The sequence below is a fragment of the Streptomyces poriticola genome (assembly GCF_036689765.1).
In the GTDB taxonomy this organism is placed as follows: domain Bacteria; phylum Actinomycetota; class Actinomycetes; order Streptomycetales; family Streptomycetaceae; genus Streptomyces; species Streptomyces poriticola.
This window is the reverse complement of the sequence record NZ_JBAGKH010000003.1, coordinates 1-461,373: the sequence shown is the minus strand read 5'-3', so window position 1 is coordinate 461,373 and position 461,373 is coordinate 1. Positions and strand designations below refer to the sequence as shown.

The 461,373-nt window shown below is 72.6% G+C and carries 398 protein-coding genes, 5 tRNA genes, 9 pseudogenes and 2 riboswitches (1 of these 414 only partly in view); of the genes and pseudogenes, 230 read left to right on the top strand and 182 right to left on the bottom strand.

The window, feature by feature from the left end; all coding sequences use genetic code 11:
- Positions 1-239, bottom strand: partial view of a TerD family protein gene (locus V5O46_RS07185; protein ID WP_332883588.1) — the 5' portion only. The gene continues 337 nt to the left of window position 1, outside the view; the window shows 239 of its 576 coding nt (coding positions 1-239); it begins with the start codon at positions 237-239; its stop codon lies off the left edge, out of view.
- A gap of 161 nt (positions 240-400) precedes the next feature.
- Between V5O46_RS07185 and arfB the strand changes: the two genes are divergently transcribed.
- Positions 401-838, top strand: a complete 438-nt coding sequence (arfB, locus tag V5O46_RS07180; RefSeq protein WP_332883587.1) for an alternative ribosome rescue aminoacyl-tRNA hydrolase ArfB — start codon at positions 401-403, stop codon at positions 836-838.
- A gap of 19 nt (positions 839-857) precedes the next feature.
- Here the strand turns inward: arfB and V5O46_RS07175 are convergent, their stop codons facing one another.
- Entirely contained in the window at positions 858-1,340 is a 483-nt protein-coding gene (locus V5O46_RS07175; RefSeq protein ID WP_332883586.1) for a GNAT family N-acetyltransferase, read from the bottom strand.
- A gap of 98 nt (positions 1,341-1,438) precedes the next feature.
- Entirely contained in the window at positions 1,439-2,029 is a 591-nt protein-coding gene (locus tag V5O46_RS07170; RefSeq protein WP_332883585.1) for a flavin reductase family protein, read from the bottom strand.
- 414 nt (positions 2,030-2,443) lie between these two features.
- Here V5O46_RS07170 and cdgB point away from each other — a divergent pair, with 414 nt between their 5' ends.
- Both cdgB and V5O46_RS07160 read left to right on the top strand, forming a co-directional pair.
- Complete coding sequence (gene cdgB / locus V5O46_RS07165; protein WP_332883584.1) at positions 2,444-4,099, top strand: diguanylate cyclase CdgB; 1,656 nt, start codon at positions 2,444-2,446, stop codon at positions 4,097-4,099.
- Between the two features lie 118 nt (positions 4,100-4,217).
- A complete protein-coding gene (locus tag V5O46_RS07160) occupies positions 4,218-5,180 on the top strand; it encodes a carbohydrate-binding protein (RefSeq protein ID WP_332883583.1) in 963 nt (320 codons plus the stop codon).
- A gap of 16 nt (positions 5,181-5,196) precedes the next feature.
- Here V5O46_RS07160 and V5O46_RS07155 read toward each other — a convergent pair whose 3' ends face one another.
- From V5O46_RS07155 to V5O46_RS07145, 3 genes are all read right to left on the bottom strand, one after another.
- Complete coding sequence (locus V5O46_RS07155; protein WP_332883582.1) at positions 5,197-6,126, bottom strand: 1-phosphofructokinase family hexose kinase; 930 nt, start codon at positions 6,124-6,126, stop codon at positions 5,197-5,199.
- Between the two features lie 143 nt (positions 6,127-6,269).
- Positions 6,270-7,445, bottom strand: a complete 1,176-nt coding sequence (gene nagA, locus V5O46_RS07150) for an N-acetylglucosamine-6-phosphate deacetylase (protein ID WP_332883581.1) — start codon at positions 7,443-7,445, stop codon at positions 6,270-6,272.
- A gap of 7 nt (positions 7,446-7,452) precedes the next feature.
- A complete protein-coding gene (locus tag V5O46_RS07145) occupies positions 7,453-8,496 on the bottom strand; it encodes an ROK family protein (RefSeq protein ID WP_408648935.1) in 1,044 nt (347 codons plus the stop codon).
- 174 nt (positions 8,497-8,670) lie between these two features.
- Between V5O46_RS07145 and V5O46_RS07140 the strand changes: the two genes are divergently transcribed.
- From V5O46_RS07140 to otsB, 3 genes are all read left to right on the top strand, one after another.
- The gene (locus V5O46_RS07140) at positions 8,671-9,936 is read left to right on the top strand and encodes an ABC transporter substrate-binding protein (RefSeq protein ID WP_456300718.1); all 1,266 of its coding nucleotides are present in this window, start codon (positions 8,671-8,673) and stop codon (positions 9,934-9,936) included.
- A gap of 48 nt (positions 9,937-9,984) precedes the next feature.
- On the top strand, positions 9,985-10,221 hold the full coding sequence (locus V5O46_RS07135; RefSeq protein WP_332883578.1) for a DUF3263 domain-containing protein: 237 nt from the start codon (positions 9,985-9,987) through the stop codon (positions 10,219-10,221).
- 173 nt (positions 10,222-10,394) lie between these two features.
- Entirely contained in the window at positions 10,395-11,294 is a 900-nt protein-coding gene (gene otsB / locus V5O46_RS07130; protein ID WP_332883577.1) for a trehalose-phosphatase, read from the top strand.
- Positions 11,295-11,338: 44 nt separating this feature from the next.
- Here otsB and V5O46_RS07125 read toward each other — a convergent pair whose 3' ends face one another.
- The gene (locus V5O46_RS07125) at positions 11,339-12,742 is read right to left on the bottom strand and encodes an alpha,alpha-trehalose-phosphate synthase (UDP-forming) (protein ID WP_332883576.1); all 1,404 of its coding nucleotides are present in this window, start codon (positions 12,740-12,742) and stop codon (positions 11,339-11,341) included.
- A gap of 110 nt (positions 12,743-12,852) precedes the next feature.
- Between V5O46_RS07125 and V5O46_RS07120 the strand changes: the two genes are divergently transcribed.
- Positions 12,853-13,602 (top strand): hypothetical protein, encoded by a 750-nt coding sequence (locus V5O46_RS07120; protein ID WP_332883575.1) that lies wholly within the window; start codon positions 12,853-12,855, stop codon positions 13,600-13,602.
- Positions 13,603-13,623: 21 nt separating this feature from the next.
- Here V5O46_RS07120 and V5O46_RS07115 read toward each other — a convergent pair whose 3' ends face one another.
- A complete protein-coding gene (locus V5O46_RS07115; RefSeq protein ID WP_332883574.1) occupies positions 13,624-14,568 on the bottom strand; it encodes a glucosyl-3-phosphoglycerate synthase in 945 nt (314 codons plus the stop codon).
- Positions 14,569-14,721: 153 nt separating this feature from the next.
- Positions 14,722-14,890: riboswitch (SAM riboswitch) on the top strand.
- Between the two features lie 18 nt (positions 14,891-14,908).
- Here V5O46_RS07115 and thrC point away from each other — a divergent pair.
- The 6 genes from thrC (at position 14,909) to V5O46_RS07085 (ending at position 22,215) form a co-directional block, all read left to right on the top strand.
- The gene (gene thrC, locus V5O46_RS07110; RefSeq protein WP_332883573.1) at positions 14,909-16,213 is read left to right on the top strand and encodes a threonine synthase; all 1,305 of its coding nucleotides are present in this window, start codon (positions 14,909-14,911) and stop codon (positions 16,211-16,213) included.
- Between the two features lie 121 nt (positions 16,214-16,334).
- Positions 16,335-16,610, top strand: a complete 276-nt coding sequence (locus tag V5O46_RS07105; RefSeq protein WP_332883572.1) for a MoaD/ThiS family protein — start codon at positions 16,335-16,337, stop codon at positions 16,608-16,610.
- Positions 16,611-17,049: 439 nt separating this feature from the next.
- Complete coding sequence (locus tag V5O46_RS07100) at positions 17,050-17,253, top strand: cold-shock protein (protein WP_004986573.1); 204 nt, start codon at positions 17,050-17,052, stop codon at positions 17,251-17,253.
- A 362-nt stretch (positions 17,254-17,615) separates the two neighbouring features.
- Positions 17,616-19,241 carry a chaperonin GroEL gene (groL, locus tag V5O46_RS07095; protein WP_332883571.1) on the top strand — a complete coding sequence of 542 codons (1,626 nt, stop codon included), beginning with the start codon at positions 17,616-17,618 and terminating at the stop codon, positions 19,239-19,241.
- Between the two features lie 209 nt (positions 19,242-19,450).
- Complete coding sequence (locus V5O46_RS07090) at positions 19,451-20,581, top strand: NADH:flavin oxidoreductase (RefSeq protein WP_332883570.1); 1,131 nt, start codon at positions 19,451-19,453, stop codon at positions 20,579-20,581.
- A gap of 32 nt (positions 20,582-20,613) precedes the next feature.
- The gene (locus V5O46_RS07085) at positions 20,614-22,215 is read left to right on the top strand and encodes a carboxylesterase/lipase family protein (RefSeq protein ID WP_332883569.1); all 1,602 of its coding nucleotides are present in this window, start codon (positions 20,614-20,616) and stop codon (positions 22,213-22,215) included.
- Here the strand turns inward: V5O46_RS07085 and V5O46_RS07080 are convergent.
- From V5O46_RS07080 to V5O46_RS07065, 4 genes are all read right to left on the bottom strand, one after another.
- Entirely contained in the window at positions 22,155-22,718 is a 564-nt protein-coding gene (locus V5O46_RS07080; RefSeq protein ID WP_332883568.1) for a hypothetical protein, read from the bottom strand. The two genes, V5O46_RS07085 and V5O46_RS07080, sit on opposite strands and share 61 nt — an antisense overlap.
- On the bottom strand, positions 22,666-24,162 hold the full coding sequence (locus V5O46_RS07075; protein ID WP_332883567.1) for a PTS transporter subunit EIIC: 1,497 nt from the start codon (positions 24,160-24,162) through the stop codon (positions 22,666-22,668). Before V5O46_RS07075 ends, V5O46_RS07080 begins: the two co-directional genes overlap by 53 nt.
- A gap of 16 nt (positions 24,163-24,178) precedes the next feature.
- Positions 24,179-25,114, bottom strand: a complete 936-nt coding sequence (murQ, locus tag V5O46_RS07070) for an N-acetylmuramic acid 6-phosphate etherase (RefSeq protein WP_332883566.1) — start codon at positions 25,112-25,114, stop codon at positions 24,179-24,181.
- Between the two features lie 139 nt (positions 25,115-25,253).
- Positions 25,254-26,216: a MurR/RpiR family transcriptional regulator gene (locus V5O46_RS07065; protein ID WP_332883565.1), complete on the bottom strand. Its 963-nt coding sequence runs from the start codon at positions 26,214-26,216 to the stop codon at positions 25,254-25,256.
- Positions 26,217-26,271: 55 nt separating this feature from the next.
- Here V5O46_RS07065 and V5O46_RS07060 point away from each other — a divergent pair, with 55 nt between their 5' ends.
- Positions 26,272-26,655, top strand: a complete 384-nt coding sequence (locus V5O46_RS07060; protein ID WP_332883564.1) for a hypothetical protein — start codon at positions 26,272-26,274, stop codon at positions 26,653-26,655.
- Entirely contained in the window at positions 26,652-26,945 is a 294-nt protein-coding gene (locus V5O46_RS07055; protein WP_332883563.1) for a DUF4031 domain-containing protein, read from the top strand. The genes V5O46_RS07060 and V5O46_RS07055 overlap by 4 nt, the downstream gene beginning before the upstream one ends.
- On the opposite strand, the gene V5O46_RS07050 is transcribed toward V5O46_RS07055, so the two are convergent.
- Both V5O46_RS07050 and V5O46_RS07045 read right to left on the bottom strand, forming a co-directional pair.
- Positions 26,927-28,096, bottom strand: a complete 1,170-nt coding sequence (locus V5O46_RS07050; protein WP_332883562.1) for a GNAT family N-acetyltransferase — start codon at positions 28,094-28,096, stop codon at positions 26,927-26,929. The two genes, V5O46_RS07055 and V5O46_RS07050, sit on opposite strands and share 19 nt — an antisense overlap.
- Positions 28,097-28,106: 10 nt before the next feature.
- Positions 28,107-28,769, bottom strand: a complete 663-nt coding sequence (locus V5O46_RS07045) for an HD domain-containing protein (RefSeq protein ID WP_332883561.1) — start codon at positions 28,767-28,769, stop codon at positions 28,107-28,109.
- Positions 28,770-28,815: 46 nt separating this feature from the next.
- On the opposite strand from V5O46_RS07045, the gene V5O46_RS07040 reads away from it, so the two are divergent.
- Both V5O46_RS07040 and V5O46_RS07035 read left to right on the top strand, forming a co-directional pair.
- On the top strand, positions 28,816-29,496 hold the full coding sequence (locus V5O46_RS07040) for a maleylpyruvate isomerase family mycothiol-dependent enzyme (protein ID WP_332883560.1): 681 nt from the start codon (positions 28,816-28,818) through the stop codon (positions 29,494-29,496).
- Positions 29,497-29,572: 76 nt separating this feature from the next.
- A complete protein-coding gene (locus tag V5O46_RS07035; protein ID WP_332883559.1) occupies positions 29,573-30,265 on the top strand; it encodes a copper homeostasis protein CutC in 693 nt (230 codons plus the stop codon).
- Positions 30,266-30,703: 438 nt separating this feature from the next.
- Here V5O46_RS07035 and V5O46_RS07030 read toward each other — a convergent pair whose 3' ends face one another.
- Complete coding sequence (locus tag V5O46_RS07030; RefSeq protein WP_408648925.1) at positions 30,704-32,830, bottom strand: HelD family protein; 2,127 nt, start codon at positions 32,828-32,830, stop codon at positions 30,704-30,706.
- A 328-nt stretch (positions 32,831-33,158) separates the two neighbouring features.
- On the opposite strand from V5O46_RS07030, the gene V5O46_RS07025 reads away from it, so the two are divergent.
- Positions 33,159-33,344: a hypothetical protein gene (locus tag V5O46_RS07025; RefSeq protein ID WP_332883558.1), complete on the top strand. Its 186-nt coding sequence runs from the start codon at positions 33,159-33,161 to the stop codon at positions 33,342-33,344.
- A gap of 4 nt (positions 33,345-33,348) precedes the next feature.
- Here the strand turns inward: V5O46_RS07025 and V5O46_RS07020 are convergent, their stop codons facing one another.
- From V5O46_RS07020 to V5O46_RS07010, 3 genes are all read right to left on the bottom strand, one after another.
- Complete coding sequence (locus tag V5O46_RS07020; RefSeq protein WP_332883557.1) at positions 33,349-34,992, bottom strand: DNA repair helicase XPB; 1,644 nt, start codon at positions 34,990-34,992, stop codon at positions 33,349-33,351.
- A 71-nt stretch (positions 34,993-35,063) separates the two neighbouring features.
- Positions 35,064-35,381 (bottom strand): hypothetical protein, encoded by a 318-nt coding sequence (locus V5O46_RS07015; RefSeq protein ID WP_332883556.1) that lies wholly within the window; start codon positions 35,379-35,381, stop codon positions 35,064-35,066.
- A 476-nt stretch (positions 35,382-35,857) separates the two neighbouring features.
- Positions 35,858-38,389, bottom strand: a complete 2,532-nt coding sequence (locus tag V5O46_RS07010; protein WP_332883555.1) for a helicase C-terminal domain-containing protein — start codon at positions 38,387-38,389, stop codon at positions 35,858-35,860.
- A 123-nt stretch (positions 38,390-38,512) separates the two neighbouring features.
- On the opposite strand from V5O46_RS07010, the gene V5O46_RS07005 reads away from it, so the two are divergent.
- Positions 38,513-39,535 (top strand): hypothetical protein, encoded by a 1,023-nt coding sequence (locus V5O46_RS07005; protein WP_332883554.1) that lies wholly within the window; start codon positions 38,513-38,515, stop codon positions 39,533-39,535.
- Positions 39,536-40,143: 608 nt separating this feature from the next.
- On the top strand, positions 40,144-40,797 hold the full coding sequence (locus V5O46_RS07000) for an HAD family hydrolase (protein WP_332883553.1): 654 nt from the start codon (positions 40,144-40,146) through the stop codon (positions 40,795-40,797).
- Here V5O46_RS07000 and V5O46_RS06995 read toward each other — a convergent pair.
- Complete coding sequence (locus V5O46_RS06995; RefSeq protein ID WP_332883552.1) at positions 40,758-41,024, bottom strand: hypothetical protein; 267 nt, start codon at positions 41,022-41,024, stop codon at positions 40,758-40,760. The genes V5O46_RS07000 and V5O46_RS06995 overlap by 40 nt on opposite strands.
- A 163-nt stretch (positions 41,025-41,187) precedes the next feature.
- On the opposite strand from V5O46_RS06995, the gene V5O46_RS06990 reads away from it, so the two are divergent.
- Positions 41,188-41,571 (top strand): cold-shock protein, encoded by a 384-nt coding sequence (locus V5O46_RS06990; RefSeq protein ID WP_332883551.1) that lies wholly within the window; start codon positions 41,188-41,190, stop codon positions 41,569-41,571.
- Between the two features lie 28 nt (positions 41,572-41,599).
- Here the strand turns inward: V5O46_RS06990 and V5O46_RS06985 are convergent, their stop codons facing one another.
- The 4 genes from V5O46_RS06985 to V5O46_RS06970 are packed head-to-tail and all read right to left on the bottom strand — an operon-like array spanning position 41,600 to position 45,117.
- Positions 41,600-42,448, bottom strand: a complete 849-nt coding sequence (locus V5O46_RS06985; RefSeq protein ID WP_332883550.1) for a 1,4-dihydroxy-6-naphthoate synthase — start codon at positions 42,446-42,448, stop codon at positions 41,600-41,602.
- Positions 42,438-43,148, bottom strand: a complete 711-nt coding sequence (locus tag V5O46_RS06980; RefSeq protein WP_332883699.1) for a futalosine hydrolase — start codon at positions 43,146-43,148, stop codon at positions 42,438-42,440. The genes V5O46_RS06985 and V5O46_RS06980 overlap by 11 nt, the downstream gene beginning before the upstream one ends.
- Before the next feature lie 23 nt (positions 43,149-43,171).
- The gene (locus V5O46_RS06975) at positions 43,172-43,660 is read right to left on the bottom strand and encodes a DUF2771 domain-containing protein (protein ID WP_332883549.1); all 489 of its coding nucleotides are present in this window, start codon (positions 43,658-43,660) and stop codon (positions 43,172-43,174) included.
- Positions 43,661-43,719: 59 nt separating this feature from the next.
- A complete protein-coding gene (locus tag V5O46_RS06970; protein ID WP_408648924.1) occupies positions 43,720-45,117 on the bottom strand; it encodes an MFS transporter in 1,398 nt (465 codons plus the stop codon).
- A 320-nt stretch (positions 45,118-45,437) separates the two neighbouring features.
- On the opposite strand from V5O46_RS06970, the gene V5O46_RS06965 reads away from it, so the two are divergent.
- Complete coding sequence (locus V5O46_RS06965; RefSeq protein WP_332883548.1) at positions 45,438-46,364, top strand: DUF3027 domain-containing protein; 927 nt, start codon at positions 45,438-45,440, stop codon at positions 46,362-46,364.
- Between the two features lie 362 nt (positions 46,365-46,726).
- Positions 46,727-49,879 carry a sacsin N-terminal ATP-binding-like domain-containing protein gene (locus V5O46_RS06960; protein ID WP_332883547.1) on the top strand — a complete coding sequence of 1,051 codons (3,153 nt, stop codon included), beginning with the start codon at positions 46,727-46,729 and terminating at the stop codon, positions 49,877-49,879.
- A 360-nt stretch (positions 49,880-50,239) separates the two neighbouring features.
- On the opposite strand, the gene V5O46_RS06955 is transcribed toward V5O46_RS06960, so the two are convergent.
- Together V5O46_RS06955 and V5O46_RS06950 are read right to left on the bottom strand one after the other, a co-directional pair.
- A complete protein-coding gene (locus V5O46_RS06955; RefSeq protein WP_332883546.1) occupies positions 50,240-52,633 on the bottom strand; it encodes an HAD-IC family P-type ATPase in 2,394 nt (797 codons plus the stop codon).
- A 122-nt stretch (positions 52,634-52,755) separates the two neighbouring features.
- Positions 52,756-53,016, bottom strand: coding sequence for a DUF2530 domain-containing protein (locus tag V5O46_RS06950; protein ID WP_332883545.1), 261 nt, complete (start codon positions 53,014-53,016; stop codon positions 52,756-52,758).
- A gap of 168 nt (positions 53,017-53,184) precedes the next feature.
- On the opposite strand from V5O46_RS06950, the gene V5O46_RS06945 reads away from it, so the two are divergent.
- A complete protein-coding gene (locus V5O46_RS06945; protein WP_332883697.1) occupies positions 53,185-54,579 on the top strand; it encodes an NCS2 family permease in 1,395 nt (464 codons plus the stop codon).
- Positions 54,580-54,592: 13 nt separating this feature from the next.
- Here the strand turns inward: V5O46_RS06945 and V5O46_RS06940 are convergent, their stop codons facing one another.
- Positions 54,593-54,775, bottom strand: coding sequence for a ribbon-helix-helix protein, CopG family (locus tag V5O46_RS06940; protein WP_332883544.1), 183 nt, complete (start codon positions 54,773-54,775; stop codon positions 54,593-54,595).
- A 156-nt stretch (positions 54,776-54,931) separates the two neighbouring features.
- Here V5O46_RS06940 and V5O46_RS06935 point away from each other — a divergent pair, with 156 nt between their 5' ends.
- The 3 genes from V5O46_RS06935 (at position 54,932) to thpR (ending at position 57,452) form a co-directional block, all read left to right on the top strand.
- Entirely contained in the window at positions 54,932-55,369 is a 438-nt protein-coding gene (locus V5O46_RS06935) for a MarR family winged helix-turn-helix transcriptional regulator (protein WP_332883543.1), read from the top strand.
- Positions 55,370-55,395: 26 nt separating this feature from the next.
- On the top strand, positions 55,396-56,751 hold the full coding sequence (locus V5O46_RS06930; protein WP_332883542.1) for an MFS transporter: 1,356 nt from the start codon (positions 55,396-55,398) through the stop codon (positions 56,749-56,751).
- A 128-nt stretch (positions 56,752-56,879) separates the two neighbouring features.
- Entirely contained in the window at positions 56,880-57,452 is a 573-nt protein-coding gene (thpR, locus tag V5O46_RS06925) for an RNA 2',3'-cyclic phosphodiesterase (protein ID WP_332883541.1), read from the top strand.
- A 173-nt stretch (positions 57,453-57,625) separates the two neighbouring features.
- On the opposite strand, the gene V5O46_RS06920 is transcribed toward thpR, so the two are convergent.
- From V5O46_RS06920 to V5O46_RS06910, 3 genes and pseudogenes are all read right to left on the bottom strand, one after another.
- Entirely contained in the window at positions 57,626-58,621 is a 996-nt protein-coding gene (locus V5O46_RS06920) for an aldo/keto reductase (RefSeq protein ID WP_332883540.1), read from the bottom strand.
- A gap of 85 nt (positions 58,622-58,706) precedes the next feature.
- Positions 58,707-59,087: pseudogene (locus V5O46_RS06915) on the bottom strand (Uma2 family endonuclease); the annotation flags it as partial.
- 61 nt (positions 59,088-59,148) lie between these two features.
- A complete protein-coding gene (locus V5O46_RS06910; protein ID WP_332883539.1) occupies positions 59,149-59,841 on the bottom strand; it encodes a GDSL-type esterase/lipase family protein in 693 nt (230 codons plus the stop codon).
- Positions 59,842-59,940: 99 nt separating this feature from the next.
- On the opposite strand from V5O46_RS06910, the gene V5O46_RS06905 reads away from it, so the two are divergent.
- Positions 59,941-60,930, top strand: coding sequence for a WD40 repeat domain-containing protein (locus V5O46_RS06905; protein WP_332883538.1), 990 nt, complete (start codon positions 59,941-59,943; stop codon positions 60,928-60,930).
- 34 nt (positions 60,931-60,964) lie between these two features.
- Here V5O46_RS06905 and V5O46_RS06900 read toward each other — a convergent pair whose 3' ends face one another.
- On the bottom strand, positions 60,965-61,378 hold the full coding sequence (locus tag V5O46_RS06900) for a PPOX class F420-dependent oxidoreductase (RefSeq protein WP_332883537.1): 414 nt from the start codon (positions 61,376-61,378) through the stop codon (positions 60,965-60,967).
- Between the two features lie 31 nt (positions 61,379-61,409).
- The gene (locus V5O46_RS06895) at positions 61,410-62,246 is read right to left on the bottom strand and encodes a TetR/AcrR family transcriptional regulator (protein ID WP_332883536.1); all 837 of its coding nucleotides are present in this window, start codon (positions 62,244-62,246) and stop codon (positions 61,410-61,412) included.
- An 87-nt stretch (positions 62,247-62,333) separates the two neighbouring features.
- Here V5O46_RS06895 and V5O46_RS06890 point away from each other — a divergent pair, with 87 nt between their 5' ends.
- Positions 62,334-63,308 (top strand): ATP-binding cassette domain-containing protein, encoded by a 975-nt coding sequence (locus tag V5O46_RS06890; protein ID WP_332883535.1) that lies wholly within the window; start codon positions 62,334-62,336, stop codon positions 63,306-63,308.
- Entirely contained in the window at positions 63,305-64,126 is an 822-nt protein-coding gene (locus V5O46_RS06885; RefSeq protein WP_332883534.1) for an ABC transporter permease, read from the top strand. Before V5O46_RS06890 ends, V5O46_RS06885 begins: the two co-directional genes overlap by 4 nt.
- A 79-nt stretch (positions 64,127-64,205) precedes the next feature.
- Here V5O46_RS06885 and dacB read toward each other — a convergent pair whose 3' ends face one another.
- Together dacB and serC are read right to left on the bottom strand one after the other, a co-directional pair.
- On the bottom strand, positions 64,206-65,852 hold the full coding sequence (dacB, locus tag V5O46_RS06880; protein ID WP_332883533.1) for a D-alanyl-D-alanine carboxypeptidase/D-alanyl-D-alanine endopeptidase: 1,647 nt from the start codon (positions 65,850-65,852) through the stop codon (positions 64,206-64,208).
- A 217-nt stretch (positions 65,853-66,069) separates the two neighbouring features.
- A complete protein-coding gene (gene serC, locus V5O46_RS06875; protein ID WP_332883532.1) occupies positions 66,070-67,188 on the bottom strand; it encodes a phosphoserine transaminase in 1,119 nt (372 codons plus the stop codon).
- A gap of 179 nt (positions 67,189-67,367) precedes the next feature.
- Here serC and V5O46_RS06870 point away from each other — a divergent pair, with 179 nt between their 5' ends.
- Positions 67,368-70,271, top strand: coding sequence for an FAD-binding and (Fe-S)-binding domain-containing protein (locus V5O46_RS06870; protein WP_332883696.1), 2,904 nt, complete (start codon positions 67,368-67,370; stop codon positions 70,269-70,271).
- Positions 70,272-70,469: 198 nt separating this feature from the next.
- On the top strand, positions 70,470-70,724 hold the full coding sequence (locus V5O46_RS06865; RefSeq protein ID WP_332883531.1) for a hypothetical protein: 255 nt from the start codon (positions 70,470-70,472) through the stop codon (positions 70,722-70,724).
- Between the two features lie 280 nt (positions 70,725-71,004).
- Here V5O46_RS06865 and V5O46_RS06860 read toward each other — a convergent pair whose 3' ends face one another.
- Positions 71,005-72,435 carry a cellulase family glycosylhydrolase gene (locus tag V5O46_RS06860; RefSeq protein WP_332883530.1) on the bottom strand — a complete coding sequence of 477 codons (1,431 nt, stop codon included), beginning with the start codon at positions 72,433-72,435 and terminating at the stop codon, positions 71,005-71,007.
- Positions 72,436-72,641: 206 nt separating this feature from the next.
- On the opposite strand from V5O46_RS06860, the gene V5O46_RS06855 reads away from it, so the two are divergent.
- Together V5O46_RS06855 and V5O46_RS06850 are read left to right on the top strand one after the other, a co-directional pair.
- Positions 72,642-73,064 (top strand): Clp protease N-terminal domain-containing protein, encoded by a 423-nt coding sequence (locus tag V5O46_RS06855; RefSeq protein ID WP_332883529.1) that lies wholly within the window; start codon positions 72,642-72,644, stop codon positions 73,062-73,064.
- A gap of 104 nt (positions 73,065-73,168) precedes the next feature.
- Positions 73,169-73,609: a VOC family protein gene (locus V5O46_RS06850; RefSeq protein ID WP_332883528.1), complete on the top strand. Its 441-nt coding sequence runs from the start codon at positions 73,169-73,171 to the stop codon at positions 73,607-73,609.
- A 40-nt stretch (positions 73,610-73,649) separates the two neighbouring features.
- Here V5O46_RS06850 and V5O46_RS06845 read toward each other — a convergent pair whose 3' ends face one another.
- Positions 73,650-73,994, bottom strand: a complete 345-nt coding sequence (locus V5O46_RS06845; RefSeq protein ID WP_332883527.1) for a hypothetical protein — start codon at positions 73,992-73,994, stop codon at positions 73,650-73,652.
- Positions 73,995-74,087: 93 nt separating this feature from the next.
- Positions 74,088-75,059: a lipase family alpha/beta hydrolase gene (locus tag V5O46_RS06840; protein ID WP_332883526.1), complete on the bottom strand. Its 972-nt coding sequence runs from the start codon at positions 75,057-75,059 to the stop codon at positions 74,088-74,090.
- 316 nt (positions 75,060-75,375) lie between these two features.
- Here V5O46_RS06840 and V5O46_RS06835 point away from each other — a divergent pair, with 316 nt between their 5' ends.
- Positions 75,376-76,593 (top strand): helix-turn-helix domain-containing protein, encoded by a 1,218-nt coding sequence (locus tag V5O46_RS06835; RefSeq protein ID WP_332883525.1) that lies wholly within the window; start codon positions 75,376-75,378, stop codon positions 76,591-76,593.
- A 10-nt stretch (positions 76,594-76,603) separates the two neighbouring features.
- Here V5O46_RS06835 and V5O46_RS06830 read toward each other — a convergent pair whose 3' ends face one another.
- Positions 76,604-77,245 carry a CGNR zinc finger domain-containing protein gene (locus V5O46_RS06830; protein ID WP_332883524.1) on the bottom strand — a complete coding sequence of 214 codons (642 nt, stop codon included), beginning with the start codon at positions 77,243-77,245 and terminating at the stop codon, positions 76,604-76,606.
- An 81-nt stretch (positions 77,246-77,326) separates the two neighbouring features.
- On the opposite strand from V5O46_RS06830, the gene V5O46_RS06825 reads away from it, so the two are divergent.
- From V5O46_RS06825 to V5O46_RS06790, 8 genes and pseudogenes are all read left to right on the top strand, one after another.
- Positions 77,327-78,112: an MBL fold metallo-hydrolase gene (locus V5O46_RS06825; RefSeq protein WP_332883523.1), complete on the top strand. Its 786-nt coding sequence runs from the start codon at positions 77,327-77,329 to the stop codon at positions 78,110-78,112.
- A gap of 563 nt (positions 78,113-78,675) precedes the next feature.
- Positions 78,676-82,107, top strand: a complete 3,432-nt coding sequence (locus V5O46_RS06820; protein ID WP_332883522.1) for an ALF repeat-containing protein — start codon at positions 78,676-78,678, stop codon at positions 82,105-82,107.
- Positions 82,104-82,493, top strand: coding sequence for a hypothetical protein (locus V5O46_RS06815; RefSeq protein WP_332883521.1), 390 nt, complete (start codon positions 82,104-82,106; stop codon positions 82,491-82,493). Before V5O46_RS06820 ends, V5O46_RS06815 begins: the two co-directional genes overlap by 4 nt.
- A 267-nt stretch (positions 82,494-82,760) precedes the next feature.
- The gene (locus V5O46_RS06810; protein WP_332883520.1) at positions 82,761-83,267 is read left to right on the top strand and encodes a hypothetical protein; all 507 of its coding nucleotides are present in this window, start codon (positions 82,761-82,763) and stop codon (positions 83,265-83,267) included.
- Positions 83,268-83,301: 34 nt separating this feature from the next.
- A complete protein-coding gene (locus V5O46_RS06805; protein WP_332883519.1) occupies positions 83,302-85,509 on the top strand; it encodes a trypsin-like serine protease in 2,208 nt (735 codons plus the stop codon).
- Positions 85,510-85,681: 172 nt separating this feature from the next.
- Positions 85,682-85,843, top strand: a pseudogene (locus V5O46_RS06800) (hypothetical protein); the annotation flags it as partial.
- Between the two features lie 63 nt (positions 85,844-85,906).
- Positions 85,907-86,429, top strand: a pseudogene (locus tag V5O46_RS06795) (endoglycoceramidase); the annotation flags it as partial.
- A 113-nt stretch (positions 86,430-86,542) separates the two neighbouring features.
- Positions 86,543-87,526 carry an EamA family transporter gene (locus V5O46_RS06790; protein WP_332883518.1) on the top strand — a complete coding sequence of 328 codons (984 nt, stop codon included), beginning with the start codon at positions 86,543-86,545 and terminating at the stop codon, positions 87,524-87,526.
- A 75-nt stretch (positions 87,527-87,601) separates the two neighbouring features.
- Here the strand turns inward: V5O46_RS06790 and V5O46_RS06785 are convergent, their stop codons facing one another.
- Positions 87,602-87,808, bottom strand: coding sequence for a DUF5988 family protein (locus V5O46_RS06785; protein WP_332883517.1), 207 nt, complete (start codon positions 87,806-87,808; stop codon positions 87,602-87,604).
- A gap of 162 nt (positions 87,809-87,970) precedes the next feature.
- Between V5O46_RS06785 and V5O46_RS06780 the strand changes: the two genes are divergently transcribed.
- The 10 genes from V5O46_RS06780 to V5O46_RS06735 all read left to right on the top strand — a co-directional run bounded on the left by V5O46_RS06780 (position 87,971) and on the right by V5O46_RS06735 (position 98,768).
- Positions 87,971-88,141: a hypothetical protein gene (locus V5O46_RS06780; protein WP_332883516.1), complete on the top strand. Its 171-nt coding sequence runs from the start codon at positions 87,971-87,973 to the stop codon at positions 88,139-88,141.
- A gap of 17 nt (positions 88,142-88,158) precedes the next feature.
- Positions 88,159-88,512: a hypothetical protein gene (locus tag V5O46_RS06775; RefSeq protein ID WP_332883515.1), complete on the top strand. Its 354-nt coding sequence runs from the start codon at positions 88,159-88,161 to the stop codon at positions 88,510-88,512.
- A gap of 72 nt (positions 88,513-88,584) precedes the next feature.
- Complete coding sequence (locus V5O46_RS06770; RefSeq protein WP_332883514.1) at positions 88,585-89,382, top strand: TIGR03084 family metal-binding protein; 798 nt, start codon at positions 88,585-88,587, stop codon at positions 89,380-89,382.
- Between the two features lie 28 nt (positions 89,383-89,410).
- Entirely contained in the window at positions 89,411-91,168 is a 1,758-nt protein-coding gene (locus V5O46_RS06765; RefSeq protein WP_332883513.1) for an acyclic terpene utilization AtuA family protein, read from the top strand.
- On the top strand, positions 91,165-92,763 hold the full coding sequence (locus V5O46_RS06760) for an acyl-CoA carboxylase subunit beta (protein ID WP_332883512.1): 1,599 nt from the start codon (positions 91,165-91,167) through the stop codon (positions 92,761-92,763). Before V5O46_RS06765 ends, V5O46_RS06760 begins: the two co-directional genes overlap by 4 nt.
- Positions 92,764-92,771: 8 nt before the next feature.
- The gene (locus V5O46_RS06755) at positions 92,772-94,619 is read left to right on the top strand and encodes an acetyl/propionyl/methylcrotonyl-CoA carboxylase subunit alpha (RefSeq protein ID WP_332883511.1); all 1,848 of its coding nucleotides are present in this window, start codon (positions 92,772-92,774) and stop codon (positions 94,617-94,619) included.
- A gap of 57 nt (positions 94,620-94,676) precedes the next feature.
- Positions 94,677-95,837 carry an acyl-CoA dehydrogenase family protein gene (locus V5O46_RS06750; protein WP_332883510.1) on the top strand — a complete coding sequence of 387 codons (1,161 nt, stop codon included), beginning with the start codon at positions 94,677-94,679 and terminating at the stop codon, positions 95,835-95,837.
- 17 nt (positions 95,838-95,854) lie between these two features.
- A complete protein-coding gene (locus V5O46_RS06745) occupies positions 95,855-97,423 on the top strand; it encodes a 4-coumarate--CoA ligase family protein (protein ID WP_332883509.1) in 1,569 nt (522 codons plus the stop codon).
- A complete protein-coding gene (locus tag V5O46_RS06740; protein ID WP_332883508.1) occupies positions 97,420-98,154 on the top strand; it encodes an enoyl-CoA hydratase family protein in 735 nt (244 codons plus the stop codon). Before V5O46_RS06745 ends, V5O46_RS06740 begins: the two co-directional genes overlap by 4 nt.
- On the top strand, positions 98,142-98,768 hold the full coding sequence (locus tag V5O46_RS06735; RefSeq protein WP_408648923.1) for a TetR/AcrR family transcriptional regulator: 627 nt from the start codon (positions 98,142-98,144) through the stop codon (positions 98,766-98,768). The genes V5O46_RS06740 and V5O46_RS06735 overlap by 13 nt, the downstream gene beginning before the upstream one ends.
- A gap of 190 nt (positions 98,769-98,958) precedes the next feature.
- On the opposite strand, the gene pdxH is transcribed toward V5O46_RS06735, so the two are convergent.
- Entirely contained in the window at positions 98,959-99,645 is a 687-nt protein-coding gene (pdxH, locus tag V5O46_RS06730) for a pyridoxamine 5'-phosphate oxidase (protein ID WP_332883506.1), read from the bottom strand.
- A gap of 265 nt (positions 99,646-99,910) precedes the next feature.
- Here pdxH and V5O46_RS06725 point away from each other — a divergent pair, with 265 nt between their 5' ends.
- The 3 genes from V5O46_RS06725 (at position 99,911) to V5O46_RS06715 (ending at position 103,835) form a co-directional block, all read left to right on the top strand.
- Positions 99,911-101,011 carry a citrate synthase 2 gene (locus V5O46_RS06725; protein WP_332883505.1) on the top strand — a complete coding sequence of 367 codons (1,101 nt, stop codon included), beginning with the start codon at positions 99,911-99,913 and terminating at the stop codon, positions 101,009-101,011.
- A gap of 421 nt (positions 101,012-101,432) precedes the next feature.
- Positions 101,433-102,290, top strand: coding sequence for a GNAT family N-acetyltransferase (locus V5O46_RS06720; RefSeq protein ID WP_332883504.1), 858 nt, complete (start codon positions 101,433-101,435; stop codon positions 102,288-102,290).
- A 144-nt stretch (positions 102,291-102,434) separates the two neighbouring features.
- Positions 102,435-103,835, top strand: a complete 1,401-nt coding sequence (locus tag V5O46_RS06715) for a PAS domain-containing protein (RefSeq protein WP_332883503.1) — start codon at positions 102,435-102,437, stop codon at positions 103,833-103,835.
- 58 nt (positions 103,836-103,893) lie between these two features.
- Here the strand turns inward: V5O46_RS06715 and V5O46_RS06710 are convergent, their stop codons facing one another.
- Positions 103,894-104,649 (bottom strand): SIS domain-containing protein, encoded by a 756-nt coding sequence (locus V5O46_RS06710; protein WP_332883502.1) that lies wholly within the window; start codon positions 104,647-104,649, stop codon positions 103,894-103,896.
- A gap of 562 nt (positions 104,650-105,211) precedes the next feature.
- On the opposite strand from V5O46_RS06710, the gene V5O46_RS06705 reads away from it, so the two are divergent.
- The 3 genes from V5O46_RS06705 to V5O46_RS06695 all read left to right on the top strand — a co-directional run bounded on the left by V5O46_RS06705 (position 105,212) and on the right by V5O46_RS06695 (position 108,404).
- Positions 105,212-105,904: a metal-dependent transcriptional regulator gene (locus V5O46_RS06705; protein ID WP_332883501.1), complete on the top strand. Its 693-nt coding sequence runs from the start codon at positions 105,212-105,214 to the stop codon at positions 105,902-105,904.
- A 695-nt stretch (positions 105,905-106,599) separates the two neighbouring features.
- Positions 106,600-107,484, top strand: a complete 885-nt coding sequence (locus V5O46_RS06700; RefSeq protein WP_332883500.1) for an alpha/beta fold hydrolase — start codon at positions 106,600-106,602, stop codon at positions 107,482-107,484.
- Between the two features lie 41 nt (positions 107,485-107,525).
- Positions 107,526-108,404 carry an endo alpha-1,4 polygalactosaminidase gene (locus V5O46_RS06695; protein ID WP_332883499.1) on the top strand — a complete coding sequence of 293 codons (879 nt, stop codon included), beginning with the start codon at positions 107,526-107,528 and terminating at the stop codon, positions 108,402-108,404.
- A 101-nt stretch (positions 108,405-108,505) separates the two neighbouring features.
- Here V5O46_RS06695 and V5O46_RS06690 read toward each other — a convergent pair whose 3' ends face one another.
- From V5O46_RS06690 to V5O46_RS06680, 3 genes are all read right to left on the bottom strand, one after another.
- Positions 108,506-110,149, bottom strand: a complete 1,644-nt coding sequence (locus V5O46_RS06690) for a transporter (protein ID WP_332883498.1) — start codon at positions 110,147-110,149, stop codon at positions 108,506-108,508.
- Positions 110,146-110,925: an ABC transporter ATP-binding protein gene (locus V5O46_RS06685; RefSeq protein ID WP_332883497.1), complete on the bottom strand. Its 780-nt coding sequence runs from the start codon at positions 110,923-110,925 to the stop codon at positions 110,146-110,148. The genes V5O46_RS06690 and V5O46_RS06685 overlap by 4 nt, the downstream gene beginning before the upstream one ends.
- Before the next feature lie 85 nt (positions 110,926-111,010).
- On the bottom strand, positions 111,011-111,664 hold the full coding sequence (locus tag V5O46_RS06680; protein WP_332883496.1) for a bifunctional DNA primase/polymerase: 654 nt from the start codon (positions 111,662-111,664) through the stop codon (positions 111,011-111,013).
- 333 nt (positions 111,665-111,997) lie between these two features.
- On the opposite strand from V5O46_RS06680, the gene V5O46_RS06675 reads away from it, so the two are divergent.
- Positions 111,998-113,383 carry a transcriptional regulator gene (locus V5O46_RS06675; protein ID WP_332883495.1) on the top strand — a complete coding sequence of 462 codons (1,386 nt, stop codon included), beginning with the start codon at positions 111,998-112,000 and terminating at the stop codon, positions 113,381-113,383.
- Positions 113,384-113,595: 212 nt separating this feature from the next.
- Entirely contained in the window at positions 113,596-115,449 is a 1,854-nt protein-coding gene (locus V5O46_RS06670; protein ID WP_332883494.1) for a hypothetical protein, read from the top strand.
- 9 nt (positions 115,450-115,458) lie between these two features.
- Here the strand turns inward: V5O46_RS06670 and V5O46_RS06665 are convergent, their stop codons facing one another.
- Entirely contained in the window at positions 115,459-116,766 is a 1,308-nt protein-coding gene (locus V5O46_RS06665; RefSeq protein ID WP_332883493.1) for an ABC transporter substrate-binding protein, read from the bottom strand.
- Positions 116,767-116,957: 191 nt separating this feature from the next.
- Here V5O46_RS06665 and V5O46_RS06660 point away from each other — a divergent pair, with 191 nt between their 5' ends.
- Positions 116,958-117,404 (top strand): SCO4402 family protein, encoded by a 447-nt coding sequence (locus tag V5O46_RS06660; protein ID WP_408648922.1) that lies wholly within the window; start codon positions 116,958-116,960, stop codon positions 117,402-117,404.
- Positions 117,405-117,506: 102 nt separating this feature from the next.
- On the top strand, positions 117,507-118,388 hold the full coding sequence (gene purU, locus V5O46_RS06655) for a formyltetrahydrofolate deformylase (RefSeq protein ID WP_332883491.1): 882 nt from the start codon (positions 117,507-117,509) through the stop codon (positions 118,386-118,388).
- An 18-nt stretch (positions 118,389-118,406) separates the two neighbouring features.
- On the opposite strand, the gene V5O46_RS06650 is transcribed toward purU, so the two are convergent.
- Together V5O46_RS06650 and V5O46_RS06645 are read right to left on the bottom strand one after the other, a co-directional pair.
- The gene (locus tag V5O46_RS06650; protein ID WP_332883490.1) at positions 118,407-119,714 is read right to left on the bottom strand and encodes a maleylpyruvate isomerase N-terminal domain-containing protein; all 1,308 of its coding nucleotides are present in this window, start codon (positions 119,712-119,714) and stop codon (positions 118,407-118,409) included.
- Complete coding sequence (locus V5O46_RS06645) at positions 119,711-120,292, bottom strand: sigma-70 family RNA polymerase sigma factor (protein ID WP_332883489.1); 582 nt, start codon at positions 120,290-120,292, stop codon at positions 119,711-119,713. Before V5O46_RS06645 ends, V5O46_RS06650 begins: the two co-directional genes overlap by 4 nt.
- A gap of 322 nt (positions 120,293-120,614) precedes the next feature.
- Here V5O46_RS06645 and V5O46_RS06640 point away from each other — a divergent pair, with 322 nt between their 5' ends.
- Both V5O46_RS06640 and V5O46_RS06635 read left to right on the top strand, forming a co-directional pair.
- Entirely contained in the window at positions 120,615-121,001 is a 387-nt protein-coding gene (locus V5O46_RS06640; protein WP_332883488.1) for an STAS domain-containing protein, read from the top strand.
- A gap of 197 nt (positions 121,002-121,198) precedes the next feature.
- Entirely contained in the window at positions 121,199-121,711 is a 513-nt protein-coding gene (locus V5O46_RS06635; RefSeq protein ID WP_332883487.1) for an EF-hand domain-containing protein, read from the top strand.
- A 34-nt stretch (positions 121,712-121,745) separates the two neighbouring features.
- Here the strand turns inward: V5O46_RS06635 and V5O46_RS06630 are convergent, their stop codons facing one another.
- Positions 121,746-123,254, bottom strand: a complete 1,509-nt coding sequence (locus V5O46_RS06630) for a class I adenylate-forming enzyme family protein (RefSeq protein WP_332883486.1) — start codon at positions 123,252-123,254, stop codon at positions 121,746-121,748.
- Positions 123,255-123,341: 87 nt separating this feature from the next.
- Between V5O46_RS06630 and V5O46_RS06625 the strand changes: the two genes are divergently transcribed.
- The 4 genes from V5O46_RS06625 to V5O46_RS06610 all read left to right on the top strand — a co-directional run bounded on the left by V5O46_RS06625 (position 123,342) and on the right by V5O46_RS06610 (position 127,692).
- Positions 123,342-124,604 (top strand): amidohydrolase family protein, encoded by a 1,263-nt coding sequence (locus V5O46_RS06625; protein ID WP_332883485.1) that lies wholly within the window; start codon positions 123,342-123,344, stop codon positions 124,602-124,604.
- A gap of 9 nt (positions 124,605-124,613) precedes the next feature.
- Positions 124,614-125,747 (top strand): acyl-CoA dehydrogenase family protein, encoded by a 1,134-nt coding sequence (locus V5O46_RS06620; protein WP_332883484.1) that lies wholly within the window; start codon positions 124,614-124,616, stop codon positions 125,745-125,747.
- 7 nt (positions 125,748-125,754) lie between these two features.
- On the top strand, positions 125,755-126,717 hold the full coding sequence (locus tag V5O46_RS06615; protein WP_332883483.1) for an acyl-CoA dehydrogenase family protein: 963 nt from the start codon (positions 125,755-125,757) through the stop codon (positions 126,715-126,717).
- A 510-nt stretch (positions 126,718-127,227) separates the two neighbouring features.
- Complete coding sequence (locus tag V5O46_RS06610) at positions 127,228-127,692, top strand: ATP-binding protein (RefSeq protein WP_408648934.1); 465 nt, start codon at positions 127,228-127,230, stop codon at positions 127,690-127,692.
- A gap of 460 nt (positions 127,693-128,152) precedes the next feature.
- Here the strand turns inward: V5O46_RS06610 and V5O46_RS06605 are convergent, their stop codons facing one another.
- Entirely contained in the window at positions 128,153-129,079 is a 927-nt protein-coding gene (locus tag V5O46_RS06605) for a cyclase family protein (protein WP_332883481.1), read from the bottom strand.
- Positions 129,080-129,164: 85 nt separating this feature from the next.
- Between V5O46_RS06605 and V5O46_RS06600 the strand changes: the two genes are divergently transcribed.
- Both V5O46_RS06600 and V5O46_RS06595 read left to right on the top strand, forming a co-directional pair.
- On the top strand, positions 129,165-130,076 hold the full coding sequence (locus tag V5O46_RS06600) for an SDR family oxidoreductase (protein WP_332883480.1): 912 nt from the start codon (positions 129,165-129,167) through the stop codon (positions 130,074-130,076).
- 109 nt (positions 130,077-130,185) lie between these two features.
- Positions 130,186-131,235: an alcohol dehydrogenase catalytic domain-containing protein gene (locus tag V5O46_RS06595; RefSeq protein WP_332883479.1), complete on the top strand. Its 1,050-nt coding sequence runs from the start codon at positions 130,186-130,188 to the stop codon at positions 131,233-131,235.
- 109 nt (positions 131,236-131,344) lie between these two features.
- Here the strand turns inward: V5O46_RS06595 and V5O46_RS06590 are convergent, their stop codons facing one another.
- Entirely contained in the window at positions 131,345-132,400 is a 1,056-nt protein-coding gene (locus tag V5O46_RS06590; RefSeq protein WP_332883695.1) for a GlxA family transcriptional regulator, read from the bottom strand.
- A gap of 98 nt (positions 132,401-132,498) precedes the next feature.
- Between V5O46_RS06590 and V5O46_RS06585 the strand changes: the two genes are divergently transcribed.
- On the top strand, positions 132,499-133,830 hold the full coding sequence (locus tag V5O46_RS06585) for an MFS transporter (protein ID WP_332883478.1): 1,332 nt from the start codon (positions 132,499-132,501) through the stop codon (positions 133,828-133,830).
- A gap of 2 nt (positions 133,831-133,832) precedes the next feature.
- Here the strand turns inward: V5O46_RS06585 and V5O46_RS06580 are convergent, their stop codons facing one another.
- From V5O46_RS06580 to V5O46_RS06565, 4 genes are all read right to left on the bottom strand, one after another.
- Positions 133,833-134,486, bottom strand: a complete 654-nt coding sequence (locus tag V5O46_RS06580) for a flavin reductase family protein (RefSeq protein WP_332883694.1) — start codon at positions 134,484-134,486, stop codon at positions 133,833-133,835.
- Positions 134,487-134,746: 260 nt separating this feature from the next.
- The gene (locus tag V5O46_RS06575; RefSeq protein WP_332883477.1) at positions 134,747-135,631 is read right to left on the bottom strand and encodes an enoyl-CoA hydratase/isomerase family protein; all 885 of its coding nucleotides are present in this window, start codon (positions 135,629-135,631) and stop codon (positions 134,747-134,749) included.
- A 16-nt stretch (positions 135,632-135,647) separates the two neighbouring features.
- On the bottom strand, positions 135,648-137,903 hold the full coding sequence (locus V5O46_RS06570; protein ID WP_332883476.1) for an acetate--CoA ligase family protein: 2,256 nt from the start codon (positions 137,901-137,903) through the stop codon (positions 135,648-135,650).
- Between the two features lie 172 nt (positions 137,904-138,075).
- Complete coding sequence (locus V5O46_RS06565; protein WP_332883475.1) at positions 138,076-139,311, bottom strand: flavin-containing monooxygenase; 1,236 nt, start codon at positions 139,309-139,311, stop codon at positions 138,076-138,078.
- A 252-nt stretch (positions 139,312-139,563) separates the two neighbouring features.
- Here V5O46_RS06565 and V5O46_RS06560 point away from each other — a divergent pair, with 252 nt between their 5' ends.
- Positions 139,564-139,953 (top strand): Zn-ribbon domain-containing OB-fold protein, encoded by a 390-nt coding sequence (locus tag V5O46_RS06560; RefSeq protein WP_332883474.1) that lies wholly within the window; start codon positions 139,564-139,566, stop codon positions 139,951-139,953.
- Between the two features lie 176 nt (positions 139,954-140,129).
- Here the strand turns inward: V5O46_RS06560 and V5O46_RS06555 are convergent, their stop codons facing one another.
- From V5O46_RS06555 to V5O46_RS06540, 4 genes are all read right to left on the bottom strand, one after another.
- A complete protein-coding gene (locus V5O46_RS06555; protein ID WP_332883473.1) occupies positions 140,130-140,795 on the bottom strand; it encodes a pyridoxine/pyridoxamine 5'-phosphate oxidase in 666 nt (221 codons plus the stop codon).
- Between the two features lie 98 nt (positions 140,796-140,893).
- A complete protein-coding gene (locus V5O46_RS06550) occupies positions 140,894-141,319 on the bottom strand; it encodes a pyridoxamine 5'-phosphate oxidase family protein (protein WP_332883693.1) in 426 nt (141 codons plus the stop codon).
- Positions 141,320-141,442: 123 nt separating this feature from the next.
- Positions 141,443-142,594, bottom strand: a complete 1,152-nt coding sequence (locus tag V5O46_RS06545; RefSeq protein WP_332883472.1) for a thiolase C-terminal domain-containing protein — start codon at positions 142,592-142,594, stop codon at positions 141,443-141,445.
- Between the two features lie 255 nt (positions 142,595-142,849).
- Entirely contained in the window at positions 142,850-143,476 is a 627-nt protein-coding gene (locus V5O46_RS06540; RefSeq protein WP_332883471.1) for a LysE family translocator, read from the bottom strand.
- 82 nt (positions 143,477-143,558) lie between these two features.
- Between V5O46_RS06540 and V5O46_RS06535 the strand changes: the two genes are divergently transcribed.
- Positions 143,559-144,011: an Lrp/AsnC family transcriptional regulator gene (locus V5O46_RS06535; RefSeq protein ID WP_332883470.1), complete on the top strand. Its 453-nt coding sequence runs from the start codon at positions 143,559-143,561 to the stop codon at positions 144,009-144,011.
- A gap of 147 nt (positions 144,012-144,158) precedes the next feature.
- Here the strand turns inward: V5O46_RS06535 and V5O46_RS06530 are convergent, their stop codons facing one another.
- Positions 144,159-144,806: a TetR family transcriptional regulator gene (locus V5O46_RS06530; RefSeq protein WP_332883469.1), complete on the bottom strand. Its 648-nt coding sequence runs from the start codon at positions 144,804-144,806 to the stop codon at positions 144,159-144,161.
- Between the two features lie 122 nt (positions 144,807-144,928).
- Between V5O46_RS06530 and V5O46_RS06525 the strand changes: the two genes are divergently transcribed.
- Entirely contained in the window at positions 144,929-145,693 is a 765-nt protein-coding gene (locus V5O46_RS06525) for a VOC family protein (RefSeq protein WP_332883468.1), read from the top strand.
- A gap of 191 nt (positions 145,694-145,884) precedes the next feature.
- Positions 145,885-148,260 (top strand): outer membrane protein assembly factor BamB family protein, encoded by a 2,376-nt coding sequence (locus tag V5O46_RS06520; RefSeq protein WP_332883467.1) that lies wholly within the window; start codon positions 145,885-145,887, stop codon positions 148,258-148,260.
- A 386-nt stretch (positions 148,261-148,646) separates the two neighbouring features.
- Here the strand turns inward: V5O46_RS06520 and V5O46_RS06515 are convergent, their stop codons facing one another.
- The 3 genes from V5O46_RS06515 to V5O46_RS06505 are packed head-to-tail and all read right to left on the bottom strand — an operon-like array spanning position 148,647 to position 151,088.
- On the bottom strand, positions 148,647-149,459 hold the full coding sequence (locus V5O46_RS06515) for an enoyl-CoA hydratase/isomerase family protein (RefSeq protein WP_332883466.1): 813 nt from the start codon (positions 149,457-149,459) through the stop codon (positions 148,647-148,649).
- The gene (locus tag V5O46_RS06510; protein WP_332883692.1) at positions 149,456-149,872 is read right to left on the bottom strand and encodes a Zn-ribbon domain-containing OB-fold protein; all 417 of its coding nucleotides are present in this window, start codon (positions 149,870-149,872) and stop codon (positions 149,456-149,458) included. Before V5O46_RS06510 ends, V5O46_RS06515 begins: the two co-directional genes overlap by 4 nt.
- Before the next feature lie 13 nt (positions 149,873-149,885).
- Positions 149,886-151,088 (bottom strand): lipid-transfer protein, encoded by a 1,203-nt coding sequence (locus V5O46_RS06505; protein WP_332883465.1) that lies wholly within the window; start codon positions 151,086-151,088, stop codon positions 149,886-149,888.
- 122 nt (positions 151,089-151,210) lie between these two features.
- On the opposite strand from V5O46_RS06505, the gene V5O46_RS06500 reads away from it, so the two are divergent.
- Together V5O46_RS06500 and V5O46_RS06495 are read left to right on the top strand one after the other, a co-directional pair.
- Positions 151,211-152,908 carry a fatty acid--CoA ligase family protein gene (locus V5O46_RS06500; RefSeq protein WP_332883464.1) on the top strand — a complete coding sequence of 566 codons (1,698 nt, stop codon included), beginning with the start codon at positions 151,211-151,213 and terminating at the stop codon, positions 152,906-152,908.
- 323 nt (positions 152,909-153,231) lie between these two features.
- Positions 153,232-153,903, top strand: a complete 672-nt coding sequence (locus V5O46_RS06495; RefSeq protein ID WP_332883463.1) for a hypothetical protein — start codon at positions 153,232-153,234, stop codon at positions 153,901-153,903.
- Positions 153,904-153,961: 58 nt separating this feature from the next.
- On the opposite strand, the gene V5O46_RS06490 is transcribed toward V5O46_RS06495, so the two are convergent.
- On the bottom strand, positions 153,962-155,161 hold the full coding sequence (locus tag V5O46_RS06490) for an erythromycin esterase family protein (protein WP_332883462.1): 1,200 nt from the start codon (positions 155,159-155,161) through the stop codon (positions 153,962-153,964).
- A gap of 70 nt (positions 155,162-155,231) precedes the next feature.
- On the opposite strand from V5O46_RS06490, the gene V5O46_RS06485 reads away from it, so the two are divergent.
- The gene (locus V5O46_RS06485) at positions 155,232-155,945 is read left to right on the top strand and encodes a TioE family transcriptional regulator (protein WP_332883461.1); all 714 of its coding nucleotides are present in this window, start codon (positions 155,232-155,234) and stop codon (positions 155,943-155,945) included.
- Positions 155,946-156,132: 187 nt separating this feature from the next.
- On the opposite strand, the gene V5O46_RS06480 is transcribed toward V5O46_RS06485, so the two are convergent.
- Positions 156,133-156,369: a DUF397 domain-containing protein gene (locus tag V5O46_RS06480; RefSeq protein ID WP_332883460.1), complete on the bottom strand. Its 237-nt coding sequence runs from the start codon at positions 156,367-156,369 to the stop codon at positions 156,133-156,135.
- Positions 156,350-157,204 carry a helix-turn-helix domain-containing protein gene (locus V5O46_RS06475; protein ID WP_332883459.1) on the bottom strand — a complete coding sequence of 285 codons (855 nt, stop codon included), beginning with the start codon at positions 157,202-157,204 and terminating at the stop codon, positions 156,350-156,352. The genes V5O46_RS06480 and V5O46_RS06475 overlap by 20 nt, the downstream gene beginning before the upstream one ends.
- A gap of 234 nt (positions 157,205-157,438) precedes the next feature.
- Between V5O46_RS06475 and V5O46_RS06470 the strand changes: the two genes are divergently transcribed.
- Positions 157,439-157,636, top strand: coding sequence for a hypothetical protein (locus tag V5O46_RS06470; protein WP_332883458.1), 198 nt, complete (start codon positions 157,439-157,441; stop codon positions 157,634-157,636).
- Positions 157,633-158,100 (top strand): ATP-binding protein, encoded by a 468-nt coding sequence (locus V5O46_RS06465; protein WP_332883457.1) that lies wholly within the window; start codon positions 157,633-157,635, stop codon positions 158,098-158,100. Before V5O46_RS06470 ends, V5O46_RS06465 begins: the two co-directional genes overlap by 4 nt.
- A 3-nt stretch (positions 158,101-158,103) precedes the next feature.
- On the opposite strand, the gene V5O46_RS06460 is transcribed toward V5O46_RS06465, so the two are convergent.
- On the bottom strand, positions 158,104-158,289 hold the full coding sequence (locus V5O46_RS06460; protein ID WP_332883456.1) for a hypothetical protein: 186 nt from the start codon (positions 158,287-158,289) through the stop codon (positions 158,104-158,106).
- 215 nt (positions 158,290-158,504) lie between these two features.
- The gene (locus V5O46_RS06455; protein WP_332883455.1) at positions 158,505-161,471 is read right to left on the bottom strand and encodes an AfsR/SARP family transcriptional regulator; all 2,967 of its coding nucleotides are present in this window, start codon (positions 161,469-161,471) and stop codon (positions 158,505-158,507) included.
- Between the two features lie 202 nt (positions 161,472-161,673).
- Between V5O46_RS06455 and V5O46_RS06450 the strand changes: the two genes are divergently transcribed.
- The 6 genes from V5O46_RS06450 (at position 161,674) to V5O46_RS06425 (ending at position 169,202) form a co-directional block, all read left to right on the top strand.
- The gene (locus V5O46_RS06450; RefSeq protein ID WP_332883454.1) at positions 161,674-162,918 is read left to right on the top strand and encodes an amidohydrolase family protein; all 1,245 of its coding nucleotides are present in this window, start codon (positions 161,674-161,676) and stop codon (positions 162,916-162,918) included.
- A gap of 122 nt (positions 162,919-163,040) precedes the next feature.
- On the top strand, positions 163,041-163,943 hold the full coding sequence (locus tag V5O46_RS06445; protein ID WP_332883691.1) for an LLM class F420-dependent oxidoreductase: 903 nt from the start codon (positions 163,041-163,043) through the stop codon (positions 163,941-163,943).
- A 16-nt stretch (positions 163,944-163,959) separates the two neighbouring features.
- Positions 163,960-164,715, top strand: a complete 756-nt coding sequence (locus V5O46_RS06440; RefSeq protein ID WP_332883453.1) for an SDR family NAD(P)-dependent oxidoreductase — start codon at positions 163,960-163,962, stop codon at positions 164,713-164,715.
- Positions 164,716-164,853: 138 nt separating this feature from the next.
- A complete protein-coding gene (locus V5O46_RS06435; RefSeq protein WP_332883452.1) occupies positions 164,854-165,972 on the top strand; it encodes an LLM class flavin-dependent oxidoreductase in 1,119 nt (372 codons plus the stop codon).
- Between the two features lie 12 nt (positions 165,973-165,984).
- Positions 165,985-167,715: an N-acyl-D-amino-acid deacylase family protein gene (locus tag V5O46_RS06430; protein WP_332883451.1), complete on the top strand. Its 1,731-nt coding sequence runs from the start codon at positions 165,985-165,987 to the stop codon at positions 167,713-167,715.
- On the top strand, positions 167,712-169,202 hold the full coding sequence (locus V5O46_RS06425) for an aldehyde dehydrogenase family protein (protein ID WP_332883450.1): 1,491 nt from the start codon (positions 167,712-167,714) through the stop codon (positions 169,200-169,202). The genes V5O46_RS06430 and V5O46_RS06425 overlap by 4 nt, the downstream gene beginning before the upstream one ends.
- Here V5O46_RS06425 and V5O46_RS06420 read toward each other — a convergent pair.
- On the bottom strand, positions 169,163-169,390 hold the full coding sequence (locus V5O46_RS06420) for a hypothetical protein (RefSeq protein ID WP_332883449.1): 228 nt from the start codon (positions 169,388-169,390) through the stop codon (positions 169,163-169,165). The genes V5O46_RS06425 and V5O46_RS06420 overlap by 40 nt on opposite strands.
- Before the next feature lie 39 nt (positions 169,391-169,429).
- A complete protein-coding gene (locus V5O46_RS06415; protein WP_332883448.1) occupies positions 169,430-170,320 on the bottom strand; it encodes an NADP-dependent oxidoreductase in 891 nt (296 codons plus the stop codon).
- Between the two features lie 128 nt (positions 170,321-170,448).
- Between V5O46_RS06415 and V5O46_RS06410 the strand changes: the two genes are divergently transcribed.
- The gene (locus tag V5O46_RS06410; RefSeq protein WP_332883447.1) at positions 170,449-170,856 is read left to right on the top strand and encodes a winged helix-turn-helix transcriptional regulator; all 408 of its coding nucleotides are present in this window, start codon (positions 170,449-170,451) and stop codon (positions 170,854-170,856) included.
- Positions 170,857-170,966: 110 nt separating this feature from the next.
- On the opposite strand, the gene V5O46_RS06405 is transcribed toward V5O46_RS06410, so the two are convergent.
- Positions 170,967-171,371, bottom strand: a complete 405-nt coding sequence (locus tag V5O46_RS06405; protein WP_332883690.1) for a nitroreductase family deazaflavin-dependent oxidoreductase — start codon at positions 171,369-171,371, stop codon at positions 170,967-170,969.
- A gap of 108 nt (positions 171,372-171,479) precedes the next feature.
- Between V5O46_RS06405 and V5O46_RS06400 the strand changes: the two genes are divergently transcribed.
- Positions 171,480-172,298, top strand: a complete 819-nt coding sequence (locus tag V5O46_RS06400) for an endonuclease/exonuclease/phosphatase family protein (protein ID WP_332883689.1) — start codon at positions 171,480-171,482, stop codon at positions 172,296-172,298.
- A gap of 55 nt (positions 172,299-172,353) precedes the next feature.
- Here the strand turns inward: V5O46_RS06400 and V5O46_RS06395 are convergent, their stop codons facing one another.
- The gene (locus tag V5O46_RS06395; RefSeq protein WP_332883446.1) at positions 172,354-173,430 is read right to left on the bottom strand and encodes a PucR family transcriptional regulator; all 1,077 of its coding nucleotides are present in this window, start codon (positions 173,428-173,430) and stop codon (positions 172,354-172,356) included.
- Between the two features lie 321 nt (positions 173,431-173,751).
- Between V5O46_RS06395 and V5O46_RS06390 the strand changes: the two genes are divergently transcribed.
- Positions 173,752-174,630 (top strand): DUF4394 domain-containing protein, encoded by an 879-nt coding sequence (locus V5O46_RS06390; protein WP_332883445.1) that lies wholly within the window; start codon positions 173,752-173,754, stop codon positions 174,628-174,630.
- 245 nt (positions 174,631-174,875) lie between these two features.
- On the opposite strand, the gene V5O46_RS06385 is transcribed toward V5O46_RS06390, so the two are convergent.
- On the bottom strand, positions 174,876-175,082 hold the full coding sequence (locus tag V5O46_RS06385) for a hypothetical protein (protein ID WP_332883444.1): 207 nt from the start codon (positions 175,080-175,082) through the stop codon (positions 174,876-174,878).
- A gap of 284 nt (positions 175,083-175,366) precedes the next feature.
- Positions 175,367-176,935, bottom strand: a complete 1,569-nt coding sequence (locus V5O46_RS06380) for a CehA/McbA family metallohydrolase (RefSeq protein WP_332883443.1) — start codon at positions 176,933-176,935, stop codon at positions 175,367-175,369.
- A gap of 249 nt (positions 176,936-177,184) precedes the next feature.
- On the opposite strand from V5O46_RS06380, the gene V5O46_RS06375 reads away from it, so the two are divergent.
- The 3 genes from V5O46_RS06375 to V5O46_RS06365 all read left to right on the top strand — a co-directional run bounded on the left by V5O46_RS06375 (position 177,185) and on the right by V5O46_RS06365 (position 180,743).
- Entirely contained in the window at positions 177,185-177,391 is a 207-nt protein-coding gene (locus V5O46_RS06375) for a hypothetical protein (protein ID WP_332883442.1), read from the top strand.
- Between the two features lie 91 nt (positions 177,392-177,482).
- Positions 177,483-180,098, top strand: coding sequence for a bifunctional FO biosynthesis protein CofGH (locus V5O46_RS06370; protein WP_332883441.1), 2,616 nt, complete (start codon positions 177,483-177,485; stop codon positions 180,096-180,098).
- An 87-nt stretch (positions 180,099-180,185) separates the two neighbouring features.
- Entirely contained in the window at positions 180,186-180,743 is a 558-nt protein-coding gene (locus tag V5O46_RS06365; RefSeq protein WP_332883440.1) for an RAD23 family protein, read from the top strand.
- On the opposite strand, the gene V5O46_RS06360 is transcribed toward V5O46_RS06365, so the two are convergent.
- Positions 180,736-181,239: a DUF2165 domain-containing protein gene (locus V5O46_RS06360; protein ID WP_332883439.1), complete on the bottom strand. Its 504-nt coding sequence runs from the start codon at positions 181,237-181,239 to the stop codon at positions 180,736-180,738. The genes V5O46_RS06365 and V5O46_RS06360 overlap by 8 nt on opposite strands.
- 92 nt (positions 181,240-181,331) lie before the next feature.
- Between V5O46_RS06360 and V5O46_RS06355 the strand changes: the two genes are divergently transcribed.
- Positions 181,332-181,403 (top strand) — tRNA-OTHER (locus V5O46_RS06355).
- A gap of 10 nt (positions 181,404-181,413) precedes the next feature.
- On the opposite strand, the gene V5O46_RS06350 is transcribed toward V5O46_RS06355, so the two are convergent.
- Positions 181,414-181,581, bottom strand: coding sequence for a DUF397 domain-containing protein (locus tag V5O46_RS06350; RefSeq protein WP_332883438.1), 168 nt, complete (start codon positions 181,579-181,581; stop codon positions 181,414-181,416).
- Positions 181,582-181,944: 363 nt separating this feature from the next.
- Between V5O46_RS06350 and V5O46_RS06345 the strand changes: the two genes are divergently transcribed.
- Both V5O46_RS06345 and V5O46_RS06340 read left to right on the top strand, forming a co-directional pair.
- Positions 181,945-182,094 carry a hypothetical protein gene (locus V5O46_RS06345; RefSeq protein WP_332883437.1) on the top strand — a complete coding sequence of 50 codons (150 nt, stop codon included), beginning with the start codon at positions 181,945-181,947 and terminating at the stop codon, positions 182,092-182,094.
- A 356-nt stretch (positions 182,095-182,450) separates the two neighbouring features.
- The gene (locus V5O46_RS06340) at positions 182,451-183,596 is read left to right on the top strand and encodes an ADP-ribosylglycohydrolase family protein (RefSeq protein ID WP_332883436.1); all 1,146 of its coding nucleotides are present in this window, start codon (positions 182,451-182,453) and stop codon (positions 183,594-183,596) included.
- A 510-nt stretch (positions 183,597-184,106) separates the two neighbouring features.
- On the opposite strand, the gene V5O46_RS06335 is transcribed toward V5O46_RS06340, so the two are convergent.
- A complete protein-coding gene (locus V5O46_RS06335) occupies positions 184,107-184,706 on the bottom strand; it encodes a hypothetical protein (protein WP_332883435.1) in 600 nt (199 codons plus the stop codon).
- Positions 184,707-184,899: 193 nt separating this feature from the next.
- On the opposite strand from V5O46_RS06335, the gene V5O46_RS06330 reads away from it, so the two are divergent.
- Both V5O46_RS06330 and V5O46_RS06325 read left to right on the top strand, forming a co-directional pair.
- Positions 184,900-186,264 (top strand): putative T7SS-secreted protein, encoded by a 1,365-nt coding sequence (locus tag V5O46_RS06330; protein ID WP_332883434.1) that lies wholly within the window; start codon positions 184,900-184,902, stop codon positions 186,262-186,264.
- 361 nt (positions 186,265-186,625) lie between these two features.
- Positions 186,626-187,363 carry a hypothetical protein gene (locus V5O46_RS06325; protein ID WP_332883433.1) on the top strand — a complete coding sequence of 246 codons (738 nt, stop codon included), beginning with the start codon at positions 186,626-186,628 and terminating at the stop codon, positions 187,361-187,363.
- A gap of 27 nt (positions 187,364-187,390) precedes the next feature.
- On the opposite strand, the gene V5O46_RS06320 is transcribed toward V5O46_RS06325, so the two are convergent.
- Both V5O46_RS06320 and V5O46_RS06315 read right to left on the bottom strand, forming a co-directional pair.
- Positions 187,391-187,696 carry a hypothetical protein gene (locus V5O46_RS06320; RefSeq protein ID WP_332883432.1) on the bottom strand — a complete coding sequence of 102 codons (306 nt, stop codon included), beginning with the start codon at positions 187,694-187,696 and terminating at the stop codon, positions 187,391-187,393.
- A gap of 66 nt (positions 187,697-187,762) precedes the next feature.
- Entirely contained in the window at positions 187,763-188,551 is a 789-nt protein-coding gene (locus tag V5O46_RS06315; RefSeq protein ID WP_332883431.1) for an SDR family oxidoreductase, read from the bottom strand.
- Between the two features lie 90 nt (positions 188,552-188,641).
- Between V5O46_RS06315 and V5O46_RS06310 the strand changes: the two genes are divergently transcribed.
- Positions 188,642-189,556, top strand: coding sequence for a hypothetical protein (locus V5O46_RS06310; RefSeq protein WP_332883430.1), 915 nt, complete (start codon positions 188,642-188,644; stop codon positions 189,554-189,556).
- Positions 189,557-189,581: 25 nt separating this feature from the next.
- On the opposite strand, the gene V5O46_RS06305 is transcribed toward V5O46_RS06310, so the two are convergent.
- Together V5O46_RS06305 and V5O46_RS06300 are read right to left on the bottom strand one after the other, a co-directional pair.
- The gene (locus V5O46_RS06305) at positions 189,582-191,459 is read right to left on the bottom strand and encodes an MFS transporter (RefSeq protein WP_332883429.1); all 1,878 of its coding nucleotides are present in this window, start codon (positions 191,457-191,459) and stop codon (positions 189,582-189,584) included.
- A 64-nt stretch (positions 191,460-191,523) separates the two neighbouring features.
- Positions 191,524-193,965, bottom strand: coding sequence for a D-alanyl-D-alanine carboxypeptidase (locus V5O46_RS06300; RefSeq protein WP_408648921.1), 2,442 nt, complete (start codon positions 193,963-193,965; stop codon positions 191,524-191,526).
- 409 nt (positions 193,966-194,374) lie between these two features.
- On the opposite strand from V5O46_RS06300, the gene V5O46_RS06295 reads away from it, so the two are divergent.
- The 3 genes from V5O46_RS06295 (at position 194,375) to V5O46_RS06285 (ending at position 196,686) form a co-directional block, all read left to right on the top strand.
- Positions 194,375-195,121, top strand: coding sequence for a GOLPH3/VPS74 family protein (locus tag V5O46_RS06295; protein WP_332883428.1), 747 nt, complete (start codon positions 194,375-194,377; stop codon positions 195,119-195,121).
- Positions 195,122-195,403: 282 nt separating this feature from the next.
- Entirely contained in the window at positions 195,404-196,279 is an 876-nt protein-coding gene (locus tag V5O46_RS06290; protein WP_332883427.1) for a helix-turn-helix domain-containing protein, read from the top strand.
- A 215-nt stretch (positions 196,280-196,494) separates the two neighbouring features.
- A complete protein-coding gene (locus V5O46_RS06285; protein ID WP_332883426.1) occupies positions 196,495-196,686 on the top strand; it encodes a DUF397 domain-containing protein in 192 nt (63 codons plus the stop codon).
- 292 nt (positions 196,687-196,978) lie between these two features.
- On the opposite strand, the gene V5O46_RS06280 is transcribed toward V5O46_RS06285, so the two are convergent.
- Complete coding sequence (locus V5O46_RS06280) at positions 196,979-197,494, bottom strand: glutathione peroxidase (protein WP_332883425.1); 516 nt, start codon at positions 197,492-197,494, stop codon at positions 196,979-196,981.
- 495 nt (positions 197,495-197,989) lie between these two features.
- Here V5O46_RS06280 and V5O46_RS06275 point away from each other — a divergent pair, with 495 nt between their 5' ends.
- A complete protein-coding gene (locus V5O46_RS06275; protein ID WP_332883424.1) occupies positions 197,990-199,075 on the top strand; it encodes a PP2C family protein-serine/threonine phosphatase in 1,086 nt (361 codons plus the stop codon).
- A 44-nt stretch (positions 199,076-199,119) separates the two neighbouring features.
- On the opposite strand, the gene V5O46_RS06270 is transcribed toward V5O46_RS06275, so the two are convergent.
- Positions 199,120-199,788 carry a hypothetical protein gene (locus tag V5O46_RS06270; protein WP_332883423.1) on the bottom strand — a complete coding sequence of 223 codons (669 nt, stop codon included), beginning with the start codon at positions 199,786-199,788 and terminating at the stop codon, positions 199,120-199,122.
- A 746-nt stretch (positions 199,789-200,534) separates the two neighbouring features.
- Between V5O46_RS06270 and V5O46_RS06265 the strand changes: the two are divergent.
- The 3 genes and pseudogenes from V5O46_RS06265 to V5O46_RS06255 all read left to right on the top strand — a co-directional run.
- Positions 200,535-200,724, top strand: a pseudogene (locus tag V5O46_RS06265) (DUF1330 domain-containing protein); the annotation flags it as partial.
- 401 nt (positions 200,725-201,125) lie between these two features.
- The gene (locus tag V5O46_RS06260) at positions 201,126-201,614 is read left to right on the top strand and encodes a hypothetical protein (RefSeq protein WP_332883422.1); all 489 of its coding nucleotides are present in this window, start codon (positions 201,126-201,128) and stop codon (positions 201,612-201,614) included.
- Between the two features lie 276 nt (positions 201,615-201,890).
- The gene (locus tag V5O46_RS06255; protein ID WP_332883687.1) at positions 201,891-203,165 is read left to right on the top strand and encodes a ferredoxin reductase family protein; all 1,275 of its coding nucleotides are present in this window, start codon (positions 201,891-201,893) and stop codon (positions 203,163-203,165) included.
- Positions 203,166-203,529: 364 nt separating this feature from the next.
- On the opposite strand, the gene V5O46_RS06250 is transcribed toward V5O46_RS06255, so the two are convergent.
- Positions 203,530-204,885 (bottom strand): macro domain-containing protein, encoded by a 1,356-nt coding sequence (locus V5O46_RS06250; protein ID WP_332883421.1) that lies wholly within the window; start codon positions 204,883-204,885, stop codon positions 203,530-203,532.
- Positions 204,886-205,231: 346 nt separating this feature from the next.
- On the opposite strand from V5O46_RS06250, the gene V5O46_RS06245 reads away from it, so the two are divergent.
- Positions 205,232-206,014 (top strand): macro domain-containing protein, encoded by a 783-nt coding sequence (locus V5O46_RS06245; RefSeq protein ID WP_332883420.1) that lies wholly within the window; start codon positions 205,232-205,234, stop codon positions 206,012-206,014.
- A gap of 107 nt (positions 206,015-206,121) precedes the next feature.
- Here V5O46_RS06245 and V5O46_RS06240 read toward each other — a convergent pair whose 3' ends face one another.
- From V5O46_RS06240 to V5O46_RS06230, 3 genes are read right to left on the bottom strand one after another with little or no spacing between them, the layout of a single operon-like run.
- On the bottom strand, positions 206,122-206,814 hold the full coding sequence (locus tag V5O46_RS06240; RefSeq protein WP_332883419.1) for a nucleotide-binding protein: 693 nt from the start codon (positions 206,812-206,814) through the stop codon (positions 206,122-206,124).
- 20 nt (positions 206,815-206,834) lie between these two features.
- Positions 206,835-208,427 carry a hypothetical protein gene (locus V5O46_RS06235; RefSeq protein WP_332883418.1) on the bottom strand — a complete coding sequence of 531 codons (1,593 nt, stop codon included), beginning with the start codon at positions 208,425-208,427 and terminating at the stop codon, positions 206,835-206,837.
- Between the two features lie 56 nt (positions 208,428-208,483).
- On the bottom strand, positions 208,484-209,281 hold the full coding sequence (locus V5O46_RS06230) for a hypothetical protein (RefSeq protein WP_332883417.1): 798 nt from the start codon (positions 209,279-209,281) through the stop codon (positions 208,484-208,486).
- An 829-nt stretch (positions 209,282-210,110) separates the two neighbouring features.
- On the opposite strand from V5O46_RS06230, the gene V5O46_RS06225 reads away from it, so the two are divergent.
- Together V5O46_RS06225 and V5O46_RS06220 are read left to right on the top strand one after the other, a co-directional pair.
- Positions 210,111-210,704: a carbonic anhydrase gene (locus V5O46_RS06225; protein WP_332883416.1), complete on the top strand. Its 594-nt coding sequence runs from the start codon at positions 210,111-210,113 to the stop codon at positions 210,702-210,704.
- 116 nt (positions 210,705-210,820) lie between these two features.
- A complete protein-coding gene (locus tag V5O46_RS06220) occupies positions 210,821-212,269 on the top strand; it encodes a SulP family inorganic anion transporter (protein ID WP_332883686.1) in 1,449 nt (482 codons plus the stop codon).
- A gap of 561 nt (positions 212,270-212,830) precedes the next feature.
- On the opposite strand, the gene V5O46_RS06215 is transcribed toward V5O46_RS06220, so the two are convergent.
- Positions 212,831-213,247 carry a MarR family winged helix-turn-helix transcriptional regulator gene (locus V5O46_RS06215; RefSeq protein ID WP_332883415.1) on the bottom strand — a complete coding sequence of 139 codons (417 nt, stop codon included), beginning with the start codon at positions 213,245-213,247 and terminating at the stop codon, positions 212,831-212,833.
- A gap of 147 nt (positions 213,248-213,394) precedes the next feature.
- On the opposite strand from V5O46_RS06215, the gene V5O46_RS06210 reads away from it, so the two are divergent.
- On the top strand, positions 213,395-214,426 hold the full coding sequence (locus V5O46_RS06210) for an aldo/keto reductase (protein ID WP_332883414.1): 1,032 nt from the start codon (positions 213,395-213,397) through the stop codon (positions 214,424-214,426).
- A 317-nt stretch (positions 214,427-214,743) separates the two neighbouring features.
- Positions 214,744-215,865: a Gfo/Idh/MocA family protein gene (locus tag V5O46_RS06205; protein WP_332883413.1), complete on the top strand. Its 1,122-nt coding sequence runs from the start codon at positions 214,744-214,746 to the stop codon at positions 215,863-215,865.
- 346 nt (positions 215,866-216,211) lie between these two features.
- On the opposite strand, the pseudogene V5O46_RS06195 reads toward V5O46_RS06205, so the two are convergent.
- The 3 genes and pseudogenes from V5O46_RS06195 to V5O46_RS06180 all read right to left on the bottom strand — a co-directional run bounded on the left by V5O46_RS06195 (position 216,212) and on the right by V5O46_RS06180 (position 219,317).
- A pseudogene (locus V5O46_RS06195) lies at positions 216,212-216,754 on the bottom strand (peptide deformylase).
- 515 nt (positions 216,755-217,269) lie between these two features.
- Positions 217,270-218,721, bottom strand: a complete 1,452-nt coding sequence (locus V5O46_RS06190; RefSeq protein WP_408648933.1) for an AAA family ATPase — start codon at positions 218,719-218,721, stop codon at positions 217,270-217,272.
- A gap of 523 nt (positions 218,722-219,244) precedes the next feature.
- Positions 219,245-219,317, bottom strand: a tRNA-Arg gene (locus tag V5O46_RS06180).
- A gap of 394 nt (positions 219,318-219,711) precedes the next feature.
- Between V5O46_RS06180 and V5O46_RS06175 the strand changes: the two genes are divergently transcribed.
- Positions 219,712-220,266 carry a copper chaperone PCu(A)C gene (locus V5O46_RS06175; RefSeq protein WP_332883411.1) on the top strand — a complete coding sequence of 185 codons (555 nt, stop codon included), beginning with the start codon at positions 219,712-219,714 and terminating at the stop codon, positions 220,264-220,266.
- Between the two features lie 93 nt (positions 220,267-220,359).
- The gene (locus tag V5O46_RS06170) at positions 220,360-220,515 is read left to right on the top strand and encodes a hypothetical protein (protein WP_332883410.1); all 156 of its coding nucleotides are present in this window, start codon (positions 220,360-220,362) and stop codon (positions 220,513-220,515) included.
- Between the two features lie 39 nt (positions 220,516-220,554).
- On the opposite strand, the gene V5O46_RS06165 is transcribed toward V5O46_RS06170, so the two are convergent.
- Positions 220,555-221,835, bottom strand: coding sequence for a M6 family metalloprotease domain-containing protein (locus tag V5O46_RS06165; protein WP_332883409.1), 1,281 nt, complete (start codon positions 221,833-221,835; stop codon positions 220,555-220,557).
- A gap of 300 nt (positions 221,836-222,135) precedes the next feature.
- On the opposite strand from V5O46_RS06165, the gene V5O46_RS06160 reads away from it, so the two are divergent.
- Together V5O46_RS06160 and V5O46_RS06155 are read left to right on the top strand one after the other, a co-directional pair.
- Entirely contained in the window at positions 222,136-222,786 is a 651-nt protein-coding gene (locus V5O46_RS06160) for a TetR/AcrR family transcriptional regulator (RefSeq protein ID WP_332883408.1), read from the top strand.
- Positions 222,787-223,037: 251 nt separating this feature from the next.
- Entirely contained in the window at positions 223,038-224,603 is a 1,566-nt protein-coding gene (locus V5O46_RS06155) for an MFS transporter (RefSeq protein ID WP_332883407.1), read from the top strand.
- A 214-nt stretch (positions 224,604-224,817) separates the two neighbouring features.
- On the opposite strand, the gene V5O46_RS06150 is transcribed toward V5O46_RS06155, so the two are convergent.
- Positions 224,818-225,333, bottom strand: coding sequence for a MarR family winged helix-turn-helix transcriptional regulator (locus tag V5O46_RS06150; RefSeq protein ID WP_332883406.1), 516 nt, complete (start codon positions 225,331-225,333; stop codon positions 224,818-224,820).
- Positions 225,334-225,393: 60 nt separating this feature from the next.
- Between V5O46_RS06150 and V5O46_RS06145 the strand changes: the two genes are divergently transcribed.
- Positions 225,394-226,179 carry a dioxygenase family protein gene (locus V5O46_RS06145; RefSeq protein WP_332883405.1) on the top strand — a complete coding sequence of 262 codons (786 nt, stop codon included), beginning with the start codon at positions 225,394-225,396 and terminating at the stop codon, positions 226,177-226,179.
- A gap of 113 nt (positions 226,180-226,292) precedes the next feature.
- On the opposite strand, the gene V5O46_RS06140 is transcribed toward V5O46_RS06145, so the two are convergent.
- A complete protein-coding gene (locus V5O46_RS06140) occupies positions 226,293-226,823 on the bottom strand; it encodes a GNAT family N-acetyltransferase (RefSeq protein ID WP_332883404.1) in 531 nt (176 codons plus the stop codon).
- A 215-nt stretch (positions 226,824-227,038) separates the two neighbouring features.
- On the opposite strand from V5O46_RS06140, the gene V5O46_RS06135 reads away from it, so the two are divergent.
- Both V5O46_RS06135 and V5O46_RS06130 read left to right on the top strand, forming a co-directional pair.
- Positions 227,039-228,037: a sigma-70 family RNA polymerase sigma factor gene (locus V5O46_RS06135; protein WP_332883403.1), complete on the top strand. Its 999-nt coding sequence runs from the start codon at positions 227,039-227,041 to the stop codon at positions 228,035-228,037.
- A 559-nt stretch (positions 228,038-228,596) separates the two neighbouring features.
- Positions 228,597-229,253, top strand: a complete 657-nt coding sequence (locus V5O46_RS06130; RefSeq protein WP_408648932.1) for a TetR/AcrR family transcriptional regulator — start codon at positions 228,597-228,599, stop codon at positions 229,251-229,253.
- A 217-nt stretch (positions 229,254-229,470) separates the two neighbouring features.
- On the opposite strand, the gene V5O46_RS06125 is transcribed toward V5O46_RS06130, so the two are convergent.
- A complete protein-coding gene (locus tag V5O46_RS06125) occupies positions 229,471-230,520 on the bottom strand; it encodes a helix-turn-helix transcriptional regulator (protein ID WP_332883401.1) in 1,050 nt (349 codons plus the stop codon).
- Between the two features lie 62 nt (positions 230,521-230,582).
- Between V5O46_RS06125 and V5O46_RS06120 the strand changes: the two genes are divergently transcribed.
- Both V5O46_RS06120 and V5O46_RS06115 read left to right on the top strand, forming a co-directional pair.
- Positions 230,583-232,097, top strand: coding sequence for an MFS transporter (locus V5O46_RS06120; RefSeq protein ID WP_332883400.1), 1,515 nt, complete (start codon positions 230,583-230,585; stop codon positions 232,095-232,097).
- Between the two features lie 150 nt (positions 232,098-232,247).
- A pseudogene (locus V5O46_RS06115) lies at positions 232,248-232,481 on the top strand (PTS sugar transporter subunit IIA); the annotation flags it as partial.
- Between the two features lie 244 nt (positions 232,482-232,725).
- Here V5O46_RS06115 and V5O46_RS06110 read toward each other — a convergent pair.
- From V5O46_RS06110 to V5O46_RS06095, 4 genes are all read right to left on the bottom strand, one after another.
- Complete coding sequence (locus V5O46_RS06110; protein WP_332883399.1) at positions 232,726-233,472, bottom strand: DUF6227 family protein; 747 nt, start codon at positions 233,470-233,472, stop codon at positions 232,726-232,728.
- A gap of 156 nt (positions 233,473-233,628) precedes the next feature.
- Positions 233,629-234,852, bottom strand: a complete 1,224-nt coding sequence (locus V5O46_RS06105) for a L,D-transpeptidase (RefSeq protein ID WP_332883398.1) — start codon at positions 234,850-234,852, stop codon at positions 233,629-233,631.
- Between the two features lie 155 nt (positions 234,853-235,007).
- Positions 235,008-236,045, bottom strand: coding sequence for a P1 family peptidase (locus V5O46_RS06100; RefSeq protein WP_332883397.1), 1,038 nt, complete (start codon positions 236,043-236,045; stop codon positions 235,008-235,010).
- Positions 236,046-236,114: 69 nt separating this feature from the next.
- A complete protein-coding gene (locus V5O46_RS06095) occupies positions 236,115-237,362 on the bottom strand; it encodes a low temperature requirement protein A (protein ID WP_332883396.1) in 1,248 nt (415 codons plus the stop codon).
- Between the two features lie 118 nt (positions 237,363-237,480).
- Here V5O46_RS06095 and V5O46_RS06090 point away from each other — a divergent pair, with 118 nt between their 5' ends.
- Positions 237,481-237,738, top strand: coding sequence for a hypothetical protein (locus V5O46_RS06090; RefSeq protein ID WP_408648920.1), 258 nt, complete (start codon positions 237,481-237,483; stop codon positions 237,736-237,738).
- Positions 237,739-237,853: 115 nt separating this feature from the next.
- On the opposite strand, the gene V5O46_RS06085 is transcribed toward V5O46_RS06090, so the two are convergent.
- The 6 genes from V5O46_RS06085 to V5O46_RS06060 all read right to left on the bottom strand — a co-directional run bounded on the left by V5O46_RS06085 (position 237,854) and on the right by V5O46_RS06060 (position 244,018).
- Positions 237,854-238,321 carry a large conductance mechanosensitive channel protein MscL gene (locus tag V5O46_RS06085; RefSeq protein WP_332883395.1) on the bottom strand — a complete coding sequence of 156 codons (468 nt, stop codon included), beginning with the start codon at positions 238,319-238,321 and terminating at the stop codon, positions 237,854-237,856.
- A gap of 129 nt (positions 238,322-238,450) precedes the next feature.
- Complete coding sequence (locus tag V5O46_RS06080; protein ID WP_332883394.1) at positions 238,451-239,002, bottom strand: hypothetical protein; 552 nt, start codon at positions 239,000-239,002, stop codon at positions 238,451-238,453.
- Positions 239,003-239,458: 456 nt separating this feature from the next.
- A complete protein-coding gene (locus V5O46_RS06075; protein WP_332883393.1) occupies positions 239,459-240,301 on the bottom strand; it encodes an S-methyl-5'-thioadenosine phosphorylase in 843 nt (280 codons plus the stop codon).
- Between the two features lie 135 nt (positions 240,302-240,436).
- Positions 240,437-240,778 carry an FmdB family zinc ribbon protein gene (locus tag V5O46_RS06070; protein ID WP_332883392.1) on the bottom strand — a complete coding sequence of 114 codons (342 nt, stop codon included), beginning with the start codon at positions 240,776-240,778 and terminating at the stop codon, positions 240,437-240,439.
- Positions 240,779-240,845: 67 nt separating this feature from the next.
- Positions 240,846-242,168, bottom strand: a complete 1,323-nt coding sequence (locus V5O46_RS06065) for an MFS transporter (RefSeq protein WP_332883391.1) — start codon at positions 242,166-242,168, stop codon at positions 240,846-240,848.
- A 323-nt stretch (positions 242,169-242,491) separates the two neighbouring features.
- The gene (locus V5O46_RS06060) at positions 242,492-244,018 is read right to left on the bottom strand and encodes a potassium/proton antiporter (RefSeq protein ID WP_332883390.1); all 1,527 of its coding nucleotides are present in this window, start codon (positions 244,016-244,018) and stop codon (positions 242,492-242,494) included.
- A gap of 196 nt (positions 244,019-244,214) precedes the next feature.
- On the opposite strand from V5O46_RS06060, the gene V5O46_RS06055 reads away from it, so the two are divergent.
- The gene (locus tag V5O46_RS06055; protein WP_332883389.1) at positions 244,215-247,019 is read left to right on the top strand and encodes a penicillin acylase family protein; all 2,805 of its coding nucleotides are present in this window, start codon (positions 244,215-244,217) and stop codon (positions 247,017-247,019) included.
- Positions 247,020-247,205: 186 nt separating this feature from the next.
- Here V5O46_RS06055 and V5O46_RS06050 read toward each other — a convergent pair whose 3' ends face one another.
- Complete coding sequence (locus tag V5O46_RS06050; protein ID WP_332883388.1) at positions 247,206-247,856, bottom strand: 5-formyltetrahydrofolate cyclo-ligase; 651 nt, start codon at positions 247,854-247,856, stop codon at positions 247,206-247,208.
- Positions 247,857-247,948: 92 nt separating this feature from the next.
- Here V5O46_RS06050 and galU point away from each other — a divergent pair, with 92 nt between their 5' ends.
- From galU to V5O46_RS06015, 7 genes are all read left to right on the top strand, one after another.
- On the top strand, positions 247,949-248,851 hold the full coding sequence (gene galU, locus V5O46_RS06045; RefSeq protein ID WP_332883387.1) for a UTP--glucose-1-phosphate uridylyltransferase GalU: 903 nt from the start codon (positions 247,949-247,951) through the stop codon (positions 248,849-248,851).
- A 5-nt stretch (positions 248,852-248,856) separates the two neighbouring features.
- Complete coding sequence (glp, locus tag V5O46_RS06040) at positions 248,857-250,203, top strand: molybdotransferase-like divisome protein Glp (protein WP_332883386.1); 1,347 nt, start codon at positions 248,857-248,859, stop codon at positions 250,201-250,203.
- An 85-nt stretch (positions 250,204-250,288) separates the two neighbouring features.
- Positions 250,289-250,807: a cyclic pyranopterin monophosphate synthase MoaC gene (gene moaC, locus V5O46_RS06035; protein WP_332883385.1), complete on the top strand. Its 519-nt coding sequence runs from the start codon at positions 250,289-250,291 to the stop codon at positions 250,805-250,807.
- Positions 250,804-251,340, top strand: coding sequence for a MogA/MoaB family molybdenum cofactor biosynthesis protein (locus tag V5O46_RS06030; RefSeq protein WP_332883384.1), 537 nt, complete (start codon positions 250,804-250,806; stop codon positions 251,338-251,340). The genes moaC and V5O46_RS06030 overlap by 4 nt, the downstream gene beginning before the upstream one ends.
- Before the next feature lie 17 nt (positions 251,341-251,357).
- Positions 251,358-252,005 carry a GNAT family N-acetyltransferase gene (locus V5O46_RS06025; protein WP_332883383.1) on the top strand — a complete coding sequence of 216 codons (648 nt, stop codon included), beginning with the start codon at positions 251,358-251,360 and terminating at the stop codon, positions 252,003-252,005.
- A gap of 168 nt (positions 252,006-252,173) precedes the next feature.
- Positions 252,174-253,364, top strand: coding sequence for a divisome protein SepX/GlpR (sepX, locus tag V5O46_RS06020; RefSeq protein ID WP_332883382.1), 1,191 nt, complete (start codon positions 252,174-252,176; stop codon positions 253,362-253,364).
- 79 nt (positions 253,365-253,443) lie between these two features.
- Positions 253,444-253,517: transfer RNA gene (locus tag V5O46_RS06015), tRNA-Ala, on the top strand.
- Between the two features lie 193 nt (positions 253,518-253,710).
- On the opposite strand, the gene V5O46_RS06010 is transcribed toward V5O46_RS06015, so the two are convergent.
- On the bottom strand, positions 253,711-253,884 hold the full coding sequence (locus V5O46_RS06010; RefSeq protein ID WP_332883381.1) for a hypothetical protein: 174 nt from the start codon (positions 253,882-253,884) through the stop codon (positions 253,711-253,713).
- Positions 253,885-254,309: 425 nt separating this feature from the next.
- Here V5O46_RS06010 and V5O46_RS06005 point away from each other — a divergent pair, with 425 nt between their 5' ends.
- Positions 254,310-256,049 carry a hypothetical protein gene (locus V5O46_RS06005; RefSeq protein WP_332883380.1) on the top strand — a complete coding sequence of 580 codons (1,740 nt, stop codon included), beginning with the start codon at positions 254,310-254,312 and terminating at the stop codon, positions 256,047-256,049.
- A gap of 132 nt (positions 256,050-256,181) precedes the next feature.
- On the opposite strand, the gene V5O46_RS06000 is transcribed toward V5O46_RS06005, so the two are convergent.
- Positions 256,182-256,658, bottom strand: a complete 477-nt coding sequence (locus V5O46_RS06000) for a GNAT family N-acetyltransferase (RefSeq protein WP_332883379.1) — start codon at positions 256,656-256,658, stop codon at positions 256,182-256,184.
- A gap of 66 nt (positions 256,659-256,724) precedes the next feature.
- On the opposite strand from V5O46_RS06000, the gene V5O46_RS05995 reads away from it, so the two are divergent.
- Positions 256,725-257,528 (top strand): exodeoxyribonuclease III, encoded by an 804-nt coding sequence (locus V5O46_RS05995; protein ID WP_332883378.1) that lies wholly within the window; start codon positions 256,725-256,727, stop codon positions 257,526-257,528.
- A gap of 122 nt (positions 257,529-257,650) precedes the next feature.
- Here the strand turns inward: V5O46_RS05995 and V5O46_RS05990 are convergent, their stop codons facing one another.
- Complete coding sequence (locus V5O46_RS05990) at positions 257,651-258,316, bottom strand: MerR family transcriptional regulator (RefSeq protein WP_332883377.1); 666 nt, start codon at positions 258,314-258,316, stop codon at positions 257,651-257,653.
- A 152-nt stretch (positions 258,317-258,468) separates the two neighbouring features.
- On the opposite strand from V5O46_RS05990, the gene V5O46_RS05985 reads away from it, so the two are divergent.
- The 4 genes from V5O46_RS05985 to V5O46_RS05970 all read left to right on the top strand — a co-directional run bounded on the left by V5O46_RS05985 (position 258,469) and on the right by V5O46_RS05970 (position 262,133).
- Positions 258,469-260,025 (top strand): flavin-containing monooxygenase, encoded by a 1,557-nt coding sequence (locus V5O46_RS05985; protein WP_332883376.1) that lies wholly within the window; start codon positions 258,469-258,471, stop codon positions 260,023-260,025.
- Positions 260,022-260,972, top strand: coding sequence for an alpha/beta fold hydrolase (locus V5O46_RS05980; RefSeq protein ID WP_332883375.1), 951 nt, complete (start codon positions 260,022-260,024; stop codon positions 260,970-260,972). Before V5O46_RS05985 ends, V5O46_RS05980 begins: the two co-directional genes overlap by 4 nt.
- On the top strand, positions 260,969-261,853 hold the full coding sequence (locus tag V5O46_RS05975; protein WP_332883374.1) for an SDR family oxidoreductase: 885 nt from the start codon (positions 260,969-260,971) through the stop codon (positions 261,851-261,853). Before V5O46_RS05980 ends, V5O46_RS05975 begins: the two co-directional genes overlap by 4 nt.
- A 91-nt stretch (positions 261,854-261,944) precedes the next feature.
- Positions 261,945-262,133, top strand: a complete 189-nt coding sequence (locus tag V5O46_RS05970; RefSeq protein WP_332883373.1) for a hypothetical protein — start codon at positions 261,945-261,947, stop codon at positions 262,131-262,133.
- A 90-nt stretch (positions 262,134-262,223) separates the two neighbouring features.
- Here V5O46_RS05970 and V5O46_RS05965 read toward each other — a convergent pair whose 3' ends face one another.
- Positions 262,224-265,595: a S41 family peptidase gene (locus tag V5O46_RS05965; RefSeq protein ID WP_332883372.1), complete on the bottom strand. Its 3,372-nt coding sequence runs from the start codon at positions 265,593-265,595 to the stop codon at positions 262,224-262,226.
- A 172-nt stretch (positions 265,596-265,767) separates the two neighbouring features.
- On the opposite strand from V5O46_RS05965, the gene V5O46_RS05960 reads away from it, so the two are divergent.
- From V5O46_RS05960 to V5O46_RS05950, 3 genes are all read left to right on the top strand, one after another.
- Positions 265,768-266,367 carry a TetR/AcrR family transcriptional regulator gene (locus V5O46_RS05960; RefSeq protein ID WP_332883371.1) on the top strand — a complete coding sequence of 200 codons (600 nt, stop codon included), beginning with the start codon at positions 265,768-265,770 and terminating at the stop codon, positions 266,365-266,367.
- 198 nt (positions 266,368-266,565) lie between these two features.
- Complete coding sequence (locus V5O46_RS05955) at positions 266,566-268,818, top strand: MMPL family transporter (RefSeq protein ID WP_332883370.1); 2,253 nt, start codon at positions 266,566-266,568, stop codon at positions 268,816-268,818.
- A gap of 487 nt (positions 268,819-269,305) precedes the next feature.
- Positions 269,306-269,398, top strand: a complete 93-nt coding sequence (locus V5O46_RS05950) for a DUF397 domain-containing protein (RefSeq protein WP_332883684.1) — start codon at positions 269,306-269,308, stop codon at positions 269,396-269,398.
- 21 nt (positions 269,399-269,419) lie between these two features.
- Here the strand turns inward: V5O46_RS05950 and V5O46_RS05945 are convergent, their stop codons facing one another.
- Positions 269,420-270,379, bottom strand: a complete 960-nt coding sequence (locus V5O46_RS05945; protein ID WP_332883369.1) for an SDR family oxidoreductase — start codon at positions 270,377-270,379, stop codon at positions 269,420-269,422.
- A 224-nt stretch (positions 270,380-270,603) separates the two neighbouring features.
- On the opposite strand from V5O46_RS05945, the gene V5O46_RS05940 reads away from it, so the two are divergent.
- From V5O46_RS05940 to V5O46_RS05925, 4 genes are all read left to right on the top strand, one after another.
- The gene (locus V5O46_RS05940; protein ID WP_332883368.1) at positions 270,604-271,107 is read left to right on the top strand and encodes a YbaK/EbsC family protein; all 504 of its coding nucleotides are present in this window, start codon (positions 270,604-270,606) and stop codon (positions 271,105-271,107) included.
- Positions 271,104-271,949, top strand: coding sequence for an EamA family transporter (locus V5O46_RS05935; RefSeq protein ID WP_332883367.1), 846 nt, complete (start codon positions 271,104-271,106; stop codon positions 271,947-271,949). The genes V5O46_RS05940 and V5O46_RS05935 overlap by 4 nt, the downstream gene beginning before the upstream one ends.
- An 82-nt stretch (positions 271,950-272,031) precedes the next feature.
- A complete protein-coding gene (locus V5O46_RS05930; protein WP_332883366.1) occupies positions 272,032-272,307 on the top strand; it encodes a DUF1876 domain-containing protein in 276 nt (91 codons plus the stop codon).
- A 190-nt stretch (positions 272,308-272,497) separates the two neighbouring features.
- Entirely contained in the window at positions 272,498-272,869 is a 372-nt protein-coding gene (locus V5O46_RS05925) for a hypothetical protein (protein WP_332883365.1), read from the top strand.
- A 90-nt stretch (positions 272,870-272,959) separates the two neighbouring features.
- Here the strand turns inward: V5O46_RS05925 and V5O46_RS05920 are convergent, their stop codons facing one another.
- The 6 genes from V5O46_RS05920 to V5O46_RS05895 form a co-directional block, all read right to left on the bottom strand.
- Positions 272,960-274,162, bottom strand: coding sequence for a serine hydrolase domain-containing protein (locus tag V5O46_RS05920; protein ID WP_332883364.1), 1,203 nt, complete (start codon positions 274,160-274,162; stop codon positions 272,960-272,962).
- 74 nt (positions 274,163-274,236) lie between these two features.
- Entirely contained in the window at positions 274,237-274,683 is a 447-nt protein-coding gene (locus V5O46_RS05915; protein WP_332883363.1) for an organic hydroperoxide resistance protein, read from the bottom strand.
- 89 nt (positions 274,684-274,772) lie between these two features.
- On the bottom strand, positions 274,773-275,228 hold the full coding sequence (locus tag V5O46_RS05910; protein ID WP_332883683.1) for a MarR family winged helix-turn-helix transcriptional regulator: 456 nt from the start codon (positions 275,226-275,228) through the stop codon (positions 274,773-274,775).
- Between the two features lie 50 nt (positions 275,229-275,278).
- Positions 275,279-276,049, bottom strand: coding sequence for an energy-coupling factor ABC transporter ATP-binding protein (locus V5O46_RS05905; RefSeq protein WP_332883362.1), 771 nt, complete (start codon positions 276,047-276,049; stop codon positions 275,279-275,281).
- Complete coding sequence (gene cbiQ, locus V5O46_RS05900; RefSeq protein ID WP_332883361.1) at positions 276,037-276,798, bottom strand: cobalt ECF transporter T component CbiQ; 762 nt, start codon at positions 276,796-276,798, stop codon at positions 276,037-276,039. Before cbiQ ends, V5O46_RS05905 begins: the two co-directional genes overlap by 13 nt.
- A 1-nt stretch (position 276,799) precedes the next feature.
- Complete coding sequence (locus V5O46_RS05895; RefSeq protein WP_332883360.1) at positions 276,800-277,855, bottom strand: energy-coupling factor ABC transporter permease; 1,056 nt, start codon at positions 277,853-277,855, stop codon at positions 276,800-276,802.
- Between the two features lie 178 nt (positions 277,856-278,033).
- Between V5O46_RS05895 and V5O46_RS05890 the strand changes: the two genes are divergently transcribed.
- Positions 278,034-278,423 carry an SsgA family sporulation/cell division regulator gene (locus V5O46_RS05890; RefSeq protein WP_332883359.1) on the top strand — a complete coding sequence of 130 codons (390 nt, stop codon included), beginning with the start codon at positions 278,034-278,036 and terminating at the stop codon, positions 278,421-278,423.
- A 12-nt stretch (positions 278,424-278,435) separates the two neighbouring features.
- Here the strand turns inward: V5O46_RS05890 and V5O46_RS05885 are convergent, their stop codons facing one another.
- Together V5O46_RS05885 and V5O46_RS05880 are read right to left on the bottom strand one after the other, a co-directional pair.
- The gene (locus tag V5O46_RS05885; protein ID WP_408648931.1) at positions 278,436-280,046 is read right to left on the bottom strand and encodes a penicillin-binding transpeptidase domain-containing protein; all 1,611 of its coding nucleotides are present in this window, start codon (positions 280,044-280,046) and stop codon (positions 278,436-278,438) included.
- A gap of 131 nt (positions 280,047-280,177) precedes the next feature.
- Entirely contained in the window at positions 280,178-281,815 is a 1,638-nt protein-coding gene (locus tag V5O46_RS05880) for a penicillin-binding transpeptidase domain-containing protein (RefSeq protein WP_332883357.1), read from the bottom strand.
- Between the two features lie 229 nt (positions 281,816-282,044).
- Between V5O46_RS05880 and V5O46_RS05875 the strand changes: the two genes are divergently transcribed.
- The gene (locus tag V5O46_RS05875) at positions 282,045-283,154 is read left to right on the top strand and encodes a hypothetical protein (protein ID WP_332883356.1); all 1,110 of its coding nucleotides are present in this window, start codon (positions 282,045-282,047) and stop codon (positions 283,152-283,154) included.
- A 22-nt stretch (positions 283,155-283,176) separates the two neighbouring features.
- Here V5O46_RS05875 and V5O46_RS05870 read toward each other — a convergent pair whose 3' ends face one another.
- The gene (locus V5O46_RS05870) at positions 283,177-284,922 is read right to left on the bottom strand and encodes a dolichyl-phosphate-mannose--protein mannosyltransferase (RefSeq protein ID WP_332883355.1); all 1,746 of its coding nucleotides are present in this window, start codon (positions 284,920-284,922) and stop codon (positions 283,177-283,179) included.
- Positions 284,923-284,983: 61 nt separating this feature from the next.
- Between V5O46_RS05870 and rsmI the strand changes: the two genes are divergently transcribed.
- The 6 genes from rsmI to V5O46_RS05840 all read left to right on the top strand — a co-directional run bounded on the left by rsmI (position 284,984) and on the right by V5O46_RS05840 (position 291,108).
- Positions 284,984-285,841: a 16S rRNA (cytidine(1402)-2'-O)-methyltransferase gene (gene rsmI, locus V5O46_RS05865; RefSeq protein ID WP_332883354.1), complete on the top strand. Its 858-nt coding sequence runs from the start codon at positions 284,984-284,986 to the stop codon at positions 285,839-285,841.
- Positions 285,842-286,090: 249 nt separating this feature from the next.
- Positions 286,091-286,510: a hypothetical protein gene (locus V5O46_RS05860; RefSeq protein ID WP_332883353.1), complete on the top strand. Its 420-nt coding sequence runs from the start codon at positions 286,091-286,093 to the stop codon at positions 286,508-286,510.
- Between the two features lie 47 nt (positions 286,511-286,557).
- Positions 286,558-287,442, top strand: a complete 885-nt coding sequence (locus tag V5O46_RS05855) for a TatD family hydrolase (RefSeq protein ID WP_332883352.1) — start codon at positions 286,558-286,560, stop codon at positions 287,440-287,442.
- A 101-nt stretch (positions 287,443-287,543) separates the two neighbouring features.
- Positions 287,544-288,938 carry a ubiquitin-like domain-containing protein gene (locus V5O46_RS05850; protein ID WP_332883351.1) on the top strand — a complete coding sequence of 465 codons (1,395 nt, stop codon included), beginning with the start codon at positions 287,544-287,546 and terminating at the stop codon, positions 288,936-288,938.
- Between the two features lie 374 nt (positions 288,939-289,312).
- Positions 289,313-290,218: a 16S rRNA (adenine(1518)-N(6)/adenine(1519)-N(6))-dimethyltransferase RsmA gene (rsmA, locus tag V5O46_RS05845; RefSeq protein WP_332883350.1), complete on the top strand. Its 906-nt coding sequence runs from the start codon at positions 289,313-289,315 to the stop codon at positions 290,216-290,218.
- Positions 290,215-291,108, top strand: a complete 894-nt coding sequence (locus tag V5O46_RS05840) for a 4-(cytidine 5'-diphospho)-2-C-methyl-D-erythritol kinase (protein ID WP_332883349.1) — start codon at positions 290,215-290,217, stop codon at positions 291,106-291,108. Before rsmA ends, V5O46_RS05840 begins: the two co-directional genes overlap by 4 nt.
- 16 nt (positions 291,109-291,124) lie before the next feature.
- On the opposite strand, the gene V5O46_RS05835 is transcribed toward V5O46_RS05840, so the two are convergent.
- On the bottom strand, positions 291,125-291,730 hold the full coding sequence (locus V5O46_RS05835) for a Uma2 family endonuclease (RefSeq protein WP_332883348.1): 606 nt from the start codon (positions 291,728-291,730) through the stop codon (positions 291,125-291,127).
- A gap of 144 nt (positions 291,731-291,874) precedes the next feature.
- On the opposite strand from V5O46_RS05835, the gene V5O46_RS05830 reads away from it, so the two are divergent.
- The 4 genes from V5O46_RS05830 to V5O46_RS05815 all read left to right on the top strand — a co-directional run bounded on the left by V5O46_RS05830 (position 291,875) and on the right by V5O46_RS05815 (position 298,670).
- Positions 291,875-293,686, top strand: a complete 1,812-nt coding sequence (locus tag V5O46_RS05830) for an ABC-F family ATP-binding cassette domain-containing protein (RefSeq protein WP_332883347.1) — start codon at positions 291,875-291,877, stop codon at positions 293,684-293,686.
- Positions 293,687-293,954: 268 nt separating this feature from the next.
- On the top strand, positions 293,955-295,763 hold the full coding sequence (locus tag V5O46_RS05825) for an outer membrane protein assembly factor BamB family protein (protein WP_332883346.1): 1,809 nt from the start codon (positions 293,955-293,957) through the stop codon (positions 295,761-295,763).
- A 48-nt stretch (positions 295,764-295,811) separates the two neighbouring features.
- A complete protein-coding gene (locus V5O46_RS05820) occupies positions 295,812-297,761 on the top strand; it encodes an outer membrane protein assembly factor BamB family protein (RefSeq protein WP_332883345.1) in 1,950 nt (649 codons plus the stop codon).
- 225 nt (positions 297,762-297,986) lie between these two features.
- Positions 297,987-298,670: a helix-turn-helix transcriptional regulator gene (locus V5O46_RS05815; RefSeq protein ID WP_332883344.1), complete on the top strand. Its 684-nt coding sequence runs from the start codon at positions 297,987-297,989 to the stop codon at positions 298,668-298,670.
- A 527-nt stretch (positions 298,671-299,197) separates the two neighbouring features.
- Here the strand turns inward: V5O46_RS05815 and V5O46_RS05810 are convergent.
- Both V5O46_RS05810 and V5O46_RS05805 read right to left on the bottom strand, forming a co-directional pair.
- Positions 299,198-299,503, bottom strand: coding sequence for a hypothetical protein (locus tag V5O46_RS05810; RefSeq protein ID WP_332883343.1), 306 nt, complete (start codon positions 299,501-299,503; stop codon positions 299,198-299,200).
- Between the two features lie 21 nt (positions 299,504-299,524).
- Positions 299,525-301,231, bottom strand: coding sequence for a sodium:solute symporter family protein (locus V5O46_RS05805; protein WP_332883342.1), 1,707 nt, complete (start codon positions 301,229-301,231; stop codon positions 299,525-299,527).
- 177 nt (positions 301,232-301,408) lie between these two features.
- Here V5O46_RS05805 and galT point away from each other — a divergent pair, with 177 nt between their 5' ends.
- The 3 genes from galT to galK are packed head-to-tail and all read left to right on the top strand — an operon-like array spanning position 301,409 to position 304,616.
- Entirely contained in the window at positions 301,409-302,467 is a 1,059-nt protein-coding gene (galT, locus tag V5O46_RS05800; RefSeq protein WP_332883341.1) for a galactose-1-phosphate uridylyltransferase, read from the top strand.
- Entirely contained in the window at positions 302,467-303,456 is a 990-nt protein-coding gene (gene galE, locus V5O46_RS05795; RefSeq protein ID WP_332883340.1) for a UDP-glucose 4-epimerase GalE, read from the top strand. Before galT ends, galE begins: the two co-directional genes overlap by 1 nt.
- Positions 303,453-304,616, top strand: a complete 1,164-nt coding sequence (gene galK / locus V5O46_RS05790; protein WP_332883339.1) for a galactokinase — start codon at positions 303,453-303,455, stop codon at positions 304,614-304,616. The genes galE and galK overlap by 4 nt, the downstream gene beginning before the upstream one ends.
- An 81-nt stretch (positions 304,617-304,697) precedes the next feature.
- Here galK and V5O46_RS05785 read toward each other — a convergent pair whose 3' ends face one another.
- Positions 304,698-305,153, bottom strand: a complete 456-nt coding sequence (locus V5O46_RS05785) for a GNAT family N-acetyltransferase (RefSeq protein WP_332883682.1) — start codon at positions 305,151-305,153, stop codon at positions 304,698-304,700.
- 275 nt (positions 305,154-305,428) lie between these two features.
- Here V5O46_RS05785 and V5O46_RS05780 point away from each other — a divergent pair, with 275 nt between their 5' ends.
- Complete coding sequence (locus V5O46_RS05780) at positions 305,429-306,205, top strand: response regulator transcription factor (RefSeq protein ID WP_332883338.1); 777 nt, start codon at positions 305,429-305,431, stop codon at positions 306,203-306,205.
- Here V5O46_RS05780 and tamR read toward each other — a convergent pair.
- From tamR to V5O46_RS05750, 6 genes are all read right to left on the bottom strand, one after another.
- On the bottom strand, positions 306,164-306,661 hold the full coding sequence (gene tamR, locus V5O46_RS05775; RefSeq protein WP_332883337.1) for a MarR family transcriptional regulator TamR: 498 nt from the start codon (positions 306,659-306,661) through the stop codon (positions 306,164-306,166). The two genes, V5O46_RS05780 and tamR, sit on opposite strands and share 42 nt — an antisense overlap.
- 122 nt (positions 306,662-306,783) lie before the next feature.
- On the bottom strand, positions 306,784-307,632 hold the full coding sequence (locus tag V5O46_RS05770) for a DUF2690 domain-containing protein (protein ID WP_332883336.1): 849 nt from the start codon (positions 307,630-307,632) through the stop codon (positions 306,784-306,786).
- Positions 307,629-308,435, bottom strand: a complete 807-nt coding sequence (locus V5O46_RS05765; RefSeq protein ID WP_332883335.1) for a peptidoglycan-binding protein — start codon at positions 308,433-308,435, stop codon at positions 307,629-307,631. Before V5O46_RS05765 ends, V5O46_RS05770 begins: the two co-directional genes overlap by 4 nt.
- A 203-nt stretch (positions 308,436-308,638) precedes the next feature.
- Positions 308,639-309,079: a peptidoglycan-binding domain-containing protein gene (locus V5O46_RS05760; protein ID WP_332883334.1), complete on the bottom strand. Its 441-nt coding sequence runs from the start codon at positions 309,077-309,079 to the stop codon at positions 308,639-308,641.
- Between the two features lie 27 nt (positions 309,080-309,106).
- On the bottom strand, positions 309,107-309,406 hold the full coding sequence (locus V5O46_RS05755; protein WP_332883333.1) for a hypothetical protein: 300 nt from the start codon (positions 309,404-309,406) through the stop codon (positions 309,107-309,109).
- Positions 309,407-309,554: 148 nt separating this feature from the next.
- Positions 309,555-309,995 carry a peptidoglycan-binding domain-containing protein gene (locus V5O46_RS05750; RefSeq protein WP_332883332.1) on the bottom strand — a complete coding sequence of 147 codons (441 nt, stop codon included), beginning with the start codon at positions 309,993-309,995 and terminating at the stop codon, positions 309,555-309,557.
- Between the two features lie 375 nt (positions 309,996-310,370).
- Here V5O46_RS05750 and V5O46_RS05745 point away from each other — a divergent pair, with 375 nt between their 5' ends.
- Positions 310,371-311,174, top strand: coding sequence for a trans-aconitate 2-methyltransferase (locus V5O46_RS05745; RefSeq protein WP_332883331.1), 804 nt, complete (start codon positions 310,371-310,373; stop codon positions 311,172-311,174).
- A 44-nt stretch (positions 311,175-311,218) separates the two neighbouring features.
- Here the strand turns inward: V5O46_RS05745 and V5O46_RS05740 are convergent, their stop codons facing one another.
- Genes V5O46_RS05740 through V5O46_RS05730 form a run of 3 tightly spaced genes read right to left on the bottom strand, consistent with a single transcriptional unit; the run spans position 311,219 to position 313,190 of the window.
- Positions 311,219-311,467, bottom strand: a complete 249-nt coding sequence (locus V5O46_RS05740) for a type II toxin-antitoxin system RelE family toxin (protein ID WP_332883330.1) — start codon at positions 311,465-311,467, stop codon at positions 311,219-311,221.
- A 38-nt stretch (positions 311,468-311,505) separates the two neighbouring features.
- Positions 311,506-312,183, bottom strand: coding sequence for a TetR/AcrR family transcriptional regulator (locus tag V5O46_RS05735; protein WP_332883329.1), 678 nt, complete (start codon positions 312,181-312,183; stop codon positions 311,506-311,508).
- The gene (locus V5O46_RS05730; protein ID WP_332883328.1) at positions 312,180-313,190 is read right to left on the bottom strand and encodes an acyl-CoA desaturase; all 1,011 of its coding nucleotides are present in this window, start codon (positions 313,188-313,190) and stop codon (positions 312,180-312,182) included. The genes V5O46_RS05735 and V5O46_RS05730 overlap by 4 nt, the downstream gene beginning before the upstream one ends.
- Before the next feature lie 348 nt (positions 313,191-313,538).
- Here V5O46_RS05730 and ppc point away from each other — a divergent pair, with 348 nt between their 5' ends.
- The gene (gene ppc, locus V5O46_RS05725; protein ID WP_332883327.1) at positions 313,539-316,277 is read left to right on the top strand and encodes a phosphoenolpyruvate carboxylase; all 2,739 of its coding nucleotides are present in this window, start codon (positions 313,539-313,541) and stop codon (positions 316,275-316,277) included.
- Between the two features lie 71 nt (positions 316,278-316,348).
- Here ppc and V5O46_RS05720 read toward each other — a convergent pair whose 3' ends face one another.
- The 7 genes from V5O46_RS05720 to V5O46_RS05690 form a co-directional block, all read right to left on the bottom strand.
- On the bottom strand, positions 316,349-316,846 hold the full coding sequence (locus V5O46_RS05720) for a hypothetical protein (protein WP_332883326.1): 498 nt from the start codon (positions 316,844-316,846) through the stop codon (positions 316,349-316,351).
- A gap of 65 nt (positions 316,847-316,911) precedes the next feature.
- Positions 316,912-317,514, bottom strand: a complete 603-nt coding sequence (gene pth / locus V5O46_RS05715) for an aminoacyl-tRNA hydrolase (RefSeq protein ID WP_332883325.1) — start codon at positions 317,512-317,514, stop codon at positions 316,912-316,914.
- 102 nt (positions 317,515-317,616) lie between these two features.
- Entirely contained in the window at positions 317,617-318,222 is a 606-nt protein-coding gene (locus V5O46_RS05710; RefSeq protein WP_332883324.1) for a 50S ribosomal protein L25/general stress protein Ctc, read from the bottom strand.
- 256 nt (positions 318,223-318,478) lie between these two features.
- Complete coding sequence (locus V5O46_RS05705; RefSeq protein ID WP_332883323.1) at positions 318,479-319,453, bottom strand: ribose-phosphate diphosphokinase; 975 nt, start codon at positions 319,451-319,453, stop codon at positions 318,479-318,481.
- Between the two features lie 109 nt (positions 319,454-319,562).
- Positions 319,563-321,011 carry a bifunctional UDP-N-acetylglucosamine diphosphorylase/glucosamine-1-phosphate N-acetyltransferase GlmU gene (gene glmU / locus V5O46_RS05700; protein WP_332883322.1) on the bottom strand — a complete coding sequence of 483 codons (1,449 nt, stop codon included), beginning with the start codon at positions 321,009-321,011 and terminating at the stop codon, positions 319,563-319,565.
- A 129-nt stretch (positions 321,012-321,140) separates the two neighbouring features.
- A tRNA-Gln gene (locus V5O46_RS05695) sits at positions 321,141-321,217 on the bottom strand.
- Between the two features lie 14 nt (positions 321,218-321,231).
- Positions 321,232-322,092 carry a helix-turn-helix domain-containing protein gene (locus tag V5O46_RS05690; RefSeq protein ID WP_332883321.1) on the bottom strand — a complete coding sequence of 287 codons (861 nt, stop codon included), beginning with the start codon at positions 322,090-322,092 and terminating at the stop codon, positions 321,232-321,234.
- 133 nt (positions 322,093-322,225) lie between these two features.
- Between V5O46_RS05690 and V5O46_RS05685 the strand changes: the two genes are divergently transcribed.
- Positions 322,226-323,536, top strand: coding sequence for a sensor histidine kinase (locus V5O46_RS05685; protein WP_332883320.1), 1,311 nt, complete (start codon positions 322,226-322,228; stop codon positions 323,534-323,536).
- 33 nt (positions 323,537-323,569) lie between these two features.
- Here V5O46_RS05685 and V5O46_RS05680 read toward each other — a convergent pair whose 3' ends face one another.
- The gene (locus V5O46_RS05680) at positions 323,570-324,064 is read right to left on the bottom strand and encodes an SUKH-3 domain-containing protein (protein ID WP_332883319.1); all 495 of its coding nucleotides are present in this window, start codon (positions 324,062-324,064) and stop codon (positions 323,570-323,572) included.
- A 39-nt stretch (positions 324,065-324,103) separates the two neighbouring features.
- Positions 324,104-324,685 (bottom strand): YwqJ-related putative deaminase, encoded by a 582-nt coding sequence (locus V5O46_RS05675; RefSeq protein WP_332883318.1) that lies wholly within the window; start codon positions 324,683-324,685, stop codon positions 324,104-324,106.
- A gap of 262 nt (positions 324,686-324,947) precedes the next feature.
- Between V5O46_RS05675 and V5O46_RS05670 the strand changes: the two genes are divergently transcribed.
- The 3 genes from V5O46_RS05670 (at position 324,948) to V5O46_RS05660 (ending at position 329,827) form a co-directional block, all read left to right on the top strand.
- The gene (locus V5O46_RS05670) at positions 324,948-325,937 is read left to right on the top strand and encodes an SMI1/KNR4 family protein (protein ID WP_332883317.1); all 990 of its coding nucleotides are present in this window, start codon (positions 324,948-324,950) and stop codon (positions 325,935-325,937) included.
- An 8-nt stretch (positions 325,938-325,945) separates the two neighbouring features.
- Positions 325,946-328,720: an SUKH-4 family immunity protein gene (locus V5O46_RS05665; RefSeq protein WP_332883316.1), complete on the top strand. Its 2,775-nt coding sequence runs from the start codon at positions 325,946-325,948 to the stop codon at positions 328,718-328,720.
- A 192-nt stretch (positions 328,721-328,912) separates the two neighbouring features.
- Positions 328,913-329,827 (top strand): cellulose-binding protein, encoded by a 915-nt coding sequence (locus tag V5O46_RS05660; RefSeq protein WP_332883315.1) that lies wholly within the window; start codon positions 328,913-328,915, stop codon positions 329,825-329,827.
- 208 nt (positions 329,828-330,035) lie between these two features.
- On the opposite strand, the gene V5O46_RS05655 is transcribed toward V5O46_RS05660, so the two are convergent.
- Complete coding sequence (locus tag V5O46_RS05655) at positions 330,036-331,613, bottom strand: sodium/solute symporter (RefSeq protein WP_332883681.1); 1,578 nt, start codon at positions 331,611-331,613, stop codon at positions 330,036-330,038.
- 26 nt (positions 331,614-331,639) lie between these two features.
- Positions 331,640-332,131 carry a DUF485 domain-containing protein gene (locus V5O46_RS05650; protein WP_332883314.1) on the bottom strand — a complete coding sequence of 164 codons (492 nt, stop codon included), beginning with the start codon at positions 332,129-332,131 and terminating at the stop codon, positions 331,640-331,642.
- Positions 332,132-332,491: 360 nt separating this feature from the next.
- Between V5O46_RS05650 and V5O46_RS05645 the strand changes: the two genes are divergently transcribed.
- Entirely contained in the window at positions 332,492-333,214 is a 723-nt protein-coding gene (locus V5O46_RS05645; RefSeq protein WP_332883313.1) for a Type 1 glutamine amidotransferase-like domain-containing protein, read from the top strand.
- Positions 333,215-333,226: 12 nt separating this feature from the next.
- On the opposite strand, the gene V5O46_RS05640 is transcribed toward V5O46_RS05645, so the two are convergent.
- Positions 333,227-334,738 carry an MFS transporter gene (locus tag V5O46_RS05640; RefSeq protein ID WP_332883312.1) on the bottom strand — a complete coding sequence of 504 codons (1,512 nt, stop codon included), beginning with the start codon at positions 334,736-334,738 and terminating at the stop codon, positions 333,227-333,229.
- Positions 334,739-335,318: 580 nt separating this feature from the next.
- Between V5O46_RS05640 and V5O46_RS05635 the strand changes: the two genes are divergently transcribed.
- The 3 genes from V5O46_RS05635 to mfd all read left to right on the top strand — a co-directional run bounded on the left by V5O46_RS05635 (position 335,319) and on the right by mfd (position 342,786).
- Positions 335,319-336,107: an ABC transporter ATP-binding protein gene (locus V5O46_RS05635; RefSeq protein WP_332883311.1), complete on the top strand. Its 789-nt coding sequence runs from the start codon at positions 335,319-335,321 to the stop codon at positions 336,105-336,107.
- Entirely contained in the window at positions 336,104-338,668 is a 2,565-nt protein-coding gene (locus V5O46_RS05630; RefSeq protein WP_332883310.1) for an ABC transporter permease, read from the top strand. Before V5O46_RS05635 ends, V5O46_RS05630 begins: the two co-directional genes overlap by 4 nt.
- Positions 338,669-339,252: 584 nt before the next feature.
- Positions 339,253-342,786 (top strand): transcription-repair coupling factor, encoded by a 3,534-nt coding sequence (gene mfd / locus V5O46_RS05625; RefSeq protein WP_332883309.1) that lies wholly within the window; start codon positions 339,253-339,255, stop codon positions 342,784-342,786.
- A gap of 151 nt (positions 342,787-342,937) precedes the next feature.
- Here mfd and V5O46_RS05620 read toward each other — a convergent pair whose 3' ends face one another.
- Positions 342,938-343,129, bottom strand: a complete 192-nt coding sequence (locus tag V5O46_RS05620; protein ID WP_332883308.1) for an antitoxin — start codon at positions 343,127-343,129, stop codon at positions 342,938-342,940.
- Between the two features lie 137 nt (positions 343,130-343,266).
- Here V5O46_RS05620 and V5O46_RS05615 point away from each other — a divergent pair, with 137 nt between their 5' ends.
- Positions 343,267-344,055, top strand: coding sequence for an HNH endonuclease family protein (locus V5O46_RS05615; protein WP_408648915.1), 789 nt, complete (start codon positions 343,267-343,269; stop codon positions 344,053-344,055).
- Positions 344,056-344,244: 189 nt separating this feature from the next.
- On the opposite strand, the gene V5O46_RS05605 is transcribed toward V5O46_RS05615, so the two are convergent.
- Both V5O46_RS05605 and V5O46_RS05600 read right to left on the bottom strand, forming a co-directional pair.
- Positions 344,245-345,030 (bottom strand): hypothetical protein, encoded by a 786-nt coding sequence (locus tag V5O46_RS05605; RefSeq protein ID WP_332883307.1) that lies wholly within the window; start codon positions 345,028-345,030, stop codon positions 344,245-344,247.
- Between the two features lie 88 nt (positions 345,031-345,118).
- Positions 345,119-345,817, bottom strand: a complete 699-nt coding sequence (locus V5O46_RS05600) for a hypothetical protein (RefSeq protein WP_332883306.1) — start codon at positions 345,815-345,817, stop codon at positions 345,119-345,121.
- A gap of 155 nt (positions 345,818-345,972) precedes the next feature.
- Between V5O46_RS05600 and V5O46_RS05595 the strand changes: the two genes are divergently transcribed.
- The 14 genes from V5O46_RS05595 to V5O46_RS05530 all read left to right on the top strand — a co-directional run bounded on the left by V5O46_RS05595 (position 345,973) and on the right by V5O46_RS05530 (position 363,094).
- On the top strand, positions 345,973-348,039 hold the full coding sequence (locus V5O46_RS05595; protein WP_332883305.1) for an N-6 DNA methylase: 2,067 nt from the start codon (positions 345,973-345,975) through the stop codon (positions 348,037-348,039).
- Positions 348,040-348,178: 139 nt separating this feature from the next.
- On the top strand, positions 348,179-348,835 hold the full coding sequence (locus tag V5O46_RS05590) for a hypothetical protein (protein ID WP_332883304.1): 657 nt from the start codon (positions 348,179-348,181) through the stop codon (positions 348,833-348,835).
- A gap of 38 nt (positions 348,836-348,873) precedes the next feature.
- On the top strand, positions 348,874-350,370 hold the full coding sequence (locus tag V5O46_RS05585) for a serine/threonine-protein kinase (RefSeq protein WP_332883679.1): 1,497 nt from the start codon (positions 348,874-348,876) through the stop codon (positions 350,368-350,370).
- A gap of 140 nt (positions 350,371-350,510) precedes the next feature.
- Positions 350,511-351,161 (top strand): SurA N-terminal domain-containing protein, encoded by a 651-nt coding sequence (locus V5O46_RS05580; RefSeq protein WP_332883303.1) that lies wholly within the window; start codon positions 350,511-350,513, stop codon positions 351,159-351,161.
- Between the two features lie 139 nt (positions 351,162-351,300).
- Positions 351,301-352,311, top strand: coding sequence for a nucleoside triphosphate pyrophosphohydrolase (locus V5O46_RS05575; RefSeq protein WP_332883302.1), 1,011 nt, complete (start codon positions 351,301-351,303; stop codon positions 352,309-352,311).
- Positions 352,312-352,389: 78 nt separating this feature from the next.
- Entirely contained in the window at positions 352,390-353,733 is a 1,344-nt protein-coding gene (locus tag V5O46_RS05570) for a cytochrome P450 family protein (protein WP_332883301.1), read from the top strand.
- A gap of 127 nt (positions 353,734-353,860) precedes the next feature.
- Positions 353,861-354,898, top strand: coding sequence for a transglycosylase family protein (locus V5O46_RS05565; protein ID WP_332883300.1), 1,038 nt, complete (start codon positions 353,861-353,863; stop codon positions 354,896-354,898).
- A 182-nt stretch (positions 354,899-355,080) separates the two neighbouring features.
- Positions 355,081-355,247: riboswitch (cyclic di-AMP (ydaO/yuaA leader) on the top strand.
- Between the two features lie 4 nt (positions 355,248-355,251).
- Positions 355,252-355,986, top strand: coding sequence for a transglycosylase family protein (locus tag V5O46_RS05560; protein WP_332883299.1), 735 nt, complete (start codon positions 355,252-355,254; stop codon positions 355,984-355,986).
- Positions 355,987-356,211: 225 nt separating this feature from the next.
- Positions 356,212-357,492, top strand: coding sequence for a phosphopyruvate hydratase (eno, locus tag V5O46_RS05555; protein ID WP_332883298.1), 1,281 nt, complete (start codon positions 356,212-356,214; stop codon positions 357,490-357,492).
- A 110-nt stretch (positions 357,493-357,602) separates the two neighbouring features.
- The gene (locus V5O46_RS05550) at positions 357,603-358,079 is read left to right on the top strand and encodes an FtsB family cell division protein (RefSeq protein WP_332883297.1); all 477 of its coding nucleotides are present in this window, start codon (positions 357,603-357,605) and stop codon (positions 358,077-358,079) included.
- Positions 358,080-358,257: 178 nt separating this feature from the next.
- Positions 358,258-358,803, top strand: coding sequence for a DUF501 domain-containing protein (locus V5O46_RS05545; protein ID WP_332883296.1), 546 nt, complete (start codon positions 358,258-358,260; stop codon positions 358,801-358,803).
- Positions 358,800-359,741 carry a Ppx/GppA phosphatase family protein gene (locus tag V5O46_RS05540; protein ID WP_332883295.1) on the top strand — a complete coding sequence of 314 codons (942 nt, stop codon included), beginning with the start codon at positions 358,800-358,802 and terminating at the stop codon, positions 359,739-359,741. The genes V5O46_RS05545 and V5O46_RS05540 overlap by 4 nt, the downstream gene beginning before the upstream one ends.
- Before the next feature lie 398 nt (positions 359,742-360,139).
- Positions 360,140-361,558: an NAD(P)/FAD-dependent oxidoreductase gene (locus tag V5O46_RS05535; protein WP_332883294.1), complete on the top strand. Its 1,419-nt coding sequence runs from the start codon at positions 360,140-360,142 to the stop codon at positions 361,556-361,558.
- Between the two features lie 207 nt (positions 361,559-361,765).
- Positions 361,766-363,094, top strand: coding sequence for a cyclopropane-fatty-acyl-phospholipid synthase family protein (locus V5O46_RS05530; RefSeq protein WP_332883293.1), 1,329 nt, complete (start codon positions 361,766-361,768; stop codon positions 363,092-363,094).
- 124 nt (positions 363,095-363,218) lie between these two features.
- Here V5O46_RS05530 and V5O46_RS05525 read toward each other — a convergent pair whose 3' ends face one another.
- Both V5O46_RS05525 and V5O46_RS05520 read right to left on the bottom strand, forming a co-directional pair.
- Positions 363,219-365,747 carry an ABC transporter permease gene (locus V5O46_RS05525; protein WP_332883292.1) on the bottom strand — a complete coding sequence of 843 codons (2,529 nt, stop codon included), beginning with the start codon at positions 365,745-365,747 and terminating at the stop codon, positions 363,219-363,221.
- 151 nt (positions 365,748-365,898) lie between these two features.
- Positions 365,899-366,744, bottom strand: a complete 846-nt coding sequence (locus V5O46_RS05520) for an ABC transporter ATP-binding protein (RefSeq protein WP_408648913.1) — start codon at positions 366,742-366,744, stop codon at positions 365,899-365,901.
- A 424-nt stretch (positions 366,745-367,168) separates the two neighbouring features.
- Here V5O46_RS05520 and V5O46_RS05515 point away from each other — a divergent pair.
- A tRNA-Leu gene (locus V5O46_RS05515) sits at positions 367,169-367,255 on the top strand.
- Here the strand turns inward: V5O46_RS05515 and V5O46_RS32065 are convergent.
- Positions 367,248-367,682 (bottom strand): annotated as a pseudogene (locus tag V5O46_RS32065) (transcriptional regulator); the annotation flags it as partial. The gene V5O46_RS05515 and the pseudogene V5O46_RS32065 overlap by 8 nt on opposite strands.
- Here V5O46_RS32065 and V5O46_RS05505 point away from each other — a divergent pair.
- Both V5O46_RS05505 and V5O46_RS05500 read left to right on the top strand, forming a co-directional pair.
- Positions 367,654-368,098 (top strand): annotated as a pseudogene (locus V5O46_RS05505) (VOC family protein). The pseudogenes V5O46_RS32065 and V5O46_RS05505 sit on opposite strands and share 29 nt — an antisense overlap.
- Before the next feature lie 348 nt (positions 368,099-368,446).
- Positions 368,447-369,355, top strand: a complete 909-nt coding sequence (locus V5O46_RS05500) for a Bax inhibitor-1/YccA family protein (RefSeq protein WP_332883290.1) — start codon at positions 368,447-368,449, stop codon at positions 369,353-369,355.
- 129 nt (positions 369,356-369,484) lie between these two features.
- Here V5O46_RS05500 and V5O46_RS05495 read toward each other — a convergent pair whose 3' ends face one another.
- On the bottom strand, positions 369,485-369,712 hold the full coding sequence (locus tag V5O46_RS05495) for a DUF4287 domain-containing protein (protein WP_332883289.1): 228 nt from the start codon (positions 369,710-369,712) through the stop codon (positions 369,485-369,487).
- Positions 369,713-369,814: 102 nt separating this feature from the next.
- Here V5O46_RS05495 and V5O46_RS05490 point away from each other — a divergent pair, with 102 nt between their 5' ends.
- On the top strand, positions 369,815-370,126 hold the full coding sequence (locus tag V5O46_RS05490) for a hypothetical protein (RefSeq protein WP_332883288.1): 312 nt from the start codon (positions 369,815-369,817) through the stop codon (positions 370,124-370,126).
- A gap of 28 nt (positions 370,127-370,154) precedes the next feature.
- Here V5O46_RS05490 and V5O46_RS05485 read toward each other — a convergent pair whose 3' ends face one another.
- The 3 genes from V5O46_RS05485 to V5O46_RS05475 form a co-directional block, all read right to left on the bottom strand.
- Entirely contained in the window at positions 370,155-370,958 is an 804-nt protein-coding gene (locus V5O46_RS05485) for a hypothetical protein (protein WP_332883287.1), read from the bottom strand.
- Positions 370,959-371,283: 325 nt separating this feature from the next.
- The gene (locus V5O46_RS05480) at positions 371,284-372,504 is read right to left on the bottom strand and encodes an acetyl-CoA C-acetyltransferase (protein ID WP_332883286.1); all 1,221 of its coding nucleotides are present in this window, start codon (positions 372,502-372,504) and stop codon (positions 371,284-371,286) included.
- Positions 372,505-372,751: 247 nt separating this feature from the next.
- A complete protein-coding gene (locus tag V5O46_RS05475) occupies positions 372,752-373,777 on the bottom strand; it encodes an SGNH/GDSL hydrolase family protein (RefSeq protein ID WP_332883285.1) in 1,026 nt (341 codons plus the stop codon).
- Positions 373,778-373,936: 159 nt separating this feature from the next.
- On the opposite strand from V5O46_RS05475, the gene V5O46_RS05470 reads away from it, so the two are divergent.
- On the top strand, positions 373,937-375,325 hold the full coding sequence (locus tag V5O46_RS05470; RefSeq protein ID WP_332883284.1) for a cystathionine beta-synthase: 1,389 nt from the start codon (positions 373,937-373,939) through the stop codon (positions 375,323-375,325).
- A gap of 357 nt (positions 375,326-375,682) precedes the next feature.
- Here V5O46_RS05470 and V5O46_RS05465 read toward each other — a convergent pair whose 3' ends face one another.
- The gene (locus V5O46_RS05465; RefSeq protein WP_332883283.1) at positions 375,683-376,114 is read right to left on the bottom strand and encodes a hypothetical protein; all 432 of its coding nucleotides are present in this window, start codon (positions 376,112-376,114) and stop codon (positions 375,683-375,685) included.
- Between the two features lie 133 nt (positions 376,115-376,247).
- On the opposite strand from V5O46_RS05465, the gene V5O46_RS05460 reads away from it, so the two are divergent.
- Positions 376,248-377,090: a MurR/RpiR family transcriptional regulator gene (locus V5O46_RS05460; protein ID WP_332883282.1), complete on the top strand. Its 843-nt coding sequence runs from the start codon at positions 376,248-376,250 to the stop codon at positions 377,088-377,090.
- A gap of 194 nt (positions 377,091-377,284) precedes the next feature.
- Positions 377,285-377,806, top strand: a complete 522-nt coding sequence (locus V5O46_RS05455) for a hypothetical protein (protein ID WP_332883678.1) — start codon at positions 377,285-377,287, stop codon at positions 377,804-377,806.
- A 130-nt stretch (positions 377,807-377,936) separates the two neighbouring features.
- Here the strand turns inward: V5O46_RS05455 and V5O46_RS05450 are convergent, their stop codons facing one another.
- Entirely contained in the window at positions 377,937-379,376 is a 1,440-nt protein-coding gene (locus V5O46_RS05450; protein WP_332883281.1) for a type III PLP-dependent enzyme domain-containing protein, read from the bottom strand.
- Positions 379,377-379,537: 161 nt separating this feature from the next.
- Between V5O46_RS05450 and hutU the strand changes: the two genes are divergently transcribed.
- The 4 genes from hutU to hutI are packed head-to-tail and all read left to right on the top strand — an operon-like array spanning position 379,538 to position 384,973.
- Positions 379,538-381,202, top strand: coding sequence for a urocanate hydratase (hutU, locus tag V5O46_RS05445; protein ID WP_332883280.1), 1,665 nt, complete (start codon positions 379,538-379,540; stop codon positions 381,200-381,202).
- A complete protein-coding gene (locus tag V5O46_RS05440) occupies positions 381,199-382,422 on the top strand; it encodes an allantoate amidohydrolase (RefSeq protein WP_332883279.1) in 1,224 nt (407 codons plus the stop codon). The genes hutU and V5O46_RS05440 overlap by 4 nt, the downstream gene beginning before the upstream one ends.
- Entirely contained in the window at positions 382,413-383,762 is a 1,350-nt protein-coding gene (locus tag V5O46_RS05435; RefSeq protein ID WP_408648930.1) for a formimidoylglutamate deiminase, read from the top strand. Before V5O46_RS05440 ends, V5O46_RS05435 begins: the two co-directional genes overlap by 10 nt.
- Before the next feature lie 35 nt (positions 383,763-383,797).
- Positions 383,798-384,973, top strand: coding sequence for an imidazolonepropionase (gene hutI / locus V5O46_RS05430; RefSeq protein ID WP_332883277.1), 1,176 nt, complete (start codon positions 383,798-383,800; stop codon positions 384,971-384,973).
- Between the two features lie 121 nt (positions 384,974-385,094).
- On the opposite strand, the gene V5O46_RS05425 is transcribed toward hutI, so the two are convergent.
- Together V5O46_RS05425 and V5O46_RS05420 are read right to left on the bottom strand one after the other, a co-directional pair.
- Positions 385,095-386,678 (bottom strand): RICIN domain-containing protein, encoded by a 1,584-nt coding sequence (locus V5O46_RS05425; RefSeq protein WP_332883276.1) that lies wholly within the window; start codon positions 386,676-386,678, stop codon positions 385,095-385,097.
- Positions 386,679-387,024: 346 nt separating this feature from the next.
- Entirely contained in the window at positions 387,025-387,948 is a 924-nt protein-coding gene (locus tag V5O46_RS05420) for an RNA polymerase sigma factor SigF (RefSeq protein ID WP_332883275.1), read from the bottom strand.
- 237 nt (positions 387,949-388,185) lie between these two features.
- On the opposite strand from V5O46_RS05420, the gene V5O46_RS05415 reads away from it, so the two are divergent.
- The 4 genes from V5O46_RS05415 (at position 388,186) to V5O46_RS05400 (ending at position 391,925) form a co-directional block, all read left to right on the top strand.
- Complete coding sequence (locus V5O46_RS05415; protein ID WP_332883274.1) at positions 388,186-388,563, top strand: STAS domain-containing protein; 378 nt, start codon at positions 388,186-388,188, stop codon at positions 388,561-388,563.
- 246 nt (positions 388,564-388,809) lie between these two features.
- On the top strand, positions 388,810-389,385 hold the full coding sequence (locus V5O46_RS05410) for an ATP-binding protein (protein WP_332883273.1): 576 nt from the start codon (positions 388,810-388,812) through the stop codon (positions 389,383-389,385).
- Between the two features lie 159 nt (positions 389,386-389,544).
- The gene (locus tag V5O46_RS05405; RefSeq protein ID WP_332883272.1) at positions 389,545-390,264 is read left to right on the top strand and encodes an LPXTG cell wall anchor domain-containing protein; all 720 of its coding nucleotides are present in this window, start codon (positions 389,545-389,547) and stop codon (positions 390,262-390,264) included.
- A gap of 686 nt (positions 390,265-390,950) precedes the next feature.
- On the top strand, positions 390,951-391,925 hold the full coding sequence (locus tag V5O46_RS05400; protein ID WP_408648929.1) for a hypothetical protein: 975 nt from the start codon (positions 390,951-390,953) through the stop codon (positions 391,923-391,925).
- Between the two features lie 91 nt (positions 391,926-392,016).
- Here V5O46_RS05400 and V5O46_RS05395 read toward each other — a convergent pair whose 3' ends face one another.
- On the bottom strand, positions 392,017-393,513 hold the full coding sequence (locus V5O46_RS05395; RefSeq protein WP_332883271.1) for an MFS transporter: 1,497 nt from the start codon (positions 393,511-393,513) through the stop codon (positions 392,017-392,019).
- Positions 393,514-394,003: 490 nt separating this feature from the next.
- Here V5O46_RS05395 and V5O46_RS05390 point away from each other — a divergent pair, with 490 nt between their 5' ends.
- Positions 394,004-394,681: a response regulator transcription factor gene (locus V5O46_RS05390; RefSeq protein ID WP_332883270.1), complete on the top strand. Its 678-nt coding sequence runs from the start codon at positions 394,004-394,006 to the stop codon at positions 394,679-394,681.
- Between the two features lie 35 nt (positions 394,682-394,716).
- Positions 394,717-395,985 (top strand): ATP-binding protein, encoded by a 1,269-nt coding sequence (locus V5O46_RS05385; protein ID WP_332883269.1) that lies wholly within the window; start codon positions 394,717-394,719, stop codon positions 395,983-395,985.
- 64 nt (positions 395,986-396,049) lie between these two features.
- On the opposite strand, the gene V5O46_RS05380 is transcribed toward V5O46_RS05385, so the two are convergent.
- Entirely contained in the window at positions 396,050-396,655 is a 606-nt protein-coding gene (locus tag V5O46_RS05380; RefSeq protein ID WP_332883268.1) for a GtrA family protein, read from the bottom strand.
- A gap of 148 nt (positions 396,656-396,803) precedes the next feature.
- On the opposite strand from V5O46_RS05380, the gene V5O46_RS05375 reads away from it, so the two are divergent.
- The 4 genes from V5O46_RS05375 (at position 396,804) to V5O46_RS05360 (ending at position 400,997) form a co-directional block, all read left to right on the top strand.
- Positions 396,804-397,943 carry a 5-(carboxyamino)imidazole ribonucleotide synthase gene (locus V5O46_RS05375; protein WP_332883267.1) on the top strand — a complete coding sequence of 380 codons (1,140 nt, stop codon included), beginning with the start codon at positions 396,804-396,806 and terminating at the stop codon, positions 397,941-397,943.
- Entirely contained in the window at positions 397,940-398,473 is a 534-nt protein-coding gene (purE, locus tag V5O46_RS05370; protein WP_332883266.1) for a 5-(carboxyamino)imidazole ribonucleotide mutase, read from the top strand. Before V5O46_RS05375 ends, purE begins: the two co-directional genes overlap by 4 nt.
- Positions 398,474-398,478: 5 nt before the next feature.
- Positions 398,479-399,675: a dipeptidase gene (locus V5O46_RS05365; RefSeq protein ID WP_332883265.1), complete on the top strand. Its 1,197-nt coding sequence runs from the start codon at positions 398,479-398,481 to the stop codon at positions 399,673-399,675.
- Positions 399,676-399,857: 182 nt separating this feature from the next.
- Entirely contained in the window at positions 399,858-400,997 is a 1,140-nt protein-coding gene (locus V5O46_RS05360; protein WP_332883264.1) for a dipeptidase, read from the top strand.
- A 31-nt stretch (positions 400,998-401,028) separates the two neighbouring features.
- Here the strand turns inward: V5O46_RS05360 and V5O46_RS05355 are convergent, their stop codons facing one another.
- Positions 401,029-401,388 (bottom strand): VOC family protein, encoded by a 360-nt coding sequence (locus tag V5O46_RS05355; protein ID WP_332883263.1) that lies wholly within the window; start codon positions 401,386-401,388, stop codon positions 401,029-401,031.
- A 119-nt stretch (positions 401,389-401,507) separates the two neighbouring features.
- Here V5O46_RS05355 and V5O46_RS05350 point away from each other — a divergent pair.
- Positions 401,508-402,008: pseudogene (locus V5O46_RS05350) on the top strand (CGNR zinc finger domain-containing protein); the annotation flags it as partial.
- Between the two features lie 237 nt (positions 402,009-402,245).
- Here the strand turns inward: V5O46_RS05350 and V5O46_RS05345 are convergent.
- A complete protein-coding gene (locus V5O46_RS05345; RefSeq protein ID WP_332883262.1) occupies positions 402,246-403,589 on the bottom strand; it encodes a UDP-glucose dehydrogenase family protein in 1,344 nt (447 codons plus the stop codon).
- 202 nt (positions 403,590-403,791) lie between these two features.
- Between V5O46_RS05345 and V5O46_RS05340 the strand changes: the two genes are divergently transcribed.
- Entirely contained in the window at positions 403,792-404,949 is a 1,158-nt protein-coding gene (locus V5O46_RS05340; protein WP_332883261.1) for an acyl-CoA dehydrogenase, read from the top strand.
- A gap of 197 nt (positions 404,950-405,146) precedes the next feature.
- Here V5O46_RS05340 and V5O46_RS05335 read toward each other — a convergent pair whose 3' ends face one another.
- The 6 genes from V5O46_RS05335 to V5O46_RS05310 form a co-directional block, all read right to left on the bottom strand.
- Positions 405,147-405,377 (bottom strand): site-specific integrase, encoded by a 231-nt coding sequence (locus V5O46_RS05335; RefSeq protein WP_332883260.1) that lies wholly within the window; start codon positions 405,375-405,377, stop codon positions 405,147-405,149.
- A 356-nt stretch (positions 405,378-405,733) separates the two neighbouring features.
- Positions 405,734-406,201 (bottom strand): hypothetical protein, encoded by a 468-nt coding sequence (locus tag V5O46_RS05330; protein WP_332883259.1) that lies wholly within the window; start codon positions 406,199-406,201, stop codon positions 405,734-405,736.
- Between the two features lie 92 nt (positions 406,202-406,293).
- Complete coding sequence (locus V5O46_RS05325; RefSeq protein WP_332883258.1) at positions 406,294-406,518, bottom strand: DUF397 domain-containing protein; 225 nt, start codon at positions 406,516-406,518, stop codon at positions 406,294-406,296.
- Between the two features lie 535 nt (positions 406,519-407,053).
- Positions 407,054-407,884 (bottom strand): helix-turn-helix domain-containing protein, encoded by an 831-nt coding sequence (locus tag V5O46_RS05320; RefSeq protein WP_332883257.1) that lies wholly within the window; start codon positions 407,882-407,884, stop codon positions 407,054-407,056.
- Entirely contained in the window at positions 407,881-408,405 is a 525-nt protein-coding gene (locus tag V5O46_RS05315) for a DUF6879 family protein (protein WP_332883256.1), read from the bottom strand. Before V5O46_RS05315 ends, V5O46_RS05320 begins: the two co-directional genes overlap by 4 nt.
- Complete coding sequence (locus V5O46_RS05310; RefSeq protein WP_332883255.1) at positions 408,389-408,580, bottom strand: hypothetical protein; 192 nt, start codon at positions 408,578-408,580, stop codon at positions 408,389-408,391. The genes V5O46_RS05315 and V5O46_RS05310 overlap by 17 nt, the downstream gene beginning before the upstream one ends.
- Before the next feature lie 609 nt (positions 408,581-409,189).
- On the opposite strand from V5O46_RS05310, the gene V5O46_RS05305 reads away from it, so the two are divergent.
- The 3 genes from V5O46_RS05305 to V5O46_RS05290 all read left to right on the top strand — a co-directional run bounded on the left by V5O46_RS05305 (position 409,190) and on the right by V5O46_RS05290 (position 411,831).
- Complete coding sequence (locus V5O46_RS05305; RefSeq protein WP_332883254.1) at positions 409,190-410,056, top strand: peptidoglycan-binding protein; 867 nt, start codon at positions 409,190-409,192, stop codon at positions 410,054-410,056.
- 306 nt (positions 410,057-410,362) lie between these two features.
- Positions 410,363-411,007, top strand: coding sequence for a peptidoglycan-binding protein (locus V5O46_RS31820; protein WP_408648909.1), 645 nt, complete (start codon positions 410,363-410,365; stop codon positions 411,005-411,007).
- 50 nt (positions 411,008-411,057) lie between these two features.
- Positions 411,058-411,831, top strand: a complete 774-nt coding sequence (locus V5O46_RS05290) for a hypothetical protein (RefSeq protein WP_332883253.1) — start codon at positions 411,058-411,060, stop codon at positions 411,829-411,831.
- On the opposite strand, the gene V5O46_RS05285 is transcribed toward V5O46_RS05290, so the two are convergent.
- On the bottom strand, positions 411,779-413,011 hold the full coding sequence (locus tag V5O46_RS05285; RefSeq protein WP_332883252.1) for a DUF2235 domain-containing protein: 1,233 nt from the start codon (positions 413,009-413,011) through the stop codon (positions 411,779-411,781). The two genes, V5O46_RS05290 and V5O46_RS05285, sit on opposite strands and share 53 nt — an antisense overlap.
- Before the next feature lie 317 nt (positions 413,012-413,328).
- On the opposite strand from V5O46_RS05285, the gene V5O46_RS05280 reads away from it, so the two are divergent.
- The 5 genes from V5O46_RS05280 to V5O46_RS05260 all read left to right on the top strand — a co-directional run bounded on the left by V5O46_RS05280 (position 413,329) and on the right by V5O46_RS05260 (position 422,352).
- On the top strand, positions 413,329-413,541 hold the full coding sequence (locus tag V5O46_RS05280) for a hypothetical protein (RefSeq protein WP_332883251.1): 213 nt from the start codon (positions 413,329-413,331) through the stop codon (positions 413,539-413,541).
- The gene (locus tag V5O46_RS05275; protein WP_332883250.1) at positions 413,505-416,414 is read left to right on the top strand and encodes a hypothetical protein; all 2,910 of its coding nucleotides are present in this window, start codon (positions 413,505-413,507) and stop codon (positions 416,412-416,414) included. The genes V5O46_RS05280 and V5O46_RS05275 overlap by 37 nt, the downstream gene beginning before the upstream one ends.
- Positions 416,415-416,433: 19 nt before the next feature.
- The gene (locus V5O46_RS05270; RefSeq protein WP_332883249.1) at positions 416,434-420,936 is read left to right on the top strand and encodes a hypothetical protein; all 4,503 of its coding nucleotides are present in this window, start codon (positions 416,434-416,436) and stop codon (positions 420,934-420,936) included.
- 220 nt (positions 420,937-421,156) lie between these two features.
- Positions 421,157-421,546, top strand: coding sequence for a peptidoglycan-binding domain-containing protein (locus V5O46_RS05265; RefSeq protein WP_332883248.1), 390 nt, complete (start codon positions 421,157-421,159; stop codon positions 421,544-421,546).
- Between the two features lie 11 nt (positions 421,547-421,557).
- Complete coding sequence (locus V5O46_RS05260) at positions 421,558-422,352, top strand: hypothetical protein (RefSeq protein WP_332883247.1); 795 nt, start codon at positions 421,558-421,560, stop codon at positions 422,350-422,352.
- A 63-nt stretch (positions 422,353-422,415) separates the two neighbouring features.
- Here the strand turns inward: V5O46_RS05260 and V5O46_RS05255 are convergent, their stop codons facing one another.
- Complete coding sequence (locus V5O46_RS05255) at positions 422,416-422,826, bottom strand: VOC family protein (protein ID WP_332883246.1); 411 nt, start codon at positions 422,824-422,826, stop codon at positions 422,416-422,418.
- Between the two features lie 183 nt (positions 422,827-423,009).
- Entirely contained in the window at positions 423,010-423,576 is a 567-nt protein-coding gene (locus tag V5O46_RS05250; protein ID WP_332883245.1) for an acyl-CoA thioesterase, read from the bottom strand.
- Positions 423,577-423,695: 119 nt separating this feature from the next.
- Here V5O46_RS05250 and V5O46_RS05245 point away from each other — a divergent pair, with 119 nt between their 5' ends.
- A complete protein-coding gene (locus V5O46_RS05245) occupies positions 423,696-424,997 on the top strand; it encodes an LCP family protein (protein ID WP_332883244.1) in 1,302 nt (433 codons plus the stop codon).
- 25 nt (positions 424,998-425,022) lie between these two features.
- Here V5O46_RS05245 and V5O46_RS05240 read toward each other — a convergent pair whose 3' ends face one another.
- Positions 425,023-426,528: an LCP family protein gene (locus tag V5O46_RS05240; RefSeq protein WP_456300713.1), complete on the bottom strand. Its 1,506-nt coding sequence runs from the start codon at positions 426,526-426,528 to the stop codon at positions 425,023-425,025.
- Positions 426,529-426,677: 149 nt separating this feature from the next.
- Between V5O46_RS05240 and V5O46_RS05235 the strand changes: the two genes are divergently transcribed.
- On the top strand, positions 426,678-427,739 hold the full coding sequence (locus tag V5O46_RS05235) for a glycosyltransferase family 2 protein (RefSeq protein WP_332883242.1): 1,062 nt from the start codon (positions 426,678-426,680) through the stop codon (positions 427,737-427,739).
- Between the two features lie 7 nt (positions 427,740-427,746).
- On the opposite strand, the gene V5O46_RS05230 is transcribed toward V5O46_RS05235, so the two are convergent.
- The 5 genes from V5O46_RS05230 to V5O46_RS05210 all read right to left on the bottom strand — a co-directional run bounded on the left by V5O46_RS05230 (position 427,747) and on the right by V5O46_RS05210 (position 435,812).
- Entirely contained in the window at positions 427,747-429,435 is a 1,689-nt protein-coding gene (locus V5O46_RS05230) for an LCP family protein (protein ID WP_332883241.1), read from the bottom strand.
- 160 nt (positions 429,436-429,595) lie between these two features.
- A complete protein-coding gene (locus V5O46_RS05225) occupies positions 429,596-431,422 on the bottom strand; it encodes an LCP family protein (protein ID WP_332883240.1) in 1,827 nt (608 codons plus the stop codon).
- A gap of 204 nt (positions 431,423-431,626) precedes the next feature.
- Positions 431,627-433,372, bottom strand: a complete 1,746-nt coding sequence (locus V5O46_RS05220; protein ID WP_332883239.1) for an LCP family protein — start codon at positions 433,370-433,372, stop codon at positions 431,627-431,629.
- A 240-nt stretch (positions 433,373-433,612) separates the two neighbouring features.
- A complete protein-coding gene (locus tag V5O46_RS05215; protein ID WP_332883238.1) occupies positions 433,613-434,857 on the bottom strand; it encodes an LCP family protein in 1,245 nt (414 codons plus the stop codon).
- Between the two features lie 193 nt (positions 434,858-435,050).
- Positions 435,051-435,812: a TIGR03089 family protein gene (locus V5O46_RS05210; protein WP_332883237.1), complete on the bottom strand. Its 762-nt coding sequence runs from the start codon at positions 435,810-435,812 to the stop codon at positions 435,051-435,053.
- A 139-nt stretch (positions 435,813-435,951) separates the two neighbouring features.
- Between V5O46_RS05210 and V5O46_RS05205 the strand changes: the two genes are divergently transcribed.
- Positions 435,952-437,442 carry a peptidoglycan recognition protein family protein gene (locus V5O46_RS05205; protein ID WP_332883236.1) on the top strand — a complete coding sequence of 497 codons (1,491 nt, stop codon included), beginning with the start codon at positions 435,952-435,954 and terminating at the stop codon, positions 437,440-437,442.
- Between the two features lie 211 nt (positions 437,443-437,653).
- The gene (gene manB / locus V5O46_RS05200) at positions 437,654-438,736 is read left to right on the top strand and encodes a mannose-1-phosphate guanylyltransferase (RefSeq protein WP_332883235.1); all 1,083 of its coding nucleotides are present in this window, start codon (positions 437,654-437,656) and stop codon (positions 438,734-438,736) included.
- A gap of 236 nt (positions 438,737-438,972) precedes the next feature.
- Here the strand turns inward: manB and V5O46_RS05195 are convergent, their stop codons facing one another.
- The 4 genes from V5O46_RS05195 to V5O46_RS05180 all read right to left on the bottom strand — a co-directional run bounded on the left by V5O46_RS05195 (position 438,973) and on the right by V5O46_RS05180 (position 443,079).
- The gene (locus V5O46_RS05195; RefSeq protein WP_408648906.1) at positions 438,973-440,061 is read right to left on the bottom strand and encodes a DNA-3-methyladenine glycosylase family protein; all 1,089 of its coding nucleotides are present in this window, start codon (positions 440,059-440,061) and stop codon (positions 438,973-438,975) included.
- Positions 440,062-440,155: 94 nt separating this feature from the next.
- Positions 440,156-441,457 carry a coenzyme F420-0:L-glutamate ligase gene (locus V5O46_RS05190; protein WP_332883234.1) on the bottom strand — a complete coding sequence of 434 codons (1,302 nt, stop codon included), beginning with the start codon at positions 441,455-441,457 and terminating at the stop codon, positions 440,156-440,158.
- A complete protein-coding gene (cofD, locus tag V5O46_RS05185) occupies positions 441,454-442,413 on the bottom strand; it encodes a 2-phospho-L-lactate transferase (RefSeq protein WP_332883233.1) in 960 nt (319 codons plus the stop codon). The genes V5O46_RS05190 and cofD overlap by 4 nt, the downstream gene beginning before the upstream one ends.
- Before the next feature lie 138 nt (positions 442,414-442,551).
- Positions 442,552-443,079 (bottom strand): cysteine dioxygenase, encoded by a 528-nt coding sequence (locus tag V5O46_RS05180; protein ID WP_332883232.1) that lies wholly within the window; start codon positions 443,077-443,079, stop codon positions 442,552-442,554.
- A 726-nt stretch (positions 443,080-443,805) separates the two neighbouring features.
- On the opposite strand from V5O46_RS05180, the gene V5O46_RS05175 reads away from it, so the two are divergent.
- From V5O46_RS05175 to V5O46_RS05165, 3 genes are all read left to right on the top strand, one after another.
- The gene (locus V5O46_RS05175; protein WP_003975777.1) at positions 443,806-444,069 is read left to right on the top strand and encodes a WhiB family transcriptional regulator; all 264 of its coding nucleotides are present in this window, start codon (positions 443,806-443,808) and stop codon (positions 444,067-444,069) included.
- A 300-nt stretch (positions 444,070-444,369) separates the two neighbouring features.
- Entirely contained in the window at positions 444,370-448,137 is a 3,768-nt protein-coding gene (locus V5O46_RS05170) for a glycosyltransferase family 2 protein (protein ID WP_332883231.1), read from the top strand.
- Entirely contained in the window at positions 448,134-449,660 is a 1,527-nt protein-coding gene (locus V5O46_RS05165; protein WP_332883230.1) for a DUF5719 family protein, read from the top strand. Before V5O46_RS05170 ends, V5O46_RS05165 begins: the two co-directional genes overlap by 4 nt.
- A 218-nt stretch (positions 449,661-449,878) precedes the next feature.
- Here the strand turns inward: V5O46_RS05165 and V5O46_RS05160 are convergent, their stop codons facing one another.
- Complete coding sequence (locus V5O46_RS05160) at positions 449,879-450,349, bottom strand: metallopeptidase family protein (RefSeq protein ID WP_332883675.1); 471 nt, start codon at positions 450,347-450,349, stop codon at positions 449,879-449,881.
- Between the two features lie 307 nt (positions 450,350-450,656).
- On the opposite strand from V5O46_RS05160, the gene V5O46_RS05155 reads away from it, so the two are divergent.
- The 8 genes from V5O46_RS05155 to V5O46_RS05120 all read left to right on the top strand — a co-directional run bounded on the left by V5O46_RS05155 (position 450,657) and on the right by V5O46_RS05120 (position 458,954).
- Complete coding sequence (locus V5O46_RS05155) at positions 450,657-451,079, top strand: DUF3499 domain-containing protein (protein WP_332883674.1); 423 nt, start codon at positions 450,657-450,659, stop codon at positions 451,077-451,079.
- Between the two features lie 100 nt (positions 451,080-451,179).
- Positions 451,180-452,544, top strand: a complete 1,365-nt coding sequence (locus V5O46_RS05150; protein WP_332883229.1) for a phosphomannomutase/phosphoglucomutase — start codon at positions 451,180-451,182, stop codon at positions 452,542-452,544.
- 115 nt (positions 452,545-452,659) lie between these two features.
- Positions 452,660-452,830, top strand: coding sequence for a Trm112 family protein (locus tag V5O46_RS05145; protein WP_332883228.1), 171 nt, complete (start codon positions 452,660-452,662; stop codon positions 452,828-452,830).
- A gap of 54 nt (positions 452,831-452,884) precedes the next feature.
- Positions 452,885-454,012: an SIS domain-containing protein gene (locus V5O46_RS05140; RefSeq protein WP_332883227.1), complete on the top strand. Its 1,128-nt coding sequence runs from the start codon at positions 452,885-452,887 to the stop codon at positions 454,010-454,012.
- 107 nt (positions 454,013-454,119) lie between these two features.
- Complete coding sequence (gene manA, locus V5O46_RS05135) at positions 454,120-455,271, top strand: mannose-6-phosphate isomerase, class I (RefSeq protein WP_332883226.1); 1,152 nt, start codon at positions 454,120-454,122, stop codon at positions 455,269-455,271.
- A 188-nt stretch (positions 455,272-455,459) separates the two neighbouring features.
- Positions 455,460-456,434, top strand: a complete 975-nt coding sequence (locus V5O46_RS05130) for a cation diffusion facilitator family transporter (protein WP_332883225.1) — start codon at positions 455,460-455,462, stop codon at positions 456,432-456,434.
- 268 nt (positions 456,435-456,702) lie between these two features.
- Positions 456,703-458,160, top strand: a complete 1,458-nt coding sequence (gene ahcY / locus V5O46_RS05125; RefSeq protein ID WP_332883224.1) for an adenosylhomocysteinase — start codon at positions 456,703-456,705, stop codon at positions 458,158-458,160.
- A 179-nt stretch (positions 458,161-458,339) separates the two neighbouring features.
- Positions 458,340-458,954 (top strand): hypothetical protein, encoded by a 615-nt coding sequence (locus V5O46_RS05120; protein WP_332883223.1) that lies wholly within the window; start codon positions 458,340-458,342, stop codon positions 458,952-458,954.
- Between the two features lie 50 nt (positions 458,955-459,004).
- Here V5O46_RS05120 and V5O46_RS05115 read toward each other — a convergent pair whose 3' ends face one another.
- Positions 459,005-460,006, bottom strand: a complete 1,002-nt coding sequence (locus tag V5O46_RS05115; protein WP_332883222.1) for an RDD family protein — start codon at positions 460,004-460,006, stop codon at positions 459,005-459,007.
- 127 nt (positions 460,007-460,133) lie between these two features.
- On the opposite strand from V5O46_RS05115, the gene V5O46_RS05110 reads away from it, so the two are divergent.
- Positions 460,134-461,141 carry a stage II sporulation protein M gene (locus V5O46_RS05110; protein ID WP_332883221.1) on the top strand — a complete coding sequence of 336 codons (1,008 nt, stop codon included), beginning with the start codon at positions 460,134-460,136 and terminating at the stop codon, positions 461,139-461,141.
- The last annotated feature ends 232 nt before the right edge of the window (positions 461,142-461,373 follow it).

Genomic DNA, 461,373 nt, shown 5'->3' with positions numbered 1-461,373 from the left:
CGGTTGTCACCGGTGTGGACGATGGTGTTGTCCGGCGTCTGCTTGTTGTTGAAGAAGACGAAGTGGGCGTCCGAGTACACCTTGCCCTGTGTGCTGACCGCGATCGCGGACGCGTCGAGGTCGAAGTCGGTGCCCGTGGTGGTGCGGACGTCCCAGCCGAGGCCCACGGTGACGGCGGTCAGGCCCGGAGCCTCCTTGGTGAGCGAGACGTTGCCACCCTTGGACAGGCTTACTGCCATTTTTTGGGAGTCCCTTCCCTCGTGTGCGTACGGCAAGAGCTGTACCGCAAGAAAGCTACAGCTACCCCTACGAACGACGCGGGGGGTACCCAAGGTTCCAGGTCTCTTTACTTTCTTTACCCGGGATATTCGGGTGACGCGGGCCGGTCGCGGGCGGGAACATGGACGGCATGTCCGGTCCGTACCTCATCCGCGGCTCCGTCTCGCTCCCCGAGGCCGAGCTCATGTGGCGTTTCTCGCGCTCCTCGGGGCCCGGCGGGCAGCACGTCAACACCACCGACTCCCAGGTGGAGCTGCGCTTCGACCTGGCCCGCACCGAGGCCCTGCCCGCGGTGTGGAAGCAGCGCGCGCTGCGGCGGCTGGCCGGGCGGCTGACCGACGGGGTCGTCAGCGTCCGAGCCTCCGAGCACCGTTCGCAGTTCCGCAACCGCGAGGCCGCCGCCGTACGTCTGGCGGCCCTTCTCGCCGAGGCCACCGCGCCGCCTCCCAGGCCCCGCAAACCCACCCGCATCCCCCGCGGTATCAACGAACGCCGGCTCAGGGAGAAGAAGCAGCGCTCGGAGACCAAGCGGGGGCGCTCCCCGAAGAACTGGACCTGAGGGCGCTCCCGGACGGGCCTCAGGGCAGCGCCAGTACTCCCACGGTCTGGTCGCCGCTCGTCTCCCCGTCGGTCTCGAAGCCCAGGCCGAGATAGAAGTCCCCCGGGCCGGTCGGGCCCGGGTGCCAGGTGGTGTAGAGGCGGTCGCCGCCGCGCCGGCGGATCTCCGCGGCCACCGATTCCACCGCGAACCGGCCGTAGCCGCGGCCCTGCTCCTCGGCAGCGATGTTCAGCCGCCACAGCCCCGAGCGGAACACACTGCCGTCCGCGTGCCAGTCGATGCCGAGGAAAGCCATCAGGAAGCCGACCGGCCGGCCGGCGTCGACGATCAGGCGGGGCCAGGCGGTGTCCCGGTGGACGTACGCCTCGGCGAGCGACTGTGCGACCGGCTCGACGGCGTGTTCCTGGTCCGGGCGGACCCGGACGGCGAGGGCGGCCTCGAGGTTCCCCGCGGTGATCTCTTCGAGCCGCGGCCCGGGTGGCGTCGTCGTGCGGGTCGTCATGCGCGCACCCTAGGCGAGTGATCAACACCGGGCCACGGAATTTCCGGGCCCGCCCCGGGCCGCCAGGTCCGCCTCCGCGGGCCGGCGGGCTCGCGGGCTCAGCCCAGATGCCGGTAGCGGCCCCGGAAGTAGGTCAGCGGGCGGCCGTCCGCGCTCGGTACGTCGGCGGTCAGGACCCGGCCGATGACCAGGGTGTGGTCACCCGCCGGAACCCGCTGCTCGGTGCGGCACTCCAGGGTGGCCAGCGCGCCGCCCACCAGGGGCGCCCCGGACACCTTGCCGCGGACGTAGGGGATGTCCTCGAACAGCAGCCGGTCGCTGACCCGCCCCTTCATCGCGAAGCGGCCGGCGATGTGCCGCTGGCTCTCGGACAGCACCGAGACCGCCCATAGCGGCTGCTCGGTGAGCAGGTCGTCCATGCGGGCACCCGCGCGCAGGCTGACCAGCACCAGCGGCGGGTCCAGGGAGACGGAGACGAAGGCCGTCGCCGTCATGCCGACGTCCTCGCCGGCCGGCGCCATGGGGTCGTCCGGATCCAGCGGCGGCTCCTGCGCGGTCACGAGGACCACACCCGAGGCCAGCCGGGACATCGCGGCGCGGAACTCGTCGTTGCTCACCCCCTCAGCATGCCCGGCGGCCGCGGCCGGCAAGGGGGAGGCGGGGGAGGTGGCGGCGGGAGAGTTCGACACGCCGCCACGCTAGACGGCGCCCGCCGGGCCGCACATCGGCCGCGGGTCCCAGCCGGGTCCTAGGACCTCGGTCCGAGGCGGCCCCGCGGCAGGCCCCGCGTCTCGCACCCCGCACCCGCGCCGCCTCCTGCCTCTCGCCGCGAACCGCGTGCACGCATCCGCACTCTGTGTTCAGTAAACGCACGGGAAAATCGCAGAAACACCACTCAATTGTTCATCTTTCGCTGTGACTTGAGTCACAAGGAGCAGGAATTGTTGACCCTGTGTACCGAGTGGGCAGCGCGCTGTGATTCAGTGGCGGGGAAGCTGCAAGGCGCCACCGGACCGCCACCCAACCACCACGCACCACCACTGCACACCAGGCGCCGAAGAGCATCCCTTGATTCGCTGCGAGGTCTCGGGGGGAGGGCGAGCATGGAGACCGAGTCGGAGCCGTACGTCCGTCTTGCGTCCCTGCGGCAACTGCACCAGGTCATGGCCGACATGAACACGGCCCGCAGCCTGGCGGACACGCTGCAGACCGTCGCCGACGGCGCCGTCCACGCCCTCGGCTACGAACTGGCCTGCGTCAACCTCGTACGCCCCGACGGCGACCTCGTCGTCGCCGCCTTCTCCGGCAACCAGGCCGCCGAGGCCCTCATCACCGGCCGCGTCGGCTCCCGCGACTCCTGGGACCGGCGGCTGAACATGGGCGAGCGGTGGGGCGACCTGGTCTTCATCCCGTACACCGAGGGCTGGATCCTCGACGACGACGATGTCCCGCAGTGGTACACCGACGGCCCCGCGCCCCGCTTCGAGGGCGAGTGGCACCCCGCCGACCGCCTCTTCGCCCCCATGTACGCGCCCGGTGCGCAGGGCGGCGGCTCCAGCGGCGAGCTGATCGGCGTCCTGTCCGTGGACCGGCCGCGCAACGGCCGGCGGCCCGGCGCCTGGGGCCGCGAGGCTCTGCAGATGTACGCCTTCCAGGCCGCGATCGCCATCAGCAACGCCCGGCTCCGTTCCAACATGCAGCGAGCCCTGGTCCGCCTGGAGCGCGAGCAGCAGGCCCTGCGGGCCAGCGAGGAGAGCTTCCGGCAGGCCTTCGAGTACGCCCCCTCCGGCATGGCCATCGCCGAGATGGGCGACCAGTACGGCCGCATCCTGCGCACCAACGACGCGCTGTGCCGGCTGCTGGGCCGCCCCGCCTCCGCGATGCGCCGCTACTCCTTCTCCGACCTGGTCCACCCGGAGGACATAGGCACCCTGCTGCGCACGTCCGCGGAGGGCGGTCGCGCGGAACTCCGGCTCGGCCGCCGCAACGGCACCTACGTCTGGGTGTCGCTGCGCAACAGCGTCGTCGCCGACGCCGCCGACGGCCCTCGGTTCCTGCTCACCCACGTCGAGGACATCGAGGAACGCAAGCGCCGCGAGCTCCAGCTCGCCCACCGCGCCTCCCACGACTCCCTCACCGGACTGCCCAACTCCGCCGAACTGCGCGCCCGGCTCTCCGCCCGGCTGTGCCGGCGCCCGCAGTCCACGCACTCCGCGGTGGACGCCATGGACGCCGCCTACGGGGACGTCGTGTACGACTCCGGCGGCCACCGCTTCGAGTTCCCGCCCGGACCGGAGCCGTACGGCGGCTTCGACCACCATGTGCACACCGTCGCCCCCGAGGGCGACCGCGACGACGGCACCAAAGGGCTCGCAGTGCTCTTCTGCGACCTCGACGGCTTCAAGTCGATCAACGACCGGTTCGGGCACAACGCGGGCGACGCCGTCCTCATCGAGGTCGCCCGGCGGCTCGGCGGCGGCGTCCGGGACGGCGACACGGTCGCCCGGCTCGGCGGCGACGAGTTCGTCATCCTCGCCGACGGGCTCGGCCGCGCCGACGCACAGGACCTCGCCGTCCGGCTGCGCAACGAGATCATCCAGCCGATCCGGGCCGAGGGACGGGCCGTCCGGGTGGGCGCCAGCTTCGGCATCGGGTGGGCCCACTGCGGGATGACGGCGGACGAAGTGTTGAAGTCCGCTGACGAACGGATGTACGTAGAGAAACGATCTCGTCCCAAACAGCATCGCCGTGCCGGATGATCCCAGGTCAGTGCGCTGATGCGGGCGGAGTCACCCGTTTGGGCCATACGGAGCGGGTAGGCTCGCCCTCTCACGACTCTTATCGCACATGCACCGCATCCGGTTAGGAGACCTAGGGATGACGCCCGGCAACAACGGCGCGAGCACGCCCGAGGACGACGACCCGTTCGGCTATCTGTACGCCGACGGGCAGGCCAACGGGGCCCAGCCGCCGTCCGGTGGCTACGGCTACCCCAACTCGGTCAACCGGGTGCGGACCGTCGGCTCGCGGCAGTACGGGCAGCAGCCCCCCGCCGCCGCGCCCCCGCAGCAGGCCGCCCACCCGCCGCAGCAGGGTGGCTACGGCAACCCGAACCCGCACTACGCCGCGCCGGAGACCTTTCCCGGCGGCGGGGGCGGCGCCGGCGCCGGCTACCACCAGCCGTCCCACGGCGGAGGCGGCGGCAGACGGGGCCCCAACACCAAGGGGCTGCTGATCGGCGCCATCGCGGTGGTCGCCGCGGTCGTGGTGGGCATCAGCGTCGCGATGATGGGCGGCGACGACACCGAGGGCGGCAACACCGACGACCAGGCCGGCAACAGCACCCCGTCCCAGTCCCAGAACAGCGAGCCCAGCCCCTCGGCCAGCGACAGCGCCGAAGAGGAGGTCGAGCTGCCGACGATCGACGCCAAGGCGCTGCGCCTCGGTCCCGGCGTGGCCACCGCCTCGGACGTCGAGGGTGCCGAGGCCGACGGCGGCGTCTACGTCACCAACCTCAACTCGGTCGGGGCCTCGGTCACCTGGAGCGTCGACGGCATCCCCGAGGACGGCGCCTACACCCTCTTCGCCCGGTACAGCACGGCCGACGAGGACCAGTCGATGACGGTGACCATCAACGGCAAGACCTTCGGTTCCAAGATGAACCTGGGCAACTTCACCGGCGCCAAGGACGGTGACTTCGCCAAGGGCTGGACCAAGACGTACATCTGGCCCACCCTCAACAAGGGCACCAACACCATCACCGTCTCCTGCCAGGACGGCGACAAGTGCAACGTCCTGCTGGACCAGCTGTCGCTGAAGAAGGGCCAGGTCAAGGACTGAGGCCGCGGAGCCGTTCCTAGGCGGCGCTGGCTTCCGCCGTCACGGCCACCCGCCCCAGCAGTTCCTCGTACGACCCCCGGTCGAACTCGCCCGCCACCGGCGCCTGCACCGTCGCCGCCGACAGGGCGACCGCGCGGGCCAGCCGGTCCGGCCAGGGCAGCCGCTCCACCAGGCCGGACAGCAGGCCCGCGACCACGGAGTCACCGGCGCCGGTCGGGTTGCCGTGGACACGGCGGGGCGGCGCGGCCCGCCAGTGACCCTCCGGGGTCAGCGCGAGCAGGCCCTGCGCGCCGAGCGAGGCGACCACGGAGCGGGCGCCGCGCCGGCGGGCGTCCTGGGTGGCCCGCAGCGGCTCGTGCGCGCCGGTCAGCTCGGCGAGCTCCTCCGAGTTCGGCTTGATCAGATCCGGCCGGGCGGCGACCGCCCGGCGCAGCGGCTCCCCGCCGGTGTCCAGCAGCACCGGCACCCCGGCCGCCCGGGCCGTGCGCACCAGCCCAGCGTACGCACCCACCGGCACGCCGGGTGGCAGGCTGCCGCACAGGGCGACCGCGTCGGCGCCGGCCAGCAGATCCTCGTACGCCTCCTGGAAGGCGCCCCACTCGGCGGGGGAGATGGCCGGGCCGGGCTCGTTGAGCTGTGTGGTGTCGCCGGTGCGGTCGTCCACCACGGCTATGGTGCGGCGGGTGCTGCCCGCCACCGGAACCAGCGCGTCCGCCACCCCGCGGAGGGCGGCGAGCCCCTCCTGCACGGACCGCCCCGTGGCGCCGCCCGTGAAACCCGTGACCGTCACCCGGTGGCCGAGGGCCGCCAGCACCCGGGCCACGTTCAGGCCCTTGCCGCCGGGCCGCTCGGCGACCTCGGTGACCCGGTGGGAGGAGTGGGGCCGCAGCCCTCGTACGCGATAGGTGATGTCGAGAGCGGTGTTCAGTGTGACCGTGAGGATCACCTGGGCGACCTCCCCCGATTGCTGCGTGTGCCGGTGCCCGGAGCCATCGGCTCAGGGCTTCTCCTAAAGGCACGATCATGCCAAACGGACGGCGGTCGGCCCAGCCCCGCGTCGGCCACGGTCCGAGCGACTCGTGGGACGGATCAGCCCAGTTGGGGATCGACCACCCAGGCGCCCTGCCGCATCACGCCCACCACGTCGAAGCCCTCGTCCAGCACCACCAGGTCGGCGTCCTTGCCCGGCTCCAGCGAACCGATCCGGTCGGCCATGCCCAGCAGCCGGGCCGGGTTGGCGGACAGCGCCGTGACCGCGTCCTCGACCGACAGGCCGTCCACCGTCACCGCACGCTTGAACGCCCGGTCCAGGGTGAGCGTCGAACCCGCGATGGAGCCGCCTTCCACCAGCCGGGCCACCCCGTCCGCGACCTCGACCTCCAGCGGGCCGAGCATGTAGCGGCCGTCGCCGAAACCGGCCGCGTCCATCGCGTCGGTGATGAAGGCGACCCGCGACGCGCCCGCGTGGTGGAAGGCCAGTTGGAGCGCGGCCGGATGCAGATGGATACCGTCGTCGATCAGCTCGACGGTGACCCGCTCGTCCTCCAGCAGCGCGGTGATCGGGCCCGGGGCGCGGTGGCCGACCGGGGGCATGGCGTTGAACAGGTGGGTGGCGACGGTGGCGCCCGCGTCGATGGCCTGAACCGTCTGCTCGTACGTGGCGTCGGTGTGCCCGACCGCCGCGATCACACCGTGTTCCGCGAGCAGGCGCACGGAGTCGATGCCGCCGGGCAGCTCGGTGGCGAGGGTGACCATCCTGGCGTGTCCGTGCGCGGCGTCGATCAGCTTGCGGACCTCGGCCGGGTCCGGGTCGCGCAGCAGCTCCTCCGAGTGGGCGCCCTTGCGGCAGGGGGAGATGAACGGGCCCTCGTAGTGGATGCCTGCGATGTCGCCCTGCTGGGCCAGCTCCGCCAGCAGCCCGGCGCGCCGGGCGAGGAAGTCCAGGTCGCCGGTGACGGTGGAGGCGACCAGGGTGGTGGTGCCGTGCAGCCGGTGGGTGCGGATGCCCCTGAGGACCTCCTCGACGGTGCCGGAGGTGAAGGAGGCGCCGCCGCCGCCGTGGTTGTGGATGTCGACGAAACCGGGAACGACCCAGTGGCCGGTCAGGTCGACGGCCTCGGTGTGCGCGGCCTCGGTGGCCTCGGTGTCCGCGGTCTCGGCGTCCGTGTCCGCGATCCGGGTGCCGTCGACGAGCACGCGGCCGTCGTCCACGGTCCCGGTGGGCAGCACCACCCGGGCACCGGCGAGAACCTTGCGTGGGGCCATCAGGCGGTTACCTCCGGGGAGTCGCAGTCGAGGTCGTGGGGGAAGCCGGCGCCGTGGGGCACGCCGCAGCCGTGGGGGAGGCCGGGACCGCGGAAGCCGCGGCCGTGGGAGCCGCGGCCGTGGGAGCCGCGGCCGTGGGAGCCGCGGCCGTGGGAGCCGCGGCCGTGGGAGCCGCGGAGAGCAGATCCCAGGCCAGCAGCCCGGCCCCGAGGCAGCCCGCGGTGTCCCCCAGGGCCGCGGGGACGATCTCGGGCAGCTTCTGGAAGGTGACGCGCCGCCGCACGGCGTCCCGCAGCGGTGTGAACAAGGTTTCCCCCGCCTCGGCGAGACCGCCACCGATGATCAGGGTGCGCGGGTCCAGCAGAGTGACGGCGGTGACCAGCCCGTCGGCCAGCGCCTCCACCGCCTGGGACCACACCCGCTCGGCGTCGGGGTCGCCCGACTCGACGGCCTCGGCGCAGTCCGCGGCGTCCGCGCCCGGGTCCCCGCACGCCTCGGCCCACGCCTGGCTGACCGCCGCCGCGGAGGCGAACCGCTCCAGACAGCCGTGCTGCCCGCAGGGGCACGCCGCACCGCCGGGCCGGACGACGACATGGCCGATCTCGCCCGCGAAGCCGTGCGCGCCCGCCTCCACCCGGCCGTCGATGCCGATCGCGCCCGCGATGCCGGTGCCCAGCGGCACGAACAGGAACCGGTCGGCTCCCCGGCCCGCCCCGAGCCGGCCCTCGGCGAGTCCGCCGGAGCGCACGTCGTGGCCGAGGGCGACCGGGATGCCGCCGAGCCGCTCGCCCAGCAGGTCCCGCAGGGGGACGTCGCGCCAGCCGAGGTTGGCGGCGTAGACGGCGGTGCCGGCCGCTTCGTCGACGATGCCGGGGACGGCGACGCCGGCCGCGACGGCGGGCTCGCCGAACCGGTCGGTGCCGAGCGCGCGCAGGCCGGCGGCGAAGTCCAGGATGTCCGCGACCACCGCGTCCGGGCCGCGGTCGCGGCCGGTGGCGCGGCGGGCCCGGTGCAGCAGCGCGCCGTCCGCCCCGACCAGGGCGGCCTTCATCCCGGTGCCGCCCACATCGAGGGCGATGACATGTCTCACGGGGACAGTGTGGCCCGACCACCCGCAAGAGGTCTAGTCCACTCGCATGGTGTAGACCATAATCCGGTAAGCGAACGGCCGGTTTCCGCGAACGGACCGGTGGTCGAACACAGTCGACGGGTTGGGGACGGATCGGTGCAGCGGCGTAGGGCAGGAACGGTCGCGATGGTGTCCGCACTGGGCATGACGGCGGTCCTCGGCGGCTGCGGGGTCACCGGCGACTCGGGCGGCGTGACGCTGAGGCTGGTCGCCGCCGACTACGGCGACAGCAAGGCCAACAGCTCCCAGAAGTACTGGGACGAGCTGGCCAAGGCCTTCGAGGCCGAGCACCCCGACGTGCACGTCGACGTCACCGTCCACTCCTGGAACGACGTCGACCGCGAGGTCCGCGAGATGGTCGAGGCCGGCCGGGCGCCCGACCTGGCGCAGATCGGGGCCTACGCCGACTACGCGGCCGACGACCTGCTGTACGAGGCCGACGACGTGCTCTCCATCCAGTCCCAGGCCGACTTCGTCTCCCAGCTCGCCCTTGCCGGGCAGGTCAACGGGGTGCAGTACGGGCTGCCGTTCGCGTCCTCCACGCGCGTGCTGTTCTACAACAAGGCCCTCTTCGAGAAGGCCGGCCTCACCCCGCCCAAGAGCTGGGACGACCTCGCCGAGGCCGCCGAGGCGCTCAAGGAGGAGGGCGTGAAGTACCCGTACGCCCTGCCGCTGGGCCCGGAGGAGGCACCGGCCGAGACCCTGCAGTGGCTGCTCAGCGGGGGCGGCGGCTACACCGACACCGTCGGCACCTACGACATCGACTCCCCGCGCAACACCGGCACCCTCACCTGGCTCAAGGACGAACTGGTCGGCAAGGGTCTCACCGGCCCGGTCGCGCCCGGCGAACTCAACCGCGCCGACGCCTTCGCGGCCTTCGCCGACGGCGACGTCGGCATGCTCAACGGCCACCCGACCCTGATGAAGGCCGCCGCCGCAAAGGGCGTGGAGTTCGGCATGGTGCCGACCCCCGGCATCGACGGCGGGAGCCGGGTCACGCTGGGCGTGGCCGACTGGATGATGGCGTTCAGGAAGAGCGGCCACCAGAAGGAGATCGGCGACTTCCTGAACTTCGTCTACAGCGACGACAACGTCCTGGACTTCTCCCGCCGCTACGACCTGCTGCCGGTCACCACCTCCGCCTGGGAGGTCATGAGCACCGCCGAGGAGGACAAGGACCTCCAGCCGTTCCTGAAGGAGCTGGTGCTCTCCGAGCTGTACCCGGTCGGCAAGACCTCCTGGGCGTCGGTCAGCGCCGACATCAAGAAGCGCATAGGCCAGGCGGTCTCCTCCGGGGGCGACCCGAGGTCGGTCCTCCGGGAGATCCAGGCCACGGCGGTGCGGGCGCAGAGCTCGGAGTAGGCCCGGCGGCTGCACCGGATGTCAGTGGCCGGGGCTACCGTCGGAGACATGGACGACCAGCAGCAGTGGGGCGAGCGGGAGCGGGGCATCCTCGCGCTGGAGCGCCGCGGCTTCCCCGGCCCCGGCGCCAAGGAGCGGGCGATACGCGAGGAGCTGGGCCTGGCGCCCGTCCGCTACTACCAGCTGCTCAACGCCCTGCTGGACGACCCGCGTGCGCTGGCGGCCGACCCGGTCACGGTGAACCGGCTCAGAAGGGTCCGGGAGACCCGCCGAACCGAGCGCTGACGGCCCGGAGCCCCGTCCCGCCCGGCCGGGGGTGGCTCACGCGGCCGGGGGTGGCCCACCCGGCTGGGGGTGGGCCACGCGGCCGGGGGTAGCTCATGCGGCCAAGCGCCCCACCCGGCCGGAAGCGGCCCACGCGAGGCGTGCCCGCCCCCGCGGCGGGATAGTTTCCCGGCATGGGCAGCCCACAGGACTCCACCCCCTCCAATCCCGCCGACCCCACCACCCACTCCGGCAACCCGGCGGACGTCTTGCCGACCCCGGCGGGCCGGGCCGGGCGCGACGGCCTCGCCGCCCTCCTCGCCGACCCCGGCCGTGCGGTGATCGCCCTCGACTTCGACGGCACCCTCGCCCCGATCGTCGCCGACCCCGAACAGGCCCGTGCCCACCCCGACGCCGTCCCCGCCCTGGTGGCGCTGGCCCCGAAGGTCGCCTCCGTCGCGGTGATCACCGGCCGCCCGGCCGCCGTCGCGGTCCGGCACGGCGGCTTCGCGGGTGTGCCCGGCCTGGAACACCTCGTGGTCCTCGGCCACTACGGTGCCGAGCGCTGGGACGCCGCCACCGGTGCGGTCACCGCGCCCGAGCCGCACCCCGGCGTCGCCGCCGTCCGCGCCGAACTCCCCGGCCTGCTGGAGCGGTCCGGGGCCGGGCAGGGCGCCTGGACCGAGGACAAGGGCCGTGCGGTGGCCGTGCACACCCGCCGCGCGGGCGACCCGCAGGCCGCCTTCGAGGCGCTGCGCACCCCGCTGGCCGACCTCGCAACCCGCCACGGCCTGATCGTCGAACCGGGCCGCCTGGTCCTGGAGCTGCGCCCGCCCGGCATGGACAAGGGCGTCGCCCTCCTGGACCACGTCCGCGCCACCGGCGCCGCCGCGGTCCTCTACGCCGGCGACGACCTCGGCGACCTCCCGGCCTATTCCGCCGTCGCCGCCCTCCGCACCGACGGCACCCCCGGCCTCCTGGTCTGCAGCGGCAGCGACGAGGTCACGGCCCTGAGCGAACAGGCGGACGTGGTGGTCGACGGCCCGGCGGGGGTGGTGGGCCTGCTGCGGACCCTGGCGAGCCACCTCACCTGACCCGCGGAGGCCGGGCGCGGCAGGCGGCCCGGAACGCCTGTCCCTCAGCCCCGCAGCGCCGTCAGCTGCTCGACGAACCACCGGCCCGGGGGCAGGGCTGTCGCCGCCGCGGTCAGGCGCTTGGAGCGTTCGGCGCGCTCGCCCGGGGGCATGGTGAGCGCCTCGTGCAGGGCCTGCGCCGTGCGCGTCACGTCGTAGGGGTTGACGACGACCGCGTCCTCGCCCAGCTCCTCGTACGCCCCCGCCTCCCGTGACAGCACCAGGGCGCACCCCTCGTCGGAGACGACCGGCACCTCCTTGGCGACGAGGTTCATGCCGTCCCGGACCGGGTTCACCAGGGCCACGTCCGCCAGCCGGTACGCCGCGAGGGACCGGGCGAAGTCGTCCTTCACATGCAGCACGACCGGCGTCCACCCCGCCGTCCCGTACTCGCCGTTGATCACCTCGGCCACCCGCCGCACCTCGGCGGTGTAGTCCCGGTACACGGCGAGGTCCTGCCGCGACGGATAGGCGAACGCGACGTGCACCACCCGCTCGCGCCACTCCGGCCGGTCGGCCAGCAGCTGCCGGTAGGCCAGCAGCCCGCGCACGATGTTCTTGGACAGCTCGGTCCGGTCCACCCGGACGATCGCCTTCCGGGCGGTCCCCTCCGGACCCGTGCCGATCTCCGCCCGCAGCGCCGCCAGCCGCTCGTCCACGTCGGCCTCGTGCGACCGCCGCCGCAGGAACTCCGCGTCGGCACCGAGGCCGTGCACCCCGATCCGGGTGTCCCCGAGCCCGCCGACCAGCGTCTCGCAGCACCGCGTGAACGCCTCGGCCCAGCGGTGCGTCAGGAACCCGAGCCGGTCGGCGCCCAGCATGCCGCGCAGCAGCTGCCCGGCGATGTCGTCGGGCAGCATCCGGAAGTACTCCACCGGCGCCCACGGTGTGTGCGAGAAGTGGCCGATGCGCAGGTCCGGCCGGAGAGCGCGGAGCATCCCCGGGACCAGCGCCAGGTGGTAGTCCTGCACGATCGCGACCGCGCCCTCGGCGGCCTCCTCGGCCAGCGCCTCGGCGAAGGCCCGGTTGTACGTCTCGTACGACGCCCACTGCCGCCGGAACTCCGCGTCGAAGACCGGCTCCAGCGGGGTCTGGTAGAGCATGTGGTGGACGAACCACAGCACCGAGTTGGCGATGCCGTTGTAGGCGTCGGTGTGCACCTCGGCCGGGATGTCCAGCATCCGTACGCCCGGCTCACCGGTGCCGCGCCGCACCGCCGCACGGTCGCCGTCGCCGAGCGCCGAGCACACCCACAGCGCCCCCGCGTCCGGACCGATCGCGGACAGCCCGGAGACCAGCCCTCCGCCGCCCCGTTTCGCCTGCAGCGAGCCGTCCTCCCGGACCTCGTACGAGACCGGCCCACGGTTGGAGGCCACCAGGACCCGGGCAGCACCGAACGTCGAAGCCATAGCCCTCAACCTAGCCCGGCCCGGAAACGCTCAAACGTTCCCACACGCCGTCCGGCTGCGATTCGGTCACATCACTTGTGTGGGTGATGTGAAGGGGCTGAGGATGCGTCATGCATCTCGTACGTCTCCGCCGCACCCTCGGCACCACCGCCCTGCTCGCCGCCTCCTCGCTCGTGCTGGCCGGCTGCGGCAGCGGTGACGGCAGCACGACGGCGGACGAAGGGCCTGCGTCGGCCGCCCCCGTGCAGGCCTCGGCGACCACCGGCAGCACGCCGAGCCCGACCCCCACGCCGACCCCGACCCCCACGCCGACCCCGACCCCCACGCCGACCCCTCCTCCGGCCGCCGCCACGCTGCCGGACCAGACCGGCCGGACGATCGGCTCGGCCGTCTCCGCGGCGAAGTCGGCGGGCCTGGCCCACGCCGTCTACCTCCAGGACACCGGCCTGACCCTGGACGGCGGCGGACAACGGGCCTCCTCCTGGCGGACCGGCGAGGAGGTCTGCGGCCAGATCGACGACCCCGACGACCTGAACGGCTCCTTCGACGTGGCGTTCACCGTCCCGCGCGACGGCCGCGACTGCGCCGGGGAACTGCTGCACACGCCGGCACCGGCACCGACGCCGGCGGAGACCCGCACGTCCGGGTCGGGCGGCGGCTCGTCGGGCGGCGGCTCGACCGGGGGCGGCGGCAGCCAGGACTGCGCGATCATGAGCCCGGCCGGCAACTGCTACGCCGACGGTCAGTTCTGCGCGAAGCGGCACCGCGGACTGAGCACCCACGGACGCGGTGGCGAGTACCTCACCTGCAGCAGGGACAGCGCCGGCCGCTGGCGCTGGTCGGACGGTGTCCCCGGCTGACGACGCAGCCGGCCGCCGCGCTCAGGCCACCTTCCGGGCCGCGTACTCCGGGATCTCCGCCATCGGCGGCCGCTCCTCGGTGTCCACCGAGTAGGTGCGTGGCTCGAAACCGTCCTCCGCACGCTCGAACTGGGTGAGGGAGGGCCGGACGAGGTGGCCGCGGGCCAGCCGGAGCTGGGCGGTGCGGTAGATCGCGGCGGCCATCCGGCCCAGGGCCTGGCCGTCCTGGTGCCGGTGCTTGCGCACCCCGACGTCCACCTGGGCCAGGGCGTCCAGCCCCGCCAGGTGCAGGGCGTCGACCAGCATCCCCAGCTCCACGCCGTAGCCGACGGGGAAGGGCAGCTGCTCCAGCAGGGACCGGCGGGCCGCGTACTCGCCGCCCAGCGGCTGGACGAAGCCGGCCAGCTGGGGCCAGTGCATGTTCAGCAGCGGACGCGCCATGAGCTCGGTGACCCGGCCGCCCTGACCGGGCGCGCCGCCCAGCGGACGGTCGTACATGGCCTTGACCAGCGCCACCTCCGGGTCGGTGAGCAGCGGGCCGACGATCCCGGAGACGAAGTCGGAGGAGAACTCGCGCAGGTCGGCGTCGACGAAGCAGACGATGTCACCGCCGGTGACCAGCAGCGACCGCCACAGCACCTCGCCCTTGCCGGGCACCGCCGGGATCCGGGGCAGGATCGCGTCCCGGTGGACGACCCGGGCCCCGGCCGCCGCGGCCACCTGCGCCGTGCGGTCGGTCGAGCCGGAGTCGACGACCACGATCTCGTCGACCAGCGGCACCTGCTCCACCAGGTCGTGGCGGAGGACCGCGACGATGTCGCCGACGGTCTCCTCCTCGTTCAGGGCGGGGAGCACGACGCTGACCGACTGGCCGGTGGCGCGTTTGGCCGTCATGATCTGGTGCAGCGGCCGGTCGCTCACGGACCAGGAGCGTGCGATCAGCCAGCGCTCGACTTCTTCCAGCACGATCAGCGGCTCCTCCCTGTCGGACCGGCACGCGTGCGTGCCGCCCGTCTCGCGGTTCGGACGACTATCTCAATGGTCCTGGCCTTCGGTTACAGTCTTGAACAACGCGGATGACCGTCGCATGTCGGGGTCACCGCGGCCACAACCGCATACAGCTCATCCAGAGGGGCAGAGGGACACGGCCCGATGAAGCCCCGGCAACCCTCCAGCCGGTACTCGTAGACCGCTGCCGATCTCGGCGCGACAGGTCTCCGCGAGGCTCCCGGCTCGGGAAGGTGCCAAGTCCGTCTCACGGCGAGATGCGTCGTGGGGAAGATGAGGAGAAAGGGCCTCGCCTCACATGGCTGTGCAGACTGTTGCAACCGACACCGACACCGACACCGACTCCGCCGCCTCCGCCGTGGATCTCGGTCCCGCCGCGGCGCTCTCCTGCCGCGAGTGCGGCCACCGCGTGCCGCTCGGCCCGGTCTTCGCCTGCGAGGAGTGTTTCGGCCCGCTGGAGATCGCCTACGACTTCTCCGCCTACGACACGGAGGAGCTGCGGGCGCGTATCGAGGCCGGCCCCGCGAACATCTGGCGTTACGCACCGCTGCTGCCCGTCCCGGCGGACGTGGCCGGCAAGCCGAACCTCAACCCCGGCTGGACCAAGCTGGTCGAGGCCGGCAACCTCGCCCGCGAACTGGGGATCACCGGCGGGCTCTACATCAAGGACGACTCCGGCAACCCGACCCACTCCTTCAAGGACCGGGTCGTCGCCCAGGCGCTGGAGGCCGCCCGGGTCTTCGGCTTCACCACGCTGTCCTGCTCCTCCACCGGCAACCTGGCCGGCGCCGTCGGTGCCGCCGCCGCCCGCGCCGGCTTCCGCTCCTGCGTGTTCATCCCGCACGACCTGGAGCAGGGCAAGGTCGTCATGGCCGCGGTGTACGGCGGTGAACTCGTCGGCATCGAGGGCAATTACGACGACGTGAACCGCTTCTGCTCCGAGCTGATCGGCGACCCGGCCGGCGAGGGCTGGGGCTTCGTCAACGTCAATCTGCGGCCGTACTACGCGGAGGGGTCGAAGACCCTGGCGTACGAGATCTGCGAGCAGCTCGGCTGGCAGCTGCCCGACCAGATCGTCGTCCCGATCGCCTCCGGCTCGCAGCTCACGAAGATCGACAAGGGGCTGCAGGAACTGATCAGGCTCGGGCTGGTGGAGGACCGGCCGTACAAGATCTTCGGCGCGCAGGCCGCGGGCTGCTCACCGGTGTCCGCGGCCTTCAAGGCCGGCCACGACGTGGTACGCCCCCAGAAGCCGGACACCATCGCCAAGTCGCTGGCCATCGGCAATCCGGCGGACGGGCCGTACGTCCTCGACATCGCCCGGCGTACGGGTGGTGCGGTGGAGGACGTGACGGACGAGCAGGTCGTCGATGCGATCAAGCTGCTGGCGCGGACCGAGGGGATCTTCGCGGAGACCGCGGGGGGTGTGACGGTCGGCGTCACGAAGAAGCTGATCGAGAACGGTCTCCTCGACCCGGCCCGGTCCACGGTGGTCCTCAACACGGGTGACGGCCTGAAGACGCTGGACGCGGTGGCGGGCACCGGGCTCACCGCGACGATCCGCCCGAACCTCGACGCGTTCCATGAGGCCGGTCTCGCGTAACAGCCGCCTGTACGGCGTCCGCGGGCCGGGCGGGGGCCGGCCGCGCGCCCGGGCGGCGGCAGCCGCACATCCACCACAGCCCCGCGCCCCCGGGGCGCTACCCGACCGGAGGTCACCAGCAATGAGCGTCACCGTCCGCATCCCCACCATCCTGCGCACCTACACCGGCGGCCGGGCCGAGGTGAGCGCCGAGGGGACGACCCTCGCGCAGGTCATCGAGGACCTGGAGAAGAACCACACCGGGATCGCTGCGCGGGTCCTGGACGACCAGGGCAAGCTGCGCCGCTTCGTCAACGTCTACGTCAACGACGACGACGTCCGGTTCGAGCAGGGCCTCGAGACGGCGACCCCGGACGGGGCCGGAGTCTCCATCATCCCGGCGGTCGCCGGCGGCTGACCGGAACGTCCGTTACCAACGGTAATGTTGGTGACATAGGGTTTTCCCTATTGCCCCCTCCGTGAGAGATGCGGAGGGGGCAATTCCGTGTGATTGAGCGCGGTACAGTTGGGGAACGCGCTCCGGATCGTGCGGTCGGAAGCCCTGAATTCCTGCCGCACGCCCGACAAGATGCAGCCAAACTCCGGGTGTCTTTCGCGGCTTTTGCTCCGTTCGCCCGGCCCGACTTGCCCCGGAATCGCACGAATTCTCGCCACATTCCGGACCGGGTGCGTCCAGAATTCTCGTCCGATTGACCTGTTGCAGACGGCAGTTGGACAGATACATTCAGCCGCGGTCGACGCGTTCCGGCGCACGCCCCCAACCGTTGGGGGGTGAGGTCTGACCCGGATCCGCGAAGTGCGGATCTGTGCAAGGGCCAGTAATAGGGGAGTTAGGCATGGCTCAGGGCACCGTCAAGTGGTTCAACGCGGAGAAGGGGTACGGCTTCATCGCGGTCGACGGTGGTGCGGATGTTTTCGTCCACTACAGCGCGATCCAGATGGACGGCTACCGCACCCTGGAAGAGGGCCAGCGGGTCGAGTTCGAGATCTCGCAGGGTCAGAAGGGCCCGCAGGCCGACATGGTTCGCGTCACCGCCTGAAACGCGCGGTCAACCGCAGCGAACGGTCTTCATCGGAGGGCCCGCACCCGCCCGGGTGCGGGCCCTCCGGCATGCCCGGGCCCGCACCTCGACGAGCCCGCTTCGCGGGCGCACCTTGCGCCCACCCGTCACCCGGCCACCACCCCTCAATGAGCCCGCTTCGCGGGCGCACCTTGCACTCGGGGGGCGCGAGTGCTAATCATTGGCGTTAGCACTCTGAAGGTGAGAGTGACAGCGAAGGACCGGGTCGGTGAGGCCCGTGGGCCGGGTGGGGCAAGGAACCACGAGGCCCGCGAGCCGTCCGTCGCGGGCGCGGGCGCGGTCCGAAGGAATCACCCCCAGTCCTGGAGGGACCACTTCACATGGCCAAGATCATCGCGTTCGACGAGGAGGCGCGGCGCGGCCTCGAGCGCGGCATGAACCAGCTCGCGGACGCCGTCAAGGTGACCCTCGGCCCCAAGGGCCGCAACGTCGTCCTCGAGAAGAAGTGGGGCGCCCCCACGATCACCAACGACGGTGTCTCCATCGCCAAGGAGATCGAGCTCGAGGACCCGTACGAGAAGATCGGCGCCGAGCTGGTCAAGGAAGTCGCCAAGAAGACGGACGACGTCGCCGGTGACGGTACGACCACCGCGACCGTGCTCGCCCAGGCCCTGGTCAAGGAGGGCCTGCGCAACGTCGCCGCCGGCGCCAACCCGATGGCCCTGAAGCGCGGTATCGAGAAGGCCGTCGAGGCCGTCTCCGCCGCCCTGCTCGAGCAGGCGAAGGACGTCGAGACCAAGGAGCAGATCGCCTCCACGGCCTCCATCTCCGCCGCCGACACCCAGATCGGCGAGCTCATCGCCGAGGCCATGGACAAGGTCGGCAAGGAAGGCGTCATCACCGTCGAGGAGTCCCAGACCTTCGGTCTGGAGCTCGAGCTCACCGAGGGTATGCGCTTCGACAAGGGCTACATCTCGGCGTACTTCGCCACCGACATGGAGCGTATGGAGGCCGTCCTCGACGACCCGTACATCCTGATCGCCAACTCCAAGATCTCCAACGTCAAGGACCTGCTCCCGCTCCTGGAGAAGGTCATGCAGTCGGGCAAGCCGCTGCTGATCATCGCCGAGGACGTCGAGGGCGAGGCCCTGTCGACCCTGGTCGTCAACAAGATCCGCGGCACCTTCAAGTCCGTCGCCGTCAAGGCCCCGGGCTTCGGCGACCGCCGCAAGGCCATGCTCGGCGACATCGCCATCCTCACCGGCGGCGAGGTCATCTCCGAGGAGGTCGGCCTCAAGCTGGAGAACGCGACCCTGGACCTCCTGGGCCGCGCCCGCAAGGTCGTCATCACCAAGGACGAGACCACCATCGTCGACGGTGCCGGCTCGACCGACCAGGTCAACGGCCGGGTCAACCAGATCCGCGCCGAGATCGAGAACAGCGACTCGGACTACGACCGCGAGAAGCTCCAGGAGCGTCTGGCGAAGCTGGCCGGCGGCGTGGCCGTCATCAAGGCCGGTGCCGCCACCGAGGTCGAGCTCAAGGAGCGCAAGCACCGCATCGAGGACGCCGTCCGCAACGCCAAGGCGGCCGTCGAGGAGGGCATCGTCGCCGGTGGTGGCGTGGCCCTGCTGCAGGCTTCCCAGGTCTTCGAGAAGCTGGAGCTCGAGGGTGACGAGGCGACCGGCGCCAACGCCGTGAAGCTCGCCCTGGAGGCCCCGCTGAAGCAGATCGCCGTCAACGGCGGTCTCGAGGGCGGCGTCGTCGTGGAGAAGGTCCGCAACCTGCAGGTCGGCCACGGCCTGAACGCCGCGAGCGGCGAGTACGTCGACATGATCGCCGAGGGCATCATCGACCCGGCGAAGGTGACCCGTTCCGCGCTGCAGAACGCCGCCTCCATCGCCGCGCTGTTCCTCACCACCGAGGCCGTCATCGCCGACAAGCCGGAGAAGGCCGCCGCGGCCGGTGCCCCGGGCGGCATGCCGGGCGGTGACATGGACTTCTGATCCTTCCGAGGATCGGTACCGTCCTTCCGTACCGAGGGCGGCACTCCTGGAATTCCACCAGGGGCGCCGCCCTCGGGCGTGTCCGGGATCACTCCGGGCGGCGGGCCGGGGCCGGAATGCCTGCGCGGGAGTGCTGGTTGACGAGGGGGACAGTCTATGCACACGCACATACCGTGCGGTCAGTACTCGATCCCCCGAGGAGCACTCACGTGACCGTCACCGCCTCCGAAGCCGCCTCCCGCGCGGCGCAGATCCTGGCCCGCCCGGCCACCATCAACGGCCTCACCGTCCCGAACCGTATCGCGATGGCGCCGATGACCCGGATGTTCTCGCCCGGCGGCATCCCCGGCGACGACGTGGTCTCGTACTACGCCCGCCGCGCCGCCGCCGGCGTCGGACTGATCGTCACCGAGGGCACCTACGTGGGCCACGACTCGGCCGGGCAGAGCGACCGGGTGCCCCGGTTCCACGGTGCGGAGCAGCTCGCGGGCTGGGCGAGGGTGGCCGAGGCGGTGCACGCCGCGGGCGGCACGATCGTGCCGCAGCTGTGGCACATCGGCATGGTCCGCAACCAGGACGACCCGCCCGTCGCCGGCGCCCCCGCGGTCGGCCCCTCCGGTCTGCGCATCGGCGCGGACGAGGCCACCGGCCGGGCGATGACCCAGCACGACGTGGACGAGGTGATCGGCGCCTTCGCCGAGGCCGCCGCGGACGCCGAGCGGATCGGCTTCGACGGTGTGGAGATCCACGGGGCGCACGGCTACCTCGTCGACCAGTTCCTGTGGGCGGGTACCAACCGCCGCACCGACGCCTACGGCGGCGACCCGGTGGCCCGCACCCGGTTCGCGGCGGAGATCGTGGCCGCGGTGCGCGAGCGGGTCTCGCCGGACTTCCCCGTCCTCTTCCGCTACTCGCAGTGGAAGCAGGAGGCCTACGACGCCCGCCTCGCCGACACCCCCGAGGAGCTGGAGGCGATCCTCACCCCGCTCGCCGCGGCCGGCGTCGACGCCTTCCACGCCTCCACCCGCCGCTACTGGCTCCCGGAGTTCGACGGCTCCGACCTCAACCTGGCCGGCTGGACGAAGAAGCTGACCGGCAAGCCGGCCATCACCGTCGGCTCGGTCGGCCTGGACGGCGACTTCATCAAGGCCTTCCAGGGCCAGGGCGCCGAGGTGGGAAGCCTCGACAACCTCCTGGACCGCCTGGAGCGCGAGGAGTTCGACCTGGTGGCCGTCGGCCGCGCGCTGCTGCAGGACCCGCAGTGGGCCGAGAAGGTTCTCGCCGGCCGGGTCGGTGAACTGGCCCCGTACGACCCGGCGGCACTGAAGACCCTCAGCTGAGCGGTGACTTACCGCCGCGTACAGTCCGAGGGATGACGACGACTCGACCCGTGGAACCCGTGGAACACGTGGTGGGCACCGCCGCCGGCGCGGTGCGCGGACGCTGGGAGGACGGCGTGGCCGTCTTCCGCGGCATCCCGTATGCGCAGCCGCCGGTCGGCGGTGCCCGGTTCGCGGCGCCGCGCCCGCCCCGGCCGTGGGACGGCATACGCGACGCCGATGCCTTCGGCCCGCCCGCCCCGCAGGAGGCGGGCGCGCTGGGCGCCACCGCCCCGGTCCTGCCGGCGGGCGACGAGTGGCTGACCGTCAACGTCTGGACCCCGGATCCCGACCCGGCCGCCCACCGCCCGGTGATGGTGTGGATCCACGGCGGTGCCTACAAGCTCGGCCACTCCGGCAGCCCCGGCTACGACGCCCGCCTGATCGCCCGCGACGGCGACACCGTGGTCGTCACCCTCAACTACCGCCTCGGCATCGAGGGCTTCGCCCGGATCGAGGGGGCGCCCGCCAACCTCGGGCTGCTGGACCAGGTGGCGGCGCTGGAGTGGGTACGGGACAACATCGCCGGATTCGGCGGCGACCCCGGCCGGGTCACGGTGTTCGGCGAGTCGGCGGGAGCGGGCTCCGTCGCCGCGCTGCTGGCCATGCCGCGGGCCGAAGGGCTGTTCCGGCGGGCCATCGCCCAGAGCGTGCCGGGCACCTACTTCTCCGACGAGCTGGCCCGCGACATGGCCGCGGCCCTCGCCGCCGAGGCGGGCCTGCGCCCGACCGCCGCCGACCTGTCCACGACGGACCCGCGGGAACTCCCGGCGGCGGGCGAGGCGCTGGCTGCGAAGATGCACCGGTACACCGACCGCTGGGGCCGGGCCGCCCCCACCCGCACCCCCTTCGCCCCCGTCGTCGACGGGGAGATCCTGCCGACCGCCCCCTGGCGGGCGCTGGCCGCGGGCGCGGCACGCGACGTGGAACTGGTCGTCGGCCACAACCGCGACGAGTTCCGGCTGTTCACGGCGATGGCCGGGCACCTGGGCCAGGCCTCCGAGGAGCAGGCCGCCCGGACCCTGCGGCTGTACGCGCCGGGCGCGGACGGCGAGTCGGCGTACCGCTCGGCGTTCCCCGACGCGACCCCGGGCGAGCTGCACGAACGCGTCCAGACCGACTGGCTGTTCGCCCTGCCGTCGCTCCGGCTGGCCGAGGCCCAGGGGACCGGCGGGGGCCGCGCCCATGTCTACGAGCTGACGCTCCCCGCGCCGGGCGGCGGCCCGCTGGGCGCCTGCCACGCGCTGGACCTGCCCCTGCTCTTCGGCACCTTCGGCGCCGACCTCGGCCTGCTGTTCTTCGCGGGCACGGAGCCGAGCCCGCAGGTCCGGGAACTGTCGGCGTTCATGCGCCGCGCCTGGACGGCGTTCGCGGCGACCGGCGACCCCGGCTGGCCCGCCTACGACCCGGAGCGCCGGCGGGTGCAGATCCTGGACGCGGAGCCGACGGTCGCACCCTACCCGGAGGAGACCTCCCGACGCCTGTGGGAGGGCACGGAGTTCGGCCCGCTGCCGCTGCTGGGGGGCCGGGAAGGTCAGGGCATCGGTTCGGCGTCCGTGCGTACCGGGGTGCCCCACACCCGGAGCACCTCGTAGTCGGTGAACTCGTGGACCAGGCGGTAGGCCGGCGCCGGGCGCGGGCCGCGGCGCTGGGCCGCGATGAACAGCTCCGCCTCGCGGCGGTCGCGGCGCGGGGTGCCGCACAGCTGCCACACCTGGCCCGTCCACAGCTCGGGCAGCCAGCGCTGCTGGGGCTGGGGACGGTCGCCCCGCACTCCGTACCGGGACTGGGCGGGCTCGGCGGGCCGCGGACGGGGGGCCGGGCCGTTGAACTCCGCGCGGCGGGCCGCCCGGCGGCGGGTCTCGCAGAGCAGGCACAGGTCGGGGGCGCTCTCGTCGACCGGGCCGGTCGGATGCTCCGGGCAGCGGGTGGCCGGGGCGGTCGTGGTGACGCTCTCCTCCAGCAGGTCCAGGGCGCGGCGCAGATCCGCCCCGACCTCGTGCAGCCGCGCGTCGGGGGTGTCGGTGGTCAGGGACTCGCCGTGCTCACCGAGGAGGCGCAGGGCGCGGCCGAGAGCGGTCAGCTGGGCGTGGTTCATGGGTCTCAGAATCGCACACGGCACTGACACTCCCGAGCCCGAAGAAGTACGTCGCCGCGAAGCCGACCGCGTAGCCGGTCAGCAGACCGCCCGCGTAGACGGCCAAGGTCAGCCACGGACCGCCGTCCCCGGCCAGCAGCGGGAACAGGGCCCACCCGGACGGTCCGATCGCGGTCGCCCCCACCTCCGTGCCGAGCATCGCGAACCAGCCGACGAAGGCGCCGCCCGCCGCCCCGCCCACGCAGGCGGTGAGGAAAGGGCGGCCGAGCGGGAGGGAGACACCGTAGATCAGCGGTTCGCCCACGCCCAGCAGACCCGCCGGGAGCGCCGATCTGATCGTCGTACGCATCGACGCGTCATGGCGCATGCGGACGTAGACGGCCGCCGCGGCGCCTACCTGGCCCGCGCCCGCCATCGCCAGGACGGGCAGCAGAACGGTGTGACCCTGCTGGTCGATGAGGGTGGTGTGGAGCGGGATCAGCGCCTGGTGCAGGCCGAGCATCACCAGGGGCAGGAAGAGGCCGCCGAGCAGCAGCCCGGCCGCCGCGCCCGCCGTCGTCAGCAGCCAGTTCGCCGCGGTGCCCACGGCCGAGGACACCGCACCGGCCGCCGCCATCAGGGCGTACAGCGTGATCAGGCCGGAGACCAGGACCGTCAGGGTGGGAGTGAGGAGGACGTCCAGGGTGCCGGGGAGGCGGGCGCGGCACCACTTCTCCACGTAGGTGCCCAGCAGCGCCGCCGCGAGTGCACCGAGGACGCCGCCCTGACCGGGGGAGAGCGCCGTGCCGAACGCCGTCACCTGGGCGACTCCCGGATACACCACCACGGCCGCGACCGCGCCGCCCAGCACCGGGGTGCCGCCGAACTCCTTCGCCGTGTGGTGGCCGACGAACACCGCGATCAGCGCCATGAACGCGGAGGAGAGCGCGGTCAGCGCGGGCGTCAGGCCCGGCAGCCAGCCCAGGTTGCGCAGCAGGCCCGCCAGCCCGGCCAGGATGCCGCAGCCGATCAGTGCCGGGATGAGCGGCACGAACACGTTCGCGATCCGGCGCAGCGCGTTCTTGACCGGGGTGCTGTTGCGCTGCCTGCGGGCCGCGCGCAACTCGGCTCCCCGCTCCGCCAGTTGCCCCGCCAGCTGCCCGGGCGCGGCCGGCGCGTCGGGTGTCGCCGGTTCCTCCGGAGCCGCCGGCGCTCCGAGCAGTTCCCCGAACGCCTCCGCCACCCGCCCGACCACGCCCGGCCCCAGCACGATCTGGTACGACTCCCCGTCCTCGACCACGCCGAGCACGCCGCCGAGCGCGCGCAGCTCCGCCTCCCGTACCCGGGAGCGGTCGGCGAGGACCAGACGCAGCCGGGTCATGCAGTGGGCGACGGAGACGACGTTGGCGGGGCCGCCGACCAGCGGGAGGAGCGCGGCGGCCGCGGAGCGGGGGTCCTGGTGCACCCCCCGAGCCTGCGGCTCAGCCCCGGGCCGCTGCCAGCGCGGCGCGCAGATGGCCGCCGGAGTCCTCCAGAAGGCGGGCGGCCGTCGGGCCGTCCACATCCGCCAGCAGGGTCAGGACGGCGTGCTTCACCTCGCCGTCGGTGGCGGCCAGCGCCCGCTCGACATCCCGCTCGGCGGCGCCGGTGGCCAGCGCGACGATCCGCCGTGAGCGGGCGCGCAGCTTCTCGTTGGAGGCGCGCACGTCGACCATCAGGTTCCCGAACGTCTTGCCCAGCCGGATCATGGTGATCGTCGACAGCATGTTGAGGACCAGCTTCTGTGCCGTGCCGGCCTTCAGCCGGGTGGAGCCGGTGATCAGCTCCGGGCCGACGACCACCTCGAGGCCGTGCTCGGCGGCGGCGGCGAGCGCGCTGCCCTTGTTGCAGGCCACGCCGATCGTCAGGGCACCGCGCGTGCGGGCGTGCTGCACGGCGCCGAGCGCGTACGGCGTGCGGCCGGAGGCGGAGACGCCGACCACCGTGTCCTCGGCGGTGAGCCCGAGCGCGTCGAGGTCGGCGCGGGCCAGCTCGCCGGAGTCCTCGGCGCCCTCGACGGAGGTGACCATGGCCTGCGAGCCGCCGGCGATCAGGCCGACGACCTGTCCGGGGGTGGTGTTGAAGGTCGGCGGGCACTCGGAGGCGTCCAGGACGCCGAGCCGGCCCGCGGTGCCGGCGCCCGCGTAGACCAGTCGGCCGCCGCGGGACATGCGGGCCGCCACGGCGTCGATCGCGGCGGCGATCTCCGGCAGCCGCTCGGCGACCGCGGCGGGCACACCGGCGTCCTCGCCGTTCATCAGCCGCGCGATGTCGAGCGTGGCCAGCTGGTCGATCTCGGCCAGCTCGGGCCGGAAGGCCTCGGTGGTCAGGGTCTCCAGCTGGGTACGCAGGTCGACGTGACGGGGGGTGGCAGTCATGGCGTGGCGTCTCTTTCCGGTGTCGTCTTCATGCTGGGCGGGGCGGCGTCCCGGGCGCGGCGCGGTGCCGGTGTGCGGCTCCGCCGCGTGGGCGCGACCGGGTCACGGCGGGCCGGCGGCAGGCTGCGGCGGGCAGGCCCTACGGCCTGCCGCGAGGCCCCCCGTGCCGGTGGGCCAGCGCCTCGTACGACGCCGCCAGCGCCGGGGCGGCCGTCTCGTACGTCCGCTGGGCCACCCCCATGAACAGGCAGTCCACCACCAGCAGCTGACTCGTCCGGGAGGACATCGCCGCCGGGCGCAGCTCGCTCTCCCGGGAGGTGGAGGTGGTCAGCACGTGGTCGGCGTACTGGGTGACCGGGCCGTCGGGGCGGCCGGTGACGGCGATCGTCGTCGCGCCGTGCTCGAAGGCGACCCGCAGCGGCTCGATGACGTCGCCGGTCGAACCCGAGTGGGTGACGGCGATGGCCACGTCCCCGGTGCGCAGCTGCACCGCGTTGGTGACGGCGAGGTGCGGATCGCTGTGGGCGTGGGCTATGAGCCCTATCCGCAGCAGCTTCTGGGTGAGGTCCTGGGCGACCAGGCCGGAGGCGCCGATGCCGTACACATCGGTGCGGCGGGCGGTGGCGAGCGCGGTGACGGCGGCGCCGAGCTGCACCGTGTCGAGGCCGGCGGCGGTGTCGGCGAGGGTCTGCTGCTCCTCGTAGGCGAGTTTGGCCACCACGTCGCCGATCGGGTCGTCGACCGCGATGTCGGTGGTGAGGGCGGGGGAGCGGCCGGACTGCTGCTGGGCGGCGAGCCCGGCGAGGGCGAGGCGCAGATCGCGGTAGCCGGGGTAGCCGAGCAGGCGCGCGGTGCGGACCACGGTGGCCTCGCTGGTGCCGGTGAGCTCGGCGAGGCCGGTGACCGTGAGGGCGGCGCAGCCGGCCGGGTCGCTCGCTACGGCCTCGGCGACCCGCTGCATGGAACGCGTCATCGACGGCGCCAGGGTGCGCACCTTGGCCGCGAGGGCGGCGGGCGCGGGGACGGCGGGCGCGGGGACGGAGGCCCGCGCGCCGCCGGGAGCGGACGCCCGTGAGAAAGTTTCCTTCACGTCATCGGTCATCTGTGAAAGATATTTTCGGTTCGGTGTCCGGGTCAAGAGCCCGCACAATGGGGGCATGGACCCCCTCAGCCCCTCGGAGCAGGCCCTGCACGCCGCACGCGCCCTCGTCCTCGCCGACCTGGTGGCCGGTGACGTGGCCGAGGCGGACGTGGTGTCGCTCGTCGAGGAGTCGGTCGTACACCGGCGGTGGTGGGTCGAGCAGTGGCCCGAGGGCGCCGAGTTCCTGGCCGGGCTGGTCGCGCAGGACGTGCAGGACGCGCTGCTGGAGAGGTACGGCCGCTGGCCGCTGTGCCCGGTGTGCGGCTCCGGTGACCCGCACGCGCTGGACGTGGAGCCGGAGCTGGGGCCGGACCCGCACTGGGTGTGCCCCAAGGCGGGCGTGAAGGTGGCGGCGCTTGGCTCGCTGGGCGCGCCCGGCGGAGCGGCGCCGCCCGCGTGACCCTCTACATCGACCCGCCGACCTGGCCCGGCCACGGCCGGATGTGGTCGCATCTGGTCAGCGACGTCTCCTATGACGAACTGCACGCGTTCGCCGCGGAGCTGGGCGTGCCCCGGCGCGCCTTCGACAGCGATCACTACGACCTGCCCGCCCACCGCTACCCGGACGCGGTGCGTGCCGGTGCGATGGAGGTCAGCAGCCGCGAGGTGGTGCGGCTGCTGCACGGGGCAGGCCTGCGCCGCCGCAAGCGCGGCGCGGGGCACGGAGACCGTCAGCCGCGGAACTCGTAGTCGAACTCCGCCGCGGCCCCCGCCGCCCCCTTCTCCGCCGTCTGTGCCGTCTCCGCCGTCTCCGCCGTCTCCGCCGTCTCTGCCGTCTCTGCCGTCTCCGCCGTCCCGTCCCCGCCCTGCCCGGGGACCCGGGTGAACCCGGCGCGGATGAGCACGCCCTGGGACGGGCGGTTGCCCGGCTCGGTCCGTGCACCCACGACCGTCACCTCCTCCTGCTCCACCGCCCGGGCCGACAGCAGGCGCAGCGCCTCCGTGGCGTACCCGTGCCCGCGGGCGGCCTCGGCCAGGTCGTAGCCGATCTCGACCCGGCCGTCCGGATCCGGCGGACCGTGGAACCCCATCGCGCCCACCGCGCGGTCGTCCTCCCGCCGCACGAGGACGAACATGCCCCACTCGGGCCGGTGCATGCCCTCCTCGTAGGCCTTCGCCACCAGTCCGGCACCCTCGCGGGTGCCCTCGACCGGCCCGCCCTCGACCCAGGCGAACCCGCCGTCGCCGCCGAGGGCGAGGTCGGCCGCCGCGGCCGGGGTGACGCCCTCCAGGGTGAGCCGGTCGCCCGGGTGGACGAGGTTGTTCTTCCAGCGCCACTCCGTCACCCGGGGGCGGCCGGGCAGTTCGCCGCGGCCGGTGGCCCACAGCAGGGTGCGCCAGGGGTCGGCCGCGGGCCGCACGTGCGGGAAGATCCGGGTCAGCACGTACGAGCACACCTCGGCGGGCGGCTCGAAGCCGGTCCCGAGCCCGTCGGCCATGTCATGGGTGTGCAGCAGTACCTCGGCGATGCCCATCGCGGCGAAGCCCTCGCGGCCGGCGCTGCCGAAGGGGTACGGGTGGAAGGCGCGGACGTCGCGGGGCGTGGTGCGGACGGCGGCGGCGAGCAGACCGCCCATCGCCTCGATCACCCGCAGCATGCCCTCGTCGCCGGTGCCGTCGTCGATGCTGAGGGCGAAGGGGACGTAGGAGTCGGCCGCTCGTCCGGTGAGCTGCGCGGCGTACCCGACCAGACACTCGGCGACATGGAGCGCGGTGTCCCGCACGCTCCAGTCCAGGCCGGCCGCCCGCACCTCGTCCCAGTCCCGGTCGGTCGCCGTCCGCAGCACCGCCACGGCGGATCCGACGGCCTCCGCCACCCGTTCCCCACCCGTATTCAGCATGCCGGGCAGGCTACGGGGTCGGGCTGTCGTCCAGCGACAGCATTTCCAGCTCGGCCGCCATGTTGTAGCGGGCGGTCGGCTCCCACTCCCGCTGCCCGTACGGGGTGTGGAACAGCCGCGGGTGGCCGAGGAGTTGGCGCAGGACCGCGGCCCGGCCGGTGCGGAAGGCGTCGTTCGGGACGAAGTGGTACTCCTCGCGGACGGCGGCCGTGTAGGCGGCGTACACCGACGGAGGTGCGGCCAGGACCGCCAGGTCGGCGTCGCACAGCACCTGGCCGTCGCGGTCGTCACCGGCCGGGTCGTGCGAGACGGTGAGCCGGACCAGGCGCGCGACCTGCGCGGTCTTCGCCTCCGGCAGCCCGGCCTCGGCCAGCGCCCGCTCGGCCAGCCGCGCCGACCGCTCCTCGTTCTCGGACCGGTCGGGCAGATACACCGCGTCGTGGAACCAGGCCGCCAGCCGTACGACGTCCGGATCGGCGGCGTGCTCCTGCAGCAGGTCGACGTGGTCGAGGACGGCGGTGAGGTGGGCGAGCGTGTGGTAGTGGCGCTGCGGCTCCCGCCAGCGGTCGAGCAGGCGGTCGGCGTACGGAGCCGGATCGGGGCCCGGGCCGCCGGCCCGGGCTCCTTCCAGGGCGGCGGCGAAGCGGGTGCGCAGGGCGTCGGGGTCGGCCATGGCCCCATTCTCCCGCTGCCGCCCCCCTCGCCCCTAGCGTGGACCCATGACAACTCCTGCCGATGTGTACGACGTACGCGACCCCGAGCTGCCCGGGCGGCTGCTGGCCACGGAGCGGGACGAGCTGGTGCCGCTGCTGCGGGCCCGGAAGGACGAGGACTTCGCGCTGCCGGTGACCGCTTGTCCGGGCTGGACGGTGCGGGACGTGCTGGCGCACTGCTCGTCCGCGCTGATCCGGGTGGTGGAGAACCGCTTCGAGAAGGGCGTCTTCTCGCCCGAGTCCAACGACCGCGACATCGCCGAGCGCGCCGACTGGACCAACGCCCAGGTCGTCGACGAACTGGAGCGCGGTATGACCGAGGCCGGTCCGGTGATCGGCCGGGCGGGCGGAGTGCTGGACCGGATCGCGCTCGGCGAGTGGGTGCACGCCGGGGATGTGCGCGTCGCCCTCGGTGAGCCCGGGGCGTACGCGGGGCGCAGCCAGTCGCAGGCGCTCGCGCTGCTGGCCACGATCACCCACGACCTCGGGCTGGTGCCGCTCCACGCCGACCTGGACGACGTGGACGAACCGCTCCGGCTGGGCGAGGCCGGCGGCGACCGGCCGCCGGGGCGGTTCATCGGCGACGCGGCGACGCTGGTGCGGCTGTACGCCGGACGGCCGGTGGACGGGGCGGCGTTCGAGCTGGCCGGAGTGGCGGCGGCGGAGCTGAACATCTTCGGCGACTGACCCGGGGCGGTCGGCAGGGGGCGTAGACTTCGATTGGACTAGACCTGTCCCTCCAGCCGCCGACGAATGGGGCCCCATGAGCAAGCGTGCAGTCCTGGAGGTGATCGCCCTCGACGTCGAGGACGCGGTCGCCGCCCAGGCCGGAGGCGCGGACCGCCTCGAACTGGTCACCGACATGGCGGCCGACGGGCTCACTCCGTCGGCCGCCACCGTCGCCGCGGTCCGCGCCGCCGTCGACATCGACCTCCGGGTGATGCTGCGGCTGGCGGACGGGTTCGCCGCCGGGGACGTCGAGCGGCTGGTGCGCGTCGCGGGGCAGTTGCGGGAGGCCGGGGCGGAGCAGTTCGTGTTCGGCTTCCTCGACCCGCACGCCGGGGTGGACCTGGCGGCCGTGGAGCGGGTGGCCGGGGTGCTGCAGGGCTGCCGGTGGACCTTCCACCGCGCGATCGACCGGGCCGCCGACCGGGCCGCGCTCCGCAAGCAGCTCGGTGACCTGCCGGGGCTGGACACCTATCTCACGGCCGGGGCGGCCGGCGGGGTCGACGAGGGGCTGCCGACCCTGCTCGCCGAGGCGTGGCGGCGCGGCGAGCAGGGCTACGAGCAGCAGCTTCTCGTCGGCGGCGGGCTGCGGCTGGAGCATGTCCCGGTGTTGCTGGACGCGGGGATCGACGGCTTCCACATCGGCGGGGCGGCGCGGCCGGGAGGCTGGGACGGACCCGTGTCGGCGGAGGCCGTCGCGGAGTGGCGCCGGGTACTGGGCACGCCGTAGCCGCGCCGCCGCGGGCACCCGTGCCGGCCGGCCGCGGGCGGCCGTGCTGCGCGGTCCCCGGGCGGTTGTGCCTCCCCCGGTGCCTGAACGGCCCGGGGAGGCACCCCCAGGGCGGCCCGGGCGGGTGCAGGTGCACCACGCGGCGCGGGGCGAGCACACCCACCTGATGGCAACGGGCACCCGACGCGAGGGCGGGCTGCACCCCCGCCGGGACAGGACACAAGGCCCCTCAGAGTTGACCAAGTGTGACACCCCGTGTCCAGCGGGCCTGATGGCCCGTCGTGGCTACGGGGTGTGATCCTCGGTTTTCCCCTCGGCTGTCTGCCCGTCGGCGGTGGGTGGCTGTCGGGTGTCTGTCGTGTGGCCCGGGGTCGCCGTCGTGTCGGCGGGTGGTGCTGTGGGGCCGCCCCGCCCCACAGCACCACCCGCCGACCGGAGCTACGCAGCCGTCAGCTGCTCGGGCAGTGCTGTCGCGTGGGTGACGATCAGGCCCGACACCGCTCGGGTCAGACAGACGTACAGGCGGCGCAGCCCGGTGCCTTCGTCAGGCTCGCCGTCGACGACCGCCCGGGGCTCGTCGAGGACCACGTAGTCGTACTCCAACCCCTTGGCCAGGGAGGCCGGGACCAGCGTGAGCCGGGCGGCCTGCGTCGTCTCCTCGCCGGGGCCCAGATGGCCGACGCCCGCCACCGTCAGCGCGTCCGCCAGCTCCGGGACACGCGCGTCGGCGGCGATCAGGCCCACCGAGCCCTCGCGGCGCAGCAGTTCACGGCAGGCGGCCACGACGTCCGCCGTCCCGGCGCCGGTCGTGCGGACCTCGAACAGGCCCGGGTTCTCGCGGATGGACGCCACCGGCGCCAGACCCGGCGCGATGTGCGGCAGCAGCCGGGAGGCGTAGGCGATCACATCCGTGGGGACGCGGAAACCGGCGGTCAGCTCCTCCACCACCGCGCCGTCCTTGCCCAGGTGGGCCAGGGCCTCCGGCCAGCTCCGGGTCGCCCAGGGCGTGGTGCCCTGGGCCAGGTCGCCCAGGACGGTGGCGCTGCCGGTGGTGCAGCGGCGGCCCACCGCCCGGTACTGCATCGGGGAGAGGTCCTGGGCCTCGTCCAGGACGACGTGCCCGAGGGACGGGGTGCGCTCGATCAGGTCGGCGGCCTCGTCGATCAGCACGGCGTCCGCCGGCGACCACTTCGCGGACTTCACCGACCGGGCCGGCCGCACCCACAGGATCGCCTTCTGCTCGTCCTCGGTGAGAACTCCGTCGGCGTGCGCGGCGAGGAAGCCGGCGTCCGCCAGCAGCCGCAGCACCAGCTTCGCCGGGTCGGCGGCCGGCCAGACCGCCTTGACGGCCGCCTTCACCGCGGTGCTGCGTGCCACCGCGTTCTGCACCCGGTCGTCCGGGGCCTCGCCGGCCCGCTCCATCTGCACCAGCACGGCGTGCGCGATGCGCTGCGGCAGCGCATCGCGGGCGGCGCCGTAGCGGATGCCGCGGTCCAGCAGCTCCCGGACCAGCTCCGCCACTTCGTACGCCGGCACCCGCCAGCGGCGCGATCCGCGCACCACGACGACCGGTTCCGCGGGCGTGCCGACGTGCGAGTACAGCGCCCGGCGCAGCACCTCGGCCATCCGCGCGTCGCCCTTGACCACCGCCGCCGCCGGATCGTCCGCCGCGCGTACCGCCACGTGTGCGACGAGGTCGTCGACCGTCGCCTGGTGGACCGTCAGCTCGCCCAGCGCGGGCAGCACTTGCTCGATGTAGTGCAGGAAGGACCGGTTCGGCCCGATGACCAGGGTGCCGGTGCGGGCGAGCCGCTCGCGGTGGGCGTAGAGGAGGTAGGCGACCCGGTGCAGGCCGACGGCCGTCTTCCCGGTGCCGGGGCCGCCCTGCACACAGACGGTGCCGCCGAGTCCGGCGCGGACGATCTCGTCCTGCTCGGGCTGGATGGTCGCCACGATGTCGCGCATCGGGCCCACGCGGGGCCGCTCGATCTCCTGCTGGAGCAGCCTGCTGGTGACCGGCGCCTCGGCCGGGTCGGAGAGGTGCTCGTCCTCGTACGCGGTGAGTTCGCCGCCGGTGTAGCCGAAGCGGCGGCGCAGCGCGACGTCCATCGGGTCCTTCTTCGAGGCCCGGTAGAACGGCTGCGAGACCGGCGCCCGCCAGTCGACCACCATCGGGTCGCCGTCGGCGTCGTGCACGTGCCGCCGCCCCACATGCAGCGACTGGTAGGCGGCCGCCGACTGCGGGTGCGCCTCCTCCGCTCCCGCGGCCGGCCCGGCCCCGGGCGCGTGCAGGTAGTCGAGGCGGCCGAAGAACAGCGGGGTGTCGCTGAGGTCGGCCAGCGCCTTGATCCGCTCCTCGATCTGGCGTTCCAGGACCGCGGCGTTGACCCAGTTCGCGGTGACGTCGCTGATGTCGAGGGCCTCCACGTCCTCCCGCATGGCGCGCAGCGCGGAGCGGGACGCGGCGAGATGGGAGCGCTCGCGGGCGAGGGGACCGTCGAGAGGGCGGTCTGGGGAGTCGTCCAGGGGGTCGTCTAGGGGTTCGTCGTCGGCGGGCGTGGACACGGGGGGTGCCTCCGGAGGACCTGCTGTGGCGTGTGTGGCATGAGTGGCGCACGGTGCGAAACGGCATCTGCGGTGCATGTGATGCGCGTGATGCCGACCGGTTCCCGTCCGGACGGCGGCACTCCGAGGAGGGGAGGCGGGCAAGAGCGACGATTTTAGGGAAGCGGATCCGCGGGCGCCAATGAATTCCCGGCCCGTCCCCGCCCCCTAGGGGACCGTCCCCTCCTCCCTGAGGGCCAGGCGTCGGTCCGCAGGGGTACGCGGCGGCGCGGGAGATTCGGTCCGTAGACCGACGCCGGACGGGTGCCGGGAACCGCACCATGGAGACATGAGCGCAGCAACCCTCTCCCCCACCCCGGCCCCGGGCCGTCCGTCCGGCGCCACGCCGGTGGCCGGCAGCCACCGGCACCGGCTCGGTGACGCCCTGCGCGCCGTCAAGGTGTTCGCGGGCGCTGCCTTCGACGTGATCATCCTCGGCGAGTACGGCGAGGAGGCCGGCGTCCGGCGCCGGTGAGCCTTCAGCCCTCCGCCAGGATCTCGTCCGCGTCCACGATGCGGTACGCATAGCCCTGCTCGGCCAGGAAGCGCTGGCGGTGGGCGGCGAAGTCCTGGTCGATGGTGTCGCGGGCGACGACCGAGTAGAAGTGGGCCTGGTGACCGTCCGCCTTGGGCCGCAGCACCCGGCCGAGGCGCTGCGCCTCCTCCTGCCGCGAACCGAAGGTCCCCGACACCTGGATGGCGACCGTCGCCTCCGGCAGGTCGATGGAGAAGTTCGCCACCTTGGACACCACCAGCACGCTGATCTCGCCCTCCCGGAAGGCGTCGAACAGCTTCTCCCGCTGCGCGTTGGACGTCTCACCCTTGATCACCGGCGCGCCCAGATGCTCGCCCAGTTCGTCGAGCTGGTCGATGTACTGGCCGATGACCAGGGTCTGCTGCCCGGCGAAGCGGCGCACCAGCGCCTCCGTGACCTTCCGCTTGGTCGCGGTCGTCGCGCAGAAGCGGTACTTCTCCTCCGTCTCGGCGGTGGCGTAGGCCAGCCGCTCGGACTCGGTGAGATTGACCCGGACCTCCACACAGTCGGCGGGCGCGATGTAGCCCTGCGCCTCGATCTCCTTCCACGGCGCGTCGAACCGCTTGGGTCCGATCAGCGAGAAGACGTCCGACTCGCGGCCGTCCTCCCGGACCAGGGTCGCGGTCAGGCCGAGGCGGCGGCGGGCCTGGAGATCGGCGGTGAACTTGAACACCGGGGCGGGCAGCAGATGCACCTCGTCGTAGACGATCAGTCCCCAGTCCCGGGAGTCGAACAGCTCCAGGTGCGGGTAGACGCCCTTCCGCTTGGTCGTCAGCACCTGGTACGTGGCGATGGTGACGGGCCGGATCTCCTTCCTCGTCCCGCTGTACTCGCCGATCTCGTCCTCGGTCAGCGAGGTACGCCGCACCAGCTCGTGCTTCCACTGCCGCGCCGAGACCGTGTTGGTGACCAGGATCAGCGTGGTCGACTTGGCCTGGGCCATCGACCCGGCGCCGACCAGCGTCTTGCCCGCGCCGCAGGGCAGCACGACGACACCGGAGCCGCCGTGCCAGAAGTTCTCCACCGCCTGCTTCTGGTACGGGCGCAGCGCCCAGCCGTCCTCGGCCAGTTCGATCGGGTGCGCCTCACCGTCCACGTACCCGGCGAGATCCTCGGCCGGCCAGCCCAGTTTCAGCAGCATCTGCTTGATCTGGCCGCGCTCCGATGGGTGCACGGCCACGGTGTCCGGGTCGATGCGGGCGCCGACCAGCGGGGCGATCCGCTTGGACTTCAGCACCTCCTCCAGCACCGGCCGGTCGGTGGTGGTCAGGACCAGACCGTGCGCCGGGTGCTTGGTGAGGGTGAGCCGGCCGTAGCGGTCCATCGTCTCGGCGACGTCGACGAGCAGCGCGTGCGGCACGGGGTAGCGGCTGTACTGCACCAGCGCGTCCACGACCTGCTCGGCGTCATGACCGGCAGCCCGCGCGTTCCACAGGCCCAGCGGGGTCACCCGGTAGGTGTGGATGTGCTCCGGCGCCCGCTCCAGCTCGGCGAACGGTGCGATGGCCCGACGGCAGTCGTCGGCCTGGTCGTGGTCGACCTCGAGGAGCAGGGTCTTGTCGGACTGGACGATGAGCGGACCATTCACGGGCGGCACCCCTTCGCGTACGGCCGGACGGCTCGGCCAAACGTCCAGTCTGCCTGATCCGGTGGGGGGACCTAGGGGAGAGTGAGGTTGTTCACCAGCGGGCCCTCGACGGTCACACCCTCGGTGACGAGGCGCTCCACGCCGGTGGCCGGCAGAGGCAGCGGCAGCGCGGCGGCCCTGGGGGCGAGGGCGCCGAGCAGCGCCGCGCCGGTGATCAGCGCGGCGACGGAGACGGCGACGGCGGAGCGGACGGGGGAGCCGTCGGCGGGGCAGTCGTCCACGGGGTCCGACGCCGGGTCGTCGGAGGAGAAGCCGGGGGAGCAGCCGGAGGAGCAGCCGGGCGGGGACGCGGACCGGGAGCCGGGTGAGGGGGCTGAGCTGGAGCGCATGGGAGCTTCGTTGCCTTTCGTTCTCGGGCCGGCGACCTGCTGGTGGTGACCTCTGGCGGGTGACCTCTGGCGGGCGGTGCCTGCCGGCGACTCGGATCGGGCCGGGCCCAGACGGCTGGGACCGGCCCGGCCGGGGAGGGGGCAGGGGTCAGAAGGTCGCGCCTCCGGTGAGGTCGATACCGATCGCCGCGGCCTCGGCGGCGAACGCGCCCAGCAGGACGGCGGTCGAGGTCAGGACTGCGGCGGCACGACGGAGGGAACGCATCGAGGAGCTTCCTTTCGCTCGGTAGCGGGACACTCGTTGGCTGCCCGACCCCCGGCGACCCGATGCGGAAGATGAAGAAACCTCCCTCACGGGTGGGAAAACCCCGGCGTGGCGTGCATGAATCCCGGCGTACGCCCGAACGAGCGGAACAGAACGGAATCCGGAGCAGGGGACCGTAAAGCCCAGGGGCCGGACCACGGCCCGGGATCGCTCAGGTCGCGTCGTCGGCGAGCTCCGCGACCCCCGTGATCCGGTGCAGCGGATAGGTGCGCACCTCGTCGGCGGTGCGGTCGTACGCCGTGACGAAGCCGCCCTCGACCCGGATCGGGGCGACGACCCGCTGGCTGGCGGCGCCCTCGGCGTTCACATAGCCGATCCACAGCGCCTCGCCGGTCAGCACGGCGGCCTGCATGGCGGCGAGGGTCTCGGCCGCGCCCGTGCGGGGCGGCCCGCCGGCCGTGGAGGGCTCAGCGGCCGGCTTGCGCGGCGTGGTGGCGGCCAGGTCACCGGCCCGCACGGCGCGGATCGCGGCGGCCAGCAGCGGTTCGTCGGGCACCGGCGGGCCGTCCGGCACCGGCTGGGGAGGCGTGCGCGGCGGGGTGCGGCGGGCGTCGGCCCTGGTGATCAGCACATCGCCCTCGGCGGACTCGGCGGCCGGCGCGAACCCCATCGTCCGCAGCCCGTCCAGCAGCGCCGCCGGATCCGCCTGCGCGGCCAGCACGGTCGGCGCCAGCCGGCGCAGCCCGAGCCCGGCGGCCCGCCTGTCGGCGAGGATCTCGCGGAGCGTCGCGTCGTCGTCGCAGCGCACATACGCCGAGGCGGCTCCCACCCGCAGCCGTCCGTGCCGCCGGGCCACGTCGTCGATGAGGTACGACAGCGGCTGCGGCACCGGCGTCCGGGAGTGCGCGGCGAGGAAGGCCTGCAGATCGGCGGCGGTCCGCCCGGCGTCCAGGGCGCGGCGCACCGAGCCGGGGGTGAACCGGTACACCGTCGCCCCGCCCTTGGACTCGACGTCCGCCAGCACCCCCAGCAGCTCCGCCAGGTCACGCTCCAGCGGCCCCGGCGCCACCGCCGTCAGATCGGCCTGGAGCAGGACGTGGTCCAGTGGTTCGGGCAGCAGCGGGGCGAGCAGCCGGGCGGCGGAGGCGGTGGCGGCGGCCTGCTCGGCGGGGGACCGGGGCGCGGGGTGCGGGGCGGGCCGGTGATGGTGGACGGGGAGCTTGTCGCCGGGGCCCGACGGCTCCTTCCCCTCCTGCCGGGGGTGCTGCTCCGGAGCCGCGATCAGCGCCCGCCCGGGTGCCGCGAGCGCACCGCGCCCGGTCACCCCCAGCAGCTCCGCCTCCGCCAGCGCCCAGTGGGCCAGCCGGGCCCGCAGGTCGTCCTCCCGGCGCTGCGGCCGCTCCCAGTGCAGCCGGGCCAGCACCGACTCCTCGTCCGGAGCGGAGCCCTCCGGCAGCCCCGCCAGCAGGGTCAGCACCCGGTGCCGTACCTCGGGCGCCGCCGAGCGGTCCAGGCCCGGACCGAGCGCCGACAGCGTGCGGTCCTTGGCGTCGCGCCCGCCGACCAGCCCCGGCGTGCGGGTCGCGGTCAGCCATGCCTCGGCGAGCCCCGCCCAGCGCTCGGCGGGGGGCAGTTCGCGCCACTCGTCGTAGGCCGGGGTCGCCGCGTACCGCTCGTCGGGCTCGCCGTCGGAGGCCAGCAGTCCGGCGGCGTGGGCCAGCTCCACCCAGAAGGCGGCGACCGGCTCGGGCACGTCCAGGGCGACGGCCGTGCGCTTCAGATCGCGCACGCTCAGCCCGCCGGCCCGCAGCACCGCGGGGCCGCCCTCGTCCCAGTCCTTCAGCAGCTCCTCGACGGTGGCCAGCGCCGCCAGGGCCTGGCCGGCCGCAGTGGCGTCCACAACCTGTGGACGGTGGGTGCCGGCGGACGTCACCGGCGGCGGCACCGGCTCGGGTGTGCGGTGCGCCCGCCCGGCGCGCAGATGCAGGGCGACCTCGCGGGGCAGTACGACCGTGCCCGGCGCGGTCGGCAGCAGCAGCCCGCGGTCCAGCAGCAGCCGCAGCCGGGGCGCGGGCTCGGCGGTGACCTGGCCGTACGGCGGGCCCCAGACCAGGCGGTCCAGCACCTCGAGGGAGTCGGCCGGAACCTCGGCGAGCAGCGACGCCATCCGCTCCCGGTCGCGGAAGAGCGCGGTGAGCGCGGCCGCGGCGGACACGGAGTCGTGGGTGGACGGCAGCCCCGCGGCGGCCAGCAGCTCCTGGATCCGGCCCGGTGACATCCCGGCGGTGGCCTCCTGCACGGTGGGCCCGAGGCCGGTCGGGGACGGGCGCTGCGGGGCGGGGGCGAGCAGCTCCCTGGCGGTGCGCACCAGTCGCAGCCGGTCGCCGGCGCCCCACACCAGCGCCTGCTCGTGCAGGGTGCCCAGGGCGTGGGGCAGCGCGGCGGCCACGGTGGGCCCGGGCTCGTCCCCGGCCATGAGCCCGAGCAACTCCTCGTACGACGCCGGGTCGGCGGCCACCGCCAGCGCCTGAGCGGTCTGCAGCGCGAACCGGTCCAGCCGCTCCAGGGCGCGGACCACCGAGGCACGGGTACCGGCCCGGGTGGCGAGCTGGGTGAGGTCGGTGGGGACCGGGGTGATGAGATCGGGGCGGCTGCGCAGGAGGGCGGCCAGGGAGGCGTCGTCCCTGGCGCGGAGCGCTTCCGCGAGGGACCGGGGGGCCGCGGGCTTCTCCTCGGTGCTCATCCGCCCCACGGTAGCGGGTGGGTACGACGGCGGGGCGCGCGTCGCCGTGCACGCCGGACCCCCCGACAGGCGGTACCGTCGTCCGACGGGGCATCACAACCGCACCGTCCCGGAGGGGTTTTCGTGGGGATCGAGAGCGATCAGGTCGTCTACGAGTATCTGAGCCGGGTCGGCGACGTGGCCCAGCAGCGGCAGCTGCCGTCGGCCACCCGCATGCGGCTGGTCGCGGAGCTGCGCGGCGAGATCGACAGGCGCCGGTCGCAGGCCGCCGACTCGCCCGCCGCCGTGCGCCGCATCCTGGACCGGCTCGGTAGCCCGGACGAGGTGGTCTCCGCCGCGGGCGGCACCCGCACCGCCGCGGGCGGCGGCGCGCCGACGTGGCCGTCCGGTGCGGCGCCGGTGCGGCGCGACGAGCCGGCCGCGGCCTCCCTGCAGGACCCGGAGCGCCGCAGCCGGCTGCGCCGTGTCGTGCCGCGCCAGCGCCCGCCCGGCCGGCCTGCCTCGGCCCCCGCCCCGGCCGCCGAGGGAGCGTCCCCGCCGCATCTGGCCGCCGCCCACGAACTCGGCGACGGCGCCGCCGGGCAGCCGCCCGCCGACTGGTGGCGGGTGGAGGGCGCTCCGCTGGGCGCCGGCGAGAGCGTGCCCGGTTTCGTAGGCGGCGTGGAGATCCCGGAGCTGCTCCGGCCGCCGCCGGCGGAGGACGAGCAGCGGGCGGCGGCGCGGCCTACCGTGGAGGCGGAACCGGAGGAGGCCGCGCCGGCCGCCGGTACCGCCGGCCGCAGGCTGCCCCGGCTGTGGCCAGAGGGCGGCTGGAACAACCCGCTGCTGCTGCTCGCGGCGGCCCTGCTGGCCGTCGGCGCCGTGCTCGGCAACCTGCTGCCGCTGGCACTCGGCTGGCTGATCACCTTCCTGTCCCGGCGGCTGACCCGGGCGCAGGCCAAGTGGGCGGTACTGGGGCTGCCCGGGCTGGTCGCCGCCGCCGGGATCGTCTGGCTGTGGGGCCGCACCGACGGCCGCTGGGGCGATCCGATCGTGCAGGGCCAGATGAGCACCGCCGTCGCCGACACCTGGCCCTGGGTCCTGCGCGGCGCGGCGCTCGCCTCCGCCCTCTACCTGATCCACCGGGCCCGCCACCCGCGGAGCTGAGCCGGCCGCCGGGATCCGGCCCGTGAGCACGCTTCCGGCCCGGTGCGGGCCCGGGTCTGTCGTCCGTGGTGCGGGGCTGCTGCGTGGGTCCGGCGAGGCGCCGTGTTTCCGGCTCGGGTCCGGCCGATCGGGGGTCCTGTGCCCTGTCCTGCCGTCCGGGCTCGGCCGGCGACCGCGCTTCCGGGCTGGGGCGGGTCGACGTCTGGCCCGCCACCCGGGGAGCTGAGCCGGCCGCCGGGATCCGGCCCGTGAGCACGCTTCCGGCCCGGTGCGGGCCCGGGTCTGTCGTCCGTGGTGCGGGGCTGCTGCGTGGGTCCGGTGAGGCGCCGTGTTTCCGGCTCGGGTCCGGCCGATCGGGGGTCCTGTGCCCTGTCCTGCCGTCCGGGCTCGGCCGGCGACCGCGCTTCCGCCCCCGGAGCGGGCCGACCCGGAGCCGCGCCCGCGGAGCCGGCACCGCGGCCGGGTCCGGTGCGCCTCCGCACGCCGGCACCGGGGTGGGCCGAGCGGGGTCTGGGCGCTGTGGTGCGGCGGCGCGGCGTTCTGCCCCGGGGTGCCGGCGCCGAACACCCGGGCGTGGGGCCGGAGCCTCCCCCGGCACAATGGCACGCATGGCCTCCACGACCCGCTCCGCCGCCCCGACCGTGGGATTCGATCTGGACATGACGCTGATCGACTCCCGGCCCGGCATCCACGCCTGCTACCGGGCGCTGTCCGAGCGGACGGGGACGTTCGTCGACGCCGATCTGGCGATCACCCGGCTCGGGCCGCCGCTGGCGGAGGAGCTGGCGCACTGGTTCCCGGCGGAGCGGGTGGCGGCCGTCGCCGATCTGTACCGGTCGATGTACCCGGCCGTCGCCATCGCCGCCACGCCCGCGCTGCCCGGCGCCGCCGAGGCGATCGCGGCGGTACGGGCGGCCGGCGGGCGGGCGATCGTCGTCACCGCCAAGTACGAGCCCAACGCGAAGCTGCACCTGGAGCACCTCGGCATCGAGCCGGACGCGCTGATCGGCAACCTGTGGGCGGAGCAGAAGGCGGAGGCGCTGCGCGAGCACGACGCGGCCGTGTACGTCGGCGACCACCTGGGCGACATCCGCGGTGCCCGCGCTGCCGGGGCGCACGCGGTCGCCGTGGCCACCGGCCCGTACACCGCCGGGGAACTGCACGCGGCCGGCGCGGACTCGGTGCTGGCGGACCTCACGGAGTTCCCGGAGTGGCTCGCGGCCTACCGGGACGAGCCCCCTTCCGCCGCCGCGCGCGCCTGACGCCGGCCCGCCGCGGCCGACCGGAGCACCCCGGCACCGGCGACCGCGAAGCCGACGCCCATCAGCATGCTCAGCCCGAACATGTAGGTGGGAAAGGGCGTCGTCCCCAGGAACAGCGGGGCGACCGTGACCACTGTGGCCACGGCACCGACGACGAAGACGATCGCACCGGCCCGGATCAGTCGGTCACCGGGCCCGGCGGAATTCGGTTGGGTTTTGTCACGCACCCGACCAGGGTAGTTCCCTGCGCGAAGGAACAACCGGGGGACGTCTTGTCACCGGGTGGAAGACCATTAGCCTGGATACCGGCGGGTCCGGACGGCCCGCCCGAGTGCTATCAAGAGCCGTTTCCGTAGCAGTATTCCGACGAGTACGAGGACGAGGACAGACGTGCCTACCGGCAAGGTCAAGTGGTTCAACAGCGAGAAGGGCTTCGGCTTTCTCTCCCGCGACGACGGCGGTGACGTCTTCGTCCATTCCTCGGTCCTCCCCGCCGGAGTCGAGGCACTGAAGCCGGGGCAGCGCGTGGAGTTCGGGGTGGTCGCCGGTCAGCGCGGCGACCAGGCGCTCTCCCTGACCCTGCTGGACCCGGCCCCGTCGGTCGCCGCCGCCCAGCGCAAGAAACCGGACGAGCTGGCCTCGATCGTCCAGGACCTGACCACCCTCCTGGAGAACATCACGCCGATGCTGGAGAAGGGCCGCTATCCGGACAAGGCCTCCGGCAAGAAGATCGCCGGCCTGCTGCGGGCGGTCGCCGACCAGCTCGACGTGTAGGAGCCGGCGCCGCGCCCGGCCGGGTCCCTCAGGGGAACGCCAGCGCGTTCGGGCCGAGGGGCGGGACGAGCCCCTCGGCCGCCGCGCGGGTCAGCAGGCCCCGCACCGCCGCATAGCCGTCCTCGCCGAGCCCGGCGGTGAACTCGTTGACGTACAGCCCGATGTGCTGCTCGGCCACGGCCGGGTCCATTTCCTGGGCGTGCTCCATGACGTACGGGCGGGAGGCCTCCGGGTCGTCCCAGGCGGCCAGCACCGACAGCCGGATCGCCTCGGCCAGTTCCGTCAGCGCCGGCACGCCCAGCGACCGCCGGGCGATGATCGCCCCGAGCGGGATCGGCAGCCCGGTGGCCCGCTCCCAGTGCTCGCCCATGTCGGCGAGCCTGTGCAGCCCGTAGTTCCGGTACGTGAACCGCGCCTCGTGGATCACCAGGCCCGCGTCGACCTTCCCGTCCCGCACGGCCGGCATGATCTCGTGGAACGGCATCACCACGATCTTCCCGACCCCGCCGGGCACCGTGTCCGCCGCCCACAGGCGGAACAGCAGATACGCCGTCGACCTCTCGCCCGGCACCGCGACCGTACGGCCGCGGAGGTCCACGCCGGGCTCCCGGGTGAGCACCAGCGGCCCGCAGCCCCGGCCCAGCGCCCCGCCGCAGGGGAGCAGCGCGTACCGGTCCAGGACGTAGGGCAGGACCGCGTACGACACCTTCAGCACGTCGAACTCGCCGCGCTCGGCCATGCCGTTGGTGAGGTCGATGTCGGCGAACGTCACGTCGAGGGCGGGCGCGCCCGGGATACGGCCGTGCACGAGGGCGTCGAAGACGAAGGTGTCGTTCGGGCAGGGGGAGTAGGCGATCTGCAGCGGCTCACTGGTCATATGGGTTCCAACTCTCCAGGACGGTCGCGAGCTTCCCGAAGGCGTCCGTGAGGGCGGCCAGCGCGTCGTCGATGCGCCAGGCGGACCGGTCGCGCGGGCCGACCGGGTTGGACACCGCGCGCAGCTCCAGCACGGGCACGCCGTGCGCGGCGGCGGCCTCGGCGACCCCGAAGCCCTCCATGGCCTCGGCCAGCGCGCCGGGGTGGCGGGTGCGTAGCTCGGCGGCGCGCGCGGCGGTGCCGGTCACGGTGGATCCGGTCAGGACGGTGCCGGTACGGGCCCCGGTCGCGGCGGCTGCCGCGCGGACCAGTCCGGCGGGCGGGCGGTGGCTGACCGTCCCGAAGCCGAGGGCGGTGACCGGCAGGAAACCGTCGGCGGTCTCCGCGCCCAGGTCGGCGGCGGTGATCTCGTCGGCGAGGACGAGGGAGCCGACCGGCGCATGCGGTGCGAAGCCGCCGGCGATACCGGCCGAGACGACCAGGTGGCAGGGGGCGCCGTCCAGGGCCGCGGCGGTCAGCGCGGCGGCGGTGGCGGCGGCGGCCCGGGCGGGCCCGACACCGGCCGCCAGCAGGTCGTACACCTGCGGCGACCCGTTCCGCGGGATCCGGTGGAGCGTCGCGCCCGGTACGGCGAGCTCGCGCCCCGGGCCCGGGAACGCCCGGGCCACCGCGTCCCGCTCGGCGGGGACCGCGGTGGCCACGAGGACGCGTACGGGAGCCGGGGTCAGCTCGCGTCCTTCAGCTCGAAGACCCACAGCCCGGTGATGACCTGGCTGTCCTCCTTGCCGTCACGTTCCGCGATGGCGACGTTCGTCGAGTCGCCCTGGGCGCCGTACTGGACGTTGAAGAACACGCTGCCCGGGATGGTCCGGTAGGTCTTGTCGCTGTCCTCGACCAGCTGCTGACCGTTCATCAGGATCGTCCAGCGGTCGTCGGCGACCCCCGGGTCCACGCCGAAGCGCACGGTCTCGTCCTGGTCGACCGAGATCGACTCGATGTCCTCGTCCTGGAGGCACTTGTCGATCTCGGCGTCCGTGAGGGCCTTGCCCTCGCCGCCGCAGGTGGCCTCGGAGCTGACCGAGGAGCTGCCGACGGTGATGGTCGCCATGGGGGTCGGCTTGTCACAGGCCGACAGGACGAGCAGTCCGGCGGATACGGCGCCGGCGACGGCGACGGCGCGGCGGCGTCGCACACTGGATTGCAACGTGGTCATGGGCGAAGGCTATCGGGCACGCCCGGCCCGCCTCCCACCTGGGTACGGCGTGCCGTACGTCACGCCACCCTCGGGCGCCCGGTCCCGCCCCGCCGGGCGGAGGCGAGCAGGCCCCGGACGGTGGTCAGCCAGCCGGTCGCGACGATGGTCGCGCCGACCGCCAGGCCGAACGGACCGTTGAGCGGCAGCGCGATACCGATCGCCCCGCCGACCACCCACGACATCTGCAGCAGCGTCTCCGACCGGGCGAACGCCGAGGTGCGCACCAGCTCCGGCACGTCCCGCTGGATCAGCGCGTCCAGGGACAGCTTGGCCAGCGCCTGCGCGAACCCGGCCACCGCGGCCAGACACGCCACCACCACGGCGCTGAACAGGACGGCCGCCGTGATCGCCGCTCCCAGCACACAGGCCACCACCGTCACGATGATGATCTCCGGTGCGCGGGAGCGGAGCCAGGCCCCCACCGCCGTACCGAGCGCGTTGCCCGCGCCCGCCGCGACCCCCACGATCGCCAGTGACACGGCCGCGCTCTGCCCGCTCATCGGATGCTCGCGCAGCAGAAACGCCAGGAAGAAGATCAGGAAGCCGGTCTGGCAGCGGATCGCGGCGTTCGCGCCCAGTCCGTGCGTCACCGCGATACCGACCGTGCGCAGCCCCGGACGCCTGACCGGCTTCAGATGCGGTCCGTGCAGATGGTGCTCGTCGGCGGCGAGCAGCGCCCCCTCCTCGCCCCGGGCCGAGTCGACCTTCGGAGGCAGGGTGAAGGACAGGAAGGTTCCCGCGATGAAGATCACGAAGGCGCCGTACAGCGGCCAGCGCGGACCGATCTGCTGCAGCCCCACCGCGATCGGCGCCGCCACACCGGTGGCCAGCAGCCCGCACAGCGTGACCCGCGAGTTCGCCTTGACCAGCGAGAACCGCGGCGGCAGCAGCCGCGGCACCACCGCACTGCGCACCACGCCGTACGCCTTCGACGACACCAGGACGCCCAGCGCGGCCGGGTACAGCTCGATGCTGCCGGTGATCACCGCGCCGGACAGCACCAGCGCCAGCAGCGCCCGCGCCAGCATCGCGCCCGCCATCGCCGCCCGCCGCCCGTGCGGCACCCGGTCGAGGAGCGGGCCGACCACCGGGGCGAGCAGCGTGAACGGCAGCATGGTGATGGCGAGATACAGCGCCACCCGGCCGCGCGCCTCGTCCGTCGGCACGGAGAAGAACACGGTGGACGCCAGCGCCACGGTGATCATCACGTCACCCGCGCCGTTCACCCCGTGCAGCTCGATCAGCTTGCCCAGGCCCGACTCGCCGGCGCCGTGCGCGTGCGTCGCCCGGCGGATGCCGCGTGCGGTTCCGGTCACCGGCAGATGCAGTGCGCGCCCGACCGCGCGGAAGCGCCCGGAGCCCCGGCCCCGGCTCCCGCCCTTCACATCCGTCCGATCCGTGTGTGCGGCTGCCACTCCGTCATAGTGCCCCGAGAGGCGGCTGTGTAGCGCGGTTGTGGCGTGGATCAGGCTGATCGAGTCGGGTGAGGCACCCCTGGGCCGGCCCGGGAAACTCCCGTCGGTGTAGGCCGAGCCCGGTCGAGCAGGTAGCGTGCACAGCGCGCCGTGGCGAACGTTCTCGGCCGCGCGCCGTACGAGCATCCCGCAGAATGGATGACGTAGGTGCGCCCGAGCGCGTCGGGCGCGGACGTCGACGCGGTCCCCTGGTCCGCTCCGTCCGCCCCGCTGACAAAAGGGCGCACTCGTGAGACGGCGTATGGAGAGAAGCGATACCTGTGAGCGCAGCGACAACGCGAAGCCGCACCCCTGACCGCCTGTGCGCCGAGGCCGTCGACCTCGCCCGGGCCGCGGCCGAGGAAGCCGCCGCGCCCGGTGTCGTGGGCGAGCACACCGGACTGGTCTCCGAGGGCGACCGCGTGGTCACGCACTTCTTCGCCTGCAAGGAACTCGGCTACCGCGGCTGGCGCTGGGCCGTGACCGTCGCCCGCGCCTCCCGCGCCAAGATCGTCACCGTGGACGAGGCGGCGCTGCTGCCCGGCCCCGACGCCGTCCTCGCCCCCGAGTGGGTGCCCTGGAGCGAGCGGCTGCGCCCCGGCGACATGGGCCCGGGCGACCTCCTGCCCACCGACGCCGAGGACCTGCGCCTGGAGCCGGGCTGGTCCGGCGAGGACGAGCCGCCGCCGCACTCCGCCGTCTCCCACGAGATGGCCGACCTGGTCGAGGCCGAGGACGCCGAGGTCACCGGCGGCCCGCCGGCCGGTCTGCCCGCCGCCCCGGTCCGCGGCTCGATCGCGGCGATCGCCGACGAGCTGGGCATGCGCCGCGCCCGGGTGCTCTCCCGGTACGGCCTGCACACCGCGGCCGACCGCTGGGAGGAGGCGTACGGCCCCAAGACGGCGATGGCCCAGGCGGCCCCCGCGTCCTGTGTGTCCTGCGGCTTCCTGACCCCCATCGGCGGTTCGCTCGGCCAGGCCTTCGGCGTGTGCGCCAACGAGTTCTCCCCGGCCGACGGCCGCGTGGTCTCCCTGGCCTACGGCTGCGGCGGCCACTCCGAGGCCGCCGTCATGCCCAAGCCCCCGCAGCCGGCCCCGCCGGTCGTCGACGAGACCCGCGTCGACCCGTTCCCGCTGCGGCCGGCACCGGACTCGGGGTCGGTCCCGGTGACGGAGGACGAGTCGTCGGCTGAGCTGGGACACTCCTGAGCGCTCCGCTGGAGGTGCCGCGATGTGCCGTCGCGCGTCTGCGGTGCCGTCGTGGCTGGTCGCGCGGTTCCCGCGCCCTTCAGGGCGCTGCCGAACCGCGGAGGACTTCGCGCCCGGACTGCTCAGGGCGTGTTCGAGAGCCGCTTCTGCCCCGCGGCGCCCGGCACACGCCCTGGCCCTCCCCGGCGGGCGCTCTGGGACGAGGCCGCCGGGGCCGACAGGGCCGACGGGGGCCGGGGGCGCACCCCCGAGGAACGCGAGCCGCGGCGGACCCACGGGCCGGACGACGGCGCGGCTCGTGCGACGCGCCCACGCGGTACCTTCGACCTCACGCCGATCAGGGCCGATGAGGAGAGATGAACGTGAGCAAGTTCGTGCGGCCCGCCACCGAGGGTGCGGACCCGTTCGGTACGGCACGTCTGCGGCGCGGGGTGCTGGACGCCTGGGCCACCAGCCCCGCCCGGTTCCGTGAGGACGCCAACGCCGAGGAGGACCTCGTCCTCGGCGGCTACCGGGACCGGCTGGTCGTCGAGCTAGCCCAGAACGCCGCCGACGCCGCCGCCCGCGCGGGCGCGCCCGGCCGGCTCCGGCTCACCCTGCGCGACGGTGTCCTGGTCGCCGCCAACACCGGCGCCGCGCTGGACGCGGCCGGCGTCGAGTCGCTGGCCACGCTGCGTGCCTCTGCCAAGCGGGAGACGCACACCCCGGCGGTGGGCCGGTTCGGAGTCGGCTTCGCCGCCGTCCTCGCCGTCACCGACGAGCCCGCCGTCATCGGCCGGCACGGCGGGGTCCGCTGGTCGCTGGCCGAGGCCCGCGAACTGGCCGCCGACACCGCCCGGCACAGCCCCGGCCTGGGCGACGAGATCCGCCGCCGCGACGGCCACGTCCCGCTGCTGCGGCTGCCCCACGCCGCCGAGGGCACCGCCCCCGCCCCGTACGACACCGCCGTCATCCTGCCGCTGCGCGACACGGCCGCCGCCGGCCTCGCCGAGCGCCTCCTGAACGCCGTCGACGACGCCCTGCTGCTCGCCCTGCCCGGCCTGGAGGAAGTGGTCGTCGAGACGGGCGGCGTGCGTACGCTGCGCCGCCGTACCGAGGGCGGCCTGACCGTCGTCGAGGACTCGCGGGACGGCACCACCCGCTGGCGCACCTCCGCCGCACACGGTCCGCTCACCCCCGACCTGCTCGCCGACCGGCCGGTGGAGGAGCGGCTGCGGCCGTACTGGTCCGTGACTTGGGCGGTCCCGGTCGACGACGACGGCGCCCCGGCCCGCCCCCGCACCAGCCCCGTGGTGCACGCCCCCACCCCCAGCGACGAGCCCCTCGGCGTCCCCGGCCTGCTCATCGCCTCCTTCCCGCTGGACTCCACACGCCGGCACACCGCCCCCGGCCCGCTCACCGACTTCCTGGTCCAGCGCGCCGCCGACTGCTACGCGGGACTGCTCGCCGACTGGCACCCGGTCACCGCCGGGATCATCGACCTGGTGCCCGGGCCGCTCGGCAAGGGGGAACTGGACGGGGCGCTGCGCCACGCCGTCCTCGAACGCCTGCCGCGCACCTCCTTCCTGCCGCCCGCCGCGCAGCCGCGCGGCGACGAGGACTCCGGACTGCCCGAGTCGCTGCGCCCGCGCGACGCCGAGGTGGTGGAGGGCGCGGGCGCCGACACCGTGCGGATCCTCGCCGAGGTGCTGCCCACGCTGCTGCCGGCCGGCCTGGAGCGGCGCGCGGAGCTGCGCACGCTGGGCGTGGCCCGGCTCCCGCTGACCGACGCCATCGACCGGCTGGCCGGCCTGGAGAAGTCACCGGAGTGGTGGCACCGGCTGTACGACAGCCTCGCCGGGGTCGACCCGGACCGGCTGTCCGGGCTGCCGGTGCCCCTGGCCGGGGACACCTCCCAGGCCCTCGGCACCGGTGGGGTGCGCACGTCCATCGGGCCCCGGCAGATCCTGCTGCCCACCCCGGACACCACCGCCCTCGACCCCGGGATCCTCTCCCGGCTCGGTCTCAAGATCGCCCACCCGGACGCCGCCCACCCGCTGCTGGAGAAGCTCGGCGCCGTCCCTGCGACCCCGCGGGCCGTGCTCACCACCCCCCAGGTCCGGGCGGCCGTCGCCGCCTCCCTCGACGACGAGGGCGGCACCTCCTGGGAGGAGGACGGCCCCGACGCCGAGGAGCTCGCCGACACCGTCCTCGGCCTGGTCCGCGACGCCGGGCTGGACCCCGGCGAGGAGCCCTGGCTCGGTGCGCTCGCCCTGCCCGACGAGGACGGCGAGCTGGCCCCGGCCGGTGAACTCGTCTTCCCCGGCGGCCCCTTCGCACAGGTGATGCGCGAGGGCGAGCTCGCCGCCGTGGACGCCGAACTGGCCGACCGGTGGGGAGCGGAGCCGCTCGCCGCCTGCGGCGTCCTCGTCGACTTCGCCCTCGTCCGCGCCACCGACGTCGTCCTCGACCCGGACGAACTGGAGCCCCGGGAGGGCGACTTCGCCGAGCCCGACGACGCGGGCCTGCTGGACGCCGTCGACGTGTGGTGCGAGGACGTCCTCGACCGCTTCCCCGACACCCCGGTCCCGCCGGTCGCCACGGAGATCGTCGCCGTACGGGACCTGGACCTCGTCGACGACGACAAGTGGGCGCAGGCGCTCACCCTGCTGTCGCGGCCACCGCTGCGGGACGCGCTCGTCCAGCCCCTGCGCATGCTGCTGCCCGACGGCACCCACGAGGTCGTACGGCCCTACACCGCCTGGTGGCTGCGCGGCCACCCGGTGCTCGACGGCCGCCGCCCCGCCGGGCTGCGCGCCGCCGGCGGCGACCCGCTGCTGCACGGCCTGTACGACGAGGCCGACGCCACCGGTTTCGACGACGAGCAGGTGCTGCGGGCGCTCGGGGTGCGCACCTCCGTCGCGGCCCTCCTCGACGAGCCGGGCGGCGCGGCCGAGCTGCTGGACCGGCTCGCCGACCCGGACCGTCCGGTCACGCCCGCCCAGCTGCACGCCCTCTACGGTGCGCTGGCCGACCTGGACCCGGAGCAGGTGACGCTGCCGGACGCGCTGCGGGCGGTCGTCGACGGCCGGGTCGAGGTGGTCGACGCCGCCGACGCGGTCGTCGTCGACTCGCCCGACCTGCTGCCCTTCACCTCCGGTGTGCCGCTGCTGCCGGTGCGGCCGGCGCGGGCGGCCGAGCTGGCGGAGCTGTTCCAGGTGCGGCGGCTGAGCGAGTCCGTCACCGGGGAGGTGGGCTCCGAGGGCACCGAGCACGAGGTGGCGGAGCCGGTGCGGGTGCTGCTCGGGGCACGGACCCCGGCGTCCTACGTCGAGCACGAGGAGCTCGTCGTGGACGGTGTGGAGATCGACTGGCGCGTCACCGACGACGGGGTGCTGCACGCCGCGACCCTGGAGGGCGTCGCCGCGGGCCTGGCCTGGTCGGCACGCCAGTGGCCGCGCCGCTTCGAGGTCGCCGCCCTGCTCGAGGACCCGACCCGCACGGAGGAGCTGGCCCGGGACCGCTGGTTCGACTGAGCCGGAGCCCGACCCACCCCCACACCGACGTCCCGCCCCACGACACCGGGGATCCGGGCCGCGCCACAGGGGATCCGGCACGGGTATCGGAGGTCCTGGCTGCGGCACCGGGGATTCGGCGGGGGTGCCGGTGGTCGGGTTCGCGGTGCCGGTAGTCCGGGTCTGTGGCGTCGGGGAGCCGGTCCACGGCACCGGGGGTCCGGCTCACGGTGTTCGGGGGTCCGGCTCACGGTGTTCGGGGGTCGGGCCTGTGGCATCGAGGTCCGGGGGCGGGGCGTGGTACCAGGGTCCGGCCTGCGGTATCGGGGGTCCGGGTGCGGCACGGGCTTCCGGTGCCGCGGCACCGGAAGCCCGGTGGCGCTACACCGGGTACCGGCGGCCCACGAACCGCCACACGATCTCCAGCGAGGCCGCCGCGGCGACCGCGATGCCGACGCCGATCCACGGCATCGTCATCCCGACCAGCTTCAGCGCGAAGAAGTCCTGCAGCCACGGCACCACCAGCACCAGCAGGAAGCCCGCCCCCATCGTCGCGACCAGCGCGATCCGCCACCAGGTGTAGGGGCGGGCGATGATCGCCAGCACCCACAGGGAGATCAGGAACAGCGTCATCGTCGCCACGCTGGTCTCCGCGTCCAGCGCACCGGTCCCGCTGTAGTGGCTGCGCGCCACCAGATACGTCACGAACGTCGCCGTCGCCGCGACCGCCCCGCCGGGGATCGCGTACCGCATCACGCGCTGTACGAAGTGGGGCCGGGCCCGCTCCTTGTTGGGGGCGAGGGCGAGGAAGAAGGCCGGGACGCCGATGGTCAGCGTGGACAGCAGGGTCAGATGACGGGGCAGGAAGGGGTACTCCACCTGCCAGCACACCACCAGGATCGCCAGCAGCACCGAGTAGACCGTCTTGACCAGGAACAGCGTGGCGACGCGGGTGATGTTCCCGATGACGCGGCGGCCCTCGGCCACGACGGACGGCAGCGTCGCGAAGCTGTTGTTGAGCAGCACGATCTGTGCCACCGCCCGGGTCGCCTCCGAACCGGTGCCCATCGCGACACCGATGTCGGCGTCCTTCAGCGCGAGGACGTCGTTGACGCCGTCACCGGTCATCGCGACGGTGTGCCCGCCGGACTGCAGGGCGCCGACCATGTCCCGCTTCTGCTGCGGGGTGACCCGCCCGAACACGGTGCCCTCGTCCAGCGCCGCGGCCATGTCGTCCCGCTCCGCGGGCAGCCGGCGCGCGTCGACCGTGCTGCCGCTCAGCCCGAGCTTGGCGGCCACCGCGCCGACCGACACGGCGTTGTCGCCGGAGATGACCTTGGCGTCGACGGCCTGGTCGGCGAAGTAGCGCAGAGTGTCGGCGGCGTCGGGCCGCAGCCGCTGCTCCAGCACCACCAGGGCGGCGGGCTCGGCGTCCTGCGCGACGTGCGGGTCGTCCAGTGAACGGGTGACCCGGGCCAGCAGCAGCACCCTCAGCCCCTGCTCGTTGAGCCGCCCGGTCTCGGCGAGGGCGGGGTCGTCGTCGGCCAGCAGCACGTCCGGCGCCCCCAGCAACCAGGTGCTGGCGTCGCCGTCGCCCTCGCGGAAGGCGGCGCCGCTGTACTTGCGGGCGGAGGAGAAGGGCAGGGCGTCGGTGCAGTGCCAGTCGGCGGCGTCCGGGTAGGCCTCGATGATGGCCTGCAGTGAGGCGTTGGGGCGCGGGTCGGACTCGCCGAGCGCGCCGAGCACCCGCCGTACGTACGTCTCCTGCGCGCCGTCCAGCATGCGCAGCTCCGTGACGTCCATGCCGCCCTCGGTCAGGGTGCCGGTCTTGTCCAGGCACACGGTGTCGACGCGGGCGAGGCCTTCGATGGCGGGCAGCTCCTGCACCAGGCACTGCTTGCGGCCCAGCCGGATGACGCCGATGGCGAAGGCGACGGAGGTGAGCAGCACCAGGCCCTCCGGGACCATGGGGACGATGCCGCCCACGGTGCGGGCGACGGAGTCCTTCAGCTCGTTGTCCTTGACCACGAGCTGGCTGATGATCAGGCCGATCGCGGTGGGGACCATCATCCAGGTGACGTACTTGAGGATGGTGGAGATGCCGGAGCGCAGCTCGGAGTGGACCAGCGTGAACCGGGACGCCTCCTCGGCGAGCTGGGCGGCGTAGGCCTCGCGCCCCACCTTGACGGCCCGGAAGGCGCCGCCGCCGGCCACCACGAAGCTGCCGGACATCACCTGGTCGCCGGGCCGCTTCACCACCGGGTCGGCCTCGCCGGTCAGCAGGGACTCGTCGATCTCCAGCCCGTCCGTCTCGACGCACACCCCGTCCACGACCACCTTGTCGCCGGGCCCGATCTCCAGCACGTCGTCCAGCACGATCTCGGCGGTGCCGACCTCGGCGGCGGCTCCGTCCCGCCGCACTGTCGGCCGCACCTCGCCGATCAGGGCGAGCGAGTCGAGGGTCTTCTTCGCCCGCCACTCCTGGACGATGCCGATGCCGGTGTTGGCGAGGATCACGAAGCCGAACAGGCTGTCCTGGATCGGCGCCACGATCAGCATGATCACCCAGAGCACGCCGATGATCGCGTTGAACCGGGTGAGGACGTTGGCGCGGACGATGTCGGTCATCGACCGGCTGCTCCGCACCGGGACGTCGTTGACCTGTCCGCGGGCGATCCGCTCGGCGACCTGCGCGGAGGTCAGCCCGGTGGCGGGGGAGGGGACGGATCCGGGCCGGTGGGGGTCGAGTTCGGCGCCCGCGTCGAGGTGCGTCATGCCTTCGACGGTACGTGCGGACAAGGGGGTTCACCCGCCGGACCGGCGGAAGATCCGACCACGGGACGACGGCTGGGGCGCGGGTGTGCTGCCCGGGTACCACGCCCCGCCCGACGGAAGGACTACGGGCGGCCCGCCCCCTCGCGGGAGCGCTTGATCGCCGCGTCGCGCCGGCGGACGTACCAGATGCCGATCAGGCCGAGTCCGCCGCCCGCCAGGCAGGTCCACGGCCACCAGGTGAGCCCGCGGTCGTCGAACCAGCCGTAGAAGGGCAGCTGCACCAGGAAGAGGACGAACCACAGGACGGTGCCGCCGGTGATGGTGGCGACCACGGGCCCCTCCAGGGGCTCCGGCGCCTCGTGCGTTGGGGTCCACTTCGCCATGGCCACAGCTTACGAGGCGGTGCCGCGCGTCCCTTCGGCACACGGATCTACGCGCGGAGATGGTGTTCTCTCCCTTATATGTTCATACTGAATCCGTTTGTCTCTGACCATTTCTGTTCGTAGAAAACGCCAAGGGATCGCGGGGGAGCCTTGGTGACGAGGACTTCCATGCCCGGCGCCCTGGACCGCTATTTCAAGATCTCCGAACGCGGCAGCAGCATTCCGCGCGAGATCCGCGGCGGCTTCGCCACCTTCTTCGCGATGGCCTACATCATCGTGCTGAACCCGATCATCCTCGGCAGCGCGAGGGACATGTACGGCAACCAGCTCGACAACGGGCAGCTGGTCACCGCGACGGTCCTGACGGCGGCGTTCAGCACGCTGCTGATGGGGGTGATCGGCAACGTGCCGATCGCGCTGGCCGCCGGTCTCGGGGTGAACTCGGTCGTCGCGCTGCAGCTCGCGCCCCGGATGTCCTGGCCGGACGCGATGGGCATGGTGGTGCTGGCCGGCTTCGTGGTGATGCTGCTGGTCGCCACCGGCCTGCGCGAGCGCGTCATGAACGCCGTGCCGTACAGCCTGCGCAAGGCGATCGCCATCGGTATCGGCCTGTTCATCATGCTGATCGGTCTGGTCGACTCCGGTTTCGTCTCCCGGATCCCGGACGCCGCCCGGACCACCGTCCCGCTCCAGCTCGGCGCGGACGGGCACCTCGACGGCTGGCCGGTCCTGGTCTTCGTGCTCGGGGTGCTGCTGACGCTGGCGCTGCTGGTGCGCAGGGCGCCCGGCGCGATCCTTATCTCGATCGTCGTGATGACGGTCGTCGCGGTGATCGTCAACGCCGTGGCCGAGGTGCCGTCCTGGGGGCTGACCACGCCCGAGTGGCCCGGCAGTCCGGTCGCCGCTCCCGACTTCTCCCTGGTGGGCGAGGTCAGCCTGTTCGGCGGCTTCGGGAAGGTCGGCGTGCTCACCGGCGTGCTGTTCGTCTTCACCGTCCTGCTGTCGGTGTTCTTCGACGCCATGGGCACGATCATGGGTGTCAGCGACGAGGCCAAGCTGACGGACGCCCAGGGGCAGATGCCCGGCATCAACAGGGTGCTCTTCGTCGACGGTGTCGCGGTCGCCGCGGGCGGCGCCAGCTCGTCCTCGGCCACCACCTGCTTCGTGGAGTCCACGGCCGGCGTCGGCGAGGGCGCCCGGACCGGCCTGGCCAACGTCGTCACCGGCTCACTGTTCGCCCTGGCCCTCTTCCTCACCCCGATCGCCACCATGGTCCCGTCCCAGGCGGCCACCCCGGCGCTGGTCGCGGTCGGCTTCCTGATCCTGTCCCATGCGGTCAAGGAGATCGACTGGTCGGACTACACGCTCGCCATACCGGCGTTCGTGACGATGCTGATGATGCCGTTCACGTACTCGATCACCAACGGCATCGGCATGGGCTTCATCGCCTTCACCGTGCTGCGCCTGGCGGCCGGGCGGGGCCGGGAGGTGCCGGTGGCGATGTACGCGGTGTCGGCGGTGTTCGCCTTCTACTACCTGATGCCGGCCCTGGGGCTGGCCTGAGCGACGGGCGTCGTCAGCCGACCCCGTAGAACCGCTCGGTCTCCTCGACGGCTGACCGGAACCGCTCGTCGAAGTCGTTCCGGACGAGCGTCCGGACGACATAGTCCTGGACGCTCATTCCTCTTTTCGCCGCGTGGTGCCGGAGCCGCTCGAGCAGCTCCCCGTCTATCCGCAGGCTGAGCACGCTGGTCCCCATGGACACGAGGGTCACCTCGCGAGTGCGGGTGATGCTCCGGTTTCCGGAAATGACTCACTCGTAAGGGTGATCTCCGGGTTCTGTGGGCGGGTTTCCGGGCAAGGAAGTGCCTTATTCGGGTGGTCCTTCGTAAGACTAATGAGTTACTCTAAGGAGATGCCGGACCTCAGCCATGGCGACGACGCTGCCGCCGTGAACGCCCTCCGCTCCGCCGTGATGCGGCTGTCCCGACGGCTCAAGCACCAGCGGGTCGACGAGTCGCTCAGCCCCACCGAGATGTCGGTGCTCGGCACCCTCGCCAACTTCGGCAGCGCGACCCCGGGCGAGCTCGCCCGCAAGGAGCACGTCCAGCCGCCGTCGATGACCCGCATCGTGGCGCTGCTGGAGGCCAAGGGCCTGGTCCGGCTGGAGCCGCACCCCGAGGACCGGCGGCAGAAGGTCGTGACGCAGACCGAGCAGGCCGTGGTGATGCTCGAGCAGAGCCGCCGCAAGCGGAACGCGTTCCTGGCCTCGCTGGTCGAGGAGCTCGACGAGGACGAGTGGGCGAAACTGCGCGCAGCCGCCCCCGTGCTGGAGAAGCTCGCCCACCTGTAAGCCGGCACCCGAGGAGGCGAACCCTTTTGAGTACGGGACCCGGAGCAGCTTCCGCCCCCGCACCGCACACCCCCGACACCCCCGCCCCCGCCACCCGCAGGACCTCGATGTTCGCCTCCCTGAAGAACAGGAACTACCGCCTGTTCTTCCTCGGCCAGGTCGTCTCGAACATCGGCACCTGGATGCAGCGCATCGCCCAGGACTGGCTGGTGCTCAGCCTCACCGGCTCCTCCGCCGCCGTCGGCTTCACCATGGCCCTGCAGTTCCTGCCGATGCTGCTCCTCGGCCTGTACGGCGGTGTCCTCGTCGACCGCCTGCCCAAGCGCCCCACCCTGCTGGTCACCCAGTCGGCGATGGCCCTGAGCGCGCTCTTCCTCGCCGTCCTCACCCTCACCGACCAGGTCCAGGTCTGGCACGTCTATCTCGCCTCCCTCGCGATGGGCCTGGCCACCGTCGTCGACAACCCCGCCCGGCAGTCCTTCGTCTCCGAGCTGGTCCGCCGCGACCAGCTGCAGAACGCGGTCAGTCTGAACTCGGCCAACTTCCAGTCCGCCCGTCTGGTCGGCCCCGCCGTCGCCGGACTGATGATCACCGGTATGGGCACCGGCTGGGCGTTCCTCTTCAACGGCCTGTCCTTCGTCGCCCCCCTCGCCGGTCTGCTGCTGATGCGCACCCGCGACCTGCACGCCGTCGAGCGCGCCCCGCGCGGCAAGGGCCAGCTCCGCGAGGGCCTGCGCTATGTCGCCGGCCGCCCCGAGCTGATGGGCACCCTCGCGCTGGTCGGGTTCATCGGCACCTTCGGCTTCAACTTCCCGGTCTTCCTGACCGCCTTCGCGGACGACGTCTTCCATGCCGGAGCCGGTGAGTACAGTCTCTTCAACACCCTGATGGCGGCCGGCTCGCTGGCCGGTGCGCTGCTCGCCGCCCGCCGCGGCACGGCCCGCCTCCGGGTGCTGATCGCGGCGGCGCTGGGCTTCGGCCTGCTGGAGATCATCGCCTCGACCGCCCCCCACCTGTGGCTGTTCGCCCTGCTGATGGTCCCGATCGGCGTGTTCAGCATGACGGTCAACGTCACCGCCAACACCAGTATCCAGATGTCCACCGAGCCGGCCATGCGGGGGCGGGTGATGGCCCTCTACATGATGGTCTTCCTCGGCGGCGCCCCCGTCGGCGCCCCCGTCGTCGGCTGGCTCACCGACACCTACGGCGCCCGGATCGGCTTCGCCGTGGGCGGCTCCGTCGCCGCGACGGCCGCCGTGGTCACCGCCCTCGTCCTGACCCGCGTCGGCGGCCTGCGCCTGTCGGTCGGCTGGCACCACGGCCACCCCAGGCTGCGGTTCGTACCCCGGGAACGGCGGGAGGAGCCGGCCCGGGTGGCGTAGGGGCGGGCCCGGGTCAGTCGCGGGGAAGTCGCCGGTGGCCGGGGCGAGGCCGACGGGGGTGCCGGTCAGGTCGACGTCCTCGCCGAAGGCCGAAGCTGACCTCGCTGTGGCCGGGCACACTGGGGCCCATGAGACTGTTCGCCGCGGTGGTGCCACCCGAGGACGTGGTCCGGGAGCTGGCCGCCGAAGTGGATCTGCTGCGGTCGCTGCCCGGAGCGGACCGGCTGCGCTGGACCGGGCGGCCCGGCTGGCACTTCACCCTCGCTTTCTACGGCGAGGTGGACGACGCCCTCGTCCCCGGGCTGTCGGAGCGGCTGGAGCGGGCGGCCCGGCGTACCGACCCGTTCCCGCTGGCGGTCACCGGCGGCGGGCAGTTCGGCCACGGCCGGGCGCTGTGGGCCGGGGCCTCCGGTGATGTCGGCACGCTGCGGCTGCTGGCCGACCGCGCCGAGGCGGCGGCCCGCAGGGCCGGGGTGCCGATGGGGGAGCACCGGCGCTACCAGGCCCACCTCACGGTGGCCCGCAGCCGCCGGGCGCACAGCGTACGGGCCTTCGTCGAGGCCCTGGACCGGTTCACCGGCAGCAGCTGGACGGTGCCGGAGCTGTGCCTGGTCCGGAGCAACCTGCCCACCTCCGGTGCGCCGGGCGAGCAGCCCCGCTACGAGACGGTCGCCCGCTGGCCGCTGGGCGGCGCCGGTTAGGCTCGATGGCGTGGACCCGAAAACCCGGAACCGGATCATGGCCGGCGTGCTTGTGCTGATGTTCGTGGCGGTGGCGCTGGCGTCGGCGCTCGGCAGGTAGCCGAGCCCGAGCCGAGCCGAGGCGCGGCGGTGCGGCCCCGCCCGGCCGCACCGCCGGCCCTGACGCCGTGCGGCTACCAGGCGAACGCCTCGGGGGAGGGGCCGGGCCCGGGGAAGATCTCCTCCAGCCCGTCCAGCAGCTCCCGCGACAGCTCCAGCTCGACGGCCCGCACGGCCGAGGCCAGCTGCTCGGTGGTGCGCGGCCCGACGATCGGCCCGGTCACGCCGGGCCGGGTGAGCAGCCAGGCCAGCGCGGCCTCGCCGGGCTCCACACCGTGCTTGTCGAGCAGATCCTCGTACGACTGGACCTGTGCGCGGACGGTGGTGCCGGCGAGCGCGTCCGCGGACCGGCCGGAGGCGCGGCGCCGTCCCTGGTTCTCCTTCCTGATGACCCCGCCCAGCAGCCCGCCGTGCAGCGGCGACCAGGGAATGACCCCGAGGCCGTACTCCTGCGCGGCCGGGATGACCTCCATCTCGGCGCGCCGCTCGGCGAGGTTGTACAGGCACTGCTCGCTGATCAGCCCGATGGTGCCGCCCCGCCGTGCGGCGGTCTCGTTCGCCTGGGCGATCTTGTAGCCGGGGAAGTTCGACGATCCGACGTACAGCACCTTGCCCTGCTGGATCAGCACGTCGATCGCCTGCCAGATCTCCTCGAAGGGGGTGGCGCGGTCGATGTGGTGGAACTGGTACAGGTCGATGTGGTCGGTCTGCAGCCGCTTCAGGCTGGCGTCCACGGCCCGCCGGATGTTGAGGGCCGACAGCCTGTCGTGGTTGGGCCACGCGGGTCCACCGTCCGTCGCCATGCTGGCGTACATCTTGGTGGCGAGGACGACCTTGTCGCGCCGGCCGCCGCCCTGGGCGAACCAGCTGCCGATGATGCTCTCGGTGCGACCCTTGTTCTCGCCCCAGCCGTACACGTTGGCGGTGTCGAGGAAGTTGATCCCCGCGTCCAGCGCCGCGTCCATGATCGCGTGACTGTCCGGCTCGTCGGTCTGCGGACCGAAGTTCATGGTCCCGAGGACGAGCCGGCTGACCTTGAGTCCCGTGCGTCCGAGCTGCGTGTACTCCATGGCCCTCAAGCCAACGCCTTTGAGCGCACTCCAGGCAAGCGGCGGGGGCGAACGGCGGGGACGAACGGAGGACGGACGACAGGACTCAGTCGCGGGGGAACCGGTCGGTCGTGAGGGTGAGTCCGAGGACGGTGCCGGTCAGGTCCAGGTCGGTGCCGAAGTGCACCCTGGTCTCCGTGGCGTAGTCGCCGTCCTTCGGGTCGGTGAAGACGTGGCACCTCCCCTGGTAGGGGTCGGCGATGAGGTAGAGGGGCACCTCGGCGACCGCGTAGGCGGTCTTCGTGGGGCCGTAGTCGTTGGCGGCGGTGCCCTTGGAGATCACCTCGGCGACGAACTCGACGTCCTCGTGCCGCCAGCGACCGCCCTCGTCCTTCTCCGCCGAGCCGCGGAGCACGGCCACGTCCGGGCAGAAGCGGCTGCCTCCCGGACGAGCACAGCCGCGCGGTACAACGATACGCACGGTCGATCGACAGGGAGGGCGGTGTGCGCGGGAGCGCCGGGCGGCCGGTGGGGGCGGTCGGCGACGGCTAGCCGCGCGAGCCCGGGTCGTACGGGGCGCCCAGGTCCCAGCCCTGGTGGAGGGCCTGTGCGAAGGCCGCCGCGATCTTGTGCTCGCCGCTCGGGCCGGGGTGGGTGCCGTCGTAGGTGTCGGTGTGGATGTCGTACGACGGCGGTGGGGACGCCAGCAGGATGGGGGAGCGGGGTTCGTCCAGGTCGGCGGCGGCCTTCGCGAGGAGTTCGTTGAAGCGGGCGACCTGCTCGGCGAAGGGCGGGTCGGCCTGCGCCCGGATGTTCGGGATCACCGGCAGCAGGACCAGCCGGATGCGCGGGTCGGCCTCGCGGGCCGCCGCGACGAAGGACCGGACGTTGCCGGCCGTCTGCTCCGCGTCGGTGTAGAAGCCGAGGTCGATCAGGCCGAGGGAGACCAGCAGCACGTCCGCGCGGCACTTCCGGACCGCGCCGCCGATCAGCGGGGCCAGATGCAGCCAGCCCTCGCCCCAGCCGGCCAGGTGGGCGCGCGGGAAGCGGGGGTCGGCGTCGGCGTACGCGTACGACGTCGGGGCGTCGGCCGCCTTGTCGTACAGCGTCTCGCGCGGGCCGACTAGCGTGAACGGGCCGTCGTACGCCGTGCACAGGTGCCGCCACAGCCGGTAGCGCCAGGTGTGTTCACCCGCGCTCCCGATGGTCATCGAGTCGCCGACGGGCATGAGCCTGAGCATCCGATCATCATGGACGATCGGTCCCGCGCCCGCCTCCCGCCCGCGGTGTGAGCCCGGCCACCTCCCACGAACCGGCCCCGGCAGTGGCAGGCTTGGGGCATGCGCCGACCCTTCGCCCTCCTCGCCGCTGCCCTTCTCGTGGGCGCCCCGGCCGTGCCCGCCTCCGCCGCCGACGGGGAGAAGGGGTTCACGATCGAGGACCCGCGGATCACCGAGTCCAGCGGGCTGGCCGCCTCCCGTCTCCACCCGGGCGTGTACTGGACCCACAACGACAGCGACGACGGGCCGTATCTGTACGCCGTGGACGGGAGGACCGGGAAGACCCTCGCCCGGATCACCCTGAGCGGGGTCGGTACGCCCCGGGATGTCGAGGCGATCGCCGTCGGGCCGGGCAACCGGCTCTTCGTCGGCGACATCGGGGACAATTTCGGCGGCCGCTGGCCCTATGTGTGGATCTACGAGCTGCCCGAGCCGACCGAGCTGCGGGACCGGACCGTGCGGGCCACCCAGTACGTGGTGAAGTACGCGGACGGGCCGCGCGACGCCGAGTCGCTCGTCGTGGACCCGGAGAGCGGGCGGGTGTACATCATCGACAAACAGGAGGACGGGGGGCATCTCTACCAGGGGCCCGCCCGGTTGTCGGCCTCAGGTGACAACGTGTTCCGGCGCACCGCCGCCGTGGACCTGTGGGCCACCGACGCCGCGCTCTCGCCCGACGGCGGGCAGCTCGCCGTACGCGGCTATCTGGGCGGGATCTGGTACGCGTGGGACGACGGGCGGATCGAGCGCAAGGGGCGGCTGAGCGTACCGCTGCAGGGGCAGGGCGAGTCCGTGACGTACACCGCCGACGGGACGAAGCTGCTGTTCGGGAGCGAAGGCTCCGGCAGCCCGGTGCAGGCCGAGGACGCGCCGGGCGGCGGCGGGGACGGGGGTGGCGACGGCTCGGAGGCGTCGGCCGCGGGCGGGTCGGATGCCGGGGAGTCCGGTGACGGCGCGCTGGGCGGCAGGAGCCTGAAGGTCGGGGCGCTGGCCGTGGTGGTCGCCTGCGCGGCGCTGCTCGGGGTGCGGCGGCTGTTCCGGCGGCGGTGAGCCGCGGTCGGCCCGGCGCCGTGCCGACCGCGGCTCAGCGCTCCTCGTCCCGCGTGGGCCGCACCTCGTAGTGCAGGGTCCGGGTCCGCATCGCCTTGTGCGCGAGCGGCACGAGCACGCCCTGCACGACCGGGTACTTGCGGCGCAGCAGGGCCGCCGCGTGCCGGTCCGCGGCGCTGCCGTGCGGAAGCAGCCGGGCCCGGGCAGGGATCTCCGGCCCGACCTGCCGGCCTGCCGGGGTGGCGGGGGCGAGTTCCACCCCGGGGTCGTTGCGGATGCGCCGGACCTTCCAGGCCCTGCCCGGGGTGCGGAAGTAGGCGCGATCGCCCTCGACGGCGATGTTGACGGGGGTGCCGACGCCGCTGCCGTCCTTCTTGTGGCTGGTCAGCAGGACGGCCCACTGCTGGACGAAGGGGGTGAGCTCCAGGCTCGCGGGTGGACGGGTCATACCTCCATGTAGGCACGGTCCGTGCCGCTTGTCACTCCTCGCGGGCTTCGCCGTGGACCGCCGTGTCCTGGTCCCGGCGCCGGTCCACGCACATCTCCAGGCCGTCCAGGATCCGCTGGAGGCCGAACTCGAAGTGGTCGAACTCGGGACTCCAGGTGTCCTCCGAGAGGGACATCAGGGCCGGGTAGCGGCCGGTGGTCATCACCCGCTCCAGCACCGGGTTCTGTGCTTCGAAGAACTCCGTGGTGGTCAGGCCCGACCTGCGCTCCGCCTCCTCCTGGTAGATCTGGGTGCGTGCGGCGCCCACGACGTACCCGTCGACGAGCAGGAGCGCCGAGACGAGTTCGGGGTCGGTCAGGCCCATCGGCCTGATGTGGGCCAGCACCTTCTCCATGCCGTCCAGTGCGCCGGGACCCAGCATCGGGCGGGACTGGTTGACGTGCAGCAGCCACGGGTGGCGCCGGTAGAGGGCGAGGGTCTCGCGGCCCAGGGTCTCCAGGGCGGAGCGCCAGGTGCCGTCGCCGAGGGCGGTGCCGGGGCCGGAGGCGGGGCGCTGGACCCGGTCGAGCATCAGGTCGAGCAGTTCACCCTTGCCGGGGACGTAGCGGTACAGGGACATGGCGCCGGTGCCCAGTTCGGTGGCGACGCGGCGCATCGACACCGCCTCCAGGCCCTCGGCGTCCGCGACCTGGACGGCCGCTTCCACGATCCGGTCCAGGGTGAGGCCGGGCTTGGGGCCGCGGCTGGGGCGGGGGCCGAGGTCCCAGAGCAGTTCCAGGGTGCGGGTGATGTCCCCGCTTCCGCTGGTCTCCGCGCCGGTCCTGCTGCCGCCGGTGCCGGTCCTGTCAGCGCCCTCGCCCCTTGTCATACCGCTCAGCTTAGAACCTCGGAAAAAAACCGGGTACGGCGTACGCGAAATCGGGTACGCTGTACCCGGTTATTGGAAGGGGGACTCATGAGTGACGGTTACGCGGTCCGGGCCGAGGGCCTGGAGAAGCGCTACGGCGACAAACGCGCCCTCGACGGCTTCGATCTCACCGTCCGCGAGGGCACCGTGCACGGCCTGCTGGGGCCGAACGGCGCCGGGAAGACCACCGCGGTGCGCATCCTGTCCACGCTGGTCAGGCTGGACGGCGGACAGGCCCGGGTGGCGGGACTCGACGTGGCCCGGCAGGCGCGCGAGGTGCGCGCCCGGATCGGGCTCACCGGGCAGTACGCGGCCGTGGACGAGGTGCTCACCGGCCGGCAGAACCTGGAGATGTTCGGGCGGCTGTTCCACCTGGGCGGCAGGCGGGCGCGGCTGCGCGCCACCGAACTGCTGGAGCAGTTCGACCTGACCGACGCCGCCGACAAGGGCGTCGGCAAGTACAGCGGCGGTATGCGGCGCCGCCTGGATCTGGCCGCGTCGATGATCCTCGCCCCGGCCGTGCTGTTCCTGGACGAGCCGACCACGGGCCTGGACCCGCGCAGCCGCGGTGAGGTCTGGGAGTCGGTGCGGGCGCTGGTGGCGAGCGGTACCACGGTGCTGCTGACCACGCAGTATCTGGAGGAGGCCGACAAGCTCGCCTCCCGGATCACCGTGATCGACCAGGGCCGGGCCATCGCCGACGACACCCCGGACGGGCTGAAGAACCTGGTCGGCGGTGACCGGATCGAGGTGGTGCTCGCCGAGCGGGAGGACATCCCGCGGGCGGTGAAGGTGGTCGCCCGGGTCTCGGACGGCGAACCGGAGGCCGACGAGACCGAGCTGCGCGTCCACGCCCCGGTCACCGACCGGGTCGCCGCCCTGACCGACGTGGCGCGCACGCTGCAGGACGAGGGCGTCCGGGTCGAGGACATCGGGCTGCGCAGGCCGAGCCTCGACGACGTGTTCCTGCGCCTGACCGGACACCGGACCGAGGTCCCCCCGATAAAGGAGGCGGCGGCATGAGCGCCCTGGACCTGACCGTCCCGAGCAACCGGGGCCGGCTGTTCTGGCTGCTGGCCGACTGCGGCAACATCGTCCGCCGCGGCCTGCTGCACTACCGGCGCCAGCCCGTCAACATCGCCTGGCAGCTGGGCTTTCCGATCCTGTCCGTGCTGCTGTACGGCTATGTGTTCGGCAGCGCGATGAAGGTGCCCGGCGGCGGCGACTACAAGGACTTCCTGATGCCGGGCATGTTCGTGATGACCATGGCCTTCGGCTTCATCAACACCGCGACGCTGGTGGTGTACGACGCCACCAAGGGCGTGATCGACCGGTTCCGCTCCATGCCGATGGCGTCCTCGGCCGTGGTGGCCGGGCGCGGGGTGACCGATCTGGTGGTCGCCTGCGCCGAGTTGGGCATCATGATGCTGACCGCGATGGCCATGGGCTGGCGGCCGGACGGCGGCTGGGGCTTCCTGGCCGCGTTCGGTCTGCTGCTGTGGCTGCGGTTCGCGCTGATCTGGATCGGGGTCTGGCTGGGGATGCTGGTGCCCAACCCGGAGGCGGCCGGCGGGCTGTTCGCGGTCGCGTTCCCGCTGACGATGATCTCCAGCATCTTCGTCGCCCCGCAGCTCATGCCCGACTGGCTGGGCTGGGTGGCCGCATGGAACCCCATCTCCTCCACGGCGGCGGCGACCCGTGACCTGTTCGGCACCCCGGTCGGCGGCGGCGACTCCTGGGTCGAGCAGCATGCGCTGCTGATGTCCGGGGTGTGGCCGGTGGTCCTGACGGCGGTCTTCCTGCCGTTGGCGGTGCGCAGGTTCCGGAAGCTCAGCCGCTGAGCCGTGCCGGGGGCGGCAGGCGTCCGGCAACGAGGGGCGCCCGGTGTCCGCCGGGCGCCCCTCGTCCGTCCGCCGCCGGTCAGGAGCGACCGTCCGCCGCCCGCTGCTGCAGCAGGGCCGCGATCATGGCGACGTCGTTGTAGATGCGGAGCACGTCCTGGATGTCGGTGGCCGAGGCGCCGTTGACGCCGACGAAGAAGGTGTGCAGCCGGCCGTCCGCGGCCTCCAGATAGCCGGCCAGGGTCTGACCGCCCACCGCCAGCCGGTCGTTGAGCAGATCGCCCCCGACGACCGTCCCCGGCTTGGCGAAGACCTTGCCTCTGGCGGGGCAGTCGGTGCAGGAGTCGGCCAGGCTGCCGTCCACGCCCAGGATCGGCAGCGAGGTGCGGAACCGGTCCGCCTCCGGGGTGGTGTACCAGTAGTGCAGGATCTGCTCGAGGGCGTGCGGGGTGGCCCGGTCGACGGGGTCACCGCCGCGGCCGTCCGCGAGCTGGATCTGACTGGTGTCGACGTCGGCCCCGTCCAGGAAGGACCTGAGCACGGGGAAGCCGTCCAGGCAGTCGCTGCTGCCCGTGGCCGTGGCCATGTTGCACAGCGTCAGGTTGGCGCCCAGGTTGTGGCTGACCTTGAGGATCAGCTTGGCGTACTCGGCGTACGGCGGTGAGACGTAGGCGGCCACCCGCCGGCCGCCGATGGGCGACGGGGGCAGCTCGCCCTCGGGGTTGGGACCGGTGGGCGAGGCGGTGACGGCCACGCCCGCGCGGGCGAGGGCCTCGATCAGCGCCGTACGGCCGAAGGCGGCGGGGTCCTCGATGTCGGAGACCCGAAGCTCCGGCTCCGCGTCGGCGGCGATGGTGCCGGACAGGGTGATCCGGGTGCCGTCGTCGGAGGTGGCCACCTCGATGTCGGTGGTGCCGCCCGGTGCGACCGTCCGGACCGTGGAGGTGACCTGGTACGGGGCGACCTGCGGGCGCCAGGACAGCTCGGCCGGCCGGCCCGGCCGGGTCGGCGTGGTCAGCAGGTCGATCAGGTTGTCGTTGATGATCAGCGGGTACGGCTGGGGATCCAGCGCGGGCGGTGTGAACAGCCGGTCGTCGATGATGACGTCACCGCGCACCTCGGTGATGCCGGACCGGCGCACCTGGCGGGCGATGCTGTCCAGCCCGGCGAGCGGGTCCTCCGGGGTGAGCGTGGCGCCCGGGAGGCTGTTGGCGTAGGTGTGGTCGACGGGGGTGAAGTCGACGGTGCCGTCGGGCTTGGTGCGCCCGCCCATGGTGAGGTCGCCCTGGGCGACGAGGGCGAGGTTGCCGGTCAGCACGCCGCCCTGCCGGCTTCCGAGGGCCTGGACCGGGGTGGTGAAGCGGTGGTCACCGCCGAGGGTGTGCCAGGCGCCGGAGACGCTGAACAGCTTCTCCGCCGACCCGGGGATGAAGAACTTGTCGGAGCCCCGGTCGTGGATGACCCGTCCGGTCTCCGCGTCGGTCTCCGTCAGTCCCCAGCGGGCGTGCTCGTAACCCGGCTTGCGCATGATCGCGGCGATCTCGGGCCCGAGGCCCCGGCCGGGATCGTGGCCGTCGGACGCGGTGGCGGTGATGGTCGCCCCGGCGGCGGGAGGGGCCGCGGCCGTGGCGGTCGCGGCGGGCAGGACCGCGGCGACGGTCGCGGCGACGGCGCACCACACTGCGGCGGTCGCCGGTGTCCACCGGTTACGGATCTTCGATCTCACGGTTCACCTTCTGAGCGGGTTGGGGAGCCGGGCACTCGCCGCCGCATCGTAGAGGCGTGAACCGTAATAAACGGTCATGCACTAAGTTTTTAGATCAAAACGGGCGAAGATTGGACCATTGGGGGACGGGTGGAGGAGCTCCACCCGTACGCGTGAGGGCGCCCGGCGGACTGTCCGCCGGGCGCCCTCTCACACGTACGAGTGATGGTTGGCGCTGCTACAGCTTCTCGATCACATGGTCGACACACTTGGTCAGCGCCTCGACGTCCGCCGGGTCGATCGCCGGGAACATCGCGACGCGCAGCTGGTTGCGGCCGAGCTTGCGGTACGGCTCGGTGTCGACGATGCCGTTGGCGCGCAGCACCTTGGCGACGGCCGCGGCGTCGATGTCGTCGGAGAAGTCGATCGTGCCGATGACCTGAGAGCGCTTGGCCGGGTCCGCGACGAACGGGTTGGCGAACTTCACGTCCTCGGCCCAGCCGTACAGCGTCCGCGCGGAGGTGGCGGTGCGCCGCACGGCCCAGTCCAGGCCGCCCTGGCCGTTGATCCAGTCCAGCTGCTCGCCGAGGAGGAAGAGGGTGGCGAGGGCCGGGGTGTTGTACGTCTGGTTCTTGCGGGAGTTGTCGATCGCCGTCGGCAGCGAGAAGAACTCCGGGACGTGCCGGCCGGAGGCGTGGATCCGCTCGGCGCGCTCGATCGCGGCCGGGGAGAACACGCCGATCCACAGTCCGCCGTCGGAGGCGAAGGACTTCTGCGGGGCGAAGTAGTACACGTCGGTCTCGGCCACGTCGACCGGCAGACCACCGGCGCCGCTGGTCGCGTCCACCAGCACCAGCGCACCCTGGTCGGCACCGGCCACCCGCTGGATCGGCATGGCCACGCCGGTCGAGGTCTCGTTGTGCGTGAAGGCGTAGACGTCGACGCCCGCCGCGGCCTGCGGCTCGGGGTGGGTGCCGGGGTCGGCGGAGATGACGTCGGGCTCGGCCAGCCACGGGGCGAGCTTCGCGGCCTTGGCGAACTTGGAGGAGAACTCGCCGAACGACAGGTGCTGCGACCTGTTCTCGATCAGACCGTGGGTCGCGATGTCCCAGAACGCGGTGGAGCCGCCGTTGCCGAGGACCACCTCGTAGCCGTCGGGGAGCCGGAACAGCTCACGGACGCCCTCGCGCACCCGGCCGACCAGGTTCTTGACGGGGGCCTGGCGGTGGGAGGTGCCCAGCAGGGACGTACCGGTCGCGGCCAGCGCGTCCAGCGCTTCCGTCCGCACCTTGGAGGGGCCCGCGCCGAAGCGTCCGTCGGCGGGCTTGATGTCAGCGGGAATCTGGATCTCAGCCACGGCAGGAGGGTAGCCGTTCCCGGAAACCCGGGCGAAACGTCGTCCGTCGGCTGAGACGGGTGTCCGCCGGGTCGAAGGAGGCTGGGGCGGGTGGCCGCCGGGACGTGTGTCCGCCGGGGCGGGTGGCCGCCCGAAGCCCGGCGGGCTGCTTTCCTGGATGCATGGCGGACATGGCAGACATGGCGGGGCTGGAGGCCGAACTGCGCGGGAACGTCCGCGGCGAGGTCGGGTTCGACGTCACCGCACGGGCGTTGACGACGATGGACGCGTCCAACTACCGGCGGGTCCCGCTCGGAGTGGTGGCCCCGCGCGACGCCGACGACGTGGCGGCGGTGCTGGAGGTGTGCAGAGCGCACGGCGTGCCGGTCGTGCCGCGCGGCGGCGGTACGTCGATCGCGGGGCAGGCGACCGGCACGGGCGTCGTCCTGGACTTCACCCGGCACATGAACCGGCTGCTGTCCCTCGACCCCGGGTCCCGCACCGCCGTCGTACAGCCCGGGCTGGTCCTGGACCGGCTGCAGGAGGCCGCCGCACCGCACGGCCTGCGCTTCGGACCCGACCCGTCCACGCACAGCCGGTGCACTCTCGGCGGCATGATCGGCAACAACTCGTGCGGCTCGCACTCGGTGGCGTGGGGCACGACGGCGGACAGCGTGCACGAGCTGGAGGTGCTCACCGCGCGCGGGCAACGGCTGCGGCCGGGGCGGGACTGGGCCGGCGCGCCGCAGGGCCTGCGAGAGCTGGTGGAGGGCGACCTCGCCCGGCTGCGCACCGGCTTCCCCGAGCTGCCCCGCCGGATCTCCGGCTACGCCCTGGACGCGCTGCTTCCCGAGAACGGCGCGGACGTCGCCCGCTCCTTCTGCGGCTCCGAGGGCACCCTGGGCGTGCTGACGGAGGCGGTCGTCCGGCTCGTCGAGGCACCGCGCGCGCGTGCGCTCGCGATCCTGGCGTACGGCGACGAGAGCGCCGCGGCCCGGGCCGCGGCCGGGCTGCTGCCGCACGCCCCGCTGACGGTGGAGGGCATGGCGGCCGACCTGGTCCCGTCCTCCGCCGGGCTGCCCCGCGGCGGGGCGTGGCTGTTCGTGGAGACGGGAGGGGAGTCGGAGGCGGAGGCACGCGCGCGTGCGGACGCGATCGTGCGGGCCGCGGACGTGGTCGACGCCCGGGTGGTGACGGACCCGGCCGGGCAGCGGGCGCTGTGGCGGATCCGGGAGGACGCGTCCGGCACGGCGACCCGGATGCCGGACGGCTCGGAGGCCTGGCCCGGTTGGGAGGACTGCGCGGTGCCGCCCGCCCGGCTCGGCGACTACCTGCGGGACTTCCGCGGACTGCTCTCCGCGCACGGGCTGCGCGGCACGCCGTACGGGCACTTCGGGGACGGCTGCATCCACGTCCGCATCGACTTCGACCTGCTGACCGAGCCGGGGATCGCCCGCTTCCGCCGCTTCTCCGAGGACCTGGCGGAGCTGGTGGTGGCACACGGCGGCTCCCTCTCCGGCGAGCACGGCGACGGGCAGGCGCGGGCGGAGCTGCTGCCGAGGATATACGGGGACGAGATGATCGCCCTCTTCGAACGGGCCAAGGCCGTCTGGGACCCCGACGACCTGCTCAACCCCGGCATGCTGGTGCGCCCGGCGCCGCTCGACGCCGGCCTCCGCTTCTCCGTCCTCCCGCGCGAGCCGGTGGACGTCGCCTTCGGCTACCCGTCCGACGGCGGCGACTTCTCGGCGGCGGTCCGCCGCTGCGTCGGCGTCGCGAAGTGCCGTACGACGTCGGTGTCGGGGGCGGGGGTGATGTGCCCGTCCTTCCGGGCCACCGGCGAGGAGGAGCACTCCACCCGCGGCCGGGCCCGGCTGCTGCACGAGATGCTCGCCGGGGAACTGGTCACCGACGGCTGGCGGTCCACCGAGGTCCGCGACGCGCTCGACCTGTGCCTGTCCTGCAAGGGCTGCCGCTCGGACTGCCCCGTCGAGGTCGACATGGCCACGTACAAGGCGGAGTTCCTGCACCACCACTACGCCGGGCGGCGCCGCCCCGCCGCCCACTACACGATGGGCCGGCTGCCGCGCTGGCTGCGCTGGGCGTCCCGCATGCGGGCGGCGGCCGTCCTCAACGCGCTGTCGTCCCTCGCCCCGCTGGCCGCCGTGGCCAAACGGCTGGGCGGCATCGCGCCGGAGCGGAGGATCCCGCGGCTGGCGGGGGAGACGTTCAGCGGGTGGTGGCGCAGGCGGGGGAGGGATGAGCCACGGGGCAGCGGGACGGACGACCTGGTGGTCCTCTGGCCCGACACCTTCACCGAGCACCTGTCGCCGTCCGTCGGCCGGGCGGCCGTACGGGTGCTGGAGGCGGCGGGGCTGCGGGTGGCGCTGCCGCCGACGCTGCGTCTTCCGCGCGGCGCGCTCGCCGACGGCCGCACCCGCACACCGCTGGCCCTGCTGGCGGCCCGCCGCGGCCGGGTGTGCTGCGGGCTGACGTACATCTCCACCGGCCAACTGGAGCGCGCCCGTACGGTGCTGCGGCGCACGCTCGACCTGATGGCGCCGGTGCTGGAGACGGACGCCCCGGTCGTCGTCCTGGAACCGAGCTGCGCCGCGGCCCTGCGCACCGACCTGCCCGAGCTGCTGCACGACGACCCGCGCGCGGCCCGGCTGGCCCGCAGGGTCCTCACCTTCGCGGAGGCCCTGCAACGCCACGCCCCCGACTGGACCCCGCCCGCCCTGGACCGCCCGGTCACCGGCCAGACCCACTGCCACCAGCACGCGGTCCTCGGCGACACCGCCGACCGCCGGCTGCGCGCCGCCGCGGGCCTCACCGGCGAACTGACCGGCGGCTGCTGCGGCCTCGCCGGCAACTTCGGCTTCGAGAGGGGCCACTACGACGTCTCGGTGGCCTGTGCCGAGGAGCAGCTGCTCCCCGCGGTCCGCGAGGCCCCGGCGGGCACGGTGGTCCTGGCGGACGGCTACTCCTGCCGCACCCAGCTGGACCAGCTGGCGGGGGTGCGGGGCCGGCACCTGGCGGAGGTGCTGGCGGAGGGGCTCGGGGTGGCGGAGCCGGAGGAGGGACGACGGAACCTGCCCGGGTGACGGGTTGTCCGTTCGGCTCGCGACGACGCGCACCGCAGGACGTTCCACGCCGTGCGAGGACCGGGCATCCTCCGGACTACATCACCCTCGGCTGCCCGCGGCGGTCGGAGGGTGAACATGGGCGGGAGAAGCGACGGCCCGACCGGCAGGGGGCGGGGTGTCGGGTCCTCGTACTCCGCGTCGCGGTACCTCGGTGCCGTGCATCCGAGCCGAGCGGTGCTCCTGCTCACGTTCCTGGTCCCGCCGTTCCGGATGCTGCACGCCGGCTACCAGGCGCCCGCGGGCGGCCCCACCGCGGACGCGCCCGTCCTCCTGTTCCTCGCCGTGCCGATGACCTGCGCAGGCTTCCACGTGCTGGTGCAGAGCCCCGCCGGACTGCTGGGGTCCGGCCGGGCCGGGGCCGCGCGGCGCTGGTCGGGTACGGCGGCGCTGTCGCCGTCGCGAGCGTGCTGAGCCGGCTCCTCCTCCGGATCCTGGGCCGGAACACCGAGGGCGGAATCGTGGCAGTGCGGGCCGACGCGATGGTTCGCGGATCACTCGGTCCGGCCGGGTACGTGTGGGTCATGCGGGCGCGACCCGGTGCCGGTCCCCTCCCCCGGTGCTGACGGACCGCAGTCGGGGTCGGTACGGGGCCTCCTGATGCGGCGGGGTGGGCTGGGGCGGCGGCCCCGTGGACGTCGCGAGACGGGGCCCCGCGCCTCCGCCCCACGGCAGGGGCGGAGGGATGGGGGGCTCAGGTCGTCGGGAAGTAGTCCGGGGTGCGGATCTGGTCGCGGATCCAGACGCCGGCCTGCTTCAGGGGCGACGTGCCGGTCCAGGGGCCGTCGTTGTTGCAGGTGCCGGTCCTGAAGACGGCGCCGGAGCGGTGGTCGTCGGAGAAGTTCCAGTTGACCCAGCTGATCTTCTTGGTTGCCATCAGGTCGAGGTAGCGCCGGGACATCGCGAAGTCGTTCGCGCCCTCGCCGGCGTAGTTCTGGGTGCCGAACTCGGTGACGAACACCGGGATCCGGTCGGCGGCGCGGGAGAGGGTCGCCAGGTACTCGTCGCGGTGCGAGTCGGCGTAGAAGTGGAAGGTGTACATGATGTTGGCGGCGTTGACGGGGTTGCCGACGACCTCGGACTCGTCGGCGCCCTCGGAGACGCCGAGCGAGGACCAGGCGCGGGTGCCGACCAGGACGGGCGCGTCGGAGTCGATGCTCCGGATCACCGGGATGATCTGCTCCGCGTAGCTCTTGATGCGTGACCAGCTGACACCGCTGGGTTCGTTGGCGATCTCGTACAGGACGTTGTTCCTGTCCTTGTGGCGCTGGGCGATGTCCGTGAAGAACTTCCGCGCGTTCGCGAGGTTGTGGTGCGGGTCGCCGGGGTCGAGCATGTGCCAGTCGACGATCACGTACATGCCCCGCTCCGTGGCCTGCCGGATCAGCGAGTCGGCCAGGGCGGTGAAATGCGCGGGGTCGCTCTCGTAGCCGCCCTCCTGCACGTAGGTGGAGACGCGCAGGACGTCGGCCCTCCAGTCCTCCGCAAGGGCGTCGAGCGAGCCGCCGGTCAGGCACCGCGCGTACCACTGGGTGCCGTGGGTGCTCATGCCGCGCAGCTGGACCGGGTTGCCGTGCGCGTTGCAGAGCTTGGTGCCGCAGACCCTGAGTTGTCCGTTGACGGCGACGGGGGTGGTGCCGGACGGGGGGTCGGTGGGCGGGTCGGTGGGGGGATCCGTGGGGGAGCCGCCGTCGCCCGCGCAGGGGCGGCCGTTGACGGTGCAGTCGGCGGGCGTGCCCGTACCGGCCGCGTTGAAGCCGAAGCTCGCCGACCGGCCGGCGGCGACATGGCCGTTCCAGGCGGCGTCGGTGAACGTGTGGCGCCGGCCCTGCTGGTGCCTCGTGGCGGACCAGTGGGTCGAGACCGTGGTCCCGGCGGGGAGTTCGAACTCGATCGTCCACCCGTTCAGGCTCGCCCCACCGGCGTTGGTGATGGTCACCTCCGCCGTGTATCCGGTGTCCCACACCGAGGCCTGAGTGATGCTCGCCGTCACCCCGGATGCGGGCGTCACCTCGGGTGCGGCGGCAGGCGAGGCGGGGGTGGTCGTGGTCAGGGCGAGCAGGAGTGCGCCGAGGAGCGCCGCCAGGGCGGCGGTCGGTCGTAGCTGGAAACGTGCCGTTCGCATACGGGTCTCCGTCCGACGACAGTCGACAGTTAGGAAACTTTCCTAACTGAGATGGAACCAAGGCCCCGGCTGCTTTGCAAGGTTCACGACAATCTCGCGGCGGCGTGCCGTGCGGCGGCCCGCTCGGCGGGGGTGCGGCCGCAGCATGGCGGGAACGCGTCGTCGCGTCGGGACGCCCAGGGGCCGGTGGCCCCATACTGCTGCGCATGCCCGAGCTGATGACGGCGGACGCGGTTCGCGATCTGGCCGGGTCGGTTGCCGAGGCCCGGTCACTGGGACACTCGCTGGTCACGCCTACGCACGTCCTTCTGAGCGTGGCGAGCCATCGGAGTCCGGCCCGTGGCTTGCTGGACGCGGCCGGCGCGGACCACGGCGCGGTGCGGGCAGCTCTGGCCGCCCGACGGCCGGCCGGGGCGAGCAGCGGCCGACCCCGTGAGCTTCCCTGGTCGCCCGAGATGGAGAGGATCCTCCACCTGTCGCAGAGCCTCACCGAGAAGCCCTTCAGCTCCGCCCACCTGCTGGGGCTGATCCTCGACAACGACGGGGAGTGCGTCGCCCTGCTGGAGGGGTGCGGGGTGGCCACGGCCGAACTGCGCGCCGCGGTGGCGACCGAACTCGGCCGGGCCTGAGGCCGGCACGCCTCATCCGGACGTCCGGCCTGGTGCCGGACCGGCACCTCGCCCCGAGCCGCAGGCGGTGGCTCCGCGCCTCCGCCGGACCTATGCTCGGGGGCGTGGCTGTTCAGCGGATGGACAACGTCGCCGTCGTCGTCGACGACCTGGATGCGGCCGTCGTGTTCTTCACCGAGCTCGGCATGGAGCTGGAAGGCAGGGGGCAGATCGAAGGGATCTTCGCGGACCGCACCGTCGGACTCGACGGCGTCCGGACCGAGATCGCGATGATGCGGACCCCGGACGGCCACGGCAGGCTGGAGCTGACCGAGTACCACGCCCCCGCGGCGTCCCACGCCGGGCCGGAGAACCCTCCGCCCAACACCCTCGGCCTGCATCGCGTCATGTTCGCCGTCGACGACATCGACGACACCGTCGCCCGGCTGCGCACCCACGGCGCCGAACTCCTCGGCGAGGTGGCGCAGTACGAGACCACGTTCCGCCTCTGCTACCTGCGCGGCCCCGCGGGCATCATCGTCGCCCTGGCGGAACAGATCGGCTGACGGCGGGTCTGCTGCTCGGGGCGGGTGCGCGAGCTGCGCGTCACCCGCCCTCCGCGTCGAAGGGCTCGTCGTGCCAGCGCCAGCCGGCAGTGCCGTCGTCGTGGATGTGCAGCATGAATTCGGCGACCCGGCTGCCGTCGGGGAACGTCAGCGTGAGCGCCGCCCGGATCCGGGTGTAACAGGCGTCGGCCCGCTCCCAGTCCTCCTCCTCGACAGCCCGCTCCTGCTCGGCGAAGAGAGCACGGAACTCCTCGAAGCCGGGAAGTGCCGCGACTTCGGCGTAGCTCCAGGGCATGTCGGCGCCCGTCACGGTCAGCCGGGCGATCTCCCGGGTGCCGTGGTGGAGACGCCAGACACTTCCGCTGATCAGGTTCGGGTTGCCCATGCCCTCATCATGACGGCCGCCTCTGACAGCCGGGCCCCGGGTGACACATCGGCCCGCCCTCCGGAACCACCGGGCGGCAGGCCGCCCCACGGGTCAGTAGCCAACGGGGCCTATGGGTCCGGTCAGCGGGAGCACGGTCCGGCATTTCACCGGGCGGGGATGTGCCGGGTCGAGGGCGTTGAGGACGTGGGTCAGGGTGATCGGGTCGTAGGAGGCCTCCAGGTGGTCGGTGAAGTCCCTGGGGCAGCTGTCCTGGACGAGGATGTTCCGTACCGTCGCGCCCGGGCCTGCCGTGAGGAAGCTGTTCGTGTACGGCGTCACGACCTCGTCGTACTTGGTGGCGATGACGGTGTAGTCGACGCCGGGGACGGTGTCGCCACCCGCGTCGAGCGCCTTGTTGAACTCGGAGCCGATCTGCTGCTCGACCATGGCGGGCGCCGTCCTTTCGAGGAACGCGTTGGCCGGCTTCAGCAAGTGCAGGGTGCGTCCGAGTTCGGTGATCCCCGAGAGGGTCGTGCCGTGGTTGGAGGGGGTGATGCCGATGAGCTTGCCGACCTTGCCGGCCGCGCTCGGGTCGTTCTTGAGGTAGTGGCGGGGCACCGGACCGCCGCCCTGGGAGTGGCCGACGAGGTCGACCTCGTCGGCTCCGGTCGCTGCACGTACCTCGTCGACGAACGCGGCCAGTTCGGCGGCGCTGTCCTTCATGGAGCCGGTGCCCTGGACCGGGGCGTCGTCGTCGGCGGCTCCGTGGTTGAAGGCGAAGACGCAGTAGCCGCTGCCGGCGAGGAGCGGGGCCGCACCGCGCCAGTTGCCGTTCATGTTCTCCAGCGTGCCGTGGATCAGGACGACCGGAGCGGGATGCTGCGCCGTGGGCCTGCAGGTCCAGTCGTTGGCGCCGGGCGGGGCCTGGCCCGCCTTGAGGAACCCTTTGAGGAATCCCACGGCGAAATTGTGCTCCACCGGCAGCGGTTCACTCGCCGCCGCGACGCCCGGTGCCCCGATCGCGGCGAGGCAGGAAAATCCGATGCCGCCCGCAGCGAGTGCCCTCAACAGCCTGAGTCGCATTTCCAGTACCGTCCCTCGTTCTGAAATGCCACGCCTTTCGGCGGGCTGGACGGCGTGAAGCTATGGCCGGTGTCCGGGCGGAGCAACGAGGTGGGCGAGGCGGCGTGAAAGGCACGCAGGGCGGTGCCAGGGTTGGGCGCGGCGCCTCGGCGAAGGTGTCATCACCGTGAGCCCTTTTGGCGTCGGAGCCCGTCGCCGACCTGAAGCCGTGCCGGTCGAAGGCTACTAGCACTGCTAGTTTAATCTGTCTCAAACTCTTGACCGGCCGGTAACGCCCGCTCATACTCGGTGGGACGGACGAACCTTGGAGTGGCCGATGACGGCTCCCGGCACGTACGGCTCCGGCGTCGCGTGGGTGGGGTTCCCGCAACGGCTCGGTGACGAGCTCCGCAAGGAGAACCGCACCGTCGCAGCGGAAATCATCCGTGAAATACGCCGTCAGATCCCGGAATTCTCACGTCCGTTGTCCGGGCAGTTCGGAGCCGCCATTCAGTTCGGCGTCGAGACCGCACTCGCGGAATTCGTCGACCGTGTCGAGGTCGGTGGCGGTGAACTCGACGCGGAACGCCTTCCCGTCTACCGCGCCCTGGGGCGCGGCGAGCTCGCCGAGGGCCGCAGCCTCGACGCGCTCCAGGCGGCGTACCGGCTCGGGGGCCGCGTCGCATGGCGCCGGTACGCACGGGTGGCGCGGCGGCTCGCGCTGGGCACCGAAGCCGTCGCCCAGCTCGCGGAGACGGCCTTCACCCACATCGACGAGATCGCCGCCGCGTCCGTCACCGCCTACGCCGAGGCCCAGGCGGATGCCGCCGGCACCCGGGACCGCCGCCGCCACCGGCTGCTGACGATGCTGATCGCGGCGGAGCCTCCGCCCGGCGATGTGCTGCGGCAGGCGGCGCAGGAGGCGGACTGGCGCCTGCCGTCGGCCGTCGCCGCGATCGCGCTCGGCTCCGCACGCGGGATGCGCGGCCGTCGTCCGGCATCCGGTCCCGGTACGTCCGAGGGGCGTCGGCCGCGGCTGCCCGGAGCCGTGCTCGCGGATCTCGACGGACCCGCGCCCTGTCTGCTCGTGCCGGACCCGCACACGCTTCTCGGCGATCCCGGCGTCCGCCGCGTGGTGAGTGAGCGGGCCGGGGTGAGCGGGCCCGTCGTCCCCCCGGCGCAGGCCGGAGACTCGCTGCGCTGGGCGCGGCTGCTGCGTGACCGCATGGCCGGCGCCGGGCCGGCGGACGCCGACGACCGGCTGCCGGAACTGCTGCTGCTGGCGGACATCCCCCTGGTGCGTCTCATGGCCGCGCGCAGGCTGGCGCCGCTGGCGGGGCTCACGCCCAAGCAGCGGGACCGCCTGGCGCACACGTTGCTCGCCCATCTCCAGAGCCCCCGCGGCACCGCGCCGGAGCTGGCCGCCCGGCTCTCGATCCATCCGCAGACGGCGCGGCAGCGGCTGCACCGTCTGCAGCGGCTGTTCGGGGAGGTGCTCGCCGACCCCGACGCCCGCTTCGAGATGGAGGCGGCGCTGCGGGCCCGCCACACCTGAGGCGGCGGAGTCAGTCCTGCGCGGTGGCAGCCTCGGTGCCGTGGGTGCCTTGAGGGGCATTGGTGCGGCGGGCGTAGGCGCGGGCTGCGCGGGCGCGGTCGCCGCAGCGGGTGGAGCACCAGTGGCGGCGCCCGTGGCGCAGCAGATAGCGGCTGCAGGGCGCGGAGCCGCAGGCGGTGAGGCGTTCGGCGTCCGGGCCGGTGAGGAGGTCGGCGGCGTCGGCGGCGAGGACGGCCAGGGCGTGCTCGACGATCGCCGTGGTGGGGTGGGGGGTCGAGCGGTAGGGGCCGGTCTTGTCGTCCCACTGCAGCAGGGGGGTGGCGGGGACCCGGGTCATCGCGTCGTTGACGACTGCGACGGCGGCCGGGAGGGCGGGAAGTTTCGCCGCACGGGAGGCGAACAGCGACCTGATCTGTTCCCGCAGCGAGCGCAGCTGGGCCGCGCACATGTCCCGCATGCCGGCGTCGACGGGCGCCAGGCCGCGCGCCGTCAGCCAGCGGTTGGCCTGCGCGGGAGTGCCCAGAAGGTCGATCGTGTGGCCGCCGGGCAGCGCGACGGCGCTGTTGACCAGGGCAAGGGAGAGGTGCTCCTCCTCGCCCTGCGCGGGCGGCAGTGCAGGTTCCTCCGGCAGGGACTCCTTCATGGTCCTCATGGTACGGCTTGCGCGTATCCGTGAGAAGCCGCTAGCGTGATCTCACGGTTCACTCGAATCTATCCGTGAGGTGTGTCCCTCGTGTCTTCTCTTCCTGTATCGGCCGACCCGTTCCCGGTCCGCGTCTTCGGCGGCCCGACCGCCCTCTTCGACTACGGTGGCCTGCGCTTTCTGACGGATCCGACGTTCGACGCCCCCGGTGAGTACCAGAGGGCCGTCCTGCTGACCAAGACGGCAGCGCCCGTGGGCAGCCCCGCCGACCTCGGCCGGGTCGACGTGGTCCTGCTCTCCCACGACGAACACCCCGACAACCTCGACGACTCCGGGCGGGCCCTGCTCGCCGAGGTCCCGCTCACCCTCACCACCCCGGGCGGCGGACAGCGCCTCGGCGGGACGGCCAAGGGCCTGGCCGACTGGGAGTCCATCGAGCTGGAGCGCCCCGACGGCGGCACGGTCACCGTCACCGGCGTCCCCGCCGTCCACGGACCAGGTCCGCGTGAGGAGGTCGAGCCGCTCACGGGCCAGGTCGTCGGCTTCGTCCTCACCGGCGAGGGGCTGCCCACCGTCTACGTCAGCGGCGACAACGCCTCCCTCGATGCCGTCGAGGAGATCGCCGAGCGCTTCGGCCCGGTCGACACCGCCCTCCTCTTCGCCGGAGCGCCCCGTTTCCCCGCCCTCTTCGACGGCCGGTGCCTCGTCCTGGACAGCGCCCAGGCCGCCGAGGCCGCGCGCACGCTCCGCGCTCGCCGCGTCGTTCCCGTTCACCACGACAGCTGGGCCCACTTCACCGAGGGCCGGGAGGTGCTGGAGGCGGCCTTCGCCGCTGCCGGCCTGACCGACCGCCTGGACTGGGGTCGGCGCGGCTGACCTCCGGCCCCAGGGCCGACGAGGGAGGCGGCGGCCCTGGGGGAGGAGCACGGGGTCGCCGCCCGGCCGGCCTCGGCAGCGGGTTCGGTTCAGGTGGCCCGGCCCACGTCCGCGGCGTCCTCCGTCCCCGGGCCGTCCCCCGGATCTCCTGCGGGCAGGTCCAGAAACGGGGCAACCCGGCCGCACGGACGGGACGCAGCAGACCGTCCCGGGCGGTCGGACTGCCGCACCGGTCCCGTCGGCGCCGAGCCCGACCGGTGGCGGATTCAAGCCGGCTCGGGGGCTCCGTCGGATTTCGTTACCAAGATCACTACAACCTTTCCGAATGTGGCGCACATCACGACGGATATCCGAGAGTTGCCCGATTGCCGCCCGGTTTATGCGTTGGACGAATCCACCAAGTCACGGCTTCGATAAGGGGCTTGTACCGCAGGGGGGCGGCGAGATCTCCCCTCGTGACCGAGAGGGGGGTCGTGATGTCACCATCACGACGGGTATTCAACAGACGCCAGTCACTGGCCATTTTCGGTGGGATCGCGGCAGGTACCGCACTGCCCCTGGGGGTGTTCGGGTCCCGGCCCGCGTACGCGGCGGGCACGTCGGCGGCCGACGGCGGTACACGGCTGCCCGATACCGACCGCGGCAAGGTCGTGCAGGCCTACCGGACCGGCGGCCGCGCGGTGCGTACGGCTGCCGCGGCGGCGCTCGTGGGCAGCGCGGAGGACGTGGCCACGTTCCTCGGCGAGAGGCTGCCGTCGGCCACGGCCGAGGACAACCGGTTCACGCTCACCGAGGCCCTGGTCAGCGCGGGCAAGGCGACGCGTGCCGGGATCGGGAAGGCGCTGTCCGGCGGGGACGCGGCGGTCGCCGCCTATCTCGAGGGCGGCTTCGAGCCGGCCGTACGCGAGGACCTCCAGGTGGCCGTGACCACGGTCAACGCGCATGGCGGCAAGGCCGTGAAGCGTGAGTCCTCCGAGGCGCTCGCGACCGGTACGGACTTCGCGCTGCGGGACTTCCTCAGCACCGGGCAGTACGACGCGCACGACGAGGACCAGCGCGTCCAGGTGACCTCCATCCTCGTGACCGCCTCACCGCAGGTGCGGGAGTACGCGGAGCGGGCGCTCGACGACGGATCGCCGCGGGCGATCCGGTGGTTCCTGACGACGGGGCAGTACATCGCCCGGGCGCGGGACGAGGAGTCGGCGGAGATCCGGCAGCTGGTCAAGATCGTGGAGTCGGAGGGGCGGCGCGCCGAGCGCAAGACCGACGAAGCGGTCGAGCTCTCCGAGCAGGCGGTCAAGGCCGCCGAGAAGGCCAAGGCGGCCGCGCTGGAGGCGAAGGCCGAGGCGCAGGCCGCCGAGCAGGACGTGCAGCGCTCGGCCAGGGCCGCGAACAAGGCGGCGCGGGCCGCCCAGGGGGCCGCTGCCGCCGCGTCGACCGCGGTGTCCGCCTCGCGCACCGCGCAGGCCGCGGCCCGTCGTTCGGTGGCCGCCGCGAACGCAGCCGCGGCAGCCGCCGCCGCTGCGGGGCGCGCCGCGTCGCGTGCCTACCGCGCCGCGATCAGCGCCTCCAAGAACGCGAACATGGCGGAGGCCGCCAACCAGGCGGCGCAGGCCGCGCGGGCCATGGTCAACTGGGTGCGCACCGTGGCCGCGAAGGCCAAGCTCGCGGCCCTCGCCTCCGATGCGGCCGAGGCCGCGGGCAACGCCGCCGCGGGTGCCGCGGTCAACTCGGCCGCCGCCGCGCGCGCTTCCGCCGACGCCGCCGTGGCCTCCGGTGCCGCGCAGTCCCAGGCCGCCGAAGCACAGCGCCAGGCCTCCATCGCGGAGGCCGCCGCCGGTCGGGCCACGGCGGCCGCGAACCGGGCCTCGACCCTGTCCCGCAGGTCGGCCGCCGCCGCCCGTACCGCCTCCGCCGCCGCCGACAGCGCGGCCGACCACGCGGAGAAGGCGGCCGATGCCGCCGAGGAAGCGGCCCGGAACGCCGGTAAGGCCGTGGACTACGCCAACCGCTCCACCATCGCCGCGAACGCCGCCGTGGAAGCCGCGAACAAGGCGTACGACGCGGTCACCGAGGCCCGTGAGGTCGAGGAGGAGGCCCGTGAGGCCGAGATCGCCCGGCTGAACGAGGAGACCGAGGAAGCGATCGAGGTCGCCAAGCAGCTGCGGCGCGAGGAGACCGACCGTCTGGAGCGCGCCAACCGGGAGCGTACGCAGGAGGCGCGGCTGTCCGAGGAACTCGTCGCGCTGATCGCCGCGATGGAGGCGGCCCTCGCCGACGGCCGGACCGGGGAGGCCGTGAGCAAGGGGCGGCAGGCCGCCGTCCAGCTGCTCGACCGGTCCGGTACGTGGACCCGCGAGGCCGCCGAGTTCGCGCTGGCAGGCTCGGACGAGGACGTACTGCGCTGGATCGAGGCCGACCGGGTCATCGCGCTGCAGCAGGACAACGCGGAGAACGCCGCGGCCACCGCCGCGATCTCCACGCAGAACGTGGCCGAGGCCGCCGCGGCGGCGCTGCGGACCGAGGACGCCGCCACCATCAGGACGTTCCTGGAGAAGGGCGCGGTCGAGGCGGCCAGGGACGACAACGAGGTCGAGATCACCACGCTCCTCGCGGACTCCTCCACCGGTACCGCCGTACGGCGTGCCGCCGAGGCCGCCCTGACGGACGGCTCCGCCGAGGCGCTGCACACCTTCCTGCACGCGGAGCGCGCCGCAGCCGTCCACGAGGACGACAGGGTGGCGGCCACCACGCTCCTGGAGACCGGCGGCCCGTACGCACAGGCCGCGGCGAAGGTCGCCCTCGAAGGCGATACGCACATGCTGCGCCAGTTCATCGGCACGACGCAGCACGAGTTCGCGCGCATCGACCACGATCACGCCACGCACATCAGCGCGATCCGTGCGGCGATCGCGCGGGCGGCGAAGATCGCCGAGGACGCGCTCGAGGACGCGGCACGAGCGTCCGAGGCCGCGGCCATCGCACGCAACGCCGCCAAGGAGGCCACCGACTGGGCCGGCAAGGCCAAGGGCTGGGCGGCCGACGCCAAGGCCTCCGCCGAGGAGGCCCGGCAGAACGCGGAGGCCGCCGAAGCCTCCGCTGCCGCCGCCGCCAAGTCCGCGCAGACCGCGGCGAACGCGGCCGCGGCGGCCCGCAGGGCGAGCAGTGTGGCGCGGGACGCGGCCAACCGGGCCGTGCGCTCCGCCTCGACCGCCGCGGCCTACGCCGCTGACGCGCAGGTCTCCGCGACGAAGGCCCGGCAGGCGAAGCTCGCGGCCGGCAAGTCCTTCGCCGAGGCGGCCGTCGCCGCCACCGAGGCGCGGATCCTGGTCGTCCAGGCCGCGATCCGGCAGGCGATCCAGGACGCGCTCGACAACTCGAAGGTGCCGATCGACGGCGAGACCGGGCTGCCCGACGGCGCCGAGAGCTGCCTGACGCCGTTCGGCGACCCGATCGAGCACCGCAACAGCACCAACCCGTGGGAACTGGGGTGGAGCTGGCTCACCGGCTCCGGCCCCAGGTCGCAGTGTTTCGGCCCGGACGACGAGTTCACCCGCATCTACCGTGAGCACGCGCACACGCAGGGGGTTCTCGACTACTTCCTCGACGAGTGGCAGCGGACCGGGAAGTACGAGCTGGGTCACACCTACATGAACGACTACATGCTCAGTGGCTTCGACGGCGCCGGCAAGTACGTCACGGACTACGGGACGCTCACCACGGGCGGGCTCACCGGCAACCTCGCGTACACGTTCCTGGGCTCGCATCAGGTCCGTATGACTCCCATCCGGGAGAACCCGGACGGGTCGGTCACCTGGCGCTACACCGCGTACAACGAATCGGACATCGAGTCGGCGACCCACCCGCCGGTCATCGGGTACACGGACTGGTGGAGCGACACCGTGGGCGCGTTCGTCGACAAGGTCGTCGGTGACGAGGGGCCGATGTCGCCCAAGACCCAGGTGATCGAGTTCAACGTTACGCTGGGCCCGTGACGCGCGAGAGGGCAAGTGGACGGTGGCTCTTCGCCGTGCTTGCCGCTTCCGCGGTGCTCGTCTCGGGGTGCTCGGCGGCGGTCGACCCGGAGAAGCTGCCCGGTGTGTACCGCAGCGACGACGGCGGGCAGATCGAGCTTTCGGCGGACGGTACGTTCTCGGCCACCCGTGTCACGATGAGGGACGGCTCGGATCCGGTCGATTTCAGCGGCAGCTGGGAGTATGAGGACCCGGGCACCAAGAACGACTTCGTGTACTTGGGGGTCGAGGACGGCGGGCTCGGCAAGACCGGGGGGATCCAGCTCTACGTAGACGATCAGGACACGCTGTACTTCCGGTTCGATCCGGACGGTCCGATCACGCAGGAGCTCAACAGGACGAGCTGAGTGGCCCGACAGCGTAGGGGGTAGGGCCGCGAAGTTCTCCTTCGCGCCCTTCCCACGCCTTTCGGAGGCTTCTCGGCGGGCCGCGTTGCCGGCCGACGCGAACTCGTCACGAAGACCGCTGCACCCCTCTCCGAGGGTGACGCGAATCACGACACAGACTCGCGGGTCGCTCGATTTCCGTCCGCTTCAGGAATTGGGCGTGCCCGCCAAGTGCCCGCTTCGATCAGGGGCTTGAACCCGAAGAACTGTCTACCTTCAAGGACTGTGATGAAGACACGCAGCGCATTCGTGCGCATTCTGGGCACCGCGGCCACCGCGGGCGCCCTGGCATGGGCCGTGCTGGCCCAGGGCGGCGCGGGGGCCGCCTCCGGGTCCTCCACCGAGACCGTCGCCGGGGCCGCGCCCGGCTACGCCGTCGAGGACTACAACTACCCGAACGCCGACAAGATCCTGGCCGAGCAGAACCTCGTCCTCAAGCGCGGCGACGGCCACATCGTGCTCGCCGACTGCGCGAGCGGGGACAACCTCCTGCGGTTCCTCGCGCGGGACCACGAGGACGTCTGCTTCGAGGTCACCGCCGACGAGGGCTTCCTGACCCTCGAACTGCCCGCGGTGCACGGGGTGAAGACGGATGACTCCACCAACACCCACCTGGAGATGACCGCCGAGGGTGACCAGGTCGAGTACGACATTCCCGCGGACACCTGGAAGGGCGTCGGCGAGTCCGTCGACGGCCGCGAGCACGTCCTGGTCGAGATCCGCGTCACCAACTAGGCGGCACCGCACCGTGATTGAGGAACCCGTTCGTATGTCTTCCATCAGACGTCCCCGTCCGGCCGCGCTCGTCGCGGTCCTGGCCGCCGGGTCGCTCGCGCTGAGCGCGGCACCCGCCGTCGCCGTCACCGGCGGCACACCGGTCGCCGACTCGGACACCACTCTCGCCTACACCGCACAGATCACCGTCGGCGACCACGACCGCGGCTGCTCCGCCGTCCTCGTCGACACCGAATGGCTGCTCACCGCGGCCGGCTGCTTCGCCGAGGACCCGGCCGCCTCGCTCGCCGTCCCGGCCGGCGTCCCCGCCAAGCCCACCACCGCCGTCATCGGCCGCTCCGACCTCTCCGGCACGCAGGGCGCCGAGCGCCGGGTCGTCGAGCTCGTGCCGCGCACGGACCGCGATGTGGTCCTGGCCCGCCTCAACCGGCCCGTCAGCAACGTGACCCCGGCCCAGCTCGCCACCACCGCGCCCGCGGCCGGTGCGGAGCTGACCTTCGCCGGATACGGCCGTACGAAGACCGTATGGGCACCGCTCGAGCTGCACACCGGCACCTACACCGTCGACTCCACCGCGGCCACCTCCGCGGACGTCACCGGCAAGGACGGCGCGGCCGCCTGCATGGGCGACGCCGGCGGCCCGGTCCTCTCCGGCGGCAGGCTCGTCGGCCTCAACAGCCAGTCCTTCCAGGGCGGCTGCCTCGGCACCGACGAGACCCAGACCTCCACCGCGGGCGTCATCGCGCGCGTCGACGACCTCGCCTCCTGGATCGAGGCGAAGGCCGGCGCCACCCGCATCGTCGACTTCAACGGCGACGGCGTCGAGGACATCGCCATCGGCGACCCGATGGCCACGGTCGGCGGCGACACCACCGCGGGTCTCGTCCGTGTCGTCCACGGCGGCGGCAAGGGCATCGCCGAGATCACCCAGGATCTCGACTGGGTGCCCGGCGACGCCGAGGCCGGGGACCACTTCGGCAACCACCTCGCGACCGTCGACTACAACGAGGACGGCTACACCGACCTCGTCGTCTCCGCGTCCGAGGAGAACGTCGGCAGTGCGGTCGACGCCGGCTTCGTCGACATCCTGTTCGGCGGCAAGAACGGCCTCGGCAGCGGCCCGGCCGCCCGCCACTTCGAGCAGGGCTCCGGCAGCGGCTCCATAGGCGCCTCCACGCCCGAGAACGGCGACCGGATGGGCGCCTCCCTCGCCGCGGGCACCACCGCCGAAGGAAAGCCGTGGATCCTGATCGGCGTGCCGGGCGAAGCGCTCGGCTCGCTCACCAAGTCCGGCAGTGCCTTCTACGTGCACGGCGACACCAGCATCAGCATCAACCAGGACACCTCGAACGTCCCCGGCGCAGCGGAGGCCAACGACGCCTTCGGCACGTCCGTCACGGGCGACTCCAACTTCATCGCCATAGGCGCTCCCCGTGACGCCATCGGCGGCGACGCGAACGCCGGCAACCTGGCCGTGCTCAGCCACAAGCTGGACGCCGACGGACGGCCCACCGTGGTCACGGGCATGGACCAGGACAACCAGAAGATCAGCGGCAGCGCCGAGGCCGGTGACAAGTTCGGTCAGGCCCTCGCGCTGGTCGCCTTCCGGCCGTCCGGTGCTGCCACGGCCACCGACTCGATCCTCGCGATCGGCGCGCCCGGCGAGGCCCTGCCCGCCGAGAGCGGCGGAGCGCAGCGGGCCGGCGCGGGCAACGTCATGCTCGTGCACATCAGGGCCGACGGCACCTGGGACTACATGCACGCGCTCAACCAGGGCTCCAGCACCGACGACCGCTCCGGCACGATCGAGGCCGGTGACTACGTGGGCGCGTCCCTCAGTGCGGTCAACACCGCGCCCCGGGAGGTCGGTTCGGCCGCCACCCTGAAGATCGCCGTGGGCGCCCCCGGTGAGGATCTCGCGGGCGTCACCGACGCCGGTGCCATCCACACCTTCTCGCTGATGGGTTCGCCAGGCGCCAACGACCTGTGGATCGAGGCCGGCGACGGCGACGGCATCCCCGGTTCCCCGGGTGAGGGCGACAAGCTGGGCACGAGCATCCACTTCACCCCGCGGAACCTCTACGCCGGCATGCCCTACGGGCCCGCCGCCACCGGAGCCCTGCACGTCCTGCCGTTCCCGAACGCCGTAACGGGCGGTACGAGCAGGCCCGCGACCACGTACCAGCCGGGCCAGGGCGGACTCCCGGCCAACGGCAACTACTTCGGGTACTCGGCGCGTTAACGGCTGCCGCCGTAGGACATGAGCCCCCGGGGATCGCGGCATGACGCCGTCGGTTGATTCCCGGGCAGGCTCTTCTCGGCCCCGCCGGGCTTCGGCTCGGCGGGGCCGGGTGCTGTGAAGTGGCGGGTGCGGCCCCGGAGGAGGAGTACGGGGTCGCCGCCCGGTCGGGCAGCTGGTTCAGTTCAGGTCGCCCAGCCTTCGTCCGCGGCTCTCTGCCACCCGTAGGGAGTCGGCGAGCACCCGGCCCGTCCGGCGGCAGGTCGCCGCCGCCATTGCCACGCGTATCGCTGACGGCACGTACCCCGCAGGTGCCCGGGTGCCGTCCGTCGTCGAGCTGTCGGCCGAGTTCGGCATCGCCGCGTCGACCGCACAGAAGGCGCTGGCCCACCTGAAGTGCGAGCCGACGCCGATCGTGGGTGAGGGCCTGCCGACCGCGCTCGGCAGGATCGACGACCCGAAGGTCGTCTACGCGCCGCACTTCTACAACACCGCCATGGAGGCGGGCGCCGACTGCGAACCCCGGCGCCGGCTGGGTCGAGGCGTACGAGCGGGCCGTCGTCCAGTACCCGGAGCGGTACGGGGTGCCGGTCGTCGTCGGGGAGTGGGGGCCGCTGAACAACGCCCTGCCGAACATGCGCCGCTTCTACAGGATCTGACCGCCGAGCCGTACGCGGAGACGGTGGCGGGCACCGTCCGTTCCGCCGTCCACGACGCCGGGGCGGGCGAGTACCGGCTGGAGTACCGGGCGGCGGGCCCGCGCGGCTCGCGGGTGACCGAGGTGTCCCTGCCCGGGCGGCTGGCGGGTCGGGGCCGACGGCGGGGCGATGGTGCTGCGGAGGGAGGCGGGGCAGGCGGCGGGGAGGGCATGGGTGCCGGCGGCTCCCGGGGCCGAGGTCACCGTCACGGTCAGCCGGCGCTGACCCTGCGTGATGTCAGCTGCGTCACCCTTCCATACACCTGACGTGGGCCATTATCGTGGACCCATCCGTACAGTCGGATGAACGGAACTCCGCAGCGCGTCCGAAAGGCTCCCGTGAGTACCCCCAGCGCCTCTCCCGGCACCCCGACCCCGGCCGCCGCGCCCGCGGCCGATCCCGCTTCGGCAGGCCCCGCCGCGGCGACGGCGGCCTCCGGCGCGGGTCCGGGCCGGCTGGGTTCCCTGGGCCCGGTGGGCCTGGTCCTCGCCGGTGGCCTCTCGGTGCAGTTCGGCGCCGCGCTCGCGGTCAGCCTGATGCCCCGGGCCGGTGCGCTCGGCATCGTGACCCTGCGGCTGGCCGTCGCCGCCGTGGTGCTGCTGCTGATCTGCCGCCCCCGGTTGCGCGGGCACTCCCGTACCGACTGGGGCACGGTGGTCGTCTTCGGCATCACCATGGCCGCGATGAACGGCCTCTTCTACCAGGCCGCCGACCGCATCCCGCTCGGCCCCGCCGTCACCCTGGAGGTGCTCGGCCCGCTCGCGCTCTCCGTCATCGCCTCACGCCGCGCGATCAACCTGGTCTGGGCCGGGCTGGCGCTGGCCGGAGTGTTCCTCCTCGGCGGCGGTGGCTTCGACGAGCTCGACCCGGTCGGCGCCGCCTTCGCCCTGGGCGCGGGTGCCATGTGGGCGGCGTACATCGTCTTCAGCGCCCGCACCGGCCGCCGGTTCCCGCAGGCCGACGGGCTGGCCCTCGCGATGGGCGTCGGAGCGCTGCTGTTCCTGCCACTGGGCATCGCCGAGGCCGGTACGAAGCTCCTCGACCCGGTGACGCTCACGCTCGGTGCGGCGGTGGCGCTGCTCTCCTCCGTACTGCCGTACACCCTCGAACTGCTCGCACTGCGCCGTCTGCCCGCCTCCACCTTCGCTGTCCTGATGAGCCTGGAACCGGCCATCGCCGCCGTAGCCGGCTTCCTCCTGCTGAGCCAGGCCCTGACCGTGACCGAGTCCGCCGCCATCGCCCTGGTCGTCGCGGCGAGCATGGGCGCGGTGCGCACCCAGGTGGGACGGGGGCGCGCGAAGCGGGCGACGGGCGGCTCCTGAGCACGGCCGACGGGTGCCTCCCCGGCCGCTGATCGGCCTTGGGCTGTCCGGCTGTCCGGCTGTCCGGCTACGCGGCTACTCGGCGATCTCGGTGCGCTCCCACCACTCGTACACGGGCAGCCGGCCCTCAGGGGTGTCCTGATGCCTCCCGGTCACCCTGAAATGCTCGTACCCGCCGCGGTGGGGCACCTTGATCTCGGTTCCCGGTGGCGTGACGGGGACGATCCGCTCGGAGAGGTCGTCGGGGCCGCCTTCGAGGAGTGCTTTGGGCGCATTGCTCATGCACTCACCGTTCCCGGACTCGTCGCTCACCTCGATCCCGGCCCTGCGTAATCAGTCATGTGGGTCAAGGCCGGGCTCCGTGCCGGCGTGGGGGCGAGAGGACGGCTGGTGCTTCCTGATCGTTGCTGCCCGTGCCGGGGCGCGGCGGACCTGGAGTCGGCCTTGCCCGGCATCGTCCTGGCGCCAGGTGTCCGGCGCCCGGCCGGTCCGTCCTTCCAGGACACCGAGCACTCGCCGAAGCGGTGGAACACGGTTCGCTCGGAGGCGCACAAGCATCTGGCCGTGGCCGGCTCGCTCTACCGTGACGCGGCCTCGGCGGCGTCTGCCGAGTGAGTCGGCGCGGGGAACACGTGCCCGAGAAGGAGACGGTGGCGGACGGGGCCCCGGCGGCGTTCCTCGCCGAGGTGGAGAAGGCGGCCCGCGAACTGGTCAGGGCCGCGGAGGCGCTGCACCTTCACGGTCCGGCACACCAGGAGGCGGACGAAGGGGCGCGGCAGGCGTTCGTGGTCGGCGGGTTCTTCGGGTACGTGGTCGCTCCGCGCTCGGAGCTGGTCACCATCCGGCAGGTGACCGCCGACCCCGCCCTCCGACGGGCCGGCGGTTTCGGCATCGAGGGCGCGCACGGCCCGGGCGCAGGTGCCTGCGTCCGGATTCGGACAGTGCCGGGGCACAGAGCACGGCACAGATCCAGCAAGCATGCTTGATTGTTTTCAGCGTGCCTGCCATGCTCCTCAGCACACCGCGCCGCACGCCGCAGTGCCCGAGGGGAGTCCTCCGTGTCCGACCCGACGCCCGTCATCGACGATCTGCGCGAGGAGAGCGAGGAGCTCGACGCGCTGGTCGCCCGGCTCGGTCCCGAGCGGTGGCGGCTGGCCACCCCGGCCCCCGGCTGGACCGTCGCCCACCAGATCGCCCACCTGGCCTGGACCGACCGCTCGGCGCTGCTGGCGGTCACGGACGCCGACGGCTTCCAGAAGCTGGTCGAGCACGCCCTCGCCGCTCCCGACACCTTCGTCGACGAGGGCGCCGAGGAGGGTGCCGCGCTGCCGCCCGCCGAGCTGCTCGCGTCCTGGCGGGCCGCCCGTACCGACCTCGACAAGGCGCTGCGCGAGGCCGCGCCGGGCGCCCGCTTCCCCTGGTACGGCCCGCCCATGTCGGCCGCGTCCATGGCCACCGCCCGGCTGATGGAGACCTGGGCGCACGGCCTCGACCTCGCCGACGCGCTCGACGAGGTCCGCCCGCCGAGCGACCGGCTCCGCCACGTCGCCCGCATCGGCGTCCGCGCCCGCGACTACGCCTTCGCCGCGCACGGACTCACCCCGCCCGCCGAGGAGTTCCGCGTCGAGCTCACCGCACCCGGCGGGGGCGAGGTGTGGGCGTACGGGCCGGAAGGCGCAGCCCAGCGGGTCGCCGGCCCCGCGCTCGACTTCTGCCTGCTGGCCACCCAGCGCGCCCACCGCGCCGACCTCGCCCTGACCGCCGAGGGGCCGGACGCCGACCGCTGGCTGGACATCGCCCAGGCCTTCGCGGGCCCGCCGGGACCCGGTCGCACGCCGAAGGGGGACGCCGGGTGACCGCACGGACGGGCAGGGGGGACGCCGGATGACGGCACCGACCGGCAGGAGGGGTCCCGGGACGACCGGGCCGCTGGACGGCGCGGGAGACCTCCCCGGCGCCGAGCCCCGCCGCCCGCTCCGCATCGGCAACGCCTCCGGCTTCTACGGCGACCGCTTCGACGCCATGCGCGAGATGCTCACCGGCGGCCCGCTGGACGTCCTCACCGGTGACTACCTCGCCGAGCTGACCATGCTCATCCTGGGCCGGGACCGGCTCAAGGACCCGGACGCCGGGTACGCCCGCACCTTCCTGCGGCAGTTGGAGGAGTGCCTCGGCCTCGCCCACGAGCGGGGCGTGAAGATCGTCAGCAACGCCGGGGGACTCAACCCGGCCGGACTGGCCGCGGCCGTACGGGCGCTGGCCGAACGGCTGGGGATTCCCGTCCGGGTCGCGCACGTCGAGGGCGACGACCTCCGGGACAGGTATCCGGGCAGCCTCGCCGCCCACGCCTACCTCGGCGGCTTCGGCATCGCCGAGTGCCTGCGCGCCGGGGCCGACGTCGTGATCACCGGACGGGTCACCGACGCGGCCCTGGTCACCGGGCCGGCCGCCGCGCACTTCGGGTGGGCGCCGACGGAGTACGACCGGCTCGCGGGGGCGGTCGTCGCCGGGCATCTGCTGGAGTGCGGGGCGCAGGTCACCGGCGGCAACTACGCGTTCTTCGGTGAGGGCGACATCCGGCGCCCGGGCTTCCCGCTCGCCGAGCTGTCCGCCGACGGCTCCTCGGTCATCACCAAGCACGACGCCACAGGCGGCCTCGTCGACACCGGCACCGTCACCGCCCAGCTGCTGTACGAGACGGGCGGCGCCCGCTACGCCGGCCCGGACGTCACCGCCCGGCTGGACACCGTACGGCTCCGGCAGGACGGGCCCGACCGGGTGCGGATCGGCGGCGTGCGCGGCGAGGCACCGCCGCCCACGCTCAAGGTCGGCCGCAACCGCCTCGGCGGCTTCCGCAACGAGGTCGTCTTCGTGCTCACCGGTCTGGACATCGAGGCCAAGGCCGCCCTGGTGCGCGAGCAGATGACCCAGGCGCTGGCCAAGTCGCCGCCCGCCGACGTCCGCTGGGACCTGGTGCGCACCGACCGCCCGGACGCGGCGACCGAGGAGACGGCCAGTGCGCTGCTGCGGCTCGTCGTCCGCGACCCCGACCAGCAGGCCGTCGGACGGGCGCTGAGCGGCGCGGCGGTGGAGCTGGCGCTGGCCAGCTATCCCGGCTTCCACGTCCTCGCGCCGCCCGGGAAGGGCGCCCCGTACGGCGTCTTCGAGGCCGATCACGTCCCGCAGGACACCGTCGGTCAGGCGGCCGTCCTCCACGACGGCCGCCGGATCGCCGTGCCCGCGCCCCACGACACCGCCGTCCTCACCGACGTACCTGAACCACCGCTGCCCGAGCCCCTCCCCGCCGGTCCCGTCCGGCGCGCGCCCCTGGGCCTGGTCGCCGGGGCCCGCAGCGGCGACAAGGGCGGGAACGCCAACGTCGGCGTCTGGGCCCGCACGGACGACGCCTGGCGCTGGCTGGCGCACGAGCTGACCGCCGACCGCTTCCGGGAACTGATCCCCGAGGCCCGCGACCTGCCCGTCACCCGGCACACGCTTCCCGGCCTGCGCGCCCTCAACTTCGTCGTCGAGGGCATCCTCGGCGAGGGCGTCGCCGCGCAGGCCCGTTTCGACCCGCAGGCCAAGGCGCTCGGCGAATGGCTGCGCGCCCGCCACCTGGACATCCCGGAGGTGCTGCTGTGACCGCCCTGTCCTCCGCCCTGGATCCGGCCGCCCCCGAGCACCGGGCCCACCGCGAGGCCATGCTCGCCAGGCTCGCCGACCTGGACGCCGAGCACGCCAAGGCGCTCGCGGGAGGCGGGGAGAAGTACGTGGCCCGGCACCGCGAGCGCGGCAAGCTGCTCGCCCGCGAGCGCATCGAGCTGCTCCTCGACCCGGACACCCCTTTCCTGGAGCTGTCGCCGCTGGCCGGCTGGGGCAGCGACTACACCGTCGGGGCGTCGCTCGTCACCGGCATCGGGGTCGTCGAAGGCGTGGAGTGCCTGATCACCGCCAACGACCCGACCGTGCGCGGCGGAGCCAGCAACCCGTGGTCGCTGAAGAAGGCCCTGCGCGCCAACGACATCGCCCTCGCCAACCGGCTGCCCTGCATCAGCCTGGTGGAGTCGGGCGGCGCCGACCTGCCCTCCCAGAAGGAGATCTTCATCCCGGGAGGTGCCGTCTTCCGGGACCTCACCCGGCTGTCCGCCGCCGGTGTCCCCACCGTCGCCGTCGTCTTCGGCAACTCCACCGCCGGGGGCGCCTACGTCCCGGGCATGTCCGACCACGTGATCATGGTCAAGGAGCGGGCGAAGGTGTTCCTCGGCGGGCCCCCGCTGGTCAAGATGGCCACCGGCGAGGAGAGCGACGACGAGTCCCTCGGCGGCGCCGAGATGCACGCGCGCACCTCAGGCCTCGCCGACCACTTCGCCGTCGACGAACCGGACGCGCTGCGCCAGGCCCGCCGGGTCGTCGCCCGCCTCAACCACCGCAAGGCCCACCCGGACCCGCCGCGCGCCGAGCCCCCGAAGCACGACCCGGAGGAGCTCCTCGGCATCGTCCCCGGCGATCTGAAGACGCCCTTCGACCCGCGCGAGGTGATCGCCCGGATCGTCGACGCCTCCGACTTCGACGAGTTCAAACCGCTGTACGGGACCAGCCTGACGACCGGCTGGGCGGCCCTGCACGGCTATCCCGTCGGGATCCTCGCCAACGCCCAGGGGGTGCTCTTCAGCGAGGAGTCGCAGAAGGCGGCCCAGTTCGTCCAGCTCGCCAACCAGCGTGACATCCCGCTGCTCTTCCTGCACAACACCACCGGCTACATGGTCGGCAAGGAGTACGAGCAGGGCGGCATCATCAAGCACGGCGCGATGATGATCAACGCCGTGTCGAACTCGCGCGTCCCCCACATCTCCGTGCTCATGGGCGCCTCCTACGGCGCCGGGCACTACGGCATGTGCGGCCGCGCCTACGACCCGCGCTTCCTGTTCGCCTGGCCCAGCGCCAAGTCCGCAGTCATGGGGCCGCAGCAGCTCGCAGGCGTGCTGTCCATCGTCGCCCGGCAGTCCGCCGCCGCGAGGGGGCAGCCGTACGACGAGGAGGGCGACGCGGCGCTGCGCGCCATGGTGGAGCAGCAGATCGAGTCCGAGTCGCTGCCCATGTTCCTGTCCGGACGGCTCTACGACGACGGCGTCATCGACCCCCGCGACACCCGCACCGTCCTCGGCCTGTGCCTGTCCGCGATCCACACCGCGCCCTACGAGGGGGCGCGGGGCGGCTTCGGCGTCTTCCGGATGTGAGGGACCACGTGATTGCTTCCGTACTCGTCGCCAACCGGGGCGAGATCGCCTGCCGCATCTTCCGCACCTGCGGTGAGCTGGGAATCCGGACCGTCGCCGTCTTCTCCGACGCCGACGAGAACGCCCTCCACGCACGCGTGGCCGACACGGCGGTACGGCTGCCGGGCGCGACGCCCGCCGAGACGTATCTGCGCGGCGAGGCGATCGTGAAGGCCGCCGTCACCGCCGGCGCCGACGCCGTGCACCCCGGCTACGGCTTCCTCTCCGAGAACGCCGACTTCGCCCGCGCCGTCCTGGACGCCGGGCTGACCTGGATCGGGCCGCCGCCCGAGGCGATCGAGGCGATGGCGTCCAAGACCCGCGCCAAGCAGCTCATGGGCGTCGAGCCGCTCGCCCGGGTCACCGAGGCCGATCTGCCGGTGCTGGTGAAGGCGGCGGCGGGCGGCGGCGGACGCGGGATGCGCGTCGTGCGGGACCTGGCCGACCTCGACGCCGAGCTGACGGCCGCCCGCGCGGAGGCGGCGAGCGCCTTCGGGGACGGCGAGGTGTTCGTCGAGCCGTACGTGGAGCACGGGCGGCACGTGGAGGTGCAGATCCTCGCCGACACCCACGGCACCGTCTGGGCGCTCGGCACCCGCGACTGCTCCCTCCAGCGCCGCCACCAGAAGGTGATCGAGGAGGCCCCGGCGCCGGGCCTGACAGCGGAACTCACCGAGGAACTCCACGCCCTGGCCGTCCGCGCCGCCCGCGCCGTCGACTACGTCGGCGCCGGGACGGTCGAGTTCCTGGTCGCCGGCGGCACGGCGCACTTCCTGGAGATGAACACCCGCCTCCAGGTCGAACACCCCGTCACCGAGGCCGTCTTCGGCATCGACCTGGTCGCCCTCCAGCTCCGCGTCGCCGAGGGCCACGCCCTGGAGACCGAGCCGCCACGCGCGCGTGGCCACGCCGTCGAGGCACGTCTGTACGCCGAGGACCCGGCCGGCGGCTGGGCCCCGCAGACCGGCCGCCTGCACCGGCTCACCGTCCCGGACGGCGTCCGCCTGGACACCGGATACACCGACGGCGACACCATCGGCGTCCACTACGACCCGATGCTCGCCAAGGCCGTCGCCCACGCCCCCACGCGCGCGGAGGCGGTGCGCCGCCTCGCCGGGGCCCTGGAACGGGCGGCGATCCACGGCCCGGTCACCAACCGGGACCTCCTCGTCCGCTCCCTGCGGCACGAGGAGTTCACCTCCGGCCGCATGGACACCGGCTTCTACGACCGCCACCTGACCGGCCTGACCGCCACGTCCCCCGATCCGCTCGCCCCCTTGGCGGCCGCCCTGGCCGACGCCCGCGGCCCGTCCCGCTCCCGCTTCGGCGGCTGGCGCAACGTGCCCTCGCAGCCCCAGCTCAAGCGGTACGCCGTCGCAGGGGAGGAGCACGAGGTCCACTACCGCCACACCCGGACCGGCCTGGAGGCCGACGGCGTACGCGTCGTACAGGCCGGCCCCGACCTGGTCCTCCTGGAAGTGGACGGCGTACAGCGCAAGTTCGAGGTGACGGCCTACGGAGACGAGGTCTTCGTCGGCGCCACCCGCCTCACCGTCCTCCCACGCTTCCCCGACCCCACCGCCCAACTCGCCCCCGGCTCCCTCCTGGCCCCCATGCCGGGCACGGTCGTCCGCATCGCCGACGGCCTGTCCGTGGGAGCTGCCGTGGCGGCCGGACAGCCACTCCTCTGGCTGGAGGCGATGAAGATGGAACACAAGATCACGGCCCCGGTGACGGGGACGTTGAGCGCCCTCGACGCCAAGCCCGGCCGGCAGGTCGACGTCGGCACGCTCCTGGCGGTGGTACAGCCGTCCTGAAGGGCGCGGGGAACTGCGCGAGCAACCAACAGACCACCCGCAGCCGAAGGAGTCCCAGTGACCCCCCTCATCGAATCGGACGAACAGAAGGCTCTCCGCGCCGCAGTCGCCGCCCTCGGCAAACGCTACGGCCGCGACTACCTCACCCGCACGGTGGAAGAGGGCCGCCAGCCCACCGAACTCTGGTCCGAGGCAGGGAAACTCGGCTACCTCGGCGTCAACCTCCCCGAGGAGTACGGCGGCGGAGGATGCGGCATCACCGAACTCTCCATCGTCCTGGAGGAACTCGGCGCGGCCGGCTCCCCCCTGCTCATGCTGGTCGTCTCCCCGGCGATCTGCGGCACCGTCATCGCCCGCTTCGGCACCGAGGAGCAGAAGCGCACCTGGCTTCCGGGCCTGGCCGACGGCACCCGCACCATGGCGTTCGGCATCACCGAGCCCGACGCCGGCTCCAACAGCCACCGCATCACCACCACCGCCCGCAGGGACGGCGCCGACTGGCTGCTGACCGGCCGCAAGGTGTTCGTCTCCGGCGTCGACCACGCCGACGCCACCCTGATCGTCGGCCGCACCGAGGACGCCCGTACCGGCAACCTCAAGCCCTGCCTGTTCATCGTCCCGCGCGACGCGGAGGGCTTCCAGCGCCGTCCGATCGACATGGAGCTCAGGGCCGCCGAGAAGCAGTTCGAGCTGGTACTGGACGACGTGCGGCTGCCCGCGGACGCGCTCGTCGGCGACGAGGACGCCGGGCTGCTGCAGCTCTTCGCCGGACTGAACCCCGAGCGGATCATGACCGCCGCGTTCGCCATCGGCATGGGCCGCTACGCGGTCACCAAGGCCGTCGAGTACGCCCGCGAACGCACCGTCTGGAAGGCCCCCATCGGCTCCCACCAGGCCATCGCCCACCCGCTCGCACAGGCCCACATCAACCTGGAGCTGGCCCGGCTGATGATGCAGAAGGCGGCCCGCCTGTACGACGCCGGTGACGACGCGGGCGCGGGCGAGGCCGCCAACATGGCGAAGTACGCGGCCGGGGAGGCCTGTGTGCAGGCCGTCGACCAGGCCGTGCACACCCTCGGCGGCAACGGCCTCACCCGGGAGTTCGGGCTGGCCTCGTTGATAACGGCGGCACGCGTGTCTCGTATTGCACCGGTGAGCCGGGAGATGATTCTCAACTACGTCTCCCACCAGACCCTGGGTCTGCCCAAGTCGTACTAGGCCGCCTTGGAGGAACCGTGTTCCGCAGCGCGTACGCAGACGTCCCGCCCGTCGAGCAGCCCATCCACGAGGCCGTGCTCGGCCGGGCCGCCGAGTTCGGCCCCGCTCCGGCGCTGATCGACGGCACCGACGGCACCACCCTCACGTACGAGCAGGTGGACCGGTTCCACCGGCGTGTCGCCGCCGCCCTCGCCGAGGCCGGTGTGCGCAAGGGCGACGTCCTCGCCCTGCACAGCCCCAACACCATCTCCTTCCCCGTCGCCTTCTACGCCGCCACGCGCGCGGGCGCCTCGGTCACCACCGTGCACCCGCTCGCCACGGCGGAGGAGTTCGCCAAGCAGCTCGGGGACTCGCGGGCCCGCTGGATCATCACGGTCTCACCCCTGCTGGAGTCCGCGCGGCGGGCCGCCGAACTGTCCGGCGGGGTCCGGGAGATCTTCGTGTGCGACAGCGCACCCGGCCACCGCTCCCTGATCGACATGCTGGCCTCGGCCGCACCCGAACCCGACATCGCCGTCGACCCGGCCGAGGACGTCGCCGCACTGCCGTACTCCTCCGGCACCACCGGCATCCCCAAGGGCGTGATGCTCACCCACCGGCAGATCGCCACCAACCTCGCCCAGCTGCAGCCCGCCCTGCCGTCCACTCCCGGTGACCGGATCCTGGCGGTTCTCCCCTTCTTCCACATCTACGGGCTCACGGCCCTGATGAACGCGCCGCTCATGCAGGGCGCCACCGTCGTCGTCCTGCCCCGCTTCGACCTGGAGACGTTCCTCGCGGCCATCCAGAATCACCGCATCACCGGCCTGTACGTCGCCCCGCCCATAGTGCTGGCCCTCGCCAAGCACCCCCAGGTCGCGGAGTACGACCTGTCCTCGCTGAAGTACCTGGTCAGCGCCGCCGCCCCGCTGGACGCCAAGCTCGCCGCCGCCTGTTCCCAGCGCCTCGGCCTGCCCCCGGTCGGCCAGGCCTACGGCATGACGGAACTCTCCCCGGGCACCCACGTCGTCCCACTGGACGCGATGGCCGACGCGCCTCCCGGCACCGTCGGCAGACTCATCGCCGGCACCGAGATGCGCATCGTCTCCCTCGACGACCCCGGCAAGGACCTCGGCCCCGGCGAGTCCGGGGAGATCCTGATCCGCGGCCCACAGGTGATGAAGGGCTACCTGAACCGGCCCGACGCCACCGCCGCCATGATCGACAGCGACGGCTGGCTGCACACCGGCGACGTCGGGCACATCGACCGGGACGGCTGGCTGTTCGTCGTCGACCGGGTCAAGGAGCTGATCAAGTACAAGGGCTTCCAGGTCGCCCCGGCCGAGCTCGAAGCACTCCTGCTCACCCACCCCGGCATCGCCGACGCCGCCGTCGCCGGAGACCGGGACGACGACGGCAACGAGATACCGCACGCATACGTCGTCCGCCAGCCCACCGCCGCCGGCCTGCCCGAGGGAGAGGTCCTGATGTACGTCGCCGAACGCGTCGCCCCCTACAAGCGCATCCGCCGGGTCACCTTCATCGACGCCGTCCCGCGCGCCGCCAGCGGCAAGATCCTGCGCCGCGAGCTGAAGGAGCGCACGTGACCACCGTGTCCCGCGGCAGCACCCGGGGAGTCGGGACCCTCACCCTCGACTCCCCGCACAACCGCAACGCCCTGTCCGCCGCCCTCGTCGGCGACCTCGCCGCCGCCCTCACCGCCGCCGGCCAGGACCCCGAGGTGCGTGCCGTCCTGCTCGCCCACACCGGCAACACCTTCAGCGCCGGCGCCGACCTGCGCGACCCGCCCGACCCGGACGCCCTGGTCGGGCTGCTCCGGCAGATCGTCGAACTGCCCAAGCCGGTGATCGCCCGGGTCACCGGGCACGTCCGGGCCGGCGGCCTCGGTCTGCTCGCGGCCTGCGACATCGCCGCCGCGTCCAGGGAGGCCACCTTCGCCTTCACCGAGGTCCGCATCGGCGTCGCCCCCGCCGTCATCAGCCTCCCCGTGCTGCCCCGCACCGACCCCCGCGCCATCGCCCGCTACTACCTCACCGGCGAACGCCTCGACGCCGCCGAGGCCGCCCGGATCGGCCTGCTCACCGCGGTCGGCGACGACGTGGACGCGGTACTCGAACCCGTCCTCGACGGTGTGCGTCATGCCTCACCGCAGGCCCTGGCCGAGACGAAACGGCTGCTCACAGCTAGGGTGCTGGAGACCTTCGACCGGGACGCGGCCGACCTGACCGCGCTCTCGGCCCGGCTGTTCTCCGCCCCGCAGGCCCGCGAGGGGATGACGGCCTTCCTCGAACGACGGGATCCGGAATGGGTGGTGTGAACGGTGCCGTGAGCACGGTCGACCGGGCGGAACGCGTCCCCAAACAGGACCGCAGCCGGGCCACCCGGCAGCGGCTGCTGGAGGCCGCCGTGGCCTGCCTCGCCGAACACGGCTGGGCCGGCTCCACGGTCTCCGTCGTCGCCGAACGCGCCGGCGTCTCCCGCGGCGCCGCCCAGCACCACTTCCCGACCCGCGAGGACCTGTTCACCGCGGCCGTCGAGTACGTCGCCGAAGAGCGCTCCACAGCCCTGCGCGCCCTCTTCCCCGACGGCTCCCGGGCCGCCGACCGCCGCGAGGTCGTCGCCGCCCTCGTCGACCTCTACACCGGCCCGCTCTTCCGCGCCGCCCTTCACCTGTGGGTCGCCGCCTCCAACGAGGAGCAGCTCGGCGGCCGGGTCACCGAGCTGGAGGCCCGCGTCGGCCGCGAGACCCACCGCATCGCCGTGGAGCTGCTCGGCGCCGACGAGGCCCGCCCCGGCGTCCGCGAGACCGTCCAGGGCCTCCTCGACATGGCCCGGGGCCTCGGCCTCGCCAACCTCCTCACCGACGACACCGCCCGCCGTGACCGGGTCGTCACCCAGTGGGCACGCCTGCTGGACGGGGTGCTTGGCTGACCCGGCACCCGGCACCCGGCACCCGGCACCCGGTCGGCCGGGCCGGAGGTCCCGAAAGTCTCGAACATCTTGGAGGCCCCGGAGTCCCTGGATGTCCTGAAGAGCGCTGAAGACCGCTGAAGAGCCCGAACGCCTCGGAGATCCAAAAGGTCCCGAAGGCCCCGAAGACTTCGACGGCCTCGAAGGCCGCTCAGGGAGCCAGCCGCTCCACCCGCCAGCCGCCGTCCGCCTCCGCCACGTACCGCAGCCGGTCGTGCAGCCGGTTCTCCCGGCCCTGCCAGAACTCCACCGACTCCGGCGCCACCCGGAACCCGCCCCAGTGCGGCGGCACCGGCACCTGCTCGCCCTCCGGATAGCGTGCCGCCAGCTCGGCGTAGGCGGCATCCAGCTCGGCCCGCGAGGCCACCACCGAGGACTGTGCACTGGCCCACGCGCCCAGCTGGGAACCGTGCGGCCGGGTCCGGAAGTACGCGGCCGTCTCGTCCCGCCCGGTGGGCCGCGCCACCCCGGAGACGATCACCTGGCGGGCCATCGGATGCCAGGGGAACAGCAGCGACACGTACGGATCGGCGGACAGCTCGCGCGCCTTGCGGGAGTCGTAGTTGGTGTAGAAGACGAAGCCCTGCTCGTCGAAGTGCTTCAGCAGCACCGTGCGGGAGCTGGGCCGGCCCCGCTCGTCGGCGGTGGAGACCACCATCGCGTTGGGCTCGAACATGCCCCCCTCCACCGCGGCCTGCTTGAACCAGCGCGCGAACTGCTCGACGGGGGTGGCGGCGAGCTCGGTCTCGGAGAGCCCCTCCGCCCGGTAGTGCTTGCGCATCGAGGCGAGATCGAAGGGGGCGGCGTCTCGGTCGGTCACGCCGACATCTTGCCGCATCGGTCCGCCCCGGCCCCCGCCGCGGTGTCCTTCGTCACGTCATGGCACTGAGTGCCGCAACCGCTCCCCACGGGTGGCACTCGCGGATATCGTGCTGTGACCGTTCGGTTCGGATGACCCCCGGTCGAACGGGGCATCACACCGGTGACCGCCGGGACCGCGAGTCGGGACGACGACCGTGGATCCACGGCGGCGGCGACCACAGCGCACCCGCACGTCCGCCTGGCGCCATACACATGCACCACCGACCATGAGGAGCCGCCTGATGTCCGACTTCGTACCCGGGCTCGAAGGAGTCGTCGCGTTCGAGACGGAGATCGCCGAACCGGACAAGGAGGGCGGCGCCCTCCGCTACCGCGGCGTCGACATCGAGGACCTGGTCGGCCACGTCTCCTTCGGCAAGGTCTGGGGACTCCTCGTCGACGGCGCCTTCGACCCCGGCCTGCCCCCGGCGGAGCCCTTCCCGATCCCCGTGCACTCCGGCGACATCCGGGTCGACGTCCAGTCGGCGCTAGCCATGCTCGCCCCCGTCTGGGGCCTGAAGCCACTGCTGGACATCGACGCCGAGCAGGCCCGCGAGAACCTCGCCCGCGCCGCCGTCATGGCGCTCTCCTACGTCGCCCAGTCCGCCCGCGGCCAGGGGCTGCCGATGGTCCCGCAGCGTGAGATCGACAAGGCGCAGTCCGTCGTCGAACGGTTCATGATCCGCTGGCGCGGCGAGCCCGACCCCAAGCACGTCGCCGCCGTGGACGCCTACTGGACCTCGGCCGCCGAGCACGGCATGAACGCCTCCACCTTCACCGCCCGTGTCATCGCCTCCACCGGCGCCGACGTCGCCGCGGCCCTCTCCGGCGCCGTGGGCGCCATGTCCGGCCCGCTGCACGGCGGCGCGCCCTCCCGCGTGCTCGGCATGATCGAGGAGATCGAGCGCACCGGCGACGCCGAGGCGTACGTCAAGAAGGCCCTCGACCAGGGCGAGCGCCTGATGGGCTTCGGCCACCGCGTCTACCGCGCCGAGGACCCCCGCGCGCGCGTCCTGCGCCGCACCGCCCGAGAACTGGGCGCCCCCCGCTTCGAGGTCGCCGAGGCCCTGGAGAAGGCGGCCCTGGAGGAGCTGCACAACCGCCGCCCGGACCGCGTCCTGGCCACCAACGTGGAGTTCTGGGCGGCCATCATGCTGGACTTCGCCGAGGTCCCGGCGCACATGTTCACGTCCATGTTCACCTGCGCCCGCACCGCCGGGTGGTCGGCGCACATCCTGGAGCAGAAGCGAACCGGCCGCCTGGTCCGCCCCTCCGCCCGCTATGTCGGCCCGGGCCCCCGCGACCCCCGCGCGATCGAGGGCCACGCGAACCTCACCGGCTGACCTGCGGGAAGGGGGCCGGGAGGGGCCCGGAGACGCAGACGACCCGCGAGTCTGGTTCCTCCGTGGAGGAGCCGGCCGGACGTACCGGCGACTCGCGGGTCGGGTGACTGCTGGGATTGGGGCCGGCTGCGCGTCTCGCTCACGCGCTGGTCCGGCACCGCACTCGGTGTGGTGGCGGACCGCTAGCCCGCAGCCACCTCACGCGTCCGGTATCCATACATCTGCCGAACCACCTCCCTTCTCGTGTACTCCACACCCTAGGAAGCCGCCTGCCGGATGCTCAACCGTTTTTCGGCTCCGAGGGGTTCCCCGACGGACGTACGGCCACCGACGGACGTACCACCACCGACGGACGTACCACCACCGACGGACGTACCACCACCGATGGACGTACGGCCACCGGGGACCTAGCGTTCCGTGCATGACACAGCGGGTGGGGCGACGGGCGGTTCTCAGCGGGTCGGTGTACGAGCAGCGGATCGGGTACGCGCGGGCCGTGGTCGACGGTGACTGGGTGCACGTGTCCGGGACGACCGGGTTCGACTACGCCACGATGACGATCTCCGAGGACGTGGTGGAGCAGGCCGAGCAGGTCCTGCGGAACATCCGGGCGGCGCTGGGCGAGGCGGGGTGCACCCTCGCGGACGTCGTGCGGGTGCGGTACCTGTTGCCGGAGCGCAAGGACTTCGAGCCCTGCTGGCCGGTGCTGCGGCGGGCGTTCGGAGAGGTGCTGCCCGCGGCGACCATGATGGTCTGCGGGCTCGCCGACGAGCGGATGAAGATCGAGATCGAGGTGTACGCGCGCCGCGGAGCCGTGTCCGGGCTGCGCACCGGGGTCGTCGAGGACGAGGACATGCTGCGGGACTGGCAGCGGGTGCACAACGAGATCGTGCCGCCCGCCGCGCTGTCCCTGGACGAGGTGCGCGAGCGCGCCGGACGGTACCGGCTGGAGAACGCCTACCTCGGCGAGGTCCTCGTCGGCTGCTCCACCGTGCGGCCACCGGAGGGTGCCGAGCGGGCCGCGACCGTGATCGCCCGGGTGCTGCCCGCCTTCCGGGGGCGCGGGATCGGCGCGGCGCTGTACGAGCAGGGGCTCGGGCACGCGCGCGTGCAGGGCGCCGAGGCGATCGGGACGGTGGTGCTGGCCGCCAACACCGACGGGCTGCGGTTCGCGGAGGCGCGCGGGTTCGTCGAGCGGGAGCGGTACGTGCTGGACGGGGAACCCGGAGGGCAGGGCACCGAGTGGATCGACCTCCGGCTGCCGGCCGCGGGCCGGTGACGGGGGCGTATGCCGGATCTCCGGCGCGCAACGATTCCCGCAATCTTGCGGGAACCGGATGTGTGCTGCATCACGTTCGAGTTGAATGAAGGCCAGTGAGAAATCGACGCGCCGTACGGCGGACACAGCCTGCAGGGGGTCCAGGTGAGTGCTTCCGGGCGTAGGGGGACGACCGACGAGCTGGGGCCGGACGGACCGGAGCAGCCCGAGCGGGACAGTGCGGACCTGCTGGCCGCGCTGCTCGACGGGATGGACGCGGCGCTGTGCGCCTTCGACGCCGAAGGCGTCGTCACGCACTGGAACCGGGAGGCGGAGCGGATCCTGGGCTGGACGGCGGCGGAGGCCGTGGGCCGGCAGGGTTTCGCCGGCTGGGCGGTGCGCAGTGCGGACGCCGATGAGGTCGAGGGCCGGCTGCTGTCCGCGATGCGGGCGCAGGGGCGGCAGGTGCACGAGTTCGCGCTGCTCACCAAGGACGGCGGGCGGGTGCTGGTGCGCACCCAGTCGGCGGCCGTGCGCGGGCCCGACGGCCGGCCCGCGGGGCTGTACTGCGCGTTCAGCGAGGTGCATGCGCAGATCGACCTGGAGCGGTCCATCGCGCTGAGCGAGGCCCTGTTCGAGGACGCGAGCTGGGGCGTGGTCCTGGTCGACGCGGATCTGCGCCCTGCGGTGGTCAACGCGCATGCGGCGCGGGCGCTGGGCACGGGGCGCACGTCGGTGCTGGGCCGGCCGCTGGGCGAGCTGCTGGCGCAGGGCGTCGAGGAGCTGGAGAGCGCGCTCACCCATGTGCTGGCCGAGGGCGCGCCGCCCGCGCCCGCCGAGATCTGGGTCGCGGTGCGCACCCCCGAGGGGGATCGGCCGCGCTGCTGGCGCAGCGGGTTTCTGCGGCTGGCGTCGCCGCTGGCGGAGGAGCCGGTGCCGCTCGGGGTGGGCTGGCTGTTCCAGGACGTCACCGAGGCCAAGCAGAGCGAGCAGGAGGCGTCGCTGCTGCGGTTCCGCACCAACCAGCTGCACCGGGCGGCGCGGGCCGCGGCCGAGTGCGAGGACCCGGCCGAGGCGGCCACGGTGCATCTGGACTTCGCGCTGGCCGGGTTCGCCGACCACGCGCTGATCGACCGGGTGGCCGGCGAGACGCCGGCCGGGGGCGACACCGAGGAGCCGGTGCGGCTGGTGCGGCTGGCGGCCACGCCGTCCGGGGCGCCGGGGCCGAGTCTGCCGTCCGGGGCGGCCGGGCTGCCGGTGCGGTACGGCGAGGGGCATCCGGCGGTGCAGTGCGCGGAGCGGGCCGGGTCGGTGCGGGCGAGTGCCGGGGCGATGGCGGCCGACCGGGTGCGGGAGTGGGCGGTGGCGCGGCAGTGGCCCGAGGACGCGGTGCACGCCCTGTGCGCGGTGCTGCGCAGCCGGGGGCGGACGCTGGGTGTGGTGACGTTTCTGCGGGGTGCCGGGCGCAGCTCGTTCGAGCGGGCCGACACGACGTACGCGGAGGACGTCGCGGCCCGGATCGCGATGGCGCTGGACCTGGCGTGGGCGGTGGAGAAGCCGCGGTAGCCGTCCCGGGCGCGGGCGTGGCCGGCCGGGCCGCCCGGGCGGGGGCCGTCGGTCCGGCTCAGTGCCGGTAGAAGATCCGGTCGTGGTACTGCTCCAGCACCCGCCCGTTCCAGTCGTGGCCGCCGTCGACGTTGCCGGAGCGCAGCAGCGGGGGCTCGATGCCGCGGTCGGCGAGGGACGCGGCCGTCGTCGCCATCACCGCCTGGAGCAGCGCCGCGGTGACGACGGTGGAGGCGGGGGCGAACGGGGCGGGCACGGTGTCCAGGGTGAGCTCCGCGTCGCCGACCGCGATCTTGGAGTCGAGGACGATGTCGCAGTGGTCCTTCAGGAACGTCCCGGAGGCGTGCCGCGACCTGGTCTCGGTGGCGTAGGCCACCGAGGTCACGCCGATGACCCTGACGCCGAGAGCGCGGGCGTTCATGGCCATCTCCACCGGCAGGGCGTTGCGGCCGGAGAGGGAGATGATCACCAGGGCGTCCCCCTCGCGGACGGGTGAGGAGTCCAGTACCGCGCTCGCCAGGCCGTCCACCCGTTCCAGGGCGGAGCCGAGGGTGGCGGGCATCACGTCGACGCCGATGGCGCCGGGGACGGTGAGCAGGTTCATCAGGGCGAGCCCGCCGGCCCTGTAGACGATGTCCTGGGCGGGGAGCGAGGAGTGCCCGGCACCGAAGGCGAAGAGCCGGCCGCCCTGCTCGACGGTGTCGGCGAGCAGGGTGCCGGCCGCCTCGACGGACGCGGCCTCCTCGTCGCGCACGCGGTGCAGCAGGTCGATCGCCGCGTCGAGGAACCGGCCGGCCGGCCTGCGGTCGCTCATCTGAGTCCTTTCGTGGATACCCCACCTTCAGGTGGGGGAGGGAACGAAACCCCTGCGGAGCAGGGCAAGAAGCGGAACTTCGCCTTCAGGGCGAAGGCCGTAGGCTCGGCGGGCCGGTTCGGGGTGATGACACAGGCCCCGGCACCGGCCTACCCCGGGCCGGCGGGAGGTCAGGTCTGCGGAGCTTGTGCAAGACCATGGGCGGTGCACCGTCCTTAGCTGGTAACCCCGGGTGGCAACGGGCTGTGAAGCAGAAAACCCGACCCGCGAGGGAGGGAATCCCCCTCGTTCACAAGGGGGAGGTCGAGCGGATCCCCTTCACAGTGGCAGTGGCAGTGGCAGTGGCAGTGGCAGTGGCGGTGTCGCGGATCACGGTGAGGTCTGGACCAACGCCGTGTCAATACGCCCGCGGGCGGGCGGGCGCGCCGTCCGCCCATCCCGGCGCAACCCACGCGTTTTACCGGCGAGACACGGTTGTCGGTGGTATGCGTCAGAATTGAGTGCAGGGCCAGCGCACGCGCCGGAGCGGTCGAGCCTCCGGCAATCTCATCAAGGGGCACGAATGTCCGGACTGATCGACACCACGGAGATGTATCTCCGCACCATCCTCGAGCTGGAGGAGGAAGGTGTGGTCCCCATGCGTGCCCGGATCGCCGAGCGGCTCGACCAGAGCGGCCCGACGGTCAGCCAGACGGTGGCGCGGATGGAGCGCGACGGCCTGGTGTCCGTCGCCAGCGACCGGCACCTGGAGCTCACCGACGAGGGCCGTCGGCTCGCCACACGCGTGATGCGCAAGCACCGGCTCGCGGAGTGCCTGCTCGTCGATGTGATCGGGCTGGAGTGGGAGCAGGTGCACGCCGAGGCGTGCCGCTGGGAGCACGTGATGAGCGAGGCGGTGGAGCGCCGCGTGCTGGAGCTGCTGCGGCACCCCACCGAGTCGCCGTACGGCAACCCGATCCCGGGCCTGGAGGAGCTGGGCGAGAAGGACGGCGCGGACCCGTTCCTGGACGAGGGGATGGTGTCGCTCGCCGACCTCGACCCGGGCGTGGAGGGCAAGACCGTGGTGGTGCGCCGGATCGGCGAGCCGATCCAGAAGGACGCCCAGCTGATGTACACGCTGCGGCGGGCGGGTGTGCAGCCCGGCTCGGTGGTGAGCGTGACGGAGTCGCCCGGTGGGGTGCTGGTCGGCAGCGGCGGGGAGGCGGCCGAGCTGGAGGCGGACATCGCCTCGCACGTGTTCGTGGCCAAGCGCTGACCCGGCGCGCCGTCGGGTCGTGAGGGCGTGAGCCGTATCGCAGCGCCCCGACGCTCCGCGTGCAAGGCTGTCGCGTGAGGGAAACGACGTGATGACCACCGGTCGAGGTGTGACAGCGATGTCACGGGGGCCCGCCGAGCCGGACGGAGGGGAGGGTGTGCCGTTGACGACGTCAGAGGGCCCCGGCGCTGAGCAGCGCCGGGGCCTGTCCTCCCCTGTGCTGACCCGGAGCCCCGAGCTCTCAGGGTCATTCCCCTCGGACCGGTTTCCCCGAGCGGTCCGCCTCCCGGTGAAGATCTCCCCGCCGTGGCGGCGGTCAATCCCCGTGGGGCGTCACTCGAATGAGGGGTGTTGTCCGCCGGGACAGTATTTCCGAATAGGAGTTCGATAATCTGCGGGGCGGTGCCACGGACGCGAGAGTGTGTTCGGCGCCGAAGGAACGGCTGTCCGGCGCCGCAGCGCCGCCCACGGCAGGGCTCGGCGGCCCGGCGGCACGCACTCCGCAGCGGCAGGAAGGACAGCCGCGGTACGGAGGACGGCCGCGGCACGAAAGACGGCATCCGGTACGGAACAGCGGTAGTACGGCGGAAGTACGGCCGCAGTGTGGCGGCGGTACGGCAGGCAGGACACGGTGCAGGACCGGCCGGGCCCGGGGAAGGGGCGGCGGCGGTCCGAGTGGAGCTTGGGGGGTGCCCATGGCGCGGCGTATCGACGTGATCGGGACGGGTGGCGTACGCCTTGCGGCCTGGGAGTTCGGCGACCCGCCCAAACCGGTCGCCGGGGCGGCGGCCGGCGAAGGCGCTCCCGGGGTGCTGTTACTGCACGGCCTGATGGGCCGCGCCTCGCACTGGGCTGCCACCGCCCGCTGGCTCTCCGAGCGCCATCGCGCCGTCGCCCTGGACCAGCGCGGTCACGGCCGCAGCGACAAGCCCGGGGACGCGGACGCCTACACCCGGGAGGCCTATGTCGAGGACGCCGAGGCCGCTCTCGAGCAGCTTGGTCTCGGTCCCGCCGTCCTCATCGGACATGCCATGGGCGCCCTGACCGCCTGGCAGCTCGCCGCCAAGCGTCCCGACCTGGTCCGCGGACTGGTCATCTGCGACATGCGGGCCTCCGCGCTCGGCGCCGCCTCGCAGCGCGTGTGGGGCGAGTGGTTCCGCGCCTGGCCGGTGCCGTTCGCGACGCTCGCCGACGTCCGCAAGTGGTTCGGCGAGGACGACCCCTGGGTGGAGCGGCCCAATCCCGCCCGCGGCGAGTTCTACGCCGAGGTGATGGCCGAGTCCCCGGACGGCTGGCGGCCGGTCTTCGCCCCCGACCGGATGCTCACCTCCCGCGAGGCCTGGGTCTACGACGCGCACTGGGAGGAGCTGGCCCAGGTGCGTTGCCCCGCCCTGGTCGTGCGCGGCCTCGACGGCGAGCTGGGCCGTGCCGAGGCCCAGGAGATGGTCCGCGTCCTGCCGCGCGGCCGGTATGCCGAGGTCGCCGACGCCGGTCACCTCGTCCACTACGACCAGCCGGACGCCTGGCGCGCGGCGGTCGAGCCGTTCCTGGACGCGCTGTGTCCTCCGCTGCCCGGCTGACCCCGCCCCCTGCCGAAGCACGCCCAGGAGCCTGCCGGAACATGCGTAACCGAGTCCGTCCCCGTCCCCGTCCCCGGCGTTCCGCCGCCGTGCTCGCGGTGTCGGCCGTCACCGCCTCGATCGCCGTCACCGCCTGTTCGAGCGGTGCGGACCCCGGGGAGGCCTCCTCCTCGGCCTCCCCGGCCCGGCCGGCCGGGGTGACGCTGCCGCCCGTGCACGCGGACTTCGACTATCAGCTCGGCGGCCCCTACCCCCCGCAGCCCGGAGTCTCCGTCGTCGCCCGTGACCACACGGCACCGCCCGCGCCGGGGATCTACAGCATCTGCTACGTCAACGCCTTCCAGGCCCAGCCGGGCGCCGAGCGGGAGTGGGACGCCGATCTGCTGCTCCGGGACAGGACCGGCGAGGTCGTCATGGACGAGGAGTGGGGTGAGGCCGTGCTGGACATTCACACCGACGCCAAGCGCAGGCGGATCGCACACAAGGTGAACGCCTGGACCGACCAGTGCGCGGCCAAGGGCTACCAGGCCGTCGAACCCGACAACTACGACAGCTATACCCGCGTGCCCCAGGGGCTGCTCACCGCGGACGACGCGAAGGCGTTCCTCGCCCTGCTCGCCGCCCACGCGCACGACAGGGGCCTGGCCGTCGGCCAGAAGAACACCGCAGCACTGGCGCCGGCCCGCGAGGAGACCGGCGCCGACTTCGCCGTGGTGGAGGAGTGCGGCCAGTACGACGAGTGCGGGGACTTCGCCGACGCCTTCGGCGACGACGTCATCGTGATCGAGTACACCGAGCAGGGCATGAGGAGGGCCTGCGAGGGCTGGGGCGACAGACTCAGCATCGTCCGGCGGGACCTGGACCTCGTACCTCCCGGGCACCGGAACCACCATCGCGGGACCTGCGGCGACCTCGGCTGACGCGTGCCGTGCCGGCCCTGCAGGTCCTACAGCTCCCCACAGGCCCGCAAGGTCCCCACAGGCCCGCAAGGTCCCCACAGGCCCGAGGGGCCCCGCGAGGCTCAGCCCTTGCTGACCGCCGTCAGGATCTCCGGCAGCCGCCGTGCCGTCCGCGGCGCGGCCAGCCGCAGCCCCAGCTCCGCCAGCGCCGCCCCGTACGCGGTGCCCACCGGCAGCACCAGCCATTGCAGGGCGTCGCCGCCCGCGCTCACGTTCAGCCAGATCGTCAGCGCGATCACGGGTGCGCACAGCAGCGCGGCGGCGACCATCCCGCCGACGATCGACATCCAGGCGAGCCCGACCTGGCCGGGGGCGACGTTCTTGTTGCCCTCCTGCGGGATGGAGTAGGGGAAGCGGGCCGAGGTCCAGGCGCCGGTCGCCAGCATCGCCCCGAGCAGTGCGAAGGACAGGCCCAGCGCCTCCGGCAGGGTCCGCCAGTCGCCGAGCATGGCCGTCGTCAGGACGGTGACGAGGGTGGCGTAGGGCAGGGTGATCAGCAGCAGGGCGAGGGCGCGGGCGCGCAGCTCCACGTAGGCGTCCCGGGTCGAGGAGATCGTCATCGCGACCATCCAGAACGCGGAGGTGTCCTGCCCGAACTGGTTGTACATCTGGATGCCGAGCATCCCCGCGGCGAAGCAGGCGAAGTACACCGACCCGGTGCCCTGCCAGGCGTTGAACACCGGCACGATCAGACCGATCGCGAGCGATGTCACCCAGGCCGCCTTGGTCTTCGGGTCGCGCCACACGTACCGCAGGCTGCGGCCCATGGCGGTGCCGGTGCGGCCGGCCGGCAGCAGCCGGCCCGCCCCGGTCGAGGCGCGCTCCCGCTCCGGCCGCCCGGCGGCCTGCAGCGTTGAGCCGTCGGGCGCGGTCATCAGCCGGGTCAGGTGCCGTCCCCACACCCGCAGCAGCGCCGCCAGCAGCGCCGCCGTCAGGGCGAGCTGGAGGGCCGCGACGCCGTAGGCGCCCTCGCTCGCCGCGTCCACCGCGCCGATCGCCGACGCCGGCGGCACCCAGCGCAGCACCTCGGCCGCCGGGTCGAGCTGGCCCAGCCCGGAGGTGCCCAGCCGCTGCGCGCCGAAGTTGACCACCTGCGCGCCGACCGCGATCAGCAGCCCGCTGAGAACGGCCAGATCGCGGCCCTTGCGACTGGTCAGCAGCCGTACGTTGGCGGCGGCGACGGCCCGCGCGAGCGCCACGCACACCAGCAGCGCCAGGGCGAGTCCCACGACGCCGACGGCGAACGCCGCCGTACCGTGCGCGACCGCGATCACCGAGCCGGCGAGCATGCACAGGGTGAACAGCGGCCCGATGCCGACCAGCGAGGACACCAGCAGGGCCCGCACCAGCGGGCGGGGCCGCAGCGGCAGCATCACCAGCCGGGTCGGGTCGAGCGTCTCGTCCCCGCCGGGGAAGAACAGCGGCATCACCGCCCAGCCCAGCCCGAGCACCGCCGCCAGCAGGATCACCAGGGAGTCGATGTGTGCGTGCCCGCGCAGCGCGATCAGCCCGATGAGCTGGAGCGCGGCGAAGAGCAGGACGACGACGGCGGTGGTGAGGTAGGCGGCCCGCCGCCCGCCCGACTGCCGCAGCCCGTTGCGCAGCAGCGACAGCTTCAGCCGGACGAAGACGGAGGTGACGGAGTCGGCCGACGAGGCCGGTGGGACGGGCGAGGCCGGTGGGACGGTGGTGGTGTGTGCGCTCATCGGGCGGCCCTGCCGCCCAGCCAGTCCAGCCCCGCGGCGGTGTCCCGGCCGCCCGCGCCGACGAGTTCGAGGAACGCCTGCTGCAGCGAGTCCGCGTCGCCGCGCACCTCCGCGAGCGTGCCGGTGGCGCGGATACGGCCGGCGGCCATCACGGCCACCCAGTCGCACAGCGACTCGACCAGCTCCATCACATGGGAGGAGAACACCACGGTGGCACCGGATCCGGTGTACTGCTCCAGGACGCCCCGGATGGTCTGCGCGGACACCGGGTCGACACCCTCGAAGGGCTCGTCCAGGAACAGCACCTCGGGGTTGTGCAGCAGCGCGGCGGCGAGGCCGATCTTCTTGCGCATGCCGGTCGAGTAGTCGACGACCAGCTTGTGCTGGGAACCGGCCAGGTCGAGCAGGTCGAGCAGCTGCGCGGCCCGCTTGTCGACCTCGGCGCCGGGCAGGCCGCGCAACCGGCCGGTGTAGGCGAGCAGTTCACGGCCGGAGAGCCGCTCGAACAGCCGTAGCCCCTCCGGCAGCACTCCGATCCGGGCCTTCACCTCGGCGGGGTCCCGCCACACGTCGCGCCCGACGACCTCGACCGTGCCCTGATCCGGCCTGAGCAGCCCGGTCACCATCGACAGCGTGGTGGTCTTCCCGGCTCCGTTCGGCCCGACGAGCCCGATGAACCTGCCCGCGGGCAGCTCAAGATCGATCCCGGCCACCGCCACCTGCTGCCCGAACCGCTTCCACAGCCCCTGTACGCGTACCGCGCTCGCATCCACCACGCTCTCCCTCCGTCAGGAGGAACCCTACGGGGGAGGGCGGCCCCGGGCGGAAGGGGCGGAAGGGGGGCGGAACAGCGGGCGCAGGCTACCGGTCCCGCCCGCAGGCGTAGGCCAGCGGCGAGATCAGCTCTTCGGCGTCCGGCAGCCACCTGTTCGCCGGCGTCGGCCGGCACGCCCACTGCACCGCGCCCCGCGTTCCGAACCGGGTGGGCGGCGCGGCCACGTACTCGCCCTCGCCGAGGGCCGTCAGATCGAGCGACAGCGGGGACCAGCCCAGCTTGCGCAGCAGCTCCGGGACCTTCACCGCCGCCCCCGGGAGCACGAAGAACCGCATCCGGCGGTCCGGCGCCAGCGTCACCGGCCCGAGCGTCAGCTCCATCCGCTTCATCCGGGCCAGCGCCAGGAACCCCGCGGTCTCGGGCACGTCGATCGCGTCGAAGGTCCGCCCCGTGGGCAGCAGGATCGACGCCGTCGGCTGCTGCTGCCACATCCGGCGGGCGACGGTCGCGCTGCCGGTCGCCTGGGTCGGCCAGTCCGCGGTCACGGGGTGCGCACCCGGGGCGGCGCACGCGGGATCGCCGCAGCAGCAGAGCTGTACGCCGTCGGCGGCTTCCAGCCAGGTGCCGGGAAACACGTCCCAGTGGCGCTCCTCGGCATAGCGAACGGCGGTCTCCAGCAGCGATGTCCCGCGCTGCTGCGGAATCGGTGCGGCTTCGGTGCCCGGGATCGTCTCTTCCACGTGGAGCTCAACTCCCGCACCCACCCCTGGTTACGGCCCGTGCGCGCGCGGGGGAGGAGCATTCCTCCCGCATCCGGGGCGCATGGGTGCACGTGCGGGGGCGCGCGGGAGGATCCGCCGCCGGAGCTGGGTAGCCACGTCTGGGGCCGGCAGCCGCCGATACCCCGGCAATCCTCGCAAACCCCGCATCACCGGCACGTCCGCGGGGCATTGATCTTCATGGCCGGTTCCTGATGCCCGGTTCTCGCCGCCGGGCGGCCGGGAGTCGGCCGCGGAAGACACGTCAACTCGGTGCGTGGGCAGGCACCCGAGCCATCAAGCAGGGGGTACGCCATGGCCGCAAGGCCTCTCGTCGCGCGGCAGCCGAACGAACGGCTGCAGGCGCTCATCCAGGAAGCGGGCTGCTCGAACGCCGGACTCGCCCGCCGGGTCAACATGTGCGGTGCCGAGCACGGCCTCGACCTGCGGTACGACAAGACGTCGGTGGCCCGCTGGCTGCGCGGACAGCAGCCGCGGGGACGGGCCCCGGCGATCATCGCCGAGGCGCTGGGCCGGAAACTGGGCCGCACGGTCACGATCGACGAGATCGGCATGGCCAACGGCAAGAACCTCGCGTCCGGTGTCGGTCTCCAGTTCTCGCCGACGGTACTGGGGGCCATCGAGCAGGTCTGCGAGCTGTGGCGGAGCGACGTCGGGCGCCGGGACTTCCTCTCCGGCTCCTCGGTGGCCGCGTCCGCGCTGGTCGAGCCCAGCCGGGACTGGCTGATCTCGGGGCCCGACTCCCAGGTGGCGCGCTCGGCCGGACCGCGGGTGGGCCAGTCCGACGTCACCGCGGTGCGGGCCATGACCCAGGCGCTGGTCGACCTGGACCACCAGTACGGCAGCGGGCATGTGCGCCCGGTGGTCGTGCACTATCTGAACAGCGTCGTCTCCGGTCTGCTGGCCGGCTCCTACCGGGAGGCGGTGGGGCGTGACCTGTTCGCCGCCGTGTCCCGGCTGACCGAGCTCGCCGGGTACATGGCCGTGGACACCGGCCAGCCCGGCCTCGCCCAGCGGTACTACATCCAGGCGCTGCGCCTCGCACAGGCCGCGGGCGACCGCGGTTACGGCGGCTATGTGCTGGCCGCGTCGATGAGCCATCTGGCGGCGCAGCTCGGAAACCCGCGGGAGATCGCGCAGTTGGCGCGCGCGGCGCAGGAGGGGGCGCGCGGGCGGGTGACACCGCGCGCGGAGGCGATGTTCCACGCCGCCGAGGCCCGCGGCCACGCCCTGCTGGGCGACGCGCGGTCGGCGCAGGCCTCGGCCGGGCGTGCGGTCGGCGCGATGGAGTCCGCCGATGCGGCCTCCGGCGACGACCCGGCGTGGATCGCCCACTTCGACGAGGCCTACCTGGCCGACGAACTGGCGCACTGCCACCGGGACCTGGGGCAGGCGGAGGCGGCGGCGCGGTGCGCCGAACAGTCCCTGGCCGGGCACCCGCAGGCCCGGGCGCGCCGGCGGGCCATCGGCTATGTGCTGCTCGCCACCGCCCGGGTGCAGCAGCGCGAGATCGAGGAGGCGTGCAGCACCGGTCTGAAGGCGGTGGAGCTGCTGCGCACCCTGCGCTCCGACCGCGGCGCCGAGTACCTGGAGGACTTCCAGCAGCGGCTGGAGCCGTACCGGGAGGAGGCGGTGGTACGGGAGTTCGGCGCAAGGCTCGAGCTCCGGGCGGCCGCGTGAACATCCGCTCCGCCCTTGGGTGAACGCCCGGAGAACAGGCGCGGGATGAGGCGCGGACGGCATGAACAGCGTGCCGCGGCACGGTTCTGTTACTGCGGTCACAGGAGGGCCGCAGGGAAAAGGGTCATGTCCTGTACGGCGTGGCAGCGGGCTCCGGGGACCCGGTAGCGTGAGCCGACGATTTTCACGGTCCCCCATTCGTAGGAGTCCCGGTGACGCAGAGTGGACAGGGCGAGCAGCCCTCGGCGCGGCCCGCGCGCGAAGGCGTCGTGCTGCCCTCGGACGGCGGCGAGCCGCTGTTGCCGGGCCCGGCCGGCGCCGTCGGCCATCCCGGCGGTCCGCCCGCGCCCGGCGCCGCGTCCGCCGCGGCCCCGTCCGGCGGCCGGGCCTGGGACCAGCCGTGGGGACCCGACCCGCAGCAGAACCAGGCACCGGCTGCAGCGCAGGGCTGGGGCGCCGCGCCCGGCCAGTCCTGGGGCTCCGCCGAGCCCGGTCTGCCGCCCGCACCCGGGCAGCAGACCCCGGCGGCGCCCGACGCCTGGCCCGCCGCGGCTCAGCCCCCGGCCGGTGGCTCACCGGCCTCCCGCCCGGGCCCGCTGCCCCCGGAGAACGCCCGGCCCCCGGCCTACGGGACACCCCAGCCCCAGGGGACGCCCGAGCAGTACGAGACCCCGCAGCAGTACGAGACCCCGCAGCAGTACGAGACGCCGCAGCAGTACGAGGCTCCGCAGCAGTACGAGGCTCCGCAGCAGTACGCCGCTCAGCCGCACCACGGCGGGACCGGGCAGCCGTCCGTACCCCCGCCGCCCTCCGCCGACGACGGTGCCACCCGGTACCTGCCGACGGTGGCGGCACCCCAGACCCACGCCGCGCCCGGGTACGCACCCCCTGCGGCACCGTCCGCGGACGACGGGGCCACGCAGTACATACCGCCCGTGGCCGTGTCCGCCGACGAGGGAGCCACGCAGTACATACCGCCCGTCGCGCCGGGCGCGCTGCCGGCCGAGAGCTCCTCCGGCCCCGGCGGCTCCTCCGAGGAGACCCGCATGCTGCGCCGGACCGCCGCCGCGCCGCCGCCGCAGCCCGCCTCCGGCCCGGTCCCCGGGCCCGACGCCGAGGCCACGCAGTACATCGCTCCCGTGCCCGGGCAGCCCGGCCCGGCGCCCTACGGGGGCGCGCCGGCCGGGGACGCGGGGCGGCAGCCTCCGGCCGAGTTCGACAGCCTCTTCCGCAGCGAGCCGGGCGGCGAGGGCCCGGCCGAGGCCACCCGGCAGCTGCCCGGCTTCGCCGAGCCGCCGCACGCCCGCCCCGGAGCCCGCCCGGCGTACCCGCAGCAGGGCCCCGGCGGCCCCGGTGGGGGAGGCCGGCGCGGCGGCGGCCGGGGTGACGGGGACGGCGGCGGCCGGGGCGGGCGCACCGGGTCGCGGGTGCCGCTGCTGGCGGCGGTCGGCGTCGGTATCGCGGTCGTCGGCGTCGGCGCCGGTGCGCTGCTCGCCGGCGGGGGCGACAAGGACCAGGACGACGGCAGCCGGACCGTGTCGGCGACGGCGCCCGCGGGCGAGGCGTCCCCGTCCGCATCGGCGTCACCCTCGCCGTCGCCGTCCGCGGATCCGGGGCGGCAGCAGGCGGAGGCGCTGGACGAACTGCTCGCGGACAGTGGCAGCAGCCGGGCCACCGTCGTCAACGCCGTGGCTGATGTGAAGTCCTGCGACAACCTCCCGAAGGCGGCCGAGGACCTGCGCGACGCGGCTGGGCAGCGCACCGGTCTGGTCACCCGGCTGAAGCAGCTCTCCGTCGACCAGCTGCCCGAACACGCGGCGCTGACCAGCGCCCTCACCAAGGCGTGGCAGGCCTCCGCGGCGGCCGACAACCACTACGCGGCCTGGGCCGACCAGGTGGCAGGCAAGAACGGCTGCAAGAAGGGCAAGGCCCGCACCACCGGCCAGACGCAGGCCGGGAACCGGGCGAGCGGTACGGCCTCGGCCGAGAAGGCCGAGGCGGCCAAGCTGTGGAACGTGATCGCGCGGCAGTACGGCCTGACCGAGCGGCAGCCGATCCAGCTGTGACCTCCGTGGTCAGTTCACGTCGGCCTTGCGCAGGGTCTCGGTGGTGTCCAGGGAGCCCTTCCTCGCCGCCACCAGCCGGCCGTCCCGTACCACCTGGATGGTGACGTCGGTGTTCACCAGCCGCGGGAAGCCGACGGACGACAGCTTGTTGTCGAACTCCCACCTGAGGGTCGGCGTCAGTCCGCCGGTACCCACCTTCAGACCGTCGTCGAGGGCCCTGGTGATCGTCCGGGCGGTCACCTCGCCGTCGCCGAGGGACTCGACGACCTCCTTGAACACGGTGTAGGCGATCCAGGTGGTCTGCACTCCGGCGTCCGCGGGGTCGATCCGGTTGTCGCCGAAGGCCTGCTCCTGGATCACCTTCCTCATCGGGTCCCAGCGCGTGTCGGTCGCCACCGGGTACCAGCTGGTGATGTACGACCCCTCGTACGGGCCTGAGGCGCCGCCGGCGGCGTTGATCGTCGACTGGTCGACGCTGCCCAGCACGGTTCCGGTGCGTACGTCGTCGTAGTCGCCGCGGCTACGGCGGAAGGAGTCCATGAAGGTGCCGGTGCGGTCGCCGAGCACCGGCACCACGCAGCCCTCGGACTGCGGGTCCGCCGTGGCCTGCTCCAGCGCCTGCTTCGACTGGCCGCCGTACTCGGTGGCGTCCTCCGGCGCCCGCTGGTCGGCGGCGCGGTCGTGCCCGCCGGCCTGCAGCCCGGAGTCCAGCAGCGCGGACAGCTGGTCGCCGGCGATGGTGTCGGGGCGGACCAGGGTGACCGGCCCGCAGTCCTCGGCGAGCGCGGTGCCCAGCCCGGCCAGCAGCGTCGGCTGGCCGCCGTTGACCGGGTAGGACAGGGGGCTGGTGAACTCGGAGTTGGTGATGCCGTACCCGCCGATGTAGGGAATGCCGGCGCCCTCCAGGACGGGGAGGAACGACTCCGGGTACTGGCTGTAGGAGCCCACGACGGCGACCGCGCCCTCCTTGACCGCGCGCCGGGCGCACTTGGCGGCGGTCACGCCGTCGTTGTGGTCGTTGCAGGTCAGCACCGTGAGCTTGCGGCCGTTGATGCCGCCCTGCTCGTTGATCCAGCGGGCGTAGGCGCTGGCGAAGGCGGGCATACCGGGCTTGTTGGTGGCGCCGGTGTCCTGCGGGGCCCAGGTCATGACGGTGAGCGGGTCGTCCCCGGAGCCCCCCGTGACACCGGGGACGACCCCGCAGCCGACGGCGAGGGACGCACAGGCCGCCAGCGCCCCCGCTGCGAATCCGCGTTTGCGGGCGGGCCGGGGGAGGCTGGGGGAGGATGATGTGGGGGTGCGTCGCCTGCCGGTCATGGACACGCACGATTCCCCCACACCGCTAACCTCGGAGTGATCTTCGGTCAACAGGAGGTGGCCTGGAGGTGAATTGCGAGGGCGGACGGGGGTGGAGGGGGGCGGAGGGGGCGCATTCGGAGGGGAACGTACGATCGGTGACCGTGCAAGGTTCGGAGAACTCTTCCCGTCGCGGCCGTCGCTCCTCCACCATGGGCGGCATGCCTCTGAACGACATGCCGTGGTGGCGCTGGCGCAGCAATGTGCGCTCGGCGCTGCACATGCTCTCCGATCCCGCCTTCCAGCGGGACGTCTGGCTGGCCGGCGTGGACGGTTACGGCGACGTCACCGACGCGGTGTACCGGCTGGTCGAGGACACGTGGCTGGACCACTGGTCCGCCGAGAAGTACGTCGGCACCATCTTCCGGGACTCCCAGGAGGCGGCGCTGGTCGACACCGCCGTGCTGCGGGTGCTGCGGATCATGCACCAGGTCGGCCCGGACGCCCAGGTGTCCGCGTACGTCGACCATCCGGCGTGGCCGGAGGCGGTGCGGGCGGCGCGGGACGCACATGTCCGGCTGGCCGGCAGCGACGGGGAGGACCCGGACGCGGCACCGCGCACGCTGGAGGTCCTGAACATCCTGACCCGGTCCGCGTGACCCGGTCCTGGTGAGCCGGGCTGAGTGACCGGGCCGGGCCCGGTGGGTCCGCGTGCCGGGACGGCCGCCGGGCGTGACGCCGGATATGGGACCCTGTCCTGCATGAGCGAGCAGTCCGGCCGAACCGCGGTCCCCGCCGACCAGTACGTCCTCACCCTCTCCTGCCCGGACAAGCAGGGCATCGTGCACGCCGTGTCCAGCTATCTGTTCATGACCGGATGCAACATCGAGGACAGTCAGCAGTTCGGGGACCACGACACGGGTCTGTTCTTCATGCGGGTGCACTTCTCGGCGGAGGCCCCGGTGACGGTGGCCAAGCTGCGGGCCAGCTTCGCGGCGATCGGCGACACCTTCCAGATGGACTGGCAGATCCACCGGGCCGACGACAAGATGCGCATCGTGCTGATGGTCAGCAAGTTCGGCCACTGCCTGAACGACCTGCTGTTCCGGGCCCGGATCGGCGCGCTGCCGGTGGAGATCGCCGCGGTGGTCTCCAACCACACCGACTTCGCCGAGCTGGTGGGCTCCTACGACATCCCCTTCCACCACATCCCCGTGACGAAGGACACCAAGCCGGAGGCCGAGGCGCGGCTGCTGGAGATCGTCCGCGAGGAGAACGTGGAGCTGGTCGTCCTGGCCCGCTACATGCAGGTGCTCTCCGACGATCTGTGCAAGCAGCTGGCCGGGCGGATCATCAACATCCACCACTCCTTCCTGCCGAGCTTCAAGGGCGCCAAGCCGTACCACCAGGCGCACGCCCGGGGCGTGAAGCTGATCGGCGCGACCGCGCACTATGTGACCGCCGACCTCGACGAGGGCCCGATCATCGAGCAGGAGGTCGAGCGGGTCGGCCACGACGTCAGCCCGGACCAGCTCGTCGCCGTCGGCCGGGACGTGGAGTGCCAGGCGCTGGCGCGGGCCGTGAAGTGGCATGCCGAGCGGCGGATCCTGCTGAACGGCCGACGGACGGTCGTCTTCGCCTAGGAACCCGGGGGGCCGGGCCTACATCCGGCTCAGGCCGGCTGCGGCGAACAGCACGTCCCTGATGGCGTCCCGGTCCCCGACCTGCCCCGCCGCGGCCTCCGCGGGAGGCACGTGTCCCGCGGCCAGCCGGCAGAACTCGACGCCGTCCAGCGCCACGTGCGCCACCTCGTGCTCGGCGGAGCCCACCGCGGCGGGGGAGTCCAGCGGGATGAGCCACTCGCCGCCGCCCGCGCCCTCGATCTCCAGCCGCACACTGCGCCCCGGCGCGCCCGCCGCGGCCAGATGCCGACGGGCGCCGGAGGCGGCCGGCTCGCCCCGTCGGCGGGCCGCCAGAGCCTCCGGCAGCATCCGGGCGGCGAGGTCGATCATGCGGTTGAGGTGGCCGGGGGACGGCGGGTCGTAGGGGTAGTCCACCGCCTCGGCGATGTCCTCGCCGTGCATCCAGCACTCGAAGGCCCGGTCCACCAGGGCGTCGTGCAGCGGCAGCCCGAAGTCGCCGTAGGAGACCGGCAGCCGGCCCGCGTCGCCGCCCGTGAAGGCGGCCGTGCGCAGGATCCCGTGGCTCTGCTTCCGCCAGGGCGCCCGCACCGCCCGGGTCGGCGGGAAGTGCGCGGCGCGCCAGTACGCCTCGGTGCGGCTGGTGGGTCCGGGTGACGGTGCGGTGATGTCGCCGAGCGGGTCGGCGAGGCCCAGGGCGACGGCGACCAGCCCGTCGACCGTCAGCAGGTGGGCGATGACTCCGGCGACGGTGGTGCGGCGGCCGGCCGGGCCGTCGTGCTCGAACCAGCGCAGCCGCACCGGCGCATGCCACTCGGCGTCGCCGAAGTCCTGCAGCAGCGCGTCCAGCCGCGCCGTCTCGGCGTCGTACGGGGCGGCCCACCCGGGCACCGGGATCCGCGGCGGGCGCCGCTCCAGGCAGCCGTCCAGAACGCGGGCGCGCAGGCCGGGGTCCAGGTCCAGGCTCTCCGGCCGCTGGAGCAGCCCGACGGCGTCCCGCAGGCGCAGCGCCTCGTCGGCGCAGTCGCCGCACTCGCCGAGGTGCTCCTCGACGGCGGCCGCCTCCCGCGCGGTGCAGGCGGCCAGCGCCCACGCCCCGAGGAGCGCCTTCAGCACCTCGTGCTCCAGCACGAGCGGCGGCTCCGGGAGGACGTCGGCGGGAGGGGGCAGCGGCACCCCGGAGTCCTCGACCGCGGCGCGCGGCAGCGGTATGCGGGGCCGCTGCCCGGGGGGCTTGCCGCCGTCGCCGTGCTCGCCGTGCTCGCCGTCGTCGTGGTCGCCGTGGCCGCTGCGGTCGCCGTACCGGCCCGGTCCGCCGTACCGGCTCACGCCGCACCTCCGTATCCGGGCGGCGCCCCGGGCGCTCCCGCGTCGTGGGCCGTGGCCAGCAGTTGCAGGCCCAGTCGGAGCCTGCGGCGGGCCTCGTCCTCGGTGACGCCCAGGTCGGTCGCGGTCTGGCGGTAGTCCCGGCGCTGGAAGTAGGCCAGCTCCAGGGCGGCGCGCAGCGGGGCGGGCATGGCCTGCACGATGTAGTCGGCGCGGGCGGCGACGGAGGCGCGGCGGACCCTGTCCTCCAGCTCGGCTGCGGTGCCCGGGCCGCCGCGCTCCAGGGCTGCGGTCTCGGTGGCGCGCAGCCGCTGCACGGCGAGCCGGTGGGTGAGCGAGGCGACCCACGTGCGCAGCGGTCCCTGCCTGGGGTCGTAGGCGTCCGGATCCTCCCAGACGTGCGCGAAGACCTCGCGGGTGAGCGCGTCGGCGGCCCGCTCGTCACCGAGCACCCGGTGGGCGATGCCGTGCACGAGCGACGCGAACCGGTCGTAGAGCTCGCCGAGGGCCGCGGCCTCGCCGCGCGCCAGTCGCTGCTGCATCTTGCGGTCCCAGCGCAGCGGTACGTCCTTGGTCGCCATGCGGCCCCTTCACCCCCTGATCGTGCCTCCAGCCTGCGGCCATCGTCTCCTCGAATGTAGTCGGCACGTCCGACGGCGCACGCCCCTTTGCGGCAAAGCGCGCCCCCGCCCGTTCGCGGGTGATAGTGCCGGTGTACGGCCACCTCCTTGCATCCGGATACGATCGAACAGGATCGAAAGCGACTAAAACAAGCCTCTTTCGATCGACCGTCGTTTCCGGGTGCGTGTTTGCGGGCACGGCCGGTGGGCAGGCGCGCGCCCAAGGAGCGAAGGCGCAGCTTCCGTTTCAGGGGGAAACCGGACGTATCGCCGAGTGAAGGGCATGGTGGTGGCGTTCAATGTGACCGGAGCAGAGCAGGGCGGGTGGGCCGTGCTCCAGGTGTCGGGCGAGCTCGACCTGGTGACGTCGCCGGTGCTGCGGCAGCGGGTGCACGACGTGGTGGCCGAGGGGCGCCACGCACTTGTCCTGGACCTGTCCGAAGTGCTCTTCTGCGACTCCAGCGGTGTCGGCGTCCTGATCGCCTCCCGCCGCCTCATCCGTTCCTGCCAGGGCCGGCTGCGCCTGATCCTTCCGGCCCGGGGCGCCGCCGACGGCTCCCACGTCAACCGGGTCCTCGGTGCCCTCGGCGTCCGCCGGCTGTTCGACGTCCACCCCGACCTGGCCTCCGCCACCGGCGACGGCGACGAGCCGCGCCCGCTGTCCGCCTGAGGGCGGTCCTCGGCGCAGGCGCGGCCCCGGTCCTGGCCGGGCCGGGACGATCCCGGCTTGTGCCACATTGTTGTCCCGGAATTCCCCCGGTCTTGGCACAGGCGCCGGTTTCCGGCTCCGAGGCGGCCAAAGACGTCGTACGCTCCGTGCGAGACGTACCCCACCCCGACGTGACGCAAAGGCGGGCCTCAGGAGACATGGTCAGCAGCGAGTACGAGCGCCGGATCGCCGCCCGGTTCGCCACCTTCGACCAGGACGGCAACGGCTACATCGACCGCCAGGACTTCAGCGGAGCGGCCAAGGCGCTGCTCGCCGAGTTCGGCATCACCGCCCGCTCCGACCGGGGCCAGGCCCTGTACATCGGGGCGGAGGCGTTCTGGCAGGGCATGGCCGGGATCGCCGACCGGGACGGCGACCAGCGGATCACACGCGAGGAGTTCGTCACCGGGGCCGTCAAGCGGCTGCGCGACAACCCCGACCGGTTCGCCGAGATCGCCCGTCCCTTCCTGCACGCGGCGCTCGCGGTCGCCGACGCCGACGGTGACGGGTCGGTCACCGTCGCGGACACCGCGCGCGTGCTCACCGTCTTCGGCGTGCCCGAGGACAGCGCCCGGACCGCCGCCGCCGCGCTCGACGCCGACGGCGACGGCAAGGTCCGCGAGGACGAGGTCGTCCCGGCCTTCGCCCGCTACTTCACGGTCCCCGAGTAGTACGGCGGAGCAGTACGGCCGTCCCCGGCCCGCGCTACCGCTCCGTGCCCGAGTAGCGTTCGCGCAGCTTGTACTTGAGCACCTTCCGCAGGGACTGCCCGCGCGGAAGGGCGTCGACCACCTCCAGCCGCTCCGGCAGCTTGTGCACCGACAGCCCTTCCGCGCGCAGGTGCGCGGTCACCGCGTCGAGCGTCAGCGCCGCCGCGCCCGTCGGCTGCTCGACCACGGCGCACACCAGCTCCCCGCGCTCCGCGTCCGGCAGTCCCACGACCGCGGCCTCCGCGACGCCCGGATGCCGCTGCAGCAGCTCCTCTATCTCCCGCGCCGAGATGTTCTCCCCCTTGCGGATGATCACGTCCTTGAGCCGCCCGGTGAGCACCAGGTGCCCGGTGTCCGTGAGGTGTCCGAGGTCCCCGGTGCGCAGGAAGCCGTCCGCGTCGAAGGCCGCCGCGGTCTGCTCCCGGTCCAGATAGCCCCGGCACACCGCCGGCCCGCGCAGCCGCACCTCCCCGTCCACGATCCGGATCTCCATCCCCTCCGGCGGCCGGCCCTCCGTCGTCGCCAGCAGCTCCGCACCGTCGTCCGGGGACCCCATCGTGATCATCGGCACCTCGGTCATGCCGTACCCGTGGGTGAGCTGCACCCCCATCTCACGGACGACCTCGTGGTACAGCTCCGGCGGCTTCGGGGCGCCGCCGCCCGCCAGCAGCCGCAGCGTGGGCACCACCGGCTCCCCGGGCCGCGCCCGCTGCTCGGCCAGGAACATCGAGTAGAACGCCGTCGAACCGCCCGCGATCGTCACCCCGCGCGCGGTGTACTCCCCCAGGGCCTCCGGCATGGCGAACTGCTCGAACAGCACCGCCGGGAACCCGTACAGCATCAGCATCACCGTGTAGTCCGGGCCGCCGATATGGGCGTACGGGAAGGCGATGGAGCCGATGTCGTCGGCCGTCGGCCGCAGCGCGTGCGCCAGACAGGAGCCGCCTGCGATCAGTGAGCGGTCGGTGTGCAGCACGCCCTTGGGGTCGGAGGTGGTGCCGGAGGTCCAGTAGATCCAGCGGACCGCCGTGCCGTCGGCCGGGGGAGGGGGCAGCGCCGACGGGTCTCCGTCGGGCAGTTCGCCGTACGCCTCGAAGACCCCCTCGGCGCCCAGCCGCCGCGCCATCGAAGTGTGGTCGAAGCCGCGCCACACGCCCGGCACGGCGAAGAACTCCGCCTTGGCCTCGCGCAGCGCGAAGCCCACCTCGCGGTCGCGGCAGAAGGGGATCAGCGGTGTCTGCACGGCGCCGACGCGGGCCAGCGCGAAGGACAGCAGGGCAGTTTCGATGCGGGTGGGCAGCTGCCAGGCGACCACCGTGCCGGGGCGCACCCCCATGCCGTACAGCCCGGCCGCCACCCGCTCGGCCCGCTCGCGCAGGCCGCCGAAGGTGAGGGTGCGCTCGCCCTGGAGGAACAGCGGGCGGTCAGGGGTGAGGGTGGCGCGCCGGACGACCAGGTCCCACAGGGTGGGGGAGGAACTCAGAAGGTGCGGGGTCTCGTTCACGGGTGCCCCCTGCTTGGCTGACGGATCGTCAGGTGGGATGCTAACTGACGCATCATCAGATATGTACCCGTCCGGCGGAGGGGAACCATGACGACGGAACTGCCCCGCATCATCAGCGTCGACGACCATGTGATCGAGCCCGCGCACCTCTTCGCGGCCTGGCTGCCGGAGAAGTACCGGGACCGCGGCCCGAAGCCGCTCACCGCGGGCATCGGCGAACTCGCCTACGTGGGCGGCAAGTACCGCATCACCATGGACCCCGACGGCCCGCCCACCGACTGGTGGATCTACGAGGACCTGCAGTTCCCCTACAAGCGCAACATCGCCGCCGTCGGCTTCTCCCGCGACGAGATGACCCTGGAAGGCATCACACGCGCGCAGATGCGCCCCGGCTGCTGGGATCCGGCGGAGCGGCTGAAGGACATGGACCTCAACCACGTCGAGGCCTCCCTGTGCTTCCCCACCTTCCCGCGCTTCTGCGGGCAGACGTTCGCCGAGGCGCACGACAAGGAGGTCGCCCTGGCCTGCGTGCGCGCCTACAACGACTGGATGGTCGAGGAGTGGTGCGGGGACAGCGGCGGACGGCTGATCCCGCTGTGCCTGATCCCGCTGTGGGACGTGGACCTGGCGGTCGCCGAGATCCGGCGCAACGCGGCCCGCGGGGTGCGGGCGGTGACCTTCTCCGAGATCCCCACCCATCTCGGGCTGCCGTCCATCCACTCCGGCCACTGGGACCCGTTCTTCAGGGCCTGCGAGGAGACCGGCACGGTCGTCGCCATGCACATCGGCTCCAGCTCCCAGATGCCCGCCGCGTCCCCGGACGCCCCGCCCGCCGTGCAGGCCACGCTGTCCTTCAACAACGCCATGGCCTCGATGACCGACTTCCTCTTCAGCGGCGTCCTGGTCCGCTTCCCCCGGCTCAAGCTCGCCTACGCCGAGGGCCAGATGGGGTGGATCCCGTACGCCCTGGAGCGCGCCGACGACGTCTGGGCCGAGCACCGCGCATGGGGCGGGGTGCGCGACACCGTCCCCGAGCCGCCGTCGACGTACTACTACCGGCAGATCTTCTGCTGCTTCTTCCGCGACAGGCACGGCGTCGCCTCGCTCGACGCCGTCGGCCGCGACAACGCCACCTTCGAGACCGACTACCCGCACGTCGACTCCACCTTCCCGCACACCAAGGAGGTCGCCCTCGACCACGTGCGGGGCCTCGACGAGGAGACGGTGTACAAGCTGCTGCGCGGGAACGCCATCCGCATGCTGGACCTGGACCTGGACCTGGACCTGGATCAGGACCTGGATCAGGACCTGGACCTGGATCAGGACCCGGATCAGGACCCGGGCCGCTGAGGAGGGCTCGTGGACCTCTCCGACAGCCCGGCGGAGGCGGAGTTCCGGGCCGGGCTGCGGGCCTGGCTGGCCGAGGTGCTGCCGACGCTGCCCGCCGTGCCGCCCGCGCACGACTGGCCCGCGCGCCGCCGCTACGACCTCGGCTGGCAGCGGACGCTGTACGACGCCGGGTACGGCGACGTCCACTGGGACGCGCCGCCCGCGAAGCGGCTGATCTTCCTGGAGGAGACCGAGCGGGCCGGCGCCCCCTACGTGGGTGCCGGGTTCGTCGGACTGCTGCACGCCGGGCCGACGATCGCCGCCGAGGGGACCGCCGCCCAGCGGGCCCGCTGGCTGCCGCCGATCCTGCGCGGCGAGGAGATCTGGTGCCAGGGCTTCAGCGAACCCGACGCCGGTTCCGACCTGGCTGCGCTGCGCACGCGCGCGCGGCGCGACGGCGGCCACTACGTGGTGAGCGGGTCCAAGATCTGGACCTCCCACGCCGAGGTCGCCGACTGGTGCGAACTGCTGGTGCGCACCGACCCGGACGCCCCGAAGCACCGCGGCATCACCTGGCTCGCCCTGCCCATGGACGCGCCGGGCGTCACCGTCCGGCCGCTGCGCACCCTGGCCGGCTCGGCCGAGTTCGCGCAGGTGTTCCTCGACGAGGTGCCGGTCCCGGTCGGCAACCGGGTCGGCGCGGAGCACGACGGCTGGCGGGTGACCCAGGTGACCCTCGGCTTCGAGCGCGGCACCGCCTTCGCCGGCGAGGTGGTGGCCTGCCGCCGGACCCTGGCCGAACTCGCCGCCGAGGCCCGGCGCAACGGCCGCTGGGACGACCCGGCGCTGCGCCGCCGCCTGGGCCGACTGCACGCCGAGTTCCGGGCGCTGTGGCGGCTGGTGCAGTGGAACGTGAGCGCGGCCGAGGCGAGCGGGGGCGTACCCGGCACCGGAGGTTCGGTTTTCAAACTGGCGTACTCGCGCGCGCGTCAGGAGCTGTACGACACCGCCGCCGAGGTCCTCGGCGCCGACTGCCTCGACCTGGACCGGCCGTGGACCTCCGAGCGGCTGTCGTCCCTGTCGTACACCATCGCCGCCGGTACCTCGCAGATCCAGTACGGCATCGTCGCCGAGCGGATCCTCGGCCTGCCGAAGGGACGGTGACCCGCGCGTGCGATTCCGACTCACCGACGACCAGCGGGCCCTGCGGGACGCCGTACGGCGGCTGCTCTCCCGACGCTGCGACCCGGCCGTGCTGCGGAAGGCCGCCGAGGGTCCGCCGGTGCTCGACCGGGAGCTGTGGCGGGCGCTGGGGGCGGTGGGCGTCTTCGCGCTGCGGCTGCCGGAGGCGGAGGGCGGGGCGGGACTGGGGCTGCCGGAGGCGGTGCTGGTCTTCGAGGAGGCGGGGCGGGCGCTGCTGCCCGGTCCGCTGGTGGCCACCCACCTCGCGGCGGCCAGCGTGCCGGGTGCGGCGACCGGCGAGACGGTCGTGACCGCGGTCGCCGGCGGCCTGGTGGAGTGGCTGGACGCGGCGGACGTGGTGTGCGGGGACGCAGCGGGGGCGGTACCCCTGCGGTCGGTGGACCCGCTGACGCCGCTGCACCGGGTGCGGGGCGGGCGGGGAGAGCCAGAGCCAGGAGGCACGCGAGACGCGGGAGACGCAGCACGCGCCGGAGAGACACGAGACGCGGGAGACGCAGGGGGGATGCGGCCCGACCCGCTCGCCGTCCTGCTCACCGCCGCCGAGCAGCTCGGATCCGCCGTCCGCAGCACCGGACTGGCGGCACAACACGCCCGGACCCGGGAACAGTTCGGGCGGCCGATCGGGGCGTTCCAGGCGGTGGCGCATCTGTGCGCCGGGATGCTGGTGCGCACCGAGACCGCCCGTGCCGCCGTGTACGCCGCCGCCGTGACGGCCGATCCGGTGGACATCGCGGCGGCCCGGCTGCTCGCCGACGAGGCGGCGGTGCGGTGCGCCCGGGACTGCCTGCAGGTGCACGGTGGCATGGGGTTCACCTGGGAGTCCGAGGTGCATCTGCATCTGAAGCGGGCGTGGATGCGCACCCGGCGTGGCGGTGAAGTGACGCAGAGTGAGGAGGTGCTCGCGGGCGGTCTGCTGGTCGACGGCGGCTGAACCGCCCCTGGGCTGCGGAGTTGGCGGCCGGGTCCGCGCCGATGTCACCGATCGTGGCATTCCGGAATCACGGAGCGTCGATATCGGGTTGTGTCCTGCGCGTGACCCGTCACGGCCTGGAGTCGGCGCCGGGCTCCGGTACCTTGTGGGGGATGCGAGTGGTCCCGAGCGCGAACCGTGCCGGTGTTGCCCCTGGGGCGGCTCCGGAGCCGGGGGTGCGTGCCGCCGCTCGCAGGGCGGAGCGGCCGTGGGCCGCCGCCGGTTCGAGTCTCCGCAACCGGCGTCGCACAGTATGCCGCACGGGTACTCCTTCGCGCTGGAATATGCCCGAAGCGCTTGTTGGGGTGACTGTACGTCAACCATGCTGTCCTGCAAGGGGTTCACGTTCTGTGATCCCTGTCCCGGCCGTTGTTCTGGCCATGCAAAAAAATGGCTACGATCGTGGCCCTCATGAGGCGCGAGCCTTTGTGTCCGCCGGTTCGGATGGTGTGAGCGGTGCAGGTGCTTCAAGTGCAGCTGGAGATCCGGCCCGACCCCGCGGAGGTCGGGCGGGCCCGCAGGTGGGCCCGCTCGCGGCTCGCCGGGTCCGGGATAGCGGTCGACGAGCCGCTCGCCGAGACCCTCGTCCTGCTCGTCTCCGAGCTCGTCACCAACGCCGTCGTGCACACCGGCCGTCCCGCCGTCCTGCGGCTCTCGCTGCCCGGCGTGGAGGCCGAGGACGCAGCCGTCCGCCTCGAGGTCGCCGACAGCAGTGAACGCGTCCCGGTGCCCCGGTGCGTGGGTGGCGAGGCGACCGGCGGCCGGGGGCTCGCCCTCGTCGACGGGCTCGCCGACCGCTGGGGCTGGAGCCGTGAGGGGGCGGGCAAGCGCATCTGGTGCGAACTCGACCGCTGCGCCGAGCGTGCGGAGCCCGCCGGGTCCGAGGCGCCCTGCCCGGATGCGGTGTACGAGGGGCTGGCCTACGAGGCGGTTTAGCGGGTGCGGGATCCGGCGCGGGCCGTGGCGCCTTCGGCGTGGCGGTGGCCGTGGTACCGGCCCGGTGGTTCGGCCGGCCCGGGGTACGGGTGCACGGGTCTTCCCTCTTCCGGGAGAGGGGTGCGGTCGTGCGCCGGGGTGTGCTTCCGTGCGCGTCCGCCGTGAACTGAGTGCGAGTGAGGATTCCCCGGCTGGGTGTTGACGGGTCGTGACCGTTTGATCACCCTTGTGGTCAGCGATTCGCCGTGAGGGGACGACGAGGGTTCGGTGACGGGAACCCTCGCCGAGTGTGGGTCGTGATTCGGCGTCGGTTCCCTCAGGGCCACGGGGGACCGGGGCGGGAACGCCGGGTCGGGTGGCGGCGCGCGGTGCCGTGCTCGGGGCGGACAGCGCCGCGCCGCCGGCCGGCCGACCGCAGTGGTCTGCGGTCCGCCTGCGTGGTCCCGCGGCGCCCGGTGGCTCACAGCAGGGCCACGGGCGCCACGGGGGAGCCCGTCGCACCGGTGAACGGCTCGGGCGTCGCCGACAGCAGGAACGTGTACCGGCCGGTTTCTCCACAGGCTGTGGACAGTTCCTCGAGATTCCAGTTCTGGCCCTGGAGCAGCCCCATCTCCACCAGATGCAGTGCATGCACGGGCAGCCACAGCCCCGCCACCTCCGGCGGGAACACCTCGAAGGCGAGCGTGTCGCTCGCCACGGCGGCCACGTCGCGCGCGTGGAACCACCGCGGGGTACGCAGGGAGAGTCCCGGCGACGGGTAGGCGTACCCTTCGCGGTCCCCGCCCAGCAGGACCCGTATCTGCCCTGTCCGCACCAGCGCCACATCACCGGCACGCACGCGCGTGCCCGCCAGTTCCTCGGCGGCGTCCAGGTCCTCCGGGGTGACCGCCCGGCCGCCGTCCAGCCGGTCCACGCCCCGCACCCGGGCCACGTCGAGCAGCACCCCGCGCGAGACCAGGTGCCGGACCGTGCCGATCCCGCCGAAGCCTGCGCCGTCGTGCGCCGTGACGGTGCCGGCCGGGCGGCCGTTGTAGAGCAGGCCGGAGTGCGACACATGGGCCAGCGCGTCCCAGTGGGTGGCCGCCTGCAGCCCCATGGTCACCGCGTCGTCGCTGCACGCCACCGTGCCCGGCCCGAACACCTCCCGGTTGATCTGTGTCATCACGTGCAGCGGATCCACCCGCCCCGGGATCAGACCGGTCTGCACTCCGCCCCGGCGCAGCGGGAGCGCCAGCGGGATCCGGCGTCCGGTGCGCACACAGGAGGCGGCCTCGCGGACCACGCCGTCGGTGATCAGATTGAGGGTGCCGATCTCGTCGTCGGCCCCCCAGCGGCCCCAGTTGTTCACCCGCCCCGCGATCTCACGGAACTCCTCCGGCAACGGCATGGGTCCCTCCCCGGGGGTTGTCTCCGGTGGCCCCTCGCGCCATAGAATCTAACGGACCGTCAGAAACTGTGGGAAGGGGCCGGGCGTGGGGAGCTTCCTGGCAGACAAGGTCGTCGCCGTCACCGGCGCCGGGCGCGGCATCGGGCGTGCGGTCGCGCGCGCGGCGGCGGCCGAGGGCGCGCGCGTCGTCGTCAACGACCTCGGGGTGACCGTCGACGGCGCCGCACCGACCAGCGAGGTCGCCGAGGCGGTGGTCAAGGAGATCGGGGCGGCCGGCGGGGACGCGGTCGCGGTCGCCGACGACATCGCCACCATGGCGGGCGGCAGGCGTGTCGTCGACGCGGCGCTGACGTCGTACGGGCGGCTCGACGGTGTGGTGTGCGTGGCCGGGATCCTGCGGGAGCGCATGCTGTTCAACATGACCGAGGAGGAGTGGGATCCGGTCGTGGCCACCCATCTCAAGGGCACCTTCACCGTGTTCCGGGCCGCCTCCGCGGTGATGCGGGAGCAGCGCTCCGGCACCCTGATCGGCTTCACCAGCGGCAACCACCGGGGCTCGGTCTCCCAGGCCAACTACAGCGCCGCCAAGGGCGGCATCGTCTCGCTGGTGCGCAGCGCCGCCCTCGGACTGCACAAGTACGGGGTGACGGCCAACGCGGTCGCGCCCGTCGCCCGTACCCGGATGTCGGCCGGCGTCCCCACCGAGCTGACCGAGATCGGCGAACCGGAGGACGTGGCCGCACTGGTCGTCTATCTGCTCTCCGACCGGGCGCGGCAGGCGGGCGTCACCGGGCAGGTCTACACCAGCGCCGGGCCCAAGATCGCGGTGTGGGCCCAGCCCAGGGAGCTGCGGGCCGCGTACGCCGACGGCTCGTGGACGCCCGAGCGGATCGCGGAGGTGCTGCCGGGCACGGTGGGCGTGGACCCGATGCCGCTGCTCGAACAGGTGCGGGCGATGGAAAGGGCGGCGCGGCGGGGAGAGCGGCCGAACACGTAGCCCCGTCCGGCGGACCACGCGGCCCGGCCCGTAGGGCCCGCCCTGCGGACCACGCGGCCGGACACGCGGGGCCGTCCGGCGGATCATCAGGAGTCGAGGGGAGCCGGCGATGCGCGGTGTGCTGTTCGACGGGCGGCGGGTCCGGGTCGTGGACGACCTGGAGGTACGGGACCCCGGCCCGGGGGAGGTGCGGGTGGCGGTCCGGGCGGCCGGACTCTGCCACAGCGACCTGTCGGTGGTGGACGGGACCATCCCGTTCCCGGCACCCGTCGTGCTCGGCCACGAAGGTGCGGGAGTGGTGGAGGCGGTCGGGGAGGGCGTCACGCACGTCGCCCCCGGGGACCCGGTCTGTCTGTCCACCCTCGCGAACTGCGGCGCCTGTGCCGCATGCGACCGGGGCCGGCCGACGATGTGCCGCCGGGCGATCGGCCGCCCGGAACGGCCCTTCACGCGCGCGGACGGCCCGGTCCACCAGTTCGCCGCCGTCTCGGCGTTCGCCGAACGGACGGTGGTCCGGGCGGTGCAGGCGGTCCGCGTCCCCGACGGCATCCCGTTCCCGGCGGCGGCGCTGATCGGGTGCGGCGTGCTGACCGGCGTCGGAGCGGTCCTCAACCGCGCGCGCGTGGAGCCCGGCGACAGCGTCCTGGTGCTCGGCACCGGCGGCATCGGCCTCAACGTCGTCCAGGGAGCCCGGCTGGCCGGCGCCCTGCCGATCGTCGCGGTCGACGCCAACCCGGAGAAGGAGACGGTGGCCCGCCGCTTCGGCGCCACCCACTTCCTGGCCTCGGCGGACCGGGTGCGGGACATCCTGCCGACGGGCGCGGACCACGCCTTCGAGTGCGTCGGGCGTGTCGAGCTGATCCGCCGGGCCGTCGACGCGCTCGACCGGCACGGCCAGGCGGTGCTGCTCGGCGTGCCGCCCGCGCGCGCGGAGGCATCGTTCGCCGTGTCGTCCCTGTACCTCGACAAGGCGATCCTGGGCTGCCGCTACGGCTCCTCCCGCCCCCAGTACGACATCGCCCGGTACGCGGAGCTGTACCGCGCGGGCCGCCTTCTGCTGGACGAGCTGGTGACGGCGACCTACCCGGTGGAGGACTTCGCCGAGGCGGCGGCGGACGCGGCGGCGGGGCGGGTGGCCCGCGGGGTGCTGGTCTTCTAGGCGGTGGTCTTCTAGGCGGTGGTCTTCAGGGCGGTGGTCTTCAGGGCGGTGGTCTTCAGGGCGCTGTTCGTGAGCGGGGCCGGGGGACGGGACCCGCGGGGCGGCACCGTCAGCGGACGGCGCCGAGGCCCGTGCCGCCGTTGTCGGTACCGCCGTCGCCGCCCCTGGTGCGGAAGGTGCGGCGGTAGGCGGTGGGAGTGACCCCTAGCGCCGCCTGCAGGTGCTGGCGCATCGACTGGGCGGTGCCGAAGCCGGAGTCCCGGGCCACCCGGTCGACGGACAGAGCGGTGGACTCCAGCAGATGCCGGGCGCGTTCGACACGCTGCTGGGTGAGCCACTGGCCGGGACTGATGCCGACCTCCTCGCGGAAGCGCCGGGTGAAGGTGCGCACCGACATCGCCTCCTGCTCGGCCAGGTCCCGCAGCTGAAGGGGCTCGTGGAGCCGGCCGAGCGCCCAGGCGCGGGCGCCGGTGGTGGACGCCTGCCGCGGATCGGGCACCGGCCGCGCGATGTACTGCGCCTGCCCGCCGTCACGGTAGGGCGGTACGACGGTGCGGCGGGCGACGTCGTTGGCGACGGCCGTGCCGTGGTCGCGGCGCACGATGTGCACGCAGAGGTCGATCCCGGCGGCCACCCCGGCGGAGGTGAGCACGTCCCCGTCGTCGACGAACAGCACGTCGGCATCGACCCGGATCCTCGGGAACAACCGCTGGAAGTGCTCGGCCGACGCCCAGTGCGTGGTCGCCGGGCGCCCGTCGAGATACCCGGCGGCGGCGAGGACGTAGCCGCCGGTGCAGATGCCGACGAGCCGGGTGCCCGGACGGATACGGCCGAGCGCGGCGGCCAGTTCCGGGGTCAGTACACCCTCCTCGTGCACGGGACCGAGTTCGTAGGAGGCGGGCACCACGACCGTGTCGGCGTCGGCGAGGGCCTCGGGGCCGTTCTCGACGAGGAGTGCGAAGTCGGCTTCCGTCTCCACCGGGCCCGGCGGCCGGACGGAGCAGGTGACGACCTCGTACAGGCTGCCGCCCGCCGCGTCCCTGGCGCGGCCGAAGATGCGCTGCGGGATGCCCAGCTCGAAGGGGAGCAGCCCGTCGAGGGCGAGGACGACGACCCGGTGCGGCCGGCAGCCCCGTACGGCCCCGCTGTCCTGGGGGGTGGCCATGCTGCCCTCGTCCGTGTCCCGAAGCATGGCCCGATCCTAGCGGACCATGTCTGCCGGGCCACTCGTCTGCGCGGAGCGCGCATCGGAGGCTCGATGACGTGACTCAGACAACCGACCCGTCAGCAGCCGTGGAGCAGCCCGGACCCGCCCGTCCGCGGCGTGTGCGGCCACGCCGTGTCCGGGTGCACCGCGCCTGGTTCGTCGCCGCCGTCACCTTCGTGACGATCATCGGCGCCGCCGCCTTCCGTTCCGTACCGGGACTCCTGATCGACCCGTTGAACCAGGAGTTCGACTGGTCGCGGGGCACGATCAGCGCCGCGGTCTCCGTCAATCTCGCGCTGTACGGGCTGACGGCGCCGTTCGCGGCGGCGTTGATGGACCGGTTCGGCATCCGGAGGGTGGTCGCGGTCGCGCTGACGGTGATCGCCCTCGGCTCCGGTCTGACGGTGTGGATGGACTCCGCCTGGCAACTGCTGCTGTGCTGGGGGCTGCTGGTCGGCCTCGGCTCCGGTTCGATGGCGCTGGCGTTCGCGGCCACGGTCACCAACCGCTGGTTCACCGAGCGGCGCGGCCTGGTCAGCGGCATCCTCACCGCCGCCTCGGCCTCCGGCCAGCTGATCTTCCTCCCCCTGCTGTCCTGGATCGTCTCCCGGTACGACTGGCGCCCGGCGGCCGTCACGGTCGCGCTCGCCGCCCTCGCGGTCGTCCCGTTCGTGTGGCTGCTGCTGCACGACCACCCGGCCGACCTCGGGCAGAAGCCGTACGGCGCGAAGGAGTTCGTACCGAAGCCCGCCCCCGTGCCGGGCGCCGCGCGCCGCGCGGTGAGCGTCCTGCTGCGGGCCGTGCGCACCGGGCCGTTCTGGCTGCTGGCCGGGACCTTCGCGATCTGCGGTGCCTCGACCAACGGCCTGATCCAGACGCACTTCGTGCCCGCCGCCCACGACCACGGCATGCCCATCACGGCCGCGGCATCGCTGCTCGCGGTCATCGGGGTGTTCGACGTGATCGGCACGGTGGCCTCCGGCTGGTTCACCGACCGCTTCGAACCGCGCCGCCTGCTGGCCGTCTACTACGCGCTGCGCGGCATCTCCCTGCTCTTCCTCCCGATCCTCCTGGCCCCCACGGTCCACCCTCCGATGATCTTCTTCATCGTCTTCTACGGCCTCGACTGGGTCGCCACCGTGCCGCCCACCCTGGCCCTGTGCCGGGAGCAGTACGGCGAGGACAGCGCGATCGTCTTCGGCTGGGTCCTCGCCTCCCACCAGGTCGGCGCCGCCGTCGTCGCCTTCCTCGGCGGCGTGGCCCGCGATGTCTTCGGCTCCTACGACGTCGTCTGGTACGCCTCCGGTGCCCTGTGCGCCGCCGCGGCCCTGATGGCGCTGGTGATCCGTCGCCGCCCGGAGCCGGGCCCGGTGAGTGCCCCGGCCTGAGCTCAGTCGCGCGCCAGCCGCGCGAACCGCCCCCGGTGGAAGACCAGCGGCCCGCCGCGCACGCCGCCGCCCGGGCCGTCCCCCTCCCCGTCGTCGGCGCCGAGCGCCAGCACCCGCCCGACGACGATCAGATGGTCGCCGCCGGGGTGCACGGCCCGGACGGCGCAGTCCACCCAGGCGACCGCACCGGCCAGCCGCGGCGCACCGGTCACGGGCGCCGCGTCATGGGTCACGCCCGCGAACTTGTCGGCGCAGCCGGCACCGCTCACCGCGAAGGCGCGGCACAACTCGCCCTGGTCGGCACCCAGGACGTTGACGCAGAACACCCCGGCGCGGGCGATGCGCGGCCAGGTGGTGGAGGACCGGCCGACGAGGAAGACGACGAGAGGCGGATCGAGGGACAGCGAGGCGAAGGACTGACAGGCGAACCCGGCGGGTCCCGGCGAGCCGGCGGCAGCCGGCGCGGTGACCACGGTCACGCCCGTCGCGAAGTTCCCGAGCACCCGCCGGAACACCTGCTGCCCGACCGGCGCCCGCTCGTCCTCCCCGACGCACCGCAACTCCGGCCGCGGCAGCGCCTCCACGTCCCCGGCGGCACCGCCCCCGCCGGCCCCCAGATACCGCACCGCGGCGGCGGCCATTCCCGCGTGTCCCATCATGCTGTCCATTGAACCTGACGGTGTGTCAGGTAGGTAGGGGCCGGGAGGAGGAGGTTGTGCGGTTGCTCGCACGCGCGGCCGGGGGCCCTGCGGAGCTGACTCGGTTTCCGGCCGGGGCGGAGCCCGACCGGCGGGGCGACGGGGAGGGCGTGGGTCGGGAGGCGAACCGGGACTCTTCCTGTGGCTCGGCGACCCGGACACCGCGGACCTGCGGGTCCTGGCCCCGGGCTGATGCCCGGGAGCCGTGGAGCGGCCGGTCACCGGCCCCGGAACCCGGCCCGTCGGCGCTGGACGAAGGCGGTGAGGCCCTCCTGGGCGTCGGCCGTCGTCATGTTGATCTCCTGGGCGGCGGCCTCGGCGGCGAAGGCGGTGGTGCGGTCGGTGTCGAGGGAGGCGTTGACGAGCTGTTTGGTCAGGGTGAGGGCGCGGGTGGGGCCGGAGGCGAGGCGCTCGGCCCAGGCGAGTGCGGTGGTGCCGAGGGCCCCGTCGGGGACGACGCGGTTGACCAGGCCGAGGCGTTCGGCCTCGGCGGCCGGGAGCGGGTCGCCGAAGAACATCAGTTCCTTGGCGCGCTGGGGGCCGATCAGCCGGGGCAGCAGATACGCGCCACCCGCGTCCGGGACCAGGCCGCGCCGCACGAACACCTCGACGAACGTGGCGGACCGGGCGGCCAGGACGAGGTCGCAGGCGAAGGCGAGATGGGCGCCGAGACCGGCAGCCGTGCCGTTGACGGCGGCGATCACCGGCTTCTCGCAGTCGAGGACGGCGGTGATCAGTCGCTGGGCGCCCACCCGCAGGGTGCGGGCGACGTCACCGGCGATCCGCTCGTCGCGTCCCGTTCCGCCGGCCGCGCGCAGGTCCGCCCCGGCGCAGAACGCCCGGCCGGAACCGGTGAGGACGACGGCGCGGACGGCCGGGTCCGCGGACGCTTCGGCGAGCTGCCGGATCAGATGTTCTCGCTGGTCAGGAGTGATGGCGTTGAGGACTTCCGGACGGTGGAGCGTGATGCGGCGGACGTGGTTGTCAGTGGCGTGGCGTATCAATGACTCAGCGGGCTCGGCCGGTGACTCTGCGGAGTCCCGGGCGCGGTCCACGGGTCTGCCGGTGACGGCGTGGTTCTGGTTCTCGGGGGAGGAAGTCATGCGGGTCGCCCACTCTCTACGGCTGCTGTGGCGGGTGCTGCGCGCCGGGGCTGCACACGGCGAGCACGTCCAGCGCCACGGCCCCCTGCCCCTGCGGCAGCACCATCAGCGGGTTGATGTCGAGCTCCGCGAGGTCGCCCTCCAGCTCCAGCGCCATGCGCTGCACCCGCAGGACGACCTCGACGAGCGCGTCCACGTCGGCCGGGGGGCGCCCCCGGACCCCGCCGAGCAGTGCCCGCCCGCGCAGTTCGGCGACCATGTCCCGGGCCTGCTCCTCGCCGAAGGGCGGCACCCGCACGGCTGTGTCCCGCAGCACCTCCACCAGTACCCCGCCGAGCCCCACGGTCACCGTCGGACCGAACAGCTCGTCGTGCGTGACCCCCACGACCATCTCCACGCCCTGCTCGACCATCTGGCACACCAGCACACCGTCCAGCGCCACGCCCTCGTGGCGGGCGATGTCGGTCAGCTCCCGGTAGGCGTCCCGGACCTGGCTCGCCGAGGTGAGCCCGATCTTCACCAGGCCCAGTTCCGTCTTGTGGGCGATCCGCGCACCGGACGCCTTCATCACCACCGGGTAGCCCACCAGCCCCGCCGCCCGCACGGCCGCCGCGGCACTGGTCACCAACTGCTCCCGCGGCACCCGGATCCCGTACGCCCGCAGCAGCTGCTTGGCCGCGTGCTCGCTCAGCTGCTCGCCCGGCCGCATCAGCTCCGCCGCCTTCCGGAAGGAGGGGGACGGCGTGCGCGGGGCGTCGTCGAAGGGGGAGCGGTAGCCGGTCGCGAACCGGTGGTGGTCCAGATGGGCGCGGACGGCCGTCAGGCAGTTGGCGACGGTGCGGAAGGTGGCCACCCTGGAGGAGCCCAGCAGGACCTCGCGGTAGGCCGGCTCCGTACCGACCGGCGAGCCCCACACCACGCACACCAGCTTGTCCGTCTCCTCCGCCGCGTCCACCAGATCCCGCACCAGCCGGTCGCTCAGCGGTGGGAACGGGCCGGTGACGGGGCAGATCAGCACCCCCACGTCCGGGTCGGCGAGGATCGCGTCGATGATCTTCCGGCCGCGTGCGTCGCCGACCGGGTGCCCGCCGTTGTCGACCGGGTTGGCCACACTCAGATACCCGGGTATCCACTGGTGCAGCTCCGCCTGCCGCTCCTCGGACAGCGCCGGCAGCCGCAGCCCCGCCTCGGCCGCGAGGTCGGCGACATGCGCGCCCGTGCCGCCCGAAATCGCATAGACCACCACCCCGTCGGCCCGCGGGGGCCGGGCGCGGGCCAGCAGGGCGGCGGTGTCCTGGAGTTCGTCGAGCCCGTCGACGCGGATCACCCCGTACTGCCGCAGCGCCGCGTCCACCACCGCGTCCGCTCCGGTCAGTTTGCCGGTGTGGGTGGCGGCCGTGCGGGCCCCGGCCTCGGTGCGGCCCACCTTGACCGCGACGACCGGCAGCCCGCGCCGGGCGGCCCGGTCGGCGGCCAGCAGGAAGGAGCGGCCGTTCCTGATGCCCTCGACGTAGGCGGCGACGGCACCGACCTCCGGTCGCCCGGCGAAGTAGGAGAGGAAATCGGCGGTCTCCAGGTCGGCCTCGTTGCCGGTGGGTGCCCAGTGCGAGACCCGGATGCCGAGTTCCTGGAGCGCGAAGAGGGGCCGTCCCTGGTGCCCGGACTGCGTGATGAGCGCGATCGAGGGCCCGTCGAGATCCTCGCGGAAGTGCTCGAAGGCGTTGAGGTTGGTGTTCGGCCCCAGCAGCCGCATACCGGACCGGGCCACGGCCTCGGCCAGCCGCCGCTGGGCCGCCGCCCCCGCCGTGCCGGTCTCCGCGAACCCGGAGGCGAACACCACCGCGAACCGGGCCTTCGCCTCGGCCAGTTCCTCGATCACCGGAAGGGGGTCGGCGACCAGCACCACGGCGACATCGACCTGCTCGGGCAGGTCGGCGACGGAGGGAGAGCAGGGAATGCCGAAGACGGCGGGCCGGCCGGGATGCACCGGGTGCAGCCGGGCCCCGACCCGCGCGGCCCAGTCGGCGAGTTGGCGGGTGACACCGGTGTTCGGCCGGCCCTCGGTGTCGGATGCGCCGATCACCGCGACCGACCCGGGGCGGAAGAAGCGGTCCAGATCGGGGACCTCGGCGTGCAGGGCTCGCCCGCTGACGTCCAGGTCGCCCGCCCCGGCCGGCCGGCCGTGCACCACGGTCCCGGACCGCTCGCCACAGGCGAGGACCCGGGTCCGGCGGGAGTCGGTGGTGAGAGTGCCGTGGGTTGATCCAAGCATCGGTCCGCCCGCTCCTCGGAGACAGCCAGTAACTGACACCTTGTCAGGTTACTGAACTGACGCCCTGTCAGGAATGGGTCCGGCGCGGGACGGTGGTGCGGCCGGGCGGACCGGCTCCCCGGCGGAAGCCGGCCTGGACTGCCGCGGCTGCTCGGACCGTCGGTGCGGGCGGTCAGCCCGGCAGCCGGGAGACCCGGCCCCCGTGCTCCTTCGCCACGGCCCTGGCGATCCGGACCGCGTCCAGGGCCAGTTCGCGAAGCATGCCGCTGATGGGGTTGGTGAAGCCGGTGAAGTACAGTCCGGGCGCGCCCTTCGGGGTGCGGGCGCCGCCGACGGCCGGTCCGCCGTCCGGGCCGAGCACCCCGAGGTGGCCGACCAGTCCCTCCAGGCCGCGGTCGTAGCCGGTGGCCGCGATCACGGCCTCCGGAGCGATGCGGCTGCCGTCGGCGAGCGCCACCTTGCCGTCCTCGAGGCTCTCCACGGCGGCCACGACCTCCACCCGGCCCTGGCGCACCGCGTCGACCAGGCCGACGTCCTGGACCGGAAGGGCGCCCTGCCGTGCCCGGCTCATCAGGCCGGTGTCCGGGCGGGGCAGTCCATGAGCCGACAGGTCGGGCGCGGTCAAGGGGGCCAGCAGGCGGGCGAGCCGGTCGACCAGACCGGTGGGCAGCCGGCGCACCAGGACGCCGGACTGCTGCGCCGCCCACCAGAGGGTCGAGCGGCGCACCAGGTGCGGGGCGGTGCGGACCGCCAGCCGCACCCGGGAGGCGCCGCCCTCCACCAGGTCGACGGCGATCTCGGCGCCGGAGTTCCCGACGCCGACCACGAGGACGTCGCGGCCGGCGTAGGGGCGGGCGTTGCGGTAGGCCGCGGCGTGGAGGAGCTCGCCGGTGTAGGCGGCGCGGCCGGGCCACTCGGGCAGGCGGGGGATGCGGTTGTAGCCGGTCGCGACCACCACGGCGGCGCCGGTCAGCTCACGGCCCCCGGTGGCGTGCAGCAGCCAGCCGGTGCCGTCGGGCGAGCGCTCGACGCGGGAGACCTCCACGCCGGTGACGATCTCCAGGGCATGGTGCTCGGCGTACTTCTCCAGGTACCGCACCACGTCGTCCCGGGCCGGCCACCGGCCGAAGCGGCGCGGCATCGGCAGGCCGGGCAGGCCCGACAGCCGGCGGGTGGTGTGCAGGTGCAGCCGGTCGTAGTGGCCCCGCCAGGACGCGCCGACCCGGTCGGACCGCTCGAGGACGACGGCGCGTATCCCCCGGGTCCGCAGGGCGTAGGCGACGGAGAGTCCGCCCGGTCCGCCGCCGATGACGTAGACGGGCCGTTCTGCGGGGTGTGCGCGGTTCCGTGCCGCCGGGTCGACGGGCGGGTCGGCGGACGTGGTCGGGGACGCTGTGGGGTCAAGCATGTGGCGAGCGTAATTGCCCACCTGCTTGATGGGTCTCGGTCAAGGCCGAAAGTGGTTGCGGATTGGTCACGAAGGGGGCGCGAAGGGGGCGTGGAGAGGACGTCGAGGGGGGTGGAGAGGACGTCGAGGGGCGTCGAGGCGGGTGGCGGCAGGTGGGGTCGGAGTGGTGGCGGTGGCCGGTTGCCGGGTGCGATTACCTGACGTACCGTCAGGCATGTTCGGGTGTACCTGGTTCCCGGCTCGGGAGAGACCATGAACGCGTTGGGCGGGGCGGACACGTTCACGCAGACGTACTGGGACGCGGCGGCGGACGGTCGGCTGCTGGTCCGGCGGTGCGGTGCGTGCGGGCGCGCGCATCACTACCCGCGCGAGTTCTGCCCCCACTGCTGGAGCGAGGACGTCGCCTGGGAGACGGCGAGCGGCCGGGCCACCCTCTACACCTGGTCCGTCGTGCACCGCAACGACCTGCAGCCCTTCCGGGACCGCACCCCCTATGTCGCGGCGGTCGTCGAGCTCGCCGAGGGACCGCGCATGATGACCGAGCTGGTGGAGTGCGGGGAGGGGGAGTCGCTGCGGGCGGGTCAGGCGCTGGAGGTCGCGTTCCGGGAAGGGCTGCCGGTGTTCCGGGCCGGGCGTGGATGACTCGGTGACCCGGCGGCGCTCCGAGTCCGGGCCGCCCGCCGGTCAGCCTGGCCGCGTCGGTCAGCCCGGTCGCGTCGGTGAGGCCGGTCGCGTCGGTGAGGCCGGTCGCGTCGGTGAGGCCGGTCGCGCCGTCTTGCCGGTCGCGCCGTCTTGCCGGTGACGGGCCGGCGGGCCGGTCACGGCCACAGCAGGTGCCGGCTCCAGCCCTCCTCCGTGCGCCGGTACGTCAGCCGGATGTGCCGCCGCAGGGCCTCGCCCTGGAAGAACTCGACCTCGTCCGGCTGGAGATGGAACAGCGTCCAGGACGGCACCGGCGCCTCCGGCTCCCGGCCCGCCCGCTCCCATGCCTCCGCCGAGGCCTGCGCCAGTTCGTCGAGCGAACCCAGCGGCCGGCTCTGGCGCCCGGTCAGCGCGGCGGCCAGTGCCCCGGTCGAGCGGGCGTGCAGGTCGGCCTGCGCCTCCGTGGACGGGGCGGCGGTGACCGGGCCGCGCAGCCGCACCTGGCGGCCCAGGACCGGCCAGTAGAAGGCGAGCGCGGCGTACGGGCGGGCGGCGAGCTGCCGGCCCTTGCGGCTGTCGGCGTGCGTGGCGAAGGACCAGCCGTCCCGGTCGGCGCCGTGCAGCATCACGATCCGGACGTCCGGCGTGCCGTCGGCGTCCGCGGTCGCCAGCGACACGGTGTGCGGCTCGGTCTGGCCGGCCGCCACCGCCGCCGCGAACCACTCGGCGAACAGCGGCAGTGGAGTGGCGGGGGCGCTGTCCGGGTCCAGGGGCGGCAGCTCGGTGACCGCCGGGTCCCACACCCGCAGTGACCTCAGCAGCTCGTGAAGATCGGGTTCCATACCCCGATTGTTCAACGCCGCGGCCTTCCGCGGCAGCGCAGCCCCCGACGGCACCGCCGCGGGGGCGCCGAGCGCACCCGTGCCGGTGCCGGGACCGACTAGATCGACCCCAGGTCGGACGACACCCAGCGCTTCGGCCGCATGCGGACGACGGTCTCCTCGCCGTGGTTGGCCTTGGCGAACTCGATGTAGCCGTCGACCTTCTCGGCGGGGAGGTAGCGGGTGGCGAGCTCCCGCAGGTGCGCCTCGGTGCCGGGGGTGGTGCCGACGACCGGGCCCTCGACCGACACGTACCGGATGGTGGGGTCGAGCCGGTCGACCATCAGCGAGAACCGGCCCGCCGCCTGGATCAGCTCGTACTTGCGGGAGGTGGTCCCCGTCAGGATCCAGACGTCACCGCCGGGCGCGTACTGGTACCAGATCGGCACGGTGAGCGGAGCGCGTCCCGGGCCCGCGTCGACCGACAGCGCGGCGATGTGGGGCTCGGCCAGGAACTGTGCACGCTCTTCGCGGGTCAGGGCCATGACGCTCTCCTCGGGGTGCTGGTGTGACCGGACGCTCACATGGCGTCACGGTACGGGAGGATATCCCCTTTGGCCCTGTTCACCCGTGTAGTCCCGGTCACCCATGTCCCGCCGCCGCGGTGGCTACTCCCGCCCCAGGACCACCGTCCCCGACGAGCAGAACCACCCGCCCGTCCCGGACGCCACCGCCAGCCGCGGCAGCGAGCCGTCGGCGCGGCGGACCTGCCGCGGGCCGCACTCGCCGCGCAGCTGCCGTACCGCCTCCGCCAGAAGAAACAGCCCGCGCATCCCCGGATGCTGGGCCGAGAGCCCGCCCCCGTCGGTGTTCACCGGCAGTTCCCCGCCCTCGACCCGAAGCCGCCCCTTCTGCACGAAGGCGCCGCCCTCCCCCTTCTTGCAGAACCCCAGGTCCTCCAGGGTCACCAGGGTCATGTAGGTGAAGGCGTCGTAGATCTCGGCGAGGTCCATCTCCTGCGGCCGCAGCCCCGCCCGTGCGAAGGCGAGCCGACCGCTGACCGCCGCCGGGGACACGGTGAAGTCGGGCCAGTCCGACATCGCGGCGTGGGAGACGTGCTCCCCGGTGCCGAGGAGCCAGACGGGGGCGGCACGGCAGTCCCGTACGTACTCCTCGCCGGCCAGCAGGACCGCCGCCCCGCCGTCGGAGCGCAGGCAGCAGTGCAGCTTGGTGAACGGGTCCGCGATCACGGGACCCGACAGCACGTCGTCGACGGTGATCGGCTCGCGGTACATCGCCTCGGGGTTGAGTGCGGCGTTGGCGCGGGCCTGGACCGTGACCTCGGCCAGTTGCTCCAGGGTGGTGCCGTACTGCGCCATGTGGCGGCGGGCGGCCATCGCGTACTTGGCGACGAGGGTGTGGCCGTAGGGCGCCTCGAAGCGGAGCGGGCCGTCGGCCCCGAAGGCGTAGGTGCCGGTGCGCCGGCCGGCCCGGATGTCGGCGCGGGCCGTCGAGCCGTAGGCCAGCAGTACCGCGCGCGCATGGCCCGCGATGATCGCGTCGGCCGCGTGCGCCGCCATGACCTCCCAGGTCGCACCGCCGACGGAGGTGGAGTCGACCCAGGTCGGCCGCAGGCCGAGATGCGCGGCGACCTCCACGGGAGCGAGCGTGCCCAGTCCGGCCGAGGCGAAGCCGTCGACCGTCTCCCGGTCGAGTCCGGCGTCCGCCAGGGCGCGGCGCGCCGCCTGGGCGTGCAGCGCGTAGGCGGAGGTTCCGTCCAGCCTGCCGCAGTCGGAGAGGGCGACACCGACCACGGCCACCCTGGTGGACCGCGACCGCGACCGGGACCGGGGCCGGCGCTGGGGCTGAGGTCGGGCCGGGAGCTGGGACCTGGACCGGGACCAAGACCGGGACCAAGACCGGGACTGCGGCTGGGACCGGGACGGGAGCCGGGACCCTGCCTCTGCCCCGGCCTCTGCCCCTGACTCCGACGCTGCTCGGCCGTTCGCGGAATCCGCACCCATGGAATCTGACGGTATATCAGATCTGTCGGATGCGGCAGGGGTCCGGCGGCCTCAGAAGGTGGCCAGCCGCTGCACGAGCAGAAACGCGCCGATGCCCAGCATCGCCGCCCCGGAGGTCCGGGTCACCGCACGTGCCGCGGCGGGGCGGGCGCCCAGCACGGCCCGGGCGGCGATCCCGACCGTGAGGTAGACGGCGGCGCAGCACGCCATGTGTGTCAGCCCCAGTGCGACGGTCTGCACCGGCACCGGCAGGTGTCCCTCCCCCGTGACCAGGAACTGGGGAAGCAGGGAGAGGTAGAGGAGCAGTCCCTTGGGATTGAGCCCGCTGATCGTGGCCCCGCGCAGAAAGACCCGTGCGGGCGTCGCCGAGGCCACCGTCTCGCCCGCGGTGCCCGGCGTGCCCGGCCGGCGCAGCACGCTCCACCCCAGCCACACCAGATACGCGGCCCCCACCACGGTCAGTGCCGTGAGCAGCGCGGGCGATCCGGCGACCAGCACCGCCAGCCCGGCCGCCGCCAGGGCCGTGTGCAGCGCGTAGCCGGCCACCAGCCCGCCCACCGCCCATGTCACGGCCCGGTCCCGCAGCCCCGCGGAGATCGCGTACGCCCAGTCCGCGCCCGGCACGCACACCAGCAGCAGGTCCAGGGCGAGAAAAGAGAGCAGCGTTCCCGAGTCCATGACGGGAAGATTAGGCCGAATCGGCGCGAAAGTGCTCCCGAAGTTTGCGCAGCATGGCCGATCATGAGGGAAGATATTCCCCATGGATGACATGGACCGGAAAATTCTTGCCGAGCTTCAGCAGGACGGGCGGCTGACCGTGACCGAGCTGGCCGCGCGGGTCCGGCTGAGCGTCTCACCGTGCCATCGCCGGCTCCGTGAGCTGGAGCGGTCGGGGGCGATCAGCGGGTACCGGGCGGTGGTGGAGCCGACCGCGGTCGGGCTGACCTTCGAGGCGCTGGTCTTCGTGTCGATGCGGCAGGAGGACCGGGAGACGGTCGTCGGTTTCGAGCAGGCGGTCAGCGAGGTGACGGAGGTGGTGGAGGCGCAGCGGCTGTTCGGGGAGCCCGACTATCTGCTGCGGGTGGTCACCGCCGACCTCGCCGCGTACCAGCGGCTCTACGACGAGCGCCTGGCCGCCCTGCCGGGCGTGCAGCGGCTGACCTCCACCCTGGTGATGAAGCACGTCGTACGGGACCGGCCGCTGCCCGCCTAGCGCGGCACCGGGCACGGAAGCCCCGTCCCGGAATGCGACAGGCGGCGGCCCGCTCGGGTGAGGGGGAACCACCCGAGATGAACCGCCGCCTGTCCGACAGGACTTGGGGGACTGACTGGGAAAGGGGAGGGCCGGACGCCGGCCGGACTATTTCGTCGGCTTCCTGCCCGTGATCCCCAGATGGACCAACAGCGCCAGATTCGGCTTCAGTTCGGTCTGCTTCACACCCCATGACGTGAACCCCTTCTGGTGCGAGGCCACCGCCGCCAGCATCGCGACCAGCGAGCCCGCGACCGCACCCGGATTCACGTCCTTGTCCACGCGGCCCTTGGCCTGCAGTTCGGCCACGGCGTCGGCGAGGGAATTGTTCACCGAGTTCAGGATCTTCATCCGGATCTTGTAGAACCGCTTGTCCCCCTCGGCGGCGCCGAGGTCCACGACCCGGAGGATGGCGTCGTTCTTCTTCCAGAAGTCCAGGAACCCCTCGACGAGGTCCTGGGCCGTCTGCCAGCCCGCCTTGCCCGCCCACGAGCGGCCCTCGACCAGTTCGGTCAACTGGGCGCCCTCGGCGGCCATTTGCTCGGCGATCTCCAGGACGGCGCCTTCGACATCCGGGAAGTACTGATAGAAGGTCGCGGGCGAAGTGCCCGCCTTCCGGGCGACATCGATGACCTTGACGTCCCGGTAGGGGGAGGAGCTGAGCATCTCGCTGAGGCAGTCGAGCAGCTTCTGCCGGGTCGCCTGCCCACGCCGGCCGGCCACGCGGCCGTCGACGGTACGCACTTGTCCTGTCATGCCGTCAGCTTACCGACGGGTGATGGGAGCGCGATTCGGCCGACTGCAAATGGGGTGTACGGGTGGTCGGAGGCTGGTGCGCCTGGTCTGCGCGGTGCCAGAGGCGCGGTTACTTTGGCGATATGGCCGAAAACAAGGCATCCGCGGATGAGAACGGGGCATCCGCGTACACAGAGGGCGTCCCCTGCTGGGTGGACGCACAGCTCTCCGACGTCGAGGCGGGCAAGCGCTTCTACGGCGAGCTCTTCGGGTGGACCTTCGAGGGCGGGGAGGGCACGGAGGGCGGGGAAGGCGGCGAGTGGACGTGGGCCCGGCTGGCGGGCGAACCGGTCGCCGGGCTGGTGCGCAAGACGGACGGCCGGATGCCCACCGTGTGGACGGTGTACTTCCACACCCCGGACGCGGCGGCGCTGGGCCGGCGCATCCGGGAGGGCGGCGGCCAGCTCGTCACCACGCCCCACCCCGTGGCCGACCTGGGCAGTACCGCACTTGCCGCCGATCCGCAGGGCGCCGTCTTCGGCCTGTGGCAACCCGGCCGCCACCCCGGCTTCGGCCGGCGGCACGAGCCCGGCTCCTTCGGCTGGGCCGAGCTGTACACCCCGGACACCGAGGCCGCCAACGGCTTCTACGGCGACCTCTTCCATGACGCCCTGTTCGGCCCCGGCGCCGACCCCGACGTCGGGCGCGCACCGGTCTCCGGGGTCTTCCCGGCGGAGATGCCGGCCCACTTCCTGGTCCACTTCGACGTCGCCGACTGCGAGGCCGCGCTGGGGACCGTGGCCCGGCTCGGCGGCCGGGTGCAGGTTCCGCCCTTCGAGACGTCGTACGGCGGTGTCGCGGTGGTCACCGACGGTCAGGGGGCGTCGTTCGCCCTGCTCCAGCGCTGATCCGGCCGCCCGCCACCCCCCACTCTCGGGTGATATATACCAGGACACCCCATTTGCCCCAGGGTTCGCCACCAGGGCTCAGGCCAGGAAGAATCGGGGTGCGTGCCGCCGCGGCGGTGCGGTGGTGAGACGCTGCACACGGCCGCGTACATATGTGGGTGACGCGGCTCGTACGGGGAGGTGGCAGGCAAGTGGTGGATCAGCTGACGCAGCACGATCCTCGGCGGATCGGGCCGTTCGAGGTGCTGGGACGGCTGGGGGCCGGCGGCATGGGGCTGGTCTATCTCGCACGGTCGGCGTCCGGCCGGCGCGTGGCGATCAAGACGGTCCGCACGGAGCTCGCCGAGGACCAGCTTTTCCGCGTCCGCTTCACCCGTGAGGTCGAGGCGGCCCGCGCGGTCTCCGGCTTCTACACGGCGGCCGTGGTCGACGCCGACCCCCGCGCCGCGGTGCCCTGGCTGGCCACCGCCTATGTGCCCGCGCCCTCCCTCGAGGAGATAGTGAACGAGTGCGGCCCGCTCCCGGCGCAGGCGGTGCGCTGGCTGGCGGCCGGGGTCGCCGAGGCGCTCCAGTCGATCCACGGTGCGGGCCTGGTCCACCGTGACCTCAAGCCCTCCAACGTCCTCGTCGTCGAGGACGGCCCCCGGGTCATCGACTTCGGCATCGCGTCCGGCGTGTCGAACACACGTCTGACGATGACCAACGTCGCCGTCGGCACCCCCGCCTACATGTCCCCCGAGCAGGCCAAGGACTCCCGCAGCGTCACCGGCGCCAGCGACGTCTTCTCCCTCGGCTCCACCCTCGTCTTCGCCGCCACCGGACACGCCCCGTTCCACGGCGCCAATCCGGTCGAGACCGTCTTCATGCTGCTGCGCGAGGGCCCCGACCTGGACGGCCTGCCCGAGGAACTGCGCCCGCTGATCGAGTCCTGTATGCAGATGGAGGCGGCCGGCCGGCCCAGCCCCGCGGACCTCCAGGCACAGCTCGCCCCGCACCTCTTCGGTTCCGGCTCCGACGACAGCGGTACGGCCTCGGCGTGGCTCCCCGAGCGCGCGGTGAGCCTGATCGAGGCCCGCCGCAACGGCCGCCCGCCCGCCAAACCCGCCACCGGCCACGGACACGGCGGCCGGAGCGGCGGCAGCGGCGGCCCCCGCCCGCCCGCGGTCCCGCCCCCGCCGGCCCACGACCCCGTCGTCCCCGCCCCGCCGGTCCCCGTCGGCGCCCCCGACCCCGGCCCCGTACGGCTGGCCGGCGCCGCCGTGCCGATCGGTCCCGGGCCCCGGGTCGCCGACATGCGCGCCGCCGCCGTCCAGGCGCCGCCCCCCGAGGCCGCGCTGGCCGGTTCCTGGTCCAGACCCCGCCCCGGCGTCAACGGCGCCGACCCCGCCGTACCCGCCGCGCCACCCACCCCCGCCGCGCCCCCGGAGGCGGCGGGCGCCGGCTGGCGCCCGTGGCGGTTCCGTATGTCCAACGACGTCTGGGGCACCCCGGCCGTCGCCGACGACCTGGTCTACGTCACCTCCTTCGAGGTGCACGCCCTCGATGTGGCGACCGGCCGCCGCCGCTTCAAGACCCGCGACGTCGCCTGGTCCATGGCGGTCGCGGACGGCCGGGTGCACGCCTCCGACGGTCCCACCCTCTTCGCCCTGGACGCACGCGAGGGCACCGACCTCTGGCGTCTGCAGACCGACGCCTGGGTGTACTCCCTCAAGGCCGACCGGGGCACCGTCCTCACCGGCACCCGCGGCGGCGGTGTCCAGGGCTGGGAGGCCGGCAACGGCCGCAGACTGTGGGAGATCACCGGCGCCCAGACCGACTTCGAGTCGCCGGAGGCCGGCCCGGCGCTGCACGACGGCACCGCGTACGTCTGGCAGGACGCCCGGCTGCGCGCCCTCGACGCCCGCACCGGCGACGAGCGCTGGTCGTACCCGATCGGTGACGCGGCCTCCTGCGGCGGCGTACCGGTCCGCGTCACCCACGCGCCCGACGGCTACGCCTACGTCTGCGCGGGCACCCGCGTCCTCGCCCTCGATGCGGCGAGCGGCCATGTGAAGTGGCACTTCGAGGCCCCCGCCGTCTTCCTCTCCCCGCCCGCCTTCGTCCCCGGCCCGGCGGTCGCCGGAGGCGGCGTCTACCTCGCCGACTACCTCGGCACCGTCTACGCCCTCGACGCCGCCGACGGCCGCGACCGCTGGCGGATCGCCACCGAGTCCCGGTCCTCGACCGAGCCGGTCCTGGTCGCCGCCGGTCACGTCCACGTCGGCAGCGGCAAGGGCCTGTACACCCTGGACGCGGTCACCGGCACCCCCAAGTGGCGCTTCCAGGCGGGCGGCGACATCGTGGGAGCCCCCTCGGTGGCCGAGGGCCGCATCCACTTCGGCTCCACCGACCACCTCCTCTACACGCTGAAGGCGGACGACGGCCGCCTGCGCTGGAAGCTCGCGACCGGCGGCGAGATCACCGGCTCCCCGGTGGTCCGGGACGGCATCGTGTACGCGTGCAGCAAGGACCGCTGCGTGTACGCGCTGGACGCCGAGAAGGGGACGGGGACGGCCCGGACGACCTGAGCCGGGCTCGCGGTCGCGGCGCGTACCCCGCTGTGGCGCTGCGGTGACCTGCGTGTGACAGCGGTCCACTACCGTGGAGCCATGCGCTCACGGAAGAAGGAGGTGAGGATGTGCAGACGACGGCCCGAAAGGTGTGGATGACCGGGACGACGATTCCGGTGGTCCTCACCCGGAGCTGCTTCTACTCGGGACCACTTGACCTGGTGTCCGGCTGCCTCGGTGTCCAACTGCCTCGGCGACCAGCCGACTTCGTGGCCCACTGACCGGGTGACCCGGTGACCTTCGGCGGGGCCCGGGACTCGAACCCGGGCCCCGCCCGCATACCGTCCTCACCGGCCGCCCCAGGTCGTCACCCCGTTCGTCGTCCCGTGCCGGCATCCCGTTCGTCACCGGGTACGGAACCCGCCCCCGCGCCGCCCGGCGAACAGCTCCGCCTGCCGCTCGGCCGGGAGGTTCCCGAGTGCCACCAGATGCGGCGCCTGCGCGAACCCGCTGGCCACGGCACTCTCCCGCGCCGTCCACAGCGCCCGCACCGTCCCCTGCACCGCGGCGGCCGGATACCCGGCGAGGACGGCGGCGCAGCCGACGGCCGCGGCCACCGCACCGCCGGGCTCGACGACCTCGGACACCAGCCCGGTCTCGTACGCCCGCCGGGCGGACACCCGCTCGGCGGTCCCCATGAGCATCATCCGCGCGGCTTCCCCGTACGGCATCCGCTGCGCCATCAGCACGGACTCGTAGGCGGCGACCATCCCGTACGAGGTGTGCGGGTCGAAGAAGGCGGCCGTCGTGTCCGCGACGACGAACTCCGCCTCTCCCAGCAGGTAGAAGGCGCCCCCGCAGGCCATCCCGGACACCGCTGCGACGACCGGCTTCCACAGGTCGTTGGCCTTGGGGCCGATCCGCAGCAGCGGATCGTCCTGCATGTACGGCGAGGCCGGCTGCGGTACGACGGCGTCCCGGTCGAGGCCGGTGCAGAAGGCCCGGCCCCCGGCCCCGGTGAGTACGACGGCCCGCACCGAGTCGTCGTACCGGAACCCGCTCCACACCGCCGCCAGTTCCTCCGCCATGGCGAGATCGACGGCGTTCAGCCGCCCGGGCCGGTCCAGGGTGACGACGGCGACGCCGGTCTCCTCGTCGGCGTCGACCCGCACCCCGGCCCCTGCTCCGGCTCCTGCTCCGGCCCCGGCCCCGCTCACGCCCGCTCCGGCACCCACTGCGGCACCCCGTCGGCGGAGAAGACGACCCGCACCCGCTCCCCGATCCGCACCGCCCCCGGCGGCACCGACCCGATCCCGGCCCCCGCCTCCGGCACCACGTTCCCGACCAGCCGGATCCGCGGATCCTCCGCCAGCTCCACGACGACGACGTGGTACGGCGCGTGCGCCGCGTAGCCGGGCAGCAGCGGCGGATGGGCGACGACGTACGACCAGACCCGCCCGCGCCCCGACACCGCCCGCCACGCGCTCGCGAACGACCGGCAGCCAGGACAGCAGGGCCGGGGCGGGAAGCGCAGCAGCCCGCAGTCGGCGCAGGCCTGGACACGCAGCTCACCGCGGGCGGCGTACTCCCAGAAGGGGGCGCCGTCCGAGTCGACGACCGGGGTCAGCAGGGCCATGCCGGACTCAGCTCCTCAGCAGCAGGGCCGACGTGGGCACGCCCTCGCCGGCGGTGACGAGACAGGTGGCGGCGCCCGGGACCTGCGCGGTACTGGTCCCGCGGAGCTGCTTCACACCCTCGTTGATCAGGTTGAACCCGTGCACGTAGGCTTCGCTGAGCCCGCCCCCGCCGGTGTTGAGCGGCAGCCGCCCGCCGATCTCCAGGGCACCGCCCTCGGTGAACGGGCCGCCCTCGCCGCGCCCGCAGAAGCCGTACCCCTCCAGGGACAACGGCACCAGCGCGGTGAACGCGTCGTAGATCTGGGCGACGTCGACGTCCCCGGGGCCGAAGTCGGCGTGCTTCCACAGGTGCCGGGCGGCGGTCCAGGCGGGCCCGGTCAGCGGGTCGTCGGTCCAGTAGTTGACCATGCCGTGGTGCTGGGCGGGCAGCCCCTGCGCGGCGGAGTGCACGTACACGGGCCGGTGCCGGCAGTCCCGGGCCCGCTCGCGCGAGACGACGACACAGGCCAGCGCCCCGTCCGTCTCCAGGCAGTTGTCGAAGAGGCAGAGCGGTTCGCTGATCCACCGGGAGGTCATGTACATCTCGCGGGTGAGCGGACGGTCGTACATGACCGCGTCGGGGTTCTGATTGGCGCGGTTGCGGCAGGCGAGGGCGACGTGGAAGAGGTGGTCGCGGGTGGCACCGTACTCGTGCAGATAGCGGCGGGTGAGCATGGCGATCTCGTCGGCGGGCCGCAGCAGTCCGAAGGGCCGCGTCCACTGCGCGGGGGTGGGCAGTTGGACGGCGGTGTTCGTCCACGGCCGCGGCCCGGACCCGCGTTTGCGCGACCGCCAGGCCACGCCCACGCTCGCCTGCCCGCTCGCGATCGCGGCGGCGAGGTGGGCGACGGTGGCACAGGAACCGCCGCCGCCGTAGCCGACCTTGCTGAAGAAGGTCAGGTCCCCGAAACCGACCGCCTTCGCCAGCTCCACCTCGTCCGTCTCCTCCATGGTGTACGAGGCGAGGGCGTCGACCTCACCGGGCGCGATCCCGGCGTCGTCGAGCGCGGCGAGGACGGCACGGCAGGCGAGGGTGCGCTCGTCCTCGGGGAGCCGCCTGGCGAACGCCGTCTGCCCGATGCCGACGACGGCGGTGGCGTCCTTGATGCCGGTGCCGGTGCCGGTGCGGGGGCCGGGGGCTCCTGGGGCGGGGATTCCGGGTACGGACATGGACCCTCCGCGTTCCGCCGGGGTACGTCCGTCGCTGACGACGGACGACTGACGAATCGTCAGAGTAGCGCTAATCTGACGATCCGTCAGCTACTTGCCTGCGAGGGGAAAGAGGCGGCGCGATGCGTGGAGACGACAAGTGGCGCGAATGGCTCACCGTCCCGGGACTGGTCCGCTCCGCGGCGGAGCGGTACGCGGACGCGGAGGCCGTGGTGGAGGGCCGCACCAGGATCTCGTACACCGAACTGGGCGCCCGCGTGGAACGATCGGCGGCGGCCTGCCTGGCCCACGGCGTCACCCCCGGCGACCGGGTCGCCGTGTGGGCGCCCAACTCCCTGGACTGGCTGGTCGCGGCTCTCGGAGCGGTCTCGGCCGGCGGTGTGCTCGTCCCGCTCAACACTCGCTTCAAGGGCACGGAGGCGGTGGACGTGCTGCGCCGCAGCGGGGCGCGGCTGCTGTTCGTGACGGGGACGTTCCTGGGGACGTCGTACGTGGCGTCGCTGCGGCGGGCAGCGGGAGAGGGAGAGGGAGAGGGAGAGGGAGAGGGAGAGGGAGGGGCACAGGGGCAGGAGCAGGGGCGGCGGACCCGGACCGGCGCCGGTCCGCTGCCGGGGCTGCCCGAACTGCGGGAGGCGGTGGTGTTCGCGGAGGACGCCCCGCCGGGATTCGGGACGTGGAAGGACTTCCTGGCCGCGGGGGAGGGCACGTCCCCGGCGGAGGCCAGGGCCCGGATGTCCGAGCTGACGCCCGGGATGGCGTCGGACGTGATCTACACGTCCGGCACGACGGGGCGCCCCAAGGGTGTGGCCGTCACGCACGCGCAGACGCTGCGCGCCTACGAGACCTGGAGCGACCTGGCGGGCCTGCGCCGCACCGACCGCTATCTGATAGCCAACCCCTTCTTCCACACCTTCGGCTACAAGGCGGGTGTACTGGCCTGCCTGATGCGCGGGGCGACGATGATCCCGCAGCCGGTCTTCTCCGCGGACACGACGCTGGCGACGGCGGCGGCGGAACGGGTCACCACCCTCCCGGCCCCGCCGGCCCTGCTCCGGGCCCTCCTCGACCACCCGGGCCGCGGCTCCTACGACCTGACCTCCCTCCGCCTGGTGGTGACCGGGGCGTCGGTGGTCCCGCTCAGCCTGGTGGAACGCCTCCGCGACGAACTCGGCGTGGCGACGGTCCTGACCGCGTACGGCCTGTCCGAGGCGAGCGGCATCGTCACGATGTGCCGCCGCCACGACCCGCCCACGGTGATCGCGTCGACGTCGGGACGCGCGATACCCGGGGTGGAGGTGCGGATCGTGGACACCGCGGGGCGGATCCTCCCTCCCGGCTCCCCGGGCGAGATCCTGGTCCGCGGCTTCAACGTCATGCGGGGCTACCGGGGTGACGACCGGGCCACGGCGGAGGCCGTCACCGTCGACGGCTGGCTGCACACGGGCGACGTCGGCGCCCTGGACGCTCACGGCAATCTGCGCATCACCGACCGCCTCAAGGACATGTACATCGTCGGCGGGTTCAACGCCTACCCGGCAGAGATCGAGCAGTTCCTGCTCCGGCACCCGGAGGTGACGGACGCCGCGGTGATCGGCGTCCCGGACGAGCGACTCGGCGAGGTCGGCCAGGCGTGGGTGGTCCGCACGTCGGGGGCCCTGCTGACGGAGGCCGAACTCATCGCGTGGGCACGCCGGGAGATGGCCAACTACAAGGTCCCGAGATCGGTGCGGTTCGTACGGGCCCTTCCCCGGAACGCGAGCGGAAAGGTCCTGAAGGGGCAGCTGAGGGAGGCGGCTGCGAACCCGGCCGACGAGATGTGACCCGACGAGATGTGACCCGACCAGGCATGACCCGACGAGAGGGGAGCTGACGAGAGGGGAGCTGACGAGAGGGGAGCTGACGAGAGAAGACCCGTGGAGGACGCGAGCCGACGAGAGGCGAGCCGACGAGAGGCGAGCTGACGAGCAGGGTGTTCCGCTCGCCCGGACCGCGCCCGCCGGAGGAGCCTGCCGACCCCACGCCCACCGTGACGCCGGGGCACGCCTACCATGATCATCGTGCCGGACGGATCCGACTCATCCGCCGACGGGGCACGTCGATCACCACCGGGGGCATCGTCGTAATGCGGGGGGACACGTTCGTGATGGGGACAGTGCCGGGCCGTCCGGTCGTCGCGGTCCTGGCTCTCGCGGGAATCGCCGCGAGTGTCCTGGTCGGCCGGGGCGGCCTCGACACCGTGGTCGGCTGCGGAATCACCAGCGACACGTTCGCCTCCCAGACCGCGAAGGACTGGGTCGGCAACGCCGATCACGTCGTCGTGGCCAGTGCGACGGCGGAACAGGACTCCAATCGACGGGACTTCGACGAGGGGCCGATCGCGTACCGGACCGACCGCACCGTGACCTTCCGCGCAGACGACGTCCTGTGGTCCGCCGAGCGTCCACGGCAGCGGCTGGGCCAGGACTTCGACCTGGTGGCTGCGGGCTGGAACGCCTACCGGGCGAGCGGGAAGCGCACCGAGCGGACGACCGCGGAAGCGCCCCGCCTGGAACCCGGGCACACCTACCTCCTCGCCCTCCGATGGGTCTCCGGCGGGTGGGCCGTCCTCGGAGAGGGCGCCGCCGTCCCGTTCGACGACGGCGTCGCCGGCCAGGGGGAGTGGTGCGGACGCGTGCTGGGCAAGGACGACGTCGCACTGGGCGAGCGCTTCTCCCGACTGGACGATCACAGCCTCGAGAAGGCGGTCCACGGTCAGGACGAGCAGGCCGTCCGGCGCGAACTCGAGGCGGCCGGCGCGGCACCGCCGTCCCCCTGAGCGGGAAGTACGGCCGCCGACGCGCCCCTTCACCCGGACAGGGACGTGAACGGGGGCGCTAGCTCGGCCGGACGTCCCTGACGAAGACGACCGCGTCGGCGTCGGCCAGGTGGGACGGGTCGAGCGGGGCGTAGCCGAACCAGGGCGACACGCGGAGCGGGGGGCGGGTGGCGTCCAGGGCGGTGGCCAGTCCTCGGGTGTCTATGACGGAGCGGTCCCGCGGGAGTTCGTACAGGAGTCCCTCGAGGGTGTCCGGCGGGGGTGTGTCCACTCCCCGGTGCCGCATCGTGCCGAGTGCGGTGGGCAGGAAGGCGTACTCCTCCCCGAGCCGGGCGCTCACCAGGGCACCCGCGCTCCACCACTCCACCGGGCCCTGCCACATCCGCATCGTGCCCTTCGCCCGCTGGAGATGGGCGTTGTGGGCGTGGACGAGTACCGGACCCCGCTCGGCGAGGGCGAGGAGGTTGTGGGCCATCATCCCGTCCCGCACGGCGAGCAGCCAGTTCATGCGGGCCGGTGAGGTGTCGGCCATCCAGTGGTGGTAGCGCAGCAGGCCGGTCGCGGTGCGTGCGTACAGGCGGGCCCGGTCCAAGTCGTCGCCGCAGGCCGAAGCGAGCAGATGCGGTGTCTGCTGGTCGAGCAGGGCCGACAGGTCGTCGGCCAGCAGCCGCAGTTGCCCGGCGTCCGCCGAGCGTCCCACGGACCGGGACGGGTCCGTCATCGCGGCCGGATCGGTCCACCGGTCGTCGGCCCCGAGAAGGCGCTCGAGCGTCTCCCCGGTGCAGGGCAGCAGGGCCGCGTCCACCCGGGCCGCGAGGTAGCCGTGGAGTGCGGCGAGGGCCTGTCGGGGGCTCGCTGCGTGGGTGATCTCCAGGGGGCCGTCGAAACCGGCGAAGCGGAGCCGGTCGGAGGCCGGACGGCCGTCGTTGTGGGCGCGCATCCAGCGCACGAGCTCGCGGTTGGCCGCGGAGGTGCCCCAGCCGTGGCTGAACCCGTGTTCCACGGCCTCGTCGAGCGTGCCCGTGCCGCAGCTGACGTAGTCGTCCACGAGCAGGCCCGTCATGCAGTCGCTCTCGACCGCGATCGTCCGGTAGCCCTCCTGCTCGACAAGCTGCCGGAAGAGCTCGTTGCGCAGATGGAGAAGGGTGTCCTCGCCGTGGGCCGGCTCGCCCAGGGCGAGCAGCCGGGGCCTGGCGGGGAGCAGCCTCATGACGGCGGCGGCCGAGACGGCGGCGGCGTCCTTGACGTCGGTAACCATGGATTCAACGGTATCGTTGAACCTCCGGTGGAGACTTTGTCGCGATCAAGCCCCCGCTATGGTGGATTCAATGGGGAGAAACCTTAAAACTGCTGATCGGCTGCGGCCGGTCGATCTCGCGCGCGGACACGGTCTGTCCACGCAGGCGATCCGGAACTACGAGGCGGCGGGCATCCTTCCGGCCGCCGATCGCACCCCCCACGGCTACCGCACCTACACCCCGCTGCACGCGTCGGCCCTGGGTGCCTTCCTCGCCCTGGTGCCCGGTCACGGCCATGCGACGGCGACGGCGATCATGCGGGCCGTGAACGAGGACGTGGCCGAGGAGGCGTTCCGCCTCATCGACGAGAGCCACGCCCAGCTCCTCGACGACCGGCGGACCCTCCAGGCGGTGGAGAGCGCCCTCCGCGACCTCGGGCCCGTCACGGAGTCCGGTCCCGGCGCCACCTTCATCGGACCCCTGGCCGCGAAGCTCGGCATCCGGCCGGCGACGCTGCGCAAGTGGGAGCGCGCCGGGCTGGTGCACCCGCGCCGCGACCCGCGGACCGGGTACCGCGTCTACGACGAGGCGGACGTCCGGGACGCCCGGCTGGCCCACCAACTCAGGCGGGGCGGCTATCTGCTGGAGCAGATCGCCCCGCTGATCGCCCGGGTACGGGAGGCCGGCGGGCTGGAACCGCTGGAGGCCGCGCTGGTCGACTGGCACGGCAGGCTCTCCGCCCGCGCCCGGTCGATGCTGGCCGGCGCCGCGCACCTGGAGTCGTACCTCCGCGAGCGCGGCTGAGCCGCCGCCGGACCAGTGGCCGGGCCACCACCGGAGCGAGGCCCGTGTCCGCACGGGCGGTGGCGCGCGTGAGGCGAGCGGTCCGCCGCCCCGAACGGATCCCGTGGCCCCGTCCGTTCCGCGGCGTCGGACCGCCGGGGAACGGACGAGACCGGACGTGGGCCCTCAGACCTGTGGAGAACCGCGCTCAGTCACGCCCACGCGTGGGCTCCGGCATCTGCACCCCGGCCATGAACGCGGTCCACGCGGCCGTCCGGAAGCGCAGCTCGGGGCCGTCCCCGGCCCGCTTCGAGTCCCGTACCGGGACCAGGCCGGGGACGCCGACGGCGACCTCGACGCAGTTTCCGCCGCTGCCGTTGCTGTAGCTGCTCCTGCGCCAGCGGACCGTGGTGCCGGTACTCAAGTCATTCTCGATGCTTGCCATTTCGGTAGTCCTCAGCCGCTTCCTCGATCATCGCGAGGGACGCCTCCGGCGGCAGAGCGGCGGCCCTGAGCCGATCGTACGACCTGCGGTACTCCTTCACGAGGGCCGGTTCGTCGATGGTGTCCCCGGTGTGCAGGGACTCGGTGTAGACGAGCGGCGGGGCGTCCGGGAAGGACATCAGCATCGCGGTGCCGAGCATGAAGGGGTGCGGCAGGCCGGTGTTCCACGGCAGTACCTGTGGAGTGATCCGGGGCCGCCTCGCCAGCTCCACCACCCGCTCCAACTGTTCGGCCATCTCCGCCGGAGGGAGGATCGGCCGCCGGACGAGCGACTCGTCCAGGACGACCCAGTACTCGGGTGTCGCGGCGTCGGCGTCGAAGAGACGCCCGCGCGCCAGCCGGGCCTGCACCTTCTCGTCCGTCGTCTCCGGCCGCTCCAGCGGGTGCGTGGCCCGCACGACCGCGCGTACGTACGCGGAGGTCTGCAGCAGGCCCGGGAAGAGGGTCGGGCACCACTCCTCGATGACGTCCGCGTGGCGCTCGGACTCCAGTACCTTCTCGAAGTACTTGGCGTGGCCCTTCCGCCGGGCCTTGCGCACGTCCTCGCAGCGCCGGGCGAAGAAGCCGTCCGTGCCGAGCACCTGGTCGACATGCTCGGCGAGTTCGCGCGGCATTCGGCGCTCGCCGCGCTCGATCTCGCTGAGGTGGCTCAGCCCGTAGAAGCTGCCCTCCGCCAACTGCTGGAGCGTCAGCCCCGCCTGCTCGCGCTGCCAGCGCAGCTCCTTGCCGTAGAAGCTCGGGACGCTCTCCGACCCGTCGATGTCCTTGCGTCGCATCTCGACCCACCTGCCGATTCCGTAACTCCACCACCACAGCGCCCGGTTCCGCGCTTCGCGACCGGAAAGCCGGAGCCCTTTCACGGTACGCGGATCGACCCCACACTGTGACTGATTCATCACGGAGAGCATGGAACTCATGCCCGCAAGGAGAGGCGCACGCCGATGCAGTCACCGCCGCCCCCGGCCCCCGGGTCCTCGCCGCCCCCTTTCCGGCCGCCCACGGCCTATGACATGACCCTCTGCGCGGAGGCGCTGCGCACCGCGCTCGCCGCGCACGGCATCACGCTGCCGTCCCTCCGCGTGGACCTGCCGAGCTTCGCGGGCGCGTACCGGCAGCCGGAGGCGGCCGGCCTGATCGCGCTCGGCAACTGCAACACCGCCACGGCATGGCGGCTGGCGGAGGCCCTCCGGAAAGCGGCTGAGGGATGAGCGCGGGCGATCGGCAGCGGCTGCAGCGGCTGCAGCAGCGGCCGGCCGCTCTCCGGCTCGTTCTTCCGGCACTTCCGGAGGCGGTCCCCGAGGTGCGGCGGGCGGTGCGCGAGTTCCTCGGCGGGTCCTGCGGCGCGGCCGAGCTGTGCGTCACGGAGCTGCTGGCCAACGTGATCCGGCACGTCGGAGAAGGGGTGCCGGTGAGCGTGCGGGTGGCGGCTGCGCCGCCCGACGGCCGTATTCGCGTCGAGGTCACCGACCCGGCCCCGCAGTCGCTGCCCGCACCGCTGTGCCCCGGCGCCGACGACGAGTCCGGTCGGGGGCTGGCTCTGCTGGACGCGGCGGCGTCGAGATGGGGGGTGCAGGTCGGTGCGCCAGAGGTTCCCCGGAGGGGTCGCCTCCGCACACGCGTCGGCCGCGGCGGCGTCCCCTCCGCGCCGCCGCGGCCGATCCCCCCTGGGTGAGGCCTACTTGCCGTGCCGGTCCAGGGCCGGAGGGGCGGGCATCTGGTTGTCCATGGTGACGATCGGCTCGTCCCCCACCGGCGGCGCGGGCATCTGGTTGTCCATCGTGACGATCGCCTCGCCGTCGGCCGGAGGCGTGGGCATCTGGTTGTCCTGTGGCTCGGCGGGTGTGGCCTTCTGCTCGCTCATCGAGTCGTACTCCTCTGCAATGGCAAGGGCTGCGTAAGGAACACCCGCCCGGAAGCTCCCCCGAGGGCCTCCGGACGGGTGTTCGGAGCCGAACAGTAACCCGGTCGGCTTCCGCGAGACCGTCTGCCCCCCGACGCGACGGTCTGACCCCTGAAGAGTGGCGGAGAGGGATAAACGAATGCTGAACGCCCCCGTTCTCGCTCGTCAGCCGCTGCTCAGGCCGCGTCGGCCGGGGCGAGCAGAGCGCGTACGTCGTCGGCTTCGGCGACGCTCGTCTCCTCGTAGAGCTTCAGTGCCTCGCGCCAGCACGCCCTCGCCCGGTCCACCTGGCCGAGCTCCGAGAGCGCCCTCCCCAGGAGCGTGAGTACGTTGCCCCGCATCCGGTCACCACCGATGCAACCGGTGGCGAGGGCCTGTTCGGCATGCTGGGCCGCCTGGGCCGGACGATGGGCGGCCGCGTGTGCTTCGGCGATCCTGAAGTGGGTGGTCCCCTCCCAGAGCCGCTGTCGGTGATCCGCGAAGATGGTCAGGGCCTCGTCGAACTGTACGAGGGCTTCTGCGGGACGGTCCGCCTTCGTCAAGGCCATGCCAAGGGCGTAGTGGCCGTTGGCCAGCCTCATGGTCCGGCCCAGCTCCGCAAGGAGGCCGATCCCGTGCTGGGCGATGTCGACGGCCTTCGCGATGTTGCCCATGGCCAGATGGGCGCGAGACAGGTTGAACAGCGTCGTTGCCTCGCCTGCGCGATTGCCTGCCGTGCTGAAGCCGCGGATCGCCTGATCGAAGAAGACCTTGCCGTCCGCGTACTGGTGCTGGTGCAGCGAGATGAGCCCCCGGTCGTTGGCCGCCCAGCTGCCTGCGGCCACGTCCTGTGCCACGGCGGCCCGGTCCATGGCGAGCCGCGCCTCGTCCCCGGCCTGCTGGATGCGTCCGGAGACCAGCAGGGCGTTGGTGAGCGTCGTACGCGCCCGGCCCTCGGTGCGGAGATCGCCCACCGTCTGGGCGGCCTCGGACACCGCGACGGCGGTCGACTCGTACTGGCGGGCATTCGCGCCCGATTCCGCAAGGTCCTTGGCGGCCCAGAGAAGGTCGACACCGCGACGCAGCCGCTCCGTGCCCACGGACTGCCGCACCGAGGCGAGCAAGCACTCACCTTCGGTGTAGAGCCAGTCCAGGGCTGCCGTTCCTTCGCTGAACCGCATCCCCTCGTGCTCCGTGGGCTCCAGATGCTCCACCAGCCGGTCCCCCGGCCGTTCGATCGCGTAGACCCTTGCCGCCGTCGCCAGGTAGAAGTCCAGCACCCGGGACAGCGCAGCCTCCCGTTCGCTCGCCGACGACTCGTCCCGCTCCGCGCAGGCACGGGCGTAGAGGCGGACCAGGTCGTGGAACCGGTACCGGCCCGGCGCCGCCGACTCCAGCAGGGACGTGTCGACCAGGGACTCCAGCAGGTCCTCCGTCTCCTCCACCGGGAGGTCGAGCACGGCCGCCGCTGCCGCCAGGGAGATGTCCGGGCCGTCGGCCAGGCCCAGGAGGCGGAAGGCGCGGGCCTGGGCCGGCTCCAGCTGGCCGTAGCCCAGCTCGAACGTCGCCTCGACCGCCAGGTCGCCCGCCTGGAGTTCGTCGAGCCGGCGCCGCTCGTCGGCCAGCTTCGCGGCGAGCACCGACACCGTCCACGTCCGGCGGGCCGCCAGCCGGGACGCCGCGATGCGGATCGCCAGGGGCAGGAAGCCGCACGCCGCCACCACGTCCAGGGCCGGCTGGCGTTCCGAGGCCACCCTCTCCTCGCCCACGATCTTCGTGAACAGGGCGAGGGCCTCTTCCGGTGACATCACGTCCAGGTCGACCAGATGCGCGCCCGCCAGGTCGAGCATCCGGACGCGGGAGGTCACCAGGGCGGCGCAGCCCGCCGTCCCGGGAAGCAGCGGTCTCACCTGGGCGGCGTCCCGCGCGTTGTCCAGCACGACCAGGACCCGGCGGCCGTCGAGGACCGAGCGGTAGAGGGCCGCCCGCTCCTCCAGCGTGTCCGGGACGGCCGAGTCCGCGGTGCCCAGTGCGCGGAGGAAGGAGCCCAGGACCGTCTCCGGTTCGGCGGCCCGCGCACCCGCACCCCCCAGGTCGACGTAGAGCTGCCCGTCCGGGAAGGTGCCGCGCGCCGCGTGGGCCACATGGACGGCCAGCGTGGTCTTGCCGACGCCGCCGATGCCGGCCAGTGCCGACACGGCCATCACCCGGGACTCGGCGCCGGAGGCCGAGGCCAGGACGTCGCTCAGCTCGCGGACGAAGGACGCCCGCCCGGTGAAGTCCGGCACGGTGGCCGGGAGCTGCGCCGGACGCACCGGCACGGACGCCGGTTCGGCGGCCTGCGCCGACGGCTCGGCCAGACCGGGGTCGGCGCGCAGCACGCGCTGCTGCAGTTCGCGCAGGCCGGGCCCGGGGTCCACCCCGAGCTCCTCCGACAGCAGCCGCCGCGTGTCGGCGTACACCGCCAGCGCCTCCGCCTGGCGTCCGCTGCGGTAGAGCGCCAGCATCAGCAGCTCGCGCAGGCGTTCGCGCAGCGGGTGGGCGGCGGTCAGCGCGGTCAGTTCCGAGACCGCCTCGGCGTGGCAGCCCTGTTCCAGGTCCATGTCGAGGCAGGTCTCGAGCAGCTGCAGGCGCCACTCCTCGAGGCGGACCCGCTGGGCCTCCGCGTACGGACCGGGTACTCCGGCCAGCGCCCCGCCGTTCCACAGGGCCAGGGTGCGGCGCAGTACGTCCCGGGCGTGGCACAGGTCCCCGGCGTTCTTCGCCTTCTCCGCCGCGGCGGCCAGGTCCTGCGCGACCGCCAGGTCCAGCGCCCCCTGGGCAAGCCCCCGCACCGCGTATCCGCCGGACTCGCTGACCAGCACCCCGGCGTCCAGTGCCTTCCGCAGCCGGGAGGCGTACGTCCGTACCGCCGCCAGCGCCTGCGACGGCGGTTCCTCGCCCCACAGGGCGTCGATCAGCTCGGCCGCCGTGGCCGTCCGGCCCTCGCGCAGCAGCAGGGCGGCGAGCAGGGCGCGTTGCTGGGGGGAGCCGGTGGGCAGCGGCTCCTCTCCCCGCCAGGCACGCACCGGGCCGAGCACCCCGAAGCGCAGGGGTGCCACCGCCGGTTCCGCCGAGGAGCCGCCGGCGCTCCGCTGCTCCGGAACCCGCGGTTCACCGTCCATGCCGTCCCCCTAGACATCCTGAGCAACCCTGTCAGTCTGCCTTGCCCATGCCGACCGCGTCAGCCGTGCGAGACGCCGATCACAGGTCCGATCACCGGCCGGATCACGGCCCCGGCCGCATACCCGGTCACAGAACCGGTCGAGGGTCTGATCCCCCGGCCACGCAGCTGACGGTTCGTCAGATCAGCGCTACCGTGCCCCCATGAACACCGCGCGCACCGATCGCCCGTTCCCCCTGATCATCTCCGTCGACGACCACACCGTCGAACCCCCGGACGTCTGGCAGGACCGGCTCCCGAAGAAGTACCGGGACTCCGGTCCGCGTATCGTCCGCGCGCCGCTGAAGGAGATGTCCTTCCTCGGCGGGCGGTTCAGGCCCGTCATGGGCGCGCGGGGTGACGACGGGCCCGTCGGGGACTGGTGGGTCTACGAGGACCTGCACCGGCCGCTCACCCGGCTCGACACCGCCGTCGGGTACGGGAGGGACGAGATCAAGCTCGAAGTGATCACGTACGAGCAGATGCGACCCGGTTCGTACGACGTTCCCGCCCGGCTCGCCGACATGGATCTCAACCATGTCCAGTCCGCCGTCTGTTTCCCCACCTTCCCCCGCTTCTGCGGGCAGACCTTCACCGAGGCCGCCGACCGCGAACTCGCCCTCCTCTGCGTCCGCGCCTACAACGACTGGATGGTGGAGGAGTGGTGCGGGGCCCGGGCCCACGGGCGGCTCGTGCCGCTCACCCTCGTCCCGCTCTGGGACGCCGGGCTGGCCGCCGCGGAGGTCCGCCGGAACGCCGCCCGCGGCGTCCGTGCCGTCGCCTTCTCCGAGATACCCCCGCATCTCGGCCTGCCGTCCGTGCACACCGACGCGTGGGACCCCTTTCTCGCCGCCTGTGACGAGACCGGCACCGTGATCGCCATGCACATCGGCTCCAGCAGCCGGATGCCCAGCACCTCCGCCGACGCGCCGCCCGCCGTGGGCTCCACCATCACCTTCGCCAACTGCTGCTTCTCGATGGTCGACTGGCTGATGAGCGGCAAGTTCGAGCGGTTTCCCGATCTCCGGATCATGTACGCCGAGGGGCAGATCGGCTGGATTCCGTACATCCTGGAGCGCGCGGACGTCGTCTGGGAGGAGAACCGCGGCTGGGGCGGGGTCGCCGACAAGGTGCACCGGCCGCCGTCGGAGCTGTTCGCCGACCATGTCCACGGCTGCTTCTTCGACGACGCCTTCGGGCTGCGCAACCTGGACTCCATCGGGGTCGGCAACGTCCTGTACGAGACCGACTACCCGCACTCCGACTCCACCTGGCCCGCCTCCCGCCAGGTCGGCGAGGCGCAGATGGGGCACCTGGACCCGGACGTGACCGAGAGGATCGTGCGCGGCAACGCCATCGAGCTGCTGGGGCTCGCCCCGGACGGCCTGTGGGGCGGGGCGGCGCGGTGAGCGGCCCGGCGGGCGCCCCGTCGGAGACCCCGGGCACACCGGCAGAGCCACCGCGTGCACCGGCCGGATCTCCGCGTGCACCGGCCGGATCTCCGCGCGCCCCCGTACGGCTCGCCTACGGCATCCAGCTCCCCGTCCAGTCGCAGTCCACCCTCTACGCCGAGCCCTGGGAGGCCGGGGCCGGGCCCGACGAGCTGGTGGCGACCGCCCGCGCCGCCGACCGGGCCGGTTTCGCCTACGTCGCCTGCTGCGACCACGTCGCGATCCCGCGCCGGCTCGCCGCCGCCATGGGCACCGTCTGGTACGACCCGGTCGCCACCCTCGCCCATCTCGCGGCCGTCACCGAGCGCGTCCGGCTGCTCAGTCACGTCGCCGTCGTGGGGCTGCGGCATCCGCTGCTGACCGCCAAGCAGTACGCCACCCTCGACCGGCTCAGCGGCGGGCGGCTGGTCCTGGGCGTCGGCGCCGGGCACGTACGGGAGGAGTTCGAGGCGCTCGGGGCCGACTTCCGGCGGCGCGGCGCCCTGCTCGACGAGTGCCTGGACGCCCTGGGGGCCGCGCTCGGCGGCGACGAGTTCCCGGAGCACCACGGCAAGCGGTACGGCTTCCGGGACCTGGGCCAGCGGCCCCGCCCCGCCCAGCAGCGGGTGCCGCTCTGGGTCGGCGGCTCGTCCCCCGCCGCCGTGCGCCGCGCCGCGCTCAAGGGCGACGGCTGGCTGCCCCAGGGAGACCCGCGCGACCGGCTGCCCGCCCAGATCGCCACCCTGCGGGACCTGCGCGCCGAGGCCGGCCGCGACGGGCCGTTCACCGTCGGCGCCATCACCGAGCCGCTGTACCTCGGCCGGCCCGCCTGGGACGTCGGCCGCCGCACCCTCAGCGGTGACCCGCAGCGCATCGCCGAGTCGCTGCGCGCCTACCGGGCGATGGGCGTCGACCAGATCCAGGTCCGCTTCCGCAGTCGCGACGCCGGCGAACTCACCGACCAGATCGCCGCCTTCGGCGCGGAGATCGCCCCCATTCTCTGAGGCCCGAGGAGGTCCCATGGGCAAGCTGGACGGACGCGTCGTCATGGTCACCGGCGCCGCGCGCGGGCAGGGGGAGCAGGAGGCCCGCCTGTTCGCCGCGGAGGGCGCCGACGTCGTCCTCACCGACGTCCTCGACGACCGGGGCGAGGCCCTGGCCAAGGAGCTCGGGGCCCGGGTGCGCTACCTCCACCTCGACGTGCGCCGCGAGGCGGAGTGGCAGCACGTCGTCGAGGAGGCGCGGGAGACGTACGGGCGGCTCGACGGGCTGGTCAACAACGCCGGGATCCTGCGCTTCCACCATCTCGTCGACACGCCCCTCGCCGAGTTCATGGAGGTCGTCGAGGTCAACCAGGTCGGCTGCTTCCTCGGCCTGAAGACGGTGGCGCCGGCCCTGGCGGACGGCGGCACGATCGTCAACACCGCCTCCTGCACCGCGCTGACCGGGATGGCCGCCGTGGGCGCCTACGCCGCCGCCAAGCACGCCATCCTCGGGCTCACCCGGGTCGCCGCCCTGGAGCTGGCGCCCCGGAGGATCCGGGTCAACGCCGTCTGCCCCGGCGCCGTGGACACCGCCATGGCGGATCCGGGCGGGGCGGCGGCGCCGGAGGAACTGGAGCGGCTCTACCGCAGGCTGGTGCCGCTGGGGCGGATGGGCAGGGCCGAGGAGGTCGCGCGGCTCGCCCTCTTCCTGACCTCGGACGACTCCTCGTACATCACCGGGCAGCCGTTCGTGATCGACGGTGGATGGCTGGCCGGGGTGTCCGTCGGCTGAGCGGCCGTCGCGGCGCTTCCGGTGGGAACGCCCTGCCCTGAAGCGGCTCTTGACGGTCCGGGCCGCCGGTGCCACAGTCGGCCGACGAGTGAATCTGACGAAGCGTCAGAAAGCCGGGAAGACAGGGACGGTGACTCCGTGGAATTCGGCCTCTTCGTACAGGGATACGTCGGCAGGCGCGCCGGGACCGACCCGCTCGCCGAGCACAGGGCGCTGATGGAGGAGACCGAGTACGTCATCCAGGCGGACCGCTCCGGCTTCAAGTACGCCTGGGCGTCCGAGCACCACTTCCTGGAGGAGTACTCGCACCTCTCCGCCAGCGACGTGTTCCTCGGCTACCTCGCACACGCCACGGACCGCATCCATCTCGGCTCCGGCATCTTCAACCCGCTCGCCCAGGTCAACCACCCGGTGAAGGTGGCCGAGAAGGTCGCGATGCTGGACCACCTCTCCGAGGGCCGCTTCGAGTTCGGCAGCGGTCGCGGGGCGGGCTCCCACGAGATCCTCGGGTTCCTCCCGGGCGTCACCGACATGAACCACACCAAGGAGATCTGGGAGGAGACCGTCGCGGAGTTCCCGAAGATGTGGCTGCAGGACGAGTACCGGGGCTTCCAGGGCAAGCACTGGTCGCTGCCGCCCAGGAAGGTGCTGCCGAAGCCGTACGGGAGCTCGCACCCCGCGATGTGGTACGCCGCCGGGTCACCGCCCTCGTACGCCATGGCCGCCCGCAAGGGGCTGGGCGTGCTGGGCTTCAGCGTGCAGAAGGTGTCCGACATGGAGTGGGTGCTCGAGCAGTACAAGACCGCCGTCGTGGACGCCGAGCCGGTCGGGGACTTCGTCAACGACAACGTCATGGTCACCACCACCGCGGTGTGCGCACCCACGCACGCGGAGGCGGTGCGGATCGCCGCGAACGGCGGTCTCCACTACCTGTCGTCGCTGGTCTTCCGGTACCACGACACCTTCCCGCGGCCCGAGGGCTTCCCGGTCTGGCCCGAGACGCTCCCCGAGTACACCGAGGAGTTCATCGAGATGATGATCGAGGAGGAGCTGCTGATCTGCGGCGACCCGGACGAGGTGCTGCGCCAGTGCAAGCGGTGGGAGCAGGCCGGCGCCGACCAGCTGAGCTTCGGACTGCCGGTCGGGATGTCGAGGGAGGAGACGCTGCAGACCATCCGGCTGGTCGGGGAGCACGTCATCCCGAAGATCGACACGGATCCCGTCCACCGGACCACCCGGTTCCGCCAGGCCGCCTGAGGGGGTGCCGCCATGCTCGATCACCTCATCCGGGGCGCGACCGTCGTCGACGGCACCGGCGCGCCCGCAACCACCGCCGACGTGGGACTGCGCGACGGCCGCATAGCGAGCGTCGGCCGCGTCACCGAGCCCGCCCGCACCACCGAGGACGCCCATGGCCTCGTCCTCACCCCCGGCTTCGTCGACCCGCACACCCACTACGACGCCCAGCTGTTCTGGGACCCGTACGCCACCCCCTCCCTGAACCACGGCGTGACCACCGTCGCCGCCGGGAACTGCGGCTTCACCCTCGCCCCGCTCAACCCCGACCGGCCCGGGGACGCCGACTACACACGGCGCATGATGGCCAAGGTCGAGGGCATGTCGCTGGTCGCCCTGGAGGAAGGGGCGCCCTGGACCTGGCACGGCTTCGGGGAGTACCTGGACGCCCTGGAGGGCCGGATCGCGGTCAACGCCGGTTTCATGGTGGGGCACTGCGCGCTGCGGCGGTACGTGATGGGGCCGGACGCGGTCGGCGGACAGCCCACCGAGGAGCAGCGCGCGCGGATCGTGCGGCTGCTGCACGACGCCATGGACGCCGGCGCCTGGGGCTTCTCCACCACCCAGTCCGGCACCCACTCCGACGGCGACGGACGGCCCGTCGCCTCCCGGCACGCCCGGCCCGCCGAGCTGCTGGCGCTGGCCCGCGCGGTCGGCGAGCACGAGGGCACCCAGATCGAGGCGATCGTGGCGGGCTGCCTGGACCGGTTCAGCGACGCCGAGATCGAGCTGCTCACCGAGCTGAGCGCCGCCGCCGGACGCCCGCTGAACTGGAACGTCCTCACCGTCGACGCCGCCGTGCCGGACCGCGTCCCCCGGCAGCTGCTGGCCGGCGAGCGGGCCCGCAAGGCGGGTGGCCGGGTCGTCGCCCTCACCATGCCGATCCTCACCCCGATGAACATGTCCCTGGGCACCTTCTGCGCCCTGAACCTCATCCCCGGCTGGGGCCAGACTCTCGGCCTGCCCGTGCCCGAGCGGATCGGCCGGCTGCGCGACCCGGCGGTCCGCGCGGAGCTGCTGCGCCGGGCGGACTCCCCGGAGGCCGGCGTCTTCCGGCGCCTGGCGGACTTCGGGCGGTACGTCGTCGGCGACACCTACAGCGCCGCCAACGCCGGGCTGAGCGGGCGGGTGGTGCGCGACATCGCCGCCGAGCGCGGCCGGGACCCGTTCGCGACGCTGGTGGAGATCTGCGCCGCCGACGAGCTGCGCACCGTCCTGTGGCCGATGCCGCCCGACAACGACCCGGCGTCCTGGGCGCTGCGCGCCGAGACCTGGCGGCACGAGGACGTGCTGCTCGGCGGCTCCGACGCGGGCGCCCACCTGGACCGCATGTGCGGAGCCCCGTACACCACCCGGTTCCTCGGGGACTGCCTGCGCGGCCGGCGGCTGGTGGGCCTCGAGCAGGCGGTGCGGATGCTCACCGACGACCCGGCGCGGCTCTTCGGGCTGCGCGGGCGCGGACGGATCCGGGAGGGCTGGCACGCCGACCTGGTGCTGTTCGACCCGGAGCGCATCGACGCCGGCACCGCCACCCTGGTGCACGACCTGCCGGGCGACAGCCCCCGGCTGCACTCCGAGGCGGTCGGGATACGGGCCGTGTGGGTCAACGGCGCCGCGGCCGTCCGGGACGACGCGGTGACCGGCGCGGTGCCGGGGCGGGTGCTGCGCTCGGGCCGCGACACCGAGACGGTCGGTACCCGGTGACCGCCGGACGGCCGGCGGCGGCCGGGCGCCCCGGGGTCTCCGGGCAGCCGCTGTTCATCGGCGGCGCCTGGGAGGAACCGGACGGCGGCCACTACGACGTGATCGACCCCGCGACCGAGGAGCCGGTGGGCCGGGCGCCCGAGGCCTCGCCGGACCAGGTGCACGCCGCCTGCGCGGCGGCCCGCGAGGCCCTGGGACCGTGGATGCGCACACCCCCCGAGGAGCGGGCGGCGGTGCTGGGCCGGGCCGCCCGGATCATCCGGGAGCAGCTGGCGGCCCACGCCGAACTGGCCCGCGCGGAGACGGGTGCGACCACGGCGACGGCACGGGCGATGCAGGTCGGGGTGGCGGCGGCCCGGTTCCGGCGGTACGCGCGCGTGGAGAGCCACGAGTGGGCGATCCCTCCCCAGGTCGACGAGGCCGGTCCGATGGGCCCGCCGGCGGTGCTGGGCGCGCTCGCCGGACGCCGGCCGGTCGGCGTGGTCGCCTGCATCACCTCGTACAACAACCCCTGGGCCAACGCGGCCGGAAAGGTCGCCCCGGCGCTGGCGATGGGCAACACGGTGGTGGTGAAACCGGCGCCGCAGGACCCGCTGTCGGTCTACCGGATGGCCGAGGCGCTGCAGGCGGCCGGGGTGCCGCCGGGCGTGGTGAACGTGGTCGGCGGGGCACGGGCCGGGGCGGGCGAGGCGGTCGTGGCCTCCCCCGACGTCGACATGGTCAGCTTCACCGGCTCCACCGCCGTCGGCAGGCGCATCGGCGAGGTGTGCGGGCGGGACCTGAAGCGGCAGCTGCTGGAGCTGGGCGGCAAGGGCGCGGCACTGGTCTTCGACGACGCCGACCTGGACGCGGCGGTGGCCGGGATCGCGACGACGTACTCCTTCTACAGCGGGCAGATCTGCACCGCCCCGACGCGGGTACTGGTGCAGCGCGGGGTGTACGAGCGGCTGGTCGGGCAATTGGCCGACCAGGCACGCCGGTTGCCGGTGGGCGACCCGGCCCGGCCCGGCACGGTGGTCGGGCCGGTGATCTCCGCGGCGCACCGGGACCGCGTCGAGGCGTATGTGGAGACCGGCCGCAAGGAGGGCGCCACGGTCGTCATCGGCGGCGAACGCCCGCCGCTGGACCGGGGTTTCTACGTCGCCCCGACCCTGCTGGCCGACTGCGCCAACGACATGCGGGTGGCCAGGGAGGAGATCTTCGGGCCGGTGGTGGTCGCCGTCCCCTTCGACGAAGAGGAGGAGGGGATCGCCCTCGCCAACGACACCGACTACGGCCTGATCGACTACGTCTGGTCGGCGGACGCGGCCCGCGCCTTCCGCGTGGCCCGCCGGCTGCGGGCGGGCGGGGTCGGGGTGAACACCGTCGGCCGCAACATGGAGGCGCCGTTCGGCGGGTTCAAGCGCAGCGGTGTCGGCCGGGACGTCGGCTCGTACGCCCTGCACGCCTACAGCGAGGTGCAGGCGATCGTCTGGCCGGGCGGCTGAACCACGGCTCCCGGGGCCCTGCCGGGGCCCCGGCAGTCCTCCGGGTCCCCCCGCACCGTCAGCAGCCCCGCCCCCATGGCCCGCACCGCCCGTACTGCCGTGCCGCCGAGCCGGGGCAGCAGCCGCAGCACCGGGTTGCCGACCCGGAACCCGGGCTCGGCCTCCCCCTGCGACCAAGGTCTCTGCACTTCGAGGGGAAGGCCGGCTGGTCGACCTCGTCGTGAGGCCTACGGCACCAGCACCAGCCGCCCCCGCACGCCCCCCTCGGCGAGACGTGCGTGCGCCTTCGCCGCATCCTCCAGGGCGTACCTCTCGGCGACCCGCAGGGTCAGCACGCCCTCCTCGACCAGCCGGACCAGCTCCGCCAGCCGTGCCCCGTCGGCCGCCACCTCCACGGCGTCCACCCGCACCCCGCGCTCCGCCGCCGGGGCAGCTCCCGGGATGACTCCGGCGTAGGCACCCCCGTCCCGTACCCAGCCCAGCGCCCGCGCACCGAGGACCGCCGTGTCCAGGACGGCGTCGAAGCTCGCGGCCCCGACCTCACCGCCGGTGAAGTGGGCGGCCCCGAGCGACCGTACGAACGCCGCGTCGTCCTCGCGGGCAAGGGCGGTCACGGTCACCCCGCGCCGGGCGGCGAGCTGGACGGCGTAACCACCCACCGCGCCCGCCGCGCCGGTGATGAGCAGGGAGCTCCCCCGCGTCGGCTCCAGCAGGTCCAGCGCCTGGGCCGCGGTCAGGGCGTTCAGGGGAAGGGTCGCCGCATGCACCGCGTCGGCCGTCCGCGGGGCACGCGCCACCGCCTCCGCGGGCACGACGACGTACTCGGCGTGCGTGCCGAGCGGCTTGATCATGCCGGCGTCGAGCGCGACCACCTCCTCACCTGCGCTCCACCCGGCCTCCGCGCCCGCCGCATCGACGGCCCCCGCGACATCCCAGCCCAGCCCCAGCGACGTACCCGCACCGCCGAAGACGCCGTCGCGCACCGCCGCGTCCACCGGGTTCAGCGAGGCCGCCGCGACCTTGATCCGCACCTCTCGCGCCCCCGGCTGCGGCACTTCCGCGTCCACGATCCGCACGGCCTCGGGTCCACCGAACGACGTCACCACTGCTGCACGCATGACGAGAACTCCCCTGCCTGTCGTTGTTCACCGCGGTGGCTCCGCGATCTCGACTGCAACCCTAGGGAGAGCTACTATCCACAGGTAAGTAGTTACCTGAGAGTGCGTATGTCCCCCTGAGGTGAGCCATGGCGACGATGACCGCGGCCCAGCGCCGCGAACAGGCCCGTGCCGAGTACGACGCGTTCCTGCGCGGCTGCCCCACCAACCAGCTGCTCGACCGCATCAGCGACAAGTGGGTCAGCCTGGTCGTCAGCGCCCTCGCATCCGGACCCATGCGCTACAGCGACCTCGGCCGGAAGATCGCCGGGGTCAGCCCCAAGATGCTGACCCAGACCCTGCGTTCACTGGAACGGGACGGAATCCTCGCCCGCACCGTCACCCCGTCCGTCCCGGTCCGCGTCGACTACGAACTCACCCCCCTCGGCCACAGCCTGAGTCTGCTGCTCACCGCGGTGAAGGACTGGGCGGAGGCCCACTTCGACGAGGTGCACAGGGCGCGCGAGCGGTACGACAGCGACAGCGCGGACGCGTGACCGGCGTCCGTTCAGTTCCGGGCCGGCGACGGTGACCACGGCCACGGCCCGGTCGACTGCGTCTGGCCGGGCTGCTGAGCCACGGCTCCCGGGGCCCTGCCGGGGCCCCGTCAGTCCTCCAGGTCCACCCGCACCGTCAGCAGCCCCGCCCCCATCGCCCGCACCGCCGTGCTGTTGAGCCGCGGCAGCAGCCGCAGCCGGGCCACCGGGTCGTCGTCCGGCAGCAGACGGGCCGTCCCCCGGTGCCAGCGGCCCCGGATCCGCACCCGGACCCGCGGGTCCGCCTTGATGTTGCGGATGTACTGCGACCGCTCGCCGAACTCCGACACCAGCCAGAAGGAGTCCCCGACCCGGCGCCCTCCCACGGGTGTGCGCCGGGGCAGTCCCGAGCTGCGGCCGGTGGTCTCCAGCAGGGTCTGGAACGGCAGCCGTCGCAGCACTGGGTTGCCGACCCGGCGCTGGAAGGCGGTGACGGCCCGGTACTTGGTCTCGGCGGTGGAGGCCGGTCTCGACATCACCTGTTAACACTCCCGACTCGTATGCACGTATCTTCCCCGGAAACCCTCACGGTAGGGCCGGACGAGGGCGAGCGGGCGGAACGAGGGGCGGGCGGTGGTGCGGACGTGCGGGTGGTGACCTGGAACCTCTGGTGGCGGTTCGGTCCCTGGCAGGAGCGGCGCAAGGCGATCCTCGCCGTGCTGCGCGACCTGGAGCCCGACGTCGTGGGCCTGCAGGAGGTGTGGGACGCGGACGGCGAGAACCTCGCCGAGTGGCTGGCCGGCGAACTGGACCTGCACTGCGCCTGGGGCCCCTCGCCCGCCCCCGAGCGCTGGCAGCGCCGGATCGGCGACGACACCGTCGGCGTCGGCAACGCCGTGCTCAGCCGCTGGCCGGTCCTGGAGCAGGCCGTGCTGCGGCTGCCCGCCCCCGCCGAGCTGGACGACGGGCGGCTCGCCCTCTACGCCCGGCTGGACGCCCCCGGCCACCGGGTGCCGTTCTTCACCACCCATCTGACCTCGCCGTCGCACGCCTCCGCGGTGCGCCGCGAGCAGGTCGCCGCGCTCGCCGGGTTCGTCGCCGCCCGCCGGCTCGGCACCGACTTCCCGGCCGTCGTCACCGGCGACTTCAACGCCTGGCCCGACTCCGACGAGATCCGCCTGCTCGGTGGCTACCGCACCGCGCCCGCCGTCCCCGGCCTGGTGCTGCTCGACGCCTGGGAGTACGCCGACCCGACGGCCCCGGCCGCCACCTGGGACCCGGCCAACCCGTACGTCGCCCCGCGCGGCGACCCGGCCGTCCGGATCGACTACATCCACGTCGGCCCGCCCGGCCCCGCCGCCCTGGGCAGCGTCCGCGCGGTACGGCGGGCGGGCGTGGGTCCGGTCGACGGGGTGTGGCCCTCGGACCACGCGGCGGTGGTCGCCGACCTGGCCGGGGAGTGAGCCGGGCCGGCGCCGTCACCCGGCCCCGGAGTCCGGCCGGGCGCGCCGCACGGGTTCAGCGCCACGCTCCCGACACACGCCGGGCGACGACGGCACTGAAGGTGCGCACCCCCCGGGTGGATCCAGGGGCGATACCCGTGAGCTCACGGACCCGTCGCAGGCGGTAGTCCAGGGTGCGGGCGTGGACGTTGAGCGCGCTCGCCGTGGCACCGCGGTGCATGTCGTGGCGGTAGTACGCGTCGAGGGTTACGAGGAGGTCGGGGCCGCTCTCCAGGCGAAGTGCCAGCGTGCGGAGCCAGTCGTCGACGAACGGCACGTCCGCGACGGACAGTTCGACGAACAGGTCCGCCAGCGTGTGCGGACGCAGCCTGGCCGAATCCCGGTGGACCGGGGCCGCCCGGCTGATCCGGCGGGCGCGGTCCAGAGCGTCGGGCAGCTCCGGCCGGGATGCGGCGGCCGTGCCGACGGCGCAGGGACGGCCGAGGGCGCGGGCGAAGTCCCGTACGACATCCGGCAGATGGTCGGGAGCCAGGTCGGCCGGGAGGCCGGAGATCTGCGGCGGCGCAGCCTCCACCGCTGCGGCTCCGGGGAACAAGGGGATCAGAGCGATCAGCTCACCGCTCTCGCCGCCGTCCTCCGGTCCCCACATGACGGGCACCCGGTGGCTCTTCACCAGCCTCCCGATCTCGTTCTCCAGAAAACTGTCGACAGTGGGCCGGTCCGGAAGCCGGAACACCGTCACCGCGCAGCGGTCCGGCAGTTCCATGCCGACGGCCGCGGCGAGTTCCGCCGAAAACGGGTCTCCGCTCAGCAGCGACCGGGTCAGCAGGGCTACCTGCTCGGTATACGGAATTCGGCGGCGCAGTGCGCGCACGAATCCCTGACGGTAGGCGTCGACGCCGCGTTCGCCCTGCGGCGTGAACCAGGTCATCATGCGCATGAGATCGTCGATACCTCTTCCGCGTTCGGCCTCGGTCGCCTCGTTGATCTCACGCAGCATGAGTGCGGTGTGTTCCCTGTCCGGGAACCCGAACCCGGGGATCTCACGTGTGTACGTCCCGACCTCGCGGCGGGCGTTGGCCGTCGCCTGCCGGGCCGGCTCGACGAAGAGGCTGCCCACGGGTGCGAGCATGTCATTCATGGTGAACGCTCGACAGGCGAGATCCGGACGCCGTTCATCACTGCGCACAAAACGGAGGCGCTGTGTCGGACGAGTCTTTTGTCACCTTGCGCAAAATCCTCGGATCCGGGCGTGCTCGGCAATCCCTGTGCTTGTGCGGGGGGCGTGGAGCGGCCTTAATGGGAACCGCAGCAAGCCCATGGGAGGGACGCCCCCGGAACCACTCCGGCGCGACCGCGGCATGACCGCGGTGATCGGCGCGGACAGGACCGGGGGGAATTCCAGGCCAGGCGCCTCGATGGCGCTCGCCCGATTAACGGGAGGGGAAATCCGATGAAAGCAGGCGCGAGAAAGAGAATCACGGTGTCGGCCGCGGTCCTGATCACATCGGCGGTGCTCATGCTCGGGATGCCGGGCAGCGGTTCGGCCGCCCCCGACCCCGCCCCGCAGAGCCTGCGCGCGTTCGGGATCAGTGGCGACGGCACCCTGATGGCCACGTTCACGACCGACCGGCCGCAGGTTCTCGACTGGGTCAGGGTCGTCACCGGCCTCAGCGGCGACACGGGCCTGATCGGGATCGACTTCCGCGTGCAGGACGGCCTGATGTACGGCGTCGGCAACAAGGGCGGCATCTACACGATCAAGACCCCGCCGGCCACCACGGACGTCGTGGTCGCCAAGGTGTCCCAGCTCCAGTACGCCCTGTTCGGCGCGAACTTCGGCGTCGACTTCAACCCGGCCGCCGACCGCCTGCGCGTGATCAGCGACAAGGGGCAGAACCTGCGGCACAACCTCAACGACCACAGCACCGTCCAGGACCTGAACCTCAACACCCCGCCGGCCGAGGGCACCACCAAGGGTGTCCCGGCCGCCGCCTACACGAACAACGACCTCGACGCGGCGACCGCGACCACGCTGGTCGACATCAACACGACCAGTGACCAGGTCGTCCTCCAGTCCCCGGCGAACAACGGCACGCTCGCCGCGACCGGCAACCTCGGAATCGACGCGGGGAGCAACGCCGGCCTGGACATCCACAGCACGCTGTCCGGCGGGAAGACGGTCCGCAACACCGCCTTCGCCTCCCTCGCCCCGCACGGCGCCGGCACCCCCTCGCTGTACGGCATCGACGTCCTCACCGGCCAGGCCACGTCCATCGGCCAGTTCCCGCTGAACATCACGGACCTGGCCGTCTCCCTCACCGGGGCCTGAGCTTCGGGCGCAGGCGGGCAGAGCACGACCGAGCAGGGATCCTGACGGACGTGACCTCCCGCGGTCGCCCTCGGCGCCGACCCGCACGTCCACGGAAGTCTCCGGTCCGAAAGCAGGTGTGAGGGTCCGCCGCAGACTGACGGACCCTCACGCAGGACCGGGATCAGGTGTCGGGGGCTCGATCCTCTCGAAGATGGAGCACGCCCGTCATCGTGTCGGCCGACGGCCGCTCCCCCTCGGTCCGGTCAGACGTCCTCTCCGGGAGACATGCCCAGGTAGTCACAGGCTTCCCCGGTGTTGCCCGGATCGGAGGCGAGATACGCGGTGTGCTCCTCGTCCTTCCGCTTCTCCTGCGCCGCCTTCCTGGCGGCTGCTTCTGCCGGGGTCTCCGGACGGTGCCGCCCGAAGTCTCCCATCCCTCCACGAGGGTACCACTCGCCCCATTTCGACATGTTGAACTCTCCTTCCGCATAAAGGAAGTGGGAATTTCCGCTCCACGGTATCAAGATCCCTTTTGCTCGCTGATGCTGGAGAATGTTCCCTGCATCTGAAGTGTTCGGGCGTGAGTCGATTTGCAGTCGAGGGAAAGCTTCCGTCGCGACGCAAAGGGTTTCTGCAGGTGGAGGGAGTCACGCCCGAGGAACTTCCCGGCTCCCGCTCGGCTCCCGGAGTCACCGGGGAGACGCTGGGCGCAGTCCGCGAGGACGCCGGGATGGCAGCCCCGGGCGGGCCGTCGCTACCGCCGCCCCAGGAATACCGGGTTGGTGAACGCCGCGAGCGGGCCCGGCAGGGGACCGGCCGCCGCCTCGTGCCGCACCTCCGCGCGGACGTAGGCCGCGTAGGAGGCGGTGGTCCGCCACTCCACGACGTCCGCGCCGGACGCCGGCAGTGGCTCGCTGGTGAACAGCACCCCTTGGTCGGTGACGAAGCGGACCCCGCAGCGCGGCGCGCCGGTCACCTCCAGGCGGACGGTGACCGGATCGTCGCCGCCCACCCGCAGCCGCTCCCCGATCCCGGCGTGCTCGCCCCGCCCGCCGGAGGCGGTGAACGCCAGTGACAGCTCGGCGGACTCGGCGACGTAGGACCATCCGGCGCGGAGGCCGGCCAGGATCGCCTCCCGGGTGAGGTCGTCGGCGAGGACGACGGTCTGCGGGCCGCCGACGACGTCCGGGTCGCGGTGGGCGTCGCTGCTGCCCATCGCCGGGATCCAGCCGCCGGGACGGCCGTCCCGGCCGTCAGGGCCGTCGTGAAGCCCCGGTCCGCCCCGTACGGACGCCACGAGCATGCTGTCCCAGTCGGCCAGCGCCATCTCGTCGTCGGGGGTGTACGGACCGTTCCACACCTCCACCGCGTCCGCCTCGCCGAAGCCGAACTTCCAGTTGCAGCCGATGCAGGTGGCGTGCGGATGGGCGGGCACGACCAGACCTCCGGCCCGGCGGATCTGCCGGGCGAACCGGCCGAAACGGTTCTCGCGCGCCCGGTAGCGCCAGTCGACGAAGGTGCCAGGGTCCGTGCCGAGCGCGACGACGTGACCGTTGCGGGTGGTGACCTCCTCGCCCAGCAGCACCAGCAGGTCGTCCCCGGCGACGTCCGCCCAGTGGGCGTGCGCGGCGTGCGTGTTGTGCTCGGCGGAGTTGATGAAGTCCAGCCCGGCGGCGCGGGCCAGCGCGCCGATCTCGGCCGGGGTGCGGCGGCCGTCGGAGTACCAGGAGTGCAGATGGCAGTCGCCCCGGTACCAGGCCCGGCCGCGCCCCCTGGCCCGCTCCGGCGGATACACCGGCCGTACGGCCCCGCCCGGCTCGCCGTAGGTGAGCGTGACGGTGATCTCGTACGGCAGCCCCTGCGGGGCGACGGTGTACGGACCGAGCGCGACGTACCAGGTGCCGGGGCGCACCGGCCCCGGGACGTACCCCGGCGTCGCGTCGTCCGCCCGGACGAAGAACTCGGAGCGGGCCCCGCCCGACCACCCCCGGAACCCCCGGCCGCCCAGCTCGGTGCCGCGCTCGTCGAAGAGGCCGACGTCGAGGGCGTTGCCCTGCGTCCCGGCCGGCACGGACGGCCGGTCGTAGCGGTAGGCGACCCGGATCTCCCGCACCCCGCGGGGCACCTCGACGGGCACGTACACGAAGTCCGGCGCCCCCGGCGGCAGGGTGCCGCGCAGGGTCTGCGTCTCCCTCTCCCGGCCCTCGGCCGCCGCGAAGCTCACGCCTCCCAACGTAAGCGCGGCGGCGGCCCCCGTCACGAACAGGGCGCGTCTGCCGACACCGGATGCGTCCGCGTCCGCGACGTGGTGGTCCTCGCACATGCTGCTGCTCCCCGGGGGTCGTGGTGAGTGGCACGGCTGTGAGTGGCACGGCTGTGACTCGCGCGGGTGGTGCCGCGTGATGCCGCTTGGCCCGGCATGGCACAGGGCGGTGCGGGTGGTGCCTGCAACCCTGGTACCGCACCGTAAACTCCCGGAAACGGCAACGGGGTTGGGCAGGCATCCGTTCGGCGTCCGACCAGCGCCGGACCGCAGGGCACGGCTCACTCTCCGGCAAAACATGGGGGAATCATGCGCTTTGCCTGGTTCATGTGGATCACCAGCCATCTGGGCGAGTACGGCTTCAGTCGGGGTCCGCTGCACGGGGCCGTCGGCACGCTCGCCGTGCTGCTCACCGCCCTGCTGCTGGGGTGTGCCCTGCGCCGCCACAGACCGGCGGATCTGGCCGTCGCCGGGCTGGTCTGCGCCGTGGGGATCGGCTGGCCGGCCCTCCATTGAGGCGTGGCCGCGGCTTCCCCGGTGACGGCCGGAGCCGGGCGGCGGAGCGGTTCCGGAACGGGTCTGATCAGCCCGCTCGTATGCTCGAGGGATGACGACTTCCGCGACCTCCGGAACCGGCTCCACCGGACCCACCGGACCCACCGGCCGTCCCACCGAGAACTCGCTGCGTCGCGCCCTCAGACGCGCCCGGGACGGCGTCGCCCTGGACGTCGCCGAGGCGGCGGTGCTGCTCCAGGCCCGCGGCGAGCACCTCGACGATCTCACCGCCTCCGCCGCCCGGGTGCGCGACGCGGGTCTGGAGGCGGCGGGCCGCCCCGGGGTCATCACGTACTCGAAGAGCGTCTTCGTCCCGCTGACCCGGCTGTGCCGGGACAAGTGCCACTACTGCACCTTCGTCACCGTGCCCGGCAAGCTGCGCCGGGCCGGGCACGGGATGTTCATGTCCCCGGACGAGGTCCTGGACATCGCCCGCCGCGGTGCCGCCCTCGGCTGCAAGGAAGCCCTCATCACCCTCGGCGACAAGCCCGAGGACCGCTGGCCGGAAGCACGCGAGTGGCTCGACGCGCACGGTTACGACGACACGATCGCCTATGTCCGCGCCGTCTCGATCCGCATCCTGGAGGAGACGGGCCTGCTGCCCCACCTCAACCCGGGCGTCATGAGCTGGACGGACTTCCAGCGGCTGAAGCCGGTCGCGCCCTCCATGGGCATGATGCTGGAGACGACCGCGACCCGCCTGTGGTCCGAGCCCGGCGGCCCGCACCACGGCTCCCCGGACAAGGAGCCCGCCGTCCGGCTGCGCGTCCTGGAGGACGCCGGGCGCTCCTCCGTCCCCTTCACCTCCGGCCTGCTCATCGGCATCGGCGAGACCTACGAGGAGCGCGCCGAGTCCCTGTTCGCGCTGCGCCGCGTCGCCCGCTCCTACCACGGCATCCAGGAACTGATCATCCAGAACTTCCGCGCCAAGCCGGACACGGCGATGCGCGGCATGCCCGACGCGGACCTGGACGACCTGGTCGCCACCGTCGCCGTCGCCCGGCACATCATGGGCCCCTCCGGCTGCCTGCAGGCCCCTCCGAACCTGGTCGACGCCGAGTACGAGCGGCTCATCGGCGCAGGCATCGACGACTGGGGCGGCGTCTCCCCGCTCACCATCGACCACGTCAACCCCGAGCGCCCCTGGCCGCAGATCGAGGAACTGGCGCAGAAGTCCGCGGCCTCAGGTTTCGAGCTGCGCGAACGCCTCTGCGTCTACCCGGAGTTCGTACAGCGCGGCGAACCGTGGCTGGACCCCCGGCTGCGCCCGCACGTGACCGCGCTGGCCGACCCGGACACCGGCCTGGCCCGCGAGGACGCGACGGTCGAGGGCCACCCCTGGCAGGAACCGGATGAGGCGTTCTCCGCCACCGGCCGCACCGACCTGCACCGCACCATCGACACCGACGGCCGCACCGGCGACCGCCGCGACGACTTCGACGAGGTGTACGGCGACTGGGACGCCCTGCGCGAGGCCGCCGCCCCCGGCATGGCACCCGAGCGCATCGACACCGACGTGCGGGCGGCACTGGCGACCGCCGCCGACGACCCCACGCGGCTCACCGACGACGAGGCCCTCGCCCTCCTGCACGCCGACGGTCCGGCCCTGGACGCCCTGTGCCGGGTGGCGGACGACGTCCGCAGGTCGGCGGTCGGCGACGAGGTGACGTACATCGTCACCCGGAACATCAACTTCACCAACGTCTGCTACACCGGATGCCGCTTCTGCGCCTTCGCCCAGCGCCGCACCGACGCCGACGCGTACACGCTCTCCCTCGACCAGGTCGCCGACCGTGCCCAGCAGGCCTGGGACGTCGGCGCGGTGGAGGTGTGCATGCAGGGCGGCATCCACCCGGACCTGCCCGGCACCGCCTACTTCGACATCGCCCGCGCGGTCAAGGCCCGCGTCCCCGGCATGCACGTGCACGCCTTCTCGCCGATGGAGGTGGTCAACGGCGCCACCCGCACCGGCATGTCCGTCCGCGAGTGGCTGACCGCGGCCAAGGAGGCCGGCCTGGACTCGATCCCGGGCACGGCGGCGGAGATCCTCGACGACGAGGTCCGCTGGATCCTGACCAAGGGCAAGCTGCCCGCGGCCACCTGGATCGAGGTGATCACGACCGCTCACGAGCTCGGCATCCGCTCCTCGTCCACGATGATGTACGGCCATGTGGACCAGCCCCGTCACTGGCTGGGCCACCTCCGCACCCTCGCCGGCATCCAGCAGCGCACGGGCGGCTTCACCGAGTTCGTCACGCTCCCCTTCATCCACACCAACGCCCCCGTCTACCTGGCCGGAATCGCCCGCCCCGGCCCGTCGGTGCGCGACAACCGCGCGGTCACCGCGATGGCCCGCCTCCTCCTCCATCCGCACATCCCCAACATCCAGACGAGCTGGGTGAAACTGGGCACGGAGGGGGCGGCGGAAATGCTCCGCTCGGGTGCGAACGACCTGGGCGGCACCCTCATGGAGGAGACGATCTCCCGCATGGCGGGCTCCTCCTACGGTTCGTACAAATCGGTCCGCGACCTGGTCGCGGTGGCGGAAGCGGCCGGGCGCCCGGCCAGGCCGCGCACCACGCTCTACGGCGAGGTGCCGGAGGAACGGCAGCAGGCGGCCCGGGCCTCGGACGGTCATCTGCCGGAGCTGCTGCCGGTGCTGGACTGAGGTGAGGGGACCGAGGCGCGCCGCCCGCAGTACGATGATCGGGCCCCCGGTGTGTCGGGGTTCTCGTAGCTGAGGAGATGCGTGCCCGTGCCTGCCCGACTTCCCTCGTGGGCCTGGGTCTCCGGTCTGACCGTGGGAGCGATGGCGGCGGTGACCGTCCTGGCCGTACAGGCCGACCAGGGCCCGAAGCCGGCCCCCACCGCGGCGGCCCGCCCCAGCGCATCGCCCTCGGCGCAGCCCACGCCGACGCCGTCGGCCCCGGCCGCGGTCCCGGACGGCTCGGGCACCGGCCGCCGGATCGTCTACTCGCTCGGCCAGGAGAGGGTCTGGCTGGTGGACGCCAGCGACGCCACCCGCCGCAGCTTCGCCGTCTGGCCGGGCACCGTCGACCCGGACCCGGGCGCCTACACGGTGGGCACCCGGCGCGAGGCGACCACCGGCTCCGACGGCGTCCAGGTCGAGCACATCGTCTACTTCGCCCTCCAGGACGGAGTCTCGGTCGCCTTCTCCAACGCCGTCGACGGCTCTTCACCCCCGCCGGCCGCCGCGGACGCGAAGACCGGCGGGATTCGGGTCCAGAAGGCGGACGGCGAGGCGCTGTGGGCGTTCGGGACGCCGGGCACGACGGTCAGCGTCGTCAAGTAGCACTCCCGTCCTGCCGCAACGGGAGATGGTCGACGAGCAGCACGACACCGCTGAGCAGGAACACCCGTGTCGCCGAATCCAGCCCGTTCCAGTCCTCCGACTGCCACATCGCGAACCACTCCCCGCCGATCGCGACGAACCCGGCGCCGAACAGCAACATGACCATCACCAGCCCGTACGTCGACAGCCGACGGGCGCGCGCGTGGTGCCGCCGCGCCCACAGCCAGGTGGCGTACACCAACAGCAGTGCGGCGACGGTCTCCCACACGATGATCGCGACATAGGCGGTGTCCTGGACCCACCCGGTGGTGATCGCCCGCCACATCAGGTCCTCGTCCCGGAACGTGGTGTCCATGGCCAGCACATGCCGGACGAACTGCTGGTTGGTCCCGAAGTCGGTGATGTTCCCGAAGGCGACGAGGGCCATGTAGAGGGCGACGGTGCCGGTGAGGAGGGTGGCGGCGAGGGGAAGCGCGCGTGAGGTGGTGGGAGCCATGCACTGTCCCTTCCCTCCGCGGTCCCCGGTCAGCCCACTTCGAAACTCAGTTGTCCCGGGCTCGGTTGCGCGGCCTATGATCCCTGCAGGGTGGGGTCGTAGCACAGTGGCAGTGCACCTACACGACATGGGGGAGGACGCCGGTTCGATTCCGGCCGACCCCGCCCCTTCACTTCACCACAGAACCTGCGGATGCTCCCGCAGCTGGCGCGACGCGATCGTTCCGAGGAACGCGGCCCAGGAGGCGCTGGTGAAGGTGAGGTGCGGGCGGGCGGTGTCCTTGGAGTCCCGGACGCGGACGGCGGGGTCGGATATGGCGACCTCGATGCACTCAGGGCTCAAGGCAAGCGACTCCCGGGGCGAGAGGGCTTGCGTCCGGATCATTCCGTAGCGCATCTCCAGCACTTGGACTTCCTGGGGGACGCTGGACCGGGTCCCGCGGATCCCGGACCCGGTGGAACCCGGCGCGGAGAACGGCCGAGGGCTGCTCATCGTGGCGGCGTCCGCGGAGCGCTGGGGCGTGACGACGGGACCGGCGCCGGCGAAGACGGTCCTGGCCGAGATCTCACCGGGTCGTGGCCGGTCGTGATCCGGCGCGGCGCGACACCAGAGACCAAAGAACCGGGGAAAGAACCGGACCCGCCCCCACCGCCGCAGCAGATCCAGAGCCCCGCGCCGCTGCGTGCCTTCGTTCACACCCGGGCCGTGTTCGTCGCCATCGAGCGCCACCCGGTGCGGGCGGGGCGCCTGCGCGAGCTGGAGCGCATCGTGGACGACGGCGATCAGGATCCGTCCGCCGCGATCGCCGGGATCCTGGCGATCCGCGCGGCGGCGGAGGCCGAGGCAGGGCTGTGACCGACTGGTCCTGGGACTACAACCCGACGCGTGCGTACGTCACCTAAGGGCTGCCGCCGGCCGTGGTGGCAGAGGTGGAGCGGCTCGCCGCGGAACTGGCCGTCCTCGGCCATGACGCTGTGCGGGCCGGAAGGCCGTTCGACCGCGAAGACGGTTTGCGTGAGTCCGACATTCTCGGCGCGAGACTTCATCGACTTCCCTCCCGCCCCGACACGAGTGCGTATACGTCTGCAACATGACCCGGTACGGGTGAAACCGGTTTCTTCCCTCCAGTCCGCGCACAGCCCTCATACCGACTCGGCCGCTGAGCCGACCGTCCCCGTTCGATTACGCTGCTGACGTCGTACGGACGGACGGTGCGCCGGGAGGTCTGGGTGGGCGGTGTGGGCGGTGGGACAGCCGGTGCCGTCTGGGGGCGTGCCGAGCAGCAGGACTTCCGGAGCCGGGTGCGCGGGACGCTACTCGGAGTGGCCCTCGGGGACGCGCTCGGGGCGCCCGTCGGCGGGCTGGGCGACGAGCAGATCCGGGAGACGTACGGCGGCGAGGGCGTCGTCGAGCTCGCCGTCGCGCACGGGCGCCGCGGAGCCGTGACGCATCTCACACAGCTCACCCTCTTCTCCGTGGACGGCCTGATCCGCGCCCAGGTACGGCGGGACACCGGCGCCTGGCATCCGCCGACCGATCTGCACCGGGCGTACCGCCGCTGGCACGCCACCCAGCACGACTGGGGGCCGGACGAGCGCCGCAAGGAGGACGGCTGGCTGGCCCGCGAGGAGTGGCTGTACAGCAGGCGCGACCCGGCGCGGGCGCTGCTGCTCGGGCTCGGGGACGAGGCCATGGGCACCCCGGAGGTGCCGAAGAACCCCGGCGAGCGCGGGCCGGAGGCGGCAGCCCGGTCGGCGCCGTTCGGGCTGCTCGTCGGATGGGAACCGCAGCTCGTGGCCCAGCTCGCCGTGGAGTGCGCGGCGCAGACGCACGGGCATCCGACGGCGTCCCTCGCGGCGGGAGCGTACGCCGTGATCGTGCACGCGCTCGCCCGCGGCGAGGCGCTCGACGGCGCCGTGCAGCGGGCGCTCGGGCTGCTCGCCGCAAGGCCGGGACACCAGCCGGTGTCGGACGCGCTGCAGCACGCCCTCGGAGCCGTGCGGCAGGGGCTGCCCACTGCCGAGCGGGTGACCGAACTGGTCGGGGAAGGGGCCGCGGACGGAGCCGTGGCCGCCGCCGTGTACTGCGCCCTGGTCGGCGAGGACGTCCGGCACGGGCTGCGGCTGGCGGTGAACCACGCCGGTCCCTCCGCCGCGACCGGCGCCCTCGCGGGCGGACTGCTCGGCGCGCTGCACGGCGAGACGGCGCTCCCGCCCGCCTGGCTGGCCGAACTCGAGGGCCGTCCGACCGTCCTGGAACTCGCGGACGACTTCGCCATGGAGATGACCCAGGGTCCCGCCCTGCACGGCCCGGCGGGATCGTCCCCGGGCTGGCTGGCCCGGTATCCGAGGGCCTGAGGGCGGGGACGCGGTGCGCCGCTATGCTCGCCCCGTGGGCGAGATCGTGGTGGTGCGCGACCGCTCCGGGCCGGAGATCCTGCTGGTGCACGGCGGTGCCGGCCGGCCCGCGGACGACCTGGGGCGGCCTCGCTCCGCTGTCCGACCGGTGGACTCTGATGTACGTCCATCGCCGTGGCTTTCCGCCGAGTCCGCCCCCGCGGGAGCACCAGGACTTCGACGCGGACGCCATGGACCTGGCGTCGCTGCTCGCCGGACGCCCGCAGGTCGTCGCCCACTCCTACGGCGCCCTCGGGGCGTTGACCGCGACCGCCGCCGCACCGGGCGGCGTGGCCTCCCTCACCCTGATCGAGCCGCCGCTCAACTACCTCCTGCCCGACGATCCAGAGGTGGCGCGGCTGGAGCGCATCGGCGATGCGGCACTCGCCGAAAGGCGCGGGGAACCGCGCGACCAGCCACGATGGTGCCGCAGACGAGCGACGGCATGTCGCGGCACTTCCAGCGGAGCGCTCAGTGCTGGTCCTGCGGCCGGTCCACCCCCGCCGCCCGCAGCATCTCCCCGTACCTCCGCTGCCGGCGCCGGGCGATGAACAGGCCCAGCGCCCACAGCACGGCGAAGAACAGCCAGCCGCCGCCGCAGACCAGCAGTGCCGTGGCCGAGAATCCGGTCCGGGAGAGCGGGATGAGCAGGGCCAACGCGAGGACCACCAGGGCGATCAGGCCACGGCGGCGGTGGGAGCGGCTGTAGTCGACCATGATGCGCGCGTGCAGCAGGTCCACGTCGCGCTCTGCCTCCGGCAGCGGACGCAGCCGGTGCCCGCCGGGGCGCATGCCGGGCAGCGGGCCGCCGTCCAGGGCGTTCGGGTACTGCGCGGCCGTGCGGGCCGCCCGCTCCGCGGCGTCCGGCATGCGGCGGAACGCGAAGTACGGGTTGGGGCTGCCCTTCGGGGAGAGCGGGGACAGCCCCTCGTACCGGTAGCCGTACTGCTCGACGACGTACGCGAACGCGGCGAACCTCCGCCAGGACCGCTGCAGATGGCGGGCGTCGTGCCGCTCGGCGCCCCGCGCACCGTCCTGCAGCAGTGCCTTCAGCTGGGTCTGCAGCAACATCTCGCCTCCTGGCCGGTACGGTGTGACGCCGTCACGTCATGACCTTGTGTCGGTGTGATGACGGCGATGGCGCAACCGCTCGTCCCACGGATAGCTTCCTATCACTCGAGCCGCGTTCGAACAGCACGCGACCGGACGGCGTCCCCGGGCGGGAAGCGCACGGCAGCAGTGGACAGACCTAGGGGGATGTGCAGTGGGTTCGTCGAAGTACCCCAATCTCGGCTTCGATCCGGCTCCGGGAGACCTGGAGACCGTACGGCTGATGGTCTCCGCCATCGGCAAGGTCAACCGCGAGGGCGGTACGGCGCAGACGCAGCTGAGCAAGATCGGCACATCGGACGGGATCTGGGCCGGGCAGGCCGCCGATGCGTTCACCAAGTCCGTCGACAAGATCCCGCCGTACCTCAAGCGGGCCCTGGACTCCATCGACTCCGCGCACCGTGTACTGGCCGGCTGGGAGACCAGTCTCGACGGGTTCCAGTCCCGGGCCCGGAAACTGGAGCAGGAGGCCGCCGCGGCGGCCTCCCGGGTGCGTACCGCCCAGGGCGGTCTGGACGGGCTGCCGAGCGACACCTCCGGCATGTCCGACAAGGAGAAGGACGAGCACGAGAAGGACAGGAAGGGCAAGCAGCGGGCGTACGACTCGGCCAACGACGAGCTGGAGTCCGTCCGCAGCCGCGCCCGCACCCTGCAGGGCGAGTACACCACCGCGGCGGACGCCACGGCCCGGACCATCAGGGAGGCGGCCGACGACGCGCCGCCCGAGCCCGGCTGGTTCGACGATCTCGTGGACGGCTTCACGGAGTTCCTCTCCGACGCCTGGAACGTGCTGAGCGACCCGAACTTCTGGAAGCTCGTCGGTGACATCCTCGCCGACATCGCCATGGTGATCGGCGTGGTGTGCCTCGTCGCGCTGATGCTCGGCACCGGTGTGGGCGCGCTCGGGCTCATCGGTTTCATCGTCGGTGTCGGTGCGCTGGCCGCCCACAGCGCCGCGATGATCGGCGGGGCCGAGGGCGTGACCTGGGAGACCCTCGCCTGGGACGCGCTCGGCGTGGTCGCGGGCGGCGTGGGCCTGGCCGGAGCCAAGATCGCGCAGGCGGGCCGGATGCTGGTGCAGTCCGGGCGGTCCCTGCGCGCCACGCAGGGCTTCATGGCGACGCTCGGCCGGATCGGCCCCGGCGGCTGGGGCAACATCGCGAAGATACCCAGCGGGATGGCCAACTCGCTGCGCGGCTTCGCCATGTCCGGCCGCGGCTGGGTGCATGTCGCCACGGGCACGGCGATGGACATCACCGGCACGGTCACCGGCGCGGGCTTCGCCATGGGCTCCAACACCAACGACGGCCGCTGGCTGGACGGCGACTGGAACATCTCCGACATCCCCGTCGTCGGGCCGGGCGCCGGTTTCGCCGCCTACGACGCCCCGGACAACGAGCCCACCACCATGGCCCCCGGCCCGCTGGGCCCCGGCTTCGACACCGCCGGCACACTGACCTCTGCCGGGGAGAGCTTCACCCGGGGCCTGCAGCCCACGGACTTCGGAACCGCCGCATGACCCGCCGCATGACCCGCTGCCGTACCGGCGCCGTCCCAACGGCCCGCCGCCCTGCCTGGTCTGTCTCAACGGTCGGCTGCCTTGCATGGTCTGTCGCAGCGGCCCGTGGACCTGGCGGGGGTGTGCCGACGGCCCGCGGACCTGCCTGGAGTGTGCCGACGGCAGGCTGCCTTGCCTGGCCTGTCCGGTCCGTCTGGTCCGTCTCCCGGGCCCGACCTCTCATCGAGGCTGTCCCGATGGCGACGGCCTGGAGCTCTGCCGGTGCTGTCCCGACAACCCGACTCCGCACCGGGGTTGTGCCGACGGTCCATCGCTCCGGCGGGGCGCTCCCGACGACCCACCGCTCCATCGAGGCCACCGCATGATCCACACCCCGGTCGAGGCCGCCGCAGGCCGCGAGATCCCCTACGCCTTCCGGTACACCGTCCCCGACGAGTTCGTCGGGCTGCCCGACCCCACGGCCACCGACGGCTGGTGGGAGGCGCTCGCCCGGCTCGTCCCCGACGCCGACCAGACGCAGCTGGCCGCCGCCACGGAGCGGCTGCGCGCCGCCCTGCCCGGACTGTCCCGGGGCGGGGAGGAGACCGTCGACCTCACCGCGCTCTGCCTGGGCACCGAGGACGTCGGGGGGGAGGAGCGGCTGTCCATGGGGCTGCTCGCGGTGACCGTGAAACCGAGCGGCCACCGAGACCGGCTGCTGACCGCCGAGGGCATCTACCGGGCCAAGGAGCAGAAGTTCTTCGCCCGCGAACGCGAGCTGCAGGAGCTGGACTTCCCGCTCGGCAAGGGCGTGCAGGGCCGGCAGGACATGCTGCTGGCGGCCCGGCTGCCGTGCGGCCCCGGCGTGATGTCCACCTCGCTGCGCATGATCACGCTGCCCGCCCGGCTCGCCGCCGAGACCGGCATCGCGGACGTCGCGGGCACCGGTGAGCCGCTGCGCCCGTCGCTGCCCATGGCCACGCTCCAGCTGATCGTCCCGGCCCCGCGCGACTACTGCGTCTACGTGACGATCTCCACGCCGTCGGTGTTCCTGCTCGACTCCTACTGCGCCCGCCTGGCCGAGATCGGCCGGACGTTCACCTTCGACGCGCCGACGTGAGAAGAGCCCGGTGTGCGGGGCGGAGCGCTACTTCTGCCCCTCCGCCTGCTTCTTCTTCAGTTCGTCGTACAGCTTCTGGTCGAGCTTGGTGAACTCCTCCGACGCCTTCCGGGCGAACTTCGACACCCCCTTGGTCAGCTTCGACAGCTGCCCGAAGCCGTAGTCCCAGGAGTCGGCGAAGTCGTCGCAGGCGGACTCCAGGCCGCCGTGGCCGACCTGCTTGGAGTCGGCGTGCTTCATCTCCTTGGACGCCGACTTCATCTGGCCGCCGCTGCTCTCCAGCGTGCCGGCCATCCCCAGGACCTCGTCACTGGCGAACTTCAGGAATGACAACGCCCGGCCCCCCTCGATCAGCTCCGTCGGTTCCGTCCATGATGCCCCAGCCGGCCGCCCCGCCGCTCACCGCATCAGTTCCCCCGCGTTCACCAGCAGCGACTGGCCCGTGATCGACCGCGCCCGGTCCGACGCCAGGAACACCACCGCGTCCGCCACGTCCTCGTCCGTCGCCGGCTCCGGCAGCGCCATCCGGTCGGTCAGCCGGCGCAGCACCTCCGACTCCGGTGCGCCCTCCGCCCGGGCCGTGGCACGGACGTACGCCTGCACCGGCGGGCCCCACATCCAGCCCGGCAGCACCGTGTTGACCCGGATCCGGTACGGGCCCAGCTCCTCGGCCAGCGAGTACATCGCGCTGGTCAGCGCCCCCTTCGACGCGGCGTACGCGGTGTGCCGCACCCGGGTCGGTGCCGCCACCGCCGACTGGGTGCCGACGATCACCACCGCACCGCCCCCGCCGCCGCGCAGCGCCGGGACGCACGCCCGGGTCATGCGCAGGGTGCCCAGCAGGTTCACCTCCAGTACCCGCCGCCACTCGGCGAAGTCGGCGTCCTGCAGGCCGCCGAAGTGGTCGTCCCGGGCGGCCACATGGACCACCGCGTCGATGCCGCCGAACCGCTCCCGGGCCAGCCCGGCCAGCGCCGCGCACTGCTGCTCGTCGGTGATGTCGGTCGCCCGGAACGCGATGTGCCGGCCGTCCGGGTCCAGTCCGGTGGCCGTCTTCGCCAGGTTCGCCTCCGTACGCGCCCCCAGCACGGCGTTGCCGCCGTCCCGTACGACGGCCGCGGCGACCCGGTGGCCGAGCCCGGCCCCGACCCCCGACACGACGACGGTCTTGCCCGCTAGCAGTGACATCGGTGACCTCCCGGCTCCGCACGGCCCTGGCCCTCTATCTGACGAACCGTCAGAGTAGGAGCCGGTCACCCGTCGAGGAAGGGGAACGGCATGAGCGAGAAGGGCGAGAAGGGCGAGAAGAGCGAGAAGGGCGAGAAGAGCGAGAAGGGCGAATCGAGCCCGGAGCCCCGCACCCGCACCCGCAGCGAGCTCTACGGCGAACTGGCTGCCGTCGGCCCCTACGGCACCCGGCCCGGCCATGCGCTCATCACCCTGGTCGAACCCCACCCCGGCCACGAGTACGCCTACAACCGCTGGTACGAGGACGACCACTACTACGCCGGTGCGATGGCGATGCCCTGGATGTACGCCGGCCGCCGCTGGGTGGCCACCCGGGACCTGCAGCTCCTGCGCTACCCCGAACGGTCCGCGGTCGCCGACCCGGTCACCACCGGCTGCTACCTCTCCACGTACTGGATCACCGCCGGACGCTACGACGACCACATGCGCTGGACCGTGGCCATCAACCGGCGCCTCAACCACGACGCCCGGGTCTACCGCGACCGCACCCACGTGCTCACCGCCTTCCACGACCACGAGGCGACCGTCTACCGCGACGGTGCCTCCGGGCCGCGCGACCGGCACGCCCTCGACCACCCGTACACCGGCCTGGTCCTGCAGGTCGTCGACGCCGCGTCGGAGGAGCGGCGCAGCGAACTGCTGGACTGGCTGCGCCACCGCCATCTGCCCGAGCGGCTGGCGGGTTCCCCGGCGGCGCTGGTGTGCGTCTTCCGGCCCACCCCGCTGCCCGGCGACCGGATGACCTACGTCGGGCAGGTCGAGGGCACCGGTACCCGGCTGACCCTGCTGTGGTTCCTCCAGGCCGACCCGCGCGCCTGCTGGGAGGACCGTTTCACCGGCCTGGACACGGCGGTGGCCGGGACCGGGCTGGGGCGGGTGGAGCTGGTGGCGCCGTTCGTGCCCACGATCCCGGGCACGGACACCTACGTGGACCGGCTGCGCTGAGCGCGGCAGGACGTACGCCCGCGGGTCAGCGCCACTCCTTCGGGCACGTCGTCCCGCGCGGCACGTCGTAGGGCGCCGTCAGCCGGTAGGTGCCTGGCTCCGGGGCGAGCAGCACGGTCCACGCGTCCCCGAAGGAGTCCTCCTCCGACTCCATCAGACAGCCGTTCACGTTGTCGAAGGTCTTCGGCTCGCCTTCCGCGCGGTCCTCCTTCGAGGCCTCCGTCTCCTGCGGCGGATCGAGCTTCTCGCCGTCGGCGTCCACCAGGCTCAGCCACGGCGAGTACGGGATGCGGACCAGGATCCGGCCCGCCTGCTGCACCCGGATCGTCCACTCGTCCTGCGCCGCCCGCTCGACCACCGCGTGCGGCTCGGCCAGCGGGGCCGGGTCGGTCACCTCGAACAGCTGCCAGTTCGCGTCGCCCCAGATCTGCTGCAGGTACGGCAGACCGCGCTGCACCAGCTGCCGCTCCCGTTTGCCGCCGTCGCCGTCCGGCTCGTCCTTGGGCAGCACGACGTAGTGGACGGCCCAGCGCTTGAGCCACTCGTGGTAGTTCGCCGAGTTGAGGGTGTCGTCGTAGAAGAGCGGGTTGCGCTCCATGTCGGCCTGGCGGTTCCAGCCGCGGGCCAGGTTCACGTACGTGTCCAGCGCGGACGCCTCGCGGTGCGAAGCGGCCGGGACCACCTCCACCCGGCCGCGCTCCGCGCCGACCTGCTGCAACTCGTTGAGCAGCGGCGCCAGCTCACGCGCCCAGGACGCCCGCGGTGTGGTGTGCACCACGTCGTTGACCGACTTGACGCCGATCCAGACGGCGAACCCGACACCGGCGAGGACGAGTGCGTACCACTTGCGCGAGCGCGGCACCGCGAACGGCAGCGCCGCCACCAGTGCCGCCCCCGCGAACAGCATCGACAGCCGGGTGACGTTCGAGCCGATCTGCGAGCTGATCAGCCACACCAGCAGCACCGCGAGGCCGTACACCGCGGCCGTGATCCGCACGGTGACCCACTCGCGGGGCACCAGCACGAAGACCAGCGCCGCGAACAGCACCGGCAGGCCCGCCGAGGCGAACGACATCGGCTGGGTGCCGGAGAACGGGAAGAAGTAGGCGGACAGCGCCACCACTGCCGTCGGCGGCAGCCCCAGCGCCCAGGCGCCCGGCCGCCGCTTCTGCAGGAACAGCGCCACCGCCACCAGGCCCACGAACAGCCCGGCGACCGGCGAGGCCATGGTGGCGAGCGCGGCCAGCGGCGCGGCGCAGGCCGCCTTCGCCCACCGCTTGTAGCGCCAGCGGTACGGCCAGCAGAACACGGCCCCCAGCGCGGCCAGCGCGAACATGGTGCCCAGGCCGAACGTCACCCGCCCCGACGCCGCGTTGCCCAGCAGCCCGAACACGCCCGCCAGCGCGGCCGGCAGCGGGTTCCGCACCACCCGGCTGCGGACCAGGACCAGCGTCAGCAGCCCCGCCGAGACCGTGCCCGCCAGCATCATCGTGGTGCGGACCCCGAGCAGCGACATCAGATACGGCGACACCACGCTGTACGACACCGGGTGCATACCGCCGTACCAGGCCAGGTTGTACGCCGACCCGGGGTTGCGGCCGACGAACTCCGCCCAGGCGTCCTGCGCCGCGAGATCGCCGCCGCTGTTCGCGAAGGTGAAGAACCAGATGACGTGCAGGACGCCGGCCACACCGGTGACGAGGAGGACGGGGTGGCGCCGCAGCACCGCCCGAGGGCCGCGCGGGGTGCCGCCGGGATCCCGGGGGGTGCCGCCCGGGTTGCCGGGGCCGCGGCGCGCCGGTTCCTCCGTACCGCCGGCGGCGGCGCCGTCCTCCCGTATTCGCGGGGGTGCCCCCGGTCCCGGATCGGCGTCGTCGGCGTGTGTCGGCTCCGCAGTGGCCACCTGAAGGCACTCCCCGTGTCCCGTCGTCTGTTCGCCCCCTATTTTCGCCTGTTCGCCGTCCCCGTCAGCCCAGCCGGGTCAGCCTGTCGGTGAACGCGGGCTCGACCAGGTCTTTCTGCAGGGCGACGGGAACCTTGACGGCACCGCTCGAACCTCCGTCACCCACGGTGAGCGCGCCCACCTCGGTGCCCGCCTTCGCGGTGTGCGGCACGTCGTCCGCCGTGAACGTCAGCTTCACCGTCAGCCCCGACCAGCCGACCGCCTTGACGTCCTGCGTGGCGACGACCGGCGTGCGTCCGCCGAGGCCGTCGTCCACGTACCCGACGACATCGCCCTTCTTGATGATCGTCGCCGACTCCAGCGCGCCCTGGGCGGCCCGGATCAGCTGGTCGGACTCGTGCAGCGCGGCACCGATGATGGTGTTGTCCGGACCCCCCGCCGGCTGCCGCACCACGGCGCCGACGATGGTCCGCGTCTCCCCGCCGACCTCCTTCTTCGCCGCGAAGACGAGGTTGCCGAGCGCCGAGGTGGTGGTGCCGGTCTTGATGCCGACGACGCCGTTGCTGCCGACCAGGCGGTTCCAGTTGTGGTGCGTGGCGCCCTTGTAGTCCACGTAGGACATCATCGCCGCGACCTCGCGGAACACGGGCTGCTCCATCGCCGCCTTGGCCAGCTTCACCTGGTCCACGGCCGTGCTGACCGTCGTGTCGTTCAGGCCGGAGGGGTCGGTGTACGTGGTGTCGGTCATGCCGAGCTCCTCGGCGGCGGCGTTCATCTTCTCCACGAACGCCTCCTCCGACCCCGCGTCCCAGCGGGCCAGCAGCCGCGCCACGTTGTTCGCGGACGCGATGAGGATGCTCTCCAGGGCCTCGCGCTGGGTGATCGAGTCACCGGCGAAGACGTCGACCGTCGACTCCTGTCCCGCCTGCGACTGGTCCTCGGCGGTCTGGTCGATCTCGATCTTCGGGCCGTCGTCACCGCTCTTGAGCGGGTGGTCGCGGAGGATCACGTACGCCGTCATCACCTTGGCGACGCTCGCGATCGGCACCGGCTTCTGCTCACCCGACGAGCCGAACGTGCCGATGCCCTGCACATCCAGCGCCGCCTGCCCGCTGTCCGGCCACGGGATCTGCGGCTTGCCGCCCTCGAAGTCGAAGCTCTCCTGCGCCGTGAGGTCGAGCTGCGGCTCCGGCAGCGGGCGCATGGACTGCACGACCCCGAAGACGATCACCAGGAGCAGCACCAGCGGCGTCCAGATCTTGACCCGGCGCACCGCGGTGCGCAGCGGCGTCTGCGGGGGCGGCGGGGTGTTCGTCAGCTCCGCCAGCAGGTCCATCGGCGGCTTCGGCGGCAGCGGCTGCTGCGTGGTCCGCTCCGGGCCGACCTGCCGGACGGCGGCGGTGGCGTCGGCGGGGGCCTTCGCGGGGGCGTTGGCCGGGGCCTTGGCGGGGGCCTTCGGAGGAGCGGCGGATACGGAGGGGGCGGGGGCCGGCGGCCGGGGGGCCCGGGGGAGCGCGGTGGTCGCGTCCGAGGCGGGCGGCGGCTGACGGGTGGCCGGGTCGTCCAGCGGCTTGAGCGCGACGAACCTGCTGGTGCGCTCGGCGGAGGTCTCGTCCTTGTCGTCCTCGGCGGCGTCCTCGGCGGCGCCGCCGAGCTTCAGCATGGTGGTGGGCTGATCGACTGCGGGGGCGGAGGGGCGTACGGCCTTGAAGGCGGCGGTGGGCTGGTCGACGGGCCGCTCACCGGTACCCGGGGCGTCGTCGGGGTCGGCCCCCGCTTCGGGGGTGGCGTCCTCGGCGTCGGCTTGTGCGTCGGCGTCGGCGTCGGCGTCGGTGTCGGTGTCCGTTTCCGCGCCCGCGGTGGTGGCGGCTCGGGTGGTGTCCGGGGCGGGGCGGCCGGTGGCGGTGGCCGCGTCGGCGCCGGCGTCGGTGTGTGCGTCGGCGCCTGTGTCCGGGCCGTCCGCCTCGGTCCGGACTGCCCCCGGTGCTCCGACTGCCTCGGGCTCGGCTGTGTCTGCCGCTGCCCCGGTCGCCTCGGGCTCGGCTGCGTCCGGCCCGTTCGAGGGGGACTCGGAAGTCTCCGGGATCCCGAGGGCCTTGGGATCCTTGAGGGACCCCGGCGACCCCGAAGCCCCCGGGGGCGCCGGAGCCTCCTCCGTCGACTGCCCCCCGGACGTCGCCACAGGCTCCTCCGCGGCCTCGGACGTGTCGGATGCCGTCTCGGCGCCCGTGGTGCCTCCCGGGCCCTCCTGGGGGTTGTCCGCGGCCTCCTCGGTGCGTTTCTCGCTCCCGGCGCGGTCCTCCGCATCCGTGGTCGCCGCATCGGCGGAGCGCACCCACGCCGCGACCGCGTCCCGCAGCCGCTCGTTGCCCTCGCTGCTGCTGCTGCTGCTGCTGCTGCTGCTGCTGCCGCCGCCGCCGTGGCCGTCGCCGTCGCTCCCGGCCGAGCCCGCGGTCTCCTCCTTCGTCTTCCTCGTCTCCTTCGTCCCCTTCTCCGTCTCACGCACGGACAGCACCTGTGTCGCCGTGTCGACGGGGCCGCCCGCCCCGGGCCGCGTCACCGCAAGCCGCGGATCACGCCTCTGGTCCGCCTCGGCGGGTTCGGCCGCCCTGGCCGGTTCGTTCGTCCCGGTCCTGGCCTCGGGAACCGGACTCGCGCTCCCCTGCGTCGGTTCTTCCGACGACTCACGCTGCTTCGACCTGTCGGGGGACTCGCCCGCCACCGATGCCTCCTCCATGCGCCGCACGCACCGCGTGCGCGTAACGAACCATGTACCAGTGTCCTGTGTACGGGGAGATCCCCTGCGGTAGACGGGAACGACATACCTACTGGTTCCACTACGAACCGGTCACGCACCCTCGACAGACCAATGTGAGAGGGGTCACCCTGTCATTCATCCACGCGGGGAGGCATGGATGGGCAGGAGCCGCAGAACACTTCCGGAGGAGCTTCTGCTGCTGGCACTGGACCCGACCACGGGTACCACTGCACAGCCGCAGTCGCTCGACCTGGGTCTGGCCGGAGCACAGCTCGTGGAGCTGGCGCTGGCCGGACGGATAGCCCCGGACGGGGATCGTATCGCCGTGGTGGTGCCACGGCCGACTGGAGATCCGACGCTGGACTGCGCGTTGGAGCTGCTGCGAAGGCGCGGCGCTCCGGTGCGGGCCGTCCACTGGATCGGCGGGCCGCGTCTAGGGCTCCGCCAGACCTATCTCTCGCATCTGGAGCGATGCGGCATGGTGCATGCCGTGGAGGGCCAGATGTGCGGGGTGCTGCCGACGACGCGCTACCAGGCGACGGACACGGCGATCAGCCGGGAAATCAGGGCCCGGCTGGATTCCGCGATCCGCACTGGCGTGCCACCGGACCCGCGGACCGCGGCGCTCGCCGCGCTCGCTCACGCGGTCGGCCTCGGCAAGCACCTCTACCCGGGCAACGAGGGGCGGTCGTCGCGATCCCGGCTGCGGGATCTCATCCGGCACGACCCCATGGGCGGCCTCGTGGCGCACGCCGTGATGGACGTCCAGAACGGCGCGGCGGCCCAGCCGCGCCGCAGCCCGGCCGGCCGCCCGGCGGCCGGAGCAAGGTCCGCGCCGGAACCCGCCCGCGGAGTTCCCGCGCAGCCGCGCCGCGGTCCCATGGCGCGGGTCGCCGCCCACTGAGCCGGGGCGGCACCAGCACCACACCCCCGTCGCCGCACCGACGTCCCCCCAGACCGGTACGGGAGCCGCAGGCCGCGCGGGGCGGCAGGACCGAACGTCCGGACGACGACGACCGGTCCCGCCGCCCCGCGCGGTCGCATGCCCGGGGGAGCCTCCGAACTGGCGTGTACGCGGCGCATATGGTCCGTTTCCCAGCGGTAGTAAGCACCTTGGTGGCAGTCTGCTCAGCAGCAGATACGCAAAGTGGCAAGTATGAGGCACGCAGCCGGAGGTGCACGTCCCGTGGCGTCCAATGTCAATCCCACCGTCAGGCGGCGCCGGCTGGGCCAGGAGCTGCGCCGGCTCCGTGAGCTCAAGGGCATGACCGCCGAGGAGGTGGCGGAGCGGCTGCTGGTGTCGCAGTCGAAGATCAGCCGCCTGGAGAACGGACGGCGCAGTATCAGCCAGCGCGACGTCCGGGACCTGTGCGGGGTGTACGAGGTCGAGGACCAGCGGATCGTCGACTCCCTGATGCAGATGGCCAAGGACTCCAGACAGCAGGGCTGGTGGCATGCGTTCGGAGACATCCCGTACAGCGTCTACATCGGCCTGGAGACCGACGCGGAGTCGCTGCGGACCTATGAGCCGCAGATCATCACCGGGCTGCTGCAGACCCGTTCGTACGCGGAGGCGCTGATCCAGGGTGCGCTGCCGGAGACGCCGGTCGCGGACGTGGAGAAGCGGGTGCAGGTACGGATACGGCGGCAGGAGCGCATCACGGCCGAGAACAGCCCGCTGCGGCTGTGGGTGGTACTCGACGAGGCGGCGCTGCGGCGGCTGGTGGGCAGCCCGCAGGTGATGCGTGAGCAGCTGGAGCACGTGGCCGAGATGTCGCAGCAGCCGCACATCACGGTGCAGGTGCTGCCGTTCGACGTCGGCGCGCACCCCGGCATCAACGGCCAGTACTCCATCCTTGAGTTCGCCGACGCCGCCGACTCCAGCGTGGTCTACATCGAGGGCGTGACCAGCGACCTGTATCTGGAGAAGGCGCACGACGTGCAGAAGTACACGGTGATGTACGAGCATCTGAGGGCGCAGGCGCTGAACGTGGAGCAGTCGCGGCAGCTCATCGAGACCGTGGCGAAGAGGTATGCGCAGGGTTCGGGGTACACCCCGTGAGGCGGGGCGGGATGCTACACCCCTGAGCGGTCGGACCGGAAGAGTCACTCGGAATATGCCATCCGGTCGGGTGAATGACTGCGCCGAACGGGGAGGTCAGCGAGTAGCGTCGATCACGCCAACGATCACACGACATTGGCGCAAACCGTGCTGCGGGCCCGCCCGGGCCTGTCGCACGGCGACAGCAACTCGCTACCGGAGCAAACGGAGCAACCATGGCAATTCTTCAGGGCGCCACGGACACCTGGACCAAGTCCTCCTACTCCGGAGGAAACGGTGCGTGCGTCGAGGTGAAGTCCCCGGCCGTGACGGCACTCGTCGTCCGTGACTCCAAGACCCCCGAGGGCCCCACGCTGGCCTTCCCCACCGACGCCTGGACCACGTTCCTGACCTCGGTCAAGGCCTGACCACCGCCCCCGAACCACCGTTCCCCGATCCACCCACCGATCCACAACCCGTCCGCTCCCACTGACCCGCCGGACCCACCGGACGCGTCCGGACCGTCCGGCAGGCAGCGCTGCGGCAGAGCCCTCTCGACCAGATCGCCGTCCTAGCCGAGAGGGCTCGGCAGCCGCATCAGGCCACGGTGAACGGCGCGTCACACACCGGATCCCCGGCGACCGTCGCGAGCGGCATGTCCAGCTGATGTAGCAGTGCCACCAGCCCGGCGCGTTCGATCTGGCCGGTGCGGTAGGAAGGTCAAGCGGCGAGCCGTGCCTCCACGGCTGTCACGAGTTCGGCCGCCTCGGGTTCGGTCTGCGGGGCGAACCGGGCAGCGACCTCGCCGTCCCGGCCGATCAGGAACTTCTCGAAGTTCCACCGGATGTCCCCGCTGTGCCCCTCGCCGTCGGCGAAGCCGACCAGGCGCTCGTAGAGCGGATGCCGGCCCCCGCCGTTGACCTCCACCTTCTCGGTCATCGGGAAGGTCACGCCGTACGTCGCGGAACAGAACTCGGCGATCTCCTCCGCGCTGCCCGGCTCCTGCCCCATGAACTGGTTGCACGGTACGCCGAGCACGGTGAACCCCTGCTCCGCGTACCGTTCCTGCAGCCGCTCCAGCCCGGTGTACTGCGGCGTCAGCCCGCACTTGGAGGCGACGTTCACGACGAGCACGACCCGCCCGGCGTACTGTCCGAGCCCGGCCGAGCCGCCCTGCAGGGCGCCGATCTCCACGCCGAGGGGAGAGGACCCGCTGTCGAATGCGTCAGTTGTCATGCCAGGATGCTAGATCCTGCACGCCGCGGCGGATCGTCCGCACCATGACCCCGGCGTGACGACCCGCCCACGGTCGGACGCCGCCTTCACCGACGCCCGGGCTTCGTCTCCTCTCCCCTCCGCACCCATGTCCGGCCCACCCAACGGGCGCCGGCCCCCACAGCGAGCGCAACCAGGCGGTAGGCGCGGTTGTTCGTGTCGGCGTGCGTGAAATCGATGCGCCAGTTGCAGAAGCCGCTGCTGAGTGCGCCGGCGAAGGCGCAGTGGGCGCCGGCGGTGTGGGCCTCGCGGCGTTGGCGGGGCGCCGGGCCGCGGGCGGGGCCGGTACCGGACCGGGGCCGGCTGGGGGGCGGATCCGGGGGCTCGGCTTCGATTGGGTCAAGGCCGGCGGTGGGAACCTCTGTGCCGTCAAACCCTTGCATAGTCTAATGGACCGGGGAGGGGCGCCTGAGAACACGGAGGGCGGCTCCTGAGCGCCGCGACACCGGAGTGGTCATGACCGTGAAGAAGTCGACGCCCAGTGCCGCCGTGCTGAACTGGATGCCCGTCGCGGCCATGGCCGTGGTGGCCGTGGTCGACATCGTCGCCGGGCCCAACGTGGGATTCCTGCCGCTGGTCTCGCTGGGACCGGCGTTCGCCGGACTGGTCGGAGGCTGGCGCCGTACCGCGCTGATCGGGCTGGTCGCCCTGCTGCTCTGCCTCGGGCTCGGCCTCTACAACGGCCTGTTCGACAGCAGCCGCGGCTACAGCGCCATGGCGTCCGTCGCGGGCGTGACCGGCGTCGGCGTCGCGGCGGCCGTGATGCGCTCGCGCCGGGAGGCGGAGCTGGCCAGCGTCCGGTCGATCGCCGAGGTCGCGCAGCGGGTGCTGCTCCGCCCGGTTCCGCTGGCCGCCGGCCCGCTGCAGGCGGCGGTGTCGTACACCTCGGCCGTCGCCGAGGCCCGCATCGGCGGCGACCTCTACGAGGTGGTGGCCTCCCCGCACGGCGTCCGGGTGATCGTGGGCGATGTGCAGGGCAAGGGGCTGGCGGCGGTGGAGACGGCGGCCGTCGTCCTCGGCGCCTTCCGGGAGGCCGCGTACGACGAACCGGACCTGATGAGACTCGGCGAACGCCTGGAGCGCAGCGTCGCCCGGGAGCCGGACGACGAGAAGTTCGTGACCGCGATTCTCGCCGAGATCGGCCGCGCCGGGCCGGCGGTCCTCCTCAACTACGGCCACCCGGCACCGCTGCTGGTCCACCGGGACGGCAAGTCCGACTTCCCGCAGCCGCCCGCGTACGCGCTGCCGCTGGGCCTGACGGCACACGACGGCCCCGGCCCCGAGCCGTACCACGTCGACTTCGCCCCCGGCGACCAGCTGCTCCTCTACACCGACGGCGTCACCGAGGCCCGTGACGACCAGGGCGGCTTCTACCCGCTCGGCGAGCGGGCCGACCAGCTCCTCAAGGACCCCGACGCGCACCGTGCCCTGGACGCACTGCGGGAGGACCTGGTCCGCCATGCGGCCGGACCGCCCCACGACGACGCGGCGATGCTGCTGCTCCGTTACCAGGGGCACGGCGAGGCGCCGTTACGCCCGTAGAGACCGTAGAGACCGCAGAGACCCCGTGGGAGGGGAGGCTGCACTCACGCGTCGTCCGGCGGCTCTTCCTCCGCGAGCCGTTCGGCGATGTCGTCGGCCCACTCCAGCGCCCACCGCCGCAGCTCGGCCACCGCCTCCGGGTCGAGCCCGCAGGCGGCGAACGCGCCGTCGTCGATCCAGTCCGCCCCGGTCAGCCGGGACTGGAGGTCGGCGAGGTCGAAGGCGTCGAGCGCGTGCCGGCGCCCGAGTTCCTCCAGCTCCGGCCGGCTGCGCAGCCGTGCCGCGGCCCGCACGTGGACGAGGTCCCGGGCGAGCCCCCGGTCCACCAGCGCCCGCACCCGGGTGCCGATGAGATCCTCCAGCGACAGCACCGGCCCGTCCTCAGAAGCCACCGGCGGCCCCCACAGCACCTCCTTCACGACGTCCACCACACACTCCGCACCGGTCACCGGCTCGGCGACCACCAGCCGCGCCGCCAGCGGATCCGTCTCGACCGACGCTACGAGCCACCCGAGCTCCACGAGCCCCGCACGCACACCGTCGGCGATCTCCGCCATGCCGGCGGAGCTGTCCGAGGCGACGGTGACACCCGGCCCCGCCCGCTCCACCAGCCCGTGCTCGCGCGCCGCATGTCCCCCGGCCAGCAGCAGCCCGTACGGCGCCCCCGCGGCCAGGAGATCGGCCGGCAGGCTCCGGGGCGGCGGCTCAGCCATGAGGGGTGGGGGAGTGGAAGCAGTCGATCACGGCCCGATTATCACCGGACGCCGGTCGGCTCGCCGCCCGGCCGACACGGGGCGGGAGGGCAGGCCGTAGGGGGATGCGGTACACCGCCGCCACCGTGCCGTCACGAACGCATACGGAACAAGCCGAACTCCGCGGCCCGAGCCCGCTCGCCTGCGGCGCCCGTCCAGCCGCACGAACAGCCTGAACCCTCGGCCCGCCCCATCCCGGAACCACTCAATCACCCTACAGATTCGACCTGTTGCGCACGGTTCCTGTTTACTGATGCGAAGTGTCGCGTCTATCGTGCGTCATCGACCGGTCGGCGCCCCGGCGCGCGCACGCGGGGCCCGCACACCGTAAGTGGGGAGGATGCATGCTGCGACGGCGCACCCGGCTGCCGCTGCCTGCCCCGACCGGGTGTGCAGCACCGTTGGCGACGGACCCGACCGGGCGGAACCGCCACCGGCATCGCCACCGCCCACCGCCCCGACCCGGAGACCGGCCTCCCCGCCCTCCTGCGGGTCCGGGGCGAGAGCGGTCCGGTGGCGCCCCTGCCTCCCAAGGACAGGCGAGCTCCGGCCTGTGCCCGGTCCCGTGGGCTCCGGATCGCGATGGCGGAACGCGCCGCGGCGACGGCTCCCGCCAACGACGGGTGCACCAGCCCGTGACACGGTTCCAGGACACCAGGCGCCTGGGTACGTCGTCCCGGCGTTGCGGGGTCGACCGGAAGGACCCCATGCCCGCCTACGCCATCGCGCACCTGCGCCCGGCTGCCGCCCCGCACCCGGACACCGCCGAGTACGTCCAGTGCGTCTCCGCCACCTTGGAGCCGTTCGGTGGCCGCTTCCTCGTGCACATCGCCAAGCGCCAGGTGGAACTCGCCCGCCTACCAGGGGATCGCACCCCTGCCCAACCGGCACATAGAGTCTCTGGGTGACCGTACACATGGTCGCTGGTGTACTCGGACGGAGCGGGTGTGGCGGTGCCGGGGCCTCTTCGTCGACTGCCGCACTTGAACCTGCGCCGAGCCACTCGCTTTCGCGGACCGGGTCCGGTCCGTGGAGCCTGGCTCTCAGGAACGACGGACCGTGCACCCGGCTGCTGCAACCACTCAGGTTGCAGACGCAGAAAGCCCGGCGGATCATTGACGGGAGAGCTGGGTGGCGGGAAATCGCCATTCGCCTCTTCACCGCTCGACTGTCCTCGAGGAGCTTGGGCGCCACCTACCAGCACACGTACGGACTGGCGCACGCGCTTCCGAGCCTGTGTTCCGCGCGGGTGGACTCGGACTACGGCCGCGCAACAGGTCGATCACGAGGGGAGCGCCATGGCCGAGAAGATCGTCGACGTCACGCTGGCAGCCATCACGAATGTCGGCGCCACCCGCGTATCCCCCATGGGGTTCATCCAAGTCCGGACAGTCCGCGCCGTGGACGATGAGCAGGATTTCCAGCGGGAGACCCTGTACTCCAGGGAGCGTGGAGAGCCGTTGCATCCCAGTGGAGCGCAACGACTTGAGCCGGGAAACAGTCTCACCTACAACGTCATGAGACGACTCACCGTTCGTCACTTCGGAACGGAGAGCCCAGGCCAGCTCAACCAGATGCTCATACTTGCCCCTGACCTGACCCAAGACTTCGTCGAGTTGGGGACCGTCCATACTCGCGTTTACTTCGGCTGCTCCAGGCTCAAGATCCGATTTGGCGAGATTGAGGGATTCCAGACCGTCTCCTGCTCACACAACGCCTTTCTTGGCGATCAGGAATGCAAGTTCAGGGCGGACTACACGGTCAATCTCGTTTCTTCGTCGGGGTAGCGCAGGTTCCTCCGGGCGACACGTCCTGGCCGGTTCAGTACGGCCTGTCGTGCTCGGCCGGAGTCTTCGACGCTTCCGGCGTGAACGGATCGGGCACACGGTCCGTATGCGTATCCGATCGGGGTGCGCACAGGGACGAAGTACCCGATCTTCATGGCGTTGGCGCACAGGGCCGCGAGTACGGCGGCCCCGGGGGGATGTGAGGCAACTATGTCGGTGGCGGGCAATGCGGTGCGCAGAGGCACCGTACTTCCGGTGGACGCGGCACGACGGGCGATGTGGGCATTCGTCATCGCCAACGTGGTGATCGTCGAGGCGCTGTTCCTCGGCGCCGGCTCGGGCAAGAACGGGGTGCTCACGGTCGCCAAGTTCTTCGGGGTCCACGCGGCCCTGTTGATGCTGTTCCAGCTGCTGCTGGTGGCCCGGCTGCCGTGGCTGGACCGCCGCATCGGGATGGACCGGCTCACGGTGTGGCACCGCTGGGTCGGCTTCACCCTGCTGTGGACCGTCCTCACCCACGCCACGCTGGTGGTGCTCGGCTACGCGACGCTCGACGACGCGTCCATGGCGAAGACGTTCGTCGCACTGAGCGGGGTGCCGGCCTCCCTGCTGGGCATACTGGCCGCGAGCGTCATCGTCGTGATTGCCGTAATCTCCACCCGGGCGCTTCGCCGGCGGCTGCAGTACGAGGTCTGGCACGGTCTGCACCTGCTGCTCTACGTGGCCCTGGGGCTGTCGTTCGTCCACCAGCTGCTGGAGACCACGACGTTCACGTCCTCCGCCTTCGCCCAGGCCTACTGGTGGATCCTGTGGCTGTTCGCCTTCGGCGCCCTGCTGACGGGACGCCTGGTCATGCCGCTGTGGCGCAACGCCTACCACCAGTTCCGCGTCGTGGCCGTGGTGCCGGAGTCGGACAACGTGGTCTCCGTCTACGTCACCGGCCGGCACCTCGAGAAGCTCCCCGCACGGGCGGGCCAGTTCTGCATCTGGCGGTTCCCCGGACACCACCACTGGTGGCTGGCCAACCCCTTCTCCCTGTCGGCGGAGCCGCGCGGGCAGGGGCTGCGCCTGACGGCGAAGGCGGTGGGCAGCGCCAGCGCCGGTCTGCGGAACGTCCCGGCCGGCAGCCGCGCCTTCGTCGAGGGGCCGTACGGGGCGTTCACCTCGCTGCACCGGACCCGGCCCGGCGCCCTCCTCATCGCCGGCGGCGTGGGGATCACACCGGTGCGGGCCATGCTGGAGGAACAGGGGACCGGCGACGTCGTGGTGCTGTACCGGGTGCGCAGCGAGGCCGACGCCGTGCTGCTGAACGAGGTCCGGCAGCTGGTCGCGCTCCGGGGCGGCCGGCTGCACCTGATCACGGGCCGGACCGGCGAGAGCGGCGCCCCGCCCTTCGATCCGAGCGTCCTGTCCCGGTTGGTCCCCGACGTCACCGGACGCGACGTGTACGTCTGCGGCCCGCCCGCCATGACCACGGCCGTGCTCTCCAGCCTGAGGGACCTGCAGGTCCCCGCGCGACAGGTGCACGCCGAGAAGTTCGGCATGGCCTGACCCGGAAAGGGCCGCGCCCCTCCGCAGGGTCGCCCGCCCGCCACCCTCCGCACCGACGACGACGAGAACGGGGCCGCCGCGGCGCCCCCGGGACACACGCCCCCGACGCACTCGCCGCGCGCTCCAGGGCGGGGACCCCCGGCCGCGGCAGGTACCACTGCCGGGAGCACCTCGGAATCGGATCGGAAGCGGTTGGCCGGTACCGGCGGAAGCGCCCGGAGTGGTCTCGTGGACGAGGTGAGGCCGGGCGATGCGGCGCGGGGCAGGACGGCGGGAGATGCCGCGAAGGGGGAGCTGGGAGATGCGGATCGACCCGTCGGCCCCGGGGACACGCCCCGGCCACCGCCCGGCCTCACCTTCGTCCTCAGTCGGCCGCGCGCGGGCCGGGGACCAGGTCCTGGAAGCGCTGTTCCACCGGGGTCAGGTCGGTCCGGGCCAGCTCCTGGGGCCGGATCACGAGGCGCAGCTCGGGGGTCAGCGCGGGATAGCGGCGGCAGGCGTCGATGAACGAATCCACGATCAGGGCGACCAGCTGGCCCCGGTCCAGATCGGTGACACGGGCCAGCCCGGAACCGATCAGGGGAATGGCGACCGGCTTGAACAGACCGTGAACCGCCACGGAGGCCCACAGGTTCTCCAGACTCAGCTGCAGATCACGGTCGCTGGACCTGGCCACGAGATCGTTGCCGAGCTGCGAGTAGGCGGTGGCGAACACCCGGCGGCCGTCGATCGGCACCACCACGGTCGTGCCCACCGGGTAACGCACCCGCCGGCCCAGAGGCTTGGACCGAACGCTCTCGGTGCCCGCCGCCTTCACCTTGCGCAGCCCCGCCCGCAGCTTGTCGTCGAGCAGACGGCGCCGCCCGGCGAACACCCGGTCCACGAGCTGGCTCTGCACGCTCTCGCGGCTGATCACGAGATCCTCGGCGGTCTCCGTGTCGAAGGTGTCGGTGAACCCGACCACCAGGTTGCAGTCCGCCTGGTCGAACAGGTCGCCGCGCACCAACACCACGTCGGCACGCTGGCCGGGCAACGGCACCCGGTGCCTCAGCAGTTCGGACCCGTGTCTGGCACGCAGCTCCGCGCGCAGGGTGTCGAGGACACGCGCGGCCTCGGCGTCGTCCGGGCGTTCACGGACGATCAGCTCGGCGACCGGCAGGGCGAGCTCCGGACGCCCCAGGTCCGTCTGGACCCGTACGAGTTCACGCCGGGCGGTCTCCTGGAGAACCGTCAAGCGGCGGATGAAGGGCATCGCGAACCCCTCGCCGTTCACCTCGGCCAGCGGCCGGCCGCGCACCATGGACAGCGCCTCGGCCAGCCGGTGGGCGGCGGTGGCCGGCGGTGCGAGCAGGGCGCCGCTGACGATCGCGGTGAACCGCGCGCTGTCCAGTTCCTCGAGCCCCAGCACCAGTCGGTAGGCGGTCTCCGGCCCTTGCACGGTGGCCTGCTGCTCGGTGCGCAGGATGTTCGTCCCGGCGCTGTCCTGGCCGGGTGCCAGGGCCCGACGCAGCTCCAGGACCCGTTTCTGGACCTCGTTGCGGTTGCGCTGGTCCAGATGGCGGGGCTCGTCCGAGAGCCCCCACACGTCCCGGCGCAGTTGCCGCACCGGCACCGCCTCGCCCTCGGCCGCCACCAGACGGACCAGCAGCCGTACGGTCAGCGGCGTCAGCCGGACCGGAAGACCGTCGACCTCGAGCTGGACCGGGCCCAGTATCTTCACTCGAACACGCGCTCTCGCACCGACCATGCCCGTCGCCCCCCGGCGGTTGTGCGTCACTCTGAGTCAGGTATGAGTGACCGGCAGATTATCACCAGCGAGTGGGGTAACCATGAGTTCGGGTGATTCCGGTGCTTTGGACCCGATGAACCCGATACGGTTGCCGGATACCTCCAGGCCGGGGTCCCGCCCGGAACCCCGGCCCCGCCCAGGATCCCGGCCCCGCCCACGACGGCGTCCGGGTCGCCGCTCCCGCAGTCTCCGCCTCTCACGTCTGCTGCGTGGCACCCGGCGCGCCCGGCAGGTCTTCGTACGCGACACGATGGTGGCCTTCGGCGGGCTGTCCGCCGTGCTTCAGGTCGCTGGCCCGTTCGTGCCGCACCTCGGGTCCGGCGCGGTCGTCGGGCTGTCGGTGGCGGCCTGTCTGGGCTGGGGGCTGGTGAGGGCCCGCCCGGCGGCCCGGGTGCAGCAGGCGTTCCGGCGGCCCGACATGACCGTGGTCGTCGAGGCGGGCGATGTGTTCGACCAGCCGGCCCATGTCGTCGTCGGCTTCTGCGACACCTTCGACACCCTGTCGGCCGACGGCAGGGTCATCAACGCCGACAGCATGCAGGCGCAGCTGCTGGAGCGCACGTACGGCGGCGACGTGGCCCGGCTGGACGCGGAGCTGAGCGCGGCGCTCGCTTCGGCCGAGCCCGTTGCGCGCGAGCAGCGGGCGGACAAGCCGCTCGGCAAGCTCGACCGCTACCCGATCGGCACGGTGGCCGTCCTGGGCACCCGACCGCGTCTGGTGTTCGGCGTCGCCTACAGCCGGATCGGCAACGACTACGTGGCCGCCTCCGGCGTCGAGGATCTGTGGCGCGGCCTGGGGGGACTGTGGGACGCACTGCGCGCGCACGCCCCACTGGACACCGTGGCCATGCCGTTGGTGGGTTCCGGCCTGGCGCGGCTCGGCTTCCTCGACCGGGACAGCCTGCTCCGGCTGGTTCTGATGTCCTTCGTGGCCCGCTCCCGGGAGAGCGTGATCTGCCGTGAACTGCGCCTGGTGATACGGCCCGAGGAGCTGCAGAGCGTCGACATGCGCGAACTGGCGGCGTTCCTGGAGGCCCTGGCGTCCGGCCCGGAGCGGTAGGAGAGGCCCGACCCACCCAGCCGCCCGTGACGGCGTACGTCCATCCGCTGACGCCCGCACGAGGGGGGCGGAAGGCCCTCGGCGTCCCGCCCCCACCCCGCCGTCCCTCAGGCCAGCCGTCGGTAGGCCGCCAGATTCCTGAAGTACGAGATGTCACGCCAGTCCGGCCGGGTGTCGTCGAGGTCGCACTCGGCTCCCTTGAGCCGTTCGACGATCTTCGAGACGGCGGTCTCGGAGCCGTCGAAGTGGATCACGTTGCGGCCCGCGAGGTCCGCGGCCGGCCGCACCTGGCCGACCTGCACGATGATCGTCCGCTCCGGATAGGCCATCAGCGCCATGCCGAGCTCGATCAGCACGTTCTGGCGGGGCTGGCCGGTCAGCCGGGTCTCGTAGGGAGGCTCGCTGTCGCCCAGCAGGTGCGGATGGAGCTTGCTGACGTCGTCCGGAGTGAGCAGCACGAGCGCCGCCTGCGCCTGCGACAGCGCCTTCTCGATGACCTCGCCGAGGAACGGCGCGGTCCCCCCGGTGGCCCGGACCAGCCGCTCCCACTCCAGCGGGCGCAGGTCGAGCCTGCGCAGCAGCCCGAACATCGCCGTGCGGACCTCCTCGTCGCGGCCGTGCACCACGAAGACGCTGCGGCTGCGGGCGTGGTCCGCGCGCGCCTGGGCCGCCCGCGCCGCCTCCTGCTCGGCGGACGGCTGCGGAGGCTGGGGGGTGTTGTAGACGTTGTACCCGAAGCCGTTGTTGCTGCCGCCGAGGATGTTCTGGTTCCTGTCGCCGAAGGTGTGGCCCTGGCTCATGGTCACTCCCCTTCCTTCCCTCACGAACCGCTGCCCGCGGGCTGGTAGTTGTATCCGAAGTCGCTGTTCTGGCCACCGAAGACGTTCTGGCTGTTGTCGCCCAGCAGGATGTTGGTCTGCGCGCGATCGTGCTCGGCGAGGTCCACGTCGTGATCGGCGAGGAACATGCGGATGTTCTGGAGCAGGCGACGCTCGATGATCTCGGTGTACTTCGTCGCGTCGCAGTGCTGGAAGAAGTGGTGGTGCGTCTCGCTCGTGGCCATTTCCCTGACGCTGGCCCGAGCACCGCAGTCGAGCCAGGGGTTGACGTAGCGGCCGAGCCGGAACTCGCTGCTGTCCTTGGCCTGATCCGTCAGCAACACCTCGACGGCCGCGTTCCTGGCCCGTCCGGCCTGCCAGGGCTTGACCCACCGGACCGCCCACGCCGGCAGGAACCGGCTGGGGATCAGACACAGCGGCAGCAGCAGCAGCAGGGCCGACCAGCGCAGCAGGGTGGTCAGCATGTCCCACGCCACGCGCACCGCCAGGCGCCAGCTGATGGTGCGGGGCAGCTGGTCCACGAGATGGAAGTCCTCCACCAGCGGCTTGAGCACATAGGTGTAGAACTCGGTGTGCAGCGTGTTGCCCTTGATGTCGAACCCGACGAAGATCGAGGTCACCAGCTCCTCGTTCCACGAGCCGACGCGCACGCACAGGTACTCGCGGGCCGCGTCGTAGTCCTCCCGCCAGTGGATGCCGGGCAGGTCGTCCTCGCCGGGCAGCCCGGACCAGCCGGCCCCGGTGGAACGGTCGTTGGTGCGGATCGCGGTGGTGTAGCGGCGCTGCTCGACGGTCAGCCCCTCGATCCGCTCGTCGACCCGGGCCTCGTCGCGCAGATCGGCGGCCATCCGGGCGGCGATCTCGCCGGAGATCTCGCGCACGGTGAACGGGACCATCTTCCTGCGCTCGATGGTGTCGAGGTCGGGCGGCGAGCCGTCCTCGCTCTTGCGCGCCATGATCCGCGTCTTCGGCGCGCCGAGCAGCAACTGCGCGTTCGACCACTCGCGCAGCGGCACACCCGCGCCGACGAAGGGCCGGTAGCCGCCGTAGAAGACCAGTCCGCCGCGGCTGGCCTGCTCATGGTCGATCTTGTGGGCGAGCCCGGCGGTCAGCTGGGGGTGCGACGGCCAGGCGCCGTCGAAGCCGCCGTCCGGGCCGCTCTCCCGCAGTCGGGTCATCAGGATGTGCAGGGTGACGATCCGCCGCAGATAGGCGGCCGCCCACAGCACCCAGCACAGCAGGACGTTGCCGAGGGACGAGCTGATCACTCCGTTTCCCGCCAGCAGCACGACGACTGCCGCCGCGCCGGCCGCGGCTCCCCACTGGATGCGGCGCAGCCGGCGCGCCGCGAGGGCGTGCGCGAGCACCGACACGGTGTCGTAGCCGAAGGAGGGCGGGACGACCCGGAATCGCTGGTCGAGCAGTTCCCGGATGACGGCGCGCCGGTATCCGGGATGGAGGTAGGTGCCCGCCGAGAGCAGCCGGGTGGCTCTGGTGCGCGCGTACTCCCGGTGCTCCGGCGGCTTCCGCGGCGCCGGGCCGGGCGGATGGGGGGAGAGTGCTTCTGTGGCCATGGTGGTTCAGCGCTCCGCTCGTGCGGGCGCACCCCTCCGGGCACGCCCGGTGGGTGTCAGTCGGTCTGCGTGGCCGTGCCACTGGTGATCACACCGTCGTGGACGGTGTACGTGACGTCGTACGAGTCCGTGGTGCCGTTGGTCTGAAGTGCCTCGACGGTCAGCCGCACCTCGGCACCCTGCACGGACACGATGCTGACGGTGTTCTGCTCGGTGGTGGCGTAGCCCTCGACGAAGTCGTCGTAGTCGGAGCCGAGGTTCTTGCCGCCGAGGTCCCAGGCGGTCTGGTAGTCGCCGGTGTCGACCGCCTCGAAGTAGGCGATGACGACCTCACCCGGCTCGTCGGCCGCGCTCGTGGCCGGCGCGCCGGTGGCGGTGTCCGCCGGGTAGGGGTAGCCGTCCTCCCCGTGGCCGCCGGTCGCCGTCGTCCCGGGGGTGCTGTGGACGTCCGGTGCACCGGGGTCTCCGTACGGCCATCCGGGCGTCGTCGTCGGGGCCTCGTAGGTCGGCTCGTCAGATGTCCCGACGCCGGCCGAGCCGAAGGAGTCCGAGCCGAAGAAGCCGGACCCGGATGATCCTGATGACCCGGACGATCCTGATGACCCGGACGCCCCGGACGCCCCGGACGACCAGGGCGACCCGGATGACCCGGATGAGGCGGAGCTGTCGTCCAGGCCGCCGAACAGGGCGATCATCATGGCGAGCAGCAGGGGAGTGGCGATGACCACGAGTGCCCAGGTGCGGGCGGGGCCGCTGGGCGGGATCAGCCCGGGGGCGCCGTAGGAGGGCGGCGTGCGATGGATGGACGGCGGGTCGGGAGGCCCGGCAGGCGGTGTCGGCCCTGGGTCGGTCATGGGGTTCTCCAGAGTTCACGCGGTGCGGCGCACCCGCCCGGCTGCCCCGCGGCGGCCCGTACGGTACGTGCGTACGCGGCGGACCAGGCGCGGGCCGACGGTGAACAGCGGTGCGCGAAAGAGCGGTTGACATCTCCGATGCGACCAGTGCCGCCGCTTCCGTGGCCAGAACCGATCTGCTTCCGATCCGCTTCCGGCCCGCTCCGGAGTCCTTTCGGGCCGTACGGCCCGTCACTCGCGCTCCAGGCGTGGAGGAACTCCCCTCCCGCCCCGGTGACGACACCAGATCCGGCCATCGCTCCCGCACTCGGCCACGGGTCGGTGTGCCCACGGTCGACCGGGGCCTCCAGGTGCCCCGAGACCCTCCCCTGAGCACCCGGCAGGGCTGCTACGAGTCGGCGCGGATCAACTCCGGGCGAGCAGCAGGACGCTGCCCACCGCCAGGAGCGTCCCGGGGACGTACGCCAGGAGCAGCAGATCGTCGAGGTGGGGCGCGCGCCGGCCGTGGGTCCGGCGGGTACAGCGCGTCGGCCTGTGACCGGCGGTACGCCCCGACCTGCCTGTGTGTCAAGTGTCACGACGGCCACGAATTCTTAACGAATCGCTGCCGTGGGTGTCCTGGCGGTGTCACAGTGATCCAAGAGGCTGGAGTTACTGACCAGTTGGATCAAATGTGCCTCGATGCGACTCGGCTCTCCGGTTGTTCCGCCTCCGGCCGGGCCTCGGGTCGGCACCTGCACGGCACACCCCCCACAACCGTCCATCTGCGATTCCGACCAGACCACCTACACCTCGCGCGTCCTTCGGGGCGCGCCGGAGGACCATCCCCATGGACCAGTTCACTTCGCACGTCCGCGCCTTCCGGGACCAGGCCGCAGCCCGTGCCGACGAGTTCGGCCGGCTCGCGGCGGGCCAGTCCCCCCACGCGCTGTTCATCACCTGCTCGGACTCCCGGGTGATCCCATCTCTGATCACCGGGGCCCGGCCCGGCGAGCTCTTCGAACTCCGCACCGCCGGCGGCATCGTCCCTCGGTGGGACAGCGGCCGACCGTCGGGCGAGGCGGCCACCGTCGAGTACGCCGTCGAGGTGCTGGGCGTCGCCGACGTCGTCGTCTGCGGCCACTCCCACTGCGGCGCGGTCGGTGCGATGGTGCGACGTGAGGACCTCTCGTCCGTGCCCGCGGTGCGCGACTGGCTGGAGAGCTCCGCCCCGCCGCCCCTCTTCCGCGACCCGGCCGCCCCCGACGTCGCGGAAGCCGTCCAGGACCATGTGCTGCGGCAGCTGGAGCGGCTGCGGGAGTACCCGTGCGTCCAGCGGCGCATCGCCGCCGGGGAGTTGCGGCTGCACGGCTGGTTCTACGTGGTCGACACCGGTGCGGTGCTCGTCCACCGTCCCCACGACGACGCCTTCCTTCCGCTGTGAACGCCGCGACCGGCACCGCGGCCGTCCCGCCCGCTCAGGAGCCGGGCCGCCGCGGCCGGCACCGGCGCACCGCACCGCCGGGGCCCGGGCGGGGCGCCGGGCCGGGCAAGGAAGCCCTGCGCGCCGATCTCACCGCATCCGTCGTCGTGTTCCTGGTCGCCCTGCCCCTGTGCGTGGGCGTGGCCGTCGCCTCCGGGGTGCCCGCCGAGCTCGGCCTGGTGACCGGCATCGTCGGCGGGCTGGTCACCGGGCTGCTGCCGGGCAGCAGTCTCCAGGTCAGCGGCCCGGCCGCCGGACTGACCGTACTGGTGCTGGAGGCCGTCACGGAGTACGGGCTCGGGCCGCTGGGCGTGTTCGTGCTGATCGCGGGTGGGCTGCAGCTGCTGATGGGCCTGCTGCGGCTGGGCCGCTGGTTCCGGGCCATCTCCATCGCGGTCGTCGAGGGCATGCTCGCCGGTATCGGCCTCGTCCTGATCGCGGGCCAGCTCTACGCCGTCGCCGACGCGGAGGCGCCGGGCTCGGGCCCGGCCAACCTCGCTGGGCTGCCCGGGCTGTTCACCGGTGTGGCCGGAGACCCGCGGGCGCTGACGGCCGCGGCTCTGGGCGTCGGCTCGATCGCGGTCATGGCCCTGTGGAAGCTGATGCCCGCACGGGTGCGCACCATTCCCGCGCCGCTGGCCGCGGTCGGCGGGGCCACCGCTCTCACCGCGCTGTTCGGCCTTCCCGTCGAACGGGTGGAGGTCAGCGGGCTGCTGGGGGTGATCCGCCCGCCGTCCGCCGACGACTTCGGCGCGCTCGCCTCGGCCGGGGCCGTCGGCACCGTCGTCGCGATCACCCTCATCGCCTCGGCGGAGAGCCTGTTCAGCGCGGCGGCCGTGGACCGGCTGCACAACGGCCCGGCCACCCACTACGACAAGGAGCTGATGGCCCAGGGCGCGGGCAACGCCGTCTGCGGCGCGCTGGGCGCCCTCCCGATGACCGCGGTGATCGTCCGCAGCGCCGCGAACGTCCAGGCGGGCGCCCGGACCAAGGCCTCCCGCGTGCTGCACGGCGGCTGGCTGCTGCTGTTCGCCGCGCTGGTGCCCGCGGCCCTCGGGCTGATCCCGCTGGCCTGCCTCGCGGGCGTCCTCGTCTACTCGGGGTGGAAGCTCATCCCGCTGGCCGAGGTGCGGCAGCTGTGGCGGCAGCGGCGCGGCGAGGCAGTGATCCTGCTGGTCACGGCCGTCGCCATCGTGGTCACCAACATGTTCGAAGGAGTGCTGGCCGGCCTGCTGCTGGCGGTCGCCAAGTCCGCCTGGGAGACCTCGCACGTCCAGGTCCACGTCCAGCCGGACGACGGCCCCGGCAACGGCCCCCTGCGCGTGGTCGTCTCCGGCAACGCCACCTTCCTGCGTCTCCCGCGCATCCTGAGCACCCTCGAGTCCCTGCCCCGGGACCGCCCCATCGAACTGGATCTGCTCGACCTGCGTCACCTGGACCACGCCTGCCACACGGCCCTGGTGAACTGGGCGGACCGGCACAACGACGAGAAGGGAGCGACCCGGGTCCTGCTGCCCACGGGCTGACTCACCCGCCCCGCCGGAGGCCTCACGTCTCCGGCGGGGCCGGAGTCCGGCCACGGCCACGGCTTGTCGCCGGGACAGGGCGATGCAGTCTGCTCGCCGAGCGGTCGGCCACACCGCCCGTCCCGCGGGACCGACGCGGGAAGCTGCTTCACAACAGCCGGCCCGCAAGGACCGGACAGGCGGGACCGTGCCGGTCGCCGTGCCGCCCCGCGAGCCGGCGGGCCGGCCCGGCCGCCGCGGGCTGTGCCTCGTCTTCGCCGACAAGGGTCAGATGCCGATTCCCCAACGGACTCCGGCTTCCCTCCGACCCGTGCTGTCCGGCCTTGCCTCGTTCCGGGAGCGGACAGGCCCGGCTCTCATCGCGGGCGGACGGCCGAGCCCGCGGTGTCCCTGCGAAAGTCGCCTCCGCCGAGTCAACGGCCCCCCCGCAGTGCCCGGGTGTGCTCTGCTGCGTCCCACGCGTACTCGCTGACGTGCATGAAGTCGAGCAGGGGGGCAGGGCCACCTGATCGGGGGCCGGTGTCCGCTCCCCGGCGGCTTGTCGGCTTCGTGTTCCGGCGGCTACAGCCGGCGGAGCACGGAGCTCAGTGTTTCGATCTCCTGCGCGGAGAGCTTGTCGGTGAAGTGGCGGCGTACCGCGGCGTCCAGGCCGGGGCGCACGGCGGAGACGGCCTGGCGTCCGGTGCCGGTGAGGGTGACGGTGACACCGCCGGCGCGTTCGCGGGTGACGAGTCCGCGCTTGCCCATGCGGGTGAGCTGGTGGGAGATGCGTGTGCGGTCCCAGCCGAGCGACGCGGCGAGCTCGCTCTGGCGTAGGGCGCCTCCCGCCTTGTTGAGGTTGACGAGGATCGTCAGGTCCGGCTCGGACAGGCCCGCTGCCTCGGCGGTGTCCGCGATCACGCGGGCTCGGACGATCTCGTGGGCGCGCTTGAAGGCGGACCAGAGGTCGACGGGCTCCGGTGCGGCGGCGTCGCTCATGGGCTCCTCCGGCTCGGCAGTTCCGCCAGCTGATGTTGACATATCAACGTGACTTTCCTAGTGTTGAAATGTCAACGCTAACAGGCGGCTGCGCCTTCTGCAGCCCCCGTTGGCCGCGCCCGTCGCCCTCGACCCGCAGAAGGATCCATGCAAACCCGACCCCTTGGAACCGGCGGCCCGCAGGTCGCCCCTCTCGCGCTGGGCTGCGCCGGCATGTCCGACCACACCGACCCCGCCGACGAGGCTGACGCCGTCGCCACCATCCACACGGCCCTCGCCGCAGGCGTCACCCTCCTCGACACCGCGGACTTCTACGGCATGGGCCACAACGAGGACCTCGTCCGCCGCGCCCTCCGGGCCGACGATCGCGAGAAGGTGCTCCTGAGCGTCAAGTTCGGCGCTCTGCGCGGCCCCGACGGAGCCTTCGTCGGCATCGAGGGCCGTCCCGCCCACGTCAAGAACGCGCTCGCCTACTCGCTGCGCCGCCTCGGCACCGACCACGTCGACGTCTACCGCCCCTCCCGCCTCGCCGCCGACACCCCGATCGAGGACACGATCGGCGCCATCTCCGAGCTGGTCCAGGCCGGATACGTGCGGCACATCGGGCTCTCCGAGGTGGGGCCGGAGACCATCCGCCGTGCCCACGCCGTGCACCCGATCTGCGATGTACAGATCGAGTACTCCCTGTTCAGCCGTGATCCCGAGACCAACGGCATCCTGGACACCTGCCGTGAGCTGGGGATCGGCGTCACCGCCTACGGGGTTCTCGCGCACGGCCTGCTCACCGGCACCTACCGGCACCCCGCCGGAGGTGACTCGCGCGCCCACTGGCTGCCCCGCTTCCACCCCGACAACCTCGCCACCAACCTCACCCTCGCCGACCGGCTGCGGCCGATCGCCGACGCGCGCGGCATCAGCATCGCGCAACTCGCCACCGCCTGGGTCATCGCCCAGAGCCGCCGGTGCGGCACCATCGTGGCCGTTCTGGGCACCCGTCGACCGCACCACGTCGAGGAGGCCCTGGTCGCGGCCGAAGTCACCCTGACCGACGCGGACCTCCGCACGATCGACGAGGCCATCCCGCCCGACGCGGTGGCTGGAACCCGGTACGCCGCGCCCCTCATGGCTCTGCTGGACAGCGAGAGCGGTCCGAAGCCCTCTGTAAGCACAGGGAACTGACCGCTGTAAGCACAGGGAACTGACCGCCGACGGCCGGGCAGACCTCGCGGCTTCCACCGGCATGGTCTCCGTCAGCACGCTCGGTGAACCGAGCCAGAAGTTCCGCGACACCTGCAGCATCACCGTGTCCTGCACGCCCATCCTCGGCACCACCCGCTGACCCCGCACCCACCGGGCGCGCGTCTCCTGCGCCGGCGCCTGCTCGGCAGGCGGCCCTGCCTCTCCTGACGAGGCCCTGTGGTGGTCACTCCCTCATCTGGTCCATGGCCACTGTGGGCGAAGTCGGTGCCAACTACACAAAGAACAGGCTGCGAATCATGAGCACATCCGAGTCACTGCTTGCCGAGCTGGCCCGGTCCGAAAGGGCGATCGGAGTAGGGATCATCGGACTCGGGGCGCACGGGAGCTGGGCCGAGCGCTCCCACCTGCCGGCCCTGCGCGCCGTCCCGGGCTACGAGCTGAGGGCCCTGAGCACGAGTTCGAAACAGTCAGCGGAGCGCTCCGGACAGAAGCACGGTGTGTCCCGTACCTTCGGGACGGCGGCCGAACTGGTTGCCTGCGACGAGGTGGACCTCGTCGTCGTGGCGGTGAAGGTGCCACATCACCGGGAACTGGTGCAGACGGCGCTGAGCGCCGGCAAGAGCGTGCTGTGCGAGTGGCCGCTGGGCAACGGGCTCGCGGAGGCCGAGGACATGGCGCAGCGAGCGCGCAGCCGCGCCGTGCCGACCGTCGTCGGACTCCAGGCGCGGTCGCACCCGGCCCTCGCCTACGCACGGGCTCTCGTGGCCGACGGCTACGTGGGGGAGGTGCTGTCCACGACGGTCGTCGGCTCCGGCGGCGCCTGGGGCGCCACCGTCGGCCCCGGCGATCACTACGTGCTCGACGCCGCCAACGGCGCGACACTGCTGACCATTCCCTTCAGCCACACCCTCGACGGACTCGCGTCCGTCCTGGGAGAGCCCGAGGAACTGCGGATCCAACTGGCGTCGCGGCGTACGTCGGCCGTGGACACCGAGAGCGGACAGCCCGTGCCCATGACCGCCGCGGACCAGGTGGTGTCCTCGGGACGGCTGCCGGGCGGCGCGGTAGCCACCTTCCACTACCGCGGAGGCATGTCCCGGGGCACCAACTTCCGCTGGGAGATCAACGGCACCGAGGGCGACCTCGTCCTCACCGCGCCGATCGGCCATCCCCAGCTCAGCCCGGTCACCCTCGGAGGCGGCCGCGGAACGTCCACCGGACCCGCTCCCCTGACGGTGCCGGAATCGTACGTTCGCGTCCCGCAACTGGACCCCCGAGCCGACGCGCCGGCCTACGCAGTTGCTCACGCCTACCGGCAGTTCCTGGACGACCTGCGCGAGGGCACGTCAGGAGTACCCGATTTCGCGCACGGCGCCGCCCGGCACCGCAGCATCGAGTCCGCCATTGCGACAGCCTGACCGGACGTGCGGGCCTTGGCCCACCCACCAGTGGACTGCCACACGAAGCCGAAGCATCGCGCAGGTGGCCGACTTGATCGAAGTCCGGCATCCGAGACCGCGAAGCACGACCCTTCGTCGAGCTGTACGAGGAGATCGGCCTCCCACCGGTCCGGCTCCACGACCGTCACGGTGCCACGACCCTCGCCCACGCGGCCGGGGCGGACCTGAAGGACAGCCAGGAGATGCTCGGCCACTCCTCGATCACCATCACGGCCGACACGTACACGAGGCAAAGAGCGAATCAGCAACTCGGGTATATAGCCCGGCACTTTAGGCAAGTCGGCAACGAGCCGAAGGGCTTACGTCATGCACCGTCGTACACCCATGTATGGCCGGTCTGTCGGTACTCCTCCACCGGGATCGGCTCGATCCCGGTTCGCATGCGGGCGGTGTAGAGCAGGCCGTCGAGGTGGTCGATCTCGTGGTGGATGAGGCGGGCGAGGCCGCGTTCGTCCACGGTGGTGACGGACTCGCCGGTCAGGGTCGTGGTCTCGACGGTGATCTTCAGGGGGCGGGGGACGAGGCCGCGGACGTCGAAGAAGCTCAGGCAGCCCTCGTACTGCTCGTCCAGCTCGTCGGAGCGGTCGGTGATCTACGGGTTGAGCAGGATGACGGCGGGTGCGTCGCCGGGCGGCTGGACGACGGCCGCGGTGCGGCCGGTGCCGATCTGTGGGGCGGCGATGCTCATGCCCTTGGCGAAGGGGTGGACCTGGCCGATCCGCTCCGTCGCGGCGAACAGCTCGTCGGCGATGCGCTCGGCTTCGTCGCGCTCGGTGGGCAGGGTGAAGTCGCGGGCCGGTTCGGTCAGGATGCCGGCGCCATGCTGGACGACTCCGAGATCGCGCATCCGCTGGCTGGGCCGCACGTCAATCACCTGAAGTCCCCTTGTTCCGTGTTGTGTTCGCGCCGCGCCCGGAACCTCCACTCAAGACGGTCCCGAGCGTGGAGGGCGGGCGTGGTCCAGGAGCCACCGAGCACCCACACAGCGACGCAGCGGGAGTAAGCAAGGAGCGGCAGCAGCACCCGAAGGTCTGCGGCCACTCCTCTCCGTTGCGCGCATAACCTTGTCACGCGGAATGAGCCATGACGCGGGCATCCACTATCAGGCCAACGGTCGACACCCGCCTGTCGACCAGGTGTCGGCGCTCTCTCCCAGCCGTCGCCGATCTTCACGGAGGGCCTCTGTGGCGCCAGCGAAGCCTCTGACCTGGCGCTTCTTTGTGCCGCCTGGCAGGGCAGCAGACCGGGAATGGGCGTGCTGCGGCCGGGAGGGAGTGTCTTGCTCTTTCAGACAGTCCGCTTCGGGACGCGGGTAACGGCGGAGGCCAGGTTCCCTGTACAGGGACGGTGACTGCGACCGGGTCAGTCGCCGTGATAGAGGCGAACTGGATCGATCAGCTGGATGGCGGGGTCGTTCTCTGCGAGGTGGCGCAGTTCGTCGGTGAAGCCGGTACCGCTGTAGCACTGCAGCCGGGTGACGTCGGTTGCGGTGCCGCGCGCGGTGAGGAGAGCGCGGATGTGCTGGAGACGTTCGAGGTGGCCTTTTCCCATGACGTCGTTCCATTTGGCTTCGCCGATGGCGAGCACTGTTTCGCGGCCGCTGTCGGTCTCGCCATGGACCGCGACGTCGACTTCGTGGCTGGTCTTCGCGGCAGGATCGTTGGCGGTCCCGCTGGCGACCCTTGTGACGTGCCCGCCGTGGGTTGCGGGGGACGCGTGCCAGCGGGCCCATTCGCGGCAGACCTGTTCGAAGCGCGGGCCGACAACCTTGCTGCGGAAGGTGGACTGGGCGCGGCGCCAGACGGCGGGGGCGCGTCCGGGGCGTTCCAGATCGCCCCAGGCGGGGCGCATGACCGCGTGGTAGAAGGCGATGAGAGGTTCGGCGATGCGGTAGGCGGAGCGGTTGCGGCGGAAGGCGTCGGCCTCGTGGGTGATCATGCCGACGTCCTGGAGGACGCTGAGTGGGTGGGCGAGGTCGGTGGACTTGCGGCCGAGGTAGTCCGCGATGCCGCCGCGTGCGGCGTTTCCGGCGGCGATGGCGGCCAGGACGGAGTGGTAGAGCGCGGTGTCGTGGACTTCGGGTTCCTCTGCGAGCAGATAGCGGGCCTCGCGGAAGAGGGGACGGGCGGGATTGAGGACGGCGCGGGTGACCCAGGCGTCGAAGTCGTGGGGCCCGGCGGGGGTGTCGCCCTGGGTGAACTCGCGGCGGTAGGCGGGGGTGCCGCCGACGATGGCGTGGGTGAGCAGTGCGGTGCGCGGGTCGGTGATCTCCCAGAATTCGGCGGCGAGGCGGAAGTCCAGGGTGGGGACGACGAGTTCCAGGCCGGCGCGGCCGCGCAGTGGGGCGTTGCCGGCGAGGAGTCCCCCCATGAAGGACAGGGCGGAGCCGCACAGCAGGAGCCGTACGGGGGTGTTGGTGTGCTGGGCGGCGGGGTCGAGGGCACGCTGGATGATCGAGGGGAGGGCGGGGGAGGCCTTGGCGAGGAAGGGGAACTCGTCGATGACCGCGATGGTGGGGCTGCCCCTGTCGGCGATGCGCATGAGCTCGGTGACGGCCTCGTCCCAGTGGGTGAAGCGGAACGGGGTGGGCTGGTCGCGGTGGCGGGCGAGGGCTTCGCCGAACTGGCGCAGGGCGTCGGTTTCGGTGGTCTCGGTGGCGGTGAACATGAAGCCGCCGCTTGCCCGCGTGACGGCGTCCAGGAGGAAAGTCTTGCCCTGGCGGCGGCGGCCGGAGACCACGCCGAGGGTGGCGCGCGGGCCGGGCAGGGCGGCGAAGCGGGTCAGCTCGGCCCACTCGAAGTCGCGGTCGAACATCTCGGCGGGTTTGTCCACGGCGCACCTCTGTATGGATAGGTGCGCTTATTATATCTGGACTTATTCAAGAGTTCCCCTTCTTGCGTGCGTGCCCCGACGGTGGCGAGGGTAGGGGCGAGGGCGGTGCCGAGGCACGGGGGTGGGGCCGAGTGGAGTGGCCCCCGAACTTCCGCCGATACCTGGACGCTGGATGCTTCGTCATCCAGGGGAAGTGATCCATGGCGGCAAAGCGGAAGAATCAGCCTTGAGGGTGGCCATGGCCTGCTCTGCCGCGGCGCGAACCTTGGTGTGAGAGGCGTCGGTCGCCTCTTGGCCTGCGGAAAGCTGGTCTCGGCGTTCGGCCGGGGTGGGGAACCTGATCCGTCGGCACCCTTGTAACCCGCACGACTCGCGGCCGGCGATGCGTGAATCGCCCCACCGCCGCTCACACGTGCCGTTCCCGCCAGGTTCCCATCCGGGACAAAAACGCCCCTCCGTGGCACTCACGGAGGGGCGATATGTCCTATTGCCTAGTACTTTCTTGTGCCCCCGGCAGGATTCGAACCTGCGACACCCGCTTTAGGAGAGCGGTGCTCTATCCCCTGAGCTACGAAGGCGGGGTCTTGCCTCAGGTGGAGCCGAGCACTCTGGGTGGGTGTCCGGTCGCGTTGCGGCAAGTTCGTGACCGCCGGGCGTGGCGGTCTCTGACAGCGTAGCGGATCACGCCGGGGCGGTGGGGCCGAGGCCGGGCCTCGGACCGGGGCGACCGGGGGGCCGGTGGTCCGGGGTGGGGGTCGTGGGCGGTGCTGTCGGTCTGGGGGCACGGGCGGTCGGGCCGGTGCGGCGGTCACCTGGTGGGGTGTGGGGGCGACGGGGTGCTGCCGCGGTGGGGTGTGGAGGCGGTGGGGTGTTGGGCCATCCGGCCCACGTGGTGGTGCTCAGGCGGTGTCGGTGAGGCATGTGTCGTGGTGGTGGCCTGCCTGGGCGCCGGTGCTCGTGGGAAGGGATGGCATGAACGCGTGGGCGGTGGCGTCGAAGCCGTGGCGCAGGGCCGTCGGGTTTGTCGTGGCCGGGTGCCTGGCGGTGATGCTGGGTGCGACGGGGTGCGCCTCGGAGGCCGAGTACGACCCGCCGGGCGCCAACGCCCGCATCGGCTCGGTCCTGATCCGCTACGCGCACATCGCCGAACCTCCCGACGGCCCGTGGCAGCAGGGTGACGACGTCCCCTTCTATCTGTGGTTGTACAACCAGGGCGACAGCGCCGACCGGCTGATCGGCGCGGAGACGACCGTCGCGCGGTCGGTGGACATCGTGAACGCCGACGACGCCGGCCGGGGCCCCGTCAACCTGCCGCCGGGGAGGGTCGTCGAACTGCAGGAGGGCGGCGCGCACCTGCTCCTGCGAGGACTGCTCCAGGAGATCGGCGGCGGGGACTACCTGTGGATCACTCTGCGCTTCGAGCGCGCCGGTGAGATCGCGCTGCAGGTGCACTCGCAGGTCCCCACCTACGTCGACGACGAAGCCACCGACGCCCCCGGACTGACGTCACCCTCGCCCGGTGAGTGACCGGGGGACGTCCGGCGCTTCGCGCGGTGGTGGAGCCGGCTGCCGTCCCCTCCCGATCCGGCGGGCGGGTGCGTTTGCGTCGCCGGGGCGAGCGTGCGCAGCACCCGGCCGGTCCGGTCGGGCATCCGGGACGACGAGGGAGCGCAGGTCGCCGCCCCGGGCCCGGCCCACTCCCCGTCGGCCTTCTCCTCGCTCCCGGGTCACGCCTGGAGCTGGGTGTCGGTGATATCCACGCACACCACCTGGTAGGGGCCGCTTCCTCGCCCCCTGGGTCACACGGCCGCTTCCTCACTCCCGGGTCACACGCACTTTGTGGTCGCCCTCGAGATCCGCCCCGGCCACGCTGATCCGCACACCCCTCTGCGGATCCGTGAAGGTCTCGCCCGGGGTGAACGTGGCGTCGGAGAGCTCCGCGTGGACGTTGGGGCTGCGGGTGCAGCCTCCGCTGTCGCCGCGGGAGTCGTACACCGTCACCGGTCCCATGCCGGTGTCCACGCCCGCGTCGACCTTGTAGATCAGCACCCCGGGCCGGCACACGGCCTCGTCGTTGCCGGCGCGGGTGCGCAGCTCGACGGCGTACCCGGAGCGGGCGTCCAGCGGGACGAAGACCAGTTTGGAGCCGCCCGGGTCGGCGAGCGGGGTCAGCCGGTACTCCGCCGTCCCCGGTTTCGACGCACAGTGCACCTGGTCCGCGTCCAGCCAGCCCAGCTTCCACTTGTGCCAGCCGAGCAGGTCGTTGTCGGCGCCCCAGTCCTCGCTCATGATGTCCCAGTGCCCGACCGCACCACCGCCCTCCTGGGTGTAGAGGTCGGGCAGCCCGAAGACATGGCTGTTCTCGTGGGGGAGTACGCGGTAGCCGGTCCGGTCGTAGGAGCCGGAGCCGTCGTCCTGACGGGAGTAGACGAAGGACGCGTTGGCCAGGGGGACGCCGTCGGCGACCGGCGCCTCGGTGTTGCCGGCGAAGGTCACGGACAGGACCGTGTCCAGCGCCGAGGGGCCGGCGTTGGGGGTGACCAGCACGTTCAGCAGGTCGTACGACCGGAAGTCCACCTTGGGGTCGGCTGTCGCCACGATGTCCTGGACGAGCTCCCGGTACCCGGGGTCGAAGGGCGCGCCGCGCTCTATGCCGTACTCGGCGAACGGCTTCGGCAGGCGGAGCCAGTCGCGGACCGGAGTGGCCGGGCGGTAGTCGAGGCGGCCGTAGGAGCTGGTGCGGAACCACTCTTCGGTCTGCGGGAAGAATTCCGCGAAGCGGTCGAGGGCGCGGCCCTCGCCGGGCGCGTCGGAGAAGTCGATCATCAGAGTGAGGGCGCGGACGGTGCCGGTGGCTTGGACATAGCCGTCCGACGTCGGGATGCCCTCCGACATCTGGACCTCGGGGCCTCCGGTGATCATGCAGGGGCCGTGCTCGGAGGAGCGGGACAGGGCGGACGGTCCTGCCCCGGCCGGCGCCGCGCCCGTCCCGAGGGGTCCGGTACCGGCCGATGTGCTGACCGCGAGGGTCAGGGCGGTGACGGACGCCAGGGTGACCACGCGGCGCGGGCGTATCCGACGGCTCTGCGGCTGCATGCAGACCTCCCGGGCGACGGCAGCCGCCCGACTCCGGCTGCACCCTTGCGCTCACCCTCCGCCGAGGTGTGCGGGGGCGCGCGCTGGAGGAGACCGATCGTGGGTTTCCCGGCGGTAGCCGAAGAGCGACCGACAGTGAGGTGATGCACGTCACTTGAGAAGGGGGCCGGGCGGGAAATAACCGGGGACCCTCTCCCCGTTTAACCCGGTGTCCGTGCGAAACGGGGACTCGCTCCCCGCATCGCAATCCGCATCGACTGTCCACGACAGTCCGCAGCACTCGCCCACGAGGAGTACGCCGTGCAGACCGCCACTCCCGCGCCGCGCAAGGCGGCCCGGCCGCGCGCCGATGCGCTGCGCAACCGGGAGCGGATCGTCGTCGCGGCCCGGGAGATGTTCGTCGAGCACGGCCCCGATGTGCCGCTCGACGAGATCGCCCGCCGCGCCGGTGTCGGCAACGCCACGGTGTACCGCAACTTCCCCGACCGGGACTCCCTCGTCCGCGAGGTCGTCTGCTCGGTCATGGACCGTACGGCGCGGGCCGCCGAGCTGGCTCTCGCCGAGAGCGGCGACGCGTTCGCGGCGCTGGAGCGCTTCGTGCACGCCGCCGCCGACGAGCGCATCAGCGCACTGTGTCCGATGGTCTCGAGCACGTTCGACCAGCACCACCCCGATCTGGAGGCGGCGCGCGAACGCGTCGAGCGGCTCGTCGCCGAGGTCATGGACCGCGCAAGGTCGGCCGGGCAGCTCCGGCCCGACGTGGGCGTGGGCGACCTGATGATCGCCGTGAGCCAGCTCAGCCGGCCGCCCGCGGGCACGGAGTGTCCGCAGGGCGATCGTTTCGTCCACCGCCATCTTCAGCTGTTCCTGGACGGGTTGCGGGCTCCGGCCCGCTCTCGCCTGCCGGGCACGGCCGTGACCATGGAGGATCTGCGCCCACCCCGCGACTGACCACCGGCCTTTCCGGTCCTTCCGATCCTTCCAGTCCTTCCGGTCCTTCCGATCCTTCCAGTCCTTCCGGTCCTTCCGGTTCTTCCGATCCTTTCCTCTTCCGGTCCGAATCCCTTCCGGCGGGCTACCGATGAGTTCCGCCCGCCCCGGTCGTCTGCAGACCAGCCGCATCACCGTTCTGCTCGTCACTTCTCCGTCTTCCGTCTTCCGTCTTCCGTCTTCCGTCACAACGTCCCGAAGTGGGTACCTCCATGTCCGAAACCGGCCTCAAGGCCCCCGGCGTCTCCGGAGTCTCCGGCGTCCCTGATCCCGGCCGCTGGAAGGCGCTGGTCTTCATCGCGCTCGCCCAGTTGATGGTGGTCCTGGACGCCACCATCGTGAACATCGCCCTGCCCTCCGCCCAGCAGGACCTCGGCATCTCCGACGGCAACCGGCAGTGGGTCGTCACGGCCTACGCCCTCGCCTTCGGCGGTCTGCTGCTCTTCGGCGGCCGGATAGCCGACCTGTGGGGCCGTAAGCGCGCCTTCGTCATCGGCCTGGCCGGCTTCGCCCTCGCCTCCGCGCTGGGCGGTGCCGCCACCAACGAGGCGATGATGTTCGGCGCCCGCGCCCTGCAGGGTGTCTTCGGCGCACTGCTCGCGCCGGCCGCGCTCTCGCTGCTCGCCGTGATGTTCACCGACGGCAAGGAGCGCGCCAAGGCGTTCGGCATCTACGGTGCCATCGCCGGTGGTGGCGGTGCCGTCGGTCTGATCCTCGGCGGGTTCCTCACCGAGTACCTGGACTGGCGCTGGACCTTCTTCGTCAACATTCCGTTCGCGATCGTCGCCGCGGCCGGTGCCTGGTTCGTCATCCGCGAGCCCGAGGGTGGCCGCAACCGCTCCCCGCTCGACATCCCCGGGGTGATCCTTTCCACCCTCGGCCTGGTGGCCCTGGTCTACGGCTTCACCCGCGCCGAGTCGGACGGCTGGAGCGACGGGATGACGGTGACCATGTTCGTCGCCTCCGCGGTGCTGCTGCTCGCCTTCGTGCTGGTCGAGTCGAGGGTCAAGGCCCCGCTGCTGCCGCTGCGGGTGGTCACCGAGCGCAACCGCGGCGGTGTCTATCTCTCCCTCGGTCTGGCGATCATCGCCATGTTCGGCCTCTTCCTCTTCCTGACCTACTACCTGCAGGTCGTGAAGGGCTACTCGCCGGTCAAGACGGGCTTCGCCTTCCTGCCGATGATCGCGGGCATGATCACGGGCTCCACCCAGATCGGTACCCGTCTGATGACCCGGGTCGCGCCGCGGCTGCTGATGGGCCCCGGCTTCCTGGTCGCCGCCCTCGGCATGCTGCTGCTGACCCAGATGGAGATCGACTCCTCCTACACCGCCCTGCTGCTGCCGGCGATGCTGCTGCTCGGCCTCGGTATGGGTACGGCGTTCATGCCGGCCATGTCCCTGGCCACGCTGGGCGTCGAGCCGCGCGACTCCGGGGTCGCCTCCGCGATGGTCAACACCTCGCAGCAGGTGGGCGGCGCGATCGGCACGGCCCTGCTGAACACCATCGCCGCCTCCGCCACCACGTCCTACGTCGCCGACCACATCGGTTCCGCCACCTCCGGGTCGCAGCAGCAGCTGGTCCAGCTGGAGGGCATGGTCAACGGCTACACCAGCGCCATCTGGGCCGCCGTCGCCATCCTGGTGGTGGCCGCGGTCGTCGCTCTGACGCTGGTCAACGCGGGACGCCCGGGCGGTGGCACGGTCGCCGGTTCCGACGAGGCCGCCGGCCGCGCAGACGGCGACGCCACCGAGACACAGGTGCCGGTCGTCGCCCACTGACACCGGCCACGCTGCCGGGACCCCGGCTCGTGGACGGTGTACGGGGCAGGGCCGGAAACCGTACGGGGAGGGAGGAGACGCTCTTCCCGTACGGCGTCTTCCCGTACGCCCTCTTCCCGGACGGGAACTTCCCGTACGGCCTCTTTCCGAGGGACCGGGACGCCCGGTCCCTCGGCGTGGCTCTTGCGCCCATCTCGGCGGGTACTTCGCCGGCTCAGCGCAGCCAGGGCAGGTCCGCACCCGCTTCGGCGGGCTGGAGTCCTTCGGCGACGATCCTCATGATCTCGCCGAGGGACTCCTGCTGTTCGGGGGTCAGCCGGTCGAAGAGTGCCTGGCGGACCGCCGCCACATGGCCCGGTGCGGTCTGCCGCAGTACCTCGAACCCCTCGTCGGTGAGCACCGCGAACTGGCCGCGCTTGTCGACGGGGCAGTCCTCGCGGCGCACCCAGCCGTTCCTCTCCAGCCGTGCCACGGCATGCGACAGCCGGGAGCGGGTGATCTTCGCGGACCGGGCCAGCTCCGTCATCCGCAGCCGCCGGCGCGGTGACTCGGCGAGCTTGACCAGCAGTCCGTAGTACACGTGCGGCATGCCGGCATCGCGCTGGAGCTGACGGTCGAGGTGGTCCTCCAGGAGGGTGGCCGCCTCGATGTACGAACGCCAGACGTGCTGTTCCTCGGCGGTGAGCCAGCGCGGCTCGTCGGCGGGGGCGGAGGTGGATGCCGTGGTCATGGATCCACTCTACGAGGCGGCTTCTTGAAGTTTAAACAAATGGGCCCTAGCCTTGGCCTCATGTCCGCCGACATCCGCGAGCGCATGCCTGCGCTGTATCTCAGTCACGGTGCCCCGCCGCTGGCCGACGATCCCGTGTGGCCCGGGGAACTGGCCGCCTGGGCCGCCGAACTGCCCCGGCCGAAGGCGATCCTCGTCGTCTCCGCCCACTGGGAGGAGGCCCCGCTCGCCCTCGGCGCCACCAGGACCGTCCCACTCGTGTACGACTTCTGGGGCTTCCCCGAGCACTACTACCGGGTGCGCTACGAGGCGCCGGGCGCACCGGAGCTCGCCGAGTCGGTGCGCAAGCTGCTCCGCGCCCCCGGCACCCCCGTGCAGGACGTGCCGGACCGCGGCCTCGACCACGGCGCCTACGTCCCGCTCCTCGAGATGTTCCCGGACGCCGACATCCCCGTCCTCCAGATCTCCATGCCGACCCTCGATCCGGAACGGCTGATGGAGATCGGCCGCCGGCTCGCCCCGCTGCGCGACGAGGGAGTACTGATCGTCGGCTCCGGCTTCTTCACCCACAACCTGGCCGCACTCCGGCAGGACGGCGTCCCGTCCTGGTCGGAGGAGTTCGACGACTGGGGGCGGCGCGCGCTGGACGCCGGTGACGTGGACGGTCTGCTCGACTTCGCACGCAGATCCCCGGCGGGCACGCTCGCCCACCCGCGCAGCGAGCATTTCGCCCCGCTGTTCGTGACCCTTGGCGCCGTGGACGCGGGCGGCGGGCTCCGGGAACAGCGGTCCGTGATCGACGGGTTCTGGATGGGGCTGGCGAAGCGGTCGGTACAGTTCGGCTGACCGCCGGGCCCGTATGCGTCCGGGCTCCCGTACTCGGACCCGGGTCCGTCGGATCCCGGGTCCGTGGGATTCCCGGGTCGGCCGGGATGTCCGGGTCCGTCCGGGTGTTCGGCTTACAGCGGCTTCTCGTACCAGGCCACGTCCCAGTACCGCCCGAACTTGCGGCCCACCTCGCGGTAGGTGCCGACGTGCCGGAAGCCGAAGCGCTCGTGCAGTCGGACCGAGGCCTCGTTCGGCTGGGCGACGCCGGCGTAGGCGCGGTGCAGGTCCTCCCCGGCCAGCGCCTCGAAGAGCGCCCGGTACAGCAGGGTGCCGACACCGCGGCCACCGGACCCCGGGGCGACGTAGACCGTGGTCTCCACGGAGGTGGCGTACGCGGGCCTCGCGCGATGAGGACTGGATGTGGCGTAGCCGAGAATTTCCTGTGAGTCCGGGCCCGTGGACGCGTCCGTGGCAACCATCAGGCGGTACGGGCCGTCTTCAGGGTGGGAGAGCAGCCAAGGGCGGCGCTCTTCCTCGGTGAAGGCCTCGGTGTCGAATGTGACGGGCGTCTCATTCACATAGTGGTTGTACAGGTCGGTGAGGGCCTGGAGATCTCCCTCGACCCCGGGCCTGACCTGGATCTCTGTCCGCTCCGACGGCATCGTGCCTCCCCGTGTGGCGGGACAGGGTACTGCATGATCAGAAAAAACGTGGGTTGGGTTGGGAATTCTGTCCTGATTCCAGTCGTTGTTTCCATCGGATGCAGGGCACCCGAGGAGAGTCCAGGACACCGGCGACAGCCGGTCCCGGGCAACCCGCCGACGGTGCCGCGTGTCCGGAGGACCACCCGCCGACCCACCACCGCAAGGGAGCACGCATGGCAACCCGTGCCGTCGCCCGTCGTCAGTCCGCCACCGGCGAGACGTCCGACGCGGCAACCAGCGTCCGCGCCAACGGCGGCGAGCTCGCCGACCGCGATCTGGTCGGCATGTACCTCGACGAGATCGCCCGGACGCCGCTGCTCGACGCCGCCAAGGAGGTCGAACTGTCCCAGATCATCGAGGCGGGCGTGTTCGCGCGGCAGGTCCTCGAGGGCTACGAGGACACCGGGGCGGACGCCTCCCGCGAGGAGCTCCGGGCGCTGATCGACGAGGGCGAGCGGGCCAAGGACGTCTTCATCCGCTCCAACCTCCGGCTGGTCGTCGCCGTGGCCCGCCGGTATCCGCGTAGCGGTCTCCCGCTGCTCGACCTGATCCAGGAGGGCAACGCCGGTCTGGTGCGCGCGGTGGAGAAGTTCGACTACCGCAAGGGCTTCAAGTTCTCCACGTACGCGACCTGGTGGATCCGCCAGGCGATCACCCGGTCCATCGCCGACCAGTCGCGGACCATCCGGCTGCCTGTCCACCTGGTGGAGGAGCTGGGCCGGATCCGCCGTGTGCAGCGCGAGTTCAACCGCGAGCAGGGCCGGGAGCCGGAGCCCACCGAGATCGCCGCCGAGCTCGGTTCGACGCCGGAGCGCGTCACCGATGTCCTCGACTGGGCCCGCGACCCGGTCTCGCTGAACATGTCGGTGGACGACGAGGGCGAGACCCAGTTCGGCGATCTGCTGGAGGACACCTCCGCGGTGTCGCCCGAGCAGTCCGTGCTGACGCTGCTGCGCAGCGAGGAGCTCGACACGCTGATCGGCCGCCTCGACCCGCGCACGGCCTCGATCATCAAGATGCGGTACGGCATCGAGGACGGCCGGGAGCGCACGCTGACCGAGGTGGGCAAGGAGCACGGGCTGACGCGTGAGCGTATCCGACAGATCGAGAAGCACGCGCTGCTGGAGCTGAAGAAGCTGGCCCGCGACACCGGCTTCGAGGCGGCTGCCTAGGCCGCCTGCGGCGCGGGGGAGTTGTGCAGCAGGTGGAGCGCGTAGGAGCCCGCGCGCAGGAGGCTCGAGGCCGGGAGGGGTGCACGGCCCCCGGTGCACGGCGGCGCACGAAGTGACGCATGGGGCGCGCGCCGGGTGGCGCAACCCCGCGCAAACATGGCTGTGGAACGTCGCTTAACCGACCGGACCACGGGAACAAACCTTCAGGGCCCACCCGACCGGGCCCGGGATCGTACCCCTGGCCCCCGGCCCCGGAACCCCGCCAGACGACCCCCTGGGTCGAAGACCACGTCCCGCCGCAATCCCCCCGGCGCCGGGACGTTCCCCGAGCCGGGCTCGGCGCCCCTCCCCCCGGGCGCCCGAGCCCGGCTCTTCTTGTGCGGGCGCGCCTGAAAGGCGGGTCACCCCGGACCTGAACCCCGGGGTGGCCCGCCGAATGGCAGATTCTGCCACATGGGCATAGTCTGCCAAAGTGAGCAGCACCACCCCCGGCCCCGCCCGCGCCACCCGCCGTGGTGCGCCCCCTTCCCTGACCGAGCGGCGCAAGGCCGAGACCCGTATGGAGATCGCCCGAGCCGCGGCCCGGCTCTTCGTACGCCAGGGGCTGCGCGCCACCCGCGCCGAGGACATCGCACAGTCCGCGGGGATCGCCCCGCGCACCTTCTACCGGTACTTCGCCACCAAGGAGGAGGCCATCGCCCCGCTCTACGCGGCGGGCGCCGAGCGCTGGACCACGGCGGTGCGCGACGCCCCCGCGGAGCTGAGCCTGCCGCAGGCCCTGGAGCACGCGGTACGGCACACGCTGACCCCCGGCGCCGGGGTGTCGGCTGCCTCCTGGGAATGGGTGCGCACACTGATCCGGCTGGCCCAGACCAGCGCACCGCTGCGGAAGGTGTGGGCGGAGGTGTGCCACGGCTCGGAGCAGGCCCTCGCCGAGGCACTGGCGGGGCGGGCCGCAGCCGCCGCGCGCGTTGCCGCCCGGCGTGACGACAACGTTGCCGACCGTGCGGACCGCCTCGCCGCTTCCCCCGCCCTCCGCTTCGCCGCAGCAACGGCCGGCGCGGCGGTCCGGGTGGCCGTGGAACGCTGGGCGGCCGACGACCAGCCCCCCGACGGCCCGAACGGCCCCATGGCCCTGGCCCTGGCCAACCTGAACGCCCTGCGCAGCTTCCCCTGGGACGCCCTCACCGCGCCCCACCCGACCAAGGCGGGATGACACCCGCCGACGCGCGGGCCCCGGGACGGTGGAAGGGCGCGCGCTGGTCCCGGTCCCGCCGTGGCCGGGGACGACGGACGACCGGGGACGACGGACGACCGGGGACTCGGACCAACCTCTGTCCCTGCCAGTCCCCCTGTCCCTGTCAGTCCCGTTGTCCCTGTCAGGTCCTCTGTCCTTGTCAGTCCCGTTGTCCTTGTCAGGTCCTCTGTCCCTGTCAGGCCCCCGGCAGTGTCAGGCCCCCGGTCTCGTCACGCCCCCCGGCCTCCTCAGGCGCAGTCCCGGCGCGCGGGGTGGCCGTCGTGCCGGCCGCGCGTCCCAGCCGGGCGCCCAGTTCGCGTACGGAGCGCACCAGGGCCTCCGGCTCGTGGACGACGAAGTCAAGGCCCAGCATGGCGAGGCGTACCGCGAACCAGTCCACCGCGTCCGACGACGTCGTCCGCAGGACGCACGCCGTCCCGTCCGCCGCCGGCTCCGGCGTGCCCAGCCAGTGCGGCAGGCGCTGCGCGACGGTCTGCGCGGGGGCGGCGAACGTGACCACCACCTCGTAGGACTCGCTGCGGCGCTGCATGGAGCGCCGCAGATACTCCGCCGCGCTCCCGGTCGGCAGCTCCCGCGGAGCGAACCGCGCACCTGTCGCGAACGGTTCGCTCACCCGGTCGACCCGGAAGGTGCGCCAGTCGGCGCGGTCGAGGTCGTACGCGACGAGGTACCAGCGCCGGCCCGTCGACACCAGCCGGTACGGCTCGGTCAGGCGCCGCGACTCGGTGCCGTCCTTGGCGCGGTAGGCGAACCGCAGCCGCTCGTGCCCGGCCACGGTCGATGCCATCACGGTGAGCGTCTCCGGCGCGATGCTCGGCCCGTCCCCGCTGGTCAGCGGCGTGGTCGCGGCCTGCAGGGTGCTGACCCGGTGACGCAGCCGGGACGGCAGCACCTGCTCCAGCTTGGCCAGCGCCCGCACCGACGCCTCGTCCACGCCCTCGACCGCGTGCCCGGCCCCGGCGCGCAGCCCGACCGCGATTGCCACCGCCTCCTCGTCGTCGAGCACGAGCGGCGGCATCGCCTTGCCCGCGACCAGCCGGTACCCGCCCTCGGCGCCCATCGTCGCCTGCACCGGATAGCCCAGTTCGCGCAGCCGGTCGATGTCCCGCCGGACGGTGCGGCGGGATACGCCGAGCCGTCCGGCGAGCTCGCCGCCGGGCCATTCCCGGGGCGTCTGGAGGAGGGAGAGGAGCGTCAGAAGCCGTGCCGGTGTGTCCGTCGTCATGAGTACGAGAATGCCGCAGCACTAGGACATGACCTGACCTATTGCCCACATACGTTCGAGTCATGTCCTTCACCGAAACCCCAGTCCCGCCCGCCACGGGCGACCGGCGCCGCTGGTTCGCGCTCGCGATCGTGATGACCGCGGCCTTCATGGACCTGGTCGACGTCACGATCGTCAACATCGCCATCCCCTCGATCCAGCGCGACGAGGGGGCCACATTCAGCCAGATCCAGTGGATCACCGCCGGTTACGCCCTCGCCTTCGCCGCCGGTCTGATCACCGGTGGGCGGCTCGGCGACATCCACGGCCGTAAGCGGGTCTTCCTGCTCGGCATCGGCGGCTTCACCGTCGCCTCCGCGCTGTGCGGGCTGGCGGTGAACCCGGAGATGCTGGTCGCCTCCCGGATACTCCAGGGCGCGATGGCCGCGCTGATGGTGCCGCAGGTGCTGTCGATCGTGCACGCCACCTTCCCGGCGCACGAGCGCGGCAAGGTGTTCGGCCTGTTCGGTGCCGTGGTCGGGCTCGGCGCGGTCTCCGGTCCGCTGCTCGGCGCGCTGCTGACCGAGTGGAACCTGTTCGGGCTGGAGTGGCGGCCCATCTTCCTCATCAACCTGCCGGTCGGGATCGCCGGCCTGATCCTCGGCAGCCGCTTCATCACCGAGTCCCGCGCCCCGCGGGCCCTCAAGCTGGACCTGGTGGGCGTCGCGCTGGTCACGCTCGGTCTGCTGATGCTGGTCTACCCGCTGACCCGCGGCCATGAGCTGGGCTGGCCGCTGTGGGGGTACGTGTCGATGGCCGGCTCGCTCGTCGTGCTGGCGGCGCTGGTGGCGTACGAGCGGCGCAAGAGCGCGCGCGACGGCTCCCCGCTGGTCGAGCTGTCCCTGTTCAAGGTGAAGAGCTTCGCCGCGGGGATCGCCGTACAGACCGTCTTCGGTGTCGCGCTCGGCGTCTTCTTCCTGGTCTGGACCCTGTACATGCAGGTGGGCCTGGGCTGGAGCCCGCTGCGGGCCGGGCTGACCGGGGTGCCCTTCTCCATCGCGGTGTCGGCGGCGGCCGGGCTGTCGGTGCAGAAGCTGGTGCCGCGCTTCGGCCGCAAGGTGCTTCAGGCGGGCGCGCTGGTGATGGCCGCGGGCGTGCTGCTGTACCTCTGGGAGGCCGGCAGGTACGGCCTCGGTATCGCCTCCTGGCAGATGGCGCTGCCGCTGGTCGTGATGGGTGTGGGCATGGGCCTGATCGTGGCGCCGCTCACCGACGCGATCCTGTCCGAGGTGCCGCGGGAGCACGCCGGGGCGGCCTCCGGGCTGATCAACACCGTGCAGCAGATGGGCAACGCGCTCGGGCTCGGTCTGGTCTCGGTGGTGTTCTTCGGGGTGATCGGTGACCACCTGACCGCGGACCGGATCGGTCCGGAGTACGTCGACGGCTTCCAGCACGCGCTCGGCTGGGTGGCCGGGGTGATGGCCGTCATCTTCCTGCTGGTCTTCGCCCTGCCGAAGCGTCCGGCGCAGCACGTGGAAGGCGGGGGCGGGCCCGAGTCCGGGGCGGTGGAGCAGCGGGAGCCCGCACTCGTCTCCTGAGCCGACGTGCCCGGGTGGCCGACCTGCCCAGTCACGCCCGTTCGCCTCCGGTCGAGCCTGATCGAGCCCGAATCTGTCTACTTCGCGGAGAAGTGCGCGTAGCTTCCCGCTGAGGCAACAGGTTCGGGCATTGATCGGAGGTAAACGGGCATGTATGCACCGGAGCGGCAGCAGGAGATCCTCCGGCTCGCTCGGGACTGCGGCCGGGTGGACGTGGCGTCGCTCGTCGAGGAGCTCCAGGTGACGGCCGACGTGGCCGCGCGCGAGGCGCAGCTGCCGACCGGCCGCGACGGCGGCATCGGCATCCCGCACTGCCGCAGCGCGCATGCCACCGAGCCGACGCCGGCCTTCGGGCGCAGCACGCAGGGCATCGACTTCGGCGCCCGCGGACGGTCGGCCGGCCACGGGTGGACCGTCCGCGGCGGCCGTGGCGTACGCAGGCCGGTGGGCGGCGACAGCGCAACCGCCGGTGGCCCCGGTGGCCAGGTTGCCGGTGACGGATCGCGCCGCGGTGCCCCGGGGCCGGGTGGGCGCGGGTCGGGTGGGTGCGGGTCGGCAGGGCGCCGCCCGGTTCCGACGGGGGCCGGCCGGGCGCCCTGTGTGGTCGGTCCCTGGCGCGCGCCCGGCGTCAGGAGACCTGCGCCGCGCGGTGCTCCATCGCCCGCCGGGCGCAGTCCTCGCTCACATACACCTCGCACATGTGCCGCCCGTCGGGCGTGGCCGTGTGCTCGACCTCCCAGAGGGAGATCTCCTCACCGTCGCCGAGCAGGAACGCATGCTCGTACAGCGCGAAGCACAGCCCCGCGCGGTTCGCCCGGCCGGGGCGGCCGAAGGCCTGGGTGATCCGGTACGCGGACGCCGCGGCCAGGATCGCGGCCACGTCGGTGCCCGGTTGGTCCGGGTTCTCCGCGCGGCGGAGCAGCCGGCGCGCGTGGTCCGCCGTACCACCCCGTACATAGGAGTGGCGCGGCGTGGGGATCGGCGCCAGCTGCACCAGCATCGGCAGCTCGAACTCCGGTCCGTCCAGCGGCAGGGGCAGCCGTGCCGTGGCGGCACGCACCTCCTCCTCGTCCGCGTACACCTCATGGTGCGGTTCGCGGCCGCCGGCGGTGGTGTGCACCAGCTCCCACAGGGTGAGCGCCGAGCCGTCGGCGAGCAGCCAGGTGTGCCGGTACGTCTCCCGGTGCCGCCCGGCGCTGTGGTGCGCGGAATGCAGCGAACTGGCGTGTGCCAGCGCGCCGTCCAGCCGCCGAACCGTCGTGTCGGGCAGCTCGAACGAGTTCAGTGCACGTCCGAGCAGTCGCGCGAGATGCTCCTCCGGGGTCTCCACCGACTCGGGGGGCTCGTCCGCTGCGGTCTCGTACCGAACGCTCAAGGTTTCTCCTGGCGTTGCTGCATGTCACCTTGTGGGTGCATACCGTAGCCCCTCGGTCGGACATCGTGTCCGGGAACCGAGAAAACGTACGCATGAAATACGCGTGAGCCGCGCGGGGGGTTCCCGCACGGCCCACGATCCGTCAGAAACCGTTTGCTACACGGCGCTTCCGGCGATCCATTCGCTCCACGACATGTTCCAGCCGTTGAGCCCGTTCCCCGGCTCGACGGTCGAGTCCGGGGAGTTCTTGACGATCACGACGTCCCCGATCAACGAATTGTCGAAGAACCACTTGCCGGAGGTGTCCGCCCGGCCGCCCTGCGCGTCCCGCAGCCCGATGCAGCCGTGGCTGGTGCCCGCGACCCCGAACGGCGGGTTGGACTTCTTGTACCAGTAGTTTCCGTGCAGGAACGTCCCCGACCGGGTCAGGCGCATCGCGTGCGGCACATCCGGGATGTCGTAGGTGTAGCCGACCGTCGAGCCGTCCATCCGGGTCTGGGTGAACTTCTGCGAGATCACCATCTGCCCGTTGTACGTCGGGGTCGCGGAGCTGCCCGCCGATACGGGAACCGACTTGATCGTCCTCCCGTCCCGGACCACCGTCATGGTCTGGGTGTCGGCGTCGACGGTCGAGACCTGTGAACGGCCCACGGTGAAGCCGACCGTCTTCTTCTGTACGCCGTAGAGACCGTCGGCGCCCTCCACACCGTCCAGATCGATCTTCACGGTGATCCTGGAGCCGGCCTTCCAGTACTCCTGGGGCCGGAAGTCGAGCCGCTTCGGGTCGAACCAGTGCCCGACCACCTTCTGCCCGCTGCTGGAGGTGACCGTGATGTGCGACTGCACGGCCCTGCGGTCGCTGATCGGCTTGTCGAACTTGAACGACACCGGCATCCCCACCCCGACCGTGGTGCCGTTGTCCGGCGTATAGGTGCCGATGAAACTGTCGGCCGGGGAGACGGTGGTGAAAGCCGCGTTCTCCGCCGCCGTCCGGCCGTCGGCGTCCTTCGCAGTGGCCGCGATCCGGTACTTCGTGCCGCGCTCCAGCTGCTCCTTCGGCTTCCAGGCCCGGCCGTCCGCGGAGAGGCCGCCGGGCACGGCCGCCCCCGTGTCGGCGACGGTCATCCTCACCTCGGTCAGCCGGCCGTCACTGACCTTGACGCCGGTGGTGTTGATCGACGCGCTGGTGGAGCCGTCCTCCGCCGAGATCGCGATCTTGGCGGAGGACACCTCGGGTGCCTCGGCGGAGGCACCGCCCCTGCCGTCGCTGTCGTCATCGGCGCTGGCACTGCCACCGCACGCGGTGAGGGTCAGGGCGCCGACCACCAGGGCGGCCCAGGCCCCCCGTACGCGCCGCCTTGTTATGTCCGGCGTTGTCACGGGCTGCTCCCGGTTCATGTGATGTGCGTGATCCGTTCCAGTACGTGGTGGAAGAGGGACCGCCGCCCGGCGGCGTTCCTCTCCATCGCCGCGAACGCCGTTACGTGACAGAACCGGGACATTTGCGTGGCCGGAGCGATGCCGGCCCCGGACCGCTACACCGACGACGTGCCGTACAGCTCCCCGTACGACGGCCAGCTCCCGCCCGGTCCGGCCACCGGCTCGGCCGACCGGACGGCACGCACGATCGCCCGGGTCACCATGTCCGCACCTGCCGCCAGCAGGTCGTTCAGCGCAAGCGGCTGCCCGGCGTCCAGCGGGCGTCGCCCGGTCGCCAGGGCGAACACCGTGTCCCCGTCGCTCAGCAGGTGCACCGGGCGCACAGCCCGCGCGATACCGTCGTGCGCCGTGCCCGCCAGTTTCTGCGCCTGCGCCTTGGACAGCTCGGCATCCGTGGCGACCACCGCCAGCGTGGTGTTCAGCGGCGGTGGTGCGTTCTCCGCCGCGATCTCCGCCAGCCGCCGCCGCGCCGCCTCGAGGACCCCCTCCTCCGGGTACGCGATCCGCCTGCCCTCGAACAACTCCCCGTACAGCACCCCCGTTTCCGGATCAACCGCCGAACCCGCCGCGTTGGCCACCACCAGCGCTGCCACCGTCACGCCGGAGTCCAGCACCGTGCTCGCGCTGCCCACCCCGCCCTTCAGCGGTCCGACCGCCGCCCCCGTCCCGGCCCCCACACACCCCTGCGGCACCGGTGCCCCGGGACCGCTCGCGTCCGCGGCCGCCACCGCCGTCCGCCCGGTGGCCGCATCGGGACGGGCCCGGAAGTCGCCGCCGCGCCCCAGGTCGAAGACGCAGGCGGCCGGCACCACCGGCACCACATGCGCCGGATCGGGCCCGACGCGCACCCCCCGTCCCCGTTCCTCGAGCCAGGCCATCACCCCGGACGCCGCGTCCAGCCCGTAGGCGCTGCCACCGGTCAGCACCACCGCCTCGACCTTCTGCACGAGGTTGCGCGGATCGAGTGCGTCGGTCTCCTTGGTGCCGGGGCCACCGCCGCGTACATCCACCGCGGCGACCGCACCGCCCTCCGGGGCCAGCACGACCGTCGTCCCGGTGAGCCACCCCTCGCCCCGGCGGGTCGCATGCCCCACCCGCACACCGGCCACATCCGTCAATGCGTCAACTGTCATGCCGACAGTGTCGTCCAGCGGAGGGCTCCGCCTCCGGGTCCTGGTCCGTTTCCGCCACCGCCGCCGGGATCAGGCCGCCGGTGCGGCTCTGCTCGCCCTGGCGGTCATGCGTGCCGTGAGCGCCACTCCCGTCGCCACCGCCAGCGCCGTGACGATCCCCGCGGCGAGCACCGCCCAGTCGCCGAGGAAGGTGCAGCAGATGACCAGCAGCGCGGTGGTCGGCAGCACCAGCTGCTGGGCGATGCCCACCTTGAAGTGGCGCGAGTGCAGCGCCCACACCGTCAGCAGGTACAACGCCGTCGGCAGGGTCACCGCGGCGGACGCGGCCAGCGTCGAGATGTGTGCCTCGCCCACCGCGTGCTCCACCGCCACCTCCAGCCCGGCCCCGATCGCGGCGGCCGAGGCGAACACCAGGTAGTGCCCGTAGCCCCACAGGAACGCCTGTCTGTTGGAGCGCAGATGCCCGTGGATCGGCACCACGAAGTAGATCCACCAGGCGGCGAACACGATCAGCAGTCCGCCGGCCGCGACCGGCAGCACTTCCCTGAGCGCGTCGTTCTCCTCGACGCCCGACTTCACCGCCACCGTGGCCGCGGCGATCGTCTCGCCCAGCACGATGATCGTGAAGAGCCCGTACCGCTCGGCGATGTGGTGCGGATGCCAGGACGAGGGGTGATCCATCTCAGCGAGCACCGGCACGGACATCTCCAGCACCGCCATCACCAGGAACACCCATGGCCGGCCGCCCTCCGGCAGGAACAGCAGGCCCAGCCAGCCGATCTGGCACAGCAGCACACCCGCGGCGTAGCGGTGGGCCATTCTGCGCTCCGGCGGTGCGGCGGCCCGGGCGGCCCGGAGCCACTGGGTCACCAGCGCCAGCCGCATGATCGCGTAGCCCAGCCAGACGGCCAGGAAGTCATGGTCCTCGAAGGCCCGGGAGACCCCGGCCGCCAGCACCAGCACCCCGGTCATCTGCACCATGGTGACGACCCGGTAGAGCGCGTCGTCGTTGTCGTACGCCGAGGCGAACCAGGTGAAGTTCATCCAGGCCCACCAGATGGCGAAGAACACCATCGCGTAGTTGAGGATCCCCTCGCCGGGATGCCCCTCGGCTACGGCGTGCACCAGCTGGACGCCCGCCTGGGCGACGGCCACGACGAAACAGAGATCGAAGAACAGCTCCAGCGGTGTGGCGGAACGGTGGACCTCGTCCCGGCCGCGGGCCGTGAGCCTGCGCAGCGGCGGCTTGCGCCCGCCGGGCCCGCCCGACGGCAGCGGGCCCGACGGCGGGGGAGTCGGAGTCGGACTGGACGTCATGACCCCAGCACAACAGAACGGGCCAGGATGTGCTTCCGGACGACGCCGCAGGTGGGAGGGGTCGGCATGCCGGCCGTTGGGTGCGGCGGGACCAGCCCGTGCGCCGTACCCTGGGGGCATGAGCACCCCGGCCCCCGCTTCCCAGCCCGACCCCGAGCCCGCCCGGGAGCCGGATCCCGAGCCGGTGCCCGAGACGGCCGGGGAGTCCGCCACAGGGCCCGGCCCGCGGGCTCCCGGGCCCGCGCTGGTCTTCGACGATCCCCTGGACCAGCAGTCCTCGGACGACACCGACCGAGGGTGGGGCGAGGCCAAGGGCGGCGACGGCGCGGCGGACCTGAGGCGCTTCCTCGACGAGAAACCGCCGCACCACCTGTGAGCTGCCGCTCCCTCCGGGGCCGCCGAGCCTTCTGCGGCTGCAGCCTCTCCGGGGACCCCCGCTCCCGTGGCTGCCACTCCGACCGTGGCTGCCGCTCCGTCCGGGGCCGGTGCCGCTACTCCCGGTCGTGGCCGGAGCCGCGCTGCGCGACCAGCGCGTCGCGGATCTCCTTCAGCACCTCCAGCTCGGTGATCTCGACGACCTCCTGCGCGCCCTCCTTGGCCTTCTTGCGGGCCGCCTGCCGGGCCAGGTACTTGGACATCGGCAGCACCATCAGGAAGTAGACGACCGCCGCGGTGATCAGGAAGCTGAGGGTGGCACCGAGGACGGAGCCCCAGAGGATCCGCACCCCGGTCGCGCTGTCGCCGGTGCCCTCGCACGGGCCCTTGAGGCAGGAGCTGTAGCTCTCCAGGCTCTGCGTGCCGAACGCTCCGACCAGCGGGTTGACGACCCCCTCCACCACCGAGTTGACGATGTTGGTGAAGGCGGCGCCGATGACGACCGCCACGGCCAGATCGATGACGTTTCCTCGCGTCAGGAAGGTCTTGAAGCCTTCCCAGACGCTCGGCTGCTTCTCGCTCACCTCGGGGGCTCTCCTCGCATGATCCGGTTGCCCAACAAAACGCTCCGCAACCTACGTCAGCGTTGGGCCGCCTTGTCCAATTCGATCGCTCGATCGAGGGACTTGACAGCCGCCGTGCCGGGCAGCGGTTCACCACAGCGTCACCGCCAGCCGTGCCGTGGCGCTCGCTCCGGCGAGCCGGGTCGCCGTGGCCCGCGGCACGGAGAGCACGACCAGCGCCCCGCCGCCGGTTCCGCTCCCGGCGCCGGGCACAGCCCGCTCCCCGGGACCCTCGGGCACTTCGGTGACGCGGGCTCCGCGCGCCACGACCCGGGTCCGGCCGCCGGCCGCCGCATCCTCGGCGGCGATGACATCCACCCGGTCACCCCGCCGCAGCAGCCGGACCGTGGCCGCGTCGGCGATCCGCACGGGCGCCGACACCCGCCCGGCACCGGAGTGCGGGCGTACCGGTTGCCCCGAGCCGGACGCGGCCGGGACCGCCGGCCCCGCGGGTGCGGGCGGGTGACCGCGGGCCAGGTGCGGGGCGTCCCCGGAGCCCGGCGCCGCCACCAGCACCGCCGCGGTCATCGCGAGCCCGGCCGCCACCGTCCGCCTCCGGTGCCGTACCAGCCGGTGCAGCGCCCAGCGCCCGCCGCGCACCCGCACCGGGGCGAACTGCGGCACCTCGCGCAGGGGCGGCACCTCACTGCCGACCGGGCGCGGGAAGCCAGTTGGTCGAGAGGGAAGCGGGGGTGACGACGATGACGGCCCAGCGAAGGGCCACGAGAGCGACGAGGACGCCGGGGACGCCGAGAGTGACGAGGGCGACGAGCGGGATGAAGACGATGAGAGAGATGAAGACGACGAGAGGGATGAAGAGGACGAGAGGGACGAGGATGATGCGAACGACGGACCTGGCACGACTACCACCACCTGCGACGAGGAATCGGCTTGCCCGTCCACGATGGGGTCCTGCGCCGAAACCTGCCGCAGCCCGTGTGCTACCCACGGGTTGTGGACAACTCCCTCACCCGAACGAGTCGCTCCGCAGTCCGCAGTCCGCAGTCCGCAGTCCGCAGTCCGCAGGCCTCAGTCCGCAACCCTCTGCTGCCCGCGGTCCGCGGTCCGCCGTCCGCCGTGCCTCCGCTCCGCCGACGCCTACGGCAGCACGAACCCCGGATCCATCCCGCCCAGTGCCCCGATGCAGGGGCAGTCCCGCTCGCCGGTCGCCGGCAGCGCGGCAACCGCGTCGAACAGCACACCGCGCAGCCGGTCCACGTTGGCTGCGAACACGCGCAGCACCTCGTCGTGCGAGACGCCCTCGCCGGACTCGGCGCCCGCGTCGAGATCGGTGACCAGGGTCAGCGAGGTGTAGCAGAGCTCCAGTTCGCGGGCGAGGGCGGCCTCCGGGTGCCCGGTCATGCCCACCACGGACCAGCCCTGCGACCGATGCCACAACGATTCGGCACGGGTGGAGAAGCGCGGCCCCTCGACCACGGCCAGGGTGCCGCCGTCCACCGGTTCCCAGTCCCGGCCCCGCGCCGCCTTCAGGGCCGCCGCCCGCCCGGCGGGGCAGTACGGGTCGGCCAGCGACACGTGCACCACGTTCGGCACCGTGCCGTCGGGCAACGGCAGACCGTCGAAGTACGTCGCGGCCCGGGATTTCGTCCGGTCGACGAACTGGTCCGGAACCAGCAGCGTGCCGGGACCGTACTCGGGGCGCAGCCCCCCGACCGCGCACGGGCCGAGGACCTGGCGCACTCCGGCCGAACGGAGCGCCCACAGATTGGCGCGGTAGTTGATCCGGTGCGGCGGCAGATGGTGGCCGCGCCCGTGCCGGGGCAGGAACGCGACGCGCCGGCCGGCGATCTCGCCGAAGAAGAGGGAGTCGCTGGGCGCCCCGTACGGGGTGTCCACCTGGACCTCGGTCACGTCGTCGAGGAACGAGTAGAAACCGGATCCGCCGATCACGCCGATCTCGGCGTGCGCCTTGTTCGCCATGCCCGCACCCTAGCCGCCGCCCGTACGGCCGAGAACGCCGAGGACCCCGCCGTCAGCGGACGACAGGGTCTCGTGAGAAGTGCGGATCGGGCGCCGTCCGCCGCGGTGCTGCCGCGGACGGTGCGCCCGGACGCCCTACGCGGCGGTGCTGCCGGCCTTGCTGGAGGACGAGCCCGAGCCCGAGGAGGACGAGGACGAGGAAGAGGAAGAGGACGGCGAGGAGTCCGAGGAGGAGGACGAGGACGATTCGGAGGCCCCGGACGACGACTTCGACCCCGCCGGCGAGCTGCTCGACGAGGAGCCACGGCTGTCATTGCGGTAGAAGCCGGAGCCCTTGAAGACGATGCCGACGGCCGAGAACACCTTCTTGAGGCGGCCCTGGCAGTTCGGGCACTCGGTCAGGGCGTCGTCGGTGAACTTCTGCACCGCCTCGAGGCCCTCGCCGCACTCGGTGCACTGGTACTGGTAGGTCGGCACTGTCTTCCTCCTGGCACTCTCACTCGATGAGTGCTAACGACGTTCTATAGTGACCTATTCCTCGGGATCAGTCCACTGTGGCGGGCGTGCGGTGACCGATGCCACGTGCGACGGTCCGGCCGACGGGCCGCGCCGTCAGCCGGGACCGCAGCGCCACCAGAGTTACCAGGGCGAGCACCGTGCCACCCATCGGGACCAGGAACCCGGCGCCGTCCCAGAGCCGGTCCTCCAGCTGGCCGGCGACCGTGACGGCCGCCGCCTGACCGAGCGCCACCGCGCCGGTGAGCCAGGTGAACGCTTCCGTGCGCGCCCCGGCCGGGACCAGGCCCTCGACCAGGGTGTAGCCGGTGATCAGGGCGGGCGCGATGGACACGCCGACCAGCAGTCCGAGGCCCGCCAGCATCGGCACCGACTCCGCGGCCCACAGGCCGGACGCGGTCAGGGCGAGGGCGGTGTAGCCGACGAGGAGGCGGTGCTGCGGGGCCAGTTTCCAGGCGACGGCGCCGCAGACGAGCCCGGAGAGCATGTTGCCGGCGGCGAAGATGCCGTACAGGACTCCGTTCATGCCGGGCTCGCCGATCGACTCGGTGAACGCGGCCAGCGCGACCTGCATGCCGCCGAAGACGGAGCCGATGCCGACGAACGTCACGATCAGCACGCGCACGCCGGGCACGCGCAGCGCGGAGGCGTGCTGCACGCGCGCGTGCTCTCCGCCGACGGGGCCGACCGGCGGCTGGGTGCTCCGCTGCGCGGCGAACAGCAGACCGCCCACCAGGGTGAGCGAGGCCTCGGCGACCAGACCGGCGGCCGGGTCCACGGCCGTGCACAGTGCTGTGGCCAGCAGCGGGCCGAGGACGAACGTCAGCTCGTCGGTGACCGACTCGAAGGCCGCGGCGGTGCCCAGCAGGGGCGAACCCTTGAGCTTGACACCCCAGCGGGCCCGCACCATCGGGCCGACCTGCGGCACCGATGCGCCGGTGGGCACGGCCGCGGCGAACAGCAGCCACAGTGGTGCGTGGGTGAGCGCGAGGGCGGTCAGTGTCAGACCGGACAGGGCGTGTACGAGGACACCGGGGACCAGGACGGCACGCTGCCCGTAGCGGTCGGCGAGCCGGCCGCTGTAGGGGGCGAACAGCGCCATGGAGACGCCGGTGGCGGCAGCGACGGCGCCGGCCGCACCGTAGGAGCCGGTGGTGTGCTGCACCAGCAGCACGATGGAGAGCGTCAGCATCGCGAACGGCTGGCGTGCCGCGAAGCCGGGGAGCAGGAAGGTCCAGGCGCCGCGGGTGCGCAGCAGCTGTCCGTAGCCCGGGCGGGAGGCCGATGCCTGGTCCGGTGCCTCCTCCGGCGCGTTCTTCCCCTTCTGTGCCGGGGCGACCGTGGATGCCACGGCCCGTGCCTTTCTGCCGCCTGGTAGCGCGGCCCCGCGCTCGTGGCACGGGGCGTCGCCGAGAGCTGTCCTCTTGCGCGGACTGCGGTAGATACCGGGGCCCTAGCGGTAGAGGGGGCGTGCCGGCCGCCATACGGTCGCGCCAGCTCTGCGTCAGGCAGAGTTGGTTCGATCTGGTGACGCCTTCATCGTACAGGGGCAAACGGAATGCAGGCCTGTGAAAACGAGCACCGTGCAAACGTTCACCTGCGATTGCGACCCACATCACCCTCGTCACCCTCGTACGGAGCCATCCCCCGCAGCCTGGACGAAGCGCACCGGGCTCACCCCGTGCCCAGCCACCCGGCCAGCTTGCCGCCGCGGCCGACCGCGCGCAGCCGCTGTTCGGCGGCGTCGCGGACCGGGTCGGTGGCGACCACCAGCAGTTCGTCGCCGCGCCGCAGCACGGTGGAGGGCAGCGGGACGAAGGAGGTCCCGTCGCGGACGACGAGGGTGACCGCGGACCCGGCGGGCAGCCGCAGCTCGCTGATCTCGACGCCGTGCATCTTCGACGCCTCGGGGACGGCGAAGGACAGCAGATGTCCGTTCAACCGCTCCAGGGGCGCCGACTCGATCCCGAGGTCGGCGGCCTCGGCACCGTCGCCCAGGCGCAGCTTGCGGGCCAGCCACGGCAGCGTCGGGCCCTGCACCAGGGTGTAGACGACGACCAGGACGAAGACCATGTTGAAGATCGCGCGGCTGCCCTCGACGCCCTCCACCATGGGGATGGTCGCCAGGATGATGGGCACCGCACCGCGCAGCCCGGCCCAGGACATCAGGGTCTGTTCCTGCCAGGGCACCCGGAACGGCAGCAGGCACAGCACGACGCTCAGCGGGCGCGCCACCATGGTCAGCACCAGCCCGATGACCAGGGCCGGCACGATGTCGTCCACCAGGTCGTGCGGGGTGACCAGGAGGCCGAGCAGCACGAACATGCCGATCTGGGCGATCCAGCCCACGCCGTCGGCGAAGCCGCGGGTGGCGGGCCAGTGCGGCAGCCGGGCGTTGCCCATCACCATCGAGGCGAGGTAGACGGCCAGGAAGCCGCTGCCCTGCGCCATGGCACCGGCCGCGTACGCGGCGACGGCGATGGCCATGACGGCGATCGGGTAGAGGCCGGAGGCGGGCAGCGCCACATGTCTCAGGCCCAGGGCGCCCAGCCAGCCCACGGCGAGCCCGATGGCCGCGCCGATGGCCAGCTGCAGCGCTATCCCGCCCAGCAGCACGTACCAGTGGTCCACCGGACCGGCCGTGGAGAACGCGACCACCAGGATGACGACCGGGGCGTCGTTGAAGCCCGACTCCGCCTCCAGTGTGCCCGTCACGCGCGCGGGGAGCGGGATCCGGCGCAGCACCGAGAAGACCGCCGCCGCGTCCGTCGAGGACACCACCGCCCCGATGATCAGCGACTGCCGCCACTCCAGCCCGGTCAGGTAGTGCGCGCCCGCCGCGGTCACCGCGACGCTGATCGCGACCCCGACCAGCGCCAGTGCGGAGGCGGCGGGCAGTGCCGGTCTGATCTCCTTCCACTTCGTGCCGAGACCGCCCTCGGCCAGGATCACGACCAGTGCGGCGTAGCCGATGACCTGGGTGAGTTCGGCGTTGTCGAAGTGGATGTCGCCGATGCCGTCCTGGCCCATGGCGATGCCGATGGCCAGGTAGACGAGCAGGCTGGGGAGCCCGCTGCGCGAGGAGATCCGGACCGCTGCGACGGCGACGAGCAGGACGAGCGAGCAGACGAGCAGGAGCTGGTTGAGGTCGTGGACAGTCAGCGGCCGTTCCCTTCCCTGGCACACAGGATCCGCGGACACCGCGGCAAACTACTTCGTTACCTTACCTAACTCTTGACGATTTCTTGACGCTCGCCTTGGCGAGATCGAACGTCCGTGCGCGCCGGTTCCCCACTCCGCGTCCAGGGGGAGCGGGCCCTGCGCCTATGGTTGCTCCAGCGTTCAGTACAAAGCACAGCCAGCCCCTGCCGCTCGTGTTAGGACAGCAAGGACAGCGATGCCCCCCACCAACAACGCCTCTTCGGGTCAGCAGCCCGGCAAGTCCGGCAGGAAGAAGGGGCGCAGAGCCCGACTGGTCGTCCTCGTGCTGGTGCTCGCCGTGGTCGGCGGGCTCGCCTTCGGCGGCTACTGGTCGGTCAGCACCGTCCGCGCCTCCTTTCCGCAGACCAAGGGTTCGATCACGCTCGAGGGTCTTTCGGGGCCGGTCGACGTCAAGCGTGACGCCTACGGCATTCCGCAGATCTATGCCTCGTCCGACGAGGACCTGTTCATGGCGCAGGGCTATGTGCAGGCCCAGGACCGGTTCTACGAGATGGATGTGCGCCGGCACATGACCGCGGGCCGCCTGTCGGAGATGTTCGGCAAGGGCCAGGTGGACAACGACGCCTTCCTGCGCACGCTGGGCTGGCACCGGGTGGCGCAGAAGGAGTACGACGAGAAGCTGTCGGAGTCGACGAAGAAGTATCTCCAGGCCTACGCCAAGGGGGTCAACGCGTACCTGGACGGCAAGGACGCCAAGAGCATCTCCCTGGAGTACGCGGCGCTCGGGTTCACCAACGACTACACGCCGCAGAAGTGGACCCCGGTCGACTCGGTGGCCTGGCTGAAGGCGATGGCCTGGGACCTGCGCGGCAACATGCAGGACGAGGTCGACCGCTCCCTGATGACCAGCCGCCTCGGCCCGAAGCAGGTCGCCGACCTCTACCCGGCGTACCCGTACGACCGGAACGAGGCGATCGTCCAGGACGGCCAGTACGACGAGCTGACCGGCATCTTCGACGGCGGCGACGGCTCCGGCGGTTCTTCCGGCACCGGCACCGGCGACGGCACGGGCACGGGGAGCGGAACGGGCGCCGGGACCGGCACCGGGACCGGCACGGGGAGCGGCACCGGCGGCGCCCTGCAGAGCCAGCTCGCCGGCCTCCAGAACGTCCTGGACGACCTGCCCGTCGCCGTCGGTGTCAACGGCAACGGCATCGGCTCCAACTCCTGGGTCGTCGCCGGGGAGCACACCATCACCGGAAAGCCGCTGCTCGCCAACGACCCGCATCTGTCGCCGTCGCTGCCCTCCGTCTGGTACCAGATGGGCCTGCACTGCCGCAGCGTCACCGACAGCTGCCAGTACGACGTCTCCGGCTACACCTTCGCGGGCACGCCCGGCGTGATCATCGGCCACAACCAGGACATCGCCTGGGGCCTGACCAACTCCGGCGTCGACGTCACCGACCTCTACCTCGAGAAGATCACCGGTGACGGCTACCAGTACGACGGCAAGGTGGTCCCCTTCGAGACCCGCGAGGAGACCATCGAGGTCGCCGGCGGCTCCTCCAAGACGATCGTCGTCCGCGAGACCAACAACGGCCCCCTGCTCTCCGACCGCGACGACGACCTGGTCGAGACCGGGGAGAAGGCCACCGTCGACGCCGCAGCCCCCGACCGCGGCGACGGCTACGGCGTCGCCCTGCGCTGGACCGCACTGGACCCCGGCACCACCATGGACGCCGTCTTCGCCATGGACCGCGCGAAGGACTGGAACGACTTCCGCGAGGCCGCCGCCCTGTTCGAGGTGCCCTCGCAGAACCTGGTCTACGCCGACCGCGACGACAACATCGGCTACACCCTGCCCGGCCGGATCCCGGTGCGCGCCGAGGGCCACGACGGCTCGGTCCCCGCGCCCGGCTGGGACCCCGACTACCGCTGGACCGGCGAGTACATCCCGCAGGACGAGCTGCCCTACGAGTACAACCCCGACCGCGGCTACATCGTCACCGCCAACCAGGCCGTGGTCGACGAGGACGCCTACCCGCACACCCTCACCACGGACTGGGGATACGGCACCCGCAGCCAGCGCATCGCCGCCCTGATCGAGCAGAAGATCAAGGGCGACGGCAAGATCTCCACCGACGACATGCGCCAGATGCAGCTGGACAACAGCAGCGAGATCGCCAAGCTGCTCGTGCCCTATCTGCAGAAGATCGACATCGAGGACAAGGACGTCCGCGAGGCCCAGAAGCTGCTCGACGGCTGGGACTACACCCAGGACGCCGACTCGGCGGCGGCGGCCTACTTCAACGCCGTCTGGCGCAACATCCTCAAGCTGGCCTTCGGCAACAAGCTGCCCAAGGAACTGCGCGTCAAGGGCCAGTGCCTGTGGGTCGACCCGGTCGACAGCACCCGGCCGCAGGACGAGACGCAGAAGGTCCGCGAGTGCGGGCAGCGCGACGGCGAGCAGGCGCAGCCGGACGGCGGCGACCGCTGGTACGAGGTGGTCCGGACCCTGATGGAGGACCCGGAGAGCGACTGGTGGTCGACGCCCGCCTACCACGCGCGCAAGGGTGCCGACCGCAACCGCGACGAGTTGTTCGAGCGCGCCATGATCGACGCCCGCTGGGAGCTGACCGCCAAGCTCGGCAAGGACATCGACACCTGGAGCTGGGGCCGGCTGCACCGGCTGTTCCTGAAGAACCAGACCCTGGGCACCGAGGGCCCCGGCTTCCTGAAGTACGCCCTCAACCGGGGACCGTGGGAGCTCAGCGGCGGCGAGGCGGCGGTCAACGCCACCGGCTGGAACGCGGCAGGCGGCTACGGCGTGGTCTGGGTGCCGTCGATGCGGATGGTGGTCAACCTCGACGACCCCGACAAGTCGAAGTGGATCAACCTCACCGGGGCCTCGGGGCACGCCTACAGCTCGCACTACACCGACCAGACCGACAAGTGGGCCGAGGGCGAGCTGCTGGACTGGTCCTTCACCGAGAAGGCGGTCGAGGACAGCACCAGCGACACGCTGGTCCTCAAGCCGTAGCCCAAGCCGTAGCCCATGCCATAGCCCCCTACGGACCCTCTGGCAGCCCGGAACCGGCCTCCACCCGCGCGTGGAGGCCGGTTCCGCCCGTTTCCGCACCCCGGGGAGTGCCGGAGTACCGTCCCCTGGACGGTGCCGGAGCCTCCGCCCCTGGCGCGCCCCGGAGAGCGCCCGGTCGCTCGGCAGTCAGCGGAATGCCCCGCCCCCGCCCCCCGGCCGCCGCCGGAACCGCCGTACCTCCGACGGCGTCACCACCGCGTCCACCGGCCGGTCGTGCGGCTCCGCGGGCACCCGCGGGACGACCTCCGCGTCGTACAGCAGCACCACCAGGGCCGGATGCGCGCCCGCCCGGTCGAGCCGCGCCAGCACCCGGTCGTAACTGCCGCCGCCGCGCCCCAGCCGCAGCCCCCGCTCGTCGACCGCCAGCCCCGGCAGCAGCACGGCGTCGGCGGTGGTCACGGCGTCCGCGCCCATGCGCTCCCCGGCGGGCTCCAGAAGTGCCATCCGCCCGCCGCCGTGCCGCACGCGCGCGAGGGAGGCCGCCCCGTCGTAGGCGCCCCAGTCCAGGTCGTTGTCGGGGAGCAGCGCGGGCAGCAATACGCGCACACCCCGCGCGCGCAGCGCGTCGAGCAGCGCGCGCGTCCCGGGCTCGGCGCCCACCGAGACATACGCCGCCACCGTGCGCGCCTGCGCCAGCTCGGGCAGGCCGAGGGCCCGTCCGGCCAACGCCTGCGCCGTTCCGCGCAGGTCATCTGTGGTCAACCTGTTCCTCGCCGCAAGGATTTCGCGCCGCAACGTACGCTTGTCAGGCTCGCCCGCGGGTGCGCTGTCGGTCATCGTGGCTCTGCCGTCCTTCCTGTAGGCTCATATGAGCGCCAACCGGTCGGAGTCACAGTTTCCTCCCATCTGCACCGGCTAGGGTGTCGGGCATGACTCAGGCGCAACCCAGGATCAGCAAGGCTGTCATCCCCGCAGCAGGCCTCGGCACCCGGTTCCTGCCGGCCACCAAAGCCACTCCCAAGGAGATGCTGCCGGTCGTCGACAAGCCGGCTATCCAGTACGTGGTCGAGGAGGCCGTGGCCGCGGGCCTCGGCGACGTCCTCATGGTGACAGGACGCAACAAGCGGCCCCTGGAGGACCACTTCGACCGCAACTACGAGCTGGAGTCCGCCCTGGAGAAGAAGGGCGATGCCGAGCGCCTGGGCAAGGTCCAGGAGTCCAGCGACCTGGCCATGATCCACTACGTCCGCCAGGGCGACCCCAAGGGCCTCGGCCACGCCGTCCTGTGCGCCGCCCCGCACGTCGGCGAAGAGCCCTTCGCGGTGCTGCTCGGCGACGACCTGATCGACCCGCGCGACCCGCTGCTGCAGCGCATGATCGAGGTGCAGGAGCAGCACGGCGGCAGCGTCATCGCCCTCATGGAGGTCGCCCCCGAGCAGATCCACCTCTACGGGTGCGCGGCCGTCGAGGCCACCGCGGACGGCGACGTGGTCAAGGTGAGCGACCTGGTCGAGAAGCCGGACGCGGCGGACGCACCGTCGAACTACGCCATCATCGGCCGCTACGTCCTCGACCCGCGCATCTTCGACATACTCCGCAAGACGGAGCCGGGCCGCGGCGGCGAGATCCAGATCACCGACGCCCTCCAGCAGCTCGCGGCGGACGAGAAGGTCGGCGGCCCGGTGCACGGCGTCGTCTTCAAGGGCCGCCGCTATGACACCGGAGACCGCGGCGACTATCTGCGTGCCATTGTCAGACTCGCGTGCGAACGTGAAGACCTGGGCCCGGACTTCCGGACCTGGCTTCGCAGTTACGTAGCCGAGGAGATGTAGCAACGTTGAGCAGCGCCGCGCCCCGCGCCACCGGCCACGACCACGAGGCCGGTGACGGCTCCCTGTGGTCCGTGGACGATCACCTGGAGGACGTCCTCACCACCGTCCGCCCCCTCGAACCCATCGAGCTGAACCTGCTCGACGCCCAGGGCTGCGTCCTGGTCGACGACGTCACGGTGCCGGTCTCCCTGCCGCCGTTCGACAACAGCTCCATGGACGGGTACGCGGTCCGGGTCGCCGACGTGCAGGGTGCGAGTGCGGAGTACCCCGCAGTCCTCGAGGTCGTCGGGGACGTCGCCGCGGGGCAGTCCGGCCTCACGCGCGTGGGCCCCGGGCAGGCCGCCCGCATCATGACCGGGGCTCCGCTGCCGCCCGGCGCCGAGACCGTCGTGCCCGTGGAGTGGACCGACGGAGGGCTCGGCGAGGGCCCGGTGAGCGGGATGCGCGCCCGCAGCCTGGCCCCGGAGGGCGCCGAGGGACAGGTGCACGTGTACCGGCAGGCCGAGGCGCGCGCGCATGTGCGCACCCAGGGCAGCGATGTCCAGGCCGGCGACCTCGCCCTGGTGGCGGGCACCGTCCTCGGACCGCCGCAGATCGCCCTGCTCGCCGCGATCGGCCGCGGCCGGGTCCGGGTCCGCCCCCGTCCCCGGGTCGTCGTGCTGTCCACCGGCAGCGAACTGGTCCAGCCCGGTGAGGAGCTGGCCCACGGTCAGATCTACGACTCCAACAGCTTCGCCCTCACCGCCGCCGCCCGCGACGCCGGGGCGATCGCCTACCGGGTGGGGGCCGTCACCGACGACGCCGAGACGCTGCGCTCCACCATCGAGGACCAGCTGGTCCGCGCCGACCTGATGGTCACCACGGGCGGCGTCAGCGTCGGGGCGTACGACGTGGTCAAGGAGGCCCTCGCGCACGTCGCCGACGAGGACGAGCCGGGCGGCGGCGTGGAGTTCCGCAAGCTCGCCATGCAGCCAGGCAAGCCGCAGGGCTTCGGCTCCGTCGGCCCCGACCACACCCCGCTGCTGGCGCTGCCGGGCAACCCGGTGTCGTCGTACGTCTCCTTCGAGCTGTTCGTCCGCCCCGCCATCCGCACCCTGATGGGCCTGCCGGACGTGCACAGACCGACGACCGCCGCCACGCTCTCCGCCGACAAGGCGCTCACCTCGCCCAAGGGCCGCCGCCAGTTCCTGCGCGGCCGGTACGACGAGGCCGCGGGCGCGGTCACCCCGGTCGGTGGCGCCGGTTCGCATCTGGTGGCGGCCCTCGCCCAGGCCGACGCGCTGATCGTGGTCCCCGAGGACACCGAGTCCGTCGAGCCCGGCAGCGGGGTACGGGTGATCCTGCTCGGGTGACCCCGCCGAGTTGGCGGTACCGTGTCGCGCACAACAGGCCCGCGTGCCGCACCGCGCGGGCCCGGACCGGGAGCGCCACACGAGCATGAGCAAGCAGGACCGACCCACCCAGGACCCGCAGGGCCGCCGGCCCGAGGACCGTCTGACGCACATCGACGACGCGGGCGCCGCCCGCATGGTCGACGTCTCCGGCAAGGACGTGACCGCCCGCACCGCGCGCGCCACCGGACGCGTCCTCGTCTCGCCGCGCGTGGTCGAGCTGCTGCGCGGCGAGGGCGTCCCCAAGGGCGATGCGCTGGCCACCGCACGGATCGCGGGGATCATGGGGGCCAAACGCACCCCGGACCTGATCCCGCTGTGCCATCCGTTGTCGGTGTCGGGTGTGAAACTGGACCTGTCGGTCGCGGACGACGCAGTGGAGATCACCGCCACCGTGCGGACGACGGATCGTACGGGTGTGGAGATGGAGGCCCTCACCGCGGTCTCCGTCGCCGCGCTCACCGTGATCGACATGGTCAAGGCCGTCGACAAGGAAGCGGTGATCACGGACGTGCGGGTGGAGGAGAAGACGGGCGGCAAGTCGGGCGACTGGAGCCGGGCATGACCCTCGACGCATCGGCGGGCGGGGCCCTGGCCGCGCCGTACAGCGCGCTGGTGGTGACCGCCTCCAACCGCGCCGCCGCCGGGATCTACGAGGACAGGGGCGGCCCGCTGGTCGCCGACGGGCTCAGGCGATTCGGCTTCGCGGTCGACGGCCCCCAGGTCGTCCCGGACGGCGACCCGGTCGAGGCCGTCCTGCGGGCCGGTGCCGGTGCCGGGTACGACGTGATCGTCACCACCGGCGGCACCGGCATCTCGCCCACCGACGGCACCCCGGAGGCCACTCGGGCGGTGATCGAGTACGAGGTGCCGGGCATCGCGGAGGCCGTCCGGGCCCACGGCCGGGACAAGGTGCCGACCGCGGCGCTGTCCCGGGGCCTGGCAGGCGTTGTCCGGGGCACGCTGATCGTGAACCTTCCGGGCTCCAGCGGCGGGGTGAAGGACGGACTGGCGGTCCTGGAGCCCCTGCTGATCCACGCCGTCGACCAGATCCGCGGCGGCGACCACCCCAGACCCTCCGGCGGGGGTGCCAGCTGAACCGCCCCTCCTGGCCCGTGGAGCTGGCGGACGGCGAGGTCGTCCTCCGGCCGATAAGACTGCGCGACCAGCGGGCCTGGCGCGAGGTCAACCGCCGCAACCGCGACTGGCTGCGGCCCTGGGAGGCGACGATCCCGCCGCCCGGCCCCGGCGGGCCCATCACCAACCGGCCGACCTACCGCCAGATGGTGCGGCATCTGCGCTCGGAGGCGAACGCGGGCCGGATGCTGCCGTTCGTCATCGAGTACCAGGGCCGGCTGGTCGGACAGCTGACGGTGGCCGGGATCACCTGGGGCTCGATGTGCTCCGGGCACGTCGGCTACTGGGTGGACGAAGCGGTGGCCGGCCGCGGGGTGATGCCGACGGCCGTCGCGATGGTCGTGGACCACTGTTTCCGGACCGTCGGGCTGCACCGCATCGAGGTCTGCATTCGCCCGGAGAACGGTCCCAGCCGGCGGGTGGTCGAGAAACTCGGATTCCGCGAGGAGGGCCTCCGGCCGCGCTATCTGCACATCGACGGCGGCTGGCGCGACCACCTCGTCTACGCGCTCACCGCGGAAGAGGTGCCCGAGGGGCTGCTGCGCCGCTGGCACCGCACCCGCGCCCGGGACACCCGGCGGAACGCGTCGGGGAATCCCGCTCGACCGGGCACCGGAATTGAATAAATGTTCGAAATTGATCGAGTCGAGGTCAATCCGGGCCTGGGAATTCGCGGCTCCGCCCGCCGACTGATCGCATCCGTCACAAGAAAATTTCGAAATATCAGCCAGATCGTGCGACACACCGGCTCAATTGGCGGATGGCCTCGCGCAAACCCCTCTACCGTGTGAGGCGTGAGCAGCAGCGGCCTCATCTACGCAGTCATCGTCGGGGCCTGGGCCGCCTACTTGGTGCCGATGTGGCTCCGTAGGCAGGACGAGCTGAACGAGGCCCGTCCGACGGAACGCTTCAGCACCGCCATCCGGCTGCTGTCCGGACGGGCGGCCATGGAGCGCCGGTACGCCAAGGACCTGCAGGCGCGCTCCGCCGATGAGGCGGAGACCGACGCCGTCGACCCGGACGCCGCCACCGACTCGGTGGACGTCCGGGCCTTCGCCGTGTCCCGGACCCGACGCCACACTCCGCCGGCCGCCCCGGCCCCGGCTTCGGCCCCGGCCTCTGCGCCCGGCCCGGAGCGCCCCGCGCCCGCACCGGCACGGGACCGGGTACCGCCCGCCCGGCGCGCCGGCGGCGCGGAGGCGGCGGCCCGTGCCCGGCGCTCCAAGGTGCTGGCCCGGCGCCGCCGCACCACCATCGTGCTGTTCCTCGCCTTCACGCTCGGCGCGATCGTCGCCGCCGTGGGCGGGCTCGCCTTCCTTTGGGCGCCCGGCGTGCCCGCCGTCCTGCTCAGCGCGTACATCGCCTATCTGCGCTCCCAGGAGCGCCGCCGCTTCGCCTTCCAGATGGACCGGCGCCGGGCCGAGGTCGCGGCACAGCGGCTGCGGGAACGCGACCGTCGGCCGCGCCGCCGTGCCGCCGCCGACATGACCGCCGAGGCCGACGCCGAGGAGCCCGGTGCGGTCCCGGACCCGTCCGCCGACCACCCCGGACTCTCGGCGTTCGCCGCCGACCGGCGCGCGCTGGTCGAGCAGACCGACCACGCCGAGTGGGTCGACCAGCAGCGCGAGCGGCAGCGCCGCCCCGGCCAGAGCGGCGACAGCTGGGACCCGGTCCCGGTGCCGCTGCCGACCTACGTCACCGCACCCGTCGCCCCCCGCGCCACCAACGACGTGGACCTCGGCGCACCGGACGCCTGGAGCTCGGCCCGCTCCAGCGCCGTACCCCGCGACCCGGAACACCGGCCGGACGCCGAGGCCGGGGCCGGCCCCGAGCCCACGCCGGACGAGCCCGAGCCGCACGCCGAGGACCGCCCCCGCGGCGGAGCCCGCCGCGCCGCCTCCGCCCGCCGGGCCAGAGGGCGGGGTCGCACCCCGCTGTTCGACCAGTACGAGGACGGCGACCGGCCCAAGGCGGCCAACGAGTAGACCGGTCCCGGCCGCCGTCCGCCCCCGGAACGGATTTTTGAGCAGGCCGATCGGGGTGCTAAAGTTTCATTCGTTGCAAGGGCCTGTGGCGCAGTCCGGTAGCGCACCTCGTTCGCATCGAGGGGGCCAGGGGTTCAAATCCCCTCAGGTCCACGCAGCTCAGAGCCCCGGTAGGGATATCCCGACCGGGGCTCTGACGTGTCATCCGGCAGCGAACTCTGATCCACCGGCTGCGGAGTCCGCGCAAGCGTTCCACGCCGCCGGCTCCCCGGTACGCCTGGGGCCGGCCGCCGCAGTGGGGCTTCAGGAGTGAGGTGCCGGGGCGTCAGCCGACGGGGACGTACGTTCATGTCCGAGCCCCGCGGGACAGGCGCCGTTCTGCAGTGGTGATCAGGATTCCCCACAGCATCGCCAGATCTGCCGCGCCTTCGGCGTCGTCGGCCCAGCGGGTGGTCCTCAGCGGATGCACCTGGTCGAGGAGGACGCCTCCCCGCGCCAGGACGAAGGCCGATGCCGGCATGGCCGCTCGTCCTTGAACAGCACGGCTCCGAGCAGGACCACGAAGAACGGCTGGGTGTGGTCCACGGCGGTGGCCACGGAGACGGGCGTCGAGCTGTAGGACCCGAAGAGGAGGGCCCAGTTGAAAGGGGCCCGACAGCAGCATGGCCGCCGTCAGTTCGACTGCTGCCCGCTGCGGGAAGCCGGCGCACACGCAAGCTACGAACTCCTGCGAGGCCCGGTCCACGCGCCGCTGGGGAACGGAATCGACGCCCGTGTCAGGCTGCCGATGGGAGGGCACGACGGCGAGAGCGGGGGCGTCGCCCCCGAGACAGACCCGTTACCCGGGGTCGTGCAACCCTCGCCGCGACCCGGAGGTCACCTGGGGCACGGCGTCACCGCTGCGGCGGTGGCGCCATTCTGTCGTCTGGAAACGGAAGAAGAACCATGAGACGTAGCTCCCTGCGCTCGTCGTGGGGCCTTGCCGCCGTGGCCGGTGTGGCCGCCGCCGGGCTCGCCACGGCGGGCCTGGCCGGTGTCGCCCACGCCGCGGAGGGCGAGGCGGCACCGCTGCCCGTCACCATCACCGGTCCGGACAAGGTGGACCTGGCGCTGGACGGGGACGAGGACGAGTCCGGGCAGCCGCAGATCCGGCTGGGGATCACCGGACCGGGCGAGTACGACCCGGACAGCGACCAGGACCCCGAGCCGATCCCCAACGACGGCTACTCCGTCACGATCGACGCCACCGCGCTGCAGGGCTTCGCCGACGTCGAACTGCCCGAGTACTGCGACCTCGAAGGGCTGGTCGCGGTCTGCCGGACCAGCAGCCTCTACCCCGGCGACAGCTACAACCCGAGCTGGAGCGTCCGCCTGGACCTGAAGGACGCCGCCAAGGCCGGCGACTTCGGCAAGATCAAGGTGACCGGCGCCGGCGAGGGCCTGGAGTTCAACGAGCACACGGTCGACGTGCTCGTCGGCGGGCCCAAGCTGCTGAAGAAGCAGCTCGCGCCGGAGCCGAAGGGCTTCGAGGCCGGCGACGTCTACAACGCCACGCTCGGCTTCGTCAACGACGGCAGCATGGCCGCCGACGGGGTCGTGCTGCGCTTCGCCGGCTCGCGCGGCCTGTCCTTCCCCGACTCGTACGACAACTGCGAGTACGCGGAGGAGAACAAGGACAGCCTGCTCCTCCAGCGGAAGGTCGCGCTGTGCACCTTCGAGGGCGAGTACCTGCCCGGTCTGGCCTATGAGCTGAGCGAGCCGATCCGGGTCAAGACCGCCGACTTCGCCCTCAACGACGTCTTCCACTACGGCTTCGACGCCGTCGGCGCAAAGAGCGTCGGCCGGCTGCGGTCGGGCGCCGACTACCGCGCCGGGTCCGGCAGGACGCTCACCCTGAAGCCGGTCACCGGCCGCGCCGACGACTACGGGCAGTACGCCGAGATCGACCTGGCCACGAAGAACACCTACGACCTCGACCTGACCGGCGCCCGCGTCGCCGGGAAGCAGGGCGAGACCGTCACCGTCGACGTCGGCCTGAGCAACCACGGACCCGCCTGGATCGGCGCGCAGCGCTCCGGCGGTGAGCCGATGGGCTTCTTCGTGCAGATCCCCCGGGGCGCCAGCGTCGTGCAGAGCCCCTGCCGCCCCTACGGCGACTCCAAGAGCGAGTACCTCTGCTTCGCCGAAACTCCGTTCCTCGAGGACGACCGGCGCACCTTCCGCTTCGAACTGCGCATCGACGAGGTCGTCGCGGGCGCCAAGGGCAAGATCGCTTTCCCCGAGTGGGACAACCCCCTCGAGGGCAACCCCTCCAACGACGACGGCTGGATCGTGCTGAACGGCACCGGCGACGAGGAGACCCCGGGCGACACCGGCGGCTCCGGCAGCGGCGGTGACGGCGGTGACGGCGGCGCCACGGGCGGGTCCGGTTCCACCGGCGGCTCGGACGCCACCAACGGCGGCGGCTCGGGCTCGGGCGGCTCCGACGGCGGTGCAACCGGCGGGAACGGCGGCGGCAGCACCGGTTCCACCGAGGGCACCAGCGGGGATGAGTCGCCCCAGGGCGGGCTGGCCTCCACCGGTTCCACGGCGTTGCTCGCCTCGGCCGGTGCCGCGCTCGCCCTGGTCGCGGGCGGCGTGCTGTTCGTCGTCGCCCGCCGCCGCAAGGCCGGTGGCACGGCCTGACGGCAGGTGAAGCAAGGCGGACGGGGGCCCCGTGGACAATGCGTCCACGGGGCCCCGTCGTCACGGCTTCGTCGTCACGGCTTCGTCGTCCCGAGCCGTGTCGTCAGGAGCCGACTCGTCGGAGCGGTGCCGTCAGAACCTCTTGGCGTAGCAGAGGCTCTCCTCGTGGAAGCGGTAGTAGCCGAACTTCTCGCACGGCTCGTAGCCGCTGGAGGCGTACAGGGCGACGGCCTCCGGCTGCATGGTGCCGGTCTCCAGCACCATGCGGATCCGGCCGGCCGCGCGGGCGTCCTCCTCCAGGGCTGCCAGGATGCGGCGGGCCAGACCCCGGCCGCGCATCTGCTCGATCACGAACATCCGCTTCAGCTCGGCGTCCCCGTCGAGATTGCCCGTCTCGTTGGCGTCCTGGGCGCGCCAGCCGCCCGAGGCCACCGGGGTGCCGCTGTCGTCGTACGCGATCAGGTACAGCCCGCTCGGCGGGCTGAAGTCCGCCGGAGCCAGCGGGGTGGAGTCGCCGCCGTCGCCGTAGCGGACGTGGTACTCGGCCTGGACCGCGTCGTTGAGCTTCACGGCGTCGGGGTGGTCGAAGGCGACTCGACGTATGTTCATGCTATCCACCGTATATGAATACATTCCAATAGTTGACCCCGTCCAGTGTGCCGGTATCGTGCCCTGGTGCTCACCGTGACCTCCGTCAACGTCAATGGACTGCGTGCCGCCGCGAAGAAGGGCTTCGTGGAGTGGCTCGGCGGGACCTCCGCCGATGTGCTCTGCCTGCAGGAGGTGCGCGCCGAGCCGCAGCAGCTGCCCGAGCAGGTCCGCACGCCCGACGGCTGGCACGTCACGCACGCCCCCGCCGCCGCCAGGGGCCGGGCCGGCGTCTCCCTCTACACGCGCCGCGAGCCGGACCGTGTCCAGGTCGGCTTCGGCTCGTCCGAGTTCGACGGCAGCGGCCGGTACGTGGAGGCCGACCTGCCGGGTGTGACCGTCGCCTCCCTCTACCTCCCCTCCGGGGAGGTCGGCACCGGGCGCCAGGACGAGAAGGTCCGCTTCATGGGCGAGTTCCTCGCCCACCTCAAGGAGTTGCGCGAGCGCGCCGCCGCCGACGGCCGCGAGGTCGTCGTCTGCGGCGACTGGAACATCGCCCACCGCGAGGCCGACCTGAAGAACTGGCGCGGCAACACCAGGAACTCCGGGTTCCTGCCGGAGGAGCGGGAGTGGCTGGGCCGGGTCCTCGACCCGGCCGAGGGCGGCTACGTCGACGTGATGCGCGCGCTGCACCCCGGCACCACCGGCCCGTACACCTGGTGGTCGTACCGCGGCCGGGCCTTCGACAACGACTCGGGATGGCGGATCGACTACCAGATGGCGACCCCCGGTCTCGCCGCCCGCGCCGTCAAGGGCGCCGTCGAACGTGCCGCCACACACGCGGAGCGCTGGTCGGACCACGCCCCGGTGACCGTGGTCTACGGCGGCTGAGCGCTCCGCTGGAAGTGCCGCGCTGTGCCGTCGCCCGTCCGCGGCGCAGTCGTGGCCGGCCGGGCAGTTCTCCGCGCCCCTCCAGGGTGCTGCCGAACCGCAGGGGACTTCGCCCGGCCTGCTCAGCCGGTCCCTCGGTCCCCCGCCGTCTGCTTCCGCATCCGTCGGTCCAGGGCCAGCGACAGTTCCGCCTCCACCACGCTGCGGGCCAGGGGGCGCAGGTGGAGGAGGGACTCCTCGGGGGCGTGGCGCAATATCAGGTCGGCGAAGAGTTCCGCCAGGGCTTCGGCGTGCTCGCGGACGCGTTGCCCGGCGGTGAGGACCTCGGCGAGCGGGATGCCCTCGCGGACCAGGGCGGAGGAGACGTCCAGCAGGCGGCGGCTGATGTGGACGAGTTCGTCGCCGTCGGTGCCCAGGTAGCCGAGGTCCATCGCGGCGGCCAGGTTCTCCGGGGTGACCTCGCCCTCGAAGCGGGCGGCGAGCTCCTCGGGGGTGAGGCGGACCGGGACCTCCTCGGTGGGCTCGCCGAGGCCGAGCAGTTCGCCGACGTCGCGGCCGTGGTCGAAGGCGTCGGCGAGTTCCGCGATGCCGCTGAGGGTGTGGCCGCGGTCCAGCAGCGCGGCGATGGTGCGCAGCCGGGCCAGGTGGTGGTCGTCGTACCAGGCGATGCGGCCCTCGCGGCGGGGCGGCGGGATCAGCTTGCGTTCCCGGTAGAAGCGCAGGGTGCGCACCGTGATGCCGGCCAGCCGGGCCAGCTCCTCCATGCGGTACTCACGCTTCTCCTGCACGACACGACCTTAAGGTGTACCGCCGGTAACTTTCTTTCGCCGGCCCTCTACCCATCAGTAGCCGCCTCCTCTACGCTCCCCATTGCGCCAGTGTTCACTGGCGTAGTCGGCAGAGTGTCAACCGGGGCAACAGCGATCGTGGAGGCGTCTGGATGGCCGAGCACAAGCATGTACGCGTGGCGGTGGTCGGATCCGGGTTCGGCGGGCTGGGCGCCGCCGTGCGGCTGCGCCGCGAGGGGATCACCGACTTCGTCGTCCTGGAGCGGGCGAGCAGCGTCGGCGGTACCTGGCGGGACAACAGCTACCCCGGGTGCGCCTGTGACGTGCCGTCCCATCTGTACTCGTTCTCCTTCGCGCCCAATCCGGACTGGCCGCGCACCTTCTCCGGGCAGCAGCACATCCGCGGCTACCTGGAGCACGTCACCGACACCTTCGGGCTGCGCCCCCACATCCGCTTCGACTCGGAGGTGAAGCGGATGGCCTGGGACGCCGGCAAGCTGCGGTGGGAGATCGAGACTTCGAGCGGGAACCTGACCGCCGACGTGGTGGTCTCCGCCACCGGACCGCTGTCCGACCCCAAGGTCCCGGACATCCCCGGACTGGACACCTTCCCCGGCAAGGTCTTCCACTCCGCCCGCTGGGACCACGACCACGACCTCACCGGCAAGCGCGTCGCGGTGATCGGCACCGGCGCCTCCGCCATCCAGATCGTGCCGTCCATCCAGCCGAAGGTCGCCCGTCTCACCCTCTTCCAGCGCACCCCCGCCTGGGTGCTGCCCCGCATGGACCGTGCCATCAGCGGCGCCGAGCGGGCCCTGCACCGGGCGCTGCCCGTCACCACACAGCTGCGCCGCGGGCTGCTGTGGGGCATCCGCGAACTGCAGGTGCAGGCGTTCACCAAGCGCCCGGGCGAACTCGGCTTCGTCGAGCAGCTCGCCAGGCGCAACATGGCCCGCGCCATCAAGGACCCGGCCCTGCGCGCCGAGCTCACCCCCGACTACCGCATCGGCTGCAAGCGGATCCTGCTCTCCAGCGACTACTACCCGGCCATCGCCAGGCCCAATGTGGACCTGGTCGCGAGCGGGCTCAGCGAGGTGCGCGGCTCCACCCTCGTCGCGGCCGACGGCAGCGAGGCCGAGGCCGACGCGATCGTCTTCGGCACCGGCTTCCACGTCACCGACATGCCCATCGCCGAGCGCGTGGTCGGCGCCGACGGGCATGCTCTGGCCGAGACCTGGAAGGGCGGTATGGAGGCGCTGCGCGGTGCCTCGGCCGCCGGGTTCCCCAACTGGATGACGATCATCGGGCCCAACACCGGCCTGGGGAACTCCTCCATGATCCTGATGATCGAGTCCCAGCTGAACTACATGGCCGACTACCTGCGCCAGTTGGACGTCCTCGGCGGGCGCGTCGCCCTCGACGCCCGGCCCGCCGCCGTCGACGCCTGGAACCGGCGGGTGCAGGAGCGGATGAAGCGTACGGTCTGGAACACCGGCGGCTGCACCAGCTGGTACCTGGACGCGGGCGGCCGCAACACCACCATCTGGCCCGGTACGACCGCCGAGTTCCGCCGGGCCACGCGCCGCGTGGACCTCGCCGAGTACGAGGTGGTGCGCCCCGCGGCCGCCGGAGGCGCGGCGTCGGCCGACCCGGGCGCCGAGTCGGGCGCCGAGCCGGCTGCGGAAGCGGGCGCGGAGGTGACCGCGTGAGCCGGCCGGCCGCGGTCGTCTCCGGGCCGTACGCCCCGCCCGCCCCGTCCCGGGAGCTGACCGCCGTCTCCGCCGACGGCGCCCGGCTGCACGTCGAGGTGCACGGCCCCGAGCACGCGCCCGCGGTCGTCCTCGCCCACGGCTGGGCCTGCTCGACCGCCTTCTGGGCGGCGCAGATCCGCGCCCTGGCCGACGGCCACCGGGTCATCGCCTACGACCAGCGCGGCCACGGACGCTCCCCGGCGAGCCCGGCGTGCAGCACCGAGGCGCTCGCCGACGATCTCGAAGCCGTACTGAGGGCCACCCTCGCCCCCGGCGAACGGGCCGTGATCGCCGGGCACTCCATGGGCGGGATGACGGTGATGGCCGCCGCCGGCCGGCCGGCGGTGCGCGAGCACGCGGCGGCGGTCCTGCTGTGCAGCACGGGCAGTTCACGGCTGGTGGCGTCCTCGACGGTGCTGCCGCTGCGGCCCGGCCGGGTGCGGACCTGGCTGACCCGGCGCGTCCTCGGCTCCCGCGCGCCGCTCGGCCCGGTCACCCCCGTCGCCCGCCGGATCCTCAAGTACGGGACGATGGGCGCCGGTTCGGCACCGCACATGGTCGAGGCCTGCGCCCGGATCGTGCACGCCTGCCCGCGCCGGGTGCGGCACGCCTGGTCCCAGGTGCTCGCCCGGCTCGATCTCGACCACGGCGTACGGCGGTTGCGGGTGCCCACCGAGGTGCTGGTCGGCGCGGCGGACCGGCTCACCCCGCCCGTGCACGCCCGCAGGATCGCCGCCGGACTGCCCGACTGCCTCGGCGTCACCGAGCAGCCCGGCCTCGGACACATGACCCCCGTGGAGGCCCCGGAGCTGGTCACCGGGAAGATACGCGCACTGGCCGCCGCCCACATACCCGCCCCCCGCACACCCGGGGAAGCCGTCGCACGAGTCGAGGAGAGCGCATGAGCAGGGTCAGCCTGGAGGGGCAGGTCGCCGTCGTCACCGGGGCGGCGCGCGGCGTCGGGGAGCTGCTGGCCCGCAAACTGTCGGCGCGCGGCGCGAAGGTGGCGCTGGTCGGCCTGGAGCCGGACGCCCTCAAGGACGTCTCCGCCCGCCTGCACAGCGAGAGCGACCACTGGCACGCCGACGTCACCGACCACGAGGCGATGGCACGGGTGGCCGCCGAGGTCAGGGAACGGTTCGGCAAGGTCGACGTCGTGGTCGCCAACGCGGGCGTCGCCAGCGGCGGGCCGTTCGTCGACTCCGACCCGGAGGCCTGGCGCCGGGTGATCGAGGTCAATCTGATCGGCTCCGCGGTCACCGCCCGCGCCTTCCTGCCCGTGCTCCTGGAGAGCCGCGGCTACCTGCTGCAGATCGCCTCCCTCGCCGCGATCACGCCCGCACCGATGATGACCGCCTACTGCGCCTCCAAGTCCGGTGTCGAGGCGTACGCGCACAGCCTGCGCGCCGAGGTCGGTCACCGGGGCGTGCGGGTCGGCGTCGGCTATCTGTCGTGGACCGACACCGACATGGTGCGCGGCGCCGACCAGGACGACGTGATGCGGGAGTTGCGGCAGCGGCTGCCCTGGCCGGCCGGCAAGACCTATCCGCTGGGCCCCGCCGTGGACCGCATCGTGGCCGGCATCGAGCGCCGCTCGAGCCATGTGTACGGGCAGCGGTGGCTGCGCGGCATGCAGGGTGTGCGCGGCTACCTCCCCGGCGTCGTCGGCACCGTCGGGCAGCGCGAGATGCGGCGGTTCGCCGACCGGCTGACCGGCATGCGCACCGGGCTGGTCGGGGCGGGCGGTGCGGCCGACGAACAGCAGAGGGCTACGTTCCGTAACTGATCGACATGCGTACGGTCATCGCCCGTGTGAATCTGATCGAGCCCGGCCGGATCGCCGGTCGGGCCCGATCTCACCCAGGAGTTGAACCCACATGGGTATGAAGGACCAGTTCCAGGAGAAGTCCCAGCAGTGGCAGCAGCAGGGCAAGCAGCGGGCCGAGCAGGCCAAGGACCAGGTGCAGAACCGTCGCCGTCGCGACGACGACCCGAACCAGCCCAGGCGGCAGGAGCGGGAGCGCCGGGAGGCGGACGACCGCTTCAACGAGGACTACGACGCTTGACGCGCCGCCGCTGAACGGCAAGGGGCGCCTTCCGGAGACGGAGGGCGCCCCTTCCGCATGCCCGGCCGCGTCCGTTGACGCAACGCGGCCTCAATCCCTGGGCGGCAGCGGCGGCCGGGACCGGTCCGGCACGTTGCGGTAGTCCGGCGGCTCGGCGGGCGGATTGGTCTCCAGCAGCTCCAGGGCCAGCCGGACCGCCTCGTCCAGCACCGGATAGCGGCCCTCGGCCCAGTCCAGCGGCGTGCGCAGCACCGGCACGTCGGGGTCGACGCCCCGGTTCTCCACCGACCAGCCGTAGGCGTCGAACCAGGCCGCGTTCATCGGCACCGTGATCACCGTGCCGTCGCCGAGCCGGTGTCGGCCGGTCATGCCGACCACCCCGCCCCAGGTGCGCTGTCCGACCACCGGGCCCAGCTTCAGCAGCTTGAACGCCGCCGTGATCATGTCGCCGTCCGAGGAGGTCGCCTCGTCCGCGAGCGCCACCACCGGCCCGCGCGGCGCGTTCGAGGTGTACGACACCGGCTGTGCGTTGCGGGTCAGGTCCCAGCCCAGGATGATCCTCGTCAGCTTCTCGATGACCAGTTCGCTGATGTGCCCGCCCGCGTTGCCGCGCACGTCCACCAGCAGCGCCGGCCGGGACACCTCCATGCGCAGATCCCGGTTGAACTGCGCCCAGCCCGAGCCGCCCATGTCCGGGATGTGCAGATAGCCGCAGCGCCCGCCGCTCAACTCCCGTACGACTTCCCGGCGTTTGGCGACCCAGTCCTGGTAGCGCAGCGGCCGTTCGTCGACGAGCGGCACCACAGCGACCCGGCGGGCGGGGCCCTCGCCCTCGCCCGGCCCGAACGTCAGCTCCACCGTCGTACCGCCCGCCCCGGCCAGCAGCGGATACGGTCCCGCGACCGGGTCCACCGGGCGGCCGTCCACATGGGTCAGCACCGCGCCCTCGCGGATCCCGGTGCCGGCCAGCGGGGAGCGGGCCTTGGAGTCGGAGGAGTCGCCGGGCAGGATCCGTCTGACCACCCACCGGCCGTCCCGGCACGCGAAGTTGGTGCCGAGCAGACCCTGCAGCCGCTGGTACGGGGCCGGTCCCTCATTGCGGCGGGCGGCCGAGACGTAGGCGTGCGAGGTGCCCAGTTCGCCTAGGACCTCGCGGAGCAGATCGGCGAACTCGTCCGGGGACGCGACCCGTTCCACCAGCGGACGGTACTGCTCCAGCACCGCGTCCCAGTCGATGCCGCACATGTCCGGTTCCCAGAAGTAGTCGCGGGTCAGTCGGCCGGCCTCCGCGTACGCCTGCCGCCACTCGGCGGGCGGGTCGACCTGGTGCAGGATGCGGCGCAGGTCGATCCAGGTGGTGGAGTCGCTGTCGCCGGCCTCGGTGGCGGGCACCGCGCGCAGGTCGCCCTCGTCGAGCACGACCAGCCGCGAGCCGTCGCCGCTGACCCGGAACCAGTCGAGATGGCCGACGAGTTCGGACTTCTTCGCCTTGGCCAGGCTGAAGTGCTCCAGAGTGGGCCGCTCGCTCGGGTCGTGCGGGTTGGCGAAGGTCTCGCCCAGCGCGCCCGAGATCGGCCAGCGCAGCCAGACCAGCCCGCCGCCCGCGACCGGGTGCAGCGCAGAGTACTTGGAGGCGGCCACCGGGAACGGCGTCACCCGGCTCGCCAGCCCCTCCACCTCGACGGTCACCGCACCGGCCTCACCGGGCCCGTCGCCGACCGGGTCCAGGCCGCCGGCGGCCGGCCGGCCCTCCGGGTTCAGCGCGAACGGGGAGGGGGTCGCCGAGGACAGCGGCACCAGGTAGGGGCGGCAGCCCAGCGGGAACGACAGGTCGCCGGTGTGCACGTCGTACACCGGGTCGAAACCGCGCCAGGACAGGAACGCAAGATAGCGGCCGTCCCGGGTGAACACCGGGTTCTCGTCCTCGAACCGGCCGTCGGTGACATCGATGACATAGCGGTCGCTGATCCGGGCGATCTTGATGTCCCGCAGCGACCGCCCGATTCCCGGGTGCGACCAGGCCAGCCATGCCCCGTCCGGCGAGAAGGCGAGGTCGCGGACGGGGCCGTTGACGGAGCGGATCAGCTCGGTGACGTCGGCCGCGTCCACCGCGTCCACCGCGCCGTCCGCGCCGTCCGCGTCACCCGTGCCCTCCGTGCCGCCCGCGTTCCCGTCCATGTCGGCGGTCTCGGCCGTATCGGCGGTCTCGGCCGTGTCGTCGTCGGGGACGTCGATCAGCAGCAGCCGTCCGTCGTGCGAGGCGACCGCCAGCCGTTCGCCCTCGGGGTCGGAGACCAGCTCCAGTACCCGGCCCAGCCTTCCCGCCGCCAGCCGGCGCGGAGCCCGTCCGCCGGTGGCCCGCGGCAGGTGAGCGATCTCGACGGCGTCGTCGCCGTCCGCGTCCGTGACGTACGCGATCCTTCCGCTCGCCCCGAGCATCTCCGGCAGCCGCACCCGCACCCCCGGGGTGTCGAGGAGGGTGCGCGCGGGCCCGTCCCGGTGGGTGAGCCAGTACAGGCTGCCCCGGACGACGACGGCGCTGGCGCGGCCCGTCTCGTCGACCGACAGCCCGCCGACGTTCTGCGCGGCGGGCACCTGGTACCGCCGCCGCCCGGTGCGCGGTCCGCTCAGCCGTACGTCGAGCCGGCGGGGCTCGGAGCCGGGGGTCAGCGAGTCGACGATCCACAGGTCGCCCGCGCACTGGTAGACCACCCGGGTACCGTCGGTGGAGGCGTTGCGTGCGTAGAAGGCGTCGTGGTCGGTGTGACGGCGCAGACCGGAGCCGTCCGGGGCGCAGGAGTAGAGATTGCCGACGCCCTGGTGGTCGGAGAGGAAGGCGATACGGCCGCCGACGAACATGGGGCAGTCCAGGTGCCCGTCGAGCTCCGGGAGCAGCCGCTGCCCGTGCAGCCACAGCCGGCCGGTGGCCCCGCCCCGGTAGCGCTTCCAGGAGGCCGGGTCGTGCGGCGGGGTGCCGGTGAGCAGCAGGGTGCGGCGCTCACCGTCGGCGTCGGCGACCTGGAGGTCGGAGACCGGGCCCCAGGGCAGCTTGCGGCCGGGGTCACCGTCGGGGGTGATCTTGTAGGCCCAGGTCAGATGGGAGAAGGGCTCGCCGTGGGAGGAGACGGCGAGGACGGCGGCGTCGGTGTCATGGTCGGGGGCGGCCCAGCCGCAGACCCGGGCGTCGAGGCTGCCCCAGTGGCTGAGCTGGCGTCCCGGTCCGCCGTCCACCGGGACCACGTGGACCTCCGGCAGCAGGGTGCGCCAGCTGGTGTAGGCGAGGTGGCGGCCGTCGGGGGAGAAGCGGGGGCGGCCGGCCTTGGTGCGGTCGACGGTGAGCCGCCATGCGCGGCCCGGTCCGTCCCGGCCGTCGAGCGGGGCCAGCCAGAGGTCGTCCTCGGTCACGAAGCACAGCAGGTCGGCGTGGAGGTGCGGAAAGCGCAGATAGCTCACCTTTCCCATGCTTTTCCGGGGGGTGGGCGGCAGCAACTCGTGACGGGTGGCTCCCCGTCGCCCTGTCCGGAGCTGACAGGCGTGACCCAGGACACGTACGAAACTGTTTCGTTTCGCTTGCGGGGTGGGATACCTTTCTCATGTACGAAACGGTGTCGTTCGGAGTGGAGGTGGGAGGGAGATGACCGGGACCGCAACGGCGCGTCGCAGCCGGCTCACCCCCGAGCGCGAGGCCGAACTGTACGGCGCCGTGCTCGACCTGCTCCGCGAGGTCGGCTACGACGCCCTGACCATGGACGCCGTCGCCGCCCGCACCCGGTCCAGCAAGGCCACGCTCTACCGCCAGTGGGGCGGCAAGGCCGAGCTGGTCGTGAAGGCCATCCGGCAGAACGGCTCGGTGGAGATCGGCGAGATCGACACGGGGTCGCTCCGCGGCGATCTGCACGCCCTGATCGCCCGCGAGGACGACTGCACCATGGCGCAGAACTCCGCGCTGATGCGCGGCGTGGCCATGGCGCTGCACCAGAACCCGGACCTGCGCGAGGCGTTCCGGAACCAGCTGGTCGAACCGGAGACGGCGGAGTTCCGGCGCCTGCTGCAACGCGCGATCGACCGGGGCGAGCTGAGGGCGGACTGCCCGGCACTGGACTTCCTGGTGCCGATGCTGGTCGGCGGGTTCGCCACCCGCACCCTGCTCGACGACCAGCCGCCCACCCGGGCCTTCCTCACCTCGTACATCGACGCGGTGGTCCTCCCCGCCCTCGGCGTCGCCACCACCTGACCCCTCTCCCTCCGAGAGGTTCCCCGCAAGCCCCACCCCGAGGTCACCCCCCCCCGTGCCTGAAGGCAGGGCAGGTGCCCCTTCGCCGTCGGGCGGTTCCCCCCTGCCCTGAGTCCCGTGCCCTGACCCCCGTGCCCTGAGCCCTTGCTCCGAACCTCCTGCCCTGAAGACCCACGACCTGATCGGGAGTACGCCCCCGTGGCCACGTTCCTCTACAAACTCGGCCGGCTCGCCTTCCGGCGACGCCACCTCGTCGTCCTGATATGGGTGGCGCTGCTGACCCTCGCCGGTGTCGGCGCGGCCGGCGCCCCGCCCGCGGGCTCCACCTCGTTCTCCATCCCCGGCACGGAGGCACAGAAGGCCTTCGACCTGCTGGAGGAACGCTTCCCCGGCAGCAGCGCCGACGGGGCGACCGCACGCGTCGTCTTCAAGGCACCGGCCGGCGAGACGATGACCGACGCCGACCACCGGGCGACCGTCGAGAAGACCGTCCAGGAGCTGTCCGACGGCGCCGAGGTCGTCTCCGTCGCCGACCCCTACACGGGCCAGGCGGTCAGCCGGGACGGCACCACCGCCTACGCCTCGGTGCGCTACGACGTCTCCGGCATGGAGCTGGAGGACTCCAGCAGGGACGCGCTGAAGGACGCGGCGCAGCAGGCGCGGGACGACGGGCTGACCGTCGAGATCGGCGGTGACGCGCTGCAGGCCGTGCCGCACACCGGTGCCGGCGAGATCATCGGCATCGCGGTCGCCGCCGTCGTCCTCGTCATCACCTTCGGCTCGCTGGTCGCCGCCGGGCTGCCGCTGCTGACCGCGCTGATCGGCGTCGGCATCGGGGTCTCCTCGATCACGGCGCTGGCGAGCGTGCTGGACCTCGGCTCCACCACCTCCACCCTGGCGATGATGATCGGCCTCGCGGTCGGCATCGACTACGCCCTGTTCATCGTCTCCCGCTACCGCGCCGAGCTCGCCGAGGGCCGCGAGCGCGAGGAGGCCGCGGGACGCGCGACCGGCACCGCGGGCTCGGCGGTGGTCTTCGCCGGCCTCACGGTGATCATCGCCCTGGTCGGGCTCGCCGTGGTGAACATCCCGATGCTGACCAAGATGGGCATCGCCGCGGCGGGCACGGTCGCCATCGCGGTCGTCATCGCCCTGACGCTGGTCCCGGCCCTGCTCGGCCACGCGGGCCGCAAGGTCAGGCCCGCCGGTGAGAAGAGCCGGCTGCTGGGCGGCGGCCGGGGTGCTGCCGAGGCCCCGGCCGGGCGGGCCGACGGCACGCGGGATCCCGGCAGGCCGGCCAAGGCCAACCTGGGCACCCGCTGGGCGAGCTTCGTCGTCCGCCGCCCGGTCGCCGTCCTCCTCCTCGGCGTCATCGGCCTCGGCGCGGCGGCCGTCCCGGCCGGCTCCCTGGAGCTGGGGCTGCCCGACGACGGCTCCCAGCCGACCTCGACGACCCAGCGCCGCGCCTACGACCTCCTCTCGGAGGGCTTCGGGCCGGGCTTCAACGGCCCGCTGATGGTGGTCACCGATGCCAAGGGCAGCGACGACGCGAAGGCCGCGTTCGCGGACGTGGCCGAGGAGATCAGGGGCCTGAAGGGCGTCGTGGCGGTCACCGAGCCGCAGCCCAACAAGGCCGGCGACACCGCCACGATCACCGTGGTCCCCGACTCCAAGCCGTCCTCCGCCGAGACCGAGGAACTGGTGCACGGCATCCGTGCCGCGGGCGCCGGCATCAAGGCCGACACCGGCGCGGAGGTCCTGGTCACCGGCGCCACGGCGATGAACATCGACGTCAGCGAGAAGCTCAACGACGCGCTGCTGCCGTACCTGGTCCTGGTGGTGGGCCTGGCCTTCCTCCTGCTGATCGTGGTCTTCCGCTCCGTCCTGGTCCCGCTGAAGGCGGCGCTCGGCTTCCTGCTGAGCGTGCTGGCGGCACTGGGCGCCGTGGTCGCGGTCTTCCAGTGGGGCTGGCTGTCCGGCCTGATGGGCGTCGAGGAGACCGGTCCGGTCATGTCGATGATGCCGATCTTCATGGTCGGCGTGGTCTTCGGTCTGGCGATGGACTACGAGGTCTTCCTCGTGACCCGGATGCGCGAGGCCCATGTCCACGGCGAGAAGCCCGCCCAGGCGGTCGTCACCGGCTTCAAGCACGGCGCACGGGTGGTCACCGCCGCGGCGGTGATCATGATGGCGGTCTTCGCGGGCTTCATCGGCTCCAGCGAGTCCATGGTCAAGATGATCGGCTTCGGCCTGGCGATCGCGGTCCTCTTCGACGCGTTCGTCGTCCGCATGGCGATCGTCCCGGCCGTCCTCGCCCTGCTCGGCGAGAAGGCGTGGTGGCTGCCGAGGTGGCTGGACCGCGCCCTGCCCAACGTGGACGTCGAGGGCGAGGGCCTGCGTGCCCAGGACGACCCCGACGCCGACGAGAAGAAGGAACTGGTGCGCGCCTGACGCACGGTCCTGAACCGGCCGGCCGGTGCGGCCTCCCCGCGAGCGCGGGGAGGCCGCACCGGCCTTCTGTCTCCGCCCGGACGGTCTTTTGGGGGTACGGCCATGTCGCCACGCCCAGCGGTCGGCGAGGGCGTCGACCAGGAGGAGCCCGCGGCCGGACCCGCTCCAAGTACTGCCGACGGAGTGCGGGGAGCATGCCGGAATGCACGGCTTGCTCCAGGCGCTGAAGTGCCCCGACGGCACGGCGATCGGTCGCTCCGGGCGCGTTCAACGGGCGCCCCGTCTCAAGCCCCGGAGATCTCCGTATCCCTGAACTGCGCTATGGGATCACCGCACACGGGCTCCCACACCGGGTGAGTCGCTGGCCTTCACCGAGCGCACGCCGGGGAGACCATGAGCACCGCCGGACTCCGCGGGCTCAAGAACAGCCACAGCGACAGCAGCGACATGAACGACTGCGCCGAAGTAGCCAACCACCCCCGCCACCATCCACATCCGCGACTCCAGGAACCCCGGGCCTGCGCACCTCACCGTCGCTCCGGGCACCTGGGCCGACTTCCTCACCCACGCTTCCCGGTGACCGCGGGGGCCGCCGCCCGGGTCAGCGAAATGAGTCGATGTTCTCGCTCACCCAGTCGTCGTAGGTGCGCAGGGGGCGGCCGATGATGTCCTGCACGGACGGCCGCTGATCGAGTGTCCACTGAAGGAGTTCGGCGTAGTGGGTGCCGTACTCCTCGAGTGCGTACAGCGTCACGTCGATCGCACCGTCCGGCCAGCCGAGACGCCGCCAGTTCGCCCGGCCCTGGTCCGGCGCCAGATCGACCGTGCCGATGTCGCGGCCGAGAGCGGCGGCGATGCTCCGTATCCGTGAGCGTGTGCTCAGCGGTGGGCCCACGGCCTCGATGATCGTCCGTGTGTGGTCATCGCCGGTGAGGGCCGCAGCAACGACAGCGGCGAGGTCCTCCTCGTGGATGAAGGGGTAGTGGCCCCGGCCGAGGAAGGCCTCGCGGACCACTCCGTCGGCGCGGACCGTGTCAGGCCAGTCCGAACCCGTCGCCGGGTAGGTGCCCTCGACGGCGGCACCCATCACCGCCGACGGCCGGATGTGCGTCCAGTCGATGCCCGAGCGCTCCACCGCCTTCTCGATCGCCAGCCAGAACCAGGTCTCCGGCGGATTCGCCTCTTCGTACTCCGGCCCGTGAGACGACAACAGGACGACCCTCCGGGCGGAGGCGTCCCGCATCAGAGCGAGGGCGTCCTGGACCGTCGACGCATGAGCACCGGCGAGGAACACGGCCTCGGCACCGTCGAAGGCCCGGGCGCACTCCAGCGGCCGGGTGATGGATCCTTCCACGACCTCGACCGTGTCGGGCCAGCCACCGCACTGATCCGTCTCGGCCATCACCCGCACCTGCCGGCCCATGGCGAGGAGTTGTCGTGCCAGCTTCCGGCCGATGATGCCGGTCGGGCTGGTGCCTTCATCCCTGCGCGGGCTGACGGCGGTCAGCAGGCAGATGCCCTCGGTCACCGGCGTCTTCTCGTTCTGCTCGAACCTGTCCACGGCAAGACCCTTCGACGCGTGAGCGGAGATCTTGCACCTGGCCCGGGCACCGGGGGCTGCTGCCGTGCCCCGGCCGCAGAGCCGAGGCTGCGGATCGAGACCGGGACTCTACCAAACTGCGCTCGGCGGCAACTCCGTCGGCGGCAGACCGGGAACAACCCGTCGAGAAGGTCGGGCCGGTACCACGGTCACCCTCGACGGAAAACCTCAGTAGCGTGACCTGCATGACGATCACTGGAGGTTCCGCCGCAGCCCACCCCCGCTTCGCCGAGGCCCTGCACACGCTCGGTCTCGGCGATCTCGCCGGACGGATCCGGCGGTTTCCGGAGGCCACCCGGACCGCCGCCGAGGCCGCCGCGGCGATCGGGTGCGAGCCGAGTCGGATCTGCAAGTCGCTGATCTTCGCCGCCGACGGGGTGCCCGTACTGGTGCTGATGGACGGTGCCTCGCGGGTCGACCTCGAACGCGTTCGGCAGGAACTCGGTGCCGCCGAGGTCACCCGGGCCGACGCCGCCGCCGTTCGGGAGACGACCGGGTACGCCATCGGCGGGGTGCCGCCCTTCGGGCACCGTACGGCGACCCGGGTGCTCGCCGACCGGTCCCTGCTCGCGCACGACGTCGTGTGGGCCGCCGCCGGGACGCCTCACACGGTCTTCCCGCTGGCGCCGCGGGATCTCGTCGCCCATGCGGCTGCCGATCTGGTGGACGTGCGCGAACTCTCCTCGTGACGCCGCTGGTCACCGCGGCCGTCCTGCTGGCGGCGGTGACGCACGCCGGCTGGAACGCGATCGCCCACCGCATCCCCGACAAGCTGACCGGGTTCGCGCTGATCTCGGGCGGTGGGCTGCTGATCGGGGCCGCGCTGGTGCCGTTCACCACCTTCCCGGCGGCGGCGGCCTGGCCGTACCTCCTGGCCTCCGCCGCAATCCACATCGCCTACTACGCGCTGCTGATGCGGTCCTTCCGGCTGGGGGACTTCGGGCAGGCCTACCCCATCGCGCGCGGCTCCGCACCGCTGCTGGTCACCGTGCTCGCCGCGGTCTTCGCCCACGAGGTGCCCGACGGCCCGGCGGTCGCCGGGATCCTGCTCGCCTGCACGGGGCTGACCGGCGTCGCGCTGTGGGGGCTGCGCGGTCGGCGGCCCGACTGGGCGGCGATCGGCGCGGCCCTGGCCACCGGCGCGACGATCGCCGGGTACACGGTGGTCGACGGGCTGGGCGTGCGTGCCGCGGGGTCTCCGCTCGGCTATATCGCCTGCCTGATGGCCGTGCAGGGGGCGGTGATCCCGCTCTGGTTCCTGTACCGGCACCGGGCCGGCGGCTGGGCGCTGCTGCGGCCGCACGCCCGGCTCGGACTGCTGGGGGCGGGCATGTCCGTCGCCGCCTACGCCCTCGTCCTGTGGGCCCAGACCCGTGCCGAGCTCGCACCGATCGCCGCGCTCCGGGAGTCCTCGGTCCTCGTCGGCGCCGCGATCGGGGCGGTGTTCTTCAAGGAGCGGTTCGGCGTTACCCGGATCGTGGCGGCCGGGCTGCTGGTGGCCGGTATCGGGCTGATGCTGCATGCGGGATGAGGCGTCGTCCGGTGCGGGCCAGTGGGTGCGTACGAGGCGGGTGAGGAGCACCCTGGAAGCAACGGTTCCGGAGGTGATCGTCATGATGCACACCACAGTGGGATGGCATGTCGAGCTGGAGTTCATGGAGGACGACCAGCACACCCGCGCGGCGGCGCTGGTGCGGCTGCCCGACGGCACCGAGGTACGGGCCCAGGGGCACGCCAGCCGCCACCACACCGACGCGAATCAGCCGCGGGTCGGCGAGGAGATCGCCGGGGCCAGGGCGCTGAACGAGCTGGCGATGCAGTTGCTCACCAAGGCCCACGGTGAGATCGACGAGGCGTCGGGCCGCATCTCACATCCCATCCACGTCTGACATCCAGGGCTGGCATCCACGTCCGACACCGGCGTCCGACATCCAGCCGCGTCCGGCATCCCGTCCGTGCCGGACCCCGCCCCGGGACGGGTGAAGGGAGGCCGTACACACCAACCGGTTGAGCCGGGAGGGACGCCCCGCCCGCTAGGAAGATCTGCGACAGCGGCGATCTTCGAGAAGGGCGGTACGAATGCGTACCACCATGCGGCGGGCGGGCGCCGTCGTGCTCCCGGTTCTGGTCCTGGCAGCCCTGCTCGCCCCCGGAGCGGAGGCGTCCGGATCCGCGGACGCCTGGGTCACGGTCGGTACGCCGCCGCCCGGCAGCACCCTGCAGACCGTGCAGGGCACGAGGGACCGGGACGGCAACTGCGCCTTCGCCCTCTCGGCCGTCCTCGCCCCCGGCGAGACGGCGGTCCGCGGCGACCAGGTCCGCGTCGACCCGGCGACCTGTGTGACCGAGGTGGCCGTCACCCGGGACGGAGCACCGAGGCGCACGTCGACCGCAACACCGTCCAGGGCACCTGGGACGGCCGGCTGCTGGGCCACTGGCGGACCTGGGTGACAGGCAGCTGCGCCGGTTCCGCCGCCTTCCACTACGAACTGCGCCGCACTCTCTGAGCAGCCGCGGCCGGCCCGCGAAGGGCCCGCCCCCTCAGCCCGTGGCCGTGGCCGTCCGCACCGCCCGGACCAGCGCCTGCGCCCGGGGGTCGGCCGTCACGGTCCGGCGGAAGCCGTTGGTGACATAGCCGAAGGCGATGCCGGACTCCGGGTCGGCGAAGCCGAGGGCGCCGCCGCGGCCGGGGTGACCGAAGGAGCCCGGGGCGAGCAACGGGGAGGCGCTGCCGTGCAGCATGTAGCCGAGCCCGAACCGGGTGTTCACCACCAGGACCCGGTCCGGGCCGGCCGATTCCTCGGCCCGGGCGAGCTCCACCGTGTGCGGCCCGAACAGCCGTACGCCGTCGACGTCGCCGATGAGAGCGGCGTAGAAGCGGGCCAGCCCGTCGGCCGTGGCGACGGCGTTGGTCGCCGGGAGGGCCGCCGCGCGGTACGCGGGGTCGTTCTGGTCGGGGAAGGGCGTGATCGCGGCGAAGGCGCGGCGGGTGAGGGAGGCGGGGTCCTCGTAGGCCTCGGTTACCGTGCGCTTGGGGCGCAGCCGCAGCCCGCCGGAGGGTTCCGGGTCGTCGACGGGGCCGACGCGGCCCGCCCTGCCCGCCGCCTCCTCGGCGGCCGGCAGCCCCAGCCACAGGTCGAGCCCGAGCGGCCGGGCGATCTCGTCGGCGATCCACTCGCCGGTACCCCGTCCGCCGGTCACCCGGCGCACCAGCTCGTCGAGCAGCCAGCCGTAGGTGAGGGCGTGGTAGCCGTGGCCGGTGCCCGGTTCCCAGACGGGGGCCTGCGCGGCGAGGGCCTCCGGGCCGCGCCGCGGATCGAGCGCCTCCTCAGGGGCGAGCGGGGAGTCCAGCACGGGTACGCCGGCCTGGTGGTTCAGCAGGTGCCGGACCAGGATCCGCTCCTTGCCGTGCGCCTTGAACTCCGGCCAGTACGCGCCGAGGGGCGCGTCCAGGTCCAGGTCCCCGCGCTGGTGCAGCAGCAGCGGTACGGCGGCGGCGACGCCCTTGGTCGCCGAGCGCACCACCTGGGCCGTGCCGCGCTCCCAGGGTGCGGTGCCGTCGACGTCCCGGGTGCCGGCCCACAGGTCGACGACCGGGCGGCCGTCCCGGTAGACGGCGACCGCGGCGCCCCGGTCGCCGAGCGCCGCGAAGTTCCGGGCGAACGCGTCCCTCACCGGCTCGAAGCCCTCGGCCACGGTGCCGTGCACGACCGCGCCGGCGCCGCCCGTGTCTGTGCCGTCCACCGTTCTGCTCTCCTTGGGTTCGCCTGCGACGGTGGTGGCAACCATCGCCTCTCGCCTGCGATTCCTGGGTGGAGCTACCCCAGCACAATCGTTACATCGATGTTGCCGCGGGTCGCGTTCGAGTACGGGCAGACCTCGTGGGCGGCGTCCACCAGCCGGGCGGCGAGATCCGGGTCCAGCACCGGCAGGGAGACGCTGAGGGCGACCGCGAGGCCGTAGCCGCGCTGCCGGTTGGGGCCGATGCCGACCTTCGCGGCGACCGTGGAGCCGGCCAGGTCGTAGCCCGCGCGATGGCCGACCAGGATGAGGGCGTTGTGGAAGCAGGAGCTGAAACCGGCGGCGAACAACTGCTCCGGGTTGGTGCCGTCGCCGTCCCCGCCCAGCGCCGCGGGCATCGCGACCTTCAGCTCCAGCTGCCCGTCGTGGGTGGTGACATAGCCGTCCCGGCCACCGTGCGCGGTGGCCTCGGCGACATACATGATCTTCGTCGGACGGGTGTCGACGGCGGTGCTCTCGGTCATGGGCGGCCTCTCCCGGGAACCAGTGCGCGCAATATCATCGTGCACAAGGTACTTGCCGGTAGTGGCGACCCTGCGGCCAGGGCCCGGTGTCAGCGGGTGCGGTCCGCCGCCGCCTCCTCGGCCCGGTCCGCCAGCCGCCACAGCTCCTCGCGCAGCCGGACGATCTCCGGCCCGCCCAGCCCGGTCGCGGCCAGCAGCGCGCCCGGTACCCGCGCCGCCCGTTCCCGCAGCTGTTCCCCGCGCCCGGTCGGCGCGACCAGCACCGACCGCTCGTCCTGCGCCGACCGCTCCCGGCGCAGCAGCCCGGCCGACTCCAGCCGCTTCAGCAGCGGGGAGACGGTGCCGTAGTCCAGCCGCAGCGCGCTCGCCAGGTCCTTGACCGTGGTCTCGCCGCGCTCCCACAGCAGCAGCATCACCAGATACTGCGGATAGGTCAGGCCCAGCTCGTCGAGGAGCGGCCGGTAGGCGGCCGTCACCGCGCGCTGCGCCGCGTACAGCGCGAAGCACAGCTGGTCGTCCAGCAGCAATGAGCCCTCGGCGGGCAGCGGGCCTCCGGCCGGCGGTGTGCCCCCGGCCCCGTCGGTCTCCTCGTTCGTCACGCGGTCATTCTGGCGGAGCGCGGATCGAAGCCGAAGGGCAGCTCCAGCCGGTGCGCCCGCATCAGCCCGGCGTCGGCGAGCAGCTCGGAGGTGGGGCCGTCGGCGGCGATCACGCCCTCGCTGAGCACCAGAGAGCGGGGGCAGAGCTGCAGTGCGTAGGGCAGGTCGTGGGTGACCATCAGGACCGTGACGTCCAGCGACAGCAGGATGTCGGCGAGTTCGCGGCGGGAGGCCGGGTCGAGGTTGGAGGACGGCTCGTCCAGGACCAGGATCTCCGGCTCCATGGCCAGTACGGTCGCGACGGCCACCCGGCGGCGCTGGCCGAAGGAGAGATGGTGCGGCGGCCGGTGCTTGAACTCCGCCATGCCGACCCGGGCCAGGGCCCGGTCCACCCGCGCCTCCAGCTCCGGGCCCTTCAGCCCGGCCGCGGCCGGGCCGAAGGCCACGTCCTCCCGCACGGTCGGCATGAAGAGCTGGTCGTCCGGGTCCTGGAAGACGATGCCGACCCGGCGCCGGATCTCGGCCATGTGCGCCCGGTCCACCGGCAGCCCGGCGACCGTCACACTCCCGGCCCCGCCGGTCAGGATGCCGTTGAGGTGCAGCACGAGGGTGGTCTTGCCGGCGCCGTTGGGACCGAGCAGGGCCACCCGCTCCCCGCGCGCGATCGAGAAGTCCACGCCGAAGAGGGCCTGGTGCCCGTCGGGGTAGGCGAAGGCGAGGCCGGAGACCTCGAGGGAGGCGGTGGTCGCGTCAGTCACAGGGTCCATCCCAGCAGACAGACCGCGAGCGCCGCGGCGGGGAGGGTGAGCGCGTACACCCACTGCGCGCGGGAGGCGGTCACCTCGTCGATCACCGGCATGGCGCCGGAGTAGCCGCGGCTGATCATCGCCAGATGGACGCGTTCACCGCGTTCGTAGGAGCGGATGAACAGCGCGCCGGCCGTCTTGGCCAGCACCGCCCAGTGCCGTACGCCCTTCGCCTCGAAGCCGCGCGACTCCCGGGCGATCCGCATCCGGCGCATCTCGTCGGTGATCACGTCTCCGTACCGGACCATGAAGGAGGCGATCTGCACCAGCAGCGGCGGCAGCTTCAGCCGCTCCAGCCCGAGCAGCAGCTCGCGCAGTCCGGTGGTGGCGGCGAGCAGCACCGACGCGGCCACCCCCAGGGTGCCCTTGGCCAGGACGTTCCAGGCGCCCCAGAGCCCGCCGACGCTGAGCGACAGGCCGAGCACCTCGATCCGCTCGCCCTCGGCGACGAACGGCAGCAGCACCGCGAAGGCCACGAACGGCACCTCGATCAGCAGCCGCTTCAGCAGGAACCCGGCCGGGACGCGGGCCACCGCGGCGACCGCCGCCAGCAGCACGGCGTACAGGCCGAAGGCCCACATCGCCTCGCGCGGGGTCGACACCACGACCACCACGAAGGCGAACGCGGCGGCCAGTTTGGTGTGCGGCGGCAGCCGGTGCACGGGGGAGGTGCCGGGTCGGTGGAGCCGGTGGGCGTGGCCCGCGCCCATGTCAGACGCTCGTGCTCGCGGGGGAGGAGTCCGCGGTGCGCCGCCTGCGCACCGCCCAGAACACCGCGGTGCCGCCGGCGACCGTGACCCCGACGCCGATCACACCGGCGAGGCCTCCGGAGAGCCGGGCGTCGTCGACGTCCCTGACGCCGTAGTCGGCGAGCGGGGAGTCGGCGGTGTGGTGCTCCTCGGCGGACTCGGCGAAGCCCTTGTCCTCGGCGACCTTCTCCAGCCCGTCGGGGTCGGCGGAGGCGTAGAAGCTGACGAACCCGGCGAGGACGAGGGAGGTCAGCAGACCGGCCGCCCAGAACCGGCGGGAGGAGGAGCCGCCGGCGGCGGGTGCGGGCGCCGGCTCCTCGGCGGCCGGGGCGTCGACGAGCTCGCCGTTCACCCGCAGCTTCAGCGGACGGGTCAGGCCCCGGGCGCCGTACACCAGGTCCGGGCGTACCGCGACGACCGCGCCGACGGTCAGCGCGGTGATGGCGGCCTCGCCGATGCCGATGAGGATGTGCACGCCGACCATGGCCGTGGTGACCTTGCCGATCGCGATGTCGGTGGTGCCGCCGATCCAGTACAGCAGGGTGAAGGCGAGGGCGGCGGCCGGGACGGAGACCAGTGCGGCGACGAAGGACGCCGCGGTCACCGAGCGCCGGGTGCGCGGCAGTACCTTGACCAGGCCGCGGAAGAGCGCGTAGGCGACGACCGTGCCGACGACCGCCATGTCGGTGATGTTCACGCCGAGCGCGGTCAGGCCGCCGTCGGCGAACAGCACGGCCTGCATCAGCAGGACCACCGAGACGCAGAGGATGCCGGTGTAGGGGCCGACGAGGATCGCGGCCAGGGCGCCGCCCAGCAGATGCCCGCTGGTCCCGGCCGCGACCGGGAAGTTCAGCATCTGCACCGCGAAGATGAACGCCGCCACCAGGCCCGCCAGCGGGGCGGTGCGCTCGTCGAGTTCGCGTCGCGCGCCGCGCAGGCCGATCGCGACGGCGCCGGCGGCGACGACGCCGGTCACGGCGGAGGTCGGGGCATTGATGAATCCGTCAGGTACATGCACGGTTCGATGATGGAGTCAGTTGCAAATGGCTTGCAATAGCTGATGCCAAGCTTTTACTTCCCGCTTATCTCGGCCGTGCCGTCCGGCCCGAAGGGCGTGAACCGGGAAATGTGGGACATTGGAGTAGGGGTGGAACACACAGTTTTCCGACAGGTGGCACAGCGTAAGGGGCCATCCCATGTCCGTGGTCGAGCAGTACGCACAAGCCCATATCCTCACCGACGCGGACGCCCCGGACGAGGACGACGGCGGGGCCGTACCGGTGGTGCTGAGGTACGACCCCGAGGACGACCCCCGTTCCGTGCGGTTCGGCATACCCGAGGCGCTGCCCGGCGCCGTCTCCCGCTCCCGCGAGTGGACCGTCGCCCGGTCCCTGCTGGAACAGGGGCTCAGGGCGCCGGCCGGGTCCGGTGAGATACGGGTGTGGCCGTGCGGACGGGTGCAGGCCGTCGTCGAGTTCCACTCACCGCAGGGCTGCGCGGTGGTGCAGTTCGACTCCAAGGCGCTGCTGCGCTTTCTGCGGCTCACCTACACGGCGACCCCGCAGCAGCAGCCCGTACCGCACTGAGACGCTCCCCGGTCAGCCGCCGGCCCGCAGCAGCGCCGCCACCATCGGGCCCGCGGTCTCGCCGCCGTGCCCGGCGGCCTGGACCACACCCGCCGCGGCCAGGTCGCCCCGGTAGGCGGTGAACCAGCCGTTCGGCTTCTCCTGCCCGTCGACCTCGGCCGAGCCGGTCTTCGCGCCCCGGTCGCCGCCGATGCCCGACATCGCCCCGGCCGCCGTACCGGCCGACGCCGTGTACGACATCAGCTCGCGCAGCTGCGCCAGGGTGGCCGCGGACATGGTGCGCTCGGCCGTGGCCAGCTTGCGGCCGTCCACCGACGGGGCGACCAGATACGGCTGGTGGAAGGCGCCGCTCTGCACGGTCGCCGCCACCGACGCCATGTTCAGCGGGTTCATCCGCACCCCGCCCTGCCCGATCAGCGAGGCGCCCATCGGGGCCGCGCTCTGCACCGGCACCCTGCCGTCGAAGGTGGGCACGCCGACCGACCAGTCGTCCTTCCCCAGCCCGAAGACCTGCTGGGCCTGCTCGGTCAGGTCGTCGTCCGCCAGCTCCGGCGCCTGGCTGATGAAGGCGGTGTTGCAGGAGCGGGCGAAGCTCGTCCTGAAGGTGCCGCCGCTGATCTCGAACTCGTCGTCGTTCTGGAACTTCCAGCCGCCGTACGTGAAGTACTTCGGGCACGGGTGGGGCTCGTCCATCGACGCCAGGCCCTTCTCGATCAGCATCGAGGCGGTGATGACCTTCATCGTCGAGCCGGGGGCCAGTGAGCCCTGGAAAGCGGTGTTGAAGCCGGGGTTGCTGTTGGCCACCGCGAGGATCTCGCCGGTCGAGGCGCGGGTGGCCACCACCGACGCGCGGGCTCTGCCGGCCACCTGCTCCTCGGCGGCGGCCTGCAGCTCCGGGTCCAGGGTCGTCCGCACGGTGCCGGGCGTGCCCTTGCCCACCTCCAGCAGGGTCTTGTCGGCGAGCTTCTGCTCCTTCGACTCCTTGCCGCGCACCACCCGCAGCTCGACCCCGGCCTTCCCGCCGGCCTTCTCGCCGTACCTCTCCCGCAGACCGTCCAGTACCGGACCCAGCGAGGGGTACGCGGCGGTGGTGAGCTCGCCGCCGTCCCGGTCCAGCGCCTTCACCGGCGCCTTCCCGGCCTCCTCGGTGACCAGCCGGTCGCCGTCCCTCAGCTCGGGGTGGACCACGGCGGGCCGCCAGTCGACGCGCGGGGTGCCGTCGCCGCCGCGGACGACGGTCAGCTCGCTGTCGTACGTCAGCGGCTTCGCCGTCTTCCCGTGCTTCACCGTCGCCCTGACGGAGAAGGGGACCGTGTCGCCGGAGGGCTTGCCCGGGGTGAGGGTGACGTCCTTGATCCGGGCGTCCTTCGAGTAGCCGGTGAGCAGGGCGGCGGCCGACTTCGCGTCGTCGGTGGCCGCCGCGGCCCCGGTGACCTCGCCCTCCTGCCAGGCGGTCAGGAACCGCTCGGCCGTCCCGGTGACCTCGGCCTCGGTGAGCGGGCCGGTGCGCACCTTCTCCTCGGCCGCCGTGGACGCCGTCCGGTCGCCGTCCTCCGAGCCCGACCCGCCGTACAGCGAGTACGCCCCGATACCGGCGCCTGCGGCGACGACGGCGGCGATCATCCCGCCGATCACCGCGGGTCTGGTGCTCCGTCGCCCGACGGCGCGCTTCCTGTTGCCCACAGCCACCTGTCCCTCGTCCGTACCCGCTCTCTCCAACGACGGGACACACAGTAGGGTCCCCGCGGTTGCGTTCAGCCACCCGCCCGCAGTACGTCCGCGACGATCGGGCCCGCCGCGTCGCCGCCGTGCCCCGCGCCCTGGGCCATGGCCGCCGCGGCGACATCGCCCCGGAAGCCGGTGAACCAGCTGTCGGACACGTCCTGCCCGTCGACCTCGGCCGAGCCGGTCTTGGCTCCGATGTCCCCGCCGAGCCCGGACATGGCCGACGCGGCGGTGCCCTGGGTGGCGGTGAGCCGCATCATCTGCTTCAGCTGGGCGGCGGTGCTCTGCGGCAGGCCCTTGGCGGTGGCCAGCTGCCGGTCGTCGAGCTCGGGGGAGACCAGATAGGGCTGGCGGAACTCGCCGGTGATCGCGGTCGCCGTCACCGATGCCATGTTCAGCGGGTTCATCTGCACCTTCCCCTGGCCGATGGCACCCGCCGCCCGGTCCGGGCCGCCGACCGCGGGCACGCTGCCGTCGAAGGAGGTGATGCCGGTCTTCCAGTCGTTACGGCCCAGCCCGAACCGCTCCTGGGCCTCCGCCGAGAGCGAGGCGTCGGTCAGCGGCTGCTCGTCGATCAGCTTGATGAAGGCGGTGTTGCAGGACCGCAGGAAGCTGTTGGCCAGCGTGGCGCCCTCGTCCGGCCGCATGCCGGTGAGGTTCTTGAAGGTCTGGCCCTGCCACATCGCCGAATCGGGGCAGGGGGCCGGGCCGTTCATCGACGTGACGCCGTTGTCCATGAGCATCGCCGCGGTGATGATCTTCATGGTGGAGCCGGGCGCGACCTGTCCCTGGAAGGCGGCGTTGAAGCCGTCCGCCCGGTTGTTGGCCACCGCCAGGATCTCGCCGGTGCTCGGCTTCACCGCCACCACCGACGACTCCCCGAACCGCTTCACCGCCCGCTCGGCCGCGGCCTGCACGTCCGCACTCAGCGTGGTGCGCAGCTTGCCGGGCTCGCCCTCGGCCAGCGTCAGCAGCGGGGTGTCGGCGGCGCCGCTCGCGGTGTGCCGGATCACCAGCTCCACGCCGGGCTCGCCGCCGGCCTGTTCGCCGTACTTCTGGCGCAGCGTGTCCAGGATCGGGCCGAGCGAGGGGTACTGGTCCTTCGTCAGCACGGTGCCGCCCCGCCCGACGGCCTCGATCGGCGGGCTCGCGGACTCGGCGGTGAGCAGTTCGTCGCCCTCCTCCAGCTGCGGATGGACGACGGACGGCTGCCAGTCCACCAGCGCCCGCCCGGTGGTCAGCCCGCGCACCACGGTCAGGGCGCTGTCGTAGGCGAGCGGCTCGGACTTTCCGTCGAAGGACACCGTCGCCTTCACCGAGAACGGCACCTTCGTACCGGTCGCGGTACCGGGCGTGATCGTCACGTCCGAGATGTGCGCGTCCTCGCCGTAGGCGGTGAGCAGCGTCCGGGCCGCCGCGTCGTTGTTGGTCAGCGCCGCCGCCCGCGCCGCCTCCCCCTGCTCCCAGGCGGCGAAGAACTCCTGTGTGGTCTCCTTCACCTCGTCCGCGCCCGGCGGCCCGGACCTCTTCGGAGACGCCCCGCCGGCGCCGCCTCCGGAACCTCCGCCGTCCAGCGCGGAGACGATGTTGTAGGCGCCGTAGCCGGCCCCGCCCACCATCACGGCGAAGACGCCGCCGACGACGGCGACCTTGACCCCCCTGCCCATGTGCCGCTTCCCTCCTGTCGGGCCTCCTGCCCGCCCCCGATTCTTGAACGCGTTCAGAATGCAGTCGTGGGTAACACCCTAGGCGCACGGAGTGACCGGCGGTGCGGCTGTGTCCGTTTGTTGGCCGAACGGAGATCCGCCGGACCCCTTCGAGTGGTCGCGGAGCGAGCCGTGCGTGTCTCTCCGGCGGTTCGCCTTCGACCCCGGGGCGGAACGGCAGAATCCCGGCATGAGCAGCCAACTGTCATGGCTTCGCCGACGGGCGGCGAAGAAGGCGGAAGTCGGTCCGTGGGAGCTGCGGGAAGGACTGCGGTCGCGGGCGGCCGAACTCCAGGCCGTCCTGCGGGACCGGAAGCTCGCGCATCCGGACGACACCCCCGAGGGGCGGCGGGTGCACCGGCTCGCCGACGACGCGCTGAACGAGCTGGACCAGGCCGTCGAATCGCTCGACCACGACCACCACCGGCACAAGACGGGCGCACACATCGCGGTCGGCCAGATCCATGTCGACACCGCGCAGAACCTGCTGCTGCGCCTTTCCCGGCCCGACGAGATCGTCCCCATGATGCCGGGCATCCTCGCCATCGTGCAGGCCCACCTCAGTCCGAGCGACCCCCGCCGGGTCCAGGTGGAGATCATCGCCCAGTCACCCGGGGACATCGGCGATCCCGAGCGCGAGATGATCCTGGACGCGGTGGGAGTGGCCCGTCAGACGAGCATCCGGGAGACGCTGCGGGTGCGCAGCTTCGTCAACATCGTCGGCTGGGTGGCCGGGTGCCTGGCCGCCGGGGCGGTGCTGGTCGCCCTGCTGGGGGCCTTCTTCGAGGACACCGTCCCGCTCTGTTTCGCCCCGCAGAATCCCGACAGTGCCGGCTACATGGTGGTCTGCCCGGTGAAGATGGACCCGGAGCCGCGCGCGGACCGCAGCGTCCACCAGAACGAGATGGCGACGACCACGGCCGCCGACTACCTGGTCATCGAGATCGTGGGCCTGGTCGCGGCGGGTATCGCGGCCGCCACGACTCTCCGGCGCATCAAGGGAACCGCGACCCCGTACAACGTCCCGGTGGCTCTCGCACTGCTGAAGCTCCCCACCGGAGCGCTCACCGCGGTGTTCGGCCTGCTGCTGATGCGGGGACACTTCATCCCCGGCCTCTCGGCACTGGACTCGTCCGCGCAGATCATCGCCTGGGCCATCATCCTCGGATACTCGCAGCAGCTCTTCACCCGGCTCGTCGACTCCCAGGCGCAGACCGTGCTGAACGCGGTCGCGGGCCCGAACTCCGCCCCGCCGCAACCGCCCCCGTCCGTGACGGCGACGCCCGCCAGACCCTCCTGACCGGGCGCCGAACCCCGCCCGGCTAGACCCAGGTGTCCAGCCACATCCGCGACCGCCAGTCGTCGATGGGGATGGCCTGGCCCGTGTACAGCGGCCAGAAGTAGATGAAGTTCCAGACGATCAGCAGGACCAGGACGCCCGCGCCCGTCGCCCCCGCCACCCGCCGGGCGTCGCTGGAGCCCGGCCGGCCGACGATCGCGCCCAGCAGCATCGCCACCGCCAGGCACAGGAACGGCAGGAACACGACGGCGTAGAACAGGAAGATCGTGCGCTCCTGGTAGAAGAACCACGGCAGATAGCCGGCCGCGACCCCGCAGACGATGGCGCCCGCCCGCCAGTCCCGCCGGAACGCCCACCGCCACAGCACGTACAGCAGCGCGAAGCAGCCCACCCACCACAGCAGCGGCGTGCCGATCGCCAGCACCTCCCGGGCGCACTTCTCGCCGGCGTCCACCGGGCAGCCGTCCGTGCCGGGCGCGGGCGACTCGTAGAAGTAGGACACCGGGCGGCCCAGGACCAGCCAGCTCCACGGGTTGGACTGGTAGGTGTGCGGCGAGGTCAGACTGGTGTGGAAGTCCAGCACCTGGGACTCGTAGTGCCACAGGCTGCGCAGCCAGTCCGGGAACAGCCAGGACCAGGCGCTGTCCTTGCCGTCGGTCGCCGCCCAGTTGCGGTAGTAGCCGCCCGAACCGTCCGCGGGGGAGAGGATCCAGCCCAGCCAGGACACGGTGTAGGTGACCAGCGCCACCGGGACCGTCGCCAGGAACGCCAGGCCCAGGTCGTGCTTGAGCACGGCCACGCGCGGCCGGCGGGCGCCCGCGATCCGGCGCGCCGCCACGTCCCACAGCACCGCCATGACGCAGAACGCCGCCATGATGTACAGGCCGTTCCACTTGGTGCCGATCGCCAGCCCCAGCATCAGGCCCGCCGCCCAGCGCCACGGGCGCCACCCCAGCCGGGTGGTCTCCGCGACGTGCGCGTCCGGGCGGACCCGCCCGTCGGCGTCGGCGGGCAGCGCGGCGGCGAGCCGCTCGCGCGCCCGGTCGCGGTCGACCAGCAGACAGCCGAACGCCGCCAGCACGAAGAACACCAGCACGCTGTCCAGCAGCGCGGTCCGGCTCATCACGAACGCCAGCCCGTCCACCGCCAGCAGCGCACCCGCCAGACAGCCCAGGAACGTCGAGCGGAACAGCCGGCGCCCGATCCGGCAGAGCAGCAGCACCGACAGGGTGCCGAGCACCGCCGTCATGAACCGCCACCCGAACGGATCGAACCCGAACATCCACTCGCCGAGCCCGATGACGTACTTGCCGACCGGCGGATGCACCACGTACGCCGCGTCCACCGGGATCGGGACGTCACCGCCCGATCTCAGGATCAGATCGTTGGCGTTCTTGTCCCAGTTGACCTCGAAGCCGCGGTGGATCAGCGCCCAGGCGTCCTTGGCGTAGTACGTCTCGTCGAATATCACCGCCTTCGGGCTGCCCAGGTTCCAGAACCGCAGCACCCCCGCCAGCAGCGTCACCAGCAGCGGCCCCAGCCAGCCCGACCAGCGCACCACCCGGGCCGCCAGCGGCCTCGACAGGCCGAGGAAGACCCACAGCCGCGGGCCGGGCCGGGTGTACGGCGGCACCAGCCGGGCCCGTACGTCGTCGCCCCCGGCGCCCGCCGCGTATCCGAAGCGGCGCAGCCGCTGCTGCCAGGAGGGCCGCCGGTCGTGCGGCGCCTGGTCCTGCCGGGTGTCCATGGAGGACGCGGTACTGGTCACCGCGCCATCGTAGGGAACCCGTCTGTGCGAGTCGCGTCCTTGCCCCTGCGAGGATGGAAACGTGACAGTCGCACCCGGAACCCTGGTCCTCGCCGGCACTCCCATCGGGAGCATCGCCGACGCCCCGCCCCGGCTCGCCGAGGAACTGGCCGGCGCCGACGTCGTCGCCGCCGAGGACACCCGGCGGCTGCGCCGGCTCACCCAGGCGCTCGGCATCGCCCCCAAGGGGAAGGTGGTGTCGTACTTCGAGGGCAACGAGTCCGCCCGGACGCCGGAGCTGGTGGAGGAACTGGTCAACGGCGCGCGCGTGCTGCTCGTCACCGACGCCGGCATGCCGTCGGTGTCCGACCCCGGCTACCGGCTGGTCGCCGCGGCCGTCGAGCGGGACGTCCGGGTCACCGCGGTGCCCGGACCGTCCGCCGTGCTCACCGCGCTCGCCCTGTCCGGGCTGCCGGTCGACCGGTTCTGCTTCGAGGGGTTCCTGCCGCGCAAGGCCGGCGAGCGGCGCGCGCGGCTGCGCGAGGCCGCCGACGAGCGCCGCACCCTCGTCTACTTCGAGGCACCGCACCGTCTCGACGACACCCTCGCCGCCATGGCCGAGGTGTTCGGCACCGGCCGGCGGGCCGCCGTCTGCCGGGAACTCACCAAGACCTACGAGGAGGTCCGGCGCGGCCCGCTGGCCGAGCTGGCCGCCTGGGCCGCCGAGGGCGTGCGCGGCGAGATCACCGTCGTCGTCGAGGGCGCCCCGGACAAGGGGCCCGAGGAGGTCGGCGCGGACGAACTGGTGCGCCGGGTGCGGGTCCGCGAGGAGGCCGGCGAGCGGCGCAAGGAGGCCATCGCGGCGGTGGCCGCCGAGGCCGGTGTGCCCAAGCGGGAGGTGTTCGACGCGGTGGTCGCCGCCAAGCGCGCCGCGGAGTGAGCCGGTCCCGGCCGGGGAGCCGCCCGGGCGGTGCCATTGGAGGCTGCCGCCCCGAGAGCGGACCGACGTAGACCCATGGGCCGGCAGTCGTCCGCCCATGGGCGGGCAAAGCGGCGGGAGGCCCGGACAAGGAACGCCCAAGACGGGGCCAACACTCGACAGGTCGAGTGCCTCCGGGCCGGCGGAGGAGTCCACTGGGAGACGGGACGCGACCGTCCCCACGCCCTCCAGCGGACCACAGGAGCCGGCATGAGCGAGATCACAGGGCAGCCCGGACTGCGCGCCGGGGCCACCGCCGTCGTCCAGGAGTCGTATTCCTTCGCCTGCATGCGCTGCGGGCACGGCTGGGAGCAGTCGTACGAGATCCAGCACCACACCGATGCCGGGGGCAGGGAGTTCGTGCTGTACGTGGCGGACGGCCAGGTGGTGCCCTCCCCGCTGACCCGGCCCGCCTGCCGGAACTGCGACGGCCACGTGGTGCGCATCATGCGGCCCGGCCGTGTCGCCGCCGCCCGCCGGGCCGGGCACCACCCGCACCGGGTGCCGGCGCAGACCGGACCGGTCGAGGCGCCCCGCCCGGCCGCGGAGCGGCCGGAGCCGGTCCGGCACGGGCACTGGCATCTGTCCGACCTGCTGCACGCCCTCCACCTGCACCGCAGGGCCGGCTGAGGTCCTTCCCCCGACTCGCGCCGCGCCCGCTTCCGTAGGATCGGGGCATGCCTTCGAACACCTCGGCCGACCGGAACGCCGCCCCGCCGCTGCCCGAGCCCCTGCGCGTGCCGGTCGCCGACTCGCACACCCACCTCGACATGCAGTCCGGCACCGTCGAGGAGGGCCTGGCGAAGGCCGCGTCGGTCGGGGTGACGACGGTCGTCCAGGTCGGATGCGACGTACGGGGCTCGCGGTGGGCGGCCGAGACCGCCGCGGCCCACGCGAGCGTGCACGCCGCCGTCGCCCTGCACCCCAACGAGGCGCCCCGCATCGTGCACGGCGATCCCGACGGCTGGTCGAGGCAGGGGGCGCGCGAGCCCGGCGGGGACGCCGCGCTGGACGAGGCGCTCGCCGAGATCGACCGGCTGGCGGCCCTGCAGCAGGTCAAGGCCGTCGGCGAGACCGGCCTCGACTACTTCCGCACCGGCGACGAGGGCAAGGACGCCCAGGAGCGCTCCTTCCGCGCCCACATCGAGATCGCCAAACGGCACGGCAAGGCCCTGGTCATCCACGACCGCGACGCCCACGCCGACGTACTGCGCGTCCTCAAGGAGGAGGGCGCCCCCGAGCGCACCGTCTTCCACTGCTACTCCGGCGACGCCGAGATGGCCGAGGTCTGCGCCCGCGCCGGGTACTACATGTCCTTCGCCGGAAACGTCACCTTCAAGAACGCCCGGAACCTGCGCGAGGCGCTCGCCGTGGCGCCGCCGGAGCTGGTCCTGGTGGAGACCGACGCACCGTTCCTGACCCCGGTGCCCTACCGGGGGCGGCCCAACGCGCCCTATCTGGTGCCGGTCACGGTGCGCGCGATGGCCGCCGTGCGCGGCATCGACGAGGACGCGATGGCGACGGCCCTCGCGGCCAACACTGCACGCGCGTTCGACTACTGACTCTCGCGCCACGTAGTCGCGTCGCTTTGGAGAGTGACGGTCGCTCGGCTAGGTTCTGGGGGCCCGATCCGGAACCCTCTGGACCGCTGGAGCGTGTCGGAGTGAGCAAGCCGCAGTTCGAGACGTACGAGACGAGCGCGCCGTACGGGACCGGCAGGCCGTACCAGCCGTACGGTCCGTACCAGCCGTACGGTCCGTACCAGCCGTACGGTCCGTACGAGCTGTACGACCGGTACGAGGCGCAGCCGTCCTGGCACGGCACCCACGAACCGTATGACGCCCACAGCGCGCCGACGCTGCCCCGGCAGTCCGCCGAGCCCGCCGAGCCCGCCGAGCCCGCCGAGCCCGCCGAGCCCGCCGGGCGGGCCGCGCGCCGGCGGGCGGCCCGCCGTGGCGAACGCGCGGACGGCACGCTGCGCAGGCTGCTGCCGCGTGCGCTGATCGTGGCGTTCCTGGCCGGCGGCACCACCGCCTTCGTCGCCGAGGACAAGGCGGTCGAGCTGACCGTCGACGGTGAGCCGCGCACCCTGCACACCTTCGCCGACGACGTCGGCGAGCTGCTCGCCGAGGAGGGTGTCGACCTCGGCGCCCACGACGTACTCACCCCCGCCCCCGGCACCGAGCTGACCAGCGGCGACCGGGTCACCGTCCGGCACGGCCGCCCGGTGCTGCTCACCCTCGACGGCCGCCGGAGCCAGGTGTGGACCACGGCCGACACGGTCGAGGGCGCGCTCCGCGGGCTCGGTGTGCGCATGGCGGGCGCGCATCTGTCCACGTCGGGCGCCCGGCACATCTCACGCGAGGGCCTCGCCCTGGACGTGCGCACCGAGCGCGTCGTCACCGTCATGGCCGACGGCCGCGCCCGCACCGTCCGCACCAACGCCGCGACCGTCCGCGAGGCCGTCGAGGCGGCCGGGGTCACCCTGCACGGGGAGGACACCACCTCGGTGCCGCCCGGCAGCTTCCCGCGCGACGGGCAGACGGTGACGGTGCTGCGGATCAAGGGCGAGCGGGAGGTCCACGAGGAGGCCCTGGCGTTCCCGGTGCGGCGCACCCGGGACGCCTCCCTCTACCGGGGCACGGAGGTCGTGACCCAGACCGGCCGGCCGGGGCTGCGCCGGACCACGTACACCGTGCGCACCGTCAACGGGGTGCGGCAGAAGCCGCGCCGGATCGAGTCGGAGGTGGTGCGCCAGCCGCGCGCCCAGGTGGTGCACGTCGGCACCCGGCCGCGCCCGGTGTCCGTGCACGGCGCCGACCGGCTGAACTGGCAGGGCCTTGCGGCCTGCGAGTCCGGCGGCCGGCCGGACGCCGTGGACGCCTCGGGGACGTACGGCGGCCTGTACCAGTTCGACACCCGGACCTGGCGCAGCCTCGGCGGCCAGGGCCGCCCCCAGGACGCCCCCGCCGCCGAGCAGACCTACCGCGCCAAGAAGCTGTACGTCCGCCGAGGCGCGAGCCCCTGGCCGCACTGCGGCGCACGGCTGCACGGATGACCACCCGCCACACCGCCCGCGCTGCCCGCACCGCCCCGGGACCCCGCCCCGCACGCCCCGGGTGGGCTCGGCGCCGCGGGGATGCCCCGGTCGTCCCGCGCGCCCGGTGGGGTCCCGGTCGCAGGACGCGGTGTGCGGCCGGGTTGTGCCCGGCCTCGGCGGTCTGCGGGCGTCGCAGGGCCGCGCCGGCTGGTGGCGGGTCCGGGCCGCGGGCGGCGGTCCGGGGCGGCGTCCCGCCCGGCCCGGGCCAGGCGCCGGTGTCCGTGGGCCTCCTGCGCGGCCGGAGTCCGGGCAGGTCCCGTTCCCGTTCGGCTCCCCCGGTCGTCCCCGGCGGGCCGGAGCCGGGGAGGGCCCGGCCCGGCTACCCTTGCGGGGTGAGCAGCCCCACCCCCCACGACGCCCTGCTGGGCCCCGCCGACGTCCGCGAACTGGCGGGAGCCCTCGGCGTCCGCCCCACCAAGCAGCGCGGCCAGAACTTCGTGATCGACGCGAACACCGTCCGCCGTATCGTCCGCACCGCCGACGTCCGCCCCGACGACGTCGTGGTCGAGGTCGGACCGGGGCTCGGCTCGCTCACCCTGGCGCTGCTGGAGGCCGCCGACCGGGTGACCGCCGTGGAGATCGACGACGTCCTCGCCGCCGCCCTTCCCGCCACCGTGGCCGCCCGGATGCCAGAGCGTGCCGACCGGTTCGCCCTGGTCCACTCCGACGCCATGCACGTCACCGAGCTGCCCGGCCCGGCGCCGACCGCACTCGTCGCCAACCTGCCCTACAACGTGGCCGTGCCCGTCCTGCTCCACATGCTCGACACCTTCCCGACCATCGAGCGCACCCTCGTCATGGTCCAGTCGGAGGTCGCCGACCGGCTCGCCGCGGGTCCGGGCTCCAAGGTGTACGGCGTGCCCTCCGTCAAGGCGAACTGGTACGCCGAGGTCAAGCGGGCCGGTGCCATCGGCCGCAATGTCTTCTGGCCCGCGCCCAACGTCGACAGCGGACTGGTGTCCCTGGTCCGCCGCACCGAGCCGATAGCGACGACCGCCTCCAGGAAGGAGGTCTTCGCCGTCGTCGACGCCGCGTTCGCGCAGCGCCGCAAGACCCTGCGGGCCGCGCTCGCCGGGTGGGCCGGGTCGGCCGCCGCCGCGGAGGCCGCCCTGGTCGCCGCCGGGGTGTCGCCCCGGGCCCGGGGGGAGTCCCTGACCGTCGAGGAGTTCGCGCGCGTCGCCGAACAGCGAGGCGCCCAGCAGCAGCGTGCCGCCGAGCACAAGGAGCCCGCCACGTGAGCGTCACCGTCCGCGTCCCCGCCAAGGTCAACGTCCAGCTCGCGGTGGGCGCCGCCCGCCCGGACGGCTACCACGACCTGGCCAACGTCTTCCTCGCCGTCGGTCTCCACGACGAGATCACCGCGACCCCGGCCGACGCACTGCGCATCACCTGCGCCGGCCCCGACGCCGACCGGGTCCCGCTGGACGGCACCAACCTCGCGGCCCGCGCCGCCACCGTCCTCGCCGAGGCCTACGGCCGTGAACCCGCCGTGCATCTGCACATCGACAAGGACATCCCGGTCGCCGGCGGGATGGCGGGCGGCAGCGCGGACGGCGCGGGTGCGCTGGTCGCCTGCAACGCCCTGTGGGGCACCGGCGCCTCCCGTGACGAACTGCTCGCCCTCTGCGCCGAACTCGGCAGCGACGTGCCCTTCAGCCTGATCGGCGGGGCGGCACTGGGCACCGGGCGCGGCGAGAAGCTGACCGAGCTGGAGGCCGGGGGCGGCTTCCACTGGGTGTTCGCGATGGCCGGGCGCGGGCTGTCCACCCCGGCGGTGTTCCGCGAGTTCGACCGGCTGGCGGAGGGCCGCGACATCCCCGAACCGGTCGCCGATCAGACGGTGCTGGACGCCCTCGCCGCGGGCGACCCCGGTGCGCTCGCCGTCGCCGTCACCAACGACCTGCAGCCCGCGGCCCTCTCCCTCTTCCCCGAGCTGTCCGACATCCTCGCCGCCGGGCGCGCGGCGGGTGCGCTGACGGCGCTGGTCTCGGGATCCGGCCCGACCACGGCGTTCCTCGCCTCCGACGAGGCGTCCGCGGCCGAGGTGGCGGCGGTACTGCGGGCGTCGGGCACCTGCGCGACGGTGCGGACGGCCCAGGGGCCCGTGCCCGGGGCGACGGTGGTCTGAGGGAACGCGGCTCGGGTCAGAGCTCGTCGATGGCGGTCAGGTCGATGTCGATGTGGTAGGGCACGGTGACCTTGACGTGTTCGTGGTGGATCCCGGTCAGGGTGTAGGTGCCGGTGGCATCGCCCCGTTCGTAGACCTGGACCACCGGGTGGCCGTCCTCGCCCGCCATGTCGACCAGCCAGAAGTGCGGGATGCCGGCGGCGGCGTACTTGTGCGGCTTGGTGTCCCGGTCGCGGGACTCGGAGTCCGGGGAGACGACCTCGACGGCCAGGAGGACGTCCTTCGCCGCGTAGCGCGTCTGGGTCCGTCCCGTGATCGCTTCCGCGCGAAGGATGCTCACATCGGGCTCAGGGCCGTTGCGCCTGTCGAGGACGACGGTCATCTCCCTCCTCACTCGTACTTCTGCCGGTGCCGTTCGGCGGAATCCGCTGACCAGCAGGTCGATGACGATGGTGTGGAAATCCCGCTGCGGACTCACGAAAACCAGGCTCCCGTCGATCAGCTCGGTGTGCGGCGGGAGATCCGGCAGGGTGAACAGGTCGTCCACGGTGTAGCCGTCCGGCGGCGGCATCGGCCAGCAAGGGCCGTGCTCTACGGACTCGGCGGTCATGGTTCCTCCCATGGACGGGATCCTGCTGCCTGCCCCCCACGGTAGCGGGGAAGTCCGACACAGGTCACTACAAAGAGTGACCCCCCGGGCGCGTGCCGCCGCGTTCCCCGGAACGCCTACGCTTGAAGGCTGACCGATCCCCCAGGCAGGAGAGAAATGGCCGTCAACCTGGTCAATGTCGAGAACGTCAGCAAGGTGTACGGCACCCGCGCCCTGCTCGACGGAGTCTCCCTCGGCGTCTCCGAAGGCGACCGCATCGGCGTCGTGGGCCGCAACGGCGACGGCAAGACCACGCTGATCCGGATGCTCGCCAGACTGGAGGAGGCCGACACCGGCCGGATCACCCACTCCGGCGGGCTGCGGCTCGGCGTGCTCACCCAGCACGACTCCCTCGACCCCGAGGCCACGGTCCGCCACGAGGTCATCCGCGACCTGGCGGACCACGAGTGGGCGGGCAACGCCAGGATCAGGGACGTGCTGACCGGGCTGTTCGGCGGGCTCGACCTGCCCGGGTTCCCGCAGGGGCTCGACACCGTGATCGGGCCGCTCTCCGGCGGCGAGCGGCGCCGTATCGCGCTCGCCAAGCTGCTCATCGACGAGCAGGACCTGGTCGTCCTGGACGAGCCGACGAACCACCTCGACGTCGAGGGCATCGCCTGGCTCGCGCAGCACCTGCGCGAGCGCCGCTCCGCGCTGGTCTGCGTCACCCACGACCGCTGGTTCCTCGACCAGGTCTGCACCCGCATGTGGGACGTGCAGCGCGGCGACGTCTACGAGTACGAGGGCGGCTACTCCGACTACGTCTTCGCCCGCGCCGAGCGCGAACGCATCGCCGCCACCGAGGAGGCCAAGCGGCAGAACCTGGTCCGCAAGGAGCTGGCCTGGCTGCGCCGCGGGGCGCCCGCCCGCACCTCCAAGCCGCGGTTCCGCGTCGAGGCCGCCAACGAGCTGATCAAGGACGTGCCGCCGCCGAGGGACAGCAGCGAGCTGATGAGGTTCGCCTCGTCCCGGCTCGGCAAGACCGTGTTCGACCTGGAGGACGTGAGCGTCCAGGCCGGCCCCAAGGTGCTGCTCAAGCACGTCACATGGCAGCTCGGCCCGGGCGACCGGATCGGCCTGGTCGGGGTCAACGGCGCGGGCAAGACCTCACTGCTGCGCGCCCTCGCCGACGCCGCGCGGAGCGACGGGGACCAGCAGCCCGCGGGGGGCAGCATCCGCGTCGGCAGGACCGTGAAACTGGCCTACCTGTCCCAGGAGGTCGCCGAACTCGACCCGGGCTGGCGGGTCCTGGAGGCCGTGCAGGCGGTCCGCGAGCGCGTCGACCTCGGCAAGGGGCGCGAGATGACCGCCGGACAGCTCTGCGAGACCTTCGGCTTCGGCAAGGACAAGCAGTGGACGCCGGTCGGTGACCTCTCCGGCGGCGAGCGGCGCCGGCTGCAGCTGCTGCGCCTGCTCATGGACGAGCCCAACGTCCTCTTCCTCGACGAGCCCACCAACGACCTCGACATCCAGACCCTGACCCAGCTGGAGGACGTCCTCGACGGCTGGCCCGGGTCGATGATCGTCATCTCCCACGACCGGTTCTTCGTGGAGCGCACCACCGACCGGGTGTTCGCGCTGCTCGGCGACGGCACGCTGCGGATGCTGCCGCGCGGTATCGACGAGTATCTGGAGCGGCGCCGCAAGATGGAGGAAGCCGCGGCGGCGAACGTCCCGGCCGCCAGGCCGGCCGCCGCGGCCGTGCCGGAGAAGAGCGCCGCCGACCAGCGCGCCGCCAAGAAGGAACTCCAGAAGATCGAGCGTCAGCTGGACCGGATCTCCGAGAAGGAGACCAAGCTGCACGCACAGATCGCGGACCATGCCACCGACTTCGCGAAGGTCGCGGAACTGGACGCCGAGCTGCGGGAGCTGACCGGACAGCGCGAGGAACTGGAGCTGCGCTGGCTGGAACTGGCGGAGGACGCCTGACGCCTGAGGCCCGGACCCGCGCGCTCTGTACGGGGGGCGCGCACGGCGTGAAGGGGGCGTGAAGGCGCGTAACGGAGCCATCACGGCCGGGTCCTCCCTTGGGAACAGCGGCGGACACGGTCCGGTGGGCCGTCGGCGCCGGGTGATAGAAAGAGCCGTCAGAGCCTGTCTCCGCAACCGTCGGAGGCGTCTGTGAGACGTCTCTGGGACCAGACCGTCCGTATCTCAGGGCGTGGCTAAAAATCAGCTAGTAAGGGGGAACGCGCTGATGACTCAGCCGCCCAACCAGCCGCCGCAGCCGGGTGGCTTCGGAGCACCGCAGGATCCACCGCCCTCCGGCGGCTTCGGAGCACCGCAGACCCCGCCGCCTCCGCAGGGCGCGCCGGGCACTCCGCCGCCTCCGCAGGGTCCGCCGCCCGGCACCCCGCCGACCCCGCCGTCCGGGGCGCCGCAGCCGGGATACGGGTATCCGCAGCAGCCGGGCGCGGCCCCGGGCCCCTACGGGCAGCAGCCCGGCCCCTACAACTCCGGCCCGTACGCCCAGCCGCAGCAGCCCGGCCCGTACGGTCAGCAGCCCGGCTACGGCTACCCGCAGCCGCAGTACCCGGGCGCGCCCGGCACCCCGCCGCCCGGCCCCGGCTCCCGCAACCCGTTCAGGAACAAGACGGTCCTCGCCATCGGCGCAGCGGTCGCCGCGCTGGCCGTCATCGGCGGCACGGTCTGGGCCGTCACCGCCGGCGGTGACGACAAGAAGGACAAGAAGCCCGTCGCGCAGCAGAGCGACGATCCCAAGCCCTCCGGCTCCGGCGGCCCGGTCAACCCCGGCGACGGCAGCGGCGCCGGCGACGGCGCCACCGAGGACCTCAACGAGGGCCGCCAGCCCGGTGAGGCCAGGGTGCTCTGGTACAAGGAGGCACCCGACGCGCCCGGTTCCGGCGCCGACGCCCCCGGCATGTGGGTCACCGACGAGACCGTGGTCAAGGCCGCCTACAAGCAGCTCTTCGCCTTCAACGTGGACGACGGCAAGCCCACCTGGGACGCCATCACCTTCCCGCAGAAGATCTGCTCGGTCACCGACGAGAAGACCGCCGACGACAAGATCATCGTCGCGTACATGAGCGGCGCCAGCGACCGCGCCAAGTGCAACCAGCTGCAGGAGATCGACCTCGACACCGGTGCGAAGGGCTGGGAGCAGGAGGCCGAGGAGGGTGAGCTGTTCGACACCATCCTCTCCGCCGAGCTGACCGTCGTCGGCGACGTCCTGATGGTGGCCCGCTCGCAGTCCGGCACCGCCTACGACATCACCAGCGGCAAGAAGCTCTACGACAAGAAGAAGTACGGCGACGCCTGCTTCCCCGCCGGGTTCGCCGGCGGCGGCGACCGGCTCCTCCAGGTCGCCTCCTGCGGCGCCGGCGGCAACAACGCCCACGACGAGTTGCAGGAGCTCGACCCGAAGACCGGCAAGGTCAAGTGGACGTACGCGTACAAGAAGGGCTGGCGGATCGAGCGGGCGTACTCCGTCGACCCGGTCGTCATCTACGCCGACAACAAGGACGAGAAGGTCTGGAACATCTCCACCTTCGCGGTCGGCAAGGTCACCTCCCAGGTCGGCGTCGACGAGGACTTCGCCCCCGAGTGCGGCTGGGCCATCCTCGACCGCGACCTGCAGGGCTGCCAGGGCGTCGCCGTCGCCGACGACACCCTCTACCTGCCCACCAAGGCGACCACCGGAGCCAACGAGATCGTCGCGATCGGTCTCGCCGACGGCAAGGAGAAGTGGCGGGTGAAGTCGCCGGTCGAGGAACCGATGCTGCCGATGCAGGTCGAGGGCGGGAAGCTCATCGCCTACGTGGAGCCGTCCTACGACTCCGGCGGCCGGATCGTCGCCATCCCGACCGGTGGTGGCAGCCACCAGCCGGCCGAGCTGCTGCAGAACCCGCAGGGCGCGGCGGACATCGAGAACAGCTTCTACTCCCGGGACATCGCCTGGGCCGACGGGCGCTTCTTCCTCTCCAGCGCCCGGCTGACCGGCAACGATGACGCGAAGGAGAAGTTGATGCTCGCCTACGGCAAGTGACCATCCCTTCCGTCCCCCGCACTTCTTCTCCCTCGAGGTACTCACGTCATGACCCAGCCGCCGCCCCCGCCGCCCAACCAGCCCCCGCAGGGGGGAGGTTTCGGACCGCCTCCGGAACAGCCGCAGCAGCAGCCCGAGGAGCCGCAGCAGCCCGTGCCGGGTGAGGGCGGGCCGGACCTCGCCAAGTCCCCGGAGCCGGGGTACGGCTACCCGCAGACGCCGCCCGCCCCGCAGGGGGCACCGGCGACGCCGCCGAACCCGTCCGCACCGCCGACTCCGCCGTCCGGCGCCCCGCAGCCCGGGTACGGCTACCCGCAGACCCCGCCGGCCCAGCCCGGGTACGGCTACCCCGGCCAGCAGCCTGCGGGCGGCTACGGCCAGCCGCAGCCGGGCGGTTACGGGCAGCCGCAGCAGCCCGGACCCTACGGCCAGCAGCCGAACCCGTACGGCCAGCCGGCCGGGCCGGGTTACGGCTATCCGCACGCGACCGTGCCGATGCAGCCGCAGCCGGGCGCCGGCGGGCCGGGCGGCGGACGGAAGATCAACACACAGGTCGCGATCATCGTGTCCGCCGTCGTCGCGATCGCGCTGATCATCGGCGGCGGCATCTGGTACGCCGGATCCTCCGGCGGCAAGGACGACGACAAGAACACCACCGCCAGCTCCAGCGGGGGCTCCGGCGGCGAGGGCGAGAAGAGCGGCGAGGGCGGCACCTCCGCCGAGGGCGGCAAGGAGAAGGCGCCGTCCGACCCCGGCGCCAAGGTGCTCTTCCAGGTCCCGGCACCCGCGGTGCCCAAGGACCTCAACAGCGTCGTCGTCTCCGGCTCCTGGCTCACCGACAAGGTGTACGCCAAGAGCGGCATCGCCGAGATCACCGGCTACGACCCCGAGAAGGGCGGCAAGCTCTGGACGCTGCCGCTGGGCGGCCCGGTGTGCGCCGCCACCGAGCACGTCACCGACGACAACAAGACGGTCGTCGTCCACCAGCCCGACATGCCCACCAAGGCCAAGCGGCACCACGGCTGCAGCGAGGTCGCCCTCGTCGACCTCGACACCGGCAAGAAGGTGTGGTCGAAGCAGGGCAAGACCGGGGACCAGCCGATCTCCTTCGGCAACGTCACGATCAGCGGGGAGACGGTCGCCGCGGGCAGCACCAGCGGCGGCGTCGCCTGGGACCTGACCGGCAAGCAGCTGTGGAGCCCGAAGGCCACCGACACCTGCTACGACGCCGGCTACGGCGGCGGTCCCAAGCTCGTCGCGGTCCGCAAGTGCGGTACGTACGACGCCCGTGAGCTGCACATCCAGAACGTCGACCCGAAGACCGGGAAGGTGATCTCGGAGTACAAGATGGCCAAGGGCATCGAGTACGCCGGCATCGTGTCCACCGACCCGCTGGTGGTCTCCGCCGACGTCGGTGACTCCGCCGGTGACGGCAGCGGCATCTCGGACTTCTTCTCCATCGACAACAAGACCGGCAAGCTGCGTACGCGCATCTCCGCGCCCGGCGACCAGTACGGCGCACGCTGCGACAACATCACCAAGGTCGAGCACTGCACCGGGCTCGCGGTGGGCAACGACCGGCTGTACATCGCCACCGAGGAGCACGAGGGAAGCGGCGAGAGCTACAGCCGGACCAACGAGATCGTCGTCTTCGACCTGGCCACCGGCAAGCAGACCGGCCAGCGTGCGGACGCGGGCGAGGGCTACACCATCACTCCGCTGCGGATGGACGGCGGCAATGTGCTGGCCTACAAGCGGCCCCCCTACGACAAGGGCGGGCAGATCGTGAGCATCGACGGCGGGTCGTTCAAGCAGACGACACTGCTGGAGAACCCCGCCACCGAGGCGGTGCGCGACGTGGAGACCAGCATGCTGCCGGAGTACGCCGAGCTGCGGTACGGCCAGGGGCGGCTCTACATGTCGCAGGTGTACGCGAGTGAACTGTCCGCCGGGGACGAGAAGGACTACCTGGCGGTGGCCTTCGGCACGAGCGGCTGAGCGCGCTTGTGCGGTGCGGCCCCGTCCCCTCTGTGGGGGCGGGGCCGTGGTGTTGTGTCGTGGGAGGATTTTCGGCGATCCGGGGCAGTCCTTACCGGTAGGGGCAGCGCGACGTCGAACAAGCGTGTAGCTTCCGGGCATCGCGGAGCAGGGCAGGGATCGGGGACCGGGACCGGGATCGGGACCGGGACCGGGATTCGGGATCGGGGACTGGGGGGTTGCTCGATGGGAGTGCGGCTGATGGTGGTCGACGATCACCGATTGCTCGCGGAGGCGTTGGCCTCGGCGCTGAAGCTGCGGGGGCACCGGGTGCTGGCGGCGGCGGCGCCCGCCGTCGGGGCGGCGGATCTGGTGATCAGCCGGGCGCCGGAGGTGTGTCTGCTGGGGACGGCGGCGCCCGCCGAGCCGGGGAATTTCGACCCGGTGGTGAAGATCAAGCGGGAGCGGCCTCAGGTGGCGGTGCTGGTGCTGGGGCCGGTGCCGAGTCCGCGGGGGATCGCGGCGGCGTTCGCGGCCGGGGCGTCGGGATATGTGCGGCACGACGAGCGTATCGAGGGGGTCGAGCGGGCGATCATGAAGGCGCGGGCGGGGGAGGCGGCGGTGGCGCCGGCGTTGCTGCAGGGGGCGTTCGGCGAGCTGCTGAACCCGGCGGAGCAGCCGGACGACGAGGGGCAGCGGCTGCTGGAGATGCTCACACCGAGGGAGGTCGAGGTGCTGGTGCGGGTCGCGGACGGCGAGGACACGCGGCTGATCGCGGCGGGGATGGGGATCGCGCCGTCGACCGCGCGTACGCATGTTCAGCGGGTACTGATGAAACTGGGGGTCGGTTCGCGTCTGGAGGCCGCGGCCCTGGCGGCCCGCACGGGCCTACTGGACCGAGCGGCCCCGCGCCCCCGTCACACCGACTGACGTCCGGCGGGTTCGGTGGCGGGTGGGGTGCCTGCGGCGGCCTGTGCGGGTGGTCGGGGGTGCGCGTTGTGCCTGCGGCGGCCTGTGCGGGTGGGGGTGCGGGGTGCGGGTCGCGCGTGCGGGTGTGTCGTGGGTCGGGGCCGGGCCGGTGGGTGGCCGTCCTCGGAACGGCGCGGAATCGGTGGGTCGGGATCTGAGCGGTGTGGACGCGCCAACCGCTGCGGGCGGCCACCCCCCCGGCCCGACCCCTGCTCGCCGTACGCGTCTGCGGGCCCGCCCCCCACCTGGCCCCAGGTGCCTGGCGACCGGATCCCGCCCACCCGTGCCGGGCGGCGGGATCCGCCCATCCGCGGGCGGTCGTGCCTCCCCAAGTGCCTCAACGGCCTGGGAGGTACCGCCGGGGGCGGCACGGGTGTGCGCGGGCGGCGACCCGTCGGCGCCGGGCTGCGCCGCCCACCTCCGCGGTCACCGCAGCGCCGGGCAACCTGCCCACCCCGCGCCCCCCGGAGGGCGCCGCACCGCCGGTGTCATTCCGGCCCCTCCCCATCCGCCGGAGGCGCAGGCGCCGTCGGGCGGAGTTTCAGCCAGAGCAGGAACAGCAGGCCCAGCACCAGCATCCCCACCCCGGTCCACAGATTGATGTTCACACCCTCCGCCTTGTCGATATCGGCGTCGGACGCCGTGAACCCCGCGATCGTGACGATCACGCCGTAGGTCACGAACAGCACACCGATGATGCGCCGGATGTCGAACAGCCGCGCGGCCGTGGCGGACCTGGCCTCCAGCTCGGAGACCTCCCGCTGGACATCCTTCTCGGAGTAGGACTCGGACATGTTCCCTCGATCCTCCCGCAATCAGAACGAGAACGGGATGTAGCAGGCGGCGGCCAGCACGATCGCGCCCCAGCCGAGCAGCGCCGGCTTCCGGTACCACGCGTCGTCGCCCTCGGCCGGCGGCTCGGCCGTGCCGGGGGTGGGGGTCCCCCCGGACGGAGTCCGGGGGAGGGTGCCGTAGACCAGACCCTGCAGTTCGGAGACCGGCTTGGGCTCGGTGAACAGCGTGACGGCGACCATGACCACCGCACCGGCGACGAAGCCGGCGATCGCGGACACGAAGTTGGCGCCCTGGTCGGTGGGGATGTCGATGACCCCCTGTTCGTAGACGACGAAGTAGTTGACCATCGCGGCGGTGGTCCCCGCGAGCAGGCCCCAGAAGCCGGACTTCATCGAGGCGCGCTTCCAGAACATCCCGATGATGAAGACCACGAACATCGGCACGTTGAAGAAGGAGAACAGGGTCTGCAGATAGGCCATGATGTTCGAGAAGGACGCGGCCAGGAAGGCCGTGCCGATGGACGCCAGGACACCCAGTGCGGTGATCACGCGGCCGACCTGCACGTAGTAGCCGTCCTCCCGGTGCCGCACGGTGTAGCGCGCCCAGATGTCGTTGGTGAACACCGTGTTGAACGAGGAGATGTTGGCGGCCATGCCGGCCATGAACGCCGCGATCAGACCGGTCACCGCGATCCCGAGCACCCCGTTGGGCAGCAGTTGCTGCATCAGGTACGGGATCGCGTCGTTGTACTGGTAGCCGGATCCGGGTGCGCCGAACCGGGGGACCAGCGCGGCGGCGACCAGCCCCGGGATCATCACGAGGAACACGATGAAGATCTTGGGGAAGGCGGCGATGAGCGGGGTGCGCCGGGCCGCCGAGAGGTTCTTGGCGGACAGGGCGCGCTGCACCTCGGCGAAGTTGGTGGTCCAGTAGCCGAAGGAGAGCACGAACCCGAGACCGAGCACGATGGTCAGCCAGTTCGCGCCGAGCGGGTTGTCGCTGCCGATGCCGGTGCCGCCCCAGGCGGTCATGAAGTTGTCCCCGTGCTGGGCGGTGAGGTTGTCGGACAGTCCGTCCCATCCGCCGACCCGTCTCAGGCCGAGCACGGTGATCGGGATGAGCGCGGCAAGGATCACGAAGAACTGCAGCACCTCGTTGTAGATCGCCGAGGACAGGCCGCCGAGGGTGATGTAGGCCAGGACGAAGAACCCGGCGACCACGATGGCCACCCACTGCGGCCAGCCGAGCAGTGCCTCGACGACGATCGCGAGGGCGTAGAGGTTGACTCCGGCGATCAGGATGGCGGCGAAGGCGAACAGGACCGAACTCAGCAGATGTGCCCCGCGGTCGAAGCGGAGCAGCAGGAACTCGGGGACCGAGCGGACCTTGCTGCCGTAGTAGAACGGCATCATCACCAGGCCGAGGAAGACCATGGCGGGGATGGCGCCGATCCAGTACCAGTGGGTGGTGTAGACGCCGTACTGGGCGCTGTTGGCGGCCATGCCGAGGATCTCCGTGGCGCCCAGGTTGGCGGCGATGAACGCCAGACCGGTCACCCAGGCGGGCAGTGACCGCCCGGAGAGGAAGAAGTCCAGGCTGGTCCTGACCGAGCGGCGGGCGGCGAAGCCGATGCCGAGGACGGCGACGAAGTAGATCCCGAGGATCACGTAGTCGAGCCAGTTGATCGGGAGCGTGAGCTCCGCGGCGAGGTGTGTGGGGGTTTCCATGAGCACTCGCTTCGTTGCGCGAACTGGTCCGGAGCGGTACCTGTGCCTTCGTGGTCAGCAACTGAACACTTCTGCTGGTGGATTCTGTTTGAGAGTGAGGAATCCTTTGGGCTGGTGGGTTGTGGTGTGTTATGTTCGATTGTGTTTGAGTGCGGACTGACGCGGAGGAGTCCGGCAGTGAAGAAGACCTCGACCCGGCTGGCCGACGGTCGTGAGCTCATCTACTACGACCTGCGCGACGACACCGTGCGCGGCGCCGTCGACCGCCGCCCGCCGGAGCCGACCGTCACCACCTCGGAGATCCGGCGGGACGCGCTGCTCGGCGACGCCGTCGCCGTCGCCTCGCACCGGCAGGGGCGCACGTATCACCCGCCCCCGGACGAATGCCCCCTGTGCCCCTCCGAGGGCGGCCGGCTGACCGAGATCCCCGGCCCGTCGTACGACGTGGTGGTCTTCGAGAACCGCTTCCCCTCGCTGGCCGGTGACTCCGGCCGCTGCGAGGTCGTCTGCTTCACCCCCGACCACGACGCCTCCTTCGCCGACCTCGACGAGGAGCAGGCCCGGCTCGTCCTGGACGCCTGGACCGACCGGACCTCGGAACTGTCCCATCTGGCCTCCGTCGAGCAGGTGTTCTGCTTCGAGAACCGCGGCCCCGAGATCGGGGTGACGCTCGGTCACCCGCACGGGCAGATCTACGCCTACCCGTTCATCACGCCCCGCACCGCGCTGATGCTCCGTTCACTCGAGACGCACCGGGACTCGACCGGCGGACAGAACCTGTTCGACGCGGTACTGGAGCGGGAACTGGCGGGCGAACGGGTCGTCCTGGAGGGTGAACACTGGGTCGCCTTCGTGCCGTACGCCGCGCACTGGCCGTACGAGGTGCATCTGTATCCCAAGCGGCGGGTTCCCGACCTGCTCGGTCTGGACGAGGCGGCTCGCTCGGAGTTTCCACAGGTCTACCTGGAACTCTTGAAACGGTTCGACCGGCTCTTCGGCACCGGTGAGCCTCCCACGCCCTACGTCGCGGCCTGGCACCAGGCCCCGTTCGGGCAGCCGGCCGGGTTCGGCGGGGTGCCCCGCGACGACTTCGCGCTGCACCTGGAGCTTTTCACCATCCGCCGGACGTCCGGCAAGCTGAAGTACCTCGCGGGCTCCGAGTCCGGCATGGACGTGTTCATCAACGACGTGCCGCCGGAGCGCGCGGCCGAGCGACTGCGAGAGGTAGCGAGTTGATGAGCGGGAAGTACCTGGTGACCGGCGGGGCCGGCTACGTCGGGAGCGTCGTCGCCCAGCATCTGCTGGAGGCCGGTCACGAGGTCGTCGTCCTCGACAACCTCTCCACCGGCTTCCGGGAGGCGGTGCCGGCCGGGGCCGCCTTCGTCGAGGGCGATATCCGCGACGCCGCCAAGTGGCTGGACGCGAGCTTCGGCGCCGTCCTGCACTTCGCGGCGTTCTCCCAGGTCGGCGAGTCGGTCGTACGGCCCGAGAAGTACTGGGACAACAATGTCGGCGGCACCATGGCCCTGCTTCAGGCCATGCGCACCGCGGGTGTGCGCACCCTGGTCTTCTCGTCCACGGCGGCCACCTACGGCGAACCGGAGCAGGTCCCGATCGTGGAGTCCGCCCCGACCCGGCCGACCAACCCCTACGGCGCCTCCAAGCTCGCCGTCGACCACATGATCACGGGCGAGGCGACGGCACACGGACTGGGCGCGGTCTCGCTGCGCTACTTCAACGTGGCGGGCGCGTACGGCGACTGCGGGGAGCGCCACGACCCCGAGTCCCATCTGATCCCCCTGGTGCTGCAGGTCGCCCAGGGCCGGCGCGACGCGATCTCCGTGTACGGCGACGACTACCCGACCCCGGACGGCACCTGCGTCCGCGACTACATCCACGTCGCCGATCTGGCCGAGGCCCATCTGCTGGCGCTGAGGGTGGCCGCGCCGGGCGAGCATCTGATCTGCAACCTCGGCAACGGCAACGGCTTCTCCGTCCGCGAGGTGGTCGAGACCGTCCGCCGGGTCACCGGCCACCCGGTCCCCGAGGTCGCCGCCCCACGCCGGGGCGGCGACCCGGCGGTCCTCGTCGCCTCCGCCGGCACCGCCCGCGAGAAGCTGGGCTGGCGCCCCTCCAGGGCGGACCTCGCCGGAATCGTCGCCGACGCCTGGGAGTTCGCCCAGCGCCGGAAGGACGTGCGGGCGGGGAAGGGGAGCGGGGCATGAGCGAGGCTGTGGCAGGCCGGGTCGCCGAACGGTTCGGCGCCCTCTACGGGCATGCGCCGGACGGGGTGTGGGCGGCTCCGGGCCGGGTCAACCTCATCGGTGAGCACACCGACTACAACGACGGCTTCGTCATGCCGTTCGCCCTGCCGCACACCGCGGTCGCGGCCGTCGCCCGGCGCGACGACGGCGTTCTGCGCCTGCATTCGGCGGACGCCGGGGCCGGTGTGACCGAGCTGCGGGTGGCCGAGCTGAGCCCCGGCTCCGACCCGGCCTGGACGGCGTATCCGGCGGGGGTGGTCTGGGCGCTGCGCGCGGCCGGGCACCGGGTGACCGGCGCCGACATCCACCTGGCGTCGACCGTCCCGGCGGGCGCGGGGCTGTCCTCCTCTGCGGCCCTGGAGATGGTCGTCGCGGTGGCGCTGAACGATCTGTTCGGTCCGGGGCTGCGCGGGTGGCAGCTGGCCCGGCTGTGCCGGCGCGCCGAGAACGTCTATGTCGGAGCCCCGGTCGGCATCATGGACCAGACGGCTTCGGCCTGCTGCCGGGCCGGGCACGCACTCTTCCTCGACACCCGCGACCTCTCCCAGCGCCAGATCCCCTTCGACGCGGCGGCGCAGGGCCTGCGCCTGCTCGTCGTCGACACCCGGGTCGAGCACTCCCACAGCGAGGGCGAGTACGGCAGGCGCCGCGCGGGCTGCGAGAAGGGCGCCGCGCTGCTGGGCGTGGACGCGCTCAGGGACATCGCCCACGACGACCTGGACGCGGCCCTGCAGCGGCTCGGCGACGAGGAGGAGGTCCGCCGCCTGGTCCGGCACGTGGTCACGGAGAACCAGCGCGTCGAGCGCGTCGTGGCCCTGCTGGAGTCCGGTGAGACGCGGGCGATCGGCCCGGTTCTGGTGGAGGGACACGCCTCGCTCCGCGACGACTTCCGTGTCTCCTGCCCCGAGCTCGACCTGGCCGTCGACGCCTCCCTGGCCGCGGGCGCGCTCGGGGCCAGGATGACGGGCGGCGGCTTCGGCGGCTCCGCGATCGTCCTGGCGGACGCCGGTGACGCGGACGCCGTCACCGAGGCGGTCCACGACGCCTTCGCCGCGGCCGGCTTCACGGCGCCGCGCGTGTTCGAGGCGGTGCCCTCGGCGGGGGCACGGCGGGTGGGATGAGAGCGGGTGGGGTTCGGACCCGGCGCGGGCGGGCCGCCGGGGTCCGGGGGCGCCGGGGTCCGGGGCGGCGGGACCGCGGGCTCAGTCCAGCCGCTTCGTCAGCGTGTACTCCGTGATCCCCGGCGGATAGTCCGGGATCACGCACACCACCTCGTAGCCCTGCTTCCGGTAGAACTCCGGCGCCTGGAAGTCCCAGGTCTCCAGGCGCACCGAGGTGCAGCCGCGCCGGGTGCGGGCCGTGCGCTCCGCCTCCGCGAGCAGGGCGGAGCCGACGCCCGTGCCGCGGTGCGGCGCATCGACCCACAGATAGGTCACATGCAGCCAGGACGTCCAGGTGTGGCCGACCAGGCCGCCCGCCAGGGCGCCGCCGTCGTCCAACGCCCAGACGTGCAGCGGGGATTCGCGTTCGTGAGGGGTTCCGCGCAGGGCGCTCAGGACGGGGGAGGCCGCCGTGTTCGTCGCCCGCAGGCGGCTGTGCAGCAGATCCCGACGCGCCTTGTCGACTTCTGTCACTAGACGAAACATGCGGCACACCATAAACGCGGCGGTCCGCCAGTTCTGCAAATAGGCTTCCGCTCCCCGCCGTCGTCCGTACTCTGATGAACATCGCCGGTGGGGGCCGGCGCCGAGCAGGGGGCGAGACAGTCGGTGCGGCGCTCGTGGCGGGGGCCACGGTTCCGTACGGCGGCCGGCCGTGCGGTCCGTGATCCATGGGAGGCCGTCGCGGTGCGCGTGGGCGCCGTGACCGTACCGGTGTCGTCCTCCGACGATGAGCATCCCCTGCTCTTCGGGAGCGTGGGGGAGGGGGTTGTGTGGTGCGCATCCGAGTCCTGGTCGTCGACGACCACCGCATCTTCGCCGAGTCGCTCGCCGCGGCCCTGGCCGCCGAGCCCGATGTCGAGGTCTCCGCGGCCGGCAGCGGCCCGGCCGCACTGCGCTGCCTGGACCGGGCGGCGGCCGACGGGCGCCGGTACGACGTGCTGCTCGTCGACGCCGATCTGGGCGGCGGGGCGGGCGGCGGCACCCGGCCGGCCGCCCCGGTGCCCGTGCGCGACGGCGGTGAGGACGGCCTCGTCGACGGCATCTCGCTGGTCACGGGGGTACGGTCGGCGCAGCCGCAGGTACGGGTCGTGGTGCTCGCGGAGAAGGACGATCCGCGGCGCGCCGCACTCGCCCTGCAGGCGGGTGCCTCCGGGTGGGTCGCCAAGGACTGCTCACTGTCCCGGCTGCTCACCGTGATCCGGGGCGTCCTGCGCGACGAGACTCATCTGCCGCCGGCCCTGCTGACGGGGGTGCTGCGGGAGCTGACCGCGGCCCGCAAGCACCGCACCGAGAGCGAGCGGCTGGTGGAGTCGCTGACCCCGCGGGAGCGGGAGGTGCTGCGCTGCATGGTGGCCGGGCTGGGCCGCAAGGCCGTCGCCGAGCGGCTGTATCTGTCCCCGCACACCGTGCGCACCCATATGCAGAACGTCCTGGGCAAGCTCGGTGTCCACTCGACGCTCGCCGCCGTCGCACTGGCCCGCCGGGCCGGGGTCGGTCCGGCCGACCTATCCGGGGATGTTGTCGAACGGGGCGGTCAGCTGGCGTAGCAGGGCGGCCAGCTCGCCGCGCTGGGCCCGGGACAGCTCCACGAGGATCGCCCGCTCCTGGTCCAGCAGCCCGGCCAGGGCCTGGTCGGCGCGGTCCCGGCCCTCGTCGGTGAGCCGGACCAGCACCCCGCGCCGGTCGCTGGGATCGGGCAGCCGCTCCACCAGGCCCTTCTTGGCCAGGCGGTCGATGCGGTTGGTCATCGTGCCCGAGGTGACCAGCGTCTGGGTGAGCAGTTGGCCGGGGGAGAGCTGGTACGGGGTGCCGGCCCGGCGCAGCGCCGTCAGCACGTCGAACTCCCACGGCTCCAGCTGGTGCTCGGCGAAGGCCAGCCGACGTGCGCGGTCCAGGTGCCGGGCCAGTCTGCTCACCCGGCTGAGTACCTCGAGCGGTTCCACGTCGAGGTCCGGGCGCTCCCGGCGCCACGCTGCGACCAGCCGATCGACCTCGTCCTCCATGACGATCAGTGTAGTGGTTGTGTCGACGTGAAGTCTCTTGATGTCAACTATCTTGATCGCGAGGTAATTTTCTCTCGCCCCGGCGGTCCGAAGGGGTGCGGCCTGGAGTGCGCAGGGACGTGTCAGGACGGGAAGCACTGCCGCTCGCCGGTGCCCGCGGAGACCAGGCAGGCCTCGAGCCCGGCGGGCCCGCCACCCACCATCGGGGTGGTGAGATAGCCCTCGGCGTCGTACTTGTCCGCGACCTCGGCGGACTGCCGGGGCTGCCCGGGAGCACCGATCTCGATCCGGTCGCCGACCCGGCCGAACCGCAGGCGTGCCCAGGCGGCCGAGCAGTCCCCGCTGTACCGGATCTCCAGCGCCGTCCGGCCTGCGTAGCGCCGCTCGGCCAGGGTCCGCAGATCGCCGCCGGCCAGGGCACAGGCCTGCGGCAGCGCTCTCTTGCCGGTGCACTGGGCCCCCTGGCAGCCGGGCCGGATGGGATCCGGCCCCTTGTCGGAACGGATGACCAGCGTGGCGCCCATCGCGGCGACGCCCAGCAGCAGACCGCTCGAAAGGGCGGCGGCGAGTTGGCGGGGGCGCCGCCGAGGCCGCGGCACGGACACCTCGGGCCCCCGCCCCGGGCCCCGCGGGGACGAGTCCGCGTGGGCGGTGGCGGACGGCCGGCCGGACACGGTGGAGGCGGCCCGCGGACCCCCGGGTGCGGCACCGGGGGCCGGCACGGGCCGGGCGGCGGCTGCCAGTTCCCACAGGGCCAGCAGCGGTCCGGCGCGGCGGCCCGCCAGCGCGGCAAGATCCCGTACCAGTTCACGCGGGGGCAGCTGGGCCCCGCTGAGATAGCGCTGCCAGGACGACTTGCTGGCGGTGGTCTTCGCGGCGAGCGCCGCAAGGCTCAGCCCCGTCAGCTCCCGCAGCACGGTCAGCTCGCGGGCCAGGCGCACCCGCTCGGGCGGCAGGGACTGTCCGCTCACCGCCGCAGTGCCTCCCAGGTGTGCGGGCCCATGATGCCGTCCGGCACCAGGCCGGACCGGTCCTGGAACCGCTTGACCGCCCGCTCCGTCGCCGCGCCGTAGGCGCCGTCCACGACACCGAGTTCATAGCCTCGGTACTCCAGCAGACACTGTGCCTCCACCACGTCCCAACTGGTGCTGATCTGCTGCAGCACGGCGTCCGTGGTGTCGCTGCTACCGGCGTGCAGCAGGCCCTTCTCACGGTGGATGTCGCAGCTGTAGGTGCGGCCCGGTTCGAAGACGTACGCCGACTCCGCAACCTGCCGGTTGTCCGCCGACGAGGAGTCCGCGGCCGACAGCAGCAGAGCGACGACCCCCGGCACGGCCACGATCCCGGCCCCGACCGCCGCGGCGAGGGCGGTACGTCGATGCCCTCTGCGGCGTGCGGTGGGCTCCGCGGTGCCCGCTGCCGCCGCGCCGTCGCTCTCCGCGGCGGTGCGGGCCGCCTCGGCTTCGTCGGCGGGGCCGCCGTCCGCCGGGCCTGCGGACGGCGGGGCACCGTTCCAGGCCTCCTCGGCGAGCGACCGCAGCACCAGCAGACCGTCCTCGCCGGTCCTGCAGAGCCGGGCCAGCTCCCGCACCGCTTCGGGCGGGGGGAGGGACTTGCCGTTCAGATACCGCTCCCAGGAGGACTTGCTGTAGCCGGTGCGCCGGCCGAGTGCCGCGAGACTGAGTTCATGGGTGTCCTTGAGCCAACGCAGCCGGTCGACGAACCGCTGTACCTGCGGATCTAACGCCCGCTCCGATCCCTGCTGCCGGTCCATGGACAACGCCCCCCAGACTCTGGTCGCACCGAACCGTCCCCTTCCGGGCGGCATCTCGGCAGGCCGGGCCCGGGTGTTCCAGGGTACCCAGACCGGTCCGAGAGCGCCGAGGCGCGCCCGCAGAGGGCCGGGGCCCGGCGCGGTGGCCGACGCCCCGCCCCGGTCCCCGGCCCTCGGCCTGGTCCCCTCGTCCCGTGCTCCCGCTACGGATGACCCCCGTACGTGCAGCCGGTGTTCCCCGAGCCCATCCTCGCCCAGTTCATGTACCGGGAGGTCTTCGGCCCGAACACACCGTCCTGGGCCAGGCCCTTGACCCGCTGGGCGGTCTTCACCGCGCCGACGGTGGCCGGACCGTACAGCCCGTCCACGTCCAGGTCCGTACCGAAGCACCTGTTCAGCGAGCGCTGGAGCCAGGCGACGGCGTTGAGCTGGCTGCCGCCGCCGTAGCCGTCCCCGCGGGCGAGAATGCAGTTGGTGTTGCGGCTCTTGTTCTTCGTGGTCGGCTTGTAGAGCAGAGCCGATCCGTACTTGTACGTCGAGTAGCCCTGACAGTGGGTGGCTGCCTGGGCGGTCCCGGCCGTGGCGACGACCGTTCCGGTGGTGAGCAGCCCCAGGACGGCGAGGGACGCTGCCGCGTTCCGCATGCGCATGGTCGGCCTTTCGCAGGTGGGTCAGGAGTAGCGCTGGAGACGGTGCGTGAAGAGGCCCGCGGACTGGCAGCGCAGCACCCAGGGAGTGGACAGTTCCAGCCTGGCCTTGGCGGCCTGGCAGGTCAGGGCCGTGCGGTGGGTGCTGATGGTCCGCCAGGACGCGGCGGCGGCCCTGACGTCCGACGCGGCGGCGACCTGGGGGCTGCCGCCGGATGCGGGCGTGGCAGCCTGGGCCGCACCCGGGGCAGCCAGCCCGGCCAGCGCCACCGCGGCGACGAATCCGCCGGTCAGCCGGGCGCGCAGAGTGTTCCGCTGGTTCATCTGAGTCCTTTCGTGGATACCCCCGCCTTCAGGCGGGGGAGGAAATGAAATCCCTGCGGAGCAGGGCAACTGGCGATTCCGGTCGGTGCCGGCCGGCGTCACCGCCGAGCCACGGCACGGTGGGCGGCGCGGTGGTCCGGCGCCGGATTCAGCCGCGGCAGGCGTCCGCGCCCCCGCCGTAGTTCTCCGACCACCAGCGCATGGCGTCACGGGTGTTGGGCCCGTACACACCGTCGACGGCGGAGCCGTACATGGCCTGCGCGTACCTCACGGCCTGCGCGGTCTTCGGGCCGTAGATGCCGTCCACGACGACGTTGTTGCGCGTCCAGGAGTTCACGCACATCCTCAGCGACCGCTGAAGCGCCTCCACGGCGTAGCCCCGGGAACCCTGGGACAGGATGCAGGACGTCGACCAGTTCGAGGTGGACGGCTGGTTCGCGTAGTACGACTGCCCCATGTTCTTCAGGACGGCGGTCGTGCAGGTGGGGGCGGCGTGTGCGGCCGGCGCCGCGGCGACGGTGCCGGCGAGGAGTCCCGCGGCGACCGCCACCGCACCGGTGACACCCGAGAGCTGCTTCCTGAGATTCATTCCTGTCCCCTCCGTGATCCCGTCGAGTCCCGCCGGTGCGGGCGGGTTCAGATCCCGCGTCGAGTCCCGCCCGGTGCGGGCGGGTTCCGCGCCGGCCCGTCGATCCTGTGCTCACGGCATGCGGCCGGCCAAGAGATCCCGGCCCGGCCGGGAAATCCTGGACCTTCCCGCCTCGCTGACCTGCGGTCACGGCCCGAGCAGTGGGACGCGGCGGGACGCCGGGCCGGGACGGTGCGGGCGGTGGGACGGCGACCCGCGGCCGATCCCGGACGGCCGCCGAGGGCCCGGCCGCCGGCTACCGGGGGTACGCGCCAGGGGAACCCGCCTGCCCGCCCGGCATGATGGTCGTGTCGCCGTCTTCCCCGGGGAGGCCCCATGCCCACCGCCGCGCCCACCTGGAACCCCGCGCAGTACCTCCGCCATGCCGGACACCGCGCCCGCCCCTTCACCGATCTGCTCGCCCGGATCCCCGGCCTGCCCGGGGAGCCGCCCCGCATCGCCGACCTCGGCTGCGGCCCCGGCAACGTCACCGGGCTGCTCGCCGACCGCTGGCCCACCGCCCGCATCACCGGCTACGACAACTCCCCGGAGATGCTCCGCCGGGCCGAGGAGCACGCCGGGCCCACCGCGGGCGGCGGCCGCATCGACTTCGCCGCCGCCGACGTCCGCACCTGGGAGCCGGAGGGGCCCTACGACCTGATCGTCAGCAACGCCGCCCTCCAGTGGGTGCCCGGCCACAGTGATCTGTTCCCCCGCTTCACCGACGCCCTCGTCCCCGGCGGCACCCTCGCCTTCCAGGTCCCCGGCAACTTCGACGCCCCCAGCCACCGTCTGCTGCGCGACCTCGCACACCGTTACGGCCTGGAGGACACCCTGCGCCACGACGACGCCGTCCTCGCCCCGCGGGACTACCTGGCGGAGCTGGCCGGCCCGGGCTGCGCGGCGGACGTGTGGGAGACGACGTACGTGCATCTGCTGACCGGCGAGGATCCCGTCCTGGACTGGATGAAGGGAACCGGACTGCGCCCCGTCCTGGCGGCCCTGGCCGACACCCCGGAGCGGCGGGAGGCATTCCTCCGCGACTACCGGGAGGCCCTGCGCGAGGCATATCCGCCCGGACCGCACGGCACACCGTTCCCGTTCCGCCGGATCTTCGCCGTGGCGTGCAAGGGGGCGTGATGACCGCCCGGTCGACCGCGTCCGGCTCGGACCCCGGGAGCCGGTCAGCCCGTCCGGCCCAGGTGGGTGCCGAGGATGCGGATGACGTCGGTGGCGATGACGTACAGGACGCGGTGGGCACCGGCACGCAGGCGGCGGATGTCGGGGCCGTACGCCATCGATCCCGCCGGTCGCGGTCCACGGGCCGGTTCATCGATCGCGGCCAGGACCTTCGCGAGGCCGGCCGGATCCTCCTTCAGGAACCGTGCTGCGGCGTCGACGGCGTGGGGTTCGAAGACGATCTCGTAGGTCACGGCTTCTCGAGCCCCAGCCGCTTCACCTGTCCCGCTGATCAGCTCTTCCGGTGCCCGATCAGCCGCGGCCTCGGCTCCAGGCCGTCCAGACCGTGCCACGCCAGGTTCACCAGGTGCGCCGCCACCTCCGCCTTCTTCGGCTTGCGCACGTCCAGCCACCACTGGCCGGTCAGCGCCACCATCCCCACCAGCGCCTGCGCATACAGCGGGGCCAGCTTCGGATCGAAGCCGCGGCTCTTGAACTCGCGGCCCAGAATGTCCTCCACCTGCGTGGCGATGTCGGAGATGAGCGAGGCGAAGGAACCCGTCGACTGCGGGATGGGGGAGTCACGGACCAGGATGCGGAATCCGTCCGTGTACTCCTCGATGTAGTCCAGCAGCGCGAACGCCGCCTGTTCGCACAGCTCACGCGGGTGGCCGGCGGTCAGCGAACTGGTCACCATGTCCAGCAGCCGCCGCATCTCGCGGTCCACCACCACCGCGTACAGCCCCTCCTTGCCGCCGAAGTGCTCGTACACCACCGGCTTGGACACCCCGGCCTTCGCCGCGATCTCCTCCACCGACGTGCCCTCGAAACCCTTGGCCGCAAAGAGGGTGCGACCGATCTCCAGCAACTGCTGGCGGCGCTCGGCACCGGTCATACGGGTGCGCCGGGCGCGCCTCGGCCTGTCGTTGCTCGGGGTGCTGCTGGAGTCGGTCGCCACGGCGTCAATCATGCCGCCTTCGCCGTCTCCTCCCGGCGCCGGGAGTCCTCTTCGCCCGTGTGACGCCGCGAATCGATACGCGAGCGTGACGGCCAGCGCACGTCGTACGCCCACCCCGCCAGCTCGAACCAGCGGATCAGCCGGGCGCTGGAGTCGATCTGGCCCCGCTCCACACCGTGCCGCGCGGACGTCGGGTCGGCATGGTGCAGATTGTGCCAGGACTCACCGCAGGACAGCACCGCCAGCCACCACACGTTGCCCGAGCGGTCCCGCGACTTGAACGGCCGCTTGCCCACCGCGTGACAGATCGAGTTGATCGACCAGGTCACATGGTGCAGCAACGCCACCCGGACGAGTGACCCCCAGAAGAACCCGGTGAACGCCCCCCACCAGGACATCGTCACCAGCCCGCCGATCAGTGCCGGAAGGGCCAGCGACACCACCGTCCACAGGATGAACTGGCGGGAGATCGCCCGCAGCGCCGGGTCCTTGATCAGATCCGGCGCGTACTTGTCCTGCGACGTCTGCTCCTCATCGAACATCCATCCGATATGAGCCCACCACAAGCCTCTCATCAGCGCCGGAACAGACTCGCCGTACCGCCAGGGCGAATGCGGATCACCCTCCGCGTCGGAGAACCTGTGATGCTTGCGGTGATCGGCGACCCAGCGGACCAGCGGCCCCTCGACCGCCATCGAACCCGCGATCGCCAACGCGATCTTCAACGGCCGCTTCGCCTTGAACGAACCATGCGTGAAATGCCGGTGGAAACCGATCGTGATCCCGTGACAGCCCAGGAAGTAGAAGAACACCATCAGGCCGAGATCCAGCCAGCTCACCCCCCATCCCCACGCCAGCGGCACCGCCGCCACCAGCGCGAGAAACGGCACGGTGATGAACAGCAACAGCGTGATCTGCTCGATCGAACGCTTCTGCTCGCCGCCCAGCGTCGCCGAGGGCGCCGGAGTTCCGTCGGGCTTCTTCGGAGCATCTGCGATCACATCGGAGCTCGTGGTCATGCGCGTCCCCTGTGGGGTCGAGGGTGGAGGCGGGTGCCCGGCCGCGGGAAAACCGCACACATTCCTACGGTCCCGTAACCTACGGCGTCGTAAGTATGGCAGTGCGTCGTCCGGCGGCAAGAGCCCATGAGTCTGCGCGTCCCGGCCGACACCTATCCTGGGAACCGGTCGGACAGCGCGGTCCGCTCTGAAGTTTCCTTCCCGGACGGTCCGGCCCGTATGCGGCGCCCGCCGCGCGAGACGTCCGTCCGGGCCTGTCCCCGACGAGCCCACCCGTCGCCCGCCGCCGCCCTCACGGGGAGTCGCCGGCGCGACACACCGACGGATTACTGCAAGGAGCCGCTACCCGTGAGCAGTGCCGACGACCACACCACCACGACGACGACCAGCACCGCCCTGCGCGCCGACATCCGCCGGCTGGGCGACCTCCTCGGCGAGACCCTCGTCCGGCAGGAGGGCCCCGAGCTGCTGGAACTCGTGGAGAAGGTACGCCGCCTCACCCGAGAGGACGGCGAGGCCGCCGCCGAGCTGCTGCGCGGCACCGAACTCGAGACCGCCGCCAAGCTGGTCCGCGCCTTCTCCACCTACTTCCACCTCGCCAACGTCACCGAGCAGGTCCACCGCGGACGCGAACTGCGCGCCAAGCGCTCCGCCGAAGGCGGCCTGATCTCCCGCACCGCGGACCGCCTCAAGGACGCCGATCTCGAACACGTGCGCGACACCGTCCGCAACCTCAACGTGCGCCCCGTGTTCACCGCCCACCCCACGGAAGCCGCCCGCCGCTCCGTCCTCAACAAGCTCCGCCGCGTCGCCGCCCTCCTCGACACCCCCGTGATCGAGACCGACCGGCGCCGCCACGACATCCGCCTCGCCGAGAACATCGACCTCGTCTGGCAGACCGACGAACTCCGCGTCGTCCGCCCCGAGCCCGCCGACGAGGCCCGCAACGCCATCTACTACCTCGACGAACTCCACGCCGGCGCCGTCGGCGACGTCCTCGAGGACCTCACCGCGGAACTCGAACGCGTCGGCGTCAACCTCCCCGACGGCACCCGCCCGCTCACCTTCGGCACCTGGATCGGCGGCGACCGCGACGGCAACCCCAACGTCACCCCCCAGGTCACCTGGGACGTCCTCATCCTCCAGCACGAACACGGCATCAACGACGCCCTGGAGATGATCGACGAACTGCGCGGATTCCTCTCCAACTCCATCCGCTACACCGGCGCCACCCAGGAACTCCTCGACTCCCTCCAGGCCGACCTCGACAACCTCCCCGAGATCAGCCCCCGCTACAAGCGCCTCAACGCCGAAGAGCCCTACCGCCTCAAGGCCACCGCCATCCGGCAGAAGCTGGAGAACACCAAGACCCGGCTGGCGAAGAACACCCCCCACGAGGACGGCCGCGACTACCTCGGCACCGCCGAACTCCTCGCCGACCTGCGGATCATCCAGACCTCCCTGCGCGAACACCGCGGCGGCCTCTTCGCCGACGGCCGCCTCGCCCGCACCATCCGCACCCTCGCCGCCTTCGGCCTCCAGCTCGCCACCATGGACGTCCGCGAACACGCCGACGCCCACCACCACGCCCTCGGCCAGCTCTTCGACCGGCTCGGCGAGGAGTCCTGGCGCTACGCCGACATGCCCCGCGAATACCGCGCCAAGCTCCTCGCCAAGGAGCTCAGGTCGCGCCGGCCCCTCGCCCCGACCCCCGCGCCCGTCGACGCCGCCGGAGAGAAGACCCTCGGAGTCTTCCAGACCGTCCGGAAGGCCCTGGAAGTCTTCGGACCCGAGGTCATCGAGTCCTACATCATCTCCATGTGCCAGGGCGCCGACGACGTCTTCGCCGCCGCCGTACTCGCACGGGAGGCCGGACTCGTCGACCTGCACGCCGGCTGGGCCAAGATCGGCATCGTGCCGCTGCTGGAGACGACCGACGAGCTCAAGGCCGCCGACACCATCCTGGAAGACCTCCTCGCCGACCCCTCCTACCGGCGCCTGGTCGCGCTGCGCGGCGACGTCCAGGAGGTCATGCTCGGCTACTCCGACTCCTCCAAGTTCGGCGGCATCACCACCTCACAGTGGGAGATCCACCGCGCCCAGCGCCGCCTCCGCGACGTCGCCCACCGGTACGGCGTCCGCCTCCGCCTCTTCCACGGCCGCGGCGGCACCGTCGGCCGCGGCGGCGGCCCCTCCCACGACGCCATCCTCGCCCAGCCCTGGGGCACCCTCGAGGGCGAGATCAAGGTCACCGAACAGGGCGAGGTCATCTCCGACAAGTACCTCGTCCCCTCCCTCGCCCGGGAGAACCTGGAGCTGACCGTCGCCGCCACCCTCCAGGCCTCCGCCCTGCACACCGCCCCCCGCCAGTCCGACGAGGCCCTCGCCCGCTGGGACGCCGCCATGGACGTCGTCAGCGACGCCGCCCACGCCGCCTACCGCCGCCTCGTCGAGGACCCCGACCTGCCCGCCTACTTCTTCGCCTCCACCCCCGTCGACCAGCTCGCCGAGCTGCACCTGGGCTCCCGGCCCTCCCGCCGCCCCGACTCCGGCGCCGGACTCGACGGCCTGCGCGCCATCCCCTGGGTGTTCGGCTGGACCCAGTCCCGGCAGATCGTCCCCGGCTGGTTCGGCGTCGGCTCCGGCCTCAAGGCCCTGCGCGAGGCCGGCCTCGACCCCGTCCTGGAAGAGATGCACCAGCAGTGGCACTTCTTCCGCAACTTCGTCTCCAACGTCGAGATGACCCTCGCCAAGACCGACCTGCGCATCGCCCAGCACTACGTCGACACCCTCGTCCCCGACGAGCTCAAGCACGTCTTCGCCACCATCAAGGCCGAACACGAACTCACCGTCGCGGAAGTTCTCAAGATCACCGGCGAGGCGGGCCTCCTCGACCACCAGCCCGTGCTCAAGCAGACCTTCAGCATCCGCGACGCCTACCTCGACCCCATCTCCTACCTCCAGGTCACCCTCCTCAAGCGCCAGCGCGACGCAGCCGGCGCCGGGGACCAGCCGGACCCGCTGCTCTCCCGCGCCCTCCTCCTCACCGTCAACGGCGTCGCCGCCGGTCTCCGCAACACCGGCTGACCCGCACCACCCCGACACGGCGATGCCCCCCGCGCTCCACCCGGAGCGCGGGGGGCATCGCCGTACCCGCGTCAGACCGCCACGAACGCCGCCGTCAGCAGCGCCACCCCCGACCCGGCCAGCACCCACCCCCACCGCGTGCGCCCCAACCCGCCCGCCACCACCACCGACGCCAGCAGCAGCGCACCCCCCAACGGCACCCACGCATACAGCACCCCCGCCGGACCCGACCGCACCACATCATCACTGCCCGGCTTCACCACCACCGTGTACGTCTCCCCCTCCACCACCGCCACCGAGTGCTCGAACACCACCTCACCCCGCGCCCGCGCCCCCGCCGACAACGGCCGGAACGGACCACGGCACTCACCCCCGCCGCAGCCCGCCACCTCCACCGTGCCGCGCTCCCGCCCCTTCGTCATCATCACGTGCTGCGCGGTCCCCCAGGACGCCCACACACCGGCGACCAGCACCAGCACCGCGACCGAGCCCATCAGCGCGAACCGCCCGAACCGCAGCACCGCAAACACCGCCGGAGAGCCCTGGGAGGGAGAGACAGCAGAAGGCATGGCCGCGATCCTTGGCCATACCTGCACACTCGGTCAACCAACCCCGGGAAGAACGCGGCGACACATCACGAGTTGTACGTACCCTGCGCCCGCTCCAGCCCCTCCACCACCAGACACTCCACCGCATCCGCCGCCCGGTCCACGAAGTAGTCCAGCTCCTTGCGCTCCACCGACGCAAAATCCTTCAGCACGAAATCCGCCACCGGCATCCGCCCCGGCGGCCGGCCGATCCCGAACCGCACCCGGTGATACTCCGCCCCCATCGCCTTCGACATCGACTTCAGCCCGTTGTGACCGTTGTCCCCGCCACCCAGCTTCAGCCGCAGCACCCCGAAGTCGATGTCCAGCTCGTCATGGACCGCCACCACATGCGCCGTCGGCACCCGGTAGAAATCCCGCAACGCCGTCACCGGACCACCCGACAGGTTCATGTACGACATCGGCTTCGCCAGCACCACCCGACGGCTCAGCGGCCCGGCCGGCCCCACCCGGCCCTCCACCACCTGAGCCTGCGCCCGGCCATGCCGCTTGAACCGCGCACCCAGCCGCTCGGCCAGCAGATCCACCACCATGAAACCGACATTGTGCCGATTCCCCGCATAACCCGGCCCCGGATTCCCCAGACCCGCAACCAGCCACGGAGCAGCAGCATCCGTCGTCACGTCCATGCCTCCTTCATACGCGCTCTTCCCCATCCGTACGCGCAGACATACACGTCGGCCGCTGCCCCGCACGGGAACAGCGGCCGACGCACCGATGAGAACCGAGGATCAGGCCTCGACGGCAGCCTCCTCGCCGCCCTCGCCCTCTTCACCCTCGGCCGGAGCCTCCTCCGCCTGAGCGGCCAGCACCTGGAGAACCACCGCGTCCTCCTCGACCGCCAGCGTCACACCGTTCGGCAGAGCGACGTCCTTCGCGAGCACCGAGGCACCCGACTCCAGACCCTCCACCGACACCGTCACCTGCTCCGGAATGTGCGTCGCCTCCGCCTCGACCGGCAGCGCGGACAGCACGTGCTCCAGCAGGTTGCCACCCGGGGCCAGCTCACCCTCGGCCACCACCGGAACCTCGACCTGGACCTTCTCGCCGCGCTTCACCAGCAGCAGGTCCACGTGCTCCAGGAAACCCTTCAGCGGGTCGCGCTGCACCGACTTCGGAATCGCCAGCTCGTTCGACTTGCCGTCGATGTCCAGCGAGATCAGCACGTTCGGCGTACGCAGCGCCATCAGCATGTCGTGACCCGGGAACGTCAGGTGCACCGGCTGCGAACCGTGACCGTACAGAACACCCGGAACCTTGTCGGCACGACGGATACGACGCGCGGCACCCTTACCGAACTCGGTACGGGACTCGGCGGCGATCTTCACCTCGGACATGATCACTCCTCGTAGAAGCTGGAACGGACGTGGTCACCCGGCCACGAACGGCCTGCTACGAAGAGCGCGTCGATAACGGACCGCCACACCCGCGGAAACACGAGTGCGGCCTCCCTCGCCGAGCAACTTCGACAGTCTACTCGGACCAGGAGGCCGCACCCAAAACGATCACAGAGCCCACCGGCTCCACAGAACGGTCACCGCCGCAGAACGCTCACCGGCCGGCGATCACCGGCCGACGGTCACCACCCGACGGTCACTGCTCGTCGAACAGGCTCGTCACCGAACCGTCCTCGAACACCTCACGCACCGCACGCGCGATCGTCGGCGCGATCGACAACACCGTGATCTTGTCCAGCTCCAGCTCGTTCGGCGTCGGCAACGTGTTCGTGAACACGAACTCACTCACCTTCGAGTTCTTCAACCGATCCGCCGCAGGACCCGACAGCACACCATGCGTCGCCGTCACGATCACATCCTCAGCACCATGCGCAAACAGCGCATCCGCCGCCGCACAGATCGTGCCACCCGTGTCGATCATGTCGTCGACCAGCACACAGATCCGGCCCTTCACATCACCGACGACCTCGTGCACCGTCACCTGGTTCGCCACGTCCTTGTCACGCCGCTTGTGCACAATCGCCAGCGGCGCACCAAGACGGTCACACCAACGATCCGCGACCCGCACCCGGCCCGCGTCCGGAGACACCACCGTCAGCTTCGTCCGGTCCACCTTCGCGCCCACATAGTCCGCCAGCAGCGGCAGCGCGAACAGATGATCCACCGGCCCGTCGAAGAAGCCCTGGATCTGATCCGTGTGCAGATCCACCGCCAGAATCCGGTCCGCGCCCGCCGACTTCATCAGATCCGCGATCAGACGCGCCGAAATCGGTTCACGCCCCCGGTGCTTCTTGTCCTGCCGCGCGTAACCGTAGAACGGCACGATCACCGTGATCGAGCGCGCCGACGCACGCTTCAACGCGTCGATCATGATCAACTGCTCCATGATCCACTTGTTGATCGGAGCCGTATGGCTCTGAATCAGGAAACAGTCCGCACCACGCGCAGACTCCTGATACCGCACATAGATCTCACCATTGGCGAAATCGAAGGCCTTCGTCGGGACAACCCCGACACCCAACTGCTGGGCGACCTCCTCGGCAAGCTCGGGGTGGGCGCGGCCGGAGAAGAACATCAACTTCTTCTCGCCGGTCGTCTTGATCCCGGTCACAGCACAGTCTCCTCAGAGGTATCACAGCCGACGGTGCGGACGTCCAGCTGATAGGGGGTGCAGATGTGCACTTATCACGGTACGCCCACTTCAGCGCACCAGTTTCCGGTCAGCCCTCGCCACCCGGCTCCCGGGACGCCGCCTCAGCCGCCTTCGCAGCCGCACTCCCAGGACGCTTGCGAGCCACCCAACCCTCGATGTTCCGCTGCTGACCACGGGCCACAGCCAACGAACCGGGCGGCACATCCTTCGTGATCACCGAACCCGCAGCGGTGTACGCACCGTCCCCCACCGTGACAGGAGCCACAAACATGTTGTCCGACCCCGTCTTGCAGTGCGACCCCACCGTCGTGTGGTGCTTCTCCTCACCGTCATAATTCACAAACACACTCGCCGCACCGATGTTGGTGTACTCACCGATCGTCGCATCACCCACGTACGACAGATGCGGCACCTTCGAACCCTCACCGATCGACGCGTTCTTCGTCTCCACATACGTACCGACCTTCGCCCGCACACCCAGCCGCGTCCCCGGCCGCAGATACGCGAACGGCCCCACGCTCGCCCCCGGACCCACCTCGGCACCCACCGACACCGCGTTGTCCACCCGCGCACCCTCCCCGACCCGGGTATCGGTCAACCGCGAATTCGGACCCACCTCACAGCCATCGGCCAACCACGTGACCCCCAGCAACTGCGTCCCCGGATGCACCACCACATCCCGCCCGAAGTCCACGGTCACATCCACCCACGTCGACGCCGGATCGACCACCGTCACCCCCGCCAGCATCGCCCGCGTCAGCAACCGCTCATTCAGAGACCGACGCGCCTGCGCCAGCTGCACCCGATTGTTGATCCCCGCGATCTCACGATGATCACCCGCCACCGAGGCACCCACCCGGTGACCCGCCTCACGCAGAATCCCCAGCACATCCGTCAGGTACTCCTCACCCTGACTGTTGTCCGTCCGCACCTTCCCCAGCGCGTCCGCCAGCAGCCGGCCGTCGAACGCGAACACACCCGAATTGATCTCACCGATCGCCCGCTGCGCCTCGGTCGCGTCCTTGTGCTCCACGATCGCCGTCACCGCACCCGACGCCCCGTCCCGCACGATCCGGCCGTAACCGGTCGCGTCGGGCACCTGCGCCGTCAGCACCGTCACCGCGTTGCCGTCCGAGGAATGGGTCGCGGAGAGGGCCTGCAACGTTTCCGCAGTCAGCAGCGGAGTGTCCCCGCACACGACCACGACGGTGCCGTCCACGGCGCCGCCCAGCTCCTCCAGCGCCATCCGGACCGCGTGCCCGGTGCCGTTCTGCTGCTCCTGGACGGCGGTGCGGACGGCGGGGGCGACCTCGGCGAGGTGGGCGTTGACCTGCTCGCGGGCATGGCCCACGACGACGACCAGGTTCTCGGGCTGCAGCTCACCGGCGGCGGCGAGGACATGGCCCACCAGGGAGCGGCCGCAGATCTCGTGCAGGACCTTGGGTGTGGCCGACTTCATACGGGTGCCCTCACCCGCTGCGAGAACGACGACGGCTGCCGGGCGGTTGGCGCTCACGGGATGCCCTTCGGCTGTGGGTGGGGTTGGACATCCGCAGGATACCGGGGGGTTTTCCGGGGGACATGAGTGCGGGTCCCGACGGGCGGCGTTCGCCGGTCGGGACCCGAACCGGGGTCTTGTGCGCTGTGGCTCCCCCGCAAGGATTCGAACCTTGACCTGCCAAGACCAAAACTTGGTGTGCTGCCGGGTTACACCACGGGGGATCGCGCCTCAGACCTTACCGGAGACGTGCTTGCGCGTGGGTTACGATCCCGCCCCACCAGCCCTCGATGCGGTTGTACAGGCCTGCGCTTCGGGCGACGGTGATGACGAGACAACCGTGGTAGTCGTCGCCAGTGTTCTTACGGACGGTCTTCGGGTTGTGCTTCTTGAGGGTCGGCTTCGCGAACAGCGACGCGTCGACTTCTGCGATCCCTGCCCAGAACCGGTGCGCGGCGTCGACGTCCGCGGACTCGTGGATGAGCAGTCGGAACCCCAGACGTTCCCGGTCCACGTCGAGCAGGTCCAGCCACGCAAGGTAGGTCTGGATCACGCCGGGATCACTGTTCACGAAGACGGCGCGCTCCCGCCGGTCATAGGGCTTGCTCTTCGCGCCCTCGGCCCAGTACAGCGCGACCCCTGCCATGAAGAGCTCGCGGTCCGTCAGCTCACCGACTTCTCGCCGGGCCCCCAGCTTCGCCTTCCTTCGCTTCTCGTTCTCGGTCGCGCGACGCCTGGCCAGCCCCTCTCGCATAAGGGCTTGCTGCTCTTCCTGCGTGTAGCGAGGCTGAGGCCTCGGTAGGTCCCGGACCCACAGTGACACTGAACTCCTTGAGCACCCCAGCTCCGCCTCGATCTGGTCGTACGTCCAGCCTTGTAGCCGGAGCTCGCGCGCCTTCGCCCTCAGATCGTCCTTCGCGTTCGGACGTTTCGTCCACTCCGGTGGCGACTCTCCCTTCACCAGTTGGTTGAGGATGTCGTTGTTGAAGACCTTCAGCTCGTCCCGGATCTGCCGAAGGCTGTAGCCCGCGCGCCGGAGCGCCACTGCCTGTTGGCGCAGGTTCTCGAAGTCGGCGTACTTGTTGTGTGGATGTGCCATGGGCATACCGTCCGGCCGGAATGCTCGATTCCGGAGCCGAACGAGGGATGGTTCATTCGTTCGAGGGATATCGCGTCGTATCGCTTTGAAAACTCCTCGGAAATGCGCCCCTGTGCGCCCGTAGGGTGGAGGCATGACCACGACGGGGGAAGATCACGTACCGGCGGCCCGGGGAGGGCCTTGGTGGTGGGGCCGGCGGCGCAGTGCGGTGCTGGACATGAGCCTCGCCGCGCTGTCGGCGTTGGAGTGTGCGGCGGAGGGTGTTCCGTTCGCGCGGGAGGCCGGGCTTCCGGTGGCGGCGGGGGTCGTCTTCGGGTTGCTGGCCGGTTCTGTGCTGCTGGTGCGGCGGCAGTGGCCGATCGCGGTGGTGCTGGTGGCGATCGCGATCACGCCGGCGGAGATGGGTTTCCTGCTGGGGATCGTGGGTCTGTACACGCTTGCGGCGTCGGAGCTGCCGCGTCGGATCATCGGTGCGCTGGCGGGGATGTCGCTGGTGGGGACGTTGATCGTGACGTTCGTGCGGTTGCGGCAGGACATTGCGCAGGAGGATCTGGGGGTCGGGGCCTGGGTGGTTCCGTTCGCGTCGGTCACGACGGCGTTGGGGTTGACGGCGCCGCCGTTGCTGCTGGGGCTGTATGTGGGGGCGCGGCGTCGGTTGATGGAGAGTCTGCGGGAGCGGGCGGACAGTCTGGAGCGGGAGCTTCAGTTGCTGGCGGAGCGGGCGGAGGAGCGGGCCGAGTGGGCCCGGGGTGAGGAGCGGACGCGGATTGCGCGGGAGATGCATGACGTGGTGGCGCATCGGGTGAGTCTGATGGTGGTGCATGCGGCGGCGTTGCAGGCGGTGGCGCGGAAGGATCCGGAGAAGGCGGTGCGGAATGCCGCGTTGGTGGGGGACATGGGGCGGCAGGCGCTGACCGAGTTGCGGGAGATGCTCGGGGTGTTGCGCAGTGGTGGTGAGGGGCAGTGGGAGCGGGCGTCGGTGCCGTTGGCGGCGGTGGGGGCGGCGGCTGCGGCGGCGGCTTCGCGGGCTGCGGGGGATGAGGGGGAGGGGCCGTGTCTGGCGGAGTTGGACGAGTTGATCGGGCAGTCGGCCGCGGCGGGGATGGTGGTGGCGCTGTCGGTGCAGGGGGAGGTGCGGTCGTATGCGCCTGAGGTGGAGCAGACGGCGTTCCGGGTGGTGCAGGAGGCGTTGACGAACGTGCACAAGCATGCGGCGGGTGCGAAGACGTATGTGCGGCTTGCGCATCGGGTGTCGGAGATCGCTATGCAGGTGGAGAACGAGGCGCCGCCGGAGCCGGGTTCTGCGGGGTCGGCGGGGCTGCCGTCGGGGGGTAATGGGTTGGTGGGGATGAGGGAGCGGGTGTCGGCGTTGGGTGGGGTGTTTGTGTCGGGGCCGACGGATGCGGGTGGTTTCCGGGTGTCGGCGGTGATTCCGGCGGTGTAGTGCCTCGGGCCTGGGTCCGGCTGGGGTGTGGGGTCAGGTGGTGGTGAGGCGGGTGGGGGTGGTGCCGGTGAGGAGGGTGGCGAGGGCGTGGTCGATGCCGGGGCCGAGGTACCAGTCGCCGGTGTGGTCGAGGGCGTAGGCGCGGCCTTGGGTGTCTATGGCGAGGAGGGCTTGGGTGTCGGGTTCGGCGCCTAGGGGGCAGACGTCGGTGTCGAGGGTGCGGCCGAGGTCGGCGAGGGTGCGGGCGAGGTGGAGGCCGTGGAGGGGGTCGATGTGGAGGGTGGTGGGGGTGATCTGGCGGCCGGGGCCGGTGGGGGTGATGTGGAGGTTGCCGAATTCGGCCCAGGCTTCGACGGCGGCGGGGAAGACGGTGTGGCGGTGTCCTGCGGGTGAGGTGTGTTCGCGGAGGGTGTCGGCCCAGATCTCGGCTTGTTTGATGTCCCAGCGTCCGGGTTGCCAGCCGGCGGCGCGGAGGGTGGCGTCGACGGTGACGGGGAAGCGGGTGGTGGAGGTGCGGTCGGCGTGCATCGGCCCTGGGTTCTTGTGGTGGGTGGGTGGGGGGTGGGGTCAGCCGTCGTGGGTGGGGTCGACGATGCGGACGCCGAAGTGGTTGCTGAGGGCGGTGCAGGCGCGGCAGGGGGTGGCGAAGGTGCCGTGGAGGGGGTCGCCGTCCTCGCGGATGCGGCGGGTGGTGAGTTTGGCGTGTTTGAGGGCTTTGCGGGCTTCGCCGTTGGTCATGGGTTTGCGGGAGGCGCGTTTGCTGCGGGCCTGGTCGGCGGAGGTGATGTGCCGGGAGATGAGGATGGTCTCGGCGCAGCGGCCGGTGAAGCGGTCGCGTTGTGTGCTGGTGAGGGTGTCGAGGTAGTCCTGGACGAGGGGGTGGAGGGTGGGGGGTGTGTCGCTGCGGGCGGCGGTGCCGGTGAGGGTGGCGCCGCGGACGGAGAGGGCGGCGGCGATGGTGGGGAGGATGCCGTCCCGGCGGTGGTGGAGTGTGGGGGTGTGGTGGGTGTCGGTGGTGCTCCAGTCGATGCGGGGGTCGCCGGTGTGGGGGTCGGTGGTGTGGGGATCGCTGGTGCGCGGGTCCGCGGATGGGGCGGTTCGTGGGTCGTTCGGACTGCCCGTGTGGGGTCCCGTCTGTGTCGCACTCATGATCATCATCCCCTCCTGAGCATCCCCCCGGAGGTCACAGAGTGCCAAATGCCGTGGCTGGTGCGGAAGCTGGGGCGTGGTGTCCCGCTCGTGGGTGGGCGGTGCGTCACGGTGGGGTGACGGCTGGTCACGGGTGGGGTCGGGGGGTGTGACCTGTGCCGGTGACCGGTGTCGTCGTACCGCATAGGCTGTCGGGCACCGCGTTTGACGTAGCGGTGATCGAGACAGTGTTGACAGACAGACGCCGCAGGGGGCAACCGTCATGACGACAGGTCGGCTCGGGCAACAGGCCGCGCCGCCGAACGTGGCCTACGCCGGGCAGGTCGTGCATTTCCCGGATCCGGTCAGGGCGGCCCGGCACCCGAGAGGGGTGCGGGTGGATGAGCGCGGTTTCCCCGATTTCTCGCCGTTCGCCCGGGCGGTGGCGGAGATTGCGGAGCCCCCGGAGGGGTTCGGGGTCGACGAGCTGCGGTTGACGGATTATGTGTCGGCGAACGCGGCGCTGGCGGCGTCGGGGCACGCGTTGTGGGACACGGTGCCGGCGGTGGCGACGCCGCACGGCTGGACGTGGCATCACGTGGTGGGGACGCGTCGGCTGGAGTTGGTGCCGGTCGAGGTGAAGTCGCTGCTGCGGCATCACGGCGGGATCGCGACGGCGGCGGTGGACCAGGCGAAGCGTGGGACGCGGCCGTTGCAGGAGACGCGTCCGGCGCATTTCGGGCTGCCGAAGTCGGGTGTGGCGGTGACCGAGCAGCAGGTGCTGGGGGTCGAGGAGGATCTCGGGTACCGGCTGCCGGGTGCGTTCCGGTCGTTCCTGAAGGCGGCGGGTGGATGTGCGCCGGTGGGGACGGCGTTGGACGCGGAGCTGGGGCTGCTGGTGGACCAGCCGTTCTTCACGGTGCGTGAGGAGGCGGCGGTCAATGACCTGGTCTATGTCAACAAGTGTCTGCGGGACCATCTGACGAAGGACTTTCTGGGGGTCGCGTTCGTGCAGGGGGGTCTGCTGGCCGTGAAGGTGAAGGGTGAGCGGATCGGTTCGGTGTGGTTCTGCGCGTACGACGATGCGCGGGACGTGGATGCGTCGTGGTCGCCGGCGGAGCGGGTGGAGCGGTTGCTGCTGCCCTGCGGTGAGGACTTCGACGTGTTTCTGTCGCGGCTGGCGGGGTCTCCGCCGGAGTTGGAGACGGTGGCGAACCTGATGGTGGACGGCGGTTTCGCGCGTGCGGTGCCGACGGCGTCGGTAGGGGAGTGAGCTTCGCGATGGTGACGTTCGCACAGGCGCAGGAGCGCGCCGAGGAGTGGATCAACGGGGATGTGCCGTCGTACCAGCATCGTGAGGTGCGGGTGCGGGAGTTCGGGCTGGGGTTCGTGGTGTGGGCCGAGGACCGGGCGGACGGGCCGCGTTCGGACGGGGGCGGGCAGCGGCTGGTGATCGCGCGGGACAGTGGCGAGGCGTCGCTGTGGCCTTCGCTGCCGGTGGGTGAGGTGATCCGCCGGTACGAGGAGGAGTACGGACGTGCGGATGCGGTGCCGGAGCCGGCGTCGCGGGCTCCGGAGCGGGTGGATCTGAATCAGACGTCGTTCCTGTTGAGTCCGCCGGAGTGGTTGCAGGAGGCCGCGGACAAGCTGGGGATTCCGGATCGGCGGCGTGGGGACGGTGACGCGGGCGCCGGTGGTGGTTCCGGTGCCGGGGCGGTGCTTCCTGAGACGCAGGCCGGGGTGCCGGCGGGTGCGTCCGGTGTGTCGGGTCCGTCCGGGTCGGCGCCGGGTGCTGCGGCCGGTGGTTCCGGCGGGGCTTCGTCGGGCGGTGGAGCCGGGTGGCCGGCTGCCGGGGGGAGCGGTGCGGGTGACTCAGGGGCCGGGACCGGGGGCGGTGCCGGTGCGCCGGGTGGCTCGGCGGGTCCGGGTGCGCCGGGTGTGCCGGCCGGGGCGACGCCGTGGGCCGGGACCGACACCAACGGGGATGCGGGGGAGGACCGTTCTGTTCCGCTGCCCGAGACGGTGTTCGCGCCGCCGCTGAGCGGGGCCGACGACGACAGCGCTCCGCCGCCGTCGACGACGCCGGATGCCAAGACGGCGCTGATGTCGGGCGGTAGCGGGCTTCCGGCCACGGCGGTGGCACCGGCGCTCGGCGAGCCGGGCGCGCCGGGGGTGCCGGCCGGGCCGGGGGCGGGTGCTGCCGCTCCGTCGGCGCCGGGGACCCCGCCGCCGGGTGCCGTTCCGGGTGCGCCGCCGCCTGCGCCGGGCTCGGGCGCGGGCACGCCGCCTCCGCCGACGGCCCCGGGGACTCCGGCGCGTCCGCTCGCGCCGGACGCCGGGGACATCGCCGATGCCGCGACCGGCAAGGCGACGCCGCCGCCGGGCCGGGGAGGGGGCGTGCGCACCCCGCCTCCGCCCGGTGCGCCGGGTGTGCCGGGCGTACCCGGATCGTCGGCGTCGGGGGCGGGCGCATCGGCGACTCCGCCGGGCGGCTATGTGCCGACACGGTTCGCTCCGGCGCTCGACGGTCCGGACGGTCCGGGTACGCCGCCGCCTCCGGGTGCCCCGCAGGCTCCGGCCGGCGGTCCGGGTACGCCGCCGGGTGCTCCCCGGCCGCCGGGTGCGCCGAATCCGCCGGGTGCGCCCCAGCCGCCCGGTGCTCCGGACGCCCCGGGCGGGACTCCGCCGGGCGGTGTGCACCATGCCGCGACGATGCTGGCCGATCCGGGTCGGCCGGGCGGTGTGCCGCAGCCTCCGCCGCCGCCCGCTGCGCCGGGTGCTCCCGGTGCTCCTGCTGCTCCCGGGGCGCCCGGGGCGCCCGGTACTCCGCCGCCGCCCGCCGCGCCGGGTGCTCCCGGTGCGCCGGGAGGCGGGCGCGGTGCCGTCCACCACGCGGAGACCATGCTGGCCGGTCCCGCGCCGGGCGGCCCCGGTGCGCCCCCGCCGCCTCCGGGTGCCGTACCGCCGCCGGGCATGCCGCCCGGTGCTCCGGGCGCCCCGCCTCCCGCGCCCGGTGCCCCCGGTGCCGTGCCGCCCCCGGGTCAGCCCCCGGCGTACGGCTACCCGCAGCAGCCCACCGGTCAGCCGACCGTCGGCCCGGGCTACCAGGCCGTGCTGCGCTATCGCGCGCAGGACGGTTCCGAGCAGCAGCTGATCCGGCGTTCGGCGCCGGGTACGCCGCACCCGGAGTGGCAGATCTTCCATGAGCTGCGCGCCATGAGCGTGCCGCCGGACCAGGTGCTGGAGCTGCACACGGAGCTGGAGTCGTGCGAGCTGCCGGGCGCGTACTGTGCGCGGATGATCCGGGAGCAGTGGCCGCAGGCGCGGATCACGTCGATCGCGCCGTACGGCACGGATCATGCGAGCCGGCAGCAGGGGATGCAGCAGTTGCTGGCCCATCAGGGTGAGCTGCACCAGGTGGCGGACGGTCCGGCGCGTCCGGCGCCGGTGCGGGCCCCGCTGCCGCAGGTGCAGCAGGCGCCGGTGATCCCGCCGGAGGCGATCGGGCAGGAGCTGGCGGCGGCGTTCGGGCCGGGGGTGTTCCGGTTCGAGCAGGCCGCGGTGTCCCGGCAGGGTGTGCCGCCGGTGGTGGCGCACACGCTGGTGGCGGCGGGGCTGCCGATGGACATGGGGCCGTTCTTCTGGGCGCAGGCGCAGCCGGGGCGGCCGGTGCCGACGCTGGCGGAGCTCGCGGCCGAGCGCGGGGTGCAGCCGGCCTCGGACGCGGGGTCGTATCTGGTGGTGGGCAGTGACTTCGGCCGGGCGCTGTGTGTGCAGTACGGCACGGCGAACATCGTGGCGGTGCCGGTGGAGGCGGGGCCGGGCGGTGTGCCGGTGCCGCCGCAGTTCGTGAACACCGGGCTGCCGGAGTTCGTGCGCTGTCTGGCGCTGCTCGGGCGGATGTGGCGGCTGCGGTACGGACTGAACCAGGAGCAGGCGGGCCGTTGGACCGTGGATTTCCAGGCCCAGTTGGCCTCGTTGGACCCGGCGGCGCTGGGGTCGCCGGAGAGCTGGTGGTCGGTGCTGCTGGAGCAGATGTGGGACGGGCTGTTGTGATGCGGCGGCGCCGCTGACGCACAGCCGGCGGGCGGGGCCCGGTCGACCCTGGGGGGCGACCGGGCCCCGCCCTTTTGTGTCATTTCTACGCAGTATGTCTATCCGGTGTGTCGGATTATGGCCGCTTGCGTCCGGTCCATAAAGTCGGTCAAGTCCCATTAGCGCGTTAGTTCCATCACAGGGGTGTCCAGCATGAGCAGCGCATCGGCGTCCCCGCACGGCTTCCGTCCCGTGCCCGCGTCCGTGTCCGGGTCTGTGCGCGGGCGGGGGCGTGGCTACCGTCCAGAGCAGGCCGACGCGTGTGCGACGGCCCTCTCCCTGGAGCGGGACGCCGCCTGGGAGCGGGCCGCCCGACTGACCGTGCTGGCCCGGGAGATGGCCGAGGAGCTCGAGGAGCTGCGGGAGACGGTGGCGGGGCTCGCCCCGCAGCACTACGAGTCGCTCGGGGAGGGCGCACAGCGCCTGTTCCGGCTCGTGCGGGAGGAGGCCGACGCCGTACGGGGGCGTGCGCGGCGCGTGGCGGAGCAGTGGGCCGAGGAGGCGCGGGCGTACGAGGCGCAGTTGCACGAGGCGGCGCGGGCGTATGCCGACGCTGTGCGCGAGGAGGCCGACGAGTACGCCCGGCGGCGGCTGCTGGCCGCGCGCGCGGAGGCCGACGAGGTGCGGATCTCCACCCGGCGGGAGGTGAAGGCGGGCCGCGGTGAGGCGCTGGCCGCGCTGCGGGAGATGCGGCAGCGTACCTCCGGGATGCTTTCCGAGCAGGCCGGGGAGCATGCCGAGCGGTGGGCCGAGGCCGAGCGGGAGGAGGCGGCGCGGTCGGCCGCGCTGCAGGAGCGCCACGCGGAGCTGCTGGCGCGCGCCGAGGAGTCGCTGGAGCAGGCGGAGCGGTCGCTGGCGGATGCGGAGGAGGCGGCCCGGCGCCGGCCGGAGGAGGCCCGGGAGCGGGCGGCGGAGATCGTCGCCGAGGCGCGGGCGCGGCGGGAGCAGATCGCCCGGGAGACGGAGCGGGTGCTGCGGGAGCACGGGGAGCGCTGGGACGACGTACAGGAGCAGATGGACTCGGTGCGCAGCAGGCTCAGCGCGCTGACGGGGCGGGCGGTGGAGTGACCTGCGTGGACACCCGCTGACCGCCCGCCCCGCGCACCGGCCCGGGAGGATCGGCTCCGGGTCGGACGGGACGAGGGGTGGCTGAGCAGGTCGGGTGAAGTCCGCTGCGGTTCGGCAGCGCCCTGGAGGGGGCGCGGGGGACTGTGCGACCAGCCACGACGGCACCGCGGACGACCGACGGCACGGCGCGGCGGTTCCAGCGGAGCGCTCAGCCTCCGCGCCGTGCCGCTCCGGCCAGGATCAGGCCCTCCACGGCCTCGTACTGCCGTCGCTGGTCGTCCGACTTGGCGCGGCCGGACAGCACCGTGCCCAGCCAGCCGCAGGCGAAGCCCAGCGGGATGGAGACCAGGCCCGTGGTGGTGAACGGGAACCAGTTGAAGTCGGCGTCGGGGAACGCGGAGACGGGTGAGCCGGAGACCAGGTTGGTGCCCGGCATCAGCAGGATCACCGACAGCGAGCCGCCGATGAGGGTGGCGAGCAGCCCGGTGCGGGTGTAGCGGCGCCAGAACAGGCCGTAGACCAGGGCGGGGGCGAGGGCCGAGGCGCCCAGGCAGAACGACAGGGTGACCAGCGGCTGGAGGCTGCGGTGCTGGACCAGGGTGGCCAGGATGATCGCCGGGACGCCGACGGCGAGCGCGGAGACGCGGGCCAGGGCCATCTCGCGGCGCGGTGACATCTCCTGCACGCGGGTGGCGAACACGTCGTGGGCGAGGGAGTTGGCGCAGGCCAGGATCATGCCGGCGACGGAGGCGAGCAGGGTGAGGAAGACGGCGGTGGTGACCGTCGTGAACAGCAGGGTCTCCGCGGTGGACACCTCCGCGCCGAACGCGGCCTGGGAGCCGAGGAGGAAGGCGGTGTTGCCCTGCGGGTCGATCCCGGCGATGACCGCCCGCCCGATCAGGGCCGTCGCGCCGAACCCGACGACGGTGATGACCAGTACGAACAGCGCCACGCTCGACACCGCCCAGGACATCGAGCGGCGTACCTGGCGGGCGGAGGAGGCGGTGTACATGCGCATGGTGACGTGCGGGAGGCAGGCGCCGCCGAGGACGACGGTCAGCTCCGCGCTGATCATGTCGATGCGGGGGCTGGGGCCGGCGAACTGCAGCCCGGACTCCAGGAAGGCCGGGCCGACGCCGCTGTTCGCCGCCGCGGTGCTGAACAGCGCGCCGGGGTCCCAGTCGAAGCGGTGCAGGATCAGCAGGGCGACGATGGCGCCGGAGCCGAGCAGCATCACCATCTTCAGGATCTGGATCAGGGCGGTGCCCTTCATCCCGCCGATGGCGGCGTAGCTGATCATCAGGATGCCGAGGCCGATGATGCAGCCGGTCTCCATCGTCTCGCCGGAGAAACCGAGGACGAAGGCGAGCAGCTGCCCGGTGCCGGCGAGCTGCACCAGCATCAGCGGCACCAGCGCGGCGATGGTCACCGCGCAGGCGGCGATCCGGACGCTGCGGCCGGGCATCCGGCGGGCCAGCGCGTCGCCCATGGTGAACCGGCCCGCGTTGCGCAGGGGTTCGGCCAGCAGGAACATCAGCAGCATCAGGGACAGGGCGGTGCTGAGGGCGAGGACCACACCGTCGTACCCGAACAGCGCGATCACGCCGGCGGTGCCCAGGACGGTCGCGGCGGAGATGTAGTCGCCGGCGATCGCGAGGCCGTTGCGCATCGGGGAGAGCGAGCCGTAGCCGGTGTAGAACTCGTCGAGGTCGTCCCGGTCGGGGCCGGTCATCACGCACAGCAGCAGCGTGACGGTGGCCACGGCGCTGAAGCCGACCAGGGACATGGCCTGGGCGTTGCCGCTGAACTCGCTCACAGGGCCGCCTCCCGCCGGGCGTCGAGTTCGGCCTCCTTGCGGATGCGGTCCGCTAGCGGGTCCACATGACGGCGTGCGGTGTGCTCGTAGAGGGCGATGGCCAGCCAGGTGACGGGCAGTTGGAGCAGGGCGAGCAGCAGGCCGGTGGGGATGCCGTCGGTGATGCTTCCGGTCATGAAGCCGGGGGCGAACGCGGACAGGAACAGGAAGAGGGTGAAGTAGCCGAGCGCGGTGAGGGTGGCGGTGCGGCGCTGCCAGCGGTAGGCGCTGCGCAGGATCCGCAGGTCGCTGTGGTGGCCGAGCGGCGGCCGTCGCGGTGCGCGGGGTCCTGCGGGGCCGGGGTCCGGCTCGGGGGTGGCGGGCCGCCAGGGATAGGTGGGGTAGGACGGGGAGGAGTCCTGGCGGGGGGACGGGTGGTGCGGCGGTGTGGGCGGTGGTGGGTACGACGGCTTCGCCGACGGGGGCGGCGAGTAGGGGTCGTAGGACATCCCGGTGCTCCTTGCGCGGCTGGGGTCCCGTGTGGTGGACCGCAGGGAGGTTTGGGGGTGGCGGCCACGCACGCTACTCGCCGGTCGGGGCGGGCGCACTGTTTTGGCCAAACTGATCGGTCGGTATGTCGCGCATGGTCGATCATGAGGGTTACCTGCGTCGACGACGGGCGCGTGCGGCCGGGCGTGGCGGGTGCGGGGCGTAAAGCGTTTGCCGCCGCGGGAGGTTCCGCGGCACCGTTCACGGCACCTGCCGCCGCCCGGCCACGTCGGGCCGCGACCCGCCGGGCGACCCGCCGGGCGACCTGCCGGGTGGCCCGCCCCGTCGCCCCGTCGCCCCGTCGCCGAGGAGGAACCTCCGTGTCCGCAGCCCCCGTACGCCGCCACCGTCTGGCCCTGCTCGGCGGGGGCTTCTCCACGGACCCCGACGGGCTGCTGGACGACTGGCTGCTCGGCCACGCCCGTACCGCCCGCCCGAAGGTGTGCTTCCTGCCCACCGCCAGCGGCGACGACCCCGGGTACGTCGAGCGGTTCCTGGAGGCGTTCCGGCCGCGGGACTGCGTGCCGTCCGTGCTGCCGCTGTTCCGGCGCGAACTCGGCGCCGCCGAACTGCGCACGTTCCTGCTCGCCCAGGACGTGGTCTACGTCGGCGGCGGCAGCACCGCCAACCTGCTGGCGGTCTGGCGCGCCCACGGCGTCGACCGGCTGCTGTGCGAGGCGTACGACGGCGGAACCCTGCTGTGCGGGATCAGTGCGGGCGCCAACTGCTGGGCCGAGGGCTCGCACACCGACTCCTTCGGCCCGCTGACGCATCTGCCGGACGGGCTCGGCCTGCTGCCGGGCTCGGTGTGCCCGCACTACGACGGTGAACCGGGCCGCCGCCCGTCCTACCGGGCGGCGGTGGCGGACGGGGCCCTGCCTGCCGGCTGGGCGCTGGAGGACGGCACCGGCGTCCTCTTCGAGGGCGGCCGGGCGGCGGAGGCGGTCACCCGGGTGCCGGGCGCGGCGGTGTACCGCGTCACGCCGGACGGAACCGGCGCCGCCGCCGAGCGGCCGCTGCCCGCCCGGCGGCTGGCCCGGTGACCGGCGGGTGGTTCACTCCGGGCGGACGGGGAACTTCCGGGGCGCCAGCACCAGCAGGACCAGGAACGCGAGGGCCGCCGCACCCGCCGCGCCGAGGTACACCGTGTGGACGGCGTCGGCGATGGCGCGCCGCAGGGACTCGCCGGCCGCGCCGGAGTCCAGCGCCCGGGTCACCGAGTCCAGGTCGCCCGCACCGCCGAGCCGGGCCGCCAGCACTCCGTTGGCGACGGCGCCGAAGAGGGCCGCGCCGAGCGTCTGCCCGGTCTGCCGGCAGAACAGCACCGACGCGGTGGCCGTGCCCCGCTCCGCCCAGTCGACGGTGGACTGCACGCCGACGATGAGCGGGAGCTGGAACAGGCCCAGCGCGGCGCCGAGCAGCAGCATCAGCAGCATCGGCTGCCAGGCCTCGCCCGGGTAGGGCAGCAGCGGGAAGGCGGCCAGGACCAGGGCCGCGGTGCCGATGCCCAGCATCGCGGTGTTGCGGAAGCCGATCCTGCGGTACACGTGCTGGCTCAGTGCCGCGGACACCGGCCAGCTCAGGGTCCACACCGACAGCACGAAGCCGGCGGCGACGGGGGCCAGGCCCAGTACCGACTGGGCGTACGTCGGCAGGAACACGGTCGGCGCCACCATCAGCAGGCCCAGCGCGCCGAGGGCCAGGTTGACCGCGGCGATGGTCCGCCGCCGCCACACCCAGCCGGGCATGATCGGTTCGGCGGCCCGGCGTTCGATCACCACGACGACCGCCAGCAGTGCCAGCCCCGTACCGAACAGTGCCAGCGACGGCGCGGACAGCCACGGCCAGGCCACCCCGCCCTGCACCAGCGCGGTGAGCAGCACACCGCCGCACGCGAACACGGCGAGGGCGCCGCCCCAGTCGACACGCGCGCGCGTACCGGATGCGGAGGCGGGTGCGGACTCCCGCTGCGGTTCGTGCAGATGACGGACGATCAGCCACAGGGCGACGGCGCCGATCGGCAGGTTGATCAGGAAGATCCAGCGCCAGTCGGCGTACGCGGCGAGCACGCCGCCGACGCCCGGCCCGGCCACCGCCGACATCGCCCACACCGTGGACAGCCTGGCCTGGATCTTCGGCCGGTCCTTGAGCGGGTACAGATCGGCGGCGAGGGTCTGCACCGTGCCCTGCAGTGCCCCGCCGCCCAGTCCCTGCACCACACGGAACGCGATCAGGGCGCCCATGTTCCAGGCCAGCGCGCACAGCAGGGAACCCAGCAGGAACACCGAGGCGCCCGCGATCAGCACCGGCTTGCGGCCGAAGGTGTCGGAGAGCTTGCCGTAGACCGGCAGGGTGACCGTGACGGCGAGCAGGTACCCGGAGAACAGCCACGAGAAGACCGAGAACCCGCCGAGGTCCCCGACGATCTGCGGCACGGCGGTGGAGACGATGGTCGCGTCCAGCGCCGCCAGCGCCATCGCGAGCATCAACGCCGCGACGACGGCCCCACGCCGCCGGGTCCCGCCGGCCCGCCCGGCCTCACGCACCACAGAGCTGGTACTCCCCACCAGGCCGCCCTCCCGATCGTTTCCCGCTGCATCCACTTGCCCCGGGACAGCTTCCCACTTGATCGTTGTCATGTTCAGTGGGGCGGGGGTGGCGGTCTGAGGCCGGCCCTACGGCAGGGCGGGCTTGACCCTCACGTCGGGTGAGGGTGGAGGCTCAATGGGACCGGAGGCGGAGGCCGGCCCCGAGAGCGGTCCACCGAAGGGTGGAGTGCCCCTAGGGGGACCTCCTTACTACGGGTCGGGGAGGGTTCGTACCGGCGGAGGACGAGACCGGGCCGGTGCGTCCTTAACCTGGCTTTACGCCGCTGGGGCGGAACGCCGGAGGGGTGGGGGTGGGGTTTTCCCCCGGCAGAAGACGGTGCCCGGCACCAGCGCGTCCGTGCGGCGGTTCGACCAGACTCGACGGCGGACCGGCGAGGACCGCGCGGGCCGGACCGGCACGGGTCGGACCGGCACGGGTCGGACCGGCACGGGCCGGTCCGGTCGCGTACGGTCCGGTCGCGTACCGGCCTCGTATCCGCTGACGCTCGTCCGCCGGAACCGGCGGCTCACTGACGAACACCTACCTAGGAGACTTGCCATGACATCGGCCGTGACCATTCCCCGACACGGGAACACCGGCGGGAGTACGGCCGTTGCCGCGCGGGCGCGGCAGGTCGTGAAGGCGTACGGGGCCGGGGAGACCCGTGTCGTCGCCCTCGACCACGTCGACGTGGACATCACCCGCGGACAGTTCACCGCGATCATGGGCCCCTCGGGGTCCGGCAAGTCCACGCTGATGCACTGCCTGGCCGGCCTGGACACCGTGACCTCCGGTCGGATCTTCCTCGACGAGACCGAGATCACCGGGCTGAAGGACAAGAAGCTCACCCAGCTGCGCCGGGACCGGATCGGGTTCATCTTCCAGGCGTTCAACCTGCTGCCGACCCTGAACGCGCTGGAGAACATCACGCTGCCCATGGACATCGCCGGCCGCAGGCCCGACAAGGACTGGCTGGAGAGGGTGGTGGACACCGTCGGGCTCGCCGGGCGGCTCAAGCACCGGCCCGCCCAGCTGTCCGGCGGCCAGCAGCAGCGGGTGGCGGTCGCCCGGGCGCTGGCGGCCCGGCCCGAGATCATCTTCGGTGACGAGCCCACCGGGAACCTCGACTCCCGCGCGGGCGCCGAAGTCCTGGGCTTCCTGCGCACCTCCGTCGACGAGCTGGGCCAGACCATCGTGATGGTCACCCACGACCCGGTCGCCGCCGGCTACGCGGACCGGGTTCTGTACCTCGCCGACGGCCGCATAGTCGACGAGATGCTCAAGCCGACCGCGGAGTCCGTGCTCGACCGCATGAAGGACTTCGACGCCCGGGGGCGCACGTCATGACCGTCCTGAAGACCTCGATGCGCAACTTCTTCGCGCACAAGGGGCGCATGGCGCTCTCGGCGGTGGCGGTGCTGCTGTCGGTGGCGTTCGTGTGCGGCACGCTGGTGTTCACCGACACGATGAACACGACGTTCGACAAGCTCTTCGCGGTCACCACCTCCGACGTCACCGTCAGCCCGAAGAACGCCGAGACCGACGAGACCCCGCAGAACGGCGTACCGGAGTCGGTGCCGGCGGCCACGCTGGACCAGGTCCGCTCCGCCGAGGGCGTGCAGTCCGTCGAGGGTGCCGTCGTCTCGATGAACGTCACCGTCGTCGACAGCGACAACGACAACGTCGGCTCCACCACCGGCGCCCCGACCTTCGCGGGGAACTGGACCGACAACGACCTGCGGTCGATGGAGATCACCTCCGGCCACGCCCCGCGCGGGCCGACCGAGATGATGGTCGACGCCGACACCGCCGACAAGCACGGCCTGAAGCTCGGTGACGAACTGCGCACCATCGCCCAGACCGGCGACTTCACCGCGCAGATCGTCGGCATCGCCACCTTCAAGGTGACCAACCCCGGTGCCGCCGTCGTCTACTTCGACACGCCCACCGCGCAGACCGAACTGCTCGGCGCGCCGGACCGGTTCACCCAGCTCAACGTCACGGCCGCGGCCGGTGTCTCCGACACCCGGCTCAAGCAGAACATCGACCGGGTCCTCGACGGCGGCTTCAAGCTGCAGACCGCCGAGGAGGCCTCCGACGAGGCCCGCGCGGAGGTCGGCGAGTTCATGAACGTCATCCGGTACGCCATGCTCGGCTTCGCCGGGATCGCCTTCCTGGTCGGCGTCTTCCTGATCATCAACACCTTCTCGATGCTGGTCGCCCAGCGCACCCGCGAGATCGGCCTGATGCGGGCGATCGGCTCCTCCCGCCGGCAGGTCAACCGCTCCGTCCTGGTCGAGGCGCTGCTCCTCGGCGTCATCGGGTCGGTGCTGGGCGTCGCGGCCGGGGTCGGCGTCGCGGTCGGCCTGATGAAACTGATGTCCGCCGCGGGCATGAACCTGTCCACCGACGACCTCACCGTGAAGGCGACCACCCCGGTCGTCGGTGTCGTCCTCGGTGTCGTGGTCACCGTCCTCGCCGCGTATCTGCCGGCCCGCCGCGCCGGCAAGGTCTCCCCGATGGCCGCGCTGCGCGACGCCGGCACTCCGGCCGACGGCCGGTCCGGGTGGATCCGCGGAGCGATCGGCCTGGCGCTCACCGGCGCCGGCGCCGCGGCCCTCTACCTGGCCGGGACGTCGGACAAGGCCGCCGACGGCGCGCTGATGCTGGGCCTGGGCGTGGTGTTGTCCCTGATCGGCTTCGTCGTGATCGGCCCGCTGCTGGCCGGCGGCGTCGTACGGGTGATCAGCGCCGTTCTGCTGCGGGTCTTCGGCCCGGTGGGCCGGATGGCCGAGCGCAACGCCCTGCGCAACCCGCGCCGTACCGGCGCCACCGGCGCGGCCCTGATGATCGGCCTGGCCCTGGTCGCCTGCCTGTCGGTGGTCGGCTCCTCGATGGTCGCCTCCGCCACCAGCGAACTGGACAAGTCGGTCGGCGCGGACTTCATCGTCCAGGGCAACCAGCGGATCGTGCCGCAGGCCGAGAAGGCCATGCAGGACACGCCGGGACTGAAGCACGTCACCCGGTACAAGATGCTCGACGCCACGCTCACCTCGCCCGACGGCAAGAAGGACGACGGCGGTGTCACGGCCGCCGACCCGACCTACGCCGAGGACCTGCGGCGCCCGGTCACGGCCGGCACGCTCGCCGACGCCTACGGCCCGGACGCCATGTCGGTCGGCTCGGACTACGCCGAGGAGCACGGGATCCGCGTCGGCGACACCGTCTCCGTCGCCTTCGACGGCGGCCGTACCGCGCAGCTGAAGGTCGCCGCGATCACCGACGACGACTCCGCCCTCGACCAGGGCGCGCGCTACCTGAGCATCGAGACGATGCGCAAGTACGTCCCGGCCGACCGGGTCCCGCCGAGCATGATGATGTTCGCCGAGGCCCAGGAAGGCCAGGAGGAGCAGGCGTACGCGGCGCTGAAGCAGTCGCTGGATCCGTACCCGCAGTACCAGGTGCGCGACCAGACCGACTACAAGGAGGAGCTGAAGGACCAGGTCGGTCAGTTGCTGAACATGGTCTACGGCCTGCTCGCCCTGGCGATCATCGTCGCGGTGCTGGGCGTGGTGAACACCCTGGCCCTGTCGGTGGTCGAGCGGACCCGGGAGATCGGGCTGATGCGGGCGATCGGGATGTCCCGCCGCCAGCTGCGCCGCATGATCCGCCTGGAGTCGGTGGTCATCGCCCTCTTCGGCGCCCTGCTGGGCCTGGGGCTGGGCATGGGCTGGGGCGCCACCGCGCAGAAGCTGCTCGCCCTGGAGGGCCTGAACGTCCTCGACATCCCGTGGCCGACGATCATCGGGGTGTTCATCGGCTCGGCCTTCGTCGGCCTGTTCGCCGCGCTGGTCCCGGCGTTCCGGGCGGGCCGGATGAACGTGCTGAACGCGATCGCGACGGAGTAGCCGGAAGCTCCGCGCGGGACCGCCGCGCGGAGCCTCCGTGCGGGCGACCGCCCACGGGGGCGGCGGGGGAGGGCCCGGTGCCGGGGAGTCCAGCGGGACGACCCGGCACCGGGCTCGTCGTCTTCCGCCCCGGTGTTCTCTGCGTTCCGGTGTCCTCCCGTTCCGGTGTCCTCCCCGGACGGCGTCGGACCGCTTCCGGACGGTGGTGGACGTCCGTCCCGGTGTCCTACGGCCGGGGGTGTCCCGGCCAGGTACCTCCCGGCCATGCGTAACCCCGCCATGCGCCTCCCGGGCAGACGCCGCCCGCGATGCGGTTCCCGGGCAGACGCCGTCCGGGCCGCCCGGTCCGGTTCCCGGCCGACCGCGCCGGGCGGTGGGCGGGCAGGCCAAGGGCTGCGGGGGGCGGGGCCCCGAGCAAGGGGGGCACCCCGGATGGGGTACCGCGGTGTCGGCCACCTCCGTATCCGGACGTTGTCCACAGCCCCCGGCGTCCACTCGCGCACCGTCGTACGCTGGACACCCCCGGCCCGCCCAGCGCGTCGGGCCTGTCGTGTTGTCCAGCCCCCCGGACGGAAATGCCCCCCATGAGCCTGCACGGTCTGCTCGACGCCGTCGTCAAGGATTCGGCCCTCGCGGAAGCGATTCCCGCGGCGGCCGACGGCCACCGCATGCACGTCGACCTGGTCGGCCCCCCTGCGGCCCGCCCCTTCGCGCTCGCCGCCCTGGCCCGCGAGACGGGCCGCACCGTGCTCGCCGTGACCGCGACCGGACGGGAGGCCGAGGACCTGGCGGCGGCCCTGCGCTCGCTGCTGCCGCCCGAGGGCGTGGTGGAGTACCCCTCCTGGGAGACCCTGCCGCACGAGCGGCTCAGCCCGCGCAGCGACACCGTCGGCCGCCGCCTGGCCGTGCTGCGCCGACTCGCCCACCCCAGCGGCGACGACCCCGGGACCGGCCCGGTCTCCGTCGTCGTCGCTCCCGTGCGCTCGGTGCTCCAGCCGCAGGTCAAGGGCCTGGGGGAGCTGGAGCCGGTGGCGCTGCGCACCGGTCGGAGCGCCGATCTGAACGCGGTCGTCGACGCCCTGGGCGCCGCTGCGTACGCGCGCGTGGAGCTGGTGGAGAAGCGCGGCGAGTTCGCGGTGCGCGGCGGCATCCTCGACGTGTTCCCGCCCACCGAGGAGCACCCCCTGCGGGTGGAGTTCTGGGGTGACGACGTCGAGGAGATCCGCTACTTCAAGGTCGCCGACCAGCGCTCCCTGGAGGTCGCCGAGCACGGACTGTGGGCGCCGCCCTGCCGCGAGCTGCTGCTGACGCAGGAGGTGCGCGACCGGGCCGCCGCACTCGCCGAACAGCACCCCGAGCTGGGCGAACTGCTCGGCAGGATCTCCGAGGGGATCGCGGTCGAGGGCATGGAGTCCCTGGCACCCGTGCTGGTCGACGACATGGAGCTGCTGCTGGACGTGCTGCCCGAGGGCGCCATGGCCGTGGTCTGCGACCCGGAGCGGGTGCGGACCCGCGCCGCCGACCTGGTCGCCACCAGCCAGGAGTTCCTCCAGGCGTCCTGGGCGGCCACCGCCGGGGGAGGGGAGGCTCCCATCGATGTCGGCGCGGCCTCCCTGTGGTCCATCGCGGACATCCGGGACCGGGCCCGCGAGCTGGGCATGATGTGGTGGTCGGTGTCGCCGTTCGCCGCCGACGCCGACCTCGACGAGGCCGACACCCTCAAGCTGGGCATGCACGCCCCCGAGACCTACCGCGGCGACACCGCGCGGGCGCTCGCCGACACCAAGGGCTGGCTCGCCGACGGCTGGCGCACCGTCTACGTCACCGAGGGCCACGGCCCGGCCGCCCGCACGGTCGAGGTGCTGGGCGGCGAGGGCATCGCCGCCCGCTTGGACGCGGACCTGGCCGAGCTGAGCCCCTCGGTCGTGCATGTGGCCTGCGGCTCCATCGACTACGGCTTCGTCGACCCGGCGCTCAGGCTCGCCGTGCTCACCGAGACCGATCTGTCCGGGCAGAAGGCCGCAGGCCGCGACGGCGCCCGGATGCCGGCCCGGCGCCGCAAGACCATCGACCCCCTCACCCTGGAGCCGGGCGACCACATCGTCCACGAGCAGCACGGCGTCGGCCGCTACATCGAGATGGTGCAGCGCACCGTGCAGGGCGCCACTCGCGAGTACCTGGTGGTGGAGTACGCCCCCGCCAAGCGCGGCCAGCCCGGCGACCGGCTGTACATCCCCACCGACCAGCTCGAGCAGATCACCAAGTACGTCGGCGGCGAGGCCCCCACGCTGCACCGCCTCGGCGGCGCCGACTGGACCAAGACCAAGGCCCGCGCGAAGAAGGCGGTCAAGGAGATCGCCGCCGACCTGATCAAGCTCTACAGCGCGCGGATGGCGGCCCCCGGCCACACCTTCGGCCCCGACACCCCCTGGCAGCGCGAGCTCGAGGACGCCTTCCCCTACGCGGAGACCCCCGACCAGCTCACCACCATCGCCGAGGTCAAGGAGGACATGGAGAAGTCGGTCCCGATGGACCGGCTGATCTGCGGCGACGTCGGCTACGGCAAGACGGAGATCGCCGTGCGCGCCGCCTTCAAGGCCGTCCAGGACGGCAAGCAGGTGGCGGTCCTGGTACCGACGACCCTGCTGGTGCAGCAGCACTTCGGGACGTTCGGCGAGCGGTACGCCCAGTTCCCGGTGAACGTCAGGGCGCTCTCCCGGTTCCAGACCGACACCGAGGCCAAGGCGGTCCTGGAGGGCCTGCGCGAGGGCTCGGTGGACATCGTCATCGGCACCCACCGGCTGTTCTCCTCGGAGACGAAGTTCAAGGACCTGGGCCTGGTCATCGTCGACGAGGAGCAGCGCTTCGGAGTGGAGCACAAGGAGCAGCTGAAGAAGCTCCGTGCCAATGTGGACGTGCTGACGATGTCCGCCACGCCCATCCCGCGCACCCTGGAGATGGCGGTCACCGGCATCCGCGAGATGTCCACGATCACCACCCCGCCGGAGGAGCGGCACCCGGTGCTCACCTTCGTCGGGCCGTACGAGGAGCGGCAGATCGGTGCGGCCGTGCGCCGCGAACTGCTGCGCGAGGGCCAGGTCTTCTACATCCACAACCGCGTCGAGTCGATCGACCGGGCAGCCGCCCGGCTGCGGGAGATCGTCCCCGAGGCGCGGATCGCCACCGCGCACGGCCAGATGTCGGAGCAGGCGCTGGAGCAGGTCGTCGTCGACTTCTGGGAGAAGAAGTTCGACGTGCTGGTCTCCACCACGATCGTCGAGTCCGGCATCGACATCTCCAACGCCAACACCCTGATCGTCGAGCGCGGCGACAACTTCGGCCTCAGCCAGTTGCACCAGCTGCGCGGCCGGGTCGGCCGCGGCCGCGAGCGGGGGTACGCCTACTTCCTGTACCCGCCGGAGAAGCCGCTGACCGAGACCGCGCACGAGCGGCTCGCCACCATCGCCCAGCACACCGAGATGGGCGCAGGCATGTACGTGGCGATGAAGGACCTGGAGATCCGCGGCGCCGGCAACCTCCTCGGCGGCGAGCAGTCCGGGCACATCGCCGGCGTCGGCTTCGACCTGTATGTGCGGATGGTGGGCGAGGCGGTCGCCGACTACCGGGCCTCCCTGGAGGGGGGCGCGGAGGAGGAGCCGCCGCTGGAGGTCAAGATCGAGCTCCCCGTCGACGCGCACGTCCCGCACGACTACGCCCCCGGCGAGCGGCTGCGCCTGCAGGCCTACCGTTCGATCGCCGCCGCCAACAGCGAGGAGGACATCGCGTCCGTGCGGGAGGAACTCACCGACCGCTACGGCAAGCTGCCGGAGCCGGTGGAGAACCTGCTGCTGGTGGCCGGGCTGCGGATGCTGGCGCGCGCGTGCGGGGCCGGCGAGATCGTGCTCCAGGGCAGCAGCATCCGGTTCGCGCCGGTGGAGTTGCGCGAGTCCCAGGAGCTGCGGCTCAAGCGGCTCTACCCGGGCAGTGTCATCAAGCCGGCCACGCACCAGGTGCTGGTACCGCGCCCGAAGACCGCGAAGGTCGGCGGCAGACCGCTGGTCGGCCGGGAACTGCTGGCCTGGGTGGGCGAGTTCCTGACGACGGTCCTGGGCTCGTGACGGCGGTGCCGACCGGGTCCGCGGGACGTGTGGGACGTGCGGGACGAGAAACCGTCCGCAGAGGGGACTCCGCGGACGGTCCGTGCCATCGGTGAGTGTCGTCGGTGGGTCCGGAGGCCGCCGACCGGTTCTCCGCCGGTTCCTCCGGCGCCTACTGCTGGTCCGGCCGGTCGCGCTGCTCGCCGCCCATGTCGAAGCGTTCCTCCGTCTTCTGCTGCGCGGTGTCGACCTGCTCCTCGTACTTTCCGCCGGTCCTCTCGTTGGCCTGCCGTTCCGCCGCGTCGGACGCCTGCTTGCCCTTTTCCTTCGCGCCGTGACTCTTGAACCTGTCGAAGATGCCCATGCAGAGGCTCCTTCCGGACGTGACTCACGTTCGACGATACGCCCGACCTGTCCCGGATGCCCGCTGAGGCCCGGTGTGGTCTGAACCGGTGCACGGCTACCGTGGACCCGACGGAGAACCAGGGGAGGGGCAGCGCGGTGAGGCGGCAGCGGCACGGCAGAGCGACGGGCGGGCTCCGCCGCCCCCGTACCGGGGCGGCCGTCGCCGCGGCCCTGCTCCTGGCCACCGGATGCGAGGCGCTCGACGACGACGGTGGTTCCCCCTCCGGCGGCGGCTCGCAGGCGCCCGGCGGGCGCGCGGTCAGCCCGCTGGACAACCCCGACGGCACCGCACCGGGCCTCGCCCCGGTCACCGGTGACACCGGCCGGGCCGAGGCCCGCAGCCTCATCGAGGGCCTGCGGACCAAGGGCCGCGGACCGAGGACCGGCTACGACCGCGATGAGTTCGGCTACGCCTGGATGGACTCCGCCGACGGCGTCCCACTGGCCCGCAACGGCTGCGACACCCGTAACGACCTGCTCAGGCTCCATGGACGGAACGTCCGGTTCCGAGCCGGTTCCGACTGCGTGGTCGTGTCGATGGACCTGTACGACCCGTACACCGGCAAGGACATCGTGTGGAAGAAGGCGACGGCCGCCGAGGTGCAGATAGACCACGTGGTTCCGCTCTCCTACAGCTGGCAGCTGGGCGCCTCGCGCTGGCCGGAGAGCAAACGCGAGCAGCTCGCCAACGACACCCTCAACCTGCTGCCGGTCCAGGGCCGCGCCAACGCGGCCAAGGGCGACTCCGGCCCGGCGTCGTGGCTGCCGCCGAACAAGGGCGTCCGGTGCGCGTACGCCGTGCGGTTCGCGCAGGTCGCGCTGAAGTACGAACTGCCGGTGACCGCTCCGGACCGCCGGGCGATGCTCCGGCAGTGCGCCGACTGACACCACCTCACCCGGGAGGACCGGTTTCCGGACCGCGCGCGTGGCCGCTGGACCGGGCTGCCCTCCACGCCGCCGCGGACGATGTCGAGGTGCCCGGCGCACCGGTGCCGGTGTGCCGTGAGCCGGAGCGCGGCCACGCCGTGCACGTCGAGCCCGACGCCTGGCTGCGGCACGCGCTGTGAGAGCCGGTCAGCCGCCCAGGGCGTCCAGGTCCAGGATCTCGCCGGCCGGCCTGCGGGCCGGGACCGGCTCGTCGTACGCCTCGAAGGTGACGGATCCGGGGTCGGCGGCGGAGGTGCTGTCCACGCGCAGCAGATAGGGCTCGCCCTCGGTGGCGACGTAGAGGGTGTACCGGTCCCGGCCGTCCCGCTCGTGCAGGACGATCGCCGGGACGCCGCCGACCGTGGTCGTCTCGCCGCGCCCGGCGTCGGACCCGGCGCCCCGCACCTCGCCGAGCACCGAGTCCAGGTCGCAGAAGCCCGCCATCTCCTCGGCGTCCCGGCCGGTGGCGGACATCCGGGTCCACTTCCCCGCGAGCAGGTCCACGACCGCGTCGGTTTCGGCCGCGGGCTCGCCCTCGCTCTGGGCGCGCAGGAACCGCTCGTCGTACTTGAGGTACAGAGTGTCGCCCGTCTTGATCAGATCGGCGCGGCCCTCACCCTCCATGATCAACGTGCCCGCGCAGTCGCCCCGACGGTTCAGGGCGAGGTCCATCCCGATGGTGCCGCCGGTCTCGTCGTCGGGCACGTCCCCCTTCATGCGGAGGGAGGAGGCCCCGGTGGTGGCCTCGACGGCCCGGTCGGCGATCTCCCCGCCGGTGAGGCCGGCGAACGGCCCCGGGGGTGCGGACTCGGCCGGGGCGGCCGAGGCCTCGGGCGCCGCCGCTGCACGGCCGTCCTGTCCGGACCGGCAGCCGGTGGCTGTGACGGTGGCCGCGGCGACGAGGCAGAGGGCGGCAAGTGTGGTGCGACGCATGGGAATCCTCGGGTCTCGTGCTCGTGCTCGTGCTCGTGCTCGTGCTGGTGTCGGCACGGGTGCCGGATGTGTGGACTGTGGGCTGTCGTCAGCCGGTCTTCTGCCAGTCCTGGCAGCCGGTGGTCTTGAAGTAGGCGTCGGACGCGCTGATGGTCACCATGGCCGTGCCGCTCGCGTTGTCATTGGCGATGATCGACTCCAGGCCGTGCTCGGCGTCCTTGGTGCGCTCCCAATAGCACATGCCGTCGGTGTTGCCGGCGGACCTGTAGGTGCCGGGGGCGATGTCGCGGCCGACGGCGAACATGCCGCCGTCGCCGGCCATCCGCTCGGCGGCCGGTGCGCCCTCGCCCGCGAGGTCCACGGCCTCCCAGTCATTGCAGCCGCTGGACTTGAAGATCTTGTCGGTGGGCTTGACGGTGACGTAACCGGTACCGCTGACGTTGTCGTTGGCGAGCAGGGAGTTCATCTCGCCCGAGGCGTCCTTGGCCCGCTCCCAGTAGCACATGCCGTTGTTGCCGGTGGTGCGGTAGGTGCCGGGCTTCACGTCTGTGCCGACCTGGAAGTCGCCGTCCCCCTCGAACGCCGCCTTCGTTTCCGCCGCGTCGCCGCCGTCCTTCCCGCCGTCCTGTGCTTCGCCGGTCCCGCGCTGCGCGGACGACGAGGAGCCGTCCCTGCCGCCGCCGCCCGGGCCGCCCCCGTCTCCGTCCCCGCCACCGTTCGCCGAGACGGCGCCGATCACGACGATTCCCACGACGGCGCCCAGCGCGATCTTCCCCTTCATGCCCATGGCTGTGTCCCCTCACCTATGCGCGGCGGCCACCGCCTGTCGACGGCCACTCGTTCGCCGGGTCAATCACAACAGAGTCTGTGAACTGAGTCAACGTGATTCACGAGGATTCACTTGCTCACGTCTGTGAACGCATGGATCGCACATGCGCCGGTATGCTCAACGCCACACATGGGACGAGGGGAGCCTGGCGAGTGCAGGACAACGCGACGGAAGTGACCGCCGCCGGGATCGCACGGCTCGCCGGCGTCGGCCGCGCCGCCGTGAGCAACTGGCGCCGCCGGCACACCGACTTCCCCCGACCGGTCGGCGGCACCGAGACCAGCCCGTCCTTCGCGCTGGCCGACGTCGAGGCCTGGCTGCGGCGCAACGGCAAGCTCGCCGAGGTCCCGCTGCGTGAACGCGTCTGGCAGCAGCTCGCCGGTCACCCGCGCGGACCGGTCACCGCGCTCACCCACGCCGGCTGTGCCCTGCTGCTCGTCCACGCCCGCCCCACCGTCTGGCTGGAGCTGGCCGCAGGCTCCGACGAGCGGCTCGCCGCGCTGCTGCCCGGCGCGCTGCACCAGGTCCTCACCCCCGCCCCGCCGGTGCTGCCCGCCCCCGACGAGCCCGAGCTGCTCGCCTCGGGCCCCCTGCTGCGCGGCGCAGCCGAGCTGGCCGCGGAACTGGGGGCCCGGCAGACCTTCGAGTTCCTGCTCGGCCGGCATCTGGACGCCAACCCCCGCCAGTACACGCTCACCCCCGCCGAGCTGGCCGGCCTCATGGCCGAGCTGGCCGGCCCCGCCCGCACCGTCCTCGACCCCGCCTGCGGCACCGGCGCCCTGCTCCGCGCCGCCGCCGGTCCCGGCGAGGGGGACGGACAGGAGCTGTACGCCCAGGACGACGCGCCCGACCTGGCCGCGCTCACCGCGCTCCGGCTCGCCCTGCACACCCGGGCCACCGTGCACGCCGCCGCCGGCGACACCCTGCGCGCGGAGGCCTTCCCCGAGCTGCGCGCCGACGCCGTCCTGTGCCACCCGCCGTTCAACGAGCGCAACTGGGGACACGACGAACTCGCCTACGACGCCCGCTGGGAGTACGGCTTCCCCGCCCGCACCGAGTCCGAGCTGGCCTGGGTGCAGCACGCGTTGGCCCGGCTGCGGGAGGGCGGCACCGCCGTACTGCTGATGCCGCCGGCCGCCGCCTCCCGCCGCTCCGGCCGCCGGATCCGCGCCGACCTGCTGCGCCGGGGCGCGCTGCGGGCGGTCGTCGCGCTGCCTGCCGGAGCGGCACCGCCGTACAACCTCCCGCTCCACCTGTGGGTGCTGCGCCGGCCCGGCCGGACGGCCGCACAGCCGGAGCTGCTCCTCGCCGACGCGGGCCGGTTCGCGGGGGAGGGCCGCGGCGGCCCCGACTGGCGGGCGGTACGCGAGGCCGTCCTCGGCGCCTGGCGGGACCACGACCGGGCCGGCCGGCTCGACGAACGGCCCGGACTGGCCTGCTCACTGCCCGTCCTCGACCTGCTCGACGACGACGTCGACCTCGCCCCGGCCCGCCATCTGCCACCCCCGGCCGCCGCCGACGGCGCCGAGCAGCTCACCGACGTACGCGAGCGTCTCGACGCGACCCTGCGGCTCACCGCCGGCCTCACCCCGCCGCCCGCCGCCCCCGGCCGGCCCGCGCCGCGCCGGCCGCAGACCACCGTCGGTGAACTCGCCCGCGCCGGCGCCCTGCTGCTGCGCACCGGCGGACACGGCGGCCACGCACGCGTCCCCGTCCTCACCGACCACGACGTCCTCGTCGGCACCGGCCCCTCCGGCACCCTCCCCGAGAGCGACGAGGAGGCCGTGCTGACCGAACCCGGTGACGTCGTCGTCCCTGTCCTCGGCGGCGGCACGGTCGCACGCGTCGTCGACGACACCACCGCGGGTGCCGCGCTCGGCCGCCACCTGGTGCTGCTGCGCCCCGACCCCACCGCCCTCGACGCCTGGTTCCTGGCCGGTCACCTGCGCGGCACCGCCAACCACCGCCGGGCCAGCAGCTACGCCTCCACCGCCACCCGCCTCGACGTGCGCCGCCTCCAGCTCCCCAGGATCCCGCTGGCCGAACAGCGCCGCTACGGCGCCCGCTTCCGAGCCCTCGACGAGTTCGAGCGCGCGCTGCGGCTCGCGGGCCGGCTCGGCGAGCAGCTCGTGCGCGGCATGTACGACGGGCTGACGGACGGCACGGTCGCACCGGACTGACGCCCGGGTCCGGGACACCGGAACCCGGTGATCGGTACGGCAACGGTTCGGTACAACCCGGGACCCGTTGCCGGTGTCGGCCTATACCCTCGACTGCGCACATGTCCGTCCGGTCTGATCAGGCATCCGGGAGCAGCCCATGCACGGCCAGGGCCATTGGCCGCCGCCGCCATCGCCGCCGCGCCGACGGCCCTCGACCGCGGTGCTGGTCGTGCTGCGCGTCCTGTTCGTGGCCCTGCCGCTGCTCAGCATCGGGTTCCTGGCCTGGGTCTCGACCCTGTGGGCGGCCATCGTGACCCGCAGGCCACGCGAGTGGTGGGTCTTCGCGGCGTCGGTCGTCACCCTCGTGGTCAGCTTCAGCCTGCTCGCCACCGACCACACCGACGACTTCAGCACCCCGGCCGGCACCACAGGCATGATCATCCTGCTGCTCAACGCCTGCGCCTGCGCGGGCTACTTCCTCTACGCGGACGTACGGCACTACCAGTCGCCGCACTATCCGGTCCCGGGCCCCACACCCCCGGCACCGGCCACCGGGTACGGCCGTCCCCGGCAGCCCGGATACCCGCAGCACCCCGGGCATCCGTACACCCCCGTGCCCCCGCGGACACCGCCCGGACCCCAGCCCGCGCCCCCGCCGCACACCCACGCGCCCGCACCCCCGCAGCAGCCCCCGCACCCCGGCGCCGGCCCCGCACGCATCGACCAGGTGCGGGCCGAGCTCGACGAACTCAGCGACTACCTCCGCCGCCACGACAGCCGCCACGACGGCGGGAGCGAGGGCGGCGGACGGTGACCGTGACGGCAGGACGCGTCGTCGCCGGCCGGTACGAACTGTCCACGCTCATCGGCCAGGGCGGCATGGGACAGGTCTGGACGGCGTACGACCAGCGGCTCGACCGGCGGGTGGCGGTCAAGCTGCTGCGCCCCGACAAGGTCGCCGGGCAGGAGGCGGACGAACTGCGCCGCCGCTTCGTGCGCGAGTGCCGGGTGACCGCTCAGGTCGACCACCCCGGGCTGGTCACGGTGCACGACGCGGGCAGCGAGGGCGAGGAGCTCTTCCTCGTCATGCAGTACGTCGACGGCGCCGACCTCTCCGACCACCTCGCCGAGCACGACCCGTACCCGTGGCAGTGGGCGGTCGCGGTCGCCGCGCAACTGTGCGCCGTGCTCAGCGCCGTGCACGCCGTGCCGATCATCCACCGCGACCTCAAACCGCGGAACGTGATGGTGAAGCAGGACGGCACCGTCACCGTCCTGGACCTCGGCGTCGCCTCCGTCATGGACAGCGACACCACCCGCCTGACCCACACCGGATCCCCCATCGGCTCGCCGGCCTACATGGCCCCGGAGCAGGCCATGGGCGGCGCGGTCGGCCCCTACACCGACCTCTACGCCCTCGGCGTGCTGATGCACGAACTCCTCAGCGGCGACGTCCCGTTCGCGGGCTCCACGGCGCTCGGCGTGCTGCACCGGCACCTGTACGAGCCGCCGCTGCCGGTGCGCCGTCTCCGCCCCGAGGTCCCGGAGGCGCTCGAAGCGCTGGTCCTGCGACTGCTCGCCAAGGACCCCCAGCACCGGCCCGCCTCCGCACAGGAGGTCTACGAGCAGCTGGCCCCGCTGCTGCCCGCGCGCGGCATGCCCACCGGTGCACCTCTCGACCCCACCCGCCCCTTCCTGCGCCCGCACGCCCCCTGGCCGGACCGCGCCCGTATGCCCGCGCCCCGGCCCGCCCCCGCCGCGCCGGCCCCCGACAGCGCCGGGAGACCCGACGTCGCCCGCGCCGTCGACGACGTCAAACGCCTCCTCGGGGAGGGCCGCATCACCCAGGCCGTCGACATCCTCGGAGCGATCCTGCCCGCCGCCGCCGAGCAGCACGGCGAGCACTCCCCGGTCGTGCGCACCCTGCGCAAGCAGTACGCGGCCACCCTCATGGACGACGGCCAGTACCGGCGCGCCCTGCCCGAGCTGCGCCGCCTCGCCGACGAACGCGCCGCCGAGGCGGGCCAGGCCGACCCGCAGTCGCTGCGCCACCGCTACGACGCCGCCCAGTGCCTGGAGCAGCTCGGCGAACCGGCGGCCGCCCTCGCCGAGTACCGGGCGCTGCTGCCGTACTACGAGAACCGGTACGTGGCGGCCGACGACCCCGACCTCGCCTTCGACCTCCGCCGCCGCATCGGCCACCTGCTGCTCGCCCTCGGGGACCGCGCCGCCGCCCACCCGACCCTGGCCCGGCTCCTGCACGACGTGGAGCGCAGCCACGGCCCAGGACACCCGCTCGCGGCGGAGCTGAGGCGGACCCTGCAGTGGCTGGGACAGGTACGCGGCTGACCGGCCGCGGGGCGGCGCGGCGGTGCCCGAAGACCCGGTGAATCGTTGGTCGAATGGGTTGGCCAGAGCTTGCCCACTGCTTACCATCGATCACCGCAAGACTTTGTGCACCGTCGCACAAACTCCACCGGGAGGTCTCCTTGCACCGCCGCCATCGCACCGCCCTCCTTCTCACCGCCGCGATCGCCACCGCGGCGCCCCTGCTGACCGCCTGCGGGAACGACGCGCACCCCGGCGCGGCGGCCGTCGTCGGCGGCCAGCGGATCACCATGGCGCAGCTGGAGGGCCGGGTGGGAGAGGTGCGCGCGGCCCAGCGGGCGGCGGTCCCGGACGACGCCCAGTACCAGCAGGCCGTCGCCCGCAGCGGCAGCCTCACCCGCGACACCCTGCACGGCATGGTCCTGGACCGCGTGCTGCACCACGCCGCCCGGCAGGAGGGCGTGAGCGTCAGCCGCAAGGAGGTCCAGGCGATGCGCGACGGCCTGGAGCAGCAGACCGGCGGCGCCCAGGCGCTGGAGACGGCCTGGCTGCAGCAGTACGGCGTCGCCCCCGAGCGCCTCGACGAGAACCTCCGCCTCCAGCTGGAGGCCCAGAAGCTCGCCGGGAAGCTCGGCACCGACACCGGCCGGCCGGAGTTCTGGGCGGCCCTGTCCGAGTCCTCGAAGCAGCTCGGTGTGGACCTCAACCCGCGCTACGGCAGCTGGGACGTCGAGAAGAGCAGCCGCGTCGACGCCGAGACCCCCTGGGTACGCGAGATCACGTCGGCGGCCGGCACCCGGCGGACGGCGTAGCCGCCCCCGCGCCGGACCCCCGCCGCCGGGCCCGTACGGACCGCAGCCCAGACCCCCTGGTGGCGGACCTGTGGACGGACGGCCCCGGGCCCCTGTGGACAACTGCGAGGCGGCCGGCGGGGTGCGCTACGTTCGGATCGTGAACGCAACCAGCCCCGAAGCCGCCACCGGCCGTGGCCCCGTCGCCGACCCCGGCCGTGTCGTCCTGCTCACCACCAGTCACCGCGTCGCGCCCGGCCTGCTGTCCTGGCCGGCCTGGCAGGCGCTGCGCGGCGCCGACCGGGTGCTGTGCGCGGACGGCGCCCATCCCCAGCTGCCGTATCTGCGCGAGGCCGGGATACCGGTCGATGAGGCCGCCCCCACCGCCGAGCAGCTGGTCGACGCCTGCGCCGGCGGGCGCACGGTGGTGGTCGTGGCGACCGGCGAGGGCGAGCCGGCTCTCACCGACGGCCTGGCCCGGCTGGCCGGCTCCGGCCGGGTCCGCATGCCGGAGCTGGAGCTGCTGCCCGCCTCCTACGACCTGCCGGGCGCCCGCCTGCTCGACCTCGTGCAGGTGATGGACCGCATCCGCGCCGAGTGCCCCTGGTCGTCCCGGCAGACCCACAAGGGTCTGGCCAAGTACGGCATCGAGGAGGCCTACGAGCTCGTCGAGGCGATCGAGGACGGTGACCGGGAGGAACTGCGCGAGGAGCTGGGTGACGTCCTGCTCCAGGTGATCTTCCACGCCCGTATCGCCGAGGAGGACGGGGAGGCGCCGTTCTCCATCGACGACGTCGCGGGCGGCATCGTCACCAAGCTGATCCACCGCCACCCGCATGTCTTCGGCGACGAGACGGCCACCACTCCCGAGGAGGTCAAGGAGCACTGGCGGCGCACCAAGGCGGTGGAGAAACAGCGCTCCTCCGTCACCGAGGGCATCCCGCTCGGCCAGCCCGGCCTGGCCCTCGCCGCCAAGCTCGCCTCCCGGGTCCGCACGGCGGGCCTGGACGTCCCGCTGCCCCCGGTCGAAGGCATCGGATACGAACTGCTCGCCCTCGCCGTCCGAGCCGAATCCGCGGGCGTGGACCCGGAGGCAGCCCTGAGAGCGGCAGCACGCGCGTACCGGGACGCGATCCGAGAGAGCGAGGAGGAGAATCCCGGAGAGGACTGAGGAGGAGAGTCCGGGAGAGGACCAGGCACTGCCCGGACCGGCGGACGGGGTGTCTGTCCTGCCGGTTACCGTCGAAGGGTGACCGACCAGCACCAGCCCCACGCCTCCGGCGACACCCCCGCCCCCGACCTCTTCACCTGGGAGTTCGCGAGCAACCCCTACCCTGCCTACGCCTGGCTGCGCGAGCACGCGCCCGTGCACCGCACCCGGCTGCCCAGTGGGGTCGAGGCCTGGCTGGTCACTCGGTACGCCGATGCCAAGCAGGCGCTGGCCGACCCGGGGCTGTCCAAGAACCCCGCGCATCACGACGAGCCCGCGCACGCCAAAGGCAAGACCGGCATCCCCGGCGAGCGCAAGGCCGAGCTGATGACGCACCTGCTCAACATCGACCCGCCGGACCACACCCGGCTGCGCCGGCTGGTCAGCAAGGCGTTCACACCGCGGCGCGTCGCCGAGTTCGCGCCCCGCGTGCAGGAGCTCGCCGACGGCCTCATCGACCGGTTCGCCGCCCGCGGGTCCGCCGACCTCATCCACGAGTTCGCCTTCCCGCTTCCCATCTACGCCATCTGCGACCTGCTCGGTGTCCCGCGCGAGGACCAGGACGACTTCCGGGACTGGGCGGGCATGATGATCCGGCACGGGAAGGGGCCCCGCGGCGGGGTCGCTCGGTCGGTCAAGAAGATGCGCGGCTATCTCGCCGAACTCATCCACCGGAAGCGGGAGGCCCTGCCCACCGAACCCGGGCCCGGCGAGGACCTCATCTCGGGGCTCATCCGCGCCTCCGACCACGGCGAGCACCTCACCGAGAACGAGGCCGCAGCCATGGCCTTCATCCTCCTCTTCGCCGGCTTCGAGACCACCGTCAATCTCATCGGCAACGGCACCTACTCGCTGCTCACCCACCCCGGTCAGCGTGCCCGTCTGCAGCGCTCGCTTGCCGCCGGCGAGCGCGGCCTGCTGGAGACCGGCGTCGAGGAACTCCTGCGCCACGACGGCCCGGTGGAGCTCGCCACCTGGCGGTTCGCCACCCGCCCGCTCACCGTCGGCGGACAGGACATCGCTGCCGGCGACCCCGTGCTCGTCGTGCTGGCCGCCGCCGACCGGGACCCTGAGCGGTTCGCGGACCCCGACACCCTCGATCTGTCCCGCCGGGACAACCAGCACCTCGGGTACGGCCATGGCATCCACTACTGCCTCGGCGCCCCGCTCGCCCGGCTGGAGGGCCAGACCGCGCTCGCCACCCTCCTCACCCGGCTTCCCGATCTGCGCCTCGACGCCGATCCGGCCGAACTGCGCTGGCGCGGCGGGCTCATCATGCGCGGACTGCGCACCCTGCCCGTGTCCTTCACCCCGCCCGAGGCAGCGGTCGCCCCGCAGACCCACGACGCCCGAAGCAAACGTGACACACGCTCAGCTCTGTGATCTTCACGTGATCTGCGCGGCATGAACTTGTGACAAGTGATCGTCTGCCGATACGTTCACGGATCAGCGCGGCGACCGAGCCCCAGCCCGTCGCGCCGTTCCGTGCTGTCTCGCGAAAGGTCTCCGCATGCTCTCCGGGAACGGTCGTCACCGTCGCCCCCGCCAGGCCCCGGCCCTCGTCGTCGCGGCCGGAGTGACCGGCTCCGCCATCGCGATCCCGCTCCTCGGAGCCTCCGGCGCCGGCGCGGCCGACGGCACGACCTGGGACCGTGTCGCCGAGTGCGAGACGGGCGGCGCATGGAGCCAGAACAGCGGCAACGGCTACTACGGCGGACTCCAGCTGTCCCAGGAGCACTGGGAGACCTACGGCGGCCTCGACTACGCCTCCAGCGCCGACACGGCCAGCCGCTCCCAGCAGATAGAGATAGCCGAGAAGGTGCTCGCGGCCGAGGGCATCGCCGCCTGGCCGACCTGCGGACTGCTCGCCGGACTGGAGAACGACTCCTCCACGGGGGCCGGCGGCGGCACCGCGAGTGACGGACCGTCGGACGGGACGCCGGCCGGCTCGCCCACCGCGGACGCCTCGGGCACGCCCGGGACCGCCCCCGGTGCGGACAAGACCCCGGACCCGGGCGCGGAGGGCGCGGGGCCCGGCACGTCGGACCCGGCGGCCGAGCCCTCGTCCCCGTCCGCCGACCCGGCAGCCGGAGCGGATGAATCGGCCGAGTCCGACACATCCCCCGTATCCCCCGTATCCCCTGAATCCTCCGCGCCGACCGATCCGGCCACCACAAAGCGCGACGACTCGGACAACTCCGGGCAGAGTGAGGGTGCTTCGGACCCGGGCGCCACCGATCGGCCCGGCGCCGGCCGGCACCGGGGTGACAGTGCCGACGAGGGCGCCGACACGGCCGCCGGGGACGGCCGCACCGGCGAGTCGTCCGGCCGGCACGCCTCGCGCGACGGCGCCGCGGCGCGGGAGGCGGCGGACGGCACGTACACCGTCCGGTCCGGCGACAGCCTGTGGCTCATCGCCGACTCCCTTGAGCTGGGCGGCGGGTGGTCCGCGCTCTACGCCGCCAACGAGGATGTCGTCGGCGCCGACCCCGACCACATCCTGCCCGGTCAGACGCTTGCAGTCGGGGGCGAAACGGGCGAAAAGTAGCGGGAGTTCACGTCACGGTTCGGCCTGAATGTCCGTTTTAAATGCCGTGAGAGATAGGTCTCAGAAGCCCTGATCGTCTTTGAAAATCCGCGGAGCGCGTGTCTACGGTCAGGACCGCTCGCCATCGCGGGCCCCGGCTGCCGCAACGCCGAATCCTGCCAGCGGCCGTCCGGGAACAGTCGTCGCGTCAAGCGCCGTAGGCAGGAGCGGGGGACCCAAGGTAAGTGCCGTACCGGGCAGTCGAGCCCGAGCGGCTTGGGGTGAAGCCGAGTCCCGTCAGGGACCCGGCCGGGCAATTCCACCGGCCCGAACCCGACAGCTCACCTCGCAGGCGTCGGTGAGGGGATCCATCCATGCTGTTCTCCGGCAAGGGCAAGCACCGTCGTCCGTCCAAGACCGCTCGCGCCATCGCCGCCGTCGGCGTCACCGGCGCCGCCGCCGTCGCCGCCCCGCTGATGGCGGCCGGCAACGCCTCCGCCGCCACCGCCGCCGAGTGGGACGCCGTCGCCCAGTGCGAGTCCGGCGGCAACTGGTCCATCAACACCGGCAACGGCTACTACGGCGGCCTGCAGTTCTCCGCCTCCACCTGGGCCGCGTTCGGCGGTACCCAGTACGCCGCCACCGCCGACCGGGCCACCAAGGCGCAGCAGATCGAGATCGCCGAGAAGGTCCTCGCGGGCCAGGGCAAGGGCGCCTGGCCGGTCTGCGGCACCGGCCTGTCCAGCACCCCGTACAGCGGCGGCGGTGCCGAGGCCGGCTCCGGCAGCACCTCGACCGCGCCGTCCGAGTCCCGCGAGAGCGAGCAGAAGGCCTCCCGCTCGCAGGAGCGCCCGGCCGCCGAGCCGACGCAGCCGGCCGCGAAGGCGGACAAGGCCGAGAAGGCCGAGAAGAAGACCGTCACCACCCCGGCCGGCGAGACGGTCGCCAAGGGCGACGGTGAGTACAAGGTCGTCAAGGGTGACACGCTCAGCGGTATCGCCGCGGAGCACGGCGTCGAGGGCGGCTGGCAGAAGCTGTTCCAGCTCAACGACGACATCGTCGACGACGCCGACCTGATCTACCCGGGTCAGCAGCTGCACCTGAAGTAAGCGGCGGCGTCCCGCAGTCTCCCCGCCCCGGTGCGTCTCCCCCCGTGCGCACCGGGGCGGGGTTTTTTCCTGGACATCATTTGTTTCGTCCGGAAACAATTTTCTCTCGGTTCTGTCCAACGGGTGGTCGGGCGGCCGGCCGCCGCCCGGAGCCGGTTAGGCTCATGTCGCAGCACCCCACCCGTGGTCCTGCTGACCCGCGTCACATCCAAGAAGGAGATGCTCGTGCCGTCCATCGACGTCGTCGTAGCCCGGGAAATCCTGGACTCCCGAGGCAACCCCACGGTCGAGGTCGAGGTCGGCCTCGACGACGGCAGCACGGGTCGTGCCGCCGTCCCGTCCGGTGCCTCCACCGGTGCCTTCGAGGCCATCGAGCTCCGCGACGGTGACACCAACCGCTACCTGGGCAAGGGCGTCGAGAAGGCCGTCCTCGCCGTCATCGAGCAGATCGGCCCGGAGCTGGTCGGCTACGACGCCACCGAGCAGCGCCTGATCGACCAGGCCATGTTCGACCTGGACGCCACCGACAACAAGGGCTCCCTCGGCGCCAACGCCATCCTCGGCGTGTCGCTCGCCGTCGCCCACGCCGCCTCCGAGGCGTCCGACCTGCCGCTCTTCCGCTACCTGGGCGGCCCCAACGCGCACCTGCTGCCGGTGCCGATGATGAACATCCTGAACGGCGGCGCCCACGCCGACTCCAACGTGGACATCCAGGAGTTCATGATCGCCCCGATCGGCGCGGAGTCCTTCTCCGAGGCCCTGCGCTGGGGCACCGAGGTCTACCACACGCTGAAGAAGGTGCTGAAGGCCAAGGGCCTGTCCACCGGTCTCGGCGACGAGGGCGGCTTCGCCCCGAACCTGGACTCCAACCGTGCCGCCCTCGACCTGATCATCGAGGCCATCAAGGAGGCCGGCTACACCCCCGGCGAGCAGGTCGCCCTGGCCCTGGACGTGGCCGCCACCGAGTTCTACAAGGACGGCGTCTACGTCTTCGAGGGCAAGGAGCGCACCGCCCAGGAGATGACGTCGTACTACGCGGAGCTGGTCGACGCCTACCCGCTGGTCTCCATCGAGGACCCGCTGAACGAGGAGGACTGGGAGGGCTGGCAGACCATCACCGCCGAGCTCGGTGACAAGGTCCAGCTCGTCGGCGACGACCTGTTCGTCACCAACCCCGAGCGTCTCCAGCGCGGCATCGACGACAACGCCGGCAACGCGCTGCTGGTCAAGGTCAACCAGATCGGTTCGCTCACCGAGACCCTGGACGCCGTCGAGCTGGCCCAGCGCAACGGCTTCAAGTGCATGATGTCCCACCGCTCCGGCGAGACCGAGGACGTCACCATCGCCGACCTGGCCGTCGCCACCAACTGCGGCCAGATCAAGACCGGCGCCCCGGCCCGCTCCGAGCGCGTCGCCAAGTACAACCAGCTGCTGCGCATCGAGGAGATCCTCGACGACGCCGCGGTGTACGCCGGCCGCTCGGCGTTCCCCCGTTTCAAGGGCTGAGCGCCCGGTAGGCAGCGTCGTCCGTACGTCCCCGTACCCGGTCCCGTACCGTGTGCGGGGACGTACGCACGTGTGCACGCACACGCACGAAGGTGAACGGGAGGCGGGAAATGGCCGTGAAGGACCGGGACCGTTTCTCCACCGCGACCCGGATCCGGCTGCTCGGGGAGCAGACCGCGGCCCGGGTCTACCGCTCGCAGACCAGGCGCCAGGCCCGGCGCTCCCGGCTGACCGGGCGGGCGGCGCTGCTCGCACTGGTGGTCTGCTCGCTCGTGGTCGCCCTCGCCTACCCGATACGGCAGTACGTCGCACAGCGCGCCGAGATCGCCGACCTGAAGCAGCAGAAGCGGCAGGCCCAGCAGCGGGTCGAGGACCTGCGGGACCTCAAGGCGCGCTGGCAGGACGACGCGTACGCGGCCCAGCAGATCCGGCTGCGGCTGCACTATGTGCTGCCCGGCGAGACCGGGTACATCATGCGCGATCCGGACACGGCCCGGCAGTCGCGCACCGGTGTCGGGGCGGCCGACCGCCCGTGGTACCGCAACGTCCTGGACGGCGTGGACAAGGCGGACGCCGCCGGCCGCTGACCCCGCCCGGACCGCCCGGACCGATCGCACGCCCGCCGCACCGCACCGACAGCCCGACAGCCCGACACGCCGACAGCCCGACACGCCGACAGCCCGACACGCCGACGGTCCGACAGCCCGACACACGACAGCGCTCGACACACCGACCGCCCGACAGAGAGACACCCCGAAGACAGTCATGGAACACGCTCCGCCGCCCACCCCGCGCACCGAGCCCACGGACGCGGACGTCGAGGCCTTCAAGCAGCAGCTCGGACGTCCGCCGCGCGGACTGCGTGCCATCGCACACCGGTGCCCGTGCGGCCGGCCGGACGTCGTGGAGACGGCCCCGAGGCTGCCCGACGGCACCCCTTTCCCGACGCTGTACTACCTGACGTGCCCGCGCGCCAACTCGGCGATCGGCACGCTGGAGGCCGACGGCGTGATGAAGGAGATGACCGAGCGGCTCGCCGCAGACCCGGAGCTCGCCGCCGCCTACCGGGCCGCGCACGAGGACTACGTCCGGCGCCGCGACGCGATCGAGGAGCTGAAGAACTTCCCCAGCGCCGGCGGCATGCCGGACCGGGTGAAGTGCCTGCACGTCCTGGTCGCCCACTCGCTGGCCGCCGGACCGGGCGTGAACCCGCTGGGCGACGAGGCGATCGAGATGCTGCCCGAGTGGTGGCGCAAGGGTCCGTGCGTGACGGCGCCGGACGCGGATCCGAAGCGGGAGGACGCCCGGTGACCAGGGTCGCGGCAGTCGACTGCGGTACGAACTCCATCCGGCTGCTGGTCGCCGATGCCGACCCGGCCACCGGCGAGCTGACCGAGCTGGACCGGCGGATGACGATCGTGCGGCTCGGCCAGGGCGTGGACCGCACCGGCCGGCTCGCCCCGGAGGCGCTGGAGCGGACCTTCGCCGCCTGCCGGGAGTACGCCGAGGTGATCAAGGAGCACGGTGCCGAACGGCTGCGCTTCGTGGCGACCTCCGCCTCCCGGGACGCCGAGAACCGCGACGAGTTCGTCCGCGGGGTGCTGGACATCCTCGGTGTGGAGCCGGAGGTGATCAGCGGCGACCAGGAGGCCGAGTTCTCCTTCACCGGGGCCACCAAGGAGCTGACGGGCCGCGCCGACCTGCACCGTCCGTTCCTGGTGGTGGACATCGGCGGGGGCTCGACCGAGTTCGTCGTCGGTGACGACCACGTACGCGCCGCCCGCTCCGTCGACGTCGGCTGTGTCCGGATGACCGAGCGCCACCTGGTGCGGGACGGCGAGGTGACCGACCCGCCCACCGAGGAGCAGATCGCGGCGATGCGGGCCGACGTCGTGGCCGCCCTCGACCTCGCCGAGGAGACGGTGCCGCTCACCGAGGCGCGCACCCTGGTGGGGCTGGCCGGTTCGGTCACGACGGTCTCGGCGATCGCCCAGGACCTCCCCGGGTACGACTCGGCGGCGATCCACCACTCCCGGGTCTCCCGCGACCGGGTCCGCGAGATCGCCCACTGGCTGCTGCACTCCACCCACGCCGAACGCGCCGCGGTCCCGTCCGTGCACCCGGGCCGTGTCGACGTGATCGCGGCGGGCGCGCTGGTACTGCTGACGATCATGGAACGCATCGGCGCGGCAGAGGTCGTGGTGAGCGAGCACGACATCCTGGACGGCATCGCCTGGTCGGTGGCCTGAGCTCCGCGGAGGGGCGGTTTCTCCGCCGCGAGGCTCGGTTACTCGCCGGTAGCGGGCGTCGTGGCGGAGAGAGTTCGTGAAGTTCTTCACAAGGAATTGGGGTCGGCCGGGCGGCGGGAGTGGTCCGGTTGGCCCTTTTGGGGTCTCAACTGGCCTTTGAACGTGTTCAGGAGAGCGCGTGGGGGCGGGTGGCCGGGTGGCCTCAGAGGGCCGGTGCGGCGGTCCGGATGACCCGGACGGGCAGCTCACGCGGCCTTGACAGCGGCGGTGAGGGTCGGCCGGTTCCAGTAGGCGGCATGACTTCCGTCACGCGGGCCGGGGAGTGTAACACAGGGTGCGGTCGAGCTTGTGAAGGGGCGCACGAACCACCCCCCTGAGACGGGTGGATACTCGATGCCATGAGCACCACGGAGCGTCCCAGGATCCTCGTAGTAGGCGGTGGGTACGTAGGCCTGTACGCAGCTCGGCGCATCCTGAAGAAGATGCGCTACGGAGAGGCGACCGTCACGGTCGTCGACCCTCGGTCGTACATGACCTACCAGCCCTTCCTCCCCGAAACCGCCGCCGGCAACATCTCCCCGCGACACGTCGTCGTCCCCCTCAGGCGCGTGCTCCCCAAGGCGGAGGTGCTCACCGGCCGGGTCACCACCATCGACCAGGACCGCAAGGTCGCCACGATCGCCCCGCTCACCGGTGAGGCGTACGAGCTGCCCTTCGACTACCTGGTCATCGCGATGGGCGCGGTCTCCCGCACCTTCCCGATCCCCGGCCTCGCCGAGCAGGGCATCGGCATGAAGGGCATCGAGGAGGCCATCGGCCTGCGCAACCACGTGCTGGAGCAGCTCGACAAGGCCGACTCCACCACGGACGAGGAGATCCGCCGCAAGGCGCTCACCTTCGTCTTCATCGGCGGCGGCTTCGCCGGTGCGGAGACCATCGGCGAGGTCGAGGACATGGCCCGGGACGCGGCCAAGTACTACACCAACGTCACCCGCGAGGACATGCGCTTCATCCTCGTGGACGCCGCCGACAAGATCCTCCCCGAGGTCGGTCCGAAGCTCGGCGCCTACGGCAAGGAGCACCTCGAGGGCCGCGGCGTCGAGGTCTACCTGTCCACCTCCATGGACTCCTGCGTCGACGGCCACGTGGTGCTGAAGAACGGGCTCGAGGTCGACTCCAGCACGATCGTGTGGACGGCGGGCGTCAAGCCGAACCCGGTGCTGTCCCGTTTCGGCCTGCCGCTCGGCCCCCGCGGTCACGTCGACTGCGAGCCCACGCTCCAGGTCAAGGGCACCGACTACATCTGGGCCGCGGGCGACAATGCCCAGGTCCCGGACCTGGTCGGCCGCAAGGCGGGCAACGAGAACGCCTGGTGCCCGCCGAACGCCCAGCACGCGCTGCGCCAGGCCAAGGCGCTCGGCGACAACGTGGTCTCCGGCATGCGGGGCTTCCCGCAGAAGGACTACAGCCACGCCAACAAGGGCGCGGTCGCCGGCCTCGGCCTGCACAAGGGCGTCGCGATGATCGTCCTGGGCGGGGCCAGGATCAAGCTCAAGGGCCGGCTCGCCTGGTACATGCACCGCGCGTACCACGGCATGGCGATGCCGACCTTCAACCGCAAGATCCGGGTCTTCGCGGACTGGACGCTCGGCATGTTCCTCAAGCGCGAGGTCGTCTCGCTCGGCGCGATCGAGTCCCCGCGCGAGGAGTTCTACGAGGCCGCCAAGCCCGCCCCGGTCGCCGCCGCGCCCAAGGCCGCCGACGAGGCGGCCAGGACGTCCGGGACGAGGACCGCGGAGAAGGCCAAGGCCTCCTGACCTCCGGTCAGCAGTAGCAGCTCCCCGAAGGGGCCGCCCGCCATCCGTGGTGCGGGCGGCCCCTTCGCCGTGCCCGCCCCGGGTAACTGCATACTGCTTACAGGTGTTTTGCCCAGTCATAACCCCAATGCGGGACTGCGCAACGGCCCCGACGGTGTTTTCGTGGTGACAGAGCATCCGGGCTCTCGCGTCACGGAGGTGTGCGCCATGGCAGACGCCGCACTGCGGCTGAGGAACCTCGTCGAACAGCTGCTGGGAGTCCCGCTCCCGGTCCGCATCCGCGCCTGGGACGGTTCACAGGCCGGCCCCCCGGGCGCCCCCGTACTCGTCGTCCGCAACCGCCGCGCCCTGCGCCGGCTGCTCTTCAAGCCCGGCGAACTGGGCCTGGCCCGCGGCTGGGTGGCCGGCGACCTGGACGTCGACGGCGACCTCTACACCACGCTCGACCTGCTCGCCGGTCTGATCTGGGAGCGCGACGACGACGCCCGCACCCTCGGGCAGGCGCTGCGCGACCCGGAGGTGCGGGCCGCCGTCCGCGGACTGGTGAGGCTCGGCGGGCCGCCGCTGCCGCCCGCCCCGCCCCCGGAGGAGGTCCGCAGGCGCCGCGGCCATCTGCACACCCGACGCACCGACAAACGCGCCATCAGCCACCACTACGACGTCGGCAACGACTTCTACGAGCTGGTCCTCGGCCCGTCCATGGTGTACTCGTGCGCCTACTGGGACGCTGCCCCCGGCAGCACCCCGGCCGAGGGAGTCCTCGCGGGAGGCACCCTGGAGACCGCCCAGCGCGACAAGCTCGAACTGGTCTGCCGCAAGCTCGGCCTGGCGCCCGGTCAGCGGCTGCTCGACGTCGGCTGCGGCTGGGGCTCGATGGCCGTCCACGCCGCCCGGGACCACGGCGTCGGCGTCGTCGGCATCACCCTCTCCCAGGAGCAGGCCGCCTACGCCCGCAAGCGCATCGCCGACGAGGGCCTCACCGACCGGGTGGAGATCCGCGTCCAGGACTACCGGGACGTCACGGACGGACCGTACGACGCGATCTCCTCCATCGGTATGGCCGAACACGTCGGCGCGGAACGCTACCTGGAGTACGCCCGCGACCTGTACGCCCTGCTGGCTCCCGGCGGACGGCTGCTGAACCACCAGATCGCCCGCCGCCCGCAGGGTGACGAGACGACGTACAGCGTGGACACCTTCATCGACGCCTACGTCTTCCCCGACGGTGAGCTCGCCCCGCTCGGCACCACCGTCACCCAACTGGAGCGCGCCGGGTTCGAGGTGCGCGACGTGGAGTCGATCCGCGAGCACTACGCCCTCACGCTGCGCCGCTGGGTCGCGGCCCTGGAGGCCGAGTGGCCCCGTGCGGTCCAGCTCACCAGCCCCGGCCGGGCCCGCGTCTGGCGGCTGTACATGGCAGCCTCCGCGCTCGCCTTCGAACACAACCGCATCGGCGTCAACCAGGTGCTGGCCGTGAAGACCCCCGAGACGGGCCGCTCCGGCCTGCCGCTGCGCGCCCGCACCTGGAACGGCTGACCCCGGTCGGCCCCCGGCCGCGTACGCGAAGGGCCCCGCTCCCTGCAACTCGGGTTCAAGGGGAAGCGGGGCCCGGCTCGCGCCCTGCGGCCGTCCGCGCGGCGGCTCTGCTCGCGCGGTGCGCCTACTCGGCCTTGATCGCCGTCAGCATGTTCAGCCGTGCCGCCCGGCGGGCCGGCCACAGAGCCGCCAGCACACCGACGACCGCGGCCAGCGCCAGGAAGACCGCCAGCCGGTCCCAGGGCAGCACCAGCTCGTACGTCGCCATCTTCGAGCCCATGAGCTGACCGGCCGCCCAGCCGAAGAACACGCCGAGGCCGATGCCGAGCACCCCGCCGAACAGGGAGATCACCAGCGACTCCAGACGGACCATCCGCTTGATGCCCCGGCGGTCCAGGCCGACCGCCCGCAGCATGCCGATCTCCTGGGAGCGTTCGAAGACCGACATCGCCAGGGTGTTGATGACCCCGAGGACCGCCACGATCACCGCCATGGCCAGCAGGCCGTAGAGCATGTTCAGCATCAGCGTGACCATCTGCGCGATCTCGTTGGAGATGTCCTTCTTGTCCTGCACCTTGATCGCCGGGTTGCTGCCGAGGGCCTTGACCAGGCTGTCCTTGGCCGCCTCGGAGGTGCCGCCGGCGGTCTTCACCATGACCTGCATGTCCAGCGGGTCCGGCTGGTGCGGGGCGAGGGTGGCGGTGTCGACCATGATGCCGTGGATCATCTCGTTGCCCTCGTACACCCCGGCGACCGTCAGCTGCTGCTTCTGGCCGTCCTCGTAGGCGACGGTGAAGGTGGAGCCGGCCTTCCAGCCGAGCCGGTCGGCGGTGGCGTCGTCGACGACCACGTCCGTGCCGCCGACGGTGAAGGAGCCGTCGTCGACGGTGAGGTCGGTCAGCTTGCCGATGGTGGCGCCGTTGACGCCGGTGAGGTATTCGGTCTCGCCGCCGATCCGGGAGGGGGCGTCGCGCAGCGGGCTGGTGGCGGTGACGCCGTCGAGCTTCTCCAGCTTCTCGGCGACGTCCGGCGACAGCTGGTTGAAGTTGGCCATGGAGACCACGTAGTCGGCCTCGATGGCCGAGGACGCCATCTTGTCGATCGACTTCTGGAGGCTGCCGGCCATCACCGTCATACCGGTGATCAGGGTCAGACCGATCATCAGCGCCGAGGCGGTGGCGGCGGTACGCCGCGGGTTGCGCACCGAGTTCTGCCGGGCGAGCTTGCCGGAGACCCCGAACGCGCGCAGCACCGGTGCCGCCGCGGCGATCAGCGGTCGGGACAGCAGCGGTGTCAGGATGAACACGCCGATGATCAGCAGCACCGCGCCCAGCCCCATCGGGGCCTGGCCGTCCGAACCGTCCATGGTGGTCGCCGCGAGGACCACCGTGATGCCGGCCGCCGAGAACAGTGCGCCGAGGGTGTTGCGCAGGACCAGCGACTTGGTGGTGGCCCTGGCGTGCACGCTGCTCATCGCCGCGACGGGCGGGATCTTCGCCGCGCGGCGGCCCGGCAGCCACGCCGCCAGCATGGTGACCAGGATGCCGACCGCGAGGGCGGCGGCCACCGTGCCGGGCGTGATCACCAGCGGGCCGTCCGGCACGGGCGCGTCCAGGGTGCCCATCAGGGAGCGCAGCCCGGCGCCGATGCCGACGCCGGCGACCAGCCCGCTCACGGCGGCGACCGCGCCGACCACGAACGCCTCGATCAGCACCGAGCGGGTGACCTGCCGGCGGGAGGCGCCGACCGCCCGCATGAGCGCCAGTTCCTTGGTGCGCTGGGCGACCAGCATGGTGAAGGTGTTGGCGATGATGAAGGTGCCGACGAACAGCGCGATGCCGGCGAAGACCAGCAGGCCCTGCTTCAGCCCGCTCATCGACCGGGCGATCTGCTCCGCCTGGTCGTCGGCGAGCCGCTGCCCCGTGGTGGTCTCCACGACGTCCTTCGGCAGCGCCCCGTCCAGCTCCGCCTTGAGCGCGGCCTGGGTGACGCCGTCCTCGGCCCTTACGTCGATCTCGTGGTACGTGCCCGTCTTGCCGAACAGCGCCTGCGCGGTGGGTGTGTCGAACAGGGCGAGGCTGCCGCCGGCCGCGACGTTGCCGTCGTCGGTGGTGAAGATGCCGGTGATCCTCGGGGTGAGGACCGGGCCGTCCACCGACAGCCGGACGGTGTCGCCGACCTCGTAGCCGGTGCGCTTCGCGGTCCGGGAGTCGATGAGGACCTCTCCCTCGCCCTTCGGGGCGTGGCCGCTGACCAGCGGGTAGCGGGGGTCGTCGGCGCCCCAGTAGTTGCCGCCCCGGGTGCTGAAGCCGTCGCCGATCAGCTTGCCGTCCTTGTCGGCGACGGCGGTGAAGCCCTGCACGACGCCGGTCGCGGACGCGGCGCCGGGCACCTGCGCGGCCTCGTCGAGCAGGGCGTCGGTCAGCTCGTGCGGCTTGCCGACCCGGTCGCCCTCGGCGTCCTGGAACCCGGGGGTGACGGCGACGTCGACGTGGTCGAAGCCCTTGGCGGAGCTGTTCTGGTAGGCCCCGGAGATGGTGTTGGTGAAGACCAGGGTGCCCGACACGAACGCCACGCCGAGCAGCACGGCGAGCACGGTCATCAACAGCCTGGCCTTGTGCGCGAGGACGTTGCGCAAGGCGGTACGGAACATGGGTCTTCTCGGTCCAGACGTACGACGGGGGAAGCGGGAGGGGGCGGAGGCCGGGGCGGGCGTCACCTGGTGCGGCCCGCGGTGCGGGACGTCAGGTGGTGCGGGCCCGCAGTGCGGGACTTGGGCCAGGTGCGGCCCGCGTTACGGGACGTCAGCTGGTGCGGCCCTTGGCGTCGAACCGCTTCATGCGGTCCAGCACCGAGTCGGCCGTCGGGCCGTGCAGTTCGTCGACGATCCGCCCGTCCGCGAGGAAGACCACCCGGTCCGCGTAGGCGGCGGCCACCGGGTCGTGGGTCACCATCACCACGGTCTGGCCCAGCTCGCGCACCGAGTTGCGCAGGAAGCCCAGTACCTCGGCGCCGGAGCGCGAGTCGAGGTTCCCGGTCGGCTCGTCACCGAAGATGATCTCCGGCTTGGAGGCCAGGGCACGGGCCACGGCCACGCGCTGCTGCTGGCCGCCGGAGAGCTGGGCGGGCCGGTGCCCCAGCCGCCCGGACAGCCCCACCATCTGGATCACGGTGTCCAGCCACTGCTTGTCGGGCCTGCGGCCCGCGATGTCCATCGGGAGGGTGATGTTCTCCAGGGCCGTCAGGGTCGGCAGCAGGTTGAACGCCTGGAAGATGAAGCCGATCTTGTCCCGGCGCAGCTTGGTGAGCTGCCTGTCCTTCAGGGACCCCAGCTCGGTGTCGCCGATCCGCACCGAGCCGGAGGAGAAGGTGTCCAGACCGGCGACGCAGTGCATCAGCGTGGACTTGCCGGAGCCGGAGGGGCCCATGATCGCGGTGAACTCGGCGCGCGGGAAGTCCACGGAGACCCGGTCGAGGGCGACCACCTGGGTCTCGCCCTGGCCGTAGATCTTCGACAGCTCTGTGGCGCGCGCGGCCACGGCGGTGGACGGGTCGGCCGGGGGTCCCCCCGGACGAAGTTCGGGGGAGGGCGCGGTGGTCACGGGAACGTGCTCCTGTCGGGACGACGGTGTGTTCGGGACGTCATCCATCGTCTCCGCCGCCCGGCGCCCCGGAGTCAGCCGCAGCTCCCGTTCCCGGGGGCGACTCCGGTCGGACCCGGCGGGCCCGCGTCATACCTGGGGAGGACGGGGGACCCTGACCCCCGCGCCGCCCCGACCCGGGGTGGCCGACCGGTTCACCGCCCGCGGCGCCGGCCCTCGGCCCGTCCTGGGCCGCCGTCTGGTCCGACCGTGTGAGAACAGGGCGGACGCCCCGGTCGGGACGGTGAAATTCCGTCATTCCGCACACACGGCCGCGCCTCGCACGCAAGGCTATGGGCAGGTACCGATGGCCTGTCCGCGTGGCTGATGCTCCCTCAGACATCAATAAAATAAGACAACATCGGTCTATCACTCCGCTGTTCGAGGGACCGGCCCCGATAGGCTCGGAGCCTCGATGCGGAGCCCACGGCCTGCCCGGATGGTGGAATGCAGACACGGCGAGCTTAAACCTCGCTGCCCCTTCGCGGGCGTGCCGGTTCAAGTCCGGCTCCGGGCACCATCACGCCTGCGGCATATGCGTAGCGTGCGGCCAACGCGGCGGTCGGCTGCGGCGGGCCGATGATCTCGATGTCGCCGTCGAACCGGCCGATCGCGGCGGCGCGGCCGGTCCAGGACCAGGAGCCGAGGGTCAGGCGACAGCGGTCGGGGCCGAGCTCCTCGACGACTCCGTCCTTGCGAAGAGGTCACCGCCTGTGCGGGCAGACCGAGGACGACGTCGCCGCGGCAGGGCCAGTCCTCGGGAGGAGCCGTCCGTTCCGCGGAATCGGCCGTGACGAACGCGGCCACGTCACGGCCGGGAAGTTCGCGCGGGGTGGAGCGCGGGCCGGTCGGGATGCGCGGGCGGTCAGGATGCGCGGGCCGGTCGGGACGCGCGGGTGCATGCGGTCGACGCGGAAGATGCGCCGGCCGGCGCGGTCGAGGTCCCAGGGCGACGCCCGGGCGGCGCTGGGCCACTACCGGTCCGTCTTCGGCGGGCGCACGACCGCCGTCACCTACCAGGACATGGGCAACGTGCAGAACGAGAAGGACGCGGACCGGGTCGTCTTCGGCGAGGTGGTGGCCGATGGCGGCTTCCACGTCATGGCCTGTGACGTCCGGCTTCCACGTCATGGCCTGTGACGTCCCCTCCCGTCTGCCCTGGGACCGGGGCAGGAACCCCTTCTTCGTCTCCGTGCGCGGTGCCGGTGCCGACGAGATCAGCGCCCTGTGGGAGACGCCGGCCGAGGGCTCGACGGTGGTGCAGCCGCCGGGGCCGTCGCCGTGGGCGCCGCTGTACGGCATGCTCACCGACCGCTTCGGGGTGACCTGGGTGCTGGACGTGGCGGTTCCCTGCAACGGCTGACCTCGCCGGGTCCACCCGTACGTCCGAACGGACGTACTCCTTCGGCCGACCCTCCCTCGCGAGTGATGCAGCTCACATTAACCCGCCCGCCGGGCCGGGGGGCGGGTTTCCGCCGCCGGAGAAGACGTCACCTCCGCCCGGGCGCCGACGGGTTCGAGGGCCGCTCTGGCTCGCCCCCGGGGCGGATCACCCGGGAGTGACCCCCTGGCGTGAGGGGAATCACGGTTCGGCGTACCGTGTTGGCCAGCACTACGAGGGAAAGATCCTCCCCAAGCACTAGGGTCAATCCTTTGCCGTTCTATTACTCTTGCAGCCAAGGCCTACGCAGTGTGGCCATGGAGGAGTGAAATGAGGAGCAGAAACCCGGTCTTCTCGCGACGGGGGTTCAGCCGCGACAACGGCTACGCGGGCTTCAACACCGCGCCGCAGGCCGGGGGACCCGCCGTCGCCACGCAGGCCAACCCGTACGCGCAGCCCACCGGCAACCCGTACGCGCAGAACCCGTACGCGCAGAACCCCTACGCCCAGCAGGACGCGCAGTACGGCGCGCCGCCACAGGCGCCCGCCACCACCGGCCGGATGACGATGGACGACGTCGTCATGCGGACGGCGAGCACCCTCGGGCTGCTCGTCGTCACCGCCGCGCTCTCCTGGGCGCTGCTGCCGGTCGACGAGGCCAACCTCGGGCGGTCGTACGGCATCGCCATCGGCGCCGCGCTGATCGGCATGGTGCTGGCGCTCGTCCAGTCCTTCAAGCGCAAGGCCTCGCCCGCGCTGATCCTGACGTACGCGGCGTTCGAGGGCGTCTTCCTCGGCGTCGTCTCCAACGTTGTGGACACCCATATCGCCGACGGCGCGGCCATGCAGGCCGTGATCGGCACCATGGCGGTCTTCGCCGGTGTGCTGGTGGCGTACCGGGCGGGCTGGATCCGCGTCAACCGCCGGTTCTACGGCTTCGTGATGGCAGCCGCCATGGGCTTCGTGCTGCTGATGGCGGTGAACCTGCTGTTCGCGGTCTTCGCCGGCGGTGACGGCCTCGGCTTCCGCAGCGGTGCGCTCGGCGTGGTCTTCGGCGTCATCGGCATCATCCTCGGTGCCTGCTTCCTCGCCCTGGACTTCAAGCAGGTCGAGGACGGCATCGCCTACGGTGCCCCGCGCGAGGAGGCCTGGCTCGCGGCCTTCGGCCTCACGCTGACGCTGGTGTGGATCTACCTCGAGTTCCTGCGCCTGATCTCGATCCTCAACAGCAGCGACTGACCCTGCGCCCCGCGGAGACGCGGGTGCGTGACAGGGCCCCGGGTTCGCCCCGGGGCCCTTCGTCGTCGTGCGGCGGTCTCGTGCGGTGGTTTCGTGCGGTGGATCACGGGGTGTCCGGCCGGTGTCCGGCTAGACCAGTCGGCGCGCGGCCCTCCTGAGGTCGTACTCGTGGATCAGCGCCTTGGCGTGGCCGTACGCGAGGTTGTGCTCGTGGCGGAGCCAGCTGACCTTCTCCTCGAAGCGGAGGGCGGGGCCCTCCTCGACGGTGCGCAGCCAGTCGGAGATCTCACGACCGGTGCAGTGCGGGATGCGGGCGAGCAGATTGCGATGGGTCTCCTCGGAGAGGACGTGGGACATCGGCGCCTCCGGACGCAGGGGATGTAAGCCGGTCCTTCAGGTCACGGTGCCTGAGCGTTCGCCCGTTGGCAACACTCCCGCACGTGCGCGTACGCTCGCGCCGTGGTTGATACGACACCCCTGACCCAAGCGGTGGACCACTTCGCCGACCGGCTGCGGGCCGCCCCGCAGAGCCGGTTGCAGCGGGGTGCCGCCGCCGAGGCGCTGGAGCTGGCCAGGGAGTTGGCCCGCCGTGCCCAGCTCGCCGAGGAACCCGGACGCGAGCCCAGGCGGATGCCCGACGCGGGCATGTTCGCCGCCGCCGACCAGATCACCGTCGCCGCGCACGACTTGGCACTCGTACTGACGAGCGACGCCGAGCTGGCGGACGCGGTACGGCTGGTGGCGGAGGCACAGAAACGCGCCGGGGTGTGATTCCCCGGCGCGCGGTACGGACCGGCGGCTACAGCGACGCGATGACGCGGTCCGCCAGGATGTAGACGCTCTCCTCGCCGCAGGCGAAGGTCAGCGTGTAGGCGCCCGAGACACCGGACCCGCCGAGCAGCACCGGCGTGTCCCCCGCGCGCAGCGCGGCCGACAGCCGCTCCGCGGTCTCGCGGTGGCCCGGGGTCATGCACAGCGTCGTGCCGTCGGCGAAGACATAGACGTCGAGCGTGCCCAGCGGGCCCGGGCGGACGTCGGCCAGCTCGACGCGGCCGTCCGCCAGTTCCTCCAGCGTGGCCACGGTGCGCTCGTGGTCGTCGACCACCGGCGACTGGTGCGGGACGAAGTCCGGGTGCGAGGGGTGCCGGCGGCGGGCCGCTGCCAGCTCGGCGGACTCCCCGGACGGCCCGGCCGCCTCGTCGGTGTCCGCGCCCTGTTCGGCCACCGGCTCGCCGACCGGCTCCAGGCCCGCGAAATCGGCGTGCCGCGGCAGGAACAGCTCACTGTCGGACAGGCCCAGCAGCAGCGGTGCGTCCGAGCCGTCCCGCGACTCCTGGGCGGCCCAGAACGCGCGTGCCTCGGCCAGCTCGCGCTCCCGCTCCTCGGCCAGCGCCTCGGCGACCGCGGCGCGTATCTCCTCGGTGTCGGCATGGCTGCGGGCGGCGGGCACCCGCGCCCGCGCGGCGGCGGCCCGGCTCTCGGCCAGCTCCGTGTGCAGGGCCGCGACCTGGCGGCGCAGCACCAGGACACTGCGCAGCACGGCGACGCCCACGGCACCGGTGGCGGCCGTGGTGAGCAGCAGGGCGATCGATGTGGCGCTCACTGACGTACTCCCGGTTCAAAGTCGACCCCCGACTTCCTACATCAGCTTGAAGGGCGGACTAACCCCCTGTCAGTGCGTAACGTCACGAATCGGACAGGTCCCTGGGTGGTCGGATGACGGTGTGACTGCTCTGACCTGCGATATCCCTGCGGTGAGGGAGATAGGTCACATCCTGAGGGAGATTCGATCACAAAACGGCCCGGAACCCCGGGGATTCCGGGGTTCCGGGCGCAGGGTCACGGTGGGTCCTCCCGGCACTACCGAACGTGTCTCGGCGGTGGTCCGCGGCGGTGGGGCCGGGGGACGCGTGACAGGGGGCGACGCGTCAGCTGAGCCGCTCGATGACCATGGCCATGCCCTGGCCGCCGCCCACGCACATCGTCTCCAGGCCGAACTGCTTGTCGTGCCACTGCAGGGAGTTGATGAGGGTGCCGGTGATCCGGGCGCCGGTCATGCCGAAGGGGTGGCCGACGGCGATGGCACCGCCGTTGACGTTCAGCTTCTCCAGCGGGATGCCCAGGTCGCGGGCGGAGGGGATGACCTGCGCGGCGAACGCCTCGTTGATCTCGACCAGGTCGATGTCGCCGATGGTCAGCCCCGCCCGCCGCAGCGCCTGCTGGGAGGCCTCGACCGGGCCCAGGCCCATGATCTCCGGGGAGAGGCCGGAGACGCCGGTGGAGACGATCCGGGCCAGCGGGGTCAGGCCCAGCTCGCGGGCCTTGGTGTCGCTCATGATGACCAGCGCCGCGGCGCCGTCGTTGAGCGGGCAGCAGTTGCCGGCGGTGACCAGGCCGTCGGGGCGGAAGACCGGCTTCAGGCCCGCCACGCCCTCCATGCTGACGCCGGGGCGCGGACCGTCGTCCTTGGCGGCCACGGTGCCGTCGGGCAGCGTGACCGGGGTGATCTCGCGCTCCCAGAAGCCGTTCTTGATGGCCTCCTCGGCGAGGTTCTGCGAGCGGACGCCGAACTCGTCCATGTCCTGCCGGGTGATGCCCCTGGCGCGGGCGAGGTTCTCGGCGGTCTGGCCCATGGCGATGTACGGGTCGGGCAGCAGGCCGTCCTCGCGCGGGTCGTGCCAGGTCGTCCCCTCCTGCTCGGCGACCGCGGCGGTGCGCGCCTCGGCCTCGGCGAACAGCGGGTTGCGCGTGTCGGGCAGGCTGTCGGAGTTGCCCTTGGCGAACCGGGAGACCGCCTCGACACCGGCCGAGATGAACACGTCGCCCTCGCCGGCCTTGATGGCGTGCAGCGCCATGCGGGAGGTCTGCAGGGACGAGGAGCAGTACCGGGTGACGGTGCAGCCCGGCAGGTGGTCCATGCCCATCTGCACGGCGACGATCCGGCCGAGGTTGTTGCCCTGCTCGCCGCCGGGCAGGCCGCAGCCGAGCATCAGGTCGTCGATGTCCTTGGGGTCGAGCTCGGGCACCTTGGCCAGGGCGGCCTGCACGATCGTGGCGGTCAGGTCGTCCGGGCGCAGGTCCTTCAGGGAGCCCTTGAATGCGCGGCCGATGGGGGAGCGGGCGGCAGAGACGATCACGGCTTCGGGCATCACGGCTCCAGAGGCGAGTGCGGGGACGGACGGGTTGCTTGGGAAGTTACCCGTACGTATGGCCTGGGTCACGCGTGCCGGGGTGTGACATGGACCGCAGATGTCTAAGCGCTTGCTTTTCTTCTGCCGGGGCGGCCTCGACGCCGGTGAGCGCAGCAGGCCTTCCGGCGGGTGAGGACGAGGCCGCTCGGGCCGGCGCGGGGTCCGGCGGCGCGGCCCCGGCGGGCCGGGACCGGCGCGGGGTGCGTCATCCCGACGGAGCCGCGGGCGCCGCCTCCGGCTCCGGGACCCGGCGCCGACGGCGCCGCTTGAGCAGTGCCCAGGGACCCCGGGGCCCGGTCGGCATCGCCGCCGCGACCTCCGTACCCGCCTCGGAGGCGGCCTCCGCCGCCGCCCGCGCCACCGGCAGGAAGCCCTCGCGGCGGCTGACGTCCGGACGCTCCTCCTCCGCCGGCCACAGGCCCAGCGCCGCGCAGACCGTCGGCAGCACCGCCATCGCCGCGGTGGCGTACCCCTCGGCCGAGGGGTGGTAGTTGTCGGGGCCGAACAGCTCCCGCGGGTTCTGCGCGAACTCCGGGCCCAGCAGATCGCCCAGCGACACCGTGCGCCCGCCCTGCTCCACGACCCCGATCGTCTGCGCCGCCGCCAGCTGCCGCGAGGCGCGCCGGGCCAGCCAGCGCAGCGGCTGCCGCACCGGCTCGATGGTGCCCAGGTCCGGGCAGGTGCCCACGACGACCTCCGCACCGGCCGTGCGCAGCCGCCGGACCGCCCCCGAGAGATGGCGCACCGAGGTGGTGGCCGGCATCCGGTGGGTGACGTCGTTGGCGCCGATCATGATCACGCAGACGTCGGGCACCCGGGCCGGGTCCGACAGCACCAGCGTCACCTGCCGGTCCAGATCGTCCGAGCGCGCCCCCGGCAGCGCCACCGAGGCCAGCCGGACCGGGCGCTCGGCCACCGCCGCCAGCCCCGACGCGAGCAGCGCCCCCGGCGTCTGCGCGGCCCGGTGCACACCCTGGCCCGCCGCCGTGGAGTCGCCCAGCATCACCAGCCGCAGCGGAGGCTCCCCGGCCGTCGGCAGCGGGCCTCCGTACAGACCGGCCGCGTCCGGCACCCGATCGGGTGTGCCGATGCCCACCCGGCGCCTGGCCAGCTGCACCTCCGCCAGCAGCAGACCGACCGTGGCCGCACCCGCCAGACCGATCCCGCCGCCGCCGTACGCCGCACCGGCCGCGATCCGCCGGGCCACCCTCGCCCTCGACATGCTCGTCATGCGCCGCCGCCACCTCCTTCGAGCCGTACACCCACTGCTTGCCCCGTACGGACCGTCGCCCAATCTCAACGAGGAGTGAACGACCGCCACGGGCCAGCCGCAGGCCATAGGCTGGCGGAACCATCACGACCGCATCTTTTGCAGCATCCGGAGACCACGGTGCATTTCCACGACTCGATGATCAGCCTCGTCGGCAACACCCCGCTGGTGAGGCTCAACAGCGTGACCAAGGGGATCAGGGCCACCGTCCTGGCCAAGGTCGAGTACTTCAACCCGGGCGGCTCGGTCAAGGACCGCATCGCCCTGCGCATGATCGAGGCCGCCGAGCAGAGCGGCGAACTGCGGCCCGGCGGCACCATCGTCGAGCCGACCAGCGGCAACACGGGCGTGGGACTCGCCATCGTGGCCCAGCAGAAGGGCTACAAGTGCATCTTCGTCTGCCCGGACAAGGTGTCCACCGACAAGATCAATGTGCTGCGCGCCTACGGGGCCGAGGTGGTCGTGTGCCCCACCGCGGTGGACCCCGAGCACCCGGACTCCTATTACAACGTCTCCGACCGGCTGGTGCGCGAGACGCCCGGCGCCTGGAAGCCCGACCAGTACTCCAACCCGAACAACCCCCTGTCCCACTACCACTCCACCGGCCCCGAGCTGTGGGAGCAGACGGAGGGGAAGATCACCCACTTCGTGGCCGGTGTCGGGACGGGCGGGACCATCTCCGGGACCGGGCGCTATCTGAAGGACGCCAGTGACGGGCGGGTCAAGGTGATCGGCGCCGACCCCGAGGGCTCGGTCTACTCCGGCGGCTCCGGGCGCCCCTACCTCGTCGAGGGCGTCGGCGAGGACTTCTGGCCGACCGCCTACGACCGGACCGTCGCCGACGAGATCGTGCCGGTCTCCGACAAGGACTCCTTCCAGATGACCCGGCGGCTGGCCAAGGAGGAGGGGCTGCTGGTGGGCGGCTCCTGCGGCATGGCGGTGGTGGCCGCGCTGGAGGTCGCCGGTCGGCTCACCGAGGACGACGTGGTGGTCGTCCTCCTCCCGGACAGCGGCCGCGGCTACCTCAGCAAGATCTTCAATGACGAGTGGATGGCCGACTACGGCTTCCTGGAGGACACCGGCTCCAGCGCCCGCGTCGCGGACGTCCTCGACGACAAGGAGGGCGGCGCCATCCCGTCCCTCGTCCACATGCACCCGGACGAGACGGTCGGCCAGGCCATCGACGTCCTGCGCGAGTACGGCGTCTCGCAGATGCCGATCGTCAAGCCCGGCGCGGGCCACCCGGACGTGATGGCCGCCGAGGTGGTCGGCTCGGTCGTGGAACGCGAGCTGCTGGATGCCCTGTTCGCCAAGCGTGCCTCGCTGGACGACCCGCTGGAGAAGCACATGTCGGCCCCGCTGCCCCAGGTCGGCTCCGGCGAGCCGGTCGCGGACCTGATGTCGGTGCTCGGCCGGGCCGACGCGGCGATCGTCCTCGTCGAGGGCAAGCCGACCGGCGTGGTGAGCCGTCAGGACCTGCTGGCGTTCCTCGCCGAGAACGGGAAGTGACCGGCCGGAGGTTCGGGTGAACGTCGGGTGAACTGCCGGTTCCCCGGCCCGATTTGAGGCCGCGGGCGGCCGGTGCGGACTTCGCGGAAGTGGTACGTGCGTGTCACGTTCGCGCAGCACCCGCTTAACACCGGTCCGGCAGATTGAGGTTCGTCGGCGGGACGGGAGCGGCTCCCCGTCCAGGCCGGCACCGAACGGCGTCAGGACCTCCGGAGCGGCTCCCGGACCTCCATGGACGCCATGGACGCGCCGCCCGGTCCCTGACCCGGCCCCGCGTCCCCGCGGGGACCGCCGTCGTCCCGCCCCCCAGCGATGGGGGTGCGGCGGTCCCCGCGCACAGCATCCGTCCGGCCCGGCTCAGTCCTCCCACTCGTCGTCCCGGACGCCGCCGCGGCGCCGGAACAGCCCCGGATTGATCCTGGCCGCCTGGACGACGTTGACGCCGACGATGCCCGACCAGGCCACCAGCAGGCCCGGGAGACCGGCGACACCGCCGCCGATCGCGGACAGCGGGACCGCGAGGACCAGGGAGACGATCCCGAAGCCGAAGCGCTCGCCCCAGGTGTCGGTGGGCCGCGGCGACCGGGCGTCCCGGGCCGACGCCATCTGCTGCTCCGCGAGCTGCCGGCGCATCCGGCGCTCGACCGCCCCGTCGATCCGCTGGTCGACCTTCTCCAGGAACGAGTCGACCAGCGCGGACTCGTACTCCTCGCCCAGCTCCCTGCGGGCCTGCAGGGTGGCGTCCAGTTCCTTCTTCAGGTCGGCGTCCCGCGCGTCCTTACCGCTCATACCCGCCCACGCTAGGCACGACCGCGCCCCGGTGCACTGGGGACAGCCCCCGTATCCGGGCGGGGGAGCGCCCATCGCTGTATAACGGTATGCAGAATCCGCAAATCGTGAATAGGTCGAGGGGGAGCACGTCATGAGCGGGACCGACAGCCCTGCGGCGCGGCTGCAGGCGCTCTTCGAGGGACACCGGCTCACGCCCACCCAGCGGCGCATCGCCCACAGCATGGTGCGGCGCGCCGCCGACGTGCCCTTCCTCTCCAGTGTGGAACTGGCCGAGCTGGCCGGGGTCAGCCAGCCGTCGGTGACCCGGTTCGCCGTCGCCCTCGGCTTCGACGGCTACCCCGCCCTGCGCCGGCATCTGCGCGAGGTCGCCCCCGCCGAACCCGCCGCCGAGCCCGGCGCCCACAACGAGTACCAGCAGGCCGTCGAGGCCGAGATCGAGAACCTGCGGCATCTCGCGGAGGTGCTCGCCGACCCCCGGCCCGTCCAGGAGGCCGGGCGGCTGCTCGCCGAGAGCCGACCGCTGCCGGTGCTGGGGCTGCGGGCGGCGGCTGCCCAGGCGCACGGCTTCGCCTACTTCGCCGCCAAGGTCCACCCGGACGTCCGGCTGCTCAACGAGGGCGGCACGATGATCCACGACCGTATCGACGCCGCCGTGGACGCCGGGGCGGGTGCCCTGCTCTGCTTCGCGCTGCCCCGGCATCCCCGCGAGGTCGTCGACACCCTCACCCACGCCAAGGAGTCCGGGCTGATCGTGGTGACCGTCGCGGACTCCGCGTTCGCGCCCGTCGCCAAGGTCTCCGACCTGCTGCTGCCCGCCGCCGTCGGCACCGGGCTCGCCTTCGACACCGCCTGTGCGCCGATGCTGCTCGGCCGGGTGCTGCTGGAGGCGATGTGCGACGGTCTGCCGGACGCCCAGGCGCGGCTGGAGCAGTTCGACGCCAAGGCGGCGGCGCGCGGACTCTTCGTGGACTGACGTCGCCCCGCTCTCAGACTCGTCTCACCTTCCCGCACTACGCTGCCTCGCCTGACACACCCTCGGACGCTGCAGACGAGAGACGGAGGCGGAAGGTGGCGCGCGGAGGACGCGAAGGGCGCGGAGGACGCGACGGACGCGGAGGACACGGACTGGCTCGGGTCGCCGTCGTCGTACGGGCGGGGGCGGCGCCGATGTGGTGGCTGGGCGTGCTCGCGGCGGGCGCCGGCGCGCTGGTGCCGGGGCTGACCGGGCGCCGGATCGGGGTGCTGGCCGGGGCCGCCCTGTTCCTGGTCGCGGCGGCCGTCGTCGCGTATGTGCGCCGCGGCCGGTACATCGCGCTGGCCGGCACCGCCGCCCGCGCGGGCAGGCACGATGTGCTGCAGGACCGGGCGGTGACCATGCGCAACTGGCGGCGCGGCCACCGCTGGTGGCTGCTGCTCGGCTTCCTCGCCGCGCTCGGCAGCGCCTTCGCGGTGCCGGCCGCCGGGGGCATGCTGCTGGCCGGCTGCGGTACCGGTCTCCGGCTCAAGTCCGCCTGGCTGGGCCGCCGCGAGGACGCCGAGGACGCCCTGCTGTGGGTGCGCGTCGACTGGCTCGCCCGCAACTCCGGCCGCCCGGCCGGCAAGGCGGTCAAGGCCTACCGCAGCACCGGCATCGCCGCGGGCGACGCGGCCCCGGGCGGAGCACGCCGGAAGGCGGCGGCGCTGGTCTGACCGGGGCCGGGCGAAGACGGCGGGGCCGGGCCGGGTCTGACCGGGGCCGGGCACCGCGCCGCCTCTCCGGCGGCGCCTGCCCCGGGCTCTACGGCGCCTGCCCCGGGCTCTACGGCGTGAGACCCGAGCCCTACGGCGTGAGGCCGGACGTGAGTGCCCCGGCGTGCGCCCCGCCCGCCTCGGCCACGATCTCCCCGACCGACTGCGCCTCCCGTACGACGGCGAAGGCGACGGCCCCGGACGGGTCGGCGGAGAACCCGTACACCCCCGGCCGCGCCAGCGAGTTGTACGCGTAGTGGTGCGCGAAGTAGTAGGCGCCCGTGTCCAGCGCCGCCGCGTAGTCCCCCTGCTCCAGCAGCGGCAGTGCCCGCCCCGTCGCCAGCAGGTCCCCCGCGAAGCAGGCGGGTCCGGCCACGTCCTGCACCACGTCCGGGCCGACCTTCGGCAGCCCCTTGGCGTCGTAGGCAGCGATCCGCAGCGGCCATGCGTCCGGCGCGTACACCGTCCGCGTCGCCACCTGCACGCCCGCGTGGGTGACCGCGACCGGCCGGCCGCCCGCGCGCTTGGCGTACTCCACACGCGCCACCACCGTCCCGTGCTTGGCCAGCAGTGACCGGCCGAACTCGGTGACCAGCCCGTACCGCCCCTCGAACAACCCCGGCACCGCCTCGCGCAGCACGCGCACGTACTCGGCGAACGTGGGGGTGGTCGCGTCCGAGGCGAAGTTCACCGGCAGGCCGCCGCCGATGTCGAGGGTGTCGACCTGGCGGCGCCCGGCCCGCGCGTTGATCTCCTCGGCGAGCGCGTACGTCTCCCGGACTCCCTGGGCCATCAGCGGCAGCGGTATGCCCTGGGAGCCGGTGTGGGCGTGCAGCCGGGTCAGCCACGGCCGGTCCAGATACGCCCGCACCACCCACTCCCGGGCCCCCTCGTCGCGCAGCGCCACCCCGAACTTCGAGGTCTCGGTCGCCGTGGACAGCGCCTCGATGGAGCCCCCGCCGATCTGCGGGTTCACCCGGAGGCCGAGCGGTGAGCGGCTGGGGGCGGAGTGCACCAGGGCGTCGAGGCGGTCCAGCTCCTGCGGGTTGTCCGCGTTGACGGCGATGCCCAGTGCCAGCGCCTCGCGCAGCTCGGCCGGGGTCTTCGCGGGGGAGTCCAGCACCGTCCGCTCCGGTGGCACCCCGGCCGCCCGTGCCAGCGCCAGCTCGCCGGGGCTGGCGACCTCCGTGCCGATGCCCTCGGAGTGCAGCAGCCGCACCACCGGCACCAGCGGGGTCGCCTTCACCGCGAAGGCGTGCAGCACCTCGGTCCCGGGTGCCACCGCCGCCTCGAACGCCGCCCGCAGCTCGGCCGCCGATTCCCTGATACCGGCGACGTCCAGCAGCCCCACCACCGCGGCGTCGGGCCCGAGCAGCCCCTGTTCCACCGCGGCCTGTACGGCCCGGTCCCGGCGCGCGGCCCGCGCTGCCTCCGTACCGGCCCGGCCGTCCCGGCCTCCCCGGCCGGCCGTCCCGCCGGTGTCCGCGCCGTCGCCCGTCCCGGTGCCGTCGCCGCCGTCGCCGTCGCTCATGTACTCCACCGTCCCGTCGATGTCCGTGCCCGTACATCCAGCCAAACACCCGCGACGCGCCGGTGCCGACCCGGCACCGTATTGACTAGGTCTATTCACAAGGTCAGGATGTGAATATCCAGCGCAACATCCGCCGGGAGCGAGCCACCAGGAGGCACCCCATGTCAGGACCCCGGACCGTCCGAGCACCGCGCGGTACAGAGCCGAGCGCACGGGGATGGCAGCAGGAGGCCGCCCTGCGGATGCTGCAGAACAACCTGGACCCCGAGGTCGCCGAGCACCCCGACAAGCTCGTCGTCTACGGCGGCACCGGCAAGGCCGCCCGCGACTGGCGCTCGTACGACGCCATGGTCCGCACCCTGCGGACGCTCAAGCAGGACGAGACCATGCTGGTGCAGTCCGGCCGCCCGGTCGGCGTGATGCAGACCCACGAGTGGGCACCGCGCGTCCTCATCGCCAACTCCAACCTCGTCGGCGACTGGGCCACCTGGGAGGAGTTCCGCCGCCTGGAGGCGCTCGGCCTGACCATGTACGGGCAGATGACGGCCGGCTCCTGGATCTACATCGGCACCCAGGGCATCCTCCAGGGCACCTACGAGACCTTCGCCGCCGTCGCCGCCAAGAGGTTCGGCGGCTCCCTCGCCGGCACCATCACCCTCACCGCCGGGCTCGGCGGCATGGGCGGTGCCCAGCCGCTCGCCGTGACCATGAACGACGGTGTCGCGATCTGCATCGACTGCGACCCGCGCGCCATCGAGCGCCGGATCGAGCACCGCTACCTCGACGTGAAGGCCGACTCCCCCGACCACGCCCTGCAGCTCGCCGTCGAGGCCCGGGACCAGCGCCGGGCCCTCTCCGTCGGTGTCCTCGGCAACGCCGCCGAGCTGCTGCCGCAGCTGCTCGCCATGGGCGCGCCCGTCGACATCGTCACCGACCAGACCTCGGCCCACGACCCGCTGGCCTACCTGCCCACCGGGATCGCCTTCGAGGACATGGCCGACGCCGCCGCCAAGGACCCGGCCGGCTTCACCACCCGCGCCCGCGAGTCCATGGCCCGGCACGTCGAGGCCATGGTCGGCTTCCAGGACGCCGGCGCCGAGGTCTTCGACTACGGCAACTCGATCCGCGGCGAGGCCCAGCTCGCCGGATACGACCGGGCCTTCGCCTTCCCCGGCTTCGTCCCCGCCTACATCCGCCCGCTGTTCTGCGAGGGCAAGGGCCCCTTCCGCTGGGCCGCCCTGTCCGGCGAACCCGCGGACATCGCCAAGACCGACAGGGCGATCCTCGACCTGTTCCCGGAGAACGAGTCCCTGGCCCGCTGGATCCGCATGGCCGGCGAGCGGGTCCACTTCCAGGGCCTGCCCGCCCGCATCTGCTGGCTCGGCTACGGCGAGCGCGACAAGGCCGGCGAGCGGTTCAACGACATGGTCGCGGGCGGCGAGCTGGCCGCCCCGGTCGTCATCGGCCGCGACCACCTCGACTGCGGCTCCGTCGCCTCCCCCTACCGCGAGACCGAGGCCATGCTCGACGGCTCCGACGCCATCGCCGACTGGCCGCTGCTCAACGCCATGGTCAACGTGGCCTCCGGCGCCTCCTGGGTCTCCCTCCACCACGGCGGCGGCGTCGGCATGGGCCGCTCGATCCACGCCGGGCAGGTCACGGTCGCCGACGGCACCGCGCTCGCCGGGGAGAAGATCCGCCGCGTGCTCACCAACGACCCCGGCATGGGCGTGATCCGGCACGTCGACGCCGGGTACGACATCGCGGACACCGTCGCCCGGGAGCGGGACGTACGGGTGCCGATGCGCGAGGGTGACGACCGTTGAGCTTCCACAGCATGTGGGCGGAGCTGCTGCCGATCGGCCGCAGCTCCGCCACCGGCGGCTACCGGCGCTTCGCCTGGACCGAGGCCGACGCCGACTGCCGTGCCTGGTTCGCCCAGCAGGCCCGCTCCCGCGGACTCGCCCACGAGACCGACCGCAACGGCAACCAGTGGGCCTGGCTCGGCGACCCGGCCGACGGCGACGCCGTCGTCACCGGCTCCCACCTGGACTCAGTCCCCGACGGCGGCGCCTTCGACGGCCCTCTGGGGGTGGTGTCCGCCTTCGCCGCCCTGGACGAACTGCGCGCCAGGGGAGCCCGGTTCACCCGGCCCCTCGGCATCGTCAACTTCGGTGACGAGGAGGGTGCCCGCTTCGGCCTCGCCTGCGTCGGCTCCCGGCTCACCGCCGGTGCCCTCACCGTCGAGCAGGCCCACCGCCTCACCGACGGCGACGGGATCACCCTGCCGCAGGCCATGGAGGTGGCCGGCCACGACCCCGCCGCCATCGGCCCCGACCCGGAGCGGCTCGCCCGCATCGGCGCCTTCGTCGAACTCCACGTCGAACAGGGCCGCGCCCTGGACCTGTCCGGCGACCGGATCGGCATCGCCAGCGCCATCTGGCCGCACGGACGCTGGCGGTTCGACTTCCGCGGCGAGGCCAACCACGCCGGCACCACCCGCCTCGCCGACCGGCACGACCCCATGCTCGGCTATGCCGAGACCGTCCTCGCCGCCCGCCGCGAGGCCGAACGCGCCGGCGCCGTCGCCACCTTCGGCAAGATCGCCGTCGAGCCGAACGGCGTCAACGCCATCCCGTCCCTGGTCCGCGGCTGGCTGGACTCCCGCGCCCCCCGCCAGGAGTCCCTCGACGCCGTGGTCGACGGCGTCGAGAAGGCCGCCCGCGCCCACGCCGAGGCACACGGCGTAGCGCTCGACGTCGAACGCGAGTCCTTCACTCCCGTCGTCGAGTTCGACCACGCCCTGCGCGACGAACTGGCCCGCATCCTCGGCCACGACACCGAACCCGCCCTCCGGGTCCCCGTCCTCGGCACCGGCGCCGGACACGACGCCGGAATCCTCTCCGGACGCATCCCGACCGCCATGCTGTTCGTGCGCAATCCCACCGGTGTCTCGCACTCCCCGGCCGAGTTCGCCGCCGAGGACGACTGCGTGGCCGGCGTGACCGCACTCGCCGACGTACTGGAAGGACTGGCCTGCCCGTGACCGCCCCACCGCGCACCTACTGGCTGGAGCACGCCTGGCTCGGCGGCCATGTCGAGCCGGGCGTCGCCGTGGACGTGGCCGACGGCCGCATCACCGCCGTCCGCACCGGCGCGGACAGCCCGCCGCCCGGCGCCGAGGTGCTGCGCGGACTGACCCTGCCCGGGCTCGCCAACGCCCACAGCCATGCCTTCCACCGCGCCCTGCGCGGCACCGTCCAGGTCGGCTCCGGGACCTTCTGGACCTGGCGCGAGGTCATGTACTCCGTCGCCGACCGGCTCACCCCGGACACCTACCACCAGCTGGCCCGCGCGGTGTACGCCGAGATGGCCCTCGCCGGCATCACCGCCGTCGGTGAGTTCCACTACCTCCACCACGCGCCCGGCGGCGTCCGCTACGCCGACCCCAACGTCATGGGGGAGGCCCTGATCGAGGCCGCCGCCGAGGCCGGCATCCGCATCACCCTGCTGGACACCTGCTACCTCTCCGCGGGTTTCGGACAGCCCCCCAGCACCCACCAGCTGCGCTTCTCCGACGGGACGGCGGAGGCCTGGGCGGAACGCTCTGCAGCTCTCGAGGAACGGGATCACGCGCGGATCGGGGCGGCCGTGCACTCCGTACGGGCCGTGCCCGCCGACGGGCTGGCGACTGTGGTGCGCTGGGCCGAGGAGCGCCGGGCACCGCTCCACGTCCACCTGTCCGAACAGACCGCCGAGAACGACGCCTGCCAGGAAGCCCACGGCCGCACCCCGGCCCGGCTCCTCGCCGACCACGGCGTCCTCGGCCCGCGCACCACCGGCGTCCACAACACCCATCTCACCGACGCCGACATCGCGCTGATCGGCGGCAGCGGCACCGGAACCTGCATGTGCCCGACCACCGAACGCGACCTCGCCGACGGCATCGGCCCCGCCGCCGCCCTCCAGCGGGCCGGCTCACCGCTGTCCCTCGGCTCCGACAGCCACGCCGTGATCGACCTGCTGGAGGAGGCCCGCGCGATGGAGCTGAACGAGCGGCTGCGCACCCGCACCCGCGGCCACTGGACCGCCGCCGCCCTGCTGCGCGCCGCCACCGCCGACGGCCACGCCGCCCTCGGCTGGGACGGCACCGGCACCATCGAGGCCGGGGCCCGCGCCGACCTCGCCACCGTCGCCCTCGACTCGGTCAGGACCGCGGGGCCGCTGCCCCGGCTGGGCGCCGAGACCGCCGTATTCGCCGCGACCGGGGCGGACGTACGGCATACGGTCGTCGCGGGCCGGCACGTCGTACGCGACGGGGCCCACACTCTCGTACCCGATGTGCCGCAGGCGCTGGCCCGCGCCGCCGAAGCCCTGCGCGCGTGACCGCCGCCCGACCCAGCCCCCACGAGGACGACGCCATGAGCAGCAGCACCGTCATCACCAACATCGCCGCGCTGGTCACCAACGACCCCTCCCTCGGTGACGGAAGCCCTCTCGGACTGGTCCGGGACGCGGCCGTCGCCATCGACGGCGACCGCATCACGTGGACCGGTGAATCCAGCAAAGCACCCGCCACTGACAATCGCCTCGACGCCGGGGGCCGCGCCGTCCTCCCAGGGTTCGTCGACTCCCACTCCCACCTGCTCTTCGCGGGCGATCGCACCGAGGAGTTCGCCGCCCGCATGTCCGGCCGCCCCTACAGCGCCGGCGGCATCCGCACCACCGTCGCCGCCACCCGCGCCGCCACGGACGCGGAGCTGGAGGCGAACCTCACCCGCTACCTCGCCGAGGCGCTCCGCCAGGGCACGACCACCTTCGAGACCAAGTCCGGGTACGGACTGACCGCCGCCGACGAGTCCCGTGCCCTGCGCATCGCCGCCCGCCACACCGACGAGGTCACCTTCCTCGGCGCCCACATCGTCGCCCCCGAGCTGGCCGACGACCCCGCCGCCTACGTCGCCCTGGTCACCGGCGAGATGCTCGACGCCTGCGCCCCGCACGCCCGCTGGATCGACGTCTTCTGCGAGAAGGGCGCCTTCGACGGCGACCAGGCGCGCGCCGTCCTCACCGCCGGCCGGGCCAGGGGACTGCACCCCCGCATCCACGCCAACCAGCTCTCCCAAGGCCCCGGCGTCCAGCTCGCCGTCGAGCTCGACGCGGCCAGCGCCGACCACTGCACCCATCTCACCGACGCCGACGTCGACGCCCTGGCGAGCGGCTCGACCGTGGCCACCCTGCTGCCCGGCGCCGAGTTCTCCACCCGCGCCGAATGGCCCGACGCCCGACGCCTGCTCGACGCCGGCGCCACCGTCGCGCTGTCCACCGACTGCAACCCCGGCTCGTCCTTCACCTCGTCCGTGCCGTTCTGCATCGCGCTCGCGGTCCGGGACATGGGGATGACGCCCGACGAGGCGGTGTGGTCGGCCACCGCGGGCGGCGCGGCGGCCCTGCGCCGGGACGACATCGGCCGCCTCACCCCCGGCGCCTACGCCGACCTGACCCTCCTCGACGCCCCGAGCCATGTCCACCTGGCCTACCGGCCCGGCGTACCGCTGGTCTCCGGCGTGTGGCGGCGCGGCGTCCGCGTGGTCTGACCGGACAGGAGCCCGCACGGCCCGCCCGGGCGGCGCCCGCACTTCCCACCACCGGGAGCCCACCGGTCCCACCACGGGACCCGCAGCTCTCACAGCGGGCGCCCGAACCCCCCGGGAAGGCTCAGGAACCCGCCCGCCAGCGCTGCTCCGAACGCCCCGACTCCGGCACGACGACCAGGCTCTCGCCCGGCCCCGCCGTCACCGCGTGGTCCGGGGCGATGCCGGGGCGGATCACCCCGCGCGTGTCCACGGCGAACCGCAGATTCTGCCCGTTGCGTCCGAAGACCGACGAGCACTCCCAGATGCCGACACCCCGTTCCACGGCGCCGCGGCTGTCCAGGCAGTAGTCGTGGTCGGCGTACGACTGGAGCACGCCGCGGCCGGTGTCGACCCGCCAGAGCTGGGTGCGGGACGAGGTGCACGGAACCATGACCACATCGGTGCCCTTGGCGAAGTGGCCGTCGCGGACGTCCAGGCAGCGGCCGGTGGCCACGTTCACCACCTGCGCATAGGAGCCGCCCGGTGGCCGGTACGACGGGGCGGCGGGCGTCGTCGGGGGCGGCGGAGGCGCCGGGCGGGCCGGGCGCGTGGGGGCCAGGCTGGGCGTCGGGGACGGCGAAGCGGTGGCCGTGGCGGACGGAGAGGCGGTCGCCGAGGGCGAGGGGGAGGAGGGCGTCGCGGAGACCGTGGCCGTCACCGTGACCGCCGGGGGCGGCGGGCCGGACGGGTCGGTGGCCGAGCCCGCCGACCGCGCCGACGGCGAACCGCCCTGGGACAGCAGCAGGAGCAGCAGCGGCGCCAGCGCCACACCGAACGCCGCCGAGGCCAGGACGACGCGCCGGGACGGCGGCCACAGCCGGGGCACGGCCAGGGACCCCGCGGCGGGCCGGTGCGGCTCCCGGCCCGCGTAGGCGGTGCCCGCCCAGGGCAGCAGACCGTCCGCGAGCGCGGTGCGCGGGCTGTCCCGCAGGGCGCACTGCTCCTCGTACGCCGCCGTGCAGTGCGTACAGCGGGCCATGTGGGTGTGCAGGTCGGGGCTCTCCCGGGGACCGTCGGGCCGTACCGCGTCCTCGATGACCCGGCGGAAGTCCGCGCAGCGCACGCCGCCGGAGGCGGCCAGCCGGGCGCGCAGACACGCCTGCGCGAGCGCCTGGAGGGCCGGACCGGTGCCGTAGGCCACGTCCTGCGGGCCGATGCCGAGGAACGTGGCCGTGTGCTCGGCGGGCTCGCGGTCCAGGACGCCGTACCAGATCAGCCCCTGCGTCCGGGGCGGCAGCGTGCGGTACGCCGCGAGCATGGGCGGTACGGGGACGCCGGGACCCGCGGTGTTGAGCACCAGCAGCAGATTGGCGTCGAGTCCGGCGGACCGTTCGTCGGCCGCCCACTCGGCGGCGATCTCGCCGGCCAGCAGCAGGAGCTGATGCCGCCAGGGGCCGCCCCGCTCGGTGCCGCGCGCGGCATGACGGGCCGCCAGGGTGAAGGCTTGCGCGGCCAGTTGGCGTGCGGTGGAGTCGCCGGCCGTGCACAGCCGGGTGTATTCGAGCACCGTCGCGTGGTGCCGCGCGCGCAGTTCCTGGAGGGCCGGGTACGCCGCGGAGGTGTCGGCGCGCAGCAGTTCCGTCAGCCGCGCGTCGGACGCGCCGGTGTGCGTACCGTCGCCGGGCGCCGCCCTGCGGCCCTGTTCCGTCCCGTCCCCCCGAGCCATGCTCCCGCCTCCTCGCGCCCCGTGACACCCGCCGTCGCGGCCCCGGACGTACCGGCCGGTTTGGGGGTGCCCATAGTGGTGGAAGGGGGCTCACGAGAAAAGACGTGACCGCGGGTAACCCGCCGTGCCGGAGGGGCAGATGGGCTGGAGGGCGGGCCGAGGGGTTGCGGACCCGAGGGGGTGGCCCCGACGGACCCGGGGGGCCGGACGGACGGCGGCCGGACGGACGGGGGTCTGGCGGACCGGGGTCCGGACGGACCGGGGTCCGGACGGGCCGAGGGGGCGGTCCGGAGTCCGGACCGCCCCCTGGAGGACGAACGTCACAGCCGCGGGCACCCCGCCGCGGTCACTCCTCGACGGTCAGCCCCTTGCGCAGTCGTCCCAGCGTCCGCGACAGCAGCCGGGACACGTGCATCTGGGAGATCCCCAGTTCCTCGCCGATCTCCGACTGGGTCATGCCCGCGACGAAACGGAGGGAGAGGATCTTCCGGTCCCGCGGCGGCAGTTCGGCGATCAGCGGCTTCAGCGACTCGACGTACTCGATGCCCTCGAGTCCGTGGTCCTCGTAGCCGATCCGGTCGGCGAGCGCGCCCTCGGCGTCGTCCTCCTCCGGCTGGGCGTCCAGCGAGGCGGCCGTGTACGCGTTGGACGCGGCCATGCCCTCGACGACCTCGTCCTCGGTCAGTCCGAGGCGCTCGGCGAGCTCGGCCACCGTCGGCGCCCGGTCGAGCTTCTGGGCCAGCTCGTCGCCGGCCTTGGCCAGGTCGAGGCGGAGCTCCTGGAGGCGGCGCGGTACGCGCACGGACCACGAGGTGTCGCGGAAGAAACGCTTGATCTCGCCGATGATGGTCGGCATCGCGAACGTGGGGAACTCCACACCGCGGGAGAGCTCGAACCGGTCGATCGCCTTGATCAGGCCGATCGTGCCGACCTGGATGATGTCCTCCATCGGCTCGCTGCGGGAGCGGAAGCGGGAGGCGGCGAACTTGACCAGGGCGAGATTGAGCTCGACGAGGGTGTTGCGGACGTACGCGTACTCGTGGGTGCCTTCCTCCAGCGACTCCAGGCGCTCGAAGAGGGTCTTGGACAGGGCCCGGGCGTCGGCCGGGGCCACCTCGTCGTACGCGGGGATGTCCGGGAGTCCGGCGAGTGAGCCGTCGTCGGTGACGGCGTCGTGCTGCTCGATGGGATCCAGAGGTTCCGGACGGGGTGTCGACGTCGCTTCTCGGGTATGCGATCCGTCGAGCCGGGGTGACATGGTGTCCTCCATCGTTCTCGGCATACGGCTGCCGAAGCCAAAACGTGCACTGCGGTGTGCGGCGCCTCCAAAGCCGGCCGTGTCGGTTTCATGTTCTTACTAGGCCTACCGGCTCGACGACATCGATCGCAAGTGCGTTCTGTGTTGATATGTCCGTTTCTGTACGGTTGTTCGGGTGTCGAAGGGGGGCGGGAAGGCGTAGTGTTCGAGGGCGTCGGAAGCATCACGACCCCGGGAGAGAGAGACGGCATGGACCACGGGATGGTCGGCAGCGCACAGTCGGGCCGGCTTCTGGTGGAGGTGCGGGAAGAGGGCCACAGTGCCGTCGTCACGCCGGCGGGTGAGCTCGATCACCACACCGCCGATCTGCTGCGTGAGCCGCTGGAGGACTGTCTGGGCAAGGGGTTCAACCGGCTCGTCGTCGACTGCTCCCGGCTGGAGTTCTGCGACTCCACGGGGCTCAACGTCCTGCTCGGCGCGCGGCTGAAGGCAGAGGCGGCGGGCGGCGGAGTGCACCTGGTGGCGATGCAGCCGGTCGTTGCGCGCGTGTTCGAGATCACCGGGGCGGATGCGGTCTTCACCGTCCATGACACGCTTGCGGCCGCCCTGGCGAACGAGTCCGGCTGAGCGGTGTGAACGCCCCGGCGCCGACGCCCGTTGGACCTGCTGTGGGCGAATGTGTGACGGGAGTAACTGCCCCGCCTGGTGTTCCGTGGCGAATACGGGGGTGTTCTGCCGTTCGGCCCGGGCAGGAGACATGCTGAGCAGGTGGGCCGCCGACGGGAACCGGGGGTGGGCGCTCCGCTCGCACCGCGTGACCGACTGTGTACGACTTTGAAACGTGAACTGGTGAATCGGTGAGGTGAAGCGCTGATGAGCACCACCCGGTCCTACTCGCCGGGCGACCGCGGTCCGGAGCCCAGCGGCGCTTCCGGGGCGTCCGGAGAGGGCGCGCCCGCGACCGGGGAGCCCGCGGGATCCGCAGCGCTGCCGGTGCCGCCCGAGCAGGGTGGGGCCGCGCCGTCCGCACCTCCGGGCGGCCGGCAGGTCCGCAGGCTGGACCTCGACGGCGCCAGCGGCGTCGTCCCGCTGGCCCGTGACTTCACCCGGCAGGCGCTGTACGCCTGGGGCTGGCTGCCCGCCACGACGGCCGACCAGCGGGCCGCCGCCGAGGACGTACTGCTCGTGGTGTCCGAACTGGTCACCAACGCCTGTCTGCACGCCGAGGGTCCGGACGAGCTGTGGGTCACCTGCGACCGGAAGGTGATCCGGCTGGAGGTCTCCGACCGCGGCACGGGCCAGCCCGCTCCCCGCACCCCCCATCGCGCCGGCCGGCCCGGCGGTCACGGCATGTTCATAGTGCAGCGGCTGTGCCTGGACTGGGGCGTCGTGCGCACCCCGGGCGTCGCGGGCAAGACGGTGTGGGCGGAGCTGGGGGCCCCGGCCTAGAAGCCGTACGCGTCCGGCGCCGGACCGGCATCCGGCATCCGGTGCCCGGATGCGCGCCGCTCCGGGTGCGGGATTCGGACCTGCTGCGTGTCTTCCTTCCTTACGGAGCCGGGCGTACCTTGACGGCTCATCTGATACGCCGTCAGGAATGAGGGCACCGTGTCGAAGCAGAAGCGAACCGCCGCGCTCGTGTCCGTCGCGGCCCTGGCCGGCTCCGCGGTGTTGCTGACCGCCCCTGTGGCCCGGGCCGAGGTCGTCGACGTCGACTACCAGTGCAAGACGCCCATCGGCGACAAGGGGGCCGTGTCGCCCATCGACATCGAGGGCGAGCGCAGCGGCGACGGCTACCGGATCATCATGTCCTGGCAGAAGGGCGTCTCCTCCAGCCCGGTGGAGCTGGGCAAGGGGGCGATGAGGCCGAGTGCCACGGTGCGCGTGGGTGGCGCGGACAGCGGCACCGTGAAGCTGACCGGGCCGGCGAACGATGCGGCGATCCCCGCCAACACCCCGATCAAGATCAGTGACTTGAGCGGTACGTACACCCCGAGCACGTCCGGCGAGGTCACCTTCACCGCGGGGGTGCTCACCATCGAGGCCCTCGGTACGACGACCACGTGCACCCCGACCAACGAGCCGGGGCCCTCGCTGACGCTGGATGTCACCGCGGCCGAGGGCGAGGGCGGGGGCGAGGGCGAGGGAGGCGGCGGAACTCCCGGCTCCGGTGCGAAGGACCCGGGTTCCGGCGCCGAGTTGCCACAGACCGGCCCCGAGGACTCCGCCGTCGCGCTGGGCGCGCTCGGCGGCACGGTGCTGCTGGTGGGCACGGCCGGCACGCTGTGGCTGACCCGCCGCGGCCGGACCGCCCGTTCCCGCAGCTGACCCCGGAGGCGGGCGAGGTGCGGGCCAGGACACCGCGACCCGCGGCTCTGCTGTCGGCGGCACTGCTGTCTGTGGCGCCGCTGCAGGCCGCACCGCCGTCCCCGGCGACGGCCGCGTCCACGGCCGCGGCGGCGATGCCGGTGACCACGGCCGCGGCGGCGAGTACGAGGACGGCGAGCACGGTGACGGCGGGCAGGACGACGGCGAGCACGACGCCCGCGACGGTCCCGCCGCGGCCGGTCGGGGCGTCCGCCGCTTCAGGACCGACGGGAGTCGCAGGGCCCGCCGGCGCCGCGGTGCCGACGGCGGCCGGGGCCGCCGGGGCGGAGGCGGCGCCGGCTTCCGGAGAGCTCCTGGGTGCCGCGGTGCCGGTCAGCACCGTGCCCGGCGGGACGACCGTGCCGCCCTGGGCGCTGAGTGGCGGGACGACTGCGCGGGCCTGGGTGTTGTCTGCGGGGGCGGCGGAATCGGTTGGGGTCGGGTCTGCTGCGGGGGCGGGGTCGTCGGGGTCGGTCGGGTGGGCTGTTGCGTCGGGGACGGCGGGGACGTCAGGGGCGTCGGGGGCCGGTGGTGCAGGGGCGGTGGTGTCGACGGTGGTGGGGTCTGCCGGGACGGGGCGGTCGTCGGGGTCGGTCGGGTGGGCTGTTGCGGCGGGGGCGGCCGGACCCGGACGCGCCCGTGCGGCGCTGCCGGCGGGACCCGGTCAGGCCGCGGGGGCGGCGGCGCGGGCCGGCCCCGGCGTCGTCGATCCTCCCGTCGTGCGGGTGTCCCGCGCGCAGGCGGGCGCGGGCGGCTCGGTCACCGTCAGCGGCCGGGGCTGGCGGGCCCGGGCGCTGCTGACGCTGGTGATCTGCGGGCAGTCCGACCCGGTCCGGGGCGTGGCGGGGGGCAGCGACTCCTGTGCCAACGCCGACGGCCGGACGGTCACCACCGACGACGAGGGCGGTTTCCGGCGGGAGCTGCCGGTCGTCGAGCCGCCGGTGCCGTGCCCGTGCGTGGTGCACGCGGCCACCGCCACCGGGCCCCGGGCCGAGGCGGACGCGACGCTCCGGGTGGCCGGGCACGCCGTGGAGCCGCTGCCCGCGGACGGGGCCGGCGGACGGCTGTCCCTGCTCGCCGAGGCACGGCTGGAGGGCTCGGACGACCTGCTCACCTGGTTCGGTGCGGCGCCCACCCGCACCCTGGTCCTCACGGTCGGCAACGCGGGCACCTCCCCGGTGCGCGACCCGGTCTTCCGGCTGGGCACCTCGCACGGCGTCTACGCCCCGCGCTGGCAGGACCTGCCCTGGCGCGGCACCGTCCGGGCCGGCGGCACCGCGCGGATCGAACTCCCCGTGGAACTCGCGGCCGGTGCCCACGGCGACTACACGGTGTCCCTCAAGTACGGCGGCAGGGTCCTCGTCGAGCACCCGTGGGACGTGGGCCGCCCCTGGGGGCTCACGCTGTTCTGGCTGCTGACCGCCCTGGTCGTACCGACGGCGCTGTACCGCGCGGCCCTGGCGGCCGTGGACCACCTCCGCCTCCGCCGCCCCCGTACCGCAGCCGCCGACGGGCCACGGCCCGGCACCCCGGCCGCGCCGACGCCGCACCGCCGCCGGGCGGCCCGCGTACGCGCACCGCGCGCCGCCCGCCCGTCCGCCGACCCGTCGGCGCGAAGGTGAGCCCGGGGGCGGCTCGAGCCCCGCAGACGCCCGGAGGGCTGCCGCGTCCCCCTCGGACGCGGCAGCCCTCCGTGGCTTCGGAGTGCGCGGGTCAGCGCACGTTGCCCATGAGCTCCTTGACCCGCTTGCGGTACATCCAGATCGCCACACCGGCGACCACTGCGAGGGTGGCCTCGGCGGCGACGATGCCCGTCTTGTTCAGGTCGACACCGGCGATGGACAGCAGGCCGGTCGTGGCGTCACCGGCGGTGACGGCCAGGAACCAGACACCCATCATCTGCGAGGCGTACTTCACCGGCGCCATCTTCGTGGTCACCGACAGACCCACCGGGGAGAGCATCAGCTCACCGCAGGTCTGCAGGAAGTAGATCGCCACCAGCCACATCGCCGCGGCCTTGTGACCGCCCTCCGCGATGGTGAGCGGCGCCAGGAAGAGGAAGAAGGACGAGCCGACCAGGACCAGACCGAAGGAGAACTTGACGATCGTGCTCGGCTCCTTGCCCCGCCGGTTCAGCGCCAGCCAGACGAAGGCGAAGACCGGGGCCATGGCCATGATCAGGACCGGGTTGACCGACTGGTACCAGGAGACCGGGAACTCCCAGCCGAGGACGGTGTTGTCCGCGGAGGAGTCGGCGAAGATCGACAGCGTCGAGCCGCCCTGGTCGTAGATCATCCAGAACACGGCCGCGGCCACGAAGAACCAGATGTACGCCGACATCTTGGACTGCTCGGTGCGGTCCAGCTCCTTGTCGCGCTTGATCCGGGTCAGCACCAGCACCGGGATGATCACGCCGAGCAGGGTCAGCGGGACCAGGATCCAGTTCAGCGTGTATTTGCCGGAGAAGCCGACGATCGCGTAGAAGACGACCGCGAGACCGGCCCAGAACGCGGCCTTGCGCAGCGTCGAGGTCTTCTCCTCCACCGACAGCGGCTTCGGGACGACGCTGGAGTTCGGCGCCAGATGGCGGCTGCCGATCAGGAACTGGGCGATACCCAGCGCCATGCCGAGCGCGGCCAGCGCGAAGCCCAGGTGCCAGTTGACGCTCTCACCGACGGTGCCGATGATCAGCGGCGCGGCGAAGGCACCGAGGTTGATGCCCATGTAGAAGACGGTGAAGCCACCGTCGCGGCGCGGGTCGTCCGGCCCGCTGTAGAGCTGACCGACCATCGTGGAGATGTTGGCCTTCAGCAGACCCGAGCCGATCGCGACCAGGCCGAGACCGGCGTAGAACGTGCCGGAGGACGGCAGCGCCAGCGTGAGGTGGCCGAGCATGATGATGCCGCCCGCGATGGCGACGGTCTTGCGGGGACCCCACACGCGGTCGCCGAACCAGCCGCCCGGCATCGTGAGCAGGTACACCAGCGACAGGTACACCGAGTAGATCGCGGTCGCGGTGCCGGCGCTCAGGCCCAGGCCACCCGGAGCCACGAGGTACAGCGGAAGCAGGGCCCTCATGCCGTAGTAGGAGAAGCGCTCCCACATCTCGGTCATGAAGAGGGTGGCCAGACCCCGGGGGTGGCCGAAGAAGGTCTTCTCGGAACCGGGGGTGCCCGGGGTGACCGAGTCCTTCGTCAGGCTGGACGCCATGGTCGATCCTTGCTGGTCGGGACGCGCATGTAAGGCGATGCGCGCCCGGTGGGGGGGCGGCCGGCACCGGCGGGCGGCCCGTCCACCCCACGCCCACGGGGAGTCCGCCCCGGATCACGGAGCGGTGGACGGCGACCACCGGGATCCACGCCCCGGGGCACATCGGTGCGCCCCGGGGCCCGGCCACAGGTCATTCCTTTCAGGGCCGGCCGGCGACCGGCCCGCACACAAAAGAGACCTTCGGCGACAAAGAGCGCCAAAGGTCCCTGTGGTGCTACAGGCGTTGGTTCACCATACGGCAGGGCACCACCCGGTATGGAAGGACTTGAGATGCGGATCACAGGTGAATGTGGAACCGCATACCCCTAATCGAAGGTGTCCACCAGGGTGGCGGCCCGCACCGTCGGGGTGCCAACCGGCGTCGGAGATCACGCCGCATGCGCTCGGCCGGACGGACTACCAGTTGCGCCAGGCGGACTACCATCGGCTCATGACCCGTGTACTGCTCGCCGAGGACGACGCGTCCATCTCGGAGCCGCTGGCCCGCGCACTGCGCCGGGAAGGGTACGAGGTCGAGGTGCGTGAGGACGGACCCGCCGCGCTGGACGCCGGACTGCAGGGCGGTATCGACCTGGTCGTGCTCGACCTCGGCCTGCCCGGCATGGACGGACTGGAGGTCGCCCGCCGGCTGCGCTCCGACGGTCACACGGTGCCGATCCTCGTCCTGACCGCCCGCGCCGACGAGGTGGACACGGTGGTCGGGCTCGACGCCGGCGCCGACGACTACGTCACCAAGCCCTTCCGGCTCGCCGAGCTGCTCGCCCGGGTCCGCGCCCTGCTGCGCCGCGGCGCCACCGAGCCGCAGCAGCCGCCCGCCACCCACGGCGTGCGCATCGATGTCGAGTCGCACCGCGCCTGGATGGGGGACGAGGAGCTCCAGCTCACCGCGAAGGAGTTCGACCTGCTGCGGGTGCTGGTCCGCGACGCGGGCCGGGTGGTCACCCGCGACCAGCTGATGCGCGAGGTCTGGGACACCACCTGGTGGTCCTCGACCAAGACCCTGGACATGCACATCTCCTGGCTGCGCAAGAAGCTGGGGGACGACGCGGCCAACCCGCGCTACATCGCCACCGTGCGCGGCGTGGGCTTCCGCTTCGAGAAGAACTGAGCCCGTCCCACGGGGCCCTTCACAGGTAAGAGAAGATGCGCCGCCGACTGATCCAGTCCACCCTCGCCGTGGTGCTCGTCGTGATCGCCGTCTTCGGCGTCTCCCTCGTCATCGTCGAGACCCGCACCATCAGCAGCACCGCCCAGGAGCGGGTGGAGCTGGAGGCGGCCCGGCTGGCCAGCATCGTGGACAGCCGCCTGCTCGGCACCGGCACCGTCGACGCCGCCGTCCTGCGCCAGCAGATCGAGGGCGACCGGTACGCCGAGATCCGGATCCCCGGCCGGCCGGTCATCGAGGTCGGCACCGAGCCCACCGGCGACGTCATCCGCGGCGAGGCCACCGGCGAGGAGGGCGAGACGGTCGTCGTCGAGGAGCCGCGCTCCTCGGTGACCCGGGAGGTCGGCCGCACCCTGCTGATCATCGGGCTGGTCGCGCTGCTCGCCGTGGTCGCCGCCGTCCTGCTCGCCGTCCGCCAGGCCAACCGGCTCGCCTCCCCGCTCACCGACCTCGCCGAGACCGCCGAACGGCTCGGCTCCGGCGACCCGCGCCCGCGGCACAAGCGGTACGGCGTTCCCGAGCTGGACCGGGTCGCGGACGTGCTGGACGCCTCCGCCGAGCGCATCGCCCGCATGCTCACCGCCGAGCGCCGGCTCGCCGCCGACGCCTCCCACCAGCTGCGCACCCCGCTGACCGCGCTGTCGATGCGGCTGGAGGAGATCACCGTCACCGACGAACCGGAGATGGTGAAGGAGGAGGCGACCATCGCACTGGGGCAGGTGGAACGGCTGACGGACGTCGTGGACCGGCTGCTGACCAACTCCCGGGACCCGCGCAGCGGCTCCGCCGTCACCTTCGAGCTGGACGACGTCATCCAGCAGCAGATCGCCGAGTGGCGCCCGGCCTACCGCAGCGCCGGGCGGGCCATCGTCAGCTCCGGCAAACGGCATCTGGAGGCCGTCGGCACACCCGGTGCGGTGGCGCAGGTGCTGGCGGCGCTGATCGAGAACTCCCTGATGCACGGTGGCGGCACCGTCGCCCTGCGCACCCGGGTCACCGGCAACCAGGCCGTGGTCGAGGTCACCGACGAGGGCCAGGGGGTGCCGCCCGACCTCGGGGCACGGATCTTCGAGCGTGCCATCAGCGGGCGCAACTCCACGGGCATCGGACTCGCGGTCGCCCGCGACCTGGCGGAGGCGGACGGGGGCCGGCTGGAGCTGCTCCAGTCCAAGCCCCCGGTCTTCGGGCTGTTCCTGTCCCGTACCCCGCCGCCGAAGAAGGCGTCGTCGGGCCAGACGGTCCGCTAGCCGCCGGGCAGCCGCCGGCGGTGATCCCGGCCCCGTGTTCGGGTCCCCCGCCGTCCCGTGCGGCTCAGGGCCGCCGCCCCGCACCGACCCGGGTCGCCCCCGCGGGGCGGCGGGCGCCCGGACGGGCGGCGGCGCCCGCCGGCGAGGGCCGCCCGTGCTCGGGCTCCGGGAAGGTCTCGGGGCGGACCACCGCGGTGCGGTCCGGCAGCGCGCGGAACACCCAGGTGCGGTACGACCAGAAGCGGAACAGGGTGCCGAGCCCGATGCCGAGGAACTTGAAGATGTTGCTCTGCAGCGGGCTGTCCCAGCCGAACCCGTAGGTCGCCGTGTACAGCACCCCGTTCTCGATCACCAGGCCGATGGCGCTGAACAGCAGGAACAGCGACATCTCACGAGTGCGGCGGGTCTTGTCGCGGTCGCGGTAGGTGAAGTAGCGGAAGCCCAGGTAGTTGAAGACGATCGCGACGACCGTCGCGATGATGCTCGCCCGCACCACCTGGAGCTCCGTCGTGTGCCGGACCAGGTTGAACACCCCGAGGTTGACCAGCACCCCGGCCCCGCCCACCGCGCCGAACTTCACGACCTCGCGGGCCAGCCGCTCGATCCGCTGCCGCAGCGCGCCGCGCGGCGCCGGGGGCAGCGTGGGAAGCCCCGAGGAACCATGTCCCATGGTCGTGCAGGCCCCCGTCCGGTCGACGTCAATTCAGCCATGCTAACCACCCGTCCGTGCGATCTTCCTGCGGACCGTGTTGCGGACCCCGTGGAGCCTCGGACCGGCCGGAAGCGGGACCGGCCGGGGTGGCCGATACGCTAGGGGTGTGACGTTCCCGGTAGTCGGCATGGTCGGCGGGGGCCAGCTGGCTCGTATGACACACGAGTCGGGCATCCCGCTGGGCATCAGGTTCAAGCTCCTCAGTGACACTCCTCAGGATTCCGCGGCGCAGGTCGTGAACGATGTCGTCATCGGCGACTATCGCGACCTCGGCACGCTGCGCGAGTTCGCCCGCGGCTGCGACGTGATCACCTTTGATCACGAGCATGTCCCCACCGAGCACCTCAGGGCCCTGGAGGCGGACGGCATCCCCGTGCGTCCCGGCCCCGACGCGCTGGTGCACGCCCAGGACAAGGGCGTGATGCGGGCGAAGCTCGACGCGATCGGCGTGCCCTGCCCGCGGCACCGCATCGTGGCCGATCCGGCCGACGTCGTGGCCTTCGCGGCGGAGGGCGACGGATTCCCCGTCGTCCTGAAGACGGTCCGCGGCGGCTACGACGGCAAGGGGGTGTGGGTGGTCGACTCCGCGGAGGAGGCCGCCGAGCCGTTCCGGGCCGGCGTGCCGGTGCTCGCCGAGGAGAGGGTCGACTTCGTCCGGGAGCTCGCGGCCAACGTCGTACGCTCCCCGCACGGCCAGGCCGTCGCCTACCCGGTGGTCGAGTCCCGCCAGGTCGACGGCGTCTGCGACACCGTGATCGCCCCGGCACCCGACCTGGACGAGTCGCTCGCCCTGTCCGCCGAGGAGATGGCGCTGAAGATCGCCAAGGAGCTCGGGGTCGTCGGCCACCTCGCCGTGGAGCTCTTCCAGACCCGCGACGGACGGATCCTCGTCAACGAACTGGCGATGCGTCCGCACAACTCCGGCCACTGGTCCATGGACGGCGCGGTCACCTCCCAGTTCGCCAACCACGTCCGCGCCGTCCTCGACCTCCCGCTCGGCGACCCGCGCCCGCGCGCCGCCTGGACGGTCATGGTCAACGTCCTCGGCGGGGACTACCCGGACATGTACTCCGCGTACCTGCACTGCATGGCCCGCGACCCCCAGCTGAAGATCCACATGTACGGCAAGGACGTGAAGCCCGGCCGCAAGGTCGGCCACGTCAACACCTACGGCGACGACCTGGCCGACGTCCTGGAACGCGCCCGTCACGCAGCCGGCTATCTGAGAGGCACGATCACCGAATGACTTCCGCGAGCCCCGTCGTCGGCATCGTCATGGGGTCGGACTCCGACTGGCCCGTGATGGAGGCGGCCGCCAAGGCCCTCGACGAGTTCGAGATCCGCTACGAGGTGGACGTCGTCTCCGCGCACCGGATGCCGCGCGAGATGGTCGCCTACGGCGAGCAGGCCGCCGAGCGCGGGCTGAAGGCGATCATCGCCGGGGCCGGGGGCGCCGCCCACCTTCCCGGGATGCTCGCCTCCGTCACCCCGCTGCCGGTGATCGGCGTGCCCGTACCGCTGAAGTACCTCGACGGCATGGATTCGCTGCTCTCCATCGTGCAGATGCCGGCCGGTGTACCGGTCGCCACCGTCTCCGTCGGCGGGGCCCGCAACGCCGGGCTGCTCGCCGCCCGGATCCTCGCCGCGCACGACGAGGAGCTGCTCGCCCGGATGCGGGAGTTCCAGCAGGAGCTCAACGAGCAGGCCACCGAGAAGGGCCGCAGGCTGCGCTCCAAGGTCGAGGGGGCCGCCGGCGGCTTCGGGTTCGGACAGTGACGCCCGTGACCTCCCGGGACCAGGCCCTGGACCGGGCCCGGGCGCTGCTGCGCGAGTTCCCGGTCGTCGACGGCCACAACGACCTGCCCTGGGCGCTGCGCGAACAGGTCCGCTACGACCTCGCCGCCCGCGACATCGCCGCCGACCAGTCCGCCCACCTGCACACCGACCTGCCCCGGCTGCGCTCCGGCGGCGTCGGCGCCCAGTACTGGTCGGTGTACGTCCGCTCCGACCTGCCCGACGCGGTGCCGGCGACGCTGGAGCAGATCGACTGCGTACGGCAGCTGCTCGACCGCCACCCGGAGCAGCTGCGCGCCGCGCTGACGGCGGCGGACATGGAGGCGGCGCGGGCGGAGGGCCGTATCGCGTCGCTGATGGGAGCCGAGGGCGGCCACTCGATCGCCAACTCGCTCGCCACCCTGCGCGGTCTGTACGCGCTCGGCGTGCGCTACCTGACCCTCACCCACAACGACAACGTGGACTGGGCGGACTCCGCGACGGACGAGCCGCGGGTGGGCGGGCTGTCGGCGTTCGGCCGGGAGGTCGTCCGCGAGATGAACCGGCTCGGCATGCTGGTCGACCTCTCGCACGTCGCGGCGACCACGATGCGCGACGCGCTCGACACCTCCACCGCACCGGTGATCTTCTCCCACTCCTCCGCGCGGACCGTCTGCGACCACCCCCGCAACATCCCCGACGACGTCCTGGAGCGGCTGCCCGCCAACGGTGGCGTGGCCATGGTGACCTTCGTGCCGAAGTTCGTCCTCCAGGCGGCCGTGGACTGGACGGCCGCCGCGGACGAGAACATGCGGGCGCACGGCTTCCACCACCTCGACACCGGTCCCGAGGCGATGAAGATCCACCGCGCCTTCGAGGAGCGCAGCCCGCGCCCGGTCGCCACCGTCTCCACGGTCGCCGACCACCTCGACCACATGCGCGAGGCGGCCGGCATCGACCACCTCGGCATCGGCGGCGACTACGACGGCACGGCCTTCACCCCGGACGGGCTGAACGACGTCTCCGGCTACCCCAACCTGATCGCCGAGCTGCTGCAGCGCGGCTGGTCCACCGCCGACCTGGCCAAGCTGACCTGGAAGAACGCGGTCCGGGTGCTGGGTGCGGCGGAGGACGTGGCCCGGGGCGTCCAGGCGACGCGGGGGCCGTCGAACGCGACGATCGACGCACTGGACCCGCCGGCGTAGCCGACGGCCCGGCGCCGGTGCGGTGAAGATCCTCAGTGCCCGGTACCAGGTACCACCGACGCGGTGGACGCGGTCGCCGCGACGCCGAGGCGCTCGTACCCCCGAACGCCGCGCCCACCAGGAAGCACCCCCTGCTCCGTGCGACGGTGACCGTACTGCACGACGACCGTACGGAGCCCGCGATGGCAGACCTCCAGGACGACCTGCACCCGGGTACCACCGAGGCCGGCGGATTCGACGACCTGGCCACGGCGCTGCCGCAGGCCGAGGCTGCCTTCCCGCAGGAAAGCTTCGCACCCGTCTCCGACCCCGACGACGAACCGCTGGCCCGCGCGCACGCCGTGCTCGCCGCCCACCCGGTCGCCGACGGCTACAGCGGGCTGCCCTGGGCACTCAAGCATCTGCCCTGGTACGACCTCGAACTCGGCGAGAGCTCGGTCGACACCGACGTGCCCCGGCTGCGGGCGGGCCATGTGGGCGCCCTGTTCTCGTCGCTGCACCTGCCCGAGGGCCTCATCGGCGACCGGGCCGTCGGCGCCACGCTGGAGCAGCTGGACCTGGTCAAGCATGTCGTCCGCGGACACGACGAAGGGCTGCGGCTGGCCCATGACGCCGGGCAGACCACCGACGCCCGCAACTGCGGGCGCACCGCGGTGCTGCTCGGGCCCGCCGGAGCCGCCGCGCTCGGCGACTCGCTCGGCATCCTGCGCTCCCTGCACGCCCTCGGCCTGCGCGCGCTGACCCTGACCGGCGCGAGCTGGGCGAGCGATGCCGGACTCACCCGGTTCGGCGAGGAGGTGGTCCGCGAGATGAACCGGCTCGGCGTGATCGCCGATGTCTCCGGCGCCTCCCCGGAGACCATCCGCCGTGCCTGCGCCGTCTCCAAGGCCCCGCTGCTGTGCACCCGCTCCGCGGCCCGCGCCCTGCGCCCCCACCCCGCCAACCTGCCCGACGACCTGCTGGCCGAGCTCGGCGCGGCCGGGGGGCTGTGCATGGTGCCGCTGACCGCCGAGCAGACCGGGCCGACCGTCCGCGATGTCGCCGACCATCTCGACCACGTCCGCACGACGGCCGGGCCCGGCTGCGTCGGCCTGTCCGGCACCTACGACGCCGGCACCGCCCACCCACTGGAGCTGGGCGACGCCTCCTGCTACCCCCGGCTCGTCGCCGAGCTGCTGCGACGCGGCTGGGAGGAGGCTCATGTGGCCCTGCTGACCTGGGGCAACGTCCAGCGCGTCCTGCGCGACACGGCCTTCACCGCCCGCGCCGCCCAACTGCGGCGCCGGCCGTCCACGGCGACGATCGCCGAGCTGGACGGCTGACGCTCCGCACTCCCGCGGGATCCGTGCGCTCTCAGCAGGCGCAGAGACAGAAGGGATGTCCGGCCGGATCGGCGTACACCCGGAAGCTCCGCGCGCGGTCCTCGGTGTCCAGCGGCTTCGCGCCCAGCTCCAGCACGGACCGCTCCGCCGCGTCCAGGTCGCCGACGTCCAGGTCCAGATGGAACTGCTGCGAGTGGTCGGTGGAGGGCCACTGCGGCGGTACGAATCCGGGGGCGGCCTGGAAGGCGAGCGACTGCCCGCCCGGCAGCTTCAGGTCCACCCAGTCGCCCTCGCCCTCCACCGTGCCGCCCAGCACACCGGCGTAGAAGGCCGCCAGGGCACGGGGGTCGGGACAGTCCAGGACGACGGGGCCCAGTTCGGCGACGGCCATGACTTCCTCCTCGGAATCGACGGTTACCCATAGCACCCGGCAATCGGTAACGGTTACTGCATACTCTCGCATCGGCGGTAACGTCGCAAGCATGAAGTCGTACGCGCGAGGTCGTCGGCATGAGTGAGCGAGCGCCCGCCCCGGACGGGCTGGCCCTGGTCGAGTCCCTGGTGAACACGCTGGACGTGGAGACGGGCACCGACGCGCTCGACACGTCCGAGGGCCGGGAGCGCCTCGGCCTCACCGAGGGCGAGCTGCCGGACGCGCGCGAGCTGCGCGAGTCGCTCCGCGTCGCCCTGCTCGCCCACGCCGGCCATCCGCCGCACCGCACGGTCACCCCGCTGGGCGAGCTGTTCAGCGCGGCCCCGCTGGTGGTCACCGTCGACGCCGCCGACGGCTCGGCCGTCCTCGCTCCCGCCGACGGCCGCCCGCTGCTCGCCCGGGTCGCGGCCGCCGTCGCCGAGGCGCTGGTCGCGGGCACCTGGACCCGGCTCAAGGCCTGCGAGGCCACCGACTGCCTCTGGGCCTACTACGACCGCAGCCCCGCAGGACGCGGACGCTGGTGCTCGATGCAGGTGTGCGGAGCGCGCGCGAAGATGCGCCGCTACCGGGCCAGAGAGGCGCCCAGCCCGTCGTCCGGCCAGGCGTCCGAGGAGGTGCCCCAAGAGGTGACCGAAGAGGTGACCGAAGAGGTGACCGAAGAGGTGACCGAAGAGGTGACCTAAGAGGTGTAACGCACAGTCCGATCACCGCCCGCCCCGGGCCGCCGTGCGGCACAATGCAGCACACGGCGCCGGTTCGGCCGACTGAGCCTCGGCCGAACCGGCGCCACCCGTCCCGTGCGGACGCCGGAACCGTCAGGCGCCAGGACGCCCCATCGCCCGGTACGTCCACCCGGCGCGCCGCCAGACCTCCCCGTCCAGCGCGTTGCGCCCGTCGAGGATCACCCGGGACGCCGTGGCCCCACCCAGCTCCGCCGGATCCAGCTCGCGGAACTCCCGCCACTCGGTCAGGTGCAGCACCACGTCCGCGCCGCGCACCGCCTCGAGCGCCGAGTCCGCGTAGCCCAGCGTCGGGAACAGCCGCCGGGCGTTCCCCATGCCCTTCGGGTCGTACACGGTGACCTGCGCGCCCTGCAGATGGATCTGTCCGGCGACGTTCAGCGCCGGCGAGTCCCGTACGTCGTCCGAGTCCGGCTTGAAGGTGGCGCCCAGCACCGCGACCCGCTTGCCGAGGAAGGAGCCGCCGCCCAGTGCCTGCCGGGCCAGCTCCACCATCTGACCGCGCTGGCGCATGTTGATGGAGTCGATCTCGCGCAGGAAGGTCAGCGCCTGGTCGGCGCCCAGCTCACCGGCGCGCGCCATGAACGCCCGGATGTCCTTCGGCAGACATCCGCCGCCGAAGCCGATCCCCGCCCGCAGGAACTTCTTCCCGATCCGGTCGTCGTACCCGATCGCCTCCGCCAGCTTCGCCACGTCGCCACCCGCGGCCTCGCACACCTCGGCCATGGCATTGATGAAGGAGATCTTGGTCGCGAGGAACGAGTTCGCCGAGGTCTTCACGAGTTCCGCGGTCGGGAAGTCGGTGACGACGAACGGCGCCCCCTCCGTGACCGGCGTCGCGTACACCTCGCGCAGCAGCTTCTCGGCCCGCTCGCTGCGCACCCCGACCACGATACGGTCCGGGTGCAGCGTGTCCTGGACGGCGAAGCCCTCCCGCAGGAACTCCGGGTTCCAGGCCAGTTCGGCGTCCCCGCCGGCCGGGGCGTGCTCGGCGAGATAGGCGGCCAGCCGGTCCGCGGAGCCGACGGGCACCGTCGACTTGCCGACGACCAGGGCGGGGCCGTGCAGATGCGGCGCGAGCGAGGCGATCGCGGCGTCCACGTACGACATGTCGCAGGCGTACTCGCCGTGCCGCTGCGGTGTGTTCACGCACACGAAGTGCACATCGCCGAAAGCGGCGACCTCCGCGTAGTCGGTGGTGAAGCGCAGCCGCCCGCTGGACCCCTCGATCCCCGAGACATGCCTGCGCAGCAGCTCCTCCAGCCCCGGCTCGTACATCGGGACCTCGCCGCGCTGCAGCATCGCGATCTTCTCCGGCACCACGTCCAGGCCCAGCACCTCGAAGCCGAGCTCCGCCATGGCCGCCGCGTGGGTGGCGCCGAGGTAGCCGGTGCCGATCACAGTGATCTTGAGGGCCATGGGTGCTCCAGGGATGTACGGCGGGCGTGCGCGCCCGAGCATAACCGGGGCATGGGACGGGCCCGTGGCGGGCAGCTCTCCCGCTGTCGTCTAGCTCACCTATCCAGAGCCACCGGCGGAGATCTAAAATTGGGTTACTTAACAGTAATTAGCGCCAGCATCGCCAGCGCCACCATCACTGCGTCTTGGAGCGTGAGAGACCTTGGCCGGATCGGCTGACTTCGACCTGTACCGCCCGTCCGAGGAGCACGACATGCTCCGCGACGCCGTCCGCGCACTGGCCGAGGCGAAGATCGCGCCGTACGCCGCCGCCGTGGACGAGGAGGCGCGCTTCCCCCAGGAGGCCCTTGACGCGCTGGTCGCGGGCGACCTGCACGCCGTCCACGTACCCGAGGAGTACGGCGGCGCCGGTGCCGACGCGCTCGCCACGGTGATCGTGATCGAGGAGGTGGCCCGCGTCTGCGCCAGCTCCTCCCTGATCCCGGCCGTCAACAAGCTCGGCTCCCTCCCGGTGATCCTCGCCGGCTCCGAGGACCTGAAGAAGAAGTACATGACCCCGCTCGCCCATGGCGAGGCGATGTTCTCGTACTGCCTCTCCGAGCCCGATGCGGGCTCCGACGCCGCAGGCATGAAGACCAAGGCGGTCCGTGACGGCGACCACTACGTCCTCAACGGCGTCAAGCGCTGGATCACCAACGCGGGCGTGAGCGAGTACTACACGGTGATGGCGGTGACGGACCCGGAGAAGCGCTCGCGGGGCATCTCGGCGTTCGTGGTCGAGAAGTCCGACGAGGGCGTCTCCTTCGGCGCCCCGGAGAAGAAGCTCGGCATCAAGGGCTCCCCGACCCGCGAGGTCTACCTGGACAACGTCCGCATCCCCGCCGACCGCATGATCGGCGCGGAAGGCACCGGCTTCGCCACGGCGATGCAGACCCTGGACCACACCCGCATCACCATCGCCGCCCAGGCTCTCGGCATCGCCCAGGGCGCCCTCGACTACGCCAAGGGCTACGTCCAGGAGCGCAAGCAGTTCGGCAAGCCGATCGCCGACTTCCAGGGCGTCCAGTTCATGCTCGCCGACATGGCCATGAAGATCGAGGCCGCCCGCCAGCTGACCTACGCTGCCGCGGCGAAGTCCGAGCGCGGCGACAGCGACCTCACCTTCCAGGGCGCGGCGGCCAAGTGCTTCGCCTCGGACGTGGCGATGGAGGTCACCACGGACGCCGTCCAGCTCCTCGGCGGCTACGGCTACACCCGCGACTACCCGGTGGAGCGCATGATGCGCGACGCCAAGATCACCCAGATTTATGAAGGCACGAATCAGGTTCAGCGGATCGTGATGGCAAGGAACCTTCCCTAGCAGGGTTTTTGCAGGTCAGGGGCGGTTTCGAGGGTCCGCATGGGCATCCTGGGCTTTCTGCCCGTTGCGGCCTGACCAGGGCCGTTCCTGGGCGTCATGCTGGGGGAAGCCGGGCGGAAGCCGGGCTGCAAAAGGCCTCTGACCTGCACAACAACGCAGCCCCCGGCGTGATGCCGGGGGCTGTTGTCGTATGCGGATCAGGCAACCTCTGACGCCTCCGTAGGGTCGTCGGCGCCGGGCGTCAGCATCGTCGGGATGGCGGCCCGGCCGCGCTGCCCGGCCCCTTCGAAGATGTAGTGGTAGCGCTCCCTCAGTACGTCCGTACTGCTGTGGCCCGTCCAGTCGGCCACGTCGTTCTCGGGGACCCCGGCGTACAGCAGCCGCGACCCGTAGTAGTGCCGGAGTGAGTGCGCCTTGCAGTACTTCACGTCGTCTCAGGTGCTCCCGTACGTCGGCGCAAGCGCAAGTGAGGTCAGGGAACTGCCCGGAATAGTCGTCACCGTGGAACGATCCGGGAAGACCGGCCGACCGGCCACCGTTTTCACACTGCGTGGGAACACTTCCCCGCACGAGGAATCAGGGCCGGCCCAGCGGACCGTAATGGAAAGCAACAGAACTAAGGTCGTCCGTCTCGACGCCTACCGTCCGATCAGCACAGCGCCGGAGCCCGCGCCCGAACCGAAGCGGCAGGAACTGGTGAGCGATTCCAACCCCTTCCGCGCACTGCTCTAACCAACCAATGCAGATGCCCCGGCCACTGGCCGGGGCTTCTTTGTTACTTCGATTACCTGACTGGGCATGCCAGTTCAGGCATCGAGCGATTCGGGGAACACGTCACGACCGCCAGGGACAGGTACGAGGGTCGTTCGAGGTAGAAGCCCAGTGACACATCCGTGCCTGACTCCAGCCGCTCAGCAGCGGAGTTGACCAGCACTGCCAGACGGGTGGTGTCACGGCCCCTCTCCGAGGCGAACCGGGGCGCGTACTCCGCCAATCGCTCCCCGAGCCAGGCCGCCGCTTCCTTCGTCTCATCCCACGTGCCACGAACTAACGAACGCGGCTTGATGAGCCAGTACGCCGTTTCCAGTGGTGGCAGGTCGACGGTCGGGAACTCCGCCATGACCTCCCGGTGCCGCTGGATCAGTTCCGGCTTACCTCCAGCCGGGGGCGGCTCAGGATGCGGGGGCCGTCGTAGGGCCTCATTGTCGAAACGCTCTTTCGGGCCGGTCCACAGATAGCCGTGATGGTGCACCAGTCGTTCCCGTTCAGTTCTCTTGATAGCGAAGGGCCAGCCGGTCCCGGCCCGATGGAGGGGTGGGCCGGGACCAACTGGAGAGGGGTGGATCAGACGGACAGACCGAACCGCGCCGGGTCGATCCCGGCCGCGTCCAGCTCCTCCGTGGTGAACCTCAGCGGCTCAGCGCCCGGCCGCTTGCTGTCACCGAGTGCCCAGGCGTCCTCACCGATCCGGGCCAGGGTCACGCACCCCTCGGTGCAGGGGCCGCCGCACGCCTTCACGAACGAGGCCCCGTCGATGTCGAGCGCGTACAGGTCGGTTCCGTTCAGCATCACTGCACCTTCCTGCTCAAACTGATCGCGGCCATGGCTGACCGCCGCCGCCCATGTCGGGCGGGAGTTCATGGAGGAGAGGGAGAGACTTCAGCGCCTGGAACCTTGGCCGCGTTCCGCGCAGCGCCAGCACTCGCATGGCGGCCAAGCGCTTGTGAGCAGCGGCGGAAGATCGTCCGTCGTGGCCACGGCTTGCTCCGGCCCCCAGGTCTGCCCTGAGTCGCGAGAGACCCGCATGGTCATCAGGGGGCGGTCGGCGAAGAGCCTTGAGCCCGTTCCCTTGCTCATGACCCGTGCGCCTCTGCGTGGTGCTGGCGCATCCGCACGTTGGCATCGGATACGGCGCTGTAGTCGAACGTGGAACGGGCGTTCTCGCGGGCTACCGATATCGACAGGCAGTCAGCGCAACCGGGTTCGGGTGACGGCTCGCGCGGTGGCTCCGACAGGCACGCTCGTGCTGTCGTGTGGGTTCCAGGATCGGAAGTTCTCTCTTCGCTCTCCATGGCGCCATCTTCGGTGGGCCACGGATGCGGCTCTAGCCTGTTTCCTGTTCCCGCAAGAAGTCGTCGCGGATGCCCTCGACCAGGCTCCGCATGCTGTCACCGGACAGCGCAACTCGGGAGAACCCGTTGAACTTCTTCACGTAGATATCTACGTCTCTGGGGTCGGTAACAAGTACCTCAGCATGGACCGTTTCCACGGTGACCATCCGGTTGTCCCGAACGGCAAAGGAGTGGTTCGCCATGTCGTGCTGCTGAATGCTCAGAGGGACCACGCGGATTTCGACATGGGAGAGCCGTGATATGGAAACAATCCGGTCCAGTTGGGCGGCCATCATGGGAGGCGGGACGATCCGCCACCGCAGCACGGGTTCCGTGATGACGAACCGCAGTGACTTGGAGCTGTCGTAGAGAATGGCTTGGCGTTCCAGCCGACCGCTGATCGTGCGGGCCAGTGTGTCGTCACTCAGGTCGTGGCGCTGCAACACGGCTCGGATGTACTCGGGAGTCTGGAGCAGCCCAGGAACCAGGGCCGGTTGGAACATCCGCAGCACGGACATCTGGGCTTCAAGGGCTTTGACCTCCTGCTGCCCCTTGTGAACACCGACCCGCTTCAGCAGCCGCCACTCTGTCGTCTCCGTGCCGGCCGACCGAGCGGCCTCTGTGTACTCGGCCTTGATCTGGGGGGAAACGCCGATGGCGATGAGGATGCGCTCTACGTCCGTCGCGCTGGGAGCCAGCTTCGCATTCTCGATCTTGGAGAGCTTGGACGGAGACATGAGTGCGCCACGGGCGATTGCTTTGGCCTCCTTCCCGGATGCCTGGCGCAGTGCCCGCAGCGCCGCCCCCAACTGTGCCCTGTTCACGCCCCGTACTTGGCCCACCATTCGGTGAACGGCTCCGCGTGGGCGAGTGCCGTGTCACGATGCCCGGAGAATTCCGCCGTTTGTTCCGGTGGCAGGACGTCCGAGCCCAGGTACTTTCCGGCGCCGTCGTAGTTCATGACGGCCACGGACTCGGAGTCGAATAGCCAGAAATCAGGTACGTTCTCTAGGGGGTTCGACCTGTCGGTGATGTCGAGAATGAAGAACTCCTCACCCCCGGACATGTTCTTCTGGTACCCCCACCCGAGTTCGAACCTAAGATAGTGCGTGAGCGGGCGGCGCAGAATGTGAACCCGGTAGACCCGTTTTCCTTTTCCGGTGCGTGAGCGGAGTTTTTCGACCCAGCCCGCGTTGTAGTCGTCCGGCTGTGGCTCCCCGGCCAGGAACGCGTGGTAGGCGTCGACGTTCCCGGACTTGCTGTAGTCGTCGAGGGTTTCCAGCCGGAACGCCTCACGCTGGAACGTGTCGAAGAGGTCGCCAAGGGACCTAGATGAGGTTGTCACGGATGGCCTTCTGGATCAGTTCCATCGGGATCTCGACCAGGGTTTCGTGAGAGGGAATCTGAAGCCCGTGGTCGGTCGGAGTCTCTCCTTGCACCAAGAGCGTGCCGCGATCCGTCGCGTAGATCGTCGGGCAGTCTGTGATGTCGCACGTGCTGACCAGCTTGGTGACCTTCATGGTCGGGTTCCCCTCTCCCGTGCTGCCAGTACCCCGCATCTGGGTTGATGCTCCCGAGGCCAGGGCGCGCGGGTCAAGCGATCACGGTTGACGGAACGGGAAACCGCGTAACCTCCCCGGAGCCTGCCGCTCCTCCGACCGGTCGGGGAGGCTGCCGCCAGTACGGCGCCGACCTGGGCAGACTCCTGACGATCATGGGGAAATGCTGGGGAGGGCTCCGCCAAGAGGGGTGTCCGCGCAGGTCAGCGCCGTATGACCCGTAAAGCACCCAGATCTACGAGGGCACCAACCAAGTTCAGCGGATCGTGATGGCCCGCAACCTGCCGTAAGCCGAGCTCGCACACGCACGCACACAGCCCCCGCCCCTCCGGTGGCCGGGGGCTGCCGGCGTTCCCGACGCCCCTCGACCCCTCGCCACCACAGGTGCCGTGGAGGAGGTGACCCGGAACGGTCGCCGCGTCCGTCGCGATCGGACGATGCGCGGCCCAACAGCCCTGTCGGCACAGGCCGAAGCCGGACGACCGCTTCCGGCGGCTCTCACGTTTGCCGCAGCCCGTCACCCGATGCATCGTGGAAACAGGGGAGATTCTGCGAGGGAAGGATCTCACCGTGCCCACTCCATGGATGCCGCAAGCGCTCAAGGCGGACCTCGGGGACCACGCGCCGTGCGACCAGGAATTCCCGGCGAAGGCGATCGCGCACATCACGGCGGACAGGAAAGCCAGCGCCCAAGCTCCCCTGGACCTGGTCCCCTTCGCCAATCTCAAGGGCTTCTTCACCGGCAGCGGTCGGGGCCTGGCGCCGCATGTCCTCTGGGATCCCTTCACCGGAGCGTTCGCCCAGTTCTTCCCCGCCACCTCCCGCAGCAAAGCCCTGTCCGACGCGGCCGGCGGTACGCGTACCAACCGGGCCGGCAAGGTCGTCATCCAGATCGAGGCCCTGTTCTTCCCGCACTGCCGTGTGAGCGGCGCGGTGTTCGCGAGGCTCGTCGACACTCCCTGCCGGGGCTGGTCCGATCTCCACGCATGGATCAGCTCCTGGGGTGTACCGGACGTCTGGCCCATGGGCCGCCCGACCTCCCTGTCCCGCAACACGTGTCCGGCCGACAAGTGGAGTTCGCAGGGAGGGTGGTACGCCCACGGCCAGGTCCCGGAGAACGACCACGTCGACCCCGGTTCCTGGCCCTCGTTCGTGTCCCAGCCGGAGAACCGCCCGGCGGAGCCCCGGCTCGAGCCGTTCCCCGGTGCGTCGTTCTTCCGGGCGGGACGCAGATCGCCCGTCATCGCCGGGATGCACGGGCGGCTCGTTGCCGAAGACTGCGACCGCTACACCACGGGCACCGGTATCGACGTGTGGGGGTCGGGCGATGTCAGGTCGTACACCGCCTGGCAGCAGAAGCTGGGGCTCGAGGGAAGTGCTGCCGACGGCATTCCCGGCAGGTTCAGCTGGGACAGGCTCGAGGTGCCCAACTCCTGAAACCCCGCGGGCAGGACCTCCCTTTCCTGGTTTGCGCACGCCCCCTGGGGGGCGCAGGCTGGAGGTAGGGCCGACCACGAGGTCGAGGCCACTCGGACGGAGTTCCGCGGGGGGCCATTCCCGGAACATCCACCGACAACCACCAGACGTGCGCGTCCGACCGGATCCACGACCCGGTGGCGGACACCGGTGGCGGACACCGCGGGGCGGCGATCGGCCACCGGTGGCGCAGGCACGGTCAGAGCCCGGGCGTTCGACAGGCCCGTCCGCATCGTGATCAGGCCCGTACGGAAAGGAGAGAGGGCCATGCCTGCGTTGGCACCATTCCCAGGAACGACGTTCTTCCACAAAGGGCAGCGCAGTCCCGTGATCGCCTCGATGGGCAAACGCCTGGTGGCGGAAGGGTGCGGCAAATACCGGACAGGCCCCGGTCCCGAGTGGACCGACGCCGACAAGCAGTCCTACGCCGCCTGGCAACGCAAGATCGGTTTCGAGGGGGCAGCTGCCGACGGCATTCCGGGCAAGTCCTCCTGGGAGCGGCTCCGCGTCCCCGGGACGCAGTCGGCTCCTGGCGGCCGCGTCGCATCCCCCGTACCCGGACACGGTGTCACCACCCACTACCGGGTGAAGGGGCCGCACTGGAGCCTGGGTTACCACACCGGCGTGGACTACGCGGCGCCGAAGGGCAAGGCATGTGTCGCGGTGCTCAGCGGCTCCATCGTCCGCAACGGGGACGACCGCAGTTTCGGCAACTTCCTGGTGCTGCGCGCCGGCGGGTTCGACTACTGGTACTGCCACCTCTCCGAGCAGACCGTCAAGCGGGGCTCGGTCAAGGCCGGCCAGAAGATCGGAGAGGTCGGCTCCACCGGAAACGCCACCGGCCCCCACCTCCACTTCGAGAAGCGTCCGGCCGGCGGCGGCTTCGGATCCGATGTGAAACCCGTGTGGTAGCCGTCGGACGAGTCGGCCTTCCTGTCCCGGGACAGCGTGCGGGAGATGCCATGGACCTGTTGCCGATCGAGATCAAGGTCAACGTCGAGGGTGACGCGGCGGCAGCGCTCTCGGCGCTCGGCGGGCCGCACGGCCCGATGACGACACGCGACATCTGGTTCGCCGAGGACCGGATCGGTGTGGCCGAGGGCCGGGTGCCGCTGCTGGACGCCGGTGTGATCCTGCGGTTCAGGATCCACGGGAGCCCGGACGACCTGACCGTCAAGTTGCGTCCGTGCACCCGCGAGCAGTTGGTCGGCCGCTTCTCCGCCCCCTTCGAGGCGCAGCCGCTCACCTACCGGATCGAGGAGGACTGGTCCGGGGGCCGCCGGGTCGTGGCCGCCTCCCTGGTGCACCGTCACCCGGCGGGGGTGCTGTCGGACGCGGTGCAGCCCGGGGCCGATCCCGTGGCGTCGCTCGACGGCGTGCAGGACCAGTTCCTGCACGCCTGCGCGCCCGCCGTCCGGCTTGACGGGCTGGTCGCACTGGGGCCGGTCCGCTCGACGAGGGCCGACGACGTTCCGCTGGAGGACCTGGAGGTGGACCTGGAGGTCTGGTCGGTCACCGGCCTGGACTTCCTGGAGGCCTCGGTCCGGGTGAAGCCCAAGGACGAGGACGACATCGAGACGCTCACGGCACGGGCCGAGCGTCGGCAGCGGAAACTGCAGGAAGCACTGCGGGACAGCGGGCTGGCGCTCTCCGAGCACCCCGACAGCAAGACCCGACGCGTCCTCACCGCTCTGGCGGGCGGCCGTGAGACGGCGGCCCGCCCGCGGCTCCCCTGAACGACCCCGCGGCTCTGAACGACGGAGCCGGAGGCATGGGCGGCAGGCCCGCGGACAGGCCGGGCAGCAGGACCGGCTCCAGCCGGATCCGCCCCTGCTGCCCGCTCAGGTAGCGCTCCAGCTCCGGTGGCCGGTAGCTCCCGTCACCGTCGTAGCGCTCCTTGGCGGGTACCGCCAGGAACTCGTTGCCATCGGGCTCGCCGTTGTCGTTCACCGCCTGCGCCAGCGGCCGGTGCAGAGGTCTGGCCAGGCGGTACATGCCCGCTCGTGAGACGTGGACAGGACCCGAACCGTCCGGCCGTACGCGGAATCCGGTGCTCTCCTGAGGCTGCATGACCTGGGGCCCCTCCGCGCTGAGTGCCTCGGCGTCGAACTCCAGGCCGTGTCTGCGGGCGTGGTCGACCATCCACAGCAGGGCGATGTCGGACAGCCCCGACTCCTGGTAGCCGCCGCCGACGTCGCTGTGGACCCCGGCGAACCACACCTGCTTGAGCTCCAGGCCCTGCGCGGCGGAGCCGGGATCCCGGTGCCACAGTGTCGGCCGGAACGCCGAGCGCTGCTCATCGACGGCCAGTGCGTGGAATGCCGCCTTGATCCAGCTGCTCAGCTCGGTGTTGTGGAAGCCCCAGCGGCGGTTGAAGCGGTTCGCTGCCGGCTGCAGCCATGACGTGCCGGGGACCGGGATGCCCAGGGCGCCCACCGTGTCCCACACTCCGACGAATCTGATCTCCGTCTCGCGCGCGTACGTGCGACGGAACAACGTGGCGGCGGCGCCGTTCGGCTGCTCGATCCGGTCCCGGTAGAGGGCCCAGGCCTCCGGGATCCGGTCGGCGTGGTCCCGGCGCAGGATGCCGCTGTTGCGCACCAGCCCGGCGAGGCTGCGGACGGTGAAGGCACCCCGGCTGAAGCCGAAGAGGAACAACTCGTCGTCGGGCTCGTACGTCTCGACGAGAAATCGGTAGGCGTCCACGACGTTCCGGGACAGCCCCGCCCCGAACGCGCCGCCGCGCAGGCGCTCCAGCCGTTCGGTGCCGACACCGCTGTCGTAATAGACGCGTTGCTCCTTCCCGGCAGCGGACCCGGAGCGCACGGACAGGGCTACCTTGGCTACGTTGGTCTTGCTCGGCTGGTCCGCGAAATTCCATGTGCCGTCGCAGCAGACAACCAGACGCATGGCCATGATCGTCCCTCCTCACGAGAGAGCGGATCGGCGCACAGCACCAGTTCCAGGGTCGCACCGTCGGGCGCGCCGCGCGATGCGAGGAGCGCGGCAAGTCGCCCGGGCGAACACCCTGATCGGGCCCAACTGCTCGGTGAACAAGGGAATCTGGCCATGGGTCGGTTCGAGGGCCGTCACATGGCGATGTTCCGCCCCCGGGCGCACCATGGGAAGGGAGGGGCCAGAGGGCCTCGGACGGGGCGCCGGCCCTGCCTTCCCTTCCCTCGTACGAGGGGGTTCCGTCATGACTTCCCGCAGTCGTCCTGAGCGTCCCCACGGTGGGGGCCGTCCGCGTCGCCCTGGCGGTGCGGGTCGTCCGCATCGTCCTGGGGGTGGGCGTCCGGACCGTCCTGGGGACGGTGATCGCCCCGGCCGTCCAGGCGGCGGTGGCCCTGGGCCCGGCGGTGGCCGTCCCGACCACCCCGGCGACGGGGGTGAGGTGGGGCCGTTCCGGGTGGTGCGCCCGGCGGACATGCTGGTGGTCGACATAGGCCTGGTGAACCTGCGGTTCGACGGCCGCCGCCTGGTACGGCGGGAGCCGGCCGCGCCGACCCTGATCCTGGTCGGGCTGCCACCACAGCACGTCCTGGAGGAGGTCGCCGGAAGGCTGGACCCCGCGACCGTCTCACTCGGCTCGATGAAGGCCTTCGCCTCCGGTGCGTCCCAACTGGTCTTCTCGGTGCCTCCCGAGGTGGACGGCCTGGAGCTGTCCTTGGACTCCCTGCTCGACTGGGAGCGGCTGGTGCCGATGACCGTGCCGGTCGTCCAGCCGGGCACCACGGCCACGGTGCCCACCGGAAGCGTCCTCGAGTTCCCCACCCGGCTACTCCTCACCTACGACGAACCCGTCAACTGGGTGTGCCTGCCGGAGCCCCACAGCCCCGACGGCCGTACCGGGCTGTGGCACGCCCGGCTGCGGAGCGAACGGGGCGGCGACGCGCTGCTGCGGGCCCTGAGGAGGGTCGACGACCGTGCCCCGGTTTCCGTGCAGGTCCCTCTGAGTGCGTCCAACCTGGAGGACCTCGTCACGCTCACCAGCCGGGCGGAAGTGATCGACGCCGCAGGTGCACCCATCATGCTGCCCAGTGCCCCCCTGCGCGCCGAACTGTTCATCGCGACGCCCCTGGGCGCCTCCGTCCACCTGCACGGCGCCTGGGACGACGTGTCGCCGGGCGCCACCACCCAGTTCGGGACGATCGGAAGGAAGAGCCCGGACCTGGTGGCGTACGACCACATCACGGGTCTGGGCCGTGACCAGTTCGTCCGGGTCGTCACCCGCGGCTTCCTCTCCACCGGGCACCCGGCGCTCCTGGTGAGCGAGTTCAAGCGGCTGTTCGTGGCGCGCCCGGACGACGGCATCGTGGCCTACCTGCAGCGGGAGGACCGGATCGTCCTGAGAGAACCCGAAGTGCACTACGGGGAGAGAACCGGTTTCGCGCATCAGGGACGCGAGATGCCCTTCCGCGTGTTGCGCGTCACCGACCGGGTCACCCCGCCGCTCAGGACGGTCTGGTCCCGGAACGACTTGGATCAGCCGGAGGCACTGAAGGCGTTCTGGGTCGAGCTTCAGGACGGTGAGCGTGACCATCAGTTCACCGTTCTGGCCACCGATCACGAGGGGCGCAAGGTCAGTTTCACCACGCCGCTGGTGTTCGTGCCCGCCTCACGGGCGGGTGACTGGGACGAACTGCGGGACCGCTACTCGCAGAGCGAGACGAGCGTGAGGGACCGCGTCGAGCGGTCACTGGGCGGACAGGTGATGGCCATGGCACAGCCCCCCGCCGACGCTCCCGGAAGCACCAGCCACGCGGTGGGCAAGCTGGCCTTCGCGATGACGCGAAAGGCGGACGGAGGTGACCATCCGCTGGCCGGCACGCTTGTCGTGTCCGGCGCCGAGGTGAGGGTTCCCGCCCTTGAGCAGTTCGCCCCGACAACGGGAGACGTGTCCGTCAGATTCAACGACGTCTACCGCGACCGCGGCATGACGGCGCATCCGGCCGGTGCCTACCTCGACCTCGTCGACGCCGTCGGCCTCGACTTCGCAGCGGAGAAGGTCGGTGGCGTGGCCAGGCCCAACGCGGCCGTCAAGGTGATCACCAGCCAGGCAGGGGTCGTGCCGGACATGTTCAGGACCGACCCCACCGGAGTGGTCGACGCAGCACCCGTCGCGGAGATCAGGAACGCCTTCGGAGCCGCCAAGCTGCTCGGCTTCATCGACCTGGGCGACCTGGTGGGCCCCGTCGCCAGGCAGGATCTCGACCGGCTGAAGCAGCTCGGGGACAACGAGATCCAGCGCATGCTGGACGACGAGGGCAGCCTGATTCCCGTCCCGGTGTTGCGCATCCGCGACCTCGCGGACGGGGTGGGCGGCAAAGAACTGCGCTATGTGTGGAAGGCCGGGCTGACACCGCCGGAGCCGGGGGACGCACTCCTGCTGGACGTGTCCCGCGCGGTGCTGACCCTGGACGCACGGACGGCCGTCTCGAAGGAAGCCGGGCAGAGGACGTCGATAGAGGGCAGACTGCGCGATGTCGCGCTGAACGTCGCCGGCGTCGCCCGTGTCGAGATCGCCGACCTGAGATTCAAGGCCGTCCCCGGCAACAAGCCGGAGGTGTCGGCGTCCGGCCTGGAGCTGAAGTTCCTCGGCGAGCTCAGGTTCATCGACACGCTGCGCAACGCCCTGCCCGCCGACGCCTTCGGCTCCGGCGCGTACGTGGACGTCCAGCCCTCGGGCATTCGTACGGGCTACTCGCTGGCTCTTCCGGCCGTAGGGGTCGGTGTCTTCTCGCTCGCGAACGTCTCCCTGAATCTGGAACTCGACATTCCCTTCGAGCCTGACAGGGCCATCGCCTTCCGCTTCTCGGTCTCCGAGCGGCAGCGCCCCTTCAACGTCACCGTCTCCCTGTTCGGCGGCGGTGGGTACTTCTCCCTGCTGGTCGACGCGGAGGAGGGAATCAGGGCGGCCGAGGGCGCCATCGAGTTCGGTGGCGGCGCGGCGCTGAACCTGGGCGTGGCGAGCGGCGGGGTGACGGTCATGGCCGGCGTCCGCTTCGAAGTCCTGGACAAGGTCGTGAAGGTGGGCGGCTACCTGCGCTGCAACGGCTTCCTGTGCGTGCTGGGCATCGTCACCGTTTCCGTCGACTTCTATCTGGAGCTCACGTACGAGAAACACGGCAACCAGTCGGTGGTGCGGGGGAGGGGCACCCTCACGGTGAGCGTCAGGATCGCCTTCTTCAGCAAGTCGGTCTCCCTCAGCCTCGAGCGGAGCTTCTCAGGTGCGCCGGGCGACCCCTCCTTCGTCGACTGTTTCGACAGGGAGACGCACTGGGAGGACTACTGCCTGGGCTTCGACGCCGACCCGTAGGGCCGGACGGGATGTGATCATGAAGTTCGAACAGAGAGTGCTGTGGACGGTGCTTCCGGCCGGACTGTCGGCGGACGGCACCCAGGTAAAGGTCTCCGTGTTCGTCTCTCCCCGGCTCGGAGTCCCCGACACCGATCCGGCAACCGGGCCGCCGGAGGAATCGGAACGCGGCACGCTGCAGCCGTTCCGTGACTTCCTCGCCTGGCCCGACCGAATCAAGGAAGCGACCTTCGAGTTCGGGCCCGGAGACGGCGTCTCCTCCACCTTCAGCGGTCCGGTCCGACCGTCCGGCCCGGTTCCCGACACCGCGCTCTGGACGGATCTCTTCGGCGAGGACATCCCCGTGGAGCCGTACGTCTTCGAGAGCATGGCGGGGCGGGCCGAAAGGGCTCGCACCTACTCGGCCAGGCGCGTCAGCGACGCGACCCGGACGGCCTACGGGGTGGCGGCCAGGGAGTCTCCCGAACAGCCCCCCGACATGCGCTCCGTCATGCAGCGCATGATGAGCTCCGAGGAACCGGGGCAGGGGCTCTCTCCCCAGGGCTCCGCCATGCGCCGAGGTCTCGACGAACTGGAGGGATTCCACCGGCCCCCGTTCCAGAGTGCGCCGACGCTCGGGAGAGGAGAGGCGCCTCCGCCTCCGCCTCCGAAGAAACCGGACCCGGACTTCCACCAGATGCTCACCTCACTCGGTGACCACCCGGCGCTGCTGCGACGGCTCGGGCTGATCCTGGACTTCCTCCTGCCTGCCGAGCGGATCCCCGTCTCGTCGGGTGAACACCTCCTGAGTGTGGTCCCGCACTGGGTCTCCGAACTCGGCCCGAGTTCCCAGGACCTGCCCCCGCGCACGCGCTACGTCTTCCTCCCCGACCGGAAGCTGTTCGTCGCCGCACCCCGGACGTTCGAGGCCGATCCACTGGGCTCTCCGGCGCTCGGCCTGGTGGCGTTGCCCGAGAGGGACTTCTCTCTCGAGCAGGCCGATATCGACAGTGCCGCGCTGAAACTGGCGGTACTCTCCCGGGATCCGGCCGACGCCGGCGGTGCCGCAGCGGATCCGGCCGCGCGGTCCCCGGAGACCAAGGGTCTGGCCCCGGTCCGTACGCAGGGGATCTCCCTGGTCAGGGACGATCGCAAAGGGGTCCTCGCGGCCGACTTCGCGAAAGCGGCCCAGGACAACGACGCGGCCGTCGCCGCCCTGGAGGCGAAGAGGCAGGCGGGCGAGGGACCGGAGGCGAACCGGCCGGACTCGGCGGACATGCCCGATCTCTCGGCCGAGGACCTGGTCCGCGGCCACCGGATGGACGTCTGGGACAACACCCGGGCACGCTGGTACTCGTTGCACGCACGCACGGTCGCCTACCGGTCCCCCGGTGGTCACGAGCCGTTCCTCACCGTCTCCGACGAAGGCTTCTTCCAGGTCAACCTGGTGTCCCCGCCGGCCGACGCCGACGGCGACGACATATGCGTACCGGAACGGCTCATGACCTGGGAAGGCTGGTCCCTGTCCGCGCCCCGTCCCGGCCGGGTGCTGGGCATCGGGGAGGGGGCGCCCGACGAGGTCGTCGATCCCGCCAACGACGCGCAGACCCGCCTGCCGCTGGAGATCGACGTCGGGGTGCAGAAGGGCTCGCTGCCCCGCCTGAGGTTCGGTCGCGAATACCGGATACGGCTGCGCACCGTCGACCTGGCCGGCAACGGCCTCACCCTGCAGGAGGCCGATGCCCTGGTGGCCCGGGACAGCAGCGGCGACTGGGTACTGCCCGGGAACGGGCCACTCCCGTTCCGGAGATTCGAATCCGTGCCGGCCCCTGCCGTGGTGCCCCGGCTGTCCCTCGGCGAGGGTGCCTCGGTGTTCCGGATGGTCATCCGGAGCACTCCGGGCAGCTCCCCGGGCCCGGCCGGCGGTGCCGCCCCCGGGACGGGGACGCGGACCGTCGTCCTGGCCAACGTGCAGCCCGGAAGAACCAACGAGGACATACGTCTCGTCCAACAGGCTCTGATCGCCCGCCACCACCCCATCCCCGCCGGTGCGACCGGGCACTTCGGACCGCAGACCGGGGAGGCCTACGCCGCCGAGCAGCGCGATCAAGGCTTCGCCGGAAGGGACGCCGACGGCATTCCCGGCTGTCAGTCCCTCACCGAGCTCGGCCGCAGGAGCGGCTTCGCAGTCGACTGCGACGCTCCCCCCGGCACCCCCGGCACGGCGGGCGAGGTCCCGCGCGGCACGGAACCGGCCCGGACCGCCGACCAGTACGCCGCGCACCTCAACAGCTCGCCGCTGGTCACGGCGGGGGACCACACGCCCTTCAGCGGGGTCGACGAACGGCACCTGGTGGCTCCGAAGGCCTCGTTCCAGTGCGTCGAGCGGCATGGGCTGCTCGACGGGGCCATCGGCTCGGGCGACCGCGCGGCGAGGGAGGCCGGCTACGCGCTGGCATCCCGCGAGAACGGCTCGCTCAGCGATCCGGCCCAGCCGGACGTGGAGGTGCAACCGGTCGACTCGCCCGCCGCCGACCCGGACCATCCTGTGGCGACCGCCTGGCACCGAGGGGAACAGGTCGAGCTGCCCTATCTCCGGGATCCCCTGGCCACGGGGGCCCTGCTGCTGGACCTGCCGGGCATGCGGGAGGGCGAGCCGTTCGAGGTCCCGTGGGGAGGCAGCGTCTGGCACCGGCCCCGCTCCTTCCGGCTGAGACTGGCGGAGGGGAACGCCCCGCCGCACTTCGACGAGGCGTCCCGCGTGCTGACCGTCTCGCTCCCCAAGGGCCGCGTGGCCACCGTCAGGGTGTGCTCCGCGTTCCCGTTCGACGAGACCCTGATGGGCCTGGCCTCCTGGTGCCGGGAGCAGCCCGGCCCACCACTGGCACCGGAAGCCGCGACGGAGGACGGCGAGAGGGCGGCGCGGCGGGCCGAGGAGGAGCAGCAGCGGGCAGCCACCGCTCTGGAAGTGGCCGCCACCGGGCGCCACTGGATGTTCACACCCTGGCAGGAACTCACCCTCGTGCACGCGGTACAGCGGCCGCTGAAGCAGCCCGTGCTGGACCTGCGGCCCGCGGCGCACCGTCCCGCCGGCGCCACCGCCGAGCATCTCGCCGGAACGATCAGGCTGGACCAGGACAGCACGGACCGGATCGAACTCGTCGCGACCTGGACGGAAGTGGTCGACGAGGGGGAGGAAGGCCGCGCCGAGCGTCCGATGACCACACCCGTCTTCGACCTCCTCACGGCGAGACTGCCCTTGGACGACGTCCCCGGTGCCGCACCGGCCACCCTCCAGGACGGCACCCTGACCTTCAGCACCCGTACCACCGAGGAGCCGGGCGGACCGGAACCCGGGCAACCGGGCGGACCGGAACCGGGGAAGCACGAGTTCGGCGACACCAAGCACCGTAGGGTGCTTTACCATCCGGTGGCCGGAACCAGGTTCGGCGACTACTTCCCGTCCCGGCTCGCCGAGCACGACGCGAGCGCGCTGACCGTGCAGGGCACCGCCGTGGAGCACTCGATACCCAGCAGTGCCAGGCCCACCGCACCCAGGCTGTTGTACTGCGTACCCACACTGTCTCTCGAGACGGTCGAAGGCCCACCCGGCACCGTCGTCCGGCGCCGCCGCGGCGGCGGAATCCGCGTGTTCCTGGACCGCCCCTGGTTCTCGTCCGGGGACGGCGAACTCCTCGGCGTGGTGCTCGGGCCGACACCGGGCGTCGGCACACCAGCCACGGACGCCCTGGATGTGACGCTGATGGGCCGCGACCCCGTCCACCGCTCCGCGGAGGTCGCCGCCCCGACGGTGTCGACGTTCACCAACGCGGTGCGGCATGCGGAGGGGCTCGTTCCGATGACGCCCACCGCGTCGGCGCCCACCGTCACCGTCGTGGGCTTCGCCCCGCAGTTCGACCCGACCGGGAACCGCTGGTTCTGCGATCTGGACCTCGACACCGGGGACAGCTATCTGCCGTTCGTACGGCTGGCCCTGGTCCGCTACCAGCCGAACTCGATTCCGGGAGCCGAGATCTCACCGGTCGTGGTCACCGATCTGGTCCGGACCCTGCCCGACCGCGAACTGCGGGTGAAGCTGGACGACGCGCCGACCGTCAGCGTCACCGGCCCCTCTTACGACCCCGCGGAGTCCCCACCGCCCCGCCTCACGGCCACCGTGCAGCGCCGGGAGGACGCGGTCACCGACGAGGACCTCGCCTGGGTGACACTCCACGACACGACCGTGACACTGACCTCGATCGATGCCGCGTCCACAAGGACCCCTTCCTACGTCGGCCAGATCCCTCTCCCTCCGGGCGCGCAGCGTGACCGACTGCGTCTGCTGGTCATGGAGACCGACGGCATACCGCCCGACGCGGCCACCCCGCCCAGCACGCCGGGGCCGGTGGTGTACTGCGACACCGTTCCCCTGGGCGGCGGTCATCGGCGCCATGACGACCGCGACGGTCGTGATCGTCACCGACGCCATGACGACCCTGACGGTCGTGAGCGTCACCGGCGCCATGGCGGCCGCGAGCGCTGACCCGGCGTACTGCGGAGCGCGGGCGGCGGCGCTTCCGTGCCGCGAGGTGGGTGCCTGAACGCCCGCAACGGCCCGGCGGAGCCTTTCACGACCGGTACGACAGGTGTACTCCGGCCGGAGGGAATCAGGGAGGCCATCCGGGGCGTGCGTCCCGGTGTGCGGAGAGCGGCTGTCATTCTGCCGGACGGACGACCCGTCGAGCCTGCTTGGAGTCCGCATCATGCCCATCAGCCAGCCGGTCGGCCAGGACGGTACGAATCTGCGCCGCGAAGTGCAGTACGTCCAGGCGCTGCTCAACGTCTTCCGAACCGAGCGCGGTCGGACGGTGCTGGCCCTCGACGGACTCGTCGGCCCTCTCACCATCGCGGCGATCGAGGAGTTCCAGTCCGCTGTGACGGGGATCGTCGACGGCCGGGTGGATCCCGGAGCACAGGCGATCACGGCGCTCGAACAGCAGACGGCGGGGGTGCTCGACGAGTTGCGCACCATCACGATGTTCGCCCTGCTGCTGTCCCACCGGCCGGTCGAGGAGGAGCCACCGGTCGAAGCGGACCCCGTGCTGGACGACGCAGAGCTGCAGACCCTCGTACAGTCGATCTTCGCGGAGTAGGAGCGCAGGCCGTGGATCCCACCGAAGAACTCATCCTGGAGCTCTCCCAGGCCCTGCTGGCGCTCTTCAACTCCTCGCGCGGTGCCATGCACGGCATCTACCAGGGCTCGCACGAGGCCGCGTTGTTCGAGGCCCAGGGCGGGGTCATCGGCCCCGGTGGGTTCAACCACCTGGGGGACGTGCTGAACACGGCCCGGAACATCCAGGGCAACCGCGACGCGGTCGAGTTGGCACTGAATCGTCTGCAGGGCGTGGGACCCGCGGTCGGCGTGCGCGTCCGTATGCTGTGTGACCCCGTCCTCAGGCTCGCGGACAACTACTTGAGGATCGTCAAGGAGACGGAGAACGCGGCAACCGTGCTCCGGCAGACCGGTCCCACCCGCCTGCAGGGTGTCGTCCTGGGGCAGGGCGGCCTCGGTCCCGAGATCGGCCGCACCTCGCAGGCCCTGGTCACCAACCAGATGAACGCCATGTCCGCGCAGCTGACCGCCCGGGGTATCGAACCACGCCCGATCCCCTCCACCCAGCCGGCGCTTCAGCCCGTGCTCAACTCGATCCGGCAGCTTCCCCTCAACGGCCGGGAGGCGGCCGCGAAGCTGGCCGGGGCCCTCGGCGCCATGCGGGCGCTGATCAGCCAGACCGCCGTGCGGGCCGGGCTCATCGGCCGCGCCAGACTGACGGCCGCGCTGCTCGGCATCGAAACGGCCCTGGTCGAGTTCGGCAGCCGCCTGACCACGCCGATCATCGTCATCGACCTCAAGGCGCTGCACCAGTTGATGGGCGTACCGCACGTGGAGGGCGCCTGACGGAGGCGTACGCCGGTCTCCGGGCGGCCAGGCGGGCCTCGACCGGGCCGCTGACCCGCGCGCCTACTCGGCGTACTTGCCCATCTCGCTCGCCTGGAGGGCGGCCTTGTCGTTGAAGCCGATGACGTAGCCGTCGGGGTCGCGGAGGTAGAACATGCGCTGACCGGTCTCCTCGGTGGTCATCTCCCTGACGACCTCGGCGTGCCGGGAGGCGTGCTCGTAGACGCCGTCGAGGTCGTCGACGGCGAGGTAGAACATGCCGGCGAAGCCGATCGGCTGGTCCGCGAGGACGGGGAGCCACTGCCTGAGGTCCGCGTTGCGGTAGATCATGGCGCAGAACTCCCCCTTGTACAGCAGCATGTGGATGTCGTCGCCGGGGCGGGCGGTGCTGGAGTCGGCGTCGAAGCCCAGCTTCCGGTAGAAGGCGAGGCTGGCGGCCGTGTCGGACACGCTGATGCACGGGGCGAAGGGCACGGGGGCTCCTGACTTGCTACGGGGGTGACCGGGGCTTGTGCCCGTTGTCACACACCTCGGTCAGGGCCGCATGTCGGCGGAAGCCGTTCGGAGCGGATGCACGAAGGTGCGCGAGGTGCTCGGTACCCGTCGACCGTAGGGAGGAAGTAGGTCAGGAGATGACCCCCATGCCGCCCGTCTCGGTCAGTCCTCGAAGCCCTCCGCTGCGCGCTGCCGCCGCAGGTCCTTGATGGCGCGGCGGCGGGCCAGGCGGTGGGTGCGGCGGATCTGGGCCTCCTGGTAGCGGCGCTTGTCCCGTTCCGTCTCGGGGAGGACCGGAGGAAGCTGGCGCGGCTTGCCGTCGGCGTCGACCGCGGCGAAGACCAGGTACGCCGAGCCGACCTGGGTGGCCGGGGTGGACTCGTTCCAGCGCTCGGCCAGGACCCGGACGCCGACCTCCATCGAGGTCCGGCCGGTCCAGTTGACCTGGGCCTTCACATGGACCAGGTCGCCGACCCGGACCGGTTCGAGGAACGCCATCTCGTCCATGGAGGCGGTGACGGCGGGGCCGCCGGAGTGGCGGCCGGCGACGGCGCCGGCCGCGTCGTCGACCAGTTTCATGATGACCCCGCCGTGCACCGTGCCCAGCAGGTTGGTGTCGCTGTGGGTCATGATGTGGCTGAGGGTGGTGCGGGAGGCCGAGGTCGGCTTGCCCGGGATCTCCGGGGTGCCCGACTCGGTGGCCGAGGCCTGGTGTGCCTGGTCTGTCATGGCCCCCACCCTATGCCGCGGTGACAGGTGTGCGATTTGTGTCAGGTTCGCAACAGCGGTGACCTGATTTTCCGACGAGTCTTGTATGGCGCCCGGCGGCGACCTGCACACTGGTGCGCATGAACGAATGGCCCGAGGGATGGTCCGGTGACAACCGAGGCGGCGGGTACGGACGCGGCAGCGCGAGCGCACGGCCGGAGAGCGCCCGCGTGATGCGTCAGGTCCGCCGCGGCCCCGGAGCGCCCGGCCCGGGCCGCCCCGCGGCACCGCCGTACGGCGGGGTGCCGCAGCAGCCGTCGTATGTCGACGGTCACGACGGTCACGAGGGCCACGGCGGGTACGACAGCGGGTACAACACCGGCCAGGTCTACGGCAGCCCCGGCGGCCGGGGCCCCGCCGGGCCCGGGCCGGGTCCCGGCCCCGGCGGCCCGCGGCCCGCCCCGGACTGGCGGCGCCGGATCAAGGTGACGGCGATCACGCTGGTGACGGTGCTGCTCGTCACGACCGTCGGGACGTACTTCTGGGCCGACTCCAAGCTCAATCGCGAGGTCGACCTGTCCAAGGTCATCGACCGGCCGGAGGCGGGCAAGGGCACCAACTACCTGATCGTCGGCTCCGACAGCCGCGAGGGCCTGACCGACCAGCAGAAGAAGGACCTGCGCACCGGCTCCGCCGAGGGCAAGCGCACCGACTCGATGATGATCCTGCACACCGGTGACAACGGCGCCACGCTGATCTCCCTGCCCCGCGACTCCAACGTGGAGATCCCGACCTTCGTCGGCTCCGATTCGGGCAAGACCTACCAGGGCACCGGCCGCCAGGTGAAGCTGAACGCCGCCTACGCCGAGGACGGCCCCGAGCTGCTGGTGCGCACGGTCGAGTTCAACACCGGGCTGCGCATCGACCACTACGTGGAGATCGGCTTCGCCGGTTTCGCCAACATCGTGGACGCGGTCGGCGGCGTCGAGATGGACATCCCGCAGGACATCAAGGACACCAAGTCCGGCGCCGACCTGAAGAAGGGCAGGCAGACCCTGGACGGCCAGGAGGCGCTGGCCTTCGTCCGCACCCGGTACGCGCTGGCCGGCTCCGACCTGGACCGGACGAAGAACCAGCAGAAGTTCCTGTCGGCCCTGGCGAGCCAGGTGGCCACCCCGTCCACGGTGCTCAACCCGTTCAGGCTGTACCCGACCATGGGCGCGGGCCTCGACTCGCTGATCGTCGACAAGGACATGGGCCTGTTCGACCTGGCCGACATGTTCTGGGCGATGAAGGGCGTCAGCGGCGGCGACGGCACCTCCATGAACATGCCGATCTCGGGCAGCACCGGCAACGGCAACCTGCAGTGGGACACCGCCAAGGTGAAGCAGCTGGTGAGCCAGCTGAAGAACGACGAGAAGGTCACCGTCTCGGGCAACTGAGCCCTGCGGGCACCGCCCGCGTCCGTCACTCCCTGCCGCAGACCACCTCGTCGCCCCGCACCACCTCGCCCGGCTCGCGCGGGGGCTCCTGCGGCCGCACCTTGCGGACCTCCGTGAAGTCGGCGCCCGCGATCACCTTCAGCGTGGCGCCCTGGCCCTTGACCGCCCGCAGCTCGCTGCCCGGCAGCGCGGCGGCCAGGGACCGGGCCGAGCGGTCCCAGCGGGGGTCGTAGGCGATGACGGTCCGCTCCACCGAGGGGGCCGCCGCGTTCACCGGGGTCCCGGTGGTGCGGAACCCGGTCGCCGCGAGGGCCTTGTCGATGCGCCGGCCGAGCCCCGCGGTGCGGGTGCCGTTCTCGACCTGGACGCGGATCTGCTCCGGGTCGACCGGTACCGGCTGCCGCGGTTTCCCGGACCGGGGCGGGTGGGTGGCCAGCGGCCGGTCCTCGCGCAGGGCGTCGAACAGCCGCTCGGACTTGACCGGGTCCCATTTCAGGGTGGAGCCGACGCCCTTGACGGCGTACCCCATCTGCCCGATGGGCACGGTGGTGAACTCGGAGGAGGACGGGGAGAAGTTCCGCATGGCCCGGCCCAGAGCCAGCAGTTCGTCGGTGCCGAAGCCCCGGTCGGCGCGGACCGAGCCGAGCACGGCGCGGGTGATGTCCCGGAACTTCATCGGGTTGAGCAGGATCCCGGAGGAGGTCGCCCGGTCGACGAGCGCCGCCAGGAAGTGCTGCTGGCGCTTCATCCGGCTCAGGTCGGCGGCGCCGTCGACATGCCGGGCGCGCACGTACTGCAGGGCCTCGCCGCCCCGGAGGGTGTGGGCTCCGGCCGGCAGGTCGAGGCCGGTGTGGCTGTCCTTGAGCGGCTCGGCGGTGCAGATCCGCACTCCGCCGAGGACGTCCACGGTCTTCATGAAGCTGGTGAAGTCGACCTCCAGATAGTGGTCGATCTTCACCCGGGTCATGTTCTCGACGGTGCGGATGGTCAGCTGCGGTCCGCCCTCGGCGTACGCGGCGTTCAGCTTCAGGGGATGCCCGCCGTGCCGCTTGCCGGTGGTCAGGTCGGTGTGGTCGGGCGTCATGGCGTACGAGTCGCGGGGCAGGCTGACCACGCTGGCGCGGTCCCGGCCCTCCGAGATGTGCACGATCATGATCGTGTCGGTGCAGCGGCAGGGCGCGCCGCCGAGCCGGTACTTCCTCCGCTGCTCCGCGGAGACCTCGTCCCGGCCGTCGGTGCCGACCAGCAGGACGTTCATGCCGTCGCCGGCCTGCGGACGGTTCTTCATGTCCTTGAAGGCGTCCACCCGGGCGATGTCCGTGTCCAGGGTGGACAGCACCGCGTGCCCGATCCCGGCCGAGGCCAGTACCACCACGGACAGCGCCGTCACCGCCCGGGTGACCCAGCGGGGGCGCCTGGGCCGTCCGGGCCGGCGCCCGGGGGGCCGCGGGCGCCGCCGCTGTGCCGCGGGCCCGCCCCGCGCGGGCGCCGCCGGGACCCGGGGAGCGGGGGAGCGGGGTGGCGTGGGCAAGGGGGACACCTCCGCGGGGACGGGCCCGTAGGGCCTTCAGGGCCGGACATGGGAACCCTGAGCACCGTAGGCCGATACGATCTGCTGCCCGGGGCAGTGGCCCCCGCGGCGCGCACCGGTGTCCCCCGTTCGCGGTAACGTGAGCACCGATGAACGCCAAGTCCGACGTGCGAACCCCCGCCGTTTCCGTGATCATGCCCGTGCTCAACGAGGAGCGGCATCTGCGCGGCGCCGTCCGCGCCATCCTCGCCCAGGAGTACGCCGGCGAGATGGAGGTCGTGATCGCCCTCGGTCCTTCCACGGACCGCACGGACGAGATCGCCGCCGCACTCGTCCGCGAGGACCCGCGGGTGCACACCGTGCCCAACCCGACCGGGCGCACCCCGGCCGCGCTGAACGCCGCGATCAAGGCGTCGCGGCATCCGGTCGTCGTCCGGGTCGACGGCCACGGCATGCTGTCGCCGGACTACATCGCCACCGCCGTACGGCTCCTGGAGGAGACCGGCGCGCAGAACGTGGGCGGCATCATGCACGCCGAGGGCGAGAACGACTGGGAGCACGCGGTCGCCGCCGCGATGACCTCGAAGATCGGCGTCGGCAACGCGGCCTTCCACACCGGAGGGCAGGCGGGCCCGGCCGAGACCGTCTACCTCGGAGTGTTCCGCCGCGAGGCGCTGGAGCAGCAGGGCGGGTACAACGAGGAGTTCATCCGCGCCCAGGACTGGGAGCTGAACTTCCGCATCCGCGAGGCAGGCGGGCTGATCTGGTTCTCGCCGGAGCTGAGGGTGTCGTACCGGCCCCGGCCGAGCGTGCCGGCGCTGGCCAGGCAGTACAAGGACTACGGCCGCTGGCGGCATGTCGTCGCCCGCTACCACTCCGGTTCCATCAACCTGCGCTACCTCGCCCCGCCGACGGCGGTGTGCGCGATAGCGGCCGGGGTCGTGGTGGGCGCGGTGCTCACGCCGTGGGCACTGGTGGTCCCGGGCGGCTACCTGGCCGCGATCGCCGCCGGGTCGGTGCCGGCCGGCAAGGGGCTGCCGGTGAAGGCGCGGCTGCAGATCCCGGTGGCGCTGGCGACCATGCACATGTCCTGGGGCTGGGGCTTCCTGACCAGCCCGCGGTCGCTGGCCCGCAAGGTGATCGCCAGCAGGCGCCCGGCGGTGCGGCGTCCGGGTGCCGACGCCGACGCGGGGGCCGCGGACGTCCGCTGAGTGCCCGTCAGGACCAGGCGAACGCCGGGTCCACGTGCATGCAGGCGCTGTCGTCGGCGCCGTTGAGCGCGTCGGCCGACTCGGGCGTGCTGTCGTCCCGCTCGGGCACCTGGTACGCCGTGCCCTCGCGCCAGTCCGCGCCGACGACGAGCGTGACCCCGGAGACCTCCGTGGACCGCTGCACCGAACTCAGCGGGATGCCGAGGGCCTTCGCGATCCGCTGGGCGTCGCCCTCCAGGTCGGCGCTCGGATAGCGGACGACCGTGCGTTCCTCGCCCCGGGCCCGGGCCTGGTCGGCGACCGCCTGGGCGAAGCCCTGCTCGGCGAGCAGCCCGGCGACCGTGCTGGCGCGTCCGGGCACGGCGGCCAGGGTGTCGGTCCGGGTGGCGTTGCGCACCTGCACCGCGATCTCGGCGTCGGGCGCGGCCGGGTCCAGCGAGGCCTTCTCCGGCGCCTGCTGCTTCTCGTTCGCACCCTTGCCGTCCAGCGGGATGTCCTCGCGCACCAGCCGGAACAGCTGCTCGGCCTCCTCGGTGGGTTCGACGCGTGCGCCGACATAGCGGTTGGGCATCGTGGTCATGGTGATGCGCTCCGGCTCCACCTTGCGCAGCTCGGTGCTGAGGTCGTACAGCTTCTTGACGGTGTCCAGGCCCGGGTCGACGGTGAGCGCCCGCGTCGCCTCCTCGGCGAGCCGGCGCAGCTTGTTGGGGCTGCTCAGGGTGGCGTTCTCGCGCAGTCGGCGCACCATCGCGCTCATGTACATGTGCTGGGCCTTGGCGCGGGCGAGGTCGCTGCCGTCCTCGAAGCCGTACCGGGTGCGCAGCCACTGCAGCGCCTGCTCGCCCTTGACGTCGTGCGTGCCCTCCTCCAGTTTCAGACCGGAGCCGTGGCCCTGAGCGTCCCGGGAGTGGATGTTGGCGTCCACGCACACCGGGACGCCGCCGATGGCGTCCGCCATCGAGACCACGCCGGCGAAGTCGACCATGACGAAGTGGTCGATGTGGATACCGGTCAGCTCCTGCCAGGTGGCCACCGTGCAGCCGGGTCCGCCGTGGCCGAGGCTCTGGTTGGTCATCGTCCGGCCGTTGCTCGCCGGGTACACCTTGCCGTCGTCGGGGTCGGTGCACCTGGGGATCGGCACGAGGGTGTCGCGGGGCATGCTGACGACCGACATGTTGGTGCGGTCGGCGGAGAGATGGACCAGCATCTGCACATCCGCCAGCGGGGTGGAGCCGAACGTCTCCCGGGCGCCGCCGAGTTCCTGGTTCTCCTCGGTGTCCCGGGCGTCCGAGCCGATGACGAGGATGTTCAGCGGGGTCTGGCCCGCGGCGTTCGGGGTCGGCTTGGCGACCTTGTTGTCGCCGAGGTTCAGCTCGTCCTTCCGGATGTTGCTGTTCAGGTGCTGGTAGTAGACGTAGCCCGCGCCGGCGGTGCCGAGTATCAGCAGGGACAGGACCACGGCGGTCCAGCGCAGCGCGCGCCGCCTGCGCCGTGGCGGCCGGAGTCTGGCGGCCCTGTCCCCGGTGGCCCCGCCTCCGGCTCCCGCGCCCGCGGCCCCTTCGCCCGCGGCACCGTTGGCCTCGGAGGGGTCGCCTCCGGTGGGGCCGCCTCCGCCGGGGGCGACGGCCTCGTCCGGGCCGGGGGTGCCCCGTACCGCCGCGGAGGCCGTCTCCTCCTGTACACCGCTTCGCGTCACGTCCTGTCCTTCCCCGCCCCTCGGGCCCCCGCCCTCGCCCCGCCTCCGCCCGGAGCCGGCCTGCCGGTCGTCCTGTCAGACGCACGACAGGCCGGTTGGGTTACCCCCCTGTCCGGGATGTCCCCACTGTGCCGGTCCTCTCAGCGCTGTGCCGGCCGTCTCAGCCGGCGCACTGCACCTTGTCGGCGGTGGACTTCTCCACCTCCGGTGCCTTCACCGGCGCGTCGAGCCGCACCCCGGCGCCCCGGAAGTCCGGGCCCAGGGTCAGTGTCATCGTCGGCAGCCCCTGGGCGTTGGTCACGCTCTCGCCCGGCTTCATCGCCGCGCCGGGCAGCCCGAGGAGCGCGGCGAGCGCGCGGGCCTGGTCCGCCTGGTCGGGGGCGTACTCCAGGGTGGTCCTGGCGATCTTTTCGGGGGCGTTGCCCGCGTTCTCCGACCTGGGGACGCCGCCCTCGGTCTGCAGCCACTGCAGTTCCTGCTGCGCGCTGCCGCTCGGGGCGCCGCCGTTGAGGACCCGTACCCGGATCTCGGAGGCGTCGGCCTTGGGGCCCTCGAGCCGGGCGGCGACGGCGGCGGCCTCCTCGTCCTTCTCCTGCTTCTTCTCCCGCTCGACCTCGGTCAGCGACACGTCGTTGATGATCGCCTCGAAGAGCTGCGGCGCCTGCGCCTCGTTCAGGACGACCGTCGCCCGGACCTTCTCGGCGGGGTTGTCCTTCACCGGCACCGTGGTGAAGGAGATGTTCTTCGTCGGCACCTTCTTGAGCTCCAGGGCGAGGTCCTTGAGCGTGCCGACCTTTCCGATCGCCTTGTCGACGGTGAGCGCCTCGGTGGCCGCCTCGGCGAGCCGCAGCAGCTTCGAGGGACTGGTCAGGGTGTCGCCGGAGGACATCTTGCGCATCAGCGAACCCAGGAACTGCTGCTGCACCTTGATGCGGTCCAGGTCGCTCTGGTTGCCGAAGCTCTTGCGGGTACGGACGAACGCGAGGGCCTGCTCGCCCTGGACGACGGACTCGCCCTCGGGCAGGTCCAGTTTCGACTTCTCGTCCTTGACGGCGCGCTCGAGGCAGACCTTCACCCCGTCCACCGCCGTGGTCAGCGTCTTGACCGCGTTGAAGTCCGCCATCATGAAGTGGTCCACCTGGATGCCGGTGGCCTCCTGCACCGTCCGCATCGTGCAGCCCGCGTCCCGGCCGCCCTCCCCGAGGCTCCGGTTGAAGCGGACGCCCGCGGTGCCCGGGACGATCTCCGTCGTGCCGTCGTCCTGTGCGGTGGGGCAGTCGGGGATGTCGACGATGAGGTCGCGGGGGATGCTGAGGGCGGTGGCGTTCGACCGGTCCTTGCTGACGTGCAGCAGGATGGTGGTGTCGGCGTGGCCGACGCTGCCGGCGTCGCCGTAGCCCTCGTTGCCGGCGCCGGTGCGCTTGTCGGTGCCGATCAGCAGGATGTTGAAGGCCTCGTCCTTGCGGAAGCTGCTCGCGCCCGCGCTGCCGACGTCCGTCGTCGACACGTTGCCCTCGAGATGCTTGAGATAGGCGTAGCCGCCGACGCCCGCGACGAGCACGACGAACGCCGTGGCACCGCCGGTCCACAGCAGCGCCCGGCGGCCCCGGGACCGCTTCGGCGGCTGCTTCGCCCGCGCCGGGCGGCGCCCCCCGCGCCGGCCCGGGTGCGGCTCGGGTTCGGTGCGCCGCCGTCGCTGGGACGGGACCTGGGCGGCGGACCGGCGCTGCCCGGGGACGGACCCGCCGGAACCCTCGGCACCGCCGGAAGCGTCTCCCCGGCCCGGACGCCCCGGCCCGCCGGACCGGGGCCGGGGTACGGAGCCGGGTGCGGACCCGGTCTCCGGTGCAGCCCCGCGTGCGGAACCGGACGTGCCCCCGGCCGCGGAGGGCGGGAGCCGGAGCTCGTACTCGCCGGTGCGCGGATTGAGCACCCACTGGTCTGCGGGGTCGACCCCGTCCCCCCGCCCACGGCCTTGTGCGTCCACGGTTGTCCGATTCCTCCGCACGGTCTGGTCAACGAGTGCACGACGCCCGGGTGGACCGCACGGCGGTGGGCACTGAAGCGCTCACACTATCCGCCCGGTTCGGCGTCGAACGATCTCGGTGACGCGTCTGACATTCCTACTGCAGGGCAATCCGCCCATACCTTCCGGCCGGCCCCGGACGCCCCCCCGGGCGCGGCCGTCAGCTCACTTGGCGCACTCGACCTTGTCCGCCGTGGCCCTCTGCACCCCCTCGGGTGCGTCGCCGGAGGAGGAGTCGAGCTTCACCCCGGCGCCCTTGAAGTCCTTGCCCAGGGTCAGCGTCATGGTCGGCAGCCCCTGGGCGTTGGTCACGCTCTCGCCCGGTTTCATCGCCGCGCCGGACAGCCCTAGCAGTTCGGCGAGGCGGCGGGCCTGGTCGGCCTGCTCGGGGGCGTACTCCAGCGTGGTCCTGGCGATCTCCGCGGGTGCGTTGCCCGCGTTCTCGGACTTGGTGACGCCCGCCTCGGTCTGCAGCCAGGTCAGTTCGCGCTGGGCGCTGCCGTCGGACGCGCCGCCGTTGAGGACGCGGACGCGGACTTCGGAGGCGTCGGCCTTGGGGCCCTCGAGCCGTGCGGCGACGGCGGCGGCCTCCTTCTGCTGCTCCTTCTTCTTCTCCTCCTCGACCTCGGTGAAGGAGACGTCGCTCCTGATCATGTCGAAGACCTGCGGGGCCTTCGACTCGTCCAGCACGACCGTCGCCTTGACCTTCTCCGCGGGGTTGTCGATCACCGGCACCGTGGTGAACGTCAGGTTCTTGGTGTTGAGCTTGCCCAGCTCCAGACCGAGGTCCTTGAGCTTGCCGATGCTGTCGAGCGTGGAGTCGACGGTGAGCGCCTTGGTGCCGGCCTCCGCCAGCTTCAGCATCTTCGACGGGCTGGTGAGCGTGTCGTTGGACTTCAGCTTGCGCATCAGCGAGCTCAGGAACTGCTGCTGGATCTCGATCCGGCTCAGATCGCCGCCGAGCCCGACGGAGTGCCGGGTGCGCACGAAGGCGAGCGCCTGCTCGCCCTCGATGGTGTGCTCGCCGGCCGCCAGCTTCAGATGCGAGTCCGGGTCGTCGATGTCCTTGGCCAGACACACCTCGACGCCGCCCACGGCCGAGGTCAGTGTCTTGACGGCGTTGAAGTCGGCGACCATGAAGTTGTCCGGCTGCACCCCGGTCAGCTCGGTGACGGTACGCATCGTGCAGCTGGGCGTACGGCCGTCCTGCCCCAGGCTGGTGTTGAAGCGGACGCCCGTGGCGCCGGGGATGACCTCTTTCGTGCCGTCGTCCTGTGTGGTGGGGCAGTCGGGGATGTCGACGATGAGGTCGCGGGGGATGCTGAGGGCGGTGGCGTTCGACCTGTCCTTGCTGACGTGCAGCAGGATGGTGGTGTCGGCGTGGCCGACGCTGCCGGCGTCGCCGTAGCCCTCGTTGCCGGCGCCGGTGCGCTTGTCGGTGCCGATCAGCAGGATGTTGATGGCCTCGTCCTTGCGGAAGCCGCCGGTGCCCGCGCCGTCGTCGGGGATGGCCGTGATGTTGTCGCTGAGGTGCTCCAGGTAGAAGTAGGCCGCACCGGCCGTGCCGAGGACGATGAACGCCAGGGTGCCGCCGGTCCACGCCAGGACCTTCTTCGCCTTCGGCTTCTTCTTGGCCGGGCGGCGGCCGCGCCGCCCCTGCGGCGGCTCCTCGGGGGCCCCGCGCCGCCTGCGCTGGGGCGGCACCTCGTGGCCGGAGGGCTCCGGCCCGGAGGACCTGTGCCCGGCCTCGCGCCGGGTGTTCCCGCCCCCGGCGGCTCCGCGGGGCCCGGGGACCGCCGACTGCGGAGCGGAAGGATTCAGTCGCAGTTCGTATTCGCCGGTGCGCGGATTGAGTACCCACTGGTCTGCGGGGTCGATGTTGTCCCCCCGCCCACGGCCTTGCGCGTCCACGGTTGTCCGAATCCTCCGTCGGGGCGCGGCGCCTTCCCCCTCAAAGGCGCTCGGGTCTCTCACTCGGTGCGCGACCCGCGGGACGACGGTGTCGGCGTCGGGTGCACCGGATCGCTCACACTAACCGCCCAGTTCAGCGTCCGGCGACGCTGGTGACAAATTCCACGGACCTTATAACCGGGCAATCCGCCCAATTGCCCGGACTGGAGTGCCTTCCTGTGCGCCGCCTTTGAACCGCCTTTACGCACAGGCGTCCTCGGCGGCGGTGTTCCCGCTGAACGTCGGCGCCGGAGAATCGCTCTCCCCGGGTGCGGTGTCATCCCGCTTTTCGGTGGACGTTCCGTTGTCGAATCCATACGGTCCGTATCCGGCGGAATCGCGCGAACCGTCGCGTTCGTCGACCACTACGGGTTCATCCATCCGCAGCCGGGTGAACAACTCCCCCGCCTCGGGCTCCCTGAGCTGGTCGCGATTGACGTCCCCGACGTACGGCTCCCGGGGAACGGTCAGGAATTGCACATCTTCGGTGGGAATGTCGCGCAGACCGCGCACAAGTGCGTACAAACCGCGCAGACTCGCCAGTCCCGGGTCGGTGGTGAGCGACGAGGTGGCGGCGTCCAGCAACGGGTACAGCTTCACCGGATTCAGCAGTACGTCATTGCTCTGCACCTTGCTGACGAGTGCCGCGAGGAAGCGCTGCTGCCGTTCCATCCGGCCGGTGTCGCTGCCGTTGCCCAGCGACTTGCGGGCCCGGACATAGCCGAGGGCCTGTTCCCCGTTCAGCGTCACCCGACCGGCGGGCAGCCGAAGTTCGGCCGCCTCGTCGTGGACCGGTTCCGTCAGGCACACCGCCACGCCGTCGACCGCGTCCACCATCTTCTTGAAGCCGTGGAAGTCGACGACCACGTGATGGTCGATGCGAATGCGGGTGAGTTTCTCCACCGTCCGGATCGTGCAGGCCGAACCACCCGCCTCGAAGGCGTAGTTGAACTGTGCGAACACCGGCTCGCTGCGGGAGCCGTCCGGACGGCGGCAGCCCGGCACCCGCACCATCAGATCTCGGGGGAGGGAGACCGCGGTGGCGCTGCGGCGGCCCGCCGGCAGATGCAGCAGGATCACGGTGTCCGACCGCTCGGTCCCCGGGTCCCGGCCGTAGCGGGCGTTCTCCTCGCCCGAGCGGGTGTCGGAGCCGATCAGCAGGATGTTCTGCGCGCCCCGGACCAGGGCCGTGGGCCGCTCGTTCTCGTACCGGGCGAGTTCGGCCGCGGCGGCCTCGTCGGGGGTGATGTTCCCGTCCAGCTTGGCGTACACCGCCCAGCCGGCGCCCACGGCACCGGCCAGCACACCGGTGACGGCGAGTCCGGCACAGGCCAGCCGTCGCCGCCGGCGCCGCCGGCGCAGTCCGCTCCCGGAAGCAGCCGCCCCGGCACCCGGCCCCAGGGTGCGGCCTTCCGGCCGCGGCGCACCTGACCCGTCGTCGCCCACGTCTGGCACCACCCCTCAGGCCGTACGAGCGTGCCGTGCTGCATGCGCGCGGCCGCACCCACGGCGGCGGCCGCACTTACGACAATGACGTGGAAACGGGGGGATGGGCGGGTGGGGATGGGCCGAACGGGGGAGCGGGAGCGGGAGCGGCGGAGACGGGGGGCGGGAGCCGTAGGGGGCGGGGTCCGCCTCGTCAGCGTGCCGTGGCCGTGACCCGCTCCGTCTCGATCCGCTGGTCCACCGTCTCGCCCGGCAGCCGGTCCAGGTTCCGGCACAGCACCACGGAGCCGTCGGTCGCCAACGGCCCGTACAGCCCGGCGTTGAGACCCTCCCACGTGTCGTAGGGCAGCGCGGACAGAATTCGTGCGCCGGGTCCCGTGAGCCCCAGCTCCGGCGCCTCCGCACGCGCCCGCTCGACCACCTCGGCACCGCTGAACTCCCGCCCGGCCACGATCAGCCCGGGCTCCTCCGGGTCCACCGGCGCATACGGCACGAACCGGTCCCCCTGCCCCGGCACCTCCACTGCATAGTCGGTGAAGCCCTCCGGCACCTGCGGGAACCGCCCGCCGAGCGGCCGCAGCGCCAGCGCGATCCGCGCCCCGGAACAGGCCCGGGCGGCCTGCAGCGACTCCGGCTCCGGACCGCTCACGGCCACGTCGGCAGCCGCCGGATCCCCGGCCACATCGGCGATGACACCCACCGACGCGCACGCCAGCAGCCACACCGCGGTCTGCCAGTGCGCGGGCAGCAGCAGCGCGACCCGGTCCCCGGGTTCGACGGACAGTTCGTCCTGGAGCAGATTCGCGGTCTTGGCCACCCAATTGGCGAAGGTGGCCACGGACAGTTCGACCCGTTCGCCGGTGGCGTCGTCGTAGAAGGTCACCAGGGGGCGTCCCGGGTCCGCGGCGAGCGCGGAACTCAGCAGGTCGGCAGGGGTGCGGTCACTGGCATTCACCCGCGCAAGCGTACGCGGGCCGACCCGCGTGCACCGAGCGGGCGGGCCTTTGGGACGCCACCGGTTCGGGCGAACGGGCCTGGCGGAGCGTCAAGTTCCCGATGGACAGATTTGTATGAATATGTCCAGGATCAGGAGCATGGGTGGATTCCTTGCTTCCTCGATCGGCGCCATGTGCGCGGCAGCGCTCGTTCTCCCCCTCGCCCCGCCCGCGGTCGCCGGCACGAACGGGAGCGCTCCAAGGAGCGCGGGCGGGGGCGCGAGCGCGATCGGTGGCGCCGCCCCGGTGCCGACCGCGCCGTACGTCCCCGGCAGCACCCAGTCGCTGCCCCTTCAGCCCCTCGCCCGCGACCGGGCGCCCGGCGCCGCCGTTCAGGGCCTGCCCCGCCGCGATGTACGGCAGTTCTCCCTCGTCGGAGTGGTGTGGGACGACCCGGAGAGGGAACTGCACGGCACCGTCCAGGTCCGTACCCGCACCACCGGCACCGGCACCTGGTCCGACTGGCAGGACCTTCAGACGCACAACGCCGAGCACGCCGCCGACCCGGGTACCGCCGAGCGCACGTCGGACCGGGTGCGCGGGGCCACCGCACCGCTGTGGGTGGGCGCGTCGGACGGTGTGGAGGTCCGGGTCCGTGCCGAGACCGACCTGGCTGCGCGCAGTCGTGCCACCACGGCACCCCTCCCCGCCGGCCTACGCCTCGAACTCGTCGACCCCGGCGACGGCGACCCGCCGCCCGCAGACGCCCCCACGGACGCCCCCACGGACGCCTCCGCAGACGATGCCGCAGACGCCTCCGCAGACGCCCCCGTCGGCGGTGCCCCTGGCGGTCCCCGCACCGGCACCCTGAGCGCCGGGCCCGCCGAGGCCGTGGCCGCGTCCGCCGTCAACGCCGATCTCGCCCCCCTCGGAGCCACCGAGATCCCGGAACTGAACCGTGCCCAGACCGAGAGCGAACTGATCACTCTGGGCGTCGACGCGCTGACCGGGCAGCCGCCGGTCCAGCAGCAGAAGGTCAAGCCGTACATCGGACCGCGGCCCGGCATCGTCACCCGCCTCGGCTGGGGCGCCGACGAGCGGCTGCGCGAGAAGCGGTTCGTCTACACCAAGAAGGTCAAGGCGGCGTTCGTGCACCACACGGCCACCGGCAACAACTACAGCTGCACGCAGGCCCCCTCCGTCATCCGCGGTATCTACCGCTACCACGTGAGCAGCATGGGCTGGCGGGACATCGGCTACAACTTCCTCGTCGACAAGTGCGGAAAGATCTACGAGGGCCGGGCCGGTGGTGTGGCACGGCCGGTCATGGGCGCACACACCCTCGGGTTCAACACCAACAGCATGGGAATCGCAGTTCTCGGCACCCACACGTCCAAGAAGCCCTCCTCCAAGGCGCTGAAGGGCATCGCCCGGCTCACCGCGTGGAAGCTCGGCCTCTTCGGCATGAATCCGCGGGCCAAGACATACCTGAAGTCCGGCGGTGGCAATCTCTACCAAAAAGGCAGGAACGTACGACTGAACGTCATCTCCGGCCACCGTGACGGTTTCGCCACGGAGTGCCCGGGACGTCGGCTGTACGGCAAACTCGGCACGGCCCGCTCGACCGCGGCGAGCTACCAGGGACGCTGAAGGAACACCCCTTGGGGGGAGCTGAAGGAACACCCCTTGGGGGTCAGGGGCAGGACGGGGCAAGGACAGGGACGGGGGACAGGGATGCGGGGGCACCCGGGAGGGTCCTCGACGGTGCAGCGCAGCGGTCGGCATGCACACGGAACGGGCTGCATACACTGGCCGGCCGACAGACAGTTCGGCCGGTCCCGGCAGGAAGCAGAGACGACAGGTGACAGAAGCGATCCTCCTGGTCGGCGGCAAGGGCACGAGGCTGCGCCCGCTCACGGTGCACACACCGAAGCCGATGGTCAGGGCGGCGGGGGTGCCGTTTCTCACGCACCAGCTGGCACGGGCGCGGGCGGCGGGGGTGGAGCACATCGTGCTCGCCACGTCCTATCTGGCCGAGGTGTTCGAGCCGTACTTCGGGGACGGCTCCGCCCTCGGGCTGCACATCGAGTACGTGACCGAGGAGGAGCCCCTCGGCACGGGCGGCGCGATCCGCAACGTGGCCTCCCGGCTGCACTCGGGACCGGACGACCCGGTACTCGTCTTCAACGGCGACATCCTGACCGGCCTGGACATCCGCGCGCTGGTGCGCACCCACGAGTCGACGGGGGCGGACGTCTCGCTCCATCTGACGAAGGTGACGGACCCGAGGGCGTACGGTCTGGTCCCCACCGACGGCACGGGCCGGGTCCTGGCGTTCCTGGAGAAGCCCCAGACCCCGGAGGAGATCGTCACCGACCAGATCAACGCGGGGGCGTACGTCTTCCGCCGCTCGGTCATCGACACGATCCCGGCGGGCCGCCCGGTCTCGGTGGAGCGGGAGACCTTCCCGGAGCTGCTGGCGGGCGGAGCCCATCTGCAGGGCATGGTCGACTCGACGTACTGGCTGGATCTGGGCACCCCGGCGGCCTTCGTACGGGGCTCGGCGGACCTTGTGCTGGGGCGCGCACCGTCCCCTGCCGTCCCCGGCCGGTGCGGTGACCGCCTCGTCCTGCCCACGGCGCGGGTGGCGGCGGACGCCAAGCTGTCCGGCGGGACGGTGGTCGGGGAGGGCGCGTCCGTGGCCGGGGGCGCACGGGTCTTCGGCAGCACGATCCTGCCGGGCGCGGTGATCGAGCCCGGCGCGGTCGTCACCGACTCCCTTGTCGGCAACCGCGCCCGCGTGGGCCGGCGTTCGGTCCTTACCGGCACGGTCATAGGCGATGGCGCGATCGTCGGCGCCGACAACGAACTCCGCACGGGCGTCCGCGTCTGGTGCGACGCCCACATTCCCTCGGGCGCCCTCCGCTTCTCTTCGGACACCTGACCCGCCGCCCGCCCCACCGCGGGCGGTCGTGCCGCCCCGCCGCGGGCAGTCGTGCCTCCCTCAGTGCCTGAACGGCCTGGGAGGTATCCCCAGGGGCGGCATGGGTGGGCGCGGGCGGCACCCGGCGGCGCCGGGCCGCACCGCCCACCCCGATGCCGGTCACCCCGTCGGCACCGGGCTCCCTCCCACCGCAGACAGCCCCGGCCCGGCAGAACCCCTTTCAGGAAGCGGAGGGCTCAGAACCGCCCGATGTCCCCCCGCGCCATCCGCGGAGCCCTCCGCGGCGGCACGCGCCCACTCAGGAGAATCAACCGCGCGGCCCGATGCCGCTGTCCCGCGTACGGCTCCAGCAAGCGCAGCATCTCCGCATCATCGGCCCCCCGATCCCCTGCCAGCGCCCACCCCACGATCCCCGGCAGATGCAGATCCCCCACGGTCACCGCATCCGGAGCCCCGTGACTGCGCTGCACCACCTCCGCCGAGGTCCACGGCCCGATCCCGGGCACCAGCTCCAGCCGCGCCTGCGCCGCCGCGGGCTCCATCCGGACCGCCTCCTCCAGCCGCCCGGCGACCCGCACGGCCCGCAGCACGGTGGCCGCCCGCTTGTCCTCGACCCCTGCCCGGTGCCAGTCCCAGGACGGGATCAGCGCCCAGGTCCGCGGCGCCGGCATCACATACATCCGCCCCGGCACCGGCCCCGGCGCCGGCTCCCCGTACTTCCGCACGAGCAACCGCCACGCCTGATACGCCTCGACCGTCGTGACCTTCTGCTCGAGCACCGACGGAATCAGCGAGTCCAGCACCAGCCCCGTCCGCGTCAGCCGCAACCCCGGCCGCCGGTGCCGGGTCACCGCCACCAGCCGGTGCCGTGGCGCGAACGCGGCCGGATCGTCGTCGGCGCCCAGCAGGCCGGGCAACTGTTCCAGCAGCCACTCCGCGCCGGGTCCCCAGGCCTCGCCCCGTACCTGACCGCCGCGTGCGGCGACCCGCAGCGTTCCCGGCCCGGCGGGCGTCAGACTGGCCCGCCACACCGACCCGTCCGGCGTCGTCCGGAACGTCGGATCACCCGGCCCGCGCCGCAACGGCCCCAGCACCAGCCCGAGGTCGAACGGCCCGCCCGGCACCCAGACACGTACCTTCCCCGGAGCCGGAGCCGGAGCCGGAGCCGGAGCCGGAGCCGGAGCCGTCGCTCCGCCCGGCACCGCCTGCCGCGGAACCCCACTCGGACCGTCGGGACTGCCGGGCCCGTCGAGCCCGGTAGGCACGGCGACATGCCCACCGCGCACGGTCGTACGCGTGGGCCGGTGAGCGAAACGTCCTGCCACGGGCCGGGTCCAAGGTTCCAGAAGAGTGCCGGAGAACTCCTACGAGGGTAGGCGCTCCCGCCCCGCCCCACCTCCGTCCCACCCCAACGCGACCTCACCGCACCTCGATGAACCTCCCCGCATCCCGCTCCGGCCGTGGCCGCGGCTCCTCCGCCGGGTGGCCGACGGCGACCGCGCCCATCGGGTCCCATTCCGCCGGCAGCCCGAGCGCCTCCCGTACGACGTCCCGGCAGAACATCGTCGACGACACCCACGCCGAGCCGAGGCGTTCCCCGGCCAGCGCGACCAGGAAGTTCTGTACGCCGGCCCCGGCGGCCACCACGAACATCTCCCGCTCCGCCGTGTCACGCCGCGCGTCCCCATAGGCGTGCGAGCCGTCCATGACCAGGCAGGGGACTACCAGATACGGCGCGTTGCGCAGCACGTCACCGCGCCGGATCCGCTTGGCGACGGACTCCTCGCCGCGGCCGTCGCGTCTGAGGTCGGCGATCCACGCCTCCCGCATCGCGTCCAGCAGCCGGGTGCGGGACTCCGCCGACTCCAGGAGGACGAAACGCCAGGGAGTGGTGTGGTGCGGCGCCGGTGCCGTGACCGCCGCGGCCACCGCCCGGCGTACCGCGCCGGGGTCGACGGGCTCGTCGGTGAACGCCCGGACCGTACGTCGCCCGGTCACCGCCTGCCGGACCGCCTCCGAGGTGCCCAGTCGGAACATGTCGTCACGCGCGCCGCGCACCATGGCCCGCGCGCCCTCCCCGTCACCCTCGGCCACGACGTGCGGCAGCCCGCGCACGACCGCGACCGGCAGCCCGGAGACCTTGCCCTTGACCAGGTCGCCCGCAGCGGCCAGTTCGTCCGCGGTGGCGACGACGGTGGCGGCGAGGGGATTGCCGTGTGCGTCCGTGCCGCCGCGCAGGTCGTCCAGGACCCGCACCCCGGCCGCGCCGATCGCCACGTCCGTCAGCCCGGCGCGCCAGGGGCGGCCGAAGGTGTCGGTGACGACCACGCCGACGGTGACGCCGAGGGCGTCGCGCAGCCCGTCGCGGATGGCGCGGGCCGAGGCGTCCGGATCCTCGGGCAGCAGCAGGACCGTCCCCGAGGGGGTGTTGGAGGCGTCCACGCCGGCCGCCGCCATGACCAGGCCCTGGCGGTTCTCGACGATGCGCAGCGCTCCGCGCCGGGCCACCACCCGCACCGTCTCCGCGTCGATCGCCGCCTCCCGGTCGGCGGCAGGCACGACACGGCCCTCGGATTTGGAGACGATCTTCGACGTGACCAGCAGGACGTCCCCGTCGGCCAGCCCCGGCTCGGCCGCCGCGACCAGCTTGGCCAGGTCGTCGCCGGGCACCACCTCGGGCAGCCCGGGCACCGCCCAGACCCGGAATCCCTCCCCGCTCACGCCGCTTGCACCTCCCCGGCCAGCGCCAGTGCCTCCCGGGCCATCCGCGCGGTCGCCTCCGCGTCGGTCATCATCAGTGGCACCGCCCGGCAGACGATGCCCGCCGCCTCGATGCGCGGCACCGAGGCCGCGTCGACGGTGTCGACCAGCCAGCCGTCCAGCAGCCCGGAGCCGTAGTACTCGGCGACCGCCGCCGCCGTGGACTCCACACCGACCGCGGCGAGCACCTTGTCGGCCATCCCGCGCACGGGCGCGTCCCCGACGATGGGGGAGAGCCCGACCACCGGCACCCCGGCGTCCGCGATCGCCTCCCGGATGCCGGGCACGGCGAGAATCGTGCCGACCGAGACGACGGGGTTGGACGGCGGGAAGAGGATCACGTCCGCCTCGGCGATGGCCTCCAGCACGCCGGGCGCCGGCTTCGCCTGCTCGGCGCCGACCGGGACCACGGCGTCGGCGGGCACCGAGGCCCGCAGCCGCACCCAGTACTCCTGGAAGTGGACCGCCTTGCGCTCCCCTTCCAGCTCGACGGCGACATGCGTCTCGACCCGGTCGTCGGTCATCGGGAGCAGGCGCACGCCCGGCTTCCAGCGGTCGCAGAGGGCCTCCGTCACCGCGCTGAGCGGATATCCGGCACCGATCATCTGCGTCCGCACGATGTGCGTGGCGAAGTCCCGGTCGCCGAGCCCGAACCACTCCGGCCCCACGCCGTACGCCGCGAGTTCCTCCTTGAGGCGGAAGGTCTCGTCGGCCCGCCCCCAGCCCTGCTCCTCGTCGATGCCGCCGCCGAGCGTGTACATCACCGTGTCGAGGTCCGGGCAGACCTTCAGCCCGAAGAGGTGGATGTCGTCTCCGGTGTTGCCGACGACCGTGATGTCCGCGTCCGGCGCCGCCTGCTTCAGACCACGAAGGAAACGGGCACCGCCGATGCCGCCTGCCAGAACCACAATGCGCATGGCGACAGTGTGGCAGGCGGGTACGACAGCGGGGCCGGGCAGCCGCCCCCGGGCGGGGCAACCGTCCGCAGGCCGGGCAGCCACCGGGGCAGCTGCCGGGCGTCGCCGGTCACCGGGCGTCAGCCGGTCGCGGCCGGGTCAGGCGGTGGTCACGGTGTCCGCCCCCGCGCTGTGGGGCGCCGCCGCGGCGCACCGGGCGGAGTGCGCGAAGTGCATCGTCATCTCCGTCAGGCCCGGGTAGTAGACGTGCAGGCTGACCGCGGGCTCCAGCGCGTCGTTGAGCACCTCGTGCACATAGCCGGGCGCGAACACCCGTTGCGCTCCGGGCCGCAGCGCGCGCGTGCCGCGCCGCGAGCGCTCGGTCAGGGTGCCGTCCAGGACGGTCAGCACGCCGGAGGAGCCGCCGTGGTCGTGCAGCCCGCTGCCCTGCCCGGGCACCCAGGAGAGCAGCCACACCTCGTACCCGGGGCCGGTGCGCAGCCGGTGGTACCAGCGGGTGGTGGCGTCGTACCGGACGAGGTGCTCCCACTGCGTCCGGTCGGCGGCGATGGAGCGGGCGAGACCGGCGTACTCGGCGACGGTGGCCGGGTGCTCGCGCGGTGCCTGGAGGAGATGCGGGACTTCGAGGATGTCGCCGGCGATCTGCAGGTCGCTGTCGCTGTTCATGGATGCGGTGGTTCCTCGCGAGGAGTGCGGAAGCATGTGGGGGAGGGGCGTCCGGGTCCCGTGCGGCCGGTTCGCGGACGACGGGGAGCGCGGGCGTCTGCCCTGGTCGGGCGGGAGAGTGCGGGGCCGGGTGACGTGCACCCGGGAGTCGGCCGGAGCGCGTGGCTCAACAGCCGCAACAGCAACAGCTACAGCGAGCCCGGGCAGCACCGTGGGACCCGGCGGGGCGGGTCGAGGTGAGTGCCGAGTTCGCGAGCATGCCCACAAGGACAGCGGTTCACACCCGCACTGTCAACTCGATGCCCGCTATGTGGGACATGGTTCACCTCTTCCGGTTCATCTCCCAGGCGAAAGGTTTGCTCAGATGGGCGACGGGACACATGGCGCACAAGCCGGGCGCACAACCCCTGTTGCGAACCTGTGATGCGAATGTGATCAAGTTCGCTTCGGCGGGTGTGTCGGAACGGGATCGAACACGCGGGCGTCCTTTCCTGCACAGGGCTGCGCGGGGCCGGTGGTTCCGCGTACTCCCCTGGGAATGTCAAGGTTTATGGCGATTTGAACACTTTCCGCATGCCCTTGGTTCCGCAGAGTGAATAAGGGGCCCAATAGCAGATCCCGGCTTGACTCGCCCGGAGCAGCACACTTGTAATTTCACTCGTGTCGTTAAGCCGCCATCGGTAACGGCAGCATCACGGGGACGCGAAAGACAGACGAGGGGCGCACATGACCGAGCTGGTGCAGCAACTGCTGGTCGACGACGCGGACGAGGAACTCGGCTGGCAGGAGCGCGCGCTGTGCGCCCAGACCGACCCCGAGTCCTTCTTCCCCGAGAAGGGCGGCTCCACCCGGGAGGCCAAGAAGGTCTGCCTGGCGTGCGAGGTCCGCTCCGAGTGCCTCGAGTACGCCCTCGCCAACGACGAGCGCTTCGGCATCTGGGGCGGCCTGTCCGAGCGGGAACGCCGCCGGCTGAAGAAGGCCGCCGTCTGACGCACGGCCGCATCCGCGGACAGCGGCACTCTGCGGGTGACGGCACCCGGCGGACAGCGGCACTCCGTGCACCGCGGCTGCGTCCGTACCCGCGACGGTCGCATCCGCCCGCAAAGCGCACATATTTCGCATGTATCCGCGGTGGCCGGGTCACGAACGGCCCGTCGCAGGTGGGTTGTCCACAGGCGGCGGGCCGACGTCATGCCCAGCCGATAGTGTGGTCGCTCGTCCGAGACGCCCCGCCGTTCCCATCAGGCACGGGCGTCCACCGCAGTCCACCGAACCGGGGCCCGTACCTCGATGTCCGTGCACAGCCACCCGGCAGCCCATCATGGCACCGCTGCCACAGCCGCGTTCGACCCGGCCCACCAGCCCGCGTTCGACCCGGCCAACCCGCCCGCGTTCGACCCGGCCCACCCGCCCGAGTTCCCACGTCATGTGGTGACCGCGGTCCTCGTCTCCCACGACGGCGCCCGCTGGCTGCCCGACGCGCTCGCCGGGCTGCTCGGCCAGGAGCGCCCCGTCCAGCACGTGGTGGCCGCCGACACGGGCAGCGCGGACGACTCCGCCCGGCTGGTCACCGACGCCCTCGGCGACGACCGCGTACTGCACCTCGCCCGGCGCACCGGCTTCGGCCAGGCCGTCGAGGAGGCCGCCCGCACCGCCCCCGTGCTCACCCCCGACGACCTCCCTTATCTGAAGCGGCCCAGCGGCTGGGACCCGGTCACCCGCTCCTGGCGCGACGACGCCTACGACATGCCGGAGCTGCCGCACGGCGAGCCGGTCCAGTGGCTGTGGCTGCTGCACGACGACTGCGCCCCCGAACCCGACGCCCTCGCCGAGCTGCTGCGCGTCGTCGACAACGAGGACCGGCTCGGCCGCGACGACATCGCCGTCGTCGGCCCCAAACTCCGCGGCTGGTACGACCGCCGCCAGCTGCTGGAGGTCGGCGTCTCCATCGCCAACTCCGGCCGCCGCTGGACCGGCCTGGACCGCCGTGAACAGGACCAGGGCCAGCACGACCACGTCCGCCCCGTGCTCTCCGTCTCCAGCGCCGGCATGCTGATCCGCCGCGACGTCTTCGACCGGCTCGGCGGCTTCGACCGACGGCTGCCGCTCATGCGGGACGACGTCGACCTGTGCTGGCGCGCACACGCCGCCGGACACCGGGTGCTCGTCGCCCCGGAAGCGGTCGTCCGGCACGCCGAGGCCGCCTCCCGCGAGCGCCGCACCGTCGACTGCGCCGGGCGCACCACGGCCTCCCCGCACAAGGTCGACAAGGCCGGCGCCGTCCACACCCTGCTCGTCAACGCCCGTACCGCCGCCCTGCCCTGGGTGCTGCTGCGCCTCGTTCTCGGCACCCTGCTGCGCACCCTCGCCTACCTCGTGGGCAAGGTCCCCGGCCAGGCCGTCGACGAGATCCGCGGCCTGCTGAGCGTCCTGCTGCGCCCCGAGCGCATCCTCGCCGGACGGCGCCTACGAGGCAGCCCCCAGGTCGACAAGGGCGAGCTGCGCCCCCTGTTCCCGCCGCCGGGCGCCACCGTCCGCGCCACCGTCGAGCAGGTCGCGGGCGACCTGCTCGGCCGCTCCGACCCCGAGGCGACCGTGGGCGCCGGACGGCACGGCGGCGCCGTCGAGTCCGGCCCCGGCGACGACGACGCCGACTTCATGCAGGTCGAGCAGTTCGCCCGGCTCAAGCGCATCGCCCGCAAGCCCGGCCCGGTGCTCTTCCTGGTCCTGCTGCTGTTCTCCCTGGTCGCCTGCCGCGCCCTCCTCGGCGGTGGCGCACTCGCGGGCGGTGCGCTGCTGCCCGCCCCCGCCGACGCCGGCGACCTGTGGGCGCGCTACACCGACGCCTGGCACACGGTCGGCACCGGCGGCACCTCGTCCGCGCCGCCCTACCTCGCGTTCGTCGCGCTGCTGGCATCGGCGCTGCTGGGCTCCACCGGCCTGGCCGTCACCGTCCTGCTCGTCTGCTCGGTCCCGCTGGCCGGGCTGACCGCCTACTTCGCCTCCCGCCCTCTGGTGACCTCACGGCTGCTGCGCGCCTGGGCGGCCGTCGCCTACGCGTTCCTGCCCGCCGCCACCGGCGCGCTCGCCGGCGGCCGCATCGGCACCGCCGTCCTGGCCGTCCTGCTGCCGCTCGCCGCGCGCGCGGGCCTCGCCGCAGCCGGGCTGGCCACCCCGCCGGGCACCCGGGGCAGTTGGCGGGCCACCTGGGCATACGCACTGCTGCTGACCGTCGCCACCGCCTTCACCCCGGTGGTGTGGCCCATCGCCCTGGCCCTCGGCCTCGGCGTACTGGCCCTGCGCCGCGGCGACATCACCGCCTACGGGCTGCGCTTCCTGGCCCAGCTCGGCACCCCCCTGCTGCTCCTCGCGCCCTGGTCCCTCTCGCTCTTCCCGTCCGGCTTCCTCCGGGAGGCCGGCCTGGAGTACGGCGCGTCCGCCGCCTCCCCCCTCGACCTGCTCGGCGCGAGCCCCGGCGGCCCCGGCACGGTCAGCGGCCTGATGCTGATCGGTATCGTGCTGGCCGCGCTGGCCGCCCCGCTGCGCTCCGAACGACGGCTGGGCATCGGCACCGCCTGGGCCGCCGCCCTGACCGGCCTGGTCTTCGCCGTCCTGTCCAACGGCTCCGCCTGGTCCGGACCCGCGACCCTGGTCTACGGCCTCGCCCTGCTGTCCGCGGCGGCCCTCGGAGCCGACGGGGCACGCGCGCGCGTGGCCGAGCAGAGCTTCGGCTGGCGCCAGCCTGCCGCCGCGCTGATCGCGTTCGCAGCGGCGGCCGGTCCGCTGCTCGCCGCCGCCGGCTGGATGATCCGGGGTGCCGACGGCCCGCTGGAGCGGCGCGACCCCGTCCAGGTGCCGGCCTTCGTCGCCGAGGAGAGCCGGACCCGCGACCAGGCCCGCACCCTCGTCCTCGACAGCGACTCCGCCGCCCATGTGCGCTACGTGCTGGTCCGCGGCTCCGGCGCCCGTCTCGGCGACGCCGAACCGGCCGCCGCCGACGGGGGGAACGCACGGCTCGACAAGATCGTCGCCAATCTCGTCGCCGGTTCCGGCGCCGACCAGACCGACCAGCTCGGCGGCTTCGCCGTGCGCTACGTCCTGGTGCACAAGGGCGCGCCCCGCCAGATCACCCGCGTACTGGACGCCACCCCCGGGCTGAGCAGACTCAGCCAGCAGGACGGCAGCGCCCTGTGGCGGGTCGACCAGGAGGTGGCACGGGCGACGATCACCGCGGAGTCGGGGGCGCCCCTGCCGGTCGCCGCCGGTCCCGTGGAGATCCACACCAAGATCCCTGCCGGACCCGAGGGCCGCGTACTCCGTCTCGCCGACACCGCCGACCCGGGCTGGACCGCCACCCTGGACGGCAGGCCCCTGCAACGCACCACCGTCGACGGCTGGGCGCAGGGCTTCGAACTCCCCGCCTCCGGCGGCAGCCTGGACGTCACCCATGACGCCCCGCTCACGCACACGGCATGGCTGTGGGCCCAGGGGCTCCTCGCCGTCGTCCTGGTCGTCCTCGCCCTGCCCGGCCGCCGCCGCGACATCGACGACGACCTCCCCGACGAGCCCGCCGTCCCGGCCCAGGCCGTCGCCGGCGAGGGCCGCCGCGCCCGCCGCCTGCGGGCCCAGGCCGAGGCCGACGCGGCAGCCGGAGCTCCGGCGGAGGAGAGCGCACAGGAGGAAGCGGCGGCACCGCAGAAACCCCCGGCGGCTCCTCGGCAGCAGACCACCGGAGAGTGGGCCGCCGCGGACTACGCGACCGGCGGGTACGGCACCTACGACGGATACGCCGACGGCCAGCAGCAGTACGCCGGATCCGGGTACGGGCAGCAGCAGTACCCGGCCGATCCCTACGAGGGCGGTCAGTACGACCCGTACGCCTCCTACGGCGGTCAGGCCCGGACTGCGTACGACCAGACATACGGCCAGGGCGGCTACGACTCCCGGTACAACTCCCCGTACGACCCGGCACACCCCGACCCCGCACACCCCGACCCGGCACACCCCGGCCACCCGCACGGCACGGGCGACGAGCGTCCCGACGGGAGCCAGCAGTGAACCGCACCACCCTGACCTTCCTCGCCTGTACCGCCGCGCTCGCCGCCGTCACCGGGCTGGCCGCCGTCACCGCACCCGACGCCTCCGAAGCGAACGACGGCACGAGCACGGCGGCCGTCCGGCTGCCCGTGGAGCGCAGCAGCCTGCTGTGCCCGACGCCCAGCACCTCCGACCTGGCCGAGACCACGTACACCTCGTTCACCCCCGTCACGGAGGGCACGGACGGCGACGGAAAGGCCGAACTGCGCCCGGCCGCACAGAAAGAGACGGCCGGCCGGGAGGAGAGCGCGGAGGAGAAGGGAGAGGGCGAGGAGAAGCCGGACCGGGCGGAGAAGCCGGTCCTGGAGCCGAAGGCCCCCGGGACCCCGGTCACCGGAGAGAGGACGGGCGGCGAGGCCCCCGCCCTCGTCGGCACGGCCGAGGGCCCGTTCGCCCCCGGATGGACGGTCCAGGCGACGACGGAGGTCTCCGCGGGCACCGGGCGCGGCCTGCTCGGGGTCAACTGCACCGCACCCGACACGGAGTTCTGGTTCCCGGGGGCCAGCACCGCGGCCGATCGCACCGACTACGTCCATCTGACGAACCCCGACGACTCGGCCGCCGTGGTCGACATCGAGCTCTACGGAAAGGACGGCAGGCTCAAGTCGACGGTCGGCGAGGGCATCACGGTGCCGGCCCACGCCACCGAGCCGATCCTGCTCTCCACGCTCAGCGACGAGCAGCAGACCGACCTCACCGTGCACGTCGGCGTCCGCAGCGGACGCATCGGCGCCGCCGTGCAGGCCCTGGACGACAAGGCGGGCGGCGACTGGCTGGCCGCGGCCGCGGACCCCGGCAGCAACCTGGTGCTGCCCGGGATCCCCAAGGACGCGAAAGCCGTGCGGCTGGTGCTGTTCACGCCCGGCGGCACCGACGCCGACCTGAAGGTGCGGCTCGCCTCCCCGTCCGGACTGATCACACCGGCCGGACACGAGACGGTGCGGGTCAAGGCCGGTACGACGACCGCCGTCGACCTCGGCGACCTCACCCGCGGCGAGGCCGGGTCGCTGGTGCTGACCCCGACGGACCGGTCCGTGCCCGTCGTTGCGGCGGTCCGGGTGGTGCGGGGCGAGGGCGCCGACCGGGAGACGGCGTTCATCCCGGCGACGGGGCCCATAGGGGCGCGTGCCACCTCTCCGGACAACCGGGCCAAGGGCACCACGCTGTCCGTGACGGCACCCGAGGACACCGCCGAGATCAAGGTCACCGCGTCGCCGGGCAGCGAGGGCGGCACGGCGCAGTCCCGGACGTACACGATCAAGGGCGGCACCACCCAGGACGTCGAGCTCCCGGTCCCCGGCGGTCTCAAGGGCACCTACGCCCTGACCCTCGAGCCCGTCTCGGGCGGCCCGGTCCACGCCTCCCGCACCCTGGCCTTCCCCCAGGACGACGTCCCGTCCTTCACGATCCAGCCGCTTCCCGACGACCGAGGCACCGTCTCGGTACCGACAGCAGAGGAAGACCTCTCCGTACTCCAGAACTAGCTGACTGCTCCGTACTCCAGAAGTAGCTGACTGCCCGCCCCGGCGGGCAGTCGTGCCACCCGGGTGCGCGAACGCCCCGGGAGGCACCCGCAGAGCGGCCCGGGTGGCCGCGGCCGGCACCCCGCGACCCCGGGCAAGCACCCCCATCCACCGCCGACCGCACCTACGGCACCCTGCCGACGCCGCCCGTCCACCGAACCCCCCGGGGGAGAGAACCCCTATTCCTCCCCGAACCCCCGCTCCTCCCCGTAGCGCGGATCCACCGCCTCCGGTGTCAGCCCGAGCAACTCCGCCACCTGCTCGACCACCACCTCGTGCACCAGCGCGGCCCGCTCGTCCCGCCCCTTCGTCCGGATCTCGACCGGCCGCCGGTACACCACCACCCGCGCTCGGCGCCCGTCCCGCGAGGAGACCGCCCCGCCCAGCGGCACGGCCTCGTCGTTCCAGGCCTCCGCCGCCCCGTCCAGCCGCGGCACCTCGACCACCAGGAAATCGATGTCGGCGAGCTGCGGCCACCGCCGCTCCAGCCGCTCCACCGAGTCCTGCACCAGGTCCGCGAACGCCTCCGCCCGGCTCGCGGCCAACGGCACCTGCGGCGGCGCGATCGGGCCGCGCATGCCCCGGCCGTGGCGATCACGGCGACGGGGCCCGGGGCGGTCGGCGGAACGGGGCGTCACAGGGTTGTCCATCACTGGTGAAGGTTAGTACTCACCGGGTGCACGCGCCCGACCCCACACCTCACTCCTCGCCACAAACCGGACACGGATGGAGCGCCCCGCATCGCATGTCGCAGGATGACCATTTCAGCCAACGTTGAGCTCGATTCCGTATCCCTACGAGACCGGTGATCTCATGGCAATTGATGGCGTTTGTATCGGGTCGTGACCGGAGCCGTCCTTGTCCGGCATCCCGAATCTCGACATTCCTCCAGGTCAGAGAGGTGTCACAAACTCCCCGTGGCTACTGATCCACAGCACGACACGGTGGGGTGACGTGGTGGAGAGTCGTCGCGGCCCGCTCAAGAGTGCGGTACCGTCCAACATCGTGAGCCCTGTACGTCGCTGTTCGCGCACCGCCTGCGGCCGTCCCGCCGTCGCGACGCTGACGTACGTCTACGCCGACTCGACCGCGGTCCTCGGCCCCCTGGCCACGTACGCCGAACCCCACTGCTATGACCTGTGCGCCGAGCACTCCGAGCGCCTCACCGCCCCGCGCGGCTGGGAGGTCGTCCGGCTGCTCGACGGTTCGGCGCCGGCCCGCCCGAGCGGCGACGACCTGGAGGCGCTCGCCAACGCCGTGCGTGAGGCGGCCCGCCCCCAGGAGCGCGCCGCCGAGGCAGGCGGCGGGGCCCGCGCGGCCGACCCGATGGAGGTCGCCCGCCGGGGTCATCTGCGGGTGCTGCGGTCACCGGACAGCTGAAGCCACGCCCGCCGGCCCGACCTTGCCCAACCGTACGGCGCGTTGTCAGTGGCACCGGGTAGTTTTGGGGCACCGACAGGACTTTGAGGAAGGTTGGCCTGTGGCTGCTGATCTGTCGCAGATCGTGAAGGCGTACGACGTACGCGGCGTGGTCCCGGACCAGTGGGACGAGTCGCTGGCCGAGCTGTTCGGCGCGGCCTTCGTCCGGATGACCGGCGCGAGCGCCATCGTGACCGGGCACGACATGCGGCCCTCGTCCCCCGGCCTGTCGCGGGCCTTCGCGCGCGGCGCCGCCGCCCAGGGCGCCGACGTCACCGAGATCGGCCTGTGCTCCACGGACCAGCTCTACTACGCCTCGGGCGCGTTGAACCTGCCGGGCGCCATGTTCACGGCCTCGCACAACCCCGCCCGGTACAACGGCATCAAGATGTGCCGCATGGGCGCCGCCCCGGTGGGCCAGGACTCCGGTCTCGCCGAGATCCGGGAACTGGTCGAGCGCTGGAGCGAGTCCGGCGCCCCGGACCCGGCGGCCCGCCCGGGCACGGTCGGTGCACGCGACACCCTGGCCGACTACGCGGCCCATCTGCGCTCCCTGGTCGACCTCACCGCGATCCGCCCCCTGAAGGTCGTCGTCGACGCGGGCAACGGCATGGGCGGCCACACCGTCCCCTCGGTCCTCGCCGGCCTCCCCGTCGACCTCGTCCCGATGTACTTCGAACTGGACGGCACCTTCCCCAACCACGAGGCCAACCCCCTCGACCCGGCCAACCTCGTCGACCTGCAGAAGCGGGTCCGCGAAGAAGGCGCCGACCTCGGTCTCGCCTTCGACGGCGACGCCGACCGCTGCTTCGTCGTCGACGAGCAGGGCGATCCCGTGTCCCCGTCCGCGATCACCGCCCTGGTCGCCGCCCGAGAGCTCGCCCGGCACGGCGGCAAGGGCACGGTCATCCACAACCTGATCACCTCCTGGACGGTCCCGGAGGTCGTCGCCGAGAACGGCGGCACGGCCATGCGCACCCGTGTGGGCCACTCCTTCATCAAGGCCGAGATGGCCCGGACCGGAGCCATCTTCGGCGGCGAGCACTCCGCGCACTACTACTTCCGCGACTTCTGGAACGCCGACACCGGCATGCTGGCCGCCCTGCACGTCCTGGCAGCCCTCGGCGGCCAGGGCACGCCGCTGTCCGCGCTCGTCGACCAGTACGACCGCTACTCCGGCTCCGGCGAGATCAACTCCACGGTCGCCGACCAGGCGGACCGCCTCGCCGCCATCAGGGCCGCGTACCAGGGCCGCGACGACGTCACCCTCGACGAGCTGGACGGCCTGACCGTCACCGCCGCCGACTGGTGGTTCAACGTCCGCCCCTCCAACACCGAACCCCTGCTGCGCCTCAACGCCGAGGCCCGCGACCAGGCCACCATGGCCAAGGTCCGGGACGAGGCCCTGGCGATCATCAGAGGCTGAGAGCCGGGACCGCCCGCTGCCGGGTCGCGGGCGGCCCGGCAGCGCCCACCGGCGGTACCCTGACCAGCACATCCGTCCATAGGCACCAACCCACCGCTCCCGAAGGGAACCCGCCATGCCGCTCGAAGCCGGCCTCCTGGAGATCCTCGCCTGCCCGGCCTGCCACGCCCCCCTCGAGGAGCAGGACGCCGAGCTGATCTGCACCGGGCAGGACTGCGGCCTGGCCTACCCGGTCCGCGACGGCATCCCCGTCCTCCTCGTCGACGAGGCCCGCCGCCCGCAGTAGCCGCCGGACCGGCGACCCGCACCCCTGACGCCCCGGCGATCGGAGACTGCCGCCATGCTCGACGAATCGCTGCTCGACAGCCCGGACGGGCTCGCCGAGACCGACCGCCGCGGCCTGCTCCGCGGCGCGGCGGAGGCCGGCGCCCGCGTGCGGACCGCGGCCCGGCACGCGGCCGAGACCGGCATCACCGACCTCAAACCGGACGGCCGCCCCCGCGCGGTCCTCATCGCCGGCCCCGGCGCCGCCGCCACCCAGGCCGCCGACCTCCTCGGCACGCTCGCCGGCGCAGGCAGCCCCGTCACCCGCCTGGCTCCCACCGGCGTCGCCCCGGCGGCCGGGGCCCTGCGCTGGGAGCTGCCCGGCTGGGCCGGCTCCGTGGACCTGCTGCTGATCGCCACACCCGACGGCACCGAACCCGGCCTGTCCCTCCTCGCCGAACAGGCCTACCGCCGCGGCTGCACCGTCGTCGCCGTCGCCCCCGCCCGCTCCCCGATCGCCGAGGCCGTCAACGGCTCCCACGGCCTGCTCGTCCCCATGGCGACCGCCCCCTACGACCAGGAGGAGCCGCTCGCGGGCGCCGCCCCCGGAGTCCTGTGGGCCCTGCTCACCCCGCTGCTCGCACTCCTGGACCGCACCGGGCTGCTCACCGCCCCGCCCGACGCCCTGCAGAAGGTCGCCGACCGCCTCGACGGGATCGCCGAGCGCTGCGGGCCCGCCATCGCCGGCTACAGCAACCCCGCCAAGACCCTCGCGGCGGAGCTCGCCGACGCGCTGCCCGTGGTCTGGACCGAGGGCGTCTCCGCCGGCCCGGCCGGCCGCCGCTTCGCCGCCGCCCTCGCCGAACTGTGCGGGGTCCCTGCGGTCGTCGCCGAACTCCCCGAGGCGCTCGCCGCGCACAGCGCGCTGCTCGCCGGTCCGCTGGCCGCCGGCGCCGACCCCGACGACTTCTTCCGCGACCGCGTCGAGGAGCAGCCCGCCCTGCACGCGCGCGTGGTGCTCCTGCGCGACCGCCCGATCGGCGGCCTCACCGCCGCCCCCGCCGCCCGCGACCTCGCCCTCAGCCACGACACGCCGATCAGCGAACTGGAACCGGAAGCGGGCGGCGAGCTGGAGACCCTGGCGGAACTGATCGCCATCACGGATTTCGCCGCCGTTTACCTGGCGCTCGCTTCGCGCGCCTGATCGCAGGACGTACTGGGAACCCGTACGACCCGAGACCGACAGGAACGCCCCGGACACCGGGACGCTCCGACGACAGGACCGCTCCGAAGAACCGGCAGAGAGAGCCCATGGACCGCCTCGACAACACCATCCGCCCCTACGCCTGGGGTTCCCCCACCGCGATCCCCGAACTGCTCGGCATCGAGCCGACCGGCGAGCCGCAGGCGGAGATGTGGATGGGAGCCCACCCAGGCGCCCCCTCCCGCACCGGACGGGGCACCCTCGTCGAGGTCATCGACGCCGCACCCGAGCGGGAACTGGGCCCCGCCGTGGTCGCCGGATTCGGCCCGCGCCTGCCCTTCCTCCTCAAGATCCTCGCCGCCGGCGCCCCGCTCTCTCTCCAGGTCCACCCCGACCCGGAGCAGGCCCGGCAGGGCTACGACGACGAGGAGCGCCGCGGCATCCACGTGGACGCCCCGCACCGCAACTACAAGGACGCCAACCACAAGCCCGAACTGATCTGCGCCCTCACCGAGTTCGACGGCCTGTGCGGCTTCCGGCCCCCGGCCGAGACGGCCGACCTGCTCGACGGCCTCGGCGTCGACTCCCTCAAGCCCTACGTCGACGTGCTGCACGCACACCCCGAGGACGCCGCACTGCGCGAGGTCCTGACCGCCGTCCTCACCGCCGACCGCGAGGACATGGCCCGCACGGTCGCCGAGACCGCCGCAGCCTGCGACCGCCTCGGCGGCGCCTACGCCCCCTACGCCGACATCGCCCACCACTTCCCCGGCGACCCCGGCGTCCTCGCCGCGATGCTCCTCAACCACGTCCGCCTCCAGCCCGGGGAGGCCCTCTACCTCGGCGCGGGCATCCCGCACGCCTACCTCAGCGGCCTCGGCGTCGAGATCATGGCCAACTCCGACAACGTCCTGCGCTGCGGCCTCACGCCCAAGCACGTCGACGTCCCCGAACTGCTGCGCATCATCCGCTTCGAGGCAGGCGACCCCGGCGTCCTGCGCCCGGAGGCCTCCCCCGACGGGGAGGAGGTCTACGAGACCCCGATCGACGAGTTCCGCCTCTCCCGCTACGTCCTGCCCGAGGGCACCACCGGACACGACCTCACCCGCCCCGCCCCGCAGATCCTGCTCTGCACCGCCGGCTCGGTGCGGGTGGGCGCACACGACCTCACGCCCGGCGGCTCGGTCTTCGTCACCGCCGGCGAGAAGGCCGAAGCGTCCGGTGCCGGCACCGTCTTCCGGGCCACCGTCCGCATCTGACGCCTACACAGCCGACGGGCAGCCCGCTGCGCCGTCAGGGGCTGCAACAATGACGCACCGCACAGATGGACGCGGCCGGCCGGGGGCCTGCCGCGCCCGCAGCGGCGCACGCACACAGAGCAGACGCAGCAGACCCACACGCAGCAGTCGTAGACGTAGCGGACGAAGTCGAAGGGACAACGCGGCACATGAGCGCGTCAGGCGGTACCAAGGCGATCGTGGCGGCACTGGTCGCCAACCTCTCGATCGCGGTGGCGAAATTCGTGGCCTTCCTCTTCAGCGGCTCCTCGTCGATGCTCGCCGAATCGGTGCACTCCGTCGCCGACTCCGGCAACCAGGGGCTGCTTCTCCTCGGCGGCAAGCGGGCCCAGCGCGCCGCCACCCCGCAGCATCCGTTCGGCTACGGCCGCGAGCGCTACATCTACGCCTTCCTCGTCTCCATCGTGCTGTTCTCCGTCGGCGGCATGTTCGCCCTCTACGAGGGCTACGAGAAGATCAAGCACCCGCACGAGATCGACCACTGGTACTGGCCGGTCGGTGTCCTGGTCTTCGCGATCATCGCCGAGACGATCTCCTTCCGAACCGCCATCAAGGAGTCCAACGCCCTGCGCGGCGACAAGTCCTGGAAGGAATTCGTCCGGCACGCCAAGGCGCCCGAGCTACCGGTCGTCCTGCTGGAGGATCTCGGCGCGCTCGTCGGCCTGATCCTCGCCCTCGGCGGCGTCGGCCTGGCCCTGCTCACCGGCAACGGCGTGTGGGACGGCATCGGCACCCTCTGCATCGGCGTCCTGCTCATCCTGATCGCCCTGGTACTCGCCGCCGAGACCAAGTCCCTGCTGCTCGGCGAGTCCGCCGGCGCGGAGACGGTGCAGCAGATCGAGACCGCCGTCGTCGCCGGCACCACCGTCACCGGCGTCATCCACATGCGCACGCTCCACCTCGGCCCCGAGGAGCTGCTGGTCGCAGCCAAGATCTCGGTCCGCCACGAGGGCACGGCCACCGAGATCGCCTCCGCCATCGACGCCGCCGAGGCCCGCATCCGCGAGGCGGTCCCGATCGCCCGCGTGATCTATCTCGAACCCGACATCTACAGCGAGACCGAGGCCGCCAAGGGCGCGGACCCCGACGCCAGCCCCGGCGGCCCCACCCCGGCGACCCACTGACCCGCGCCCACATCCGGCCAAAGAGCCGGATGTGTTCGCAGACGGACTGGGGACGGAACGGGCCAGCGTGTAGCTTGGGACGGAGCCAGACGTCGCTGCTGATGGCGGTCGGGCGGTCGCACCACGGGCCGGCCGAGGGAGAGAGGGCCTCCGACGGACTGCGCTGCGCGCACGCGGGCATGCCTGTGTCCTCTTCGGGCACCGCTGTGTCCGCCGCCGCGCAGGTCAGCCGTACCCACCTCGACCAGAACCCGAGGAGCAGCTCGCAATGACGACTGTCGAGAACCGACAGGACTTCAAGGTCGCCGACCTTTCGCTGGCCGAGTTCGGCCGCAAGGAGATCACCCTCGCCGAGCACGAGATGCCGGGCCTGATGGCGATCCGCAAGGAATACGCCGAGGCGCAGCCGCTGGCCGGTGCACGGATCACCGGCTCGCTGCACATGACCGTACAGACCGCCGTGCTGATCGAGACCCTGGCGGCCCTGGGCGCCCGGGTCCGCTGGGCGTCCTGCAACATCTTCTCCACCCAGGACCACGCCGCCGCCGCGATCGCGGTGGGCCCGAACGGCACCCCGGACGACCCGCAGGGCATCCCGGTGTTCGCCTGGAAGGGCGAGACGCTCCAGGAGTACTGGTGGTGCACGGAGCAGGCGCTGACCTGGCCCGACAGCCCCACCGGCGGCCCGAACATGATCCTCGACGACGGCGGTGACGCCACCCTTCTCGTCCACAAGGGCGTCGAGTACGAGAAGGACGGCAAGGTCCCCTCGCCGGAGACCGCCGAGTCCGACGAGCACCGCGTCATCCTGGAGCTGCTCACCCGCACCCTGGGCGAGAACGCCCAGAAGTGGACCCAGCTCGCCTCCGAGATCCGCGGCGTGACGGAGGAGACCACCACCGGTGTGCACCGCCTGTACGAGATGCAGCGCGACGGCACCCTGCTCTTCCCGGCGATCAACGTCAACGACGCCGTCACCAAGTCGAAGTTCGACAACAAGTACGGCTGCCGGCACTCGCTGATCGACGGCATCAACCGGGCGACGGACGTCCTCATCGGCGGCAAGACGGCAGTCGTCTGCGGCTACGGCGACGTGGGCAAGGGCTGCGCGGAGTCGCTGCGCGGCCAGGGCGCCCGTGTCATCGTGACCGAGATCGACCCGATCTGCGCGCTGCAGGCGGCGATGGACGGCTACCAGGTGGCCACCCTGGACGACGTGATCGACCAGGCGGACATCTTCATCACCACGACCGGCAACAAGGACATCATCATGGCCTCGGACATGGCCAGGATGAAGCACCAGGCGATCGTGGGGAACATCGGCCACTTCGACAACGAGATCGACATGGCCGGCCTGGCCCAGATCCCCGGCATCGTCAAGGACGAGGTCAAACCGCAGGTCCACACCTGGACCTTCCCGGACGGCAAGGTGATCATCGTGCTGTCCGAGGGCCGCCTGCTGAACCTGGGCAACGCCACCGGCCACCCGTCGTTCGTGATGTCCAACTCCTTCGCGGACCAGACCCTGGCCCAGATCGAGCTGTTCACCAAGCCCGACGCCTACCCGACCGGCGTGTACGTGCTCCCCAAGCACCTCGACGAGAAGGTCGCCCGCCTCCACCTGGACTCCCTCGGCGTCAAGCTGACCACGCTGCGCCCGGAGCAGGCGGAGTACATCGGCGTGAAGGTCGAGGGCCCGTACAAGCCGGACCACTACCGCTACTGAGCCGGCACCGCTGCCATCTGCCGCCGGGCACCCCCGTGCACGGAAGTACCCGACGGCAGACAGGACCTCCGAGACAGGCCCCCGCACCCCCGTGCCGGGGGCCTGCCCCGTTGGCCGGATCAGCAGTGCCGGATCAGCAGTGCCGGTGCCGGACCCACCCGTCACAACCCAGGACCCTCATGCCCCGCGGCCGCTATTCGCTCCACGATCCGCACGATCACACCCCCCTCGCGGAAGAACACTTCCAATGCGCCGTCGGCCCCTCCGGCTGGCGCTACGTCTCCCGGCTGACCACGCCCACCGGCGACCACCGCGGCTCCGTCGACCTCACGCTCGACGAACTCGGCCGCCCCATCCGTCTGGAACTCCACACCACGGACTGGCAGGTACGCGGCGCCGCCCTCGACGGCATCACCTGGGTACGCACCGACCCCACCGGAGCCCAGGCCACCGAAGGCACTGTGCGCGCCCACGCCTTCGCCGGCTCCTCCCCGGCCTTCCTCGTCGCCACCAGTCGCCTGCTGCGCCTCACCCCCTCCGGACCCGCAGCCCGCCTGCGCCTCGTCGCCTTCACCGACCCGGTCCTCGCCCCCCGCACCGTGGACCAGTCCTGGGCTCTGCTGAACAGCGAAGCACACACCACTGACAACGGCCCCCTCGTCGTGGACGAATACCAGGTCACAGCCCTGGACACGGGCGAGCGGCACACCGTCCACATCTCCGGCGACGTGGTGCTCGCGGCCCCCGGGATCGAGCTCGAGGACCTGGAAACGCCCCCGTCCGTCTTCCCCTGACCCGGCCTGCCCCCGAGACGATCCGAGCGCGGCCCCCCACGCGTGCCGCCCTACGCCGGTGGCACGAACCCACTGCCGGAGCCACGCCCGTCCGCGGAGACATCCCGCTGCTCCCGCTCCACGGACGGCCGCCCCCCTGCCGCCGGCGCCCCGTGCCCCCCGGGTCCGCCGGGCCCCTGCCCGGAGCCCGCCGACGGGGGAGCCACGACAGGCGGCGAAGCCACGGCCGGCGGCGGTGCCCCCGCCGGCGGTCCCGAGGGACCCCCGAACGGGCCGCCGGCGGGGGCACCGCCCGTGCCCTGGCCGTTTCCGAAGGCCCGCCGCGCCTCGCGGGCCTGCCGCTCCTGCAGCACCGCCGCCAGATACGCCACCGGCGGCACCCCCTGCGGCGCCGGAGCCCCCGTACGAGCCGCGACATCGGCGGCGAGCCGTTCCGCCATCGCCCAGCCCACCTGCGGATCCAGCTGCTGCATCCGCGTAAGGCACTGCCGCACCGCCAGCCACAGATCATCCGGGACCGCCGACAGATCAAGACCCGAGAACCGCCCCGCAAGCCACGGCGGCGGAGGTGGCACAAACCCGCCGGGTGCGGTCGGCACCCGCTCCCGCACGACCAGGGTCCCGGCGAACACGTCACCGATCCGCCGCCCACGCGCCGACACCAGGGACGCGATACACGCGACGACGCCCAGCGTCATCAGGATCTCGATCACCCCGATCAGACCCCGCACCAGAGCATGCCGGAACCGGATCGGTCCGCCGTCGTCCCGCACCACCCGCAACCCGCACGCCATCTTCCCGAGCGACCGCCCATGGCTGAGCGTCTCGACGGCTATCGGCCCGCCCACCAGCACCAGAACGAAGACCGAGATCGACAGCGCGGCCTGCGCCGCTGGATCCAGCGAGGCCGTCGCCGCCACCAGACCGACGGTCACGGCGACGTAGACCGCGATGGCCACCGCCAGATCCAGCAAGACGGCCAGCGCCCTGCTGGGCAGCCTCGCGGGACGCAGCTCCAAGGCCACCGCCTCACCCGTCACCAGCTCACTCACGCCTGCCGTCCTTCCCCTGACCTGCCCTGAACACCGCCAGTCTGCCAAGCTGAGCACGCATCGCGCCGCAGTACGACAAGCTGATCCACGACGACCCGCCGCCGACAGCCCAGGAGCAGGCACACCGATGGACCTCGACGTCTTCGTCTCCGCCCACCGAGCGGAGTGGGACCGACTCGACGCCCTGCTCAAGCGCCAGCGCCGCCTGACCGGCGCAGAGACCGACGAACTCGTCACCCTCTACCAGCGCACGGCAACCCATCTCTCCCTGATCCAGTCCAGCGCCCCCGACCCGCAGCTGACGGGCCGGCTCAGTCAGCTGGTCGCACGCGCGCGCAGTGCGGTGACAGGCACCCGACGCGCCTCATGGCGCGATGTCACCCGCTTCCTCACCCACGGATTCCCGGCAGCCGTCTACCGAACCCGGCACTGGTGGGTCCCCACCGCCCTCCTGTCCACCGCTGTCGCGGCGCTCCTGGGCTGGTGGATCGGAACCCACCCCGAAGTTCAGGCCACCATCGCGGCACCCAGCGAGCTGCGCGAGCTCACCCGCCCCGGCGGCCAGTACGAGGCGTACTACTCGACCCACCCGGCGGCCTCCTTCGCCGCCCAGGTCTGGACGAACAATGCCTGGGCCGCCGCACTCTGCCTCATCCTGGGCGTCTTCCTGGGCCTCCCGGTCATCTGGATCCTCTTCCAGAACATGCTCAACCTCGGGGTCGGGTTCGGCCTGATGTCCTCCGCGGGCCGCCTCGACACCTTCCTCGGCCTCGTCATCCCGCACGGCCTGCTGGAACTGACCGCGGTCTTCGTGGCGGCCGGTACCGGACTGCGCCTCGGCTGGACCGTCATCGACCCGGGCCCACGCCCGCGCCGCACCGCCCTCGCCGAAGAGGGCCGTGCCGCCATCGGCATGGCCATCGGCCTCGCCCTGGTCCTCTTCGTCTCCGGTGCGATCGAAGGCTTCGTCACCCCGTCCGGCCTGCCCACCTGGGCCCGCATCACCATCGGCGTCGTGGCCGAGGTGCTCTTCCTCGCCTACGTCTACGTCCTCGGACGGCGGGCGGTGCGAGCCGGTGAGCAGGGCGACCTCGACGAGACCGAACGCAGCGCCGCCGTCCCGGCAGCCGCCTGATGTGCATGTGGCCTCGTGAGCTGCTAGTGTCCTCTTCGCCCCACAAGAGCCGTTGACACGGAGCGAGTGGGGAGGTAGATTCGAACAGTTGCCTGGAGATGAGCCCTAGAGCTCTGGATGGCAGCGATGACGTATCTAACTGCTTCTCGACGCGTCGACATCGATCTCGACATCGACTGCGAGGAAGCCCCCGATGAATCGGAATGAGAGTCGGTCAATCCGGCGCGAAACT

Coding starts and splice junctions, on each gene's coding strand:
- arfB (WP_332883587.1), top strand. CDS start 401: ATGGACGGCATGTCCGGTCCGTACCTCATCCGCGGCTCCGTCTCGCTC.
- V5O46_RS07175 (WP_332883586.1), bottom strand. CDS start 1,340: ATGACGACCCGCACGACGACGCCACCCGGGCCGCGGCTCGAAGAGATC.
- cdgB (WP_332883584.1), top strand. CDS start 2,444: ATGGAGACCGAGTCGGAGCCGTACGTCCGTCTTGCGTCCCTGCGGCAA.
- V5O46_RS07160 (WP_332883583.1), top strand. CDS start 4,218: ATGACGCCCGGCAACAACGGCGCGAGCACGCCCGAGGACGACGACCCG.
- nagA (WP_332883581.1), bottom strand. CDS start 7,445: ATGGCCCCACGCAAGGTTCTCGCCGGTGCCCGGGTGGTGCTGCCCACC.
- V5O46_RS07145 (WP_408648935.1), bottom strand. CDS start 8,496: ATGAAGGCCGCCCTGGTCGGGGCGGACGGCGCGCTGCTGCACCGGGCC.
- V5O46_RS07135 (WP_332883578.1), top strand. CDS start 9,985: ATGGACGACCAGCAGCAGTGGGGCGAGCGGGAGCGGGGCATCCTCGCG.
- otsB (WP_332883577.1), top strand. CDS start 10,395: ATGGGCAGCCCACAGGACTCCACCCCCTCCAATCCCGCCGACCCCACC.
- V5O46_RS07125 (WP_332883576.1), bottom strand. CDS start 12,742: ATGGCTTCGACGTTCGGTGCTGCCCGGGTCCTGGTGGCCTCCAACCGT.
- V5O46_RS07120 (WP_332883575.1), top strand. CDS start 12,853: ATGCATCTCGTACGTCTCCGCCGCACCCTCGGCACCACCGCCCTGCTC.
- thrC (WP_332883573.1), top strand. CDS start 14,909: ATGGCTGTGCAGACTGTTGCAACCGACACCGACACCGACACCGACTCC.
- V5O46_RS07105 (WP_332883572.1), top strand. CDS start 16,335: ATGAGCGTCACCGTCCGCATCCCCACCATCCTGCGCACCTACACCGGC.
- V5O46_RS07100 (WP_004986573.1), top strand. CDS start 17,050: ATGGCTCAGGGCACCGTCAAGTGGTTCAACGCGGAGAAGGGGTACGGC.
- groL (WP_332883571.1), top strand. CDS start 17,616: ATGGCCAAGATCATCGCGTTCGACGAGGAGGCGCGGCGCGGCCTCGAG.
- V5O46_RS07085 (WP_332883569.1), top strand. CDS start 20,614: ATGACGACGACTCGACCCGTGGAACCCGTGGAACACGTGGTGGGCACC.
- V5O46_RS07080 (WP_332883568.1), bottom strand. CDS start 22,718: ATGAACCACGCCCAGCTGACCGCTCTCGGCCGCGCCCTGCGCCTCCTC.
- murQ (WP_332883566.1), bottom strand. CDS start 25,114: ATGACTGCCACCCCCCGTCACGTCGACCTGCGTACCCAGCTGGAGACC.
- V5O46_RS07065 (WP_332883565.1), bottom strand. CDS start 26,216: ATGACCGATGACGTGAAGGAAACTTTCTCACGGGCGTCCGCTCCCGGC.
- V5O46_RS07060 (WP_332883564.1), top strand. CDS start 26,272: ATGGACCCCCTCAGCCCCTCGGAGCAGGCCCTGCACGCCGCACGCGCC.
- V5O46_RS07050 (WP_332883562.1), bottom strand. CDS start 28,096: ATGCTGAATACGGGTGGGGAACGGGTGGCGGAGGCCGTCGGATCCGCC.
- V5O46_RS07045 (WP_332883561.1), bottom strand. CDS start 28,769: ATGGCCGACCCCGACGCCCTGCGCACCCGCTTCGCCGCCGCCCTGGAA.
- V5O46_RS07040 (WP_332883560.1), top strand. CDS start 28,816: ATGACAACTCCTGCCGATGTGTACGACGTACGCGACCCCGAGCTGCCC.
- V5O46_RS07035 (WP_332883559.1), top strand. CDS start 29,573: ATGAGCAAGCGTGCAGTCCTGGAGGTGATCGCCCTCGACGTCGAGGAC.
- V5O46_RS07025 (WP_332883558.1), top strand. CDS start 33,159: ATGAGCGCAGCAACCCTCTCCCCCACCCCGGCCCCGGGCCGTCCGTCC.
- V5O46_RS07015 (WP_332883556.1), bottom strand. CDS start 35,381: ATGCGCTCCAGCTCAGCCCCCTCACCCGGCTCCCGGTCCGCGTCCCCG.
- V5O46_RS07010 (WP_332883555.1), bottom strand. CDS start 38,389: ATGAGCACCGAGGAGAAGCCCGCGGCCCCCCGGTCCCTCGCGGAAGCG.
- V5O46_RS07000 (WP_332883553.1), top strand. CDS start 40,144: ATGGCCTCCACGACCCGCTCCGCCGCCCCGACCGTGGGATTCGATCTG.
- V5O46_RS06985 (WP_332883550.1), bottom strand. CDS start 42,448: ATGACCAGTGAGCCGCTGCAGATCGCCTACTCCCCCTGCCCGAACGAC.
- V5O46_RS06975 (WP_332883549.1), bottom strand. CDS start 43,660: ATGACCACGTTGCAATCCAGTGTGCGACGCCGCCGCGCCGTCGCCGTC.
- V5O46_RS06955 (WP_332883546.1), bottom strand. CDS start 52,633: ATGACGCACCTCGACGCGGGCGCCGAACTCGACCCCCACCGGCCCGGA.
- V5O46_RS06950 (WP_332883545.1), bottom strand. CDS start 53,016: ATGGCGAAGTGGACCCCAACGCACGAGGCGCCGGAGCCCCTGGAGGGG.
- V5O46_RS06945 (WP_332883697.1), top strand. CDS start 53,185: ATGCCCGGCGCCCTGGACCGCTATTTCAAGATCTCCGAACGCGGCAGC.
- V5O46_RS06940 (WP_332883544.1), bottom strand. CDS start 54,775: ATGGGGACCAGCGTGCTCAGCCTGCGGATAGACGGGGAGCTGCTCGAG.
- V5O46_RS06935 (WP_332883543.1), top strand. CDS start 54,932: ATGCCGGACCTCAGCCATGGCGACGACGCTGCCGCCGTGAACGCCCTC.
- thpR (WP_332883541.1), top strand. CDS start 56,880: ATGAGACTGTTCGCCGCGGTGGTGCCACCCGAGGACGTGGTCCGGGAG.
- V5O46_RS06920 (WP_332883540.1), bottom strand. CDS start 58,621: ATGGAGTACACGCAGCTCGGACGCACGGGACTCAAGGTCAGCCGGCTC.
- V5O46_RS06910 (WP_332883539.1), bottom strand. CDS start 59,841: ATGCTCAGGCTCATGCCCGTCGGCGACTCGATGACCATCGGGAGCGCG.
- V5O46_RS06905 (WP_332883538.1), top strand. CDS start 59,941: ATGCGCCGACCCTTCGCCCTCCTCGCCGCTGCCCTTCTCGTGGGCGCC.
- V5O46_RS06900 (WP_332883537.1), bottom strand. CDS start 61,378: ATGACCCGTCCACCCGCGAGCCTGGAGCTCACCCCCTTCGTCCAGCAG.
- V5O46_RS06895 (WP_332883536.1), bottom strand. CDS start 62,246: ATGACAAGGGGCGAGGGCGCTGACAGGACCGGCACCGGCGGCAGCAGG.
- V5O46_RS06890 (WP_332883535.1), top strand. CDS start 62,334: ATGAGTGACGGTTACGCGGTCCGGGCCGAGGGCCTGGAGAAGCGCTAC.
- V5O46_RS06885 (WP_332883534.1), top strand. CDS start 63,305: ATGAGCGCCCTGGACCTGACCGTCCCGAGCAACCGGGGCCGGCTGTTC.
- V5O46_RS06870 (WP_332883696.1), top strand. CDS start 67,368: ATGGCGGGGCTGGAGGCCGAACTGCGCGGGAACGTCCGCGGCGAGGTC.
- V5O46_RS06860 (WP_332883530.1), bottom strand. CDS start 72,435: ATGCGAACGGCACGTTTCCAGCTACGACCGACCGCCGCCCTGGCGGCG.
- V5O46_RS06855 (WP_332883529.1), top strand. CDS start 72,642: ATGCCCGAGCTGATGACGGCGGACGCGGTTCGCGATCTGGCCGGGTCG.
- V5O46_RS06845 (WP_332883527.1), bottom strand. CDS start 73,994: ATGGGCAACCCGAACCTGATCAGCGGAAGTGTCTGGCGTCTCCACCAC.
- V5O46_RS06840 (WP_332883526.1), bottom strand. CDS start 75,059: ATGCGACTCAGGCTGTTGAGGGCACTCGCTGCGGGCGGCATCGGATTT.
- V5O46_RS06835 (WP_332883525.1), top strand. CDS start 75,376: ATGACGGCTCCCGGCACGTACGGCTCCGGCGTCGCGTGGGTGGGGTTC.
- V5O46_RS06830 (WP_332883524.1), bottom strand. CDS start 77,245: ATGAGGACCATGAAGGAGTCCCTGCCGGAGGAACCTGCACTGCCGCCC.
- V5O46_RS06810 (WP_332883520.1), top strand. CDS start 82,761: ATGAAGACACGCAGCGCATTCGTGCGCATTCTGGGCACCGCGGCCACC.
- V5O46_RS06805 (WP_332883519.1), top strand. CDS start 83,302: ATGTCTTCCATCAGACGTCCCCGTCCGGCCGCGCTCGTCGCGGTCCTG.
- V5O46_RS06785 (WP_332883517.1), bottom strand. CDS start 87,808: ATGAGCAATGCGCCCAAAGCACTCCTCGAAGGCGGCCCCGACGACCTC.
- V5O46_RS06765 (WP_332883513.1), top strand. CDS start 89,411: ATGACGGCACCGACCGGCAGGAGGGGTCCCGGGACGACCGGGCCGCTG.
- V5O46_RS06735 (WP_408648923.1), top strand. CDS start 98,142: ATGGGTGGTGTGAACGGTGCCGTGAGCACGGTCGACCGGGCGGAACGC.
- pdxH (WP_332883506.1), bottom strand. CDS start 99,645: ATGCGGCAAGATGTCGGCGTGACCGACCGAGACGCCGCCCCCTTCGAT.
- V5O46_RS06725 (WP_332883505.1), top strand. CDS start 99,911: ATGTCCGACTTCGTACCCGGGCTCGAAGGAGTCGTCGCGTTCGAGACG.
- V5O46_RS06720 (WP_332883504.1), top strand. CDS start 101,433: ATGACACAGCGGGTGGGGCGACGGGCGGTTCTCAGCGGGTCGGTGTAC.
- V5O46_RS06710 (WP_332883502.1), bottom strand. CDS start 104,649: ATGAGCGACCGCAGGCCGGCCGGCCGGTTCCTCGACGCGGCGATCGAC.
- V5O46_RS06705 (WP_332883501.1), top strand. CDS start 105,212: ATGTCCGGACTGATCGACACCACGGAGATGTATCTCCGCACCATCCTC.
- V5O46_RS06700 (WP_332883500.1), top strand. CDS start 106,600: ATGGCGCGGCGTATCGACGTGATCGGGACGGGTGGCGTACGCCTTGCG.
- V5O46_RS06695 (WP_332883499.1), top strand. CDS start 107,526: ATGCGTAACCGAGTCCGTCCCCGTCCCCGTCCCCGGCGTTCCGCCGCC.
- V5O46_RS06690 (WP_332883498.1), bottom strand. CDS start 110,149: ATGAGCGCACACACCACCACCGTCCCACCGGCCTCGCCCGTCCCACCG.
- V5O46_RS06675 (WP_332883495.1), top strand. CDS start 111,998: ATGGCCGCAAGGCCTCTCGTCGCGCGGCAGCCGAACGAACGGCTGCAG.
- V5O46_RS06665 (WP_332883493.1), bottom strand. CDS start 116,766: ATGACCGGCAGGCGACGCACCCCCACATCATCCTCCCCCAGCCTCCCC.
- V5O46_RS06660 (WP_408648922.1), top strand. CDS start 116,958: ATGGGCGGCATGCCTCTGAACGACATGCCGTGGTGGCGCTGGCGCAGC.
- purU (WP_332883491.1), top strand. CDS start 117,507: ATGAGCGAGCAGTCCGGCCGAACCGCGGTCCCCGCCGACCAGTACGTC.
- V5O46_RS06645 (WP_332883489.1), bottom strand. CDS start 120,292: ATGGCGACCAAGGACGTACCGCTGCGCTGGGACCGCAAGATGCAGCAG.
- V5O46_RS06640 (WP_332883488.1), top strand. CDS start 120,615: ATGGTGGTGGCGTTCAATGTGACCGGAGCAGAGCAGGGCGGGTGGGCC.
- V5O46_RS06635 (WP_332883487.1), top strand. CDS start 121,199: ATGGTCAGCAGCGAGTACGAGCGCCGGATCGCCGCCCGGTTCGCCACC.
- V5O46_RS06625 (WP_332883485.1), top strand. CDS start 123,342: ATGACGACGGAACTGCCCCGCATCATCAGCGTCGACGACCATGTGATC.
- V5O46_RS06605 (WP_332883481.1), bottom strand. CDS start 129,079: ATGCCGTTGCCGGAGGAGTTCCGTGAGATCGCGGGGCGGGTGAACAAC.
- V5O46_RS06595 (WP_332883479.1), top strand. CDS start 130,186: ATGCGCGGTGTGCTGTTCGACGGGCGGCGGGTCCGGGTCGTGGACGAC.
- V5O46_RS06590 (WP_332883695.1), bottom strand. CDS start 132,400: ATGGCCACCCCCCAGGACAGCGGGGCCGTACGGGGCTGCCGGCCGCAC.
- V5O46_RS06580 (WP_332883694.1), bottom strand. CDS start 134,486: ATGGGACACGCGGGAATGGCCGCCGCCGCGGTGCGGTATCTGGGGGCC.
- V5O46_RS06575 (WP_332883477.1), bottom strand. CDS start 135,631: ATGACTTCCTCCCCCGAGAACCAGAACCACGCCGTCACCGGCAGACCC.
- V5O46_RS06570 (WP_332883476.1), bottom strand. CDS start 137,903: ATGCTTGGATCAACCCACGGCACTCTCACCACCGACTCCCGCCGGACC.
- V5O46_RS06565 (WP_332883475.1), bottom strand. CDS start 139,311: ATGCTTGACCCCACAGCGTCCCCGACCACGTCCGCCGACCCGCCCGTC.
- V5O46_RS06560 (WP_332883474.1), top strand. CDS start 139,564: ATGAACGCGTTGGGCGGGGCGGACACGTTCACGCAGACGTACTGGGAC.
- V5O46_RS06555 (WP_332883473.1), bottom strand. CDS start 140,795: ATGGAACCCGATCTTCACGAGCTGCTGAGGTCACTGCGGGTGTGGGAC.
- V5O46_RS06550 (WP_332883693.1), bottom strand. CDS start 141,319: ATGGCCCTGACCCGCGAAGAGCGTGCACAGTTCCTGGCCGAGCCCCAC.
- V5O46_RS06540 (WP_332883471.1), bottom strand. CDS start 143,476: ATGGACTCGGGAACGCTGCTCTCTTTTCTCGCCCTGGACCTGCTGCTG.
- V5O46_RS06535 (WP_332883470.1), top strand. CDS start 143,559: ATGGATGACATGGACCGGAAAATTCTTGCCGAGCTTCAGCAGGACGGG.
- V5O46_RS06530 (WP_332883469.1), bottom strand. CDS start 144,806: ATGACAGGACAAGTGCGTACCGTCGACGGCCGCGTGGCCGGCCGGCGT.
- V5O46_RS06525 (WP_332883468.1), top strand. CDS start 144,929: ATGGCCGAAAACAAGGCATCCGCGGATGAGAACGGGGCATCCGCGTAC.
- V5O46_RS06505 (WP_332883465.1), bottom strand. CDS start 151,088: ATGTCCGTACCCGGAATCCCCGCCCCAGGAGCCCCCGGCCCCCGCACC.
- V5O46_RS06500 (WP_332883464.1), top strand. CDS start 151,211: ATGCGTGGAGACGACAAGTGGCGCGAATGGCTCACCGTCCCGGGACTG.
- V5O46_RS06495 (WP_332883463.1), top strand. CDS start 153,232: ATGGGGACAGTGCCGGGCCGTCCGGTCGTCGCGGTCCTGGCTCTCGCG.
- V5O46_RS06490 (WP_332883462.1), bottom strand. CDS start 155,161: ATGGTTACCGACGTCAAGGACGCCGCCGCCGTCTCGGCCGCCGCCGTC.
- V5O46_RS06485 (WP_332883461.1), top strand. CDS start 155,232: ATGGGGAGAAACCTTAAAACTGCTGATCGGCTGCGGCCGGTCGATCTC.
- V5O46_RS06480 (WP_332883460.1), bottom strand. CDS start 156,369: ATGGCAAGCATCGAGAATGACTTGAGTACCGGCACCACGGTCCGCTGG.
- V5O46_RS06475 (WP_332883459.1), bottom strand. CDS start 157,204: ATGCGACGCAAGGACATCGACGGGTCGGAGAGCGTCCCGAGCTTCTAC.
- V5O46_RS06470 (WP_332883458.1), top strand. CDS start 157,439: ATGACCCTCTGCGCGGAGGCGCTGCGCACCGCGCTCGCCGCGCACGGC.
- V5O46_RS06465 (WP_332883457.1), top strand. CDS start 157,633: ATGAGCGCGGGCGATCGGCAGCGGCTGCAGCGGCTGCAGCAGCGGCCG.
- V5O46_RS06460 (WP_332883456.1), bottom strand. CDS start 158,289: ATGAGCGAGCAGAAGGCCACACCCGCCGAGCCACAGGACAACCAGATG.
- V5O46_RS06455 (WP_332883455.1), bottom strand. CDS start 161,471: ATGGACGGTGAACCGCGGGTTCCGGAGCAGCGGAGCGCCGGCGGCTCC.
- V5O46_RS06450 (WP_332883454.1), top strand. CDS start 161,674: ATGAACACCGCGCGCACCGATCGCCCGTTCCCCCTGATCATCTCCGTC.
- V5O46_RS06440 (WP_332883453.1), top strand. CDS start 163,960: ATGGGCAAGCTGGACGGACGCGTCGTCATGGTCACCGGCGCCGCGCGC.
- V5O46_RS06430 (WP_332883451.1), top strand. CDS start 165,985: ATGCTCGATCACCTCATCCGGGGCGCGACCGTCGTCGACGGCACCGGC.
- V5O46_RS06415 (WP_332883448.1), bottom strand. CDS start 170,320: ATGCGTGCAGCAGTGGTGACGTCGTTCGGTGGACCCGAGGCCGTGCGG.
- V5O46_RS06410 (WP_332883447.1), top strand. CDS start 170,449: ATGGCGACGATGACCGCGGCCCAGCGCCGCGAACAGGCCCGTGCCGAG.
- V5O46_RS06405 (WP_332883690.1), bottom strand. CDS start 171,371: ATGTCGAGACCGGCCTCCACCGCCGAGACCAAGTACCGGGCCGTCACC.
- V5O46_RS06395 (WP_332883446.1), bottom strand. CDS start 173,430: ATGCTCGCACCCGTGGGCAGCCTCTTCGTCGAGCCGGCCCGGCAGGCG.
- V5O46_RS06390 (WP_332883445.1), top strand. CDS start 173,752: ATGAAAGCAGGCGCGAGAAAGAGAATCACGGTGTCGGCCGCGGTCCTG.
- V5O46_RS06385 (WP_332883444.1), bottom strand. CDS start 175,082: ATGTCGAAATGGGGCGAGTGGTACCCTCGTGGAGGGATGGGAGACTTC.
- V5O46_RS06380 (WP_332883443.1), bottom strand. CDS start 176,935: ATGTGCGAGGACCACCACGTCGCGGACGCGGACGCATCCGGTGTCGGC.
- V5O46_RS06375 (WP_332883442.1), top strand. CDS start 177,185: ATGCGCTTTGCCTGGTTCATGTGGATCACCAGCCATCTGGGCGAGTAC.
- V5O46_RS06370 (WP_332883441.1), top strand. CDS start 177,483: ATGACGACTTCCGCGACCTCCGGAACCGGCTCCACCGGACCCACCGGA.
- V5O46_RS06360 (WP_332883439.1), bottom strand. CDS start 181,239: ATGGCTCCCACCACCTCACGCGCGCTTCCCCTCGCCGCCACCCTCCTC.
- V5O46_RS06335 (WP_332883435.1), bottom strand. CDS start 184,706: ATGTTGCTGCAGACCCAGCTGAAGGCACTGCTGCAGGACGGTGCGCGG.
- V5O46_RS06325 (WP_332883433.1), top strand. CDS start 186,626: ATGATCCACACCCCGGTCGAGGCCGCCGCAGGCCGCGAGATCCCCTAC.
- V5O46_RS06315 (WP_332883431.1), bottom strand. CDS start 188,551: ATGTCACTGCTAGCGGGCAAGACCGTCGTCGTGTCGGGGGTCGGGGCC.
- V5O46_RS06310 (WP_332883430.1), top strand. CDS start 188,642: ATGAGCGAGAAGGGCGAGAAGGGCGAGAAGAGCGAGAAGGGCGAGAAG.
- V5O46_RS06295 (WP_332883428.1), top strand. CDS start 194,375: ATGGGCAGGAGCCGCAGAACACTTCCGGAGGAGCTTCTGCTGCTGGCA.
- V5O46_RS06285 (WP_332883426.1), top strand. CDS start 196,495: ATGGCAATTCTTCAGGGCGCCACGGACACCTGGACCAAGTCCTCCTAC.
- V5O46_RS06280 (WP_332883425.1), bottom strand. CDS start 197,494: ATGACAACTGACGCATTCGACAGCGGGTCCTCTCCCCTCGGCGTGGAG.
- V5O46_RS06275 (WP_332883424.1), top strand. CDS start 197,990: ATGACCGTGAAGAAGTCGACGCCCAGTGCCGCCGTGCTGAACTGGATG.
- V5O46_RS06270 (WP_332883423.1), bottom strand. CDS start 199,788: ATGGCTGAGCCGCCGCCCCGGAGCCTGCCGGCCGATCTCCTGGCCGCG.
- V5O46_RS06260 (WP_332883422.1), top strand. CDS start 201,126: ATGGCCGAGAAGATCGTCGACGTCACGCTGGCAGCCATCACGAATGTC.
- V5O46_RS06255 (WP_332883687.1), top strand. CDS start 201,891: ATGTGGGCATTCGTCATCGCCAACGTGGTGATCGTCGAGGCGCTGTTC.
- V5O46_RS06240 (WP_332883419.1), bottom strand. CDS start 206,814: ATGAGCCAGGGCCACACCTTCGGCGACAGGAACCAGAACATCCTCGGC.
- V5O46_RS06235 (WP_332883418.1), bottom strand. CDS start 208,427: ATGGCCACAGAAGCACTCTCCCCCCATCCGCCCGGCCCGGCGCCGCGG.
- V5O46_RS06230 (WP_332883417.1), bottom strand. CDS start 209,281: ATGACCGACCCAGGGCCGACACCGCCTGCCGGGCCTCCCGACCCGCCG.
- V5O46_RS06225 (WP_332883416.1), top strand. CDS start 210,111: ATGGACCAGTTCACTTCGCACGTCCGCGCCTTCCGGGACCAGGCCGCA.
- V5O46_RS06215 (WP_332883415.1), bottom strand. CDS start 213,247: ATGAGCGACGCCGCCGCACCGGAGCCCGTCGACCTCTGGTCCGCCTTC.
- V5O46_RS06210 (WP_332883414.1), top strand. CDS start 213,395: ATGCAAACCCGACCCCTTGGAACCGGCGGCCCGCAGGTCGCCCCTCTC.
- V5O46_RS06205 (WP_332883413.1), top strand. CDS start 214,744: ATGAGCACATCCGAGTCACTGCTTGCCGAGCTGGCCCGGTCCGAAAGG.
- V5O46_RS06190 (WP_408648933.1), bottom strand. CDS start 218,721: ATGTTCGACCGCGACTTCGAGTGGGCCGAGCTGACCCGCTTCGCCGCC.
- V5O46_RS06175 (WP_332883411.1), top strand. CDS start 219,712: ATGAACGCGTGGGCGGTGGCGTCGAAGCCGTGGCGCAGGGCCGTCGGG.
- V5O46_RS06165 (WP_332883409.1), bottom strand. CDS start 221,835: ATGCAGCCGCAGAGCCGTCGGATACGCCCGCGCCGCGTGGTCACCCTG.
- V5O46_RS06155 (WP_332883407.1), top strand. CDS start 223,038: ATGTCCGAAACCGGCCTCAAGGCCCCCGGCGTCTCCGGAGTCTCCGGC.
- V5O46_RS06150 (WP_332883406.1), bottom strand. CDS start 225,333: ATGACCACGGCATCCACCTCCGCCCCCGCCGACGAGCCGCGCTGGCTC.
- V5O46_RS06145 (WP_332883405.1), top strand. CDS start 225,394: ATGTCCGCCGACATCCGCGAGCGCATGCCTGCGCTGTATCTCAGTCAC.
- V5O46_RS06140 (WP_332883404.1), bottom strand. CDS start 226,823: ATGCCGTCGGAGCGGACAGAGATCCAGGTCAGGCCCGGGGTCGAGGGA.
- V5O46_RS06135 (WP_332883403.1), top strand. CDS start 227,039: ATGGCAACCCGTGCCGTCGCCCGTCGTCAGTCCGCCACCGGCGAGACG.
- V5O46_RS06130 (WP_408648932.1), top strand. CDS start 228,597: ATGGAGATCGCCCGAGCCGCGGCCCGGCTCTTCGTACGCCAGGGGCTG.
- V5O46_RS06125 (WP_332883401.1), bottom strand. CDS start 230,520: ATGACGACGGACACACCGGCACGGCTTCTGACGCTCCTCTCCCTCCTC.
- V5O46_RS06120 (WP_332883400.1), top strand. CDS start 230,583: ATGTCCTTCACCGAAACCCCAGTCCCGCCCGCCACGGGCGACCGGCGC.
- V5O46_RS06100 (WP_332883397.1), bottom strand. CDS start 236,045: ATGACAGTTGACGCATTGACGGATGTGGCCGGTGTGCGGGTGGGGCAT.
- V5O46_RS06095 (WP_332883396.1), bottom strand. CDS start 237,362: ATGACGTCCAGTCCGACTCCGACTCCCCCGCCGTCGGGCCCGCTGCCG.
- V5O46_RS06090 (WP_408648920.1), top strand. CDS start 237,481: ATGAGCACCCCGGCCCCCGCTTCCCAGCCCGACCCCGAGCCCGCCCGG.
- V5O46_RS06075 (WP_332883393.1), bottom strand. CDS start 240,301: ATGGCGAACAAGGCGCACGCCGAGATCGGCGTGATCGGCGGATCCGGT.
- V5O46_RS06055 (WP_332883389.1), top strand. CDS start 244,215: ATGCCCCCCACCAACAACGCCTCTTCGGGTCAGCAGCCCGGCAAGTCC.
- V5O46_RS06050 (WP_332883388.1), bottom strand. CDS start 247,856: ATGACCGACAGCGCACCCGCGGGCGAGCCTGACAAGCGTACGTTGCGG.
- galU (WP_332883387.1), top strand. CDS start 247,949: ATGACTCAGGCGCAACCCAGGATCAGCAAGGCTGTCATCCCCGCAGCA.
- moaC (WP_332883385.1), top strand. CDS start 250,289: ATGAGCAAGCAGGACCGACCCACCCAGGACCCGCAGGGCCGCCGGCCC.
- V5O46_RS06030 (WP_332883384.1), top strand. CDS start 250,804: ATGACCCTCGACGCATCGGCGGGCGGGGCCCTGGCCGCGCCGTACAGC.
- V5O46_RS06010 (WP_332883381.1), bottom strand. CDS start 253,884: ATGCCGGCATCGGCCTTCGTCCTGGCGCGGGGAGGCGTCCTCCTCGAC.
- V5O46_RS06005 (WP_332883380.1), top strand. CDS start 254,310: ATGAGACGTAGCTCCCTGCGCTCGTCGTGGGGCCTTGCCGCCGTGGCC.
- V5O46_RS06000 (WP_332883379.1), bottom strand. CDS start 256,658: ATGAACATACGTCGAGTCGCCTTCGACCACCCCGACGCCGTGAAGCTC.
- V5O46_RS05985 (WP_332883376.1), top strand. CDS start 258,469: ATGGCCGAGCACAAGCATGTACGCGTGGCGGTGGTCGGATCCGGGTTC.
- V5O46_RS05975 (WP_332883374.1), top strand. CDS start 260,969: ATGAGCAGGGTCAGCCTGGAGGGGCAGGTCGCCGTCGTCACCGGGGCG.
- V5O46_RS05970 (WP_332883373.1), top strand. CDS start 261,945: ATGGGTATGAAGGACCAGTTCCAGGAGAAGTCCCAGCAGTGGCAGCAG.
- V5O46_RS05965 (WP_332883372.1), bottom strand. CDS start 265,595: ATGGGAAAGGTGAGCTATCTGCGCTTTCCGCACCTCCACGCCGACCTG.
- V5O46_RS05960 (WP_332883371.1), top strand. CDS start 265,768: ATGACCGGGACCGCAACGGCGCGTCGCAGCCGGCTCACCCCCGAGCGC.
- V5O46_RS05940 (WP_332883368.1), top strand. CDS start 270,604: ATGACGATCACTGGAGGTTCCGCCGCAGCCCACCCCCGCTTCGCCGAG.
- V5O46_RS05930 (WP_332883366.1), top strand. CDS start 272,032: ATGATGCACACCACAGTGGGATGGCATGTCGAGCTGGAGTTCATGGAG.
- V5O46_RS05925 (WP_332883365.1), top strand. CDS start 272,498: ATGCGTACCACCATGCGGCGGGCGGGCGCCGTCGTGCTCCCGGTTCTG.
- V5O46_RS05915 (WP_332883363.1), bottom strand. CDS start 274,683: ATGACCGAGAGCACCGCCGTCGACACCCGTCCGACGAAGATCATGTAT.
- V5O46_RS05905 (WP_332883362.1), bottom strand. CDS start 276,049: ATGGACCCTGTGACTGACGCGACCACCGCCTCCCTCGAGGTCTCCGGC.
- cbiQ (WP_332883361.1), bottom strand. CDS start 276,798: ATGGGCGCGGGCCACGCCCACCGGCTCCACCGACCCGGCACCTCCCCC.
- V5O46_RS05890 (WP_332883359.1), top strand. CDS start 278,034: ATGTCCGTGGTCGAGCAGTACGCACAAGCCCATATCCTCACCGACGCG.
- V5O46_RS05885 (WP_408648931.1), bottom strand. CDS start 280,046: ATGATCGCCGCCGTCGTCGCCGCAGGCGCCGGTATCGGGGCGTACTCG.
- V5O46_RS05880 (WP_332883357.1), bottom strand. CDS start 281,815: ATGGGCAGGGGGGTCAAGGTCGCCGTCGTCGGCGGCGTCTTCGCCGTG.
- V5O46_RS05875 (WP_332883356.1), top strand. CDS start 282,045: ATGAGCAGCCAACTGTCATGGCTTCGCCGACGGGCGGCGAAGAAGGCG.
- V5O46_RS05860 (WP_332883353.1), top strand. CDS start 286,091: ATGAGCGAGATCACAGGGCAGCCCGGACTGCGCGCCGGGGCCACCGCC.
- V5O46_RS05855 (WP_332883352.1), top strand. CDS start 286,558: ATGCCTTCGAACACCTCGGCCGACCGGAACGCCGCCCCGCCGCTGCCC.
- V5O46_RS05835 (WP_332883348.1), bottom strand. CDS start 291,730: ATGGGAGGAACCATGACCGCCGAGTCCGTAGAGCACGGCCCTTGCTGG.
- V5O46_RS05830 (WP_332883347.1), top strand. CDS start 291,875: ATGGCCGTCAACCTGGTCAATGTCGAGAACGTCAGCAAGGTGTACGGC.
- V5O46_RS05825 (WP_332883346.1), top strand. CDS start 293,955: ATGACTCAGCCGCCCAACCAGCCGCCGCAGCCGGGTGGCTTCGGAGCA.
- V5O46_RS05820 (WP_332883345.1), top strand. CDS start 295,812: ATGACCCAGCCGCCGCCCCCGCCGCCCAACCAGCCCCCGCAGGGGGGA.
- V5O46_RS05815 (WP_332883344.1), top strand. CDS start 297,987: ATGGGAGTGCGGCTGATGGTGGTCGACGATCACCGATTGCTCGCGGAG.
- V5O46_RS05810 (WP_332883343.1), bottom strand. CDS start 299,503: ATGTCCGAGTCCTACTCCGAGAAGGATGTCCAGCGGGAGGTCTCCGAG.
- V5O46_RS05805 (WP_332883342.1), bottom strand. CDS start 301,231: ATGGAAACCCCCACACACCTCGCCGCGGAGCTCACGCTCCCGATCAAC.
- galE (WP_332883340.1), top strand. CDS start 302,467: ATGAGCGGGAAGTACCTGGTGACCGGCGGGGCCGGCTACGTCGGGAGC.
- galK (WP_332883339.1), top strand. CDS start 303,453: ATGAGCGAGGCTGTGGCAGGCCGGGTCGCCGAACGGTTCGGCGCCCTC.
- V5O46_RS05785 (WP_332883682.1), bottom strand. CDS start 305,153: ATGGTGTGCCGCATGTTTCGTCTAGTGACAGAAGTCGACAAGGCGCGT.
- tamR (WP_332883337.1), bottom strand. CDS start 306,661: ATGGAGGACGAGGTCGATCGGCTGGTCGCAGCGTGGCGCCGGGAGCGC.
- V5O46_RS05765 (WP_332883335.1), bottom strand. CDS start 308,435: ATGGACCGGCAGCAGGGATCGGAGCGGGCGTTAGATCCGCAGGTACAG.
- V5O46_RS05760 (WP_332883334.1), bottom strand. CDS start 309,079: ATGCGGAACGCGGCAGCGTCCCTCGCCGTCCTGGGGCTGCTCACCACC.
- V5O46_RS05755 (WP_332883333.1), bottom strand. CDS start 309,406: ATGAACCAGCGGAACACTCTGCGCGCCCGGCTGACCGGCGGATTCGTC.
- V5O46_RS05750 (WP_332883332.1), bottom strand. CDS start 309,995: ATGAATCTCAGGAAGCAGCTCTCGGGTGTCACCGGTGCGGTGGCGGTC.
- V5O46_RS05745 (WP_332883331.1), top strand. CDS start 310,371: ATGCCCACCGCCGCGCCCACCTGGAACCCCGCGCAGTACCTCCGCCAT.
- V5O46_RS05735 (WP_332883329.1), bottom strand. CDS start 312,183: ATGATTGACGCCGTGGCGACCGACTCCAGCAGCACCCCGAGCAACGAC.
- V5O46_RS05730 (WP_332883328.1), bottom strand. CDS start 313,190: ATGACCACGAGCTCCGATGTGATCGCAGATGCTCCGAAGAAGCCCGAC.
- V5O46_RS05720 (WP_332883326.1), bottom strand. CDS start 316,846: ATGCCTTCTGCTGTCTCTCCCTCCCAGGGCTCTCCGGCGGTGTTTGCG.
- pth (WP_332883325.1), bottom strand. CDS start 317,514: ATGGACGTGACGACGGATGCTGCTGCTCCGTGGCTGGTTGCGGGTCTG.
- V5O46_RS05710 (WP_332883324.1), bottom strand. CDS start 318,222: ATGTCCGAGGTGAAGATCGCCGCCGAGTCCCGTACCGAGTTCGGTAAG.
- V5O46_RS05690 (WP_332883321.1), bottom strand. CDS start 322,092: ATGGCACATCCACACAACAAGTACGCCGACTTCGAGAACCTGCGCCAA.
- V5O46_RS05685 (WP_332883320.1), top strand. CDS start 322,226: ATGACCACGACGGGGGAAGATCACGTACCGGCGGCCCGGGGAGGGCCT.
- V5O46_RS05680 (WP_332883319.1), bottom strand. CDS start 324,064: ATGCACGCCGACCGCACCTCCACCACCCGCTTCCCCGTCACCGTCGAC.
- V5O46_RS05675 (WP_332883318.1), bottom strand. CDS start 324,685: ATGAGTGCGACACAGACGGGACCCCACACGGGCAGTCCGAACGACCCA.
- V5O46_RS05670 (WP_332883317.1), top strand. CDS start 324,948: ATGACGACAGGTCGGCTCGGGCAACAGGCCGCGCCGCCGAACGTGGCC.
- V5O46_RS05665 (WP_332883316.1), top strand. CDS start 325,946: ATGGTGACGTTCGCACAGGCGCAGGAGCGCGCCGAGGAGTGGATCAAC.
- V5O46_RS05660 (WP_332883315.1), top strand. CDS start 328,913: ATGAGCAGCGCATCGGCGTCCCCGCACGGCTTCCGTCCCGTGCCCGCG.
- V5O46_RS05655 (WP_332883681.1), bottom strand. CDS start 331,613: ATGTCCCTGGTCGGCTTCAGCGCCGTGGCCACCGTCACGCTGCTGCTG.
- V5O46_RS05650 (WP_332883314.1), bottom strand. CDS start 332,131: ATGTCCTACGACCCCTACTCGCCGCCCCCGTCGGCGAAGCCGTCGTAC.
- V5O46_RS05635 (WP_332883311.1), top strand. CDS start 335,319: ATGACATCGGCCGTGACCATTCCCCGACACGGGAACACCGGCGGGAGT.
- V5O46_RS05630 (WP_332883310.1), top strand. CDS start 336,104: ATGACCGTCCTGAAGACCTCGATGCGCAACTTCTTCGCGCACAAGGGG.
- mfd (WP_332883309.1), top strand. CDS start 339,253: ATGAGCCTGCACGGTCTGCTCGACGCCGTCGTCAAGGATTCGGCCCTC.
- V5O46_RS05620 (WP_332883308.1), bottom strand. CDS start 343,129: ATGGGCATCTTCGACAGGTTCAAGAGTCACGGCGCGAAGGAAAAGGGC.
- V5O46_RS05605 (WP_332883307.1), bottom strand. CDS start 345,030: ATGCGTCGCACCACACTTGCCGCCCTCTGCCTCGTCGCCGCGGCCACC.
- V5O46_RS05600 (WP_332883306.1), bottom strand. CDS start 345,817: ATGGGCATGAAGGGGAAGATCGCGCTGGGCGCCGTCGTGGGAATCGTC.
- V5O46_RS05595 (WP_332883305.1), top strand. CDS start 345,973: ATGCTCAACGCCACACATGGGACGAGGGGAGCCTGGCGAGTGCAGGAC.
- V5O46_RS05590 (WP_332883304.1), top strand. CDS start 348,179: ATGCACGGCCAGGGCCATTGGCCGCCGCCGCCATCGCCGCCGCGCCGA.
- V5O46_RS05565 (WP_332883300.1), top strand. CDS start 353,861: ATGCTCTCCGGGAACGGTCGTCACCGTCGCCCCCGCCAGGCCCCGGCC.
- V5O46_RS05560 (WP_332883299.1), top strand. CDS start 355,252: ATGCTGTTCTCCGGCAAGGGCAAGCACCGTCGTCCGTCCAAGACCGCT.
- V5O46_RS05550 (WP_332883297.1), top strand. CDS start 357,603: ATGGCCGTGAAGGACCGGGACCGTTTCTCCACCGCGACCCGGATCCGG.
- V5O46_RS05545 (WP_332883296.1), top strand. CDS start 358,258: ATGGAACACGCTCCGCCGCCCACCCCGCGCACCGAGCCCACGGACGCG.
- V5O46_RS05535 (WP_332883294.1), top strand. CDS start 360,140: ATGAGCACCACGGAGCGTCCCAGGATCCTCGTAGTAGGCGGTGGGTAC.
- V5O46_RS05530 (WP_332883293.1), top strand. CDS start 361,766: ATGGCAGACGCCGCACTGCGGCTGAGGAACCTCGTCGAACAGCTGCTG.
- V5O46_RS05525 (WP_332883292.1), bottom strand. CDS start 365,747: ATGTTCCGTACCGCCTTGCGCAACGTCCTCGCGCACAAGGCCAGGCTG.
- V5O46_RS05520 (WP_408648913.1), bottom strand. CDS start 366,744: ATGGATGACGTCCCGAACACACCGTCGTCCCGACAGGAGCACGTTCCC.
- V5O46_RS05500 (WP_332883290.1), top strand. CDS start 368,447: ATGAGGAGCAGAAACCCGGTCTTCTCGCGACGGGGGTTCAGCCGCGAC.
- V5O46_RS05495 (WP_332883289.1), bottom strand. CDS start 369,712: ATGTCCCACGTCCTCTCCGAGGAGACCCATCGCAATCTGCTCGCCCGC.
- V5O46_RS05480 (WP_332883286.1), bottom strand. CDS start 372,504: ATGCCCGAAGCCGTGATCGTCTCTGCCGCCCGCTCCCCCATCGGCCGC.
- V5O46_RS05475 (WP_332883285.1), bottom strand. CDS start 373,777: ATGACGAGCATGTCGAGGGCGAGGGTGGCCCGGCGGATCGCGGCCGGT.
- V5O46_RS05465 (WP_332883283.1), bottom strand. CDS start 376,114: ATGAGCGGTAAGGACGCGCGGGACGCCGACCTGAAGAAGGAACTGGAC.
- V5O46_RS05460 (WP_332883282.1), top strand. CDS start 376,248: ATGAGCGGGACCGACAGCCCTGCGGCGCGGCTGCAGGCGCTCTTCGAG.
- V5O46_RS05455 (WP_332883678.1), top strand. CDS start 377,285: ATGTGGTGGCTGGGCGTGCTCGCGGCGGGCGCCGGCGCGCTGGTGCCG.
- V5O46_RS05450 (WP_332883281.1), bottom strand. CDS start 379,376: ATGAGCGACGGCGACGGCGGCGACGGCACCGGGACGGGCGACGGCGCG.
- hutU (WP_332883280.1), top strand. CDS start 379,538: ATGTCAGGACCCCGGACCGTCCGAGCACCGCGCGGTACAGAGCCGAGC.
- hutI (WP_332883277.1), top strand. CDS start 383,798: ATGAGCAGCAGCACCGTCATCACCAACATCGCCGCGCTGGTCACCAAC.
- V5O46_RS05425 (WP_332883276.1), bottom strand. CDS start 386,678: ATGGCTCGGGGGGACGGGACGGAACAGGGCCGCAGGGCGGCGCCCGGC.
- V5O46_RS05420 (WP_332883275.1), bottom strand. CDS start 387,948: ATGGAGGACACCATGTCACCCCGGCTCGACGGATCGCATACCCGAGAA.
- V5O46_RS05415 (WP_332883274.1), top strand. CDS start 388,186: ATGGACCACGGGATGGTCGGCAGCGCACAGTCGGGCCGGCTTCTGGTG.
- V5O46_RS05410 (WP_332883273.1), top strand. CDS start 388,810: ATGAGCACCACCCGGTCCTACTCGCCGGGCGACCGCGGTCCGGAGCCC.
- V5O46_RS05395 (WP_332883271.1), bottom strand. CDS start 393,513: ATGGCGTCCAGCCTGACGAAGGACTCGGTCACCCCGGGCACCCCCGGT.
- V5O46_RS05390 (WP_332883270.1), top strand. CDS start 394,004: ATGACCCGTGTACTGCTCGCCGAGGACGACGCGTCCATCTCGGAGCCG.
- V5O46_RS05385 (WP_332883269.1), top strand. CDS start 394,717: ATGCGCCGCCGACTGATCCAGTCCACCCTCGCCGTGGTGCTCGTCGTG.
- V5O46_RS05380 (WP_332883268.1), bottom strand. CDS start 396,655: ATGGGACATGGTTCCTCGGGGCTTCCCACGCTGCCCCCGGCGCCGCGC.
- purE (WP_332883266.1), top strand. CDS start 397,940: ATGACTTCCGCGAGCCCCGTCGTCGGCATCGTCATGGGGTCGGACTCC.
- V5O46_RS05360 (WP_332883264.1), top strand. CDS start 399,858: ATGGCAGACCTCCAGGACGACCTGCACCCGGGTACCACCGAGGCCGGC.
- V5O46_RS05355 (WP_332883263.1), bottom strand. CDS start 401,388: ATGGCCGTCGCCGAACTGGGCCCCGTCGTCCTGGACTGTCCCGACCCC.
- V5O46_RS05345 (WP_332883262.1), bottom strand. CDS start 403,589: ATGGCCCTCAAGATCACTGTGATCGGCACCGGCTACCTCGGCGCCACC.
- V5O46_RS05325 (WP_332883258.1), bottom strand. CDS start 406,518: ATGCTGAACGGAACCGACCTGTACGCGCTCGACATCGACGGGGCCTCG.
- V5O46_RS05310 (WP_332883255.1), bottom strand. CDS start 408,580: ATGAAGGTCACCAAGCTGGTCAGCACGTGCGACATCACAGACTGCCCG.
- V5O46_RS31820 (WP_408648909.1), top strand. CDS start 410,363: ATGCCTGCGTTGGCACCATTCCCAGGAACGACGTTCTTCCACAAAGGG.
- V5O46_RS05290 (WP_332883253.1), top strand. CDS start 411,058: ATGGACCTGTTGCCGATCGAGATCAAGGTCAACGTCGAGGGTGACGCG.
- V5O46_RS05285 (WP_332883252.1), bottom strand. CDS start 413,011: ATGGCCATGCGTCTGGTTGTCTGCTGCGACGGCACATGGAATTTCGCG.
- V5O46_RS05270 (WP_332883249.1), top strand. CDS start 416,434: ATGAAGTTCGAACAGAGAGTGCTGTGGACGGTGCTTCCGGCCGGACTG.
- V5O46_RS05265 (WP_332883248.1), top strand. CDS start 421,157: ATGCCCATCAGCCAGCCGGTCGGCCAGGACGGTACGAATCTGCGCCGC.
- V5O46_RS05250 (WP_332883245.1), bottom strand. CDS start 423,576: ATGACAGACCAGGCACACCAGGCCTCGGCCACCGAGTCGGGCACCCCG.
- V5O46_RS05245 (WP_332883244.1), top strand. CDS start 423,696: ATGAACGAATGGCCCGAGGGATGGTCCGGTGACAACCGAGGCGGCGGG.
- V5O46_RS05235 (WP_332883242.1), top strand. CDS start 426,678: ATGAACGCCAAGTCCGACGTGCGAACCCCCGCCGTTTCCGTGATCATG.
- V5O46_RS05205 (WP_332883236.1), top strand. CDS start 435,952: ATGGGTGGATTCCTTGCTTCCTCGATCGGCGCCATGTGCGCGGCAGCG.
- cofD (WP_332883233.1), bottom strand. CDS start 442,413: ATGCGCATTGTGGTTCTGGCAGGCGGCATCGGCGGTGCCCGTTTCCTT.
- V5O46_RS05180 (WP_332883232.1), bottom strand. CDS start 443,079: ATGAACAGCGACAGCGACCTGCAGATCGCCGGCGACATCCTCGAAGTC.
- V5O46_RS05175 (WP_003975777.1), top strand. CDS start 443,806: ATGACCGAGCTGGTGCAGCAACTGCTGGTCGACGACGCGGACGAGGAA.
- V5O46_RS05170 (WP_332883231.1), top strand. CDS start 444,370: ATGTCCGTGCACAGCCACCCGGCAGCCCATCATGGCACCGCTGCCACA.
- V5O46_RS05160 (WP_332883675.1), bottom strand. CDS start 450,349: ATGGACAACCCTGTGACGCCCCGTTCCGCCGACCGCCCCGGGCCCCGT.
- V5O46_RS05145 (WP_332883228.1), top strand. CDS start 452,660: ATGCCGCTCGAAGCCGGCCTCCTGGAGATCCTCGCCTGCCCGGCCTGC.
- V5O46_RS05140 (WP_332883227.1), top strand. CDS start 452,885: ATGCTCGACGAATCGCTGCTCGACAGCCCGGACGGGCTCGCCGAGACC.
- manA (WP_332883226.1), top strand. CDS start 454,120: ATGGACCGCCTCGACAACACCATCCGCCCCTACGCCTGGGGTTCCCCC.
- V5O46_RS05130 (WP_332883225.1), top strand. CDS start 455,460: ATGAGCGCGTCAGGCGGTACCAAGGCGATCGTGGCGGCACTGGTCGCC.
- ahcY (WP_332883224.1), top strand. CDS start 456,703: ATGACGACTGTCGAGAACCGACAGGACTTCAAGGTCGCCGACCTTTCG.
- V5O46_RS05120 (WP_332883223.1), top strand. CDS start 458,340: ATGCCCCGCGGCCGCTATTCGCTCCACGATCCGCACGATCACACCCCC.
- V5O46_RS05110 (WP_332883221.1), top strand. CDS start 460,134: ATGGACCTCGACGTCTTCGTCTCCGCCCACCGAGCGGAGTGGGACCGA.